This is a genomic window from Arthrobacter sp. EpRS71, from assembly GCF_001512285.1.
GTDB lineage: Bacteria > Actinomycetota > Actinomycetes > Actinomycetales > Micrococcaceae > Arthrobacter.
Genome location: NZ_LNUV01000006.1, coordinates 2193881 through 2584341, shown reverse-complemented (window position 1 = coordinate 2584341; position 390461 = coordinate 2193881). Strand labels below are relative to the sequence as shown.

Annotated in this window: 355 protein-coding genes, 4 tRNA genes and 7 pseudogenes (1 of these 366 cut by a window edge); 216 read left to right on the top strand and 150 right to left on the bottom strand. The window is 61.5% G+C overall.

The features are described 5' to 3' along the window. Positions 1–524 precede the first annotated feature (524 nt). Positions 525–1121 (bottom strand): hypothetical protein, encoded by a 597-nt coding sequence (locus tag AR689_RS23230; protein ID WP_156424672.1) that lies wholly within the window; start codon positions 1119–1121, stop codon positions 525–527. A 301-nt stretch (positions 1122–1422) separates the two neighbouring features. On the opposite strand from AR689_RS23230, the gene AR689_RS22425 reads away from it, so the two are divergent. Both AR689_RS22425 and AR689_RS22420 read left to right on the top strand, forming a co-directional pair. Continuing rightward, positions 1423–2703 (top strand): hypothetical protein, encoded by a 1281-nt coding sequence (locus AR689_RS22425; protein WP_062073736.1) that lies wholly within the window; start codon positions 1423–1425, stop codon positions 2701–2703. Beyond that, positions 2700–3902 (top strand): hypothetical protein, encoded by a 1203-nt coding sequence (locus tag AR689_RS22420; RefSeq protein ID WP_062073735.1) that lies wholly within the window; start codon positions 2700–2702, stop codon positions 3900–3902. The genes AR689_RS22425 and AR689_RS22420 overlap by 4 nt, the downstream gene beginning before the upstream one ends. A 198-nt stretch (positions 3903–4100) precedes the next feature. Here the strand turns inward: AR689_RS22420 and AR689_RS23710 are convergent, their stop codons facing one another. Beyond that, positions 4101–4232 (bottom strand): hypothetical protein, encoded by a 132-nt coding sequence (locus tag AR689_RS23710; protein WP_286158891.1) that lies wholly within the window; start codon positions 4230–4232, stop codon positions 4101–4103. 139 nt (positions 4233–4371) lie between these two features. Here AR689_RS23710 and AR689_RS22925 point away from each other — a divergent pair, with 139 nt between their 5' ends. The 8 genes from AR689_RS22925 (at position 4372) to AR689_RS23475 (ending at position 12951) form a co-directional block, all read left to right on the top strand. Next, positions 4372–4854: a DUF4365 domain-containing protein gene (locus AR689_RS22925; protein ID WP_197412947.1), complete on the top strand. Its 483-nt coding sequence runs from the start codon at positions 4372–4374 to the stop codon at positions 4852–4854. After that, positions 4851–6020, top strand: coding sequence for a hypothetical protein (locus tag AR689_RS22410; protein WP_156424670.1), 1170 nt, complete (start codon positions 4851–4853; stop codon positions 6018–6020). The genes AR689_RS22925 and AR689_RS22410 overlap by 4 nt, the downstream gene beginning before the upstream one ends. Positions 6021–6519: 499 nt before the next feature. Then, positions 6520–7284, top strand: a complete 765-nt coding sequence (locus AR689_RS22405; protein WP_062073732.1) for a YfbU family protein — start codon at positions 6520–6522, stop codon at positions 7282–7284. Positions 7285–7375: 91 nt separating this feature from the next. Further along, on the top strand, positions 7376–7756 hold the full coding sequence (locus AR689_RS22400) for a type II toxin-antitoxin system RelE/ParE family toxin (RefSeq protein ID WP_353611614.1): 381 nt from the start codon (positions 7376–7378) through the stop codon (positions 7754–7756). Positions 7757–7769: 13 nt separating this feature from the next. Then, the gene (locus AR689_RS22395; RefSeq protein WP_062073731.1) at positions 7770–8867 is read left to right on the top strand and encodes a HigA family addiction module antitoxin; all 1098 of its coding nucleotides are present in this window, start codon (positions 7770–7772) and stop codon (positions 8865–8867) included. A gap of 133 nt (positions 8868–9000) precedes the next feature. Beyond that, positions 9001–9648, top strand: coding sequence for a hypothetical protein (locus AR689_RS22390; RefSeq protein ID WP_062073730.1), 648 nt, complete (start codon positions 9001–9003; stop codon positions 9646–9648). Between the two features lie 533 nt (positions 9649–10181). Beyond that, positions 10182–11531: a GmrSD restriction endonuclease domain-containing protein gene (locus AR689_RS23225; RefSeq protein ID WP_062073729.1), complete on the top strand. Its 1350-nt coding sequence runs from the start codon at positions 10182–10184 to the stop codon at positions 11529–11531. Between the two features lie 538 nt (positions 11532–12069). Then, complete coding sequence (locus tag AR689_RS23475) at positions 12070–12951, top strand: Rv1352/Rv1906c domain-containing protein (protein ID WP_197412945.1); 882 nt, start codon at positions 12070–12072, stop codon at positions 12949–12951. A gap of 468 nt (positions 12952–13419) precedes the next feature. On the opposite strand, the gene AR689_RS22375 is transcribed toward AR689_RS23475, so the two are convergent. From AR689_RS22375 to mobC, 3 genes are read right to left on the bottom strand one after another with little or no spacing between them, the layout of a single operon-like run. Next, positions 13420–14649 carry a hypothetical protein gene (locus tag AR689_RS22375; protein WP_062073727.1) on the bottom strand — a complete coding sequence of 410 codons (1230 nt, stop codon included), beginning with the start codon at positions 14647–14649 and terminating at the stop codon, positions 13420–13422. A gap of 31 nt (positions 14650–14680) precedes the next feature. After that, complete coding sequence (locus AR689_RS22370) at positions 14681–16321, bottom strand: relaxase/mobilization nuclease domain-containing protein (protein WP_062073726.1); 1641 nt, start codon at positions 16319–16321, stop codon at positions 14681–14683. A gap of 2 nt (positions 16322–16323) precedes the next feature. Continuing rightward, a complete protein-coding gene (mobC, locus tag AR689_RS22365; protein WP_197412944.1) occupies positions 16324–16716 on the bottom strand; it encodes a plasmid mobilization relaxosome protein MobC in 393 nt (130 codons plus the stop codon). Positions 16717–16945: 229 nt separating this feature from the next. Here mobC and AR689_RS22360 point away from each other — a divergent pair, with 229 nt between their 5' ends. From AR689_RS22360 to AR689_RS23220, 3 genes are all read left to right on the top strand, one after another. Then, entirely contained in the window at positions 16946–17647 is a 702-nt protein-coding gene (locus tag AR689_RS22360) for a hypothetical protein (protein ID WP_062073724.1), read from the top strand. Between the two features lie 30 nt (positions 17648–17677). Continuing rightward, a complete protein-coding gene (locus AR689_RS22355) occupies positions 17678–17986 on the top strand; it encodes a hypothetical protein (RefSeq protein WP_062073723.1) in 309 nt (102 codons plus the stop codon). Between the two features lie 404 nt (positions 17987–18390). Next, a complete protein-coding gene (locus AR689_RS23220) occupies positions 18391–18735 on the top strand; it encodes a hypothetical protein (RefSeq protein ID WP_231745636.1) in 345 nt (114 codons plus the stop codon). A 3-nt stretch (positions 18736–18738) separates the two neighbouring features. Here the strand turns inward: AR689_RS23220 and AR689_RS22345 are convergent, their stop codons facing one another. Further along, entirely contained in the window at positions 18739–19095 is a 357-nt protein-coding gene (locus tag AR689_RS22345) for a hypothetical protein (protein ID WP_062073721.1), read from the bottom strand. Positions 19096–19209: 114 nt separating this feature from the next. Between AR689_RS22345 and AR689_RS22340 the strand changes: the two genes are divergently transcribed. Beyond that, positions 19210–19431, top strand: a complete 222-nt coding sequence (locus AR689_RS22340; protein WP_062073720.1) for a hypothetical protein — start codon at positions 19210–19212, stop codon at positions 19429–19431. Positions 19432–19444: 13 nt separating this feature from the next. Here the strand turns inward: AR689_RS22340 and AR689_RS22335 are convergent, their stop codons facing one another. From AR689_RS22335 to AR689_RS22265, 17 genes and pseudogenes are all read right to left on the bottom strand, one after another. Further along, the gene (locus AR689_RS22335) at positions 19445–19699 is read right to left on the bottom strand and encodes a ParB family protein (protein WP_062073719.1); all 255 of its coding nucleotides are present in this window, start codon (positions 19697–19699) and stop codon (positions 19445–19447) included. A gap of 85 nt (positions 19700–19784) precedes the next feature. Continuing rightward, positions 19785–20642 (bottom strand): single-stranded DNA-binding protein, encoded by an 858-nt coding sequence (locus AR689_RS23470; RefSeq protein WP_062073718.1) that lies wholly within the window; start codon positions 20640–20642, stop codon positions 19785–19787. A gap of 5 nt (positions 20643–20647) precedes the next feature. After that, complete coding sequence (locus AR689_RS22325) at positions 20648–20914, bottom strand: glutaredoxin family protein (protein ID WP_062073717.1); 267 nt, start codon at positions 20912–20914, stop codon at positions 20648–20650. Positions 20915–21214: 300 nt separating this feature from the next. Continuing rightward, positions 21215–21490 (bottom strand): hypothetical protein, encoded by a 276-nt coding sequence (locus AR689_RS23615; RefSeq protein WP_231745635.1) that lies wholly within the window; start codon positions 21488–21490, stop codon positions 21215–21217. A gap of 186 nt (positions 21491–21676) precedes the next feature. Then, positions 21677–22138: pseudogene (locus AR689_RS23825) on the bottom strand (TniQ family protein); the annotation flags it as partial. 20 nt (positions 22139–22158) lie between these two features. Next, on the bottom strand, positions 22159–23076 hold the full coding sequence (locus AR689_RS22315) for a TniB family NTP-binding protein (protein WP_156424668.1): 918 nt from the start codon (positions 23074–23076) through the stop codon (positions 22159–22161). Further along, positions 23070–24752 carry a TnsB C-terminal domain-containing protein gene (locus AR689_RS22310; protein ID WP_062073715.1) on the bottom strand — a complete coding sequence of 561 codons (1683 nt, stop codon included), beginning with the start codon at positions 24750–24752 and terminating at the stop codon, positions 23070–23072. The genes AR689_RS22315 and AR689_RS22310 overlap by 7 nt, the downstream gene beginning before the upstream one ends. Positions 24753–25233: 481 nt before the next feature. Beyond that, positions 25234–25611, bottom strand: a complete 378-nt coding sequence (locus tag AR689_RS22305; protein WP_231745634.1) for a hypothetical protein — start codon at positions 25609–25611, stop codon at positions 25234–25236. A gap of 254 nt (positions 25612–25865) precedes the next feature. Continuing rightward, positions 25866–27200: a ParB/RepB/Spo0J family partition protein gene (locus AR689_RS22300; RefSeq protein ID WP_062073714.1), complete on the bottom strand. Its 1335-nt coding sequence runs from the start codon at positions 27198–27200 to the stop codon at positions 25866–25868. A gap of 579 nt (positions 27201–27779) precedes the next feature. After that, positions 27780–28091, bottom strand: a complete 312-nt coding sequence (locus tag AR689_RS22295) for a hypothetical protein (RefSeq protein ID WP_017200351.1) — start codon at positions 28089–28091, stop codon at positions 27780–27782. Next, positions 28072–28503 carry a hypothetical protein gene (locus AR689_RS22290; protein WP_231745633.1) on the bottom strand — a complete coding sequence of 144 codons (432 nt, stop codon included), beginning with the start codon at positions 28501–28503 and terminating at the stop codon, positions 28072–28074. The genes AR689_RS22295 and AR689_RS22290 overlap by 20 nt, the downstream gene beginning before the upstream one ends. A gap of 17 nt (positions 28504–28520) precedes the next feature. Beyond that, positions 28521–28661, bottom strand: coding sequence for a hypothetical protein (locus AR689_RS23465; RefSeq protein ID WP_017200349.1), 141 nt, complete (start codon positions 28659–28661; stop codon positions 28521–28523). Positions 28662–29222: 561 nt separating this feature from the next. Next, positions 29223–29615 (bottom strand): hypothetical protein, encoded by a 393-nt coding sequence (locus tag AR689_RS22285; protein WP_062073713.1) that lies wholly within the window; start codon positions 29613–29615, stop codon positions 29223–29225. A 78-nt stretch (positions 29616–29693) separates the two neighbouring features. After that, on the bottom strand, positions 29694–30602 hold the full coding sequence (gene dprA / locus AR689_RS22280) for a DNA-processing protein DprA (RefSeq protein ID WP_062073712.1): 909 nt from the start codon (positions 30600–30602) through the stop codon (positions 29694–29696). A 578-nt stretch (positions 30603–31180) separates the two neighbouring features. Next, the gene (locus AR689_RS22275; protein WP_062073711.1) at positions 31181–31531 is read right to left on the bottom strand and encodes a DUF8317 domain-containing protein; all 351 of its coding nucleotides are present in this window, start codon (positions 31529–31531) and stop codon (positions 31181–31183) included. Positions 31532–31606: 75 nt separating this feature from the next. Continuing rightward, positions 31607–31882 (bottom strand): hypothetical protein, encoded by a 276-nt coding sequence (locus tag AR689_RS22270; RefSeq protein WP_017200553.1) that lies wholly within the window; start codon positions 31880–31882, stop codon positions 31607–31609. Between the two features lie 79 nt (positions 31883–31961). Next, positions 31962–32399, bottom strand: coding sequence for a hypothetical protein (locus AR689_RS22265; RefSeq protein ID WP_062073710.1), 438 nt, complete (start codon positions 32397–32399; stop codon positions 31962–31964). A 517-nt stretch (positions 32400–32916) separates the two neighbouring features. Here AR689_RS22265 and AR689_RS23215 point away from each other — a divergent pair. The 3 genes from AR689_RS23215 (at position 32917) to AR689_RS22250 (ending at position 34296) form a co-directional block, all read left to right on the top strand. Next, positions 32917–33093: a hypothetical protein gene (locus tag AR689_RS23215; RefSeq protein ID WP_156424667.1), complete on the top strand. Its 177-nt coding sequence runs from the start codon at positions 32917–32919 to the stop codon at positions 33091–33093. 659 nt (positions 33094–33752) lie between these two features. Next, positions 33753–33947, top strand: a complete 195-nt coding sequence (locus AR689_RS22255; RefSeq protein ID WP_017197958.1) for a hypothetical protein — start codon at positions 33753–33755, stop codon at positions 33945–33947. A 25-nt stretch (positions 33948–33972) separates the two neighbouring features. Further along, positions 33973–34296, top strand: a complete 324-nt coding sequence (locus AR689_RS22250) for a hypothetical protein (protein WP_017197957.1) — start codon at positions 33973–33975, stop codon at positions 34294–34296. A gap of 904 nt (positions 34297–35200) precedes the next feature. Here AR689_RS22250 and AR689_RS22245 read toward each other — a convergent pair. Both AR689_RS22245 and AR689_RS22240 read right to left on the bottom strand, forming a co-directional pair. Next, on the bottom strand, positions 35201–35782 hold the full coding sequence (locus AR689_RS22245; protein WP_017197955.1) for a DinB family protein: 582 nt from the start codon (positions 35780–35782) through the stop codon (positions 35201–35203). A 39-nt stretch (positions 35783–35821) separates the two neighbouring features. Beyond that, a complete protein-coding gene (locus AR689_RS22240; RefSeq protein ID WP_062073708.1) occupies positions 35822–36211 on the bottom strand; it encodes a heavy metal-responsive transcriptional regulator in 390 nt (129 codons plus the stop codon). A gap of 103 nt (positions 36212–36314) precedes the next feature. Between AR689_RS22240 and merA the strand changes: the two genes are divergently transcribed. The 7 genes from merA to AR689_RS22205 all read left to right on the top strand — a co-directional run bounded on the left by merA (position 36315) and on the right by AR689_RS22205 (position 43389). Next, positions 36315–37745, top strand: coding sequence for a mercury(II) reductase (merA, locus tag AR689_RS22235; RefSeq protein ID WP_062073707.1), 1431 nt, complete (start codon positions 36315–36317; stop codon positions 37743–37745). 288 nt (positions 37746–38033) lie between these two features. Further along, positions 38034–38339, top strand: coding sequence for a heavy-metal-associated domain-containing protein (locus AR689_RS23610; protein ID WP_062073706.1), 306 nt, complete (start codon positions 38034–38036; stop codon positions 38337–38339). Between the two features lie 65 nt (positions 38340–38404). Continuing rightward, positions 38405–40549, top strand: coding sequence for a copper-translocating P-type ATPase (locus AR689_RS22225; RefSeq protein ID WP_062073947.1), 2145 nt, complete (start codon positions 38405–38407; stop codon positions 40547–40549). A gap of 98 nt (positions 40550–40647) precedes the next feature. Continuing rightward, entirely contained in the window at positions 40648–41127 is a 480-nt protein-coding gene (locus AR689_RS22220) for a DUF6153 family protein (RefSeq protein WP_062073704.1), read from the top strand. A gap of 144 nt (positions 41128–41271) precedes the next feature. Then, entirely contained in the window at positions 41272–41889 is a 618-nt protein-coding gene (locus tag AR689_RS22215; protein ID WP_231745632.1) for a DUF305 domain-containing protein, read from the top strand. A gap of 88 nt (positions 41890–41977) precedes the next feature. Then, positions 41978–42856: a F510_1955 family glycosylhydrolase gene (locus tag AR689_RS22210; RefSeq protein WP_062073701.1), complete on the top strand. Its 879-nt coding sequence runs from the start codon at positions 41978–41980 to the stop codon at positions 42854–42856. 122 nt (positions 42857–42978) lie between these two features. Then, a complete protein-coding gene (locus AR689_RS22205) occupies positions 42979–43389 on the top strand; it encodes a four-helix bundle copper-binding protein (protein WP_062073945.1) in 411 nt (136 codons plus the stop codon). A 1-nt stretch (position 43390) separates the two neighbouring features. Here AR689_RS22205 and AR689_RS22200 read toward each other — a convergent pair whose 3' ends face one another. Next, on the bottom strand, positions 43391–43975 hold the full coding sequence (locus AR689_RS22200; protein WP_062073699.1) for a TetR/AcrR family transcriptional regulator: 585 nt from the start codon (positions 43973–43975) through the stop codon (positions 43391–43393). A 108-nt stretch (positions 43976–44083) separates the two neighbouring features. On the opposite strand from AR689_RS22200, the gene AR689_RS22195 reads away from it, so the two are divergent. Together AR689_RS22195 and AR689_RS22190 are read left to right on the top strand one after the other, a co-directional pair. Then, complete coding sequence (locus AR689_RS22195) at positions 44084–44341, top strand: hypothetical protein (RefSeq protein ID WP_062073697.1); 258 nt, start codon at positions 44084–44086, stop codon at positions 44339–44341. 6 nt (positions 44342–44347) lie between these two features. Then, positions 44348–44863, top strand: coding sequence for a hypothetical protein (locus AR689_RS22190; protein WP_062073695.1), 516 nt, complete (start codon positions 44348–44350; stop codon positions 44861–44863). Positions 44864–45024: 161 nt separating this feature from the next. Here the strand turns inward: AR689_RS22190 and AR689_RS22185 are convergent, their stop codons facing one another. Beyond that, a complete protein-coding gene (locus AR689_RS22185) occupies positions 45025–45357 on the bottom strand; it encodes a metal-sensitive transcriptional regulator (RefSeq protein ID WP_062073693.1) in 333 nt (110 codons plus the stop codon). Positions 45358–46090: 733 nt separating this feature from the next. Here AR689_RS22185 and AR689_RS22175 point away from each other — a divergent pair. From AR689_RS22175 to AR689_RS22165, 3 genes are all read left to right on the top strand, one after another. Beyond that, the gene (locus tag AR689_RS22175) at positions 46091–46930 is read left to right on the top strand and encodes a DUF8832 domain-containing protein (RefSeq protein ID WP_062073689.1); all 840 of its coding nucleotides are present in this window, start codon (positions 46091–46093) and stop codon (positions 46928–46930) included. Between the two features lie 79 nt (positions 46931–47009). Then, positions 47010–47540: a carboxymuconolactone decarboxylase family protein gene (locus AR689_RS22170; RefSeq protein WP_017197922.1), complete on the top strand. Its 531-nt coding sequence runs from the start codon at positions 47010–47012 to the stop codon at positions 47538–47540. 69 nt (positions 47541–47609) lie between these two features. Continuing rightward, complete coding sequence (locus tag AR689_RS22165) at positions 47610–48935, top strand: MFS transporter (protein WP_062073687.1); 1326 nt, start codon at positions 47610–47612, stop codon at positions 48933–48935. 487 nt (positions 48936–49422) lie between these two features. On the opposite strand, the gene AR689_RS22160 is transcribed toward AR689_RS22165, so the two are convergent. From AR689_RS22160 to AR689_RS22140, 5 genes are all read right to left on the bottom strand, one after another. Then, the gene (locus AR689_RS22160; protein WP_062073685.1) at positions 49423–49755 is read right to left on the bottom strand and encodes a metal-sensitive transcriptional regulator; all 333 of its coding nucleotides are present in this window, start codon (positions 49753–49755) and stop codon (positions 49423–49425) included. 84 nt (positions 49756–49839) lie between these two features. Beyond that, entirely contained in the window at positions 49840–50088 is a 249-nt protein-coding gene (locus AR689_RS22155) for a YHS domain-containing protein (protein ID WP_062073683.1), read from the bottom strand. Positions 50089–50111: 23 nt separating this feature from the next. Continuing rightward, complete coding sequence (locus AR689_RS22150) at positions 50112–52427, bottom strand: heavy metal translocating P-type ATPase (protein ID WP_062073681.1); 2316 nt, start codon at positions 52425–52427, stop codon at positions 50112–50114. A gap of 70 nt (positions 52428–52497) precedes the next feature. After that, on the bottom strand, positions 52498–53490 hold the full coding sequence (locus AR689_RS22145; protein ID WP_062073679.1) for a DUF8832 domain-containing protein: 993 nt from the start codon (positions 53488–53490) through the stop codon (positions 52498–52500). Next, positions 53487–53699: a heavy-metal-associated domain-containing protein gene (locus AR689_RS22140; RefSeq protein WP_062073676.1), complete on the bottom strand. Its 213-nt coding sequence runs from the start codon at positions 53697–53699 to the stop codon at positions 53487–53489. Before AR689_RS22140 ends, AR689_RS22145 begins: the two co-directional genes overlap by 4 nt. A 106-nt stretch (positions 53700–53805) precedes the next feature. On the opposite strand from AR689_RS22140, the gene AR689_RS22135 reads away from it, so the two are divergent. The 3 genes from AR689_RS22135 (at position 53806) to AR689_RS22125 (ending at position 56826) form a co-directional block, all read left to right on the top strand. Next, positions 53806–54972, top strand: coding sequence for an FAD-dependent oxidoreductase (locus AR689_RS22135; protein WP_062073674.1), 1167 nt, complete (start codon positions 53806–53808; stop codon positions 54970–54972). A gap of 47 nt (positions 54973–55019) precedes the next feature. After that, positions 55020–55376 carry a thioredoxin gene (gene trxA, locus AR689_RS22130; protein ID WP_062073672.1) on the top strand — a complete coding sequence of 119 codons (357 nt, stop codon included), beginning with the start codon at positions 55020–55022 and terminating at the stop codon, positions 55374–55376. Positions 55377–55581: 205 nt separating this feature from the next. Continuing rightward, a complete protein-coding gene (locus AR689_RS22125; RefSeq protein ID WP_062073670.1) occupies positions 55582–56826 on the top strand; it encodes an MFS transporter in 1245 nt (414 codons plus the stop codon). A 47-nt stretch (positions 56827–56873) separates the two neighbouring features. Here AR689_RS22125 and AR689_RS22120 read toward each other — a convergent pair whose 3' ends face one another. Both AR689_RS22120 and AR689_RS22115 read right to left on the bottom strand, forming a co-directional pair. After that, positions 56874–57371: a universal stress protein gene (locus AR689_RS22120; RefSeq protein WP_062073668.1), complete on the bottom strand. Its 498-nt coding sequence runs from the start codon at positions 57369–57371 to the stop codon at positions 56874–56876. A gap of 111 nt (positions 57372–57482) precedes the next feature. Continuing rightward, positions 57483–58913, bottom strand: coding sequence for an MFS transporter (locus AR689_RS22115; protein ID WP_062073666.1), 1431 nt, complete (start codon positions 58911–58913; stop codon positions 57483–57485). Positions 58914–59287: 374 nt separating this feature from the next. Between AR689_RS22115 and AR689_RS22110 the strand changes: the two genes are divergently transcribed. From AR689_RS22110 to AR689_RS22100, 3 genes are all read left to right on the top strand, one after another. Further along, a complete protein-coding gene (locus tag AR689_RS22110) occupies positions 59288–59488 on the top strand; it encodes a hypothetical protein (RefSeq protein ID WP_017197910.1) in 201 nt (66 codons plus the stop codon). A 308-nt stretch (positions 59489–59796) separates the two neighbouring features. Continuing rightward, positions 59797–59952 carry a hypothetical protein gene (locus AR689_RS22105; protein ID WP_231745631.1) on the top strand — a complete coding sequence of 52 codons (156 nt, stop codon included), beginning with the start codon at positions 59797–59799 and terminating at the stop codon, positions 59950–59952. Next, entirely contained in the window at positions 59949–61700 is a 1752-nt protein-coding gene (locus AR689_RS22100) for a serine/threonine-protein kinase (RefSeq protein ID WP_062073662.1), read from the top strand. Before AR689_RS22105 ends, AR689_RS22100 begins: the two co-directional genes overlap by 4 nt. A gap of 471 nt (positions 61701–62171) precedes the next feature. Here the strand turns inward: AR689_RS22100 and AR689_RS22095 are convergent, their stop codons facing one another. After that, entirely contained in the window at positions 62172–62750 is a 579-nt protein-coding gene (locus tag AR689_RS22095) for a recombinase family protein (RefSeq protein WP_062073660.1), read from the bottom strand. Positions 62751–63106: 356 nt separating this feature from the next. Here AR689_RS22095 and AR689_RS22090 point away from each other — a divergent pair, with 356 nt between their 5' ends. Beyond that, complete coding sequence (locus AR689_RS22090; RefSeq protein ID WP_062073658.1) at positions 63107–64738, top strand: AAA family ATPase; 1632 nt, start codon at positions 63107–63109, stop codon at positions 64736–64738. Between the two features lie 114 nt (positions 64739–64852). Here AR689_RS22090 and AR689_RS22085 read toward each other — a convergent pair whose 3' ends face one another. Continuing rightward, a complete protein-coding gene (locus tag AR689_RS22085) occupies positions 64853–65320 on the bottom strand; it encodes a hypothetical protein (protein ID WP_062073656.1) in 468 nt (155 codons plus the stop codon). 185 nt (positions 65321–65505) lie between these two features. On the opposite strand from AR689_RS22085, the gene AR689_RS22080 reads away from it, so the two are divergent. The 5 genes from AR689_RS22080 to AR689_RS23895 all read left to right on the top strand — a co-directional run bounded on the left by AR689_RS22080 (position 65506) and on the right by AR689_RS23895 (position 79878). Beyond that, entirely contained in the window at positions 65506–66324 is an 819-nt protein-coding gene (locus AR689_RS22080) for a hypothetical protein (protein ID WP_197412942.1), read from the top strand. A gap of 197 nt (positions 66325–66521) precedes the next feature. Further along, positions 66522–68945 (top strand): AAA family ATPase, encoded by a 2424-nt coding sequence (locus AR689_RS22075; RefSeq protein WP_062073651.1) that lies wholly within the window; start codon positions 66522–66524, stop codon positions 68943–68945. Positions 68946–69655: 710 nt separating this feature from the next. Beyond that, positions 69656–72481, top strand: coding sequence for a LamG-like jellyroll fold domain-containing protein (locus AR689_RS22070; protein ID WP_156424665.1), 2826 nt, complete (start codon positions 69656–69658; stop codon positions 72479–72481). Then, complete coding sequence (locus tag AR689_RS22065) at positions 72478–78642, top strand: hypothetical protein (protein ID WP_062073647.1); 6165 nt, start codon at positions 72478–72480, stop codon at positions 78640–78642. The genes AR689_RS22070 and AR689_RS22065 overlap by 4 nt, the downstream gene beginning before the upstream one ends. 969 nt (positions 78643–79611) lie before the next feature. After that, the gene (locus tag AR689_RS23895; protein WP_502686025.1) at positions 79612–79878 is read left to right on the top strand and encodes a YunG family protein; all 267 of its coding nucleotides are present in this window, start codon (positions 79612–79614) and stop codon (positions 79876–79878) included. A 1758-nt stretch (positions 79879–81636) separates the two neighbouring features. Here AR689_RS23895 and AR689_RS22045 read toward each other — a convergent pair. From AR689_RS22045 to AR689_RS22030, 4 genes and pseudogenes are all read right to left on the bottom strand, one after another. After that, positions 81637–82229 (bottom strand): annotated as a pseudogene (locus AR689_RS22045) (recombinase family protein). Positions 82230–82482: 253 nt separating this feature from the next. Next, positions 82483–83370: a protein NO VEIN domain-containing protein gene (locus AR689_RS22040; RefSeq protein ID WP_082698134.1), complete on the bottom strand. Its 888-nt coding sequence runs from the start codon at positions 83368–83370 to the stop codon at positions 82483–82485. A gap of 221 nt (positions 83371–83591) precedes the next feature. Further along, positions 83592–84341 carry a hypothetical protein gene (locus AR689_RS22035; protein ID WP_062073636.1) on the bottom strand — a complete coding sequence of 250 codons (750 nt, stop codon included), beginning with the start codon at positions 84339–84341 and terminating at the stop codon, positions 83592–83594. A 718-nt stretch (positions 84342–85059) separates the two neighbouring features. After that, positions 85060–85926, bottom strand: a complete 867-nt coding sequence (locus tag AR689_RS22030; RefSeq protein WP_231745630.1) for a GntR family transcriptional regulator — start codon at positions 85924–85926, stop codon at positions 85060–85062. A gap of 270 nt (positions 85927–86196) precedes the next feature. On the opposite strand from AR689_RS22030, the gene AR689_RS22025 reads away from it, so the two are divergent. The 8 genes from AR689_RS22025 to AR689_RS21990 all read left to right on the top strand — a co-directional run bounded on the left by AR689_RS22025 (position 86197) and on the right by AR689_RS21990 (position 94516). After that, a complete protein-coding gene (locus AR689_RS22025; RefSeq protein WP_062073632.1) occupies positions 86197–87462 on the top strand; it encodes a RuBisCO large subunit C-terminal-like domain-containing protein in 1266 nt (421 codons plus the stop codon). Position 87463: 1 nt separating this feature from the next. Beyond that, positions 87464–88762, top strand: a complete 1299-nt coding sequence (locus tag AR689_RS22020) for a four-carbon acid sugar kinase family protein (protein WP_062073630.1) — start codon at positions 87464–87466, stop codon at positions 88760–88762. A 52-nt stretch (positions 88763–88814) separates the two neighbouring features. Continuing rightward, positions 88815–89858 (top strand): zinc-dependent alcohol dehydrogenase, encoded by a 1044-nt coding sequence (locus AR689_RS22015; RefSeq protein WP_062073628.1) that lies wholly within the window; start codon positions 88815–88817, stop codon positions 89856–89858. A 71-nt stretch (positions 89859–89929) separates the two neighbouring features. Continuing rightward, positions 89930–90964: a 2-keto-3-deoxygluconate permease gene (locus AR689_RS22010; RefSeq protein WP_062073626.1), complete on the top strand. Its 1035-nt coding sequence runs from the start codon at positions 89930–89932 to the stop codon at positions 90962–90964. A 160-nt stretch (positions 90965–91124) separates the two neighbouring features. Next, positions 91125–91376, top strand: a complete 252-nt coding sequence (locus AR689_RS22005) for a hypothetical protein (protein ID WP_223934366.1) — start codon at positions 91125–91127, stop codon at positions 91374–91376. Positions 91377–91721: 345 nt separating this feature from the next. Then, positions 91722–92318 carry a recombinase family protein gene (locus tag AR689_RS22000; protein ID WP_062073623.1) on the top strand — a complete coding sequence of 199 codons (597 nt, stop codon included), beginning with the start codon at positions 91722–91724 and terminating at the stop codon, positions 92316–92318. A 3-nt stretch (positions 92319–92321) separates the two neighbouring features. Then, the gene (locus tag AR689_RS21995) at positions 92322–93710 is read left to right on the top strand and encodes a TnsB C-terminal domain-containing protein (protein ID WP_502686032.1); all 1389 of its coding nucleotides are present in this window, start codon (positions 92322–92324) and stop codon (positions 93708–93710) included. Further along, positions 93710–94516, top strand: a complete 807-nt coding sequence (locus tag AR689_RS21990) for an AAA family ATPase (RefSeq protein WP_062073944.1) — start codon at positions 93710–93712, stop codon at positions 94514–94516. The genes AR689_RS21995 and AR689_RS21990 overlap by 1 nt, the downstream gene beginning before the upstream one ends. A 269-nt stretch (positions 94517–94785) precedes the next feature. Here the strand turns inward: AR689_RS21990 and AR689_RS23705 are convergent, their stop codons facing one another. From AR689_RS23705 to AR689_RS21970, 4 genes are all read right to left on the bottom strand, one after another. Next, positions 94786–94914, bottom strand: coding sequence for a hypothetical protein (locus tag AR689_RS23705; RefSeq protein WP_286158890.1), 129 nt, complete (start codon positions 94912–94914; stop codon positions 94786–94788). A gap of 215 nt (positions 94915–95129) precedes the next feature. Next, positions 95130–95900 carry a ParA family protein gene (locus AR689_RS21980; protein WP_062073616.1) on the bottom strand — a complete coding sequence of 257 codons (771 nt, stop codon included), beginning with the start codon at positions 95898–95900 and terminating at the stop codon, positions 95130–95132. 1303 nt (positions 95901–97203) lie between these two features. Next, positions 97204–99129, bottom strand: a complete 1926-nt coding sequence (locus AR689_RS21975) for a MarR family transcriptional regulator (RefSeq protein ID WP_082698205.1) — start codon at positions 99127–99129, stop codon at positions 97204–97206. Between the two features lie 111 nt (positions 99130–99240). Continuing rightward, a complete protein-coding gene (locus AR689_RS21970) occupies positions 99241–99474 on the bottom strand; it encodes a hypothetical protein (protein ID WP_018779737.1) in 234 nt (77 codons plus the stop codon). A gap of 529 nt (positions 99475–100003) precedes the next feature. Here AR689_RS21970 and AR689_RS21965 point away from each other — a divergent pair. The 16 genes from AR689_RS21965 to AR689_RS21880 all read left to right on the top strand — a co-directional run bounded on the left by AR689_RS21965 (position 100004) and on the right by AR689_RS21880 (position 115960). After that, positions 100004–100420: a hypothetical protein gene (locus AR689_RS21965; RefSeq protein ID WP_062073614.1), complete on the top strand. Its 417-nt coding sequence runs from the start codon at positions 100004–100006 to the stop codon at positions 100418–100420. Then, complete coding sequence (locus AR689_RS21960; RefSeq protein ID WP_062073612.1) at positions 100417–101412, top strand: hypothetical protein; 996 nt, start codon at positions 100417–100419, stop codon at positions 101410–101412. Before AR689_RS21965 ends, AR689_RS21960 begins: the two co-directional genes overlap by 4 nt. Before the next feature lie 37 nt (positions 101413–101449). Further along, complete coding sequence (locus AR689_RS21955) at positions 101450–101953, top strand: hypothetical protein (RefSeq protein ID WP_156424663.1); 504 nt, start codon at positions 101450–101452, stop codon at positions 101951–101953. Then, positions 101950–102381 carry a hypothetical protein gene (locus tag AR689_RS23605; RefSeq protein WP_231745629.1) on the top strand — a complete coding sequence of 144 codons (432 nt, stop codon included), beginning with the start codon at positions 101950–101952 and terminating at the stop codon, positions 102379–102381. Before AR689_RS21955 ends, AR689_RS23605 begins: the two co-directional genes overlap by 4 nt. Positions 102382–103339: 958 nt before the next feature. Then, entirely contained in the window at positions 103340–104347 is a 1008-nt protein-coding gene (locus AR689_RS21935) for a CHAP domain-containing protein (protein WP_231745628.1), read from the top strand. Then, positions 104344–104856 carry a hypothetical protein gene (locus AR689_RS21930; protein ID WP_062073599.1) on the top strand — a complete coding sequence of 171 codons (513 nt, stop codon included), beginning with the start codon at positions 104344–104346 and terminating at the stop codon, positions 104854–104856. The genes AR689_RS21935 and AR689_RS21930 overlap by 4 nt, the downstream gene beginning before the upstream one ends. Positions 104857–104898: 42 nt before the next feature. Then, positions 104899–106428: a chromosome partitioning protein ParA gene (locus tag AR689_RS21925; RefSeq protein ID WP_062073597.1), complete on the top strand. Its 1530-nt coding sequence runs from the start codon at positions 104899–104901 to the stop codon at positions 106426–106428. A 33-nt stretch (positions 106429–106461) separates the two neighbouring features. Then, a complete protein-coding gene (locus tag AR689_RS21920; RefSeq protein WP_062073595.1) occupies positions 106462–107070 on the top strand; it encodes a DUF6668 family protein in 609 nt (202 codons plus the stop codon). 13 nt (positions 107071–107083) lie between these two features. Beyond that, a complete protein-coding gene (locus AR689_RS21915) occupies positions 107084–107353 on the top strand; it encodes a hypothetical protein (protein WP_011777317.1) in 270 nt (89 codons plus the stop codon). Between the two features lie 28 nt (positions 107354–107381). After that, positions 107382–108131, top strand: a complete 750-nt coding sequence (locus AR689_RS21910; protein WP_062073593.1) for a DUF8175 domain-containg protein — start codon at positions 107382–107384, stop codon at positions 108129–108131. A gap of 1 nt (position 108132) precedes the next feature. Further along, a complete protein-coding gene (locus AR689_RS21905; protein WP_062073591.1) occupies positions 108133–109443 on the top strand; it encodes a TrbL/VirB6 family protein in 1311 nt (436 codons plus the stop codon). Next, positions 109430–110938, top strand: a complete 1509-nt coding sequence (locus tag AR689_RS21900; RefSeq protein ID WP_062073589.1) for an SCO6880 family protein — start codon at positions 109430–109432, stop codon at positions 110936–110938. Before AR689_RS21905 ends, AR689_RS21900 begins: the two co-directional genes overlap by 14 nt. Beyond that, on the top strand, positions 110938–112533 hold the full coding sequence (locus AR689_RS21895) for a putative type IV secretion/conjugal transfer ATPase (protein WP_062073587.1): 1596 nt from the start codon (positions 110938–110940) through the stop codon (positions 112531–112533). The genes AR689_RS21900 and AR689_RS21895 overlap by 1 nt, the downstream gene beginning before the upstream one ends. Continuing rightward, complete coding sequence (locus AR689_RS21890; protein WP_062073585.1) at positions 112530–114299, top strand: type IV secretory system conjugative DNA transfer family protein; 1770 nt, start codon at positions 112530–112532, stop codon at positions 114297–114299. Before AR689_RS21895 ends, AR689_RS21890 begins: the two co-directional genes overlap by 4 nt. A gap of 9 nt (positions 114300–114308) precedes the next feature. After that, entirely contained in the window at positions 114309–114752 is a 444-nt protein-coding gene (locus AR689_RS21885) for a DUF4913 domain-containing protein (protein WP_062073583.1), read from the top strand. Positions 114753–114913: 161 nt separating this feature from the next. Beyond that, entirely contained in the window at positions 114914–115960 is a 1047-nt protein-coding gene (locus tag AR689_RS21880; RefSeq protein WP_062073581.1) for a PDDEXK nuclease domain-containing protein, read from the top strand. A gap of 691 nt (positions 115961–116651) precedes the next feature. On the opposite strand, the gene AR689_RS21875 is transcribed toward AR689_RS21880, so the two are convergent. From AR689_RS21875 to AR689_RS21865, 3 genes are all read right to left on the bottom strand, one after another. Continuing rightward, positions 116652–119582: an FAD-binding and (Fe-S)-binding domain-containing protein gene (locus AR689_RS21875; RefSeq protein ID WP_062073579.1), complete on the bottom strand. Its 2931-nt coding sequence runs from the start codon at positions 119580–119582 to the stop codon at positions 116652–116654. A gap of 226 nt (positions 119583–119808) precedes the next feature. Next, positions 119809–120144, bottom strand: a complete 336-nt coding sequence (locus AR689_RS21870; RefSeq protein WP_231745626.1) for a cupin domain-containing protein — start codon at positions 120142–120144, stop codon at positions 119809–119811. A gap of 117 nt (positions 120145–120261) precedes the next feature. Continuing rightward, positions 120262–121743 carry an NAD-dependent succinate-semialdehyde dehydrogenase gene (locus tag AR689_RS21865; protein ID WP_062073575.1) on the bottom strand — a complete coding sequence of 494 codons (1482 nt, stop codon included), beginning with the start codon at positions 121741–121743 and terminating at the stop codon, positions 120262–120264. 365 nt (positions 121744–122108) lie between these two features. Between AR689_RS21865 and AR689_RS21860 the strand changes: the two genes are divergently transcribed. Further along, positions 122109–122852, top strand: a complete 744-nt coding sequence (locus AR689_RS21860; RefSeq protein ID WP_082698130.1) for a GntR family transcriptional regulator — start codon at positions 122109–122111, stop codon at positions 122850–122852. 369 nt (positions 122853–123221) lie between these two features. Here AR689_RS21860 and AR689_RS21855 read toward each other — a convergent pair whose 3' ends face one another. Continuing rightward, the gene (locus tag AR689_RS21855) at positions 123222–124322 is read right to left on the bottom strand and encodes an alcohol dehydrogenase catalytic domain-containing protein (RefSeq protein WP_062073572.1); all 1101 of its coding nucleotides are present in this window, start codon (positions 124320–124322) and stop codon (positions 123222–123224) included. Continuing rightward, positions 124319–125152 carry a carbon-nitrogen hydrolase family protein gene (locus AR689_RS21850; protein WP_062073570.1) on the bottom strand — a complete coding sequence of 278 codons (834 nt, stop codon included), beginning with the start codon at positions 125150–125152 and terminating at the stop codon, positions 124319–124321. The genes AR689_RS21855 and AR689_RS21850 overlap by 4 nt, the downstream gene beginning before the upstream one ends. Before the next feature lie 445 nt (positions 125153–125597). Here AR689_RS21850 and AR689_RS21845 point away from each other — a divergent pair, with 445 nt between their 5' ends. The 10 genes from AR689_RS21845 (at position 125598) to AR689_RS21800 (ending at position 137671) form a co-directional block, all read left to right on the top strand. Beyond that, positions 125598–126665, top strand: a complete 1068-nt coding sequence (locus AR689_RS21845) for an extracellular solute-binding protein (RefSeq protein ID WP_062073568.1) — start codon at positions 125598–125600, stop codon at positions 126663–126665. 13 nt (positions 126666–126678) lie between these two features. Further along, positions 126679–127575, top strand: a complete 897-nt coding sequence (locus AR689_RS21840; RefSeq protein WP_062073566.1) for an ABC transporter permease — start codon at positions 126679–126681, stop codon at positions 127573–127575. Further along, positions 127575–128396, top strand: coding sequence for an ABC transporter permease (locus AR689_RS21835; protein WP_197412940.1), 822 nt, complete (start codon positions 127575–127577; stop codon positions 128394–128396). The genes AR689_RS21840 and AR689_RS21835 overlap by 1 nt, the downstream gene beginning before the upstream one ends. Continuing rightward, entirely contained in the window at positions 128386–129522 is a 1137-nt protein-coding gene (locus AR689_RS21830; protein ID WP_062073564.1) for an ABC transporter ATP-binding protein, read from the top strand. The genes AR689_RS21835 and AR689_RS21830 overlap by 11 nt, the downstream gene beginning before the upstream one ends. Further along, positions 129523–130965 (top strand): aminobutyraldehyde dehydrogenase, encoded by a 1443-nt coding sequence (locus AR689_RS21825; protein ID WP_062073562.1) that lies wholly within the window; start codon positions 129523–129525, stop codon positions 130963–130965. It abuts the gene before it with no gap. Continuing rightward, the gene (locus AR689_RS21820) at positions 130962–133133 is read left to right on the top strand and encodes an oxidoreductase (protein WP_062073559.1); all 2172 of its coding nucleotides are present in this window, start codon (positions 130962–130964) and stop codon (positions 133131–133133) included. The genes AR689_RS21825 and AR689_RS21820 overlap by 4 nt, the downstream gene beginning before the upstream one ends. 169 nt (positions 133134–133302) lie before the next feature. Next, a complete protein-coding gene (locus tag AR689_RS21815; RefSeq protein ID WP_062073557.1) occupies positions 133303–134094 on the top strand; it encodes an electron transfer flavoprotein subunit beta/FixA family protein in 792 nt (263 codons plus the stop codon). Between the two features lie 16 nt (positions 134095–134110). Beyond that, positions 134111–135085 (top strand): electron transfer flavoprotein subunit alpha/FixB family protein, encoded by a 975-nt coding sequence (locus AR689_RS21810; RefSeq protein WP_062073555.1) that lies wholly within the window; start codon positions 134111–134113, stop codon positions 135083–135085. Positions 135086–135354: 269 nt separating this feature from the next. Next, entirely contained in the window at positions 135355–136413 is a 1059-nt protein-coding gene (locus tag AR689_RS21805; RefSeq protein ID WP_231745625.1) for a cytochrome b/b6 domain-containing protein, read from the top strand. Between the two features lie 52 nt (positions 136414–136465). Continuing rightward, the gene (locus AR689_RS21800) at positions 136466–137671 is read left to right on the top strand and encodes a M24 family metallopeptidase (protein ID WP_062073553.1); all 1206 of its coding nucleotides are present in this window, start codon (positions 136466–136468) and stop codon (positions 137669–137671) included. A 386-nt stretch (positions 137672–138057) separates the two neighbouring features. Here AR689_RS21800 and AR689_RS21795 read toward each other — a convergent pair. The 4 genes and pseudogenes from AR689_RS21795 to AR689_RS21780 all read right to left on the bottom strand — a co-directional run bounded on the left by AR689_RS21795 (position 138058) and on the right by AR689_RS21780 (position 141841). Beyond that, positions 138058–138488, bottom strand: a pseudogene (locus AR689_RS21795) (universal stress protein). A 145-nt stretch (positions 138489–138633) separates the two neighbouring features. Continuing rightward, positions 138634–139530 carry a pyridoxal 5'-phosphate synthase lyase subunit PdxS gene (gene pdxS / locus AR689_RS21790; RefSeq protein WP_062073551.1) on the bottom strand — a complete coding sequence of 299 codons (897 nt, stop codon included), beginning with the start codon at positions 139528–139530 and terminating at the stop codon, positions 138634–138636. 48 nt (positions 139531–139578) lie between these two features. Beyond that, positions 139579–141021 carry an NAD-dependent succinate-semialdehyde dehydrogenase gene (locus AR689_RS21785; RefSeq protein ID WP_062073548.1) on the bottom strand — a complete coding sequence of 481 codons (1443 nt, stop codon included), beginning with the start codon at positions 141019–141021 and terminating at the stop codon, positions 139579–139581. 112 nt (positions 141022–141133) lie between these two features. Further along, entirely contained in the window at positions 141134–141841 is a 708-nt protein-coding gene (locus tag AR689_RS21780; protein ID WP_231745624.1) for a GntR family transcriptional regulator, read from the bottom strand. Positions 141842–142075: 234 nt separating this feature from the next. Here AR689_RS21780 and AR689_RS21775 point away from each other — a divergent pair, with 234 nt between their 5' ends. Then, a complete protein-coding gene (locus AR689_RS21775) occupies positions 142076–143410 on the top strand; it encodes an aminotransferase class III-fold pyridoxal phosphate-dependent enzyme (RefSeq protein WP_062073543.1) in 1335 nt (444 codons plus the stop codon). Between the two features lie 242 nt (positions 143411–143652). Continuing rightward, positions 143653–144060, top strand: a complete 408-nt coding sequence (locus AR689_RS23455; protein ID WP_062073541.1) for a nuclear transport factor 2 family protein — start codon at positions 143653–143655, stop codon at positions 144058–144060. Positions 144061–144298: 238 nt separating this feature from the next. On the opposite strand, the gene AR689_RS21765 is transcribed toward AR689_RS23455, so the two are convergent. From AR689_RS21765 to AR689_RS21750, 4 genes are all read right to left on the bottom strand, one after another. Continuing rightward, complete coding sequence (locus AR689_RS21765; RefSeq protein WP_062073539.1) at positions 144299–144589, bottom strand: hypothetical protein; 291 nt, start codon at positions 144587–144589, stop codon at positions 144299–144301. After that, entirely contained in the window at positions 144586–145413 is an 828-nt protein-coding gene (locus AR689_RS21760) for an HpcH/HpaI aldolase/citrate lyase family protein (protein WP_197412939.1), read from the bottom strand. The genes AR689_RS21765 and AR689_RS21760 overlap by 4 nt, the downstream gene beginning before the upstream one ends. Then, positions 145410–145991 (bottom strand): MaoC family dehydratase, encoded by a 582-nt coding sequence (locus AR689_RS21755; RefSeq protein WP_082698123.1) that lies wholly within the window; start codon positions 145989–145991, stop codon positions 145410–145412. The genes AR689_RS21760 and AR689_RS21755 overlap by 4 nt, the downstream gene beginning before the upstream one ends. A 76-nt stretch (positions 145992–146067) precedes the next feature. After that, positions 146068–147000 (bottom strand): LysR family transcriptional regulator, encoded by a 933-nt coding sequence (locus AR689_RS21750; protein WP_197412938.1) that lies wholly within the window; start codon positions 146998–147000, stop codon positions 146068–146070. A 35-nt stretch (positions 147001–147035) separates the two neighbouring features. On the opposite strand from AR689_RS21750, the gene AR689_RS21745 reads away from it, so the two are divergent. The 3 genes from AR689_RS21745 to AR689_RS21735 all read left to right on the top strand — a co-directional run bounded on the left by AR689_RS21745 (position 147036) and on the right by AR689_RS21735 (position 150856). Beyond that, positions 147036–148232, top strand: coding sequence for a CaiB/BaiF CoA transferase family protein (locus tag AR689_RS21745; protein ID WP_062073937.1), 1197 nt, complete (start codon positions 147036–147038; stop codon positions 148230–148232). Then, positions 148208–149011, top strand: a complete 804-nt coding sequence (locus AR689_RS21740) for a hypothetical protein (RefSeq protein ID WP_231745622.1) — start codon at positions 148208–148210, stop codon at positions 149009–149011. Before AR689_RS21745 ends, AR689_RS21740 begins: the two co-directional genes overlap by 25 nt. Before the next feature lie 108 nt (positions 149012–149119). Continuing rightward, on the top strand, positions 149120–150856 hold the full coding sequence (locus AR689_RS21735; protein ID WP_062073936.1) for a CocE/NonD family hydrolase: 1737 nt from the start codon (positions 149120–149122) through the stop codon (positions 150854–150856). 618 nt (positions 150857–151474) lie between these two features. On the opposite strand, the gene AR689_RS21730 is transcribed toward AR689_RS21735, so the two are convergent. After that, positions 151475–151873 (bottom strand): universal stress protein, encoded by a 399-nt coding sequence (locus tag AR689_RS21730; protein WP_062073535.1) that lies wholly within the window; start codon positions 151871–151873, stop codon positions 151475–151477. Between the two features lie 162 nt (positions 151874–152035). Beyond that, entirely contained in the window at positions 152036–153004 is a 969-nt protein-coding gene (locus AR689_RS21725; RefSeq protein ID WP_062073533.1) for a tripartite tricarboxylate transporter substrate binding protein, read from the bottom strand. A gap of 176 nt (positions 153005–153180) precedes the next feature. Here AR689_RS21725 and AR689_RS21720 point away from each other — a divergent pair, with 176 nt between their 5' ends. Then, on the top strand, positions 153181–153966 hold the full coding sequence (locus AR689_RS21720) for a MurR/RpiR family transcriptional regulator (protein ID WP_062073531.1): 786 nt from the start codon (positions 153181–153183) through the stop codon (positions 153964–153966). 1 nt (position 153967) lies between these two features. On the opposite strand, the gene AR689_RS21715 is transcribed toward AR689_RS21720, so the two are convergent. The 7 genes from AR689_RS21715 to AR689_RS21685 all read right to left on the bottom strand — a co-directional run bounded on the left by AR689_RS21715 (position 153968) and on the right by AR689_RS21685 (position 160909). Further along, positions 153968–155479 carry a tripartite tricarboxylate transporter permease gene (locus AR689_RS21715; protein WP_062073529.1) on the bottom strand — a complete coding sequence of 504 codons (1512 nt, stop codon included), beginning with the start codon at positions 155477–155479 and terminating at the stop codon, positions 153968–153970. 2 nt (positions 155480–155481) lie between these two features. Continuing rightward, positions 155482–156066 (bottom strand): tripartite tricarboxylate transporter TctB family protein, encoded by a 585-nt coding sequence (locus AR689_RS21710; RefSeq protein ID WP_062073527.1) that lies wholly within the window; start codon positions 156064–156066, stop codon positions 155482–155484. Continuing rightward, positions 156066–156743, bottom strand: a complete 678-nt coding sequence (locus AR689_RS21705) for an RraA family protein (RefSeq protein ID WP_062073525.1) — start codon at positions 156741–156743, stop codon at positions 156066–156068. The genes AR689_RS21710 and AR689_RS21705 overlap by 1 nt, the downstream gene beginning before the upstream one ends. Next, on the bottom strand, positions 156740–157780 hold the full coding sequence (locus AR689_RS21700; RefSeq protein WP_062073523.1) for an amidohydrolase family protein: 1041 nt from the start codon (positions 157778–157780) through the stop codon (positions 156740–156742). The genes AR689_RS21705 and AR689_RS21700 overlap by 4 nt, the downstream gene beginning before the upstream one ends. A gap of 30 nt (positions 157781–157810) precedes the next feature. Then, entirely contained in the window at positions 157811–158167 is a 357-nt protein-coding gene (locus tag AR689_RS21695; RefSeq protein ID WP_062073521.1) for a VOC family protein, read from the bottom strand. Between the two features lie 276 nt (positions 158168–158443). Continuing rightward, positions 158444–159592, bottom strand: coding sequence for an MFS transporter (locus AR689_RS21690; protein ID WP_062073518.1), 1149 nt, complete (start codon positions 159590–159592; stop codon positions 158444–158446). Between the two features lie 477 nt (positions 159593–160069). Further along, positions 160070–160909: a MurR/RpiR family transcriptional regulator gene (locus tag AR689_RS21685; protein ID WP_062073516.1), complete on the bottom strand. Its 840-nt coding sequence runs from the start codon at positions 160907–160909 to the stop codon at positions 160070–160072. A 145-nt stretch (positions 160910–161054) separates the two neighbouring features. On the opposite strand from AR689_RS21685, the gene AR689_RS21680 reads away from it, so the two are divergent. The 7 genes from AR689_RS21680 (at position 161055) to AR689_RS23885 (ending at position 166942) form a co-directional block, all read left to right on the top strand. Continuing rightward, positions 161055–161648: a tripartite tricarboxylate transporter TctB family protein gene (locus AR689_RS21680; RefSeq protein ID WP_062073514.1), complete on the top strand. Its 594-nt coding sequence runs from the start codon at positions 161055–161057 to the stop codon at positions 161646–161648. Positions 161649–161650: 2 nt separating this feature from the next. Continuing rightward, a complete protein-coding gene (locus AR689_RS21675) occupies positions 161651–163183 on the top strand; it encodes a tripartite tricarboxylate transporter permease (RefSeq protein WP_082698121.1) in 1533 nt (510 codons plus the stop codon). After that, positions 163180–164190: a Bug family tripartite tricarboxylate transporter substrate binding protein gene (locus AR689_RS21670; protein WP_062073512.1), complete on the top strand. Its 1011-nt coding sequence runs from the start codon at positions 163180–163182 to the stop codon at positions 164188–164190. The genes AR689_RS21675 and AR689_RS21670 overlap by 4 nt, the downstream gene beginning before the upstream one ends. Positions 164191–164218: 28 nt before the next feature. Beyond that, positions 164219–164824: an RraA family protein gene (locus AR689_RS21665; RefSeq protein WP_156424686.1), complete on the top strand. Its 606-nt coding sequence runs from the start codon at positions 164219–164221 to the stop codon at positions 164822–164824. Positions 164825–165266: 442 nt separating this feature from the next. Beyond that, complete coding sequence (locus AR689_RS21660; protein ID WP_062073508.1) at positions 165267–165692, top strand: universal stress protein; 426 nt, start codon at positions 165267–165269, stop codon at positions 165690–165692. Positions 165693–165935: 243 nt separating this feature from the next. Continuing rightward, entirely contained in the window at positions 165936–166439 is a 504-nt protein-coding gene (locus AR689_RS23890; RefSeq protein WP_062073506.1) for a Bug family tripartite tricarboxylate transporter substrate binding protein, read from the top strand. Next, on the top strand, positions 166340–166942 hold the full coding sequence (locus tag AR689_RS23885; protein WP_082698119.1) for a tripartite tricarboxylate transporter substrate-binding protein: 603 nt from the start codon (positions 166340–166342) through the stop codon (positions 166940–166942). The genes AR689_RS23890 and AR689_RS23885 overlap by 100 nt, the downstream gene beginning before the upstream one ends. 475 nt (positions 166943–167417) lie before the next feature. On the opposite strand, the gene AR689_RS21645 is transcribed toward AR689_RS23885, so the two are convergent. From AR689_RS21645 to AR689_RS21620, 6 genes are all read right to left on the bottom strand, one after another. Continuing rightward, positions 167418–167693: a hypothetical protein gene (locus AR689_RS21645; protein ID WP_062073502.1), complete on the bottom strand. Its 276-nt coding sequence runs from the start codon at positions 167691–167693 to the stop codon at positions 167418–167420. 123 nt (positions 167694–167816) lie between these two features. Next, positions 167817–168683 carry an amino acid ABC transporter permease gene (locus AR689_RS21640; protein WP_062073500.1) on the bottom strand — a complete coding sequence of 289 codons (867 nt, stop codon included), beginning with the start codon at positions 168681–168683 and terminating at the stop codon, positions 167817–167819. Continuing rightward, on the bottom strand, positions 168680–169360 hold the full coding sequence (locus AR689_RS21635) for an amino acid ABC transporter permease (RefSeq protein ID WP_062073498.1): 681 nt from the start codon (positions 169358–169360) through the stop codon (positions 168680–168682). Before AR689_RS21635 ends, AR689_RS21640 begins: the two co-directional genes overlap by 4 nt. Before the next feature lie 39 nt (positions 169361–169399). Continuing rightward, positions 169400–170236 carry a glutamate ABC transporter substrate-binding protein gene (locus AR689_RS21630; protein ID WP_062073496.1) on the bottom strand — a complete coding sequence of 279 codons (837 nt, stop codon included), beginning with the start codon at positions 170234–170236 and terminating at the stop codon, positions 169400–169402. Positions 170237–170270: 34 nt separating this feature from the next. Then, positions 170271–170999 carry an amino acid ABC transporter ATP-binding protein gene (locus AR689_RS21625; RefSeq protein ID WP_062073934.1) on the bottom strand — a complete coding sequence of 243 codons (729 nt, stop codon included), beginning with the start codon at positions 170997–170999 and terminating at the stop codon, positions 170271–170273. Between the two features lie 68 nt (positions 171000–171067). Beyond that, on the bottom strand, positions 171068–171751 hold the full coding sequence (locus AR689_RS21620) for a 4-carboxy-4-hydroxy-2-oxoadipate aldolase/oxaloacetate decarboxylase (protein ID WP_062073494.1): 684 nt from the start codon (positions 171749–171751) through the stop codon (positions 171068–171070). 462 nt (positions 171752–172213) lie between these two features. On the opposite strand from AR689_RS21620, the gene AR689_RS21615 reads away from it, so the two are divergent. The 9 genes and pseudogenes from AR689_RS21615 to AR689_RS22885 all read left to right on the top strand — a co-directional run. Further along, a complete protein-coding gene (locus AR689_RS21615) occupies positions 172214–173359 on the top strand; it encodes a pyridoxal phosphate-dependent aminotransferase (RefSeq protein ID WP_062073492.1) in 1146 nt (381 codons plus the stop codon). A gap of 5 nt (positions 173360–173364) precedes the next feature. Continuing rightward, a complete protein-coding gene (locus AR689_RS21610) occupies positions 173365–173979 on the top strand; it encodes a TetR/AcrR family transcriptional regulator (RefSeq protein ID WP_062073933.1) in 615 nt (204 codons plus the stop codon). 266 nt (positions 173980–174245) lie between these two features. After that, positions 174246–174701: a universal stress protein gene (locus tag AR689_RS21605; RefSeq protein WP_062073490.1), complete on the top strand. Its 456-nt coding sequence runs from the start codon at positions 174246–174248 to the stop codon at positions 174699–174701. A 247-nt stretch (positions 174702–174948) separates the two neighbouring features. Continuing rightward, entirely contained in the window at positions 174949–176388 is a 1440-nt protein-coding gene (locus AR689_RS21595) for an APC family permease (RefSeq protein ID WP_082698116.1), read from the top strand. Positions 176389–176895: 507 nt separating this feature from the next. Beyond that, on the top strand, positions 176896–177201 hold the full coding sequence (locus AR689_RS23880) for a CoA transferase (protein WP_231745621.1): 306 nt from the start codon (positions 176896–176898) through the stop codon (positions 177199–177201). Next, positions 177173–178828: a FumA C-terminus/TtdB family hydratase beta subunit gene (locus AR689_RS21590; RefSeq protein WP_353611613.1), complete on the top strand. Its 1656-nt coding sequence runs from the start codon at positions 177173–177175 to the stop codon at positions 178826–178828. Before AR689_RS23880 ends, AR689_RS21590 begins: the two co-directional genes overlap by 29 nt. Continuing rightward, complete coding sequence (locus AR689_RS21585) at positions 178825–179781, top strand: serine hydrolase domain-containing protein (protein WP_062073486.1); 957 nt, start codon at positions 178825–178827, stop codon at positions 179779–179781. Before AR689_RS21590 ends, AR689_RS21585 begins: the two co-directional genes overlap by 4 nt. Positions 179782–179809: 28 nt before the next feature. Further along, positions 179810–179973 (top strand): annotated as a pseudogene (locus AR689_RS23810) (carbohydrate ABC transporter permease); the annotation flags it as partial. A 326-nt stretch (positions 179974–180299) separates the two neighbouring features. After that, positions 180300–180428, top strand: a pseudogene (locus AR689_RS22885) (hypothetical protein); the annotation flags it as partial. Between the two features lie 682 nt (positions 180429–181110). On the opposite strand, the gene AR689_RS23875 reads toward AR689_RS22885, so the two are convergent. Then, positions 181111–181335, bottom strand: coding sequence for a hypothetical protein (locus AR689_RS23875; RefSeq protein ID WP_502686024.1), 225 nt, complete (start codon positions 181333–181335; stop codon positions 181111–181113). Positions 181336–181404: 69 nt separating this feature from the next. Here AR689_RS23875 and AR689_RS23870 point away from each other — a divergent pair. The 3 genes and pseudogenes from AR689_RS23870 to AR689_RS21570 all read left to right on the top strand — a co-directional run. Further along, a pseudogene (locus AR689_RS23870) lies at positions 181405–181979 on the top strand (transposase); the annotation flags it as partial. 216 nt (positions 181980–182195) lie between these two features. Then, positions 182196–183077: a hypothetical protein gene (locus tag AR689_RS21575; protein ID WP_156424660.1), complete on the top strand. Its 882-nt coding sequence runs from the start codon at positions 182196–182198 to the stop codon at positions 183075–183077. Positions 183078–183087: 10 nt separating this feature from the next. Then, positions 183088–183333, top strand: a complete 246-nt coding sequence (locus tag AR689_RS21570; RefSeq protein WP_156424659.1) for a hypothetical protein — start codon at positions 183088–183090, stop codon at positions 183331–183333. Between the two features lie 307 nt (positions 183334–183640). Here AR689_RS21570 and wecB read toward each other — a convergent pair whose 3' ends face one another. The 4 genes from wecB to AR689_RS21550 all read right to left on the bottom strand — a co-directional run bounded on the left by wecB (position 183641) and on the right by AR689_RS21550 (position 188174). Then, the gene (wecB, locus tag AR689_RS21565) at positions 183641–184780 is read right to left on the bottom strand and encodes a non-hydrolyzing UDP-N-acetylglucosamine 2-epimerase (protein ID WP_062073480.1); all 1140 of its coding nucleotides are present in this window, start codon (positions 184778–184780) and stop codon (positions 183641–183643) included. 452 nt (positions 184781–185232) lie between these two features. Next, complete coding sequence (locus AR689_RS21560; protein ID WP_062073478.1) at positions 185233–186876, bottom strand: hypothetical protein; 1644 nt, start codon at positions 186874–186876, stop codon at positions 185233–185235. Positions 186877–187081: 205 nt separating this feature from the next. Next, positions 187082–187762 (bottom strand): YdcF family protein, encoded by a 681-nt coding sequence (locus tag AR689_RS23700; RefSeq protein ID WP_286158889.1) that lies wholly within the window; start codon positions 187760–187762, stop codon positions 187082–187084. Next, positions 187710–188174, bottom strand: a complete 465-nt coding sequence (locus AR689_RS21550; protein WP_062073475.1) for an Lrp/AsnC family transcriptional regulator — start codon at positions 188172–188174, stop codon at positions 187710–187712. Before AR689_RS21550 ends, AR689_RS23700 begins: the two co-directional genes overlap by 53 nt. A 171-nt stretch (positions 188175–188345) precedes the next feature. Here AR689_RS21550 and pdhA point away from each other — a divergent pair, with 171 nt between their 5' ends. Genes pdhA through AR689_RS21535 form a run of 3 tightly spaced genes read left to right on the top strand, consistent with a single transcriptional unit; the run spans position 188346 to position 192102 of the window. Continuing rightward, positions 188346–189539, top strand: a complete 1194-nt coding sequence (gene pdhA / locus AR689_RS21545; protein ID WP_062073473.1) for a pyruvate dehydrogenase (acetyl-transferring) E1 component subunit alpha — start codon at positions 188346–188348, stop codon at positions 189537–189539. Next, positions 189536–190624, top strand: a complete 1089-nt coding sequence (locus tag AR689_RS21540) for an alpha-ketoacid dehydrogenase subunit beta (protein WP_062073471.1) — start codon at positions 189536–189538, stop codon at positions 190622–190624. Before pdhA ends, AR689_RS21540 begins: the two co-directional genes overlap by 4 nt. Before the next feature lie 2 nt (positions 190625–190626). Beyond that, positions 190627–192102, top strand: a complete 1476-nt coding sequence (locus tag AR689_RS21535; protein WP_231745619.1) for a dihydrolipoamide acetyltransferase family protein — start codon at positions 190627–190629, stop codon at positions 192100–192102. Between the two features lie 129 nt (positions 192103–192231). Here the strand turns inward: AR689_RS21535 and AR689_RS21530 are convergent, their stop codons facing one another. Then, the gene (locus AR689_RS21530) at positions 192232–195987 is read right to left on the bottom strand and encodes a hypothetical protein (RefSeq protein WP_156424658.1); all 3756 of its coding nucleotides are present in this window, start codon (positions 195985–195987) and stop codon (positions 192232–192234) included. A gap of 168 nt (positions 195988–196155) precedes the next feature. Here AR689_RS21530 and AR689_RS21525 point away from each other — a divergent pair, with 168 nt between their 5' ends. Together AR689_RS21525 and AR689_RS21520 are read left to right on the top strand one after the other, a co-directional pair. Next, positions 196156–196560, top strand: coding sequence for a VOC family protein (locus AR689_RS21525; protein ID WP_062073465.1), 405 nt, complete (start codon positions 196156–196158; stop codon positions 196558–196560). After that, positions 196557–196841 carry a winged helix-turn-helix transcriptional regulator gene (locus AR689_RS21520; protein WP_062073463.1) on the top strand — a complete coding sequence of 95 codons (285 nt, stop codon included), beginning with the start codon at positions 196557–196559 and terminating at the stop codon, positions 196839–196841. The genes AR689_RS21525 and AR689_RS21520 overlap by 4 nt, the downstream gene beginning before the upstream one ends. 57 nt (positions 196842–196898) lie before the next feature. Here AR689_RS21520 and AR689_RS21515 read toward each other — a convergent pair whose 3' ends face one another. From AR689_RS21515 to AR689_RS21500, 4 genes are all read right to left on the bottom strand, one after another. Next, the gene (locus AR689_RS21515; protein ID WP_062073461.1) at positions 196899–197471 is read right to left on the bottom strand and encodes a dihydrofolate reductase family protein; all 573 of its coding nucleotides are present in this window, start codon (positions 197469–197471) and stop codon (positions 196899–196901) included. Between the two features lie 114 nt (positions 197472–197585). Further along, positions 197586–198467, bottom strand: coding sequence for a hypothetical protein (locus tag AR689_RS23195; RefSeq protein ID WP_062073460.1), 882 nt, complete (start codon positions 198465–198467; stop codon positions 197586–197588). Positions 198468–198469: 2 nt separating this feature from the next. Continuing rightward, entirely contained in the window at positions 198470–198976 is a 507-nt protein-coding gene (locus tag AR689_RS21505) for an RNA polymerase sigma factor (RefSeq protein WP_062073458.1), read from the bottom strand. Positions 198977–199199: 223 nt separating this feature from the next. After that, on the bottom strand, positions 199200–200009 hold the full coding sequence (locus AR689_RS21500) for a MerR family transcriptional regulator (RefSeq protein WP_062073456.1): 810 nt from the start codon (positions 200007–200009) through the stop codon (positions 199200–199202). A gap of 536 nt (positions 200010–200545) precedes the next feature. Between AR689_RS21500 and AR689_RS21495 the strand changes: the two genes are divergently transcribed. Next, positions 200546–200842 (top strand): hypothetical protein, encoded by a 297-nt coding sequence (locus AR689_RS21495; protein WP_156424657.1) that lies wholly within the window; start codon positions 200546–200548, stop codon positions 200840–200842. 154 nt (positions 200843–200996) lie between these two features. Here the strand turns inward: AR689_RS21495 and AR689_RS21490 are convergent, their stop codons facing one another. The 4 genes from AR689_RS21490 to AR689_RS21475 all read right to left on the bottom strand — a co-directional run bounded on the left by AR689_RS21490 (position 200997) and on the right by AR689_RS21475 (position 203248). Next, positions 200997–201497, bottom strand: a complete 501-nt coding sequence (locus tag AR689_RS21490) for a hypothetical protein (RefSeq protein WP_156424656.1) — start codon at positions 201495–201497, stop codon at positions 200997–200999. Then, on the bottom strand, positions 201497–202180 hold the full coding sequence (locus AR689_RS21485; RefSeq protein WP_062073451.1) for a hypothetical protein: 684 nt from the start codon (positions 202178–202180) through the stop codon (positions 201497–201499). The genes AR689_RS21490 and AR689_RS21485 overlap by 1 nt, the downstream gene beginning before the upstream one ends. A gap of 95 nt (positions 202181–202275) precedes the next feature. Continuing rightward, complete coding sequence (locus AR689_RS21480) at positions 202276–202794, bottom strand: hypothetical protein (protein WP_062073449.1); 519 nt, start codon at positions 202792–202794, stop codon at positions 202276–202278. Then, positions 202781–203248 carry a MarR family winged helix-turn-helix transcriptional regulator gene (locus tag AR689_RS21475; protein WP_062073447.1) on the bottom strand — a complete coding sequence of 156 codons (468 nt, stop codon included), beginning with the start codon at positions 203246–203248 and terminating at the stop codon, positions 202781–202783. Before AR689_RS21475 ends, AR689_RS21480 begins: the two co-directional genes overlap by 14 nt. Before the next feature lie 62 nt (positions 203249–203310). On the opposite strand from AR689_RS21475, the gene AR689_RS21470 reads away from it, so the two are divergent. From AR689_RS21470 to AR689_RS21440, 7 genes are all read left to right on the top strand, one after another. Further along, positions 203311–203679 carry a VOC family protein gene (locus AR689_RS21470; RefSeq protein WP_062073445.1) on the top strand — a complete coding sequence of 123 codons (369 nt, stop codon included), beginning with the start codon at positions 203311–203313 and terminating at the stop codon, positions 203677–203679. Between the two features lie 340 nt (positions 203680–204019). Continuing rightward, the gene (locus AR689_RS21465) at positions 204020–206242 is read left to right on the top strand and encodes a S8 family serine peptidase (protein ID WP_062073443.1); all 2223 of its coding nucleotides are present in this window, start codon (positions 204020–204022) and stop codon (positions 206240–206242) included. Between the two features lie 131 nt (positions 206243–206373). Continuing rightward, positions 206374–207246: an MBL fold metallo-hydrolase gene (locus AR689_RS21460; protein WP_231745618.1), complete on the top strand. Its 873-nt coding sequence runs from the start codon at positions 206374–206376 to the stop codon at positions 207244–207246. A gap of 114 nt (positions 207247–207360) precedes the next feature. Then, on the top strand, positions 207361–208455 hold the full coding sequence (locus AR689_RS21455; protein ID WP_062073442.1) for a hypothetical protein: 1095 nt from the start codon (positions 207361–207363) through the stop codon (positions 208453–208455). Between the two features lie 98 nt (positions 208456–208553). After that, positions 208554–210191: a hypothetical protein gene (locus AR689_RS23450; RefSeq protein WP_062073441.1), complete on the top strand. Its 1638-nt coding sequence runs from the start codon at positions 208554–208556 to the stop codon at positions 210189–210191. A 270-nt stretch (positions 210192–210461) separates the two neighbouring features. Further along, positions 210462–211679, top strand: a complete 1218-nt coding sequence (locus AR689_RS21445; protein WP_062073439.1) for an MFS transporter — start codon at positions 210462–210464, stop codon at positions 211677–211679. A 58-nt stretch (positions 211680–211737) separates the two neighbouring features. Beyond that, the gene (locus tag AR689_RS21440) at positions 211738–212661 is read left to right on the top strand and encodes an alpha/beta hydrolase (protein WP_062073437.1); all 924 of its coding nucleotides are present in this window, start codon (positions 211738–211740) and stop codon (positions 212659–212661) included. On the opposite strand, the gene AR689_RS21435 is transcribed toward AR689_RS21440, so the two are convergent. After that, the gene (locus AR689_RS21435) at positions 212658–214010 is read right to left on the bottom strand and encodes an acyltransferase family protein (RefSeq protein WP_062073436.1); all 1353 of its coding nucleotides are present in this window, start codon (positions 214008–214010) and stop codon (positions 212658–212660) included. The genes AR689_RS21440 and AR689_RS21435 overlap by 4 nt on opposite strands. A gap of 230 nt (positions 214011–214240) precedes the next feature. Between AR689_RS21435 and AR689_RS21430 the strand changes: the two genes are divergently transcribed. Continuing rightward, positions 214241–214501: a hypothetical protein gene (locus AR689_RS21430; protein WP_062073435.1), complete on the top strand. Its 261-nt coding sequence runs from the start codon at positions 214241–214243 to the stop codon at positions 214499–214501. A gap of 141 nt (positions 214502–214642) precedes the next feature. Here the strand turns inward: AR689_RS21430 and AR689_RS21425 are convergent, their stop codons facing one another. Continuing rightward, positions 214643–215554: a phosphatase PAP2 family protein gene (locus tag AR689_RS21425; protein ID WP_062073434.1), complete on the bottom strand. Its 912-nt coding sequence runs from the start codon at positions 215552–215554 to the stop codon at positions 214643–214645. A gap of 154 nt (positions 215555–215708) precedes the next feature. On the opposite strand from AR689_RS21425, the gene AR689_RS21420 reads away from it, so the two are divergent. The 4 genes from AR689_RS21420 to AR689_RS21405 are packed head-to-tail and all read left to right on the top strand — an operon-like array spanning position 215709 to position 220414. After that, on the top strand, positions 215709–217127 hold the full coding sequence (locus AR689_RS21420) for an ABC transporter substrate-binding protein (RefSeq protein WP_062073433.1): 1419 nt from the start codon (positions 215709–215711) through the stop codon (positions 217125–217127). Next, positions 217124–218089 carry a carbohydrate ABC transporter permease gene (locus tag AR689_RS21415; protein ID WP_082698103.1) on the top strand — a complete coding sequence of 322 codons (966 nt, stop codon included), beginning with the start codon at positions 217124–217126 and terminating at the stop codon, positions 218087–218089. The genes AR689_RS21420 and AR689_RS21415 overlap by 4 nt, the downstream gene beginning before the upstream one ends. A gap of 8 nt (positions 218090–218097) precedes the next feature. Then, positions 218098–218970, top strand: a complete 873-nt coding sequence (locus tag AR689_RS21410) for a carbohydrate ABC transporter permease (protein ID WP_062073431.1) — start codon at positions 218098–218100, stop codon at positions 218968–218970. Between the two features lie 31 nt (positions 218971–219001). Then, entirely contained in the window at positions 219002–220414 is a 1413-nt protein-coding gene (locus AR689_RS21405; RefSeq protein WP_062073429.1) for a glycoside hydrolase family 32 protein, read from the top strand. A 244-nt stretch (positions 220415–220658) separates the two neighbouring features. Here the strand turns inward: AR689_RS21405 and AR689_RS21400 are convergent, their stop codons facing one another. The 4 genes and pseudogenes from AR689_RS21400 to AR689_RS21390 all read right to left on the bottom strand — a co-directional run bounded on the left by AR689_RS21400 (position 220659) and on the right by AR689_RS21390 (position 222984). Continuing rightward, positions 220659–221711 (bottom strand): LacI family DNA-binding transcriptional regulator, encoded by a 1053-nt coding sequence (locus AR689_RS21400; protein WP_062073427.1) that lies wholly within the window; start codon positions 221709–221711, stop codon positions 220659–220661. A 62-nt stretch (positions 221712–221773) separates the two neighbouring features. Then, complete coding sequence (locus tag AR689_RS21395; protein WP_231745661.1) at positions 221774–222211, bottom strand: DUF2510 domain-containing protein; 438 nt, start codon at positions 222209–222211, stop codon at positions 221774–221776. A 63-nt stretch (positions 222212–222274) separates the two neighbouring features. Further along, positions 222275–222358: pseudogene (locus AR689_RS23595) on the bottom strand (DUF2510 domain-containing protein); the annotation flags it as partial. Further along, positions 222355–222984, bottom strand: a complete 630-nt coding sequence (locus AR689_RS21390; protein WP_231745617.1) for a DUF2510 domain-containing protein — start codon at positions 222982–222984, stop codon at positions 222355–222357. The pseudogene AR689_RS23595 and the gene AR689_RS21390, both read right to left, overlap by 4 nt. A 115-nt stretch (positions 222985–223099) precedes the next feature. Here AR689_RS21390 and AR689_RS21385 point away from each other — a divergent pair, with 115 nt between their 5' ends. The 5 genes from AR689_RS21385 (at position 223100) to menD (ending at position 229553) form a co-directional block, all read left to right on the top strand. Next, the gene (locus AR689_RS21385; RefSeq protein WP_231745616.1) at positions 223100–223708 is read left to right on the top strand and encodes a hypothetical protein; all 609 of its coding nucleotides are present in this window, start codon (positions 223100–223102) and stop codon (positions 223706–223708) included. A gap of 61 nt (positions 223709–223769) precedes the next feature. Continuing rightward, positions 223770–224786 carry an o-succinylbenzoate synthase gene (locus tag AR689_RS21380; RefSeq protein WP_062073420.1) on the top strand — a complete coding sequence of 339 codons (1017 nt, stop codon included), beginning with the start codon at positions 223770–223772 and terminating at the stop codon, positions 224784–224786. Between the two features lie 78 nt (positions 224787–224864). Continuing rightward, positions 224865–226952: a PhoX family protein gene (locus AR689_RS21375; protein WP_062073418.1), complete on the top strand. Its 2088-nt coding sequence runs from the start codon at positions 224865–224867 to the stop codon at positions 226950–226952. A gap of 198 nt (positions 226953–227150) precedes the next feature. Next, complete coding sequence (locus tag AR689_RS21370) at positions 227151–227726, top strand: SOUL family heme-binding protein (protein WP_062073416.1); 576 nt, start codon at positions 227151–227153, stop codon at positions 227724–227726. 117 nt (positions 227727–227843) lie between these two features. Continuing rightward, on the top strand, positions 227844–229553 hold the full coding sequence (menD, locus tag AR689_RS21365) for a 2-succinyl-5-enolpyruvyl-6-hydroxy-3-cyclohexene-1-carboxylic-acid synthase (RefSeq protein WP_062073412.1): 1710 nt from the start codon (positions 227844–227846) through the stop codon (positions 229551–229553). 271 nt (positions 229554–229824) lie between these two features. Here menD and AR689_RS21360 read toward each other — a convergent pair whose 3' ends face one another. From AR689_RS21360 to AR689_RS21345, 4 genes are all read right to left on the bottom strand, one after another. Beyond that, complete coding sequence (locus AR689_RS21360; protein WP_062073410.1) at positions 229825–230619, bottom strand: amino acid ABC transporter ATP-binding protein; 795 nt, start codon at positions 230617–230619, stop codon at positions 229825–229827. An 11-nt stretch (positions 230620–230630) separates the two neighbouring features. Continuing rightward, entirely contained in the window at positions 230631–231422 is a 792-nt protein-coding gene (locus AR689_RS21355) for an amino acid ABC transporter permease (protein ID WP_024817743.1), read from the bottom strand. Positions 231423–231520: 98 nt separating this feature from the next. Continuing rightward, on the bottom strand, positions 231521–232318 hold the full coding sequence (locus AR689_RS21350) for an ABC transporter substrate-binding protein (protein WP_062073408.1): 798 nt from the start codon (positions 232316–232318) through the stop codon (positions 231521–231523). A gap of 158 nt (positions 232319–232476) precedes the next feature. Then, complete coding sequence (locus tag AR689_RS21345; protein WP_062073404.1) at positions 232477–233832, bottom strand: isochorismate synthase; 1356 nt, start codon at positions 233830–233832, stop codon at positions 232477–232479. Positions 233833–233923: 91 nt separating this feature from the next. On the opposite strand from AR689_RS21345, the gene AR689_RS21340 reads away from it, so the two are divergent. From AR689_RS21340 to AR689_RS21325, 4 genes are all read left to right on the top strand, one after another. Then, complete coding sequence (locus tag AR689_RS21340) at positions 233924–234685, top strand: demethylmenaquinone methyltransferase (protein ID WP_082698100.1); 762 nt, start codon at positions 233924–233926, stop codon at positions 234683–234685. 27 nt (positions 234686–234712) lie between these two features. Continuing rightward, complete coding sequence (locus AR689_RS21335) at positions 234713–236056, top strand: geranylgeranyl reductase family protein (protein ID WP_062073400.1); 1344 nt, start codon at positions 234713–234715, stop codon at positions 236054–236056. Positions 236057–236065: 9 nt separating this feature from the next. Then, positions 236066–237169, top strand: a complete 1104-nt coding sequence (locus tag AR689_RS21330) for a polyprenyl synthetase family protein (RefSeq protein WP_062073398.1) — start codon at positions 236066–236068, stop codon at positions 237167–237169. Between the two features lie 578 nt (positions 237170–237747). After that, entirely contained in the window at positions 237748–238617 is an 870-nt protein-coding gene (locus AR689_RS21325) for a type IV toxin-antitoxin system AbiEi family antitoxin domain-containing protein (protein ID WP_062073396.1), read from the top strand. A 178-nt stretch (positions 238618–238795) separates the two neighbouring features. On the opposite strand, the gene AR689_RS21320 is transcribed toward AR689_RS21325, so the two are convergent. Both AR689_RS21320 and AR689_RS21315 read right to left on the bottom strand, forming a co-directional pair. Next, positions 238796–239221, bottom strand: coding sequence for a hypothetical protein (locus tag AR689_RS21320; RefSeq protein WP_062073394.1), 426 nt, complete (start codon positions 239219–239221; stop codon positions 238796–238798). Between the two features lie 13 nt (positions 239222–239234). After that, the gene (locus AR689_RS21315) at positions 239235–239906 is read right to left on the bottom strand and encodes a trimeric intracellular cation channel family protein (protein ID WP_062073391.1); all 672 of its coding nucleotides are present in this window, start codon (positions 239904–239906) and stop codon (positions 239235–239237) included. Here AR689_RS21315 and AR689_RS21310 point away from each other — a divergent pair, their 5' ends adjacent. From AR689_RS21310 to AR689_RS21265, 10 genes are all read left to right on the top strand, one after another. Next, positions 239907–240674 (top strand): sirohydrochlorin chelatase, encoded by a 768-nt coding sequence (locus AR689_RS21310; protein ID WP_062073390.1) that lies wholly within the window; start codon positions 239907–239909, stop codon positions 240672–240674. A gap of 153 nt (positions 240675–240827) precedes the next feature. Continuing rightward, a complete protein-coding gene (locus AR689_RS21305) occupies positions 240828–242564 on the top strand; it encodes a nitrite/sulfite reductase (protein WP_062073388.1) in 1737 nt (578 codons plus the stop codon). Further along, on the top strand, positions 242561–243313 hold the full coding sequence (locus AR689_RS21300; RefSeq protein WP_062073386.1) for a phosphoadenylyl-sulfate reductase: 753 nt from the start codon (positions 242561–242563) through the stop codon (positions 243311–243313). The genes AR689_RS21305 and AR689_RS21300 overlap by 4 nt, the downstream gene beginning before the upstream one ends. Further along, the gene (cysD, locus tag AR689_RS21295) at positions 243310–244317 is read left to right on the top strand and encodes a sulfate adenylyltransferase subunit CysD (protein ID WP_082698098.1); all 1008 of its coding nucleotides are present in this window, start codon (positions 243310–243312) and stop codon (positions 244315–244317) included. Before AR689_RS21300 ends, cysD begins: the two co-directional genes overlap by 4 nt. After that, a complete protein-coding gene (locus tag AR689_RS21290) occupies positions 244318–245721 on the top strand; it encodes a sulfate adenylyltransferase subunit 1 (protein WP_062073384.1) in 1404 nt (467 codons plus the stop codon). Between the two features lie 99 nt (positions 245722–245820). Next, the gene (gene mmuM, locus AR689_RS21285) at positions 245821–246774 is read left to right on the top strand and encodes a homocysteine S-methyltransferase (protein WP_062073382.1); all 954 of its coding nucleotides are present in this window, start codon (positions 245821–245823) and stop codon (positions 246772–246774) included. Positions 246775–246928: 154 nt separating this feature from the next. Continuing rightward, a complete protein-coding gene (locus tag AR689_RS21280; protein WP_062073381.1) occupies positions 246929–248074 on the top strand; it encodes an ABC transporter substrate-binding protein in 1146 nt (381 codons plus the stop codon). Positions 248075–248169: 95 nt separating this feature from the next. Beyond that, entirely contained in the window at positions 248170–248901 is a 732-nt protein-coding gene (locus tag AR689_RS21275; RefSeq protein WP_062073379.1) for an ABC transporter ATP-binding protein, read from the top strand. Beyond that, positions 248891–249835, top strand: a complete 945-nt coding sequence (locus AR689_RS21270) for an ABC transporter permease (protein WP_062073377.1) — start codon at positions 248891–248893, stop codon at positions 249833–249835. The genes AR689_RS21275 and AR689_RS21270 overlap by 11 nt, the downstream gene beginning before the upstream one ends. Positions 249836–249878: 43 nt before the next feature. After that, positions 249879–250436, top strand: coding sequence for a dihydrofolate reductase family protein (locus AR689_RS21265; RefSeq protein ID WP_062073375.1), 558 nt, complete (start codon positions 249879–249881; stop codon positions 250434–250436). A gap of 202 nt (positions 250437–250638) precedes the next feature. Here AR689_RS21265 and AR689_RS21260 read toward each other — a convergent pair whose 3' ends face one another. After that, on the bottom strand, positions 250639–251250 hold the full coding sequence (locus tag AR689_RS21260) for a DUF305 domain-containing protein (protein ID WP_062073374.1): 612 nt from the start codon (positions 251248–251250) through the stop codon (positions 250639–250641). 144 nt (positions 251251–251394) lie between these two features. Then, positions 251395–251784, bottom strand: a complete 390-nt coding sequence (locus tag AR689_RS23805; protein ID WP_353611617.1) for a DUF6153 family protein — start codon at positions 251782–251784, stop codon at positions 251395–251397. Between the two features lie 182 nt (positions 251785–251966). Between AR689_RS23805 and AR689_RS21255 the strand changes: the two genes are divergently transcribed. From AR689_RS21255 to AR689_RS21230, 6 genes are all read left to right on the top strand, one after another. Next, positions 251967–253010 (top strand): LLM class flavin-dependent oxidoreductase, encoded by a 1044-nt coding sequence (locus AR689_RS21255; protein ID WP_062073372.1) that lies wholly within the window; start codon positions 251967–251969, stop codon positions 253008–253010. 103 nt (positions 253011–253113) lie between these two features. Then, a complete protein-coding gene (locus AR689_RS21250) occupies positions 253114–254025 on the top strand; it encodes a glutaminase (protein ID WP_062073370.1) in 912 nt (303 codons plus the stop codon). A gap of 15 nt (positions 254026–254040) precedes the next feature. Continuing rightward, positions 254041–254832: a DNA alkylation repair protein gene (locus tag AR689_RS21245; RefSeq protein ID WP_156424652.1), complete on the top strand. Its 792-nt coding sequence runs from the start codon at positions 254041–254043 to the stop codon at positions 254830–254832. A gap of 124 nt (positions 254833–254956) precedes the next feature. Beyond that, the gene (gene cobA / locus AR689_RS21240; protein ID WP_062073926.1) at positions 254957–256234 is read left to right on the top strand and encodes a uroporphyrinogen-III C-methyltransferase; all 1278 of its coding nucleotides are present in this window, start codon (positions 254957–254959) and stop codon (positions 256232–256234) included. A gap of 20 nt (positions 256235–256254) precedes the next feature. After that, positions 256255–257721 (top strand): FAD-dependent oxidoreductase, encoded by a 1467-nt coding sequence (locus AR689_RS21235; RefSeq protein ID WP_062073368.1) that lies wholly within the window; start codon positions 256255–256257, stop codon positions 257719–257721. An 81-nt stretch (positions 257722–257802) separates the two neighbouring features. Then, positions 257803–259167, top strand: coding sequence for an MBL fold metallo-hydrolase (locus tag AR689_RS21230; RefSeq protein ID WP_062073925.1), 1365 nt, complete (start codon positions 257803–257805; stop codon positions 259165–259167). Between the two features lie 75 nt (positions 259168–259242). On the opposite strand, the gene AR689_RS21225 is transcribed toward AR689_RS21230, so the two are convergent. The 3 genes from AR689_RS21225 to AR689_RS21215 all read right to left on the bottom strand — a co-directional run bounded on the left by AR689_RS21225 (position 259243) and on the right by AR689_RS21215 (position 262722). Then, on the bottom strand, positions 259243–259923 hold the full coding sequence (locus AR689_RS21225; protein WP_062073366.1) for a FadR/GntR family transcriptional regulator: 681 nt from the start codon (positions 259921–259923) through the stop codon (positions 259243–259245). Continuing rightward, positions 259920–261203, bottom strand: a complete 1284-nt coding sequence (locus tag AR689_RS21220) for an MFS transporter (protein WP_062073364.1) — start codon at positions 261201–261203, stop codon at positions 259920–259922. Before AR689_RS21220 ends, AR689_RS21225 begins: the two co-directional genes overlap by 4 nt. Before the next feature lie 76 nt (positions 261204–261279). Next, a complete protein-coding gene (locus tag AR689_RS21215; RefSeq protein ID WP_062073362.1) occupies positions 261280–262722 on the bottom strand; it encodes a PucR family transcriptional regulator in 1443 nt (480 codons plus the stop codon). Positions 262723–262865: 143 nt separating this feature from the next. Between AR689_RS21215 and AR689_RS21210 the strand changes: the two genes are divergently transcribed. Further along, a complete protein-coding gene (locus AR689_RS21210) occupies positions 262866–264296 on the top strand; it encodes a gamma-aminobutyraldehyde dehydrogenase (protein ID WP_062073924.1) in 1431 nt (476 codons plus the stop codon). 46 nt (positions 264297–264342) lie between these two features. Further along, positions 264343–265698: a 4-aminobutyrate--2-oxoglutarate transaminase gene (gene gabT / locus AR689_RS21205; protein ID WP_062073360.1), complete on the top strand. Its 1356-nt coding sequence runs from the start codon at positions 264343–264345 to the stop codon at positions 265696–265698. Positions 265699–265847: 149 nt separating this feature from the next. Here the strand turns inward: gabT and rarD are convergent, their stop codons facing one another. Further along, positions 265848–266936, bottom strand: coding sequence for an EamA family transporter RarD (rarD, locus tag AR689_RS21200; RefSeq protein WP_062073358.1), 1089 nt, complete (start codon positions 266934–266936; stop codon positions 265848–265850). A 117-nt stretch (positions 266937–267053) separates the two neighbouring features. On the opposite strand from rarD, the gene AR689_RS21195 reads away from it, so the two are divergent. The 6 genes from AR689_RS21195 to AR689_RS21170 all read left to right on the top strand — a co-directional run bounded on the left by AR689_RS21195 (position 267054) and on the right by AR689_RS21170 (position 274819). Further along, the gene (locus AR689_RS21195) at positions 267054–268514 is read left to right on the top strand and encodes an FAD-dependent oxidoreductase (protein WP_062073923.1); all 1461 of its coding nucleotides are present in this window, start codon (positions 267054–267056) and stop codon (positions 268512–268514) included. A gap of 89 nt (positions 268515–268603) precedes the next feature. Next, positions 268604–269947, top strand: coding sequence for a GAF domain-containing protein (locus tag AR689_RS21190; protein WP_062073356.1), 1344 nt, complete (start codon positions 268604–268606; stop codon positions 269945–269947). A 96-nt stretch (positions 269948–270043) separates the two neighbouring features. Further along, positions 270044–271567, top strand: a complete 1524-nt coding sequence (gene exaC / locus AR689_RS21185; RefSeq protein ID WP_062073354.1) for an acetaldehyde dehydrogenase ExaC — start codon at positions 270044–270046, stop codon at positions 271565–271567. Positions 271568–271671: 104 nt separating this feature from the next. Continuing rightward, positions 271672–272682, top strand: a complete 1011-nt coding sequence (gene adhP, locus AR689_RS21180) for an alcohol dehydrogenase AdhP (protein WP_062073922.1) — start codon at positions 271672–271674, stop codon at positions 272680–272682. Beyond that, positions 272682–273098, top strand: a complete 417-nt coding sequence (locus AR689_RS21175) for a DUF779 domain-containing protein (protein ID WP_062073352.1) — start codon at positions 272682–272684, stop codon at positions 273096–273098. The genes adhP and AR689_RS21175 overlap by 1 nt, the downstream gene beginning before the upstream one ends. Positions 273099–273265: 167 nt before the next feature. Then, a complete protein-coding gene (locus tag AR689_RS21170) occupies positions 273266–274819 on the top strand; it encodes an amino acid permease (RefSeq protein WP_062073350.1) in 1554 nt (517 codons plus the stop codon). 189 nt (positions 274820–275008) lie between these two features. Here the strand turns inward: AR689_RS21170 and AR689_RS21165 are convergent, their stop codons facing one another. The 4 genes from AR689_RS21165 to AR689_RS21150 all read right to left on the bottom strand — a co-directional run bounded on the left by AR689_RS21165 (position 275009) and on the right by AR689_RS21150 (position 278576). Then, positions 275009–275644, bottom strand: a complete 636-nt coding sequence (locus tag AR689_RS21165; protein WP_062073348.1) for a DUF2461 domain-containing protein — start codon at positions 275642–275644, stop codon at positions 275009–275011. Between the two features lie 131 nt (positions 275645–275775). Next, a complete protein-coding gene (locus AR689_RS21160; RefSeq protein ID WP_062073346.1) occupies positions 275776–277257 on the bottom strand; it encodes a catalase in 1482 nt (493 codons plus the stop codon). Positions 277258–277271: 14 nt separating this feature from the next. After that, a complete protein-coding gene (locus tag AR689_RS21155) occupies positions 277272–277748 on the bottom strand; it encodes a Fur family transcriptional regulator (protein WP_062073344.1) in 477 nt (158 codons plus the stop codon). A 30-nt stretch (positions 277749–277778) separates the two neighbouring features. Beyond that, complete coding sequence (locus AR689_RS21150) at positions 277779–278576, bottom strand: hypothetical protein (protein WP_062073342.1); 798 nt, start codon at positions 278574–278576, stop codon at positions 277779–277781. A gap of 91 nt (positions 278577–278667) precedes the next feature. Between AR689_RS21150 and AR689_RS21145 the strand changes: the two genes are divergently transcribed. Together AR689_RS21145 and htpX are read left to right on the top strand one after the other, a co-directional pair. Further along, complete coding sequence (locus AR689_RS21145; RefSeq protein WP_062073340.1) at positions 278668–279939, top strand: MFS transporter; 1272 nt, start codon at positions 278668–278670, stop codon at positions 279937–279939. A 121-nt stretch (positions 279940–280060) separates the two neighbouring features. After that, the gene (htpX, locus tag AR689_RS21140) at positions 280061–280930 is read left to right on the top strand and encodes a zinc metalloprotease HtpX (RefSeq protein WP_062073338.1); all 870 of its coding nucleotides are present in this window, start codon (positions 280061–280063) and stop codon (positions 280928–280930) included. A gap of 78 nt (positions 280931–281008) precedes the next feature. Here the strand turns inward: htpX and AR689_RS21135 are convergent, their stop codons facing one another. Next, the gene (locus AR689_RS21135; protein WP_017200185.1) at positions 281009–281500 is read right to left on the bottom strand and encodes a YajQ family cyclic di-GMP-binding protein; all 492 of its coding nucleotides are present in this window, start codon (positions 281498–281500) and stop codon (positions 281009–281011) included. A 182-nt stretch (positions 281501–281682) separates the two neighbouring features. Here AR689_RS21135 and AR689_RS21130 point away from each other — a divergent pair, with 182 nt between their 5' ends. Together AR689_RS21130 and AR689_RS21125 are read left to right on the top strand one after the other, a co-directional pair. Beyond that, complete coding sequence (locus tag AR689_RS21130; RefSeq protein WP_062073336.1) at positions 281683–281970, top strand: hypothetical protein; 288 nt, start codon at positions 281683–281685, stop codon at positions 281968–281970. A 128-nt stretch (positions 281971–282098) separates the two neighbouring features. After that, a tRNA-Tyr gene (locus tag AR689_RS21125) sits at positions 282099–282180 on the top strand. 231 nt (positions 282181–282411) lie between these two features. Here the strand turns inward: AR689_RS21125 and AR689_RS21120 are convergent. Both AR689_RS21120 and AR689_RS21115 read right to left on the bottom strand, forming a co-directional pair. Then, positions 282412–283203: a potassium channel family protein gene (locus tag AR689_RS21120; protein WP_062073334.1), complete on the bottom strand. Its 792-nt coding sequence runs from the start codon at positions 283201–283203 to the stop codon at positions 282412–282414. 46 nt (positions 283204–283249) lie between these two features. After that, the gene (locus tag AR689_RS21115) at positions 283250–283471 is read right to left on the bottom strand and encodes a hypothetical protein (protein WP_062073332.1); all 222 of its coding nucleotides are present in this window, start codon (positions 283469–283471) and stop codon (positions 283250–283252) included. A gap of 175 nt (positions 283472–283646) precedes the next feature. Here AR689_RS21115 and AR689_RS21110 point away from each other — a divergent pair, with 175 nt between their 5' ends. Beyond that, a complete protein-coding gene (locus AR689_RS21110; protein ID WP_062073330.1) occupies positions 283647–284192 on the top strand; it encodes an acyl-CoA thioesterase in 546 nt (181 codons plus the stop codon). A gap of 11 nt (positions 284193–284203) precedes the next feature. Here the strand turns inward: AR689_RS21110 and AR689_RS21105 are convergent, their stop codons facing one another. From AR689_RS21105 to AR689_RS21095, 3 genes are read right to left on the bottom strand one after another with little or no spacing between them, the layout of a single operon-like run. Continuing rightward, positions 284204–285004, bottom strand: a complete 801-nt coding sequence (locus AR689_RS21105; protein ID WP_062073328.1) for an ABC transporter permease subunit — start codon at positions 285002–285004, stop codon at positions 284204–284206. Beyond that, positions 284997–286031 carry an ABC transporter ATP-binding protein gene (locus AR689_RS21100; RefSeq protein WP_062073326.1) on the bottom strand — a complete coding sequence of 345 codons (1035 nt, stop codon included), beginning with the start codon at positions 286029–286031 and terminating at the stop codon, positions 284997–284999. The genes AR689_RS21105 and AR689_RS21100 overlap by 8 nt, the downstream gene beginning before the upstream one ends. After that, positions 286028–286702 carry a TetR/AcrR family transcriptional regulator gene (locus AR689_RS21095; protein WP_062073324.1) on the bottom strand — a complete coding sequence of 225 codons (675 nt, stop codon included), beginning with the start codon at positions 286700–286702 and terminating at the stop codon, positions 286028–286030. The genes AR689_RS21100 and AR689_RS21095 overlap by 4 nt, the downstream gene beginning before the upstream one ends. Positions 286703–286855: 153 nt before the next feature. Here AR689_RS21095 and AR689_RS21090 point away from each other — a divergent pair, with 153 nt between their 5' ends. Continuing rightward, the gene (locus tag AR689_RS21090; RefSeq protein WP_062073321.1) at positions 286856–287233 is read left to right on the top strand and encodes a thioredoxin family protein; all 378 of its coding nucleotides are present in this window, start codon (positions 286856–286858) and stop codon (positions 287231–287233) included. Between the two features lie 125 nt (positions 287234–287358). On the opposite strand, the gene AR689_RS21085 is transcribed toward AR689_RS21090, so the two are convergent. Then, positions 287359–287637: a putative quinol monooxygenase gene (locus AR689_RS21085; RefSeq protein WP_062073318.1), complete on the bottom strand. Its 279-nt coding sequence runs from the start codon at positions 287635–287637 to the stop codon at positions 287359–287361. 83 nt (positions 287638–287720) lie between these two features. Between AR689_RS21085 and AR689_RS21080 the strand changes: the two genes are divergently transcribed. Continuing rightward, entirely contained in the window at positions 287721–289397 is a 1677-nt protein-coding gene (locus AR689_RS21080; RefSeq protein WP_062073316.1) for an AMP-binding protein, read from the top strand. Between the two features lie 491 nt (positions 289398–289888). After that, positions 289889–290449 carry a putative endonuclease domain-containing protein gene (locus AR689_RS23800; protein WP_307781434.1) on the top strand — a complete coding sequence of 187 codons (561 nt, stop codon included), beginning with the start codon at positions 289889–289891 and terminating at the stop codon, positions 290447–290449. 75 nt (positions 290450–290524) lie between these two features. On the opposite strand, the gene AR689_RS21070 is transcribed toward AR689_RS23800, so the two are convergent. Next, a complete protein-coding gene (locus tag AR689_RS21070) occupies positions 290525–291496 on the bottom strand; it encodes a DNA-3-methyladenine glycosylase family protein (RefSeq protein WP_062073312.1) in 972 nt (323 codons plus the stop codon). A gap of 142 nt (positions 291497–291638) precedes the next feature. Between AR689_RS21070 and AR689_RS21065 the strand changes: the two genes are divergently transcribed. From AR689_RS21065 to AR689_RS21055, 3 genes are all read left to right on the top strand, one after another. Beyond that, entirely contained in the window at positions 291639–292031 is a 393-nt protein-coding gene (locus AR689_RS21065) for a VOC family protein (RefSeq protein ID WP_062073310.1), read from the top strand. A 54-nt stretch (positions 292032–292085) separates the two neighbouring features. Then, positions 292086–293471 (top strand): cystathionine beta-synthase, encoded by a 1386-nt coding sequence (locus AR689_RS21060; protein WP_062073308.1) that lies wholly within the window; start codon positions 292086–292088, stop codon positions 293469–293471. A gap of 67 nt (positions 293472–293538) precedes the next feature. Continuing rightward, on the top strand, positions 293539–294702 hold the full coding sequence (locus tag AR689_RS21055; protein ID WP_062073306.1) for a cystathionine gamma-synthase: 1164 nt from the start codon (positions 293539–293541) through the stop codon (positions 294700–294702). A gap of 81 nt (positions 294703–294783) precedes the next feature. Here AR689_RS21055 and AR689_RS21050 read toward each other — a convergent pair whose 3' ends face one another. Next, positions 294784–296925 carry a phosphocholine-specific phospholipase C gene (locus tag AR689_RS21050; protein ID WP_062073304.1) on the bottom strand — a complete coding sequence of 714 codons (2142 nt, stop codon included), beginning with the start codon at positions 296923–296925 and terminating at the stop codon, positions 294784–294786. Between the two features lie 205 nt (positions 296926–297130). Here AR689_RS21050 and AR689_RS21045 point away from each other — a divergent pair, with 205 nt between their 5' ends. Beyond that, positions 297131–297655 carry a winged helix-turn-helix transcriptional regulator gene (locus AR689_RS21045; RefSeq protein WP_062073302.1) on the top strand — a complete coding sequence of 175 codons (525 nt, stop codon included), beginning with the start codon at positions 297131–297133 and terminating at the stop codon, positions 297653–297655. Next, on the top strand, positions 297652–299040 hold the full coding sequence (locus AR689_RS21040; protein WP_062073301.1) for an MFS transporter: 1389 nt from the start codon (positions 297652–297654) through the stop codon (positions 299038–299040). Before AR689_RS21045 ends, AR689_RS21040 begins: the two co-directional genes overlap by 4 nt. Positions 299041–299202: 162 nt before the next feature. On the opposite strand, the gene AR689_RS21035 is transcribed toward AR689_RS21040, so the two are convergent. Genes AR689_RS21035 through AR689_RS21020 form a run of 4 tightly spaced genes read right to left on the bottom strand, consistent with a single transcriptional unit; the run spans position 299203 to position 305469 of the window. Next, complete coding sequence (locus AR689_RS21035) at positions 299203–302280, bottom strand: glycoside hydrolase family 2 TIM barrel-domain containing protein (protein WP_062073299.1); 3078 nt, start codon at positions 302278–302280, stop codon at positions 299203–299205. Beyond that, positions 302280–303194 (bottom strand): carbohydrate ABC transporter permease, encoded by a 915-nt coding sequence (locus AR689_RS21030; protein WP_062073297.1) that lies wholly within the window; start codon positions 303192–303194, stop codon positions 302280–302282. The genes AR689_RS21035 and AR689_RS21030 overlap by 1 nt, the downstream gene beginning before the upstream one ends. Then, complete coding sequence (locus tag AR689_RS21025; protein ID WP_062073296.1) at positions 303191–304138, bottom strand: carbohydrate ABC transporter permease; 948 nt, start codon at positions 304136–304138, stop codon at positions 303191–303193. Before AR689_RS21025 ends, AR689_RS21030 begins: the two co-directional genes overlap by 4 nt. Continuing rightward, positions 304135–305469 (bottom strand): ABC transporter substrate-binding protein, encoded by a 1335-nt coding sequence (locus tag AR689_RS21020; protein ID WP_062073294.1) that lies wholly within the window; start codon positions 305467–305469, stop codon positions 304135–304137. The genes AR689_RS21025 and AR689_RS21020 overlap by 4 nt, the downstream gene beginning before the upstream one ends. A gap of 142 nt (positions 305470–305611) precedes the next feature. Here AR689_RS21020 and AR689_RS21015 point away from each other — a divergent pair, with 142 nt between their 5' ends. Beyond that, positions 305612–306253: a TetR/AcrR family transcriptional regulator gene (locus AR689_RS21015; RefSeq protein ID WP_062073292.1), complete on the top strand. Its 642-nt coding sequence runs from the start codon at positions 305612–305614 to the stop codon at positions 306251–306253. Between the two features lie 53 nt (positions 306254–306306). On the opposite strand, the gene AR689_RS21010 is transcribed toward AR689_RS21015, so the two are convergent. The 4 genes from AR689_RS21010 to AR689_RS20995 all read right to left on the bottom strand — a co-directional run bounded on the left by AR689_RS21010 (position 306307) and on the right by AR689_RS20995 (position 311045). Further along, the gene (locus AR689_RS21010) at positions 306307–307482 is read right to left on the bottom strand and encodes an acyl-CoA dehydrogenase family protein (protein WP_062073290.1); all 1176 of its coding nucleotides are present in this window, start codon (positions 307480–307482) and stop codon (positions 306307–306309) included. Positions 307483–307615: 133 nt separating this feature from the next. After that, a complete protein-coding gene (locus tag AR689_RS21005) occupies positions 307616–309142 on the bottom strand; it encodes an APC family permease (RefSeq protein WP_062073289.1) in 1527 nt (508 codons plus the stop codon). Continuing rightward, entirely contained in the window at positions 309139–310344 is a 1206-nt protein-coding gene (locus tag AR689_RS21000; RefSeq protein ID WP_062073287.1) for a glutathionylspermidine synthase family protein, read from the bottom strand. The genes AR689_RS21005 and AR689_RS21000 overlap by 4 nt, the downstream gene beginning before the upstream one ends. A gap of 2 nt (positions 310345–310346) precedes the next feature. Continuing rightward, positions 310347–311045, bottom strand: a complete 699-nt coding sequence (locus tag AR689_RS20995; protein WP_062073285.1) for a hypothetical protein — start codon at positions 311043–311045, stop codon at positions 310347–310349. A gap of 152 nt (positions 311046–311197) precedes the next feature. On the opposite strand from AR689_RS20995, the gene AR689_RS20990 reads away from it, so the two are divergent. The 7 genes from AR689_RS20990 to AR689_RS20960 all read left to right on the top strand — a co-directional run bounded on the left by AR689_RS20990 (position 311198) and on the right by AR689_RS20960 (position 317710). Next, the gene (locus AR689_RS20990) at positions 311198–312730 is read left to right on the top strand and encodes a sensor histidine kinase (RefSeq protein WP_062073283.1); all 1533 of its coding nucleotides are present in this window, start codon (positions 311198–311200) and stop codon (positions 312728–312730) included. Further along, positions 312727–313401 carry a response regulator gene (locus AR689_RS20985; protein ID WP_062073277.1) on the top strand — a complete coding sequence of 225 codons (675 nt, stop codon included), beginning with the start codon at positions 312727–312729 and terminating at the stop codon, positions 313399–313401. The genes AR689_RS20990 and AR689_RS20985 overlap by 4 nt, the downstream gene beginning before the upstream one ends. Before the next feature lie 63 nt (positions 313402–313464). Next, positions 313465–314121 carry an MOSC domain-containing protein gene (locus tag AR689_RS20980; protein WP_062073275.1) on the top strand — a complete coding sequence of 219 codons (657 nt, stop codon included), beginning with the start codon at positions 313465–313467 and terminating at the stop codon, positions 314119–314121. 417 nt (positions 314122–314538) lie between these two features. Then, entirely contained in the window at positions 314539–316713 is a 2175-nt protein-coding gene (locus tag AR689_RS20975) for a DEAD/DEAH box helicase (protein WP_062073273.1), read from the top strand. 157 nt (positions 316714–316870) lie between these two features. Then, positions 316871–317350 (top strand): LysM peptidoglycan-binding domain-containing protein, encoded by a 480-nt coding sequence (locus AR689_RS20970; protein ID WP_062073270.1) that lies wholly within the window; start codon positions 316871–316873, stop codon positions 317348–317350. Positions 317351–317502: 152 nt separating this feature from the next. Further along, positions 317503–317574 (top strand) — tRNA-Thr (locus AR689_RS20965). A gap of 62 nt (positions 317575–317636) precedes the next feature. Then, positions 317637–317710, top strand: a tRNA-Met gene (locus tag AR689_RS20960). Between the two features lie 99 nt (positions 317711–317809). Here the strand turns inward: AR689_RS20960 and AR689_RS20955 are convergent. After that, complete coding sequence (locus AR689_RS20955; RefSeq protein WP_062073268.1) at positions 317810–319165, bottom strand: hypothetical protein; 1356 nt, start codon at positions 319163–319165, stop codon at positions 317810–317812. Between the two features lie 152 nt (positions 319166–319317). On the opposite strand from AR689_RS20955, the gene AR689_RS20950 reads away from it, so the two are divergent. The 4 genes from AR689_RS20950 to AR689_RS20935 all read left to right on the top strand — a co-directional run bounded on the left by AR689_RS20950 (position 319318) and on the right by AR689_RS20935 (position 324451). Then, on the top strand, positions 319318–319971 hold the full coding sequence (locus AR689_RS20950) for an NAD(P)-dependent oxidoreductase (RefSeq protein ID WP_062073266.1): 654 nt from the start codon (positions 319318–319320) through the stop codon (positions 319969–319971). Between the two features lie 83 nt (positions 319972–320054). Next, positions 320055–321623, top strand: coding sequence for a Na+/H+ antiporter (locus AR689_RS20945; RefSeq protein ID WP_062073265.1), 1569 nt, complete (start codon positions 320055–320057; stop codon positions 321621–321623). A gap of 139 nt (positions 321624–321762) precedes the next feature. Further along, positions 321763–323469 carry a glycoside hydrolase family 13 protein gene (locus AR689_RS20940; protein WP_062073921.1) on the top strand — a complete coding sequence of 569 codons (1707 nt, stop codon included), beginning with the start codon at positions 321763–321765 and terminating at the stop codon, positions 323467–323469. Positions 323470–323491: 22 nt separating this feature from the next. Then, positions 323492–324451 carry an aldo/keto reductase gene (locus AR689_RS20935; protein WP_062073920.1) on the top strand — a complete coding sequence of 320 codons (960 nt, stop codon included), beginning with the start codon at positions 323492–323494 and terminating at the stop codon, positions 324449–324451. 105 nt (positions 324452–324556) lie between these two features. On the opposite strand, the gene AR689_RS20930 is transcribed toward AR689_RS20935, so the two are convergent. From AR689_RS20930 to AR689_RS20915, 4 genes are read right to left on the bottom strand one after another with little or no spacing between them, the layout of a single operon-like run. Next, positions 324557–325489 (bottom strand): TauD/TfdA dioxygenase family protein, encoded by a 933-nt coding sequence (locus AR689_RS20930; protein WP_062073263.1) that lies wholly within the window; start codon positions 325487–325489, stop codon positions 324557–324559. A 53-nt stretch (positions 325490–325542) separates the two neighbouring features. Then, complete coding sequence (locus tag AR689_RS20925) at positions 325543–326475, bottom strand: ABC transporter permease (protein WP_062073261.1); 933 nt, start codon at positions 326473–326475, stop codon at positions 325543–325545. Continuing rightward, a complete protein-coding gene (locus tag AR689_RS20920) occupies positions 326475–327365 on the bottom strand; it encodes an ABC transporter ATP-binding protein (RefSeq protein ID WP_062073259.1) in 891 nt (296 codons plus the stop codon). The genes AR689_RS20925 and AR689_RS20920 overlap by 1 nt, the downstream gene beginning before the upstream one ends. Before the next feature lie 2 nt (positions 327366–327367). Beyond that, positions 327368–328396 (bottom strand): ABC transporter substrate-binding protein, encoded by a 1029-nt coding sequence (locus tag AR689_RS20915; RefSeq protein ID WP_062073257.1) that lies wholly within the window; start codon positions 328394–328396, stop codon positions 327368–327370. Between the two features lie 369 nt (positions 328397–328765). On the opposite strand from AR689_RS20915, the gene AR689_RS20910 reads away from it, so the two are divergent. The 7 genes from AR689_RS20910 to AR689_RS20880 all read left to right on the top strand — a co-directional run bounded on the left by AR689_RS20910 (position 328766) and on the right by AR689_RS20880 (position 334249). Further along, the gene (locus tag AR689_RS20910) at positions 328766–329629 is read left to right on the top strand and encodes an HpcH/HpaI aldolase/citrate lyase family protein (protein WP_062073255.1); all 864 of its coding nucleotides are present in this window, start codon (positions 328766–328768) and stop codon (positions 329627–329629) included. 2 nt (positions 329630–329631) lie between these two features. Continuing rightward, positions 329632–330552 (top strand): DUF2797 domain-containing protein, encoded by a 921-nt coding sequence (locus AR689_RS20905; protein ID WP_062073253.1) that lies wholly within the window; start codon positions 329632–329634, stop codon positions 330550–330552. Between the two features lie 69 nt (positions 330553–330621). Continuing rightward, positions 330622–330846, top strand: a complete 225-nt coding sequence (locus AR689_RS20900; protein WP_062073251.1) for a DUF3188 domain-containing protein — start codon at positions 330622–330624, stop codon at positions 330844–330846. Between the two features lie 57 nt (positions 330847–330903). Then, on the top strand, positions 330904–331353 hold the full coding sequence (locus tag AR689_RS20895; RefSeq protein WP_024817634.1) for an FAS1-like dehydratase domain-containing protein: 450 nt from the start codon (positions 330904–330906) through the stop codon (positions 331351–331353). A gap of 2 nt (positions 331354–331355) precedes the next feature. After that, positions 331356–331793, top strand: a complete 438-nt coding sequence (locus tag AR689_RS20890; protein ID WP_062073249.1) for a MaoC family dehydratase — start codon at positions 331356–331358, stop codon at positions 331791–331793. Continuing rightward, entirely contained in the window at positions 331790–333172 is a 1383-nt protein-coding gene (locus AR689_RS20885; protein WP_062073247.1) for an MFS transporter, read from the top strand. The genes AR689_RS20890 and AR689_RS20885 overlap by 4 nt, the downstream gene beginning before the upstream one ends. A 9-nt stretch (positions 333173–333181) precedes the next feature. Beyond that, on the top strand, positions 333182–334249 hold the full coding sequence (locus AR689_RS20880; RefSeq protein WP_062073245.1) for a UDP-N-acetylmuramate dehydrogenase: 1068 nt from the start codon (positions 333182–333184) through the stop codon (positions 334247–334249). A 119-nt stretch (positions 334250–334368) separates the two neighbouring features. Here AR689_RS20880 and AR689_RS20875 read toward each other — a convergent pair whose 3' ends face one another. Further along, on the bottom strand, positions 334369–334848 hold the full coding sequence (locus tag AR689_RS20875) for a hypothetical protein (protein ID WP_062073243.1): 480 nt from the start codon (positions 334846–334848) through the stop codon (positions 334369–334371). Between the two features lie 85 nt (positions 334849–334933). Here AR689_RS20875 and AR689_RS20870 point away from each other — a divergent pair, with 85 nt between their 5' ends. Continuing rightward, on the top strand, positions 334934–336064 hold the full coding sequence (locus AR689_RS20870; protein ID WP_062073241.1) for a winged helix DNA-binding domain-containing protein: 1131 nt from the start codon (positions 334934–334936) through the stop codon (positions 336062–336064). A 111-nt stretch (positions 336065–336175) separates the two neighbouring features. Here the strand turns inward: AR689_RS20870 and asd are convergent, their stop codons facing one another. The 10 genes from asd to AR689_RS20820 all read right to left on the bottom strand — a co-directional run bounded on the left by asd (position 336176) and on the right by AR689_RS20820 (position 346435). Continuing rightward, positions 336176–337318 carry an aspartate-semialdehyde dehydrogenase gene (gene asd / locus AR689_RS20865; RefSeq protein WP_024817628.1) on the bottom strand — a complete coding sequence of 381 codons (1143 nt, stop codon included), beginning with the start codon at positions 337316–337318 and terminating at the stop codon, positions 336176–336178. Positions 337319–337424: 106 nt separating this feature from the next. Beyond that, entirely contained in the window at positions 337425–337646 is a 222-nt protein-coding gene (locus AR689_RS20860) for an NF038396 family protein (protein WP_062073239.1), read from the bottom strand. A gap of 2 nt (positions 337647–337648) precedes the next feature. Next, a complete protein-coding gene (locus AR689_RS20855; RefSeq protein WP_062073237.1) occupies positions 337649–338266 on the bottom strand; it encodes a dihydrofolate reductase in 618 nt (205 codons plus the stop codon). Then, positions 338263–339066: a thymidylate synthase gene (locus AR689_RS20850; protein WP_062073235.1), complete on the bottom strand. Its 804-nt coding sequence runs from the start codon at positions 339064–339066 to the stop codon at positions 338263–338265. The genes AR689_RS20855 and AR689_RS20850 overlap by 4 nt, the downstream gene beginning before the upstream one ends. Further along, positions 339063–339455, bottom strand: coding sequence for a GntR family transcriptional regulator (locus AR689_RS20845; protein WP_062073233.1), 393 nt, complete (start codon positions 339453–339455; stop codon positions 339063–339065). The genes AR689_RS20850 and AR689_RS20845 overlap by 4 nt, the downstream gene beginning before the upstream one ends. After that, positions 339452–341101, bottom strand: a complete 1650-nt coding sequence (locus tag AR689_RS20840) for a hypothetical protein (protein ID WP_231745614.1) — start codon at positions 341099–341101, stop codon at positions 339452–339454. Before AR689_RS20840 ends, AR689_RS20845 begins: the two co-directional genes overlap by 4 nt. Before the next feature lie 91 nt (positions 341102–341192). Beyond that, complete coding sequence (locus AR689_RS20835; RefSeq protein ID WP_062073230.1) at positions 341193–342161, bottom strand: NUDIX hydrolase; 969 nt, start codon at positions 342159–342161, stop codon at positions 341193–341195. Between the two features lie 8 nt (positions 342162–342169). Continuing rightward, on the bottom strand, positions 342170–344419 hold the full coding sequence (locus tag AR689_RS20830) for an RNA degradosome polyphosphate kinase (protein ID WP_062073228.1): 2250 nt from the start codon (positions 344417–344419) through the stop codon (positions 342170–342172). Between the two features lie 103 nt (positions 344420–344522). Next, entirely contained in the window at positions 344523–345494 is a 972-nt protein-coding gene (gene mshD, locus AR689_RS20825) for a mycothiol synthase (protein ID WP_062073226.1), read from the bottom strand. Between the two features lie 242 nt (positions 345495–345736). Next, positions 345737–346435, bottom strand: a complete 699-nt coding sequence (locus AR689_RS20820) for a winged helix-turn-helix transcriptional regulator (RefSeq protein WP_024817619.1) — start codon at positions 346433–346435, stop codon at positions 345737–345739. Between the two features lie 260 nt (positions 346436–346695). Here AR689_RS20820 and AR689_RS20815 point away from each other — a divergent pair, with 260 nt between their 5' ends. From AR689_RS20815 to AR689_RS20785, 7 genes are all read left to right on the top strand, one after another. Next, entirely contained in the window at positions 346696–347430 is a 735-nt protein-coding gene (locus AR689_RS20815; RefSeq protein ID WP_062073224.1) for a hypothetical protein, read from the top strand. Between the two features lie 166 nt (positions 347431–347596). Beyond that, a complete protein-coding gene (locus AR689_RS20810) occupies positions 347597–348196 on the top strand; it encodes a nitrobindin family protein (RefSeq protein WP_062073222.1) in 600 nt (199 codons plus the stop codon). Positions 348197–348247: 51 nt separating this feature from the next. Continuing rightward, positions 348248–348970: a flavodoxin family protein gene (locus AR689_RS20805; protein WP_062073220.1), complete on the top strand. Its 723-nt coding sequence runs from the start codon at positions 348248–348250 to the stop codon at positions 348968–348970. Positions 348971–349026: 56 nt separating this feature from the next. Next, positions 349027–350112: a CAF17-like 4Fe-4S cluster assembly/insertion protein YgfZ gene (ygfZ, locus tag AR689_RS20800; protein ID WP_062073218.1), complete on the top strand. Its 1086-nt coding sequence runs from the start codon at positions 349027–349029 to the stop codon at positions 350110–350112. Continuing rightward, positions 350109–350501: an ankyrin repeat domain-containing protein gene (locus tag AR689_RS20795; protein WP_062073215.1), complete on the top strand. Its 393-nt coding sequence runs from the start codon at positions 350109–350111 to the stop codon at positions 350499–350501. Before ygfZ ends, AR689_RS20795 begins: the two co-directional genes overlap by 4 nt. Positions 350502–350611: 110 nt before the next feature. Beyond that, entirely contained in the window at positions 350612–351241 is a 630-nt protein-coding gene (locus AR689_RS20790) for a PadR family transcriptional regulator (protein ID WP_062073919.1), read from the top strand. Further along, a complete protein-coding gene (locus tag AR689_RS20785) occupies positions 351225–352745 on the top strand; it encodes a DHA2 family efflux MFS transporter permease subunit (RefSeq protein ID WP_062073213.1) in 1521 nt (506 codons plus the stop codon). The genes AR689_RS20790 and AR689_RS20785 overlap by 17 nt, the downstream gene beginning before the upstream one ends. Before the next feature lie 71 nt (positions 352746–352816). Here AR689_RS20785 and AR689_RS20780 read toward each other — a convergent pair whose 3' ends face one another. The 5 genes from AR689_RS20780 to AR689_RS20760 all read right to left on the bottom strand — a co-directional run bounded on the left by AR689_RS20780 (position 352817) and on the right by AR689_RS20760 (position 357020). Continuing rightward, positions 352817–353560, bottom strand: coding sequence for a GNAT family N-acetyltransferase (locus tag AR689_RS20780; protein WP_062073211.1), 744 nt, complete (start codon positions 353558–353560; stop codon positions 352817–352819). A 9-nt stretch (positions 353561–353569) separates the two neighbouring features. Next, positions 353570–354595: an ATP-dependent 6-phosphofructokinase gene (locus AR689_RS20775; protein ID WP_062073209.1), complete on the bottom strand. Its 1026-nt coding sequence runs from the start codon at positions 354593–354595 to the stop codon at positions 353570–353572. A gap of 191 nt (positions 354596–354786) precedes the next feature. Further along, on the bottom strand, positions 354787–355035 hold the full coding sequence (locus AR689_RS20770; protein ID WP_062073208.1) for a PspC domain-containing protein: 249 nt from the start codon (positions 355033–355035) through the stop codon (positions 354787–354789). A gap of 31 nt (positions 355036–355066) precedes the next feature. After that, the gene (locus AR689_RS23865; protein WP_062073206.1) at positions 355067–355468 is read right to left on the bottom strand and encodes a hypothetical protein; all 402 of its coding nucleotides are present in this window, start codon (positions 355466–355468) and stop codon (positions 355067–355069) included. 1 nt (position 355469) lies between these two features. After that, positions 355470–357020 carry a PspC domain-containing protein gene (locus tag AR689_RS20760; RefSeq protein ID WP_197412936.1) on the bottom strand — a complete coding sequence of 517 codons (1551 nt, stop codon included), beginning with the start codon at positions 357018–357020 and terminating at the stop codon, positions 355470–355472. Positions 357021–357145: 125 nt separating this feature from the next. Between AR689_RS20760 and AR689_RS20755 the strand changes: the two genes are divergently transcribed. Beyond that, on the top strand, positions 357146–358621 hold the full coding sequence (locus AR689_RS20755) for an ATP-binding protein (RefSeq protein WP_062073204.1): 1476 nt from the start codon (positions 357146–357148) through the stop codon (positions 358619–358621). Beyond that, positions 358618–359292: a LuxR C-terminal-related transcriptional regulator gene (locus tag AR689_RS20750; protein ID WP_062073202.1), complete on the top strand. Its 675-nt coding sequence runs from the start codon at positions 358618–358620 to the stop codon at positions 359290–359292. Before AR689_RS20755 ends, AR689_RS20750 begins: the two co-directional genes overlap by 4 nt. Positions 359293–359371: 79 nt before the next feature. On the opposite strand, the gene AR689_RS20745 is transcribed toward AR689_RS20750, so the two are convergent. Then, positions 359372–360601, bottom strand: coding sequence for a pyridoxal phosphate-dependent aminotransferase (locus tag AR689_RS20745; protein ID WP_062073200.1), 1230 nt, complete (start codon positions 360599–360601; stop codon positions 359372–359374). Positions 360602–360853: 252 nt separating this feature from the next. Here AR689_RS20745 and AR689_RS20740 point away from each other — a divergent pair. The 9 genes from AR689_RS20740 to rplL all read left to right on the top strand — a co-directional run bounded on the left by AR689_RS20740 (position 360854) and on the right by rplL (position 367399). Continuing rightward, a tRNA-Trp gene (locus AR689_RS20740) sits at positions 360854–360926 on the top strand. An 80-nt stretch (positions 360927–361006) separates the two neighbouring features. Then, complete coding sequence (gene secE, locus AR689_RS20735) at positions 361007–361288, top strand: preprotein translocase subunit SecE (RefSeq protein ID WP_062073198.1); 282 nt, start codon at positions 361007–361009, stop codon at positions 361286–361288. A gap of 114 nt (positions 361289–361402) precedes the next feature. Then, positions 361403–362269, top strand: coding sequence for a transcription termination/antitermination protein NusG (gene nusG, locus AR689_RS20730; RefSeq protein WP_062073196.1), 867 nt, complete (start codon positions 361403–361405; stop codon positions 362267–362269). Positions 362270–362399: 130 nt separating this feature from the next. After that, positions 362400–362831, top strand: coding sequence for a 50S ribosomal protein L11 (gene rplK / locus AR689_RS20725; RefSeq protein ID WP_011775609.1), 432 nt, complete (start codon positions 362400–362402; stop codon positions 362829–362831). Positions 362832–362978: 147 nt separating this feature from the next. Next, a complete protein-coding gene (gene rplA, locus AR689_RS20720; protein ID WP_062073194.1) occupies positions 362979–363686 on the top strand; it encodes a 50S ribosomal protein L1 in 708 nt (235 codons plus the stop codon). Positions 363687–363794: 108 nt separating this feature from the next. Then, positions 363795–364904, top strand: coding sequence for a GNAT family N-acetyltransferase (locus tag AR689_RS20715; RefSeq protein ID WP_062073192.1), 1110 nt, complete (start codon positions 363795–363797; stop codon positions 364902–364904). Next, the gene (locus AR689_RS20710; protein WP_082698096.1) at positions 364883–366052 is read left to right on the top strand and encodes a GNAT family N-acetyltransferase; all 1170 of its coding nucleotides are present in this window, start codon (positions 364883–364885) and stop codon (positions 366050–366052) included. Before AR689_RS20715 ends, AR689_RS20710 begins: the two co-directional genes overlap by 22 nt. Before the next feature lie 299 nt (positions 366053–366351). After that, complete coding sequence (gene rplJ, locus AR689_RS20705) at positions 366352–366945, top strand: 50S ribosomal protein L10 (RefSeq protein WP_062073190.1); 594 nt, start codon at positions 366352–366354, stop codon at positions 366943–366945. A 76-nt stretch (positions 366946–367021) separates the two neighbouring features. Continuing rightward, the gene (rplL, locus tag AR689_RS20700; protein ID WP_011775604.1) at positions 367022–367399 is read left to right on the top strand and encodes a 50S ribosomal protein L7/L12; all 378 of its coding nucleotides are present in this window, start codon (positions 367022–367024) and stop codon (positions 367397–367399) included. 142 nt (positions 367400–367541) lie between these two features. On the opposite strand, the gene AR689_RS20695 is transcribed toward rplL, so the two are convergent. Both AR689_RS20695 and AR689_RS20690 read right to left on the bottom strand, forming a co-directional pair. After that, the gene (locus AR689_RS20695; protein WP_062073188.1) at positions 367542–368024 is read right to left on the bottom strand and encodes an aminoacyl-tRNA deacylase; all 483 of its coding nucleotides are present in this window, start codon (positions 368022–368024) and stop codon (positions 367542–367544) included. Between the two features lie 26 nt (positions 368025–368050). Further along, positions 368051–369250 (bottom strand): acetyl-CoA C-acetyltransferase, encoded by a 1200-nt coding sequence (locus tag AR689_RS20690; protein WP_062073186.1) that lies wholly within the window; start codon positions 369248–369250, stop codon positions 368051–368053. 427 nt (positions 369251–369677) lie between these two features. Between AR689_RS20690 and rpoB the strand changes: the two genes are divergently transcribed. The 8 genes from rpoB to AR689_RS23695 all read left to right on the top strand — a co-directional run bounded on the left by rpoB (position 369678) and on the right by AR689_RS23695 (position 386556). Further along, positions 369678–373184, top strand: a complete 3507-nt coding sequence (gene rpoB / locus AR689_RS20685; RefSeq protein ID WP_062073916.1) for a DNA-directed RNA polymerase subunit beta — start codon at positions 369678–369680, stop codon at positions 373182–373184. A 103-nt stretch (positions 373185–373287) separates the two neighbouring features. Beyond that, on the top strand, positions 373288–377187 hold the full coding sequence (locus AR689_RS20680; protein WP_062073184.1) for a DNA-directed RNA polymerase subunit beta': 3900 nt from the start codon (positions 373288–373290) through the stop codon (positions 377185–377187). 408 nt (positions 377188–377595) lie between these two features. Continuing rightward, entirely contained in the window at positions 377596–377970 is a 375-nt protein-coding gene (gene rpsL, locus AR689_RS20675; protein WP_009358312.1) for a 30S ribosomal protein S12, read from the top strand. A gap of 1 nt (position 377971) precedes the next feature. After that, positions 377972–378442, top strand: a complete 471-nt coding sequence (rpsG, locus tag AR689_RS20670; protein WP_003803829.1) for a 30S ribosomal protein S7 — start codon at positions 377972–377974, stop codon at positions 378440–378442. Between the two features lie 69 nt (positions 378443–378511). Then, on the top strand, positions 378512–380626 hold the full coding sequence (gene fusA / locus AR689_RS20665) for an elongation factor G (RefSeq protein WP_062073182.1): 2115 nt from the start codon (positions 378512–378514) through the stop codon (positions 380624–380626). Positions 380627–380857: 231 nt separating this feature from the next. Next, positions 380858–382048, top strand: a complete 1191-nt coding sequence (tuf, locus tag AR689_RS20660; protein ID WP_011775598.1) for an elongation factor Tu — start codon at positions 380858–380860, stop codon at positions 382046–382048. A gap of 154 nt (positions 382049–382202) precedes the next feature. Then, entirely contained in the window at positions 382203–386402 is a 4200-nt protein-coding gene (locus AR689_RS20655) for a hypothetical protein (RefSeq protein WP_062073180.1), read from the top strand. Between the two features lie 28 nt (positions 386403–386430). Further along, a complete protein-coding gene (locus AR689_RS23695) occupies positions 386431–386556 on the top strand; it encodes a hypothetical protein (RefSeq protein WP_286158888.1) in 126 nt (41 codons plus the stop codon). A gap of 37 nt (positions 386557–386593) precedes the next feature. Here the strand turns inward: AR689_RS23695 and AR689_RS20645 are convergent, their stop codons facing one another. Continuing rightward, positions 386594–388027 (bottom strand): GH1 family beta-glucosidase, encoded by a 1434-nt coding sequence (locus AR689_RS20645; protein WP_062073175.1) that lies wholly within the window; start codon positions 388025–388027, stop codon positions 386594–386596. A gap of 382 nt (positions 388028–388409) precedes the next feature. On the opposite strand from AR689_RS20645, the gene rpsJ reads away from it, so the two are divergent. The 5 genes in view from rpsJ to rplB are tightly spaced (at most 29 nt apart) and all read left to right on the top strand, a layout consistent with a single transcriptional unit that may run on beyond the window. Beyond that, positions 388410–388718, top strand: coding sequence for a 30S ribosomal protein S10 (gene rpsJ / locus AR689_RS20640; protein WP_003803825.1), 309 nt, complete (start codon positions 388410–388412; stop codon positions 388716–388718). 17 nt (positions 388719–388735) lie between these two features. Next, a complete protein-coding gene (rplC, locus tag AR689_RS20635) occupies positions 388736–389386 on the top strand; it encodes a 50S ribosomal protein L3 (protein ID WP_011775595.1) in 651 nt (216 codons plus the stop codon). A gap of 4 nt (positions 389387–389390) precedes the next feature. Further along, on the top strand, positions 389391–390008 hold the full coding sequence (gene rplD, locus AR689_RS20630) for a 50S ribosomal protein L4 (protein ID WP_062073173.1): 618 nt from the start codon (positions 389391–389393) through the stop codon (positions 390006–390008). Beyond that, the gene (gene rplW / locus AR689_RS20625; protein ID WP_024817589.1) at positions 390005–390310 is read left to right on the top strand and encodes a 50S ribosomal protein L23; all 306 of its coding nucleotides are present in this window, start codon (positions 390005–390007) and stop codon (positions 390308–390310) included. The genes rplD and rplW overlap by 4 nt, the downstream gene beginning before the upstream one ends. A 29-nt stretch (positions 390311–390339) precedes the next feature. Then, on the top strand, positions 390340–390461 hold the 5' portion of the coding sequence (gene rplB, locus AR689_RS20620) for a 50S ribosomal protein L2 (RefSeq protein ID WP_011775592.1). Its footprint extends 718 nt past the window's final position; only the first 122 of its 840 coding nucleotides appear in the window; its start codon is at positions 390340–390342; the stop codon falls past the right edge of the window.

Sequence of the window (390461 nt, the reverse complement as noted above, 5' to 3'; positions counted from 1 at the left end):
CGTAGTGGATCAAATCCAGATGACGCGCGCTTGATCATGAAGGTATGCAAAACTGCTTCTGACCTGCGGAAACGCCAAAATCTTCAGCAGACGGGAGTTCTCGCAGCTACTTCTACTCCCGTGCCTTAAAGGCCGATAACCGATGTTATGTAAAGTAGCACTCTGCGTATCTCATCAGATGAATCAATCCGTCCCCTTCCTTGATCCTGCCGGGATCTGCTGAATCGCCCGTAGTCGCGCGGATTTGAGCGGACTGATGGTCTCGTCGGCGATCCCGCTGGCAGCCTGGGGCGACGCTTCGCACGAGAATGCCGGCGGAAGAGTCATTGATTCAACGTTTGGGCGTGGTTTTCGGGTGTTTTGGGTGCTGAATATGGCGCTAGATGGTTCCGGTCGTGTGCTACAACTGAGCGCTGTTCACGTGTTGCGCCCCGAGGAACAGACCCTTGAGGACATGTTCACCGCATGGGTCCGGCCCGCCGGGCGCCGCAAATGGGCAACAGCCAGACACTATTCCCTATCACCTAGATCAAGGGGATGTCTTTCTTTCTTGGTTTCACTCTGGCATAAGACGCGGAAACCAACATTAGACAGCAACTAGCTGCGGGCGCTACCCACCAGTCCCCGGGATTTGGGCCACCTTTAGATGTAAAAGTGATCACGGCGTAGAGCGAGCCTACTCCATAGCCGATAAAGAGGCAGTAAAAGACAACCACGCCATCATAGTCAGTTGGCAACAACAGCAGCGTGCCAAAGACTGTCAACAAGCCGAAAAGTACACTCCAAGTGAGGAGCTCCGCCAAGCCCCCGCCACGCCCCTTCGAGAACTCAGACCCGGCGAAAAGCTGCGTGACAAAAGAGGCAACACCGTAAAACAAAGCCCAGTAGCCTGCAATCTGCAGGACTGCCTTGACCTTGCCCGTTTGCAACCCATACCTGTCGCTTGTGAAGGAGAAGAGCCGTTTGACAATGTCTTTCGCCTGCACAGCTTGTCGACCGAGAGAGATCCACGCGACGGCGGTGGTGGCCAAGACCCACATGAAGACCACTAGACTGGCTCGTCCAAAGAACTGTTCGAAAACCATTTTCACCAAATCGTCCGGCGCTACAATGATGTCCATGATTGGCCTTCCCGTGAGGAATGCGGTCAAGTCTGCTGGGTATATCTTGACGGTTTCCAACACACATTGACTAGATTGATGCAGGCGCGACTAGGCTGCCTTTAGCGTTCGGAACGGCAGTTCCAGGACTAGCAGGACGGCCAACAGTGTCTGCGAACTTGTCGCGGTGCTCAGAGGTCTCGTTCGCGACCGGTTCGGCCTTCAAACCCTGCCAGCCTATCCCCCTTGAGAATTGGCAAGATTGTATAATTCATTAGATTTCAATACATCGAGCCCGGGGCTCGCAACCGGGTAGGAGACCATGGAAGAGTTTGACGAAGGTCTGCGCTGTCAAGACGTCCATTCGGGTCTAAGAAATCTAGATCCGAACTCTCCCATACTCGGGCCGCTAAACGATACGCGTCTGGTGGGCATGGCAGCAACTCTGAGCGGCCTTATTCGTGGTCATGATGTCATTCAAGATGCACAGGCGCTCATGCAAGTGGCTGCGCACCAACTTGACGTGAACCTCCTTTCGTTCGGTGACGTGATACGGGTTCTGGAGGATGCCGGCTTCGTTCAAGGTGTGCAAAGACGTGGCGGAAAAATCACCACATTCACTGAGACCGTCCCCTACTACGATGACCTTTATGCAACTCTGGGTGAAGCGTGGCGGGATCGAGCACCAACTGAAGTAGAGCAGCAACTTCTCATCGTTATAGATGGCCTGTCGAAGAGTCCAGTTCCGTTGGAAGACCTCGAAACTTCCTTTAGCTTGGACGGCCAGGCGCTCCCCGACCTACTTGAAGTCGCAACAAATGCGGGCCTTATTCAAACCCTCAAGACCATTGACGGCGACGTCCTTTACTCGCCCTTTTTTGGGTTCGAGAACCCGGCTCTACTTGAGTCACTCGTTATTGACCACGGTACCGACCAGCTAATCGGCGAGTTCGCCGCTGTCCGCGCACGCCAGGGACTCGAAATCGACCCGGCAAAATACCCCCTTCTAACCGGAGCGGTCGCCGGAGGCCTTGTGATGGCCGCCTCCGTACGTCTACCAGACGGCACAATGCAACCCTTTGCAGCGATGCCGTATGTTTCTGATCCGCAGCTCCTGACAGCGAGGAAGCCAGTTCTTGATAAGGCCTTGGCTGTTCTCGCATGCTTGCGATGCGCCGAAAATTACGGTGAGTACAACACCCTCTCTTCTGCAGGTCTCATCAACGTCATCGACAAGCTCTTGGATCCCTACCGAGGATTCTTGGCACCGAACAGTGCTCATCGCAGGCAATATGAGCTGATGCGCAATGCTGGCCTTCTTGTTTTCGGTCCTGACTCGAAACCCGGAGGCACGTGGGTCACCCCAAAGTTCGTTGACACCAAAGATAATCGCGAAGCCCTAATGTTGGCGCGTGATCTTATATTGCATGGTGAACTTATCGAACGCCGAGTGGATGATGCTGTTGCCCGCCAAGCCCTAGCGTCTGGCAAAGACTACCGTGCACCTATGCAGACAAGCCACAGAATCAGACAGTATGCGGAGCCGTCGCCGGAACACTTCGGGAAGATCTTCGAGAAGGCGATGGGAATGAGCGCACTATGAGCGAACTGGATCTGGGATTAAAGGTGGGTGTCCGGAAGCTGCTCTGGAGTATGGGGCAGAGCACTCGCCTGGACGTTGAATTGCGGGGTGATCCCCCGCCATCCTCCACTAGCATCAAGCGAAGCGCTAACGGCGCCGAGACTTTCACTGATTTGGACGTCCTAGGTATTCAACTTACCGGAGGTTACCGGTTGACGACCACGATCGCCGACTGCAAGTCCGGGCGTAGGGACAAACCGACCGCTCGAATGTTTTGGACACGTGGTGTGGCCGACCTGTTCGGAGCCGAACAGGCGATGCTAGTCCGCGAGCATGAGGTCAACGATGCGACTCGACAACTGTCTAGCCGGTTGGGAATTACTGTGCTCACATCATCAGATCTAGCGAAAATGCAGACGCTACATGCGAGCGAGTACGACCTGTCTGGCCCCCTAAGCATCCTCTTTGACAAGTCCTACGTTTCCAATGCACTGTCAGCCTTCAATGGGCTGGACAAGAAACTAAGCCCGCTGTTGGAGTATCGCGATTTTGATTACTGGATCTATCAGCACCATCGAAACCCCATCCAACTTGTTGCGCATCTAAAGGAGGCAGCTAAGGTTCTAGATCATCGTAATCCGATTCACCTTGCACTCTTTCTTGATATGAGTTGGCTCTACATAGTCAGCCTTATCCGAGTGACGGAATACCTACGCGGAGCCTTCTTGGGTGACCCTGATCGTGGCCTACGTGAGTACCTTTTTGGGGGCGCGATAGGGCTCAGGGAGAAAGAGGAGACCGCGGCCTTATTGCAGACCGTTGCTCCTTCGGGCACGCCGACGTTGAACCACCTCCCCCCGTATTTTGGGAACCTCCGAGAGCTTGTCACCCGTTTACTTCGTCGTCCCGGTGAACTACAAACTGCCCTGCAGTATGCCGAGGCCTCGTCCTCACTAATGGCTGCCAGGCAGCGCGTAACTTTACGAGATGCCTTCGGCGACAGCTTCAAACCCGTCGCAGCGAAGCTAGTCGCGGATGTTTGCGGTTTCCTCGTGGCATCCAGTGATCTGAATCCAGGCTTCCGATCCGAAGCGCGCGCGTACTTGCTTGCTGAACCGATTGGAGCATCCACAGAGACTACGGATGCACCTATCCGAGCGCGTGGCACCGACCAAATTCCAACCGTTCCGGGTCAGATAGAACTAGATCTTGAGGTCTAAGCTGATCGCTGTTTGATGCCCACGGTTCCCGAAAGGGTCCTAAACGTATTCCCGGCACTCGAGACCGCCCCCGCTCGCATCCCTAACGTCCTCGCGGCCACGTTCGGAACTGTACTAGGACGAGCCGGCGAGGCAGCGCCTTCTGCAAACTGCATCTTGCACTATGGGGCGGATACTTGCCCGCATACCGAAGGCCCATTACTGAAGTCCGAAGCAGCCGATAACAACCGAGGCGGTGAGCAGATCGATGAGGTTGCAGCGTTCGTCCTCGACTGTCCGCGAGTGGGTGGAGATCGCCCGTTCCCAGACGGTGGAGTTGGTGAACGTCACGGCGATGCCGTCGCCGAGATCGCGTTTGGCGATGCTTGGCCATCCGCAACTCGTTGACTTTGGGGGTGGAGGCCCCGGTGCTACCCAACATGGACGTCAATTCAGCTGCTTCCGTGCTCTTAGAGGGTATAGTCCGATTGTGGTAGACGGATCGCCGAAGCAGAAAGAACGGTTCAGTCGCGCGTGGGTGGTGGCGGCAGCGGCAGCAGCCAATTTCACTTACGAGATCGTCGCAGATGATGAACGCGGAGTGGACATGACGGTTCATAGTCACGAACACACGCTCGACTTCCAGCTCAAGGCTACGAGCAATCCTGACATCCAGGATGACTGTCTTGTGCACGATCTGGACATCCGGACGTACGACCTCCTGCGTTCTCAGCAGAGGTCTGGCTATGGCGTACTGGCTGTGATCGTCGTCGCCGACGACACAGCTGCGTGGCATGTGATGGATCAGCGTGGGACTAGCCTTACCCGTTCTGCCTACTATCTGCCGCTATTCGGTATGCCATCGACCAGTAACACTGCGACCATCCGCCTTAGGGTACCCATGAGTAATCTTCTTACAGCTAACGCCATGAAGCTCATGATGGATGCCCAGGCTGCTAGGTGGGCCTCATGACCGACACTGCAAACCTTGGCGCTCAAACTTTAATGCCCGTTGACGTCACAGAGTGGCTTCGGTTCCACGGTTGGAAGCAAACGGCTTCGCTTGGCGAAGTTGCCCAACGTTGGCAAAACCATGCGACTGGCGTCGTTGTCCCCCTGGTTACTCGGGCTCCCGACTTTTCACTGCGCTGGTCGGAAATGCTGAACCGACTTGCAGAAAGCTTTAGGACAGACACAGCCGGAGTTCTCCTCGCCGTCGCGAAGGCCGGGTCGGACATCGCAGAGTTCCGTGCTTCAGGACAGATAGACGACTCGTTGCCTTTAGGCGATGCGTCCACGCTCATCGATTCTGTCCGTCGATCGATACAAGCCTCCGCAAACTCTGCGTTACAGCCGCGGAGCTACTACGGACACAGCCTTCCGGATGCGGCTCGAGACCATGCCAATGGCGTACGAATGGGACAGACACGACACGGAAGCTACGTCATCCCGGTAATCAGTCGATTGCCGATCCTTCAGCCAGAAAATGCCGACGACGCGGTCCTGTTCACGGATGTGGCATATCAGCCGTTTGCCCGAAGTGCGATGCTAAAGCTCTCGGAAGGGCTGTCTGCGCTACGCGATCTGACCCACGGAGCGACCGCGCCGAAGGCAAGTCAGATCACCGAGGCAGTGGGAGCCGGCGTTTCATCAGAACTATGCGAAGCCATTGCTAACACGCTCGAAGCAGAAAGCATTTCGTCCCTGAACGTCTCGATTACCTGGGCGGAGCGGCTCCCCACCCCGCCGACATCCAGTACTGTCGGTCTCGACAGCGAGGCAGCAACTCTGCTCCGACACATTGGCAGCGTGCTAAGGGGCGAACCAATCATCGGACGCCAAACTGTTGTGGGCTATGTAAAAAGGCTCGATCGAGGTGAAGACGAAGAGTTGGGACGAATCACGCTCCGAACGCTCGACCTCGACAAGGCCAGAAACATCACGATCGATCTCAATGACGCTGACTACCACATCGCCGGCGAGGCCAATACCGAACGACGCATGGTTGCTGCCACTGGCATGCTGCATCGCGAACCGGGTAGGGCCCTTCGCTTCACGGAAGTGGACGACTTTCACCTAGTCTCAGAGATACCAGGACTCTTCAGTCACGATCTACTCCCCTATCGGCCAAACACATAACCAGCCCAATCCTTCCGTCCGCGGCTAGTTGCATGATCGTCGTCGTCCAGAGGGAGGTCCAGCTTCCCGCCCACGCGCTGGATATTCCTGGTCGCTCGCTGCCGCCGACCGACCCGGGGACGCCCGCGCATGACGCGCCGCCCTCACGGCTGACACCGGACCCACCGGGACGCGCACTAGGTGTGTTCGTGCTTCACAGAAGCCCTCGCGGATACAGTGCGCCCGGGCAGCGGAACCTGACGAGAAAACACAATCGATCCTGCGATTCTCACCTCAAGGCAGCGTTTCTCGGCAGCGGTTGGCCGGGGATGCGTTTGCATCGTGCACTCTCAGAGTTGAACGGTGACTACATAAATCAACGTGTTCATATCCTTAGTCTTTCGTGACAAGAGAGCAAAGAACGCGTCTTCGACGTTTCCAGCCCGTTCTTGGTTTGCCTGTATGACGCAACTACAGTTATCGTCATACGTAAATAATCGAGTAGAGAGACAAGGGCCTGATGGCAGTTCTTAACATCCGCATCGAAGACCGCATACGAGATCAGCTGAAGGAGATGGCGGACGACGAAGGTGTGACTTTAAGCGAGTACGTTCGCAATCTGGTCATGGAGGCCGTAGTCCCCGTTTTCGAGCGAGAAGCCAAGCACGGCGACGAACCCGCACAAGACAGCCTAAGGATCATTGACCGTCAGGTTCTATCCCTGCTTCACCGAATCCTGGGCCGAGTGCTGCCGGAAGACGCAAACGATGACGACGGGAACCGCGAATACCAACTCATGCGGGCAAAGATCCTGGAGGCCGGATACACGGGTGAGTATTGGTTCGAGACAGCGGGCTTTCAGACCGAACTCTCGAAGCGAGACTGCACTCGGGTAGCCGATATCCTCGACATGTTCCGCATCATCACCTACAGCCTTGAGCGCCTCGATAAAGAGGGCACGGCGGTGGCCGACAAGTTGAGGTTCAGACTCGAATTCATAGGGTTCGACCACAACGATGCACTCGAAGGCCATATGGCCAGTTACGTAGACTTCCTGATGAACGACGACCGCTGGACGGAGCTGAAGCCTCAGCTTGAGAGGAACGACAACGGTAACTCGCACCACCGAATGCTCGATGTCTATTTGCGGATGCTGGCCGAATACCGCCGAATCATGGACAGCCGGGGACGCGGATCCAACAGGATGGAATACTTCCTATCCCCCGACGAGCTGCAGCAGATCGCCGAGGCGAGCGTCCACCCGTCAAACCGGAAGCACAATTAATGGGGCCAAGAGCAGCACGTGCGGATCACCGGAATTGCTTGCACGCACCTTGTTGAGTCGACGATGATCAGCGCCAAGGGCAGCCCCCCGATTGCTCTGCCAAGGCATAATATTCCCAGTACTTGCGTTAGACTGTAACGAGATCGGTGACATCCGCTTGGAAGTAAGGTTCGAAGACAAGAAGCTCGAAAAGCTATGTATGGACGAACGTGAGATGCAAAAGAAGCGCTCTGACATCGCCAAACGGCTCCGCTTGCGCATCAACGCACTAAGGACAGCGGAGACAGTCGGCGAGCTTGCCCACCACGACCCCCTCGGGGCTTGGCATCCACTGAGCGCCAACCTAGACGGCCTCTGGTCCGGAAAGCTCAGCGCAAACTACCGACTACTGGTCCAGCCTGACGGATCCACCCAGGCACGCGAAGCTGTGACCGTCACCGTGATTGAGATCTCTAACCACTACGATCACTGAAAGAGGGGAAGCCATGACCGGGACCAACTATGCTGTCGCTCCAGGCGAATACCTCGAGGAATGGATCGACGAGCATGGCTTGTCTCAGCAGCACGTAGCCGAGCTTGTGGGATGCAGCCGCAAACAGATCAATGAAATCGTCAACGGGCGCGCACCCATCACCCCCGACACTGCCCGGCGGCTCGAACGCGTCACCGGCGTCCCAACCGGCTCGTGGCTCAGGTACGAGGCTGCATACCGAGCAGACCAGGCACGGATTGCCGATGAGGAAAACCTTGCAGTATACGTCGACGAGATCGACCCGAGCGCAGTGGCCTACCTCCGCAGCGTCGGTGCGACACAGGCGACCAAGCGCTCCCCTGGCAGGCTGGTATCGGATTTCCTGTCCTTCCATCGTTGCGGGACTTGGGAGGCATATGTGCACCTACACGAGGTCGCTTCAACAGGCGACTACGCTTTGGCGGCGCTAAAGGACTCAGGAGCGTCTATCGATCGGACGCTACTAACGACTTGGCTGCGCGCTGGGGAACTCGAAGAGCCATTTGAACGTGGCCGGAGCTACGATTATCAGCCGGAGAACCTCCGGGCCGCCCTTCCCGAGCTGCGCGCGCGAGCCGCGGCCCCTGACTCGACGATGCTCCAGGACATGGCGACCATTCTTGCCAGTGTGGGAGTGGTCTTCATGGTTGTCGAACCGCCCAAGAAGTTCCCCCTCCTCGGAATGACCCGCTGGATCGACAAGCGAGTGCCCGTGATTCAGCAGACCGGACGTTGGGGCAAGGATGGCTTCGTCATTTGGGCGCTCTTTCATGAACTCGGCCACGTCCTAAACGACCCTCGAGGCGAAATGCACCTCGAGTACAGCACTGAAAAAAAGCGCACTGGAGCTGCAGAGAAGGCTGCAAATAAGTTCGCTCTGGAGACCTTGCTCGGCGAAGAAGGCCTGGCGGAGCTATCTGGCCTAACTCGCGACGGAGAAATCGCGGCCGCCGCCAATCGTATCGGCGTTTCCCCTGGTGTCGCAGTTCATCAAATGCACCGTCGGAGAATGCTCAGCTATCAGTACGGCAATCGACTCTGCGTGGATCTCGCAGGTACTTTCAGCAAGTGAGGACGCGCACCCTTAAAAGACGAGACTGAACGGATATTCCTGCTCGACACGAATGTCCCCTCGCCCGAGAAAATGTCGAACACGACGTACTGCACGGTGCAACAGTCCACCCACTCTCAGAACAGGATCATCGTTGGACCCCGTCACCCTCATCCAGCCTGTCATCGGACCGCTGATTGGCGGGGCCTTGACGCTATTCGGCGGATACGTCGCCAGTAAACGCACCGACAAAGCCACGCGTGTGACCGAACGGCGCAAGCTATCGCATGACTCCGCCCGCGAAATCACATCACAGTTGGCAGTTGCCCTCGTCATCGGCCGGCGGCGCCGCATCCACGATTCATTCGATCTGACGCAAGAAGGCCAGGACGAGCTTGCTGAGGTTTTAGCCAAGATCGAACATCACGCCAGATACATCGACGACGCCCCTCTGCGGGACGCCGTTGCCGAGGCGGTCAGTTTCCTGCGACCTCCACCAGATTTCGAGATACTTTTGGGCAAGTCCGTTACGGGCATCATTGAGGACGTAAACCGCTGGATCGGTCCGCTGGTTCGAGCGCATGTTCTTTGCGACAAGCTCCCTACCCAATGTGAGAAACCTCCCAATGCCGAACCGGACTTTTTGAACACGTACCGAAGCAAACACCAGGAAGCGCAAGTCGACTGGGAAGAGACCATTGCAGGATGGGAAGCCCTAATGGCTCTAGAGGCTGAGAACTCTAAAAAGGCCGCCGTCGCACAAGAGGCATCGGATTCCCGTCCGGACGCAGGCCAGGTTTGATTTAGGTGGACAGGTTGATCGAGAGTCAGCTCAATGGCGCTGTTGCCGCGACGCGGGCAGGCCGTGTCTCAAAGGAAAAATCGGGTGGCGTCATAGATTGTTTTTCAGACACGCTCGTCAGTGTGGAGCACACCCTAGGCTGACGTCAGGCGACATTGGGAATTCCGTCAGATTAGAGCCTAAGAGCCACTACGTAAACACGCTGTTGCGGGATTCGTAGAGTTCAACCTGACATTTCAGGCTGGAGCCACATGTGCTGGTCAGAGACCGCAAACGGCGATACCGGCAGTGGATTCAGCACGAACGTCGACGCCTCAAATGAAATCAAACGTCACTTAGCCCGCCCCCCTGGCGCGGATACTGACGGAGAACTGGGCGCGCCCTTGTGACTTTCCATAGAGCTGCCCGGATGTAATAATCCGGGCGCAAATCTCAATGTTGTAATTCAGATACTAAGATCCCGATGGGTGCCTTTGCGGCATCATGCACGGGCCTCGACTGACGTTGCCCGGTTTCGAAATGGGGATCACTCTTTGTCTAACCGCACACCGTCCGGGACGGGTTCCTTCCGGGTACATAAGTCCACGATCATCGTCGGTATCCTCGCCCTGCTGTTTGTCGTCAGTGGCGCGTTTTCGTCGGGCTTCGGTGGAGCCCTGATCATGGTCGCGCTCACGGCTCTTCTTACGGGCCTTTACGTCCTGGCAACAGGACGGCGTTCCTGGGCCATTATCAGAGGCGGCCGAAGGGCGGGCGCAGCGGTTCTGGCCGGCGCGCTGGTGCTCTTCATCATCGGCGGGGCAGTTTTACCCACCAAATCAAAAGAGCCCCTGGTAGCCTCCGCCCCAGCAGCAGAGGCCCAGAAGCTAACAGCTATCGATGCGAGTCCGAGCCCGTCACCCACTCCCATCCCCTCGGACACAGGGGCTCCGCTCGATCCTGAGACGACGACTGCACTGGCTAAGGCAGCTACGTTTAAGGCGCCCCACACGCAGCCCGCTTATTCAACCAAGGCAACAGAGCTTTTGGAGGCTCTCCCCGTCAAGGGAAGGGCGCCGAAGACCGGGTATGACCGTGATCAGTTTGGGCAGGCGTGGGCGGATGTTGACCGGAACGGATGCGATACCCGTAACGACACGCTAAAGCGCGACCTCACCCAGGTCATCTTCACGAATTCCGTGCAGTGCAAGATCCAAGCCGGGACCTTGGTCGACCCTTACACCGCGAAGACCATCAGCTTCGTGAGGGGCTCGAACACGAGCGCGGCCGTACAGATTGACCATGTCGTAGCCCTCAGCGACGCCTGGCAAAAAGGTGCCCAGCAGCTCAGCGCCGAACAGCGAACCGCTTTCGCGAACGATCCGTTGAATTTGCAGTCCACGGACGGCCCAACAAATGTGCAAAAGAGCGATGGGGACGCCGCGACATGGCTTCCTCCGAACAAGACTTTCCGCTGTGACTATGTAGCCCGTCAGATCTCGGTCAAAGCCACTTACAACTTGTGGGTTACTCAGGCAGAACACGACGCCATGGCTAAGGTACTGGGCGACTGCAAGGACCAGACCGTACCCACCAACGAAAAAGCCCCGGCTCCCGCGCCCGCTAGCGCAGCGCCGCCAGTAGTCACGGAACCGGCGCCCGCCCAGGCAGCGGTTCCAGCTCCCGCTGCGCCGGCGCCTGCTCCGGCGACCGTACCCGCTCCGGCTGTACAGGCTCCCCCAGCTCCGGCACCTGTGCCGGCAGCGCCGGCCCCCGCCGCTCCGGCTCCCGCCCCAGCACCTGGAGCAGGCGCAACAGCCCTATGCAACGACGGAACACTTTCGTACTCCGCAAACCGTCGAGGGACTTGTTCGCGCCACGGTGGCGTAGCCGTCTGGTACTAATGGGCGACGCACCATCGAATGAATGATCCACGCGCTTCATAGCGGTATCAGAGGTCATTCACGATGATCTGTCCCCTGGCCTGCCGGGGGACAGATGCCTGACGGACGTCTGGAACAGCTTAGACCCCAGCCGAACACTCCGTCAGGTACTGCACCGAAGACACCGCCAAAGCCGGGTCTGCCCGCCGGGTGCTTTGGCTTTTCGGCGCAGAGGTGCAGGAACTAGGCACCCTCAGCGGACCATCAAATGCGGCTGCTTCCATGGCCAAAGTCTCCCCGGCCAGACTGCCCCCGCCGTCAGAATTCGCCCAACTCAGAGGGAACCTGCTCGCATCTCGGTGCCACAACACGACCTGCTCACGCAAGCAGGAAAAATGCCCATCACTCACTGCTCCCTGGGGATCTTATGAAACTCCGTCACACCATATTCATTACTGCAGCGCTGACCCTCGGCCTCTCCGCCTGCGCTAGCCCAGCATCAGTCCAGTCAGTCGAGACACCCACTGCTTCCGCGAGCTCGTCGCCAGCGCAGAAACCTGTGCCCAATGTCGTCGGCAAGACCTACTTGGCCGCCCGGACCACGCTCAACAACGACGAATATTTCGCGCGCGTCGTTGGTAGCGATGGCAAGGAATGGACGACCAACATCATTCCCGACGATTCAGTCATGGCAGTCGCGATGAAACCCATCGCCGGCGAGACACCTGACACCGACACTATCTACATCACGGTGAACATGACGGAGGCAGAATTTAAAGTCGCCCGCGAGGCTAAACGCAAAGCTGCCGACATTGCTGAACAGGAGGCCGCAATCGCCAAGCGATATACCTATACCTGTGGGATGTACAGCAGCAAACAGCCTATCTACAAGTCTTACAAAGAAATCTGGACCAGTGGCGACTACAGCAGCGGTGGAGACTGCTATGTAAAGATCGATGGCAAGGACTCTTACAGCAAGGTCCCCTTGCTGCCATCGGAACAGAAGATCGTTGACTTCGTTGCATCCAAAGGAGGCGATGTGAGTGTCCCCTCCGCCACCGTCGGCAACGTCATGCTGCTCTGCGCAAAGGTGAAGCCCGACTATGCGGACCAGGTTGTTGCCCGGCCTGAGTGGCGAAAGTCAGAAGCAGCTGCAGCCTTGACAGTATGCCCCGACGCGCCGCACGCAGCAATTCTGCAGCATGAGATCACTGCGGTGAAAGTGAGCGACGGTACAAAGATCGTCGGTCAGACCATGGAACCCGGGACGTGGAAGACCAAAGCGGGCGTCAAAGACTGCTACTGGTCGCGCAACACTGGAGGCGGGGACATCATAGACAACAACTTTGTGAGCTTTGCTCCCGATGGAGTGACCGTAACAGTCTTTGCCGGTGAAGGTTTTGAGTCATCCCGCTGCGGCACCTGGACCAAGATCGGCTAAGACCTCACAGCGAACCTGAGGCTGGCGGCAAAGAGCCCGACCTCTCGTTGCTCTCTCCGCCTAGTAGTCGTTCATATTGTGCTGCGAACTCACTGCGAGTAAGAGCACCGCTCCAAAATCGAAATGGTTCAGAACATCCAATCATGATCTCCACGTCTGCCGATCCTCAGCTCGGGCTGAGGAGAAGGCAGCCGCCGCGGCTCCCGTGTGCTGCGCTAACGGCTCGACGCGTTCTTACTCCTCTCGCTCCGACGGCTTTCCCATCAGGAGAATTCCGGGCTTTGGGCGCTTTGCAGGTTGTGACGGCTGCGCTGGGTGTGCGCCCTCGCTACGGGCGGCAGCGAGGCGCCACTGATCTTGTCAATCATCACGACTGTCGTTCTACATCTGGGCACTGTCCCACCGCGACTACCTTACTCAAGGAAAAACTGAAGAGAAGGGTCTGAGAACTCATGTCCTCAGACCCTACTAACGGGACAGCCCGCTCTTACCACGCTCAGCGCCCACAGCTGCCCCCGTACGAGATTTTCTGGCCTTGGTTGCCTTCCCTGCTGTCACGGCGGCGCTGGGGTGGGTTCCCTCGCTCCGGGCGGCTGCGAGGCGGCCGCGTATCTGCGTTTCGTTGGCACCGGTCTTGGCGAGTGACTCCGCGAAATTCTCGTGATGTTCGGCTGAGCCGTAGCTGGCCTGCGCAGCGGTTTCGGACGTCAAGCCTTGGTCTCTGAGTCGGCTGCTGTCGTTGCCGGTGACTCGGTTCTCGATCTCGCGGCCGACGCCTTCCATGCGGGCGAAGAGTTCCTTCTCGGCCCTCTCGTACCGCTGCTCCAGAGGTGAGAATTCGGAGCCTTTGAATCCACCCTCGGCGAGAAGTCTCGCTTCGTGCAGGTTCCTGGCCGCGTCCACGAAGGCAGGGTCTTTGAAGTGCTCCTCGCTCGCGCCGTTGACGTTCGCTGCGGTTTCCTTGCGGAGCTGGTCGATGTCGGGTCCGTTAACGCCGTCCTTGCCGATCAGGAACATACGCTCCTTGATTTCGGCGTCGGCGGCGACCACAGCTTTCGGGGTTTTAGCGTTCTGGGCCAGCTGCAGCGCCTCTGCCATGGCGGGGTCGGCAAGGTACTCAACAGGTACCTGGTGGCGTTCCATTTCGGGTGCGAACTTCGCGGCTTGGGCACGGAGTTCTTCGGTGCGGGCCGCTGCGAGCAGCTGCATGGCCTTTTCGTGTTCGGCTGCCGCTTTCTGTACTTCGTGTTGGCTGGCAGCAAGGGCTTCTTGCTGATTTTTCCCGTCCGTCATTGCCTGGACGACGGACTCCAGATAAGCGGTGTCCGCCCCGACGTCATGGGTGTCGATACCGTAGCGTGCCACGACTTCCTGGCGGATCTTCTCCGACGCCGCTAAGGCGGCCGGATCGTGTCCCTTCCACCCTTCCGCGACGGTGTAGGCGGTGGCGATGTCGGACGGCTGGGCCTTATCCCACCACTTGTCCTTTTCCAGAGGGGCCAAGGCTGCATGGGCGGCGCTGCGTTCGGCTGCCAGGCGTGCGCCGGCTTCGTGCGCTGCTTGTGTTTCCATGTGTTCTTGTTGGCGCTGGGCTTCCTGACGCTTGCGCGCCAGGGTCTCGGCGATGCGGGAGGCGATCATCAGGGACTGTCGCAGTCCGCCGTCCAGCACATCGTCCATTCCGTCTGATTCACTCATTGGTGTTCCCCTTGCACTAGTGGTGTGATTCTTATCGGTCGAACCCCTGGCCGGCGTCCCGCCGGCCGGGCTGATGGGTTTTCGCTGGCGTCGCCGCCGTCGGCGTTGTAGGAACCGCGGATCCAGGACGGATGGGAACCATTCCCCGGCGTGCGATATCAATTGCGCGTAGCGGCACTGTTGACTCCGTTGTTGGCTGTTGTTCGGCCCCTACCAGTACGGCCTTTGGCATGGTGGCTGTGAATGGTGCCATCTGGTTTTCCACGACTGCTCGGATGCGCTGGGCCTCACGCGTCCGGCCGGACTGGGCGTGCATTTCGTACACCGCGAAGGCCGTGTTGATCAGCTGCACCATGAGCGCGGTCTGCGCGGCCGTCTTGTTCTTACTCGATGCCGCCATGAACAACATGGCTGTCCCGGCAATGGACGGCAGTGCAATCGGTTTGCTGTGGGTCTTGGGTGCGCGGAGCTGGGCGGTGCGGGACAGCTCAGCTGCGGTGGCGGCCAGCGGCCCTGGTGTTGTTTCCAATCGGTAAGACCAGGCAGCAAAGGCGCCGGAAACATCCCTCGCTGCCTTAGCCCAAGTCGCGTGATCATCACGAGGAATGGACCGTAGTTGTTCTGCCAGGGCGGTGGCGTTGCGGGTGTACTCCACCCATACCTGGGCAGAGGGTACGGAGTTCTCTGGTCCGGTCTTGGAGACGGTGCGTTTGTTGCGTGCTGCGGCGTTCCATTCGGCTGCAGCTTCGGTGGCGAGCTGCGGAGAGTCCATCCACTCTTCACGCAGAGCACCAAGCTTCAAGTCCGATGCGAGCGTGCCGCCGCCGAACCAGATAGGCCGCTCCCCCGGCTTGGGTCGTTCGGCCACGGAGTACCCAACGATGACGTCGGTGGTGTTCTTCGCGTAGCGCGGACGAAGCAACATCCCCGTGTTACGGGCGCGGCGAACGAACTCACCTTCAGTTGCCGAAGCGCTGGCACTGGCGCGGACTTTCCGTGCCAGGGAAGCTCTGTGCATTTCCCGTTCGTCCCGGACGGCCGTGGCCTTCTCGGCGCGGTCGTATCCTCGGGTGGCGTGCAGGGTGGAGAGTTGTTCAAGCCCGTACTTAACTTCCAGTTCCCGGCAGGTCTGCTGCGCCTTCTTGTAGTCCCCGTGGGTGGAGGCCTTCGTGCCGTCCTCACGGACCAGGGACACGGCCAGGTGGATGTGGTGGTTGCCGTTTTCACTGGTGCCGTGGTTGACCGCAGCCCACCGGCACTGGGCCTTGCCACTGGCTGAGGTGAAGCCCATCGCGTCGACAAAGTCATTGGCAATATCGCCCCACTGCTGGTCAGTCAGCGCACCCTCTTCGGCGCGCAGACTCAACGAACAGTGCCAAACGCTGGCGTCCTTGTAACCAACGTGGACGCGTTCCTTCTTGGCCGCGTCCCACTGCATGTCTTTGATCTGAACCGACACACCATAAGCCTTGCGCGGCTGGTCCAGGTGCTTCGCAATTGCCAGGGCATCATCACGATCCAGTACACCGTCGTCGTACCACGCCATGATGGCTGCATCGCCGGCCACCAGGTGCGGATCGGTGTGCGCATTCTTCGTTTTGTCGGAGTCGGTCGAGGCGAGATAAACCATGAGCCCGCCCATGCGCGAACCGCGGGTGATGTTCGGAATCATCCCTACATCAACCCATCAATTGCGTCGTCGATCCGCATGGCCACTGAACGGAGATGTTTCAGGGCTTCCCGGGCCTCGACAGGGAACTCGCTCGTGGCGTTGGCCTGCCGTGCGAGCTGGTTGATGTTGTTCGACGAACGCGCCAACAGGTTGTGCAACTGCATCAGTTCTGCGATGACGGCACGGCGCTCGGTCGGTGAGTCAGTGCGCTCTGCCAGGGCCGAGGAAACCAGCAGGTTCGGAATGGTCACTTTCTCCCGTTCGGCCCGCGCAACGAGAGCCGCTTCCTCTTCCGCGGTGACCCACACGTCACGGCGCTTTTTTGTTCCTGCCGGAGTGTTCGCACGACGACGGCGGGACAGATTGGGACGGTGAGTGCTCTCCTCGTCCGACATCCCAATCCCTCCCTTCAAAGGCCCAGCGCAGCGACCCCGAACTGGGGACCACACTGACAAGTGTGCCGTACTCGACCGCCAGTGTCGAGGACGACAAGCCACTTACACCCGTGTAAATGTATAGCTTGCTCCGTCGGCTGCTTTCGGCGGGCCTGTTCCGCCTGTTTGCTGACAAGTCTCTCCGCAGTCGCTAGGCTGGTGGCACAGTCGGCGAATCCAGGGGGAGATAATGCGTCCACACAACATCGACCAGGCACTCGAACTGCCATCAGACAGCGTCACCTACCAGCCCACTCCGGGAACTGACCGCGGAACCCTGATGATCAACCTCAGGGCCGTTCCCCAGGAACCACGCGGCGCGCTTTGGTACGACGTAACAGAACGCCTCAACGGCGACGCTTACGCCGTCATGCTCATGATCGACAAGGTCACCACCGGTCACCTTAAAGAACACACAGGCTCCACCGTCCTGCTGGCCAACGACGCACAGGAAGTCCACCTGTACCTTCCGCTCCCCTCAGCTGGCTACGGTCCAGCACCTACGGCAGTCACTCTTGCTCCGCACCAAGAGGCTTTGCTGCCGGCACTTCACGCAGCAATCCGTGAAACGACTCCCTCTCAAGTGCACATCCACGCCGACGCCATCGCAGCCTTCGCCGCCAGCCAAATCCCCAGCCAGGACGACGTCACGACCGCCTACCAACGCACCACGGCCAACGAAGTCATGCAGGAATTCCAGAACAACCACGAACCCCTCCAGCTACGTTCCGCGCCGGTTGAAATGACGCCACCAGCGTCACTGTCAAACACGTACCTCCGCTCGTTCCCAGCGCATCCGGCAACGGCACTGACAGAGAACCCCGACACTCCAACAGCTGCGCCAAGCAGCGCCCTGAACACCCCGGACCTTCGCTCCGGGCATAAACGCTAAAACCACCACCTCAGAAAGGCGCCACAGAACATGCCCATCGATATCGAACAGACCAAAAACCAAGCCAGAGCCCTGCTGAACTCACGCATCACATCAGTCGAAGAACTCGTCAAGGCACGCCAAAAGGTCACCGACCTCAAGGAACAACTCGCAGACGCAGAGCGCGAAGATAAACGCGCCTACGTCAAAGCCACCAAAGACGGCTGGAGCCAAGACGAACTCAAGAAACTCGGCTTGGAACCAGCTGCGGTAACCCGCCGGCGCAAGACCCAAACCAAAGCATCAGAAACCCCGACCGGCACGCCGCAGACCGGGCCCGAAAACTCCCACAGCAACTAAGCCCCTCGTCCACATGGGCACGGCAAAAGCTCAACCCTTCGGGCTTTTCCCGCACCCATGTGGACGACGGGACCCACCTGACCGCCCGCACACAACCACACCTCACCGCCGGGACAACACTCACTAAAGTGACCGGTGGCCGTGCACAACCTCCTCACGTGCCCGGTCGCCAAACGGACCGGATTCCCATGGTCCACACCGACCGCTGCCGGGGCATCCCCCAAGGGGTTGGCTTCTTTCAGCCGGGACGATACACACCGGTCGCGCCGGGCCAGGGCCTGCAGCCACGAGTGCCGGAAGTGCCGGGAGCCCTCTCAAACGGCCGGGGGATTCACGTCGAGGTACTGGACGCTTTCATCCAAGACGTACCGTCCGCCGCGCACGCAGAAACGACAGGACACCCCATGGACGACCCCAGACTTGAGTCCCGCTTTCTGAGCACAATGACGGACGTGGCACACCAGGTGCTGCAGGCCGACACCGGGCAAATCTACGACCTCGTCATGGACCAAGCCCAGCAGTTCATCGGCGAGCTCAGGGGCGGCTCCCACGCTGGCGGCGCATATAACCTCTGGATGGAAGTCAGCGACTTCTACGATGACCCACGGGGCCCAATGTCCGAAGAAGCCTGCGAGAAGATCGGGCGCAAGGCAGCCACGGAATGGTTGGCCGTTGACCAAACATCAACAGAGGAAGTCGACAAATTCTTCGCCCGCTGGCAAACCCCGGAGCCGTGGCAGATTCAATAACAACTACGGCTGCTGTACCAGCTGCGGGAAGCTACTTTCCCATAGAACCCGGACACGAACCGGCAGCATCAATTCCGCCCAGACCCGAACCAACAGGCCCGCATTGAGCAACCGCTCCTGATCGGCCTTGGTGCCTTCGCGAAGGATCGCCTGGTACGCCTTGATAACTCCTTCGGGCTCGCTCAGATCGCATTCCGGTACTGGTCCCCAATACACATGCTGAGGAAGAGTCAGAACGCCCTCCCCCGGGCCTCGCAGAGCATCAAGGTTTTCGACCACCTCGTACGGGATCACGTCCTGAATCAAGACCCGCCGCCCGTGGGAGCGGTGTCCGTCGTTTCGCGATTTGCGGCTGGGCATGAGCCTCTTCCTGGCGCAGCGGTTCTACCGTGAACTTCTACCGACAGTCTCAGGTTACTAAGAACCGTCGGCGGCTTTGCTGGCGCTCTGTCGTTCCCTGAGTAGGGTTGGGGCATGAATGAACCGGCGCGGTTCAGACCCGGCGACACCGGCCGCCCCGATCAAAGGTGGCTGCGTCTTCTGGCAGTCGTGTTCACTGTTACCGCCAGTGCCTCTCTCGTGCTGGTGGCCGTGGATCTGCTGATCGGACGGCCAGCTGCCGGCGACCTGTTCATCACGTTCCTCAACGCCCTGGTCGCCGGGCTGCTTTGGCGGTGGACATACAAACCGCGCTAGCCCACGCACAGAATCAGCGGTCCTCGTAACGGGCGGTTTCTTCCCGGGTGCGTCGACCGGGGCGCAGTTGTCCGGCTTCAATGCCCGGCCATTTCCGTCCGTTGTTGTACTTGCGCTGCAGCCGTCGCAGTTCCCGCCGTGCAGCTGCTTCAACGAAGTCCGTAATGGACGCATACCCTTCCAGCTTCCCGACCGCTTGAACGGCTGCCCGGATCTGTTCCAGGTCCTCTTCGGTGAAGTAAGGGCCCTTCTTCTCGGTCGACTTCATCGTGACTACGGCTCTCCTGAATCCTGATGCGTGAACGTGCGTGGCCGGGGCCGCCCTGGTCACCGACCCCGACGGGACACGGGGTTTAGAACGGGGGTTCGGAGTCGGGGCCGTTGCCCCAGGAACCGGCGTTCGCCGATGAGTTCGCAGCCCATGGGTCCTCCTGCCGGGCCGGCTGCCCGGTGTTGGGCTGGTTCCCGAAACCGCCCGTGCTTCCGCCGCCCTGGTTGCTGCTGCGTTGGGTCCGGTTGACCTTCGCGTTGGCGTACCGGAGGGAGGGACCGATCTCGTCTACCTCAAGTTCAATCACGGTACGCTTTTCGCCTTCCTTGGTCTCGTAGGACCGGGACTTGAGCCGGCCCGAGACGATGACACGGGTGCCCTTGGTCAGGGACTCTGCGACGTTCTCAGCTGCTTCCCGCCACACACTGGCGCGCAGGAAGAGTGTCTCCCCGTCCTTCCATTCGTTGGCCTGGCGGTCGAAGGTCCTGGGCGTTGATGCGATGGTGAAGTTCGCTACCGCGGATCCCGACGGGGTGAACCGGAGTTCGGGGTCGTTGGTGAGGTTTCCGATGACAGTAATGGTGGTTTCGCCGGCCATGATGGTTCCTTTTCCTCGTGTACTGGTGGTGTTCTCGGTGTCTGTGCTGGTTTCGTTCTGAGGTTCGGTCCCCCCCGGTTTGTCGTGGGTGAGGTCGTTGGGTTGGTGCTGGTCTGCGGTGTGTTCGTCCCAGAGCCCGCCGGCCCCGATGGGGGCGCGGCTGATCGCTGCCAGGTACCGGTCGTCCTCGACGCCGGAGGGGATGCCGTAGTAGCCGGCGAAGGGTTCTTCCTTCGCGTCGGGGTAGACCCTGCCGCTGGGGGTGGTCTGCCGGAACAGGTCAACCTCCAACGGGACCCGGGGGCTGATCTTGAACCCGTCCACAGGGTGCGGAGTGGTCATGGTTCTCACGCTGCCTTGTGGCTCATGGCCGCTTGGACGAGCTTGTCACGGCGCAGACCGGACCAGTGGTCCTGGTCATCGGAGTTGTTCACCACAACGGGGGCCTGGGAGTAGCCGAGCTCTACGGTGATGTACTCCAGCGCGGCCGGCACTTCGGTGATGTCCACGGCCTCGTAGCTGATGCCCTTGGAGTCGAAGTATTCCTTCGTCCGGTCGCAGTTCGGGCAAGCGGGCTTGGTGTAGACCGTATATGCGGCGGTGGAAGCAGTCATTTTCAGTCCTCGGTTTCGTATCAGTTTTAGTTAGGTTCGTCTGGCTGACTTGCTACCTCAATTCTACCGTTATCCACTCGAATAAAAAGGGTTCTTGCCCTGCATTCTAGGGCTTTTTGGGGTCAATTGTGAGTGTTTCGAGTGGCGGGTTTGGTGTTGCGGACAGTAGGTGTCACTTTCAGAAGCTAACGGCACAAATGTCACAAGTCCTGTGCATTGCCCCCATCCCGGCTTCCCTAGCAGCTGTCTACAGCCAAGGTCTCCGTTGCCACGTTGGACATCGAAGCGTTCCCCTGGTCCTCACGGCCAACCGTTGTCCGGGGCCGTTGCCGGTCGGAAGAAGACGGTGTTCGTGCCTCTGCCGGTGAGGGCGTCGCTCTCAAGAAGTTGAATTGCTGTCGCCGTTGCCTCCAGTGTCCGGAGCTGGCTGTCGATTGAGTAGCCTTCGTGGGGTTGCCATTTAAGGGGTCCTACCCGTCCGGAATGGCCGGCCTGTTTCCAAATCCCCATGATCATGCGGTTAGCTGTCCGGCATTCGGTCAGGGGTGCGCCCAGCTCGTCGATGATAGTGCGCATTAATCGAAACCAGATCCCGGCAGGGACCTGCTGGCTGAGCAGCTGGACTCTCCCCGTCGCCATGGCCTGCCAGGTTCTGGTGTCCATCGCCAACAGCGTGGCAGGAACAGGCCTTGGGGTTGGCGGCCTGCGTTCCCAGCCCCCGAAGTAGCTGGCCGACTTAGTCCACTTTTCCAAAAGACATCCATGAATCGGGCAGCTAAGCGTCAGCGGCAGCAGCCACAATAATTCGTAAGGGTGGGGAGGCGCCGTCGTCGCGATGCAATGCGGGCACGCCCTCATTGCCGGGCGAGTTGGACACCAAGGCATCCACGGGTAGATCTCACGCGGCCACCGTATTTCCGCTGGCAGCAGCACGGAGAACTGTCGCGTGTACTTGGCAAACGTCCCGGGATCCGGTTCGGTCCGGTCAAGTAGCCAGGGTGACCAGCCACTGAGGCTCATTCTCCGGATCCGGTGCGCATCGACGCCGGTTCTTGTGGAGAGCTCCTGGGCGAAACGTTCGGGTGGGCAGGTGTCCAGGTCCGCGGCCCGGCCGGGCCAGAAGCCCAGATCGACGACGAGGTCTTCGATGTGGACTTCATAGCGGACGGCGATCCGTCGAAGCCAGGACGAAAGCGCCTCACCGGGCGTAGGCGCCGGGTGCACGGGCCAGCGCCGCACCACCGTCACTGGAGCTGCTTTTCGAATAGCCTGCGCCGCTCCGATGGTCCTATGTAGTCTGCCCGGGTCAGGGTCCGGTGGTTGATCCTCTCCTCGCCGGTCTCGACGGCGGCGACCGCGGCAGCCGTCAGAAGGTGGGCAAGTTCACCGATGGTGCCTTCGCTGCGGGCAAGCAAATACCTGGCCATGTCCTCGGTTTCGATGACCGACGGTAAGCGCAACGGGAATGCCGCGGCGAAACTGGCCAACAGCGACCTGGCCTCCAGGCCCACTTCCCAGAGCGGCAGAATGAACGGTTCGAACCTGTTCTCAAGCTGGTCATCGGACCGGACGGCCAAGTAGGCCTCACGTGTGCCGACGCCGACAAGCGGGATGCGCAATTCGTTGCCCAGATACCGGAGCAGGTTCAGGAACTCGCGTCGTTTCTCACCGTGGCCAGCCAGAACGTTGTGGAACTCATCGATCACGAGCATCCGGGCTTCGACTTCACGAAGGAGTGAGAGGGCCAGACGTTCGGCTTCAGGTAGACGCAGGTTTGACCGGAAGGGCGCTCCCATCGCGTTAAGGAGGGCAGTGTAGAACCGAAGCTCCGAGGGTTCCGAGGGCATTTGCATGCACACGACCGGGATGTTTTCGCCGTCCGGGCCAGTTACAGGTGGATGCATTCGATGGAAACGCTCGACGATCATGGTCTTGCCATTGTTCGTTGGGCCGACCAGCAGGAGGTTTGGCATGCGTTGCTTCTTCGGCCAGCTAAAGAGTATTTCCAAACGTGCGACGGCGTCCAAGGCCTTGGGGTAGCCGATCCACCGGTCTGCTCGGATGCGCCGCACCCTCTCCTCGGTGGGCAGCTTTGCCAGTTCCCGCGATACGGGGTGCAGATGCGACAAATCCCCGGTCTCGTTATCTTCCACGGTCACCATTCCTCGATCTGTTCGAAGGGTTGAACGGAATCCTCTTCCGGGTCCTTGCTGCGTGGTGTGTCCGGTGGTGGGACTTTTGAAGGTACGGGGTCTGGTCGGCCCGGGTTCTTGGCATGTTTGCGACGTTCGGTTTCCCTGCGGATGCGCTTGGTCGTTTTCACGGCAGTCTCGCTGACTCGGCGCATTTGGTCGATCATCCGGAACAGTGCTGCTTCGTCCACTTGGGTGGCGCCGAGATCATGTAACCGGGCCAGAGCCTGCCGGTGCTCCCATGTGCTGATGGGAGGGTTAGCCATCGACCGGTACGGGACGTCCACGTAGTGGTGTCCGTCCGGTTCCAACACCCAAATCCGGCTGATATCGCGTGGATCTCGTCGGATGACGAACGGCTCCAGCTTGTCGCGGCGGCTGATCCACGGTTTCAGAGCGTTCGCAAAGTAGTGGACATGGTCGACGACGAAGCCTGTTCGGGTCAGCGTGCGGCGGATGACAGGGAGGAAGTCCACAAGGAAGGAAGTCTGGTTTGCGGTAACGGCGGGCAGCCCGGTCGCGGCTATCCCGGCAGCCCACTTGGCTTCCGGGGTTTGTCCCAAGGTCTTATGCACGCTGCCGTGGTAACTGGCAGCCGCAAGTACCAGCCACTTCTCAAGCTCCGGCAGCGTCAAGGCAGCCAACCTCTCCGAGTCATAGCGGCCCCGCTCCCCCGGGTTGGAAAAGGTTGTTCCCGGAAGTTCGTGGATCCTGCGCATGGCCGTGCCGATAACGCGTTCGACAATGCCGCCGTAGTGGGGTTGCCCCGGTGGCCGATAGGACAACCTGATGCCATGCTGCTCGCAGCCACGCCGCAGCGCCTCGCTCTTGAACTCTGCCGCATTATCCAGAAACAACGATTTCGGTTTGCCGCTCATCGGCCAATCCACCTCCACGCCAAGCCGCTCAAGCCAAGGACGCTTGTCCCCAACGGTGTGGGCCAGGCACAATCCCACCGAAACAGCCGATGGAGGTTCCAGCGTCACCACCATGCCCACGAGGGCCCTGCTGAAGACGTCGACGGCCACGGTCAGGTACGGGCGGCCAATCGACTGACGTTCCCGTTCGTCAACGATGACCACATCAATGACCGTGTGGTCGATCTGTACCTGCTCCAGGATCGAACTGATCAGCGGCACTTCACCGCCCGCGGCCTGCAAGGTCCTCACGGCATCCGGCCCTTCCCTGCGTCGTCCCACTTCAACGGGGTTGAGCATGGATATACGCCGAGTCACCGTGTTCCGCGTCGGGGGCTTCAAACCTTTGAGTGCACAAGCCCTGCCAATCTCCCGGTGAAGTGCCGCAACACTCAGCTTTTGTCGCGTAAGGAACCGCCGGCGGATAAGGTCGCGCATGATTTCTTCAACCGGTTCCGGCAGTCGGTTTCGACCCTTACCTCCTGTGGAACGACGGACCGCAAGGTCCGTTACGAGACCCGAACCCTGGCGATACCGGGCAAGCAACACGTAGATCCGGCGTCGGGAAACACCAAGTTCCATGGCCGCTTGGTCAACAGCAGCGGCACTTGGGGTGCGGCGCTGCGCCAACGCCCCGATCACCGCGGCACGATTCTTGGCCTGTTCCCATGCGGCATCCGACATCGTCAACTGCCCATCGGCAGCAAGACGACTCTGATCAGCATCCATGCCTGCCTCCTTTTAGGAACAGGAGTACCGAACAAAAGCACCATAATGCACAGGACTATCGAGCAACCAGTGTTCAAGAGTCCTGTGCACAACTCCCGGGGTTACAGGGGCCTTTGTGCCGTCAGCTTCTGAAGATGACAGGAAGATCGCGGTTAGTAGCCCATCGGACCTCTCCCCCGGCCTCTTTGACAGCTGCCCTGGGCGTTGGGTTCTTGTGCCTGTGTCAGGTTCGCCCGGATCCCCCAGTGTGTGGTCCCGGCTGAAAGGAACTGTTCCCCAGTGGATGGTGGGTCGGCGGCGGATGTCCTGGCCCATGGGGGACGTTACCGGTTGTTCTGCACTGGTCTCGTGCGGGTTCATTCATCAGCTGATGTTTTCGGGTTAAAGGGTGAAGGGCCGGCACTGTAAGTGCCGGCCCTTCAATTTTTCCCTCTGCAAAAGGAAATCTGTGGTTCAGTCTACAAGACTGAAGTCTTGCCCGTCAGCGCGTGGTTCGTGGGTGTGTTGCGCGGTGTCGGCGTAGGAGAAGGTATGTGCCCAGGGCGAGGAGGGCTCCGATCGCTGCTCCGAGGATTAGGCCGGTAATGCTGCGCATGTTGTTCATCAGGATCAGGGGCAGGGAGATGGCGGTGACGAAGCCGATGTGGAACGGCGTGGTGTCGTTGTCGTCATCAAGGTCTTCCATTCTGGAGTGGGCAATCATCCATCCGATGCCCAGATAAATTGTGGCAACGGCCGAGAAGATCAACGCCCCCATCACCACTTGGTCAAGGATTGGAGGCAGTCCAGGGAAGAGCTCGACGAGAGTGACCTCTGGGGGTGTCTGCGTGTTCATGGTGATTCCTGTCTGTGCTGCCATGCCATGGGATGAGCCTAAAGGGGGTCTCTGACAAAGATTTCTTAACTGATAGTGAAGGTGTCCTAGTGGACGTGACGGCGCGGCACTTTGTTTGCGTGTGCCTGGTGGCGTTGAACGGCGGTCCGTCGCTGGTGATTGGCTGCTGTGGTTCGCCCTGGGCGGCGGACCGCCCGACGTTTGGGAGGTTCCCGGCCCCGCCGTGGTGAGTGGCCGGGGGCCTTGCCGGGCGGTGGGGGTTCCGCCCGGCAGGGGGTCTAGGCGGCTTCGGGTTCGTCCGCGCTTTCCGTGGTTTCCTCGGTTTCTGTCTCGGGGTCGGTGAGGATGATCTTTTCGACGTCGCTGGGTTCGTATCCCCATGCCGTGAGCTGGGTGAGGTAGTAGCGTGTGTCGCTGTAGCGAGTCCGCCAGCTCGTGCGATCGATGTTTGCCTCGTAGGCGGTGATCATGGTGGCGAGGGTGACCGTTTCGGGTTTGGTGGTGGGTTTGTCCACGTAGGCCGTGAACTCGCCGTACCCGGTGCCGGTGCCCAGCAGTTCCGCCGTGAGTTCGGTCTTGTTCAAGGCCTTGGTCAGGATGTAGCTGGCGTGGGCGATGAACTTCTGGGCGTTCTTTGGCAGGGCCTTGCGTGCCAGCAGGGTTTTGACGAACTCCCTGCGTACCACCTCGGCCGAATCCATGGCTTTGTTGTTTTCAATGACCTCCCGTCGTGCGGCCTTTTCCTCGTCGGTCATCCCTCCTGCCGGGGCTTTGCCGTCCTTCCGCAGCCCGCGGGCCTTCCAGTCCGCGACGGCGAACCTCGTCATCAAACCGCTGTATCCGATGCCGATGTAGACCGCGTCCGCGTCCGTCTCGCTGAGGCGTTCGCCCTCGGGGGTGGTCAGTGTGGAGATCAGGGCGGCGGGTCCCTTGTAGTCGTAGTAGCTGGGGTCTTGTTCCAGCACTGTGAGGCCTTTAGCGGCAGCCTCGGCGCAGGCTTCGGCGAGCAGGGCGTTGTTCTTGCGCTCGTCGCGGAGCCGCTGCGCCCGGTGGGCGAAGTTGCCGGGGTTCTCGGTGGCGAGGCGTTCGAGCGTTGCCACTGCGTCGGCGTCGTCTGCGAATTCCTCGATCACGGCGGACTGTTCCAGTGTCAGGCCTTGGTCCAGTGCCTGGGCTGCGGTGGCGTTCGCTTTGACCTTCAGCGCGGTTTCCACCACTGCTTTCTTGGCTCCCATCTTCCGGGCGATGACGTTGGCGCTCACTCCCAGCAGTGCCATTTGGTGGAAGGCTTCGGCGCGGTCGCTGTCGGTGAGTGCGCTGCGGTGGTCGTTCTCCACTACCTGCGTGGCGAGGCGTTCCGCTTCCTCGGGGCTGGCGCCGACGAGCACGGGAATGGTCGCCGCTCCTGCCTCAACGGCTCCAAGGGTGCGGCGCTGTCCCATCAGGACGTGCACGGTTCCGTCCTCGGTCCGGTGGGCGACGACGGGCACGAGCACGCCGTGTTCTTTGATGCTGGCGACGAACTCTTTGGTGAGTCCGGCTTCCTTGCGGACGTTGGTGTCCACCGTGAGGGTGGTGGGGTCAAGCAGTTCGAGCGTGGGTGTTGCGTTCATGGTTCTGTGTCCTTTGCAGAGGAATGGTTGGTGAGGGAGCGGTGTGACCCGGGCCAGCTGCTTTCTTTCCTCCCCCGTTGTTTTTTGGCTGCTGGCGAAGCTTGCGGAGCTGTGGCCGACGGAGGCCTGTCTACCCTTGGGCAAGGGCAGAAAAATCTTGCGGGATCCGAGCTAGCGAGGATCCCTGGCTAAAGAATTTTCGGACCGCAGGCCCCGGAGCCTGCGGAGGGGCTAGACGGGGTGGAGCGGACACATAGAATCCGAAGGACAGCAGCCAAAAAACGTCGTAGACACACAGGACCGGGCACGGCGGAGCTCTGCGACGTCGGGACCGGGCCCAACAGCCGGCCACGGAGCGAAGCGGAGTGGACGCCCAAAGGGGTGCGAGCCCCGCGAGCATGCTCTCCCTGGTCCGCGGGGGATCCGCCCAGGCCGATCCCGGCCCGGGCTTGCCGCACGCACCAGGTGAGTGGTGCCGGCCCTTGGGCGGGAACGGCGGTCCGTCGCCGGCAACCACCCACAAGAGCCGGCCACCTGCGGCGGACCGCCCGCCCACGAAAGGCGAACGGCCCGACCGGCTTACGTGGCGCTGTCGATCTTGGTGAGGATCGCGTTGGTGGCTTCCTCGGTCTGGCGCTGTAGATCCTTGATTTCCTCGTCGGCCGGGGCAGCTTCTATTTTCTCGAGCTGGACCTGCCACGTATCCAACGCCGTGAGCAGTTCGGGCGTGAAGGTTGCATCCGGTTTGCCCTGCAGCCCGAAGTAGTAGAAAGCATCCGCCATTCCCGGGTAGCCGATCCTTGCGGCCGTATCGGCTGCTTGGTCGCGTTGGCCTGCCTCGTGGTGGGCTTCGTAGTCGAAATCGCCGTCTTCATCCCAGAAGTTCGTCATGGTTCTGTTTCCTCAAAACTTGGGAGGGTGGCCGGGAGCTGGTCCCGGCCACCCTCTTGGTTTGGGCCGCTGGCTGGGTCAGCCGGGTGTCCAAGAGTGCTTCGGCACGGCGGATCAAGTACTCCGGAACGTCGACGTCATGACTGAGACCTTCCCGGCCCAGGAACACGGCGTTCCCGGTGACGGGCAGATCAAGCCCGGTTTCGTGGAGCAGCTGCGCGGCGCGGACGTTCGATGGTCCGGTAGTTTGCGTCTCGGCGTTCAGGTAGACCTGCCAGTCGCCTCTGGCGATGCACTCCAGGCCGCCGCCGACGAGGATTTGAAGGCTGCTGTGCCGGGCATCGAGGCTGGCCACGGTGACGTTCTCGCTGAGTCGCGACGGGATGTAAAGAGCTATGCGGTGGGTAAGCATGGCGTCTCCTTGCCCTTCTAGAGAGGTCCGTCAGTGAGCGGATCATGCCCGCCGTTGGCGAGGCGGCGATCCTCGGCGTTGTCCATGTCCAAGGCATAGAACCAATCCGCGTCCGTCTTGTGCTGAAACGCCGGTTCCTGGGGTTCTGTGGTGTTCATTGTTTTGTGTCCTTTGCAGAGGATTGGTGAGGGAGCGGTGTGACCCGGCCAGCTGCTTTCTTTCCTCCCCCGTTGTTTTTTGGTTGCTGGCAAGCTTGCTTGCTTGGCGGCCAGCGGAGCCCTGTCTACCCGCAGGGCAAGGTGCTGGAAATCTTCGAAAGGAAATAAGCGAAGCGCCGTCGAAGAATTCCAGTGCCGCTGGCCCCGACTGCTTTTGGAGGGGCTAGACGGGGTGGAGTGGACGCCTACAATCCGGAGGACAGCAACCAGAAAACGTCGTAGACACACAGGACCGGGCACGGCGGAGCTCTGCGACGTCGGGACCGGGCCCAACAGCCGGCCACGAAGTGGACGCCCAAAGGGGTGCGAGCCCTGCGAGCATGCTCTCCCTGGTCCCCCGCCGATCCGCCCAGGCCGATCCCGGCCCGGGCTTGCCGCACGCACCAGGTGAGCACTGCCGGCCCTTGGGCGGGAACGGCGGTCCGCCGCCGGCAACCACCCACCAAAGCCGGCCACCTGCGGCGGACCGCCCGCCCACACAAGGCGAACGGCCCACCCTGCCTATGTGGCGCTGTCGGTCGGGCGGGTGTTGAATCGGCGGAAGTTTACGGCGATTTCGTGGGCGATATCAGCCATCGGTGTTCCCGGCGTAACGGTCTTCTCTTCATCGGCGGAGAACTCCACCGGTTCGCCGTCGTCGTCGTAGTGCTCCGGGCCGTAGTAGAGCTCAGCGGTGGTGAACCTGGATTCCAGGGGGTTCTTCCAGCTGAATGATCCGGGGCCAACCGTGAAGGTTTGGCTGCCTTCGCTCTGAAGGAAAAAGGTGGCGGTGCCTCCGCCGGTTTGTTCGACGTGAAGCTCCAGGCCTTCGGCTTTCATCGCATCCACCAGCTCACGCGCGGGAAACCATTCAATCTCTTCTGTGGCCTGTTGGGTTTCGGGGCTTTCAGTCATGGTTCTGTCTCCTTTACGAATGGGGTGGTTTTACGAATGGGGTGGTGGCCGGGACGGGTATCCCGGCCACCGGTGGGTCTAGCTGGCGAGTAGTTCGGCCAGTTCTGCGGCGTCGGAAACCAGTGCTGCCGTGCCTTCTTTCAGGAGCCTGTGGCAGCCTGCCGAGTTCGCGCTGTGCACGCTTCCGGGTACTGCCGCGACGTGCCGGGCAATGGTTTCGGCGTGGTGCGCGGCGTTCAGCGCGCCGGAACGCCACCGGGCTTCGACAACACAGGTGACCCCGGCGAGGGCGGCAATGATGCGGTTCCGCTGCAAAAAGCGGTAACGCGTAGGCGCGCTTCCGGGGGGCTGCTCTGAGACGACCAAACCGTCGGCCCTGATCGCGGCCGCGAGGTCCGCGTTACCTGACGGGTAAACCCGGTCAAGGCCTCCGGCTGCAACCGCGATCGTCGCCGGTCCGGTGCCGGTAAAGCCAGCAAGCGCGCCACGGTGGGCGTGCGCGTCGATGCCGTAGGCCAGGCCGGAGACAATGCAGATTCCACGCTGGGCCAGTCCATGGGCCATCTCACCGGTAACAGCTGCGCCGTAACTGGTGGAATCGCGGGAACCAGTCAACGCGGCCGCGCGCTGTACCGCGGGGATCCCCTGGGTGATGTTCCCGACGTACCAAAGCCCATACGGGGCATCAGGCAGATCATCGAGGCCGATGGGCCAGTGTTCGTCACCGGGGATAAGGAAACCTCCGCCCAGTCGTTCAATGGTGGCAAGATCCCTTTCTGCGTCCACGTCAGGGATCCGCTGCGCCCAGCGGCGCAGCCCTTCGTTCAACTCCACTTCCGTGATGTGGCGGAAGGTGTGGGGCGGTTGCGCCCCGGTTGCTACCCTCAGGGCCGCGTAGGCGCCCAAGGCGTGGACAAGCGCCCGGCCGGTGGAGTCCTGGGAATCGAAAAGGCGAGTCAGGGCGGCGCGTGCAATGCGGTCATTCATGGTTTTGTGTCCTTTGCAGAGGATTGGTGAGGGAGCGGTGTGACCCGGCCAGCTGCTTTCTTTCCTCCCCCGTTGTTTTTTGGCTGCTGGCGAAGCTTGCGGAGCTGTGGCCGACGGAGGCCTGTCTACCCTTGGGCAAGGTGTGGGAAATTCCCGGAGGAAATAAGCGACGCAGGAGCGCCGGAGGGACATTTCCTGCACCGCAGGCCCCGGAGCCTGCGGAGGGGCTAGACGGGGTGGAGCGGACACATAGAATCCGAAGGACAGCAGCCAAAAAACGTCGTAGACACACAGGACCGGGCACGGCGGAGCTCTGCGACGTCGGGACCGGGCCCAACAGCCGGCCACGGAGCGAAGCGGAGTGGACGCCCAAAGGGGTGCGAGCCCCGCGAGCATGCTCTCCCTGGTCCGCGGGGGATCCGCCCAGGCCGATCCCGGCCCGGGCTTGCCGCACGCACCAGGTGAGTGGTGCCGGCCCTTGGGCGGGAACGGCGGTCCGTCGCCGGCAACCACCCACAAGAGCCGGCCACCTGCGGCGGACCGCCCGCCCACGAAAGGCGAACGGCCCACCCTCCGGTCTACTCGCGGCGGTCGTGGAGCGGGATGGCTCCGTATTGTCCGGCTGCGCGTCGGAATCGTGAGTCGCTGCTGAAGATGAACGTGCCGCCGAACATGTACCACGGGGCGGGTTCGTCATCCGGGGCGACTGGCTCGGCGTGGGTCACGGTTTCGCGGTGGAAGCTCTCGTTTTTGACGAGTCGGACGGCGGGCCGTTCCTCGGTGGCTTCGAAAACGGGGTCGATGCCCTCGCCGATGACGGTTACCTCCATGACGCGGGCGGAAATGCCCTGATTGGAGAAGTCCGTGCCCAGGGCGTCGCGGTAGATCAGTGCGGTGATGCCTTTGGGGGCTGTGGTGGCGTTGCTCATGTGCTGGCTCCTTTGACGTGGTGGGGGATGTACTGCCCGGCTCTGGCCGGGCAGTACAGCGGTTCTCAGTTCCTGCTAGTGGAAGGTGGGGCGGTGTTCTGCGGAGAACAGGACTGCTATGGCTTCGTTGTGCCAGTCCAGTGCCGCGTATTGCCGGGTGGTGTCCAGTTCGGCGGGGTTCACATGGGCCTCGGTGTTGACGGCTGCGGCCATGCCTCGGATGTGCGCGGCGAGGTCTCCGGCTGCGCTGGCGCTGTAGGCCACGGGGGACTTCTCCACGATTGCGGCGAGGGTTTCGAGGAAGACCCCGGCTTGGGCCGGGCTGTTGGCGATGCTGCGGTTTTCTGGCATTGTCCTTGGTCCTTTGCTGGTGGCGGGTTTGGTGCCTTGCCGGGCGGCGGGGGTCCGCCCGGCAAGGAGTCGAGGGCTGTTAGGCGGCGGCTGCTGTTTGGAACGTGGGCGGGATGCGGTAGCGGCTGGGAAGCTCTGCGGCGGCTTCGGGCAGGTCTTCCGGGTCGTGGGCTTGCCCGTTCTTCCAATGGGAAAAAGCCTCTTCGGTGATCGCGTCCCAGTACCGGGCCTTCGTCCGGTAGAACGTCGTTTTCACGTCTCCCTCGCAGTAGGTGGCCATGCCGAACAGGTTGCCGATTGCGTCGGCGGTGCGGGTTCCGGCGACCATGACAAGGGGCCACTGGCCTAGGTCCCAGCCGTCAGATCCCCAACTGGGGATCACTACCCAGCCGTGTTCTCCGATGAGTTCCATCCAGTCGTAACCGCCATTCATGTGGTAATCACCCAACACGGTGACGCCGTGGATGGTTTCGCCGGTGTCCTCGGTCGTGATCGTCTCAACGCTGATTGCGTTCATGGTTTTGTGTCCTTTGCAGAGGATTGGTGAGGGAGCGGTGTGACCCGGCCATCTGCTTTCTTCCTCCCCCGTTGTTTTTTGGCTGCTGGCGAAGCTTGCGGAGCTGTGGCCGACGGAGGCCTGTCTACCCTTGGGCAAGGTGTGGGAAATTCCCGGAGGAAATAAGCGACGCAGGAGCGCCGGAGGGACATTTCCTGCACCGCAGGCCCCGGAGCCTGCGGAGGGGCTAGACGGGGTGGAGCGGACACATAGAATCCGAAGGACAGCAGCCAAAAAACGTCGTAGACACACAGGACCGGGCACGGCGGAGCTCTGCGACGTCGGGACCGGGCCCAACAGCCGGCCACGGAGCGAAGCGGAGTGGACGCCCAAAGGGGTGCGAGCCCTGCGAGCATGCTCTCTCCTGACTCTTGTCAGGCTGGGTTGGTTGGTACGGTGAAGATGTCAGAAGGTGAGACTGACTGTGGGTCCTAAACCGGACGGCTCGAAGCGCTCTTACTGGGCAGCTGGAGGATGAATGAGCGATTTGCCGAAGTACCGGCACGGTGGCAGAGACAGGAATAACTACGGTCCTGATCTAAACCTCCGTCGGAAACGTCGCGGGCTTGTCTTCGCCGTGGTCTTTGGCGGCTTATCGCTCCTGGGGCTGCTGGTGTGGTTCGTGTGGGCAGGTCTGGGCGCCCTGGCCCAGTAAGGGGCGGGCCCGCCGTCTGGCAGACCCGCCCCGATCCGGTCTAGCCCTTGGGGACTTTGGAGTTGGCGCGGTACGCCAGCATCGCCGCTCCCAGTGCTGTGAGTGAGAGAACGAAGTTCACGATGTCCAGTGGTTCCATGAGGTTTCCTTATCGGTGAGTAGGACTTAGTCTGAGAAGGAGCCGGTGGCCGCAACCGAAGCGGTCACGACCACCGTGTTTCGTAGCTACACCTACTTCCTTGCTTTACGCTTACGCTTCCGAGTTGCAGCTCGGGAGCGTTTTCTTGTTAAGCGCGCTTTCCGCATGGAGAGTAGAGCGATGACAGCTGTCATCAGGCTCACGACCGAAGTCGCGAGCTTGATCGCTTCGTCGATGCTCATGTAGCCACCTCCTTCCTGCCCCGCCGTGCGAGGCCCCCACGTCGCAGCCGGTCGAGGGTGGGCCGTCAACCCCGAAGAGTGACCGGGGAATTCCGCGAAATAAGGGAGTGCAGCGACCGCGCGGGATTGCCCGGTTGCGTGGGTTGACGGGTCGGGCCCCCGGACGGCTACGATCAGTGGCCTTGTACGGAGAACAACCCAGCCGCATGTAAGGCAAAGAAGTGCTTTTGCAGGCCGCAGCGCAGCGAAGGTCCGTTCTGGTCCTTTAGGCTGAGGCCATGGACAAGAAGAAAGCAGCGCTGACCTGGGCGCTTTTGGGGACTGGCTTCCTTGTGTACGGCCTCTACTGCGCCCTGACGACCGGCGGCACTTGGTATCTCATTGCCTCTGCCGTGATCCTGATGGTTTCCGGCGTGGTCTGCGTAGGAAACGCGGCTCAGATTATGCGACGCCCGGACCCGCAGCGCTACTAGACACAGCAACACTCAAAGGAGCAGCATGCTTGGTTTCAAAGTGAACGTCCAGAAAGAAGACAAGAGCGCCGAGCTGGAGATCCAGGGCTTCCCGGATCAGGAGACTGCCGAAGGTTTCGCGAACGAAGTTCACGAAACTTTGCTGGTGTGCAAGGACGAGAACGAAGAGATCACCGGATTCGAAGTTGGCCGGCCCGGCCCCATGGAGCCCCGTGAAGGCGCTCCCGAAGCGGACATCGAAGACTTCATCGATCAGATCACCATGTCCGTCATGAGCCCTGAACCAGCGAACCTGGTCAACAGCGAATCCCCCGTGCGTTTCGCTGTTGAGCAACCGGTGACCTGGTAGCTCAGCGGCAGGGCTTTAAGCTGGGCGCATGGACGAGTCCATTCCGCTGGCACTGCAACCACCGGTTGCGGTTGCCCTGGCGAAGCTCGTCAAGACCTTCCCCGGCCCTGCTGCCCTTCCGGGCGGGATTTGGGCAGAGCCCAAATGGGACGGGTACATTCACTGGACTTCGTCAAGTCATTCCGGACCGTGACGCCATGAGTGAGCCTGTCCCTTGGGGCATGCCACCGAAGGCCGTGAAGGGCATCCTTGCGACGTCTGCCTCGCCCGGTGTGACGCTTTTTGAACCGAAGTTCGCTGGTACCGGATCATGATCTCCGAGCAGAAGGACGGTGGAGCCTATGGTCACGCCAGGGCAAGGCGCTGACGAGATATTCTGTTCGGCTTCAGCACGACCCGGGGTGACTTTTCCCATGTCAAAGGTCAGTTAATTGTGCGCGACAGGTGTCGTCACTTATCGCCCAGCTAGTCCATTAGTGAGGGCACTACTCGGCCGTCATCCAACCTCGAAGTCCTGTATTGCCACGATCATCTCGGATCCCGAGTGTTTTGAGACGAAAAGGTTTCGAGACATTGAGCTGAAAGTTTCCTCCAGGCCTGGAATAGGACTTCAGGTGCCTGGCTTGGAGTCATGTCCGGGGCGCAGGGCGATCCACAGCGCGCATCGCCGGCAAATATAGGCGGGTTCATGGCCGAGCGCGTGAAGTTTGTGGCGCTTCATTTGCCGTCCGCAACAGGAGCACCGGTTCGGGCTGTCAGAGTCCACGGTTTCTCAGCGCTTCCAGTACCCGATCGACGGTCGGAACGCCGGCCATGCCGCTTGGCACGGGGTAGATCCGGCATACGAGTTCAGTCTCTGGGGCAGTCAACGAATGCAGCAGTTTTGTTTTCATAGCGCCTCACGTCATGTAACCGGAGGTCCCGGTGGCTTGTCAGAGTCTGGCTTTTGATGGCTTATCTGGGGAGGCTGGCTTAGGGACAGTTGCCGGGCGTGGAAGTCGAAGTGGAGTGTCGGGTACGCGTAGACGTCGGTGAGTGTCATTGTCGGCATGAAGAAAGGATCCCACCGATCCGGGAATGGCATCGTTCTTGCCAAGGACTTGAAACTCTCGCGTTCGAGTCTGCGGGAAATTGCGCTTATGGTCTTGTCTAGTTTGCGGCGCATTCGCTGTTTGTTGTAGACGAGGGCAGCAGCGCGGGAGCCCCAGTAGTTCACGACATCGAAGGGCTGTGTCCCGGCATTCAGGACCGCGGCAAAAGCTTTGCCGGCTGGTTCGGGGAGCCTGCTGATGACATGGACCAGCGGAAGCAGGGCGCGGACGACCATGTAGCCGAAAACCATGTGGAAGAGCAGTTCCTCGTTGGTCCAACGGGTTCCGTTGCTGCGTCTCCGAAGATCCGCGTCCCCGGCGTTCTTCAGCCAGGCATCGAGGTCATGGCTGGCACGGATGTAGCCGGCCAGGATTTCCGTCTTTGTTGGTTCCATGCCGTGCCTTGCGCTCCTGACGCCTGGATTTTGCTGATCTTAGATGTAGCGGCAGACCTCGTCAGCGGAGCACGTGTCCGGTTCTGGTTCAGCGGCCTGGGCGTGGAGTTGGGAGATGGTTTCCCTGAGGGCAAGGAGCTCGGCGATCTGGGCATCGAGTTCCCGCAGCCGCTCGCCTAGCAGGTCCCGGACGTGCGAGCACGGCGTCTGGCCGTGCTCGCGGATCCTCAGGATCTGGCCGATCTGGGCGAGGGTGAGCCCGGCGGCCTGGCCGCGGTGGATGAACCCGACCCGTCCCACAGCATCGTCGGTGTAGTCCCGGTACCCGGAGGCCATGCGCTCCGCGGGCGGGAGCAGACCCGATTCCTCGTAGAACCGCAGGGTCTTGGTCGTGGTCCCGGTTGCTTCCGCAAGCTGTCCGATTCTCATGTGCGCTGATTCTTTCAGTGGCCGCCCGACTTGACCTTCCACTGTACTGGAAGGTTCATGATGGTGCCATAGGAACTTTCAAGTCACGGGGAAGGAAGACGGGATGGGCAACGAGGGGTTCGATCTTGCGATCATTGGGTCCGGTGGAGCGGCGTTTGCGGCCGCGATCCGTGCCACGGGGCTGGGCAAGCGGGTAGTGATGGTGGAGCGCGGGACGGTGGGCGGGACGTGCGTGAACACCGGGTGTGTGCCGTCGAAGGCGCTTCTGGCTGCCGCGGATGCCCGTCACGTGGCGTTGGACTCGGCCCGTTTCCCCGGCATCATGGCCGCGACAGGCCCCGTGGACATTCCGGCCCTCATCGGGGGCAAGGCCGCGCTTGTTGAAAGCATGCGGACGGAGAAGTACATCGATCTGGCCGCGGACTATGGCTGGGCCATGGTCGAAGGGGACGCCGCGTTCACTGGAAGCCAGGAAGCGCCGCTGCTCCAGGTCACCTCACCGAGCGGTGCCGTGACAACGATCGAGGCCGGACACTACCTCGTGGCCACCGGCTCCGCACCATGGGCACCGCCCGTTCCGGGACTGGCCGAGACCGGCTACCTGACCTCGACGACGGCGATGGAACTGGGCCAGGTCCCGGAATCAATGCTCATCCTGGGCGGGGGCTATGTTGCCTTGGAGCAGGCACAGCTCTTCTCCCGGCTCGGCACCCGGGTCACCATGCTGGTCCGCTCCCGGTTGACCTCGCAGGAGGAACCGGAAGTATCCAAGGCGTTGGCCGGAGTCTTCGCGGACGAGGGGATCCGGGTGGTCCGGCGGGCCATTGTGGATTCCGTGACCATGGACGAGTCAACGGGCGAGGCCGTCGCCACCGCATCCGTGGCCGGAGGCCACGAAGTCTTCCGGGCCGCCCGGCTGCTCGTGGCCATGGGCCGCCGGCCCGTCACCGACGGCCTGAACCTTGGGTCCGTCGGTGTAAAGACCGGCACGTCCGGCGAGATTGTGGTCGATGCGCGTTTGGCCAGTTCCAACCCGCGGATCTGGGCCGCCGGGGACGTGACCGGACATAGGGAGTTCGTGTACGTCGCCGCGGCTCACGGCACATTGGCCGTGGAGAACGCCTTCACCGACGCCGTGGCCGAGGTCGACTACCGGCACCTGCCCCGGGTGACGTTCACCAGCCCGGCTGTGGGCGCCGTCGGAATGACTGAGAAGGACGCGGTCGATGCCGGGATCCGCTGTGACTGCAGGATCCTGCCCCTGCAAAATGTCCCGAGGGCGCTGGTCAACCGCGACACCCGCGGCTTCATCAAGGTCGTCACCGACCGTGATACCGGCAGGATCCTGGGCCTCACCGCCGTGGCCAAGGACGCCGGGGAACTCGCTGCCGCCGGCGTTTACGTCCTCGAGGCGGGCATGACCACCGCCCAGGTCGCCGCCATGTGGAGCCCGTACCTGACCATGGCCGAGGGCATCAAACTCGCCTGCAAAGCCTTCACCGCCGACGTCTCCAAGCTCTCCTGCTGCGCCTGAAAGAGCGGCCTCGAACATCAACAAAGCCAATCCCATGAAAACCACCGACTACCCGGCCCTCGGTGACCTGATGTCCCCTTCACGGTCCGTGATCGAACCTGAATTCTCCGTGCCGTTGCTGCGGCTCCTGGCCGAGGCGAGCCCGTCACGGCCTCTTGCAAACTATACCCCCTGGGGGTATATTGTTAGTGTTGTCAGTGAGAGGCGTGTCGCGGAGGGCCCAGGGCTCCTCTTTACAGCCGTTCAACCACAGCACCCATCGCATCTTCTGCAATGAATGGAACTGACATGCAAACACCATCACGCACCGAACTGCCCTTGACTTCTTCCTCGTCGGGCTGCGGTTGCTGCTCCGCTGAAACCCTCTCTGCTCCTTTCGCCGGAGAGGGCGTTGAGTACAGCGTTGAAGGACTGACCTGCGGAGGCTGCGTGGCCAGCGTTCAGCGTTCGGTCTCCGCCGTGGACGGCGTAGAGTCCGCCACCGTTGACCTTGCTCCGGGCGGAGTCTCCCGCCTCACCATTACCGGATCCGCCGAACCGTCCGCGGTCAAGGACGCCGTTACCGCGGCTGGCTACAGCCTGACCAAGAGCTAATCCCAAAACCACGGCCCTGCGCGCCCTTAATGATGGCTGCGCGGCCGTCACTGGAGGAGCACACCATGACAGAGCACTCCCATCACCCCGCAGGGCACCATGCCCCTGTCGGCGAAGCCGAAGCGGACTTCACCGAACACCACGCCACCAGCGCGGCACCACAACATCAAAAACACGGCCATCAGGGACACGACGGGGCCGACGATCATGCCGTGCACAGCCACGGACAGCATGCCGGGCACAGCACGGCAATGTTCAAGGACAGGTTCTGGCTGACGCTGGCACTCTCGGTCCCGGTCGTGTATTTCAGCCCGATGTTCGGGCACCTGCTGGGGTACATGCCCCTGGAGTTCCCGGGCTCGGCCTGGATCCCACCGGTCCTGGGTACGGTGATCTTCCTCTACGGAGGACAGCCGTTCCTCAAGGGCGGGATCAATGAATTGAAGAACCGGCAGCCCGGGATGATGCTGCTGATTTCCATGGCCATCACTGTCGCGTTCGTCGCGTCCTGGGCCACCACCCTGCGGATCGGGAACTTCGATCTGGACTTCTGGTGGGAACTGGCATTGCTGGTTGCCATCATGCTGCTTGGCCACTGGATCGAAATGAGAGCTCTCGGGTCCGCACAAGGCGCATTGGACGCCCTCGCGGCCCTCCTTCCGGACGAAGCCGAACGGGTCACCGATGCCGGCGTGGAAACCGTCCCGGTGTCCGAACTGAGGGAAGGGGACGTCGTCCTGGTCCGGTCCGGGGCCCGGATGCCCGCCGACGGCACCATCGTTGACGGACGCGCCGAGTTCGATGAATCAATGATCACCGGTGAATCCAAAACAGTGCTGCGCGCTGAAGGTGACCCGGTCGTGGCCGGGACCGTTGCCACCGACAACACAGTCCGGGTCACCGTGACAGCCGTCGGTGATGGCACGGCGCTGGCCGGCATCCAACGGCTCGTAGCCGAAGCCCAGGCCTCTTCTTCCAAGGCCCAGGCCCTCGCGGACCGGGCAGCAGCGTTCCTGTTCTACTTCGCAACCCTCGCCGGGGTGATCACGTTCATTGCGTGGATCCTGCTGGGAAGCCTGCCCGAAGCGGTGACACGGACCGTGACTGTGCTGGTGATCGCCTGCCCGCACGCGCTCGGCCTGGCCATTCCACTGGTGATTGCGATTTCCACTGAACAGGCCGCCAAGGCCGGGGTGCTGATCAAGAACCGGATCGCCCTGGAGCGGATGCGCACCATCGACGTCGTCCTGTTCGACAAAACCGGCACCCTGACCAAGGGAGAACCCGAGGTAAGGAACGTGGCAACCATCGACGGCGGTGCCGCTGATGATCTCTTGGCCCTGGCAGCGGCAGTGGAGTCCGACAGCGAACACCCCGTGGCGCGGGCCATCGTCCGGGCTGCCCAGAGCAAAAACCTGGACCTCCCGCCCGCTGCGGGCTTCTCTTCCATGACCGGCCGGGGTGTACGGGCCACGGTTGACGGGCGCACCGTCCAGGTCGGTGGCCCGGCGCTCTTGCGCGAACTGGGGCTGAGCGAGCCGGAATCCCTGGCCGCTTCGACCCGGGAGTGGATGGGCCGGGGAGCTGCCGTGCTGCACGTCATCGACGGGGACCGCATATTGGGCGCGGTCAGTCTTGAGGACGCGATCCGGCCCGAGTCCCGGCAGGCCGTGGCAGCGCTGCAAAGCAGGGGCATCAAGGTAGCCATGATCACCGGCGACGCGCAGCAGGTCGCGACGGCAGTGGGCGCGGAACTGAACATTGATGAGGTTTTCGCGGAGGTGCTTCCGGCCGACAAGGACAAGAAGGTAGCCCAGCTGCAGGCGCGGGGCCTGAAAGTGGCCATGGTCGGGGACGGGGTCAACGACTCCCCGGCACTTGCCCGGGCAGAGGTGGGCATCGCGATTGGCGCCGGCACGGACGTTGCCATGGAGTCGGCCGGGGTCATCCTGGCCGGCAACGACCCCCGGGCAGTGCTGTCCATGGTGGATCTGTCCAGGGCGAGCTACACCAAAATGTGGCAGAACCTTGTCTGGGCCACCGGGTACAACGTCATAGCCGTCCCGCTGGCCGCTGGCGTCCTGGCTTTCGCCGGGGTTGTCCTGTCCCCGGCGGCCGGGGCGGTGCTGATGTCCGTTTCCACGATTGTGGTCGCCCTCAACGCCCAACTACTCCGGCGAGTGAAACTGAACCCCTCGCAGGTTCGTTGACCACTTAGTGCCACCGGCACCGACGCACCCGTCCCCCGCGGACCCCGGCGTTGGTGCCGGTAGCCTTGAAGAACCAGTACGCAGGGAGGGAGACCAGCATGGCCGCACAACGCACCATCGCGGGATCCGCCCTGCTCACGGCGACACTGCTGGCCGCGGTCCTGGCCATCATCACCGGAATCCTGGGCATGCACGTCATGACCGGGACCCACTCAGCGCACTCGAGCGCGACGATTCCCGGAGACCTGTCTGTCCGGGCCGCGTCGGCTCCTGTCACGTCAGGGCACGTCGGACACCAGTCCTCATCATCCGGGCCCGGTTCCCTGCAGGAGTTGCCTGTCGCTAACGGCGCAGCCTCCCCGGCTCAATGCTCTTGCTCAGGGGGCTGCTCCAGCGAGCATTTTATGAGCGCGGCCTGTATCCCCTCCGCGGCAGCCGGTGTCCTTGCTGCGCCGGTACCCGCCGAGACGCCCTCGTTGGCGGCCCAGGCGCACGCCTCCACCACCCTGGTCTGGAACCAGTGGCCCTACCGTCCCGGCAGTCCTTCACCGGGTGAGCTTTCCATCAGCAGAACATAGACGGTCGGAGTCGCCCGGCCTGAAACCGGGACATTCCTTGCGACCCGGAAGGGAACCTGTCCTTCCGGCGCATCTTTGATGGCTTCCCCCCTTTTTATGGACGCCTTTGCGTCCCCGAAAACAACTTTGAAGGACCTGATAGTGATGAACACGAAGAAGTTTTTACCTCTCGCAACTACTGCCGTCGCCGCGGTGATCGCCCTCGCGGGCTGCGGTTCCTCCGGCAGTTCCGGCTCCTCAGCGACCTCCATGCCTGGTATGGACCACGGCAGCGGCTCGTCCAGCCCGTCAACCCCGGCCTCAGCCGGGGCTCATAACTCCGCTGACGTGATGTTTGCCCAGATGATGATTCCGCATCACACCCAGGCCGTGGAGATGAGCGACATGATCCTCAAGAAGCAGGATATCCCCGTCGAGGTCACCGCCCTGGCCACCCGCATCAAGGACGCGCAAGGACCGGAGATCGAGAAGATGACCGGCTGGTTGCAGAGTTGGGGTGAAGCCACGCAGATGCCCACCGGGCACAGCATGGACGGCATGATGGGCGCCGAGGACATGACCAAGCTGGAAGCTGCCCAAGGTGTGGAAGCTGCGAAGCTGTTCCTGACCCAGATGATCGCTCACCACGAGGGCGCAGTGACCATGGCCAAGACCGAGACCACGGACGGCAAAGACACCGCAGCTGTCCAGCTGAGCAAGGACATCGTCATTGCCCAGGAAACCGAGATCAAGGAAATGCAGACACTGCTGGCCAGCCTCTAGCCACTCCCTGACGGGGCCGGTCCTGCACCAATCACGCGGGGCCGGCCCTCCCTTCCGCGTTCCCTTGCCCCCCCCTTGGAGCTCTCTCATGCATTCCTTCACTCCTGCGGCGTGGCGACGCCGCGTCCTGCTGTCCGGCGCAGCGCTGATCCTTGCCCTGACAGCCTGCACCCCGACCAGCCCACCCACGACCACAGCGCCCACGATCGAACCAAGCGACAAGGCCCTGCCCAGCAGCCACGTCCACGGCTTGACCGTGAACCCCGACACCAGTCAGGTACTCCTGGCCACCCATGACGGGCTCTTCGACGTGACCAAGCAGCCTGCCACAAAGATCGGTGGCACGAACGACCTGATGGGCTTCACCGCTGGAAAGGACGGGATTTTTTACGCCTCCGGGCACCCCGGTCCCGGATCTGACCTGCCCAATCCACTCGGGCTCCTCAAGTCCTCCGACGGAGGACAGAGCTGGGAGAAACTCTCACGGCAAGGCCAGTCCGACTTCCACGCCATGACCGCCACCAAAACCGGGATCCTCGCGTACGACGGTGAATTACGCCAAAGCGCAGACGGTCAAACCTGGAACACCGTGGCCGCCGGGTTCGCACCGGCAGTCCTGGCCGGCCACCCGGACAGCGACACAGTACTGGGCACCACCACCGAGGGAATCCAGCGCTCCACCGACGGCGGAGCCACCTGGTCGCTCGACAAGGCTGGACCGGTGATCCAATACGCCGCCTTCGCCAACCCCGACGAAGCAGCCGGGGTCGCCCCTGACGGGACCACGTACTATTCGGCAGACGCCGGTGCGAGCTGGACAAAGCAGGGCCGGGTCGATGGTGAGGTGATGGCCATAGCAGCACTCAAGGGCAAAGATGGGAAACCTTGGATCTGGGCCGCCACTTCCGACGGGATCGTTGTGTCCACGGACGGCGGCACAAGTTTCCGCCCCATGGACGCAGTCTGAACCGATGACCACCTCCGACCAGGCTGAGGAATGGCATCTGGCGGGCTGCATGGACCAGGTCTAGGGTGGGCGTGATGGCCGGGTCCACCGGCCTTCACGCCCATCCCGGACAGGAGCTGGCAATGACCCACCACATCAGCGCGATGATCAATTCCCACCCAGGAGCCGCGGGCGGCATGGACAAGGAGAAACTTGCCGAATGTATCGCGGCCTGCTTTGAATGCGCCCAAGTGTGCAGTTCCTGCGCCGACGCCTGTCTTGGTGAAGACATGGTCGCCGAACTGACCACCTGTATCCGCACCGACCTGGACTGTGCCGATATCTGTGGGGCCACAGGCACCATCCTCAGTCGCCAAACCGACACCAACACAAACATTGTCCGCGCAATGCTCGAAGCCTGCCGGACCGCCTGCACCGTTTGCGCCGAAGAATGCGAGCAGCACGCCGACATGCACGAACACTGCAAAATCTGTGCTGAGGCCTGCCGGCGCTGCGAGACCGCCTGCGCGAACCTGCTTTCCACTCTCACCTGAATCACATGGTGGACTGCTGAACCTCAGGCCGTAGCCCGGTCATGGTGATCCCGACGAGCCGTCGCACGTCAGCAGGGGCCCTCCCCGATGCCGCCCCCAAGGCGTGCAGGCAGTAAGCCGCCAACGCCTCAGGGGCAGTATCAGTCCGGACCACGCCCTCTTTCACGCCCTCGACCAGCAAATCTGTCAGGAAACCGGTGAGGTGTTGTTCGGCGTGGCCGACGTGTGGACGGGTATGCAGCCGCATCGCCTGTTCGCCGCCATGTCCGGTGTGAGCAATCAGCGCGTAGGCGCCCAGGACCTCTTCGAGCGTCCGCCATGGACCCCCGGCAGTGCTGTCTCTGATCCGGGCGAGCTGCTGCAGGTGGGAACTGATGTGGCGCTCATGCCACGCGTCCAGGACCGCCTCCACATCGGGAAAATACTTATACAGCGTCGCCCGTCCGATGCCGGCGTCCTGGGCTAGTTGCGACATCGTCACCCCGGATAGACCATGATCAGCAACAACGCCGGCGACGGCATTCAAGATGGCGTCCCTTACGGCTCCTCGATGCTCTTCGATGGTTTCATTCCACAGCTTCGGCATGCATAGATCATACGCTTTGTCATCTACGTAGACAGATTGACGCTTCCGAGACATACTGTCTCGTAAAGAAGAATTGCATGTCGCAACGGGCGAGGGCAGGAGAGCGCGATGAGCGAAGGTTCGGGAGTTCCGACGGGAAACAGGGGCGAGAAGACGGACACGTTCACGGGGCCGCCCCGGTGGGTTAAGGTCTCAGCCATCGTCGCTGGCATCCTGCTTTTGGTGGCTGTAGCCGTAATGGTCCTTAGCGGTGGAGAGCACGGGCCGGGCAGGCACGGATTCGGGCTCGGCACCCAGGAGAGTACAACAAGCGCGACATCAGGTGGCCGTCCCACGGAGCCTGGGCTTCTTGTCAGTGCAGCGTAGCCTCTGATGGTCCTCAGCGTCGCCATCAGGAAGTTTCTGCTGACGTTGCACGTCATTTGTTCGTTGGGTTGGGCCGGCTCAGTTGCCGTGTTCGTGGTCCTCGACATCGCAGCGCTCAGCGGAAAACAGCCAGAACTGGGACGACTACTATGGCTGGGTCTGGACGCTACAGTGTGGTCGCTGCTTATTCCGCTGGCCCTGGGTTCCCTACTGACCGGAACAGCCCTGACCCTTGGAACAAAATGGGGACTCTTTCAGCATTACTGGGTCCTGTTGAAGCTTATCCTCACCTCCGTCGCCACCCTTGTACTCGTCCTCTACACCCACACCATCGATCCCTTGGCGAAGATCGCAGCGGACCCGGTCATGTCCGGAGTGCAGATGCCCTCCGCACTGCTGCACACTTGCGGGGCTCTCGTCGTGTTGGTGCTGGCCACCATCCTCGCTGTTTACAAGCCCCGCGGGATGACCCGCTACGGGCAGAAGAAGCGGCAGCAGGCCGGCACCCAATCCACGCTCTGACTCGATGGTCGTGGCAGTTAAGCCGAGCGGGCTCCACCCCGGGCGAGTGGGCGGACCATTCGTGTCTTTGAATCACGGGCACTCCCAGGGGGCAAGGCTCAATATGCACCCTGCCGGGGTTGCAGGCTCTGGGGGGGCGGCCTACTCAGCGCTTCGTGCAGCTACCGGACGAAGCGGGCGATGGCATCGGAGGCTTCTTGCAGCTTGGCCTCGGCTGCGTCTCCGCCGAGTTGGGCGGCATCGAGAACGCAGTGCTTCATGTGGTCATCGAGCAGCCCCAGGGCCACGCCGCGCAGGGCCGAGGTCAGCGCTGAAACTTGGGTAAGGATATCAATGCAGTATTGTTCCTCGTCGACCATCCGCGCGATCCCCCGCGCCTGGCCCTCTATCCGCTTGAGGCGCGCCAAGTACCGCTCTTTGTCGGTGATATAGCCGTGGTTTGCGTGGCTCTCGGCCCCTGCTTCGGGGCTTGGAGGCAGCTGTTTGGTGGTCATTCTATTCCTTTGGGGTAGCCGTAGATGGTAGTGGGTGCGAGGATCCCGTGCCGTCGCGGGGTGATCCGTTTTCCAGAGATTTCACTGTCAGTTCGACCATGCACCGGAAAAGACAGGCCGACGCCCAGCGAATCGCCCTATTCATGGTACTTGCGAGGTTTTCGCTTCCGGGCTCGTGCAGGGTGCCGGGGCAAGGGGTGGACGATTCAGCTGCCCCGCCCTTAAATGGCGTGAATACGGAGATCATGCCGCACCAGAGCCGGTACTTGGGATTGGCCAGCGCGGCGACCATCGCGCAGGGCTTGGCCCTGGAGAGTCCAAGATGACGCTTACAGTCACGCTGTTGGGCCAGTTCATTCGCTTTCCCTCTTCACTACAGGTACCCCCTAAGGGTATAACTCCGCGCGGGGAAACTCAAGATTGCTCCTTTTTCATGAGCCCGTGGATGCTCGACCCAGCGCATTCCAGTCTTGCCAATTATACCCCCATGGGGTATGGTCACTTTATTCAATACCCCCTGGGGGTATAGATGGTGAGCGGCGGATCAGCAGTAGCGAGGGCGCGGACGAATGGCAGTGGATTTACTGGCAAATGTTGTGGCCGAGTTTCCGACAGTTGGGACGAGCATCCGCGTCCTGCGCCGGCTGGTTCGAAGTACCGTTGCCAGCCCCTCGTGGATACGTCCAAAACCACATTCCCAAGCAAGCGTCAAATGCAGAAAAGAGGAGACGAAATGACTGACATCAGCCACAGCAGCCACAGTGTTGAAGGAGCCGGCGGCCTGATGCTCTCGGAGCATGGATACACACTGGATTTCGATTCCCGCCCACTCGGCAGCGGAACAAAGACGATAACTTTCCGCATTGTTGGCCCTGACGGACAGCCGGTGAACGAGTTCACACCCACGCATGAGAAAGAACTGCACCTGATCGCCATCCGCCGTGACATGACTGGCTTCCAGCATGTCCACCCGATCAGGGACCAGTCGGGGACGTGGACCATCGATCTGGAATTCACTCCTGGACCCTGGCGGATTTTCACGGACTTCAACCCGTCCGGGCACGACGGGCCCATGACTTTGAGTATCGAAGCCTCCGTCTCCGGCGAGTACATCCCACAACCGATTCCCGGTATTGGACAGAGCCTGGAAGTCGGCGGCTACACCGTCACGCTTGAGGGCAGGCTCCTTCCCGGAGAGGCGAGCGAACTTACCTTCAGTGTCACCAGGAACGGACAACCGGTGACGGATCTGCAGCCATATCTTGGCGCCTTTGGGCATTTGGTGGCACTTCGCGCTGAAGACCTGGCCTATCTTCATGTCCATCCCGAGGGAGAACCTGGTGACGGAACAACCCCGCCGGGCCCGGAAGTCTCATTCATGGCCGTCGCACCTTCAGCTGGTTTGTACCGTCTGCATCTGGATTTCCAGCACGAGGGCGCCGTTATCACCGCGCCGTTCACGGCCCGGGCCACAGCTACCGTCGCCGAGGGTTTGGCCGCAGAGGCCGGAACACGTCCGGGCAAGCCCGGCGAGGAATCCCATGGCAACCACGGGTCGCATCACCACGTCTGACCTCCACCGGTGGCGTGGTGAAGCCAACCATCGAAGGCATCAACTAATCCAATCGCCGCACACCTCCTGAAGGATTCTCATGTCTCGACTTACCCAACTAACCCCCGCTACGGCGGTGGGCACGTCCCGCGATCTGCTCTCGGACCTGGTCTCCCGCCATGGCCGAGTTGGGGACATGGTCTCCACGATGGCGCATTCACCAGCTGTATTGGGCGGCTATCTTCAGCTCAGCCGATCGATGAAACGCGCAAAACTGAACCGCAAGATCAGCGAGCGTATTTCCATTGCTGTCCAGGTCCAGCAAGGCTGCGGCCTTTGCCTCGACTCACATGTTGACGCAGCCCGCGCAGCTGGAATCGAGGAGGACGAAATCGGCCTCGCCCGCGCGGGCACCTCGGCCGACCCGGCGATTGCAGCGATCATCGCCCTGGGCCTCCGTATCTACCGCGACCCACAGGGAATCACCGATGAGCAGATCCTCGGGTTGCGGGACCACGGTTACAGCGACCGTGAAATCGTCGATGTCGTCGGCATCGTGGCTCTGAACATCCTCACAGGCGCCTTCAACCTGGTCGCCGGCTTGAGACCCGAACCCAATCCAGCCTCGTAGGAGTCTGAAGCCTCACTTTCGCGGGCGGCCTCTTGAGGGCCTGTCCCCTGCATGGATGAAAGGAAAACCATGCGTTTGTTCGCAATCCGCGACTACCGCCATCTTTTCAGCGCCCAAGTCATCGCCCTGTTCGGCACCGGCCTGGCGACGGTCGCCCTTGGCCTGCTCGCTTACGAGTTCGCTGGCCCGCGCGCGGGCGAGGTTCTCGGAACCGCACTGACAATCAAGATGGTCCTGTACGTGATCATCGCACCGCTGGCTGCCGCATATGTTGACCGGTTGCCCCGCCGGGCGTTCCTCATCACTCTCGATGTGGTTCGAGCTGCAGTGGTCCTTGCGCTGCCCTTTGTCACCGAGGTTTGGCATATTTACCTCCTGATCGGCCTCCTGCAGTCAGCGTCAGCGGCGTTCACGCCGACGTTCCAAGCGGTGATTCCCGATATCGTGACCGACAAAGCCGCCTACACGCGTGCCCTGTCCGCTTCCCAGGTCGCCTACACCATGGAGAGCCTGCTCAGTCCCGTGCTTGCCGCAGTCGCGCTGAGCTTCATGAGCTTCAATTGGCTTTTCCTGGGCACCTCAGTTGGATTCGTCGTCTCCGCGTTTCTCGTGATGTCCGCACGCATCCCCAACGCCCAACCCAGCGCCCACACCAGCGCTTGGGACAGGGCTGCGGCAGGAATCAGAACGTTCGTCAGGACACCTCGGTTGCGCGGCATCATGGCGCTTAACCTTGTTGTCGCAGCGGCCGGATCGATCGTGATCGTCAACACCGTCAACTACGTCCGCGATGAACTAGGCGGCTCCCAGTCCGACGTGGCCTGGATGATGGCAGCCTCTGGTGGTGGAACTCTGATGGCCGCGCTGGCACTCCCCCGTGTACTGGACCGGGTCGCCGATCGCACTGTCATGCTGAGCGGCGCCGCCGTTCTCGTGGCCGGTACCGCAGGGGCGCTCACATTCAGTGCGGCAGGGGTCCCTACTTGGGCTGGCACAGCGATCATCTGGGTGGTCATCGGAGCCGGAATGGCGATGATCATCACCCCGACGGGAAGAGTTCTCCGTGCTGCGGGTGAACCGAACCGGATACCGGAGGTCTTCGCAGCCCAATTCTCGCTCTCTCACCTTGCTTGGCTGATTACCTATCCCATTGCCGGCTGGCTCGGAACAAACGCCGGCCTAACCCTCACGTGGTCTGCGCTGGCAATCCTCACCGTCATAGGAGCAGCAGCTGCCCTCTACCTGTGGCCGCGCCATGATGGACACCACGACGACGTGATTCCGGCCCCGGTCCACCCCCAGACTGCGACAAGTCACGTAAAGACGGTCGCAGAAACCGGGGTGGCAGAGGGCACGCTGGCCGCGGGACAGTGCTCTTGTGTACGTATTTCCTGAACGAAGAAAACGTCGGTTTCCGACGTAACTAGAGCCGGGTACCGGGACCCTTGCGGGTTCCGGTGCCCGGCATCGTCACAATGACGGTTCGTCTATCGAAGGTGCTGAGGGTTCTGTACCACCGTCCACAGAGCCTTCAGAGCCCTTGCTGACGGCATGGAATTCGTTGCCGGTCGGCTACATTGGCAGCAGCACTGTTCTGCTGCTGAGGCAGAAGAGGTACCGGGCATGGGGCGCGTGCTCCAATGGGGTTCAGGAAGTTTGTGGTCCCGTAGATGGGGGCTTCTTGCCATGAGACGCCTCGCCACTGCCTGGACCTGAAGTGCGGTTCCCGTTGCGTCCTGCGGTTGGAGGTTCCGCCGTCCTGCATTCACTGCTGAGATTCTCAACGGTTAGCTACCAGTGCCGGAGCCGTTTCGGGGCGGCAGATGAGTTCCCCGCTGCGGGGAGGGGTCGGGCGCCGGGGCGAAGATTCGCGCCGTTCGGTCTAGCCGCAACGTAAGCGGGCAATGGCTTCGGACACTTCTCGAAGGAGGGTCTCGACAGTTCTGGGGTCTTGGCGCACGGCGCCTAGGACGCAGTATTTCATGTGGTCATCGACCAGTCCGAGACCGAGACTGCGCAATGCTGCGCTCAGGGCGGAGACCTGGGTAAGGATGTCGAGGCAATACTGCTCTCTGTTGAACATCCGGGCGATTCCTTGAGCCTGGCCCTCCATTCGTCTGAGGCGGGCAACGTAGCGGGCCTTGTTGCCGGTGTCCTGCGGGCTGCCGCCGCACAGATGACCCGCCGGTCTGGCCGTGGATGCGTTCGGGTACATAGCTGTCTCCTGATGCCCGGTGGTAGACCTTGGGCGCGGTGACTCAAGGTCACCGCGCCCAGAATGCGTTTTGCTGTGGGAGCGTCAGCCGGCGTGAGTGTATTTGGCCGGGTCGGCGTCGAAGGCCGGTCCGCAGCCTGCGCAGCAGAACCAGTAGCGCGTTCCTTCGAAGTCACGGTAGAGGCCGCTGGCCTCGGCTGCGGCCTTGACTACGGGCGTGCCGGCCATGACCGGGCAGTGGGCGATTGCGTCATTGTCTTGTGGGGGACGTTGGGTGAGAGTCAGGTCCTCTGTCGAAGTGTCCTTGGCGGAGGGGCTGCAGCAGCTTCCCATGGTGGTTTTCCTTTCGGGGTGGGTTAGGCGTCGACCGGCTGCGGCGCGCGGGAGCGGGCTGCGGTCGGTGACTGGTTTACCGCGTGGCTTTTGAAGGAGCGCAAGCGGAGGCTGTTGGTGACCACGAAGATGCTGCTGAATGCCATGGCGGCTCCGGCCAGCATGGGGTTGAGCAGCCCGAGGGCGGCCAGTGGTATCGCGGCTACGTTGTAGGCGAAGGCCCAGAACAGGTTGGTTTTAATCGTGCCCAGGGTTTTACGGGCAAGCCGGATCGCGTCGGCGGCAGCACGTAGATCTCCTCGGACCAAGGTGAGGTCCGCCGCTTCGATGGCCACGTCCGTCCCGGTTCCCATGGCCAGGCCCAGATCCGCCTGGGCAAGTGCCGCGGCGTCGTTGACGCCGTCGCCGACCATGGCCACGACCTTGCCCTGCTTCTGCAGGTCCGTGACAACACGGACTTTGTCTTGGGGCAGGACTTCTGCGATGACCTGTTCGATCCCCACCTGGGCGGCGACCTGTTCGGCGACGACACGATTGTCGCCTGTGAGCAGCACCGGCGTCAGACCAAGGGCGCGGAATTGCGCGATGGCTTCGGCGCTGGTGTCCTTGATCGCGTCGGCAACGGTGATCACACCGCGGACCTGCCCGTCCCAAGCTACGACTACTGCCGTCTCGCGGGCTGCTTCGGCCTCAGCCTTGGCCCTGGCAAGATCGGCCGGCATCGTCAGCGACCAGTCAGCGAGCATGGATTCACGTCCCACGATCACCAGGTGCCCATCGACCACGCCTTGAACGCCGCGTCCTTCGACATTCGCGAAGTTTTCCGGGGTTGGCAGGTCCCCGACACGTTCGGTGGCACCGCGTGCTATCGCTTGGGCGATGGGGTGTTCGGAGGAATCTTCCAAGGCTCCGGCGATGCGGAGCAGTTCGTCAGGGTTGGTGCCGGGTGCGGTGTGCACGCCCCGCAAGGTCATCTTGCCGGTGGTGACAGTACCGGTCTTATCGAGCAGGATGGTGTCGACCTTGCGGGTTGATTCGAGCACTTCGGGGCCCTTGATCAGGATGCCCAGCTGGGCTCCCCGGCCGGTGCCGACCAACAGTGCCGTTGGCGTGGCCAATCCCAAGGCGCACGGGCAGGCGATGATGAGAACGGCCACGGCTGCTGTGAATGCCGCCGTTACCGGGAAGCCTGCGCCGAGCCAGGCGGCCAGTGTGCCAACAGCGACTGCGATCACAATGGGCACGAACACACCCGAGATCCGATCAGCCAAACGCTGGACCTCGGCCTTGCCGGACTGGGCGTTCTCCACCAGTTGCGCCATTTGCGCCAGCTGGGTGTCCGAACCTACGCGTGTGGCGCGGATGACCAGCCGGCCACCGGAATTGACGGTGGCGCCGGTCACTGTGTCGCCGGCGCCGACTTCCACAGGCACCGATTCGCCGGTGAGCATCGACTCATCGACCGCGCTGCGGCCGCTGACGACCACGCCGTCCGTCGCGATCTTCTCGCCGGGACGGACTATGAACTCTTCGCCGACGGACAGCTGATCGGTGGGGATGCGAATCTCGTCACCGTCGCGCAGCACGGCCACGTCCTTGGCGCCCAACTCCAGTAAGGCGCGCAGCGCTGCCCCGGCCTGGCGCTTGGAACGCTTCTCAAAGTAGCGGCCTGCCAGGATGAACAGGATCACCCCGGCGCCGACTTCCAGGTAGATGTTGCCCGCACCATCAGTGGGAGCAACGGTCAGTTCAAAGGGATGCGTCATCCCCGGCGTCCCGGCGGTGCCGAAGAACAGGGCGTAAAGGGACCACAGGAACGCAGCTGTGGTGCCCATGGAGATCAAGGTGTCCATGGTCGCGGCACCGTGGCGCAGGTTGGTGTAGGCGGCTTTGTGGAAGGGCCAGCCCGCCCAGAGGATCACCGGGGCGGCCATCGCCAAGGAAAGCCATTGCCAGTAATTGAACTGCAGGGCAGGGAGCATTGCCATGGCGATGACGGGGATCGCGAGCACGGCACTGCCGATAAGCCGGTGTTTCAGCGACCTAAGTTCAGCGTCGGGACGGTTGTCGTCTTCCTCGTTTTGCTGTTCCCGCCGGGCGCTGGGCAGGGCCGCGGAGTATCCGGTCTTTTCGACCTCGGCGACCAAGGCCTGAGGATCGTATCCGGCAGGAGCGGTGATACGGGCTTTTTCGGTGGCGTAGTTTACGGAAGCGATGACGCCATCGAGCTTGTTGAGTTTGCGTTCGATCCGGTTGGCGCACGAGGCGCAGGTCATCCCGCCGATCTCGAGCTCGATGTCGAGTTCTGGCGCAGGTTGCCTGGCTGCTGATGCAGACATGGGGTACTACTTTCTCCCGGTGCGGGCCTGACCTGTCAGGGTCAGGCTCCTTGGGGGCTAGTGGGATGGGTCAGTGCCCGCCGTGTCCGTCGTCGGCTGTGCCGGCGTCGGTGGGTGCCTGATCGGGGGTAGGTGCGGTCGCAGCTCGGGGTGATCCGGTGGTGTCGACGGTGAACTGGGCGGTGTGAACCTTTCCGTCTACCTGGAAATCGAAGTAGAGGTAATAGCGGCCCGGCGTCGGGGGCGTGGTCGCAAATTTCACCTCTGGCCCGGAGACCCCGCCCTGACCCGGCCCGGCACCTTCAGGGTGGGTATGCAAGTAGGCCATGTCGCCTGCCCGCAGAGCCACCAGGTGCCCATAAGCCCCCAGGTAAGGCTGCAGGTTTGTTACCGGCTGCCCGCTGCGGTTAACGCTGACCGTCAGATCCGACGGTGATCCTGCCTGCAGATCGCCCTGAAGAGAGACCTGGAACCCTTGGACCTCAGCGGTGGCGGAGACCTCCGGTGCCGCCGGCTCGAGTGAACCGGCTACATCCACAGTCCGGGTCAGCGTCACATTCCCGTCCGAGCCGGTCGGGACGACGTCGGCGTAAATCCGGTACGTACCAGCGGCCTCCCACCGCCACGGCAGGGACCACCGCCCGGCGTCGTCCATGACAGGGTGCACGTGACGGTAATGCGTCCCGTCCGAACGCACCACGATCAGGTGAGCCCGCTTTTCATGCGAAGCCTCGAACCCGGTGACCGGGGAGGCGTCCTTGCCGGTAATGGTAAACGCCAGTTCCCCGTCTGCGCCCACGGCTGTGGGTGCGGTAATGTCCCCCAGCAGGTAACCGCCTCGTTCCGAGGTTACGCCCTGGACCGGAGAGCCGGCCGTGGAGGAGGCATCAGGCGTGGGTTGTTCTGCGTGCCCGGCCCCGGCGTGCCCGTCCATGGAACCTTCCGAGTGAGTCCAGGCCGCTACGGCTTGTTCCGGCACAAGGGCCGCCGCGCCCGCGAAGGCACCGGTGAAAATCACGGCAAGCCCCGCCGCGTAAGCACCCAGTCGTCCGGCTGCGTTCACGCCGACCGCACCCCCTGGTAGCCGGCAGTCTGCACGGCGGCCAGGACAGCCGCGTCCTCGACCGGCCCGGTGCCGGTGACCACGAGCCTGCCGCTCTGATGGCTGACGTCCACGGACTCGACGCCGGGCACTTCCAGGACCTCTTCGCGGATGGACATCTCGCAGTGTCCGCAGGTCATTCCGGTGACTTGGAATTCAGTGGTGTTCATGGTCTGCCTTACCCTTTCGCTGTACCCCTAGGGGGTATGTGTATAGTTGCTAAGGTACCCATGGGGGGTATCAATGTCAAACGCGCTAAACGGGTAGGAGACCGGAATGGATCGGCAGCAGGGAATCGTCATTGTTGGTGCGGGGGCTGCGGGTTTGAGCGCAGCAGCTACGGTACGGGCCGAAGGCTTCGAAGGGCCGCTGACCTTGATCAATGGGGAGCCCCATCAGCCCTACAACCGGACCCTGGTCAACAAAGGAGTCCTACCCGGTCTGCTCACTGCAGAGCAGATCACCCAACCTGGAGCCCGCGCACTTGAGGGCGATCTCCTCCAGGCCCGCGCTGCCGCTGTGGACACGGAGCGTTCAGTCCTCACCTTGGCGGACGGCCGCACTGTGCCATACGCCGCGCTGATCGCCGCCGCCGGGAGCTCCCCACGCCCGAACGACCGAATATCAGCTGCCCCCGACCGGGTCTTCCACCTCCACACAGCAGACGACGCCGCGCGGCTGCGCGCCCGACTGGGGCAGAACGCGGCAAGCAAGACTGTCGCGGTTCTCGGTGCGGGGTTCATCGGCGCTGAAACCGCCAGCTTCCTCGCCGATGCCGGTGCCCGGGTTCACCTCCTTTCCCGATCTGCCACACCACTGGCCTCTGCCTTGGGCAGTCGAATCGCGGAGCACATCGCCGAACTTCACCGACACAACGTCCACGCCTACTTCGGCCAGGACGTCACCACTCTCACCGCCGGTCCCGCCTCTGTCACCATCACGTTGAGCGATGGTCAGATCCTGGAGTCAGATCTTGTGGTCATCGCCCACGGCACCATGCCAAGCTCTGCCTGGCTCACCGGTGCCGATCAGGGCATTGCCGTCGATACCCGTATGCGCGCCCGGGATTACCAGGCTGTCTATGCAGCGGGCAGCCTTGCACTTCACCCAACCAGGGACGGTCAGCTTTACCGCATCGACCATTGGGATGCAGCCGTTGCCCAAGGCGCCCACGCGGCCCGTGCCGCTCTGCATGATCTGACCGGGGCACCCGATCCGGGTCCGTACACCCCGGACACCGGATTCACTCTTACCGTCTACCGGCACTCCGCAGCCGCGTACGGCGCAGTGGTACCCGGCAGCCACCAACGTCACCTGGGAACGGAGGATCCCAAAGCAATACTGACCAGCTTCCACCATCCCGGGGGCGGTATCACCGCGGTGGCAGGGCTGAATGCCTTCACCGAATTGCTCGCTGCACGCAGCAAAATCACCTTCCCTTAGGCCTCCAAAAACGTGCCGGCCATCAAACCACCAAGAAGGAGAACTCCATGTCCACCGTCAACCTCACAGAACAAGATTTCAGCCGCACCATCGAGGACAACAACATCGTCTTCGTTGACTTCTGGGCCAGCTGGTGCGGGCCCTGCCGGATGTTCGCCCCTACTTACGAAGCAGCCTCCGCAAGGCACGCCGATATCGTCTTCGCCAAGGTCGACACTGAGGCCGAACAAGCACTGGCCATGTCGGCTAAGATCACGTCCATCCCCACACTTATGGCCTTCCGGGAAGGGGTTGTGGTTTTCTCCCAGCCTGGAGCCCTGCCCGCCGGGGACTTGGAAAAAGTCGTCGCGGGCGTCAGGAATCTCGACATGTCGAAGGTACATGCAGATCAGGGTGGCCACTAAACACCCTCCCGATCGGGCCGGCCGCGTAGGAGCCGGCCCGAGTCAGTCCTACTATCCACTCGATTCGCGGGCGACCAAAGGATGGCCAGTGCCAGGGGATCAGCCAGAAAGGTCATGTAATGACACAAGCCCGTCTCAAGACAATGATGATGGTAGTCAAAGACTTACCCGTCACCTTTCACGCGAACCCCACCCGAAGGTGACCATGTCCGCCGACACTTTTCCCGAGACCGATCGCTCCCGCACCGTGCAGCGAAAAGTTGTCCGCGTGCTGGCATTGGCCCAGATTCTGGGAGGAATCGGCACCGGTGCCACCATGAGCCTCGGGGCGATGTTGGTCACTGACGTATCCGGCTCCGCAGCTTGGTCGGGTATGGCCATGACGATGGGGGCTCTGGGCGCTGCGTTGCTGGCAGTGCCCCTCGCCCGCCTGGCTCAGACCAGGGGCCGGCGGATTTCGCTCAGTACAGGAGCCTGGATCGCTGTGCTCGGTGGCGTGGTCGTGATCATCGCGGCGGGCGTGAGAAGTTTGCCGCTGCTTTTGCTTGGCATGGTGCTCATGGGCTCGGGTTCGGCTCTGAACCTGCAGGCCCGCTTCGCTGCAACTGACCTGGCGGCCGAGGCATCCCGGGGTCGGGATCTATCTCGTGTTGTTTGGTCGACAACCATCGGGGCAGTCGTCGGGCCGAATCTCTTTGGGCCTGGAGAAAGCCTGGGCGAGATCATGGGGATGCCGCCGTTTACCGGAGGGTTCATTATTGGCGGCATCGCGCAGCTGCTTGGAGCCGCCGTCTATCTCGTTGGCCTGCGGCCGGATCCGTTGCTCATCGCAACTCAAGCCCGAGATGCAGTGGGAGGCATCCAGTCCCGGACCGACGGAACTTCAGTAGGCGGTTTCCGCTTGCTGCGCTCTTCACCGGGCGCGAAACGTGCGGTGCTCACCCTGGCTTCAAGCCACGCCGTCATGGTGGCACTTATGGCCATGACCCCCGTGCATTTAACCGGATATGGCGCCTCGCTCACCATGGTTGGGCTGACGATCAGCCTGCATGTGGTTGGCATGTTCGCGTTCTCCCCGGCCCTTGGTTACCTTACGGACCGCTTTGGTGCACGGTTAGTTGTCTTGGCAGGGCAGGCCATACTTCTTGGTGCCTTGGTGTTGGCCATGCTGGGGTCCAACAATGACGTCCTGGTCGCCGTGAGCTTGGGCTTGCTGGGCTTGGGCTGGTCGGCCTCCACTCTCGCCGGCTCCGCTATGGTCAGCCAAGCGGTTGGGTCCGTTCATCGACCACGGCTGCAGGGCGTTTCTGATTCACTCATGAACTTGGCAGGAGCGGCAGGCGGCGCAGCCGCGGGACCCGTCCTCGCATACATCGGATTCAACGGGCTAAGTGCCGCCCTTATCGCACTGGTGGCTGTCACGGTGATAGCCCAGATCGGGCGCAGGTAAAGAAGAGGCCGCCCTGCAGGGTGCAGGGCGGCCACTTCAGGTTCGGCCTAGTTTGTGCCCGCCATCATTCCGCTGCTCCGGCGAGCCGATGCCACCTCCTCCGAGGGAATCACGAGGGTTGGCCGGGTAGCGTGGTGAAGGACGTTTGCCGATGTGCTCCCTAACAGGGTCGCTTTGAAGCCACGCAACCCGCGCGACCCAAGAACGATCAGATCGACATCCAGCTCCTCGGCGGTGTTCACAATGATTTCGGACGCCGTGGCCATCGTGGAAGCGATCAACGGCTCGGCGATCAAGCCGAGGCTGCGGGCCAATTCTGCACCTTCAGCGGCAATCCGTTCTGAAACATCGAGCGCTGCAGCATCAAGTTCCTGTAATTCCTCCAGAGCCGGATGGCCTTCCAGATGCGCTGCGAAGCCCTCCATCGGCTGGCGGGCATAGAGCAGCACCGCTGTAGCGCCTGGAAATAGGTTTGCGACTGTCTGCATTGCGCTCTGCGCGTTAGGGGACCCGTCGTAGGCGATGAGCAGTTTTGGAGTAAGCATGTGCGTTTCCTCTCTAGTAATTGGTGTCTGAGCCCAATTGCGCCCAGACACCTCTGTTGTGGAGCCGTGCCTGCAGCTTGTCGAGCGCAGGTTGCTGAACTTTCCTGCGTGTTACACCGAGATCGATTCGTCCGCTGCCGGCGTGGATGACCGAGGCTTTTTCATTGCAAAGCCTGTGATGACGGCTCCGACCAGGGCGAGGATTCCTGCGCCGATGAAGGCTGCGGAATACCCTTGGGTCAGCTCTACCCGGGAGGGGTCGGTGCCGGAGATGCCGTAAACGATTGCCGTGAGAACTGCGAGTCCAAGTGCGGACCCGATCTGGTAACTGGTGCTCACCAGCCCCGAAGCAACGCCGGTTTCAGCAGGCGGGGCCGCGTTAATGGCAGTGCCCAGGGAGGGGACGAACGCCAGTGACATTCCAAGGGCAGCCAGGAGCGATGCGGGAAGAACGTCGACAGCATAGTTACCGTCCGGGCGGACGAAGGAAAGCCACACGAGCCCTGCAGCCAACAAGAGCAAGCCGCTAACAATCAGCGATTTCGCACCGAACCTGCCCTGGAGCCGTGGAGCCCACGCGATCATGACGAGAACCACAAGACCGGTCATCGGCAGGAGCGCGGCGCCGGCCGCGAACGCAGTCGCGCCCAGGACCTGCTGCAGGTAGAGGTTCAGGAAGAACCACATGGACACCCATGCAGCACCCAGCAGCAGTTGTGCACCGTTGGCAGCCCCCAGCAGGGGTGCTCGGAGCAAGCCCAGACGCATCAAAGGATTACGGCTTCGCGCCTGGATGATGAAGAAAATCACCAGCAGGACAAGACCGCCAGCCAGGATGCTGAGGGTGGGGACAGTGAGCCAACCAACTTCAGGTGCATTAACAACGGGGTAGACAACCGCGGCCAGCCCGCCAGTAACGGTGAGCGCCCCGGCGACGTCGATGGATCCGGACGCCTTTTTCACGGTCCGGGGAAGCGACGTTGCCGTGAATGCGAGAACGAAGACAGCGATCGGGATGGTTACGTAGAACACCCAAGGCCAGCTGGCGTACTCCGTCAACACTCCACCGAGGAAAACCCCCGCAGTGCCACCGATGGGCGCCGCTGCGCCGTAGACAGCAAATGCTTTCGGAAGGTCGGACGTACCGCCGAACAGCATCATCAACAGAGTAAGAGCCGCAGGCGCAATCAACGCAGACCCGGCACCTTGGATAGCACGGCCTGCGATCTCCACGCCGACACTGTTGGCCGCCCCGGCCAGCAACGAGCCCGCGATGAGGATGATCCAACCCAACGCAAAGATCTTCCGGGCGCCGAAGACATCCGAGAGACGACCTCCCAACAAGAGCAGCCCACCGAAGGCCACAACGTACGCGTTGAAGACCCATGACAGCGATTCCGGCGTGAATCCAAGGTCCTTTTGAATATCGGGCAGAGCGACACCAATGATCGAGGTGTCCATAATGACGACGAACTGCGCCGTAGCGATCAACACCAGGCCCAGCCAGCGCTTCGCCGGCGATAGGGGTGGATGGGTAGACATTTAACTTCCTCCTGAGAACTGCCGGAGATACCGACTAGATGCAGGGTATACCCATAGGGGGTATGGGTGTCAATAATTCATCAACTCGCATGCTTGGTACCCCGGGTGGGTATTAGGATGCGTGTTTCGCGGCAGACGCCCTCACAAAAGATCCGGCGCTCAGCGCCGCCTGAAGTGCCGGAGGTTGCTGAAGTAGGCACAGGCACCCCCTTGGGTGTCCCGCCTTCGAGGATCCACGGGTTTTTGGGACATGGCTTTTGCCCGCATCACGGCCTGGTTGTTCCGGAAAGCGAGCCCCTGTACGTTAATTAGTAAGCAGACTGATGATTTAGTCAGTGCGCAGGAGGCCCGTAAAGAGCGCTGGGAATTCAGGAATGAGCGACCCGAGGCAGACAGCACGCAACCTGCTTGAGCAGGACGGCTTCACGCTGGAGCAGCTATGGATCAAATACTGGGCGGAGGGAGGAAACGCCAACGCCTTGGAACTGGACGCCTATGTGCACGAAGCCCTCAGACCGCATCCTTTCGAGCTCACCCTCCTAACCTGGGCCGTCGAAGACCTGCAGGACGACTAGCACGCAACTGCAGTCAGGCTCAGACGAAGAGCAGTGTCCCACTTCCTTGGAAATGGGACACTCGGTGGCATAGCCCCAGGCCGGCTTGATTGGCTTGTGCGAAAGTGGATCTAAATCTTTATTCGGCGGCGTTAGGCAGCACCATTACTACAATGCATCTTCTCCACGGCGGCGCCCCAGGTCTCAAAGTCGGAGACAAGGTCCTGTCTCGGATGGAGACCGGGGTGAAGTCACTGACATTGGCAGCTAGTTTAGAGCTAGGTTTGGGATGTTCCCATGTGGAGGTCCGGCTTGAGGGTTGGCACGTCATGTTGTGCGACCTGAAGGCAACCAACGGCACCGTGCTCATCCGGGAAGGCCAGGCACCCCGCCGGCTTGCCCAAAACGAAATGGCCATCCTGCTGGACGGCGACATCGCCGAGCTGGGCGACAACATTTCATTGCGTTTCGAGGAGATTCTTTGAGTTCCAAGAGGCCCCCCGCGCCGCCTCCACCCATCCCGGGTTTTAAGTACATCAGCCTGCTCGGCTCCGGTGGCTTCTCGGATGTCTACCTTTATGAGCAGGATCGACCGCGCCGAAAAGTAGCGGTCAAGGTGCTGTTGTCCGATTTGAAGACCGAAGGGGCCCGCCGCCGTTTCGAGTCCGAAGCGAACCTCATGGCGCAGTTGTCCTCGCACCCTTACATCGTGACGATCTTCGAAGCCGAGATCACCGAGAACGGACACTCGTACCTCGCCATGGAGTACTGCTCCAGGCCGAGCCTCGACGTCCGCTATCGTCGCCAGCGCTTCAGCGTGGATGAGGTCCTGGCCGTCGGCATCCAGGTGGCTTCCGCCGTCGAGACCGCTCACCGGGCAGGAATTGTGCACCGGGACATCAAGCCTGCCAACATCCTCGTCACCGATTACAACCGGCCTGCCCTGACTGACTTTGGTATCTCCGGCACCATCGGCGCTGACACCGAGGACGACGCCGGCATGTCCATCCCGTGGTCTCCGCCGGAGCAGTTCCGCGGAGGTGCCGTTGATGGTGTTCCTGTGGACATTTGGGCCCTGGGTGCAACGCTGTACACGCTGCTGGCGGGTCGTTCGCCCTTTGTCCTCCCGGGACAGGACAACTCGCAGCGGGAACTGATCTCCCGCATCACCAACTCACCACTGCCCAGGCTGGGCCGTGCCGACGTTCCGGAGTCCCTGGAACTCGTTCTTGCCACGTCCATGGCCAAGTCACCGGAATCCCGTTATTCCTCGGCGCACGCTTTCGCGCTTGCACTGCAGCGGATCCAGGCTGAACTGAACCTGTCTGTGACGCCATTCGAGGTTCTGGAAGAACCCGGGCACGGGGACGACCAGCACCCGGACGACAACTTCGAGGAAACCCGGGTCCGGAGCATCGCTTCGATCGATCCCGACGCCTCAGGAACCGCCACCACAGGCTCAGCGCCCACTTTCCCGGCGCGAACCTTCCCGTCCACGGTTCCCGGCGCCACCCAGCAGCCTGCTCAACCAGCTCAGCCGCCCGCTCAATCCAGCCACCCTCCGCAAACTGTCCAGTCGCGGGGAGGTGCCACCGCCGCGGAGTCGTTCACGGCGCTGTCGTCGTACGCGGCCCCCGGCAGCCAAAACGCTCCCGCCGAGCCTGACACGGCAGAGTCCACAGTGCTGCGTGGCTGGCAGCCCTCACGTCCGCAGGACGATCTTGGCGCAACCGTCAGCCGCTCCAACGCCCCCTCCGGGGCCTCCCCGGTCACGCAGGAGGATGCTCCGTCGGCAGATCACAGCAAGCGCAACCTGTGGTTTGCCGCCACTGGCGCGGCAGTGCTGGTAGTGGCCATTGTGGTGGGAGTGGTGTTGGGCGCCCAGGCGCAGTCAAAGGTGGCACCCACAGAAACGACAAGCAAGGAGCCGGCTGACCCTCTGGGCGATGGCGGCGTTCCGGAAGTGGAGGGGTTATTCGCTGAGCGCCATCCCGGGGATCCGGACCTTGTTGACTTCCATTGGAAGAATCCGCAGCCACAACGGGGTGACACCTACAAATATCGGGATAAGTCCGCCAAATTCGAAGGCGAATACAAAACCACTCTTGACGGCGAACCCACCACAACTGTGTGGGGCTTGGAATTGCCTGTTTGCCTCCAGGTCATCATCGTCCGCGCAGATGGCTCCGCATCGCCAGGCGGTCCTGAGTCCATTGCCTGCCTGGAGAGGTAACAGGACTGTGAGAGAAGCATATTGTCCATGAAGGAGGCACAGATCAGGGGGATCTAGCAGTGGATTTCTGGGGAGTGGCACGAACCATTCGATGTGGATGTTTTCGATATTGGGCGCGAAGAGCGACTCGGACTCTCTCCGCGGTTCTTCGCCAAATCTTGCGGCGCGCCCCAGGCGCAGGGAGTCGCCGACGGATTGTTCACATTGGAACGCGATGGCATCCTTTTATTGTGAAACTGGCCGAACACAACAGTTGAGGTAGGCGGCCGATGGAACGGGTGTCCGGTGAAGGATCCTCCTACGGCACACAATCGTCAGTGCAGTCGACTTCTGACATTCAGTGCAGTCATCTTCTGAAAACGACACCGGCGGACGGCCTCCGCGTAATATTTCCGTCCCAGATGTTGTCCCAAATCATCTGCCGTGAACAGCAGTCACAAAGACAACTTCCGGGACAGTTACCCCTGTGGCTCAGGAGTCCATGCCTAGGTATCGGTAGACGGTGGCACGGCTGGTTCCGATGATCTTTCCGATGTCCGTCGGCTTGAGACCGCGAGCTTTCAGTTCATGTGCCCTCTTGACCTTCTCGTGGTCTGTCGTGATTTCCCGGCGGCCTGCTTTGCGTCCGTTAGAAGCTGCAGCCGCCATGCCGGCCTTGGTGCGCTCGGAAAGCTGGTCTCGTTCAAGCTGGGCGAAAGCGGAAATGATGGTGACCATCGCCTGGGCCATTGCTCCCCCGACCTCGCTGGCTGGGTCAGTGGCGATGCCATCCCTTAGGGAACGGAACTTGATGCCTCGCACCTTGAAATCATCCAAGAGCTCGAGCAGGTGGCGCGTGTTTCGTCCCAACCGGTCCAGCTTCCACACCACGACCTCATCCCCTGGGCCGAGACGGTCAAGCATCCGGTCCAGCTCCGGACGACTTACCCGCGTCCCGCTGATCCCTTGGTCTTTATAGATTCGCTCGCACCCGGCTGCTTCCAGTTCCCGGATCTGCAAATCGGTGTTTTGGTCAGCCAGGCTGACGCGGGCGTATCCAAGGCGTGCCATCACTTCTCCGGGTCTTATCAAAGGACAAATAGGAGTGATGCTGAGAATACCTTAGTGAGACACATTGTTGGGACAATCGACATGCAGGAAATCCGCGAGCCGGAATCCTCAACCAGGCCCAGCCCTGCGGTTCTTATCAAAGGATCCATTGATGAGATGGACGCAGAGAGCAGGCAGGTTGCTGTTATCCGCCCCGTCATCGTGCATTTCACCGTGCGGGTCTTAGGTACATGCCGGGGTCGTGATTCGACGGCGTCCCGGATCCGACTTCATGGATGCACGCTGAGGGACCGACTTAAGGGCATCTTGCATTAGCCTGCTGATTCCCCGTCTGATCTCTCCCGTACGATCGGAGCATGACTCAGATTGCCGAGATTGCTATCCCGCTAGCTCAATGGGAGCTACCAGTTACATCGGGAGAATTTCTGAGTGTGGAAGTTCGCGCTGGCCAGGTCTTGACGATTCTTGGGGCCAATGGCTCGGGAAAGTCTGCGTTAGCGTCTTGGATGTCCATCAATGCGCCACTTGCACCTCTTAAGCGGGTTTTGGCTCAGAGGAAACTTTGGTTCCAGCATGCTGGGCCGGCGATTAGCTCCGCGGATCGTGAGTCGTACGTTTCAACGATGGGTCACTGGGATCGGGCCACAGATTCGCGCTATATCGATCACGCGGATTCACGACGATCGAGCATTGCCTTGTTCGACCTGCTCGGCCGTATTAACTCTGAAAGCCGGAGAGTAGCTGCCCTATACGACGGCGGTGCAAGTCGGGCGGACGTCGATTCCGCCGTTGGGAGTCGATTGTTCGACACGCTCAACACGTTGCTAGAACGCGCAGGGCTGCATATCGAACTCAGTGTGACCGAATCGGATAATTTTGTCGCTCAGCACAAAAGCCTGGGCTCAAGTTATCCGATCTACCTCATGTCCGACGGTGAGAAAAGTGCTCTGTTCCTTGCCGCTGACGTCCTTACCGCCGCACCTGGCACAACCATCATCATTGACGAACCAGAGCGTCATCTTCACCGTTCAATTTCAGCGGGTCTTATCGAAGCGATAATTGCAGCGCGAGCAGACTGTGCTTTCGTCGTACTCACACACGACCTTGATCTCGCCTCAAACCTCTCGATTAAACAAGGTGAGACTTTCAGTGTCCTTGGTGTGAAGTGGGAGGGAGAGAAGCCCGTCCACTGGGACATCCATAAGATTCCTGCAGCAGACGGACTATCGGAAACTGCGCGGCGAGCAATTCTTGGCGGTCGTCGGCAGGTGCTCTTCATCGAGGGCGATAGCGCGAGCTTGGACCTGGCACTTTACCGGGTGCTTTTTCCTGACTGGTTCCTCGTCCCGAGTGGAGGTTGCGACATGGTCATCCGCTCGGTGACCGGTCTCCGCGAGAGCCAAGACCATCATTGGGTAAACGCGGTAGGGCTGGTCGACGGTGATGGACGGACCATTGAGGAGCGCGAGTCCTTGGTAAACCGTGGCATTCATGTTCTCCCAGTAAGTGAGATCGAGAATCTCTATTTCGAATCACAAGTACTACGGGACGTCGCCACCAAGCAGGCCCAGACCCTCGGCCGCGATAGGGATGAGCTCCTGGCCGACGCTGAGGGGAGGGCAATGAATACGCTTGGTAGTCCTGGCACACTGGAAAGGCTGGCTGCGAAGCTTGCCAAAGATGCGCTGGCGCGAAAGTTGGTTGCTCACATGCCTGAAACAGTCGGGAGTGCCGACATCACGATCACCATCTCGTCTCCATACACAGAGATTCTGAGCGAGTTGCGAGAATATCTCGAAAACAGGAAATACGACGAGCTGGTGAGGCTCCTTCCGATCAGAAATACCAGCGTGAGGAACGAGATCGCTGGGGCGCTCGGATTTCGATCGGTAAGCGACTACCAACGAGCTGCCCTCGTCTCCATTGCATCAAATTCGGTGCTGCGAGCTGCCCTTGACGTCCCGGTCGGCAATCCCACCGGATCTTGATCCCTCGTTCATTTTTGGTGGACTCCCGTTCCCGAGGAGATTGCGTGCATGCGTACGCTGAGGGATCCTCTAATGGAAATGGTCTGTCGGAACGTTTCCACATGCTCGTTGAGATCAGCTGAAGGGTGGCCGCCGGTCATTGATTGCTGTCAGTAGGTCGTTCAGCTTGACGATAGCTTCGTCGAACCACTCATCGTCGATCCAGAAGCGCGCGCCGGTGGTCCGTCTGTTCGTTGTCTCTGCACGCATCAAGCGTTGAGAGTTACTTGGGTGTGTAGCTGGGCGGGCATGAAGCACGTCGTTTCTAATTGCAGCAGCCGCGTAGAGCGCGAGGTAGACAGCAACCAGGTACTCCTTCGTTGGTCCGTCTGTCATATCGGTAGTAGCCGCCTTGATCTTGGTCGCAATCCCTGACGTCATTTCAGGCTCTAGTCGATCGAGCGTGAAAGCGTCGGGCAGAGCGGCCACGAGTCGATGGAGGTCACCGAGGATCGTCCACTCCATCGAGGAAATCGTGTATGCGATCTCACCGATACGGGCGAGATAGCTCGGCTCAGGGAGGGCGACCCGCGAATGTTTCATGACGGCAGCTTAGCCGGAGCCCCGCATTGAAACTTCCGACGGCCAGAGCCTCAAGTGAGGGCTCGGAGAAGGGTGGCCGGTGAGGGATCTGATGCGCACCGCCCTGTACCGGCACCCACCAATTGGGATTGCGCGACCTGGAGTTCATCCCCCACCTACTTCGAGTTCCTTGAAAAGCTTGCGAAATGAGTTCAAATAAGAAATCCCGCAAGTTGACCCGGAGGTCATCCAGCCATTCTGATAAGGATCCTGGCTACGCGATCTACCGGAGTCTTGTCCGCATGATTAATCAGGCACCAAAGCCACAGCCGCTGCGGCTTGATAGTGAATCCGAGGAAGAGCAGCGCAGGGCGGCCGCACCAGTTCTTGCTTGGGGCTGGCTCCAACGCACGCTTCGCAGCGGCGAAGCTGCCATCAAGCTCGAAAAAAGCGGATTCGGAAGCGAGTCCGCTCCGCTTCTGCGATCCGCCCTTGAGCACTCAATACGCCTTGTTTGGGCAGATGCCGGCGAGGGGAAGTTAGTCGAGGTAGCCATGCTGTCTAAAAAAGACACGAGCAAGAGGCTGCTCGCGGCTCAGCACGAGGGTTGGACGTTCAACGACGCGCTGGCTGACCAACTCCAGCAATACATTGACGCACCAACGGATGATTTCAAGAACCTCTGGGACCTCACTCGGCTGAAGCATGCGATCGATAAGAGCCCGAGAGAGATCAAGGACCGGCTCAAGAGCATGTACCTCGCGTGGATCATCTATACCGCCGCAAGCCACCCCTCGATCGACTCCGCGGAGCCGTATGTTAATAAGAACCCGGGCAGCAGCTACTTGGATCTACTCTCTGCAGCCCGGCCACGACCGGCGGAAGACTGTGCTGCGACGTCTATCCTGGCGCTTATTGGGGCTTCCTACGGGTACTCCCGCCTGACCGGCCTGGAGGGCTATTTCACTCCCGCGTTGCAGATCATTCTTGACCGATACCGTAATTACTTCACCGACTCCGTTTGAGTGACGCCTGGTTGGGGTGACGCCTTGCTAGAACGCCCGGGCGGGCATACTCGCCCGGGCGTCTCACAGTCATCTGTCCAGTGTGAGCTGGGTGTTACGATCCAACCAACCGGCTGGAACTACCCGCATACGGGGGCGGCCATCGGTTTTCCGGCCAGCTCGAGAAGAATTCTGCAAGACCTAAAGTGGGGATCCATATGTCTGAAAAGTTTGACGCCGGCCTTGAGGCACTTGGTTCACTCATTGAAGCTGAGAACGAGCGTCAAGCCGAGAATAGAAACGAAGCAACCACGCGATACCAAGTCATCGACGCAATTGTGAGAGATGTTCTGACTTGGGACGATCATGCGGTCGCCTGCGAAGAGAAAGCTGGGACCGGCCGTATCGACTACGCGCTGGGATTTCCCGCCCGACAGTTTCTCATAGAAGCCAAGCGTGAGAACATCACTTTTAGCCTTCCTGCTGGGACAAAACACGGCGTACATAGCCTGAAATCCTTGACACACGGTGCAGAAGCCAAAGCAGTGGCTGATGCCGTTCAGCAGGCGATGGAGTACGCCAGCGCTAACGGCATTCAAATCGCCGGCGTATCCAACGGCCACCAACTCATACTGTTCGTCGGGGCCAGGGTTGATGGCGTCCCGCAATCCGACGGCAAGGCGTTGGTGTTCACAAGCCTTGAGGACATGCGGACAAACTTTCGTGCGCTATGGGATGCCGCTAGTCCAGAGGGCATAGACAATCGAACGCTCCTTCAACGCCTCGTAACGACGGTCAGCCAGCCCCCGTTGCCCCTGTCCGCTCGTCTTCCCGTTTATCCAGGAATGAAGCGGAGGAACGAGCTGCAGGCTGACCTCGAGATACTCGGCGACCTTTTCCTTGAGGACTTGGCAAAGATCGGGGACATGCGAGACCAGTTCCTTCGGGACTGCTATGCCAGCAGTGGCGCCCTGTCGCAGCATGCGTCAATCAGTAAGAACATCCTCGAAAGCAGGTATGCAGCACTCGATTATGAAGGAACCACTGAAGCCGTTGCTGCCCAAGGAAAAAGAGGACTGGCTCCACAGCTGACACGAGACATGCTGGCTACAGCAACCAACCGTCGACCCATCGTTCTTCTCGGCGATGTCGGCGTTGGTAAGAGCACTTTCATTCAAAGGCTTGTACACGTCGATGCAGTGGAGCTCTTCTCCCAAGCGTTCACGGTCTACATCGACTTTGGCTCCAGCACTACCCTTGCAGATCTTCGAGAACATGTCCTGACTGAGACCATCAAACAGCTGTCGGATCTTCTCGGCACTTCGCTGAATGACAATTCGTTCGCCCAGTCGGTTCACCGGCAAGCCCTCAAGGACTTCGATTCATCCCCGTCCGGCCAACTCCGGGAAATTGATGAAAAGGCCTACAAGATAGCCAGACTGCAGTTCTTGCAGAAGCTGGTAGACGACCGACCTGGGCACATCGCAGCGAGCATCAAAAACATCCAAACGTCAAGACGAAAGCAGGTTGTCGTTTTTCTGGACAACGTTGACCAGAGAAGCACGGACGACCAGGATCAGGTCTTCCTGATCTCAAACGAGCTTGCAAGCACTTGGAATGCAACGGTTTTCGTAACGCTAAGACCAGAGACCTTTTACCAGTCAAAGCGAACCGGAGCACTATCGGGCTATCAATCACGCGTGTTCACAATCGCCCCACCCCGTGCAGACGTAGTCCTCACGAAGCGCATCCAGTTTGCCCTGAGGAACATGCACGGAATAAGTCAGGGTGGCCTCCTACCGGCCAACGTTTCGGTAACCAGTGAGAAGCTTGAAACCTTCCTCCGAATGTTCGAGGAGAACCTGCGGACGAACAAGGGGCTGATGTCGCTCATAGACAACATGGCCTCGGGCAACATGCGTCTCGCCCTCCAATTCGTTTCCGACTTCATTGGGTCTAGTCATGTAGCTACCGGAAAAATGTTGGAGATCATCGACCGTTTCGGACGTTACGACGTCCCCGTGCACGAGTTTCTTCGCGCACTCCTCTACAAGGATCATGAGCACTTTGATCCGTCAGCTTCCGACATCGCCAACGTGTTGCGGCTGCGCGACTCTGACGGTCGGGCACATTTTTTGATCCCCCTTATAGTCTCTTTCTCACAATCACGCGGGGACCAAGTTTCTGGTGAAGGGTTTGTTGAGGCCGCCGAAATTTTCAACTTCAGCCAACTTCTAGGTTTCACGGATCTTCAAACCAAAGAAGCCTTGGAGCAGTGCGTTAGGGAACGGCTGCTGGAAAGCACTCCCAGATCCATAGAAAACCGGGACCGGATCTTCTATAGAGTCACCAGCGCCGGGGTCTATACGGTGAGGACCCTCCTTGGTTTCTTCACCTACGTAGATGCCATCATTGTCGACACGCCGATAACAGACCGTTCCGTCCGAGAGGAGATACATGACGCTTTTACCATCAAGGAACGCTTGGCGCGGGCAAAGATTTTCAAGGCTTACCTCGATTCCCAATGGGATCGTATCGACGACGGCGATCTTCCATGGAACTGGGCGGACATCTCTAAGGTTCTGCAGCAGGACATCGATCGCGTAGAGAGCAAAGCGGTTACTCCTTATGAACGTGGTTAACGACTTCTAGAAGAGAAGCAGCCGCCGTAGCTAGCAGCTCCGAGTACCTGGGAAAACTCACGGGCACTCTGCGTACAGAAGGAACTCGCCAGCGTCGTCCGAGCCGACCGACCCGACCAGATCCGGCAAGGTTCACCGCAAAGGACAGGACCCCCTCAGGGCTCCCATTGCTGCAGGGACACCCAAACACGTCCTGTCCTTCGCTGCGTTCCTAAGCGGCCGTGGCGACCCAACGCGAGCAACCGTAAATGCCGGTGCCGGCGCTTCTTGTTGAGGCAGGCGGACGTATACAGTGCCGCTGAGTCCGCTGCCTTGAGTTTGTCCAACAGAGCCATACCCGTTGCTATTGGTCAGCGTCGCAATGTAGGTAGTTCCATTCGACACGTACCTGAGCTGGGCTACTGATGAGACACCGTCTGATTTCGTGTCCTGGCTCGTTAGGACATTGCTGGACGAGTTGTAGTGGGCGTAAGAGCCCGTCACTGACACCCCCGCACTGGCGGAAGCCATGGGTGCTGTAACTCGGCAACCAGCCGAAGGGCTCCTGAATGGTTTTCGTCACAATGCATATTTATCTGTGTGTTGACTGGACATTTGTTGGATTTTCCCTCAACTCCGGGATAGTCTGCTCTCGCTAGTCGAAATTGGGGGTTCGAGACTGCGTCTGCTGCATCCCTTTGTCGAGTGTTCTTACTCCAAGGAGTCATGCAGTGCTATTCCCTTCTGCCCTATTCCGTCGTGCCTGCGTACCGGTGCTGAGCCTGGGCCTGTTGTCCATTGGCCTTGCCGTACCGGCCGCTAATGCGGAGGCCGAGCCTTCTCCCCCTTCTGCTGAGGCACCTCAATCGGAGGCATCGGCTGTTGCTGAAGCAACTGCGACTGCCCAGGACGTTGTGGTTGATGCTGCGACGAGTCCGACGTCAAAGACTACGGCGCACCCGGATGGCACGTTAACCACGACGATCAGTAACGAGCCGGTGCGGATGCAGACCGGCGAGGGCTGGACTGATATCTCCACGGATTTGGTGCATGCGACGATTGACGGCGTTTCGGTCCTGAAGCCCGAAAACGTCCCGGTTGATATCACTGTCGGCAAGGGCGGTACCAGTGAGATCGCGAGCCTTGATGACAAGAAGGGCCACTCGATCACACAATCGTGGCCTTTCGGCACCCTTCCCGTACCGGTGGTGGAGGGTAACTCCGCCACGTACCGTCAGGTACTGCCGGGTGTGGACTTGATCCAGCTCGTACACAAGGCGGGTATCTCCCAGGTCCTGAAGATTGAAACGGCTGAAGCGGCCAGGGATCCCCGAGTGGCTGAGATGCGGATCTTCCTGGACTCGGAGAACCTTGTCGTGGCCCAGGGGGCCGACGGGGAACTGACCGGCAAGGACACCGATTCCGGTGATGTGGAGCTGCATAACACCGGCGGGCTGTGGTGGGATTCTTCAGCGCAGGGTGCCACAGCCACCGATCCTGGCGGACAAGGTGTCTCCCGTCCCTTTGAACTGAGTCTCCGTTCAGAGGCGGGCAAGCAGGCCCAGGTCTTTGGGATGGACGAGATCCTGGACACGGCCGGGTTGACGTTTCCGGTGTATGTGGACCCCGACTGGACTTTCAAGCAGCCTTCCTACGTCTTCGTGGATACGGCCTACCCGGGGACGTCGTATTGGAACGGGAACCTCACCGACGGCCGGATGCATGTGGGTTACCTGCCGACCTATTGGGCCCCGGACGGCCGGACGCACTTGGCCCGGTCCTATTTCCAGTTCGACACCTCTTACATTGTGGGTAAAGACATCCTGAATGCGCGGTTGAACACCGTGGAGACCTGGTCTTCGTCGTGCACCCCGGCGAACGTCGCTTCATGGGTGACGGGCGACATCGGGCCTGGGACAACGTGGAACGTTCAGCCTGGCCTGATCATGCAGACCGATATGGGCGCCGTTGCCAAGGGCTACAGCACCGCATGCCCTGCCGGTTCGGTCGGCTTCGACCTGATGGCCGCCAAGTCCATTTTGCTGAACAAAACGAAGTGGAACGTCATGCTGGCGGCCGGGAACGAATCCGACCCGCTGGGATGGAAGAAGTTCCAAAACTCCGCGGAAATCATCGTCACCCACAACGTGGCACCAAACATGCCGGTGTTCCAGTCCATCTCCGACGGCCGCTGGTTCGGAACCCCGTGGACCCCTGGGTCGCGGATCTACACACGGGATAGCACCCCGAGCTTCACCGTCCAGGTCAGTGACCCCGACAGCTACGACGGCGGCACCTTGTTCGTGCAGATGTCCGTCTGGAAGAACGGCGTATGGCAAGGTACCAACGGTAACTTCAACGACATCAGTCCCGGAGGCGCGAACGTCACTTGGCAGGACTCACCTGCCCTAGCCGACGGTACATACACACTCCGCGCCCTTGCGCGAGATAAGTGGACCCTGACCTCTCAGGTGATGGCCGTCGATTTCACGGTCGACACCACGGCCCCTTCGACGCCCAAAATTACGCCGATCACCGCACCCCAACCGACCGGCGTCAGCTACCCGAACGGTGTGATCGGAGAAACGCCCTACAGCTTCAGACTCTCCAGCACCGACACGGCCAACAAAGCGGACGGGTACATCTTCGCGATCCAGGAAGGGTCAGCCGCGGCCATCTACCCGGCCGATCTGCTGAACTGTTCCCACACCCGAGTACGTGAGTTTGTCGTAGTGTGCCCTGGCTACGGGCAAGACACCACGATCACCATTACGGCCCTGGATGAGTACACCTCGTTGACAGTGTGGGCTTTCGATGATGCCGGCAACATTGCCATGCCTATCAAGGGCGCCCCGGCGCATGTTAAATTCTCCGTCCCGGCCCTGCAGACATTGCCGAATACTCAGACTGATTTCCTGGAACTGGAACTCAATGGGGCGGAATGGATCCCGGCGAAGGACATTACAACCAGTCAGTGCGCTGACGGTAAGCCGCTGACCGCGGGTACGACCGCCGATGTCCTGAACTTCCCCACCACCGGCACTTACGCGGATACCAAGGCCAAGGCGGGATCCACCGTGCGGCGGGCAATCGACCCCAGCGATGGCTTCAGTGTCGCAGCATGGGTTTGCCCGAAAACAACGACCGGACTTCAACCGCTGGTCAGCCAGTTGGCGAACTCATCCACGATCGCGGCCGCGTTGCGGTTCGACGGGGGAACCTATCACCTGGGATCACGGCTGAGCACCGGGACCGAGGACAGGGTGAGCACCGCACAGCTTGCCGCCGGTCAGTGGACGTACGTCACTGCCGTTTATGACAACATCAACGCCCAACTGCGGATCACCACAGCCAACGCGAACCAGGTCGGCGACTGGACCATCGCCGCGTCCCCGAATGCGACCCACGTCAGCACGGACGCCACCCAGCCCGTCCGGTTGGGCCAAGGGTTCGCCGGGCAGATCTATCGGCCTGTCATGACCCAACGCGTGCTCAGCGAAGCCTCCTTCGGGACCATCCAGACCCAGTACGGGACCACGAGAGGACTGCTCAAATGAGCCGCCACAAAAAGATGACCCGGAAGTCCAAAGCCGGGCTGACCGGGCTGCTCGCTGCAGCTGTCATCGCCTCCGGTGCCGGATTCATTTATATCGCCGCGCCCTGGAGCTCGTCCGACAGTGCCCAGGAAATCAAGCCCGTGCCCGCCGCTGACTTCCAGCCCACGACCGAGCCTGGCACCAGCGAACCTGCGTCCGTCGTGGTCGGAGAGTCCGCCGATGGGGTCAAGACCATGCGTTTCGGTAGCGGAGCCCCGGCCTCGGTTCCCACGGAACCAAGCACTACCAACACCACCAGCAGCACCCCCGAAGGAACATTCAGCGACACGGGATCCTCCCCTGTGCGTCTGGGGCCTGCACCGATGGCACCCGCTCCGGCGAACGACAAAGGCGCCGGAGACTTCGCGAAAATCCCCGGCACGGCCTCAGGTTCCTGGGGCGTAAAGGGCCAGACCGGCGGGTTCACCTACAGCTACCCGTTCTCGCTGCGGCAGGCACCGGCCGGACCGACACCGGAACTGGGAATCTCCTACGACTCCTCCCGGGTCGATGGCCTCACCAGCGCCACCAACAACCAGGCCTCGGTAGTAGGCGACGGCTGGGCACTCTCCGGGACCGGGACCATCCGGCAAAAATTTGGTTCCTGCAACGACCAAGGCGTCACGACTTCCTACGACCTCTGCGGAAACAAAGAGGGACAGTCCTTCTCGATTTCCTTCGGCGGCCGGTCCGGGGAAATCATCATGGACCCCACCCAGCCCGCGGAGAAACGCTTCAAGCTCCAAAACGATGACAACACCAAACTCGAGTACCTCACCGGAGCGGCCAATGGCACCTTCGATGGCGGCTACTGGAAAATCACCGACACCAGCGGCACCCAGTACTGGTTCGGCGTGAACCGCATTCCGGGCTGGTCGCCCGGCAAGGAGAACAACTCCGCCGACATTGTCCCGGTCTATGGGCGCCCGGGCCAGCCTTGCTACAGCAGTGCCGGGTTTGGCAGTTCATCCTGTATGCAGGCCTATGCCTGGAACCTTGACTACGTCGTGGACCCGAACGGCAACTCCCAGGGCTACTTCTATAAGCAGGACACGAACTTCTACAAGTCTCAGGGCGGGTCTGGCACGCTGAAGGCCTACCACCGTGCCAGCCGTCTGGAACGGGTGGATTACGGCATGCGTGCCGGCACCGAACTCTCCACCCAAGCCCCCTTGCACGTGACCTTCGGCTATACCGGCCGCTGCACCAGCGTGGACTGCACTTACGGCACCGACGTCCCTGACCTGAGCAAGTACGCATGTACCTCGACGTCAACGGCCTGCGCCATGCAGTCACCGACGTTCTTCACCGACCAGCGGCTGGTCACGGTCATCAGCCAGGCCCTGTCCGTGAACCCTGCAGGATACGGCGATCTGGACTACTGGACCTTCTTCCAGTCCATGCCCGACCCCGGGGACGGCACCAAACCGGCCCTGTGGCTCCAGCAAATCATCCACCAAGGAACGAACAGGACCAGCACAGCCCCCGGCACCTCGTGGATCACGGATCCACCCATCATGTTTGTCGGCGACACCCTGCAAAACCGGGTCTGGACCGTCGACGGACTTGCCCCGTTGAACCGTGGCCGCCTTATGTTCATCAAAGCCTCCACCGGTGCCACCACGACGGTGACCTACGAGGACCAGCAGTGCACCATTGAAGACGCCGACAAGGATGGCGTCGGCGACATCGTCCCGGAAAACAACACCAAGCGCTGCTTCCCGCAGTGGTGGACACCCACCACCCCGATCGTCCAAGATCCCCGACAGGACTTCTTCCATATCTACCCCGTGAAGACAGTCGTCACCAACGCCGGCCCCGGGACCAATGGCACCTCCGACACCGTCACCAACTACATCTACGAAGGCAACCCGGCATGGAAGTACGCCGGCCCCAAATACGTCGCCGGCACCGGAGCATCCCAGCTGACCTGGTCCGTGCTGGCGGGTTGGTCCAAGGTGAAGGTCAGTGTCGGTAACGCCGCGCCCAAACCCACCACCGTCACCACCTACCTACGCGGGTTGAACGGAACACCGTCCAACACCACCGGCGGGGTCCACGCGGTCTCCGTGACAGCCTCGGACGGAACCGTCTACACGGACTCACAGTGGTTTGCCGGACAGGAAATCGAGAAGGAGACCTTCGTCGGTGACGGCGGCACGCGGCTGGGTACCACCATCACTGCGCCGTGGGCTTCCGATCCAACCGCGACCTCTACCGCAGCCCTGGGCAGTATCCAAGCAAGGCACATCGGCACCGCATGGGTGAAAACCCTTCAGGCCACCAGCACGTCGGCGACCCCGCGTAAAAACCTTGTGACCACCACGAACGACGCTCTGGGGCGGCCGATTTCGGTCAGCGACCAAGGCGAGGACCTGGTCGCGGGTGATGAAACCTGCGTCACGACCACCTATGCCGATAACACGGCAGCGAACATGCTCTCCCTGACCGCAACGGTGAAAACCTTCGCCGGCAGCTGCTCCACCACCGGGAACCTGCTGACCGCCACCCGTGCCCTCTATGACGGTTCCACCTCCGCTGACCCCGGAACCACCGGGTACGTAGCCCCGACCAAGGGCAACATCGCCCGCAATGACGCTGCTACGACTACCAGCGGCACGGCTGTCAGCGTGTGGAAACTGGGCCCGACCATCGGATACGACGCCCACGGCCGACCCACCACGTCCACCGACAACTCCACCGGGACACCCCGGACCACGACCACCGCCTACACACCGGCGGTCGGCCTGCCGACCACGGTGACCGTCACCAACACCACCAGGAACTGGGTCAAGACAACCACCCTGGATTCGATGCGCGGCCAGGTTCTGGTTGAGAGCGACATCAATCAGAATTTGACCAGCTACCGCTACGACGCCTCGGGACGAGTCACCGGGGAATGGAGTCCGCTGCGCCCCCAAGCCAGCAACCCCACCCCCGGCATTGAAACCAGCTACTCCATCTCCCAAAACGCGCCGTCGTGGGTGAAAGTCACCAAACTCTCCAGCGACGAAGCACCCACCTCCACCTACACCCTCTACGACGGGCTTGGACGCGTCCGCCAAACCCAAAAGATGTCCCCCGGCGGCGGTACCATCGCCACCGACACCTGGTACAACTCCCGCGGAGACAAATCCAAGACCAACAATGATTACTATCTCTCCCCGAACCCCGACGGTGTTCTGAAAATTCCGTCCCAGGCCGTGCCCTCCAGCACCACGTACTTCTACGACGGGGCCAAGCGTCCTACAGCAGTCAAGGCCATGGCCAACGACAATGTGTTGCTGTGGTCCACGCAGATGAGCTACGCCGGCGCGGACACGACCACCGTCACCGGACCCGGCAGCGAAGCTGCCACCACCACCGTGAACAACATGAGCGGCAAGGTGCTCACACGGAAGCTCTTCCACGGTCCCACCGCGACCGGAACAGCAGACACCTCGACCTACAGCTACGACGCGCTCGACCGCCTGACCGGCATGACGGACACGGTCGGCAATGACTGGTCCTGGACCTTCGACGCCGCCGGACGGGAAATCTCTGCTGTCGATCCGGACTCCGGAGCCCGCAGCACGACGTACGACGCGGCAGGCCGTCAATCCAGCACCACGGACGCCGCCAACACGGTCATCGGCTATGTCTACGACGATCTGGACCGGGTTCTGAAGAAGACCCTCGGAACCGGAACCGCTGCCCAGACGCTTGAGGCCTACACCTATGACGGGAACAAGAAGGGCCAGCTCAGCACCAGCAAACGCTACAACGGTGCAGCCCTGAACCAGGTCGTCACCACGACAGTGACCGGCTACAACGCCGCCTACCAGCCCGCCACGGTATCGGTACAACTGCCAGCCGCGTTGGATGCCGCAGCACCGACGTACACCACGACCCGCAGCTACACCTCAACGGGCCAGATCGAACAGGAAAGCCGACCTGCCAACGGGCAGATGCCGGCCGAAAACCTGACCTACGTCTACAACACCTTTGATATCCAGACCTCGGTGTTCAACGACAACTGGGACACGTTCGTGGGCGACACCCAGTTCAACCACCTGGGCCAAATGTCCCAGTATGCCCAATACGACAACAACAACACAGTCGGCGGCACCACCAACACCACCGGACGGAACCAGGTCAATTTCACATGGGATGCCACCACCGGACGGCTCACTGACCAGTGGTCCACGAACAACACCCGCAACGTCGCTTCCGACTTGGGGAAAGTGGAGTACACCTACACCCCCTCCGGGAAAATAGCGTCCAGGGAACTGGCCTTCAGCAGCCGCCCGACCAACCCGTCGGACTACCAGTGCTACAGCTACGACCACGCATCTCGCCTTGCCGCAGTCTGGACACCCGCCCCCACAGCAACCACCAACTGCTCAACCGTCCCAGCCGTTGATGCCCCCAGTGTCACCGGCCTCGGCGGACCGGCCGCCTACGCGCAAACCTTCAAATACACACCCACCGGTGACCGCGCCGAAGTCAGACGCTTCAACAACACCGGCGCCCTGGCCGCCAAGGAAACCTACACCTACCCCGCTGCCGGTGCAGTCGGAGCGCACAGGGTCCAGAAAATCGACTCGGCGCCCACGGGAGGGACCGCTTCAACCCAGAACTTCACCTGGGACACGACCGGAAAAATGACCGACAGGTCAGCCCAAACCTTGACCTACACACCGGACGGGCGCCTTGCTACCAGCGCAGGGGCAAGCACCATCCCCGCGAACCCCAACCCCAACGCCGGCACCGGGACACCCCCTTCGGTCACTCCCGCCGTCGCCGCTGTCACAGGGGAAAGGTTCTACGACGCCGCCGGCACCCTCGTCGGGGTCAAGGACGGGACCGGAACTACCATAGTCATCGGTTCGGTCACCGCACACACCAGCACCACCAACGTGAAGACAGCGACCTGCACTTACACCTTCGCAGGCAAAACAGTCGCCCAACGGACAGCCACAACATCCGGGACGAAACTGATCTTCGTCATCGGGGACACGGTCAACACCGCGCAAACCATGACCCTGCCCACAGCAGGTGCAGGACCCATCACCACCCTCACCCGCTACACCGACCCCCTTGGGCTAACCCGACGTGCCAACGCAACAGCCACCGCCAACAACACCTACTCCCCGGCCACTGCCGGCACATCCGGTGTCGGGTCCAACGCGGCCAACCCCGCAGGGTTCGGTGCCACCAACGGCTACATCTCTGGACTCGACGACACAGCCAGCACCCTCACACACCTCGGTGCAAGGGAAATGGATCCCGTCACAGGCATCTTCATCACACCGGATCCGATCCTTAACACCGAAGATCAACGCGGGTTCACGCCCTACACCTACTCCTTCGGCAACGTCATCAACACCTCGGACCCCAGCGGCCTCAAACCAACCTGCGACTGCGATGACGACCGCAAGGGCACCTATTCTTACAAAGGCAACGGCCAATACAACGACGGAACTCAGGTCGTCCAAGAACCCTGGTACATGCGGCAACAGCCCCAACGCCCCTGGTGGGAACAGTGGTTGTCAACGCTCGCACCCAAGGTCACGCATAAATCTGGTGGGTCCGTTCAGAACCTAGGCGGCGGCTTGAACGGCACTTCGATGTTTATTTATGTTCCCTCCGCTGGGGATGATTATGAAGGCCAGCTACAGGAGGCCCTCAGGTTCGAAAGAGACATGAAGTACCTGGACGACTTCCTCACCTCCCAACCGCTTGGACCGGTCTGGAAGCTAGGTTCGGTACCCGCGAAAGCCGCTGCGAAGGAGGCCGTCAAAGAGGCGACCGAAGCAGCAGCCATCGCCGCAGCGAAAGCAAGCCAACGTATGCCCGGCGTACTCCGAGTAGGCGATGTCAAACTGCCAGGAGTGCCCAAGGGCGCAACTGCTACCCCAGTCGAAGGAAATGGGCTTCAATACGCCATTCCTCGAGGTACCCCTGAGATCGATCCGCGAGTGACGAGTATTCGGATCATGGACCCCGTGACGTCGGGAAAATACCAGCATCCAAATGGCTACGCTGTCTACATGAACAAGACCGGCCAAACCGTCAACCCTCTCACGGGCGACACCATCTCAAACGCACACCCGTACGCCCACATCGAACTGCCAAAGTGACGGTCATATAGTCATGATGAAAATCCACGAACTCTTGCTACTCAACCCCGCTCTGCATACGGAGGCTTCTCGTCCGGAAATGGACCCCCTAACCGAAAATGGAGCACTCCAAGAAGCTCAACTCCTGGACATTCGGTTTGACGCTCTGACACGAACCGTAGGTCTGCTCTTCGAGCTTCGTGTAGCCCTGCAACTACGCGATACCAACACGGGTGTCCTCGTAGCCAACGGAGTGAGTGAGCTATCATGGACCGCCCGTAGCAGCACGGGACTAACAGCATGGACTGTAGGTAGATCCCGACCACATCTAGATCGAGGGCTCTTTCGCCTAGACCTTAATCTGTGGCCTGCACCCGGGGCTGAACTCAAGCTCGAAGCTGAGAGCGCAGCATTCTTCGCGGTGGATGTCCCAGGTCTTCCCGAAGCACCGCCCGACTACTCCGACCCGGATCGAATGAAGATCAAAGCAGAAATTGCTGCATGGGAATCTCCATTCGAACCCGTTCACGCAGTCTTCTATGACGCGACAACCCAATCGTGAGGGAAATCAACGCTTTGGCCCTAGTGTCGTCTCACTGAGCTGAACCTAGGACCTCCGAAAGCAGTAGGGCCGCCGAGTATCCTCGGTGGCCCTCCGCTGTACTTAGCTGCACCATTGCAACCGTCACGTTCCATCTGGACGGCAAGAGCTACGAAATGACCAGACCACCCACGCCGCCGCTCTGCGCAATAGCCTGCCCGGCCACGTGGACGCCGCGGGCAGGAACCCACCACGTTCCGGAAGCAGTCCCAAAGTAGCTCCGCTGAGGCCTAGTCCACAGGCTTCTTTTATCCCAGGTCGCTCAACGGCAGCCCTGCACCCCGAAGTCACGTCAGAGAAAATATCCCGCCGCTGCACCCGTCGGACAACAACAAATCCAGCTGCAGCGGGATCCTTACCGTTCAGTAGTCCCTTGGTACTCTGACGCCATGACTCAAATGTTGCTCGAGCTCGAGCGAGCATTCCGTCTATCTTGGAGCGCAGATACGACCTGTCTCGACGCAAAGAGCCTCGCGAGGTGGCACCCCGACAACGCGGCGCCCGGCCAGCGCGGACCCACAGCTCTCATCGTTGAATACCTCCTCGGCGGTGACCTGGTCATTGCGAGCGTCAGTGGCGCCAACGAGGAAGACGAAGTCCACTACTGGAACCGGTTCCCCGGGGTTGGAGATCGACCTAACTCGAGAGCAATTTAAAATCACCGCATCATAGGAGAGCCCCGTGTCGTCGTCCGACCGCAAGAGGGGCCCCAGGCATACGTCAGCGACTACCAATTGCTTCGCGCGAGGGTGCTTTCCGCACTCAACCTCTGATCACAACCGGTCTAGAACGTCCGGTTAAGGATTCCTTACCGGAGATTAAGGCCGAGCAGGGGAACGAAGACACCGCTCTACGAGTACTAGAGCTGGGACTCGCGAGCCGGGGCTTGGTCGCCGGAGGAGCCACACTGTCGCATGTATCCGGTGGATGCTGGCATCCACATCAGCACGGAACCGGCAATCGTCAAGATCAGCACCGTTACTGTGAGAGGCGTCAGGACGATACTGAAGACTCCTCCTATAGCCAAAACAGCCAAGATGGAAAGAACTACCCTCGCCCAGAGTTGACCTCTAAGGAGTCCCAATGCTGCCCGGATCTGAACAACCGTAAATAGAAGCAGGAACAGACCGCCAACGAGCACTACAAGGACGCTTGCCTCCCGCGTGACAAGAAAGATGACTGGCTGAATGCAGGCTAGGATCGCGCTTGCCAGCCAGAGGTAACTCGCTGTTCGAAGGACTTTGGGAACGTTGCTCGCTGTCCTAGGTGCGACAGGATGGGCCATCTTCGAATCCTCAATCTTCAGTAACGTGTTAAGACGGATAGACCGCAAGGTTTCCAGACTACAGGCGAGCGAATATTTGTCCGTTATTCATTAGTCGGGATAGTTGCGCCACGCAGCGAACCGTGCTTCCTCCCCAGTCTGTAGCGGAGACGTCGTCGGTTCTGTCCACATGACGGCGCCTCACCCACAGATTCGGAGGCCCTCGTACAGTCGTAGTTCGTCGCCTATCCGTATGGTAGACCGGGCAGGTGCTTCCTCGGGACTGATGTTCTGCATGGAAAATCCGAGCATCGGCGCAGCCATCTGCTCCCCGTCCGCCACCCAAGAAGACCCCAATCCGGCCCCTCTATGTGGCAGCCAGACGGGTCCGTCAGCGGGAAAACAAAAGAGACCAAAGAATAACTTCAAAACGATAGGCCGTCTCTTCCCTTCTATGGAACTGGAACCCCACTGGCAGGCACCCACCCATCGCGGCTTCGCGGTTAGCCGGCGTGTCCGCGCGTTGCATTACCTCCCGTACTATGAGGGAATGCCTGGCACCCCTTCCACTGTGATTCCCGAGTGGCTGCATCGTGGCCGCTTCGGCTCCGCTGGCGACCTTGTTCGCAGCGCTAATCGATGGGGGTATAGCAGCTGCAGCCTTGATTCAACGTCATCGGGCTGACAAGCGAGACCAGTGGTGGAAGCGAGCAGAATGGGCTCTTGATCTGGCGATTGAGGGCGATCTGTCGGCAAAGTTCATCGGAGTGTCAGCCCTGACTCAACTCGGAGACAGCAAACTACTCGGCCGGGAAGAAGAGCGATTCCTCTACGAGGTAGTGGGCTCAGTACAGGATTTGGTCATAGAAAGCGCAGCGCAGAAGTCCCAGACTAAGAGAAAGAGGCGTTTGTTTAGGAGAACCGATGCCAGTTAGTAGGCGCAGCAAAGTTAAGAACTACGTGCTGACGAAGAGTGCCAAAAAGTATCCTTCCCGCACCGTCACTGAACGTAGCTCCACAGGAACCCTCGTCAATGTTGTTTTGAAAACGAGGGACGGTAAAACGGTGTCCGTATCCCCTGCCGCTGCAAAGGTTCTGGAACAGACCGAAGTGCTCCGCCAAAAGGTTAGCCGAGACTGGTAGCCGAGCCTCAGTGGGGTTCGGGCTGGCGCATCGACTCCTGTTGGAGCCTATACAGGGTCGGACGACTCCACCCCACCAGCTGGGCAGCTTCCGCGGCCGTCTTCCCTTTGGCCCTGGCATCCCTTGCAACTTCAAGCTTGTCAGCCACTACAGCTGGGTTGAGAACTGGACGGCCGAACCTGGTGCCACCCGCCTTTGCTGCCGCGATGCCGGCATTAACCCGCTCGGTGATCAGTTCCCGCTCGTACTCAGCCAACGCAGCCAGCATGTTCAGCATCAGCCGGCCCGACGTGGTCGCTGGGTCGATCCCATCAGAGATCGATCGGAGCTTCACTCCCCTGCCCCGGAGCAAGTTCACCGTGTTCAAAACATCGATCAGAGACCGACCGAGACGGTCCACCCTCCACACCACCACGGTGTCCCCTGATTCTGCATGGTCCAGGAGCTTCTTCATCCCTGGCCGCTCCGCAGCTGACCTGCTGCCGGATGTCACGTCAGTAAAACATCCCGCTACTGTACCCCCGCTGACAGCAGTGCATCCAGCTGCAGTTGCGCGTCCTGCGCCGCCGTGCTGGCCCTCGTGTAACCAAGTAACGTCATGTCCTCATTCTGTCTTGAAAACTCACTCAACCAGAGCAACCGAGACGTTTCATGGTGAGACGCGTTAATAGGACACAGGGAGATCCCCGATTCCGGAATCCCTGTGACTCAATTCCTGGAGATTACATGTGTCTCAAAAGCTTTAGCTTTTAAAGACACCTCTTCGTTCCGACGAACCTTTGCCCTGTCAGTCGTCGCCGGACCGGTCGTCATCGATACGCCACTCTACTACGTACGAGGTCCCCCGGGGGCTTTAGACTTCGCTGGGAGGAAGCGTCCAGTCGAAGTCTCGCGGCCTGAGTGCGTCATCGTCCGGATCGAAAGCAAGGAGCCTAAATGTCCCCGCCTCGGGATCCACTACTCCGTCGACCAACCTCATGCCCGACCAAACTCCCATGATGCAAAGGCCCGGATGTTGGCGGGCATTCGCGACTTCGTTGCGAGTAACTATGACGGTCTCGCCTTTGCTCTGTGTGCCTTTTGCTTCCAGGAAAAGCATCTCCGAGCCCTTTACGGCAACCGCATCATAAGGGCGATTGTGCCGGGTGTCGGCCACATGCCAACCGTCCTCTCGGTAGTGACGCATCAACCGGTCCTGTGCAGCATTCTCAATTGCTTTCCTCAGGTCTGGGTCCATCTGCACCCCCTGACCTCCGGCGCCCGGCACATCCAATGAACTTTCATCCGCGGCGCCGTCGAGGGTCTCAGCGATGGCAGGATCCGGATCATATGAAACCGGATTCCTACGGTAGATGACCTCTTCACCGATAAGGACGTCATGAATCGGATTCCCTGCGAGCAGCACACGGCCCTTAAGTGCCTTCTTGGATGTTCCTGTGCGATTATCAACCACGATCTCGTGATCCGGCCCGTGGAGTTCTGCAACTAGGATGATTCGTCCTTGATAGTTCAAAGCCGCCCAACGTTCATCTGCGATGCGCTTGTCGTTGAGAATCCAAACCCCTCGGTTGTGTTCCCAGAGCTCTTCGGGAGTTGCCTGGGCGTCGTAGCCCCACCATCCACGTGGGAGAGGATCATCGCTGTCAGCGGTCTGTCGGTCAATAAGCCTGATGTTTAGAACCATGAGTCGAGTATCACCGACTAACAGCGTGGGGACGCTTCTCGGCACAGTTGGTTTCAACCCTTAAGCCAGGCATATACGGCTGGCTTAGGTCACAAACGCTACGCGAAGCCTTTTGACCAACTTTGATTGCGGTCTTGAGTTCCGATGCACCCGATGGCCCTACCCCGCCAGGGTTGTGGCTGTTGGCGATAAATGGCGGTGTTTTTGCGCCGCTCCGTGTCGCCCCGCGGACGTTCATACTCCTAGCCGGGTCGGAAGCGCTCGTGTCATGTCGTCCGTCAGCTAGGAAGGTCAGCCGCGACAGCGGACGCCCGCTCCTGAAGAATGGAGAAAATCTCTGGCTGGTAGCGTTGCTGGACCCGGTGATTGATCCCCTTCTTCATCTCCGCGATCAACTTGCTGATTGACTCGGCGTGCCGGAATTTGCCTCCAGCAGCGAAGAAGGCGCGCAACCAAGGTTCCTTCTCCAGGGCATAGCCCCGGTCAGTGAAAGCAAGGATGAGTTGAACAACGGCCGCTTTTCCGTTCCCGGTCGAAAGCCCGTTGTACTGTTCGTTAACCATGCACTTGGCCGCCTCAAGCTGGAAAGCATCGACTGCTCCGACCGTTCCGGTATCCACATTGCGTGCCCCAACACCGTCAAGCCACGTCCGGACCATCTCCGAGGGAGACCAGACAACGACAAAGAGACGTTCAATCCTGTTGGTGGCCACCACTTCCCTGAGTAACTCAAAATCGTCCTTCCCGTGAGGGTGTAGGACCGTGAGCGTTCCGGCGAAGCGATTGTTGTCCTGTGCAAAGTTTCGCAGCTCCGAAATCCCCACGATCCGTTGGGAACCCTTCTCAACGGCGACATAGCTGATGAACTCCGTGTCCGCGCTGTTTGGCTCCCGAAGCCTCTTCAAATCGGATACTGCGAACAGGTATGGGGGCTCACCAAGCCACTCTCGGATAACAGCACTTTGGGGCACCATCGACGTACCACCCTGTGCCCAATCTTCGCGGATCATGTATGCAAGTTCGGTCATGTCCGGATCCTTTCACGCCCCTCCGACATCTAGTCTGTGGAGCAGGCCGGGCGGTTAACTGCCCGAAACAGCCTGGCGCATATTCTCTATCGGCGGACACCCTCCCTGGGGCGGGCTCGTGACACTGTCCCGAAGACTGTAGCCACGTCCCGGAACCCCTCAGTTTTCCCCGTTCTGGCAAGCACCACCAGGCACAGAACGAAGGGCGGTAATAGCCTTGAACACCCAATGATGAACAGGCCAAGGGAGATGGGCAGAAGATCGGTGATCACAGGGAACTCCTATTTGCAGCGTGGGAATAGGTTTTTGCCTAGTGCCGCCGTGAAGAAAGGAATTTGCTGAAGGGTGGCCTTAGGCTCCGATCTCGCTTCGGAAGGGCCCCTTCAGTAGTCACCTTGAGCAATTCAGGTCGCGGGCCTACCACGCTGCTCAGCCCCCTAGGAAGGCCACCGATAAGTAAAGCCGCTCCGGGCCCTAGGTCGGTCTGCCCTAACAGTGCTTTGATCCTGCCATATCTCAGCCGGTTCTGTCAGTACCAGGCCTGGGGTACCGGGCGCCGGGCGCCCGGACGATAGTGACCGCAAACGTGGCACTGCGCCAGTGCAAACGCTTTAGGGCGAATCTCATTAAACGATCCTCGTACGGGCAATCGAACCTGCCGAATCCCTGTGTCTCGAAACCAAAACGCCTCGAATCCCGAGCAGGGGATGGCTGCCTTCTAGTGTGCCCCTCGTTCGAGATCAGCTAGTTCTGCTTCCAGTTGCTGGGTCAGGTTCCGCAAGCGCCGGATGTGCTCTTGCGAGACGCGCCCGGGTTGGTTTGTGACTTGTGCGTCGACATCGAAGACCGTGTTGGGGCTGTGCCAGACGTTGAACCATTCGAGACCATGGCCGAGAGCGTCACGGGTCACGCCCTGGAGCAGGAGCAGTGGTTCGCGGGTGTTGATGTTCAGTTTCCGGGCCAGATCATGATCGGCGGACACTGCCTGTACTTGTCGGGGGCCGCCGGCGGGGTGGTATCCGTGGTCCCTCATCAGGTTCAGGAGTGATGCATTTTCCAGCAGTTCCGCGGAGAAGTGTGGGAAAAAGTCACGGGGAACCCAGGTCCGCATGAAGGCAACGGGCACTTCATCCAGGTAGCGAACCCGTTCGATTCTCCATGTGTTGGTGGTGCCCAGGGCCTCAATGCCCGCCTCTGGTGGGGCGGAGGGCTCCACGGTGAGGACGTGGGTGCGCAGGCGCTGGCCGTGGGCTGCAGCCTGCTCATCCAGCCCGCCGGCGCGCTGCACGTGCCGACGAAGGACTGGCGTTGAGGCTACGACGCTTCCGCGGCCACGCTGGCGGCGAATCAGGCCGAGATCGGACAGGCCGGACAAAGCCTGCCGTACGACGCTGCGGGAGACGCCGAACTGCCGTTGCAGTTCCTCTTCGGTGGGCAGGGAGGAGCCTGGGGTCAGCCCCATGTCGACGATTTGCCGGTGCAGGATGTCCCGGATTTGGGCGTGGAGAGGACCTCCGTCGTCCCGGTTCAGGGGGCTGGTGCGTCCCGCCTGCTCTGCCGCTGTTTCTGCTGATTCCACACTCACGTTGACTCCTCTGCCCTGTGCAAATCTTAGCCCCCACCTTCCTGCCTCCCCGCTGAGCGGTGAGAACAAGCGGCCTTGACGTGACCTACACCACCCATTATTGTACGTATCAAAGGTACGTACAACTTCGGTTCGCGGATCACAGCAGATTCCGTGGAGACGAAGTTCCGAGTCACCTGCTTGAGCCCGCATCGGCGCGTGAGCGAAGTGAAAGTACCTGCAGGTGACAGTCAGATACGTAAGTTTCAAACCCCCACATTGGAGAGTTCCATGCGCGACCCGCGCTCGGTGCGTTGCACCTACTACCTAGAATCCGAAATTGATCCGGCGAAGGCCGCCGCCATCATGGCTGGCGAACAGTCCAGCGGCACCTTCCTGCCGGTGCCGGGCGAATCCGCCCGGATCCGGGAGCGGCACGCGGCCCTGATCTCGGATGTTCAGGAACTCGGCTTTTGCCGCCCCTCCCTGCCATCACGGGCGAACCCGGAAAAGGTCCGCGCCGCGTTGGTAACCGTTGATTTCCCGATGGAGAACGTCGGCACCGACCTGGCAACCCTGCAGACAGCCATCGCGGGCAATCTCTTCGAACTGGGCGACCTGTACGCCTGCCGGCTTCAAGACATCCAGCTGCCTGAGGACTTCATCGCCGCCCATCCAGGTCCGGCCTTCGGTATCGAGGGAACCCGCAAGCTCATCAGCGATGTCCAGGGCGTCATGGTCGGCACCATCGTCAAGCCCAATGTCGGGCTTTCCGAAGATGAATTCCGACTGGTGGTCCGCGACCTGGCGATGGCGTCCATTGACCTGATCAAGGACGATGAGCTCATGACCGACCCGGCGTATCTGCCGTTGGAACGCCGGGTTGCGGTCGCCACCGAGGAGATCCGCGCCGCCGAGCAGGTCACCGGCCACTCGACCATGTATGCCTTCAACATCACCGGCGACCTTGCCGGACTGCGCCGGCGCCACGACCTGGTCGTTGAAGCCGGTGGCCGCTGCGTGATGCTGAACATTCCCGTGATGGGAATGCCCGCCCTGGCCTTACTGCGCAGCTTCGCCGAGGTACCGATCCACGGCCACCGCGCCGGCCTCGCGGCCTCGATGCGGTCCAAGGCCCTGGGCATGGACTACCGGGTCTGGCAGCAGATGGCCCGCCTGGCCGGCGCCGATCACCTGCACGCCAGCGGGCTCGGCAGCAAGTTCTACGAACTCGACGAAGAAGTCGCCTCTAACATTCGCAGCCTGCTCGCGCCTCTCGGACAGACCATTGCACCGCTTCCTGTGTTGTCGTCGGGGCAGAACGTCACCACCCCGGGCCCCACCTTCGACGCGGTGGGTTCCACCGACCTGATGATGCTGGCCGGGGGCGGCGTCGCCGCCCACCCGGACGGACCCGGCGCCGGAGTGCGCAGCCTGCGCCAGGCCTGGGAAGCAGCCGTGGACGGAGTGCCACTGCACAGCGCAGCGGACAAGCTCGCCCAAAGCGGGGACAATGCTCTCCTGCACGCAGTCCAGACATTCGGGAAGGGCGCCTGACATGCCAGCTTTCGGTTTCGTCGCAGACGACCTCACGGGAGCCGCTGACGTCCTCGCCCAAGCCCACCGCTACGGGCTGGAAGCCGCCCTGGTCATCGGCGACGCCCCACTGCCCACGGACACCGACGTCGTCGGGTTCGCCGGCCCGGCCCGCTCCCTGTCCGGAACAGCCTTCGACAACCTGGTCATCAGGGACCTCGCTGGCATCGCCTCACTGAACCTGGAGGTACTGCTCTACAAGGTCTGCTCCACCTTCGATAGCTCCACTACCATCGGGAGCATCGGCCGCGGGATCCAGCTGCTTCACGAGCAGTTCCCGCTGCACGGACCCATCCCGGTAGTCCCGGCCCAACCTGCTTTTGGCCGGTACACCGCGTTCAGCAACCACTACGCAACTTATGCGGGCCAGATCTACCGGCTGGACCGTCACCCGGTCATGTCCCGCCACCCGTCCACCCCTATGGCCGAGGCGGACCTGCGCCAGGTGCTGGCCGAACAGCTCGACGACGCCCAGGTGCCCGGGGCGATCCACCTGCCCGCCTACCAGGACGGCACCTTTAAGGACGGCTGGGCGGAACGGCGCCGGGAACCCGGGGCGAAGGCCTTCGTTGTCGACGCCGTGGACGAACACCACATGGACGCCATCGCAGAAGCCCTCACCCGGGAAGAACACGGTCACGGTCCATCGATCGTCGTCGGATCCGGCGGCATCATGGCAGCATTGGCACGTTCCATCTCGGATCAGGCCCCACGCATACCCGGCACGCAGAAGCCTTCCGGACCGGTGCTGGCCGTCAGCGCCTCGGCCTCCAGCACCACAGCGGAGCAGATCAACGACGCAACCTCCCATGGCTGGGAAGACGTCCCGGTCCCTGCCGAGCTGCTGCAGCGCGATGACCCCGCACTGGTCGCCGCCCTCGATGAGCGCGTCGCGGCCGCCCTCCGGGCAGGGCGCAACGTGGTCGTTCACACCACCCGCGGCGCGTCGGACCCGCGCTACGGCGCGAGCACACCCGTGGACGCCGGCTACGTAGGCACCCTGATTGGCGGCATTGCCGCCCGTATGGCAGATGCCGGGCTAACCCGGGACATCGCCGTCTGTGGTGGGGATACCTCCAGCCACGCACTCATCGCCATGGGCGTGCGCCAACTCCGGGTATCCGACCAGTTCGTCACCGCCGGCCCCATCCTGCGCGCCGACGGAGCCTCCGCCGTCGGCGGATCCCGGCTGCTGCTCAAAGGCGGACAGGTAGGACCCACCGACATCCTGCGCCGTTTCGCCGGCCAGCTCCCCAGCTAACACTCCAGACAATTCCTCCACGCATCACCAGAACCCATGAAAGGCGGCCCCCATGCGGGCAGTAGTTAAGAACGCAGCCGAGCGAGGCGTCACGTACGTCACCGACGCCGGTGACCCCAAGGCAACAGAAGGCTCCGTCGTCATCGAAGTCGGCGCTGCCTCCCTGTGCGGCACCGACCGCGAACTCTACGAATGGACCCCGTCGGCCCAGGCGTTCAACCTCAACCTCCCGGTCACCCTGGGGCATGAAGGCGCAGGAACCATCGTCGAGGTCGGCCCTGGTGTTACCGGGCTGCAGGTCGGCGACCAGGTCGCCCTGGAAAGCCACCTCACCTGCGGACAGTGCTTCCCCTGCCGTACCGGCGACGCCCACACCTGTGAACGCACCGGCATCCTGGGCATGCACATTGATGGCGTTTTCGCCGAATACGCCGCCGTTCCCCAGGACATCTGCGTCAAGCTGCCCACCGGCCTCTCCCTCGAATCGGGCGCCCTGCTCGAAGCAGCGGGCGTCGCCGTCCACGCCATCCAGCGTGCCAACTACTCCGTCGCGGGCCGGGCAGTGCTCGTCAGCGGCGCAGGGCCGGTCGGGCTCGTCGTCGTGAACCTGGCCCTGCTCATGGGCGCCTCCCACGTCATCGCCGTCGACCCCAACCCCTACCGCCGGGCCCAGGCCGAAAGGCTTGGCGCGATCGCCCTGCACCCCAATGACGGCATCGTTGAGCGCTGCCGCGAGCTCACCGGGCGCCGTGGTGGCTTCGACGTCGCCTTCGAGTGCTCCGGAGCACCCGGAACTTTGGCCACTCTCTTCGAAGCGGTCCGCCGGGAAGCGACCGTCATCACCGTCGGGCACCCCAGCCGCCCCGCTGAGGTCGACATCGCCGCCTACATCAACAAAAAGGGCATCACCCTGCGCGGGATCTTTGGTCGCCGGCTCTGGGAAACCTGGGAACAGAGCCTTCTGCTCCTCGATTCCGGCAAGCTCGAGCTCGACTGGCTCATCACCCACCGCAAGAAGCTCAGCGAGATTGACGAAGCCGTCGAACTTCTCACCGGCGACGCCTGCAAAGTCTTGCTCATCCCTGGCCTCGGCTAACCCCACAAACAAGGGAACTGACGGTCCGAACCGCAGTCCCAAACCACTCAGCTATTCAACAGGAGAAATCAATGTCGATTCCCATCAAGAAAGCCCTTGAAAAAGTCCCCGGCGGCATGATGCTGGTGCCCCTTGGCATCGGTGCCGTCATCCACACCTTGGCCCCGGACGCCGGTAAGTTCTTTGGATCCTTCACGGGGGCCTTCTTCACAGGCCTGGCGCCGCTGCTGGCCGTGTTCTTTGTCTGCCTCGGCGCGACGCTCGAAGTGAAATCCACGCCCTACATCCTCAAAAAGGGCGGCGTCCTCCTCGGTTCCAAAATCCTCTTCGCCGTCCTCATCGGCGTCATCGCCGGACGCTTCCTCGGTGAAGCGCCCATCGAACACGGAATCCTCGCCGGCCTTTCAACCCTCGCGCTCGTCGCAGCCCTGAACGACACCAATGGCGGGCTCTACATCTCACTTATGGGCCAGTTCGGCCGCAAGCGCGACGCCGGGGCCTACTCCATCCTGTCTCTGGAATCCGGCCCCTTCCTGACCATGGTCACCCTCGGCATCGCCGGCCTCGCAGCATTCCCCTGGCAGGCACTCGTCGGCGCCATCCTCCCACTGGCACTGGGCATGCTCCTCGGAAACCTCGATAAGAACATGCGGCACCTCCTGGCTCCACTGGTCCCCGCAATGGTGCCGTTCCTGGGCCTGTCCCTCGGCCTGACCATCAACCTCAACGCCGTCGTCGAAGCCGGACTGCTCGGCATCGCCCTCGGACTGTTCGTGGTCTTCGTCGGCGGCGCCGTGCTGCTCCTCGCCGACAAACTCACCGGCGGTGACGGCGTAGCAGGCCTTGCCGCAGCAACCACAGCCGGCAACGCCGCGCTGGTTCCCGCCATCATCGCCACAGCCAACCCTGTCTACGCCCCCGCAGCAGAACACGCCACCGTCCTCGTGGCAGCCTCGGTCGTCGTCTCCGCCGTGCTCTGCCCCATCGTCACCTCAGCATGGGCCAAAAGGGTCCAGAAAAAGGCCGGCCCTCAGGACAGCGAAGACAACGCCGTCGAGGAGGCGCCGGCCCCCAAACATGCAGACAGCACCCCGGAACTGACCTAGCAGTAAACAAAAAGAAGGAGCGGGGCGTGCACAATGTACGCCCCGCTCCTTACTATCCGCAGCCGGCTAAGAGATACCTCCAGTCAAGGCGGAAGTCCGTCGCGAAAGGCCCCGCTGAAGTTCAGCATCAGGCGGAAAGCCAGTCATGAAAGGAACAACAATGAGTGCGCAACCACAAATGGCGGATTTCCCCACGCTTCCAGCCGGAGCCCGCCCACTGAGCTATTACAACTGGATCCACCTCAACCCCGGCGACAGAATCATCGTCAAACGAAGCGGATTCGCACCCGAACAAGGCACCGTGGACGAAGTCAGCGAAGATGCCAGCTACTTCTGGGTCTGGATCGACGGCCAAAGCCGAATCCTGATCTTTCACGGCGACGGATCTGCCATTCACAAGGTCCTTCCCTAGCCTTCGGCCCGGCAGACGGTCATCCCTGCGACGCACCCAAGAAAGCGAACCAGTATTCCACTGGCCGACTACGCCGCCCCACTCCGGAGGAAGATGACTTCTTCGGAAACGTCTGGCGGCGGTTCCGCCAAAACGGCAACGTGTGCTAGGAGAACGGTTCGCCAGGCATCCAGACTCCGGTGTTCCGTCTTGAAAAACAACAGCTTTTCAAGACACTGTTCGGGGTGTCGGGCGGAGCCAGCGGTGGACTGAGAAACCGGGGCTGGCTGATGTCGCGGAAACACGTCTCACCGTAAATCGTCTCAGTGCACGCCCGTGATGGGCTTTTTGAGTCAGAATGGCCTGATGAGGCAATTGGGCTACACACGGGTTAGTACTTCGAACCAGGATGCCCAGCTGCAGCTCGACGCTCTGCTCTCCGTCGGCGTGCAAAAGCGCGACGTTTTCGCCGACGTAACCTCGGGAAGTAAGACGGCGATCGAACGGCCCGGGATGAAGAGGCTCCTCGAGTACGCCGAGGACGGCGACACCGTCGTTGTGTGGCGGGTCGATCGGCTGGGCCGGTCATTGATCGACGTGCTGAACACCGTGAACCTGCTCCGCGAACGCGGCGTCCAGGTCCGATCCATCTCAGACGGTATCGACCCGGCGACCTCGACGGGCCGGCTGATGCTGAACATGCTCGCCACTTTGGCCGAGTATGAGCGCGAGCTGATCGTCGAGCGGGTCAATGCCGGCATCGCCGCCGCCAGACAGAACGGAACGCGCTTTGGCCGCCCACTGACGGATCCGGTTGTCATTGCGGACAAGCTGGCGATCGCGCAGGACGCCCGGGCGAAGGGACGCACCGCGGAAGACGCGGCCCGTCTCGTTGGATGGAGCCGTGCCACTCTCTACCGCCACCAGCAAGCCCTCGCCGCCCGCGAGAGCACCAGAACGTAGGCAATCCTGAACGGCGATGAGCGCTGGAAAGTCCTTCGACTCTACGTCGAGGACCAGATCCCGCTTGCCGCCCTCGCCCGCGAAACCGGGATCAGCACCCGCACTCTTCAACGCTGGCTCCGGCTCTACCGAACTGGTGGCGGGAGCGCTCTTGACCTGCATCCGCGCGCCGATGCCGGCACGCGGCGCATAGACCCAGGAATGGTTAGGTTTATCGAAGGACTCGCGCTGACCAGACCGCGCCCGAGTATCGCAACGTTGCACCGACTTACGGCGGCCGAAGCGGGCAGACGAGGCGCCCAGGCGCCGAGTTACTCCGTCGTCCGCAAGATCGTCCAGGCACTGGACCCCGCCCTGGTGACCCTGGCTCTCGAAGGTCCCGCATCTTACCGGGACCGGCATGAACTTGTCCTTCGCCGCCGCGCCGACCGCCCAAACCAAATCTGGCAAGCGGACCACACCCAACTCGACATCCTCATCAACGGCGCCACCGGCAAACCCGACCGGCCTTGGCTGACGACAGTGATGGACGATTACTCCCGGGCGCTCTGCGGCTACACCGTCTTCACCGGTGCGCCCTCAGCGCTCAACACAGCCCTCGCCCTCCGGCAGGCCATCTGGCGCAAGAGTGATCCCAGCTGGGCAATGTGCGGACTGCCCGACATCCTGCACGTGGACCACGGCTCCGACTTCACGAGCCACCACCTTGAACACACTGCCATCGAGCTGCACATCCGCATCATCCATTCGACCATCGCCCGGCCGCAAGGCCGGGGAAAAATCGAGCGGTTCTTCGGGACCATCAACACCGAAGTTCTTCCCACCCTCCCCGGACATCTGGGGCCGGGGAACAGAAAACCACAGCCGGCACTCGATCTCCCCGGACTGGATCGCGCCATCGGAGGCTTCGTCGCCGTCTACAACGACCGGCCCCACAGTGAGATCGGTATCTCACCACGGGATGCTTGGGTCGCCGACGGCTGGCTTCCCCGGATGCCCGAAAGTCTGGAGGACCTCGACGGACTCCTGCTGACAGTTCCAAAGAACCGAACTGTGCAACGCGACGGCATCCACTTTCAAGGCCAGCGCTACCTCTCACCCACGCTGGCGCCCTTCGTGGGGCAAACCGTCACCATCCGCTACGACCCCCGGGACGTCTCCGAAATCCGCGTCTACGACCACGACACCTTCGTTTGCGTCGCGGTTGATGAAGACCACCCCAACCTTCGTCTGAGTCTGCGGGACATCGAGGCTGCACGCAGAGCGCGCCGGAAAGAACTGCGCCGCACCATCAACGACCGCATTCCCACAATCACCAGCCGTGAAGAACCGCACATCACTGAACCAGTACGGCGCCGGCGCCGACTTCGCACCTACGAAGAGGACGAATGATGAACACCACCTTCATCGTCACGAAAGAACACCGACGCTTCACCGAGTTCGCCAATGCAGTCCGAAAAGAACGAACAATAGGGATCTGCCACGGAGATGCCGGAGTGGGTAAAACACTCTCCGCGCGTCGCTATGCCAATTGGGATGACCTGGAGCCTTACATCACCGAATGGGGACCACGCGGCGACCAGGACGAAAAGCACTACACCCTTGCCAACCGCTCCCGCACCGTTTTCTACACCCCAGACGTACTCTGCCGTCCTAAAAACCTCATGGATGACATCCACCGATACCAGGTGAGAATCGGCTCGTGCATCGACGAACACCTGCACAAACTCGATGCCGCACCACGCTCGATGAACAGAGTCACCGAGCTAGTGGATCTGCTCATCATCGACGAAGCCGAACGCCTCAACGCCACAGCCCTTGAGCTTCTCCGTGACAACCACGACCGAACCCACCTACCGATGATCCTCATCGGTATGCCTGGCATCGACCAACGATTCCGGCACTATCCCCAGCTTTACAGCCGTCTTGGCTTCTCCCACCGATACCGCGCCCTAGGCAGAGACGAGCTCCTCTTTGTTCTGGATCGACATTGGAAACGGCTCGGCCGGACCCTCGACCCGGATGACTTCACCGATGCCCAGGCAATTGCAGCCGTAGAGCGCATCACCCGAGGCAACTTCCGTCTCCTCGAACGGCTATTCCCCCAGATCACCCGCGTCCTCAAGATCAACCAGCTCGAAACCATCACCGACGACGTCGTGGAAGCAGCGGCCAGCATCCTCGTTATCGGGAACTAGCGACACAGAGCGAAAACAGAACGCCGCCACCTATCGGACAAGTCCACAGCCAGGGTTCGGTTAAGTGCAGCTGCGGTTCAATATCGGTCGTTTTTGACAAGGCCTGACCGTTCCGTTGCTGCAGTTGCTCGCCAGGCCACGAGCAAGCAGAACGATCTGGGAACCCCGGCAAGTACAACCGCAACGCCGCTATTACAGTGTCCGAGCAGTGGCTGGCCATTAGGGCCAAGTAAGACAGTGGCGTCTGGAATAATTATGTCCAGACAGATTTAATTCCGGCGGAGCCTCTCCCGCAGGGCTTCGTCCAGTAAGTCTGTAATGGTGATGCCGTATCTCATCGAGTAGGCATCCAATTCATCGCGAAGGCCAATCTCAATCTTTGATGAGAAGGGTTCCATGCGGCGCTTACTCCTCGGTCTTCCTGGACCCGGACGCCTCGGTTCGAGGCCAGTTGTGGGTGCCGGTTCCTCTTGGACTTGTGCGTTCGCAGCGGTGGCCTGGGTAGCCTCCCCCGGTTCCACAGTTACAGTTCGCTTCTCCGCGGATGTCAGAACGTCCACAACGTCGGCGGCTGGTGCTTTGCGGATTGATGATTTGCGATCCAAAGCCATGATTAATTCACCCCGTCCAGGTAGCGTGCATGCGCAACAAATTTTTCGGTCATGATCGCCGCTCCCCGGCCGGCTAGCTTCGTGAGTGGCGAGCGTGTACTGACGGAGTCCTGCATCGCCGTTCGGAGAGGAAGATGAGGCTCTCTTACGTCTGTGCCGTAGGTATCCTCAAGCTCTCCTATTTGGAAGGAGTGTTCGGAAGTGAGGGGTGAACTCGTCTTATTGATGATGATGCCCAGGAATTCCAGCTGAGGATTCAAGTGCGGAAGTGACCTGACCTTCTTCACTGTGTCGAGGAACTCCGTCACGCCCTTCACAGAGAACGCTGCTGGTTCAGTGACGGCAAGTACACGATCCGCCCAAATGAGTCCGTTCAACGTCAGTCGCCCGAGGGCCGGTGGAAGATCTATGAGGATATGGTCGTATTGTTGAAGCTCGTCCGCCCCATATGCTGCAGTCTTGAGCCGCATCTCGGGCGTCAAGAGAGCTTCCGACTCAAGTCGTGCCAGGGACTCAGAACTTGGGATCAGATCAATACCCGGCCATGTAGTTTGGGTGATGGCTTGCCCGAGTGTCCCAGCTTCTCCCCCGTACAGCACATCGAACACGTCAAACTCTCCAGCCCCTTCAAGTGCTTCCGTGACGTTCGATTGAGGGTCGAGGTCGATTACCAGCACGCGCTTTCCAATTAGACGCAGGCCTGTAGCAAGCCCCAGTGTCACTGACGTCTTGCCCACGCCGCCCTTGCGGTTCCCTATAGCCGTAACTCTCATACTGGCCCTCCAAAGCCTGCCGGGTATTGATGAAGATCAGTCAATACATCCTTCATTCAATCATTCGATCCAGACATCAATCTATCAAGCAATCAATACATCTCGCAATCCATCAATACATCGATCAATCTTTCTGTCATGACATAATTATTTACTAACAGATTATCGCTTCGCCCAGCGGTACATGGCGTGAGAGTCGTTGGGTAGTTAGCCATCCGACTTCAGGGCAAGCGACCAGTTCGCCCCATTGCGGCACAGCTTCCCGGGTGGAGGCAGAGGTGCACATGGCTTGAGTGGCATCTATCAATCTTTCTGTCATGACATAATTATTTATTAACAGATTATCGCTTCGCCCAACGGGACATGGCGTGAAAGTCGTTGGGTAGTTAGCCATCCGGCTCCTGGGCAAGCGACCAGTTCGCCCCAATTGCGGCACAGCTTCCCGGACTGAGGCAGAGGTGCACATGGCTTGAGTGGCATCTATCAATCTTTCTGTCATGACATAATTATTTAATGGTAGTTGCATCAACTACTCCTGAGTTTCTAAGGGGCTCTAGGCCGAGGCGTTAGTTGCGGCGCTTGCGGGCGAACAAGTAACAGCACGGAGTAATCCGCGGCAAGCTGTAGCTCCTGGGCCCGTAGAATGGGGGATCGTCAACAAAACCTGACAGATAGGACGCCGCATGGAATGGGATCTAGGAGACGGATTCCACTGCGGACGACTTGGAGTCCTTTTAAACGATGGTCGGTTGGGGTCCAGCCACCAACATGACGGGACGATCAGCGTCCAAGGAATCACTGGCCGACATAAACGAGACCCGCGCAGGCCGGGCTATGAATTGGTGGTGGAAAGCGCAGCTGCAGGTTGGCAAGGTAGCTGCGAATGCGGCTGGACTGGTAGACAGTGGCAACGTGTCCTTGGCGCGGGCAGTACCGACATGGCGAGATACCGAGCAAAAGCACTGATCGGATCACCAGCTATACCGCCCTTATCGGTAGAAGAATCCATCATGAGCGAATGGCAGAAACACGTACAGACCTGGGCACTGCAGATGGCGGCTCGCAGTTATGACCGGGCAGCTGCCCGTCTTGACGAGGCTGTTGACGCTGCACGAGACTCTGGTCTGACATGGGCCGATATAGGCGCAGAAACTGGAATGTCACGCCAAGCAGCACATCAACGATGGAACCGATCGAGGTAATCCTCCTCAGAGGGAGCTACACGACCTTTACAAACAAACGGCGTTGTCTCACATTTGCTAACCGTCTCGTCGTCCCGCACCTGTGATCCTCCCGCTCAGGGTCACATCGCTCTGGTGAACGCCATATCAGCGAGGGTCCATTCGTCAGGTGGTCCTTCATAGGCTTCCCAAGGGTAATCCTCAGTGGGGGATAGCAGTTCCGCTACCGTATTCACATTTTTCGAAAGCCACTCCCGCCAGATGACCCGCTCAATGCGGTACCTCTGTAGCTGGCCGGCAACAGACTCGAGAACTCCAAAGTATTCAGCAAGTTCGTGGAGGGACGTCGAAGCGATGACTGTCCAGGATCTTCCACCATTCCTTGACACCATGTTCCAGGCTGCCAGGGTCTCCAGACTTTCGCTCACGGCCGTTCTGGACATTTTTGTCTGACGCACCAACTCCGTGGTGGTCAAACCGGGAGTGCGCTCCAGTGCTTCGTAAACAAATGCTGCAGGCAGGCCCAGTTCCCTGAAGACGGGTCTGAGCGCATGCATCTTCCCCTTTCGCCAGGACAAATCTTCGGCACCTGGCCGAAGGCCTTCAGGAATTGTCAACATGTATAAGTCGCCCTTGGTCCCTCGGCCGCGCTCCACCAAGGTCACTAGAGGATCCTTTTCAGAACGCAGAGCCCGCAGGTGGGAGCCCACGGTTGTGTGGTCAAGACCTGTCGCAACTGCAATTGAACGATCACCGAACTCAACAAAACGAGAAGCGGTCATGTGAGCGGCTGCTCCGAGAGCTCTTAGGACCATCCGCCGAGCCAGACCGGTGCGGGAGCTAGCGTAGGCGGGCTCCCTTAGTCGCAGCGCGTTTTCCCAAGTCCGCAGGTAGCGGTGCTCGCTGGCGGCATCTAGGTTAGACGCGGTTCCTAGTCGGGGCTGTGTATTTGGCTGGCTTGTGGGGGATCTACGTGCATTGTTATTCCGTTCACTGTTGGTCTGGTTTTTTCGTAGGTAGGTGATCGCGTTTTTCCAGTCCCGCTTAAGAGAGGGAAGTCTGTGGCTGGAGGGGTAGCGGGCATAGAAAGACGCGAGCCCGGGCCAAACACCCTGAAGGACCCGCCGTTCTACATCGATGAGTTTCATGCCAGCAGCGGCCGCAGCGGTCAGGACAGCCTGGCGTGCCTCTGAATCTGATGCGTACCGGTTTGCGTCGTATAGGCCCGATAGCGCCATCTGCTGCATGGGCCTGGACATTCGCCCGGCCGCTTGCGGTACTTCATAGGCTTCGTCGTCTGCCGACAGTGGGTCCTCCAGTCTCAGCCCTCGTACGCCAGCGATTTCGTCCTTTAGGTCTGCGCGAATTCTTGCCCATATTTGTTCCTTGTTTGGGCGTTTTGCAACGTCGTAGGCCATGCTGAGGCTCATGGAGAGTTCCTGGTAGCCGCCACGCTTGTGGGGTGACCCAGGGGTCCGCATACAACCGTGAAGCATGTTCTGGTGCGGCGTCTTGTCCAATGTGCGGTAACGGGTGCCTAATGCCTCGACAACATCTCGTGCTTCAGAAAAGGCAATCCGTTTTTCCAGTGGTATGTATACGTGTCGTCCGCCATTGGGCGACTGATCTTCAATCCACCGAGCCCCACAGTTGTGCAGCCATGTTTGAAGAGACTTCACGTCGGCTTCCACCCAGTCGATGCCCGCAATCGACGAGTCGAAGTCAAGGAAAATGGCGGAGCAGCTGCCGTCTTTGCCGAAGATCCGGACGGCCGCAGGAAAAGTGGGGAGGGTCTCAGTCAGGGCACGTTCGTGCTTCTGGGGATAGGTCTTACCACCGTCCCGGGAGAGGCGGATGCGGGGTTGACCTGCGAGAAGAGGCGTCAGCGCAGCCCACGCCTGAGCGGCGTTGGAGGTCTGGGATGGCTCCTGAGACACGCCAGTAGCGTCGGCTGCTGGCAGCAAGAGAGCGTGCTGTTGTACGATGATTTTGTTCCTGTTCAGGGAATGACGAAGGGCCGATCCTGCCAGATCGGTTTTGTTGCACAAATGAAGGCCTGTCAAGGACTTCCATACGATTTACGATCTGTCTGCCGGCAAGCTATCCGGATCGTGAATCTTCAGCTTCGAAGGCCCGCTTATGGCGGGCCTTCCTTGTATCTATGAGGCCATACGGATCGGGAGTTCATCCTGCTGAGTGAACTGACCAAGCAAGGCCAAATCTTCGCGCAAGGATCGGTCGACTGCAGAGGCAACATAGTCGGTGACAGTCATGCCTTTTGCGGCGGCGATCATGTGAACGTCCTCCGCGGTCTTGGCCGGCGTGCGGAAGCCAATGTATTTGCGGAGGCCCTTGCTGGGGCGACCGCCTCCACGATTGATTACTGCGCTCATTTGTCAGGTCCTTTGAATCTCGCACAACCAGGGGTTGTAGCTGGTTCATCGTTGGTGCCACGTACAGTCGATCGGATTTCTGTTTACAGCTATCGACTGAATCGAACCTAGCACCGCGCAGAGTCCCATCTAGGGATTTGTTTACAGAAAACGGCTCCGCGTGTCGCCCTCTAGGATCCTGCCGATTCTGGGCGCAGATGCTCCCTGCGTACCCGCTGGTCGCTACAGATGGTCTGGCAGCAGCATTGGCGGAGTCGGTAAGTGCGGGTCCGGCGCCCACCATATCTCCCAGATCACCCTTCTGCATGACAAGCGCCGCCTCCGTATTGCTGGTATATGTGGACAGGGCCTGAGGGCCCGCCGTGACATGATCTTGCGTACGGTAAGTAGTCTACTCACACATGCGTGAAACATGTGTGAGCTTGTTGTAGTGGAGTACTTAATGCGAAGAAGTTGGGACCGAGACAGCAACTCGGAGTGCCCACATCGAACGCCCAGCACCGCCGTTCATCATCTTCAGTTGCCAGAGATGATTTCCTTTGATGACCTCCTGGCCGCCGTGGAACGCGCGCACGGCAAGCCCATCAAGATCAGCCTGGTTCCTAGCGACACCTTGCCGGGGTTATCCGGCCTGTGGCTGGAGACAGATATGAAGTCCCACATTCTTGTTCCAGAGAGTCATCCAAAGCTGCTTCGCATGCACGTCATCTGCCACGAGTTCGGACACATTCTCTTGAGGCATCAAGGCTGTGAAGGGCTCGTATCGCCAATGCCCTCGGTCTTCAAACATCTCGGGGGGCAAAGGGGTATAAAGCGCATGCTGGCCCGTTCCCCGCGATGGAACGAACTTGAGAAGGCCGCGGAAGAAGTGGCGTACTTGCTTTCAAGCTTTGTCATGCAGGGGACCCCGACTCCCGCCAGCAATTTCGAGAAAGTCTTTGGATGAGCCTTCTACAACTGCTCCCCGCCCTTGTCTTGTGGGCTGTAGTGCTGACTCGGATCGTAGGGCTGCGTTTCGGATGGAAGCCTGGAATCCTCACGGCCATGATCTTGGTCGCGACTGGCACCACTCTCAACATCGACGCTGTCTACACCAGCGTGGATTACTGGCTGGGCAACAGGAACGTTTTGAACCTCGTCGTGCATGTCGTTCTGGGGCTCGGCATGACGGAACTAAGCCGTCTGGTTGTTGCAGCCACAGGGGCATCTCGCGCACGATGGCGCCTCTTGGTGCTGGCTGGGCTGGTATTGGCCGGCGCCCAGGCTGTCCTGCTCCTGGCCGCTCAAACGCCCGGCTCCGCTACAAACTTCACAGATGTTTTTGCTGCGGATCCGTCCATCGCCTGGTACCAGGGCCTGTTTTTCGCTTGGATCGGATTGATCACCGCTTACACAGGAATCGAGTGTCTGCGTCGTACTCGTGCCGGGGAATCAGAATCGTTCCGGATCGGCTTCGACATAATTGCGGCGTCGTGTTTCGTCGGAGTCATGGCCGTGGCCATCAAACTACTTCTAGTTGCCCAAGAAGCGACACAGTCGGTCGCTCATCAGCCGGAGGTGCTCTACGTCGGTTATAGATCTCTGATCGCCCTCACTCTCGTGGGCTTCTCTATCGGCTTTGCGCTTCCGGCCTATCAGCGTGCCCGGCAGCAGACAACCGCCCGTGTAAGACGGCGTGACGCCATTGAAAGGCTCCAACCAATTGTCACTAGGCTCCTAGAGACTGACGCGGGACAGCGAGCAAGGGAAGCCGCAGCACTGAGTCTGCACCCGCGTTCCACCAAGGAACAGTTGTACCGGTGGATCATCTTCGTTGACGACATAAGGGTTGAAAATCCCGACATTCTATCCGCTGATGAAAGCAAGTTTCTAGACGATATTGAGGCATCAATTGCAGAACCAGGTCCGATCAACGTACCGACCCCTGTGGGCAACTAGCTTCTCAAAAATTTTCACTCCTGCCCCGGTCCTGTTGGTGGTCGTCATACTGGCAGGCATAAAGGGCGGCATTGGCATCCTCGGGGTTCTGATTCTTGCAGTGGGAATCGTCGCGATCCCGGGGCTCGCGTACAAAAGGTTCGCTTCCCTGGCACAGATATTGGGCTGGCCGACGAATCTGCGGACGAAGATCGTAGCTCTACTGACCATTGCCGGAGCTGTTGCGTGCATCCTGCTCGACGCTCCCCAGCCCATTCCGGCCACAGTCATCGGCCTAGTAGCGGGCAACGCGTGCCTCGATCTCGCGCGACGACGGCTGAACGCATCAGCGCATGTCTCAGTTCTGACCTTCAGCGTCCTGTGGGCAACGGACGTTTTCGGTCCACCATTTGCGTGGCTCTTGGTACTATCACCGATGATGCTGTTCAGTCGAACCGCCCTTCGTGAGCATACGTGGGGCGAGGCTCTGGTCGGTGCGCTTATAGGACTCGTCACCTTCGGATGTTTTGCCGGAGCAAACAATTGGAGCTGGATCAGTTGAGCGATTTTGATCTCTCGCCGCATCGGGCGGCCGGCATCCAGCGTGCGGAAACGCTAGCTCGGAAGATCAATCTCCTCCTGGACGTTATCGTTTCCGATACAGGGAAACCTTTCGATTACCCCGCCATTCGCGACGGGGCCCAGAAGGCTGGATATTACCTCTCGCGTACTCGATGGTCTCTCCTGAAATCGGGAAAGGAACAGGTAGTCCCCGAGGAAGCACTCCGCGCCATAGCTGCGGTTTTCGACGTGGACCCGGAGTACCTTCTCCAGGAGGGCGGCAAGCTCCCTGAGCGAGTGGAAGCAGAGCTGGAGCTCATTCGCAGTATGAGGCGAGCCGAGGTTAGGAACTTCGCAGCCAGAGCGCTCGGCCCAGTCGATCCAGAAGCCTTGAAGGCCATCGCGAAAATCCTGGACGAAGGCGTTTAGGCGCCACGCCCCAACAGCAGTTGGTCTGTCCTCATTGCGCTGCTATCGTCTTAGCAGTACTCACACATGTGTGACACACGCGTGAAGATAGGGCAAGGGTGGATATGAACCTGCATCTACGAACCATGCGGTTCGGACCTAAACGTCATGCCAGACAAGAGTGCTGTCCGCCTGACATTGGGGGCAGGCGGGCGTCATGGCTCCTGGGCACGGACATACCCCGCCATCAAGTTCAAGAGATGGTCCGCGCGGGACTGGTCGAGAGTATAGGTCAGCGCCCGGGTAGATCGCTCTTCACGTGGGAGGTTCACAAGAACGACTCCCGTCGCTTCGAGCTTATTGAGGCTCTGGACCAGGAGTGGCTGCTTGATGCCCGTAGCTTGCTCCAGTTGATAACGCATTAGAGGCCCCGAGACGCGAAGGTGTCTCATGATCTGCATGCGCACTGGGGTCCCATATGCGATCGCAGCTGCATCAAGATCGTCGGACCAGGCTGGATCCGCTGGGCGCACGGTCTTAGGCATGGAACCCATTGTGCCGAACCTTTCTCCAAGTGGACAATTTCCTAACGTGATTTACTATTTTAAGTATTTAATCATATATTTTAAGTGTGTAACTTAGTGAGAGGTCATGTGCGAAGCCGGCCTGACTGATTCGCTGGGTGATATTCACCTGGCGGGCCATAGAGAGGAAAAGAATTGCAGAAGCTGTCGCTGCTCTACACGCGGGAGTCGCAGGATGATGAGCGCCGACAGCCGGCCAGCCGACGTCCAGTTGTCCGTCGCCTGGACGTGAAGCATCCTGATGCTTCTTTGAAGTACGACCTCAGGAAGCAATCGATCAGGTCCGATTCCACTACAGAGTCGGCTCTTGTGGCCGGCGGTCACTCATGAGCGAGGGGAAACCGCTTGCATCGGTATCGTTCCTAGCTGTTCCCGTCCTGCTTCTAAGTCTCTTGATGGCTTCACTACTGCTGCTAACCCCCACTAAGCCGGCTGCAGCTGACTGCGGCCCGGTGTCCGTTGTCGCGGACGGCAACACGAAAGTCGATGGGTATTCCGCGGAGCAGTTGAAGAACGCCGCCGCTGTCGTGGGGGCCGGTAAAGCGCTGAATCTTTCTGTGAAGGGCCAGACCATCAGCATCATGGTGGCCCTAGGGGAGTCAGGTCTGCGTGTGCTGGATTACGGCGACGGTCCCGGCCCGGACTCCCGTGGGTTGTTCCAGCAGCGGGACAACGGCGCGTGGGGCTCCTACACGGACCGCATGGACCCGACCATCAGTGCCACGAACTTCATCAAGGCGCTGCAGGCTGTCCCGGGCTGGGAGCTGCTGGAACCGACCATTGCCGGGAACAAGGTCCAGCGCAACGCGGACCCTTACCACTACCAGAAGTACTGGCCCGAGGCCGTGAAAATCGTCCAGGCGCTCTCGGACGGCAAGTTCTCCGTCGAAGGCAGCGACTGCGGGATCCCGGGCAAGTCCGGGGCAGGGGATGACTACCCCTGGAAGGACTCTCCCACCTGGATGCAGGTCGGGACAGGCTCAGCCGCATCACCTTTGGGCATGTTCTACCGCGAGTGCGTGGACTTCGCTCTGTGGCGGGTCAACCAGCAGATGGGTTCAACCAGCGCACCGTTCAAGTTCCTCAACGGCAACTTCCGCCCGGACGGTCAGGGCCTCGGCTCGGCCCTGACATGGAAGGCCGGCTGGGACGCCAAGGGCTGGCCCTCCGGCAAGACGCCCCGCGTCGGAGCAGTGGTCTGGTACTCACCGGGCACCGGGGGAGCGGACCCACAATACGGTCACGTGGCCGTGGTCAAGGAAGTCAAAGACGACGGGACCTACGTCGAAGAGGGCTACAACGGCAACCCGCCCCCGGATGACCACAACTACTACACCCGGACCGTCAAAAGCAGTGTCCCGTCCGCGTTCCTGTACCTGCCCAACCAAGAGGAGAACAAGTGAAAAAGCCCCTGGCCCTCATTGCAGCGGTAGCTCTGCTGTGCGCCGGATGCGCACCCGCGTCGAACACCACACCGGCACCGACGGAGACAACGGCCACGCCCTCAGCTCCGGTCTCATTGAGCGTCGACAGCGGCCCACAAGCACCGGGCGGGACCGTCCCTCCCACCATTGGGATCTCCTGGGATCAAGCCAGCAAGGATCAGGCCGTGGACGTCGCGCAGAAGGCCATGGCCGACTTCGCCCGTCCCAAGGCCGAGGAACAACAGTGGGCCAATGATCTTGCCCGCTGGCTCACCCCGCAGGCCACCGCCGACTACTCCGCCGTGGACCCGGCGAACATCCCAGCCAGCCGCGTCACCGGCCCGGCCAAGCTGACCGTCGATGAAGCCAACGGCTACGGCGTCATCGCCACCGTCCCGACCAACGCCGGGACCTACACGTTGCAGCTGCTCCGCACGGGGAAGGACGCCCCGTGGAAGGTCAACCGACTGACACCACCAACGTCCTAAGCGCCGCACCTCTCCACCTCTTACACGTAAGGAAGAAAGTTCATGGGTACTACACCAACCGAGGTCCTGGCCTTCCCACGCATCAAGGCCATCGTCCGCGACAACGGAACCGCTGAGGTCGTCGTTGCCGGTAACTCCCGCGTCGTCCCCGACGGGGATTCCCTGCAGGACCTCCGCAACAACGCCCTGGCACTCGTCGTGGGCGAAGCACAGACGCTGAAACGGCCAGTGAGGGTCCAGATCGAAGATCCCGAAGGGCACGGCGAGCTGATCGTGCACCCGGACAACAAGATCGAATCCGTCTCCTACGAACCCCGCCCGGCCCGTCGCCGCGCACAGGCTCCGGCGACCACGCCCGAGACCGTAGCCCCCGCCGTCATTGAGACAGTCCCGATGGCCGCTCCTGAACCCGTAGCCGTTCCCGCGCAGCCTGCCCCGGTCGAAGAGACTGCCGCAGCAGTGGAACGCCAGCCATGGCCGCCCGCCCCCATGGATCCCGACACGGCGGCGGACGCTACCTCCACGCCTGCGGCTGAGGACACCAGCACGAACGGACAGCGGATCACCGAGGCAGAAGTGCCGCAGGCAGCTGCAGCCGCCTCGCAGGCTCCACTGACTCGTCGGAGCTTGAAGGAAACCTCCTTCCTGGTCAGCGCACCAGTGCTGGAACCGGCAACCAAGGGTTGGCGGGGAAGCCTTACCCGCCTTGGATTCCGCATGGATCCTTCCCCCGAGGAACTTGCAGAGCGCGAGGATATCCGTACCGTGTCCCAGCACTGGCCCGGCCCCCGGACCATTGCCGTGGTCAACCGCAAGGGCGGGGCCAACAAGACGCCCACAGTCGTCATGCTCTCGGCCATTCTTGCCCGCTACAGCGGAGCAGCCACAGTCGCCTGGGACAACAACGAATCCCAGGGCACCCTGGGCTGGCGCACGGAAAAGGGAGCACATAACCGCAGCGTCCTGGACCTGATCGATTCCTCCACGGAACTGCTCTCCCCGTCCACGAACGCGGCAGAGATCGCCAAGTTTGTTCACCACCAAACGGCAGACAAGTTCGACGTGCTGCGCTCGGACGAGAACGAAGAGGGCGACCATGAAGTCACCGCTGAGGAAGTTGACATCGCCCACCAGGTCCTGACCCGCTACTACCGGCTGGTAGTCATGGACTCCGGTAACACCGCCCGGGCTGCGAACTGGCGTCGGATGATCGACCACACCAACCAGCTCGTCGTTCCCGTCACTGCCATAGAGGACCGTGCTGAAGCTGCACGGTTGACGTTGCAGACGCTGGAATCGCGTGGTGGCCACGACGCTGATCTGGCACGCAACGCCGTGGTGATCGTCTCTGAATCCACCGATGCCAAACGCAGCATGACCGGGGACGCCCTGAAACGTGCGAAAGCCGAAGCCCAGCGGATTGCCGATGGCTTTGAGCCGTTCGTCCGGGCCGTCGTACGGATCCCTTATGACCCCGCCATGGTCAACGGACCCATCCGCTACGAAGCTCTCCAGCCCGCAACCCAGCGGGCATGGCTGGCCGCAGCGGCCGCCGTCGCCAAAGGCTTCTAACCCATCCACACGGAACTGAAGAAAGGAGGAACCATGCAACTGTCACTGAACCCCTGGATCACCAGCCCGGACGAGGGCATCGAGGAAGAAACACCTGACGTGCACGTCCCGCCGGCTGCCGTGATCAGCACACCGCTCAAGGGCATGGTCGAACCCGACACCGCAGATCGTCTGGCAAGCCGCACCATGTCCGGTACCGCAGCGCTGTGGGTTGTCGGCAGCCACGGCGGGGCCGGTGAAAGCCGAACCGCTGACCTGCTCAACGGGGCACGCCCCACCGGGCACTGCTGGCCTGTCCTGCAGAACGGGAGCAAGCCCCGCGTGCTGCTGGTCTGCCGTGCCGACATGCGCGGCCTCACCACAGCTCAAAGCGCCCTGACCCAATGGGCATCAGGCGCCGCCCCCGCTGTGGAGCTGCTCGGCCTCGCCGTCCTCGCGGACGCACCGGGCAAATCACCCAAAGCGCTCCGCGACTTCACAGCCATCGTCGGCGGGGGAGCGCCCCGCCTCTGGACCCTTCCCTGGGTCGAGGCATGGCGGCACGGAGACTCCACCACCACACCAACAGCCCGCGAATACCAACGCTTCATCACCGACGTAACCGCCCTGGTTACCGAAACCAGCCCAAGCACCAACCACTGAAAGGTCACTCATCATGAACTCGATCACCGCAATCACCACCAGCACCATCCCCAACCCCACGCCGGTCGTCCCTGCCGAAGCCGGCGGCCTGCTCACCGTCCTGAACTGGGCCTCCGGTATCGGCCTGGTCCTAGGCGTTCTCGGCGTCATCATCGTCGGCATCACCATGGTCATCCAGCTCCAGCGCGGCGAAGGCGGCCAGTCCCTGGCCAAGCTCGGCTGGGTCCTGCTCGGCTGCATCATCATCACCGGTGCCGCAGGCATCGTCCGCGCCTTCGTCTAAGCCAGCACCAACAACGGGAGGTTCACCCTTGAGCCAGTCAACAGAGAGCACCACCGAAAGCAATCCGTTCACCAAACCCGGTTTCATCATTGCTGCCGCGCTGGTGGTCGCGCTGATCGCAGCAGCCGTCGTTATCTTCCTGACCCCCAAAGGACAAGGAAACGCCCAACCAGCCCCAACAGAATCCAGCAACTCCGCCACAACGAAACCCAGCGCATCCACAGCAGCCGGGAAGAGCGTTTGCGGGCTTCCTGCCGGAACTGAGAAGTCCTTGGGTTCTGCCCCTACTTCCAAGTGGGAGTTGGTGGGACGCATGGCGACACCCACAGATCCGAAAACCTTCGGACCAGGCATAACAGATGAGAGTGGATTCCGGTCCTGCTTTGCGCAGTCCCCTACGGGGGCTCTTTATGCTGCGATGAACGTGGCTGCCCTCGGGTCGACGGGATCCTCCGAGATTGTTGCGAAGCTTGCCGACAAGTTACTGGTGCCGGGGACCGGACGGGACAATGCCATGCGTGAGGCCACCGTCAAGGCCGCTTCTCCTAGCGCCACTTCCATCCAGGTGCGTGGCTTCTTGATCAAGGCCTACTCACCTTCTGAGTCGACCGTTGACCTCGCATTCGAAACCAACTCCGGGGCCTTGGCGCACCTGACTCTGTCGATGCGGTGGATGGACGGAGATTGGAAAGTAATGCCGGCCGACGACGGCAAGACTTACAACGGCCCCACACAGATCCGCGACCTGAGTGGCTTTATCCTCTGGTCTGGGGTCTGATATGGCTGAATGCAGTTTTGGAGACATAGGATGCGGCATTGGCAATGCCGTCTCCGATCTGACTGACGACGCGATCGGGAATCTTGCGAAGTCCATCATGGAGGGCATGAGTCAGATGGTGACGACTCTGTCTACTTTCTGGGTTTCCATGCCGACCGTGAACCTGACTAGCGGCGACGGCTCAGCAGCTAGTCCTATTGTTTCTGCGGTAAATAGTGAGTTGATGCCGTGGACGTTGGCCTTGGCCGTCCTGGCTGTCATCCTCGGCGGTATTCGGTTGATCTGGGAGCAGCGCGGGGCACCCCTAAAAGACCTGCTCCGGTCGCTGCTGACGCTCACCTTGGTATCGGGCTTGGGCTTAGGCGTGATTTCGATCCTGGTAATCGCAGCCGATGCCTTTTCGGCCGAGATCATCAAACGCTCCACCGACGGCAAGGGCTTTGCCGAGTCGATGCAGCTGTTGACCATGGCGAACCAGACCGGTGTTGGGGTATTCATCCTCATCGTTCTGGGTCTTATCGGCCTGCTTGCATCCCTAGTCCAGATAGTCCTCATGGTCGTTCGCAGCGGCATGTTGGTGATTCTGGCGGGCATCCTGCCCACTACAGCCGCGTTCACGAACACCGAGATGGGACGGCAGTGGTTCCAGAAAGCAGTGGGCTGGACCATCGCCTTTATTCTCTACAAACCAGCCGCCGCAATCGTCTACTCAGTGGCGTTCCTGCTGATGGGAAACAGTGGAGGGAAGGACGCGTTGATCGGCTCCATCACCGGTTTCACCTTGATGGTGGTGGCGCTGTTCGCCTTGCCTGCTCTGATGCGTTTTGTAACGCCGATGGTCGGCGCCGTTGCCTCCGGCAGCGGTGCCGCAGCGGGGGCAGCTGTTGGGGCCATTGCCACGGGTGCGGTTTCGCTTGGCCGTGGCGGTAGCGGCAGGGGCAACGCTTCACCGACCCCACCATCGTCAACGAGCACGTCGAACACCCAGAACACGCAAACCAGCAGTCCGCCAAAGGGCAGCGATGGAACGTCCGGCCCGCGAGGCGGAGGCGGACGGCCTATCCCGGGTGCTACGGGTCCGGGTGGAGCTGCTGGCACGGCTGCTGCTGCCAAGACAGGGATGGCAGGCACCGGCTCTGCCGGAGCGACAGCTGGTGCCGGTGCAGGGACAGCAGCATCCAGTGGGGGAGCAGCAGCTGGTCCCGTGGGTGTGGCTGTAGCTACAGGAGCAAAGGTGGCGTCCAAGACGTCGCAGGCAATTGAAAAGACCGCGCAGGATTCAACCGGGGAGGGCCCCAGTGGCAGCAATTAGCACCAAATACAAAGAACCGTCCTACGGCAACTGGCGTGTGCCGCGCTCAGCAGGGCTGGCCAACCTCGGCGCGATCGGCACCGCGATCGTCTTTGCCGGGCTGTTGCTGGGCATTGTGAGCTTCGCTATTTGGGGCCTGTTCGTCGGCCTGGGGGTTCTTGCCTTTGCCGGTGTCAGCGCTTTGCTGCTGACAGTCAAGGACAAGCATGGCCAGTCCGTTGTTGATCGCTTTGGCACCCGGATGGCGTTCAAGGTCTCCAAGTCCTCCGGGACGAACCTTTACCGGTCCGGGCCCCTCGGGGTGACCGAATGGGGCATGTACCAGCTCCCCGGGTTGGCCGCGAAGTCGACTTTGTACGAATTCACCGATTCCTACAAGCGTCCCTTCGCCCTGCTGCACGTGCCCACCACAAGCCACTTCACCGTGATCTTCTCGACCGAACCCGACGGGGCATCGCTGGTGGACCCGGAGCAGGTCGATGCGTGGGTCGCTAACTGGGGCGGCTGGCTCGCCGGCCTTGCCGATGAGGCCGGGCTGGACGCCGCAGCCGTGACGGTCGAGACCGCCCCCGATTCGGGGTACCGGCTGCGGAACGAAGTGTTGATGAACATCGACCCGGAGGCACCCGAGTTCGCCCGGGAAATGCTCAACGAGGTCGTGGACACATACCCGGAAGGATCGGCCACGGTCCGCGCGTGGGTGTCGTTGACGTTCAACTCCGCGATCCGGGCCGGTGCCAAGAAGCGGACACCGGAAGATGTTGCCCGCGACCTGGCATCCCGGATCCCCGGCCTGTCGGCACGGTTGCAGTCCACCGGCGCCGGGATCGCCCGGCCCATGTCCGCGCAGGAGCTATGCGAGGTTGTGCGGATCGCCTACGATCCGCCGGCTGCGCTGATCATTGATGAAGCCCACGCGGCCGGCTCCCCGGTGTCGTTGAGCTGGGGCGAGGTTGGCCCCACAGCGACACAGGCAAGCTGGGATGACTACCGGCACGATTCCGCGTTCTCCGCGTCCTGGACCATGACCGGCGCCCCGCGTGGATCTGTGAACTCCTCGGTCCTATCCCGGTTGCTCGCCCCGCATGGGGACATTGACCGCAAACGCGTCTCGCTGCTGTACCGTCCAATGGATTCGGCCCGGGCCGCTGCGGTGGTCGAGCGGGACCAGAACAACGCCAATGTCCGCATCACCTCCGGAACCCGCCCTTCCGCACGTGCCTTGGTGGATGCCCGGTCAGCGGCGCAGACCGCCCAGGAAGAAGCCCAAGGTGCCGGGCTGGTGAACTTCGGCATGGTCGTCACAGCCACCGTGACCGACGCCGAACGCCTCGCAGACGCTGCAGCGGCCGTGGAGCAGACCTCCGGCACCGCCCGGGTATTGCTGCGCCGCGCCTACGGTTCGCAGGACACCGCGTTCGCCGCGTCCCTGCCCCTGGGTCTGGTGCTGCCCAAGCACAGCATGGTCCCGTCCGAGATTAAGGATGCTCTCTAATGGCCTTCCCCAAACTCTTCGCCCGTTCCTCGAAGCACAGCACCAGCCCGGTAAAGGCTGCGCCGAAGAAGGCTGAGAAGCAGCCGCGTGAGGCCGGGCCTGGTGCCCGTGGCTGGCCCGGTCGCGGCGGTGGCATGGCCCAGCTCGTCCCGTCCGTGAAGGAGTACCGGGGAACGACGGTTCAGGTCTGTGGCCTGTGGCCGTTCTCCTCCGGTGCGTCCTCGCCCATGATCGGCGTCCCGCTGGGACGTCACGAGGAAACCCAGGCCACGGTCTGCTGTGACCCGATCAGCTGGTTCCAGCGCGCACGCCTGATTTCCAACCCCTCGGCCTTCATCCTGGGAAAGCCCGGGCTGGGAAAGTCCACGGTCGTACGGCGGATGTTCATCGGACTCTCCGCACAAGGAGTTCACCCCCTGATCCTGGGTGACCTCAAGGGCGAGCACGTCAAAGCAGTCGGGGCCCTCGGCGGGCAGGTCATCCGGCTCGGCCGTGGCGTCGGCTACTTGAACATCCTTGACCCGGGTCAGGCTGTTGAAGCCGCCCAGCTCCTTGAAGACAACGGCCACCACGAAGACGCAGCGCGCGTCCGGGCCGACGCGCACGGACGCCGCCTGACCATGGTGGTCTCACTGATCACGATCAGCCGGAACAACCCGCCCACCGACCAGGAACAAACCATTCTGGACCGCGCCTTGCGGGTCCTCGATGACCGTTTCGACGGTGTGCCGGTGTTGAAGGACCTGCTGGACGTCATCGTCTCCGCACCTGACGAGCTGCGGCAGGTCGCCCTGGACCGTGGCGACATGAACATCTACCTGCAGGAAACCCGGGCGTTGGAGGCAACCCTGCTCGGTTTGACCGGTGGCGGGAAGCTGGGCGAGATATTCTCCCGCCAAACCAGCCAGCCCATGGTCCGTGACCGGGCCGTGGTCTTCGACGTCTCCAGCATTGACGAGACCGAAACGGACCTGCAGGCCGCCATTCTGCTCGCGTGCTGGTCCTACGGCTTCGGTACGGTCAACGTCGCCAATGCCCTCGCTGACGCCGGTTTGGAACCGCGTAGGAACTACTTCGTGGTCCTGGACGAGCTGTGGCGGGCGCTGCGCGCAGGTAAGGGCATGGTGGACCGTGTGGACGCCCTGACCCGGCTGAACCGCTCCGTGGGTGTCGGACAGATCATGATCTCCCACACCATGTCCGACCTGCTGGCCCTGCCGGCAGAAGAGGACCGGATGAAAGCCCGCGGATTCGTCGAACGCTCCGGCATGGTCATCTGCGGCGGCCTTCCGGCCTCCGAGATGCCGCTGCTGACCTCCGCTATTCCGTTGTCCCGGCAAGAGCAGCAGAAACTCATCGGCTGGCAGGACCCGCCCGCGTGGGACTCTCGCGGCGTCGACGTCGAACCTCCAGGCCGGGGAAAGTTCCTCATCAAGGTCGGTGGCCGTCCAGGGATCCCCGTCCAGGTCGGACTCACCTCCTTGGAAAAGGGCCCGGAAGGCGTCAACGACACCGACGGCAAATGGCATGCAGCACCGGAACCCCTGCTGGAGACGGCAGCCCCGGTCCTGCCCAGTGAAGGAGGCACCCTGTGAGCGCACCAAACCGCAAGGGAATGGGCATGGGCGAAGCCCTGCTGGTCTGGTTGGCCGTCGGCTTCATCGTCGTCTTCGGCGGCGGAACCTACGCCGCCCTGCACCTCGGCTCGTGGATGGCGGGCACCGCCGCCCCACCAGCCCACCCCATCGATCTGATCGCCGGACTGGCCAAGGGCCGTGTACCGTGGCCGACCGAGGCCACGGTCGTCGCCTGCCTCATGGCCGCCGTGATTCTGGCCCTGACCATCGTTGTCCTCGTGGCCTGGAGAAAGGGTGCCTCAAAGCGCGCCCGCGTCGACAAAGCCGCCCGCTACCTCGGACGCGGTAAAGCGTTGGCCGCATTCTCCGAGAAAGGAGCGAAAGCGACCGCCGATCGCCTGGGCGTCACTGACACCCCCGGCATCGTCGTGGGCAAGGTCGTCTCCACCGGCCAGAAGTTCATCCAATCCTGGGAAGACCTGTCCCTCGACATCTGGGGACCCCGTACCGGTAAATCAACCTCACGGGTCATGCCCGCCATTCTGGACGCCCCCGGCGCCGTGGTTTCCACATCGAACAAGCGCGACGTCGTGGACGGCACCCGTGGCGTCCGCGAGGCCACGGCCCCGGTGTGGGTGTTCGATCCGCAGAAGATCGCCCAGGAAGAACCGGACTGGTGGTGGAACCCGCTCTCCTACGTCACCGACGAAGAGAAAGCCTACAAACTCACCCAACACTTCTCCGTCGGCTCCCGCGTCCCCGGCTCCAAACCCGACGCCTACTTCGATCCCAAGGCAGAGGACGTTCTGTCCTCGTACTTCCTCGCGGCCGCGCTCGGGGAGCTGCCCATCACACAGGTCTACATTTGGGTTACCGAACAGGTCAGCCAAGAGCCTATTGAGATTCTCCGGGAGCATGACTACGAGCTGCAGTACAAGGGCCTTGAATCCACGCTGAAGCTGGCCGATAAGCAACGCGACGGCATCTTCGGCACGGCCGAAAAGATGATCCAATGCCTCAAGAGCCGCAATACGCTGCGCTGGGTCGCTCCAACCGGTGGGGCAACGGTGGCCACGGATGCCCGCCGGCAGTTCAATCCTGCAGCTTTCGCCGCGTCCCAGGAAACGATCTACATTCTCTCCAAGGAAGGTGCCGGCTCCGCCGCACCGCTCACCACCGCCCTGACCGTGGCCATCGCAGAAGCAATGGAAGAACGCGCCGAGCGCAGCGGCGGCCGCCTCCCCAAACCCGCCCTGTTCGCTCTCGATGAGCTGGCCAACGTCGTCCGCTGGGCAGGACTCCCGGACCAGTTCAGCCACTACGGCTCCAAGGGCCTGATCGTCATGGGCATCCTGCAGTCCTGGTCCCAAGGCGTGGAACTGTGGGGAGAAGCGAACATGCGGAAAATCTGGTCAGCGGCGAACGTCAAGGTCTACGGCGGCGGCGTAGCCGAAGAAGGCTTCCTCCGGGCACTCTCTGACCTGATCGGTGACTACAGCTACATCAACGTCTCCACCTCCTCCGGCAAATCCGGCTCCAGCCGCTCACGCCAAGAGAGCAAGGAACGCATCTTCGACGTCTCCAACCTCGCCGAACTGGACCGTGGCCGCGCCGTCGTCCTCGCCTCCGGCGCACCCGCCACACTCGTCCGCACCATGCCCTGGTACACCGGACCCCACAAGGAAACGGTCGAAGCCTCCATCAAAAAGTACAGCCCACGCCCCGAAGAACCGGCTGTCCCCGTGCCAGCTGCGCCGGTGCCCAATCCCTGGGTCACGAAGTAGGAGCCTGCGATGACAGCCGAAGTTGGACTATTCGCCGCAGCTCCAGTGGCCAGCGATTCAGGAGTCTCTGGGCAGACAACTACGGAAGAAGCGAAAGCACCGGAGCTGGTATACGGCTCGGCCGAAGAGTTCCTGCACGAACAACTGCTCCCCACTTACGTGCGGGACGTTGACGGCCGGGCCGCGAAGTGGTGCATCGAGTGGTACTTCCACCCCGAAGCCGTCTCCCGCATAGAAGCTCTGTGGCGGGCCTGGGAACACCTCAGGCTCGACGGGGCCACCGGAATGAGCGTCTGGTGGCGAGACCATGCAGACCATCACATGCGCGTCCTCCTGGACCCGCGGGGACCGTTTCACAAATGCGACATGCAAAAGCACCGCGACCCCGAACATCTGGAACCAAAGAAGGCTCCAGATGGCTGGTTCCCTGATGTGAGAGGAGTGCGGTCGTAGGCTCCCGGCAGCGAACGTGCGCAGTAGGAGCGCGAATCGATCACGCACTGGTTCATTGCCCAAAACAGCTCCCAATTGCGCCACAGGCTGTGGCGCAATTGTCCGGACGCCATCTGGACAATTGAATCCCTGGCTAAGTGGCGGCCATTAGGGTTGAGCATATGACTGACTCGCGATCCTTGGCCCTGCCGTCAGGGTATTCCGATTTCTTGGCTTCACTCAAGGAACGGGTCCGGACCGCCCGTTCGAGCGCCCTACGAACTGTCAACACGCAGCTGATCGAGTTGTATTGGTCGATTGGCAAGGCTGTCCTGGCCCGTCAGGAAGTCGAGGAATGGGGGAGCGGGGTTATGGGGCGCCTGGCCGAAGACCTTCGGGCCGAGTTTCCCGAAATGAAGGGACTGTCCCGATCCAATCTTTTTTACATGCGGGGATTCGCCGCGGCCTGGCCGGACCCAATTGTCCAACAGGCTGTTGGACAATTGCCGTGGGGCCACATCACCGTGCTGTTGGACAAGTTGAACCACCGGCGTGAGCGGGACTGGTACGCGGATGCGGCCGTTGAACATGGATGGTCTCGCAACGTCCTGCTGAACATGATCATGAACCGGACCCTGGAGAGGACCGGCGCGGCGCCGTCGAACTTTGTCCAACGGCTTGTTGGACAGGATTCCGAGCTGGCACAGCAAGTCGCCAAGGACCCCTACAACTTCGAATTTCTAGGCCTGTCGGGAGAAGTTGCCGAACGGGAACTTGAACTGGCGCTGACCAGCAGGATCACCGAAACCCTGCGGGAGCTGGGCCCCGGGTTTTCGTTCGTTGGCCGGCAGGTGCACTTCGATGTCGACGGCGACGACTACTACGTCGACATGCTGTTCTTTCACATGGACCAGAACCGGTATGTGGTCATCGAGCTCAAAACAGGAAAGTTCCAGCCTGAGTATGCCGGCAAGCTGAACTTCTATGTCGCTCTTGTCGATGACACGCTCCGCCGTGAGCACCACAACGAAACCATCGGCATCCTTATCTGTGGCACCAAGAACGACCGCAGCGTCCGGTACAGCCTCGGCCGCTCAACATCACCCATGGCCGTCGCCGCCTATACCTACGACAAACTGCCCGCAGACGAAAAAGTCGCCCTGCCAAACGAAGGGCACGTTGTCGCCGCACTCGAATGGGCAGAAGCAAGCACAGAATCCGAAGACTGAACGACGCCGCGTGCGCTAGTCATCGACTAGAACTCACTGGCAGGAAACTTGGGTTCTTGTTAGTCCTGGAAGTCCTCCCGAATTCCTCGCTAACCGCAGCTCGCCACAGTTGAAAGGCTTCCGAACGGCTGAACGCCGATAAGCACCCATATGTCACTTTGAAAGTCGTCGGCGCAACTCTCAGGTTGAGCTTTAGGACTTCCAAGCACTCTGTCAGAAAGAGCCACCGGAATTTTATTCCAACGCTATCTGCGCTTCACCCTGACGTCAGTTAGGGGTGTAGCTACCAAAGTCAAGGATCAATTCGACCGGTGATGAAGCAGGCCTGAGGCGAAGGTCACCAGAGGCGATGGAAGGCAGGTGGGCGTTTTTGGGCTTCATTGCCGTGGCGCCTCAAAGCACCATCGTATACATCTGGTCGTGGCAGGCGGGCGAGTGGTCCCTGACTTGTTGATTGACCTTCCTTGGTCAGCCTGTCCACGAACTTCTACGGATCCGGCGGCTACGGTCTGTCTCACGCCAATACTAGTTGGGGAAGCGTTGGCACAGTTCGAGTGACTTTGACGAACCTGTTCAATTCGTGGGGAAAACGTAGGAATTTGGTCCCTTGCTTGATAAGGCTTGCTCCGAATGTACAGACGATACTCAGCACACTGACTCAGCTAGGAAAAAGCCTTCGAGAAACTCCCCTTCAGCGGCGTCGTATTGAGTCCGTCAATGAGACTTTCTTGGCTCCGGGGTCAAGCAGTTCAGCCAGATGTAGACTCTGACGTTCAGGTTCAAGTTGTTTGACCTGCATGGCGCAGCTGAATCCGTCAGCGAGAACGGGGGTTTCTTTCGAGGTACGAGAGAGAGCCGGCACCAGGGCTTGCTCTGCTACTTTCATGGAGACGTCGTAGTGGTTGGCTTCGAATCCAAAGTTTCCTGCGACGCCGCAGCAGCCTGTAGCTTCAGTGACGTCCGCGATGCCGACGGCAGCCAGGGCTCTGCGTTGGACGGTTGCACCGAAGGTTGAGTACTCGTGACAGTGGGTCTGCACGGTAACTGCCTCGGGGACCACAGGTGGCTGCCAGCCTCCGTCGACCCATTCCTTGACAGCTTCAGCGAAGCTGCGGATGCGATGCGAGACGCGTTCGGCAGCTTCCGTGCCCAATAACTCCGGTGCATCCTTTTTCAGGGCAGCAGCGCAGCTGGGCTCTATCACGACAATCGGTGTGTCGCGGCCGTCATCCAACTTTTCAATGGCTTTGCTCATGAGCTTTTTTGCCGTAGCGAGTTGGCCTGTGGAAATCCAGGTGAGGCCACAACAGGCTTCGGCTTCGCATCCGACTTGTTTTCCGGTGCTTTCAATAACACGTGCTGCGGCGCCGGCGACATCGGGACGGAAGCCTTTGGTGAAGGAATCAACGAACAGCACCACATCTGCCGGCCCTGCTTGGTTAATATGCGGGGCAAGTGCGTCTTTTAGCATTTTTCGGGAAGCGAAGCTGGGCATCTTCCGTTTGGTGGTCAGGCCGCCGGCTGCGGCGACAACCTTTCCCAGAGGGGAGGCCAGGACCACATTTACCAGAGGACTAATCAGGGTGGTAAGCCTGAGCCATCGCGGGAGCCAGCCAAGGGAGAAGTGCGACATGGGGCGGATCCTACCTTCGTAGTAGTGCGAGAAGAACTCGGACTTGTACGTGGCCATGTCGACTCCGGCTGGGCAGTCGTTGGAGCATGCCTTACAGGCAAGGCAGAGGTCGAGTGCTTCTCGAACGTCTTCGGATTTCCATCCCTCGTCGATACTGCGGGCACCTCGGACCATGTCTTGGAGTACCCTGGATCGGCCGCGCGTTGAATCCTTCTCATCACCGGTTGCGCGGAAGCTTGGGCACATAACCCCGCCGGCGTCGGAGCGGCAGCGTCCGACGCCGATGCAGGCCTGGACGGCATGCACCCACGGGTCGGCGCCGGCGGCTGAGGCTTCGATTGGTCGGAGCTCGAAGTGGGTCCGCCATTCGCGGGACGGTACGCCTTCAAGGGCCAGGTTACTGTCGAAGGCGTCGGCCTCGGTTATGGAGCCGGGGTTCAAGATTCCGGTTCTGTCCCACATTCGTCGGTATGTCTCGAATGCTGACATCATGGTTGGGGAGTACATGACGGGGAGCAGAGCGGAGCGGGCCCGGCCGTCTCCGTGTTCGCCGGAGAGCGAACCGCCGTGGCGTACGACGAGTTCGGCTGCGGCCCGTGTGAATTTTCGGAATACGCTGCGGCCTTCTTCGCTGCGCAGGTCATAGGTGATGCGGATATGCATGCAGCCGGCGCCGAAGTGTCCGTACATGATGCCGGTCAGTCCATATTCGTTCAAGAGGGCGCGGAAGTCGGCGAGGTAGGTGGCGAGGTTTTCGGGCGCGACTGCTGAATCTTCCCAGCCTGCTTGGGATTCTCCGCCACTGGCGGGTCGGGAAGACAGTCCAGCGCCGTCTTCCCGGACACGCCACAAAGTGGCGCGCTGTGCCGCATCCGGAACGGCCCGCCCATCTGTCAGCCGGCCGTTTGCGGCAAGTCGCTTCAGGAGGCGATCAGCCTCCCGGGCGACAGCTTCGGGGTTGTCACCGTCCAGGTCTACGTAAAGGAAGGCTTTTCCTTCAGGAAGACCCTGCACTGAATCTGCGCCGCGCCGCAGTCGCATTGTGTCCACAATGGCTTCGTCGATGCCCTCCACTGCGGCGGGGGAGAATTCCAGGATGGTTTCGATGTCTTTCGCGGCGTCAACAACGTCGGCGTACCCAAGGCAAACCAGTAATGCGCTTGGGGCCTTTGGTACCAGCTTCATCCGTGCGCTGACAACAACCCCGCAGGTGCCCTCGGTTCCCACCAGGGCACGTGCAACGTTGAGGCCATTTTCTGGGAGAAGATTGGCCAGATGGTAGCCGGAGACCTGTCGTGGGATGCGGCCAAGCTCCATCCGGAACGCCGCAAGGTTGCTTTGGCCGAGCTCTTTGAGATCCTCTAAGAGTTCGAACGCGCGGGCCACCGAATGAGCGTCAGAGGGATCTGTTGCCCGTAGTCCGTTGGCAGTGGCGGTGAGCCGTGCACCGTCGGTGGTGATGACGTCGATCTCCACCACGTGATCCGACGTTCGCCCGTAACGGACCGAGTGGTTGCCGCAGGCGTCATTGCCGATCGCCCCACCAATGGTGGCGCGATTCTTGGACGAAGGATCCGGCGCGAACGTCAAGGTCCCGCCTGTAGCCTTCTCACTCTCCTTTGTCAGCGTCGCCAGAACCACGCCGGCCTCTACGTTGGCTGTTCCGCCGACAGCGTCGATCTCCAGAATCCGATTCATATGGCGGGAGAAGTCCAGTACGACCCCCGGACCGATCGCATTGCCGGCCATGGAGGTTCCTCCGCCGCGGCTGATCAGGGGTGTGCCTGTTTCTCGGCAGGCGTCCACCACTGCCACGACGTCGTCAACATGGCGCGGGAAGACAACGGCCAGGGGCGGTACACGGTAGTTGGACGCATCGTATGAGTATGCGGCCAGACGGTGACCGGATGTTTCAAGCAGCACACCCGCTTCGTCGAGACGTGACAGGATCGATGCGGGTTCGGCAGTGGCGTGGACTTTTTGATTCATTGAGTCTGGACTCCGGCATAGAGCGGTCTGACGTGAAGGCTACGTCGTGTTCATTGATGGATAGGAGCAGGCGGCTTTGACTCCTGTACTGCATGGTCTAGCAGAAAGGGTTCTGGAGGGGACCGTTCGCCAGAGGGGCAGGCGAACGGTCCCACGGCCGTGCAGGTGTTTTTCAGGCGTTTACCTGCATCGCTCGTTTTAGGGCGATGCAGGCAGCCTTCATTACTTAGGCCGGGAGTTGGGACGTGAACCAGACTTTCCGAAGGGTTTCGCGAACGGTCCAGCTGGCTTCCCAGCCGGAAGGAGTTACGAAGAGTGTTCCAGGGCGCAATTCGAAACTTGTGCCATCAGGCTCCGTGATGGTGCCCTCACCGCTGAGGATGTAGCAGACCTCGTCGAAACCCGGGCGAGTGCTTTTGAAAGTGCCAGGGGTGACTTCCCAGATTCCGGTCGCCTCTCCGTCCCGGCCCCATAGTCGCACTGAGGCTTCTGTTTGTCCGGCCGTTACTGAAGTCTCTTTGATTTTAGGTTCGCCGATGTCATGGGAGCGGGCGTCTGTCATTACCGTTGCTTTGATCATGTCTGGTCTTTCTGGTGTGGTCATCGGTGTCTGTGTGGTGGCGCGCAGGGCGCCGCCCATCCGGTTTTGCTGAGCCGGGTGGGGGCGGCGTTGGTGCGGCTAGTTCTTGTAAGGGTCGGAGATGCCGATGTATTGGACGGTGGTGTATTCGGCGATGCCTTCCGCGCCGCCTTCCCGTCCCAGCCCTGACTGCTTGACACCGCCGAATGGTGCAGCTGCGTTGGAAATGACTCCCGCGTTGAATCCGACCAGACCGAACTCGATCTGCTCTGCTACGCGCAGGAGCCGGGAGTGGTCACGGGTGTAGATGTACGAGGCGAGCCCGTACTCGGTGGCATTTGCCAAGGCGATAGCTTCCGCTTCTGAGCTGAACGTAGTGATCGGTGCCACGGGCCCGAAGATTTCCTGACCTAAAATCCTGGCATCGTGGGGCACGCCCGTCAGGACAGTTGGCTCATAGAAGTAGCCCGCGCCCTCACCGAACCGTCCGCCCAAGGCAATCGTGGCCCCATCTTCCACAGCCCCGAGAACCAAAGCGTGCACGTCGTCACGGGCTCGCCCGTCAATTAACGGTCCGACCGTTGAACCAGGCTCCGTGCCTCGGCCCAGCTTCAGCTCCTGCATGGCCGTGGTGAAAGCTGCCGTGAACTCCTCCACTACATCCTCGTGAACCAGGAAGCGGTTGGCTGCCGTGCATGCTTCGCCCATGTTGCGCATCTTCGCAGCCAAGGCACCTTCCACTGCCTTCGCGAGGTCCGCATCCTCAAAGACGATGAAGGGCGCGTTTCCGCCGAGTTCCATCGAACTACGTAATACGTTCTCGGACGCCTCAGCCATCAGTTGTTTACCCACAGGGGTGGACCCGGTGAAGGAGACCTTGCGCAGGCGGGGGTCGCGCAGGAGCGGACCGGAAACCTCGCCGGCACGGGAGGATGAAACCACATTCAGGACGCCGCTGGGTAGACCTGCCTCAATCATGACGTCAGCGAACAACTGTGCCGTAAGGGGTGTCAACTTCGCCGGTTTGAGCACCATCGTGCAGCCGGCTGCCACCGCCGGACCGACCTTGCGGGTTGCCATGGCCAACGGGAAGTTCCATGGGGTGATCAGCAGGCACGGCCCGACCGGCTTCTGCTGAACAAGGATCTTGTTGTTCCCCTCAGGGGTGGTCACGTAGCGGCCGTAATCACGTACCGCTTCCTCCGCGAACCAGCGAAGGAACTCTGCGCCGTAAACGACCTCTGCACGTGCCTGGTCGAGGGGCTTACCCATCTCCAAGGTCATCAGCAGCGCGAAGTCATCGGCACGTTCAGTAACAATTTCATAGGCTCGGCGCAGGATCTCGGAACGTTGGCGAGAGGGGGTTCGCGCCCAGTCAGCCTGGACCTTGTCAGCAGCGTCCAGGGCTGCTTCAGCGTCGGCGCGGCCGGCGTCCGCCACATGGGCCAGCACTTCGCCGGTGGCGGGGTCCGCCACAGGGAAGGTCTTCCCCGAGGAAGCCTCCTGCCATTGCCCCGCGATCAGCAGACCCTTGGGGACGGAGGCCAGCAGTTCCTGTTCACGTTCTGTGAGATTAGTCATCCGATCGCTTTCTTTGTTGCCTCAGGGCGGGCAGCTGGGTGTGGTGAGCGGTCTGTCGTAGTCGCCCGAACCGTCTGCTCTGACTATGGCTCGGAACGCGCACTAGACTTTTCGGCCATCGGCCCAGTTCAAAGGGCGTTCGGGAAGAGTCTTCCAGCGCCCCATCCGCCCACTCGTGGATAGTGATCTTGATCCCCGACGAGTTTCCTCAACTCCACGCATGCGCAGGAATGAGCCGAACTTCGCCGATCATCTTGATTTGTTGTAGACAGACTACTGTCGACAACGAGGCAATTGCAAGAACTTTCTCTTGAACTTGCGGAAAGGTTGTACATTGTCGACCGCGCTAGATTACAATTGTGTGTATGACTACTCACGGCCTGACCAGGCCACCGCGGATGCGGCTCGCGGATGCCGCCCACCAGTCGCTTCGACTTGCCATTATCGAAGGCAAGCTGGGTCTGGGGGAGCGGCTGACTGAAGCCCATATCGCCGAGGAACTGGGAATGAGCCGGGCCCCGGTAAGAGAGGCCATCCAACGGCTGGCGGCAGAGGGATTGGTCCTCGTCGAGCCCCACCTGGGTGCGCAGGTTCTGGATTTGTCCCTAGAGGACATCGTTGACCTTCATAATCTGCGCCTTGGCCTTGAAACAACAGCGTTGCGGTTGTTTCTGGCCCGGGGGAGCTCAACCAAGCCCCTGCGCACCCATTTGAACGAAATGAAGGCAGCGGCTACGAAGAAGGACGCCAGCAGACTGATCAACGCTGAACTTGATTGGCACCGTAGCATCAACGTCGGCTCCGGAAACCACCTGATTGGCCGCATGTTTGGTGAGCTCGAAGGCCGCATTCTTCTTGCCACGTCCCTCGAAGACCGTGTTTTGCGAGTGATGTCCTCCGCCGGTTCAGGGCACTCCCACCTCAACTATGTGGTGGAAGAGCATGAGCAGATCATTGCGGCCATTGAGGAGGGCAGGAAGGCCGAAGCTTTGCGTCTCTTCGAGAAGCACTTCCTTTCAACTGTGGCCCTGCTCCTGCAGCGATTGGGCGGAGACTCATCCCTGCTGTTGGAACCACTCTCGGAGACCGCTCCCGCCCCTACCAACTGATTCAGCGATCCGAGGATCATAACCAAGGACGCCTGACCGCGTTCGCGTGGACCTTACATTTGGCGGCTCCTCAGCCATGGTTACCCAGGACATTCTCCGGCCACCGGATTTGCACCTTGACATCCTTCCAGCGACGGCAGCAACCGACGTGATGGATGCGGTGGCGGAAAGCCACGCCCCCGAACAATCGCGACGCATCGTTGGCGCGATACAGCCCTACTGTCTCGCTTGAGGATGTTTCCTACTTAGGAGCCGTTCTCTGCTTCCGGGCAGATCCCTGCGTCTTGCCATACGCATACGCCGACGAGGCCCCATCCCGTTCCTGCTGGACCGCGCAGATGGAGCCTCGCCGGCGGCGCTGTCTGTCGATCAGAATGCTACGACCTGGCGTAGCCCGTGCCCGGCCTTCATCTGATCGAAGGCATGAGATACATCGCCGAGGGAGATTCGCTCACCCAACAGCTTGTCGAGCGGAAGCCGACCGGACAGGTACAGATCCGCTAAGGTAGCAAAGGTGATCGACGGGTTCGAACTCCCATAACTGCATCCAATGACAGTTTTGCCATTGAGCGTCAGGTCAAGAACATCAAGAGCAACCTTGGCGCCCCGAGACGGCATTCCAACCAATACTGTAGTCCCGGCAGTTTCCGTCATGGCCAGACACTGAGTTGCAGTGTCCGTACGGCCAGCTGCCTCAAAGACAAACTCCGCGCCGCCGCCCAAGAGGTCATGACACTGTTCCACAACATTTCCTTGCTGAGCGTTGAGGACATGCGTCGCGCCGACACTTTTGGCTGCATCCAGTTTTTCGTCGGACATATCAACAGCAATGATGGGATTGGCACCAGCAAGCGACAGTCCCATCACCACGGACAAGCCCACGCCACCGCAACCAACCACGACCGCTGAACTGCCGGCACGAACTTTTGCGGTGTTCAGAGCCGCCCCGATGCCCGTCGTGGCCGCGCAGCCAATGAGGGCAGCAATTTCAAATGGAAGACCATCGGGGACGGTGATGGCGCCGGATTCCGGCACCACTGCGTACTCCGCGAAACTGCCGACATTCAGGAACGGATAAACGCTGGATCCCTGCTGGGACAGCCGCGTCTTACCGTCGGCCATCACGCAATCGTTGGCTGTGGTGTTTTGGCAGGCCCACTGCCGCCCGCTGACGCAGAACTTGCAGCGCAGACATGGCGCGAACCAGGACAGGGCAACACGCTCGCCGATCCTGGATTCGGAAACACCGGGCCCAACGGCCTCGATGATTCCGGATCCCTCGTGGCCGAGGATCATGGGCGAGGGCATGGTCCAGTCACCGGCGGCAACATGGAGGTCCGAGTGGCATACCCCGCTGGCGTGCACCTTTACCCTGACCTCGCCGGGTCCCGGGGCGGCGACGTCGATGGTGGTAAGCTCCAGCTCCGAATTGTCTGTAAAAATTAGCGCTTGGGCCGAAATTGCCGTCATTTCGCTGTCTTCCAACGGGGCAGGTCCTCGGTTGCTGTCGAGATTGAGTTATAGAGATCCGGACGTCGGTCGCGGTAGATCGGGCGCGACAGCCTAGTCTCGATGACGGCACGACGATTGATGACCGCAGAGATAACCTCGTCCTCAGTGTTGGAAGCCACTGCCAGAAGTCCTCCCTCAGGATCAGCGATAAGGCTGGTTCCGCAGAATTCGAGCCCATCCTCACGCCCAACTTTGTTGGCGGCAAGGAAGAACAGCTGATTGTCGCAGGCTCGTGCAGACATCACGGTTTTGAACGGGAACTGTTCGGGGGTCGCAAACGGCGCAACTATCAGGTCCGCTCCGTTCAGAGCGGTGGCTCGCGCTGACTCGGGGAACTCATTGTCATAGCAGATGTTGATTCCCATGGCGAAGTCACCGACCTGAGTGACATTGAAATAGCTGCCGTTGCGGAAGAATACTTTCTCCAGCGTCACGGTTGCTGCAGGGTGCGTCTTACGGTATTTGCTGACGATGGTGCCGTCGGGACCAATCACCATGGCGGTATCGTAACTGATCCCGGGACCGTCTTCCTCCAGGAGAGTCGCAACAATAGTAACCCCGTGCTTGCGTGCAGCTTCCCTGACAGCACTGATCGACGGGCCCTCGTCGTTCTCTGCCAGACGAACCAGGGACGGGTCATGACGCGCGAAAACATACTCGGTATTGAAAAATTCTGGCAGCACGATCAACTGTGCCCCGTGCTCAGTCGCGGCGACGTCAATCAAAGCGATGGCCTTCGCGATGTTCGCGTCCCGGTCCGGGCCGCTGTTCATCTGTACGGCGGCCACAGTTAGGTCCCCAGGCTCTGGGGTTCTTGGCGTTGCAACCTCGTAGTTGGTCAAAGTTGTCATTTTAGGATCGAGTCCCTTCAAAATTTTTGGGATTTAGGGATGGAAAACGCCGTCGGAGCGGAGACGGCACTGATTCGACGGCGAAAGCGCAGGCCGTTCCGGATTCTCTTCAAGTTCATACTTCGAAAGCGTTGTCGACTGTCTACTACGCTAGTAGAGTAGCGCATATGCAGCCGATGGGCGAGCGATCGTGGCATCAGGGTAAAACCATCATGAATCGCAGCCAATCGGCGGCTTGGAGCGAGAAATGAACCGCATCAGCAGAAGAAGTTGGCCAGTGTGCTGAACGGCGTCATCTCTTGACAAGACGCAAGGTCAATGTCGACAATCGACCAAACGAACCCCGCCAAAGTAGCCGGGGTCACACCCCAAGGAGAGCTTGATGTCATTCACATCCCGAGCAATACGTTGTATCCCAGCAGTAGCCATTTCAGCAGTGGCTGCGCTCGTGCTGGCCGGTTGCGGTTCCGACGGCGGCCAGTCCCCGGCCGGTTCGGACGCGCAGCTCACGATCGCCGACTTCGGCGGAAAGCTCAGCAAGGCAATGAACACCGCCTTCCTCGAGCCCTACAGTGCCGAGTCGGGTGCTAAGTTCACCCAGGACGGCAACATGGAATACAACAAGATCGCCCTTCAGATCCAAAGCGGAAACATCGAATGGGATTTGGCTGAGGTCGACACCTGGCTCGCCAACCAGCAGTGCGGAAAGCAATTCGAGGAAATTGACGCCGACACGCTCGACCCTTCAAAGTTCGCTGAGGGTCGCGTGACCAACAAGTGCGGTCTGCCCGTCCTGGAGTGGGGCGCGGTACTGGCCTACGACAAGACGAAATTCGGCGATAACCCTCCCACCAGTTGGGCTGACTTCTTCGACACGCAGAAATTCCCCGGCAAGCGCTGTGCCCCCACCTCCTCCCAGTACAACCTGGAGGCAGCGAGCCTGGCCTCCGGTGTGCAGCCGGAGAACCTTTACCCGCTGGATGTCACTAAGGCGATCGCCAAGTACGAGACGATCAAGCAGGACACGACTTTCCTCACTTCCAGTACCCAGCAGGTTGACACGATGCTCTCCGGCGGAGCTGTCATGTGCATGGTTTACTCACCGCGCGCCTTTGATGCCGTGAATCAAGGCGCCAAGTGGGACGTAGTCTGGCCTACGGCACTCAAGGTCTGGGACAACCTGGTGATCCTGAAGGGCTCCAAGAACGCCGACGCAGCAAAGAAGTTCCTTAACTGGCTCTCGAACAACCCCGACGCGCAGACCAAGTTTGAAGAGATCGCCCCTTACGGATCGACCTCTTCAAAGGGCAGTGACCCCCAGACCTCCGATCTGCAGAAGCAGTATCTCGTCTCCAACCACCGGACCGACGGTGTGGCACTTGACAACGAATGGTACGCGCAGTACAAGGATGCCGCCGAGTCGCAGTGGCGCGCAGCCCTGGTTGGCTAGTAGGGAAGTCTAAATGTCAACCACACTTTCGCCCTCCATCCGGCCGCCAAGCCGGGTACGCAAAACTCCGTTTGTGTTCCGTCCGGTATCGCTGTTGGTAGTACCGGGATTTGCGGTCATCCTTCTGTTCTTTGTCTATCCCGCCATTTCCATCCTTACGCGTGCTTGGACGCATTTCCAGGCACCTCAGGAGGGCGGTTGGGACAACTTCGCTTGGTTCTTCACCGAGGACGTAAACATCACGCTGTTGCTGCGCACATTTGGCGTGACTCTGCTGGTTACCGTGATCACGCTGATCCTGGCGTTCCCGTTCGCGTACCTGATGACGTTGGTTTCACGGCGCTGGTTGGTCGTTTTGACGACGGCGGTCATGCTACCGTTCTTCACTAACTACCTGGTGAGGATCTTCGCTTGGGTTGTCCTTCTTCAGGACAACGGGGTCGTCAACGGTGCGCTGTCAGCCTTCGGAATCGAGCCGTTCCATATGCTGGGAACCACGTTCGCCGTAACGATCGCGATGGCACAGACTCTTCTTCCGCTGATGATCCTTCCGCTGTACTCCGTGCTGCAAGGCATTGACCGAAGCCTCCTGAGGGCGTCCGAAAGCCTCGGCGCTTCGCCTGCGAAGTCGTTCTTCCGGATATACCTGCCACTGGCCACACCGGGAATGCTTGCCGGCAGTGTCCTGGTCTTCGTCTTCGGACTGGGTTTCTACCTGACCCCGGCGATCCTGGGATCTCCACAGAATGCATTGCTGGCCCAACAGGTCGTCACTCAGGTGCAAGACCTCCTGGCATGGGGCCGAGGCTCCGTTCTGGCGTTGGTGCTCCTACTGGTGACCTTCGCCCTGCTGGCTGTAGCCATGCGATTTTCCCGCAACACTGTCAGCTCGGCATACGGAATCAGGTGATGAAGTCCATGGAAAAGTCCCTTCGACGTTCGTCGCCCAGCGTAGGCCGAATTCTGCTGGCCGTAGCTGCTTTCCTGATTGCCGCATGGATGATTGTTCCGACACTGGTGATCATTCCGCTCAGCTTCTCGTCTTCGGAAGCCAGCTTCGTGTTCCCCCCACCCGGCTGGTCCCTTGCCCTGTATGAGAACCTCTCGGGCGGAGCATGGCGTGATGCGGCATTGAACTCGATCAAGATTGCTGCCGTTGTCACCGTGCTGACAACGATCCTTGGCACGGCGGCTGCCCTTGGCCTGGACCGCTCAAAGTTTCCCGGAAAGGGCCTCGTTACGGGTTCCTTGTTCGCACCATTGATCGTTCCGACCTCGATTCTGGCCATCGGTATCTATGCCGTGTTCCTGAATTGGAAGCTTAACGGCACCTTCATCGGGTTCGTACTGGCGCACTCAGTCGTGGCACTGCCCATGGTTCTGGTTTCTGTTTCCTCCAGCTTGCGGGTTTTTGACCGCAACCAGGAGAACGCCGCCGCGAGCCTGGGTGCCAGCCCCTTAACCACCTTCATGAGCGTGACCCTTCCTCAGATCCGGTCAGGTGTTGTCACAGGTGCGGTCCTCGCGTTCCTGGCGTCCTTTGATGAAGTGGTTATCTCTTTGTTCCTAGCCAGCCCGCGACTGCAGACCTTGCCGGTTCTGATGTTTTCAAGCATGCGCCGTGAGCTTGACCCGACGGTGGCCGCGGCAGCTGTCGTCGTGTTCGCCCTGGCTGCCATTGCCATTCCCATCGTCGCGCTGATACAGACAAGGAATCATCATGTCCGCTGACCGAAAAACCCGAGGCGCCGGGCTCTCCCTGCGTCGCCTCGCTAAAAGCTATGGCCCTGTCCATGCCCTGAAAGAGGTTTCGCTCGACATCGCCCCGGGCGAGTTCGTCACCTTTCTGGGTCCCAGTGGCTCCGGCAAATCTACGACGCTGAATTTGATTTCCGGCTTTCAGGACGTCACCTCAGGTGAAATCCTCCTTGATGGAACAGTCCTTCAGGACGTCAAGCCGCACAAGCGAGAGCTTGGCATTGTCTTCCAGAACTACGCGCTCTTCCCCCACATGACTGCTGGTCAGAACGTGGAATACTCGCTCAAGCAACGGAAGATTCCCGCCTCGGAACGAAAGACGCGTGTCCGGAAGGCGCTCGAATCCGTCGGCCTTGGTGGCTACGGCGACCGATACCCTCGCGAGCTCTCGGGCGGCCAGCAGCAGCGCGTGGCCGTTGCCCGAGCACTGGTGTTCGAACCGCGCGTCCTCCTGATGGACGAACCCCTGGGCGCCTTGGACAGGAAACTGCGGCAGGTGCTGCAGCTGGAAATCAAGCGGCTTCACCGCGAACTGGGCATCACGTTCATTTTCGTAACTCACGATCAGGAAGAAGCCCTGGTCATGTCGGACCGCATCGCGGTCTTCAACGAAGGCCTGATAGAGCAGGTCGGAACCGCATCGGAACTGTATGAAAACCCCGCCACCCCATTCGTGGCCGAGTTCCTCGGAGAGACAAATGCCTTGAAAGGTTCCGTCCAAAGTATTGGATCCAACCTGCTGGTCCACGGCGCAACTGTCTTCCGCACAGACGGTGCGGACGAAAACCTCCCCGCAGGACCGGCAATTCTTTTCGTCCGCCCCGAGAAGGTAAGGCTTCTCACCGAAGCCAAGCCGGTCAAGGAGCATGAGGATGCGGTCTATGGTGTCGTCCGCGAAACGGTCTACATGGGCTCGCTCCAAAAGATCCTTGTTACCAACGAAGAGGGCGCGACCGTGACGGTGCTGGAAGCAACTGGCGCGCCCTTGCCCGCCATCGGATCACGTGTCGGGGTTGCCTGGAATATCAACGAGGCGCGAATCATCAGCACGGAACAACGCAGCAATTCAGCCAAGAACGACGAAGTGGTGAGCATCTAAATGTCATTGGCACAAACCATCCTGCCCTTTATCGGCGGACGGTCACACAGGCCCCAAGCCGACGAGGTAGATGAGATCTTTGACCCGGCCGACAAATCCACCCTTGCAGTAGTTCCGCGCTGCAGCCCTGAAGATGTAGATGCAGCCGTACGAAGCGCCGATCATGCTTTCCGAACCTCCTGGAGGAGCACCACCCCGTCCCAGAGGTCAGCTGCCCTTCTCCGAATCGCTCAAACCATCGAGGATCGTACTGAGCAGTTTGCGTTGCTGGAGTCCCAAGATGCTGGCAAACCCATTGCGGCGGCACGTAAGGAAATCGCAATTGCCGTCGATCACCTGCGTTTCTTCGCCGGGGCGGCCCGCACCCTTCAAGGAGCGGTCGCCGGCGAGTACCTGCCCGGTACGACATCGATGCTCCGCAGGGACCCCATCGGCGTGGTCGGGCAGATTGCACCGTGGAATTACCCACTTCTAATGGCCATCTGGAAGTGCGGCCCGGCCCTTGCCGTAGGAAACACCGTTGTCCTAAAGCCAGCTGAGACCACGCCCTTGTCGACGCTGCTCCTGGCAGAGGTCGCCGCGGAATTTCTCCCTGATGGCGCCCTAAACGTCGTCACAGGCGCCGCCCAAACCGGTGAAGCCGTCGTCGCACACCCGACCGTGCGCATGGTGTCAATCACTGGGTCCACCCGGGCAGGCAGGCGGGTAGCGGAAATCTCAGCCAGCCAGCTCAAACATGCGCACCTGGAACTGGGCGGTAAAGCCCCCTCAGTAATCTTTGACGACATCGACCCTGAAGTGGTCGCACGTGAGGTGGCCGGCGCTGCCTTTTACAACGCCGGACAAGACTGCACCGCGGCCACACGCATGATAGTTCACGAGGCGATCTACGATGACTTCATTAAGGCGCTGTCCTCGGCAGCCTCGGGCTACAAAATGGGTAGCACGGCCGCCGAATCCACAACACTCGGCCCGGTCTCGAACGCCCTCCAGTACGAGCGCATCAGCGGTGTCCTGGACCGCTGCCCGGCACGCATCGAAAAAATCAACGGTAGGTCCTCCGAAGCCCTCAACGGCTACTTCATCGACCCCACTATCTTGGTCGGCGTGGAACAACAGGACGAAGTTGTGCAGAACGAAATCTTCGGCCCAGTCGTCACGGCCCAGTCGTTCAAAACCCCCGAAGAAGCCCTGGCTCTGGCCAACGGCACCAATTACGCTCTGGCTTCCTCGGTGTGGACTTCCAACCTCGACAGGGCTTTGCGATTCTCCCGCGATCTGGAGTTCGGCTGCGTCTGGGTTAACAACCACCTGAGCGTCACCGCGGAGTTCCCCCACGGTGGCGGAAAAGATACCGGCGGCGGAAAGGACCTCTCCATCGGGGTGCTGCACGAGTACACCGAAGCCCGCCACATCATGTTTGGAAGTCTGGGATCCCAATGAGTGCCCCCGAATCTCGACATGAGATCCTCTTCACCCCTATCCAGCTGGGTCCCAAGACCGCCCCCAACAGGTTCTATCAGACACCGCATGCCTCCGGCCTCGGCGATTCCGCCGGTGCCGGGGCGGCACTGCGGGCCACCAAAGCTGAAGGCGGCTGGGGTGTTGTCAACACTGAAGCGGTGAAGATCAGCGTCGAATCAGACATGAGCGGTTTCCGAACCATGTCGTGGATGCTCGACCAGTCGGATGTCCGAAACTGGAAACGCACCTGCGATGAAGCGCACAGCCACGGTGCACTCATCGGCATCGAGCTTCTCGTTACCGCGTCCAAATCCTCCGGCTTGGGAACACGGGAACCGGCCGGCCGGGTAAGCGCTATTCAAAACCCTGGCGACTTCAACGCCGGATACTACGAGCTCGATTCTGACGATATCAAGCGTGTTCAGCAACAGTACGTCGACGCGGCCATCATGTCCCGGGATGCAGGTTTCGACATCGTCAACATCTACGGTTGCGAAGGTGCGGGACTGCCGTTGGAGTTCCTCTCGCCCTGGTACAACAAGCGCACTGACAGCTACGGAGGATCCTTCGAGAACAGGGCCAGGTTCTGGCTGGAAGTGCTGGAGAAAGTACGGAACGCCGTCGGCAACGACGTAGCCATCACGGCCCGGTTCAATCCGTCGGAAACCAACGGACGCGGCAGCGCAACCAACCTCGACCCGGAGGGCCTGCGCTTCATCGAGATAGCTGATGATCTGGTGGACTTCTGGGACATCCAGTTGGGCCGGCCCGGTCAGTTGGCCTCGTCCAGCTCACCAGCTGCACGCTTCGGCGTAGAAAACTATGCCGGGGAGTGGACACGGGAAATTAAGGCACTAACAACCAAACCGGTTGTGGCCCCAGGCTGGTTCACATCCGCCGACGAGATGGCCCGGGTCCTCAAGTCCGGCCAGCAAGACCTCATTGGAGCGGCCCGGCCCTCCATCGCCGACCCCTTCCTGCCCAACAAGATCCGCTCCGGTGACTTTGACAGTATCCGGGAGTGCATCGGATGCAATGTGTGTGTATCCCGGTACGACCACGGCAGCAGGATCGTATGCACGCAGAACGCGACGCTCGGGGAAGAATACCGGCGGGGCTGGCACCCCGAAAGATTCGCTCCGTCGACCAAGGCCGAGGCCCCAGTTCTCATTGTCGGAGCCGGACCCGCCGGGCTGGAACTCGCATCAGTTCTGGCCCGCCGCGGCCACGAGACTGTCCACCTGCTGGATGCAGCATCCGCCATCGGCGGCCACTACCGCTGGGTTCCGAAACTTCCCAACCTGTCCGCCTGGTCCAGGATCATCGACTACCGTGAAGGGGTTCTCCGCCAGCACCCGGGTGTTGAGATCATCACCAATACCAGGCTCACGGCCGCCGACATTCTGGACTACGGGGCAACCACTGTGGTCATAGCCACCGGTTCATCCTGGTCGACCGAAGGCATAAACGGCTGGTCCAGGGAAGGCATACCTGGCGCCGATACGACAACCTCCTGGCAATTCACGCCGGAACAACTCGTTGCCGAAGAACAGCAGCTCGACGGTGACAATGTCCTCGTGTTTGACTGCGACGGCTACTACATGGCTCCAAGCATTGCCGAGCGGTTGATGCTTGAAGGCAAAAAGGTGACCTTGGTCAGCCCCTACCCTGAGGTGGGACGATGGCTGGCGCACACCGGCGAACGGGATCTTATCCGCCGGCTGGCTCAGGCAGGAGTGTCCATCGTTCCTTCGACGCTGGTCAAATCCGTCAGCGCCGGAGAAGTACAGCTGGCATCCGCCGGTGTGGATTCCCGAGAATGGACGATGAACGTCGACGCAGTCGTCTGGGTCACCCAGCGGGTCTCCAACGATGCCCTCTACCGGGAACTGCTGGCCGAACCGGAGCACCTCGCGGCCAACGAAATCGATACGTTGCTCAAGGTAGGCGACTGCAGGGCACCTCGAATGCACCTTGCCGATACGATTTTCGACGCCCACCGCCTTGGCAGGGAATTCGATTCGGACAACCCCGCCGTGCCGCTGCCGTTTATCCGGGAGCACCGGGTTCTCGGATGGAGCGACGATGACTACGACGCTCCGCTGCGGGAGAGCCGTAAGCTGCTGCCCATCGAACCACGACGATGACCACTGCAGCCGCCACAGGTCGTGGCACCGAATACTCCCAAACCGGGTGAACTCCAGCCTTCCGCGGCTGACATCAAGAGTCTTTGGCTCACAGGCCTTGGACTCTTGGCGTAGACCGTCAGGAGAGGTTCCTCTATCCAGCCCGCACAACGCCCCATCAGGAGAAGTCTTGAAAATCGCAGTTCTCATGAAGCAAGTCCCCGATACGTGGTCCGACCGGAAGCTTGACCTCACCACCGGACAGATTGATCGCACGACAGCCGAGCAAGTCGCCGACGAGATCAACGAACGTGCCCTCGAAAGCGCACTTCGCCATAAGGACCAGGACGCATCGACTGAAATCGTCGCTGTGACAATGGGCCCCACAGGGGCCCAAGCCGCCCTGCGGCGGGCACTGTCCATGGGAGCCGATTCGGCCATTCTCGTTAACGATCCGTCCTTGGCAGGCTCGGACATGGTTCGAACCGCGTTGGCGTTGGCTTCAGCTCTCAGGGACATCGGACCGGATCTGGTTCTCGCTGGAAATGAATCAACAGATGGCCGCGGGGGACTTGTTCCGGCCATGATTGCCGAAGTTTTGCAGTTTCCCCATTTACCTGCGGTTGACCGGGTCGAAATCTCCGACTCCCAGGTAACCGGACAACTGCAGGTGGAGGGCGCCGTCGTGTCCGTCCAGTCCGAGTACCCGGCCCTTGTTTCCGTCACGGAGCAAAGTGCAGAGGCGCGAATCCCCAATTTCAAGGGCATCATGAAAGCCAAAAAGAAGCCCTTAGACGTAAAAACACTTGCGGATCTCGGAATCGACGTCGGACCGGGTGCAGCGACCGCTAAGTCAGTGATGGTAGGGGCAACGGAGCGGCCTCCGAGGAACGCTGGCACCAAAATCACCGACGACGGCACCGCCGCCCAGCAACTTGCAGAGTTCCTGTCCTCGCGCCGGCTCCTGCAGAACCACCAATAGACGAAGGAATGCAGTCATGGGCAATGTCCTAGTTTTCATTGAAACAACCACCACGGGCGAAACCAAGTCGTCCGCGGCAGCTTTGCTGGGCGCCGCTGCCGGTCTGGGAACGCCGGTGGCCGTGGCAGCTGTGCCCGCTGAGGCGGCTGAGAGCCTGGGCCGGACCCTGGCAACGGCCGGCGCCGAGCACATCTACCTTGTGACCGTGCCCGAGGCCAGTTCCGAGCTTGGAACTGCTGCGGTCGGAGCGCTTGCGCAGGCGTCCGAAGAGTACGCGGCTATTGCTGCCCTCTTGCCGCACACCAACGACAGTAAGAACATCGCCGGACGTCTGGCAATCGTCCGAGGCGGAGCCGTCACCGCCGACGTGGTCGCGCTTCGCATGGAAGAAGACGAAGTCATCGCGGAGCACTCTGTCTTCGGGGGTGACTACACGACTGAGTCAACCGTCGAGGAGGGTCTGATGGTCGTCACGGTTCGTCAGGGCGCGATCGAGGCCCGGGCTGCGGCCGTGACCAATCCCTCGGTCCGTTTAGAAGAACTCCGGATAAAAACGGCCCCCGGAGCGAAAATTATCTCGATTGAACCCGTCACCGAAGAGTCCGAACGTCCATCCCTCCTGGCAGCGCGGACGGTCGTCTCCGGCGGCAAAGGCATCGGGTCGAGGGAGAGCTTCAGCCTGGTTGAGGACCTAGCCGATGTTCTAGGGGCGGCAGTGGGAGCATCGCGGGCAGCCGTTGACGCAAACTATGTTCCGCAGGCGCTGCAGGTTGGCCAGACCGGTGTAACCGTCTCACCCCAGCTCTACGTTGCTCTCGGCATCTCCGGAGCCATCCAGCATCGAGCAGGCATGCAAACAGCAAAAACGATCGTAGCCATTAACAACGACGCCGACGCACCAATCTTCGACATCGCAGATTTCGGTGTAGTCGGAGACGTTTTCAAAGTCGTTCCCGAGTTGATCGAAGCGGTCAAAGCGCAAGAGAGCTAAGGACTAAACGCCTCTCGTAGTTCAGGACTTCTTCTAGCCTCCGAAAGGACAGGAACACTCCCATGCACGGCACAGATAACGGTGCGCAGCCATCACCAGCGCCCAAACGCCGCCGCTTGGCCGGGATACAGGACGAGACGCCAAACCTCAGTCCATCAACGGCCCCAGAGCCTCTCCCCGCCACCGCTCCGGCACGTCGGCGCATGGGCGACCCACGGGCAACGACTAAACCGTCCGAAGCACCAACTGCCGCCCCGACGCGCCGGCGCATGGGCGAAGCGGTGCCCGAAGCGTCAAGCCTCAGCCACGATCAGGAGCAGCACCCCGGGGTACCGCAAGAGCAGGTTACTCAAACCGGCGGCAAATCTGTTCTGGAAAACGGTGTCGCAAACAAAGCAGTGAGGCAAGAAGGTGTCCCCGGGTCAATGTCCCGGCGATGGAAGGGGGTAGTGCTCAAGGTTCTTGGTGTCGCGGTCGTTACGGCCGCCATCGTTCTGCTCGCGCGCTGGGCAAGGACCACCCAACCCGTCATGGATTTTCTCAGCGAGTATCCCGGCCACACGGAACCGGGCTCAGATGCGCCAACCGGTATCCCGGCCTGGGTGAACTGGCAGCATTTCTTGAATATCTTCTTCTTGGTTTTGATCGTACGCACCGGGTTGCAGGTCCGATTGGAGAAACGACCTGCAGGGTACTGGACCCCGGCGCCAGGGTCGTTCTTCGCCCCCAAAGGCAACGCACGGAAGAAGGTGAGCCTGGCCCAGTGGCTGCATCAGTGCCTTGATGTGCTGTGGATCCTCAACGGTCTGATCTTCATCATCCTGCTCTTCACCACAGGACGATGGACTCGTATCGTTCCAACGTCCTGGGACATACTGCCCAATGCGGCTTCGGCCGCGGTCCAATACGCATCCCTCAACTGGCCGGCCGAAAATGGCTGGGTCTACTACAACGCTCTGCAAGTCCTGGCCTATTTCCTCACCGTATTTGTCGCCGCCCCGCTGGCAATCATCAGTGGGATTCGGATGTCCACGTGGTGGCCCGACAACACCAAGGCGAGCAGATTCCTCACCATCGACTTCGCCCGCGCCCTTCACTTCCCGGTCATGCTGTACTTTGCCGGGTTCACCGTGATCCACGTGCTGTTGGTGTTTCTGACCGGCGCACTCGAAAACCTGAACCATATGTTCACCGCCCGCAGCGCCGCCGACTGGCTTGGACTTTTGGTGTTCCTGGCTTCGGTTTTGGTGATTGCTGCGGCCTGGTTCCTGACGAAACCGGTCTTTACGACGCCGCTGGCATCCAAAATGGGCAAGGTTTCACGCTAGGGCAACAGTTTTTCCTCCGTATGGAAGCCTTCAAGAGAAAGAGAAGATCCCAATGACCGTCATATCAGCCCTCGCAGACAGCCAACAGGTTGGACCCGCCGGCCCGCATTCTGATTTCGATTCCGCCGAATACAGCCGACGGCGGACTGCGCTGCGCCAGGTGATGCAGCAGGAAGGGCTCGACGCGGTTCTTATCAATAACCGCTATACCCACCGCTATTTCTCGGGGCACATCACCAACCTCTGGACAAACAGGTCGCGGCCCATTTTCTCCGTGTACACCGCCAGCGGTGACGTCTTCGCTGTGGCTGTCGGATGGGAAGGCCGCCGCGTCGTCAATACCGCCTCTGACCTTGTCCTGGTTCCTTATGGTGGCTCGGGCCTGGATGCTGAACCGAGCCTGGAAGCCGTGCGGGATATTGTTCTCAGCACGGTCGGGGAGAGTGCCAGGATCGGTTATGAAGGCAGTCTGTGGACCAACTACGAAATCACTGAAGCGGAAATGCAAAGCCTCAAAGGCAAGCTGCCCAAGGCGACGTTCCACGAAGTTTCGACTCAGTTGGCTCTAGTCAGGATGCGCAAGTCAGAGGCAGAGATCCAGGCACTGCGCCAGGCGGCCTCAATCAACTCCGCAGCGTTTGATGCAATTTACACGTCCGAAGCCCGTGGCCTGACAGAGGGTGAAATCTACCGCAAGATGTCGTCGGCGCTCTTTGAAGCCGGCAGCGAGGAAATCTACTTCATGATCCTCAACAAGGGTGATTCCGCCCGTGAATTCAATGAAGACAATCCTGTGATCTTCCTAGATTCCGGTGCCGTCCACCGGGGCTACGCATCGGACTTCAACAGGTACATGACGTGGGGAAAGGCACCCACAAAACTGACAGACCCTCTATCCAGGTTGAAAGAGGTCGCCGAGATCATTTATGAGGAGGTTCGACCGGGCCGGACCTGGAAAGAAGCCAACCAGACCGTGCATAGCCGGAGCCTCAAAGTCCTTCCCGAACTGGGAACCAGCGGCACCAACATTGGCAAGTTTGGCCATGGCATCGGGCTGCAAATGCCTGAGTTGCCCTACCTCTCCGATGATGACAACACGGAAATCCTCGAGGGAACGGTGATGTGCATCGAACCCTCCCTCAAGCACGACGACATGGGCTACCTCACCTCCGTTACGTGCGAAGAAATGGTCGTCGTTCGCTCACACGGATGCGAGTTGCTCTCCGACGGCAAAGGCGCCGACGTCAGAGAGGTCTAAATCCTGGGATTCCGTCTTCGGCAGAAACCCGCAGGAATTGCCCCGGTGCTTGAAAGACCACAAGTCCTTGTCAAAGAAGTGCCGTGCGGTTAGGACCACATCGCTCGTAGCTTGATGGGTACTCCCTGAACGAAACAGGGGCCGCTCACCGCGCGGCAGGTGGGTTGGCATGCCGATGCCAACCCAAGGAGGAAAGATTGTCCTTGGACTGGTGGGGAACCAGTCCAAGGACAATATTCTGGGCCAAAGACATCACACCTCGCCAGACCTTGCAGGGCAAAGAGAGCACAGCCCCTTACAGGGGCTGTGCTCTTTGGACACTGCTTCCAAGCGCGGCGGCTGGCAGCTTGTTCGACACCGGCGTTGCGCTGATTGGGAGATCAGATTTATTCGTCCGCGTCGTATGTGTGTGCGATATAGACGTCACAGGGGGCGTTGTGAGCGACACTGTTCGCGACACTGCCCAGTACCCTGCCGATGCCCTGCATCCTCCGGTTGCCCACTACGATCATCCGGGCCCGTGTTCGCTCCGCTTCCCGGACCAAGGCCTCCGCAGGTTTACCGCGGGCTGCGGAGTAGGTCACCTCAATGCCACCGCCCAAGGACTCCGCGGCGGTCCGGGCAATATTTTCGGCTGTTCCAGCCTCAGAAACGACATAGCGATCACTGCCGCTTCCGAAAACTTCGGTCTTGCTGCTGTCGAAGGCAGTCACCACGTGAAGTGGTGCGCTCAGGGCCTCGGCCAAGCCACGAGCTTTTTCTGCTGCCTTTTTCGCGGTGTCGCTTCCGTCAACACCACGACAATGGTTCCAGTCATCATGTACTTTTCCTCAATAGTTCTCCATTGGCACTTTGCGCGTCCGTTTTAGCGGTCGCTGCCAGAGCGCTCCGCGATGTTTGCGTATCCTGGTCGCACGTGTGGCGCTTGCCTCATGCGCAATCGAGACTCAGCGAGAACCTACTTACCAGCCGCGCTCTGCGAGGCGGTGGGGCTGCGGGATGTCGTCAACGTTGATGCCCACCATGGCTTCGCCCAGGCCGCGGGAGACCTTGGCGATCACATCGGGATCGTCGTGGAACGTGGTGGCCTTGACGACGGCGGCGGCGCGCTCTGCCGGGTTGCCGGACTTGAAGATACCGGAACCGACGAACACGCCGTCCGCGCCGAGCTGCATCATCATCGCAGCATCAGCCGGGGTAGCAATACCACCAGCGGTGAACAGGACAACGGGGAGCTTACCGGTGGCGGCAACTTCCTTGACCAGCTCGTACGGGGCCTGCAGCTCCTTGGCTGCAACATACAGCTCGTCCTCGGGAAGGGCGGCGAGCTTGGCGATCTCCGAACGGATCTTGCGCATGTGGCCGGTGGCGTTGGAAACATCCCCGGTGCCGGCCTCGCCCTTGGAACGGATCATCGCCGCGCCCTCGTTGATGCGGCGCAGCGCTTCACCAAGGTTGGTGGCACCACACACGAACGGGACGGTGAAGTTCCACTTATCGATGTGGTTGATGTAGTCGGCCGGGGTCAGGACCTCGGACTCGTCGATGTAGTCAACACCGAGGGACTGCAGGACCTGGGCTTCGACGAAGTGGCCGATGCGGGCCTTGGCCATCACCGGGATGGAGACCGCTGCGATGATCGCATCGATCATGTCCGGATCCGACATGCGGGACACGCCGCCCTGGGCGCGGATATCGGCCGGGACACGCTCGAGCGCCATGACGGCAACAGCACCGGCATCCTCAGCGATGCGGGCCTGCTCGACGTTAACGACGTCCATGATGACGCCGCCCTTGAGCATCTCCGCCATGCCCCGCTTAACGCGGCTGCTGCCCGTGGCGGGTTGGTTCTGTGTCATGCGGACTCCTGTGAGTGATGTCGCTGGCCTTGGTGCAGTCGGGCTGGATCACCAGTCAACAGCGATGTACTTCGTTTCAAGGAACTCGTGGAGACCGTGATGTCCGCCTTCCCGTCCTATCCCGCTTTGGCGTGTGCCCCCAAAGGGTGCCGCCGGGTCGGAGAAGACGCCGGTATTAATGCCGACCATGCCGGCGTCAATACGCTCCGCCACCCGCAAGGCACGCTTGAGGTTGGAGCTGTAGACGTAGGAGCCCAGGCCCATTTCCGTGGCGTTGGCCAATCCAACTACTTCATCTTCGGATTCGAACCCTACGATGGGGGCGACGGGGGCGAACCATTCGTGGTTGAGGATGGCCGCATCGGCGCTCACGCCTGATAGGACAGTGGGGTTGAAGTAGTAGCCGGGACCGCTGGGATTGTTGCCGCCAACGATGCGTGTTGCTCCGTCGGCCAATGCCGCTTCGACGGCGAGATTCACACCGGTCAGGGCTGCCGAGCTGGCAAGGGGACCAACATCGACACCGGACTGGCGCCCTGGGCCCACCTTGAGGCGTGACATGGCCGCTGAGAAGGCTCTGGTGAATTCGTCGCGGACGGATTCATGGACGTAGAAACGGTTGGCGGCGATGCATGCCTCTGCGTTATGGCGCATTTTGGCTGTGAGGGCACCTTCGACTGCTGCGTCGATGTCGGCGTCCTCGAAAACGAGGAAGGGGGCGTTGCCGCCCAGTTCCATGCCAACGTTGAGGACCCGTTCGCTTGCCTGGGCGATGAGCTGCCGGCCAACTGCCGTAGAGCCGGTAAAGGAGACCATCCGTACCGGACCACGGGACATGAGTTCCCCGACGACTTCTTTGTCCTGGATTGTGGGAATGACGTTGACGGCGCCGGAGGGAAGGCCTGCCTCCTCCAGGAGCTCAGCAATGCGCAGGGCTGTCAAAGGAGTCTGGTTGGAGGGTTTGACGACGACGGTACAGCCAGCGGCCAGGGCAGGCGCAACCTTGCGGGTGACCATCGCCGCGGGAAGGTTCCACGGCGTGATAGCCAGGACGACGCCGACCGGTTGGGAGACCTCCAGAATCCTCCGTGCGCCCGAGGGGGATTCCCTGAGGGATCCGGGGAGTCTGACGGCTTCTTCGCTGAACCAGCGGAAGAATTCGGCGGCGTAGTCCGCTTCGCTCAGCGCGTCGGCGTAGACCTTGCCGTTCTCACTGACGATAATTTCAGCCAGCTCGGCCCGATGGGCCCGGATGTTCTCAAATCCGGCGCGCAGGATCTCGGCTCGTTCACGGGGGGCCTTGGCACCCCACTCCGGGAGGACGGACTCGGCCGTTTCCGCAGCGCGGACACCGTCGGCTACCGAGGCGCTGTGGACTTCGGCGATGACGGCACCGGTGGCCGGGTCGTGGACCGGAAAAGTGTCGCCGTTGGAAGAGTCGGAGGGCTGTCCGCCGATGCGCAGCCTTTGCACCTCGGTGCTCAGTGTCATGGTATTTGTCCTGTCTGGGGGCTGAGGGGGGTCCCTGACCGTGTGCGGCAGCACGTTCGTGCTGGTGCTGAAGGTCAGGTAGTTCAGCACCGTGTTTCGGTCGCAGTCTCGGCTAGGAGAGCTTGCGGTTTTTGTTGGTGAGAAGCAGTTCAGGGTCCCCGCCAAGTCGCGTAACGACGCCGGACACGGTTGAAAGAATGCACCGTTGCACAGCGTCCATGGCGGCTTCTTCGTCTCTGGAATCAATGGCGGCGATAAGGGTGTCGTACTCATCCGCAACATCGGAAAGGTTCTCAAACCCCTCATCATCGAGCGTCAGTGCCATGAGAATACGGGCTTCGAGTCCGTGAAAGAGCTGGGTCAGCACGGGGTTGTTGCTCTGCTCGAACACCTCGGTATGGAACGCCCACTCATGCCGGGCCACAGCTAAAGTGTCAGCTTGCTGGGCAGCTGCCCTAATGAGTCCAGCGAGACGCTTCAACTCCGATGTGTCCATGCCTTGCTTTGCTGCGATCCCGAAAGCGACACGCTCAAGACCGACGCGGACATTATAGAGGTCGACGATTGTCGGCCCATCAATCTCCCGGACGATGGCACCCTGATGTGGCCGTTCGTCCACCAAGCCTTCTTCAACCAGCCGCTGGATGGCGAGCTTGACGGGACCGCGGCTGACCTGCAGTTCTGCAGCCAAATGGGTTTCCTTAAGCCGAGAACCCATCGCCAAATTGCCCTCGATAATTCCGGCTCGTAGACGCTCATAGGCGATATCGACGAGTCGGTTCCGGGGCGCCGGAGCCAGCCGGGTTGCTGTGTCGGACAAAATCCGGACCTCCTCGGTGTAACGGTGTGTAACCACTATAGCGCGCAAACTGACGATTGCTAGCAGTTTACAATTTCCCTGAAAATCCTTGACACTGACTGCTCCCGCCGCCACGATTAGAGCTAGCAGAAAACTGTTAGCAATCTTGGTGTGTGATTGCTTCTCCTGCGTCAGCATGAGAGTCGAACAAGACGGCTCAGGCCGAGCCGTGTAGCGAACGAATAGGAATCAAAAGTGAGCAGACTCCTTCAGACCGGCATTAACGCTGGCAGCAAGCCATTGGTAAAGGTCGTCGGAGGTGAAGGTTCCCGCTTCATTCTCGATGACGGACGACGGGTCATCGATGGCAGCAACACGGGCGGCCCCCTGGGCCACGCCCACCCGGAAATGGTCGAGGCAGTCCGCAAGGCCGCTACCGCGCCTGTCATTAACGAAGGCTGGTTCTACGCAGAGCGTGAACAGGCCGCCCAGGAACTCATTGACGTAGCGTTCGCCGGAGAGCATGACTGGGTAGGAGCCGTTCGGTTCTTCATTAGCGGTAGTGAGGCCAATGACCTCGCCCTTTCGCTTAGTCAGGCTTTCACAGGTCGGAGCGCCCTCGCCACCCGCGAGCGGGCCTATCACGGCATGACAGGACTGTCTCGGGACATGACGGTCCAGCCCCACTGGCACGGTGGACTCTCCCTTCAGCACGGCGGCACACAGCCCGTTCCCCGCACAGCACCGGTCAAAATTCTTCCGGGCCCGGTTCGCGCTGCATATGGCGCACCCCAGCACGACGAAAACCTGTCCGAGCGACTTGGCGGAGCAGAGGAAGTTCTGTCCGACGTGGCCGCAACCATCATCGACTACACCCAGGGTGGCACGTACTATGACGCCGCGTATCAGGACCGCGTCGCCGAGGCTGCCCGGAACGCGGGCTCGCTGTGGATCGCCGACGAAGTGGTTACCGGGTTGGGACGCCATGGCGGGAACTGGTTCGCCTTCCAAGGCGGAACTAGCCGCCCCGACATTGTCACCCTCGGCAAGCCCCTCGGCGGCGGCGCAGCTCCTGCCGGTGCCGTAGTCCTGTCCAAGGAACTGGTCGAAAACATGAAGGACAAGACCTGGCAGACATACAGCACCTTCCGTGGCCACCCGATGTTGATGGCTGCAGTCAGGGCACACCTGCGCATCGTCCAGAATGAAGGGCTTGTTGAGCGCGCTGCCCGCATGGGTGAGCTCACCCGCAGGCGGCTCGTAGAAATCGCCGAAAAGCACCCGAGCGTTGCACGTGTTGACGGCGATGGACAGCACTGGACCGTTGAACTGCGTGGCACGGACTGGCGCAACTGGTACGGGGACACCCTCGAAGCTCCCATCGCCTCGAAGGTCGCCGCAAGGGCCCTTGAGGCAGGGGCCATGATTGGAACCAGTGGGGAACGTGATTCCCTGTTCCTTTCGCCGGCGTTGAACATGCCCGAAGAGGATCTTGAAGGCCTGTTCCAGGCACTGGATCACGGTCTCGACGTAGCTGACCAGGCTCTTGACCGCGGACTTCTTCAGGCTTCCACGACCACCGCGTCCTAAGGATGAGACCGAAGTCCCGGCCCCGGATGGGGCCGGGACTTCGGCTACTGACCGCTGGATTCAGGTCCGCCCGGTGCACAGGCTTCAGAACGACGTCTGATAATTCCTGCGAAAACACCGAAGTCGCCCGCGACGACCGCGGAGCCGAAGGGGTCTCTCTCGCTGACCGCTGCCCCGGCGGACCTTGGCCTACCCAGTGCAATAGCCAGCACCTCAACGAACCCTTCTCAGAAAGTAATGTGATGTCTACAGAAATCGCCGGAGTCCTCAACGCGGTTCACACCTACCTCGACGCGCTCTACGAGGGAGACACTCAGCTGTTCCAGACCGTACTACATCCCAAGGTCTTGCTCTCGTCGGGCACGGAATCATCACTGGTAACCATGACCCGGGACCAGTACATGGAAATAGTCAGCAGCCGGCCCTCACCGGCGAGCCGGGGCGATCAGCGCCGCGACGTCATCGAAAGCGTGACCCGCTCGAGCCCCACCAGCGGCCACGCACGCGTGCGAAACGCCTATGCCCCGAAGCAGTTTGTTGATGATCTCATCCTTATTTTGACTGATGGCCAATGGTGGGTCATCTCCAAGACCTGGCATTACACCATCGAAAACGATGCGGCGATCGGAGCCGTGGAAACTGCTCGGTAACCTCCGCTTCCTAGCAGGGAGCGGCCAGAGCTAACCCTACGGAGCCCGGCTGCGAAATAGAAGCCGTCGCTGGTCAACACCATCGCGTCATGACGCACCAACTGCTTTCCCCGGCTTAGGGATGGACCCATTGAAATGGTTTGCGCCTTCGATGCGGAGGCGCAAACCCTGCTTAGCGCCAGAGACCAGTATCACCAAACGTGTAGTCCGATCGAGCATCAGCGCAAGCAATCTCGGGTCAGCTGTGGAAGGTCCAAACCTTGGTACCATCGGCCCGCAGGAACAGCTGGCGGGGTAGGGCGCCGTCTTGGCCAATCCATATCATGCTGGAGTCGGCGGTGACCGCGTCGACAGTACCTGTCCTAATCAGAGCGCCCGCTTGTCGGATTTCGACTAAGGAGCCTTCGAGCTGGGTCCAGTCGTCCTCTTCTCCTTTCAGGCGGGGAGCAAGGGGCACCCTGTAGGCCCTGAAACTGGTGTCCACGCCTAAGAGAGTGGCCTGCATGGTCCTCGGCGCATACGTGCTCATATTGCTGTTCCTCGGCTGGCTATGCGTTCGGCGCGGAGCAAAACCGGCCGGTCAACCATGGCCCCTTCTAATTGGACGGCACCGCCGTCGGCTGCGGCGGAAGCTGCGATGACTCTGGAGGCCCATTCAAGTTCGGCAGATGTAGGAGCGAAGGATTCCACTGTTGGCTGGATCTGTGCTGGATGGATTAGCAGCTTACCCCCGAATCCGAAGGCACGTTGGCGGCGGGCATCGCCTGCCGCGACGTGTGGGTCCCGGAAATTGGGAGTTACCCCTGCTATGGGGGCTGTCTTACCAGCAAGGCGGCTGGCCAAAACGAGATGGGAGAAGGCGTAGAACAGTTCTTCCTCTTCCGCCCCTGGCGTGATTCCGAGGTCAGCGGCGAAATCCAGGTTGCCGAACGCGAGACGCACCACGGCCGGGTGTTCGGCGATCTCCCGGGCAGAAGCAAGACCCCGGGCAGACTCAATCAGGGCGACCACTGGCACGCCAGGGAAGAAAGCAGCGGCGGCCTCCACGTCGTCCAGACATTCAGCCTTCGGCAGCATGATGCCGATCAATCCCTCAGAATCGGCCAGGACGGCTGCGTCATCGTTTATGTGCGGCGTGCCCACTGCGTTGATCCGCACAAGGGCACGTGACTCTGCCAGGAAGCTTGCAGCTCCCAGCCGTGCTTCCTGTTTCTGGTTCTGCGGCACTGCATCTTCGAGGTCGATGATGACCACATCGGCGCCGGATACGGCGGCCTTCCTATAGCGCTCAGGCTGCGCACCAGAAACGAACAAGAAGGTCTCAGCTCCTGTGAGGTTCTCCGTCAGGCTCAACGCAGCGCCCTAAGAGACAGCTCGTCCCATTCAGGGGTCACGCCAGTAAAGTCCGGCCCATGACCCTTCTTGTATATCAACATCGTCCGTTCAAACACGATGACAATTTGGCGGCGCTGGTTGAAACCAATGGTGCGGACCTTCACGATGCCCACGTTCGGACGCGACTTGGATTCCCGCTTGGTCAGAACCTCGGACTGCGAATAGATGGTGTCGCCCTCGAACACCGGGTGCGGGAGCCTGACGTTGTCCCAACCAAGGTTTGCCAGCACGTGCTGCGAGAGGTCCACAACCGATTGTCCGGTCACCAACGCCAGAGTGAACGTCGAATCAACCAAAGGCTGACCGAACTCGGTTTGGGCTGAATAATGCGCGTCAAAGTGAATGGGGGAGGAGTTTTGGGTCAGCAGCGTTGTCCAGATGTTGTCCGTCCGCGTGATTGTCCTGCCCAGCGGGTGTCTGTACGTGTCCCCGACGTTGAAGTCTTCGTAGTATCGGCCCGTCCAGCCCTCCACGTAGGAAGGCGCGGCCGGGGCCTGCTCGGCGGGGGAACCGGTCGTAGTCGAATCAATAGTCATGGACCCAGTTTGCCGGTGCTGGCGGAATGGCCGCCAATGAAAATTTGGAGCAAAATCAATGCAGGGCGCGCATGATCTATTTCTCGGGCGTTGGATGCCGGTCATGCATGAAGTCAAGGAACCTCGCAACCGGCGCTGGTTGCCGCCGCCCCATCAGCCATGCAAGGCCGACAGTGCGATGGGCTGTCGGGTCTGCGATATCAATCTGGCGGGTTCCTTGAGCGAGAGGACCTTCTAGGCGCGGCAGGATTGCCATGCCAAGGCCGGCGCTGACGAGGCCCCACAATGTCGTGATTTCGGTCGCCTCGACGACCATGCGTGGCTTGAAACCCGCCGCTGCGCACAGGCGGTCACCTATTTGCCGCAGCCCAAACTCCGGGCGAAGACCAACGAAGGACTCATCCATGACCTCCTGCAACTGCAGGCGCCCGGCTTCCGCCACATGATGGTTCTCCGGAACCACCAAGGCCAGCGGCTCATCAACGATATCAACCCAGTCGAAAGTCGTGTCGGCCGGCCGGGGAGCGAGCAGTGCGGCATCGACAACCTGGTTCCTCACCAGATCCAGGACCTGATCGGCTGCTCCGCCTTCCAGCTGGAAGGTCGTTTGCGGCTCAATGGAGTTGAAGCTCCCAATGATCTCGGGCACGAGCCAAGATCCCAACGATGAAACAAAGGCAAGTGAGATCACACCGCGGCCCGGGTCGCGCATGGCACTAATGCGCTGTTCAGCGGCCTCCAATTCGCCAAGTGCGCGAAGCACGTGCGTCCGTGCCACCTCACCGAAGCCGTTCAACGCCAATTTTCTGGCAGAACGGTCGAACAGCTGGGCACCAAACTGCTGCTCCACACGCTGAATACCACGCGACAGCGTCGATTGGGAGACATGAAGACGAGCAGCCGTTTCAGTCACGTGCTCCGCCTCTGCCAAAGCCGCAAACCACCGCAATTCTTCAATGTCCATACCCAATGATGCGCTGAGCGCATGATTATCGCCAACATATTTCATTGGACTCTTGGGGCGTGAGCCTCGAAAGTGAAGGCATGCAGCTACGCAACAGTTCCTCGCTTTCTGACCCCTCTTCCACATCTCGCCCTGGTCCATTGCACGGGGTCGTAGTCGTTTCGTTGGAACAGGCCGTCGCGGCCCCTTTTGCGACAAGACAACTGGCAGATCTCGGTGCCCGGGTCATCAAGGTCGAACGACCAGGCGCCGGTGATCTGGCCCGCGGCTACGACACAACCGTCAAGGGCCTGGCAAGTCACTTTGTCTGGCTCAACCGAGGCAAAGAGAGCGTAGCCATCGACGTGAAGACGGCCGAGGGCGCTGAAATCCTTCGGCAGCTCGTGGACAGGGCCGATGTCCTGGTCCAAAATTTGGCGCCCGGGGCTGCAGCCCGCTTGGGCATCGGTGCCGATGAGCTGGCCAAAACCCGGCCGGACCTGATCACTTGTGACATTTCGGGATATGGATCGGGCGGGCCTTATTCGGCCAAGAAGGCCTACGACCTGTTAATTCAGTGCGAGACGGGGCTGGTTTCAATCACGGGTACAGATGAAACTCCTTCGAAGGTTGGCCTGTCCATTGCCGACGTCGCCACGGGCATGTACGCGTACTCCGGAATGCTCACCGCGCTCTTACGCAAAGAACAAACGGGCCAGGGAGCCAACCTGGAAATTTCGATGCTCGAGGCGCTGGGGGAGTGGATGGGCTATCCCCTGCTCTACACCATGTACGGCGGTACGGCGCCGGCCCGCACCGGAGCAAGCCATGCCACTATTGCCCCCTACGGACCTTTCACCGTAGCGGACGGCACCGTGATCAACCTTGGCCTGCAGAACGAACGCGAATGGGAAAACTTCTGCACCGTGGTCCTGGAACAGCCCGAACTGCGCGAAGACCCGCGCTTCTCCAGCAACTACCGAAGGGTGGAGAACCGGGATCAGCTAGACCGGATCATCAGTTCCGTTTTTTCGGAACTGTCCGTCGAGGAGGCCGTGGCGCGGCTTGAAAGGGCCCCGATTGCGTATGCCGAGCAGCGCACAATGTCGTCCTTCGCCACCCACCCACAACTGGAGGCACGCAAACGATGGGCTCCTGTGTCAACTCCTGCAGGCGAAATACAGGCCCTCATCCCGCCGGTCACCTTCGACGGAGAAACTCCCTCGCTCTTGCCGGTTCCAGACCTGGGCGAACACACAGAAGCGGTACTGCAGTGGCTAAACACGACGCGAATCTGATTCACGCCGTGCCGCATTTCGCTGGAAGCCGCTTTCCCTCCTCTCGGAAATCCTTGAAAAGCTATTCATTTGGACGCACCGCGCAGCACCGTGGGCGGGTACGTCAGGTCATGGCGATTTGCTCTGCCTTGGGCAGAATGGCATCTGTGCTCGAGGAACTCGGGGACGGGCTCGCCAACCGGAAACCTGCGATGCCGAATGCGAACAGCCCGCATGCCATCGTCACCCACAGCCTCGGAGTCATTGAGCTCTGGATCGGCCATGTCCTTCTCGGCCGGCCCCTTATCCGGGACATAGCCGAAGAGTCCACTGCCTCGGGCCCGATGGAGCCACTCCTGGCAAGGTTGAGGGCCTCGAAGGGATCCGTATTTACGGACTTCGGCCGGCCATTCCCTGCCAAGGTCCCTCACTCCGAAAGGGGGGAAAGGGATATCACGAAAGACCTCCTCGTCACGAACGATATGCAGCCCCGGCCCGATCAACGGCAGCGCTTATCTCGAATAGCTGTTCTCCCACACGGCGCCGATCCTTCTGAGCCTGCGATCCCTTCTCAGGAGGAAACATCCGTGGAAGCCGCACGCAGCTTGTTGGAGGGGGATCTGCTCAGACTTGATGAATTGTGGCTGCATTTTTGGGCGGAAGGCGGCGACGCCGACATTTTGGAACTGGACGCCTATCTTCATCGTGAGATACGACTGTCGGAAGTAGACACCCGGTGCTTTCACGCCGTGATTCAGAAGGTCATCCTCGATGATCCGGAATCAAGGGCGTTTCCGTAGGACAGGGTTGAAAAATTTAGGCACAAATCTACCGACGAGGCAATCCAGCAATGGCCATACGGGGCCCTTCGCCAGATGGCGAGGGGCATGTTCGCAAACGAGGAGCGAATGACGCATCTGTATCACCCGAATGTTCCTTTGGTGACACGCGATGGTGTGACACTCGTGGCTGATGTGTGGCGTCCTTTGGAAGGCCGGACACCGACACTGCTACTCCGTACCCCGTATGACAGGCGAGCGACGCACCAATTCGGCGGTCACAACAGCCCCACTCCTTCACTGATGCCGCTGATCAATGCGGGATATGCGGTGGTCATCCAGGACGCTCGAGGGACGGGAATGTCCGACGGAATATTTGAGCCGAAACTCAACGAGATCGTGGATGGGCAGGATACGGTCGCTTGGGTGCGCGAGCAGAGCTGGTCAGATGGCACAGTGGCCATGTACGGGCAATCGTACATGGGCATGGTTCAGTGGGCTTTGGCAATCAGCGGCACTCCGGGACTTCGCGCAATAATTCCCACAACTGCGGCACTGGATTGGTACAGGGATGCTTGGTATTCACAGGGCGGAGCGATGTCCCTCAGCCTGAACACTTGGTGGAATGCTTTGATGTATTCCGGGCAAGAGCGCCGCAATTCGATATCGGACCCGGGCCATAATCCGGCATCCCAAGAACGTCTCGACGGCGCACTCCTCGATCCGCTGGAGCTCAACAGCTTTACGCCCCTCGCAGATCTTCCTGTTCACGGTACGGGACGCTGGTTTGACGATTTCATCGCCCACCCTGGATTCGACGAGTATTGGAAGAGACAAGACTGGTCCGGACCCGAGATCATGTCGAAAGTTTCTGTGCCAGTCTTCTCGATAGGCGGCTGGTACGACCTGAAAGTCAGCGGAACCGTCGGAGGATTCATTGGTGTTCGGAGGCACGGCGGATCCGAAGAGGCCCGCGAGAAATCACGGCTTCTCATCGGGCCCTGGGATCACACAAGCTTTACCGGCCGGTTCGCCGATCGGTCTTATGGGATCCGTGCCGAAGCCGACATTTCTGCAGAGCACATTGCCTTTTTCGATGAGAACCTGCGCGGTGTTCCGTTGACCGCGCCCGCACCCCGGGTACGGATATTCGTGATGGGCATCGACCGATGGCGTAACGAGGTCGACTGGCCCCTTCCCGACACTAGGTACGTCGGTTACTACCTGGACAGCGGTGGTGCGGCAGCAACTCGTCATGGTGACGGAGTACTGCAGGTCACCTTGCCCGAACGCGATACTTTTGATGAGTTCATCTACAATCCCCACGACCCGGTCCCCACGGCCGGCGGAGCGCTCCTACCGGCGCAACCAGGGCTGATTGGTCCCGTCGATCAGTCTAAAGTCGATGGGCGCGAGGACGTCCTATGTTATGTGACTCCGGTCCTCGAGAAGTCACTCGAGGTGACCGGCCATGTCGAGTTGAAGGTGTTCATGTCTTCCAGTGCCGTGGACACTGATATCACAGCGAAGCTGATCGACGTGTTCCCCGATGGCCGAGCCTTTAACCTCTGTGATGGAATGCTGCGCCTGCGCTACCGTGGCGGCCTTTCCACTCCTAGCCCTCTCGTTCCGGAGGAGGTCTACGAGGTCACAGTCAACATGGGGCTTACATCGAATGTTTTCCTCCCGGGGCACCGTCTACGTCTCGACATTTCCAGCAGCAACTTTCCGCGCTTCGACCGCAACACGAATACCGGTGGCATCATTGCGCACGAGTCCGTTGACGCCGCAGTAGCGGCCAGTAATCGAGTTCACCACGGCCCCTTGAACAGCAGCAGGTTGATTCTGCCGATCATCGCACGGTAGCCCTGACATGCATCCGCCGTGACCGCGGCCAAGACGGTCAGCACGTGAGGGTCGCCGGACGACAGGCTTACTGCGCCAATTCATCAGAGGTTGTCACGACCGGCCCATTCAAGGGACCGAAGCCGCCCTGTTCGACCGGGGCAGCTCGATCTGGCAAGACGGCGGTCCGGCGGTTGGTCACGAAACAACGAAGACGAGGGCGCACGGCCGTACGTCGGGCTGGCTTCCTAATCGCGGACTGTGATGCCGAAGCGGAAGGTGTTCGCGGGCAGGGCACCCTTCTCAGGCACTGCTTCCGAAAGTCGGGATCCACAACTCGAATCCGCTTGCCTTGTCAAAATACTCTCTTGGCCGGGTGGGGGTGCTCCTGAGCCATAGCCCCTCTGAGTTGGGCATGACGTCCTCGACAACACCTTGGCGGACAAAAGTTTCTTGTGTGCGCAGCACCACCGTTTTGCCTCTTGTCGTCTGCCAGTCTCCTGTCTTCCGGAAGTGCGGTGGGGCGGGGTTCCGGTTTTCCGTCATTTCTACGTTTGCATTTCTCTGGGAAACAAGGGGCTGTTTCCAGTCCGACAGACCGCCGGGGACTGGTCGGCTGGAGTGTTTGAGGGGTGCGGGTCATTGCCCGCCGGTTGGCCGAACACTGAGTACCGGGCAGGGAGCACCCGTTAGAATCTCCAGCGCCGTGCTGCCCATCAATAGTTTTCCGACGGCGCTTCGGCGGCGTATGCCGATGACCAGCAGGTCCGCACTGTGGGTGGCAGCGATTTCTATAAGTGCCTCGCTGGTGTGCGTGGCGGGTGCGGAGATTGTTTCGACTTCCGTTCCAGATGCAACGAGTTGCTTATGAAGCTCGGCTAGAGACTGCTCAGAGGCCGAACGAGCGTCTGACAGAGACTCGTTTTGCTGAAGATTGACCAGAATTAGGCGTGTGTTGCGTAGTCTCGCCTCAAGAACAGCCCGCTTCAGGGCTGCTTCGCCTTCAACTGTGGGGATATACCCGACAACAACTGCCATGAGCTTCTCTCTGCTTTCCGTGATAATAATTGCTACTTTTGTGCATTTCGGGGCCTCCGAAGCACCAGCTCTGAATACTGCGGCCCCGTAAACGTCCCTTCCGTTAGCACTGGTCGACGAGGCAGGGCCCTACGCCTGTGGGGCCCTGGCGGCTGTGTTGGGCTACTTGGCCGCTAACTGAGTTTCAAAGGTTGCTTGTTGGTCCGACCACTTCTGAGAGATCTCGCTTCCAGGCACGAACAACGGCTCCTGGAAGCCAGCATTGACGAGATCTCGGAACTTGCTGTCTGTGGTGGCTTTTTCAATTGCATCTTCGATGCGCTCGAGGACAGGTTCCGGCGTCCCTGCAGGTGCTGATACAACGAGGTAGCCGTTGATATCAATGTCAATGCCCTGGTCTTTGAACGTGGGGATATCCGGAAGGAATGGATCCTTGCTCCCGCCGAAGAGACCTAGCGCCCGGAAGTCTCCGTTTTTGACTCCGGGGATGATGGTGGTGCCGCCTCCGACGATCGCTTCTACCTGCTTTCCAAGTAAGGCGGTGGTCTTCTCACTGCCCCCATCGAAGGGGACGATATTAAAGGTCACGCCAGCCGACTTGGCGGCTGCCTCCACCCCCAGCTGTTCGTCGTCGCCAGCGACCCCCACTGTAATTTTTCCAGGCGCTGCCTTCGCGGCTGCGAGAAGGTCGTTCAGGGATCCATATGAACTGGATGCACTGACAGCCAAGTAGTTGGTAGTGCGCGCGAGGGCCCCGATGGGAGCAAAGCTGTCCTTTGTGTACGTAGCTCCCCTGTCTTTGACCAGGTAGGTGGGGATACTGGACGGGAGATTGGTGAACCCGATCGTGTAGCCGTCAGCCGCCGCGGAGGCAAGAGAGGTAAGGCCGACTTGGCCGCCGGCTCCAGGGGTGTTGATGACCTCCACATTCGCCCCCAGTGCATCCGACAGAACCGGAGCGAATGCACGGGCAGTGATATCGGTAGTTCCTCCCGCAGAGAAAGGGACGACGAGTTTGACGGTCGATCCTGCCTTTGGGTAGTCTGCCTCGGCCGATGGGGCGGCGTCCGGGGCACATGCCGTCAGCGATAACGCTGCGGTCGCTGCAAGGGCCATGACGAGCTTCTTCATTGAATCTCCTGGTGGTTATTTGCGCCTGTCCCGCAAGACGCAGGGGGCTAGTGCTAATTTTTCCTGCACCTTGCAGATATAATGCAAGAAATATGCAGAGGGTGTCAAGGGTTATTTTTTGATGGTATGGAGCGCGGTGAGCAATGGGTGTTCACCGTTTGGAGAAGGAGACATAAGTGGGATTTCGAGAAGCGCTAAGCAATGCACCCGGTAACCTCACCTCTTCCGAGCTCAGGATTAGCGAGGTGCTCCTCGGGGACCGGCGTGGCGCTCCCTTGTTTACGGCAGCACAATTGGCGGAGCGGGCTAACGTGCATGAGTCCACAGTCGTGCGCTTCGCCCAGAAGCTGGGGTACGCGGGGTACCTTGCACTTCGCCTAGAACTTGCCTCTGACAGCTTGGGCCCCACTCTGAAGATTGAAAAGCAGCCTGGTAGCGAAGAATCGTCCTTGAACAGGGTATTGCGCGGTCAGATCGAGGTGCTTGAAAAGGTTTCAGAGCACGTTCCTCAGTCAACCATCGATGGTGCCATGAAGGCGCTGCTGGGGGCCGACCGAGTGTTCCTCGCAGCAAATGGGCTCGCCGGCCCCCTGGCAGACTTCTTTGCAAGGAAAATTGCGCTTCTAGGGATACCTTCCACAGTGATCCATCAGACTGGTACTGAGCTCGGCCATCAGTTGGCCACCGTGGGTACTCGGGACATCGTCTTGTTTTTCCTGCTTTCCACTGAGTACGAGTCCATAAGTGCGTTTGAAGGTGTTCTGTTGGAGCAGGGAACCACCGTGGTTTTCGTGACGGACCAGCCGATTCTTGCCCTGCAACCGAAGGCGCAGTACGTCCTGGCAGTTCCGCGGTCCGAGCTGAAGCATGGGGTATTTGTTGTACTTGCGACCATTTGCTATGCCATGGACTACTCGCTCATGCAGCAGCTTGCAGCAGCGGACCCGGAAGTCGAGGACTAGTTCAAAGGGCCGCTCCGGACAGTTCCTTCTTTCGGGTGGCCCTGCTACTGAGCATGCGGCCGATCAGCGCGCCGACGATGGCCAAGGCGGCAAGAATCAGCAATGTCAGGGAGATGCCGCTGTGCACGAAGATGGAGGGGTCGCCACCTGAGATCGCCAGTGCGCGTCGTAGGTTGCTTTCCATCAGCTCTCCAAGGACGATCGTCAATGCCATCGGTGCCAGCGGAATATCAACTTTGCGCATGAGGTAGCCTATGAGTCCAAAAACGAGCAGTACGCCAATGTTGAATACGCTTCCATCCAGCGTGTAGGCGCCAAGTATCATGAAACCGAACACTATGGCGTACAGCACCGGGAAGGGTGTTTTCAGGAAGGAAACCCACACCCGAACCAAGGGGACGTTCAGGATCAGCAGGATCACGTTACCAACGAGCATGCTCGCAATGATGGTCCACGCCACGTCGGGGGAGTTCTGAAATAGGAGCGGACCGGGTACGAGCCCGTTGACAATGAAAGCCCCCATTAGGATTGCCGTGGTCGCCGACGTCGGAACGCCGAGAGTGAAGAGGGGGATCATGCCGGCGATGGCCAGCGAGTTGTTCGCCGTTTCAGGTCCGGCGACGCCCTCTATCGCTCCTTTCCCGAATTCGGATTTGCGCTTGGAGATGGCTTTTTCAAGGGCGTAGGAAGCAAATGAAGTTGCCGCGCCGGGAGAACCGGGGAGCAATCCGAAGAGGAACCCCAAGGGGGCGCCGCGGAGAATGGGGCCTACTGATCGCCGCAGATCTGTGCGCGTCGGCCAGATCTTCCCTACGGGCAGGGCTCGGCCAAACTTGGCAGAGTGGTCGACCGTAGCCAGAAGTTCGGATACTCCAAAAAGTCCCATCACAACCGCAATAAAATTGATCCCGTCCAGGAGCGGAGCCTGACCGAAGGTAAATCTCGGGACGCCGGCCAGCGGGTCAATACCCACCATGCCGATGGAAAGCCCGAATACCGCACTGATCAAGGCCTTCACCAGGGACTTGCCCGCAAGCCCAATCACTAAACTCAAGCCCAGGATCGTCAGCGCGAAGAACTCTGGTGCCCCGAAGGACAGGGCAAACCGTGATAGGGGGGTCGCGACCACGAAGCCCAGCAATCCGACGACGCAGCCTACGAAAGAACCCAGCGCCGCGATGGTCAAAGCAGCCCCCGCACGACCCTTGAGCGCCATCTGATAGCCATCGATAGTGGTGGCCACGGACGAAGTTTCGCCAGGGACGTTGAGCAGGACAGCGGTTATGGTGCCGCCGTAACTCGCGCCGTAGAGGATCGCGGCGAGCATGATGAGTGCAGGTGCAGGACCCAGGACGAAGGTCACCGGGAGGAGGATTGCTACAGCAGCCGCAGGCCCAAAACCCGGAAGAATTCCCACTAGCATGCCGAGTACGCAGCCGATCAAGGCCAGGAGCAGGTTTTCCCATGTGAGGACCGCAAGCAGCCCGTTCAGGAGCTGTTCAAAAATTTCCATGGTCAGAGCCCCATTTCCCGAAGGAATGGCAGCGCAGCTGTTGGCAGCGGCAAGCCAAGTCCGTACTTGAAAGCTGCGAAGGAGCCAACACCAAAGATGACGGCGATTAACGCACTGTTAATTCGGCGTCGGCCGCCTACCACTGACAGGAGCGCGAAAACGTAAAGTGTCATCGCAATCAGGTATCCGGCCCACAGGACCGCCCAGACGAATATGGCACTGGCCAGAATCGTGACGAGAATCCGCCGGACACCCACGCGGTCCGGAACGGACGTGTCCTCACTCCGGTCGAGCTTTCCCAATACCGCGACGAAGAATAGAAGCACCCCGAGAAAGATCAGGAGGCTGCCGATGATCGTCGGGAAAAGACCAGGCCCGGGCACACTGCGAACCGTCAATCCCAGTGATAGCCCACCAAAGGTCAAACCCGCCCCAAGCATGGCAAACAGGATTCCTGCCACTTGGTTTGCCCGCCGGTATGCAGTTGTAACGGGCAGAGGATCGGTCTGCTCCAGAACGTCCACCAGCGCCTCGTTGGGTTCATCGGGTGGCGGCTCATTATGCGTTGCCATGGTGGTCACAGACATCAGGCTTCGAAGAAGGCGCCAAGCTTTTCAGCCCTGGCCCTGATGGGGTTGCGGTCGCTCGTGCCTGCTTGGAACTCGACTGCGGCTTCCAATTCTTTTGCGTTCTTCGCGATTGCTGCCTCCAGTACCATCTCAGCTTCCTCCAGCGGTACAGCCAGAACGCCGTCATCGTCACCAATGATGAGGTCACCGGGCCTGACGGTCATACCGTTCAGCGAAATTGGCACATTGATTTCGCCGGGCCCGTCCTTGTATGGTCCGCGGTGGGTAATCCCTACCGCGTAGACAGGAAGGTCCTGTTCCTTAATCGCGGCGCTGTCCCTGATGGCGCCATTGATGACGATGCCGGCAATCCCTTGCTTCAGGGCGTGCATGACCATGAGTTCACCCATGATGGCGTTAGTCGTATCCCCGCCAGCATCAACAACGACGACGTCTCCTGGCTCCGCAAGATCAAGGGCGAGGTGTACCATCAGATTGTCACCCGGCCGGGTGCGCACCGTTAATGCCGGCCCGGCCAGCGGCCCGCCACGGTGCATCGGGCGCAGATTCGAACCAGCCGCCGTGAGCCGGTTCATCGAATCACTGACAGTTGAGACTGGCACCTCCTTGAAGCGCTGGGCAAGCTCAAGGGTTACCGACTGTTTGCGGTTGAGGACCTGAAATCCAATGTTCATGAAACTGCTCCTTTGCCTGCCATCGTCTTAAGTGCGCTGTCATCGTCAAAGTTTGCGCGCGTGTAGAGCTTCCGGGCATTGCCGGCGAAGATCTTTTCCTTATCGGTATCTGTAAGCCATTCGATGTCTTCTATGAAGCCTGCGGTGTCGTCGAATCGTTTCCCCGTCTGCGGGTCGGTCACCTTGGCGGTGCCAACGATCTCGGCGGCAAAAAGGACGTTGTCAACGCCCATCTTGCGAATGAGCATCTCCATGGAGTCGCGGTCATAGATTGCGGTGTCGAAGTAGACGTTCTTGACCGCCTCCTCAAAGGGCTTCTTGCCGGCCAGTTCGTGGAGGGAACGGTGGCGGTTGTATTGGAAGGGGGCCGCGCCTCCGCCGTGCGGGACGATGATCTTCAGGGTAGGAAACCTGTCGAAAAGGTCGGACCATGCAAGGTCAAATACAACTGCGGAATCGCAGTTTGTGTAGTGGGAGCCATTAAGATGCAGGGCAGGATTAACCGTGGACGTGGCGTGCAGCAAGACGGGTACATCGAGTTCGACGACGCGTTCCCACAGGGGATACCACCAGGAAGAGCTGATGGCCGGGGTAAAGGGCTGTCCTCCTCCTGCCACGTCAGGGTTGACATTAACGCCTACGAAGCCCATGTCGTTTACCACGCGATCCAGCTCTTCGATGCAATTGGCAGGGCTAACGCCTGGTGACTGCGGAAGTTGGGCGGCGGGGATCAGCCTGTCGGGGTACAACGCGCAGGCACGGTAAATCAGGTCATTGCAGTGCTCAGTCCAGTAGCGGCTGATGCGTTCATCACCGAATTCGTGTCCCATGCCGGAGGCGCGCGGCGAGAAGATGAGCTTGTCAGTTCCGGTCTGCTCCATCTCCGCCAACTGACGCTGAAGCGCCTCGCGGATTTCGTCATCGCTGATGGAAATCTTGCCCTTGCTTGGCCTGTTTGCCTGGGCGATCTGCCTCCCGCGCCAAGCCTCAAGCTGAGGGGGAGCGGTCGTGAAGTGTGCGTGGGTGTCGATGCGCATGCTACTGAATTTCCCTTTCTGGATGCGTCGTTAGTTTGTGAGCTGCCAGGTAACGCCGCTTGGATCGGCGATGTTTGAAATGGTCCGTCCTGAGTGCTGAATGAGAGCGTGTTCCTTCGTCACAGCAAGGCCCATCAACTTGAACGCGTTGACATCTGTAACGGCGTCGCTGGTGGCAAAGGCCACATGGTTCAGGGTCGTGGACGCCACGGATCGGTCTTCACGAAGTTCGAAGACGATCTGCCCTTGGCCAGGAAGGGCAAGTTCAACAGAACCTCTCTCCGGGTCTGTAACGCGAACAACTTCAAGCCCAAGAGACTTCAGGAAATCAACCGCGCTGGCAAGGTCGGGGACCTTCAGGTCTATGTGATCGATCCGGGTAAGCATCCTTGCTCTTCCTCCTCATTGAGTCACTGACCCGCTTCGAATCGAGGTCAGCTTAGTGAACTCCACCACTATATGCATGATTTCATGCATGTTCAATATCTAATGCAATTTTCTTGCAGGTCTTGATGTGAAGGGGTTTAGGCTCGACTGTCGAAGGGTTTGAGGGTGATGGGCATGGCCATGAGAGCTCACGCAGATAGGAGCCACCAGGGGTCTTGGATGTGGGAATGCTTGAGCTAAATTCTGGTCTCCGCAGCGCCGGCACGGGTCGCCCGGCTAGGTGGCGTCGCCCTCCGGCCCGACATCTGGCACTGCTTTTCCGGACGGACCAGTGACGTCGGCACCGGCGGCAACTGCGATGGCGCCCGCAAGGAGACCCGCATTGGACCAAAAGATACCCGAAACGCCCAACGGCGCCGCCAGCGCGCCGACCGCGAGAGGCAACGTTAATTGGGCGAATCGGTTAACTGTAAGCCGAAGCCCCAAAGCAGCTCCATGCCGGGTCGGATCGGTTAGGGCAATGACCCAGGCCATAGTTAGTGGCTGCGGGATTCCGAGGCCGATGCCCAATCCGATCATGACGGCTATTGCACCATAAAGGTCGGATAACGGAAGAGCGATGAGCGCCACGGTCGCTGCCGCAATGGAAGCTATCAAAGTGGCCTTGCGGCCCAACAAGCCAATAAGCCAGCCGAGTCCAACCCTGCTCACGACCGAAACGGCAGCGCGCAGGGCAAGTAGGATCCCGACGGTGGCGGCTGATACGCCGGCATCAGTCGCCCAGACCGGGACGAACGCGTACATCAGATCCATCGTGACCAGGACAGCACCGCTGACGAGCATTGAACGCCACAGGCCTGGGCTCGTGGGCTTATTGCCGGTCATTGCCCATTTCTTAGTCTGCAGCTGCCGCCCCCTCCGCAACCCGGCATCAATGCGTCGAAGAAAAAAGAACGCTGGCATAGCCATGAGCGTCAACCCCAGACACACCAAAAGGCCCAAAGTCGTATCCGGCGTCGGGCTATCGGCCGCTATAACAAGGGAGGCCGCGAAAGTCACGGCGGGAGGGCCAATGAGCTGCCCAACCGAACTGGCGGCAGTCAGTGTTCCGAAAGCGCTATCGGCTGAGCCCCCAGCGCTAGCATGTGCCACGAAGGTCTGTTGCCCTACCATGATCAACAGCTGGCCCAACCCGATCACTACACTGCTAATCAGGAGCGGCACTAGCCCCGGGAATACAACCAAGGCGCCTATTCCGCCTCCCGCGATAACCAGCCCCGCAAAGGCCATGAGCGTACCGCCGGCCTTATCGGCCACCCGTCCCGCCGGAATGGCCGCCAACAGTGCCGGCAAAGCGAAGCTTGAGGCCAGAGCCCCGAGATATAAAGGGTCGGCGCCTTCAGCAAGAGCCCGGTAGCCAACCATGAGCCGGACTCCGACCCATGCAGCTTGGGCCAATACAGCTTCGGCACTGAGCGCTGCCCGCCACCGGGCTGCACTCACTCCCAACCGCTAAAGGCCATGGCTTTGATACTCACTCAGGATCTCCTCCAAAATCACGTTCGACGATTGGGACTCTTTCACAAGTATGCAGAACAAGGCAAGGTTGCAAGAAAAGATGCAAAGTCGGCGACACCTTCGGACGCGTTGCGTCAAGGTCTTCGGTCGGTCCCTGAGCTCTTTATGGCTTAGCTGATTGGGCTACTCGCGTTAAGTCGAAGATCCGGCCCACGGTCACCGTTTAAATTGCGGAATCACATGGCTGTGCTGCTGCTTCCAAACGCCGGCCAGGGATCCAGTTAAGCACTCCCCGTCAAGCCCTCCGTTTGTTTGGCGGCAAATCGCATGACTGCCAGGAACCCTTCCTTGTTATCGGCTAGGAGCCTGCTTCACTGTCCAGGGTCATGAGCGGAGGGAGATTTCGTCCGTCCCTCCGAACAGCCGGATTAGGTCCTCGATATCATCCCTTGCTGCGCCGTATTTTTCGGGGTCCAAGTGGAAGATTGCCAGCTGAATGGCGTAGGTGAGTGCCATTGGTACGAGTTGGGTGCGGTATTCGAGGTCGTCTCCCCGCCGGGCCGCCAGGAGATGATGCGGGGCGGGGCGGAACTGATGACCGGGGGTGTCCGAGATCAGGACAGTCCGGCCGCCGCGCCTTTGGGCTTCTGCCATGATGGCTGGCAGCTGACGTGGAGCCTCTTTCATTGCCATGGCGATAAGAGTGCTGGTGTGATCAAAGGGGACGAATGATTCAGCGAGGTCCTTGGCCGTAGGGCCGAGAATTACAGTGGTCATCCCCAAGCGCCGAAGACGCCGTGCAAGGACGTTCAAGGGCGGGTGTTCATCGACGTTGGAAAACAGGTAGATGATGCCTGATGAGTGGAGAGTGCGGGCCACGGAGTCCAAGTCTTCCTGAGAGACGAATTGGCTCAACCTTGTGATCGATTTTGCCTCGTCAGCGAGGAATTCTGCGAGGGTGTGCCCGGTGCTTCCCCTCATGATCGTAGCGCTTTGCACGACTCCTTCTTCGTCCTTGCGCAGGTCCTCACGGAGCTCGGGGTACCCCTTGTAGCCCAGCTTCTGTGCCAGCCGTATCACCGTGGAAACGTGGGTATTAGCTCTTTTGGCAACTTCAGCGGCCGGTGCGGAGGCAACGGACTCACCCATCAGCACGTTCATCACGCGCTCCTCGGACGTGCTGAGCGAAAGCGTGCTGCCAGACGCCACGGTTCTGAAACTCACTTGACTCTCCTTTGAGGTCCCACGCGATATGTGATGATTGACACTCTCTCACGGTTGTGCAATTCTGTGCAAGGTTGCAACATCGGCTTCTGACCGACCTTGCATTCAACTTTTCTTACTTTCCGCAGAGAGGCGGACAATCAAGATGCAAAATCTCAACGCGCCTGTTGCGCTTGAATGGGCCGTGGCCGCAGCGGCCACCGCCGGGGGGACCTCGATGGCAATAGTCGGCGCCGGCTACGGCCTGACCAACACCTCCGGGGTAGGGGCCGGGTTCTTTCCCACAGCCGCTGGCATGCTGATGGCATTGGCCGGCGTGCTCTGGGCCCTCCAACTGGCCGCGTCACACCGGACGTCCGCAGCAGCACCCGTCACCGGCGACACCGTCGAATCGCTGCCGCCGCACCACGAGTCCGAGTCTGCCTTGGTGGCCTTGCTCGACGATGACAACAGCGAAGAACCTGAAGCCGACTTTCCTGACCGCCAAGGCTGGGCGAGGGTGGGAATCATCGCTGCCGCGATCCTGCTGGCTGCCCTCCTGTTGCCACTGCTGGGCTACACCCTTGTGATGACGCTGATGCTTGGAACCATCCTGTTCTTTGTCAGCAAACGGAAGCTCTGGATATCCGCTCTGGTTGCAGTTGGGTCGGCTCTCGCATCACGGCTGGTTTTCGAAGTGTGGTTGGGGACCGCGCTGCCCACCGCGTCCATTGACTTCCTTGCCGGATTGGGGCTGTAGTCATGATCAACATTGGCTTCGACCAGCTCCTCGGTGGCCTAGCCACAGTCTTCACCCCAGAACATCTCCTGTTCGCGCTGCTCGGCTGTGTCCTCGGAATGCTGGTGGGCGTGCTGCCTGGTTTCGGTCCGGCGGCCGCCGTCTCACTACTGATCCCGGTGACCTTCGGGCTTGATGCAACCTCTGCGATCATCATGCTGGCAGCAATCCTCTATGGCGCGGCCTACGGCGGGACGACCACCGCGGTCCTGCTGCGGATCCCGGGCGAGGCCTCCTCCATCGCAACCACACTGGACGGCTACCAGATGGCCAAAAAGGGACGCGGCGGACCCGCCTTGGTGATCGCCGCCCTTGCCTCATTTGTGGGTGGCCTGATCGGCGTCGTCGGTTTCGTGGTGGTAGCACCGTTCAGCAGGCTCGCCCTCGAATTCGGGGCCCCGGAACTGTTCCTTGTCTCCCTACTCGGATTCGCCCTTATCACCAGCTTCGCGGGCAACAACCCGGCCAAGGCCCTCCTCAGCGCCGCGGCCGGTCTTGCCATCGCCACGGTAGGGGTAGACTCCGGCGTCGGCATCGCCCGCTTCACTTTCGACATGCCCGAATTGTTCGACGGCTTGGGACTGGTAGCGGTCGTCATGGGCATCTTCGGCCTCAGCGAAGTCCTCGGCCAAGCCCAAAAAGGGCCGCTGGGCGTCCCCAGTCCACTGAAGGTCGCCCGGCTCATGCCCACCCGCACCGACCTGCGCCGCTCGGCGTTCCCCTCCCTGCGCGGCTCCCTGATCGGCTTCTTCATGGGCCTGCTGCCCGGTTCTCCCGGCGCCGCAACTTCGCTGGCCTCCTACGCCGCGGAGAAGAAGTTGTCCAAGCACCGGCACGAGTTCGGCAAGGGCGCTGTGGAAGGCATCGCCGGCCCTGAATCAGCCAACAACGCACTGGCGGTCTCTTCCATGATCCCGCTGTTCACCCTAGGAATCCCCACCTCCGCCACCGTGGCCATCATGGCTGGCGCGTTCACCATGAACGGCCTCATCCCCGGACCCCTGCTGTTCCGCGACAACCCGGACGTGGCTTGGGCCATCATCGCCAGCCTGATCGTAGGCAACCTGATCCTCCTGCTCCTCAACGTCCCGCTGGCCCGGGTCTGGATCACCGTACTGAAAGTCCCGTTCCACTACCTCATGGCCGCCATCCTGGCGTTCATGTTCCTAGGCACCTACTCCATCAACGGCAGCCCGTTCGACATCCTCATCATGCTCGGCGCCGGTGTCCTTGGCTACATCTTCCAACTGGTTAAGGTCCCCCTCACCCCGCTAGTCCTGGGCCTCATCTTGGGCCCGCTGCTGGAGGAGAACTTCCAGCGGTCCCTGGCCCTGTCACGCGGCGACTACGGCGTCTTCCTGCAAGGACCCATCAGCCTCACTCTCCTTGCCGTCATCACCGCCGCCGTCCTGTTCGGCGCGGTTCGTCCTCTGATCGCTTCAATGCTGAAGAAGAAATCCCGCACCGCCATCGCACCAAAGGAGCTTGCGAAATGAAGAAACTGACCGCACTGACCACCACGGCCCTCGCCGCATCCATCGCCTTGGCCCTTACCGGCTGCGGTGGCCAAGGCGGCAGCACCTCCACCACAGCAGCGGCCGACTTCCCCAAAGCGGGCTCCACCCTTGAGTGGATCGTACCCGGGGCACCAGGTGCCGCCAACGACACGCTGGCCCGCATTATGGCGCCAGCTGTGCAAGCAGATCTCGGCGCCACTGTGAACGTGGTCAACAAGGAAGGCGGCAGCCAAGTAATCGGCCTCAACTACCTCGCCCAGTCAAAGCCCAACGGCCTCACCTTCGGTTACACCAATGTCCCGTCCATTCTGGGCCGCTACCTGGACCCCAGCAAGAAGGCAGCGTTCGACCGGAGCAGCTTCACGCCCGTCGGCTCCTTCGCTTCCAATGACGTCATCATAGGCGTCAACAAGGACAGCAAGTACAAAACCATCAAAGAACTGTTCGACGCCGTCAAGGCCGAGCCCGGCAAGATCACAGCAGGTACCGACTCACGGGCGGGCGATGACCACATCTTCCTGCGCATCCTGGAGAAGGAACTCGACCTGGACTTCAACATCGTCCATTACGGCAGCGGAGGCGACAAAGTCGCGGCCCTTGTCTCCGGCGAAATCGACTTCGCGATCGGCGGCGTATCCAGCTTCTTCGGCCAGTACAAATCCGGTGACATCAAGATTCTTACCGTTATCGATGACGAGGCCAGCTCTTTCTTGCCGGAGGTTCCCACTCTGGAGAGCGCCGGCTACGACGTCGAACCCATGACAAACAACTTCGCAGTATCCGTCCCGTCCAAGACCCCTAAGGAAGTTGTGGCAAGGCTCGAGTCTGCACTGAAGAAGGCCTCAGAGGATCCCACCGTTCAAGAAAAGCTCAAGGGCGCTGCCACCCAATCGGACTGGGTGTCCGGGAGTGACATCAGCGCCCTTTGGGAAAAGCGTGAACAGCAAATGAAGCCAGTCATCGATGAACTCCTCCAACAGCAGTAATCACACCAGCAGAAAGACCGACGAAACGATGCAGGCAGAAAACACATCCCACCCCTCCACCGCTGAACTAGTGCGGCGGTTCGCGGTCATCCCGGCCGCCAATATTGGTGATGCACAGGAGCGAATCGGCGTAGCTTCCTCACTCTCACCGACATGGACCGGAGCGAAACTCGCCGGACCTGCTTTCACCGTATGGACCCGGCCGGGCGACAACCTCAACATCCACAAAGCCCTGGACGAAGCAAAACCTGGCGATGTGATAGTGGTCAACGGCGGCGGTGACCAGTCCCGCGCTCTTATCGGTGACCTGATCGGTATTCGGGCTAAAAGCCTGGGCCTGGCCGGCTTCGTCATCGACGGCGCCGTCCGCGACGCCGACGCACTGGCAGAATGCGGACTGCCCGTCTTCGCCCGCTCCGTCACCCCGGCAGGACCCTACAAGTTCGGCCCCGGCCGCCTGCAACTCCCCGTAGCAATCGACGGAGTCGTCGTCTCACCCGGAGACATCGTCGTAGCTGATGCCGACGGCGTCGTGGTAGTCCGGCGCGAGGAAGCGGAACAGGTGCTGGCCGAGGCGGAAAAGATCGAAGCAGGAGAAGCAGCCAAACGCGTCGCCTTCGCGAGCGTTGTCTAAAGTCCCTCGCAGTATCTTATCGGCTGGGCTCGGTGCCGGGCGGATTCGAAGAAAGTCCGCCCGGCACTTCCATCGCCTCGTAGTCGCCTGCGTCGCAGTATTCGCTGGAAGGCGCCTATAACTCTTCACCTTCCGCCGTGTATCGAGTACTCGAATGTCTGGTGCGTCAGAAATCTTGGGCAAGGGCAAGTCCTCCGCCGCAAAATCAAAGATGCGACCTTCGCCACCCGACCCCAAATACAACGTAGTCACTGTGCACGGGTTGCACCTGAGCTGCACGAAGGGCCACAAATCAACCGGGCGGCAGGGCAACGCGGGAACGGCGCGCGACCCCACCTCAGCTGGGCATTTTTAGATGCCATTCAGCACTTTACGGCCACCCAGCGGGGGCTCACTAGCGAGATGAAATCGGTTTTCTGCCCATCCAAACCTAGGAGAACACATGACCATAGTGGTCGGTTATATCCCCACGCCTGAAGGCAACGCGGCGCTGGAACACGCAATCGATATGGCTAGAAGGGACCAAAAGCTGCTCCTAGTGATTAACTCGTCACGAGGGGACGCGTACGTCGACGACCGCCAAGCTGATGACCTACACATCAAGGCCATCCAAGAGCGGTTAGCTCGTGACGGTGTCGATCACCTGATTAGGCATCCAATTCGTGGCAGAGATGCCGTGACCGAAGTCTTGGAAGCCGCGCAGGAGTATGGCGCGGAACTGATTGTAATCGGACTACGTCGGCGCACACCAGTAGGCAAGCTGATAATGGGCAGCACCGCCCAGGGCATCCTATTGGAAGCCTCATGCCCGGTGCTGGCCGTGAAGGCGCACACCGACCGCAAGCCAAGGGACAAAAGGATGGACTAGAAAGTGGCCATTATGCGCCTGCCCCTAGCAGGATACAGCCCCTAAGAGTTTAGAAGTCATCACCCCTGGCAGTCATTCAATTTCGATCAGAATCAAGGTACAAACTTGAGGGTCGGCTGGCCCCGTGTGCGTTAGGGACGGGCAATTACCTGTCGCAGGCCAATTCAGAACACCGCCCTCCGATTGAGGATCCCAGTGAGAACCTGGGAAACAGTAATACGTCAATTCAAAGGAGATCGCATCATGAAATTCGCTGTGCTTAAAACTACGGTGCTGGCTGGCTCCATGGCGTTGATCCTCAGCGCTTGCGCTGGCCAGGCCGGTTCCCCTCCGGCAGCAGCAGAGGCTGACTTTCCGAAGCCCGGGGCGACAGTGGAGTGGGTGGTGCCCTCCGCAGCGGGCGGCGGTAACGACGTGGTTGCTCGCATCGTGGCACCTGCCATGCAGGAACACTTAGGCGCGACGATCAAAGTTCTAAACAAGGAAGGCGGAGGCCAGATACTGGGCTTGAACTACCTTGCAAACGCTAAACCGGACGGGCTAACACTGGGCGCTACTAACCTTCCCTCCATTTTGGGCCGGTACCTGGACCCGAGCAAAAAGGCTGGCTTTGACCGCAGCAGCTTCACACCAATCGGCTCCTTCGGATCCAATGCTTTAGTGATCAGTGTCAACACGAACAGCTCCCACAAAGACATCAAGTCGCTATTCGACGCGGTGAAAGCTGCACCGGGACAGTCAAAGTAGGCACCGATTCCAGAGGAGGTGATGACCACATAAACCTGGCAATCCTGGAGCAGAAACTGGGGCTGGACTTCAACGTAGTGCACTACAACAGCGGCGCGGACAAGGTATCTGCTCTTATTAGTGGGGAGATAGATTTTGCACTGGGAGGTGTCGCCAGCTTTTTTGCCCAATACAAGGCAGGAGACGTCCGGGTTCTTTCTGTCGTTGACGACCAGGTCAGCTCATTCACCCCGGATGTACCCACCCTGCGAAGCGCTGGGTATGACGTGGAACCGATGAGCAGCAACTTCACGATTTCCGTCCCTGCGACGACACCACCGGCCGTAGTGGCCGCGCTGGAATCAGCCTTGGAAAAAGCAGCCCAGAATCACGACGTGCAGGAAAAAATTCGCGCCTCGGGAACGCAGCCCACTTGGATCTCTGGAAAGGATGTCAGCATCCTGTGGGAGAAACGGGAAACGATGGTCAAACCGATCATCCAGGAGGTTTTAGCACAGAAATAGGCAACGCCGGGGACAAAGCAATCCCTTGACGCTGCTCCAGCTTCGTTTTGGTGCCCTATAAAGACCGATGGGTGAGGACCCCGCGGCCGGGTCCCAAAAGGGCAGAATGATCAGTGCCGAACTCGGTTGTGGCAGGAAGTCTCGGGTATTCCAGCTGGTCCTAAAGTTCCCTTTGGGGCCCTTCCGCGACAACGCTTTGCTGACGATGTGCTCGTCGCGTTGGTGCCAGCTCGTGAACCAAGGTCCACAAGGTCCGTTCACCGCCGAGGGAGGGCATGACGTCCCCCTCCTGCACGTAACGGAACGGTTGTGGGTCTTCGTTCGGCCGCCACCACCCGCTAACCGGCGCGTGATCGCCGGTAGCCGCCAGAGCTGTTGCCTGTGGGGTGGGAGAGGTGGTTGGCGTCACGGCGTGTTCTTTCCTTTGATATTGGAAGGATTGGGTCTTCAGGTATTTCCAACCCTCTTTACAGCGTCAGGGATCGCTACGGCGAAGCGCGGGGTAGAGGGCAGATGTCGTCATGCGATAGGTGAAAGTGCCTTCCATTTCCTGGGGTTCCACCCAAACCTCGTGACCTTCCGCAGATTCAAAAATGGCCCTGCCGTGCTCCTTATCAGCGGCCAGCCACAAGGCGGACGAGTTAGGCATCGCGTGTTCGACGTAGCCCTTGCGGAGGGTTACACGGTTTAGCCGGATTTCCACGAAAGCACCAACGAGCTGGTTCCAGTCCTTATGGCGGTAGGCGGTCATAGCCTTTACTTCCTTGTTGAGTGATGGCGGGAGAGCACACGATTTTTGGTTGCGGTCTCACGATGTTGGTCTTCCTCCGCAGCTGAACTCGCTGCGGAGGGAGACCTTTCCATGTGCCTGCAATTAGATCTGGGGGATAGCTACTTCTTCAGGTTTGACAACGGCTTTGCGGCCTTTTCGGAGCCTGTTTTCGGCCGTGACGGCTAGCTGGGATAGGGCGAAGTTGATGGCTATCATTACTGCCGCCACAACCAGCAGAGCCGGGATGTAGTTGGAGTATGCAGACCCTGCCTGAACACCCTGCCGGACCGCCTCGACATAGGTGATCTGGTAGCCCAGCGCGGTGTCCTTGAGCGCGACGACCAGCTGGGACACGATCGGGGGGAGCATGGCGGTGATGGCCTGAGGGAGTAGGATCATCCGCATCATCTGTCCGCTGCCGAGGCCAAGCGCCATGGATGCTTCGCTCTGACCCCGCGGAAGCGAGTGGACGCCCGCGCGGACAATCTCTGCGATAACTGCCCCGTTGCATAAGGTCAGGCCGGTAACGACCGCTGCCATGGCCATCTGGGTTGATGGGAACAGGTTGTAGTTGGCAAAGAGTTGGAAGCAGAAGATCATAAGGATCAGCAGAGGCATGGCCCGGAAGAACTCAACGACGGCGCCGCAGCCGTAGCGGAGGATTTTGATCTGGGACATGCGTCCCACGCCGAGCACGATCCCCAGTGCGGTTGCCAGGACAACGGCGAGGCCGGCTGCCTGCAGGGTCCCGGCGATTCCGGGCAGCAGGTAGGTGCGCCACATGTCAGCGGTAAGGAAGGGCTGCCACTTTTCCGGGGCCAGCTGGCCTTTGGCGTTCAGCGCCGATATGACCCAGAACATGCCGCCGACGAGGCCGGCCAGGCAAAGGGCGCTGATGATGATGTTCAGCGTCTTACCGCGGGGTCCGGGTGCGTCGTAGAGAGTCTTGAGTGCAGGCTGATTGCTCATGTTCGTACCGCCAGTTTCTTGCTGAGGAATCCGAATACGGCGCCGGTGGGGATCGTCAGGCACATGAACCCGAGGGCGAAGATGAGGCCGACGACGATCAGGGCCGATGTGTTTTCGATGACTTCTTTCATCAGCAGTGACGCTTCAGCGACGCCGATGACCGATGCGATCGTGGTGTTTTTGATCAGTGCGATCATGATGCTGCCCAAGGGGGCGACGACGGCACGGAACGCCTGGGGCAAAACGATGTAGCGCAACCCTTGGGTGAAGCCCAGACCCAAGGAACGTGCGGCTTCGGACTGCCCGATCGGGACGGTGTTCACACCTGCCCGGAGTGCTTCGCAGACGAACGTGGCCGTGTAGGTGCTGAAGGCCAGAACCGCGAGGCGGAAGGAACTGTCAGTGATTGAGGTGGGGGAGTTGGGATCCACCAGGGTGACGCCGAGCTGCTGGGCAAGGCCGAAGGAGGCGAACAACACCACCAGGGTCAGGGGGGTGTTCCGGACAATGTTGACGTAGCCTGTGGCCACGGTGCGCAGCGCCCAAACAGGGGAGACGCGCATTGCGGCGAGGATGGTGCCGAGTACGAGCGCCCCCACGGCAGAGAGCCCGGCGAGCTGTATCGTGCGAATGAACGCGGTGATCAGTTGGTCACCATATTCTGTGAGTATTTCCATGGGATGACTTCCGGATCCGTAGGGGCGGCGCGGCGGTGCTTAGTACCGGTCGACAGACGGAGGCGTCGGCATTTCATAGCCGGAGGCGCCCAGGTTCTTTTCGAAGGCCTTGGCCCAGGAACCATCCTTGATCATTTCCTCGATGGCATCGTTGACCTTGTTGCGGCCTTCGGCGTCGTCCTTCTTCACACCGATGCCGTAGGAGTCCTTGGTGAACGGCTTGCCGACGACCTTGAGCTTGCCCTGATTGACAGCTGCGTAGCCGGCCAGGACGACATCATCGGTGGTCATCGCGTCGATTGCGCCGGCCTTGAGTGCTTCGACGCAGGCGGAGTTGGTGTCGTACTCCTGGAGCTGGACGTCCTGGGCGTATTTTTTCTTGATGTTCTGGGCCGGGGTGGAGCCTGTCACGGAGCAGAGTTTCTTGCCGCCGGTGAGTGATTCCGGGCCGGTGATGGCCGTTTCATCTTGGCGGACGAGCAGCGACTGGCCGACCGTCAGGTAGGGGCCGGCGAATCCGACCTTTTCCTTGCGCGCATCGTTGATGGTGTAGGCGGCGACTACGTAGTCAACTTGGCCGTTCTGGATCAGGTTTTCGCGCTGCGGGGTCGGTGCTTCCAGCCAGGTGATTTTGGATTCTTCAACGCCGAGCTTGGTGGCGACGTACTTTGCGACGTCGACGTCGAAGCCGCTGAAGGAGCCGTCAGGGTTCTTCTGGCTGATGCCGGGGCGGTCGAAGGCGATACCGATTGTCAGGCCGTCCGAAGCGCTGGCGGTCAGGCCTTTGGCGTCGCTGCTGCCTGCCTGGCCACCGCAGCCGGTGGCGGCGAGGATGACGGCGAGGGCAGGGACTGCAATAAGTGCTTTGAGTTTCATGGGGATCGCTCTTCTTTTGGGGAGATTTGGGGAGTTAGTGGCTGAGGATCTTGCTAAGGAAGTCCCGCGCACGCGAAGTTGCGGGATTGGAGAAGAACTCGTTGGGCGTGGTGTCTTCAAGAATCTGACCGTCAGCCATGAAGACCACTCTGTCCGCGGCCCGGCGGGCGAAGCCCATTTCATGGGTGACTACGAGCATCGTCATGCCGCCTTTGGCCAGAGACGACATGACTTCCAGGACCTCGGTGACCATTTCGGGGTCCAGCGCCGAAGTTGGTTCATCGAAGAGCATGACCTTTGGCTCCATGGCGAGGGCCCGGGCGATGGCGACGCGCTGTTGCTGGCCGCCGGAGAGTTGGGCCGGCAGCTTGTCTGCCTGGTTGGCGATGCCAACCCGCTCCAACAGGGCCATCGCACGGTCCCGGGCTGCAGTCTTGGAGAGTCTGCGCACTTTCTGGGGTGCAAGCATGACGTTTTCGAGGATTGTCTTGTGGGCGAAGAGGTTGAATGACTGGAATACCATGCCGACGTCAGCCCGGTATCGGGTGAGTGCTTTGCCCTCTGCGGGCAGCGCCTGGCCATCGATGGCGATGAATCCGGTGTCGGTCGTTTCCAGCCTGTTGATTGTCCGGCACAGAGTGGACTTGCCGGAGCCGGAGGGGCCCAGGACGACGACGACCTGGCCGCGGGTGACTTCAAGGTTGATGTCACGAAGGACGTGGAGGGGACCGAAGTGCTTGTTCACGCCCCTCATGGAGATCATCGTGGGCACGATGGAAGTATCACCGTCGGGGATCAGCGCAGCTGCTGGGGTGTGGGAGGAAGCCATGGTTACCATCCGTAGCGTTGGAGAGTTGGGAGCAGCCCCAGAAGTTCTGCCGTGGAGGCGCCTTCGTCCAGGATTCGGCGACGGAACTCCTCTTCTTTGGCCTCGCGGGCTTCTGCCTTCTCCAGCGAGTCGAGGACGTCCGCAGCCTTGACCACAACGAGTCCGTCACGGTCGCCGATGATGATGTCCCCGCGCTCGACCAACGTGCCTGCCAGGTTGATGGTCCCGCCCACTTCTCCGGGGTCAACTTTCGTAGTTCCGCGGATTGAGATGCCACGGGAGAACACCGGGAAACCAGCTTCGATAATGGCTTCGGAGTCCCGGACGGAACCGTCGATGACCAACCCGGCGATACCCGCCTGCTGTGCAGCGAGGGTGAGGACGTCGCCCCACGGGCCGGCGTCGGTGAAACCTTTGGCGTCCACGACCAGGACATCGCCCGGGCGTGCCATCAGCACCGCTTGGTGAAACATCAGATTGTCCCCGGGAGTGGTGTTGACGGTGAGCGCCGTTCCCACCAGTTTCATGGCCGGATCCAGGGGTCGGATTTCCGAAGCAATGGACCCTCGCTGGCCCTGCGCCTCGTAGACGGTGGCCGTGCCGAGCTGCTTCAAGCGCTGCAGCTGCTCGTGGGTGTATTCCGAAACCTCGGCGTTGGTCTGGTTGTATTCCTGTGTCTTGGTCATTGCGATCGGCGTGACGCCTGGTCTCCTTCGGGATTGCGGTATTGGCCAGAGGTTTGAGGGCGACGGGAAGGGGCGCCGGGAGTCCCGGCGCGGGAAGCACTCCCGGGCGACGACGTCGAACGCCGGACCGTCTCGTGGCGGGTATCTTTCCTGAGCTCGACGAGCGATCTGCGCTTCATCTTGGCCTTCTCCTTCTACGTGGGTTCGGCTTGGCGAACCCCACACCTCGCTGTGCCTTGAATCACACTAAAGCACATTGAGAGTGAAGTCGCAACTACGAGTTTGCTCGCATTGATTTGATGGGTCAATAGGTGAAGCGAGTGTTTACAAGGCTGAAACAAAGTTTCTGACTTCGTCCGTACGCCGAAAATACGCGAAGAATGGCAATTATTTGCGATGACCTTGTGACTTTGCGAGTGATGTCTTACTTTGGATGGGAGACCCTACTATTACGGAGCCATCGTGAACTTATATCGGCCCTCAGCAGCCATTGCCCGCGTTACCGCCGCTTCCCTGCGCCCTACCGGTGCGGCCGCCCCGGCAGGCGCAGTGTCGTTGTCGATGGGCGAGCCTGACTTTGAAACGCCCTCTGAGATCATCGACGCCGCTGTCGAAGCGCTCCATGAAGGATGGACGCATTACGGAAATCTGAACGGAGATCCGGAACTTCGCCAGTGCATCGCGGACCTGGTTTCGACCGAGTCCGGACGAAGTGTCGGACCTGAGGAAGTTCTGGTCTCCCACGGCGGCGCGGCGGCGATCACGGCGACCATCCTGGCCACTGTGAACCCTGGTGAGAAGGTCGTCATCCCCGAACCCACGTACTCTCTCTACCCGGACGCTGTACGACTTGCCGGTGGCGAGCCCGTCTTTGTCCCCACCCGGTCGGACAACCAACTGGATGTCCCTGCGCTCGTGGCTGCGGCCAGGGGCGCCAGGCTGATTGCGCTCTGCAACCCTGTGAACCCCACAGGGGCTGTCTTCACACCGGAATCGCTGGAACAGCTGGCTGAAGGGCTTCAAGGAACCGACACGTTGGTCTTGGCCGATGAGGCGTACTCCCACATGGTCTACGACGAAGGGTTTATCTCCTCTCTAGCCATCCCGGCTCTGCAGGAACGCCTCGTGTACTGCCAGACTCTGTCCAAGACCTTTGCCATGACCGGTTGGCGGATCGGCTACGTGGTGGCCCCCGATGGGATCATCGAATCGATCCGGGCGGTGCACCGAACCATGAACAGTGCAGTCAATGCAACGGTGCAGCGGGCATCACTGAAAGCCCTGCAACTGGGACCCGGTATCTCCTCGGCCATGCTTGCGGCCTATCGTGAACGCCGCGACTACGTGGTCGAACGCTTGAAAAACATTCCAGGTGTCGAATTCACCGAACCGACCGGAGCCTTCTACGCGTTCTTCAGCTACCCACAGGCACTCCCGGCGACAGTCATGCTCGACAGGTTCAAGGACCACGGGGTCATCCTGCGGGCGGGAAGCGAGTACGGACCGTCCGGCGAAGGGCACCTGAGGCTGTCGTTTGCCGCGGACCTCGATACTCTAGAGACGGCCCTTGATCGCATCGAACAAGGCATTCTGGAGATACAGGGGTGACCATCGTGGCTACCGAACAGCTCAGCGGGGCATCCGTACGCGGACGCCGCGATACCGTGCGAAACAAACGCCGGCTACTTAACGCTGCGGGGGAGCTGCTCCGGGAAGACCCTAAAAATGCGTCAATGCCGGCAATCGCTGAAAAGGCTCAGCTATCGGTGGCCACGGCGTACCGTTACTTCCCCACCCTGGAAGAACTGCACAGCGCTTACCTGCACAGCGTACTGGTGAACCTGCGCGACTACACCCTGGCTTCGCCTTTGCACGGCACTTCCTTGTTTGAGGATGTCATCGCCCGCTGGGTGAAGCTGCTGGAAACGTACGGCCCGGCGATGATCCAGGTCCGGTCCAAGGAGGGTTTCCTCACCCGTCTCCACGCCAATGACGAGGTCATTGGCACAGTGCATGACGCGTGGGAGCGGCCCATCCGGGAGGTTCTGCGGGAGCTCGGCGTGCCCGAAGAACGCTTTGATTTTGCGTTGATGTTCTACAACGCCATGTTCGACCCCCGCGAGATCAACGACATGATCCACAACCGTGGCAGGCTGTCCAAGGACGAGACCATCCAGACCCTGATCCAGGCCTACTACGGGGCGCTTCGAGGCATGACAGCGCGCTGACCCGACTTGGTGCCGCCCTAGCAGTACCTCAGCGCCGATCGGAAGCGGCCACACCGGTCACCGTCGGCAGACGCGCTGGCAGCGCCGGACCTCCCCGTACCGTGCCACACCAATCACCTTATTGCTCCCAGTTAGTGACGGCGTACGGGGATCTACTCCCACCCCTTGAAGGAGCATCGCTGTGCTCCCGGTTGGATTACGGGAGCGAGCAACGAGCCAACCAACCTATCTGGGCTTATGCCCACGTAACAGTTGAGGAGAGAAAATTGACAGGAATCATAGTCGTCGGCGTAGATGGCAGCGAAACCGCCCAAATGGCCGCCGAAGCGGCGAGCGACATAGCCCTAGCTCTGGGAACCAGCCTCCATGTGGTTACCGCCTTCGATAACGATCGGACCGAAGTTTTTGGCACGGGCAGCGACCGGAAGATCGTCAGCGGCGCCGATGACGCCGAGGAAATAGCCCGCAACTCGGCGGCCAGCCTGAACGCACAAAACCTCAGGATCGAATATTTCGCAGTCAAAGGAAGCCCAGCCCAAGCACTGGTCAAACAGGCTGAAACCTACCGGGCTCGGATGATCGTCGTCGGAAACAAGCGCATGCAAGGCCTTGGCCGCGTCCTCGGCAACGTGGCCAGCCACGTTGCGCACCACGCCCCCTGCGATGTGCTCATCGCCAAAACAGACGACATCCCCTCCTCTAAAAGGGAGGGACGTCAATGAACAACATGGTCCTCTTCCACGATCCTCTTAAAGGAAAACAAATCCACCTGACACGAAGCGTCGTGCAACGACCTGCCGCCACCCCCATAGACACCAACCAGAACCGGCCGTCGAGCACGCAGGTGGGCCGAGCGATAGCACTGGGTAAGGTCATTGACGACCTTGCGAAACTCTCTACCCAGCACACCCGTTCGAAGGCCACTATTGGGGAACGAGACGGACACGAGACAAGTCAAAGGACGAACCGATGAGCAGCTCACCCTCCAACAACTCCGTGACCGCCCCCGCTTCCGCCGGCCAGAAGGACACGCAGCTGAAGCGGGCCATTGGCCCAGGCCTCCTTCTCCTGTTCATCGTCGGTGACATGCTAGGCACCGGCATCTACGCACTCACCGGCCAAGTCGCCAAGGAAGTCGGCGGGGCTGCCTGGCTGCCGTTCATTATTGCCTTCACCGTCGCATATGTGACCGCCCGTTCATATCTGGAACTTGTCACTAAGTATCCGCAGGCGGCCGGAGCCGCTCTGTACGTGCACAAGGCTTTCGGTATACACTTCCTGACATTTATCGTCTGCTTCACGGTCATGGCCTCCGGCATCACCTCCGCATCCGCCGCTGCACGCTCCTTCGCCGCGAACTTCGTTAAAGGATTCCACCTCGACTTCGGTCCCACCGGCGTCATGCTCGTAGCCCTCTGCTTCATGATCGTGCTGATGATCGTAAACCTGCGGGGCGTCAGCGAAAGCGTCAAAGTCAACGTCGTACTGACCATCGTCGAGCTCAGCGGCCTTCTCATGGTCATTGGCGCGAGCATCTATTTCATCAGCGGTGGCGAAGCTGACTTCAGTCGGGCCGTTGCCTTCGAAACACCCGAAGACAAGAACACCTTCCTAGCGCTCAGCACGGCAACTTCACTGGCATTTTTTGCCATGGTCGGGTTCGAAGACTCCGTCAACATGGCCGAAGAAACGAAGAACCCGTCAAAGATCTTCCCCAAAATCATGCTCACCGGCCTCGGAATCGGTGTGATCACCTACACAATCGTTTCGATTTGCGCCGTCGCCGTTGTACCCGTTGCCGAGCTGGCCGCCACCGAGACGCCCCTGACAACCGTGGTGAAGACCGCACTTCCGGACTTCCCGATCGACCAAGTTTTCCCCTTCATCTCCATGGTCGCTGTCGCCAACGGAGCTCTGCTCAACATGCTGATGGCAAGCAGGCTGCTTTACGGAATGAGCAAACAGGCCGTCCTGCCGCCCTTCCTCGGAAGAGTACTGCCGAAGCGACAGACACCCTGGGCCGGAATTCTAGTCACCACAGGAATCGCACTGGTCCTTATCACGGTGCTCTCGCTCGACGACCGCGGGACGGTGATCTCCCTGCTTGGCGGGACAACATCTCTGCTCCTCACTGGCGTGTTCACCATCGTGAACATCGCCGTCCTCGTCCTCCGCAAGGACCGCACAGCCCGGCCCCACTACTCCGCAGGAAAGATAACCCCCGTCATCGGCATCGTGGCCTGCACTTACCTGACACTGCCCTGGTCATCTGGACGGCCACTTGCCCAATACGAGATAGCCGGCGGACTCCTGCTGCTAGGCGTCATCCTCTGGGTAGTCACCTACATCGTGAACCGCGTGGTCTGGGCAAAACGAACTGAACTTCGTGACCCAGGTCAACTCGGCTAAACAACCAATCAGACCATCCCACTTACAGGGAGGCCCTTTACTTTCTCGATCAAGGGGTTGATGCATTGAATCGCGGCGAAGCAACCTAAATGGATCTGCGCGCAGGATTCCGGGAAAGGGCCACTGAATGTGTGCGCGACTGTCCAATGTGTCGGCCGAGTAAACGTCCACAACGCGGATTCAGCCGAAGGGGTAAATACCCCGGAATTTGCAAACGAGACAAGCTAAAGTCGCCCTGATCACGGGCGGGCGACCGGCATTGGACTCGCGACCGCCCCTGTTGGCGGTGGGTCGTGCTGCGTTGCTCACAAACCCAGAGCCGCGAATCACCGCAATTCTTCAACACGCAATGATGCGCTGGACGCATGATTTTTGCCAACAGTTTTCATTGGACTCTTCGGACGTCAGCCTCGAAAGTTAAGGCATGCAGCTACGCAACAATTCCTCGCCTTCGGCCCCTTCTTCCACACCCCGTTCTGACCCTGGGGCGGGGTCGTAGTCGTACCGTTGAACAGACCGCGCACCTTTGCGACAAGACAACTGGCAGATCTTGGTGCCCGGGTCATCAAGGTCGAGCGACCAGGCGCCGGGGATCTGGCCCGCGGCTACGACACAACCGTCAAGGGCCTGGGAAGTCTCTTGTCTGGCTCAACCGAGGCAAGGAGATATGACAGGTGCCCCCCAAACCTGCGAAATAACGTAGGGGAAGTCAGGAGAGTTAAAAATGACTACTACATCGTTCCGCCACGTAGATCTGCTTCCAGTCGGTGCCACGGATGCTCCCATGAGACTGGTCACCCGCGAAGGAATTAAACTCCGGGGCGTGGGTGACGATGCCGTCCTCGACATTGACTCGACGGTCCTGCAGCGGATGGCGCGTGAGGCGTTCAGAGACGTATCCCATTACCTGCGTCCGGCACACCTTGCCCAACTGCGCCGGATCCTGGAGGATCCAGAATCATCGCCGAACGACAGGTATGTTGCCCTGGAGTTGCTCAAAAACGCCAATGTCGCTTCAGGTGGTGTCCTACCCATGTGCCAGGACACGGGAACTGCCATGGTCTTTGCAAAGCGAGGCCACCGTGTCATGACCGACGGGGACGATGCGATGCACCTCTCGCGCGGGATCTATGACGTTTTTCAAGACTTGAACCTTCGATATTCTCAATTGTCGCCCGTGACGATGTGGAAAGAGGCCAATACGGGAACCAACCTTCCCGCACAGATAGAAATCTCGCTGGGGAAGGGCCTGCACTATGAGTTCCTGTTCATGGCCAAGGGGGGCGGCAGCGCAAACAAGTCCTTTCTTTTCCAAGAGACGAAGTCGATTCTGGATGAAGATCGGATGTTGGAGTTCCTGAGGGGAAAAATAGCAGGCCTAGGCACAGCGGCGTGTCCGCCTTACCATTTGGCCATCGTGGTTGGCGGTACGTCCGCGGAATTTGCGTTGAAGACTGCGAAGCTGGCATCTGCCCACTACCTCGATACGCTGCCGTTTGAGGGCAGCGACGCAGGACACGGCTACCGTGACCTCGAATTTGAGCAAAAAGTGTTCGCCCTGACCACACAGATCGGCTTTGGGGCGCAGTTCGGCGGAAAGTACTTTTGCCACGATGTCCGTGTGATTCGTTTGCCGCGGCATGGTGGGTCACTTCCTATCGCTTTGGCGGTTTCGTGCTCCGCCGACCGTCAGGTTCTTGGGAGAATCACGCCCCAGGGTGCCTTCCTGGAGGAGCTTGAAAAAGACCCCGCAACCTATATCCCCAGCACCGGGCTAGAGGACATCACAGAATCGGATGCGGCCGTCGCCATCGACCTGAACGTACCGATGGACCAGATCCGGCAGCAACTCACTAAGTGCCAAGTCGGCACGAGAGTCTCGCTTACCGGGACGCTGATTGTTGCTCGGGATATTGCACACGCGGAGTTCCGCCGCCGCGTGGAGCGCGGGGAAGGTTTGCCGCAATATCTGATTGACCACCCCGTCTATTATGCCGGGCCGGCTAAAGCCCCGGAGGGGATGCCCTCGGGATCTTTCGGACCAACGACCGCCGGACGGATGGACAGTTACGTAGCCGAATTTCAAACGCTCGGGGGGTCCCTGGTGATGCTGGCCAAAGGAAACCGGTCCCGTGTTGTGGCTGAGTCCTGCAGGGCCAATGGCGGGTTCTATCTTGGTTCTGTTGGGGGTCCGGCAGCCCGACTTGCACAGGACTGCATCAAGTCCCTTGAAGTGGTTGATTACCGTGAGCTAGGCATGGAGGCCGTGTTCAAAATTGAGGTTGAGGACTTTCCCGCTTTCGTAGTCATTGACGACAAAGGTACTGATTTCTTCAACAAGGACGATAAGAAGCTTGTGGGGCTCGGAACCACCCGCCGCATTGTAGACAATCCCGACGGCCAGCAGGTGCGGCCGCAAGCCAAAAGGAGTCAATCATGAACGACGCATTGCACACGTTTGTGCGCGAGATGGAAGCGCAGCAGAGATACCTGAACTTTGTACAAGTATCTCACCTGGGAAATGTTATTGAAGAATACAGCCGCCTGTCGCGCCATGCCCGACTTCATGTTTATTCAATCGCGAAGAGCATTACGTCAGTAGCGGTGGGAATCGCGGTCGATGATGGCCTGTTTGAACTCGACGACTTGGTTTGCGATTTCTTCAAAGAAGAAATCCCGGACAGCGCATCGGGCAATTTGCTCAAGGTGCGGGTCAGGCATCTCCTTACAATGACCTCAGGCATTTCGGATTCTGATATGGCGTGGGACGGAGACTCCAGAAAGGAAACGTCCGATTGGCTCGGATTCTTCTTCTCAAGGCAATTCAACACTGAGCCGGGTAGTCAATTTCACTACGCCAGCATCTGTACTTACGTCCTTGGGCGCATCATCGAGCAGCGCACCGGAAAGACCCTTCACGACTTCTGCAATTCAAGAATCTTCATCCCCCTTGGTATTGAGAATCCAGACTGGCTCAACTGCCCTCATGGGCACACCATGGGTGGCTACGGATTATCATTGAGCATTGATGAGCTTACACGATTTGGTGAGCTCCTGATTAATGAGGGCAGCTATCGAGGCCACCGAATTGTATCAGCCAAATACCTGCGCTCGGCTACCACGCGCCAAGTCATAAGCCACACCCCTCAATCTGAAAGCGATGGCAGGTTCTTCACTGCCGGCTACGGATTCGGTTTCTGGATAAATCCGGACGGGTCATACCGCGCCGAAGGAATGTTCAGCCAAATATTAGCAATCCTGCCTGAGATCAAGGCAACTATTGCCATCCAGGCCCTCGATGAAAATGCTCCTGAGATCCTCGAAGCTGCCTGGTCTACGATAGTTGATTCTCTCAAATCGGTTCCTACAACCATCAGCCAGCACTCCCTCTAAAGCGACTGGTCCCCAAGGAAAGCGGGCCTGGAGCGACTTCTTCGGCGCACTCATTTACCTCACGGACCCGGACCATGTTCACCGTTCCGGTAGACCTTCGCGCCTTCGTTGACTCGCAGTCCGCCACCAGCTGGGACATTCTTCGCGATGTCCGTCGTGTCCCTGCTCCCGGTGTTCCTGTTCGGCCAGTGATTCCTCATCAAGGGCATCGCCACCACCGGCATCAATTAGGGCATGCCTCACTGTGCACTAGCACCTGATTGTCCAGCTTGTTTCGACTGCAAATCGCCGACGAAGGCGCTACGCATCGTGTGGACAGCGGGTCGGAGATGGCACTGGACTTGTCGTTCTCGTGGGTTTGGAAGGTGCCTTCCAGCCTCCGCTCGTCCTAACCAACTGGCATGCACGGTTATTCGTGAGGCGGGAGTAAGCCGTTTTCGTCGCACGTGACGTTCACTTGGGGGTTAGGGTCCTATGGTGTTGCTATGGAACGGCACCAACGAGTGGAATGGCACCACAACGGCAGCTGGTGGTTCAACCTCCGCCCATCCAACACGGAGCCTTTCCTGCGCCTGAACGCAGAAGCCAAGGATCGCCCCACGATGGAAAAGATCCGCGATCGCGTCCTGGCGCTGGTCCGGGCCTAGGGGCTTTGTTCAGCTCTGTTTAGGCGCGGGGCCGTTCTGTAGGATACCGTAGCGCGCTATATGGCGGGTGGCTCGTTGAGAGTTTGTTGTAAAATCGACTTCGTTTGCAGGTTCAAACTCCATGCAACGTCCGTTGTTGCCAGTGTCAGGCCACTGCCCTGTAGGCTGAGGCTCACCGCCGCGGAGGCCGCCGTCTCAACTGGGTCGGACAACCCATCTATCGTTGCTTGGAAGTTCCGACTTACTGATGCCGATTGGTCAGGTGGGCGCAAATGGGTCGCCTGTATATTTTCGCCAATCGCAATCAGCGCGGTCGGGACTGCTGCACGGATAGGTGACGTCTGTTGAGCCTAGTCAATGGGACTGGGCTGAGAGGATGTCTACTGTTACCAAGCCGTACCCAAAGGAACTCCGGGAGGATGTTGTCCGGGTCGCGTTGAATCGTGAGTCCTGGGTTGAGCTGGCCCAGATCGCGAAGTATTTCGGAGTCCACTTCACCACGTTGTATGGGTGGATGAAAGAGGCCGGGTCCGGTCCGGGACCACTGGTGAGCAGGCGGAACTCGCGGCCGCGAAGCTGCGGATCAGGACCTTGGAGCAGGAAGTTGAAGCTTTCGTCAGGCTGCTGCGTATTTCTCTCAAGCTCATCTGCCGGGAAAATGAGCTACCCGCTCGTCCAACACTTAGCCGCTGACGGTGTTGCCGTCACGGTTACGTGCCGGGTGCTGAAGATCGCCCGTCAGCCCCACTACCGCTGGCTGGCCACCCCGGTCACCGATGCTGAGTACGAGCAGGCCGACCGGGCCAACGTCTTGTTTGATGCCCACCGTGAGGACCCCGAGTTCGGGTACCGGTTCCTGGTCGATGAAGCCCGTGAGGGCGGGTGAGCCGATGTCTGAGCGGACCACGTGGCGGATCTGCGCGGACAACGGCTGGTGGTCAGTCTTCGGAAAGAAGGCAAGACCAAGAAAGCCGGCCCGCCAGTCCACGATGACCTGTGCGCCGTGACCGACAGCAAGGGCAGGGCCAGCCACGAGTTCAACGCCGATGCACCGAACCGGTTTTGGTTCTCCGGCATCACCGAGCACGCCACCGGCGAAGGCAAGCTCTACCTGCGCGCGGTCAAGGACGTTTACTCCAACAGGATTATCGGCTACTCCATTTACTCACGGATGAAAACCGCCGGGCCGTGGCAGCATTGAACAGTGCGGTCGCCCGACGCGGTGACGTGGCCGGCTGCATTCTCCATACCGATCCCGGGTCTCAATTTCGGAGCCGGAAACTCGCCCATGTCCTGAATCGTCATGGTATGACCGGGTCGAGGGGCCGGGTCGGGGCGTGCGGGGACAATGCAGCAATGAATCGTTCTTTGCCCGGTTTCGAGAGAACGTCCTGGACCGGCGTTTCTGGGTTATTACGGAGTTCTAGAGGATCGCGATCATGACCTGGATCGAACGCACCTACCACCTGCGCAGACGCCAACCACACTCGGCCGTATACCTCCATCGAATACGAGTCCATCATGAACGCGCAGGTCACACAAGCCGCGTGACTAATCACTCTCACCTATCCGACCAGCAACCTCCTGAGGGGTCGCCAGCCAAGTTGTGTGAGCCTTTGGGTTGCCGTGCCGCAGGACGCGGCTAGCGCGGTCTGACAGCCCGGCGAAAATATCTAGCAGAATGTTAACCTCGACTTGGATTCGTTGGCTGTTGTGGTTGTCCCTGGGTGTTCCGGACCGAGGTCCGGCTTCGCCTAAGCTATTCATATGAGTTCTGCAGCACCTTTCACGCCTTCCCGCCGAGATATTCAGCGTTATCAGCGCACGGTAAACACCTACAAGAGCGTAAACGAATTCCTCGCGGCTTCTCCTGTGCCCGGGATTGTCGAGATTGACGGTCCGCAACCAATTGAGCTGCTGTACCTTCCCGCTGGCGGGGAAACAACTGTGGTGACATTCCACGCTGCGCTGTCCCGCGAGCTGACACCCCTACCGATGTTCGCCGGTGCCAAAGTGACTGGAGACCATGGAGTGAACCGTATCTTCGTTTCGGACCCAGGGCTTTACAGCGGTGACGATGTCAGAATCGCGTGGTTCTCAGGGACGGCGGAGTTGCCCCTCCAACAGATTTTGCCGGGTGTGCTTGGCCATCTCATTGACTCCGCAGGTGGAAGACGTACTTTATTTTGGGGACCTTCCGCTGGCGGCTTTGCCGCCCTTTTCTACTCAAAATTCTTTCCCGGGTCGACGGCTGTTCCGATAAATCCTCAAACCGACTTGAGTAAGTTTGGGTACCAAAACCAGCGGAACTATACTCGCGCCGCATTCGCAGCTGAAACTCCAGAAGAGCATGACTCGGTGTTCGCTCACGTGATTTGCTCTGACCTTCGCAAACATTACAGTGGCCGCGTAGACAACTTCATTTTGTATGTCCAAAACAGTACGGATACACACGTTGAACACCATATGCGCCCGTTCTTGGACTCGCTTGATTCTCTAGCGAGGGTCCGGACCATCACTAGTCATGATTGGGGCGTCGGTCACGTGGCGCCCCCACCTGACGAAATACGGGGGTTCCTGGCTGCGCTAACGGATCCGGCGTGCGACTGGGAGAAGTATTTTTCCCTAGGGTCCGCGGTGCTGCTGTAACATAGCGGCCATGAGTGAGGAACCATTGCCGACATTTGAAAATGATGAGTATTACGACTTCACGGGCGAAGCACTAAAGGTGGACGAACCGAGTGGAGACTTCGAGGTGGATCCCGGTTCGGAGAATTCAATGGACGCTGGTTCCCCCGAGATGCAGATCGAGGACAACGATGATCCGTCCCCCGATGAAGACGGTACCGGTCTGCACACCTCAGAGGAGTTGATGGCGGAAGACTGGGATAACGACTTGCAATAGCTCCTGAGCCCGGCGGCGTACGTGAATAATCCAATTTTTCACATAATCGGATAAGCGCTGGACTCCAAAACTGGAGGATCATCTTCTGATGAAAGCGCGGAAGCAAGACCTGTGGCCCCTCTCGAACGGAGAGGGGCCACGGTTATTTGGCACGAGTCCAGCCAGGTTGAGCGTGACTGTCTTTACGGAATCAGCTCTTTTGAAAGCGCCTCAAGCAGAGAATGGCTAAGGTAGACCTCGATGTTTGTCAGGCCGTAGTTGCAGTGACCGATTGAGACTCCCCATTCAACCCACGCCACAGTGATCCTTACTTGAAACTGGCAATACGTTTGCCAATCCCCAACAGCTCCGCAACTGCTGCGACGGTACGCGCTGCAGCTTTACCGTCGCCGTAGGGGTTGACGGCGTTTGCCATGGCGTCGAAGGCGTCCTGCTGGTTCAGGAGACGGTCGACTTCTTTAACTATGGTTTCCTCGTCGGTGCCAATAAGGGCGACTGTTCCTGCGTCGACTGCCTCTGGGCGTTCAGTGTTGTCGCGCATCACAAGGACAGGCTTCCCGAGGCTAGGTGCTTCTTCCTGAACTCCGCCTGAGTCGGTAAGAACGATGTGCGCCAGGGAAAGGAGCCTTGTGAACTCACCGTAGGCCAGCGGCTCGGTGACAACCACGTTGTCTTTTCCTTCGAGTGCGGGAAGGACCGCTTCCCGCACCACGGGGTTCTTGTGCGCGGGGAGGACTATCACCAGATCAGGTTCGGCCTCCGCTATCCGGGCAAGCGCCCGCCCGACTCCGCGCATTGCGTCGCCTTGGTTTTCCCTGCGGTGGGTAGTCACCAAGAGAATTTTGCGTCCAGTCGCCGCGAGCTCTTCCAGCTGGGGGTCGGAGAACGGGATGTGCTTGTCCACGGTGGTGAGGAGTGCATCAATGACTGAGTTGCCAGTGACAACGATGTCTTTCTCAGCGATTCCTTCAGCCAGCAAATTGGCTTTACTGACGCTTGTCGGCGCCAAGTGAAGGCTCGAAATCTGACTTGTAATCTTACGATTCGCCTCTTCGGGGAACGGCGAGAAAAGATCTCCGCTGCGGAGGCCGGCTTCAACGTGAACCACGGGGATGCCGTGATAGAAGGCGGCGATGGCTCCGGCGGTAGACGTGGTGGTATCGCCCTGGACGATGACTACGTCCGGCTTCTTCTCCGCGAACAGCTTGTCCAACCCGTCAATGGTGCGGGTCATGATGGAGGAAAGTGATTGACGCTGCTGAAGGATGTTCAGATCGTGGTCCGGCTTGATTCCGAACAGTTCGTTAACCTGGTCGAGCATCTCGCGGTGCTGGCCGGTTACGGTCACAATGCAGTCAAAATCAGGAGACGCTTGGAAGGCGCTGACAATCGGAGCCATCTTGATGGCTTCGGGACGGGTGCCAAAAATTGGCATGACGCTGGGCATGGATTTCCCCCGGGGTGGCGTGGAGTGACCTCCCGATGTTATCCCACGCCGCACCGCAGCCTTTAATTGCTACACCCTCCGTAGGCTTGGCTACTGGCCGAAAATCAGAGCCAACGTTAGAGCAGGAACAGTTATCGCGACGAGGATCACAATGACCAGAGCTATTCTTCGCTTGCGTCGGCGGTCACCATCAACGTCCGCTGGACTCGGGCTTGAAACTGCAGTCCGAAGTGGTTCCTGCGTCTCATGGACCCCACCAGGCCCGGGGAATCCGCCCATAAGGCTCACTGGAATTTCCCGGCGGAATGCCTGTTTGCGCAGGTGTCGAGGTGCAGGCGACAAGGGTGTCGCCGGGCGGACGTGGTCCGTCACTTCTACTCCTCAGGGTTGGGCTGGCCGTTGCTAGGGCACCTCCAATTCTTGCATTTCACCGGCGAGCTGCAACATCCGGCTCACCCGCGGTCGGAGTACAAGGCGTCGTTTTTGACTCCGGAACCGTTCACCACGTCTATGAAATAGTTCTTCCCGGAGGCGAGCGAAGCGCTCCCGATGTTCGCTGTCACAGACTCCATCCGGGGGTTGATTCCCTGTTGTTTGCCGTAGTTGGGGTTGTAGTTGGTTGCAGTGACAGTCTTGTCGAAGACCCGCCCGTTGGGGTCGGACCACCTTATTCGGACTGTCCCCCCGCTAAGGTTGAAACCTGTCACCAGGACATTGCCGTTGTTGAATATTGAATCGGTGATCACCGGAGTCATGTTTCCGGCCTTGAACCGGTCAAGCATGGGAGTCCACGTACCCGAGCACGTGAAGTAGGGGTCCCACATGAAGGAGATGATTTTCGTGTTGGTGTTACCCATCTGTTGGAGCTGCTTGTCTATCCGGGCCTTAGTGGTCTGACCTCTCAGGCTTCCATCACACGGATTCTGGCTGGTTGCGGGGGCCATGCCTTCCAAGTTTGCCCATAGTTCTGCGCCTGTCCCGTCAATTCCTTCGGCCAGTGCCCAGAAGTAGTCTCTGGTGGGTGCGAGGTACTTGCTGCCCCATGACCCGCTGCCAACAATGGAGGCCGCATACTGATCCACGTTGTTGCTGCTCTCACTTCCAAAGAATGAGCCGCCCTTTCCGGTCCCCATGCCATCCTGAACAGCTATGGCAAGGTGGACACTGCCGGCTGTGTCAGCGATATTGGCCACGGCGTTCCGTGCCTGATCCACGGTCACTCGCCCGCCGAATGAAGTTCGGGAGTCGATGTAGGGGGAAACCACTGCGTCCCGTCCCGGTTGGTACTGGGCGATCCTGGCATTCTGCATCCTGTAGAGCGACAGGACAGAGTCCCATACTGAGCCGTCGCTCAGCGGCATCTCGGTGTGGTGGTAGAAGCCTGCAAGACCGGCCACGTTGTTAACTTTGCCTTGGTAGATGAGGAACCTGGAGGTGAAGACGGACAGGGTTGCCTGATAGGAGAGATCCGGAAGGTAGGTGACATCGGTTCGCATCACCGGTGCCGGCAGACCTGCGTAGTACTTCATTCCCAGACTGGTGGCTGCCTTTCCCAGAGACACTGACATGGAGTTGGTTCCTCCAGTAACCAAAACAACGTCGTAGGTGCCGCTGGGCGAGTTGCACCCGCTTCCCTCGGTGGGGAGCACAAATATGGTGTAAATCGTGGAGCCACTGGTGACGGTTCTGTCCCTTGCGCAGAGGAATGCAGGTGTGCCCCATGAGTTGCCGTCTGAATAGGTGAAGTACCGTTTTACTTTGACCCCGGAGGCAGCTGCCGTGGCGCAATTGACCCCGGATATAGTGCAGGCAGCGGGGATGGCGGAGAGCGTTGTGGGCTTCAGGCGGGAGCCGAACGTGATGACCGTATCGCCCCCGACGGATTTGATATCACTTAGCTTCGTCATATTTACTGCGTCGCTGGTGCTGCCGTAGATGAAGAACCCGCTGATGGGATACACAGGGGCCGGTGCTGCTTTTGCTGCCGGGGCGTGCAGGAAGCTTGCTATGAGGATGAAGGCGGCCAGTAGGGCGAATGCGAAACGCCGGGCGTGGTGGCTGATGGGGTGGAACGATTGAGAATCGATTCTTTCCACGGGTGATCCTTGGGGCTCGTAGGGTGAGACCTTGGACCTATGGCAAAAGAATGGCGTGAATGGACGCCGAACTCAATGACTTGACAGGATTCTTCAACCGCCAAAGTGGTAATACGTTCCGCTGTAATTTAGTGACATCCCAAGTGCGCAAGCCTGACCGGACATTTACCGTCTCTGTCATGCATGTGGAACGTCTGTTGGTGGATCAGGACGTGCACTCCGGCTGCACCCAGACGTCCAGCAGCCCGCCAGTTTCCACCACAAACCGGTCCAGCCAAGAGCCCGCTGAGAGGTCCGGCTGGGACCCAACCATCTGGACCTCGACGGATGTGCACTGGCCAATCAGTGTGCCTGCCCGAATCACGTGATATTCCGAGGTCACCACGGTCACGGACTTCCAGCCATGGTCGGCAATCAACCCGCGCAAAGCGTCAGCCTCACCCCTCGTATTCAGCGGCGAAGGACGGAAACACACCAAGTCGGAATCACCTTGGTTCTCATCGCAGAGTTTGTCGCCCTCAACATTGCCGGACAAGCCGGTCGTTGAGACCACAAGCACGGGGATATCCAGCTCGTGCTGCAGCTCTTGGGCCACGGGCAACCGTTCTTTACTCATGCCGCCCAAAACAACGATCGCGTCGGTTTTGTGTGGTTTGGCTTGCGGGGGATTGTAGAAGAACTGGAAAGCGGCAATGAGCCACAGCAAAAAAACCAAAAGGCAAGTTCCGGCAGCGATGCCCAAGGCGCGGGTGGCGGAGACTTTTTGGAGGGCACGGGGAAAGTCTAAAGTCCGGAAATGGCCGTTCCCCCTCAGGAAATCCGGGAACGGACTCCTACCGGGTATCAACGTCCTCGAAAACAAGGAAAGTCTGCGTATCCAGCACACCGTCCATGGACTGCAATTGGTCGAAGATCACACGGCGCAGATGGATGTTGTCTGTTGCGCGGACCAGGAGGATGACGTCAAAGTCGCCGCCCACCAACGCGATGTGATGGATCTCCGGGATGGCCCGCAGCTGTTCCTTCAACTCACGCCACGAGTGCTGCTGAACCTTCAACGTCACGTACGCCGAGGATCGCAGCCCGGCCTTGATGGGATCCACCAGCGCCGTGAACTTGGTCAGCACGCCCTCACCCGTGAGCCGGGCTATCCGGGAGTAGGCATGGGCGCGGCTGATGTGGACGTTCTCCGCCACTTGGGTGATGGACATGCGCCCATCGGTGGTCAGCTCGCGGATGATGTCCCGGTCAACACTGTCCAGCGGTATGGCGGTCTGCTCCGCCTCGGCCTCGCTCACTGGCGCTCCAATTCGTCCAAAGCTCGGGCACGTTACCCAGCTCACAATTGCAATTCGTCTTTCAGAATACCCATTACGGGCAATGCTTTCCATGATTTCGCCGAAAGCTGGATACGAAACAAGCTGGAAGAACATACTGGAAGCACATAGTGGCTAGAGAAGGATGGACCAATGACGATCCACGCAGATCAATCTGCGCCGGAAACGGCTGTAGAGGACCAAGCTGCTGACGTTCGGACCAAATTCGGCATCAGCGTTGAGGACTACATGCTCCCAGCCCGGCACCAGATTCAAATGGTGAACCCGGACGGCACCCTCCGCTCCCATGACGAGCAAGGCACCGAACCCGGACACGAATACCCCACCCCCGATGATGCTGAACTGATGGCCGCGTACGAGCAACTCGTCGTCGGGCGTCGCGTCAACGATCAGAACTCCGCGCTGGTCCGGCAGGGCCGCATGGCCGTCTACCCCTCAAGCCACGGCCAGGAAGCCTGCCAAGTTGCAGCCGCCATGTGCCTCAGCGAAGGTGACTGGCTGTTCCCCACCTACCGTGACGCCGTCGCCATCATGACCCGCGGGGTGGACCCCGTTGAGGTGATGACCATTTTCCGCGGTGACTGGCACGGCGGATACGACCCCACCGAGCACAATGTGGGCATCCAATGCACCCCGCTCACCACCCAGCTGCTGCACGCTGTGGGCGTTGCCCACGCAGCCAAACTGCGCGGCGAAAACACCGTTGTGATGGCCATGTGCGGCGACGGCGCCACCAGCGAAGGCGACTTCCACGAGGCCCTGAACTTCGCCGCAGTCTTCCACCTGCCCGTCATCTTCTTCGTGCAGAACAACAAATACGCCATCTCCGTACCGCTCAGCCACCAGTCTGTGGCACCCTCGCTGGCCCACAAGGCTGTTGGCTACGGCATGGCCGGTGAGCGCGTTGACGGTAACGACCTCGTGGCGCTGCTCGCCGTGATGGATAGGGCCGTGAAGCTGGCCCGCGAAGGCTCCGGACCGCTCCTGATCGAAGCGCACACCTACCGCATGCAGGCCCACACCAACGCCGACGACGCCACCCGCTACCGCCCGGACAGCGAAGTTGCCGAATGGCAGGCCAAGGATCCGCTGGCGCGCATGAAGTCGTATCTCACGGACAAGGGTCTCCTCGACGAGGAGGCCAGCACCAGGATCGCTGAGCACGCCGAAACCGTCGCTACCCAGCTCCGCGAAGGCCTGGGCGAGGACGTCCCCGTCCAGCCACTGGACCTCTTCAAATACGTCTTCGCCAAGCAAACCCCGCAGTTGAAAGAACAGTCCGAGCTGCTCGCCAGCGAACTCGCCCGGGAGGAGAGCGCAAAATGACCGTCACTACAACGCTCAATGGGAACGTCAGCGCAGCCACCGCCAGCGCCGCCGCTTCCGCTGCGGCCACTGCCGAAGCCACCGGCCCGCAAAGCCTCACCATGGCCAAAGCGCTGAACACCGCCATGGCCGACGCCATGCGCGCAGACTCCTCCGTCCTGGTATTCGGCGAAGACGTCGGAATGCTGGGCGGCGTCTTCCGCATTACCGACGGCCTCATGGCCGAATTCGGCGAACAGCGCTGCTTCGACACCCCGCTGGCCGAATCCGGAATCGTCGGCATGGCTGTGGGCATGGCCATCAACGGCATGCGCCCCGTCATCGAAATGCAGTTCGACGCCTTCGCCTACCCCGCCTTCGAACAGATCGTCAGCCACGTAGCCAAAATGCACAACCGCACCAAGGGCAAGCTCAAAATGCCCATGGTCATCCGTGTTCCCTACGCCGGCGGCATCGGGGGAGTGGAGCACCACTGCGACTCCTCCGAGTCCTACTACGCCCACACCGCCGGCCTCAAGGTCTACACCCCCGCCACCGTGGCCGACGGCTACCGCATGCTCCGCGAAGCAATCGACTCCGACGACCCCGTCATGTTCATGGAACCCAAAAAGCTCTACTGGTCCAAGGACCAGGTTGACTTGGGTGCCTTGCGCGCAGAGCACGACGCCGGAACCTCCACCGAGGGCCGCGCAGCTGTTGCCCGTCCCGGCACAGACGCAACGCTCATCGCCTACGGACCGTCCGTCCCCACCGCGCTGGCCGCTGCAGCTGCCGCCGCCGAAGAGGGCCGCTCACTCGAAGTCATCGACGTCCGCACCCTCGTCCCCTTCGACGACGAAACCGTCTGCGCGTCCGTACGCAAGACGGGACGCGCCGTCGTGATCGCCGAAGCCCACGGATTCGCCTCCGTGTCCTCCGAGATTGTGGCCCGCGTCCAGGAACGCGCGTTCCACTACCTCGCCGCGCCTGTATTGAGGGTGACCGGCTTCGACGTCCCCTTCCCGTCTCCCAAGCTGGAGCACTACTACTTGCCAAGCGTCGACCGCATCCTCGACGCCGTCGACGACCTTCAATGGGAGGACTGACCATGAGCTCAGATATGCAGGTCTTCAAACTGCCCGACCTGGGAGAGGGCCTCACCGAGGCCGAACTGGTGAACTGGCTCGTTGCCGTGGGCGACGAGATTGTGGTTGACCAGCCCATCGCCGAGGTTGAGACCGCCAAGTCCATGGTTGAGGTGCCCTCGCCTTACGCCGGCACCGTTGCCGAGCTGCACGGTGAAGCCGGTCAAACGCTCGACGTCGGCAAGCCGCTGATCTCGATCGCTCGCGTGGGTTCTTCGGCGGGTTCGCCCGCTGCCGCGGCTCCTGTTCCGGCTGGGTCTGTTGATCCTTCGCCGGTGTCCTCAGGTCTCGACGTTTCGTCTGCGGTGGAAGCCGCCGCCGAGACGTACCGGACCGAGGAGAAGGCTGGCTCGGGCAACGTGCTGATTGGGTACGGTACGCCCGGGGGAGCCACCGGTGGCCGGACCCGACCGCGGAAGGCGAGTGCTGCTGTAGCTTCTTCTGTTGTTGAGCCTGCTGCTGTGCCGGTGATGGAGCCGGCTGTGGCGGGGACCCGCATTCCCGGCAAGCTCAGTGCAGTCATCTCGCCGCTGGTCCGCAAGATGGCACGCGACCACGGGGTCTCCCTCGAAACGATTGAAGGTTCGGGTGCCAGCGGACTGATCATGCGCAGGGATGTGGAAGCTGTGATTGCTTCGCCTGCTGTTGCTGCACCCTCTGTTGAAGCTCCTGCCGTTTCTGCTCCTGTTGCCGCTTCCGCTGATGCGGGGGCCGTTGATAGCCGGACTGGCTTGGGCGTCTCGGCGCGGACGCCCGTCCGTGGGGTACGAAAGGCCGTAGCTGCGAACATGACCCGCAGCCGCTCGGAGATCCCCGAAGCCACCGTGTGGGTGGATGTGGACGCGACCGCGCTGTTGGACATGCGGGCCGAGCTCAAGAAGCGTGCACCGCACGACACCCCTGGCCTGCTGGCCTTCATCGCCCGTTTTGTCACGGCTGGGTTAAAAAAATACCCGGCCTTGAACACGCGCTTCGAAACTGCCTCGGACGGCTCGCAGGAGATCGTCGGATTCGAAGGGATCAACCTCGGCTTCGCGGCCCAGACAGACCGCGGACTCGTGGTCCCGTCCGTACGCAACGCCCACGAGTTGAGTGCCCGCGAACTGGACGCAGAGATCCGCCGGCTCACCGCCGTCGCACGTGACGGTAAGGCGACCCCCGCGGAACTGGGCTCGGGCACCTTCACGCTGAACAACTACGGTGTGTTCGGTGTGGACGGCTCCGCTGCAATCATCAACTACCCTGAGGTGGCGATGCTGGGAGTGGGCCGCATCATCGACAAGCCCTGGGTGGTCAACGGTGAGCTGGCCGTCCGCAAGGTTACCGAACTGACCCTCGCTTTCGACCACCGCGTTTGCGACGGAGAAACCGCGGCCGGCTTCCTCCGGTACGTGGCCGACGCAATCGAGAACCCCGGCGGCGCGCTCGCGGACATGTAACCGTCTCTCACATCCCTCGGGCTTGAGCCGGACGGTCTCTCACATCCCTCGGGCTTGAGTCGGACGGTCTCTCATCTGCCCACAGGCGGGCTTCCCAGTTCGGGTTGCCCGCCAGTTGGGCGGGGCGACCTAAGGCTTTTTGCTATAGCTCACAGTGATTCCACCCGTGTAATAGACCACCTTCACTTTCACGGCAGAGGCAGAAGTGTGCTTTTTGCCGTCCTTCCATTCGATGCCGCCCTCGGTCTTCATCGTGATGATCTGTTTGTAGGCGAGATCCACTCCGCCGCCCAACTTCTTGGCCACTTCCTCGGACACCTCGTCGCTCTTGGTCGTCTCGACGTCGAACTCGCCATACTCTGCCGTGGCCACAAGATAGAAGTAGTCGTACAGGTCGAAGTCTTCGCGGGGGATCTGGACTACGCCCCGACCTCGGAGCTCGGCGTTGATGCCTACGCCGCCTAGAACTTCGCCGTTGATCTCAAGAGAGTAACGCGGGTCGTCGTATTCATTGGTGACTCCAACTTCCAGCTGGCCCTGCCTCGAGTAATCCGTGGCTGTCAGAAAACCTACCGAGGCTCCACGTTGTCTGACATCAATGCCGAACCGGCCGATCAGGAGATTGTTGCCATAGCCCTTGAGATCGACGTTGAGTTTGATGGTGCTCTTGGACTTGCGGACTGGTTTGGCGCCTTGGACATTTTGCTGGACCTGTTTGCTGTAGTCCTGGTGCTCTTCTGGTGACTTATTGCCCTTGCGCGTCTCGGACTCAGACAGTTTGATGGCGTCCTGCGCCTGGCTGGGCGAGACTTGTTGTGCTTCATCCCGCCGTTGCCTGATCAATTCTTTGGCAACCTCAGCCCCGGCTTGCGTTGTACCCAATTCGGCGTCTTTCTCCTGCTTATCCAGCCCCATCCCGTATTTGGCCTGGATGTCCCGGGCCTTATTGGCAGCCTCTGCGATCGCAATGGTGTTGTCGGAAAGCTTCTTCAACAGGTCCGCTACTTCTTGGCGCCCTGACATGTCACGGAAGATGTTCGGCGTCCCCAGGAGAGATAGCGCCGCCGCGAGTCCGCCGGGATCAGGAGCCGGGCTGGGACTGACGATGTTCACTACTGCAGGTGGGAATGGTGTGGGCGCCACGCCGGGTTGCTCCGGTTGAGGTTGAATAGGCGTGACCGGGTTGATGCCCGGCGCATCGATAGGTATGGGGTGCTCGTCCCACTTCCAGAAGCGTGTGTTATCGATCTCTTCTGAGACGTTGCAGTGGCCGAGCTTGCCTTCAGCGAAGACTCCCCGGGTTGGCATGGATATCAGCCGCTCGGACTTCGCCGAGGCCAGCGGCAACCGCTCAAGTACAGTCTGCCGGTCCTGCTCACTCAACGCTGCAAGAACGGAGGTGGCCCATTGGCGTCGGGTAGGGTCGGTGCCGTTCAGTGCCGCGGCGATGTCCACCACCGTGGCGTCGTCCACTGCGGAGGTTTGCTTGGCCAGCCCATAGGCCACGTAGCTTCCGAACACTTCCAAGGGTGTGGGGTCGACGTGGTCGGACATGACCTGCCCTGGCGACCATTGCTTCTTCTCGAAATCCTTGGCGATCGTGTTTGCATCCGTTCCGAGCATAAGGACGCTGTTGTAGTAGCCACGGTTCGTATCCAAGTGGGCGACTAGATTCTGCAAAGCCACATCGTCTTCGGCCGAAACGAAGTCATTACGGTTTGGTTTGAGTCCCACAGTGGTTGTGGTCGCTGAAGGAGATTGTTTCGAAGGGAGCAACCCGGTGCTCCCACCGGCATCATCCAAAGTCCGGGTGCCGGAATCAGCGAGTATATTGATTCGCTCGTTCTCGACCGTCAGCATCGTCACCAGGATGTTCGACTCTTGCCAGTCACCGCCCGAGTTGATGTCCTTAAGTTTTACTTCGATGCCTCTGATGTCTTTCCAAGGGATAGCGACAGGTAGGGTTTTCTCGAATTCGGGGGAGGTTCCCTCCTCGCCAGCACCATCGCATTGGAACTCGAAAATCCGTCCGTCGAGTAGATGGAGTACCACGAAGACCGGTTCCGACGTATCGTCGGAGGTGGTGGTGAACTGGGCAATGAGCTTGACGAAGAGCTTTGCACCCGGGTCGGTCGTCTGGGTGTTCGCACCCCACTTCTCCACTTCGCGCTTCAGTTTTTCCTCACCCAATACCACTCGAGCGACAGCGTCGAAAGCTGCCGACAGCTTTTGATCGAGAAGGAAGGGTTCGAGTTGGAATCTTCTGAGGAGAAGTGCTTTCGGCGTCAGAACCTGAGGGAGGCTTAGCGACATCTGGACCAGCACGGAGGGGCGACGGCGGACCCACTCAACAGTCACCCGGTAGTGCCGCAGCACCTCGTAGTAGAGGATCGTCAAGGTGTGGCTGTGGTTATAGTTCGAGAAGGTGCGGGTCTGGATACTTTCCTTTTCCTCCTGGCGGGCCTGGATGACAACTGTTGAGTTGATTTCACGCTGAGATGAGCTGGCCTGCGAAAAGCTGTCGTTCAGCCGTTGGACGTTCTCCGCCGCTAGATCCCTGCTTCCGTCGCTGGTAGCCGTGGATCCTCCCAAGCTCCAGGTGTTTCCCACGGCGGCACCCAGCCCCACGACCCCCAGATTGGCGCCTCCTGTGGCACCCGATGATCCAGCGGCGCCCGCCATAAACGAGCTCCCGTGTTGAAGTTCTTTGAGCCCGGCCTTGACCGTCTCGGAAATGGTGCGGTCTCGGTGGGTCTGATGCAGCAACTCTTCGGTCATTCTAGTTTTCTCGTCACGCTTTGCGAGGCTGTCCCAGGACCAGTCGATCACGGCCAGCTTCACGCTCTCCCCAGGTGCCAGCGGCAAGCTGTAGAGAATCTCGCCGAGGGAATGACCGAGGGAGAACCAAGTGACTTTGTAGTCGTCTACGTAGGCGGCCTTAAACTCCTGCGGAACGCCGAAATTTGGGGGTACTTCCACCAGTCGCACCACTTGGCGGAGGACGAATTCCTGCAGCGCCAGGTTCGAGGGAACCATCTCCTCGCAACCGTCTGCTCCGAGGAGCGTGGTGGGAGTTGCTGCAAACGAGGCGGGTGAGAGCCTCCAGTCTGTGAGGCTGGGATTTTGGAGTGCGCGCGGGCCCATGTTGATCAGCGAGGGCGGCAGGGTATGCCACGATACTTTCAGCCGGGCGAGTATGGCGTCGGAGGAAAAGCGGGCCTGATCCAGCGCATCGAACCTGCCCGAATGGCCGCTGGGATAGATCCAAATGGCTAAGTTGGATGATGGTCCTTTGCCCAGCTGGCGGGCTTCAATGGCCTCCGAGAGCATCAACTGGACGTCAGTTCCCAGTCTCCGAAGATCGAACGACACGTACCCCATGTGGTCGGTGGCCAGTACACCTAGCGGCTCCGCCCACAACGCGCCTTGGTCCGGAACCTCAGACTCAGTTTCAAGACCTCGTCGAGAAGCCGATGTCCGTACCGCGTCCGCCATGAGGCGTTCCAAGTCAGCCACGGGAATCTCTGAAAGGCGCTCACGGCCCGCCGCCTCCAACACACTCTTGAGAGCTTCTTGGAACAGGTCTTTCACGACCGGACCTTGAGTTATCAGTCGCTCGCGGCTTTCCTTACTTATGGTGGAAGCCAGAGCCCGTAGGGCCGCATTCTCCACCCTGTCGCGACTGGGACCGGTGGCGGAGGAGTCCACGCTTATTATGGCTGCGCGCAGGGGCTCCCGATACCGTTCGTTGATCGGCGGTGGTGGAATTATCCGCGGAACCGCAACTTCCGCATAGAGCGGCAGGCGCTGGACCGGGCGTCCCGTGTCCGGATCCGTGACGAAAATGCCCAGATGCGCCGGCACTGAAGAGCTGAATGATGCCATGATGCCGCCTCGCTCGAGCTCCACCGGCTACAAACGGACCTTGCACGCGAACGCCTGATGGTGGGGTGGCCCACCTTACTCTTCGGATGGCCGCCCGGGAATATGGGGCTGCCAAAGTAAAGTGCCAAACCCTTGACGCCTTACTTGCATTTTGCAAGTATGAGCCACATGAGCCTCTTTATCACCTGCCCTGTTGAAAGCGTCGAACGTTCCACCTCCTTCTATACCGCCCTCGGCTGGACCCTCAACACCGAGATGTCCGATCACAACGTGTCATGCTTCGCTATCGCGCCTGAGCAGTACGTCATGCTCGGCAGCCGCGAGATGTACGCAAGCGTCGGCGGCGCCGAGGAGCTGATCGGCGGACCCGACACCCCCTCGAAAGTCACGGTGTCGTTCGACCTCGGCAGCCGCGAGGCGGTCGACGAACTCACCGAACGTGCGGGCGCAGCCGGCGGGCGGATCGGTGATACCGACGACTACCCCTTCATGTACCAGCGCCAATTCGACGACCCCGACGGCTACCACTACTCACCGTTTTGGATGAAGCCGGACGCCGATCCGACCGCGTGAGCAACCTCGCCGCGGCCCTCGACATCGTCGGATCGCGGTGGGCCCTGCTCATCGTTGAGCGGTTGCTCGACGGGCCACAGCGCTACGGTGATCTGCAGCGCGACCTCGGAGTACCTACCAACATGCTCGCGACCCGTCTCCGCGAGCTCGAGACCGCCGGTGTACTGATCCGCCTGCCCCTCCGGCACAACACCCGGGCCTACGCGCTGACCGACAGGGGGTTCGCCTTGCGCGAGGCGATCGGTGCGCTGGCATCCTGGGGCGGCGAGTTGCGGCCCTGATTCCTAAGACTTTTTGGACGCCCAAACGGGCTGGGCGATGTTTGGCGAGACTTAACGCTAGCCCGGGCGGTGACGTCTCGGGCGATACGTGCGGCCGAAGCTGCGTTCGGCGCCCTCGTAGGTTTCTGCGAGTTCCCAGTCGTACCGGTAGCCGCCGGATACCTCGAAGATCCGGGTGCCATCACCGAGGAACACTGGTGCGACGAAGACCTGCAGCTCATCGATGAGGTTGTGTTCGAGGGCTTGGCGGGCGATGTCCGCGCTGATGATTTGTATGTTCCGGTCACCGGCGATCTGCTGAGCGCGATCAATCGCCTCGACTATTCCGCAGTTCATCGCGATGATCGAAGGATCGTGGGCTATCTCGTGGGGTCGGTGGGTAAGGATGATCTCGGTTCCCGACCATGCGCCGCCGTACGCCTCGGACGTCATTTCGTCCCGCTCGTTGCGTTGGGCTTGTGCGGCGTCGTAGCCGTTTCTGCCGGCGATGATCACTTCGACTTCCCCGGCCAAGCGTTCAGTGACACCCTCGGCCAGGGGCTCCGCAGCGGCCAACCAGCTCATGTCATGATCAGGTCCCGCGATGAAGCCGTCGAGTGAACACGTGAAACCCCAAGCTACTTTGCCCATGTTCGTCCTCATCGATGTTGGCAACAAACGAGCCTCCAGTCATCCGATGCTACCTAACCCTACGGCGACCTCATATACGGCTACTGCAGGATATACGGCTACTGCAGGCGCTTTTCACGGCGTGCTGGTTCCTGTTGGAGCGGCTGGTCCTGGGCCGACAAGTTGCGGCCTGAGCCGGACAGGAATGCCATAAGTGGCAAACTGGGCGTCCATACCCTCTTGCACGGTGGCGTATTTGCCGTTCTGGACGTCATAGGCGAGGAATTCCCAGTTGTAGATGCTGGAGTAAATTTGTTGGTTGTCATCGAGGTATCGTCCGTTGCTTTGGAGTGTGGCGACTCCGTACCAGGCGTTGCCGCCGTCGAGGCCGATGGCCCTGATGCCCTCGTCTGAGATGGCGTATGCGAGCCAGCCTTCTGCGCATCCTAGGACGGTGTAGTACTGCTGCTCATTGGCCGGGATGGGTTTGATGGCCCGGACTTGGTCGTTCCGCCGGATGTCGATATTCGCCGGGGTGCATGCGCCTGCGGCGGGGCCGGCAGGAACTGTTGCTGGCGGGGCTGCTGGTGCAGTGTCCGCCGGCGGGGGCGGGGTGATGACCGCTGTCGGGGTTGGTTCAGCGCTCCATACCGGGGTTTCCGTCGGGGTGGTAGTGGGGGTGGTGCTGGGCGTCGCTGAAGGGGATACCGTTGGTGACGCGGTCGGCGTTGGGGTGGGTGTGGCCGTGATGCTGGGGGCATCGGTGGTGGCTGGTGCCGGTGCCGATTGGGGGACCAGGTTGTCTGCGACGACGATTGCTCCGACGACTGCTGCGGCGGCAAGCACGACCCCCGTTGTTGCTGCCCAACCGGTCCGCTTGGATTTGCGCTCAGCCAGGGAAATGATGTTGGGATCTTCGGAGAAGACGTGGGACTGGCCCGGCAGAACACCGGGGGTGGTGCCGGGCTCGGGGACGTTTGGTTTGGCGTTTTTCATGAGTTGTTCGATGCGGTCCATGGTTAGACTTCCCGTCCTGTCATGAGGTGTTGTGGTGAGGCTTTCGCGAAGGCTTTACGGGCCCGGTGGAGCCTGACCCCGGCGGCGGAGGCTGTGCATCCAAGGCTTTCGGCCAGTTCCGCGGTGGTGAGGTCGTCCCAGTAGGTGAGCATCAGGATTTCCCGATCACGGTCCTTGAGCTTGGAGAGAATCTCCGCAACGCTGGCCTGCTGTTCATCATCGTTGCTGGTGACGGCTTGGATTCGGGCTTCTTCAGCCAGGCGCTGCATGAGTTGATCGCGACGGCTCCGGCCTTTGTACTCGTTGCCCAGAACATTCCTGGCTGTAGCAATCAGCCATCCGATGCCGGGCGGCTCGGGCGGTTGTTTTTCCCACACGATCCGGAACACGTCATTGGCCAGTTCCTCGGCCCGTTCGCGGTCGTTGATCCGGTACGCGATGTACTGGTAGATGCGGCTGAAGTGTTCAGCGTGAAGAGCAATCAGTTCCTGCTCTCTGGTAGCCAACATCCTTGTTCTGTTCCCCCGGGCTAGTGCGATGTGATGTTCCAACCACTTAGTGTCCCGGGAATCGGTGTTTCTTACATAACTGGAGAAAAAGTTTAACGACTTGTAAAGGTATGCCCCGGGAAGACAGCGATACCCGGCAAACTCCTCCAATGAGCGTGCCGGGTATGTCGCGGGAACACTGTCTATCTGACGACGCGCTGCCAGTTCGGATTTCCGGATGGCATCACAAACTCGGACGGGTGACGGGCTGCTGCAGCTCCGTCACCCAGTCGGATTGGTCCTCTGAAATTGCTCTGACGTAGAGTTCCCGGCACGGCCCTGAATGGAGGAGCCCTCGAGCGAAGATCTCTGAGTGGAGTGCTTGCCAACTTTCCGCAATGTGCTCCATGGAACCGAGATGGACGCCGCAGGCGGCAGTTTCGACAGCTGGCAGCTCGATGACTTCGAAGCCGTCGCGGGGCGGGCCGGTGTAGGCGTAGCCGGCGATGATTTGCAGGCCGTCTTCAACCGTCTCGTACAGTGCGACTGGAGTATCCAGGGTTCCGCGCTCATCACCGATGATCCGGGAAACAGCGTCAAAGGCGGGACCCACTGCGCCCGCGACCTCAGGTTGGTCTGCTACGACCATGCGGCGGGCTGCGAGGCGGATAGAGGGCAGGGGCTTCTCGATGATCTCGATCTGGGACATGTGGTTCTCTTTCTCGATGAGATGGAGCCTGCGTTGCACGTCTGCGAGGCGGCCAGCAGCGATCCGGTGTTCCTGCTCAACCTCTGCGCGGCGAATCCGCAACAGAGCTGCGATGCGATCGGCCTCGACGCCCTGGTCAAGAATCGACGAAATATCGTCAAGGCCGAAGCCCAACTGGCGCAGTGCAACAATTCGATGCAGGCGCTCTAGTTGAGATGGATCATAGGATCGGTAGCCACTGAACTCGTCAACATGGGCTGGCACGAGCAGACCTGCAGTGTCCCAATGCCGCAGCATCCGATGGGTCACCTGCCCGATCTGCGCGAAAGCTCCGATGGATAACATGTCTCAGTTCTCCCGCCTTCCACAGTGTCAGAGTCAAGTATTGCCTGAACTGCTGCGGCCCGGCCGTTCCTCACCCTTCGGATTCGAGACCTCTCATTGTCGAGCAAAACGTCAGAGGCCGCAGAGGAGGCCGGCAGCTCAGCCAATTCGTTAAAGCCAAACTGTGCGTAAAGTCCGTGGACAACGCAGGTCCCATAAACGCATAGCTAACGCCTGCCGCTAATGAGGATCGTCGTGGAAGCGATGTGCCACATGATGGTCCGGAATGATTGGTGTCATACGTGTGCGGCATAACGGTTCCGCGGGCGTGCCGAGCTTGTTAGCCACCGCTTTCGGGACGAAGTGAGCTGCCTGATTCAGAACCGCGTGGGCGGTGGTCTGGTAGCGTCGGGCAACGAACACTTGGGGGAATACTGGACACCGAATTTGCCAGGGTAAGGCCTGATCGACCACATCTAGCCGTGGTCCTGGCTACGATCTTCTGCTCACTGGCAGTTCTGCCCGCGATTCTTTCCGCTTTTATCGCTGGGGCCACCATGATGTCCGTACTCACCGGGGCGGGGGCTACGTCGAACCAGGCGCTGCAAGTAAGCGCCGTTCTGGCAACCTTTTTGGCCGGCGTAGTGGCATTCGTGATGATGCGTCGGAGCGTCACCGCCCGTAAAACGTGGGTATGGGCGGGCTTGGCCATCATCCTCGTTGTAGCAGCATCCGCCCCCATTGTTTGGGTTGCCATACAAGCCTCCGCCGAGGAGTGGTGCGAATATCAACCCGGGGGCAGAGGCGGCTCCGAAATTCGCTCGATCGATGATGTTCCGGCCTTGTGCCGTTAGGCCGTGCGCCGAAAGTGCTGTAATAACGCCGCCGTTCATGGCTGAAAGGCATACGGCCAATCTCCGGGCTCACGATTCCCGTAATACCCGCCCGCAAAACTGCCCTCAACGCTTTACACCCAGTCCGGGAGGAGCCCTCATTACCGATGCTGCCCTACCCGGCGCTCGGGGTGCCCTGAACCAGTTCCTGCCCAACCGTCGGCACCGACCCAGGCCACTCGCCGTATCGGGCCACAAGATCAGCCCCTATCACGCTGACCGCCGAGCCGGCGTACTTCATGGAGCTGAGTCCAAGGCTGGTCAGGGCCGCCGAGGTTGTCTCTGCGGTGCGACCCGCACCGCTTACCCCCAGCGTGACGTATTTCTTCGGCGCATACTCGTCCTGGGACCACACCTGCGCCAAGACGGAGTCCAGAAGTGCAGCCTCATCACCAGTGAAGGCCTCGGTGAGCTCCACATTCACGGATAAGTACGGGGTTAGGCCGTCGTATGCCCTGCCGATACGCGCCGTGACGCCGGGGGTTTTGGCGATGTCAGCTTCGGCTGCGGCAGTGCTGCGATGCGGTTCCGAATTGTCGTCGGGCACCGTGCATCCGGCGAGCAACGCAGAGCAGAGCAACAGGACGGTGATGCCCGCACGTGGGCGTCTCGCCATCACTTGCCCACAGGATCGAGGTCGGTGCGCTCGGCAATCACAATGTCTTTGACGTCCGTAACGTCCGACGGTTCCGGCGCCGGCACAAACAAGGCTATGGGAAGGGTGGCGTCCGAGCATTCCAAAGCTGGAATCCCGACCGTGGACTCCACCCGCATGGTTCCGTCGGGCAGCCGCTCCATCCGGTACTCCACGCTGTAGCCCTTCAACTCGGCCGGCACTTTTCCTTCCTCCGAGGACCACTCCGTTGCCTTGCAGCCCCTCACGGCTGCCCGGTCAGGGTCACCCCGGAAAGTGGGCGTCACGCTGAGCGGCAGGAACGGTGTTGGCCCGGGAAGAATGTCCGGGCGCCGTCCCTGTTTGACGTCATCGATTGCCGGCCTCGCAGCACGGCTCCGCGCGTCCCTACTGGCGGTTTTGGCCAGCTCAGGTATGGAGAAATCGTTGATGTTGCGCGCCACGGCCTCTGCCTCAAGAAACTTCCGGGTGGCCTGCACCCAAGGGTCGGCCTCAAGCGGTCCGCTGGGTTCGGCCCCTTGCCACTCGACGGTCGGGTACGGCGGCGCTGGCCGCTTTACAACCCGGCATCCCGAAAGCCCACCGGCCGTAACTGCGGCGAGCACCATCACCGCTGTAGCCGAAAGCAATCGGTGGTGCCGCCGTCGTAATTCTGTGCCGCGCATTAAATCCCCCAAAGTAGCCCGAACTTTTCCCGGGCACCTTCAACCCTAGGGGTGAAGTGGGGAGGCTGCGATGGGCACCGCAACCCATCCGGTATTCAGCCGTTGGTAATGAGCGACGCCGGGGGCTCGGGAACCGCTGCTGGCCACGGACCGTATCGGTCATCCAGGTCCTGATTGGCGAGTTCCAAGGAGGACCCGCCGGCATACCGGGCAGAGTCGATGCCCAACGATGCCAGGAGCGCCTTGGTGGTATCTGCGTTCTGTCCTGGGCCTTCGAAGCTGAAGCGCACCAAGCGTCCCCGATCCACCTCATTCTGGGAACCGAGCTGCGCCAACGAGTAGTCAATCAGAGCTGCCGGGTCACCGGAGAAGGCATCTGTCACGGAGAGGGTCGCGATGACGTATGCGGTGGTGCCGTCCCACGCGCGGGCCGCCTTAAACTCCGCTCCCGGGATTCGGGCCACTGCTGCCTCCGCTGCCTCCATTGATCGCGGGGCGGCGGTGCTTGATGAGGCCGCCAGGGGAGTGGTGTGGTTCTCAGTGACGCAGCCGTTCAGCAACGTAGCGATTGCTACAGCGGCGACGCCGAGCCGGATGGTTTTAGTGATGGTCATTGGTTGCCTCGTGTGTGTCGTCGCGTAGGGAGACGATCATGCTTCGCAGCGCCTTAAAAGCCGTGACCTGTTCGTCTTGGGTCATGCCGCCGAGCATCTTGACCTCGACGTCGCGGACGGCAGCGCTCGCTGTGGCCAGGCTGCTTCGACCCAGGGGAGTCAGCTGCGTGGGAAGGACTTTCCCCACGCGGGCCTCCTCCGGGCGGGTCACATAGCCGTCGCGTTCCAGGGCCTGGAGCAGCACGTTCATGGATTGGCGGGTGACGAACGCTCCACGGGCCAGCTCGGAGTTGGATAAGCCCGGGCGCTGGGCCAGGAGTTCCAAGCAGGAGTAATGGGTGATGGTCATTCCGAGCGGCCGAAGCGCTGATTCCATGGCGGCGCGTAGGGCACTGGAGGCTTCTTTGAGCAGATACCCCAGCGACGTGGTGAGGTCGATCCCGCGTTGACTCATGTCAGTATTCTGACATAGGTTATTCGTGTCAGATAACTGACAAAGATTCGAAGGAGCATCACATGCCCGTCACCGGCCCCGACTTCATCTCCCTCCAAACGCGCGACCTCGACGCATCCCAAGCGTTCTACGAGCAGTACCTAGGCCTGGTCCGCTCGCAAGCGGGTCCTCCCCACGCCGTCGTGTTCGACACGAAGCCGATCGCCTTCGCACTCCGCACCATCGCTCCCGGGACGGACCTGACGTCCGTTGAACAGCCGGGAATCGGCGCCGCGATCTGGCTCCACGCCACGGATGTCCAAGCCATCCATGACGCGTTGGTCGGCGACGGCCACGCCATCATCACAGGCCCCATCGACGGCCCGTTCGGCCGGACGTTCACGTTCGCCGATCCTGACGGGTATCACGTGACGCTTCACGACCGCGCCTAGGCGCTTCGCCCGCGAAAAATTCCCCGCCGGCGTCGAGTAGCCTTGCACGCAACCGCCCAACAGACGTGCGGCCGGCCAACAATGGATGGAAGTGGTGCAACTGCCAGCGGCAGGAGTATGGGAGTGATCGGCGGCGGTGACCGTATCCGGGCCCATGGTGTTCGAGCGCGTTAGCTGAGTGGTTCAACAATGAGGATTTCGGACCACTGTCATAAACGGCGATGTGTAGCTTTTACAGCCGATAGTCAGCTTACAATTTCCTGGGGGTCAGCTGGTGGTCTCCAGTTGCCCGCGATCAGCCCCGTTGAGGCTGCCCGCGCTTTCCCTAGGATGCCTGCATATGGTGAAAAACTTCCGACTGCGCCCGCTAAGTTCCATAGGCATAGCAGTAACCACACTTCTTGTCAGCGGGGGACTGGCCGTTCAGCCAGCGGCCGCGGCCGATCTCAATGACATCGTTCCGAGCACCCCGCAAGCCCTCCAGCCGACACCCGAAACGGCTACGGACCAGTTCATTGTTGGCCTTCGGGACAACGCTGCTCAAACAGCTGCGGTGAAAGCCGAGAAGGCGGCCGACCAAGCAGCTGCCAAGCTGGGTGTCTCGAGGGAAAGCTCGCGCCAAAACGCCGCGGGCGGGCACATCATCAAGCTCGACGAAGCCCTCACACCGTCGGAAGCTGCAGTCTTCGTGGAGATGCTCCGCGCTGACCCGGCCGTCGCTTACGCGGAGCCGGACGTCATCATGCACCCCACGGTCCATTCCAAGGATTACGGCTACACGGAGCAATGGAACCTGTGGGATAACTTCGCCGGCGTCCGCACTCCCAGCGCCTGGAACTACAACCAGGGCGAGGGCGTGGTGGTGGCAATCGTTGACACCGGCATCACCAGCCACCCGGAGCTCAACGCGAACGTGCTGCCCGGCTACGACATGATCTCCAGCGCAGCTGACGCGCGGGACGGAAACGGCCGCGATCCGGACCCCACCGACCAAGGCGACTGGGTTCCAGCAGGGGAATGTGAGGACAAAAGCCCCGCTGAAAATTCTTCATGGCACGGAACGCACGTGGCAGGAATTGTGGCCGCCGTTGGAAACAACAGCATTGGCATCAGTGGCGTAGCGCCCAAGGCAAAGATCCTTCCGGTGCGGGCGTTGGGCGTCTGTGGAGGGTACAGCTCCGACATCGCTGACTCCATCATCTGGGCAGCTGGCGGGGTGGTGACTGACCTTCCCGTCAACCCCCATCCGGCAAAGGTCATCAACATCAGCCTCGGTGGCGTGGCAACATGCTCCGCCACCTACCAGAACGCCATCAACTTTGCGTACAACGCAGGTGCCGCTGTGGTGGTCTCTGCAGGAAACTCCGACCGACCTGCCGCTGACGTCAGCCCGGGTAACTGCCAAAACGTCATCACCGTGGCGGCGAGCACCAAGGCCGGCGCGCGCGCAGCGTATTCCAACTACGGAAGTGCCATTGACGTGACGGCGCCTGGCGGCGACATGACAACAGATGTCGCCGGTGGCATTTTGTCCACGTTGAACTACGGCACCACCACGCCGAATGAACCCGCTTTTGCGTTCATGCAGGGCACGTCCATGGCGTCTCCTCACGTTGCAGGCATCGCGGCTCTGCTCTTCTCGGCTGAAGGCAGCACGCTCACGCCCCAGCTGCTCGAACAGCAGCTCAAGGAATCAGCTCGGCCCCTTCCGGCCGGTTGCTCCGCTGGCTGTGGTGCGGGTTTGGTAGACGCCACGAAGGCGTTGAAAAAGTTCGGTGGCGCCGCTCCTCTCCCTGCACCGCACCAAAAGCTCACCGATTTCAATGGCGACGGCACCAGCGACGTTGTTGCTCGTGACGCCAACGGCGCCTTGTGGCTCTACAAGGGAACCGGCTACGGCAACTGGAGGGGCGGCCGCACCCAAATCGGCGTCGGCTGGAACGTTATGACCGCCGTCGAAGCGCCGGGCGACTTCAACGGCGACGGTTATGCCGACGTCATTGCCCGTGACGGCAACGGTGTTCTGTGGCTGTACCCGGGCAACGGATGGGGTGGCTTGCTCGGCCGCACCCAGATCGGTGCCGGCTGGAACGTGATGACGTCCATCAAATCAACGGGTGATTTCAACGGCGATGCGACTGCCGATGTTATTGCCCGCGATGGCAATGGTGTTCTGTGGCTGTACGCGGGCAATGGAACCGGTGGCTGGCTCCAGCCGCGCCAGATTGGTGCCGGCTGGAACGTGATGACCGCCATCGACGGCGTAGGCGACTTCAATGGCGACGGCAAAGCTGACGTCATTGCCCGCAACGGATCAGGAGCCTTGCTGCTCTACCCGGGCAACGGCTCCGGTGGGTGGCTTGCAGCCAGCCAGGTGGGAACCGGTTGGAACATCTTCAACGCCATTGAAGCGCCGGGCGACTTCGACGGCGACGGAAAGGTGGACGTTCTTGGACGCAACAGCGGCGGAGAACTGGTCCTGTACGCCGGCAACGGCTACAGCTGGTGGTTGTACTCCGAGCAGGTCGGCGTCGGCTGGAATACCATGAACGCCTTCCTGTAACACTGGATGCGGCGGCCCGGAAGCATTGTTTGCTTCCGGGCCGCTTTCGTTTCCTTCCAGCGTCCGCACGGGTTCCGTGGGTAGAGTGGAGGCCTGAAGATCGCCGGATTGCAGTGGATACGGAGCACGAATTGTCAGCTTGGCTAGAACTCGGACAGGACAACTACGTCTTGGAAACCGAGGGATCGTTACTCAATACCGGCCTGGTGGTGGGCTCTGAGCTCGCCATGGTCATCGACACCGGCTGCGGCCCGCGCCAAGGCCGCGAGATCCTCGCAGCAGTCCGCGAAAAGACCCAGCTTCCGCTGGTTGTGGTGAACACCCACGCCCACTACGACCACTTCTTTGGCAACGCAGTATTTGCCGACGACGGCGTCACAGAGTTCTGGGCGCACGCCAACTGTGCGGCCGCTATTGAACGCGACGCCGACAATCAGCGACGCTTCGTAGCCACCAACGAACCCGAGATGGCAGCGGGAGAGGGTGACGCGGTGGACATCGTTGTCCCCAACGCCTTGGTGCACGATCAGCCTGTCCTCGTTGATCTGGGCGGCATCACCGCTACGCTCTTCTACCTGGGCCGCGCACACACGGACGGCGACCTCCTTGTTGGAACCAGCTCCACCCTGTTCGTGGGTGACCTGGTGGAGCAGGGTGCGCATCCGTCGTTTGAAGACTCGTATCCGGAGGAATGGGCCGATGCCCTGCGGCACATCTCGGCCCTGCGCCACCGCTACGAATTCCTGGTCCCCGGTCACGGTGAACCTGCCAGCGATGAGTTCGTCAAAACCATGGCTGACACCATGGGCACGGCGGTCCGGCAAGCGACGCAGTCCATTCGGGACATGCCGTCCGACGCCACCAAGGCCATCCCGGTGCTGCCTTACGGACCGGAACAGTCACGTTGGTTCATTAAGAGGCTTCAGGAAACCAATGCTCAAGGGCGTCCTTCTGTGGCCACTCCGGACTTTGGACCGGAAAAGACAGGCTTTTACCCTTCGTAAAACAAGGTTCCTTACAAATTTGTCATTTTGTTTACTCCCAACCATGGACTAACCGCGTGATGCCGTCCTAGGATGAAGGCGACCAATGGTTCGCGACTACCTGGGGGTGTCGAGATGAAGGGTTCACGCGTATTCCCGCGTGCTACCAGCATTCTCCGCTCCGTCATGGTCGCGGGCGCCGGAACCGCAATCTGGATGGCTCTCTCCGCCTCGGCGGCAAGCGCAGACACCGGAACCCCTGAAAACAACCTCTTGGGCAGTGTCACGTCCTCAACATCCATCAGTGTTCCGGTGCCGAACGTACCGCTGCCAAACGTGGTCAAAGGTGTAATAACCACCAATCAGATCAACGTCAATGTGCCTGCCGTAACACCCCTTGTGGAACATCTTGGCGGTACGGTTGATCAGGTGGTTGCAGCGGTGCCCGTGGTCAACCAGGTGGTTCCGCCGGACACCACGGGGACTGTGGTGAACACGGTGGTGGCTCCTGTCACCAACGTCGTGGATCACACCGTCAACGTGGTTGTGCCGCCGGTGAATCAAGTTTTGGAACCGGCTCGGCTTGAACCCATCACCAACGTGGTGAACCCGGTTGTGGATCCCATTGTTGGCGTGGTGGACACCGTGCTGGCTCCCGTTGAAACCGTCATTCCGCCGGTGGTAGCTCCGCCGGTTCCGCCAGTCGTTGCACCGCCGGCCGTTGCACCGCCAGTCACAACACCCCCGGTCACAGCACCCGCGGTTGAGGTTCCCAGCGAGCCGGGAACTGACGCTGCTGGTGGTCAGGCCGCGGTGAACGCTGGCGCTCCGGCGACTACCGGCGTCGTACATTCCACAAACTCAACGGTTCCCGAGCCCGGCACACTGAACTCCAGCGGGGCTTCGTCAGGCGTGAACGCCGGCGCATCAGCGCTCCTGAATCCCGCTCGAAATTTTGGTCCCACGGGGATCACCGCTGTGCTGAGAGCCTCCTCTGCACCCGTCGATCCCACGTCACCTGCGGAACTCCCTTCCGACCCCGCCGCAGTGCCCGGCAGCCTGACTGGTGCTGGCTCCGGCAGCTCCCAAAACGGCCCACCCAGCCCCGCAGCAGCGTTCCTGCAGGGCGCCCTGATCATTCCCGTTGACGCACTGCCCGGTGTGGCGTCGGCCGCGACTGAGCAACATCCAAAGCCGGTGTGCTTCGACCCCGGTTCCTCTCCTGACTAGTTCCCCAGCCAGCCGCGCAGCTCTTCGCGGTAGATGGTCATTCGGGCGATCCGTCACTCGGACGCCTTTGGGAACAACCTCTTCAGGAGAGAATCACAATGAACACGACCATACGCAAGTGCCTCATCGGCACATGCTTTGCCGGGGGCATGATCGTCCTCAGCGCCACTGCGGCAAACGCCGCGGACACCACCAGCGGCAAGGACGGACTCCTGTCCGGTACGCAAGTGGTGGCGCCAGTAACAGCGCCGATCAGCATCGGCGGAACATCACTTGGACTGTTGGGGGATTCAGCAGCTACGACGTCCGCGCCGGCACCTGCTGCAGGTTCGAGTGCGGCTGGTTCGGGCGCAACTCCGGCTGCGAGCACCAGCGGTTCCAACAGCATCGGCTCCGGAACGCAAATAGTTGCTCCGGTAACGGTGCCCATCAACCTGGGCTCGTCGTCAGTGGGTCTGCTGGGGGGCTCCACTGCGGCGAGCTCAGCCACACCTGCCGCACCCGCGGCTCCTTCGCCGGCAGCCAGCACCAGCGGTTCCAATGGGATCGCCTCGGGAACCCAAGTAGTGGCTCCGGTGACGGTGCCCATCACACTGGGAGCCACATCCGCCGGTGTCCTTGGCGACTCGGCTGCTACATCTTCAACTCCTGCACCGGCCCAGGCTCCTGTTGCGGCTCCGGCGCAGGCAACGACGTCGGGGGGAGAGGGTATCGCGTCCGGCGCTCAGGTAGTGGCTCCGATTTCGGTCCCTGTTAACATCGGAGCCACTGCCGTGGGTGTTGGCGGAGATTCCGCCGCTACCTCGGGCTCGGCTGCTTCCTCGGGTACATCGGCTCCTGCCGCTTCCGGTGCTTCCACATCGGGTTCGGATGGCATTGGTTCGGGAACGCAGGTTGTTGCTCCGATTACGGCTCCGATCAACCTGGGTTCGACCTCAGCTGGTCTGTTGGGTGACTCATCCGCCACGAACACCGGCGCCGGTACTTCAGGCTCGACCGGCGGAAATGCCCCGACGGGCACGAACAACGGCAGCACTACCTCGGGTTCGGATGGCATTGGTTCGGGGACGCAGGTTGTTGCTCCGGTAACGGCTCCGATCAACCTGGGTGCCACCTCTGCTGGCCTGCTGGGTGACTCATCCGCCACGAACACGGGTACCGGTACTTCGGGCTCGACCGGCGGAGGTGCCCCGACGGGCACGAACACCGGCAGCACCACCTCCGGCAGCGACGGAATCCTTTCCGGCACCCAGCTGATCGTCCCGATCACGGCGCCTGTCACTCTTGGTTCCACCTCGGTGGGAATTGGTGGAGGTTCTACAGCCACGGTCAACCCGCCTGTGGTGAATCCTCCGGTTGTGAATCCGCCGGTTGTGAATCCTCCGGTGGTGAATCCGCCGGTTGTGAATCCTCCGGTGGTGAATCCGCCGGTTGTGAATCCTCCGGTTGTGAACCCGCCGGTTGTGAATCCTCCGGTTGTGAACCCGCCGGTTGTGAATCCTCCCGCCAGTATCGGAGTTAGCACCGGCGTCGGCACCCAAGCCAGCAATGTGATGGCCCAAAGTGCCGCGCAAGGTGCATGGACCGCGGCAGCTCCCACCGCCGTCGGAAGTGCCAACACGTTGGCCAACACCGGCCTGAACGGTCAGTGGATTCTCTTGGCAGGAGGCCTTCTCCTGATGGGGCTCGTGCTCGCACTAGTCGGTCGCCGCAAGGCAGCAGCCAACAGCCGTTAAGCCGAGGAATTAATCTCACTTCGCATGTAGTTGTTGCGGCTCCGACGTTCCGGAGCCGCAACAACTGCGAGCATCTCGGCGCTTTCCCACTTCGTCGCTACCGTACCCGCCGTTCGCCCCTGTTACCTCTGGTGCGCTTGGCGCGTAGTGGTGCGGTCCGGACCACGAAAGGGGGCGCTGGGCGGAACGGGTAGCGCAGCCGGGCCCTGCGTACCAGCACGCAACGTCATGCCGCCCGAACCCAGGGACGGCGGTCATAGGATGAAAGGGATGACCACCACCCAAGCAGACAAAAACTTCAGCCTTCGCAGCGTAGCGGTTCCGGCATTCGGGCCAGCTGTGCTCTTCTGTGTCGGCGAGGGGGCTGTCCTTCCGGTCATTGCCCTCTCAGCACGCGACCTCGGCGCGTCGGTGGCAGTATCGGCATTGATCGTGACGTTGATCGGTTTGGGCTCGTGGTTGTTCAACATCCCGGCGTCGATCATCACGGAAAAATTCGGTGAGCGTTGGTCGATTGTGGGGGCCGGAGCTGTGGGTGCCATTGCCCTTGGCGCGGCAGCTTTCGCCCCGCAAATGGACCATGGCCTGTGGTTGCTGGCCGCCTCCATGACGTTGGTGGGTATGTCGGCCAGCGTCTTCAACCTTGCACGGCAGAAATTCCTCACCGAGGCCGTGCCCGTCATGTTTCGCGCCCGAGCCCTATCAACGCTGGGCGGCGTTACCAGGATCGGCTTGTTCATAGGGCCCTTCGTGGGGGCAGGCGTGATGCAGTTCGCCGGTATCAGCGGTGCTTACTGGGTGGGCTTTGGGGGCATGCTGGCTGCGGCTGTTTTGTCGCTCACCATTCCGGACCTGGTGGCCCCCGGAACGTCCGACGGCGGTCCCCGGCCTCCTGCGTCCACCTTGCGGAGCGTCGCGGTTTCCCATGCCGGCGTGTTCCTGACAGTGGGCTTCGGCATTCTCTTGCTGAGTGCCTTGCGAGCATCGCGGCAGGTGGTCATCCCGTTGTGGGCCGATCATCTGGGGCTCGACGCCACCCATGCTTCCTTGATCTTCGGATTGTCCGGAGCGATCGACATGCTGGTGTTTTACCCTGCGGGGAAACTCATGGACAGGAAGGGGCGTCAATGGGTGGCCATCCCGTCAACGTTGATCATGGGAACCGCGCTGATCTTGATTCCCTTCACTGCCGGATTCGTCCCGCTCCTCTTGGTTGCTTTGCTGATCGGGTTCGGCAACGGCATCAGTTCCGGGCTCATTATGACGCTCGGCGCTGACTTTTCACCGGACAACGGGCGGAGCCACTTTTTGGGAATCTGGCGATTCATGGCCGATTCGGGTGGCACGGGAGGACCAGTGCTGCTCTCCGGCTTGACGGCTGCATTCTCGTTGTCGGCGGGAGTCTGGGCCACAGGCGTGCTGGGCTTCGCAGCGGCAGTGGTGTTCGCCGTCGCCATTCCGCGGTTGAAGCACCGGCGGAACTATTAGGGTCCTTCCGCAGGGGTAGCATTCCGGGCAGTGCTGCTTCCGCAGCTAGACTACCGGGGTGCCAGATAAATCAGCAGCTGACGTGCCCGTGCCCTCAAAGTACCCGGACCTCGCTTCATTCCTTGGGTCCATGGAGGTACCTGAGGGCCGGATTGATATCCAGCACAACGGTTTGCCTCTGGAGATCCTCAACGTCCCCGCAGGCTCGGACACCACCTTGGTGTGTTTCCACGGGGCGGCAGAAAACGATGTCCGGCTGCCATGGTTCCTGGGTCAGGGTGTCACGGCTGGCTTGCCGGTCAATCGGATCTTCATCTCTGACCCGAGCCTGCGTAAGTCAAAGAACTTCAATATCGGTTGGTACGCAGGCTCCAGGGAGCAACCGGATTTGCAGGAGATCCTGGCGGATGTGATTCGCAGGATCGTCCGGGAGACCGGGGGATATAACGTGGTGTTCTTTGGCAGTTCCGCCGGGGGCTACGCCAGCCTGGCGCTTTCGCGGTTCTTCCCGACGTCGTTGGCCTTGGCGGTGAATCCTCAGACGTCCATCTCCAAGTTCTATCCTGGGGCTGTGGAGCGATACCTCACCCACGCGTGGGACATCGCGGGCAACGACATGTCCGGGTTGCCTTCATCCGTTGCCCACGATCTGATTCCGGCTTATTCGGCGGGTTTCGACCATACGGTCGCCATTATTCAGAACGCCAAGGACTGGTTCCACATCCAGAACCACCAACTGCCGTTCGTGGATGCAATCGGCGATTCCCCGGACCTGTACATGTTGATGGATCGCTGGGGACCGGACACCGGTGATGGGCACATCCCACCCCCCAAAGAACTTCTCCGGGAGTGCTTCGAAGCGCTGGGGGCGTGCAGTGGAGACTGGGCTGCCGGGCTTGCAGCCGCAGGCTTTCAGCCGGAAACCACGCGACAGGACGTCCGGCGTCGGGTGATGGACACCGCTCCCGCCGCGGCGGGCTAAGCCACCGTCCGCGGCGTCTTCCACGTCCGCCCAGCCACTTTCCCGGTCACCAACGCCACAGCCACCACCAAGAGAACCAGGCCCCACGTGGCGTTGGCGGTATCCAGACCGCTCCGCATCACCACGAACGGCGGAATGATCGCCAGCACTGTTCCGGCAGCGATGCGCCACATGGCCGGCCTGGCCGAACCCGGTGCCAGCGCAGTGCTGGCGAGTTCCAACCGGACCAGCGGGGTGGAAACCAACAGCACCAGTGCCCACGCTGCTCCATAGAACAGTGGACGACTCAGCCACCACTCAGTGCTGGCGGGTTCGGGGAACGGCAGGCGAAGAACCAGCGCAATGCCAAACATGGCGATGATCAACGGCAGGTGCCACAGGTAAATGGTCATGGCCCGGCTGCCCACCACAAACATCACCTTCTGCACCCAAGCAACGTGGACGCATCGCTGTAGTGCTGGATACACGGCTTTCACCAACAGAATGTGTGCCAGCCCTACCAGGATCAACGGGAGCATGGGTGGGTTCTGGCTGGTCAGCATGTCCACGGGGTATGGCCCGGCATGCGTGAGCGGAACCATCACGGCGTAGCAGCCGGCAGCAGCAAGAACCAGCTTCCACTTGGCGAAACGGTCAAAGAACCCGTCGGCGTAAAAGAATCCCAGCTGTTGCAGAAGCCCCCACACGAACACCAGGTTCAGCAGGCCGATGGGGTTCGAATCGAAGCCCCACGGGTTGCGCTCCAAGCCCATGCGAAGGACATCAACGACGACGGCGCCCGCGGCCAGCGCTGCGATGGTCCGGTACGGCGCTGCCTCGTGGAATTTGGCCATGGTGGGAACCATGGCCTGGCAGATCAGGTAGGCAGCCAGGAACCAGAGCTGAACTCCGGCGCCCACAGCGATCACTGATAGAAGATCGCCAGGGACTCCGGCCGCCGTCGCACTCCACAAAGCAAGGGCGAGAAAGATGTACAAGGCAACCGTAGGCCGGACCAGCCGCAGCACCCGGTTCCTGAGGTAGTCGCCGCCATCGCCGCCCTTGCGTTTAAGGCTGCGCCACGACGTGAGTGAAGCGAAACCGCCGACGATGAAGAACAGCGGCATGACTTGGCCGAACCACGTACCCTGCGCGAACCAGCTCAGGGACGTGAGGGGATTGCCTACGCCGATGCCGGAATCAGTCACGCTGATCCCCATCATGAGCAAATGAACCGCAACCACGGCAAACATGCAGGCCACACGGATGAAGTCCACCACCAGATCGCGGGAAGCGGGTACGGCGACAGTCGGGGTAGTGCTCCGCCGCGAAGCGGACTTGCGGGTGTCAGACCTAAGGGTGGATGACATGGGAACTCCTCGGATTAGCCACTGTTTATCCATCGATTGGACTAACTGTAACGCATGAAGAGCGGGCAGTCGACGTCATTCCCAGAAAGGTTGCTGAATCCGGGTCAGGAATGGTTGGGCAGGCGTAACCTGAGAAGAGCGGGCAAGTCTCAAAACCCCGCGTGTTTGCCGCAAAGCGCATTCAAGTTCCGTGCAGTCCACCCCACCAATGAACGGCAGCGATAAACACTATGCACATCAAAGAATTTTGGCACCAGCTATCTCCGGACACACAGCAATGGCTCATCGATAATCCGGGAACCATGATTGTGCCGAGGACCGTCACCGCGATCATCAACGGGGAGACGGGGGAGGGTGACACCGTGGACGCGCATGGTGGCACGGTGCTCACGCATGAAGATCAGCATTTCATCCAGGAGCGGGCCCGGGGACGTGGAACTGCTTCTGGCGAAGAGCCCCAGTTCTTCGACTCGGTCGGTCCGAAGGACTAAGCCTCTGCAGCGGCGCACCCCTTAGCGCTGATCGCTCCAGTAACCACTGGTGCGTGGGGCGCGTGCGGGTGCGCTACCGACGCGGGACTGGTGCGTGGGGCGCGTGCGGGTGCGCCGCCGTCGTCGTCCCAAGTAAGAGCGTCAGCCCTTACGCGCCGCCAAGCCAAACAGCCACGTGCCGCCAAGCGCAGACAGGTACCCGGCTATCACAATGAACGCGGTGCCGGCCCAGAAGTAGTCAATGGTGCTGTCGGTGCTGAGGCCGGGCATGACTTGGAGCAGTGAATATGCTGCCACGAAGCCGGCGATCACCAGTCCCGTTACAGTGAGCCAGACCCATAGGCGCGAGGCTGCCCAATGTTCGCCGTACCCCTTCCACGCATTCCAGCTGTTGCCGTTGCGAAGGACGAGCCAGCCTGCCGGGAGCATCACGGCGGACACCACCAGGAACGCAGCCACGACGTCGGCGGGGCGGTGCCATTGATTGATGAGCGTTGAGACGCCCGTAGCTACGGCAAAGGTGCTCCCGAGGAAGCCCGCCAGGGGGCGCCAGCGGGGCGAAACCATGAGGAACACCGCTGCCGCGGCCGATGCTGCCAATGTGGTGTGTCCGGAGGGGAGTGAGTTCAGTACGAGTGTTTGTACGCCGCGGTCGGGCCGGTCCGGGATGAGGAGCTTGAGGATTTGGGTGGCCGCGTTGGCGGCTATGCACGCTGCCACGGCGATTCCGGCGGCAGTCCAACGCCGGCGGGCCACGGTCACAAAGAGCACCGTGATGGTGGCGATGGCCAGCGAGAGCATGGGGAGCATGTCCAGGAATTCGGTGGATGCCCTGCCGGCTGTTCCTGCCAGCACCGTAGCTTCGACCAGTGCCGACTCGTCGATGAACTGGCCTGCAGTGGTGCGCACAAAGAAGTAGTAGGTGGCCGCCAAGCCGACGGCGCTGCCGATGGTGGCAAGGCAGAACAGGAATCCTGTGCCTGCGCCGGCGTCGCGTCCTTGAAGCGGCCGTTTGCTCGACCTCCCGCTGGTGCGGAATTGCTGGGAACTCATTCTGACTAGACTGCCACAGTTCTCTGGGCGGCTCGTGTGTGTTTGCTCGAGCGCTGCGGTCCGGAGTGAGTACTCGGCAACATCCCTGTGACGCTTGACACGTGTTAGGTGGCGGGAATAGGCTTCCTAACACGTGTTAGGGAAGGAAATCTACATGTCGGGAACCAATGGAGCTTTGCGTGAATTCACACGTAGGAGTGCCCTCACAGCCCTCGGCGCAGGAATTGTCGGAGTCACCGCGGCGTCGTGGCCGCGCCTGACCGGGGCCGACATTCCAGGCCGCGGAGACAACAGCCTCAGCATCGCCATCATGGGCACCGCCGCAGACGCAGCAGCCCGCCAGAAGGTCATTGACGCTTTCGCCAAGGTCCACCCCGAAATTAAGGTCAAGGTCCAGGCAATCCAAGCTGTGGACTGGAAGGACTTCTTCACCAAGATCCTCACCATGGTTGCAGCGGGCACCCCGCCGGACGTGGTGTACGTGGCCACGGAAGGCGCCCAACTCTTCGCAGAGAAACTGGCCCACCCGCTGGATGAGTACCTGCGCCGCGACGCCGACCATATGCGTGAGTACTTCGAGGACGTCCACCCCAGCCTGGTCGAGGCGTTCATGTACAAGGGCAGCCTGTTCCAGCTCCCCATCGACTGGAACGCCGCCAACATGTACTACAACACCACTGCACTGACCAAAGCAGGCCTGGAACGGCCGTCCGACAACTGGACGCACACGGATTTCCGCAGCACCCTCGCTGCCATGAAGAAGGCCAGCCCCAAAGACTTCACCCCGTACTACTGGACCAACCGCCTCTTCGGTGGAGTGGTTCCGTGGCTCTACGCCAACGACACCAGCTTCCTCAAGGAAACCAAGTCCCCGGGCGGCGAGTGGCTATGGGACGGCTTCTACGCCAACGACCCCTCGCGCAGCCTCCGGTCCGGCGGCTACCAGTGGCTTGAACCCAACGCCGATGATCCCCGGGTCTTCGAATCCTTCGACTACCTCCGCGGTCTCGTCAAGGACGGGCTGGGTGTCCGGCCCGAGGAAGGCGGCGGCAGCGCACTGATCGGCCTCTTCGCTTCAGACAGAATAGGTACGACGCCGGCGGGCGGCTATTGGGTCCAAGGCCTCCACGAGGCGGGGATGACCGAGAACGACTTCGACGTCCAGTTCTTCCCCAAGTGGCGGACACAGCGCCACCAGTTCGGCACGGCCGGCTACGCGATCATGAAGACCGCCAAGGATAAGGACGCCGCCTGGGAATGGGTGAAGTTCAGCTCCAGCCGTGAAGCCATGCAAATTGTATTCCCCACCCCGAATACCACGCCGGCACGCCGCTCCATGGTCAACGAGCAGCTCTACGCCGGAAAGGGCCCGCGGAACTGGAAGGTCTTCTACGACACCTTGGACAGGTTCCCCACCACGGGTCCCATTCCAGCGCCACCCCAGCAGGCCGCCGTCGAAACCGCCCTCATGAAAAACGTCAGCCTGGCTGTCAGTGGAGACGAGCGTCAACTCAAGGACGCCCTTACATCCATGCAGCGCGATCTTGAATTGGCCCTGAGGAGGCAGCCATGAGCACCGCAACCAGTACGCCAACGGGGACAGGGAGCGAGCCAGGCCGTCGCCAGGCTGTTCACAAAAACGTGCAAGGATCCAAGCGCGACCGCGTGCAGCAGCGCTGGCTACCTTGGGCTTTCCTGGCGCCGACCATCGTGGGCATGGGCATCTTCACCTTGCTGCCGATCGTCGCTTCGATCGCCCTCGCATTCTTCCGCTGGGACATCATCACGGCGCCAACATTCGTTGGCTTCGACAACTTCGCCGAGGTAGTCCAGGACCCCACCGTCCGGGTGTCCTTCCTGAACACCATCGTGTTCGTGGTGGTGGCCGTGGCCCTCCAGCTCGGACTCGCTCTCGGCCTGGCCATCATGGTGCAGGAGAAGCTCCCGGCCTGGCTCAGGGTGTTCTTCCGCTCCGCGTTCTTCTTCCCGCTGATCCTCTCCGCAGCCTCGGTATCGATCTTCATGCGGTACCTCTTCAACGAGCAATTCGGCGTGGTGAACTGGCTGCTGTCCATCGTTGGCATCCCAGCGGTCCCGTGGCTGACAACGCCAACCGGGTCTGCCGCCGTCGTAATTCTTGTTTATGTGTGGCAGAACTTCGGGTTCTCGTTCCTGCTGTTCATCGGTGGCCTTGCCTCCATTCCCGTGGAGACCTACGAGGCCGCGTCGATTGATGGTGCCACGGGTTGGCGCAAGCACTGGTTCGTCACCCTGCCACTGCTGAGCCCCACAACGTTGGTGGCCTCGGTCATGGCAATCATCAACGCGCTGCAAGTGTTCGACCAGCCCTACGTGCTAACCCGCGGTGGGCCGGGAGATTCGACGAGAACAGCCGTGATGGTGATTTTCGAGTCCGCGTTCCAGCGCCTTGAATTCGGCCAAGCCTCGGCGATCGGAGTGATCCTGACGCTGATCATCATGGCCATCACCGCCGCGCAGTTCCGGCTCAGCAAACGATTCGTCTTCTACCAGTAAGGCCCGCCATGACTACCATTCAAGAACGTGTCACCACCACGGCGCCTGTGGTGAAGCGGAAGAAGCGCGACTGGTCCGTGGCCATCCGCGTCGTTGTCTTGCTGATCGCGTCCGTGTTTATCCTCGGCCCGGTGTTGTGGACGCTGTCCACCTCGCTGCGACCGCCGTCGGAATCCTTCCAGCTGCCGCCCGCCTTCCTGCCGCTGAACCCGGACCTGACCTCCTACGAGCAAGTGTTCAAGCAGCTCAACATCGTGGCGCTGGTGGTGAACAGTGCGTTAGTGACCGGTTTGATCGCGGTGGGCCAAATGATCACCGCCGCGTTGGCCGGCTACGCGTTTGCGCACCTTCGCTTCAAGGGCAAGGGAGCGCTGTTCTCGATCGTGCTGGCCACCATGATGGTCCCGGCGCAGGTCACCATAGTTCCCGTGTTCATGCTGATCCGCGGCGTTGGGCTCTCCGACACACTGCTGGCGCTGATCATTCCGGCCATCCCGACGGCGTTCGGCACCTTCCTGATGCGCCAGTACTTCATGGGGTTGCCGGGTGAGCTCGCTGAAGCGGCGGCGATCGACGGCGCCTCGCCGTGGCGGACGTTCCGTTCCGTGTACGCACCGCTGGCCATGCCCGGCCTGGCAATTGTGGGCATCCTGGCGTTCAACTTCCACTGGAACGAATTCTTCCGGCCACTGATCATGACCATCTCCGAGCAGAACTTCACCCTGCCCCTGGGCCTGGTCTCGCTCCAAGGCAACCTCGGCACCGGAAGCATCTCCGTAGTCCTGGCCGGCGTTGTCCTCTCCATGATTCCCGCGCTGGTGGTGTTCATGTTCGGCCAGCGTGCGCTGCAGGACGGACTCACCGCGGGCACAGGCAAATAGTTTCTGCTTCATCATTTTGAAAGGGGCTCCGTTGACGGACCTTGCACTCTCTTCCTCTCTTGTCTCCGCCTCGTTGCACGCGGACCCGGCGTTTCCGCGCTTCCACCCGCGGCCCGCGCAGGGCTGGATCAACGATCCCAACGGCATCAGCTACATCAACGGCCGCTACCACGTGTTCTTCCAGTACAACCCCTCGTCCGCGCGGCACTCGCACATCAACTGGGGACATGTCAGCTCCCCGGACTTAGTGCGTTGGGAAGAACACCCCGTAGCGCTCTCGCCCCAGGCAGGCGGGCCGGACTCCGCCGGATGCTGGACCGGTGTGGTGACGTTGGATGATGGCGTGCCAACCGCATGTTATTCGGGTATCCAGGACCACGGCGGGCACTCGCAGGTGGTGATCGCGCGCGGCTCCGCCGATCTTGTTTCCTGGGAGCAGGACGGGCACGTTGCTGCGTCCATGCCCGAAGATCCGCTGGTTACCGCCGTGCGGGACCCTTTTATTTTCTGGTTTGGCGGTGCACGTTACGCCATGCAGGGGGCGGGTCTTGCCGACGGCCGCGCCGCCTTGCTGCTGTACTCCGTTTCGGATCTGAATTCCTGGGAATACAAGGGGATCTGGCTCACCAGCGACCACCCCGTGGCCGCAGCCCATACTCCGGCCGAAATCTGGGAATGCCCGCAGCTGGTGGAAGTGCCTTCTTCTTCCGGTGGGTCCAGCTGGGTCATGATGTTCTCCCTGTGGCTCTCGGGCGACGACCACGAGCACGCCAACGGGGTAGGGCACCTGATCGGTTCCCTGACCATAGATCCCGAGACCGGGTTGCCGGTATTTACGCCTACCTCGGGTGGGAAGTCCGATCTTGGCCGCGATTTCTACGCACCTCAGATTGTGCAGCTCGCGTATGGTTCGGCTGAGTCTTCTGCTGCTGTTGCTGAGCCTGCGGCGCTGCTGTGGGGTTGGGCCAACGAAGGTCCCGGACGTGATGGCCGCCGGGGGCGTGCACAAGAGGAAATCGACGACGCCGGGTGGTCGGGTGTGCTGACTCATCCCCGCGTTGTGTCGGTGGTTGATGGTTCCCTGGTTGTCACTCCTGCGCCCGAGGTTGGGGCATACCGGGGTGCTTCTGTGGCTACGGGTGCTGCCGGTTCCGTTGAGCTTCCGGGGTTTGCCGAGGTGCTGGTGCGGGGTGGTGATGGTGCTGGTTCCGGTTCCGTGGAGTTGGTGCTTGGTTTGGGAGCCGACGCTCAGGTGGTTTACTCGGGCTCCCTGGCCCCCGGCGAAGAGCTGCGAATCTTCATCGATGCATCCCTTGTGGAGGTGTACCGTTCAGGCTCAGTCGCCACCACCCTCCGGTCCTACCCGGCTCCGGGGGAGGAATGGCAGCTCACGTTGCCCGACGGCGCGACTGCCGACGTCTGGGAGTTGACGCTGCCCGAGTAGGCGGCAGGCCGGCGTCGTACTTGCGTTGTGGGGCCCGCTTTGCGTGTTTGTGGGTTGTTTTGGGGCGCAGAGTGGGCCTCGCAACGAGGGTGGGGTGCGTTGTGGGGCCTGCTTTGCGTGTTTGCGGGTTGATTTGGGGCGCAGAGTGGGCCTCGCAACGTGGGTGGGGTGCGTTGTGGGGCCTGCTTTGCGTGTTTGTGGGTTGTTTTGGGGCGCAGAGTGGGCCTCGCAACGGAGGCGTGTGTCAGCGGGTGGGCGCGGGGCCGGTCGACTCGCGAACCACCAATCGGCAGGGAACCATCGTTTCGACCGGAGCCCCGCTCCCCGTTTCGCCGGTGCCCTCGATCGCGTCCAGCAGCGTGGTCATTGCGGCGCGGCCGATTTCCCGTAGGGGCAACGCCATGGTGGTGAGGGAGGGAACCATGGTGTCGGCGATCCGGGTTTCGTCGTCGTAGCCCATGATGGACAGGTCCTCAGGGACTCTCAGTCCCAAACGCGCGGCGGCGAGGGTTACGCCCACCGCCAGGCGATCGTTCGCGCACATGATGGCTGTGGGCCGCTCGCTGGGGGACACGCCGTCGAGCACTTTCATGGCGCCGTGGAAGCCGGCGTCGATGTCCCAGCCGGCCATGAAGATCCGGTCCTCATGGACCGGTAGCCGGGCCGCGGCGTGTGCATCCCGGTAGCCCTGAACGCGCAGAGGGGCCGCAGGCGAATCCTCCGACCCGGCAAGAAGTGCGATGTCCCGGTGGCCAAGCTCCAACATGTGCTCAGTGGCCTCCCGGCCGCCGGTGACCTCGTCCGGAATCACGTGATGCAATTGCGGCTGGGGGTGCTCGTCGTAGCAATTGGCCAGGACTGAGGGAACACGGAGCATCCCGTGTGGAACCTCGATCGGTTTCAGGCCCACGGTCACGTACATGAGCCCATCAACCTGCCGGTCCAAAAGGGTTTCAATGGCGCTCGCATCCCTGGCGGTATCGCGTTCAGTGTCCATCACCACCGTGACGAATCCGCGGGCGCGGGCAACGTCGTCGGCGCCACCGATGATGTTGCCGTCGAATGGGCTGACCACCACCTCGTCGGACAAGATGCCGATCACGCGTGACCGCTGATTTCGGAGGCTCAAGGCGATGGCATTGGGGGAGTAATTGAGCTCCTCAGCCGCCTGCCGGATCCGGTCTTGGCTCTCCTTGGCCACGTTCCCGTCGCCACGACCGTTCAAAACCAGCGAAACCGCGCTTCTGGACACACCCGCCTTCTTGGCGACGTCCAGCGCGGTGGCCTTGCGGTTCATGGTGCTTCCTCTCCTGCCGATAAGTCAGCATTCTACCTAACGCGTGTGAGGGAATCGGGCTTTCAGTACCCCAGTTCGTAGAACACCGACTGCATGAAGGGCAGCGTTTTGGCGATCCCAGCCACAAAGTAGAGACCCCACCCGGCAACGATGGCAGCGATCGGCCACAGACCTTTTCGTGGTGCCACCTTGTGAATCACCACGGCTCGCCCAATGACATAGGGCACACCGCCAAGGAACGACCAGGCCCAATGGAACGGCCGGACAACGCCCGATCTCGCCAGGCGTCGGGTATCAAACAGCGCCAGCACCACTGTGGTGCAGTAGGTGGAGACCAACCCGCACCAGATCAAGAAGTAGCCAGTGCTGAAGATTGTCGCGGGGTCCAAGGTGAGGGTGCCGTTCCTGGTGTAGGTACGAACCTCGATATGCCACGTCAGCATCAGCAGGCCCGGCAGGAAAGGCAGCACGGCAATAAGCCAGATATACGGATTCACCACGTTCTGGTCTCTTCGAAGCATTGGGCGCTGAATTTCTGGAGGCAGGATCACCGGAGGCACGACGTGGTCTACCCACTCGGTGCCATTCCACCAACGGAGGCTGTGGGGGTCTCGAGCGTCTGGATACCAGCCGGGCGCTGCTGTCATGCGTTGACCGAGTACCCAAACTGCGAGTACATCGACTGCATGAAGTTGGACATCCAAATACCGGTAACCACCAGGCTGATAACAATCACGGCGATGCTGGCCCACACCGGCCAAAGCCCCCGCTTTGGCGCCACTTTGTTGACGATCACAGAGCGGCCGATCACGTACACCAGTGAGCTGAGGAACGCCCAAGCCCAGTGGAAGGGACGGACGACGCCGGACTTGAGCAGGCGTTGACGGTCCAGGAAAGCGAAGAATACCGACAGCCCGTAGGACAGGAAACCGGCGCCCATCAGCACGAAATAGCCGGGGGTGTACATGGAGAAGGGATCCATGGTTGTAACGCCCTGCCGCGTGGTGATCATCCTGAATTCCGGCTGCCACGTGAGAAGGAGCAGGACGGAGAGCAACGGCAACAAGGTGATTGCCCAGATGAACGGGTTGTACACCGGCGTGTCCGGGCTGAGCTCGGGACGTGGCTGCTGGATGGGCGCCTGGAACTGGGCGGGCGCCTGGAACTGGGCGGGTGCTTGGTTGGGTGTCCACGCGCGTCCGTCCCACCACCGGACGAAACGTGAGTCCGAAGGGTCCGGGTACCAGCCGGGAGGTGTTGTGGAGCCAGGCATGGATTGAGTCATTATTCCCCCGCATTGAGTCGTGGTTCTGAGAATATCGCGATTGCGGCCTCTCGCTTGCAAAGAGCCCCTCCCCAGACGCCACATGGCGGTGTATGGATGGAACATGAGCTTTTTCGATGACCGTCCTCAACAGCCATCGCGTCCGCGTGAACCGCAGCCTGCCCAGCCCGGATGGTTCGGCCCGCCGTCGGACGAGATGCCTGGCATCGCGCGAGTTGGTGGGTTTGTTTTCAAGAGCCAGCGGATGGTCCTGGTGCTGAAACTGGTGGAGGTGCACTCCACTGGTTGCCTGTTGGACCTGGTCTGGTCCGTGCGGCGGGGCAGCGAATCGGACCAGGAATGGCGGGAGATCGTGGAGGAGAGCTATAACCATCCGCGGTCCAGCATGGACGCCAGGACCGGTCTGGAATTAGGTGTTGCTTTGGCGGACGGACGCAAAGCTGTGGCAGCTATCCACGGGCCGTTGGCCTTCGAAGACGCCGCCGACGTCACCGGCCCTGTGCTGACAACTCTGGGCGGGGGTGGAGGAAGCAACAACTCCGAGTTTGCCCAGTTCACCGGCCGGTACTGGTTGTGGCCGTTGCCGGTTGAGGGGGATACGGCGTTGGTGGCCAAATGGGATGCGCTGGGCATGCCGGAAAGTTTGCTCGTCCTCTCCGCACAGCAGCTGGCTGACGCACTGGGCGGGGTGCAAAAGTACTGGAGTGAGTAGCTTTTCCACATTGCCGAAACGGGCTGCTTGTTGGGTGGGAGGCCGCCGGTACAGTGGCAATATGCCTGCACTTCCCTCCCTCGAAGAACTCCTCGATTCCGCCCACGTAGTCTCGCTGCCCATGCGCGTGAAATTCCGCGGCATCATGGAGCGCGAGACCCTCCTTTTACGGGGACCACTCGGCTGGGGCGAGTTCTGTCCCTTCCCCGAATACGACGACGACGAATCCTCCCGGTGGCTGGCCGCAGCACTGGAAGCGGGCTGGCTCGGTTTCCCCTCGCCGTTGCGGGACAGGATCCCGGTCAACGCCACCGTTCCCGCCGTCACTGCAGAGCGCGTGCCTGAGGTGCTGGCTCGCTTCGGGCGGGTGGACGCCGTCAAGATCAAAGTTGCAGAGCGGGGACAAGAACTGGCGGACGACCTCGCCAGAGTGAATGCGGTACGCGAGGCCCTGCCTGACGCTGCCGTCCGGGTGGATGCCAACGGTGGGTGGGACGTCGACCAGGCCGTGGAAGCGTTGAGTAAACTCTCCGCGGTTGGCCTCGAGTATGCCGAACAACCCGTTCCCACCATCGAGGGCCTCGCTGAGGTCCGGCGTCGGCTGAGTGCTGCAGGTACGCCAGTCCTGATCGCCGCGGACGAGAGCGTCCGCAAGGAAGAGGACCCCCTTCGTGTTGCCCGGGCAGGTGCGGCTGACCTGATCGTAGTTAAGGTCGCCCCGCTCGGGGGAGTTGCGCGTGCACTGGACATTGTGGAGCAGGCCGGGCTGCCCGCCGTCGTAAGTTCCGCCTTGGACACCTCCGTGGGCATCCGTGCCGGCCTGGCGCTCGCAGCCGCGCTGCCGTCACTCCCTTATGCCTGCGGCCTTGGCACCGTTTCGCTGTTCGCTTCGGACATCACGCTGGACCCGCTGGTGGCCGACGACGGTGCCATCCAGTTGCGCGATACCGTTGCCGATCCTGGCCTGCTTGAGCAGTATGCGGCACCGGGGGACCGCCGGGACTGGTGGCTGGACCGGCTCCGCCGCGTGCACTCAGTGTTGGCGCAAAACCAGCATAGTTTGTTCACCGGAGATTAACCAGAGAGACCTCTCGACTTTGGATTCCGCTGAAAGGCTCAGCGGGAACCTCGTACATTTTCTGGAAGGTCTACCCCCATGTCTGAAACCACCGGACGCACGTTTCCGTTGCTCCCCATGCTTGGCCACACCAAGGGCAAGCGCAGCCCCGTGACGTGCGCACTGAAATGCGACAACGCCTGCTCGGGCGATGTCTGCAATACCAGCGCCAACGGTTACTTCCGCGACATCGCTTCAACGGCCATGTCCCGTCGCGCTGCCCTGGGGCTCGGCGCAGCAGGAGCACTCGCGATCGTGCTTGGTGGTGCTGTTACTGGTGGAGACGCCGCCGTGGCTGATTCGGGCAACGGGCTCTCCGATGCCGCTAAGAAGGGCTTCGACAAGTCCAAGCTGAAGTTCACCGCCATCAAGCCCGTTGACGCAGCGGTGGATGCCTTCACCGTGCCTGAAGGGTTTGACTGGAAGCCGGTGATCCGCTGGGGCGACCCCCTCTTCGCCGATTCACCGGCATTTGACCTCAACGCCCAGACCGCTGCGGCGCAGGCACGCCAGTTCGGTTACAACAACGACTACACGGACATTCTGCCGATTCCCGGTTCCAAAGATCGCCGTGCCGTCCTGTTCAGCAACCACGAGTACACCAACGAGAACATCATGCTCCCGGAAGGCTTCGACCCCGCCGAGGCTCGCGCGATCGGTCGCGCAGGGCATGGGTTGGCCGTGGTGGAACTGGAACGCAAGAACAAGAACAAGCCGTGGAACTACGTTCAGGGCGCACCGTTGAACCGACGCTTCCTCACGGACACTACTTATGAGCTGACCGGAGCCGCGGCCGGCACCAACCTGGTCAAGACCATCGACGACCCCGCTGGCCGCTGGATCAAGGGCACCCTCGGTAACTGCGCAGGCGGCACCACCCCGTGGGGAACCATCCTTTCCGGCGAAGAGAACTTCAACGGCTACTTCGCTGCCCCAGGCACCAGCGAAGGCGACAAGCGCTACGGCATTTCCGCCAAAGCCACCACACGCCAGTGGGAGCTCGACGAGCCGCGCTTCGATACCCGCAACGCCGGCTATGCCAACGAGACCAACCGCTTCGGCTGGATTGTGGAAGTGGACCCGTTTGATCCCACCTCCACTCCCAAGAAGCACTCCGCCATGGGCCGCTTCAAGCACGAGGGCGCCAACGTCATCGTCGCTCCTTCCGGCCGCGTAGTGGCTTACATGGGCGATGACGAGCGCTTTGACTACCTGTACAAGTTCGTCTCCAAGGGCAAGTACCAGGCTGGTGACTCAAAAGAAGCCCGCAAGAACAACATGAACCTGCTTTCCGAAGGCGACCTCTACGTAGCTCGCTTCACGGGTGACTCTCCCGCAGACATCGACGGCACGGGCAAGCTCCCCGCCGACGGCTCATTCGATGGCACCGGTGAATGGCTTCCGCTGGTGGTCAACGGAACCTCGGCTGTGCCGGGCATGACCGTGCCGGAAGTTCTGGTCTACACCCGCCTCGCCGCTGACAAGGTTGGCCCCACCAAGATGGACCGTTGCGAGGACGTGGAGCCCAATCCGCGGACGGGCAAGGTTTACGTCGCCTGCACCAACAACACGGACCGCGGCAAGCCGGGCAAAGAAGGCGCCACCGAGGTTAACCCGCGCAACCTGAACCGTGACGGCCACGTCGTGGAAATCACCGAAGGACGCGAGCAAACGGGCACCAAGTTCAACTGGAACCTCCTTTTGGTTGCCGGAGACCCCGCCAAGAACACGTCCACCTACTTCTCCGGATTCCCGGCCGATAAGGTTTCGCCTATCTCCTGCCCGGACAATGTTGCCTTCGACTCCGTGGGCAACCTCTGGATCTCAACCGACGGTGCCCCCGGCACCATCGGCTACGCGGACGGGCTGTTCAAAGTCACTTTGGAGGGCCCTGAGCGCGGGAAGGTGGAGCAGTTCCTCGCTGTCCCGCGCGACGCCGAAACCTGTGGGCCCATCATTCACGACGAAGAACGGACCGTTTTCGTCGCCGTCCAGCACCCTGGTGAGGATGGCACGTTTGCAGCCCAGAACTCCTTCTTCCCGGACTACGTTCCGGCCGGAGCCACACCCGCCGCCGGTGCAGTGCGGGCACCCCGTCCCTCCGTAGTGCAGGTATTCCGCAAGTAACACCTTTTCCCAGAAGTTGACGAAAATGCTCCCCCTACCGGCATCCCGGGAGGGGGAGCATTTTCGTTTCCACGCTCTCTCACATCCCGCGTGCTTGGGCCGGTCCCTCTCTCACATCCCGCGTGCTTGGAACCGAACGCTCTATCATTTGCGGCTCTCTGACGGCTTGTGGCACGGCGGCGTAGGGTCGTTTGAACCATGACAGAACAGCAGCCGTACGATCTGGTCCAGCAGTATCCACACTTCGAGCTGCGTCGTTATCCCGCGCATGTACTCGCAGAGGTGCACGTCCACGCCGCGTTTGATCGCGCCGGAAACGAGGCATTCCGTTCTCTCTTCAACTACATCAGCGGCAGCAACACCACCAAGCAGAAGCTGTCCATGACTGCGCCGGTCATTCAAGAGAGCGGAACGTCAGGGGAGCTGGTCATGACGGCACCTGTCCTGCAGAGCGGGCCCATCCCGGGAGATGCCGATGAAGCCTACGTTGTTGCCTTCGTCTTGCCAGTCGGAGTGACAGCGGAGACTGCCCCTGTGCCCGACGACCCCAGGGTCAAGATCCGTGACGTACCAGGGGCGCTATCCGCAGTAGCACGGTTCACGGGCAACGGATCGGCCGCGGCCTTTCAGCGCCATACAGTAGCGCTGACGGAGGCACTTCAGCTGGCTGATTTAACACCGGTCGGTTCGCCCAGGTTCGCGCGCTTCGACCCTCCCTTCAAGCCCTGGTTCCTCCGACATAACGAGGTAGTCCTGGACGTCAAGGAAGCCTAACGGCAGCTGGGTGAGAGACGGTTGGCCGGAAGGGCTAGTGATGTGAGAGACGGTTGGCCGGAAGGGCTAGTGATGTGAGCGAGCGTTTGGGTCCGGATGCGCCAATAGACTGGAACGGTGACTTCCCAGGACTCTCTGACATCCATCGGTGCCGCACGGATCGCCGTTACGGCACTGCTCGACGGCGGTGTGCGGCACGTGGTGGTAGCGCCCGGTTCACGTTCCGCCCCCATGGCCTACGCGCTCGCGGAAGCTGAAACCGCAGGCCGCGTCCGGCTCCACGTCCGCATCGACGAGCGGGATGCTGGATTCACCGCGCTGGGACTCGCACTTTCCACCCAAGCTCCCGTGGCAGTGGTGACCACTTCCGGTACGGCGGTAGGCAATCTCCTGCCCTCGGTCATGGAAGCCAACCATTCAGCCGTCCCCGTGGTGGTGATCTCGGCTGACCGTCCCGAAGAACTCCACGGCACCGGGGCAAACCAGACCACCATCCAACTGGACCTTTTCGGCGACCACGTGAGATTCGCCGTCGACGTCCCCGCAGGCGACCATCCCCAAAAGGCCCTTGCTACTGCGCTCTACGCGGCCACCGGCGCCCTCGAGAATACCCCTCCCGGCCCTGTCCAAGTGAACCTCGCCTTCCGCGATCCCTTGGTACCGGCCGACGGCGACTCCCTTCCCGCAGAAGCGGGTCGGGGCGTGTTCCATTACGACGCCGGACCCCAGGCGCTTGAACTTCCGGCGGCATCAAGCGAACTTGCCGAGCGACGTACTGTGGTCCTCGCCGGCCACGACGCCGGGCCCGTGGCCGAAGCCTTTGCCCGCGCCCACGGACTGCCCCTGCTGGCAGAACCTTCATCCAACGCCCGCTTCGGGCCAAACGCTGTTGGGCCGTACCGGGTCCTGCTGGCGCATTTCGGTCCTGGGTCGCCTGCGCCAATCGAGCGGGTTGTCCTGTTCGGGCGGGCGACCCTGTCCCGCCCCGTGGCTGCCCTGCTGGCGCGTGAATCTGTTGAATCCGCCATTTACCAGCCCGTCCCTGTTGCTTGGTATGCAGAAGGTCGGCGCCGCGAAACCCCCATCGAAACCCTGCCGGAGCTCGCCGATTTCGCTGGCCGTGGCTCTGCCGACTGGCTCGATTCCTGGCTCCTCGCCGGTGCGGCCGCCCAGCACGGACTTGATGGGGTGCTGGTGGGGGAGAGCCTCGCGAACGGTCCGTCAGTGGGCGCCACGGTCTGGGAGCACTCCCGCGGACAGCTGGTGCTCGGTTCCTCCAACGGCATCCGCGACGTAGACCTCGCTGGCCAACCTCACACCCAACCCATCGCCACGGTTTACGCCAACCGCGGCCTCGCAGGCATCGACGGAACCATCGCCACAGCCACCGGAATCGCCCTGGGTAGCGGCCGCGAAACCACGGTCCTACTCGGCGACGTCACCTTCCTTCACGACGCCGGGGGACTCCTTATCGGTCACGGAGAACCCGTGCCGGACCTCCGGATCGTGGTGCTCAACGACTCCGGCGGTGCCATTTTCAGCCTTCTCGAACATGGTGTGGTGGAGGACTCCGGGGCCTACGGCGCCGCCGTCGAGCGCCTCTTCGCTACCCCGCACTCAGTGGACATTGCGGCACTCGCGGCGGCTTACGGCGTCGGACACCAAGCAGTAACCACGACGGCGGAACTCGCCGCGGCTCTCAAGTCACCACTGAAGGGGCGCACCATTGTGGAAGTGCGCGTGGACCGGGCGGGTTTGAGGGCACTCCATGCGCGGATCAAGGAAGCCATCTCGGCCGCGGTGGGCCAAGTCCTGACGGCGGGCTAACCCCGGTCCGCCCCACCTCGCTACCGTTGCCGCCGATCGCACCCGTGGCCGCTGGTGCGAATGGCGCGAAAGGGTGCGCCGCGGGGGGAAGGAGTGGTGCGCCGGGCGCGAAGGGGAGCGCCGCCGCCGTCGTACTTCACTAGGACAGCCAAATCTAGGGGCACCCACATTCCTAGGTGACGCAGAAACGGGAGGGTGACACCCGAAGATGGGTGTCACCCTCCCGTTTGGGTGGCGCTAAAGACTATGCGCGGCGTCAGTCCAGTAAGGGTTAGTCCTCCACCACGTCAATGTGCGTGGGGTCGAGGACGCGGCGCAGGAACTCCTTGGTGCGCGGCTGGGTGGGGGCGCTGATCACGTTTTCCGCGGGCCCTTCTTCCACCACAACACCGGCGTCCATGAACACCACACGGTCAGCAACTTCGCGTGCGAAGCCCATCTCGTGCGTCACCACCAACATGGTCATGCCTTCATGGGCCAGCTTGCGCATGACAGCCAGGACGTCGCCCACGGTCTCGGGGTCGAGCGCGGATGTGGGCTCATCGAAAAGCATCAGCTGCGGGTCCATGGACAGAGCGCGCGCGATGGCCACACGCTGCTGCTGGCCACCGGAGAGCTGGTCCGGGAAACGGTCGGCGAGGTGTCCCAGGCCAACGCGTTCCAGGTTGTGTCGCGCCACCTCTGCGGCCTCGGACTTGGAGCGCTTGAGGACCTTTATTTGCGAGATGGTGCAGTTGTCCAGGACGCTCAGGTGCGGGAACAGGTTGAAGTGCTGGAACACCATTCCAACGTTCCGGCGCATCCGGTTGAGGTCCACGTCCGGGTCGGTTGCCTCGAACTCGCCCACGTTGATGGTGCCGCCGTTAGGCTGCTCAAGCAGATTGACGCAGCGGAGGAGGGTGGATTTGCCCGAACCCGAAGGCCCGATCAGGCAAACAACCTGACCCGGTTCAACGGTCAGCGAGATGCCTTTGAGGACCTCGTTGCTGCCGTAGGACTTGCGCAGATCCTTGATGTTTACACCGGCGGCTTGAACGGTGGACGTGCTCCCAGTGGAGTTATTCATGACTGTCCTGCCTATCGCTTAGTCCGCGCGGAGCGGCTTTCGAACTTCCGTGCCAGGAGGCTCAACGGGATGGTGATGACCAGGTAGAAGGCACCGGCAACGAGCAGCGGCGTGAGGCCGGCACCGAGGCTGGAGATGCCGTCGCGGCCGAACTTGGTGAGCTCGTACTGGGAAGCGGTGAGGCCAAGGACGTAGATCAGCGAGGAGTCCTTGGTGAGCAGGATGATCTCGTTGGTCAGTGGCGGCAGGACAATCTTGAATGCCTGCGGGATGACGATTGAGATCATGGCCCGCCAGTGCGGCATGCCCAGCGAACGGGCTGCTTCCATCTGTCCTTTGGGCACAGCCTGCAGGCCGGCGCGCAAGGTTTCGGCGATGTAGGCCGAAGCCACCATGCCCAGCGAAACCATGACCACGATGTTGACGTCCCACTGGACACCGAACGCCAGAGGAACGCCGTAGCCGAAAGCGATGAAGACCAGCAGCGCAGGAACGCCTCGGAAGAACTCGATGTATCCGGTGGCGAGCCAGCGGTACAGCGGGAACGAGGAGAGCTTCATCAGGGCCAGCAGGAGGCCGCCTGACAAACCCACCACGAAGGCCAGGGCTGTGTAGATGAGGGTGTTTTTGAGTCCCACCAGGAAGATGTCCGGGAACATCGGCCCGATCTTGGAGAAGTTGAAGACGCTGGTGCCAATCGTCTTCCAGTCCACCGCAAGGATCACTGCGGCCACGGCCACGACGAATATTCCGGCCTGGACGTACAAACTGACTTTGGCTCGTTGACGTGCAGTCATTGCCATGGGGTTCTCACATTCATGTTGCGCAGGTGGGGCCCCGAAAGGACCTGAACAGATCGTCTCGGGGCCCGCCTACGTGATCTTGGGAGCCGGGGCTCGAACTACTTGGTGGCTTCGCCGAACCAGGTGGTCTCGAACTTCTTCAGGGTGCCGTCATCGGTGATGCGCTTCAGGGTGGCGTTCACGGCATCCGCCATGGCGGTGTTGCCCTTCTTGATGGAGATGCCCAGCTTCTCACCCGTTGCGTAGTCTTCAACGCGCTTGAGGTTGGAGTCGTCCTTGATGGCGTAGCCAAGGACGGACTGGTTACCGACGGCAGCATCGATGGTGCCGGCCTTGAGGGCCTGGACCAGGAGGCCGGAGTCTTCGAACTGCTGTGCGTCGATTCCCTTGTCCTTGGCGTACTGGGCGCCGGTGGTGGCCTGCTGGACGCCCACCTTCTTGCCCTTGGCGCCGTCGATGTTGGAGATGCCGGAGGACGAGGTGGCCACGAGGGTCAGGTCGTCGTCCAGGTACGGGGTGGAGAAGTCCATGACGCTCTTGCGGACGTCCGTGATGGAGATCGAGGAGATGGAAACGTCGCAACCGGTCAGTGCGGTGCCGGTCTCGATTGCTTCGAAGGAGCTGTCCACCACGTTGAGTTCGGTCTTGGTGTCCTTGGCGATTTCGGCCGCGATGTCCATGTCGAAGCCGACGATCTTGCCGTCCTTCTGGAATTCGAAGGGCTCGTAGGGGACGTCCGAGCACACCGTGAGTTTGCCGGCATTGATGAGCTTGAGACCTGACTCCGAGGACGCGGCCGGGGTGGAGGAACCACCACAGGCGGTCAGGGCCAGGGCGCCGGCTGCGAGCACGGCGGCAATCTTGGTGCCGGACAGAACCGAACGGGAGATCTGCATGTTGTTTACCTTTTGTTGCGGTGGATGCTGAACTGAGTCGGTTTTAGTGTAGCGCCGAACGTGAGATGTGCATCACAGGAAACTAAGTTTCACTATTGGATAACAAGTTTACGCGCTAATCAACCATCGCAGGAGACCCAGTGTCTGGAATCCCAGAATTAACGCTGGATGCCCAGCGCCTCCAGCATCGGCCGGAATTTAGCCCACGTTTCCGCCAATTCGGCCTCCGGCACGGAACCTTCCACAATCCCGCAGCCCGCGTACAAGCGCACCGTGTTGGCATCCTCAATGACAGCGCCACGGAGTGCGATGCCCCACTCGCCATTGCCGGCAGCGTCCAGCCAACCCACCGGCCCGGCGTATGGGCCGCGGTCCAAATGTTCCAGTTTGCGGATCAGTGCCCCGGCTACCAACGTGGGCGTCCCACACACGGCGGCTGTGGGATGCAGGGCGTTGATCAGCGCCAAGCAAGTAGGAACGTGTCCCTCGATGTCAGCCAGCTCCGCCTTCACGTCCGAGGCCAGATGCCACACATTGGGCAGCTCCAGAATGAAGGGCTCGCTGTGGGAATTCATCGCCTCGGAGAAAGGGGCGAGCTGCCGGGTCAGTGAATCAATGGCGATCTCGTGCTCGTGGCGCTGTTTTTCGGAACCAGCAAGGACCCGTTCCGCATATTCCATGGGGGAGCCGTCCATGCCGTCCGCGTCGCGGCGATCCAAGGTTCCAGCCAGCACGCGCGCCTGCGCAGTGCGGCCCTCCACCTGAATCAGCATCTCCGGCGTCGCACCCACCAGTCCGTCGACGCCGTAGGTCCAGCATTCGCGGTACCTCGCAGCAAGCTGGCGAAGAACCTCCGCAGCGTTGACGCCCTCCGGAAGGTTAGCGACGACGTCGCGCGCTAACACCAGCTTCTCCAGCTTTCCTGCGCGGATTTCCTGCACGCCGTTGGAAACGGCCTGCATCCACGCCGTCTCGCTTAAGGAACCGTGGCTGAGGTGACCGGCCGAACCGTCCGCCGCAACAGCGTCCGGTGAGAGTCCGACGTCGGGCCCTCCGCTGGCTGAACCGTTGCCGTTGGGCTCGGGCTCAGTGAGCCAGCGGTCAACTGAGGCGAGGACGCCCGCCTCGGTGAGGGGGCCGTCGTCGAACGTCAGCTGTGTGGCCCAGGCGCGGCCGTCGCGGATGCCGATCACGAGTTCGGGGAGGATCAAGCGCGACACGTGCGGGGAGGTTTTTGAGAAGGCAAACGAGCCGAAGGCCACCGGACCGGTGCCCGGGACCTCCACGAAATCCGTGATTTCCGCCTCAATAATGAGGTGCCGCCACCAGATGTCGGCCTCCAGGAATCGCTCGGGGCCCGTGGCGTTGAAGCGGGTCAGCTCGCCGTAACCCACCAGGCCGGCCTCGCGGCGGGACCAGCACAGGACGTCGTCCCGCACCAGAAACGACGGCAGCCCCCCGGAGGATGTTTCAACATCGAGGGGGACTGTCAAGGTGCGGAGCGTGCTCGTCATGATGGAACAACAGTACTCCCGAGTTCAGCCAGAATCTGAGCCGACTTCTACAGCGCAGCAAAGTCGCGTGAATGTCTGAGACAATTACAGGGTGAACCGAGCATCCTTGGAAAAGCGTCCGGACGAAGTTGCGACGATGTTTGATGATGTCGCCCCAAAATACGATGTCGTCAATGATGTCCTGTCCATGGGGCAGACACGGCGTTGGCGCCGGATCGTGGTTGACGCCATGGACGTCAAGGTGGGTCAGAAGGTCCTGGACCTCGCCGCCGGAACGGGAACATCCAGCGAACCTTACGCCGACGCCGGCGTGGACGTGGTGGCATGCGACTTCTCCCTGGGCATGCTCAAAGTAGGCAAACGCCGCCGCCCGGACATCGACTTCATTGCCGGGGACGCCACCAACCTGCCGTTCGCTGACAACAGCTTCGACGCTTCCACCATCTCCTTCGGCCTTCGCAACGTGGTTGAACCCAAGAAAGCCCTCGAGGAAATGCTGCGCGTCACCAAGCCTGGCGGCCGCCTGGTCATCGCCGAGTTCTCCCACCCCGTGGTTCCCCTGTGGCGCAACCTCTATACCGAGTACCTGATGCGCGCGCTCCCGGCCATCGCCACCAAGGTCTCCTCCAACCCGGACGCCTACGTTTACCTCGCCGAGTCCATCCGCGCCTGGCCGGACCAGGACCACCTGGCCCAGTGGCTCAGCGACGCCGGCTGGACGGACGTTACCTACCGGAACCTCAGTGGCGGCATCGTTGCAGTGCACCGTGCGCAAAAGCCCGCCGAGCACCGCGAAAGTGTTCCCGTGGCCAAGCTCCGCCGCCAGATTAAGCCGCGCCACCAAGCCGGCTAACAAGCACAGCCTGTTGATGAGGACGTCGTGAAAGTACTGATTGTTGGCGCGGGCCCGGCCGGGTCCACCGCTGCGTATTACCTCGCCCAGCAGGGCATCGATGTCACGGTGCTGGAAAAGACCTCCTTCCCCCGTGAAAAAGTCTGCGGTGACGGCCTCACTCCCAGGGCCGTCCGCGAAATCCAGAAGCTCGGACTGCCGCATGCTGTTTCGGAGGGTTGGCGGCGCAACAAGGGCCTTCGCCTTATTGCCGGCGGCCGCACCATCGAACTGCCATGGCCCGAAGTGGCCGACTTTCCCACCTACGGCCTCATCCGGACCCGACTCGGTTTTGACGAGGACCTGGCCCGCCACGCTGAGTCCGCGGGCGCCGTCGTGCTTGAACGCCACAGCGTCACCTCCGCACTGACTGCAGAGGATGGCCGCGTCATTGGCGCCCAGGCTGCCATCCTGGACGAGTCCGGACGCAAGACGGGCGAAACGCGCGACTTCCACGCCGACGTCGTCCTCGCCGCAGACGGCAACTCAACGCGAACTGCGGTGTCGCTGGGGATGCACAAACGCGACGACCGTCCGCTGGGCGTCGCTGTGCGCACCTACTTCACTTCGCCCCGGCACGACGACGACTGGATGGAAGGCTGGCTGGAACTCCCCGGCAAATCCGGTAAGCCGCTGCCCGGCTACGGCTGGGTGTTCGGCGTTGGCGACGGCACCTCCAACGTGGGCCTGGGCATCCTGAACTCTTCCAAGGAATTCGGCAAGCTCGACTACAAACAGGTCCTGCGTGAATGGACCGCCGGCATGCCGTCCGAGTGGGGCTTCACGCCGGAAAACCAGGTGGGGGAGATCCGCGGCGCAGCACTGCCCATGGGCTTCAACCGCACACCGCACTACTCGCCCGGCCTGCTCCTGCTGGGCGATGCCGGTGGCATGGTGTCCCCGTTCAACGGCGAAGGCATTTCCTACGCGATGGAATCGGCCCGGTTTGCCGCTGAGTTCCTGATTGACGCTTCGTCGCGCTCGGCTTCTGCCGGATGGTCCACGCACGACGCCGATGCTCACCTTTCGCGGTACGCGGACTATGTGCGGGACCAGTGGGGTTCACACTTCACCTTGGGCCGTATGTTTGCCTCGCTGATTGGGAAGCCCGCCGTGATGAAGCTGGCACTGCGCACGGGCATGCCCATCCCCGTGCTCATGCGCTTTGTGGTTCGCATGCTGGCCAACCTCACGGATCCGTCCGCGAAAGGCTTCGAAGACCGCGTTATCCGCGTCCTCGAGATGCTGGTTCCGGCCACCTCCAACACTTCCTCTGCCCGCGCCCTTACGCCGGCAGGCACCAACACCGCGGTTTCCGCAACAACTAGTTAGGGTTAACCCGTGACGAACTCTGCCGAACACAGCTGGACGCATGCCGGGCACGGCTTGCCGCAGGCTGTTGAGCCTGCTCCCAACACCACAGCGATCGCAACGGGACTCCAGCTGCCCGCCGGATTCGCTGCCATTGCCGGCGATGCCGAGCTGGGCCCGGCCATCACCACCAACCTCGCCAGGGTGGAGAAGAAGCTCCGCGAAGCGATCTCCAACTCGGACCCTCTGGCCGACGCCACGTCCCGTCACCTGGTGGAAGCCGGTGGAAAGCGCATTCGTCCGCTGCTGACTCTGCTGTGCGCCCACCTTGGTGATGCCTCACGCCCCGAGGTTGTTCAGGCCGCTGTTGTAGTGGAACTGACACACCTTGCCACTCTGTACCACGACGATGTGATGGACTCCGCTCCCTTCCGCCGCGGCGCTCCCACTGCCCACGAAGTATGGGGCAACTCGGTGGCCATCCTTACCGGCGACCTCATCTTTGCCCGCGCCTCCATCCTGGTGTCCGAGCTCGGTTCCCGCGCTCTGGGTATTCAGGCGCGTACCTTCGAGCGGCTGTGCCTTGGCCAACTCCACGAAACTGTTGGACCGCGGGAAGACGAAGATCCCGTAGAGCACTACCTGTCCGTCATCGCAGACAAGACCGGCTCGCTGGTAGCAGCATCCGGTCAGCTGGGTGCGATCTTCGCCGGTGCCGACGAGTCCTACGAGGACCTGCTGGTGGAATACGGCGAGAAAGTTGGCGTGGCCTTCCAGCTTGCCGACGACGTCATTGATGTCACCGGTGTAAAGGTCAAGTCCGGCAAGTCCCCGGGCACCGATCTCCGCGAAGGGGTACCCACCCTGCCTGTCCTGTTGCTTCGCCGGGATGCTGCTGCGGGGGATGCCTCGGCTGCCGCCCTCCTCGAATTGATCGACGGCGACTTGTCCTCGGATGCTGCCCTTGCCGAGGCAGTGGCCGGACTGCGCGAGCACCCTGTCACCAACGAGTCCTGGAAGATCGCCCGCCAGTGGTCCTCCGAAGCCGTTGCGGCCCTGGACCCGCTGCCGGAGGGCGTCGTGAAGGCGTCGCTGACCAACTTCGCGCATGCTGTGGTGGACCGCAGCAGCTAGGTTCTTCTTACCTTTCGCAGGCGTCCGGACTCTCGTAGTCCGGGCGCCTGCTTTTTGTTGCGGCGACTTGGGCGCAGGCGGTCTTGTGCCTGGTACCGTCATCACCTACTTTGCGGCTCCAGGTGTGGCGACACACTGATGGATGCGGCGTGTTGGGCGGTTTGTGGAATCAAAGTGGGTGGTGGGCGTTCTCGGCTCGACGCACAACCTCCGTGAAAAACGGAATGGCCCCGGCTCGCTGCAACGTTACGAGTCATACGCTGCACCGAACCGGGACCACAATCTCCGTTCGCATCAGACCCACCGGAGGCATTTAGTGGATCCGTGAAAAGTTTATGACAATCCTGTCACATATGCAACTCTCTAGGTCAACGGTTTTCGTGATGGTGCAGCACGATTTACAGCCAATCGCCGGTCCTTCGCCACCAACTTCGAATTTCGGAAGCGACGGACACGCCGATTTAAAGGTGTGGTGCAGCCTTCAAAGTGTTCAAAGAGGGTGGTGGAGGTACACGGAGTTGTCCACATACGGGACTTCTCAGCAACCGCAGGCTCCCCGCCGAAGCCAGCATGGCTGGATGAACATCGAGGATTTCCTCCGAAGCCGGAGCGGAGCAGCGACCACTCGGAGCCTGTTGATTGCCGGCTTTAGTCGCCGCATGCTCGCAAATGCTGTGAGGGACGGCCGCGTGACCCGCCTTCATCGTGGCGTCTATATGTCCAAGGACTCAGATCCCGACGTCGTGGCCGCCTTTCGATCCGACGGACTACTTACCTGCATCTCGGCAGCGCGCTTCTATCGCCTGTGGACCCTAGGGGCAGCTGAGCCGCTTCATCTCAGTTGCAGTACTGGACTAGCGAGACGGGGCGTAGTCCACCACGGAGTCTGCCTGCACCCGGCCCACCCATATCTGCCAGTTGCAGGGGTAGCCGATGTGGTGATCCACGCCCTCAGATGCCTACCGGAACTTGAAGCACTAGTCATGGTGCAGAGCGCAGTTAGCCAGGCGCTCCTGTCAGCGGAATTCCTGAGATCGAAGCTTCCGGGCAACCGGAACGGTAAGGTCCGGGAGACACTGCTTTTGGTTCTACCTCGTGCCGATTCCCTCTTGGAGGTGCTGGCCCATACACACTTCACGCGGGCAGGTCTGCGAGTCCGTATGCACGTGGACGTGCCCGGTGTGGGAGAGGTGGACTGTCTGGTCAATGAATGCCTGATCGTAGAACTCGACGGCGGGACTCACCTTGAGGGAAAGCAGGTCAAGAAGGACCAGTACAGGAACAACGCGGGCATGCGGGGAGGCCTTTTGACTCTCCGCTATTACTACGTGGACGTCGTACATCATCCGGAGAGAATGGTCGAAGAAGTCCTGACAGTACTGCTCAACAGGGAAGTCGGCCGATACGCTCCGGCACGGTACGCTCCCGGGTGGGTTCCGCCGTCGTGAGCCGCCTAACTGTGGTATCGCCACCACCAACTTTGACCGAAAAACTCAGGCGACACGCCCCGCGAAGGGCGTGTCAGGGTTGTTCCGGAATCAATGTGGGTGGTGGCCGCACACAGGCCACAAAAAACAGCCCCTCCCTGACCACGAAGGCCAAGAAGGGGCTGCGGAAAAGTGACACTTAGTCTTCGTCGTCGTTGAATGCCCACTCGAACATGTCGAACACGAACTCGGAGAACGTACCTTCTTCGCTCTTCCACTGGCCGCGGGCGTTATTGCGGCGCCAGACGATGGGGTCCGGGATGCTGAGATCGGCGGTGCGGAAACCCCACGTGAATTGCTCGTCCTCGTCCTCAAGGAACATGAGGAAGCCTTCGTCATCAACTTCGAGTTCCTCAGGGTCCCAGAAGTAGTGGTAAGCCTCCATGAGGTCCTCGCAGCCGCCGATTGCAAGGTAGAACTCGCGTAGAACCAGCGGGATGGTGAAGGAGTGATCGGCCAGGGCGTCGTCCAGCTCGGCCGGCGTGAGGCCGTCTTCTTCCTGCCATTCATCCTCGAGATACTTTGGGACCAGCGCGCGGAACTTCTCGAGGAACATGTCAGTCATGCTCTTATCCTAGCTAATCCCGGGGACCTGAAATTGCGCCCCCACCGGTGGCTGCTCGATGCCATCCGCGCACAGCCAACGGCACGTACCAACTGCGCCGCCACGCGGTCACACGGAAAGCGAAGACCACGCCCGCAATGACGCAAGCGGTAACTCCGTTGAACAGGCCAAAGCTCCACAACAACGTGGTCAGGCCGGCACCCGCGAAGGCCGGCAGCGCATAGATGTCGCGGTTGTTGAACAAGGTAGGTATTTCATTTGCGGTGATGTCACGGAGCAGGCCACCGCCCACGGCAGTGGTGACCCCCAGCAGGATCGCGGCCACCGGATTCATGCCCGCGCCGATTGCCTTCAGCGTGCCCGTGATGCAGAACAAGGCCAGCCCGCCGGCGTCGAACAGGGTCAGCAGAGAGGTGAAGCGCTGCACGGAGGAGAACAAGTAGTAAACCAGTAGCGCAGCCAGCAACGGCGGGGCCAGGTACGCGGGATTGGTGAAAGCGATAGGGGGACCGGCGTTGATCACGATGTCACGGATGACGCCACCGCCCAGTGCCGCGATGGACGCGAGAAGTATGGAACCCACGAAGTCGAACTGCTTCCGGGCCGCCAACAACGAGCCTGACACAGCAAAAAAGAACACGCCGATGAGGTCAAGCCAAAGAAGAACAATGTCAAAGGAAATCAAGTGGACGGGTTCTTTCTTAACGCGCTTAACAACAGGTGCTGGCTCAACGTTACGCTAGCTCCCATGAACAGCCCCGTTTTGATCGCTTGCGCCCACGGAACCCGGAACGCCGAAGGCCAGGCGGCCATTCGCCAGGTCATGGCCGAAATCGAAGCACTCCGCCCCGGGTTGCGCGTGGTTGAGGCCTACGTGGACGTCCAGGAACCCGAGCTGGGCGGTGTGGTGGAGGGCCTGCCTGAGGGGACTCCCGCCGTCGTCGTACCGCTTTTGCTCTCTACCGGCTTCCACATCAAAGTGGACGTTCCAAAAGCCATCAAGCCCCGGCCCGAAGTAGTGGCCGCCAGGCCGTTGGGCCCGGACCCGCGGCTGGCTGAGCTGCTAGCCACCCACCTTCGTGCGGCTGGGTTGCAGGAGAACGACGGCGTGCTGCTGGCTGCCGCGGGATCGTCCCTGCCGGACGGTTCGGTGGACTCGGAAGAGCAGGCGCGGCTCCTCGCCGAGCTGCTGCCGAATAAGGTGCGCGTCGCCTATGGCGCCAGTGCTCAGCCAACAGTGCCCGACGGCGTCGCCTCCTTGCGTGCCGAACTCGCCGAAGACGGTGGGACAGGCCGGGTCTTCATTGCCTCGTACCTGCTGGCAACCGGCTATTTCCACGACCAGTTGGTCAAAGCGGGCGCGGACATTGTGGCGGCTCCATTACTGCCGTCGAAGGTGCTCGCCGAGATCGCTCTCGAAAGATACGACGCTGTGCTGGAAAGGCTCTCCTAACCTTTATTCACGCGGAAATGGGACAAAACGGACCTGCATAAAACAGGGCCTTCAGACAAGGCCGCTGGCGTGTTCGTGACGAAATGTTTCCCTAGGTGACTTCGCGTTTCCGGACCTTTGCTGGCGAAAACTGGCCAGACCTACAGTCGATGTATGACAGATACAGCTGTAGCCGGTGCGTCGGCTGAGACCACCAAGCGTCCGGCACGCACCCGCCCTGCCGCCAAGCCCCACGGCCAGTGGAAGGTTGACGGCACCGAGCCCCTCAATGCCAACGAAACCTGGAAGCAGGAAGACAACGGGCTGAACGTCCGTGAGCGCATTGAGTCTGTCTATTCCAAAGAAGGCTTTGATTCGATCGACGGCACGGACCTTCACGGCCGGTTCCGTTGGTGGGGTCTCTACACCCAGCGCAAGCCCGGGATCGACGGCGGCAAGACCGCAACGCTTGAACCGCACGAGCTCGAAGACAAGTACTTCATGCTGCGCGTGCGCATCGACGGCGGCGCACTCACCACTGAGCAACTCCGGGTCATCGGCCAGATCTCCGTGGACTTCGCCCGCGGCTCGGCTGACCTGACGGACCGTCAGAACATCCAGCTGCACTGGATCCGTGTTGAGGACGTGCCGGAGATCTGGCGCCGCCTTGAAGGTATTGGACTGTCCACCACAGAAGCTTGCGGTGACGTTCCCCGCGTTATCCTCGGCTCCCCGGTTGCGGGCATCGCCAAGGACGAGATCATTGATCCCACTCCGCTGATCCACGAGCTCGCCGAGCGTTTCATTGGCGATCCCGAGCTGGCCAACCTGCCGCGCAAGTACAAGACCGCCATCACAGGCCACCCGTCCCAGGACGTGGTGCACGAGATCAACGACTTCGCCCTGGTGGGCGTGGTTCACCCTGAGCTCGGCGCCGGCTACGACCTCTGGGTTGGCGGCGGCTTGTCCACCAACCCGCGCCTGGCCGAACGCCTCGGCGTGTTCGTCTCCGCGGACGTTGCCGCTGAAGTATGGCTGGGCGTTACCAGCATCTTCCGCGACTACGGCTACCGCCGCATGCGCACCAAAGCCCGCCTGAAGTTCCTCATGAACGACTGGGGCCCGGCCAAGTTCCGCCAGATCCTTGAGGACGAATACCTCGGCTTCAAGCTCCCGGACGGACCCGCCGCTCCCAAGCCCACGTCTCCCGGCGACCACATCGGTGTTCACGAGCAGAAGGACGGCAAGTTCTTCATCGGCGTCACACCCACTGTTGGCCGCACGTCCGGCGAAGCACTCGTGACGCTGGCTGACACCCTGGAGAAGCACGGCAGCTACCGCCTCCGTACTACTCCTCACCAGAAGCTGGTCATCCTGGACGTGGCCAAGGAGCAGGTGGAGCCGCTCATCGCCGAATTGGACACTTTGGGCCTTTCCGCCCGTCCGTCCGTGTTCCGCCGCGGCACCATCGCTTGCACGGGCATCGAGTTCTGCAAGTTGGCCATCGTGGAAACCAAGGTCACGGCAGCTACGGCCATCGCTGAGCTGGAGCGCCGCTTGGCCGACCTCGTGGAATCCAAGCAGCTGCCGTCGGCACTGTCCCTCCACATCAACGGTTGCCCGAACTCCTGCGCACGTATCCAGACGGCCGATATTGGCCTGAAGGGCATGATGCTGCCAACGCCCGACGGCGACCCCACCCCGGGTTTCCAGGTCCACCTCGGTGGCGGGCTGGCGAACAACGAGCGCGAGGAAGCCGGTTTGGGACGTACCGTCCGCGGCCTCAAAGTCACTGTGGAAGACCTGCCCGATTATGTGGAGCGCGTGGTCCGCAAGTTCGTCGCCGTAGGCGCCGAAGGCCAGACGTTCGCAGAGTGGGCACACTCGGCAGATGAAGGAGATCTCCAATGACAGATCCCGTCACTATCACCAACCTCGCCAGCGCGGCAGCGCGGCCGGCGTTGCGGTCCAAGGAAGAACTCAAGGCCCTGGCTGAACAAGGTGCTGCGGAGCTTGGCTGGAACGCCCCTGCCCGGGACATCATCGCCTGGGTGGCCCGTAACTTCGAGCTGCCCACCGTAACCGTGGCCTGCTCCATGGCCGACGCCGTCCTGCCCGCCTTGGTGGCGGACCAGCTTCCCGGCGTCGACGTCTTGTTCCTGGAAACCGGCTACCACTTCAAGGAAACGTACGAGACGCGCGACGAAGTCGCAGCGAACCTCCGCGTCAACGTGGTGGACGTCCTTCCCGAAACCACTGTGGAACAACAGGATCGTTTGCTGGGCAAGGACTTGTTCGCCCGCGACCCCGCCCAGTGCTGTGCACTGCGTAAGGTGCAGCCGCTGCGCCGTTCGCTGACCGGATACGAAGTCTGGTTCACCGGGGTGCGACGCGACGAGGGCCCCACCCGCACCAACACGCCGGTGGTCACCTGGGATGACGGCTTTGGCCTGGTCAAGGTGAACCCGATGGTGGACTGGACCTTCGATCAGCTGATCGAGTATTCCGAGGACAACATCCTTCCCGTCAACCCCCTCCTGAGCCAGGGCTACCCGTCCATCGGCTGCCAGCCCTGCACGCGCAAAGTGGCCCCGGGTGAAGACCCCCGCGCAGGCCGCTGGGCAGGATCCGACAAGACAGAATGCGGACTACACACATGAGCACCCAAACAACCAGCGAGGACCTCGAGTTGAACCAGTTGCAGAGCGAGGCCGAGGAATCCGCCGCGGCGTGGCGGGCATCGCGAAGCGGGCACGGCGGATCCTCTGCCGAGCGTCTCTCCAGCTTGGACACCCTCGAGTCCGAAGCCATTCACATCATCCGCGAGGTTGTTGCTGAGTTCGAGAAGCCTGCGCTGCTGTTTTCCGGCGGCAAGGATTCCGTGGTCATGCTGCACCTGGCCACCAAGGCGTTCTGGCCGGGCAAGGTTCCGTTTCCGGTTCTGCACGTGGACACGGGCCACAACTTCCCGGAGGTCATCGACTTCCGTGACCGCACTGTTGAGCGCCTTGGCCTGAAGCTGGTTGTTGGCTCGGTCCAGGAGTTCATCGACCGCGGCGAGTTGGCTGAGCGTGCCGATGGCACCCGCAACCCGTTGCAGACCGTCCCGCTGTTGGACGCGATCCAGCACAACAAGTTCGACGCCGTGTTCGGCGGCGGCCGTCGCGACGAAGACAAGGCCCGCGCCAAAGAACGCATCCTGAGCCTCCGTGACGAGTTCGGCCAGTGGGACCCGCGAAACCAGCGCCCCGAACTGTGGAACCTGTACAACGGCCGCCACACCGTGGGCCAGCACGTCCGTGCATTCCCCATCAGCAACTGGACCGAGTTGGACATCTGGCGCTACATCGAGCGCGAGAACATCGAGCTTCCCAGCCTGTACTACGCCCACGAGCGTGAGGTCTTCGCCCGCGACGGCATGTGGCGCGCAGTGGGCGAGGTTTCCCAGCCGCTGCCCAACGAGGACGTCATCACCAAGCTGGTCCGGTACCGCACGGTGGGAGACATGTCCTGCACAGGTGCCGTCGAGTCCGACGCACGCACCGTGGCCGACGTCGTTGTTGAAGTCGCTGCCTCCACCCTGACCGAACGTGGCGCTACCCGAGCAGATGACCGCATCTCCGAGGCAGCCATGGAAGACCGCAAGAAGGACGGCTACTTCTAAATGAGCACCGAAACTTTGGCTGCCGGACTGGAAACAGCCCTGCCCACCACACTCTTCCGCTTCGCGACTGCCGGCTCGGTGGACGACGGTAAGTCCACTTTGGTGGGCCGTCTCCTTCACGACTCCAAGGCGATTCTGGCTGACACGCTCGACGCCGTTGCCCGCACCTCTGCGGACCGCGGCTTCGGTGGCGAAAAGGGCGGCATCGACCTCGCCCTCCTGACCGACGGCCTGCGTGCCGAGCGTGAGCAGGGCATCACCATCGATGTTGCCTACCGCTACTTCGCCACGGACCGCCGCAGCTTCATCCTGGCGGACTGCCCCGGCCACGTTCAGTACACCAAGAACACGGTGACCGGCGCGTCCACTGCGGATGCCGTCGTCGTACTGATTGACGCCCGCAAGGGTGTGCTGGAGCAGACCCGCCGGCACCTGTCCGTGCTGCAGCTGCTGCGCGTCGCCCACGTGATTGTGGCCGTGAACAAGATCGACTTGGTGGACTTCAGCGAGCAGGTGTTCCGCGACATCGAAGCGGACGTGCAGAAGGTAGCCCGCGAGCTTGGCCTGGGATCCGACGGAGTGGCTGACCTGCTGGTGGTGCCGGTGTCGGCCCTTGATGGCGACAACGTGGTGGACCGCTCTGAGCGCACCCCTTGGTACACCGGTCCGGCGCTGCTGGAGGTCCTCGAAACCCTCCCTGCTGCTGACGAGCTTGAGGCCGAACTGGAGAGCTTCCGCTTCCCGGTCCAGCTGGTGATCCGCCCGCAGGGCGCCCTGGCTCCCGACGCTGTGGCTGCCGGGCTCGATGTGGAGGCGTACCGCGATTACCGCGCATACGCAGGCCAGATCACTGAGGGCTCAGTGAAGGTTGGCGACGAAGTCTCCGTCATCAGCCCGGGCCATGAGCCGCGTACCACAACGGTGATCGGCATCGACTTCGCCGGCCAATCGCTGGACGAGGCAGCCGCTCCGCAGTCTGTGGCTGTTCGACTGGCTGATGAGATCGACATCGCCCGCGGAGACACCATCGCCGCCGCCGGAACGGTCCGCGAAAGCACTGCTGACCTGTACGCGTCGCTCGCATGGCTTTCACCGAAACCGCTCCGTGAGGGCCAAAAGGTCCTGGTGAAGCACGGCACGCGCACGGTCCAGGCACTGGTCCGCAACGTCACCGGCAAACTGGACCTCGCCACGTTCAACGTGGAGCCTGCGTCCAACCTGGAGCTCAACGACATCGGACACGCACAATTGCGCCTGTCCGCTCCGTTGCCGCTGGAGAACTACCTGCACCACCGCCGCACCGGTGCTTTCCTGGTGATCGACCCCAACGACGGCAATACGCTCGCCGCCGGACTTGTGAAGGACCACCCGGGCGACCACGAAGACGAACGTTACGTCATCTAGGGTCACACATAGTCACAAAACCGCAGCTTGTTCGCGACTCCTCACGTTGTACGGCGGGAAGATCGAACAGGCTGCGGTTTTCTTTTTGGGGAAGGACCCATGCCACAGAACACCTCGCTCAGCACACTCCTCAACGCCGGCAAGGACCTGGTCCTGGACGGTGCGTTGGCCACGGAATTGGAAGCCCACGGCTGCGATCTTGAGGACTCCCTATGGTCGGCCAAGGTTCTCTTGGAGCAGCCGCACCTGATCAAACAGGTCCACCGGGACTATTTCGACGCCGGTGCCTCCGTTGCCATCACGGCCAGCTACCAGGCGACGCCACAGGGTTTCGCCCGGCGTGGCTTGTCCGTTGATGAGTCGTTGGAGCTGGTGGCTTTGAGCGTCCGGTTGGCGGACGAAGCCCGGCAGGAATACCTCGCGGCCAACCCCGGATCCCGTCCGCTGCTGGTGGCCGGATCTGTGGGTCCCTACGGTGCCTATCTCGCTGACGGCTCCGAATACCGGGGTGATTACACGCTTTCAGCCCCGGAATTCCGGGATTTCCATCGGCCACGCATTGCCGCGCTGGTGGAGGCCGGTGCGGATTTCCTGGCGTGCGAGACCCTGCCGTCGTACGCCGAAGCGGAGGTGCTGTTGGCGCTCGTGGCGGAGTTCGACGTCGAATCCTGGTTTACGTTCACGCTGCGGGACAGCGGCCACATCAGTGACGGAACCCCCATTGCGGACGTGGCTGCGCTGCTCAGCGCGGAACCGCGGGTGGCCGCCGTCGGGGTCAATTGTGTGCCGCTGGAGCTCGTGTCGGATGCGCTCGGCACGTTTCGGATGTCCTCGAACAAGCCGCTGGTGGCGTATCCGAATTCGGGGGAGACCTACGATGCTGTGACCAAGACCTGGGGTCCCTCGGAGGGCGTTCAAGGTGACGGAACCTTGGCGGGCAACGCAGCTGTTTGGCTTGACCGGGGCGCCCATCTCATAGGTGGCTGCTGCCGCACAACTCCACGCGATATTGAAGGCCTGGCGGCGAATGTGACGCCACGTGAACCTTCATGAACCTTGGTTTCTGCGGGATTGAAGCGGAAATATGACAGTCCCTACTGTGAAGGCATGACCTCTCCGGAATGGTCCTTGCTTGCCCTCGACGGGCGATGTCACGGGGCCTGATCTTCGCCCCGCTCGCATCCCACATCTCCTAAGGACCCACCCCATGTCTAACACCCCCGAGTCACCCAACCCCGGCACCACCCGCATCGTCGCCGGTGAGACCGCCTCCAAGCCCAAGCGCCGCCGCACCCTGGAGATCGCCCTCGCCGTAGGCCTCGTGCTGCTGATCGGTGCAGGCGCTGCAGTTGCTTCCGCTGTTTCGCAGAACAACCAAGCCGCGCCGGCGCCCACCACGACGCCCGCGGCCGAGCTCAAGCTTGGATACTTCAGCAACGTGACCCACGCTCCCGCACTGGTGGGCACCAGCAAGGGCCTGATCGCCAAGGAACTCGGCGAGACCAAGCTGAGCACCCAGATCTTCAACGCAGGCCCCGCCGCGATCGAAGCTTTGAACGCCGGCGCCATCGACGCCACGTACATCGGCCCGAACCCGGCCATCAACTCTTACGTCAAGAGCAACGGCGAGTCCATCAGCATCATCGCCGGAGCAGCATCCGGCGGCGCCCAGCTGGTGGTCAAGCCGGAGATCACCTCCGCAGCCGACCTCAAGGGCAAGGTGCTCAGCACCCCGCAGCTCGGTGGTACCCAGGACGTTGCGCTCCGCGCGTGGCTGACGGACCAGGGATTCAAAACCAATGTTGACGGCAGCGGGGATGTCAACATCAACCCCACAGAAAATGCCCAGTCGCTGAAGCTCTTCCAAGACGGAAAGCTCGACGGCGCGTGGTTGCCCGAGCCATGGGCGTCCCGACTGGTCCTCGAAGCCGGGGCCAAGGTCCTCGTTGACGAGAAAGACCTGTGGGAGAACGGTGACTTCACCACCACCATCCTGATCGTGAACAAGAAGTTCGCCGCAGAACACCCGGAAACCGTCAAGGCCCTCCTGAAGGGCCACATTGAATCCGTCAACTGGCTCAACTCCGCTTCCGCCGAGGAGAAGGCCACCACCATCAACTCCGTCCTCAAGGACACTGCGGGCAAGCCGCTTCCGGCCAACGTGATTGAACGCGCACTTCAGAACATCAAGTTCACCACCGACCCGCTCGCTGGGACGTACAAGAAGTTGCTGGACGACGGTGTGAAAGCCGGCACCACCAAGCAGGCCGACATCAACGGCATCTTCGATCTCCGGACCTTGAACGAGGTAGAGGGTAAGAAGACATCAGCCGCGGGTCTTGGCCAGGACTAAGCATTAGCAGGCCGGTCCGGTTCCCTCTCCTTGAGCGGGAAGCGGGCCGGTCTTCAGCCACATCAGCTCTACCAATCAACACGAAGGACGGGACCATGCCAGTCGTACTCGAGAACCTGGGCAAGCGCTTCGGCAGTGGCGCCCCGGTGCTGGACGACGTCAACGCCACCATCAAGCAGGGCGAGTTCGTCGCCCTCCTCGGTGCGTCCGGCTGCGGCAAGTCCACCTTGCTGAACATCATGGCGGGACTTGAGAGGCCGACGTCGGGCGCCCTTGAAGTCCCCAGCGACGGCGCCGCCTTCATGTTCCAGGACGCGTCCCTCTTTCCGTGGCTGACCGCGCGCGGCAACATCGAGCTCGCACTTCAACTGGCCGACAAGTCCAGCACCAAGGCAAGCCGGCGTGAACGCGCCAGCGAGTTGTTGGAGTTGGTGCACTTGGGCGGCGCGGGGGATAAGCGTCCCCACGAACTGTCCGGCGGCATGAGGCAGCGCGTTGCCTTGGCCCGTTCGCTGGCCCAGAACCGCCAGTTGCTGCTGATGGACGAGCCCTTCGCTGCCCTGGACGCGATCACCCGCGACCTCCTGCACGATGAGCTTGAGCGGATTTGGAAGGAAACGGGACGGACCATCGTCTTCGTCACGCACAACGTGCGCGAAGCCGTCCGGCTCGGCCAGCGGGTGCTTCTGTTGTCCTCTCGTCCTGGCCGTGTGGTGGCTGAATGGGATGTCACCGAGGAGCATCGAACCGACGCCGGCCGCGCCGGGGAGCTGACCGGTGTCATCACCCGCCGTCTTCGCGAGGAGATCCGCCGCCATGCCAAGTAACCCCATCACCACCGAAGAGCGGACCCTCCCCGTGACCGAATCCAAAGAGCACATCACCTCCCCGTCGCTGAAGGGTAACGCCTCTGAACTTCGGGACCTTGAAGCCGGCCTGGACAACCTCCAGTCGGACAGCGGACGGAAAGTCGGCATCGAATGGAAGCGCGTCTTGCTTCCTGTTGCCGCGCTGGTGGTCCTGATCCTCGCGTGGCAGTTCTACGTTTCACTGGAGTTCAAGCGCCGTGACCTCGTTCCCGGGCCGTTGGACGTTCTCACCCAGTTCGTGACGATGTGGGGTGAAGGAAAAGTCCAGGAAGCCGTGTGGACCTCGTTGCAGCGTGGTGTGATCGGATTCCTGATTTCCGTGGTTATCGCTACGCCTGTGGGCTTGATTTTGGCTCAGGTAGCACCCTTGCGCCGTGCATTTGGTCCGCTCATCTCGGGGTTGCAGGTGCTCCCTTCCGTGGCATGGGTTCCTGCCGCCATCATCTGGTTCGGCCTGACCGACGCCACCGTCTACTTTGTGGTGTTCATGGGCGCCATCCCGTCCATCATCAACGGACTCATTTCCGGTGTGGACCAGATCCCGCCGCAGTACCGCAGCGTTGGCACAGTCCTTGGTGCCAACCGTCTCCAGATGGCGCTGCAAATTGTCCTGCCCGCCGCGCTTCCCGGCTACATCGGTGGGCTGAAGCAGGGCTGGGCCTTCTCCTGGCGCTCGCTCATGGCCGCGGAAATCATCGCAGTGGGCGGAACGATTGGTTTCGGCTTGGGCTCGTTGCTGGATCAGGGCCGTCTCCTGTCCGATATGACGATCGTGATGTCCGCGATCCTGCTGATCCTGTTTGTGGGAATCCTGATCGAGCTCTTGGTCTTCGGGCCGATCGAGAAGCGCTTGCTGCAGCGCCGGGGTTTGCTGGCGGGCAGCAGCCGCTAGACTCGCCCTTCCTCCGCTCTCCGCGCGCACCTACAATCGTCGAATGGGCCTTCTAACGTTCAGCATCAACGTCACTCTTGATGGTTGCGTCGACCACCAGGAGGGCATCGCCGACGACGAGACTCATGCCCTCTTCACCCACCTCTTGGACCAGAGCGGGGCAATGCTCTGGGGCCGCACTACCTACGAAATGATGGAGAGCTATTGGCCCTTGGTGGCCAACGGCGAAGTGGAAGCCCCGCCAGCGTTGCGGGAGTGGGCACTGACGCTGGAGACAATGCCCAAATACGTCGTATCGTCCACGCGTTCAAACTTCCCCTGGACCAATAGCCACCACCTTGTTGGCGATCTGCGCACGGCGGTGCAGGAGCTCAAGGACAGGACCCCCGACGGGGTGCTGATAGGCAGCGGCAAATTAGCCACAGAACTGGACCGACTGGATCTGATCGACGAGTACAAATTTCTCGTCCACCCCATGATCGCTGGCCACGGTCCCACCCTGTACCAGGGCGGGCTGCCCGCCACCCGGCGCCTTGAGCTGGTCTCGGCGGACCCGCTCAGTAACGGCGTTGTATCTATGCACTATCGACGCGTTGACTGAGGGCTGAGCCCGCATTTCTGCCTCATGCACCCGTTGCCGCCGGAGGCACCCTTTCGGCGCCTGGTTCGCTCCCTTTCGCGCCTTTCGCACCAGTGGTTATGGGCGCGATTGGCGTAAATGGGTGCGGTGCGCTGGGGAAAGCTGAGCGAACGCACGACGGCGAACTGCCGACGTCGTGCGTTCGCTGTTCTGAACCCGAGTGCTAGAGGGTGGCCAGGAGATCCCGCATTTCCTGGATCTCCGCTTCCTGGGAAGTGACGATGTCCTTGCTGAGTTGGACGGCTTCGGGGTTACTGCCCTGGGTGATCTCAGTCTTTGCCATGGTGACCGCGCCTTCGTGATGCGCGATCATCTGGGTCAGGAAGAGCTTGGCAGCTTCGGTGCCCTGGGCTGCGCTGAGTTTCTTGAGATCGGCGTCAGTCAGCATGCCGTCCATGCTGTGACCGCTGTGCCCGGAGGACCCCATTACTGGCATGTTCCAGCTCTTGAGCCAGCCCGTCATCTTCTCGATTTCGGGTGCTTGAGCTGCTTTGATCTTTACGGCCAGCTGGGTCACCGCGGTGGGGATGTCAGCCTTGGCGAGCATGGCGTCGGACATCTCCACGGCTTGGGCGTGATGGGGAATCATCATCTGGGCGAACATGACGTCAGCAGCGTTGTGCTCTGCAGACGTGATGTTGGCGGGCGCGCTGGTGCCGGAGTTTCCGTGGTCCATTCCCGGCATGGAGCCAGGGTTTGCCGGAGAGGCACAGCCGGCCACGGCAAGGAGCCCCGCAAAAGCGGCGGCGCTAAGGGTGAGCTGAGTTTTGTTCATCAGGGTTGTGGTCTTTCGATAGTGGGGAGGCCCGGGGCGCGAGCCATCCTGGTGGTAGGCATGATGGTGGCCTCGAGAGCCCGTGTGGAGGGATGCGAGGCACTGCATAGGCGGCAAAACTTGGGGCCGCCAAGGCAAAAATGCTTACGTTCTACTGATCGAAAGTTGACTCAAGGAAGGCCTGGGCGGGGCATAGGTCCACGTTCGCGGTGCTTCACCTGTGGCCGGCAGACCATCGGCCAGGCCCCCAACTCCGCTGCCCGGAAGCGGGGCAATCAGGGAACCTGTCTTCAATGACGGGATGCAGTGTTCAGCGGTTGATTGTGAACACGAGCAGCTACCCGTGGAGCAGGACTCTGCGTCGAGGCTGGAGGCCAACGGGTGGTGGAGTGTGCTGGCGGCCTGGGATCCGGCTGTCGAATGCGCGTGGTGATCACTGTGCAGCGTTGACGCCTGAGTAGCGGGAGCCGAATGGGCGGTATGGGAACCCATCACTACGTGCATGCCGAGAATTCCAGCAATGACGCCCAACACCAGCAGAAACAGGGAAGCCCTACGAAGGGGCAGTGGAAATGCTGATCTGCTCACTTTGGGCGTCCTTCCGCGGACTATATGCTGGGGTACATTTACTTACACCATACCCCTGGAGGGTATGGAGTCCAATGAGGAATCCGCGTATGTGGAATTCCTGTACCTCTCGCGGGGTTGTTCTCAGCATGCACAACAAACGGATCGGCTTCCTGTCCTTCGGCCACTGGGCCCGCGTACCAGGATCGCTGGTTCCCACGGCCGGAGAGGCCCTGAAACAGGGAATTGAACTCGCCGTTGCGGCGGAGGAACTGGGCATAGACGGCGCCTTCTTCAGAGTCCATCACTTCGCCCGGCAGCAGGCCTCCCCCTTCCCGCTCCTCAGCGCGATCGCGGCCAGGACCAGCCGGATCGAGATGGGGACAGGCGTGATCGACATGCGCTACGAGAACCCCCTTTACATGGCCGAGGAGGCCGCTGCCACGGACCTCATCAGTGACGGGCGGCTGCAGCTCGGTGTGAGCCGTGGTTCACCCGAACCTGCACGGAACGGTGCTGCAACCTTCGGCTACGTCCCCGCAGACGGCGAGGACGGCGGCGACATGGCACGCCGTCACACCGCACTGTTCCGGAAGGCTATCGCCGGGCACGGTGTGGCTGAGGCAGATCCGCACTACGCGGGTGGGGCCACGGGGCTGTTGCCCATCCAGCCCCAGTCACCGGGCCTCCCGCAAAGAATCTGGTGGGGAGCCGGAACCCGGAAAACCGCCGTGTGGGCTGCGGAACAAGGCATGAACCTCATGAGCTCCACCCTCCTCACCGAGGACACAGGCGTGCCGTTCGATGAGCTGCAGGCCGAACAGATCCACATGTTCCGCGAAGCGTGGGCCGCGGCCGGGCACGACTTTGAGCCGAGGATTTCAGTCAGCCGCAGCGTGATCCCGATTGTGGACGACGTAGACAACCACTACTTCGGCCTCCGCGCCCAAGCGGACAGCCAGGACCAGGTGGGAATTCTCGACGGCGCGTTGTCCCGTTTCGGGAAGAGCTACATCGGCGAGCCGGACACCTTGGCTGAGGAACTGGCCAAGGACGCTGCGGTCCAAGCGGCTGACACCGTCCTGCTCACGGTGCCCAACCAACTAGGAGTGGACTACAACGCCAAGCTGCTGGGCAACGTAGCAAAGCACGTGGCTCCAGCCTTCGGGTGGAGGGCAAACCAAGGGGTGTAGGCCCGGTAGTGTTGCTGGCTGTGCATTACTGCGCCAACAACACAGGAGCACGTGTCAGTCCCTTCAACGACGAGGGGACTACACAGAAAGCAAAGGTTGCCCCATGGACATTCAGAACCTCCTCGACGACATCGTGGGAGCAGTTCAACCGCACGTCGGCCAAGGAAAAGTCGCCGATTACATCCCCCAACTCGGGGCCGTGGACCCGCATCAGTTCGGGATGTCGGTGGTGACCCGGGAGGGTGAGGTGTTCTCAGCCGGGGATGCGCATGTGGAGTTCTCCATTCAAAGCATCTCCAAGGTCTTCGCCCTTGCTTTGGTTCTCGCTGCGGACGGCGACCACATCTGGAAGCGCGTCTTCCGCGAACCCTCAGGCAACCCCTTCAACTCCTTGGTTCAGTTGGAGAGCGAGGAGGGCATTCCCCGGAACCCGTTCATCAATGCCGGCGCGATCGTGGTGACGGATCGGCTACTCAGCCTCACAGGCGACGCAGCCAAGGCCGTGCGGGAACTGATGCGCCAGGAGACCAGCAAAGAGAGCATCGACACCGATCACGCGGTGGCCTCATCCGAACTGGCCAACGGACACCGCAACGCCTCGCTGGCCCACTTCCTGGCAAGCTGCGGCAACCTGGAGAACCCTGTGGACGAGGTCCTGGACTCCTACGCGAAGCAATGCGCGCTGGCCATGACGTGCGAAGATCTGGCGCTCGCAACGCGTTTCCTGGCCTCCAACGGCTTGGGCGCAGACGGGACTTTGTTGCTGTCCCCGGCCCAAACCAAGAGAATCAACGCCGTCATGCTCACCTGCGGTACGTACGATGCCGCGGGCGAATTCGCTTATCGCGTGGGTCTTCCGGGTAAGAGCGGCGTGGGCGGGGGGATCGTGGCCGTGGTGCCGAACAAGTGCTCTATCAGTGTCTGGAGCCCTGGCCTGGGACGGTCCGGGAATTCCGTGGCAGGTGTGGCCGCGCTGGATGAATTCACCACGCGTACTGGCTGGTCGGTCTTTTAGGCGCATGATGGAGTCATGACCCCCAAAGACGGAAAGGCCCCCAAGAACCGCAAGCCTGCGGCCCCGGCGCCGGGAACCCAACCCACCGCCGTCGCGTTTTTGGAGCGCCTGGAAATCCGGCAGTCCGCGGTGGAGCAGGCAAAGTACCAGCGGTATTTCAAGACCGGCAAGGGTGATTACGCCGAGGGGGACTTCTTCCTTGGCGTCCGGATGGGCGAGGTTTTCACGCTGGCCAAGGAATTCGCGGCCATGACTTTGGAAGATTTAGAGACGCTGCTGGAGAAGGACATCCACGAGGCCCGGGCGGGTGCCGTGAAGATCATGTCCTTGCAGGCTCAGAAGAAGAAGACCACGGACGAGCGGCGCCGGGAGCTTTACGAGCTGTACGTGAAAAGGCACGATCGCATCAACAACTGGGATCTGGTGGACTTGGGAGCCGGGCGTGTGGTGGGCGGTTGGCTCATGGACAAGCCGCGCGACCCCCTGTACGAACTGGCCCGCTCGGAGAGCATGTGGGAGCGCCGGACCGCCATTGTTGCCACGTCGGCATTCATCCGCGAAGGCCAATTGGATGACACTTTCGCCATCGCCGAGATCCTCCTTCATGACAAAGAGGACCTCATCCAGAAAGCCGTAGGTGGTTGGGTCCGTGACGCTGGCCGTAGCAGTCGCGAACGGCTTCTGGCCTTTCTGGACGAACACGCCGCCACCATGCCGCGGACGGCGCTTCGTTACGCGATTGAGCACCTGGGCAAGGAACAGCGGGCCTATTACCTGACGCTCAAAGACAGGGTTTCGCCCAACTGATCCGCGCAAAATCAGGCCCAACGTCGGCAAAGAGCAGCCACCGTATATGACGTTGGATTACCCAGCGTTACCGGGTGTTTCCGAGCCTTTGAAGCATGTTACGGGGCCGCCCTACAGTTTTTTCATGGCAATACAGGACATTTACCCCACCGCGCTGCGGCTGCTCGGCCGCCCGGTGCTGGTGGTGGGCGGCGGCCCCGTCGCGGAGCGCCGTGCCAAGGGACTGCTCGACGCCGGTGCAAAAGTCACCGTTGTAGCGCCCGTTGCCACCGAAACACTTCGCGGCATCGCAGACTCCGGCCTCCTCACCTGGGAGCAGCGGGAGTACCGAACATCAGACCTCGACGGCGTCTGGTTCGTTCAGACGGCCACTGGCGCTGCCGCCGTAGACACCCAGGTGGCCTCCGACGCGGAAGCGCAGCGCATCTGGTGCGTCAATGCCTCAGACCATGAAGCGTCAGCAGCCTGGACGCCCGCCGTGGCCGTGGTGGACGACGTGAAGATCGCCATCAACGCCGGGGGAGACCCGCGCCGTGCCATGGCCCTCCGCAATGCTGTGGCCACTGCGCTCGAAACCGGCGACCTGCCGTTGCGCCGCCACCGCAAGCCGGAAGCTGACGGCACAACACCTGCTGGCTCCGTTGCCTTGGTAGGCGGCGGTCCTGGCGACTCGGGACTCATCACCGTCCGCGGCCGGCGTCTGCTGGGCCAGGCCGACGTCGTGGTTGCCGACCGCCTCGGCCCCCGTGAGCTGCTCAACGAACTTGCCCCGGACGTCCGCGTGATCGAGGTGGGCAAGACGCCCGGCCACCACCCGGTTCCTCAGCTGGAGATCAACCGCATCCTGGTGGACGAAGCCTTGAAGGGCAACCGTGTGGTCCGCCTCAAAGGCGGCGACCCCTACGTCCTGGGGCGCGGAGGCGAGGAAGCAGAATTCTGCCGGCAGAACGGCGTCGAGGTTGAAGTGGTGTCCGGCGTGACGTCGGCGATCTCGGTTCCGGCCGCTGCCGGTATTCCCGTGACACACCGCGGCCTGGCCAAGGGCTTCAGCGTAGTGACCGGCCATGAAGAGCTGTCCGAGGTCCCCGCCCGCCCCGATCACACTGTGGTGTTGCTCATGGGAGTAGCGCAATTGCGTGATTCCGCGGCTGCGCTGGCAGGCTCGGGTCTGCCTTTGGACACGCCAGTAGGTATCGTAGAGAACGGGTATTTGCCGGATCAGCGCGTCACCATCGGCACTCTGGGTACCATCGCGGACCAGGCGGAAGCCGTCGGCGTGGCCAACCCGGCGGTCATCGTGATCGGGGATGTGGTCCGCGTCAGCCCCTTTGCACCGCAGCATTTCAAGACCGCTGATTACAGCACTATTACCCCCAACCGTCCCCGCGTCCGCAGTAACTGAGAAGAAGAAGGAACACAGCCGTGTCAATTAGCACCCCCGTAGGTTCTGCGGACCGTCCGCTTCGCGTCGCCGTCATCGGCTCCGGCCCGGCCGGCGTGTACGCAGCGGACATCCTGACCAAGAGCGAAGCCGTCAAGAGCGGCGAACTCACCGTCAGCATCGACCTCTTTGACCGCTACCCGGCACCGTATGGCCTCATCCGTTACGGCGTAGCCCCGGACCACCCCCGCATCAAGGGCATCGTCAACGCCCTGCACAAGGTCCTGGACCGCGGCGATATCCGCTTCTTCGGCAACGTGGACTACGGCACGGACATCTCCATCGAGGACCTCCGCAAGCACTACGACGCCATCATCTTTGCCACTGGCGCCATCAAGGACGCGGACCTGAACATCCCGGGCATCGAGCTTGAGGGTTCGTTCGGCGGCGCCGACTTCGTTTCCTGGTTCGACGGTCACCCGGACGTTCCCCGCGAATGGCCGCTGGAAGCCACCGAAATCGCTGTTCTCGGCAACGGCAACGTGGCCTTGGACGTAGCGCGTGTCCTGTCCAAGCACGCCGATGACCTGCTGGTCACCGAAATCCCGGACAACGTGTACGCCGGTCTGAAGGCCTCACCCGTCACGGACGTGCACGTCTTCGGACGCCGCGGTCCCGCCCAGGTGAAGTTCACCCCGCTGGAACTCCGCGAACTCTCGCACTCCAAGGACGTGGACATCATCCTCTACGCCGAGGACTTCGAGTTCGACGAAGAGTCCGATCGCCAGGTCCAGACGAACAACCAGATCAAGACCATGGTTGGCACGCTCACCAACTGGATCGCCGAACAGCCCGAGGACCTCTCCGAGCTGAAGGCTTCCCGTCGCCTGCACCTGCACTTCCTGCACAGCCCGGTTGAAATTGTTGATTCCGCAGAGACACCCGGCAAGGTTGCCGGCATCAAGTTCGAGCGCACCGAACTGGACGGCACGGGCAACGCCCGCGGCACCGGCGAGTTCATCGACTACCCGGTCCAGGCCGTGTACCGCGCAATCGGCTACTTCGGTTCGGCCCTGCCGGACGTCGAGTTCGACCACAAGAAGGGCGTTGTGACCAACGACGGCGGACGCGTGCTCGACGCCGACGGCCAGCACGTGCCGGGCCTCTACGCAACGGGCTGGATCAAGCGTGGTCCGGTTGGCCTCATCGGCCACACCAAGGGTGACGCCCTGGAAACCGTCACGTACCTCTTGGAAGACCGCGAAAACCTGCCGCTCGCCGAGGTTCCCGCAGCCGACGCCGTGGTGGAACTCCTGGATGCCCGCGGCGTGAAGTTCACCAGCTGGGAAGGCTGGCTGGCACTGGACGCCCACGAGCTCGCACTCGGTGCGGCAGCAACCGAGGCCGGCACCTCCCACGGTGTTGAGGTCAAGCGTGAGCGCATCAAGGTTGTTCCCCGCGAGGACATGGTCAACATCTCCCGTGACGGTGTAGCCGCACAGGTCTAACAGCAACGCGGGGTCACTTATGCACCTTCCGGGTGGCCTGAAGGGTGCATAAGTGACCCCGCGTTGTTTTAGTCTGTGGGTATGGACGTCGTTGTCATCGAAACGCCCCAGTTGGGGGACCGGAGCTACCTTGTGCACGACGGCAATGTGGCGCTGGTGATTGATCCTCAACGCGACATTGACCGGGTTGAAACTGCCACCCGCGAAGCCGGCGTCCGTATTACGCACGTTGCCGAAACCCACCTCCATAACGACTACGTCACCGGCGGGTTGGTGCTGGCCGAAAAACACGGGGCCGCCTATCTGGTGAACGCCGAGGACCACGTCACGTTCACCCGTGTCCCCGTTTCCGATGGTCAGGTCCTCCGCGTCGGCCGCCTCCTGGTCAGGGTGGTTGCCACGCCAGGACACACCCACACGCACCTTTCGTATGTGGTCCGGGATGACACGCACGACGACGGCCCGGAGGCTGTGTTTTCCGGCGGCAGCTTGCTCTACGGTTCGGTGGGCCGGACGGACCTGGTCTCTCCCCGGGACACCGCGACGTTGGCCCATGACCAGTACTCCTCGGTCCGGCGCCTGGTGTCCCTGGCTCATCCAGACGCTGCGCTCTACCCGACCCACGGCTTCGGATCGTTCTGCTCGATCGGGCCTGCGAGCCACCAGGAATCGTCAACCATTGGCGAGCAAGCCGTCTCCAATCACGCCCTGACGGACCCTGACGTGGACCACTTCGTTGCAGAGTTGCTGGAGAACCTCACGGCGTACCCCGCCTATTACGCCCACATGAGCCCACTCAACGCCGCCGGTCCGGGCGCGGCGGACTTGGCCGTGCCGGATTCCGTGGATGCCGGTGAGCTGGGCCGACGCCTGAGGTCAGGGGAGTGGGTAGTGGACTTGCGGCATCGCGTAGCCTTCGCGGACAGCCATCTCAAGGGCAGCGTGAGTTTTGAGTACGGTCGCGGGGACAATTTCACCAGCTACCTCGGCTGGGTGATCCCTTGGAGCCAGCCACTCACGCTGCTTGGGCCCAGGGGAGAGGTGGAAAAGGCGATCCGCGACCTGGCGAGAATCGGCATCGATAGTCCGGATGCCGCCGTCGGGCCTCAACCTGGTGAGTGGTCGCCGGAGTCTCCACCGGCGAGCTACCCGCACGCGGAGTGGTCCGCGCTCCTCAAAGGCCGTGCACAGGGGGACGTGGTGCTGGACGGTCGGCGACCAGAGGAGTTCGAGGCATCGCATGTGGTTGGTGCGGTGAACATGCCGGTGTACGAACTCCTCGGGAGGATCACTGAGCTGCCATCCGCCAGAATCTGGGTGCACTGTGCCACGGGATACAGGGCGAGTGTTGCAGCGAGCCTGCTGGACCGGGCAGGGTGTGACGTGGTGCTGATCAACGCCAGATTCAGGGATGCGGCCCGGGCCGGGATCGAGACGGTGCCTTAAGACGTTGTTGGCCCGCTAAACCGTGGTGTTGCAGCGACGGAATAGCGGTCTGGCAACGTATTAGCCGCGCAGACGTTACCGCGGCGCCTGATCCGAGCAGTAATCCAGATTCCGGTACACGCTCTGCACGGCGGCATCGGGATCGTGGGCTTCCAAGGCATCAACCAGTTCGTCATGGCCTTCGCGGGGGATGCCGTTGAAGCCGCCCTTCCGCTGCTGCCGCAGGAGGTCGTTATGAAACACTCCTCCAAACGACACGTACAGCTGGTGCAGCAGGGGATTACCGGACGCCAAGGCAACGCGCTCGTGGAATTCCCAGTCGGCACTTGCCCAAGTGGGGTAGTCCTCGGCCTGCCAGGCGTCATGCCGGAGTGCGAGGAGGCGGCGCATCTCAGCCAAATCCTCAACAGTGGCGTGCTTGGTGGCCAATCGGGCAGCCTGGGTGTCCAAACCGAGGCGAACCTCCACAATGTGTTCTTGCGTGTGCTCCAAGTACATGCGCTGGGCTGCACCGGACATCTCGCTGTTCGCCCGCACATACGTGCCATCTCCCCGGCGGACCTCCAACATGCCCGAGTGTGCCAGCGCCTTAATGGCCTCGCGCAGGGTCCCCCGCGAAACACCAAGGGTGGACATCAGCTCGGGCTCGGCAGGAATCCGCTCCTGTAGCGGCCATTCACCGGACTTGATCATGTCCCGCAGCTTGGCGGTGATCTCCTCGGCAAGGGCCGGGCGATGCGAAGGGGTCAGTGTCATGCTGTCCTCGGTCCGGTCTTGGTGGCAGTGCGCTTGCTCGTCAGCAGGTGGCAGGTAACCATGAGCGCCACCGCCACGATGGACAGCAGGCTCAGCGGCAATACCCAACCGCCGGTGGCGCTGTGGAGCAAGCCCATGCCAAAGGGGCCAATTGCCGCAATCAAGTATCCCAGCGATTGGGCGATGGTGGAGAGCGCGGTGGTTTCCGCCGTCGAGCGTCCACTACGGCTGATAATCACCAGCACCAGCGGGAAGATGCCCAAGCCGAAGCCGAACAGCACGGCGGGAACAACGGCCAATGACGTCGGCAGCCAGACCATGGCGGCGATGGCCAACAAGGTTGAGCTGCTGGCCAGGTACAGGGCCGGGCGGAGCATGCCGGGCCTTGAGCCGAAAGCGAGCAGGATCATGCCGGCAGCGACGGATACCAGTTGCATCACACCGAACTGCAGGCCGCTCTCGGAGGGGCTGAGACCTTGAGACGTCAAGATGTAGGCGAACCAGCTCATCACGGCGTAGGCGAGGAAAGCCTGGAAGGTGAAGATCGCGGTGATCAGAAGGCCCAAACGGGTGCGCAGCAGGGGCCACATGGAGACCCGCGGACGATCGGTTTTGGTGGCCTTCCGGTGCGTGTGCAGGACCACCGGCAGGAAACCCACCAGAGCCGCGACGCCCAGCAGGCCCCAAGCAGCCAGGCCAATGGACGGCGAGCCGAGCTCCTGGGCCAACGGAACGCTGACCACTGCGGCGAAGGTGGCTCCGCCTGACATGGTGAAAGTGTAGAGGCCGGTCATCATGGAGGTGCGCTCGGAGTAGTGCTCACGGATGAAAGACGGCATGGCCACGTTGCACACGGCAAGGCCGGACATTGCCAGGACTGTGCCTCCAAGGAGGGCGCCCGTCACTGGAATGCCACGCACCAGCAAGCCGCCGGCCAGCAGTGCCAAAGCGATGGCGATCGCCTTCTCCACGCCCACCCGGCGGGTCAGCCAGGACGTTCCCATGCCTGCAACCGCAAAGCACAGCAGCGGGATGGACGGCAGGATGGACGCCACCAGAGCGCCATAACCCAGCACCTGCTGAAGGTCATGGAACAGGGCTGCGGCGCTGGTGATGCCTGCGCGCAGATTCAGGCCGATGAGCACCACGGCAATAATGCCGACGACGGCGACCACCCGGGTCTTGGGGACCGCAGGGTTCTCCCGGACTGCAGGAGTCTGGGAGGTGCTCACAGTAGGGATGTTTCCGGTGCTGGGGGTAAGAGGAGTCGTCGCGGCCATATCTAAAGGTTAGACGTTTGACGTCTAATGTCTAGAGTTTTGTGGTGAACCTCTCCGCGCTGGTTATTTTCGGGCGTTACCGCGGGTTGCGGGAACCCAGGCGCTGGACGGCCAAAGCCAACCACAACTGCACACGGTCCTGCGTCTGGGAGGGGTCGTAGCCAGTCAGCTCCGTGATTTGGGCCAGACGGTAGCGCACCGTGTTGCGGTGCAGCGTCAGGGCCTCGGCCACGGCAGCCACCGATCCGTTGTGGTTCAGGTAGCTTTCCAGCGTGGCCACCAGTTCGGCACCGTGGGCGGCGTCGAATTTCCTCAGCGGGGTGAGGGACTCGCTGGCCATGTCAGCCAGCGGAACATCCTCGCTGGCAAGCAACAGGGACGTCAGGCTCAGCCGCTCGGGCTCGTTGACCGGCAAGCCGTGCGCCACGGCGTCGCGCGCTTCAAAGTAGCTCCACCGCAGCCCGTTCGGTTTCGTGTAGGCGCCGCCGATGCCAATCACGGCGTGGATGCCGGCCTCCTGCAAATGATCACTCAGGCTCTTGGCCAGAGCCGTGGCCGAGCTTCCGTCGTCGCTGATGACCGTGACCAGGTCCTTCCCGACGACGGCGCTGACGCCGGCTTCCAGCGCCTGGGGCAGCGAAATGCTGATCAGTTGTTTGTGATGGGCCGCGGATTCCGCAACGAGCACCACGTTCTTTCGGGTGCTGTTGATGCCAACGCCGGCCAAACGCCTGGCTGCCTCGATGCTCTCCAGCGTGCCGTGAATGACGTCGTCCAGCACCTGACCTGCCATGGCCCGCTGGGACTGCCGCTGCTTGACCATGTTGTTGAGCTCCACGCTGATGAGGTTCTGCGCGTAGCTGACAATCCCGGAGTCAACAAAAGGCTGCCGCAACCACAGCGTGCAGGCGTCCCTGCGGCCGGTGGGAATCGGGTACGAAGCCCAGTCATCCGCCGTCGGGGACGGCTTTCCAGCCACGCTGTTGTAAAGCTGCGCGCTGAACTGGGTGAGCACCACATCAGTCCGGAGCATGCTGCCCAGTTGTTTGAGGAGCTCGTTCAGGCCGCCGCCGGTGAGGAGTGAGCGGGCCAGGATCTGGTGTCCGGCGAGGAGGCGCTCCAAATTTGAGTAGTGGTCCGCGGAATGCGATTCCGCCACCAGCTTGCCGATTGCGATGAAGGGGATCTCGTAAGGGACTTCCACCAGTGGCAAACCCCAGCGGTTGGCTTCGGCGATGAGTGCTTCGGGAACGGACTCGTGGGTGAGGCCGATGCCGAAGCCGATCCCCACAGCGCCGGCGCGCTGGGCCTGGCGGACGAAGCGCCGCTGGTCCGCGGCGCTCTTGAGGCGCAGCCCCGTGGTCAGGACCAACTCTCCGCCGCTAAGGAAGCGCTGTGGATCCTCCAGTTCCGTCACGGCAACCCAGCTGATGTCCTGGTTCCACGTTGTTTCGGCAAGGCCGGCTTGGCGGAGTTTCAGGGAGGGGACAGCGACGAGCGAAGCGAGGGACATGGCCATGCTTTAAGCGTAACCCGGCACTGGTCAAGCGCACTAAGCGGGTGGTGGTTGTGTGTGCAGCTGGCTATTCCTTGGACCCCCTCCCTGGCATAGGCTCTGATCAGCTAAACCCATGCCCAGACTCCGAAAGAGGGTTGCACACCGTGGTTCAAACCTTGCAGAACTTCATCAACGGCGAATTCGTTACGCCGGCAGGTACGGGTCTTTTGGACATCGTGAACCCCGCCACCGGGGAAATCGTTGCCAAGTCGCCCATTTCGGTGCAGGCCGACGTAGACGCTGCCATGACTGCGGCCAACCAGGCCTTCAAGTCCTGGAAGAAAGCCACCCCGGGCCAGCGCCAGCTCATGCTCCTCAAGCTCGCCGACGCCGTAGAGGCCAACAGCGACGAACTCGTCGAAGCCCAGCACCGCAACACCGGACAGGTCCGCTCCCTGATTGCTTCCGAGGAAGTTGCCGCAGGCGCCGACCAGCTCCGCTTCTTCGCCGGCGCGGCCCGCATCATGGAAGGCAAGTCCGCGGGCGAGTACTTCGAAGGCCACACTTCCTACGTGCGCCGCGAACCCATCGGCGTTGTAGCCCAGGTTGCTCCGTGGAACTACCCGTTCCTCATGGCCATCTGGAAGATCGGCCCCGCCCTGGCAGCAGGCAACACCATCGTTCTGAAGCCCTCGGACACCACCCCCGAGTCCACGCTGGTCCTGGCACGCCTCGCCGGCGAGATCTTCCCGGCCGGCGTCCTCAACGTTGTCCTCGGCACCGGCGAAACCGGCGCCATGATGGTTGACCACAAGGTCCCCGGACTCGTTTCCATCACCGGTTCCGTCCGCGCCGGCATCGCCGTTGCCAGCGGTGCAGCCAAGGGTCTCAAGCGTGCCCACCTGGAGCTTGGCGGCAAGGCACCGGCAATCGTCTTCAAGGATGCCGACATCAAGAAGAGCGCCGCGGCAATCGCCGAGTTCGCCTTCTTCAACGCCGGCCAGGACTGCACGGCCATCACGCGCGTGCTGGTGGAAGACTCCGTTCACGACGACGTCGTGGCGGCAATGGTGGAGCACACCAAGACCCTGCACACCGGTTCGCAGAACGACGAAGACAACTACTTCGGCCCGTTGAACAACGTGAACCACTTCAACGCCGTGACCTCTGTCGTGGAGAACCTGCCGGAGAACTGCAAGATCGAAACCGGTGGCCACCGCGCAGGGGAGAAGGGCTTCTTCTTCGAGCCCACCATCATCTCCGGCGCCAAGCAGACCGATGACATCGTGCAGAAGGAAACCTTCGGCCCGGTCATCACCGTCCAGAAGTTCAGCACGGAAGACGAAGCACTGGAACTGGCCAACGACGTCGAATACGCCTTGGCATCCAGCGTCTGGACCACCGACCACGGCACGGCCATGCGCATGAGCCGCGACCTGGACTTCGGTGCGGTCTGGATCAACACTCACATCCTCCTGACGGCAGAGATGCCCCACGGCGGCTTCAAGCAGTCCGGCTACGGCAAGGACCTCTCCATGTACGGCGTGGAGGACTACACGCGCATCAAGCACGTCATGAGTGCACTCGACGCGTAGCTCGTTCGCCCCACCCGTACGAATTTCCCAGAAAGGCAACCACCCCATGACTACTACCGCGAACGAACTCTCGTACCGCATCGAGCAGAAGCGCAACATCAACGGCGCCTTCCCCGGCCCCAAGTCGCAGGCACTGGCCGAGCGCCGCTCCGCCGTCGTCGCCGCCGGCGTCGCCTCGGGCGTCCCCGTTTACGTTGAAGACGCCGACGGCGGCATCATCCGCGACGTCGACGGCAACTCCTTCATCGACCTCGGCTCCGGCATCGCCGTGACCAGCGTCGGCGCGTCCGATCCCGCCGTCGTCGCCGCTGTCCAGGAAGCTGCCGCGCACTTTACGCACACCTGCTTCATGGTCACCCCCTACGAGGGCTACGTTGCAGTTGCCGAGCAGCTCAACCGCCTTACCCCGGGCGATCACGCCAAGCGCACCGTGCTGTTCAACTCCGGCGCTGAAGCCGTGGAGAACGCCGTCAAGGTTGCACGCCTGGCCACCGGCCGCGACGCCGTTGTTGCTTTCGACCACGCCTACCACGGCCGTACCAACCTGACCATGGCGCTCACCGCCAAGGCCATGCCTTACAAGACCAACTTCGGCCCGTTCGCGCCCGAGGTCTACCGCATGCCCATGAGCTACCCGTTCCGTGAAGAGAACCCGGAAATCACGGGTGCCGAGGCCGCCAAGCGCGCCATCACCATGATTGAGAAGCAGATCGGTGGCGACCAGGTTGCCGCGATCATCATCGAGCCCATCCAGGGTGAAGGTGGCTTCATCGTACCGGCTGAGGGCTTCCTCCCGGCACTGTCCGCTTGGGCCAAGGAAAAGGGCATCGTCTTCATCGCTGACGAGGTCCAGTCCGGCTTCTGCCGCACCGGCGAATGGTTCGCCGTTGACCACGAAGGTGTTGTCCCGGACATCATCACCATGGCCAAGGGCATCGCCGGCGGCCTTCCGCTCTCGGCCATCACCGGCCGCGCGGACCTGCTCGACGCCGTTCACCCCGGCGGCCTGGGCGGCACCTACGGAGGCAACCCGGTAGCTTGTGCAGCAGCACTGGCAGCAATCGACACCATGGAGCAGCACGACCTCAACGGCCGCGCCCGCCACATCGAAGAGCTCGCCCTGGGCAAGCTTCGCGAACTCGCCGCTGAAGTTTCCGTTGTTGGCGACATCCGCGGCCGCGGCGCCATGCTGGCTATCGAGCTGGTCCAGTCCGGTTCCAAGGAACCCAACGCCGAGCTCACCAAGGCCGTTGCAGCTGCTTGCCTCAAGGAAGGCGTCATCATCCTGACCTGTGGCACCTACGGTAACGTCATCCGCTTGCTCCCGCCGCTGGTCATCAGCGACGAACTGCTGATCGACGGCCTTGAGGTCCTCGCAGCAGCCATCAAGGCTCACGCGTAAGTCTCTACGTTTCACCAAGGAGGGCCGGGTTCACTTGTGGACCCGGCCCTCCTTTTGTTTTGCCGCCCAGTTCGCGGGAACCCGCCGAGTTCGCTGGAGTTTTCCGGGGGTTTTGGCAGCTTTCCCGCGACTTCGACGGCGGCTCCGGGCTACGCTGCGGCCGTTGACTCGCGCCGGGCCTGCTTCTTCAGCACCGAGTTTTTCCTGGTGGTGCGAAGCATGTCGATGGTGAGCAGTATCAGCGCCAACCACACTACGCAGAAGCCGATCCAGCGGGCAGTGGTCATGGTCTCGTTGAACACGGCCAGCGCCACGATGAACTGCAGCACCGGCGCGAAGTATTGCAGCAAGCCGATGGTGGTCATGGGCAGGCGGCGGGCTGAGGCGCCGAAGAACAGCAGCGGAACAGCCGTGATGACGCCGGAGGCCACCAGCAGCCAGAAGTGGCCCGCACCCAGGGTGGTGAGAGTTTCGACGCCGGTCACGGCCAGGACCACCATGGTGATGGCGGCAAAGGGAGCCAACACCACCGTTTCGACGCTGAGGCTGGTGAGGGCGTCAACCTTGGGGCCCACCCGCTTTTTCACGAAGCCGTAGAGGCCAAAGCTGAACGCGAGGATCAGTGCGATCCAGGGGAGTTGCCCGTAGGAGAACGTCAGAACGCCCACCGCAACGAACCCAATGCCTACAGCAGCCCACTGCAGGGGACGCAGTTTTTCCTTGAGGACAAATACTCCGAGCAAAACAGAGACCAGCGGGTTGATGAAGTACCCCAAGGACGTCTCAACGGCATGGCCCGTGGTAACGCCGAACGTGTAGGTGAGCCAGTTGATGGCAATCAGCACAGCGGCCAGGGCCAAGGGGCCGAACACCGTGCGGTCCTTGACCGCAGCGCCAAAGACCCGCCAAGCCCGCGTGATGGTGATCAGCAATGCACAGAAGAGCAGGGACCAGACGATCCGGTTGGCTACGATTTCGATTGCACTGGCGGGCATGAGCACGAAGAAGTACAGGGGAAGCAGCCCCCACAGGCCATAAGCGCCGATCCCAAACAGAATTCCCGCCGTCGACTCGCTCCGTACGGGCTTGCCGCCCGGTTTGCCGGAGCCGCCCGAAGCGCCGGTACCGCCGCCGCCCGCCGTCGTCGTGGGTTGGTTTGAAGAGGGGGAGTTGGCAGCTAGCTGTTCCGGAGTCGACACATTGTCGCCAACACCATCCGAAGCCGCAATATTCCGCAATCTTTATCATTTTCTGTGACTCCTGCCATATAAGCAGCCGGGTGTGGGGCTGACATCTAGAATTGGAATCTGCGCGCCCCAACAATGGCGTGGCTCACTGCTTCGGAAGGGCTAACGGTGTCCAACTCAGCCGCAACAACCCCCAATCGTCCGCTTCGTGTCGCCATTGTTGGCGCGGGACCCGCAGGCGTGTACGCCGCGGACATTCTGACTAAATCCAATGAGGTCAAGGACGGGCATGTGGAGGTCAGCATTGATCTCTTCGAGGCATATCCGGCACCGTACGGCCTGATCCGCTACGGGGTGGCCCCCGATCACCCGCGCATCAAGGGAATCGTCAATGCCCTGCACAAGGTTTTGGACCGCGGTGATATCAGGTTCCTTGGCAACGTGACCTACGGCCGGGATCTGACGCTCCATGATTTCCGTGCGTTCTACGACGCCGTGATCTTCTCCACCGGTGCCATCAAGGACGCAGACCTGAACATTCCGGGCGTCGAGTTGGAGGGCTCCTTCGGGGGCGCTGACTTCGTGTCCTGGTACGACGGACACCCGGACGTTCCCCGCGACTGGCCGCTTGATGCCAAGGAAATCGCCGTGATCGGCAACGGCAACGTAGCCCTGGATGTGGCCCGGATGCTGGTCAAGCACCCTGAGGAACTCCTGGTTACGGAGATCCCGGACAACGTGTATGCCGGGCTCAAGAAGTCACCGGTCACAGACGTCCATGTTTTCGGCCGCCGTGGCCCGGCACAGGTGAAGTTCACTCCGTTGGAGTTGCGCGAGCTGTCCCACTGTAAAGACGTGGACATTGTCCTGTACCCGGAGGACTTCGAGTTCGACGAAGCGTCCGATGAAGCCATCAAGACCAACAACCAGATCAAGACCATGGTCAACACCATGACCAACTGGCTGGTGGAGGAGCACGCAGAATCGGAACAGCCGTCATCGCGCCGCCTGCACTTGCACTTCCTGCACAGCCCGGTGGAGATTCTTGACTCAGCTGAGACGCCCGGAAAGGTCTCCGGCATCAAATTCGAACGAATGCAGCTGGACGGAACAGGCAACGTCAAAGGCACTGGAGAGTTCATCGAGTACCCGGTCCAATCGGTTTACCGGGCAATCGGCTATCACGGTTCACCGCTGGAGGAGCTGGAGTACGACGCCCGCCGTGGCGTCATACCGAACGACGGCGGCCGCGTCCTGGGTGCCGACGGCGAGCCGGTGCCCGGAATTTACGCCACGGGTTGGATCAAGCGCGGGCCGGTGGGGCTGATCGGGCACACCAAGGGCGATGCTCTGGAGACCATCGGTTTCCTGCTCGAGGACAGGCTCAATCTTCCTCCCGCGGAGAACCCGGACCCGCAGGCCATCATTGACCTGCTGGAAGAACGCGGCATTGAATACACCACGTGGGAGGGCTGGAACAGGCTCGATGCCCACGAGGCCGCCCTCGGTGCCGCGTGGACTTCCGCCCAAACGCTTGGTGACGGGTCCGACGTCGAGGGTGATGGTGTGGTCCGCGAGCGCATCAAGGTTGTTCCACGTGAGGAAATGATCCGGATCTCCCGCGGCTGACATTCGCCTTCTTCCGAACTAGACTGCTGGGTACTGTCCCGCCCACCACACGTGCAGCGCACTGTTGTTGCGGACTATCAGGGAGTTCGATGAGGAATCCAGTCCATCCACCCGTTCCTGGCAGCGATGCCGCGGCGTTATTGCAGAAGCGTGCCTTGGTTGGGCATGAACGCCTGGATTCTTTGCGTCCCGGGGTGCCTGAGGACATCATCGGGTTGCGCCGCTTGGTCCGTGAGTCCTGGCAGCGATCGGCGAGCTTTCAAGCCAATCCTGATGTTGCCGAAGCGCCTCTTGCCATGGACCGCGATGAGCTGGAGGAGTACCGCCGGCAGCATCCCTTGGCCACGATTATGCCTGTCATTAAGAAGCTCCTGGTTCAACCCAGCCATGACAGTGGTTTGTTGGTGGCTGTGGGTGACGACGTTGGGCGGCTCCTGTGGGTTGACGGCGATCCGGTGATGCAGCGCCGCGCGGAGGGCATGATGTTCGTGGCCGGCGCTGACTGGTCTGAAGCCTCGGTGGGCACCAGCGCGCCTGGCACCGCGCTTGCGTTGGACCGCAGTATCCAGATCTCCGGGGCGGAGCATTTCAAGCGCTCCGTGCACCCATGGAGTTGTACGGCTGTTCCGTTCCATGACCCCGATTCCGGCGCAGTGTTGGGTGTTGTGGATATCACCGGCACGGAGACCGCTGTTGCCGCGCACACCCTTTCCTTGGTGGAGGCAACTGTTGCTGCCGCTCAAGCCCAATTGCGCATTGAACGCCTGACGCTCGCCGCTGCCGTCAAAGACAAACCTCGACGCCGGAACGCGGCCGCCGCCTCGGGTCACGTCTTGTACCGGAACAGCCTGCAGCTGTTGGGCCGCGACCAAGCGTTGCTCAGCATCGATGGGCGGACGGTTTCCCTCTCTGCCCGGCACAGCGAAATCCTGGCCATCCTCAGCAGTCACCCCGCCGGTCTCAGTGCTGAAGACCTCTGCACGCAGCTGTATCCGGGGGACGGCTCTGCGGTGACCCTCCGGGCCGAAATGGTGCGGCTCCGGAAAGTCATCCAGGAACTCAGCCCGGACGCGGTCCCGGAGTCCCGTCCGTATCGTTTGCCCGTGGAGCTGTTGCCGGACTCCGGCCAGGTCCTGAGTTGCCTGCAGCGCGGCGCCCACCGCATTGCCTTGGAAATCTACAAAGGTGGGCTGTTGCCACGCTCGGAGGCGCCCGGCGTCGTGCAGTTGCGTGACCGGGTCTCGCACCTGCTGCGTGAGGCGCTGCTTAGCGACGGCAGCGTTGATTCGCTTCTCAAGTACGCTGAGCTGCCCGAGGCGAAGTACGACGTCGACCTCCGCCTTGCGGTGTTGAAGCTGCTGCCGCCTCGGTCACCTAAGCGGGCCGCCGTCGTCGCTGACCTTGAGCGGATCGACGCGGAGCTCAAAGCGTGAGCTGACTCACATGGTTGCAACGTAGCTGCAACCTCTACGCTCCTAGGCTCGAGTCAATGGCGATAGCCACCGTGATTCGCAGCAAAGGAGCTAGCAATGACTGTTTATGCACAGCCGGGTGCCGAGGGTTCGAAGGTCACGTTCAAGGACCGTTACGAGAATTGGATCGGCGGCGAGTGGGTTGCCCCGGTCAAGGGCGGCTACTTCGAGAACATCACCCCCGTCACGGGCAAAGCCTTCTGCGAAGTTGCCCGTGGTACCTCCGAGGACATTGAGCTGGCGTTGGACGCCGCGCACAAAATTGCACCGTCGTGGGGCAAGACGTCCGCCACGGAACGCGCAGCTATTCTGAACAAGATCGCGGACCGTATTGACGAGAATGTGGAGCTCCTCGCGGTCGCAGAGACGTGGGACAACGGCAAGCCCGTCCGGGAAACCCTCAACGCCGACATCCCGTTGGCTGCCGATCACTTCCGTTACTTCGCCTCCGTAGTGCGCGCGCAGGAAGGCCACCTCTCCCAGCTGGATGAGGACACCACCGCCTACCACTTCAAGGAACCGCTGGGCGTTGTTGGCCAGATCATCCCGTGGAACTTCCCCATTCTCATGGCCGTCTGGAAGCTGGCGCCGGCGCTGGCAGCAGGCAACGCCGTGGTGCTCAAGCCCGCCGAGCAGACGCCCACCTCCATCCTGGTCCTCATGGAGCTGATCGGTGACCTTCTCCCGGCCGGCGTAGTGAACGTGGTCAACGGCTTCGGCGTTGAGGCCGGAAAGCCGCTCGCTTCCAGTTCCCGGATCCGCAAGATCGCTTTCACGGGCGAAACCACCACGGGGCGCCTCATCAGCCAGTACGCTTCCAGCAACCTCATTCCTGTCACCCTGGAACTTGGTGGCAAGAGCCCCAACATCTTCTTCGATGACGTAGCCGCCCACAATGACGCCTTCTACGACAAAGCCCAGGAAGGCTTCACGCTCTTCGCCTTCAACCAGGGCGAAGTCTGCACCTGCCCGTCCCGTGCGCTGGTTCAGGAAGGCATCTACGACTCCTTCATGACGGACGCGGTGGCCCGGACCAACAAGATCATCCAGGGCAACCCGCTGGACACCGATACCCAAGTGGGTGCCCAGGCTTCCAACGATCAGCTGGAGAAGATCCTGTCCTACATCGATATCGGAAAGCAGGAGGGCGCCAAGGTCCTCACCGGCGGTGCCCGTGCCGAGCTGGACGGTGACTTCGCAGGCGGCTACTACGTCCAGCCCACCATTTTCGAAGGCCACAACCGGATGCGCATCTTCCAGGAGGAGATCTTCGGCCCGGTAGTGTCCGTCACCAAGTTCAGCGACTACAACGACGCAATCGGCATCGCCAACGACACCCTCTACGGTTTGGGTGCCGGCGTATGGTCGCGCAACGGAAATGTGGCCTACCGCGCCGGCCGGGAAATCCAGGCAGGCCGCGTGTGGGTCAACAACTACCACGCCTACCCGGCAGGTGCCGCCTTCGGTGGCTACAAGTCATCAGGTATCGGCCGTGAGAACCACGCCATGATGCTGGACCACTACCAGCAGACCAAGAACCTCCTGGTCAGCTACAACGAGAACAAGCTCGGCTTCTTCTAGGAGCTTTGTACAGCAGATGCCCTGATGGAGCCGTTTTAAGGGCATCAGCTGTACACAAACTCCCATCATTCGTTCAGATCAAAGGAGATCCTCACATGACCACCATGCAAGCAGCAGTAGTCACGAAGTTCGGTACCGACCTCGAGATCAAGGAAGTGGAAAGGCCGACGCCGGGTCCCGGCCAGGCGCTGGTCCGCCTCATCACCTCGGGCGTTTGTCATACCGACCTCCACGCCGCCGAAGGCGACTGGCCGGTCAAGCCCACACCGCCGTTCATACCCGGCCATGAGGGAGTGGGCGAAGTAGTGGCCCTGGGGGAGGGCGTCACGGATGTTGCAGTGGGCGACCTCGTGGGAAACGCCTGGCTGTGGTCCGCTTGCGGAGACTGCCAGTACTGCCGGACCGGGTGGGAAACCCTGTGCGAGTCCCAGCAGAACGGCGGCTACAGCGTTGACGGCTCGTTCGGGGAGTACATGCTGGTGGACACCCGTTTTGCTGCGCGGATTCCGGAAGGTTCGGATCCGGTGGAAGTTGCGCCCGTGCTGTGCGCAGGCGTCACGGTCTACAAGGGCTTGAAGATGACCGAGGCCAGGCCGGGGCAGTGGGTCACCATCTCCGGCATCGGCGGTCTGGGACACATTGCAGTCCAGTACGCGGTGGCCATGGGACTCCGGGTGGCAGCAGTGGACATTGCCGATGACAAACTGGCCCTGGCCCGCGAACACGGTGCCGAGCTGACCGTGAACGCACTGCACGAGGATCCGGCGGAAGTCATCCAGCGCAAAACGGGCGGATGCCACGGTGTCCTGGTCACGGCGGTGCACCCCTCTGCGTTCGGCCAGGCGATCGGCATGGCACGGCGCGGTGGAACCATCGTCTTCAACGGGTTGCCGCCGGGAGACTTCCCGGCGCCGATCTTCGAGATCGTCCTCAAGGGACTCACGGTCCGCGGCTCGATCGTGGGCACGCGTCAGGACCTTGAAGAAGCATTGGAGTTCTATGCGCAGGGCAAGATCAAGCCCACAGTCTCAACCAGGGAACTCTCCGAGGTCAACGCAGTGTTTGACGAGATGAAGCACGCCAAGATCGACGGCCGTGTGGTGCTGAAGTTCTGATGAACACCAACAGCGTGGAGGCCGCGGTGACGCTGCCCGGGGAAGATTTCTCCCGGGTGGCGCTCACCGCGGTATCCGTGGAACTGCTCCGCAAGCTCTGGAAGCAGCACGGGCCGCTCATGTTCCATCAGTCCGGCGGCTGCTGCGACGGCTCCGCACCCATGTGCTACCCGGCAGGGGAGTTCCTGACCGGTGACTCCGATGTCCTGCTGGGACGCTTCGATATTGGCGATGCAGATCAATCCCAGCCCTTGGAGTTCTGGATGTCCAAGGAGCAATTCAACTATTGGTCGCACACGCACCTCACAGTTGATGTGGTTCCGGGGCGCGGCAGCGGGTTCTCGGTGGAGTCACCTGAGGGCAAGCGGTTCCTGATCCGCTCTACCCTTATGGACTGGGACGTGCCAAGCATCTAGGAAAAGCTGACTGGTGTGACGGGGGCTACGTGCGCCCGTCCCACCAGTCACACCTGTCACAGCATTTCGTGGTTCGTCTCACTATCTGGGATAAATATGGTCGTCCAAGGGCCGGACACTATTCTTGATGAGTCCTATACCACTCCCATCCAGAATGTGGCATTTTTATGAACATCTTCAGGACCAAGTCGATCGAGCAGTCGATCGCCGATGCCGACGAGCCCGGGCGGAAGCTGAAGCGCAGCCTCAGTACCTGGGACTTGATGATCATGGGCGTCGCCGTTGCTGTCGGCGCCGGGATCTTCTCAGTCGGTGCCAAGGCTGCAGCAAACTTTGCCGGCCCCGCCGTCACCATCTCCTTTGCCATCGCCGCTGTCACGTGTGCTCTGGCCATCATGTGCTACGCCGAATTCGCCACCGCGATTCCCGTTGCAGGGTCCGCCTACGTCTTTACGTACGCCACCATGGGCGAGGTCCTGGCCTGGATCATCGGCTGGAACCTCATCCTTGAGCTCTTCACCGCCGCAGCAGTGATAGCAAAGTACTGGGGCATCTACCTCAGTACGGTCTTTGGCCTGATGGGCGTGGACATGCCGCCGTCAGTCAGCGTCTTCGGCATCGATCTCTACTGGGGCGCTTTCCTCATTGTCGCGGTCTTCACCGTGCTGCTGGTGCTGGGGACAAAGTTGTCCGCCCGCGTCGGCAACGTCTTCACCCTGATCAAAATTGCCGTAGTGCTCTTCGTGATCGTGGTTGGTTTCAGCTACGTGAAGTTCTCCAACTACACCCCCTTCATTCCTGCCTCCGAGCCCACCGACTCCGGTGCTGCGGACGTCATGAAGCAGTCGTTCTTCGGCTTCCTCACCGGCGCTGCTCCGGCGCAGTACGGAACCCTGGGTGTCTTCGCCGGTGCAGCCCTGGTGTTCTTCGCCTTCATCGGCTTTGACGTGGTGGCAACGTCCGCCGAAGAAGTCAAGAACCCGCAGAAGACCCTTCCCCGCGGTATCTTCGGTGGCCTGGCAGTGGTCACGCTGCTCTACATCCTGGTTTCCCTCGCACTGACCGGCATGGTCTCTTACACGCAGTTGGCCGAGGTCAAGAACCCCACCCTGACCACGGCATTCGAAGCCGTGGGCAATACGGATGCTGCCAAGGTCATCGCGTTCGGCTCCCTGGTGGGCCTGACCACCGTAATCATGGTGCTGCTCATGGGCCTGTCCCGTGTGGTCCTGGCCATGAGCCGCGATGGACTCCTGCCACGCTCGCTGTCCAAGACCAGCGACAAACGCTCGACGCCGGCCCGCCTGCAGATCATCTGTGGAGCGGCGGTGGCCATAGTGGCAGGTGTCACCAAGGTGGACCTGCTCGAGGAAATGATCAACATCGGAACGCTCTCCGCGTTTGTGATGGTCAGCCTGGGCATCCTGGTGCTGCGGAAGAAGCGACCGGACTTGAAGCCCGCTTTCCGTGTCCCGTTCGGCAAGGTCCTGCCGTGGGTCTCCGCGGTGCTCTGCTTCTACCTCATGACCAACCTCGCCGTTGAAACCTGGATCTTCTTCGCAATCTGGCTGGTCATTGGCATGGGCATCTACTTCGCCTACGGCCAGCGCCACTCACGGCTGAACGAGAAGTTCGCCGCGGCCAAGGCCTCGGTAAACGGCGCTTCCGAGCACCGCCAACCCAAGGGCGATGAGGACGAAGACACCTTCACCAAGGTATAGACCAGTGTGAGCAGCTTGTCAGACAGCTTCCTCATAATGCTGTAGAAGGCGCCCGGGAGCCATAGGTTTCCGGGCGCTTTTGCGTGTCCCCACCGGCGCAGCGCACCTACGGCGCCGCTCCAGCACCGGCGCAGCGCACCTACGGCGCCGCTCCAGCACCGGCGCAGCGCACCTACGGCGCCGCTCCAGCTACGGCGCTGCATGCTGGCCGACCCACTCCACCAGCGGCCTCAGCGCTTCCCACCGGGCGGCGATCTGCTCCTGGGCTGCTGGCGTGGACAGCCACTCCGGCTGACCCACCTCAACGCTCGCTGACAACGACTTGTGCTTGAGCAGCTCCGCGCGTGGATGGTCCTTATCGAAGCCCCGTGGAACGGTCTTGAGCTTCTCACCTTCGACGGCAAATCCTGCCACCGCTGCCGCATCAACGATTCCCTGTAGCTCCAAACCACTGTCTGGAGCATCCACGGCGGCCCGGAATCGCCCCAGCTGCGCCGGAGTGTGCGAGTGGTATCCGCCGCCGATCAGCAGGCCGTCGGCACTGATCTGGAGGTAGAAGCCAACACCCTCCTGCCCGGCAGCGAAGGCGCCTTGGGCTGTCTTGTACGGAGACTTGTCCTGGGAAAACCTGACGTCCCTGTTGGGTCGAAAGAGCTTTGCCGGGCCAAACTGCGGCTCCAGCTCCGCAAGGAGGTCCACCAGCGGCTTCTTCACCTCGGCGTCGTAGATGGCTTTGTGTTCCAGCCACCACTCACGGTTGTTGTTCTCTTCAAGCTCGGCGTAGAAACGGAATGCGGCGGTTGGGATGCCCTCGAATGTACTCATGGAAAAATCCTAGGGATGCCCCTGCCTGCCCAGCCATAGCGGGGATGGGCTATGTGGAAAAAGAAAAAAGAACACCCCGCCGCGGAGATCCGCAACGGGGTGTTCCTGGAAATGCAGTGGAGCAATGACGCTTAGAGCTTGTTGGCTGCTTCGGCGTCGGACTCGGTCTGGCCGGCGCCGAGGTTGGCGCGGAGCTTGGCGCCGAGGTCGGCATCAACGTTCGTCCAGTACTGGATGGCGCGTTCCTTGATGTCGGCGTGCTTCACGCCGCCAACGGCACCGGTGATGGTGTCCAGGAGGCGGGCCTTTGCGGCGTCATCGTAGACCTCGCGGTACAACGTGCCGGCCTGGCCGAAGTCGTCGTCCTCAGCGTGCAGGGTGTGGGCGGAGAGGGTGAGCTCGCCGTCGTTCTCCCAGCCGCCGGCCGGTGAGGTGGGCTCAACAGCAGCCGGGCCACCTACCGAGTTCGGTGCGTACACCGGGGTGGAGGGGGAGTTGAACAGGAAACGACCCTGACCATCCTGGCTGTAGTTGTTGACCTGGTTCTTGGGCTGGTTCACCGGGATCTGTGCGTGGTTGGTGCCCACGCGGTAACGGTGTGCATCTGCGTAGGAGAAGATGCGGGCCTGCAGCATCTTGTCCGGGGAAGCGGCGATGCCCGGTACGAAGTTCGACGGCGCGAAGGTGGCCTGCTCGATCTGCGCGAAGTAGTTCTCCGGGTTCTTGTTCAGCTCCATGGTGCCCACGTGGATCAGCGGGTAGTCAGAGTGCGGCCAGACCTTGGTGAGGTCGAACGGGTTGAAGCGGTACGTCTTGGCATCCTCGTACGGCATGACCTGGACGTGCAGTTCCCAGGAGGGGAAGTTTCCGTCAGCGATGTTTTCCTGCAGGTCGCGGATGTAGAAGTCCGCGTCCGAGCCGGCCAGTTCGGCAGCTTCGTCGCCGGTGATGGTCTTGACGCCCTGGTTGGACTTGAAGTGGTACTTGACCCAGAAACGCTCGCCGGCGGCGTTGATCCACTGGTAGGTGTGCGAGCCGTAGCCCTGCATTTCACGCCAGGAAGCCGGGAGGCCGCGGTCGCCCATGAGCCAGGTGACCTGGTGTGCGGACTCGGGGGAGAGGGTCCAGAAGTCCCACTGCATGTCAGCGTCACGCAGGTGGGTGCCCGGGAGGCGCTTCTGCGAGTGGATGAAGTCCGGGAACTTGATGCCGTCGCGGATGAAGAAGACGGGGGTGTTGTTGCCAACGAGGTCGTAGTTGCCCTCGGAGGTGTAGAACTTCACGGCGAAACCGCGGGGGTCGCGCCAGGTGTCCGGGGAGCCGTTCTCGCCAGCGACGGAGGAGAAACGGATCAGCATGTCCGTCTCGACGCCGGGCTGAAGGAAGGCTGCCTTGGTGTAGGCCGATACGTCCGAGGTGGTCTTGAACGTACCGAAAGCGCCGCCACCCTTGGCGTGCACTACACGCTCCGGGACCCGCTCGCGGTTGAACTGCGCAAGCTTTTCCACCAGGTAGTGGTCGGTGAGGATGATGGCACCGTCAGCGCCGACGGACTTCGAGTGCGCGTCGGAGGTTACGGGGGCACCTGACTGAGTTGTTGAAATGGCAGTCATTGTTCTCCTTTTTCTTATTTCTGGTTTACGGAAGTTACGGGAAGCTGTTGTTTGGACTGGCAGTCCTGGCAGATGCCTTGGTAAAGGACATCGGCGATCTGGATGGTCATGGGCTTGGAGTTCTCATCCCAGTGCGGGGTGAGGCACGGTGCGTGGCCCACGGCGCAATCCACGTCCTCCACCTTGCCGCAGCTGATGCAGACGGCGTGATGGTGGTTATCGCCCACCCGGGTCTCATAGAGTGCCGGCGAGTGCGGAGGTTCAAAGCGCCGCAGCATCTGCAGGTCCGTGAGGTCGCTAAGCACCACATAAACGGACTGCGCCGTCAGTTCAGGAAGTTCTTTGCGGGCCGCGGCAAGGATGCCTTCTGCCGGGGAATGCGGATGGTGCTGGACTGCGGCGAGTACTGCCAGCCGCTGTTTGGTCACACGCCGGCCATGGGCATGCAGGGCGGCTGCCCATTCTGCTTGCTCGGCGGTGTGATCTGTCATGCATTCATTGAAACACTTATTTTGAGGAGTTCACAATAAGGCGAGGCTAACTTCCGGTGAACGGAGCAAGTCTTCCAACGGATTGACTTCTTCAGCGGCTGATCGGCCCAGCGCATGGACACGCAGCGGAGTACCCGCCGACTCCGATTCCACGGCCACGCAACTGAATCCACTCAGGCCTCCACTCAGGGGAAGCTCAGCCAGGGCAGCCGCCATTGCCAGCAGTTCCGCTGGCAGGATCCCGCGAACAGACGCCACAGCCCGGACAGGCTCAATGACCGTATGACCGGGCCCCGTTTGCACGGCCCGAGCCAGCGGACCTGAATCAGAAGCGGCCGAACCTAAGCCAGAAGCGGGCACGACGGCGTCGCCCGCCTGAGGCCCGGAACTCACGGCGGCCTCGGATCGCCTCCGTCGAAGCGCCTCGCGGACCGCGGCGTCGGTAGCTTCCAGGGGGTGGTCAGGCTCCCCGAGGCGACGGTGGGCCGGCAGCGAAAGCTGAGCCCCCGGCGTCGTGGTCTCTCCGTCCCAGCGGCCAAATACATGGAACGTGGGAGTCGAAGACTCAGCAACGGGCTCGCCGATGGCGGAGCCCAACGGGTGCCAACGGTGGGCGAACATCACCGCGAAGCGGGTTGCCCCGAGGACGTCATGAAGGGCAGCGCGTACAAGGTTGTGGCAGAAGAGCCAGTCAGAGGCCGAGGCCTGCGCAAACTCGGTGGATGGATCTGACAGTCGGATCAGAATGTGCCCGGCCGTGAGGGGATGGCGTGGCCGGGCAATCTCCCAAAACCCCGAACGGTACAGCAAACGTCGCTCCAAGCCCATGTCAACTCCTTCCCCGGGGTGAGCCTACCAAGCGTTCCCGCACGGAGGGAGAGTTGCGGGAGGTTGCTGCAATGATCGTTAAGGTAGGACGGTGGCGAAACTATTGGCAGACATCACCCCCTTGAAGGAGAGCCCCGCTTTTCGGCGGCTCTGGCTGGGGGCATCGGTGGCTGCCATCGGAACCCAGCTGACCTTGGTGGCTGTCAGTCTGGAGGTTTACCGGCTCACACAGGAGAGCTTCTACGTGGGTCTCCTGGGCATCTTTGCCCTGGTACCCCTGGTTATTGCCGGGCTTTACGGGGGCTCCGTTTCGGACGCCTACGATCGCCGCAAAGTTGCCCTCGTTGCTTCGCTTGTCCTATGGGCCACCACGGCCGCATTGGCCTTGCAGGCGTGGCTGGAAATCGGCAACATCTGGCTCCTCTACGCGCTGGTAGCCGTACAAAGCGGCGCCCAAGGCATCAACGGCCCGGCCCGCAGCGCCATCATCCCGCTGCTGGTCCGCAAGGATCTGCTTCCCGCGGCCAACGCCCTGAGCATGCTGACGTTCGGTCTGTCCATGACCGCAGGGCCACTCTTGGCCGGTGTCCTTGTAGCCACCATCGGATTCGGCTGGACGTACACCATCGATGTGATCAGCTTTACGTTCGCACTGTGGGGGCTCTTCAAACTCCCGCCCCTGCCACCCTCCAAGGATGCAGCGCGGCCGGGCCTGAAATCCGTGGTGGAGGGGTTTCGGTTCCTGGGCACGCGCCCCAACGTCCGCATGACGTTCATCATTGACCTCATCGCCATGATCTGCGCACAACCGCGGGCTTTGATGCCGGCCATCGGGGCGGTGATGATCGGTGGCGGCGAAACAACCGTGGGTGTGCTGCTCGCCTCCACAGCCGTGGGTGCATTCCTGGCCGGGCTGTTTTCCGGGCCCCTGGGGAGGGTTCGCAAGCAGGGCAGCGCCGTGGTGTGGTCGGTGATTGGCTGGGGTGCTTCCATTGCCGGCTTCGGCCTGGTGGTGCTGCTCGCCGGGGATTCAGGCCACGACGGCGTCACTGCGTGGCTGATCCCGGCTGCCCTGTGCTGCGCCCTCGCCGGGATATCGGACTCCATCAGTGCCGTCTTCCGCACCACCATCCTCCAGTCAGCCACGCCGGACCATATGCGGGGCCGGCTTCAGGGTGTGTTCATTGTGGTGGTGGCCGGAGGTCCCAGGGTGGGGGACCTGCTTGCCGGTGGAGTCACCCAGTTCCTGAGCGAAGGCGGGGTGTTGCTCCTTGGCGGACTGCTTTGCATTCTCCTGGCATGGGTGGCCTCCCGAATGCAGCCCGGATTCGTCGCCTACGACGCCAAGCATCCTGTGCCCTGACCCCGGCTAAACCGTGTCAGCCACAGCGCCAACGTAGGCTGACAACGGAACACGGCGGGCGGCGTCGGCGTTAATGCGTACAGAACCCCTGCCAAAGACGAGGAAAGCGACGATAACAACCGTGCATAAACACAACAATGGACTCAAGACCGCGGCGCTCTTCGGTGTGCTGTGGGCGGTGTTGTTGGGTTTGGGCGCCATCATCGCGGCCGGGACGCGCAGCACCACGCCCATCTGGATCATGGCGCTGATCGGTGTTGGGACCACTGCCTACGGATACTGGAACAGCGACAAGATCGCCATCCGATCCATGGCCGCCTACCCCGTCACCGAGGCGCAGGCGCCGCAGCTCTATCAGATAGTTCGAGAGCTGTCCGTGCGTGCCAACAAACCCATGCCGCGGATCTACCTTTCGCCCACCATGACACCCAACGCCTTCGCCACAGGACGCAATCCAAAGAACGCTGCCGTGTGCTGCACCGAGGGCATCCTCCACCTGCTGGACGCCCGTGAACTCAGGGGCGTCCTGGGCCACGAACTGATGCACGTATACAACCGCGACATCCTGACGTCGTCCGTTGCAGCTGCCGTGGCCGGTGTCATCACCTCCGTGGGGCAGATGCTGCTGATCTTCGGCAGCGGCGACCGGCGCAACGCCAACCCGCTGGCCACCATCGCCATGGCCCTGCTGGCGCCGTTCGCGGCCTCGCTGATTCAGATGGCGATCTCCCGCACCCGGGAATTCGACGCCGATGAGGACGGCGCGGAGCTCACCGGCGACCCCCTGGCGCTCGCCTCAGCCCTGCGCAAGATCGAATCCGGGGTCAGCCAATTGCCGCTCCCGCAGGACCAGCGGCTGGTCAATGCTTCGCACCTGATGATCGCCAACCCGTTCCGCGGCGGCGGGATGAGGCGTATGTTCTCCACACACCCGCCCATGAAGGAACGGATCAGCCGACTGGAACGGATGGCCGGACGCCCGCTTTCGTAATTGGCATAAACGTCGCTGGCCCGCTTTTCCGTGGTTGAACAACCACGGAAAAGCGGGCCAGCGACGTTTAAGAGGGGACTAGCTGCGGAAGTTCACGAACTGCAGATCGGCCTCTTCGAACTTCTTGAGGATGTTCATGGTCTCCTGCAGATCATCGCGGGACTTGGAGGTCACGCGGAGTTCGTCACCCTGGATCTGGGACTTGACCGACTTGGGGGCCTCATCGCGGATGATCTTGTTGATCTTCTTGGCAATGTCCTGGGCAATGCCCTCCTTGATGGTGCACTCAAGGCGGAACTCCTTGCCGGACGGGAAAGGCTCGCCCTGGTCCAGGGATTTCAGCGAGATGCCGCGCTTGATGAGCTTGGACTGGAAGACATCCAAGACGGCCAGGACGCGGTCCTCGGAGTTGGCCTTCATGAGGATCTTCTCGCCGCTGAAGTCGATCTCAGCGCCGACGCCTTTGAAGTCGTATCGCTGGGCAATTTCCTTCTGCGACTGGTTGAGCGCGTTGGCAACCTCTTGCTTGTCTACTTTGCTTACGACGTCGAATGTGGATTCGCCTGCCATGACTCTCCTTAGGTTGGGGGCCCTGTGAGGGCGGGTTGGTCTGGCATCCAGCCTAGTACGGAAGGCGCGGCTTGGGGTCGGGGAGTTCTTTCACAGTTCGCTCACAGCGCATGCAGGGTTGGAACTGAGGCAGCCGGTTGAGAGTTGTACCAGTTGGAAGAACGCATCCACGGAGGATCAGCATGAGCAGCAAGGCCGCCCAGTCCATCAGCAAATCCGCTTCTGCAGCAGCAGGTTCCATCGGTGCAGCAGCAGGTTCCCTCGGGACTGCCGCGGTTGCCGCAGCAAGTGCCGTAGCTGCCGCGGCTGTCGCCGCATCGATCGTCCTCAGCCCGGTCCCTGATGCTGCCGCCCGGATGGATGGGGTCCACGCGGACTTGCTGCGCGCTGTGCAGCTCAACCAGATCACTGCCGAGCAAGCCGAAAAGTTTGAGGCCAAACTGGCGGGCAGGATCCTCGGAGAAGCCTGAAATCCGGCTAAATCCCGGGCGTCCGGCGCCGATTAGATTCTTCGCAGAAAGTTCTGTAAGGTTATCTCTGCCTTCGGTTACCGGATCTAAAAGAAACGGTCTCCGGAAGTGATCTTCTTTTGAAGTTCGGCAGATTACCCGAGCGGCCAAAGGGGGCTGACTGTAAATCAGCTGGCAACGCCTACGGGGGTTCGAATCCCTCATCTGCCACCCAAAGAAAATCCCCGGAACCACTGGTTCCGGGGATTTTTTGTGTGCCTGGGGACATCCATTGTCGTCCTGGCCGGGCAAGCGCATCAGCGAGGCTCCGGGTCGCGCGAGTGTGGCTACCACCAACTTTGATTTGATTGGCCGGACGGCACGCCGCAAACTACGGCATGTCACGCGAGATTCGTGCTCAAAGAAGGTGGTGACGGCACGGGAGAGAGTCCGATGCCTGGACTACGTCTCCCTCTCCTGCCCGATCTGCGAGCCTTCCCTGATCTCGGTGGCTTGCCGGAGTTCGGCAATCTCCATCCGAAGGGCCGCGATTTCGGTCACGAGGTCCGCCATCTCGGCGCGAACCGGTTCCTCGGCGGCGACGGCCTTCTTTTCGGCTGCAGCAGCCACGTCCTCGGCGTTCTCCTCGATCCGTTGCACGAGCCAGGAGGCTATGGAGGCCGTGACTATACCCAGGACCGCGATCCCGCTCATCATCAGGGCTGCCGCGACGATCCTGCCGATGGGGGTGACGGGGTAAAGGTCTCCGTAGCCCACCGTGGTGATGGTGGTGACAGCCCACCAAGCGGCATCGCCGAAAGTGGTGATTTTGGCGTCCGGGGCGTTTTGTTCCACATCCAACACAGCCAATGCGCCGACGAGGATGAGCATGGCCGCTGCTCCCGCCACGTAGGTAGCCACGCGTCCGCGCAGGGTTTCGCCGACGGTCCGCTGCAGCACGGACAGCAAGGTAACCAGCCGCAGCAGGCGAAGGGGGCGGAAGAAGGGGAGCACCACTATCAGGAGTTCGTGGAGATTCCAGAGGAACCACCGCATGCGGTCCTCGGCTAGCCAAAGATTGACGAAGTAGTCCAAAGCGAAAATTCCCCACGTGATCCAGAGAATCACTTCGAAGGGGATTGCGTCGGCCCCGCTGACGCGACCTATGACTTGCCACGCGTATGCCGTGAGAAAGATCAATGCTGTGGCCATGAGGGGCCATTCAACCAGGTCCCTGTATCGCGCTTGAGTCATACGGGAATACTAGCCACAGGTAAAGGCCTGCCTTTACTACAAGGGATCAGGAAGCCGGCTTCTCCAGCCAGTAGCCGTCCAGGTGGTGAATCAGTTGACGCCCCAGGCCGCCTTTGAGCTGGATCCACAACGTACTGCGATCGTTGGTCATGCCATCGATGGTTCCCTCGATCCGGTTGCCGCGGGCATCCTGGAGGACCACGTGCTGGTGGCGGGAGAGTTCAGGCCAAACATCACCTTGCGGCCTGGCGGTTTGCAGCGTGCTCAAAGGGGTCCCCCTTGTGTGTTCCATCAATATGAGTTTCAGATATTGTGCACGTCTTTCATGAACCAGCGGTAAACGTTAGTGCAAACGTTGGACATAAAGCCGCTTTGTCCACGGACCGGGTCCACTATGCGGTCCCCACATTCCCCGCGAAGTTACTGATGGGTAACATTGAGTCATGCATCTGCTTCTTCGCACCCTCATGTTGCTGTTCACGTCCTCCAAGCGCTCGCGATTGGGCGTCTGGGAAGAGTCCTCGCTGCCCCTGCGGGTTCTGCCCACTGACATCGACATCGCAATGCACGTCAATAACGGCATGTATTTTTCGTTGATGGACCTCGGCCGGTTCGACCTCATGGTTCGCAGCGGCATCTGGGCTCGGATGCGCAAGCGTGGCTGGAGCCCGGTGGCAGCGGGTGAAACCATTGCCTTCCGCAAGTCCCTGCAACTTTGGCAGCGCTACACCATCGAGACGCGCATCATCGGGCTGGACACCAAGGCCATCTACTTTGAACAGCGCATGGTGGTGGACGGTGAGATTTACGCCCGGGCGCACATCGCCACCCGCTTGGTCAGCAAAGGCAAGCCCGTCACGCAGGAAGAAATCATTGCTGAGTTCGGAGCGCCACCGGCTGACCTCGAGTTGCCCGAGTGGATCCACGAGTGGCGCGAAAACAACGCCCTTCCCGGAGCCAGGCGTCCGGCACCGCACGCCTGGCGCTAAGACATCTGGAGTCAGAGCCCTACGTCCCGGCGTTGCAGCGCCACGGCTCCGAGCACGATCAGCGCTGCCGAGATTCCGTAGAGACCCGCGGTAGCTCCCCAGTCCGCGCCGTTGGCTACCGGGGAATTGCCGTATGCCCAGTGGTACGGCGACAGGTTCAGCAACCACTCGACGTCGGGACTTTGCCGTCCTACTGCGTTGAACACATACCCGAGCACAGCCACTGCGGCACCAACTGCGATCCCGTACATCTTCCGGCCGTTCAACGCACCGGCGAAGAGTGCAGCAGTCCCGCTGAGCAAGGCCAGCGCGGCAAACAGCAGCACCGCCCCGGCGAGATGCCCGACGTCGATGCCCAGTTGCGAGGGCCCGTTCAGTCCCAGCACCACCAGGAAAACGAGGAGCGAAAGCAACGCAATACGAACCACCATTGCCAGGGCGCGTTCCAGGACTACCTGCACGCGGGTCACGCTGTGGGCGAGCGTCAGTTCGAGCAAACCGGATTCCTCGTCGCCACCCACGGCCGCGGCACCCCAGCTGATCGAGGCCATGGACATCAGCAGGAATCCGATCAGCCCGAACATGGTGGCCTGGGTGTAGCCGGGGCCCGACGCGATTTGATCGTAGTTCAGGGCCTTTGTCATTTCGGGAGGAAGCGCATTGATCAGGTCCTGCATCTGCGCGCTGCCTCCGATCGAGGGATAGAGCGGCAGGTACAGCATGCAGGCCGCCGACAAGCCCACTGCCCACGCCAGCGTTGAACGCCACGAGTCGGTCAGAGCCTTGGTGAACAAGGGGAGGATCCTAGGCACGATATGCTCCTTCCGCGTCCCGGCCATGTAGGTGACCGTTTCCCAAAGGTTGGCCCGGCCCTGTGGGCTGGCTGGACCCCGGAGGCTGGCCCGGCAGATCCGATGGGACGGTGTAGAGCTTCAGTACGGCTTCCTCCAGGTCCGGCTCTTCGAGGACCAGATCCGTCAGGTTCAACCTGGCCAGTTCCTGGACCAAAGGCTGAACCTGGCCGGAGAGCGTCGCTGTGGCCTCAACTGTTGGGGCAGCGTGGCCGTCGGCCTTAAGTTCCCGGACAGCCACGTTGGCGACGCCGGGTACGCGGGCCAGCAGCGCGCCGACGTCGTGCGCTTCCGTCCCGGTACTGTTGAAGCGCAGCTGCCGGACCGCTGCCGTCCTGAGCGCCTCCACGGTGGAAACGGTGACGATTTCGCCGTCACGGAGGATGGCCACGGCGTCGGCGGCCTGCTGTACTTCACTGAGGACGTGTGAACTGAGGAACACCGTTGCGCCATCATCGACTGCCTCGCGAACCATCGCGTGGAACACCTGCTGAACCAGCGGATCCAGGCCGCTGGTTGGTTCGTCCAGCACCAGGAGTTCGGGCTGATGCATGAAAGCCTGCAGCAGCCCGAGCTTCTGCTTATTGCCTTTGGAGAGTTTCCGGGTCTGGCGATCGAGATCCAGGTTCAGCCGTTCGGCGAGGTGGCTGACATGCTTGGGGTCCACCGGCCCGCTGATCGCCGCGAAGTGCTCCAGCATGCGGCGCCCCGTGGTTCTGTTCTCCAGGTGGAGCTCGCCGGGAAGGTAGCCGATCCTGCGGCGCAGCGCGGTGCCGGCCGACCGGGGATCCTGTCCCAGCACGGAAATGGACCCCGCGCTGGGCCGAATAATGTCCAGCAGGCAGCGCATCGTGGTGGTCTTGCCCGCTCCGTTTGGTCCGATGACGCCGAACACTGTTCCTGGTTCCACCGCGAAGTCGAGTCCGTGCAGGACCTCCCGTGACCCGAACTTCTTTCGCAAACCCTCCACCACAATCGCGTGGGTCACGGGGCATGCTCCCTTCCTGTGCTGGTGTTGCTATTGATGGCCTCGCGGGCCGCGTCCAGGAACCGCGCATCGGTGTAGAAGCCATGCGTGTAAATCTCCAGGGCGGGCAGGGTTAGTTGCCGGAGCAGTTCGGGGCCGATGCCGTGGGACTCCGGGCCCGCGGCCCCCAGCGTCCGTGAGAGGTGCCGGCCCAGCATGAGGATGCAGAGGCTGTTGGAGGCGATAACGACGGCAGTGGACCGGACGTCGTTGAATTTCCGGATGGTTCCGGCCTCCATCCCGGCGTGGATGATGTCCTGGGTTTGCTTGACGACGGCGTCGAAGAAGGCGTCGCCGGCCTCGGACTCATCGCTGAGGGTGCGTCGGATGTACGTGATTTCGTCGGCGTACTGGTCCGGGTGGTTCATGTAGTCCTGGATGAGCTGCCGTGTGGATACCGGATCGGCTTTTTCGCGACCCTGTGTTGCTGTTTGCGCGAGGACATGGTGATCGCAGGCATCGCGCAGCCCTGCTTTGCTTCCAAAGTGATGGATGACCAGGCCTGGACTGACCCCGGCGGCAGAGGCAACGTCCCTGACGGTGGCGCGGGCGAATCCATCGCGTCCGAAGAGCCTGATGGCGGCGTCGCGGATGCGGGCCCGGGTGGTCAGATCCTCTGCGCTTGAACGCATGTTTCATAGACTAAACACATGTTCAATCCGGAACAAGGGGTTTTAGGTGAACCGCGAAAAACTCCGGCATAAGCATTTATTCCCGGTGACGCAGACAGCGAACAGGTAGCCCCTCCGCGGGACTTCGCGGGCGGGGTCGCGTACCGTGGAAGCATGGCTACAGTTGACATCACTGGAGAACAGTTCGCATCGACCATCGAGGACAATGACATTGTCCTGGTGGATTTCTGGGCATCCTGGTGTGCCCCGTGCCGTCAGTTTGCCCCCACATACGGGGCAGCGTCAGAGAAGCACGCTGACGTGGTGTTCGCGAAGGTAGACACCGAGGCTGAGCAGCAGCTCGCCGCCGAGGCCGGGATCACGTCCATCCCCACGCTCATGGCCTTCCGTGAAAAGGTCCTCGTTTTCTCACAGCCGGGCGCCCTCAACGGTCCGCAGCTTGAGCAGGTTATTGAGGCCGTGAAGGGCCTGGATATGGAAGAAGTCCACGCGCACGTCGCCAAAGCACGTGCCGAGGCTCAGGAAAGCTAAGTCCAATGGGCGGCTTCGACCATCGAAGCCGCCGAAAAGCAGCGAGGTCGCCGGAAAATTCCGGCGACCTCGATGTGTTTAAGGCGTCCTCGCAGTCTTCCCGCGGTTCCGCTGAATAATGGTGGCTAGAGCCGCTCGAGCTTGACGGGCTCGGCCAGCAGGGCGCTGAGGGACTCGTTCAAGTCCTGGACGGCGATGCCCTTGGAGTGCTTCTCCAAGAGCTCCTCGGATTCCCACCGCTCGGTCAGGACAAGCTTTTCCTCGGTAGCTTCGGTCAGTTCGTAACGGATGCAGCCGGGCTCGTTGACCACCTCGTCGATCGCGATTTCCAGGGCGAGTTTCACACGGAAAAATTCGCCGTCGTTGGGGATGAACGTGGCCTGCAGGTCAATGGGTGCACTCATGGTTCCAACACTACCGGCAGGACACGACCCCGCTGGAGGTGGTTACGGTTCTGTTGCGGGCAGTCCCTTGGTAGCGTTCCGTCATGTTGTCCTACACCGCCGGAGACACTGACGTCCCGCTGCTTGAAGAGACCATTGGTGCCAATTTTGAGCGCATCGCTGCGCAGTTCCCCTTGCGGGATGCGCTGATCGAGGCCGCTGCCGCACCAGGTGGTGACGCCCGCCGGTGGAGCTACCAAAAGCTGAACGACGACGTCGATCACCTCGCCCGCGCGCTGCTCGCCATGGGCGTGAGCAAAGGCGAAAGAATAGGCATTTGGAGCCCCAATTGCGCTGAGTGGACCATCCTTCAGTACGCCACGGCCAAGATCGGTGCGGTGCTGGTGAACGTGAACCCGGCCTACCGGAGCCACGAGCTGGAGTTCGTGGTGAAACAGAATGGTATGCGGATGCTGGTAACCGCGCCTTCGGATAAGAACAGCGATTACGTTGGCATGGCCAGGGATGCCGCCAGTAACTGTTCCGATCTCCGGGAGATCGTCTTCCTTCCGGGGGCGCCGGAATCGGGACTCACCGTGGGCGTCCCGGAAGCCAACCACGAACTCACGTACGGCGAACTCCTGACCCGGGCGGACGGCGTCGGGCCTTCAGCGTTACGGGACCGCATGGCGGAACTGGACCCGCACGATCCCATCAACCTGCAGTACACCTCAGGGACCACAGGTTTCCCAAAGGGTGCCACCCTGACGCATCACAACATCCTCAATAACGGGCACTCGATCGGCCGGCTCCTGAACTACACCGAGCGCGACCGGGTGGTGATTCCCGTGCCGTTCTATCACTGCTTCGGCATGGTGATCGGAAACCTGAATGCGCTGAGTTTCGGTGCGGCCACCATCATTCCGGGCCGTGGGTTCAGTGCCTCGGCGGCGTTGGAAGCGGTGCAGGATTTTGGTGGGACGTCCCTGTACGGGGTGCCCACCATGTTCATTGCCGAGCTCGCGCTGGAGGACTTCACCTCCTATGACCTCTCCACACTCAGGACAGGGGTGATGGCGGGCTCTTTGTGTCCCATAGAGGTGATGCGCCGGGTGATCGATGAGATGCACATGGTTGACGTGGCCATTTGCTACGGCATGACAGAAACTTCGCCTGTGTCCACCATGACCCGGGCTGGCGACACCTTGGAGCAGCGGACCGGCACGGTGGGCAGGACAATGCCGCACTTGGAGAGCCGCATCATTGATCCGGGTTCGGGGGAAGTAGTGGAGCGTGGTGTGATCGGCGAGCTCTGCACGCGGGGTTACTCGGTGATGCAGGGCTACTGGGGCCAGCCGGACAAAACCGCTGAGGCAGTGGACGCTGAGGGCTGGATGCACACCGGTGACCTTGCCCGCATGGAGGCGGACGGGTACCTGGTGATCGAGGGCCGGATCAAAGACATGGTGATCCGCGGCGGCGAGAATATCTACCCGCGGGAGATCGAGGAATTCCTGTACCTTCACCCATCCATCCAGGACGTGCAGGTCATTGGGGTTCCGGACGAAAAGTACGGCGAAGAGCTGATGGCCTGCATCATCCTCAAGGCGGGCGCACCTTCCCTGACCGCCGAGGATCTGGCTGACTACTGCAGGGGCAAGCTGGCCCACTACAAGATTCCGCGCTACGTCGATATCCGCGAGCAGTTCCCCATGACGGTCTCGGGCAAAGTGCGGAAGGTGGATATGCGGCAAGACGCAGTGACCCGGCTGCACCTCTAAAGCAACGCGGGGTCACTTATGGCCCCCTAAACGCGGCTGAGGGGGCCATAAGTGACCCCGCGTTGCTCAGACTGCCGGCTGACCTGTGGATAACTCCGGGCAGCACACGTTTTACCTGCACACTTGAGTGCATGGTTCGTTACACATCGTTGCCGGAAGGGCTCGAGAACAGGCCATTCACCATCTACGAATCCCGCGCTGAGGGCGTGCCGCGAAAGCGTCTGAGGGCTAATGACCTGGAAACCGGTGGCCGGCTGATCTATGTGCCAAGAGCACGCGACCTGGAACTGGGTGAACGGGCACGAATACTTACAGCAGCCACACCCTCCGCCTGGGTATCACACCAAACGGCCGCTCTCCTGACGGGGTTGGGCCTCCCACCGTGGATGGCGGACCAGCAAACTGTTCATCTGAGCAAGCCACGCCATCTGCCGTGTGTCCGCAGGGAAGGCGTCACGGGGCACAGGGTTCACGTCATTCCAGGGGAAGTCATGGACTTCGACGGCATCCCGATTTCTGTGCGTCCACGCACCTGGCTGGATTTGGCGAAGTCACTGCCACTTCCGTACGTGATCGCCATGGGCGACCAACTGATCCGCAAGCCCAGGCCAGCTTTGGAGTTACGTGTTGAGCCATACGCCTACCCGTCCGGTCTTAGGCTATTGATCCGTCAGCACCCCAACCTTCAGGGCGTGGAGAAAGCCCGCCTTGCTTTAGATGAGATGCGCGTTGGGGCTGACTCGTACCCTGAAACCTTCTTACGGTTGGCAATGTGCGATGCCGGGCTCCCCGAACCGGAATTACAAGTGCAGTTGAATCCCGAAGACCCTTGGTCTCCGACAGCGGATCTTGGATACCGGCGCTACCGTATAGCTATCCAGTACGACGGCGCCCATCACCTGACGAGACAGCAACAGTCGCGGGACAATCGGCGGGATGAGGCGTTTCTCAGCGCCGGTTGGAGCTATTTCAAGTTCAACGCAGACGACCTGGCTGATGGATTTGCCCGAGCGATCGGGAGAATCAAGAAAGCGAAACTGCGCGCCGCATAAGCAAACGCGGGGTCACTTATGGCCCTTTCAGCGCCTTAAAGGGGGCCATAAGTGACCCCGCGTTGCTTTAAAGAGTCAGTGGCGGCGGTGATCCTGGACCGTCATTCGAGGACCGAAAGTGGGCTTGCGGAAGCCACTGAGATAAAGCATCCGCACCAGCCGCTGCCTCTGGCCACGCCACGGCTCCAGCAGCTCGATCATGCCCGCGTCGTCGGTCTTTTGACCCGTCAAGGCGTACCCCACGTAAGCGGCCAAATGGTAATCGCCCACGGAGATTGAGTCCGGGCAGCCGTGGGTGCGTTGGACCACTTCGGCAGCAGTCCAGATTCCGATGCCCGGTATGGTTTGCAGTTTGGCGCCGGCCTGGGCCGAGTCCAAGTCCGCCAGCCGTTCAAGGGCGACGGCGGACTGCAGCGCCCGCATCACAGTGGCTGAACGCTGTGGTCCAACCCCTGCCTTGTGCCACTCCCAGGACGGGACGGCCAGCCACTGCCTGGCGGTGGGAGGGACCAGAAGCCCGGCAGGAGCTTTACCAGGGGCAGGCGTTCCGTAGCGGTACATCAAGTACCGGTAACCGCGCCGTGCCTCCAAAGACGTGACTTTTTGTTCCAGGACGGCCGGCACCAGTGCGTCCACCATCCGCCCTGTGGAGGGCAGCCGCAGAGCTAGGTTCCGGCGTCGTGATTCTGTGACAAGCCGCGGGAGGGTGGCATGGAATCCGGGCTCATCGAAAGCCGACCAGTCGTCCTGGGCGCCCAGAAGCCTGGGCACAGCAGCCACCGCGTCTTCTGCTCCTGGTCCCCAAGCCTGGGCATCCACGAAGCACCCGGCCCCCAGGCCACCTCCTGAAAGGCGGAGCGACGCCGGACCGGAAGGGGTAGTGAAGGCCATCCAAAAACCGCTGGAGTGTGCTGCAAAGGAAGGATCCGCAGCGCCTCGCATGAGCGGAAACATGGTTTGGTCCAAGCGGAACGAAGCCCCGGGATGCCACCGGATGGCTGCATCAGCCGCGGCCGCAACAAGGGGCGGGGCTTCTGCGATGGTCATGTTTTCATGGTCCCACGAGCGGCTGACAATCTGCAGCCTGAGCACCTTACGCCAGCAACCACCCGCCGCTAGACTCCCTGATGTGGCGTGGGTGGGCCGCGCCGCATCCAAGGAACAATGCCACAAACAAGGAGCGCAAACCATGGCTGCCATAGTGCATTTCGAAATTCCCACGGACAACAAGGACAGAGCCAACACTTTCTACCAGAGTGCCTTCGGCTGGACCCTGATCCCCATGGAAGGCATGGAGTACACGGCGGCCATCACGGCGCCCTCCAATGAGGAGACCGGTGCCCCCAACGAGCCAGGTGCCATCAACGGGGCGCTGTTTCCGCGCACGAACGAACTGAAGACGCCCATCCTCACCATCGATGTTGAGGATCTCGACGCCGCATTGGCACAGATCGAATCAGCAGGCGGCAGCGTGGTCCAAGCCAAGGATGCAGTGCCGGCCATGGGGTGGTTCGCCTACTTCAAGGACACCGAGGGCAACATCTTGGGTGTCTGGCAAAACGACACCTCGGCCGGTACCTAGCCCCTCGCTGCCTCGCGTCAGGTTCAACAGCGACCAGACGGTAACTTTGTATCTATGAAGTATGCCCAGTCCGTGTTGGACCTCATCGGCAATACGCCGCTCATCAAGCTCAACCACGTCACGGAGGGCATCAAAGCCACCGTCCTCGTGAAGCTCGAATACCTCAATCCCGGGGGGTCCATCAAGGATCGGATCGCCGTGAAGATGATCGAAGACGCGGAAAAGGATGGTCGGCTCAAGCCGGGCGGAACCATTGTTGAGCCGACGTCGGGCAACACCGGAGTTGGGCTGGCGCTTGTAGCCCAGCAAAAGGGCTATAAGTGCATTTTCGTGGTGCCGGACAAGGTGGGCGAGGATAAGCGCGCCGTGCTTAAGGCATACGGCGCCGACGTTGTGGTGACGCCCACCTCCGTGGCTCCCGACAGCCCGCAAAGCTACTACGGCGTATCCGACCGCCTGGTCAAGGAGATCCCGGGCGCCTTCAAACCGGACCAGTTCTCCAATCCCGCCGCCCCCGGCAGCCACTTCGAGTCCACAGGCCCGGAAATCTGGCAGGACACCGACGGCCGGGTCACCCATGTGGTCATCGGTGCGGGCACCGGTGGCACCATCACCGGTACGGGACGGTACCTCAAGCAGGTCTCGGCGGACCGCGCAGAGTCCGACGGCGGCCAGGTCAAGGTCATCGGCGCGGACCCGGAAGGTTCGGTCTACTCAGGCGGAACCGGTCGACCCTATTTCGTGGAGGGCGTGGGCGAGGACATGTGGCCCGGCAACTACGATCCCACCGTTCCCGATGACGTGATCGCCGTGTCTGATGCCGACTCTTTCTCCATGACCCGCCGTCTCGCCCGAGAGGAAGGCCTCCTGGTGGGCGGTTCCTCCGGCATGGCCGTGGTTGCGGCGCTGCACGCTGCCAAGGACCTGGACGAATCGGCCGTTGTGGTGGTGATCCTCCCGGACTCCGGCCGTGGCTACCTCGCCAAGATCTTCAACGACCAATGGATGCGTTCCTACGGCTTCCTCTCCGGCGGAGAAGAAGCTTCCGTGGGCGAGGTGCTCAAATCCAAGACGGGCGAGATGCCGGATTTGGTCCACATCCACCCGAACGAAACAGTCCGCGATGTCATCAACATCATGAACGAGTTTGGCGTCTCCCACATCCCGGTGCTCTCCCAGGAGCCGCCCGTGGTCATGGGTGAGGTGATGGGTGCTGTGGACGAGCGCAGCCTCACCAGCAAACTCTTCCGCGGTGAAGCGAAGCTGGCGGACAAGGTCTCCGAACACATGGGTGATCGGCTTCCGGTGATCGGATCCCTGGAAACCATTTCCGCCGCCCGTGCGCTGCTGTCCGACGTCGATACCGTCATGGTGACCTTCGCCGGAGCGCCCGTGGGCATCCTGACGCGCCACGACCTCCTGGCCTACCTGAGCAATTAAGCGCCGCGAGCTGACCCCTGCAATTTCTGAACGAACCTATCCGATGAACGAACCTAGAGGAGCTTCCATGTCTGCCACCAACAACGCCGGGTTCAACACGCGCGCCGTCCACGCAGGACAGGCTTTCGAACCAGTGACCGGCGCTGTGGTGCCCCCGCTGCACTTCAGCACCACGTACGCCCAGGACGGTATCGGCAACCTCCGCTCAGGATACGAGTACGGCCGGGGCGGCAACCCCACCCGTGACGCCCTGCAGGAGCAGCTCGCTGCACTTGAAGGTGGCACGGCTGCGTTCTCCTTCGGCTCGGGCCTGGCAGCTGAGGATTCACTGATCCGGGCGCTTGCCCGGCCGGGAGACCACATTGTGCTGGGCAACGACGCCTACGGTGGTACCTATCGCCTGATCAACCGGGTGCTGGGGGACTGGGGCATCGGCAACACCCCGGTGGACATGTCTGATCTCGACGCCGTGACCGCTGCGGTTGCTGCCAACAAGACGCGCCTGGTGTGGGTGGAGACGCCCTCCAACCCGATGATGAAAATCACGGACATCGAGGCTCTCGCCGCCGTGGCGCACGACGCCGGTGCCCTCCTGGTGGTGGACAACACCTTCGCGTCCCCCTACTTGCAGACTCCGCTGGCCTTGGGCGCCGATGTTGTGGTCCACTCCACCACCAAGTACATCGGCGGCCACTCCGATGTGGTGGGCGGTGCCATTGTGGTTAAGGACGCCGAACTTGCCGAGAAGATCGGTTTCATCCAGTTCGCGGTGGGCGCGGTGTCCGGCCCGATGGATGCCTTCCTGACTACCCGCGGTTTGAAGACGCTGGGTGTTCGCATGGACCGTCACAGTGAGAACGGTCAGGCTGTGGCTGAATGGTTGCTGCAGCGCCCCGAGGTGGAAGCCGTGCTCTACCCGGGCCTCCCGGACCACCCTGGGCACCAGCTCGCTGCCAAGCAGATGAAGAAGTTCGGCGGCATGGTTTCTGTGCAGTTCAAGGGCGGCGAGGCGGCTGCCCGCACGGTTGCTGAGTCCACCTCCGTGTTCACGTTGGCCGAATCTCTAGGTGGCATCGAGTCCCTGATGAACTATCCGTCAGAGATGACCCACGCCTCCGTGAAGGGTACTGAGCTGGCCGTCCCGGTCAACCTCCTTCGCCTCTCCTGCGGCATTGAAGAAGCTGAGGACCTCATCGCAGACCTTGAACAGGCCTTCGCCAAGATCAGCTAGTCCTTCGAATCCGGCTCTTGTTCGCATTCCTCACCGTTCTGCGGCGGGGTGACGAACAAGAGCCGGATTTCTTGGTAGTGGTTAGCCGGAGATTCCGTCGCTGCCGTCTTCCTCACGGCCGGTCAGGCGACGGCGGAACGTGGTGTCTTCGGCAGACGTCACTTCCAGGTCGTACCAGCCGTTCAAGGTCTCCCAACCGATCTTCCTGGTGTGCCCCGCCTTCAGTTTCACGGTCTCGATGCCCTCCGTGTACTGCAGTGACTTCAGTGCCAGGGTCACGGTTGCTGCGCCGTTGTTGCGCAGCTCCACTTCAATATCCCTCTTCCCTCGGCGCCCGTTGACGGTGACGTCGACGCCGGACGCAGCGCCCGCCGTCGTGCCCTTCAGTTCGTAGTGGTACCGGTTGGGGCCTGTGACGACGACGTCTACGGTGCTGGTAGGGGCGGGCAGGTCCACATTCTGCTGGCCGAGGACGTCCACGTGGCGGGGTTCAGTGACTTCGCCCGCGTAGCCATACACCGTGAAGTGGGCCGAGCGTGTCCCGGTATTGGCGAGCGTCAGCGCGACCTTGCCGGCTAGCACCGAAGCGGAAACCCGAGGCCTGTACGGGAGCGGGCGGGCGGGCCTGCTTCCCGTTTCCTGAAGGGGGGCCACCTGGACCGCGGGGGGATTCGGGCGCCAGCGGCTGATCTTGGTCGGAACAGCGTCGGGGTGCTCAAGGGTTGGAGGCGTGCCGGGGGAATGGAAGTTGAAGACACCGGTCAGGTCCCCGCAGATCTCACGGCGCCACGGAGAGATGTTCGGTTCCTCAACACCCGTCCAGCGTTCAAGGAAGCGGAGCACCGAGGTGTGATCGAAGACTTCGGAGCTCACGTAGCCGCCCACGGTCCAAGGGGAAACAACGGTCATGGGCACCCGCGGTCCCAGGCCGATGGGCCGGGCTGTGGTCCAGTCCGTGGACTCACCTGAGGTTGGTCGGGGCTGGACGGGCGGAGGGACGTGGTCGAAGTAGCCATCGTTCTCGTCAAAGTTCAGGAAGATGGCGGTGCTGTCCCAGGTGTCAGGGTTGCTGGCCACAGTGTCCAGGAGCCGGTAGACGAAGTTGGCGCTGCCCACCGGTGTGGATGCACCGGGGTGTTCGGAATCGGCTGCGGACGGTACCAACCAGCTAACCTTCGGCAGTGTGCCGCCTGCGATGTCTGCCCCGAGACGTTCCAGGAGAGTATCCGGACGTCCCCGCCACATGGCTTTGTCGAACAGGGACCTCTCGGCTTCCGTGAGGGTGGCGCGTCCCTGCTCCAGTTGGGCAAGGAGGCGGTCCTGCTCGGCTGCGGGCTTCCCTGCCAAGTGATCGTAGAACTCTTCGGTGGTCCGGAGGTTTCCATCCACGGATGCGAGAATTTTGCGTCCGATCTCCTTGAACGTTTGGAAGTACTCCACGGCGTTGTCGGTGAAGTTGTCCCAGTCCTGGTAGATCTTCCATGAAATTCCCGACTGTTCCAGGCGCTCGGGGTAGGTGGTCCAGCTGTAGCCGCCGTGATCGTAGCTATAAGCCGCATTGGTGACGGCGCGCTGGGTGGTTCCGGGCTCATTGCCCGTGGTACCGCTCCAGAGATAGTTGCGGTTGGGATTCGTGGAGCCGTTGACCGAGCAGTGGTAGGCATCGCAGATGGTGAAGGTGTCCGCGAGTTCGTACTGCAGCGGGATGTCCTGGCGTTCGTAGAAAGTCATGGTCGAGGCGCTCTTCGCAGGAATCCACCTGTCACACCAGCCGTTGTTCCACGCCGTGGTGGTCCCGTTGAAGGAGTGGTCCAGGTCGCCCAAGTACTGGATGTCGGAACCGGGCCTGCCAGCGAGTTCGGCGGCCTTGCGGAGGGAGAACGGCAACACGGTTTCACCGGTAGCCCGGGGCTGCTCAAACATGGACTTGCCATTGGGCAGGCGGGTCAGGGACTTGTCGCCGTACCCGCGGACACCGCGCAGCGAGCCGAAATAGTGGTCGAAGGATCGATTCTCCTGCATCAGGACAATCACATGCTTGATGGACTTCAAGCTTCCCGCCGGGACTGGCTTAGCCATGGCGGCCTGCACCGATGGAGGCAGCAGGGAACCAGCAGCCGCGAGCGCCGTCGCTGCAGCTGCCGTGCCGAGGAAGGTGCGACGGGAGGGGGCGGCGCTTTCTGCGGTTGAACGATTCATCATTTCCGGGGTATTCGTGGACATTCAGGGGTGCCTTTCGTGGTCTGAGTCGACTGGGCCAGCGTAGGCATGGAGAGTGAACCTCTGATGAAACTGAGGCAAACCGGCGGGGGTGTCGTTGTGCCGCTCGTATCCGGCGCCTGTTCGCTGCGCCCGCCGTAGTCCGCGGACGAAGGGGATCCTCCGCAACACCTAGCTTTCTTTAGAGAAGTCAGCTACTTTTGTGCGCATGCCTCTTCGTTCCGACTGGTCTGCCCGCACGTGCAGCCTTGCCCGCGGCCTGGATGTCCTTGGCGACCCTTGGGGGAGCCTGGTCCTTCGAGAGATCTTCTTCGGCAACGGCCGATTCGACGCCATTAAACAACGCCTCGAAGTAGCCGATGCCGTCCTCAGCAAACGCCTCGGATGGCTTCTCGACGCCGGGCTACTCGCTCACCGTCCCTACCAGGACGGTGCCCGCACGCGCCAGGAATACGTCCTCACCCCCAAAGGAGAGGATGCGCTGCCCGTGCTCAACGCCATCATCATCTGGGCCGAGAAACACTTGGACGCCCCCAATGAGGTGTCCCATATGAAGGTCATCCACACCGACTGCGGGCAAGCCACCATGTCCGCGGATACCTGCACCAACTGCGGCGCCCGGCTCACCGCAGCCAACACCAGCTGGCACAGTTTCAAACGCAGCGAGCACCCAGTCCCACTGGCTATCGCACCGCGTGAAGCCGCACCGACTGAGACGGAGATCCCCGCATGACCGCCGAAGTCACAAGCACACCGCCCGACGACACCAAGGCCCCCAGCGGCAAAACCCGCAAGAACCGGCGCCTCCACCCTGCCTGGATCGTGGCAGCAGTTGCCTTCCTGGCCCTGGTGGGAGCGGCAGGGTTCCGTGCGGCACCGGGCGTGCTGATGGTGCCGCTGCAGGAGGAGTTTGGCTGGTCCACTACGGTGCTGTCCCTGGCCGTGAGTATCAACCTGGTCCTGTTCGGGCTGACGGCCCCGTTCGCGGCGGCGCTGATGGAGCGCTTCGGCATCCGCAAGGTCACCTCCTTGGCTCTCTGCCTGATCGGGCTCGGCTCGGCACTGACAGTCTTCGTCAACCAGTCGTGGCAGATCCTGCTCACCTGGGGGCTGCTGATCGGCCTGGGCACAGGTTCCATGGCTTTGGTTTTCGCCGCGACCATCGCCAACACGTGGTTCGCCAAGAGCCGTGGCCTGGTGATCGGCATCCTCACCGCCGGCAGCGCAGCCGGCCAACTGGTCTTCCTGCCCTTCATCGCAGCGCTCGCCCAGAACCCGGGCTGGCGCGGAGCATCCTTGCTCATTGCAGCGGGCGCGCTCGCAGTGGTTCCGCTGGTGCTGCGCTGGCTACGGAACTCACCCGCCGACGTCGGGGTGTTGCCGTATGGTGCCGACGTACCCAACCCCCGCGCGGCCGACGCCGGAACAACGGCGAGGCCGCCAGTCAAGCCCGCCGCTGTGGTTCCTTTGCCAGGGGCCGGGGATTCCCCCAACGCAGCGGTTCGTGCCCTGCAGGTGCTCAAACGCGCGAGTAAAGTCCGCACATTCTGGGCCTTGGCAGCGGGTTTCGCGATTTGTGGGGCCACCACCAACGGACTGATCGGTACGCACTTCATTCCGTCTGCCCACGATCACGGCATGCCTGAAACCACAGCGGCGGGTTTGCTGGCCGTCGTCGGGATCTTCGACATCGTGGGGACCATCGCGTCGGGGTGGTTGACGGACCGGTTCAACCCCAAGGTGTTGCTGGCTGTGTATTACCAGTTCAGGGGGATCGGTCTGTTGGTGCTGCCGCTGTTGCTGGGCTCGTCGGTGGAGCCGAGCATGATCATTTTCGTGGTGGTCTACGGGCTCGATTGGGTGGCCACTGTGCCTCCCACTGCAGCAATTTGCCGCTCGGTCTTCGGTGCCGACGGGTCTGTAGTATTCGGCTGGGTCTTCGCGGCCCACCAACTGGGTGCTGCCGTGGCCGCACTCCTTGCCGGGTTCATCCGCGATGCCACCGGGCACTACAACTACGCCTGGCTGGGTGCGGCCGCCATGTGCACGGTGGCCGCGGTCATCAGTGCCACCATCCGCAAGGACGCCGTAAAGAAGGAACCCGTGGCGGCTGCCTAATACGGGTTCCTCGGGCCCTGTTGCGGGGCCCGCTCTGCGTGGTATTCCCGGGTTGAATCGCGCAAAACGGGCCCCACAACGCAGTGGGGTGGTGTTGTGGGGCCCGCTCTGCGCCCTTCGGGAGCCCGAGAGCGCGCAGAGCAGGCCCCGCAACGGGGGAATCTAGCCCGCTTCAGTGATCCGGAACGTCATGGTCCGGGCATCAGGACGCAAGGCGTACTGCGGCCAGACGTCCGGACCGCAGGCCCTGGACCCCAAACCATGCTGGGCAGCGTCCAGGTACAAATAGCTGCCCCGGCTTGCTGGCAACTCATGCGGATGCGCCGCTCCGGAGACCTCCTGTGCAGTGTGCCGCGTGAGGGTGAACCCCGGCAGCCTGTCCCGGGAGTCCGGAATGGCCGTGATCTCCAGCCAAGGATTCCCAGAGTTACCCAGTTCCAGCGAGCGGACGTTGCTGCGGTGCCCGGTTTCCTGCGGCTTCGCGTACGTCACCGCGAGGTCATCGATTCCCGCTGAGAAGCGTCCCATCTGTGTGGCATGCATGCTGTCCGGGTAGGACTCACGCGGACCGGCTCCAAACCAGGAAGCACCGTCCACGGATGCCGGCAGGTCAAAGCGGACACCGACGCGGGGCCAGATGATGTCCCATCCGGCGCTGGGCACAATGTCCACGCGCAGGAAGAGCTCGCCGTCCAGCAGTTGCCAGTCCTCCTCCACAGTGACCCAGTGGGCGACGTCGGCCGCAGCATAGCGTGTTCGTACGGCCACACCCGATCCGCTGGCCGTGACCTTCTCCACCCTGGCCGTCAACCTGTCCAACCCGGCATCGCGCCACACTTTTTCCAGGGAAGGTGCAGCAACGCCGTCGCCGTTGTTCAGCCACGGATCGGCAAGGTCGTAACTGCCGCGGCCCGCACCGCGATCGTTGTCCGTGGGTGCGCGCCACAGTTCCAGCCGCGGGCCGGACACCGGGAGGCCCGCCAGGGAAACTAAGCGGCCCTCCTCAAACCGTGCCTGGCCCAATGCCACGTCACCTTCCAGGTTCTCGCCTGCCCGCATCGCGGAGGACAACGGGCGGGGTGCGGCCACAGATTGACGGGTGTGGGTCAGGTCCAACTGGGCGAATGAGATGACATGGCCCCTCTCAGCCCAGGCTGTGTCCTTGCGCAGGACCGCTTCCACAGTGAGCCAGTGCTCTCCCGCTGCAACCCCCGCATCAAGGTCCGTCAGTTCGATCGTTGTGGAGGCACCAGCCGCCAGCGGCACCCCGGAGGGAGCGACGACGTCGAGCTCACCGGACGCGGTCACCTCGCCGTCCACTTCGGTGCGCCAGCGCAGGACGACGTCGGACGCATCAGCCGTGTGCCGCAGGTTGGATACGGAGACGGAACGGCGCGTCCCGGCGTCGTGCGTTTCCGTGCTGAAGCCCAAGCGCAGGGGAGCGACGATCTGCTTGTACTCGAAGAGTCCGGGGCTGGGGGTGGAATCGGAAAGGACCATGCCGTCCATCACGAAGTTGCCGTCGTGGACCACCTCGCCGAAGTCCCCGCCGTAGGCAAAGAACTCCTCGCCGTTGGTGTCCGTGGTGCGGATGCCGTGGTCCCGCCACTCCCACACAAAGCCGCCATGCAGCCTCGGGTAGCGGTCCACCAGGTCCTCGTACTGGTCGATCGCACCTGGTCCGTTGCCCATGGCATGGACGTATTCGCAGAGGATGAACGGTTTGGTCCGCTGGCGCGCGGACTCCGCTGCGGAACACCCCAAAAGCAACGAACCGGAGTCGTCCCGGCCGATCGCTTCGGTTTCCGGCACGGAGGAGTACATCCGGGAATAGACGTCGGTGTAAGCGCCGGTGTAGTCGCCTTCGTAGTGGACGGGGCGGCCAGTGTCCCGGGCATGCGTCCATGCGGACATCGCAGCCAGGTTGGAGCCGCTGCCCGACTCGTTGCCCAGGGACCACATGACGATCGAGGGGTGGTTCTTGTCCCGCTCCACGGTCCGTTCCATGCGGTCCACGTACGCTTCTCGCCACGCGGGATCATCGCTGGGGTTGCCCACCCAGCCGTGCCGTTCAAAGCCATGGGTCTCAAGATCGCATTCGAGGATCACCCAGAAGCCCATCTCGTCAGCGATGTCCAGCAGGCGGGGATGGGGCGGGTAGTGGCTGGTGCGGATGGCGTTGACGTTGAACTTCTTCATCAAGGCAAGGTCCTGGCGGGCGAAGTCCTCGTCAAACACGCGGCCGCGGTCAGGGTGGGTCTCATGCCTGTTGACGCCATGGAACACCACCCGCTTGCCGTTCACCAGGAACCGGTCGCCCCTGATCTCCACGGTCCGGAATCCCAGGCGCAGCGAAATGCTCTCCCCATCGCTGGACACGGTGGCGTTGTACAGGCGCGGAACCTCTGCGGACCAGGGCTCGACGGCGGCGATCGCCACCGGGGCGACGTCGGCAGGGGAGTTCCAGACGACGTCGACGTCCAGTTCGGGTACGGACAGCCGCACCGGGTAGGAGGCGTTGTCAGCCGTGATTTGGGGATCGATGACGCCCGCGTTGTTGGCGAAGGACGTCCGCAACCAGACGTCGTCGATGCCCTGGGCGGGGCGGGCCTGGAGCGTGACGTCGCGGAAGATGCCCGGCATCCACCACTGGTCCTGGTCCTCCACGTAGCTTGAAGCCGACCACTGATGGACCCGCACAGCCAGGACGTTGTGTCCGGGGCGTGCTGCCTCGGTGACGTCGAATTCCTGGGCCAGCCGGCTGCCGGTACCCACACCGATTTCACGGCCGTTAAGCCAGACCTTGTACCGGGATTCGACGCCGTCGAACCTCAGGACCAGGCGTTCGGCGTCCTTCCAGTCAGCGGGCAGCTCGAAGCTTCGGCGGTAATCCCCGGTGGGATTCTCATCCGGAACATGGGGTGCATCGGTGGGGAAGGGAAACTGCACGTTGGTGTAGATGGGCCGGCCGTAGTGGCCATCGCCTTCCAGGACCCAGTGGGCGGGAACCGGGATCTGGTCCCACCCTGAATCATCCAGATCTTCCTTGGCCACGCCTTCAGTGGGCTCGCCCGCGGGGAGGACACCCCGGCCTCCGGGTGTGCCTGGAGCGCCCGGCAGCAGGCGGAAACGCCACGTCCCGTTCAGGGACAGGGTAGGCGCATCGGTGTGCAGCCAGGATCGGGCAGGAAGTCTTGCGCCCGATCCCGGGCCGGTATCCGTGATGTAGCTGGAGGTCATTACTTAACGGCTCCTTCTGTCAGCCCACCGCGCCAGAAGCGCTGCAGGACAACCATGGCGATGCTGAGCGGAATGATGGACAGCAACACACCGCCCGTGGTCAATTCGTAGAATTCGGGCAAACGGTCAACCTGGCTGAGCCAGTTGTTCAACCCCAGCGTGATGGGGTACAGCTCGGAATCGGACAACATGACCAAGGGCAGGAAGTAGTTGTTCCAGATACCAACCAGTTGGAACAAGAACACGGTCACCAGCGCCGGAGTGAGCACCTTGAGCCCAATGGTGTGGAAGATGCGCAGCTCGCCCGCGCCGTCGATCCGTGCGGCTTCAATCAGCGAGGTATCCACGGTGGCCTGCGCGTAGATACGGCAAAGGAACAGCCCGAACGGGGACACCAAGGACGGCAGCAGGACGCTCCAGTAGGTGTTGGCGAGGCCCATCTGGCTGAACAGCAGGAACAACGGGAGGGCAGTGGCTGTACCCGGAACCAGGACGCCGCCCAGGATGGTGCCGAACACCAGGTTGCGTCCCTTGAACTGGTACTTTGCCAAGGCATAGCCGCCCGCCGCCGCGAAGTAGGTGGCCAGGAGCGCGCCGACTCCGGCGTAGATCGCGGAGTTCAGGAACCAACGGCCAAAGATGCCGTTGTCGTAGCTCAGGACGCGGCTGATGTTCTCCCACAAGGAGAACGTGGGGGCGAACCAGAAGCCATTCGTGGAGAAAAGATCCGACGTGGACTTGGTGGAGGCCACGAGGACCCAATACACGGGAATCAGGAAGTAGAGGGCAACCACCACCAGAAGTGCGGTGACGATGATGGTGGAGGACCGGCGTCGTCCTGCTGAGCGGTCCGGCCCTGCGGACGCCTTGCTGCGGACAGGTGCGGTGGGCTGCTTGGTGGCTGTAGTGGTCATGATGACTTCCTGTTCGTAAGCGCCAGGAAGGCGAAGGAAAGGACGAAGGCGGCCACTGCGATGATGACTGACTGGGCTGCGGCGACGTTGTAGTCGTTATAGGCGAATGCTGTGGTGTAAGCGCTGAGGTTGGGCGTGTACTGGCTGTCGATGGCTGGAGCAACGGTCTTCAGGACCTGCGCTTCAGCGAACAGTTGCAGCGTTCCGATGATCGAGAACACCGTGGTGAGCATCAGTGCGGGGCGGATCAAGGGGAGTTGGATGCTCCGGGCAACGCGCCATGTGGAGGCACCATCCACTTTGGCTGCCTCGTAGAGTTCCACCGGAATGGCTTTGAGCTGCGCCACGATGATGAGCATGTTGTAGCCGGTGTAGCTCCACGTGACGATGTTGGCGATGGACCACAGGACACTGTTGGCGCCCAGGAAATCGGGGGTCAGGCCCACGAGCTTGGCTGCGTCAAAGAGCGGGCTGAGCCCGGGCACGTACAGGAAGGACCACAGGATGGTGGCGATCACGCCGGGAACGCCGTAGGGCAGAAAGTAAGCGGCGCGGAAGAAGCCGGGCCACTTGGCGGATGCCGATTCCAGCATCAAGGCCAGGACCGTGCACAGGACAATCATCACCGGGACCTGGACGATGCCAAAGAGCAGCATCCGGCCGATGGACGCCACAAAGCTGCCGTCTGCCAAGGCTTGGGCGTAGTTGCTGAAACCGGCAAACTCACTGGTCACACCGGCCTCGCCAAAGAGCCCGCTCCGGGTCACCTTGGTGAAGCTGGAAACGATGGCCACAACGATGGGCAGTAGGAACGTGAGGACAAAGAGAGCCAGGAACGGCGCCAGCAGGAGCCACGGTGCGCGTGCGGCAGCACCCGTCCGCTTACTGCTGCGGGAGGTTGCGGCCGTTCGCTTCCCAACCGGTGCTGTTGATGTGGTGGTCATGCCGTTTCCTTCCGGATGGTGAGGCCCTTGTTCTTGAAAACGGTGATGATCTGCTGTTCCGAGGCAGCAATCGAGTCCACCAGGGATGTCCCGAAAGCCTTCTTGCGGAAACCGTCGCTGAGGATGTTGAAGGACTGCTGTGTCACCGGCCACCAGGACCATTCAGTGTTCTGCTGCTTCGTGGCCTTCACAAAGACTTCCTCGTTGTAACGTTGGCCGCCGAAGAAAGCGGAGGGCTGTTGCCGGTCCGTTCCAATGAACTCGGGGTTGGGTGACCAACCGATGCCGCTGTTCTTGATTTCGGCGTCGATTCCCTCTTTTGACGTGGTCAGCCAGACGGCAAACTCCAAGGCTTCCTTGGGATGTTTGCTGTTGGCGAGCACTGCGGCCGTTGAACCGCCGAGGTAGCTGGAACCGAATCCGGTGTTCCCCCATGTGGGCATGGGAGCTACGCGCCACTTGCCTTCGGAGCCGCTGACTCCCTCAATGAGGGCATCACCCCAACTGCCGGTGACGGTGGACGCGATGCCACCCTTGCCCGCGGCAGCGAACCATGCCGGAGTGAAAGCACCATAGGCGGTGGTGACGAGGTCGTCGTCGATCGCTTTGTCGAAGAAGCGTGCAGTGTTGAGCGTGGCGTCGTCGGTCATGTTGATGACCCAGCCGTCCTCTTCCGGTCGAAGCCAGGTTGCGCCGGCCTGTCCTGCGAAGGACGCGAAGGGGGAGGCGTCGCTGATGGGGAAGCAATCCAGATAGGTGTCCACGGAGCGGAGCTCCTTGGCCAGGACGGCCCAGTCATCCCACGTGCGCGGGGTGGTGCCGCCCACCTTCTTCAGGATTTCCGGCTGGTAGAACATGGCCATGGGGCCGGAGTCCTGGGGCAGTCCGTAGACGCCGCCGGTGTAACTGACCTGCTTCCACAGCGTGGGGTCGTACAAGTGGGCGTGGTCGTTGGCGCCGTAGCGGGACACGTCCACCAGGCCGTTCACCAGCAGGAACTCAGGGAGGGACCGCAGTTCCACCTGAGCCAGGTCGGGCCCGCCACCAGCGGCAAGAGCCGAGTAGAGCTTCTGGTAGCCACCGGCATTACCGCCGGGGATCCACACAACATCCACTTGGATATTGGGGTTCTTCGCGTTCCAGATATCGGCAACGTTCTGGAAATCCTTCAACCACGCCCAGTAGGTCAGCCGCACGGGCTCGCCGGCGGTGGCAATGGTGGGGGCGCTGTTGACGGACTGCATCCCGGGAGTCGCGCAACCGGCCAGCAGCCCCATGGCTGCCGTACCCAGTCCTGCGCCCAGGAGTTGTCTTCGCGTGAATGGGGTCATGAACCTTCACCTCTTCGTGTCAGATGCCGGCGCGCATGGATTCTGGGTCCATTCCACCGGGGTGTGACTACGGTAACAGAAAATTCGAGTGGCTACTCGAATTTGAGATATTGCCTCCGGCCCGCATGTACACTGACTAGCCATGACCACAAAGGACGTGGGCCGATCAGTGCGGCGTGGCCCCTACGCAAAATCCGAGGAACGGCGCCGGACCATCATGGACGCCGCCCACGCAGTGTTCGCGGCGCGCGGTTACCGGGGCGGATCACTGCAGGACGTGGCCGACCGTGCAGGGATGAGCCAGACAAGCCTGCTGCACTACTTTCCCTCCAAGCGCGATCTGCTGATGGCGGTCCTGGAGCGCCGCGACGAGATCACCAGCGGGGCTTTTCCCGACGACATGGAGGAGGGCCTGGCGGACTCGGTGATCCGCACAGCCCTGTACAACGAAGACATCCCGGGAGTGATTGAGCTCTACACGGTGCTGTGCGCGGAATCTGTCACGGACTCGCATCCCGGGAGGGACTATTTCACCGAGCGTTTTGAACGCCTGCGCACAAGCTACGCTCGTCGTTTTGCCGAATTGGCTGCCGAGGGCAGGCTGAAGCCTGGCGTCGAGCCTGATGAAGCCGCCATGTCCTTGGTAGCCCTGTGGGACGGGCTGCAGACGCAATGGCTGCTGGCCCCCGACGACGTTGACGTGGTCAAGGGCCTGCGTGGCTACTTCAATCTGGTGATCCTCCCCGACCCCGGCCCCACCCCCCCACCCGACCCAACTGAGTAGCAGATCAGGCCGTTCCCAGCGCTCAGAACGGCCTGATCTGCTACTCAGACGGGCTAGCCGCGGAAGGCGCCCAGGCCCGTGATGTGCTGCCCCAGAATCAGGGTGTGGACCTCGTCCGTGCCCTCATAGGTCCGCACGGATTCAAGATTGTTGGCATGGCGCAAGGGTGAATAGTCCAAGGTGACGCCGTTGCCTCCCAGGATGGTTCGGGCCTCGCGGGCGATCTTGATGGCTTCGCGGACATTGTTCAGCTTGCCCAGGGAGATCTGCTGTGGCTGCAGCTGCCCGGCATCCTTCAACCGCCCCAGGTGAAGAGCCAGCATGGTGCCCTTCTGGATTTCCACCAGCATGTTCACTAGCTTCTCCTGCGTCAGTTGATAGCCCGCGAGGGGGCGCCCGAACTGGAGCCGGTTCCCGGCGTACTCCAAAGCTGCTTCGTAGGAGTCCCGGGCAGCTCCCATGGCACCCCATGCGATCCCATAGCGCGCCTCGTTCAGACAGGAGAACGGTCCCCGAAGCCCCGAGGCACCCGGGAGGATGGCCCCGGGACCCAGCCTCACGCCGTCGAACGTTACATCGCACTGAATGGAAGCCCGCATGCTGAGCTTCGGTTCGATGGGCGTCGCGGTCACCCCTGACGTACCGGCGGGTACCAGGAACCCGCGGATGCCTTCTTCAGTGTTCGCCCAGACCACCATGACGTCCGCAATGGATGCGAGGCCGATCCAGCGTTTGGCGCCGTCCAGCACCCAGCCGTCGGCCGTTTGGCGGGCAAAAGTCGTCATGGACGACGGATCGGACCCCGCCGTAGGCTCCGTCAAGGCGAAACAGCCGATCAGCTCGCCCGCCGCCATCCGGGGGAGCCACTGTTCTTTCTGCGCCTCCGAACCCCACTTGTGGATAGCCGTCATGGCGAGGGAGCCTTGGACCGAGACGAACGTGCGGATCCCGGAGTCGCCGGCCTCCAGTTCCATCGCTGCAAGGCCATATTCGACGGCGGTCCGGCCGGGGCAGCCGTAACCCTCCAAATGCATGCCCAGGACCCCGAGCTCCCCGAGCTCCGTGGCGATCCCGCGGGGAAACACAGCGTCCTCATACCACCGGGCTATGTTGGGCCTGAACCTCTGGGAGGTGTAGTCCCGCACCCTGTCGCGGAGGTCGAGCTCCTGCGCCGTCAGCAGGGAATCCAGGGCCAGGACGTCGGAGGTGTTCGTCGTTGAATCGCTCATTCCAGCATCCTAGGCGCCCAACGCGGCGTTCCTCCCCGGTTAGTTCCGGCGCACCCACGCGAAAGGGCCGGAAACACCAGTGTCGCAGGGTGTTTCCGGCCCTTTCGGGACACTAACCGGGAAGGACGGCGGCCTACTCGCCGCGAACCACCCCAACCTCGGCCCGCTCACCGGTGAAGTAACCCCGGGTGGAGGGTGCGAAGCGGCAAACGATCGCCAAAACGACGCCCAAAGCCAGCAGCAGCACGCCGCTGACGAACGCCCCGCCAATGCCGAAGATCTGCGTGTCCCCGTAAGCCGGGTCCCACATCTGGACTGCGGAAATGAAGAACGCCGCAGTGAGGGACAGTGCGCCCAGGAGCGGCAGGATGCCTCGGAACCACAGGTTCCTGGCGGAATCCCGGAGCGTGGAGCGGAAGAACCATACGCAGGAGAATCCGGTCAGTGCGTAGTAGAACGCAATGAACAGGCTGATGGCACTGATGGAGTCCGAGAGCAGGTTTTCGCTCAGGAAGCTCATGGCAACGTAGTAGACCACGGCCACTGCACCCATCACCTGCGTGGAGAACCCGGGCGTCATGAAACGCTCATGGACCTTGCCGAACCGGGGAGGCAGGGCACCGTGGACACCCATGGACAGGGTTCCGCGGGCAGTGGGCAGGATGGTGGTTTGTGTGGAGGACAAGACGGACGCCAGCACTGCCACAATGATCAGCCAGCCCCAAGGGCCCAGCACAACGTCTTTCATGGCCAGGAAGACGTCGTCCTGGTTCGCCTCGTTGCCCAGTCCGATGCCGTCGGTACCGATCGTGGCGTACATCATCACCAGGAGGGCCACGGAAACGTAAATCGCCAACAGGACAGTGGCCGAAATAACGGCGCCACGGCCGGGGGTCTTGGCCGGGTTTTCCGTCTCCTCGTTCAGCGCCAGGCAGGTGTCCCAGCCCCAATAGATGAACAGTGCCAGCAGGACACCGTGAACCACAGCGCCGGGATCGGCAAAGGCGCCGGCAGGGTTGAACCACTCAAAATCGAAGGCTTGTCCCTCAGGGGCTCCGCCGGCGATTCGGAAAACAATGGCCACTGCGAAGATGCCCAGCGAGATGTACTGAATGTAGGTCAGGGTGCGCTGGACATGCTCGCCCAGCCGGATCCCTCTGTGGTTCACGTAGGTCATGAACACAATGAAGAGCACGCCGGTGGCCGTCACCAGCCACGTGTTGTCAGCCAAGGAACCGTCGCCAATCAACAGCCACAGATACTTGCCGGCGATTTGCGCAAGGTTGGCCAGCACCACCACACCGGCCAGGGCCACACCCCAGCCGCCGAGCCAACCAGCCCAAGGACCTAACGCCTTGCGGGCCCAGAAAAACGTAGTACCGCAGTCCGGCATGGCGCTGTTGAGCTCGCGGAACGCATACGCAATAAACAGCACGGGGATGAAGCCGAGGATCAGGATCAGGGGAGTGTAGTTGCCGTTGACGGCAACGATGAGCCCCAGCGTTGCTGCCAGCGAGTAGACAGGCGCGGTGGAGGCGAGGCCCAGCATGACGGAGTCGCCCAGGTCCAGGATTCCGGCGTGGAGGCCTTTGGGAGGTACGACGGCGGTACGGTTGCCGCCCGCTGAGCCGCCACCCGGCGTCGAGGTTTCAGTGCTCATAGTGCAGCTCCGTAGGAAGTAGCAGGGGGCGCGATGGGCGCCGGGGCGTCAATGGTGTTGGGAACAAAGCGGCAGAAGTAGTCCGTGATGGGTCCGTCGGATTCGCGGATGCCACAGCCCACGGATTCACCGTCCACTACCCACAGACCCAGGACAGGATGGTTCCCGTCAAAGTCCGGGAGGGAGTGGTATTGCTGGAAGCACCAGCCTTCACGCCCGTAACCACCAGGTTGCTGGATGTCGATGCCGGGGGCATGAATGCGGATGTTGTCGCCTTCACGTCCGTGCAGCGGCTTGGCCACCCACTCCTTGAGTGGACCCGGATCGCCAAGGTAGGCGGGTAACAGGTTCGGGTGGTCAGGGTAAAGGTGCCATAGTGCAGCGAGCAGGGCTTTGTTGGACAGCAGCATCTTCCACGCAGGTTCAACCCAGCGCGGGTTGTGGGCGCGCTGGAGGAGACGGTGCCCAAAAGGCTCCTTCATCATCAGTTCCCACGGGTACAGCTTGAACATGGTGCTGATCATGAAGTTGTCCAGGTCCACGAACCGGTTCAGGTTGGGGTCCCAGCCGATATCGGACATGTTGATGCCGATGGTGGTCCAACCACCCTGGCTCGCCACGTCCCGCATATAGGCGGCCGTCATCCAGTCCTCGCCGGATTCCTCCGCCTCCGAGTGGGCAACATGCAGGGTGCTCATGCCCGTGCGGAACTGCAGCTTCTTCCACTGACGAATCAGTGCCTCATGAATTCCGTTCCACTGGTCCTTTTCCGGGAAGACGTCCTGCAGCCAGAACCACTGGGCAACGGAAGCCTCGATCAGCCCGGTAGGGGTATCGGCGTTGTACTCCAGCATCTTGGCTGGCCCACCCTTGCCGTCATAGATGAAGTCGAAGCGACCGTAGATATCCATGTCCGCGGCCTGCAGCGACTCTCCGGCGAGTTCCAATGCCTGCTGCCCAATGCCGATATCGCCCATGGCACCGGTGGCGAGGTACTTTGCGGCCTCCAGGGACATGATGTGCATGTCCTCGGCGGTCTTCTCGAGGGTTTCCACCTCGTCTTCGGTGAATTCGTAGTAGGCCGATTCGTTCCAGTATTCGATTTTCCGGCCGTTGGGCATGGTGGTAGTGGAAAATACCAGGCCCTGTTCTTCGATCTTTTGCTTCCAGTCCGGCCTGGGCTCGGAGGACAGTCGCCGCACGCCTAGCCTCCCGAGCTTCCGCCGCTTTTGGAACTGCTGCCGAAGCCGCCGCGGCTGACCGTGCCGCCCTTGGTGCTGTATCCCTTGGAGGACTTGGCGTCCGTGGGGACATTCTTGGTATAGCTCGGGTAGGAGCTGCGGTTCTGGCCCAGGGCGGGCACGCTGGCTCCGCGGGAATAGAAGTACCAGGCGTAAGCTCCGGAGCTGCGGCCCCCCGAGCTGCTGTTGTCACACTGGTTGTCGTCTACGCGCTCGCCGGTTTCCTCGTTGAAGCAGACTTGCGCGTAGTCAGCTTCCTCCTTGTTGCTGGCCACAATTGCGGTGATGGTTCCGGCCAGGAGGGCAGTCACGCCCAAACCCACCACCAGGGTGCGGCGGTGCGAGCGCTTCTTCTTCTTGGCCGCCTCGGCCTCACCGCGTTCGCGTTCTTTGGCGAACGGGTCAACCACGGGGAGGGGTTGGCCGGGTTTGGGTGCAGCAGCCCCCGCCTGGGGTGCTCCGGCGGGCGCTTTCCTGCGCTTCCCGGAGCTGCCTTGCGCAGGCTCTTTTTCGACGGGTGTGAACAGTTCAGGGTGGAGCTCGGGCTTGGGTACCTGCCACGGAGGAGGCTTCGGCGGGTTGTTGCCCGCGGCAAAGTCGGCGTTGTTGTCCCTGCTGCCGCCGTTATTGCCGGCTGCGTCAGGGCTGTCTTTCGGGCCCATGTATATCCCCCTGGATAGACCGTTGAAGTGTCCAGCGCCACGCCGGACCAGAATACTCAGAGCAAGCCTAGTCGCTGTGTGCCCCTCAGGCACGGGTAACTGCCGTAAATGGGGATAAGTCCCCATGCTTGGAAGCATGTAAGGATGTAGCCATGGCGGGACCTGAAGCAAACAGCAACGGCGACGACGGCGTGCTGTTGAGACTCCCGCCGGTCCGCGGCATTGGCGCCGGGCGCGTCATCACTGGCCTGGTGCTGGCTGTTCTCTTACCACCGGGCATCGAAATCATGGTCACGGTCCTCGGATTCCGCAACTTTGCCATGATCATGCTGTTACAACTGGCCGTAGCGGTTGCAGTGGCGGCCATCGGAGGTTTGTGGCCGGCGGTGGTGGCCGCAGTGCTGGGCAGCTTCCTCCTTAATTACTTCTCCGCGGACCCGGTGGGGTCCCTCTCCATTGCCGATCCCACCACGTTGTTCACGTTGGTGGTTTTCCTTGCCGTGGCGTACGGGGTTGCGCTCGCCGTGGGCCTTGCCAGCCGCCGGGCGCAGGAAGCAGCCCGCTCAGGCGCCGAAGCCACAGCCCTCAGTGAGCTCGCCCTGCGGATCCTGAGCTCGGACGGAAGCCTGGAATCTTTCCTTGAGAAAGTGCGCGGCAATCTGGGCATGGAAGCGTTGACGCTGCTGGGTGCACCTCTACACGGTGCGGCCGGTGCGGCCGGGGCGCCACCGGAATGGCGTGTCTTGGCCGGTGCGGGCCCGAATCCGCCGGTGACCCATGCCGCCGCAGACCATACCGCCGTCGTCGATCCCCACTACACCTTGCTGCTGCGCGGCGGTCCGTTGTCAGCGCACCAGCAACGGATGCTGGCTGCGTTCGGGGCTTTCGTCGTGGCTGTCCGGGACAGGCAGCAGTTGGTGGAAAGCCGGCGAGACAATGTGCGCTTGGCTGAGGGCAATAAGATGCGGACCTCCATCCTGCGCGCTGTCTCACATGACCTCCGGACGCCGTTGGCCGGAATCAAGCTCGCTGTCAGCAGCCTGCGCCAAGAGGACGTGAACTTCCCGCCGGACGTGGAACGCGAGTTATTGGAGACCATTGAGGAGTATGCGGACCGCTTGGACCATTTGGTGGACAACTTGCTGGACATGTCGCGGATCACGGCCGACGCGGTCAACCCGCTGCTGACAGGGATTGTGTGGGCTCAGGTGTTGCCGCAGGCGTTGCGGGGAGTTTCCAGGGAGCGGCTGCGTAACGAGCTGCCGCCCAATCTTCCGCCGGTGCAGGCGGACGCCGGAATGCTGGAGCGGGTGGTGGCCAACATTGTGGAGAATGCTGTGAAGTATGCGCCGGACTCCGATGTTGTCCTCACGGCCCGCGCGGGTGAGGGGATCACTTTGGGGGACCGGCCCGCGAGCGAACTGCGAATCATTGATCACGGCAGGGGAGTAGGGCACAGGGAAGTGGTGGATATTTTCCAGCCGTTCCAACGCTTCGGTGATTCCCCGTCCCCTTCGTCGGGCCCGGGAGGGGGTGTCAGTGCCGGCGGGGGGATCGGATTGGGCCTGGCCGTTGCGAAAGGATTCAGCGAGGCCATGGGTGGCAGGCTCGCGGCGGAGCCGACGCCGGGTGGCGGCTTGACCATGGTGGTCACGTTGCCGCTGTGGACAGGAGATGCACAATGACGTTGGTGCTGATAGTCGAGGATGAAGCCCGCATTGCCCGCGCCATGCAGGTGACCCTGCAAGCCCACGGATACCAGGTGCTGACTGTGGGAAACGGTGCCGACGCCTTGCAAGCTGCCGCCAAGCAACCCGTGGAGATTGTGGTGCTGGACCTCGGTTTGCCGGATATGGACGGGGTGGAGGTCATCCGCCGCATTCGTGGCTGGAGCAGTATGCCCATCATTGTGCTGTCCGCACGGCACGCCTCGGAGGACAAGGTGGAAGCGCTCGACGCCGGTGCGGACGACTACGTGACCAAGCCCTTCGGTTTGGATGAGCTGCTTGCGCGTCTTCGGGTCGCCTCGCGCCGGGTTGTTACCGAACATGAGGAGCCGACGCTGGCCACCATGGATTTCATGGTGGACCTGGCGGGCAAGAAGATCATCAAAGATGGCTCGGAAGTGCGCCTGACACCCACGGAATGGAACATCCTGGAGCTGCTGGTCCGCAATAAGGGGAAGCTGGTGAGTCAGCAGCAGATCCTCACCCAGGTTTGGGGGCAGGCGTACGCGAAGGAAACGCAGTACTTGCGCGTATACATAGCCCAGCTGCGGCGGAAGCTGGAGCGGGATCCCGCCGAGCCGCGGCACCTGCATACGGAAGCGGGCATGGGCTACCGCTTCGATCCCTGATCCTGGTCCACCCCGGCCCTGATCCCGGCCCTTCTGGCCCGGGACGTCCGTACACTGGTGTCCATGAACACCGCATCCCTTCTTGCCGTCTGCCGTGTGCACCAGTTGCTGCCCGACCCCGCGGGGAGTGTGGGCGTCACCGGTATGGACAAGCGTCCTGTGGTGGAGCCGGTGAAGGTCCATAAGCTGGGGCTCCATGGGGATGTCCAAGCCAACCGGGTGGATCACGGCGGGGAAGACCAGGCCCTCTACGCGTATTCGCAGGCAGATGCGGATTATTGGTCCGGTGAACTGCAGCGGGAGATGCCAGCCGGGATTTTTGGCGAGAACCTGCGAGTCGCCGGAATCGAAACCACAGGAGCGGTCATTGGCGAGCGCTGGAAGATCGGCTTGGACGTAGAGCTTGAAGTGACGTCCCCCCGTGTTCCGTGCGCTACCTTCCAACGGGTGATCGGCGAGCCGCAATGGGTGAAGCGCTTCACGCATGCCGGCCGGGTTGGAACCTACCTCCGGGTGATCAAGACAGGCACCATTTCCGCGGGAGACCACATCCACCGCACCTTCGTCCCCAAGCACGGCATAACCGTAGGCCAATGGTTCAGCGAACCCACCCCGGAACTGGTGCAGATTCTGCTGGACGCCGATGCTGACGGAGAGATCCGACTGCAGGAGGACTATCACCCGGCCTTCGAGAAAGTGTTGCGCAGAAGCGGCCTCTAAGTCTGCGTAGGAGCGGCTTTGAGGACGGTACCGGAGCGCCACCAGATACTGGTGTGAACAAGCTCACCCGGATTTTGTCATCCCTCAAGTCGCGGTGACGGGCCTCTGTGCCCTACACTTGAAATATCCCCCACTCCGGAAATCCCTTTATCCTGCCCAATTCTTGAGGCAGGACTGGTAAGTGTTGGGGCCCGCAAATGTGTGTGGGCATTTTCATAGGGAGAGCCGGCTAAAGAAAACGCTGTACAGACTGCTGGGATAGCAGCCAAGAGATGCAGCGGGAAGTCCTGCCATGGGATTGCGATAGCGCCGGACTTCTTGCGAAAGCAGGGCACCTTTCCTGTTTCTCGCGACGAGTAATGCGGCCAAGCCCAACCGGGCCGCGCCGACTGCCCTATGGATGAGGAATTTCCCCCTATGACCGAAAATCTCAACGAAAACTTCGACGCCGAGTCCGCTGATGTAGCGACCCCCGTTTCTGCTGATGTTGCAGAAACCTCCGCTCCCGCCGAAGCTGAAGCACCGGCCGTTGCCGCTGCCCCCGTCGAGAACGCTGTAGCTGAGACTGCAGCCCCCACCTTCACCGAAGCTCCCGCTCCCAAGGCGGACGCTGAGGACGAAGAAGGCGTCAAGTTCGTCGATCTTGGCATCGACGGCCGTGTTCTGGCCGCCCTGCAGGATGTCGGCTACGAGAAGCCGTCCCCCATTCAGGCAGCCACCATCCCGTTGCTGCTCGAAGGCCGCGACGTTGTGGGCCTCGCCCAGACCGGTACCGGCAAGACCGCGGCTTTCGCCGTTCCTGCGCTGTCCCGCCTGGCTGAACTTCACGACCTCAACGGCCCGTCCCGCAAGACCCAGGCCCTGGTCCTGGCTCCGACGCGTGAACTTGCCCTCCAGGTTGCAGAAGCCTTCACCTCCTACGCCAAGCACATTGACGATTTCACCGTCCTCCCTGTGTACGGCGGCTCCGCCTACGGCCCGCAGCTGGCCGGCTTGCGCCGCGGTGCTCAGGTTGTTGTGGGTACCCCCGGCCGTGTGATCGACCACATCGCTAAGGGTTCCCTGGACCTGTCCGAGCTCCAGTACCTGGTACTGGACGAAGCTGACGAGATGCTGCGCATGGGCTTTGCCGATGACGTTGAGCAGATCTTCCAGCAGACCCCGGAAACCCGCCAGGTTGCCCTGTTCTCTGCCACCATGCCGGGCCAGATCCGCCGCATGTCCAAGCAGTACCTGAACAACCCTGCTGAAATCTCGGTGAAGTCCAAGACCACCACCGGCGCCAACACCAAGCAGCGTTACCTCCAGGTCATGGGCCCGCACAAGCTGGACGCCCTGACCCGCATCCTCGAGGTTGAAGAGTTCGACGGCGTCATCGCCTTCGTGCGGACCAAGATGGCTACCGAGGACCTCGCCGACAAGCTGAAGTCGCGCGGTTTCCAGGCTGCCGCCATCAACGGCGACATCCCGCAGCAGCAGCGCGAGCGCACTGTTGACGCGCTGAAGGAAGGCCGCATCGATATCCTCGTGGCCACCGACGTCGCTGCCCGTGGTCTTGACGTTGAGCGCATCAGCCACGTCATCAACTACGACATCCCCCACGACACCGAGTCCTACGTGCACCGCATTGGCCGCACGGGCCGTGCAGGCCGTTCCGGTGACGCCATCCTCTTCATGACGCCGCGCGAGAAGTACTTGCTGCGTTCCATCGAGAAGGCAACCCGTCAGCCGGTGGAGCAGATGCACCTGCCCACCGCTGAGACCGTGAACACACTGCGCCTGGGCAAGTTCGCCGAGCGCATCACCGAGACCCTCGCTTCCGAGGATGTCGCAGCGTTCCGTGACCTCATCTCCTCCTACGAGGAAGAGCACAACGTTCCGGCTTCGGAAATCGCTGCAGCCTTGGCCGTCATGGCACAGGGTGGACAGCCGCTTTTGGTCAAGGAACTGCCTGCCGCTCCTGAGTACCAGAAGCGTGAGCGCTCCAAGGACGGCTTCGGCTCCCGTGGCCCCACCCGTGCACTCACCGAGGGCAACGCCACCTACCGGATCTCCGTGGGACGCCGTCAGCGCGTCATGCCGGGTTCGATCGTTGGCGCCATTGCCAACGAAGGCGGCATCTCCTCCGCACAGATCGGCGGCATCGACATCCGCTCGGACCACTCCTTGGTGGAGCTCCCGGCAGACCTGAGCGCTGATCAGTTGCGTGCATTGTCCCGCACCCGCATCGGTGGTGAGTTGATCAACCTTGAGTTGGACAACGGCCGCAGGCCCAGTGGCGATCGTGGCAGCTACCAGGGTGGTGGACGTGGTGGCTATGGCGACCGCGAAAACCGCGGTGGTGGAAACTTCAAGGGTGCCGGTGGTTTCAAGAAGGACTTCCGCAAGTCCGAAGGCGGCGAGCGTACCTCCGCTGACCGTGGTGGCCGCTCCTACAGCGACCGCTCCGAGCGCACCGCAGGCAGCTTCGGCGACCGCGATCGCGGCCAGGCCAGCGGATCCCGCTTCGGCGGTCACGGTGATGGCGCACGCAAGCCCCGCAGTGGTGGCGAAGGCGGACACCGCGATTTCAACCGCAAGGGCAAGTGGTAAACACTTCCTTGGTGGTAAACACTAAGTAGTTCCCGTCAGGGGGTCGGCTTTAGAGCCGGCCCCCTGACGTGTTTAACGGGGTTACATGCACCCCCGCCCCGCCCCGCCGTACGATCGAGGCACGGCTGAACGCAAGCAGAACGCAGGAGGGTGCTCCATGGGATTGCTGGACAACGTGAAGAAGGGCCTGGGTTTCGGTGGCAAGGGCGCGGAGGAAACAAGCGAGGCAGCTCCTGTGGACCGCACGGCGGCGGCCCAAGCGGCCGAGGATGTTGCCGCCGTCGAGGTAGCAGCGAAGGATCAGGCTGCGGCGGAAGCCGCCGCAGCACAGGCGGCGCGGCAGCAGGCGGCCGCGGACGCTGCAGCAGCCCAGGAAGCCGCGAATGAGGGCTTGGAGCCCGAGGCCCCTGAAGTCCGTCCACAAGCGGAGGAAGCCGCCGCTGAGGCCGCGGCAAGGGCCGGGCAGCCAGGACCGGTGGCGCCAAGGGTCACGGAGGTTGTGGTGGAGCAGGGCGACACCATGGGCGGGATCGCTGCGCAGTACGGCGTGGACCTGGGTGCCCTCATCGCCACCAACGCGGACACTGTGCCGAATCCTGACCGGATCCATCCCGGACAAGTGCTCCGGCTACCGTGACAGCGAGCCGCGAATGGGCGGACACCAGAGGCCGAAGAAGCCCCAGATGAATCAGAAAAATCACATCTTCGCAAATTGTGTCGGCGCGGTTTTTCCGCGTTTTTTCGCCGATTTGTAGCTTCTGAAATCGTCCGGTAGAGTATTTACTCGTTGCCCCCCTAGCTCAGTGGTAGAGCGCGTTCTTGGTAAGAACGAGGTCACCGGATCGATTCCGGTGGGGGGCTCTGGATGAGGGCCTGTGTCAAGGCGGTTTTTGACCGGCTTGACGCAGGTTTTTCTCATTCGTGGCGGTGTAGCTCAGTTGGTTAGAGCGCACGACTCATAATCGTGAGGTCGGGAGATCGAGCCTCCCCACCGCTACAGATCGAAAAGCCCCCGAAACCTTCAGGTTTCGGGGGCTTTCTTTTTGCCGCCAGCTCCACGTGATAAAGGTCACCCTTGTGCAGTTGCGGGTAATTCCTAGGCGGTGGAACGTTCCGGCCGCCAAGAACCCCGGAGCAAACCAAGGTCCGGAGTGAAGCCCCTCCATTGATGGGGTGTGGCTGAAGAGCCGGCTGAGACAAGATCGTCAATGGGCTTCAACTCCTTGATGAGGAAGGTCAGAACCTGAAAGTCCTTAGGGGGTCCGCCTGCCGCGGGGGAGAGGTCCTTCTCCAGGGCCAGGCGGCGGGCTGCGGCCAACCGGTGGTTACCGTCCAGCACCAATCTCTGTGACCGGCCATTAGCTGGGTCGATGAATTCGTACGCCAGGACACAAATCTTTGGTGATGGCTGCCTTTCCACCACATGGCAAAGGTTGTCGATACCCGCTGTGCGAAGACCTTGGGGGAGGCGCCCATGGGCCAGTGAGCGTGGCCATTCCGGTACCGTATCGCCGCCTTCCACCCTGTCGTACCGAGCACGCTCCGCCAGGTCCCCGCCCATGACGTTGACCGGCGACAGCCTGCCGTCCGGCTGACGCGTTACATACCAGGGCGCCAGCCAGTCCGAGGTGTTCGCGACATTGGTGAGCTCAGCTTCGCAGTGCAGATCGGCGGCACGCCTGCGCAGCAGGGCCCAATCGTGCATGACGGTGAGTTCCGTTTGATACAGCATCTCGAAGCGCTGCAAACGGTAAATCGTCTGCCCCGCATCGTTATGGGATGCGTCCGGGGTTCGGGATCGCTTCAGCTGTGTAGTGTCCCAGAGGTCAAGGAACTCGCGTTCCAGCTCCTGTCCGGATGTTCTGCGCACGGCCTCACCGAGCTGCTCCACGAACCTGACGTGCCCCGCCACTGCAGACAGACGATCCCTCTCGGGGCCTTCGGCGAGTTGGTCGGTCTCGTTGACCACTTGGGATGCACCTTCCCGCAGACGATCCCACACCGACCTGGCCAGCCTGTCTGAATGCAGGAATGTTGAGAAGGCGAGGTCGTTGTAAGCACCCACCACCGATTTTTCCAGGCCCTCCTGCTTCTTCGTGTCAGCTAGTGGATAGTGCTGCAGCGCGGCTCGGGCATCTGCGGCCACTCGAAGGGCTGCTGATTCCGATCCAGCCAGGCTACGGGCGCTGCTCATCGCCAGGAGCCCTGTGGAGGTGATCAGCGCGGCGTTTGCTACAGCCTCGGCGCGGGTATCAGCCCTGCGGTTCACGTGCTGTGCAAGGAAAAAGAAATAGATGCCAAGGAGAAGTGAAACAGCGAGATTCCCCCAGTCAGTGAGTGTCCAGTTGGCGGAGTCGATCACAGAGACCGTGAACGCCACGGTGATTGACATGAGCAGGAGAAGCAAAAGTACCCACAGCAGGCCGCGTGTTGTCCTGGCTTTGCTTTTCACAAGTGGTCCTCCGTTGAATGGCCCATCAGGAGCGCGTCGTTGTGACTCAGATCCTAGTGGAGCAGACGGTGACGCCTTCAAACGGCGCTGACTCATCGAAGTAACAGTGCTTTGCCCGGATTTCTTTACTGTTCATGGGACAGAATGGATCCATGAGTCGAATCGCAATCATTGGCGGCCACGGCAAAGTGGCCCTGCACCTTTCCCGGATCCTCAGTGACGAAGGCCATGACGTCACGTCCTTCATCCGAAATCCGGACCACGGATCGGATGTCACGGCCACCGGCGCATCCGCGGAGGTGCTGGACGTGGAGAACTCGACGACGGCACAACTCGCCCGGGCGCTCAAAGGCCACGACGCCGTGGTTTGGTCAGCCGGAGCCGGCGGGGGCAACCCGGAGAGGACCTACGCCGTGGACCGTGACGCTGCCATACGTTCCATGGATGCTGCAGATGAGGCGGGTGTCAGGCGCTACGTCATGGTGTCCTATTTGGGTGCAGCCAAGGACCATGGCGTGCCCGCGGATAACCCGTTTTTTGCCTACGCCGAGGCCAAAGCAGCGGCGGACCACTATCTGCGGGGTACCGGTCTGGAGTGGACAGTGCTGGGCCCTGGTGCGCTCACCGATGAACCTGCGTCCGGGATGATTGAGACGGATCCGTCAGACTCCGGACAAACTGAAACGTCAAGGGGCAACGTGGCACTGGTGACCGCGGCTGTTTTGGAACTGCCCGGGACCATCAGACGGACCATTGCGTTCAGGGACGGAAGCCAAGACGTTGTGGGTGCACTGACGGGCGACTGACCGCCTCTCCGGGATATGTTGTTAGGGATCTTTTTCGGGTAGGCCCCGGGATACGTCTGACAACATTTGGGGAAAGCAGGAATATGGATCAGTTGGCGCTCATCGTTGGGCTGTTGCTTGCGACAGTGGTGGCTGTGGGTCTGGGGGACCGGCTCCGGCTTCCATACCCGGTGCTGATGCTCCTCCTGGCCGTGGCTTTGACCTTCATACCCGGGTTCCCCGAGTTTGAGATCTCGCCTGAGCTTATCCTGCCGATCTTCCTTCCGCCGCTGCTGTTCGCAACGGCGCAGAAAAGTTCTTGGGCCGTTTTCAGGGTGCGCTGGCGGACCCTGCTGCTGATGGCCGTGGCTTTGGTGGTTGTATCCACCGCCGTGGTGGCAGGCGCTGCGTGGCTAATGATCCCTGGGATCGGTATCCCGGCGGCAATCGCCCTGGGCGCCATGGTGGCGCCCCCGGACCCGGTGGCCGTAGAGTCCGTGGCGGGTCGCGTCCACATGCCCCGCAGGCTCATCACCGTCCTCCAAAGCGAGGGGCTCTTTAATGATGCGGCGGCGATTGTGATCTTCCAGGCGGCGGTCGCTGCCACCGTTGCCGGCAAGGAAGTGGGCCCGGGGGTCATCCCACAGTTCATTATTGGCGCCGCTTTGGCGATCCTGATCGGGATTGCGATGGGCTGGCTGACCAGGTTTATCACCAAGCTCGTGACCTCAATGGTGGCACGCAGTGCAGTGACCTTGGTGGTGCCTTTTGCGGCCTACATCCTTGCGGAAGAACTGCACGCTTCCGGTGTGGTGGCCGTCGTCGTGACTGCTTTGGAACTCCAGCGCCACACGCGTCCGCAGGACGCCGCTGAACGCATCACACAGACTGCTTTTTGGGACGTGGTGGAGCTGCTGGTGACAGGGCTGGCCTTTGGTTTGGTAGGCCTGGAGATCCGCCATGTCATCCGGGATGAAGGCACCGCAATATTCGGGATGATCGGCATGGCGGTGATGATTTGTGTCTTGGTTTTCGCCGTTCGGTTCCTGTGGCTGGGTTTGCTTTCCCTCACCGCACGCAGGCGCAGAAACCTTCTGCCCACGTCCCCCAAAGAAGTGCTGATCCTGACGTGGTGCGGCATGAGGGGCTTGGCAACGTTGGCATTGGCGTTGGCGCTGCCTGTAACCCTTCCGGATGGCAGTGATTTCCCGGCCCGACACGAGATTTTGGTGATTGCCTGCGCAGTTCTCCTGGCCACACTGGTGCTCCCAGGCCTGACGCTTCCGTGGCTCATGCGGGTCCTGAAAGCCACCGAGGACGGCTCACATGAGCAAGAGGCTGCCCGCGTCCTGGCCAGGCGTGCGCAGTCCGCGGCCGTGGCCGCACTGAAGGACCATGACCTGATGAAGGAACTGCCTGCCGAGAAGGTGGCGTTGGTCAAGGACAAGATGCGCCGCCTCCACGCGGAGTTGCTGGATGGCACGTTGCAGAATGAGTCTGCCGCCGAGAAGCGCAAACGGGGCCGTGAACTGTCCATCGCCGTGCAGACCATCGCCCTTGACGCCGCCCGACAGGAAGTCGTTTCTGCCCGCAACGAGCCCGGAACGGACCCCGAGGTGGCGGACCGTGTGCTGCGTCAGTTGGACTTGCGCACCATGTCCATGCCGGACTAACTGGACTTGTCGGGCACATGCCCGGTTCCTGCCCGGCACCAGATGATGCTTTAGTAGTTTTATTGAGAATCTCAAGAACTCCGGACGAAAAGGAACCACGTTGTTCTCCACAAAGGCACACCGCACCGGCGCCGACCGCATGTCCGATCCGAATTGGTGGCGCCAAGCGGCCGTCTACCAGATCTACCCGCGCAGCTTCTACGACGCGAACGGCGACGGACTCGGAGACATCAAGGGCGTCACAGCCAAGGTCCCGTATCTGAAAGAGTTGGGGATCGACGCCGTTTGGCTGAGTCCGTTCTACCCTTCGGCGCTCGCGGATGGCGGCTACGACGTTGATGATTACCGCAATGTGGACCCCAAGCTGGGAACTCTAGAGGATTTCGATGAGATGGCCGCGGCCCTGCATGCCGCAGGGATCAGAATCGTGGTGGACATTGTCCCGAATCACTCCTCGGACCGCCACGAGTGGTTCAAGGAAGCGCTGGCATCGCCCAAGGGCTCTGCCGCACGTGAACGCTATATCTTCCGGGACGGGCGGGGAGAGAATGGCGAGTTGCCGCCGTCGGACTGGGACTCAGTGTTTGGCGGGCCCATCTGGGACCGCATCACCGAACCGGACGGCACTCCCGGCCAGTGGTACATGCACATCTTCGCCAAGGAGCAGCCGGACTTTAACTGGGAGAATCCGGAGATCCGCGAGGACTTCCTGAAGACCCTTCGTTTCTGGTCGGACCGCGGCGTGGACGGTTTCCGCATCGATGTTGCCCATGGCATGGCGAAGGATCTTTCCGAGCCGCTGCCCATGAAGGCGGACCTCGAGGCCAAAGCCCACGGCACCGATGGATTTGCCGATGGGTCCCACCCGTTCTGGGACCGTGACGAGGTCCATGAGGTCTACGCAGAGTGGCGCAAGCTCTTCAACGAGTACAACCCGCCCCGAACCGCTGTGGCAGAGGCGTGGGTCCACGAGACCCGTCGCGCCCGTTACGCCAGCCCGGAAGGACTGGGCCAGGCGTTCAACTTCGATCTTCTGCAGTCCGATTTCGACGCCGCGTCCTTCAAGAAAATCATCGCGGACAACCTGGTCGCTGCCAAGGAGTCCGGCGCGTCGTCCACGTGGGTCTTCTCCAACCACGACGTCGTCCGCCACGCCACCCGCTACGGCCTGCCCAAGGGTGGCTCGGTAGCGCAGGGAACCAACGCTGCCCAGGATGTCACCGGCGGCACCAAGGGCCAGGACGGCAAGGGTTGGCTGCTGGCCGGCGCGCCGGCTGAAGAGCTCGACGTCGAACTCGGCTTGCGTCGTGCCCGCGCCGCAACGCTCCTGCTGCTCGCGCTGCCCGGCTCGGCTTACCTCTATCAAGGTGAAGAGCTGGGTTTGCGGGAAGTGTCGGAAATTCCCGACGCCGAGCGTCAGGACCCGTCCTTCTTCCGCAACCCTGGCGTCGAGATCGGCCGCGACGGTTGCCGCGTGCCGCTGCCGTGGACCGCAGATGGCTCTTCCTTCGGCTTTGGTGCTGGTGGGGCCCACCTGCCACAGCCGGAGTGGTTCAAGGACTATGCGGTGTCCAAGCAAGAGGGCGTGGAAGGTTCCACCCTGGAGCTTTACCGGACAGCCCTCCGTCTGCGTAGCGAACTCCAAACCGATGAGGAACTCGAATGGGTTGAGACCGGCAACCAGGACGTGCTGCACTTCAGCCGTCCCGGTGGCTGGCACACGGTCACCAACTTCGGCAGCGATCCCGTTGAGCTTCCTGACGGCGATGTCGTAGTGTCCAGCGGTCCGCTGGACAACGGCAAGCTCCCGGCCGACACCACTGCATGGGTTGTCCGCGACGCCTAAAGGCAGCGGGTAAAACTACATGATGAATATTACGAACGGGCGGGGACGCCTCGTCTACGGATGTATGGGCCTCGGCGGGCCGTGGGACGGCACGTCCTACGGTGCTGCAGAGATCGATCAGGCAGCCGCGGTGATTGATGCCGCACAAAACGTCGGCATTGAGCTGTTCGACCATGCGGACATTTACCGCAGTGGAAAGTCGGAGGCAGTGTTTGGCGAAGTCCTCGCCCGTTCGCAAGGCCTGCGCGAAAAGATACAGCTGCAAAGCAAATGCGGTATCAGGCTGGGCGAGCGCGGACTGGACACTCATTACGACCTCAGCCGCGAAGCCATCCTTGAACGGGTCAACCAAAGCCTGAAACGACTCCAAACGGACTACCTGGACGTGTTGCTCCTGCACCGGCCCGATCCGTTGATGGACCCGCGCGAGGTGGCGGACGCCGTCGGGCAGTTGATGTCTGAAGGCAAAGTACGGCAGCTGGGTGTATCCAACATGTCTGCTGCGCAGATCGAATACCTTCAGCACCAGCTGGAGGCACCCATCGTGGCGAACCAGTTGGAAATGAGCCTCCTGCGGCGGGACTGGCTGGAAAGTACTGTGCTGGTCAACCATGCAGAGGGGCTGGAGTACAGCTTCCCGCACGGGACCCTGGAGCATTGCATGGCCAAGGGAATTGAACTGCAGGCGTACGGTTCCCTGGCCCAGGGACGCTATACGGGGGCGAGGTCTGCAGACTTGTCGCCGGCCGAGTCGGCAACGGCGGGCATGCTTGAAAAATTGGCGGGGGAGAAGGGCACCACGCCGGAATCAGTACTGCTGGGGTGGCTCATGAAGCATCCGGCCAAGATCTCCCCGGTGATTGGAACCACTAACGGCAAGCGCATCAAGGCCTGCGCCGATGCCGCCTCCGTGGCTGCCGCGATGTCCCGTGCCGAATGGTACGGATTGTGGGTGGCAGCGCGGGGAAGCAACATCCCCTGACCCCGGTTTTAACCCCAACTGAGTCGCAGTTGAGGTCGTTTTGAACGCTCAGAACGACCTGAACTGCGACTCAGTTGGGTGCGGACAGCAACACATGGGGTGCGCCTACGACGCGTTACTGATGGGGGCTACCACCGAATACGTAGTGGAATCACCCTGGATCGCTTGACTGGCCTTGCCGTCAACGCCCACGGGGATGTCACCGGCAATGGTCACGCGGTTGAGCTTGCGCGGCTGGCCGTCGTAGTTGTCCGGGGCATAGTGCTGGGTGATGCGGTTATCGAACAGGACCACCTGGTTAGGTTCCCAGTTCACGCGGACCACATTCTCCGGACGCGTCACGTACGCCTGCAGCAGGCGGATGATGTCCTTCGATTCGGTGTTGGACAAGCCCACAATCCGAAGCCGCTGCGCGAAGCCCCCAATGAACAATCCGCGCTCGCCGGTCAAGGGGTGGACCCGCACCACAGGGTGGGCGGTTTCGAACTTCAGGCGGGTGAACTCCTTGCGGCGTTCCTCGGCATTGCTGTGCTCCAGGTTCTTGGGCACCGAGTAGTCGTAGTCGTTGGTGTGGATGGCCCACAGGGTATCCGCGAAGTTGCGAAGCTCCTCCGGGAGGTCCTTGTACGCACCGGCCGAGGAAGCAATCAGCGTCTCGCCGCCGTAGGCAGGAAGGTCGATGCTGCGCAGTGTGGATGCCTGCGGCGGGTTGACCACAAACGTGACGTCCGTGTGCCAGTTGTTGGCCGAGCCGTTTTCGCTGTCCACGGGCAACACGTTCTCCTCACCCTCCACCGAGGCAACGGTCGGGTGTGCCTTTGTCAACGGGCCGAAATGCGAGGCGAACTTCACCTGCGCTTCGTCGCTGAGGATGTTGGCCTCACGGAACACCAGTGCTTTGTGTTCGTTCAGTGCCGCCCTGATCTGGGCCACAGTGTCCTCGCTGAGGTCGCCGCTGATGTCCAGTCCACGGATTTCGGCGCCGATGCGGGAGCCGAGCTTGGCGAACTCGAGTTTGGTTTCGGTAATGACGGTCATGATTCGGTTTCCTTACTTGTTGTGATGGTTGCGGCGGATGCCGCGGAGGTGGGTCAGGAAGCAGCGGCGCCAACGGCGGTCCGCCAGCGGGAGAAGTGCCGTTCAAGGGCTACCAGCAGGAAGTTCACGCCGAGCCCCAGCAAGGACACTGTGAGGATGCCCGCGTACATGTCCGGGATGAGGAAGCTGCTTTGCGCGTTCACGATCAGGTAGCCCAGACCTGCCTTGGCACCGACCATTTCGGCGGCAATCAGCACCAGGATGGACGCAGTTCCGGCCATGCGAATGCCCGTAAAGATGGTGGGAACGGCCGAGGGCAGGATGACCTTCTGGAACAGCCGGAAGCTGTTGAGACCCAACGAACGCGCAGCCCTGATCAGCAGGGGGTCCACGGTCTTCACGCCGGCGATGGTGTTCAGCAGCACCGGGAAGAACGCGGCGTAGGCCACAATGCTGATCTTGGATTCCTCTCCGATGCCCAGCAGCAGGGTGAACACCGGCAGCAAGGCAAGGGCAGCCGTATTGCGGAACAGTTCCAGCAACGGATTCAGGACCGAGTTCAACCGCCCATACCAGGCGATGAGCAAGCCCAGCGAGACACCTGCCACCAGCGCCGCACCGAAGCCGGCCACCGAGCGGGTGAGGCTGGCTGTGATGTGGCCCTGGATGGTGCCTGCTTCGAAAAGCTTCCCCCATGCCAGGAGCACTTCGTGCAGCGGCGGCAGGAAGACGCGGGTGGAGGGGCTGGCCAAGTACGTCGGCCCAAGCTCCCACAGCGCCAGAAACGCCAGGATGGCTGCGGACTTCCACACCACTGAACCCGCGGCTGAGGCAACCCGCCGCACTTTCCCCGGTGCCGGCGTCGTGCTCTCCGCACTAAGCGCCGGTGGGCTTTCCGCACTGAGCGCCGGCTCGACGGCGGCACCCGGGTCAGCCGGGCTGCCCGCCTTGGGTGCGGCTTCGGTTTGGGTAAGCGTGGTGGTCATCAGGCCGCGCTCCTTTCAGTGATGGTGGTTGCAGGCTCGTCGGGTGCGCTGCCGTCCGGGAGGATCTTGCGGTGCCCGGCGTCCTGGGCGCGACGGACTTCATCGTGCAGGAGCGTCCACACCTGGTGGCGGTGCTCCACGAAGGCAGCGTTGGAACGGATATCTTCGTCGCCCTCGCGGTCAGGGATACTAATGTCCACGATTTCCTTGAGCCGGCCAGGGCGCGCGCTCAGCACTGCGACGCGCTCGCCGAGGTACACGGCCTCGTCAATCCCGTGGGTGATGAAGACGATTGTTTTGCCCGTGGCTTTCCAGATCCGGAGGAGTTCGTCCTGCAACTGCTCGCGGGTCTGGGCGTCCAACGCAGCGAACGGTTCATCCATCAGCAACACATCGGGCTCGTACGCCAGGCTCCGGGCGATGGCCACGCGCTGCTTCATTCCGCCGGAGAGTTCATGCGGGTAGCGGTCCTCGAAACCGGCAAGCCCCACCAGGGCCAGGTATTCCTTTGCTTTGGCTGCCCGTTCGCGGCGGTTCAATTTCCTGCCGTCGGGGCCCACTCCTTCAAGCCCGATCGATACGTTGGCAGAGGCCGTCCGCCATGGGAACAGCGCGTACTGCTGGAACACCACTGCGCGGTCCTTGCCCGGACCGGTGACGGGTTTGCCGTCCACCAATACCTCGCCGGAGGTGGGCGTGGAGAGTCCGGCCAGGAGGTCCAGGAGCGTGGTCTTTCCGGAACCGCTGGGACCCACCAGGGTGAGGAACTCGCCGTCACGGACATCAAGGCTCAGCGAATCGATGGCCGTCAGCCGGGTAGCGGCCGTGTCCTTGGTGGCCCGTACCGTGAATTCTTTGGTGACGTTCCGGAGACTGATTTTGGCTGTCATGGCTATCCCTTCTTTGCTGCAGCGAGCTCGTTGTGGTCGTTGGTGTAGTACTTGGACGGCGTGAGCTTGTCCTTGACGATGCCGGCGGAGCTGAGCCATGCCTCCCAGCGGGTGAAGTCTTCGTCCTTGATCACGCCTGCCTCCGGGACTCCCGGGCTCTTCCAGAACTTCAGGTTTGCGGTGCTCTCATTGCGTCCGCGGCTTTCGATGATCTTGGTGAAGCGGGCAATGACTTCGTCGCGGGGAGTTTCCGCTGCCCATTCGATGGCTTTGGCAACGCCCGTGGTGAAAGTGCGGGTGGTGGTGGGGTTCTTTTCAATGAACTCGTTGCGGAGCACAATTTGGCCGCCCGCAAACGTTCCGAACAACTCCACATCGCTGAACAGGGAACGCAGTCCGCCTGCTTCGATGGCCCTGTCCTGCAGGACACCGCCGAGCGTTCCCGCGTCCACCTGTCCGCGTCGGATGGCTTCTTCGGTATCGTTCGGTGCGAGCGGGACCAGCTGAACCTGTTTGATCTGGTCCTGGCTGAGTCCGTTCTTGGTCAGCCAGGTGTTGATGACGGCTTCGTGGTGTGCGCCCAGCGTGTTGACGGCGATTTTCTTGCCGATCAGGTCTCGCGGTTCCTTGATGGTGCTGTCCGCTTTGACGTAGTACCCGCTGAAGGTTTTCTCGTCGGAGCCGTAGTAGTTGGTCACTGCCTTGACGGGTGCGCCGGCTTCAATGAGCTTGACCACCGCTCCGGAGAACGCGCCGCCAAAGTCGGTCTGGTTGGTCGCTGCCGACTGAATGTCCTGAGGGCCGCTGGTGGTGTTGCCCACCCAGTTCAGCTTCAGGTCGCCCAGGTAACCCAGGTCCGCCGCAAGCTCGGGAAAGGTCACGTTGTTTGCTGAGCCTTGGTACCGGAGTTCCTTGACCTCGTTTCCGGCCTGGTTGGCTTGTCCAGCTTCGGCTGCACCGCCGCAGCCGGACACCGTCAGCGCTAGTACGACGGCGGCCGCGACGCTCAGGAGGGGCAGATGCAGTTTCATGGGAGCTACTTTCAATGGATTGTGATGTGTTGGGTGGCCGGGCTGCATCAGTACGTGTGCAACGGCTTGGGAACGATGAAAGCGCATGTGGACGGCGGGTGGGAAGCGACCGGGTAACCCCTGGAAACGTTGCGAAACAGCCCGACACGGGACGAAATCCTGGGCAATTCCCGGCAATCGGGGGACACAAGACGCATCGTTGAGCCTTGTGAACAACGGCGTCAGGCGGGCTGGATGTGACTGGCGGGTACCGCCGTCGGACGTTCATACTGTTGGACCCCACAGTCATATGGCGTTTAGTTCGTATTGATCCTCACAAGCGGGCGGATTTCTTCGCCCTGCGGCCCGCGGGGCGGATACGGTAGATACATGACGTCTAGCATCGCCGCCGAGTCCATTCGGCCTACCCGCACCATTCCCGCCGACATCGCCCGTTCCTGGCTCCTTGTGAACGCCATGAAAACGGAGCTTTTTGATGAATCTGCGGGTTCGCGCGCTGACGCCATCATCTTGGACATCGAAGACGCCGTGGACCCTTCGCAGAAGGACGCAGCGCGCGAGAACGTGGTGAACTGGCTGACCGCAGGCGGCAAGGCCTGGGTCCGTATCAATGACGCCACCAGCAAGTTCTGGGCCGATGACCTCGCTGGCCTGCGCGGGACGCCCGGCCTGCTCGGCGTGATGCTGGCTAAGACCGAATCCGCTGACCAGGTCACTGAGTCCTACCACCGCATGGACGGCAAGACCCCCGTGGTTGCCTTGGTGGAGTCTGCCCTCGGCATCGAGGAAGCCAACCACATCGCACGCGCCCAGGGTGCCTTCCGCCTGGCCTTTGGTTCGGGCGACTTCCGCCGCGATACGGGCATGGCTGCAACCCCGGAGGCCATGGCCTACCCGCGTGCCAAGCTCGTTGTCGCCAGCCGTGTTGGTAACCTGCCGGGTCCCATCGACGGCCCCACCGTCGGCACCAACCACCCCATCCTGCGCGAGCAGACGGGCATCACCGTGACCATGGGCATGACCGGCAAGCTCTGCCTGGCCATCGATCAGACCACCGTGATCAACGAGGTCATCAGCCCCACGCCGTCGGACGTTGCCTGGGCTACGGACTTCATGAACGATTTCGAAGCCAACGGCCGCGTGATCCGCGATGGTTCCGACCTCCCGCGTTTGGGCCGCGCTGAGAAGATCATGAAGCTCGCCGTCGCTTTCGGAGTCCAGCCTTCCCTGTAAGCATGCTGGTCCACGGAGTTGTCTGGGACTCTTCGTCCCCGGCTTTGAGGGTGTTCTCGCCGGACACGGAGTTCACTGATGTTGCGTTGGCCCAGGGCTCAGCCCTGGGCCTGCGCGTTATCCCCGGTGTGTGGTGCCTTGGCCACACGAAGGTCCACGGGCCCGGGGATCGCACGCATGTTCCGTGTCCCGGCAGTTCCCCGGCCGAGCGGGGCAAGCAATGCGGGGCCTGCTTTGCGCGGGACGACTCCCGGCTCATGCACGATTTTCACCGCGGCGGTTCGGTACCAACCGGGCTCCGGGCCTACCTCATGCAGCCGCACTGGCTCTACGTGGCTACCTTCGCCAACGGCGCCACGAAAATTGGCACGGCCTCCGCGCAGCGCAAGTGGAACCGGCTTGCCGAGCAAGGTGCCGTACATGCTTCCTATGTGGCGCACGCCGAGGACGGGCGCGTTGTCCGCCTGCTGGAAGATCTGGTGACCCGCGAACTCGGTCTCGTCCAGCAAGTCCGGTCCGCCGCCAAGGTGGCCGGTCTCGTGGAGCCGCGGGCCGCCGTCGAGCTTTCATCCTTGAACCGCCAGCACGCCAGCAGTGTGCGCGAGCTGTTGGGCGGCCTTGCCATGACTGGCTACTCGGTGGTGGAGGAAGAGTGGGAGCGTCCGGCCTTGGCCGACACCCTGTGCACCGTCCGCACCCAGGGCGGCCTGCGCCACCCTTATCCGGCAACGTTCGACGCCGGCGGGCATGGCCTGCGGATCCACTCACTCTCAGGGGCGGTCGCCTTGGCCGGGCTCCCCGACGCTTCGGGCAACGACATTGAGGGCAGCTTCGTGGCGGATCTGGGTGCGTTGAAGGGCCGCAAAATCGAGTTCGGCCCCCACACCACGCACATCCCCGCGCTGCAGGACTCGCTCTTCTAACCTTCCGGGGCCCGATCGAGGGGCGGCTTCCCGGCAAGCCCTGCAATCACGCGCCGGTAGACTTGAACGGTGCTAGAACAATTTTGGGCCACGGCCTCCACGTCCTACAAAGTGCTGGTTTTCAGCGCCATGGGGTTGATCGCCGTCGGGCTCGTCCTGTCCATCGTGGGGAACACGTCCGGGAACCAAGGTTTGGCCCTTGCTTCCCTGCCCGTCATTGGCGTTGGGCTGCTGCTCCATGTTGCAGGCCTGGTGGTTCGGGGCCAGAAGATCCGCAAGAGCTACAAGAAGTAACGTCTTCACCTCGGCAACGCGCTGCGTATGGACTCCCGGGGCCGATAGGGTTGGAGCATGAGTATCAATCCGGACCTGCAGGGCCGCAGCTACCCTGCCGCAGAGGTATACGACGTCGGCCGTGAGAAGATCCGCGAGTTCGCCAAGGCTGTGAAAGCCAGCAACCCCGCGCATTTTGATGTTGAGGCAGCGAAGGCCCTGGGCCACAGCGACCTCGTTGCACCGCCAACGTTTGCCATCATCGTCGCCCAGCGTGCTGACGCCCAACTGGTCCAGGACCCGGAGTCGGGCATCGACTTCTCCCGGGTGGTCCACGCCGACCAGCGGTTCACGCACCACCGTGCCATCGTTGCCGGCGACCGCCTCGTGGCCGAGTTGCACGTCGACGGTGTTCGCGCCATGGGCGGGGGAGCCATGATCACTACCCGTTCAGAGATTTCCACTGAAGCCGGCGAAAAGGTGGCCACCACCACCTCGTCCATCCTGGTCCGCGGAGAGGGACAGTAACCATGAGCCCTACATTCGAAGAACTGACGGTCGGCCAGGAAATCGGCACGCGCAGGATTGAGGTCACCCGCCAGGACCTGGTCAAATACGCAGGGGCCTCGGGCGACTTCAACCCGATCCACTGGAACGAAGCATTCGCAACCTCCGTGGAACTGCCGGGCGTCATTGCGCACGGCATGTTCACCATGGGTGCGGCAGTGCAACTGGTGAGCGACTGGGCCGGCGACCCTGCCGCCGTCGTCGACTACCAGACCCGCTTTACCAAGCCCGTCCTCGTCACTGACACCACAGGCACCGATCAAGCCGGCGCTGTTATTGACGTCACCGGAGTGGTGGGAGCGCTCGACGCCGATGCCCGCACTGCGCGCGTCGACCTCACCGTCGTGGCGGGTGGACAGAAGGTCCTCATGAAGTCGCAGGCGGTTGTGAAGGTCTCTTGAACCGACCGAACACCACTGAACATCGCAGCAAACGGCGCGCCACTCCGACTGAATTGTCGCGGTGGCGTGCCGCTGTTCTTGCCTCATACGCTGCCAGTGGCATCGCCTTCGCCACGTGGGTTTCCCGACTCCCCGCCATTCGCGATGGACTGAATCTCACGCCGGGTGGCATCGGCCTCTTGCTCATGTGCATGACCGTGGCGTCGTTCATTTCAATTTCGGCCTCCGGACTGATTGTGCTGCGGCTCGGCCCCAAGCTGACCACGAGGATCGGCAGCAGCATGGTGGGTGCAGGTCTTATCACCGTGGGTATTGGCACCTCTATCGCCGCCAGTCCACTGGTGGTGGCAACGGGCCTGGTGATTCTGGGTTTGGGTACGGCCAGTTGGAATACAGCATCCAACGTGGAAGGGGCCTCCCTGGAACGTGAGTTGCAGCGGCACATCATGCCGCACCTGCACGGAGCCTTCAGCCTCGGAACCGTGGCGGCTGCGGGTTTTGGCGCCTGGGCAGCTGCCATCCACATGCCGGTGTTCTGGCATTTCCTGGCCTCGGGTCTGGTGGTGACGTCCTCGGTGGTCGCTGCGACTTTCTGGTTCCGTGCGGAAAGGACCGCTGCAGCCACGCAGACGTACCACCCTGAAGAAACCGACACTTTCCAGGATCCCTCCACCGGCCCGCTGCCCATCATCTCCGGCGAGCCGATCGGTGCTCAGCCGCTTGGTGGCGAGCCGGTCGGCGCTCAGCCCGACGCCCGCAAGACTGCCGCTCCGCTGGACAACAAGCGGCTCGTAGCTCTTGCCTGGCGTGACCGCCGAACTCTGCTGATCGGCGTCCTGGTCCTCGGCCTGGCCTTGGCCGAAGGAGCCGCGGGGGACTGGGTGGCTCTGGCACTGGCCGATGGCTACGGGCAGTCCGATGCCGCGGGCGCTGTGGGCTATGGGCTCTTCGTGACGTTCATGACCATTGGCCGTTTCGCAGGCACAGTCATCCTGGACCGTTTTGGACGTGTGGTGGTGATGCGCTGGTGCTCTGCCACCGCCGTCGTGGGTCTGTCACTTTTCGTATTTTCCCCGGTTCCGTGGCTCGCGTTCGTGGCGCTGGCGGTCTGGGGCCTTGGCGCCTCTCTCGGGTTCCCTGTGGGAATGTCAGCAGCTGCCGATGACCCGGTTCACGCAGCAGCCCGTGTGTCGGTGGTCTCCACTATCGGCTATGGAGCTTTCCTCTGCGGTCCTCCGCTGCTGGGTCTCCTGGCTGAACACTTCGGCATCCTGCATTCCCTGCTGGCGCCCTTGGTATTGCTGGTGGTCAGCTTCTTCCTGGCACCCTTGGCTGGCCAAAAGGCGGCGAAGTCCGTGCACCCCCAGGAAGCCCGTTAGGCTTGATTGGTGACCCAAACGCTGCTTTCTGAACTGACCACTGCTGCCGTCGGCGGCCCCGCGGGCAACTATGTTGAGGCCCGCACCGAGGCCGGGATTATCGATGCCGTCAGGTCTGCCGACGCTGCAGGCGAAAAAATCCTGATCATCGGCGGTGGCTCCAACCTCCTGGTTTCAGACGAAGGCTACCCCGGAACCGTCCTGAAGATCGCTTCCGAGGGATTCACGGTGAACTCCGAGGACAGCTGTGGGGGAGTGTCTGTGGTGGTTCAGGCGGGCCATAACTGGGACGCGCTGGTGGAACACTCTGTGCTGCACGCGTGGTCCGGCCTGGAGGCGCTGTCCGGGATTCCAGGTGCCACGGGTGCCACTCCTGTGCAGAATGTTGGAGCCTACGGCGCAGACGTTTCACAGACCATTGCGGCTGTGCGGACGTGGGACCGGGAGCGCAACGCAGTGCAGACCTTCACCAACTCCGAGCTCAAGTTCGGCTATCGCGATTCGATCCTGAAGCAGACCACCGTTGAGGGCTCGCCCAGATACGTGGTCCTGACGGTCGAGTTTCAGTTGCCGCTGGGCCGGATGAGTGCGCCTATCCGTTACGCCGAGCTGGCCCGTGTCCTGGGCGTGGAGGCTGGAAAGCGGGCCTACTCCAATGATGTCCGCCGGGAAGTCCTCCGGCTCCGGGCGTCAAAGGGAATGGTCCTGGACGCGGCAGATCGAGACACCTACTCCACCGGGTCCTTCTTTACCAACCCGCTGGTGCCCGCGGAGCTCGCAGCGGACCTGCCGGAAAATGCACCCCGGTACCCTGCCGGCACGGACGGACTGGTGAAGCTTTCCGCTGCCTGGCTCATTGACCAAGCTGGGTTCGCTAAAGGTTTCGGCTTGGAAGAGACCAGCGTTTCCGGCGGCCGGGCATCCCTCTCCACCAAGCACACGCTCGCCATCACCAACCGGGGATCAGCCTCGGCCGCGGACATGGCGGCCATCGCGCGTGAGGTGCGTGCCGGCGTCGTCGAGCGTTTTGGCATTGAACTGCACCCGGAACCCTTGCTGATCGGCGTAAACCTCTAGCCAAACGCAGCGCGTGCGTCTCTACCGCTTCTCATGCCTGGCGAGGGGTTAGCTCTCGGGGCTTTGGGTGTGTGATTCGGCCGAGATGTCGCCCCTCGGCGAACGTGCCTGACGCGAACTTAGCGCGTGCGCCGCTCCGCGATCGGCAGGACCTTGTTGAGGAGCAGGAACGTGAGCCCGCAGCTGACTGCGCCCAGCAGGAAGATTTGGCTGAACGCGATGCTCTGCGGGGACGGCCCGCTGGGCATGAACAGCCCGGCTGTGGCGAAACCGACCAAGCCCAGGAGCAGGACGATCGCTCCGAGAAGGAAACTGCGGACCTGCGCCGCGGCTGCCGGGTAGAACCAGGGCTCGGGGGCGTCGTCGTCGCGGTCGGCGACGGGCTGGGTGGCGGCAGCGGTTCCGATGAGAACCGCGGCAGCCGCAGTCGCCACGAGGCTGACTGTCTGGATTGCCTGCATTGCAGGGGAGAGACTCACACCTGTTCCCACCGCCACTATCAACCCGGCGGCAAGCCCGGCGAGCGTGCAGAACCAACCGGCGGTAGCCAACCACCGGCTCATCGGCCGCACGAACGGAGCAAGATCACCAAAAAGCATGAACCCATCCTAGGATCTGCTGCTGGGTGACGGCTGGGAGGCGCTGCAAGGTTCCCTGTGCTGGGCGGTCCTTTTAGGATGAAGCATGCCTGCCGAGAGAACCACTCCCACTCCCCGCATCATGGGCCGTTTGCGGCTTGTCAGCCAAGGTCTGGTGGGCGGAGGTTTTCCCACGGTTCCGGACGCGGTCCGGTGGATGACGTGCATGCAGGCGCAGGACTTGGGTTCAGCCTTGTGGGCCGTTGGGCAGCGGGTACCTGGAAAGGCTGCCTCGGACGTTCGCGCAGCCCTCGACGCCGGGACAGTAGTCCGTTCATGGCCCATGCGCGGGACGCTCCACTTAGTGGCCCCCGAAGATCTCCAGTGGATTTTGGGCATCACCAGTGGCCGACTGATGAAGTCCTTGGCTGGGCGCCACCGTGAACTCGGCATCACGTCCGAGGACATCAGCCATTGCAGGGACATCGCCTTCAAAACCGCGGAGGCCCTCAAAGCAGGGGGTGCGCCAGGAGCCAGCCGTGAGCAGCTTTTCCAAGCTTTCGAGGACGCTGGGCAAATCACTAAAGCCCAGCGGGGCATCCACTTGTTGGGGAGCCTGTGCCAGCGTGCGTGGCTGGTACAAGGGCCCATGGCAGGGACTAACGGCAAAGTGGGTGTGCAGCAGCTGTTCGTGCCGTTCGACGAGTGGATTCCGGACTCGAGGGAGCTGGATCGCCAGGAGGGGATTGCCGAGCTGCTGTTCCGATACGTCCGGAGCCACGGCCCAGCCACCATCAAGGACTTTGCCTGGTGGAGCCAGGTTCCCCTCACCGAGGCCCGGGCTGCCCTCAACGAGGTGCAGGACGGCTTGGTTGAGCTGCAGTTCGGCGGCAGTAGCTATTGGCTCTCACCGGAAACGGCGGCAATGCTCGACGACGGCGTCCCCGGCTCACGCTCGTTGCTGGCGCTCCCGGGGTTCGACGAATACCTGCTCGGCTACCAGGACCGGAGCCTGGTGTTGGCTCCCGAGTTTGCGGAGTTGGTGGTGCCGGGCAGGAACGGGGTGTTCAAACGAATCATGGTGTCCGGCGGCGAAGTGGTGGGAACGTGGGCCAGGACAGTCGGCGGCAAGGCCACGGGGGCTACGTCGGAGCCGTTCGCGGGGGAACTGGGTCCGGCCGCTGAGCGTACGTTCCAGGCCCAGGGCCGCGCCTACCTGAAGTTCATGGCGGGCTGAGCCGGCGGTTGAGCCCCTAAGACGTCGAAAACCCGCTCTTCCGTTGCCGGGCAGCAACGGAAGAGCGGGTTGAAGACGAACTCAGCCTGGTGAACTCAGCCTGGGGGAGGACTAGAGCTTGCCGGTCACAATGTTGAGCATGCGGCGGAGCGGCTCGGCTGCACCCCAGAGGAGCTGGTCTCCCACGGTGAAGGCGCTGATGTATTCCGGGCCCATTTCGAGCTTGCGGATGCGGCCCACCGGGATGTCCAGTGTGCCGGAGGCGGCCACGGGGGTCAGGTCAGCCATGGAGGCTTCCTTGGTGTTGGGAACAACCTTGGCCCATTCGTTGTCCTTGGCCAGGAGGTTCTCGATTTCCGTCACGGACAGGTCTTCGCGGAGTTTGAGCGTGAGGGCTTGGGAGTGTGAGCGCATGGCACCGATGCGGATGCACAGGCCGTCCATGGCGATGTGGTCCTTCCCTGCGGTGCCGTTGCCGGTGCCGAGGATTTTGTTGGTTTCCACTCCGGCTTTCCACTCTTCCTTGGACTGGCCATTGCCGAGGTCGGCATCGATCCACGGAATGAGGGAGCCGGCCAGAGGCACGCCGAACTGGGTGGCGTCAACACCGGTGCGCTGTGCGGCGAGAACCTTATGGTCGATTTCGAGGATGGCCGACGCGGGGTCGTCCAGCTCACTGCTGACCTCGTTGTTGAGGGTGCCGAACTGGTTGAGGAGTTCACGCATGTGCCGTGCGCCGCCACCGGAGGCAGCCTGGTAGGTCATGGACGTGCCCCACTCCACCAGGTTGTTCTTGAACAGGCCGCCGAGGCCCATCAGCATGCAGGAAACCGTGCAGTTGCCGCCGATGAAGTCCTTCACGCCACCGGACAGGCCGGCGTCGATGACGTCGCGGTTGATGGGGTCCAGCACGATGATCGAATCGTCGTTCATGCGCAGGGTGGACGCAGCGTCAATCCACAGGCCGTCCCAGCCGCGGTTGCGGAGCTCGCCGTGGACCTGCTTGGTGTAGTCGCCGCCTTGGGCGGTGACAATAATCGGCAGCTTGGCCAGCGTCTCAATGTCGAACGCATCCTCGAGCTTGCCTGCCCCCTCAGCGAAGGACGGGGCGGCACCTCCTGCGTTCGAGGTGGAGAAAAATACCGGGTTGATGTTGGCGAAGTCGTTCTCGTCCTGCATGCGCTGCATCAGGACGGATCCGACCATGCCACGCCAACCGACCAGTCCAACGGACGGATTAGCTGCTGTAGTCATTTCCCAAGTCTAAACTTTCGGGGCTCAGTGCCGCTGTTGGTTACGTCACGCACGCACTGCACGACGACGGCACCCGCCACAGCGGCCCGCAAGCCGACCGCCCGGGCTAGAGGCCGGCGTCGTGTTCCTGCAGCAGGACAGCCTTACGCTTGCGCAGGGCAAAGAACGCACCAAACGTAAACACCTGCGTGACAACGATCAGCACGATGATCCCGGCAATTTTGTTGCCGCCCAGGATCATGGTGAGTCCCACAATGGCGGAGATCAGGGCAAAAAGCGGCAGGAGCATGTAGCCCAGCACGAACAGTGTTTCGGGTTTCTTCAGCATGCTTAGTCTTCCTGGCTTTTCTGGCTTGCGTTCCGGCGCCATGTGGTGAACCGGTAATTGGTGCCGTTCTTGGCGGTGAGCCAGCCTTCGGACGGGGCTATGGCGTCGAAGGTCCAGTCGTCACTGAGCTCGGGGGCATAGGTGTCGCCTTCCAAGTCGGCGTCGATGATGGTGATGACGGCCAGGTTGGCGATGCCCATGGATTGTTCAAAGATTTCGCCGCCGCCAATGATCCACACTTTTTGGCCACCCGGTGCGAATTGAGATTCCAACAGGGCCGCATCAAGGGAGGAAACCACGACGGCACCCTCGGCCTCGGGCGTGGAAGCCCACTCAGCGTTGCGGGTCACCACAATGTTGGTGCGGCCGGGGAGGGGGCGGTACTTTTCGGGGAACGACAGCCAGGTCTTGCGGCCCATGATGACGGGGTGTCCCGTGGTGAGCTGGCTGAAGTGTTTGAGGTCCTCGGGCAGGTGCCACGGCATGGACCCGTCTTTGCCAATTACGCCGGCCGTGGTTTGAGCCCAGACCAGTCCGATGCCGGTCATGCGGGCCGCGGTCTCTTGGGTGAAGATGACACCGGGGACTTGGGCCGGAACGTCTGAAGATGGCGTGCTCATACCGCGATCGGCGCCTTGATGGTGGGGTGGTGGCGGTAGTCCACAACCTCGAAGTCGTCCAGCGTGTAATCGAAGATCGAGTCCGGTGTGCGGAGGATCTTCAGCTGCGGGTACTCGTACGGCTCGCGGCTGAGCTGCTCGGAAACCTGATCCACGTGGTTGTCGTAGACGTGGACATCTCCGCCGGTCCAGACGAATTCGCCCGGCTCAAGCCCAAGCTGCTGCGCCACCATGCGGGTCAGCAGGGCGTAGGAGGCAATGTTGAAGGGGACGCCCAGGAACGTGTCCGCCGAACGCTGGTACAGCTGGCAGGACAACTTGCCGTCAGCCACATAGAACTGGAAGAACGCGTGGCACGGGGGCAGCGCCATGTCCTTGAGCTCGGAAACATTCCACGCGGACACAATGTGGCGCCGGGAATCCGGGTTGGCGGCCAGGTTGGTCATGAGCTCGGAGATCTGATCGATGTGCCCGCCGTCGGGAGTGGGCCAGCTGCGCCACTGCACTCCATAAACGGGGCCCAGCTCGCCGTCGGCGTCCGCCCATTCGTCCCAGATGGAGACGCCTTGGTCCTGCATCCACTTCACGTTCGAATCGCCGCGCAGGAACCACAGGAGCTCCACAGCCACGGATTTGAAGTGAACCCGCTTGGTGGTGATCAGCGGGAAGCTCTCGGCAAGATCGAACCTCAATTGGCGGCCAAAAACGCTGCGTGTTCCGGTTCCGGTGCGGTCCGACTTGTGCGTGCCGTTAGCCATGACATCGCGCAGGAGGTCTTCATAAGGGGTGGGGATGCTCACGAGTCCAGCTTACTTGCCAGCCGGCCGCGAAGAAGATCAATGAGCGTTTCATCACCCACGCCCGCGTCACGAGCCGTCCGGATCAAACCGTCGACGGCGGCCATCACCGCCGCATCTCCCCCCGCCGTGCCGTGCTGCACCCGGGGCGGCCCGACGACGATGGTCCCGTTCCGTCGTCGTGATTCGATCAGCCCGGACTGCTCGAGTTCCTTGTAGGCACGTGCCACAGTGCCCGCAGCGATGCCCAGGTCGGCGGCCAGGCTGCGGACTGTGGGCAGGCGGCTTCCGGGTTCCAGGATGCCGACTGCTATCAGTGAGCTGAGTTGCCTGCGGATCTGCTCGTAGGGCGGGACGGGATCCGCGAGATCCACGGTGATTCCGGCTGTCATTGGGCTCGCTCTCCATGGCTGGCGGGCTCACCGCGGGGGATAGTGCCGAGTAGGCTGCGCACTGGTACCACTGCAACGATCACGGCGATGGCAGCCAGGACCATGCCAACGGTAATAGCCGGGCTGGGTGCCAAGGGATATTCACCGCTGCCGGGTGAAAACACGCTGTACCAAGCGTCGCCGGTGATCATCAGCAGCGCTGCCGCCTGCCCCAGGCAGTAAGCGGCCAGAGTCCTCACGATGCGGTACATGCTGATGGCCCTCAAGGCCGCGTCCAGTCCAGCCTCGCCCTCACTTTCCGGAATACCACGACGGCGGCGCACGGCAATGATGGCCGCCGCACCTGTCGCGGCGACTACAGCGGTGAGCAGAAGGGCAGCCGGCCAGGTCTTGGGGTCGAAGGACTGTGCCTCCGCAGCCACGGCGAACGCCACGGCGACGGCAAGAATCACGGCGCTTCCGATCGCGAAGGAGAGCAGTCCTCGCGAAACAGGCTGCCGCGGCCAATGGACCTTGGCTTCGGGTTGGCCATAATTTCGAGCCATCAGCACCTCGCCGGCCGTAATAGCTATCAAGAGGGCGGCAGCGGCCAGGGCGGTCACGATGGGAAAAGCGTGCGTATCAAGGGGGCGTGTGGCCACGAGGATCGCGGCAACGCCTGCCACAAGTGCAAGGCCGCCCACTACGCCCAACACTGCACCAAGGGAGATACTGAGCCGGGCGGCTCCGTGGATGAGGGGATCGGAACGAAGTGTTTTTGCGCTCGTGGCTTGAGGGGCTCTGGGGATCGAGGGAAGTTCAGGCACCCGCCACCACCACATTGCCGCGAGGACTCCCATGTTGATCAGCCCCAGCACGTTGAACCAGGACGACTGCCACAAAGCTCCGGGGCTTGGCTGTGCTGCGAAGTTTCCGGCGATGGTGGCCAGTCCGGCAGCGATGGTGGCCACAGTCCTTAGCAACCTGTTGGTGGCGATGGTCCGAAGCGTTCGGTTGTCATCGCCGTCGAGCGTTTCCAATTGGCGACGGCGGGCGATCAGGAGGAGAACCAACAACGTTCCTGCGGCCAGGACAACCAGGGCCCCGCCGAGCCAAAGCGCCAGTTCCGAGCCCGGAATCCGACCGTCCTGACCTTGGCCCGAGTAACCGTTGTCCATGGGAGGCACTAAGCCCGGTGGGGTGGACAGCACCGGCTGGTGGGCCGTGAGCGTGGCTATCCAAGCAATGGCCAAAGCTGCGTAGCCGAAGATGGCTGCCGTGGTCCAAGCTAGTTTGCGGGGAAGGAAGTCCCTGATTCTCCGGACCTTCAGTTCGGCGTACCGGCGTGGTGCCTTGGGCGCGGGGTAACTCAGCTGACCGAGTGCGTGGACGGTAAGGCAGGCAAGAATGGGCCATGCAAGCGCGCTGGCTATCTGCTCCGGAGTTACGGGAGCGCTTGATCCCAGGGGACTCGCGCGAATGATTCCGGCGCTCATGGCACCCTGTAAGGAACTGGCCATCCACCCAATGATTCCCACCCAGAGTCCGTGGGAGGCCACGGATTGGGCATCCGGTTTGGACCAAACCTGCATCCTCAGGAACAGGTACACGACGATGGCACCGACTACCGGTCCCAGGAAAAACAGCGGTGGCAGGCTGAAAAGCACGTCAAAGACCCCCAAGTCTTGGTATCAAATGCTTCATTCAATGTATCAAGCATTTGATACAAAAGTCCCGGGGGTCAAAGACGCTTAGCGGCTAGTCGTCGAACGGCTTGACCTGTTCCACGGACACGATCTTCCGCTCGGAGCCCCGGGCCACCTGGCACACAATCACCTCGCCGGGAGAAAGAAAAGGATCCGTCGTGGGAAGGAGTGCACGCAGGGCCTGAGACATGTGCTGGCCCAGCTGCTTCAACGCCGTGGGCAAGGCCGGACGGTGGGTGCACACGGCAATGGGCACTTGTTTGTCGAACAAAGCTTCAACGGCCGCAGCAGTCTTCTTGGGGGAGCGTTGGTGGTGGTGCTCCGTCAAGGCCTCCACCAGTTTCACCTTGGCCCCGCTCGCCTTGGCGTAGGGGGCAATGGTGGCCACGCAGCGGGCCCATGGGCTGGTCACAACACGTTGAGGTTTCCACACCTCCAAGAGGCGCTGGACGGCCACTGCCTGGCGCTGGCCCGTGGCAGCCAGAGGACGGTCACCCTCCGCCTTGGTCCACGAAGACCGGGGCTTTGCCTTGGCGTGACGGATCAACACCAGCGGCCACGTGTCCAGTTCGCCGCGGACATGGGCTTTCTCCAGGAATTCGAGGGGCATCACGTCCGTGGGGTTGCTCAAGAAGCCCGCTGCCCGGTCCGGGCTGCACCACATGACGCTGTCCACTTCTTTGCCGTCGGGCCGAAGCTGGGCGCCGTTGACCTTCACCGCCCAGTACCTGACCACCTTCAAACCTGCGCTGACATGGTAGTGAATAGCCGGAAGAGGTATGCCCAGCGGGGCTTGAAGCCCTATCTCCTCCCACACTTCACGGGCAGCGCACTCGGGAACTGTTTCCCCGGCGTCGAGCTTTCCTTTGGGCCAAGACCAATCGTCGTAACGGGGACGATGGATCAGGAGAACCTCCAGGCCACCCTTGGTCATGCGCCAAGGGATGGCGCCGGCGGCCACAACGGCCACCGGCTCGCCGGGGTGGTCTGATTGATCCTCCACGGGTGTATCGCTGTTCAACTGTGTCCTTACCGCCGGGCCGCAGCACGCTGGCGTGAGCGGGAGGCGAGGAGCCAGGACTGCATGTCCAGCAACGGCTTGCCATCCTCATCCACGTGATGCCTGGTCCAGTGTCCGCTGTTGTCCAGGTGCCAACTGGCGGTACCGTCGTCGACGTAGCGGCGCATCAGGTCCATGACAGTCGCTGTGTCTTCCTTGCTGGCCAGCTGGACCAGCGCCTCCACGCGGCGGTCCAGGTTGCGGTGCATCATGTCCGCGGAGCCGATGAAGACCACAGGCTCGCCACCGTTGCCAAAGGCAAAGACGCGTGAGTGTTCAAGGAAGCGGCCCAGGACGGAACGGACCCTGATGTTTTCGCTGAGTCCCGGGACACCGGGGCGCAGGGAACAAATGCCGCGCACCACGACGTCAACCTTCACGCCGGCCTGCGAAGCCCGGTAGAGGGCATCGATGATGGCTTCGTCCACCATGGAGTTGACCTTGATCTGCACCAGCCCGGGAGCGCCGGCCTGGGCATGGCGGATTTCGTTTTCAATCCTGTCCATCAAGCCAGCCCGCACCGATCTCGGAGCAACAAGCAACCTCTTGAACGTGGACTTCGGGGCGTACCCGGAGAGCTGGTTGAACAACTTGGACAGGTCTTCGCCCACTTGCTCGTTGGCGGTCAGCAAACCGAGGTCTTCGTAATAGCGTGCTGTGCGCGGGTGGTAGTTGCCGGTTCCGATGTGGCAGTAGCGGCGGAGGCCGTCCACTTCCTGCCGGACCACCAGGGATAACTTGCAGTGAGTCTTCAGGCCCACGATGCCATACACCACGTGAACGCCCGCTTGCTCGAGCTTTCGCGCCCAAGAGATGTTGGCCTGCTCATCAAAGCGGGCTTTGATTTCAACAAGGGCCAGAACCTGCTTGCCTGCCTCGGCGGCATCAATGAGGGCGTCAACAATGGGGGAGTCGCCCGAGGTCCGGTACAGGGTCTGCTTGATGGCCTGCACCTTGGGATCCGCGGCCGCCTGCTCCAGGAAAGCCTGGACGGAGGTGGAGAACGAGTCATACGGGTGGTGGAGCAGGATATCCCTGCGCCGCATCGCGGCAAAGACGTTTGCGGCCTTGGAAGTCTCTGACTCGTTGAGGTATCGAGAGGTGTGCGGGACATGCTTGGGGTAATGCAGATCAGCGCGATCAATGGCACTGATGGCTGACAGTCCGCGGAGATCCAAGGGCGCGGGAACGGAATACACCTCAGACTCTTCAACACCAAGTTCGCGGATCAGCAGGGCCTTGATGTTCGGGTTGATGTCAGTAGTGACCTCGAGGCGGACCGGAGGACCAAAACGCCGGCGCAGGAGTTCCTTCTCCAGCGCCTGCAGGAGGTTCTCGGCGTCGTCCTCTTCGACTTCCAGGTCCTCGTTACGCGTGACCCGGAAGGTGTGGTGCTCCAGGACTTCCATGCCGGGGAACAGCTTGTCCAGGTGGACGGCAATGACTTCTTCCAGCGCGATGAACCTGGCCACACGGCCGGGGATGGCGCCTGCACGCGGTCCGTCCACGGAAATGAGGCGGGGCAGCTGGTCCGGCACCTTGACGCGGGCAAAGAGTTCCTTGTCGCTGATCGGATTGCTGACGATGACGGCAAGGTTGAGGGAGAGGCCCGAGATATACGGGAAGGGGTGCGCCGGGTCAACGGCAAGCGGAGTCAGGATGGGGAAGACCTTCTCCTGGAACATGATGCTGATCCGGTGGCGGGCATCCTCATCCAGTTCATGCCAGTGCATGATGTGGATGTGCTCATAGGCCAGTGCCGGGCGAATTTGCTCGGCGAAGACCTTGGCGTGGCGTTCCTGCAGCCTGTGGGCCTCTTCGCTGATCTGCTCCAGTACTTCGATGGGGCTCAGCCCGGCAGGGGAGGGCACAGCCAAGCCCGTGGCGATGCGCCGCTTAAGGCCGGCCACTCGGACCATGAAAAATTCGTCCAGGTTGGAGGCAAAAATGGACAGGAAGCTGACACGTTCCAGGAGGAAAAGCTCCGGATCCTCAGCGAGCTCCAAAACACGGGAGTTGAAGGCCAGCCAGCTCAGCTCGCGGTCCAGGAACCGGTCCGGGGAGATGTCGCCTTCGGGTTCCAGGCTCGGTGCGAATTCCGGGATATCGATGCGGTCCTGGGTGGCTCGCGAAGCCGGCACTTCCGAAGATCCGAAGCGCGGGGGCAATGTTGCTCCCTTCGAGGTGGATCCGGCGGTGCCGACGGGGTCCGGCTGCATGGGTTTCTCCTAAGCTCAGGACGGGGTTTCCTCCCACATTACAAGCAATTCCGGTGCTCGAATCCAAGATGTCACCTGCTTTCCGGCAAGTGATCCCGTCAGGTTAATTTTTGGTTAAAGGCCCATACATCACATCGGTGTCCCAACGAACAAAGCCGAGTTTCTGATATAGAGCTACTGCTGGCTCATTGTCGGCGTCCACATAAAGCATCACAGCGTGCAGGCCTTGTTCCTGGAGGTGCTTGATGCCGGCGACTGTAAGTGCTTTACCCAGGCCCAAACCCTGCGCCGCGGGAGTCACACCCACCACGTAGACCTCGCCAATTGCCGGGTGCGGACCTTGCCGGGGGTGGACCTTGGTCCAGTGGAATCCCAACAGTTCGCCCTCGGTGTTGACGGCCAGGAGGAAACCTTCGGGATCGAACCAGTCTTCAGCCTTGCGAGCCTCAAGATCCGCCAAGGTCATGGAACCCTGTTCAGGGTGGTGGGAGAAGGCCGCCTTGTTGGCTGCCAGCCACGCCTGCTCATCCTGGCCCGGCACGAAGGCGCGGAGCGAAACACCGTCCGGGAGCCCGGCGTCGGGCAGTGCGGCGGTGGACGACATCAGCCTCATCTTCCACAGTTCCCGCGCAGGACCGTAACCGAAGCGCGTGGCGAGCTCGGCAGCGGCCTCGTGGTTGCCATGCGACCACGCGCTCAATCCATTGAGGCCCCGCTTGCCCTGCAAGGCGCCCAGGAGCTTCCCGGCCACTCCCTGGTTGCGATAGCTGGGGTGGACGGCCAACTCCAGCACGCCGGTTCCGTCACCACTTCCGACGACGACGGCGACGCCCGCCAGGTCTTCGGCTGTGGCCGGATCTGAGTCCTCGTCCGGGGCATACAGGACGAAGGAGAGCGCTGAGTGCTCTCCGGAGTCTGCGCCGCGCAGCATGACCAACGTCTGCTCGGAGAACGGAGGATTCCCGTCGGACTCCGCTGCGGCAGCGGCGAGGGCGGTGACGTCCTTGAGGACCTCACTGTCCAGGGCGCCGGCAATGATCAGTACGGGCCAGTTTTCCGGGTGCGCGTGACTCATGATGCAAGGCTATACGCCCGCTGCAAGGCCTGTGATTTGATGTCCCTCCAAATGGGAGGTAGTCTCGTTATCTCGTTCGGCTTTGCGGTTTGTCCGTCAGTCAACGCAGGGGGGGATCCACCAGTGGGGTGGCCTCGATACGTTCGACCCGTATGTCCTCCACCAAGAAATACAGAAAGGCCAGGATCCGCGTGGATCCTGGCCTTTTCCTTTGATCGTTCCCTTTGACCTTCAGCGCCCGTTCAGGCCTCGGACAACTCTTCGTCCGTGAGGCGAACAAGGGTGAGCCGGTAGCCAACGTTGCGGACCGTGCTGATCAGGTTCTCGTGGTCCACGCCCAGCTTGGCGCGAAGCCGCCGGATGTGGACGTCCACTGTCCGGGTGCCTCCGTAGTAGTCGTAGCCCCAGACTTCGGTCAGCAACTGCTGGCGGGTGAAGACCCGGCCGGGGTGCTGCGCCAAGTACTTCAGGAGTTCAAATTCTTTGAACGTCAGGTTCAGAGGCTGGCCGTTGACGCGTGCGGTGTAACTGGCCTCGTCAATCACGACGCCGGCGGCCCGGATCTCGGTCTGGGTCTCTTCTTCGCCGGTGACGGCCCGCGCCATGGCGAGGCGGATGCGTGCTTCCACCTCGGCCGGGCCCGCAGAGTCCAGAACAATGTCATCCACTGCCCATGCGGAGGAGACGGCTGCCATGCCGCCTTCGGTAAGAATCAGCATGAGCGGCGCGCTGAGGCCGGTGGCCTTCAGTAACTGGGTGAGTGAACGGGCGCCCACAAGATCCTTGCGGGCGTCCAGGAAGACGATGTCCGTGGGGTCGGTTTCCAGTAATGCGGTGGGTTCTGCCGGGAGGATGTGCACACGGTGGTTCAACAACTCCAAGGCAGGCAAAATGTCCACCGAAGAGCCGGTGCTGTTCGTTAGGAGCAGGATGTGCGACATAGTTCCTCCAATGGGCTGTACGCGCATCATCGGGCGTCGAAACCGGAGTCTCACCGGTCGGTCACAACACATGGTCCGCCTCCACCGTTGTAACGGGATCGCGGCGAACACAGTGCGCTGTTGAAGTCTGAGTATACCCATCAGTGCCTTGCGACACATGGATTCGTGACAGGCAAGCACCGGAATTACGACATATTGGGCCGGCTTAAGGCAGGATTGTCGAAAGGTCGTAAGGCACATCGGATTGAGGTCGGCACACAGTGAAGTCTTGGAGCATCGGGGTATTCGGACTCGTGGCGCTCGCAGCCATCGTGTCCAGCACCTTCGTTTCCCGGGAAGCCATGGTGGGTGCTGGAATCGCGGCGTCCGCGGCTGTGGGGATCGGTTGGCCGCATTTCCTGGCTGTTCCCGCCAAGAAAACGTTGGCCGCCGTTATTGGGCTTGCCGGTGCAGGAGCGGCTATCGCTGCTGCCTATGTGCCAGCGCCCGGTTTCCTGGACGGTACCCCGGCGTTCGTGGCTTTGGGCGTGATGGCGGTGTTCGTGGTCCAACTGATCAGGGGTACGGGGCAGGCCCAACGCCTGGAATCAACTCTTGGCTGCTCCGCCGGCGTTCTGCTGAATTGCCTGGGCGCGGGGTGGATCGCCAGTGCGCGGTTCAATGGCGTCAAGGAGATGGTCCTCGTGGCTGGCCTGAGTGCGGCAGTTGCCCTGATGGTGGGAATCATTCGCTGGCCGGACCGCATTGTGGCTCCGCTGGGCGTGGTCATGGCCGGCCTCATGGGACCGCTGGCAGGTCTGGTTTTCTCGGATATCGCCGTGCTTCCTGCAGCTTTGGTGGGCGTGGTGGTGGGATCGGTCCTGGTGTGTTTCCGTCGGATGACCACCCTTCGGCGGGGGCGGCTCAATATCCCGGCAGCGGTAGGAATGGGCGTGGCGCCCGTTTGGGCTGTGGGGGCCTTGGCTTACTTCATAGACAAACTACTCATCTACTAACGGTTAGGATTGCATCATGTCTGTACTCGCATTTGAAATCTTCTTCCTCGTTCTCCTTGGCCTGGCCAGCGTCGCCATGGCGTGGTTTGCGGGTTTTGTCGTCTACCGCCTTTTCAAGGGCCAGAAGTAACCCTTCTGATCCTGCAGCCCACCAGAGGTAATCGTTGTGCCTATTGAGATCCCTACAGATCTGACGCCTGAACTCGTCCCGCTTTCCTGGCTCATTGGTGAGTGGGAAGGCCGCGGCCGGCTCGGCAGCGGAGACGAGGATTCCGAGCATTTCGTCCAGCATGTGTCGTTCACCCATAACGGGCTCCCTTACTTGCAGTACAGGGCCGAGACCTGGATCAGCGATGACGCTGGCGAGAAGTTGCGGCCGTTGACCGTTGAGACGGGGTTCTGGGCCTTGGAGCGGAAGCTCGAAGAGGGCGACGGAGGCCCGGGGCTGATTCCGGCGGACATCGTCCCCGTCCTCAAGACTGCTGACGACGTCGAAGAGCGGCGCAACAAGGACGGCGGTTTCGACATTTCGGTGTCCATCTCGCATCCGGGCGGAATCACTGAGCTCTACTACGGCCAAATCAAGGGACCCCAGATCCAGCTAAGCACCGACATGGTGATGCGCGGCAGCCACTCCAAGGAGTACACGGCGGCAACACGGATCTTTGGTTTGGTCGACGGAAATCTCCTGTGGCGGTGGGACGTCGCTGCCAGCGGCAAAGCTCTTGAAGCGCACGCCTCAGCGTTCCTCCACAAGGTCTCCTGACCCGAGGCCTCACCGTACGTTCCAGCAAGCAGCCAGCAGAAGGAGCAGAAAGTGAACGCCCACCTCAAACCTGAAGGCTATGAGGGCCTCAAGGCTGTTTTCTTCAATGGCACGTTGAAACCCTCTCCGCAGCTGAGCAACACAGATGGCCTCATTAGGATCAGCCGGGACATCATGGAGAAGCAGGGCGTCACTACCCGCCTCATCCGGACGGTGGACCACGACATTGCCAGTGGCGTCTATCCGGACATGCGCGAGCATGGCTGGAAGACTGATGAATGGCCGGAGATTTATCCCGAGGTCCGCGACGCCGACATCGTGGTGATCGCCGGACCCATCTGGTTGGGGGACAACTCGTCCCAAACAAAGAAGCTCATCGAACGCTTGTATGCGCACTCGGGCGAGCTGACCAGCAAGGGCCAATGGGCGTTTTACCCCAAGGTGGGCGGTTGCCTCATCACGGGCAACGAGGACGGCATCAAGCACTGTTCCATGAACGTGCTGTACAGCCTCCAACACATCGGCTTCACCATTCCTCCTCAGGCCGACGCCGGGTGGATAGGCCCGGTTGGGCCAGGGCCCAGCTATCTTGATGAAGGTTCGGGTGGGCCGGAGAGTGATTTTACTAACAGGAACACCACCTTCATGACGTGGAACCTGCTCCACATGGCCAAACTCCTGCGGGATGCAGGGGGAATTCCTGCCTACGGCAACCTGCCGGAGGAATGGAGGGCAGGCACACGATTCGACTTCGAAAACCCGGAATACCGCTGATGCCGGAATACCGCTGATGCCGGAATACTGCTGAGCAGCAAGGACTTCTACTACATATGACTTACAAGAGCCCCCTGTTGTCGCGCCCTGGCGCCGTTGAAGATACCGGCCTCGACGCCGGCGTAGCGGCCCATTACGGTGAACCGCTGCGTGAGCAGCGCGCCCTGGCGACCGGTACCGCCGTCGTGGACCTTTCACACCGTGGCGTGGTGACCGTGGCCGGCCCGGATCGACTCAGCTGGCTCAACACGCTGTCCTCCCAGCAGCTCACCAACCTTCAGCCCGGCGTTGCCAGTGAACTGCTGCTGCTCAGTGTCCAGGGGCGCATTGAATTCGATGCCCGCGTCATTGACGACGGCAGCACTACGTGGTTGATCGTGGAGACCGCTGAGGCGGGTCCTTTGGCCGAGTGGTTGAACAGGATGAAGTTCATGCTCCGAGTCGAGATCGCAGACGTCTCTGAACAGTGGGCAGTGGTGGGCGCCACCAAGGCCGTGGAACAGCTTTCCACTCGCTTGGTGTGGGAGGATCCGTGGCCGCACGTCAGCCCTGGCGGCTATGCCTACAGCATCGTCCCTGAGGAATCGCATCCCGGCCTTGAGCGACCGTGGTTCGAATACCTTGTCCCGGCCGCCGAACTCGAACAATCCGTGGAAGGCCTGCCTTTGGCAGGCGCCATGGCGGCGGATGCCTTGCGGGTTGCCGCGTGGCGGCCCCGCTTGGGGGCTGAGACTGACGAGAAGACGATTCCTCACGAACTTGATCTCCTGAGGACTTCGGTCCACCTGAACAAGGGCTGCTACAAGGGCCAGGAGACCATAGCGCGCGTCCATAACCTCGGCCACCCGCCACGGCGGCTGGTGTTCTTGCAGCTTGACGGCTCTCAACACACCTTGCCGGCTGTTGGCAGTGTTGTATTTGCCGGGGAGCGCAAGGTGGGTACGCTGACATCGGTGGCGCAGCACTTTGAGATGGGACCTGTTGCTTTGGCCGTGATAAAGCGGTCCATTTCGGCGGAGGAAACCCTGACGGTGATGGACGGTGAAGAGCCTTACGTCGCAGCCCAGGAAGTGATCGTCGCCCCCGACGCCGGCCAGGTTGTCGGGCGCCAGACCGGATTCCTGAAGGGACCCCACCGATGAGCCAAGCCACAGGACCCGACGACGAAACGTTGGCCCTGGCCCACGCCCTGTTTGATGCTGCCCGCGAAGGTGACGTTGAACTGTTGCGTGGTTACTTGAATGCCGGCGCGCCTGCCACGCTGACCAACGCCGCCGGCGACTCCCTCCTGATGTTGGCTGCCTATCACGGGCACGAGGAAGCTGTGCAGCTCATCCTCCATCACGGTGCCGACGTCAATGCCGCCAACGACCGCGGTCAGACGCCGCTCGCCGGGGCGGTTTTCAAGGGGTACACCGGGGTCGCCCGGGTATTGATTGACGCCGGGGCGGATCCCGACGCCGGTACGCCCTCTGCGCGCGACGCCGCCACGATGTTCGCCAGGTCAGAGATTCAAGCCCTGCTGGGCTAACCCAGCCAAAGACAGGGACAGCCCGGTCGCCTGGCGGCCGGGCTTTCTTGCGCCCCAATACTCCACGTGGAATAGTTGTTGTGGAATATTTGATCCGGAAGGGGGTTGGTGTGCCCAAGGTCGCTGAATTGACCCCGCTCGGTGTCGCCTCACTGGCGCTCCTCGCAGAAGAGCCCATGCATCCTTACGAGATGTACCAGTTGCTGATGGCCCGTCATGAAGACCGGCTGGTGAAAGTGCGCCCGGGCACCCTCTATCACGCCATGGGCCGGCTCGAGGAAAACGGGCTGGTGGAGGCTATGGGAACAAAGCGCGAAGGCAACCGTCCTGAACGGACCACTTACCGGATTACCCCCGCCGGACACGAAGCCCTCGACGCGCGGCTCCAGGCCATGCTCTCCACGCCAGTCAACGAATACCCCGTCTTTCCCCACGCGATCGCCGAGGCGCACCACCTTCCCGTGGCTGTGGTGACGGAGCTGTTGGAGGAGCGGCTTGTAGCCCTGAACGCCGACCTCGATTTCCTCGTCCACGCCGAAGCCACCGTGACGGCCAAGGGCCTGGACCGAAAGTACTGGATAGACATCACGTATCAACAAGCAATGCGCCGAACGGAGATCGCGTGGATCCGCGGTCTCCTTGAGGAGCTGGACAACGGGCATCTGCCCTGGGATGAACCCCGGCCAGGTCCAACCGAACTTTCATACAAGCCGAAGGAATCCCTTGGAAAACGTAGCTAAGCCGTGGCCTGCGCTGTGGTCACTCGTGGTGGGCTTCTTCATGATCCTCATCGACACCACCATCGTGTCGGTCGCGAACCCGCGGATCATGGAGGGCCTCAACACGGACATCAACGCCGTCATCTGGGTCACCAGCGCCTACCTGCTGGCATATGCCGTGCCCCTGCTCATCACCGGCAGGCTGGGTGACCGCTTTGGGCCCAAGAACCTGTACTTGATCGGCCTTGTGGTCTTCACCCTCGCATCGCTGTGGTGCGGCCTGTCCGGCGACGTCACCATGCTCATCGCCGCCCGTGCTGTCCAAGGCCTCGGCGCAGCCATGATGACGCCACAAACCATGGCTGTCATTACCCGCATCTTTCCGCCTGACCGCCGCGGTGCCGCCATGGGGCTGTGGGGAGCCACTGCAGGCATGGCAGTGCTCGTGGGCCCCATCCTGGGCGGCGTCCTGGTGGACAGCCTCGGCTGGGAGTGGATCTTCTTCGTCAACGTGCCCATCGGCATCGTGGCGTTCATCCTGGTGACCCGTTTCGTTCCCAAACTCACCACGCACAGCCACACGTTCGACGTCGTTGGCGTGGTGTTGTCCGCCGTCGGTATGTTCCTCCTGGTCTTTGGCATCCAAGAAGGGCAGACCTACAAATGGGGAACGGTCACCGGCTTCGTTTCCGTCTGGGGCCTGATCATCACCGGGCTTGTGGTCCTGGTTCTCTTCGTCGTGTGGCAGTGGCTCCTTGAACGCCGCGGCGGGGAGCCTTTGCTGCCCCTTGGCCTGTTCAAGGACCGGAACTTCTCCCTGGGCAACTCCACCATCATGGCTGTCGGCTTCACGGTGACCGCGTTCCCGCTGCCCACCATCTTCTACTACCAGACCGTCCGCGGTTTGACCCCAACCCAGTCGGCGCTGCTCATGATTCCCATGGCCGTCATTTCGGGTGCACTTGCCCCGTTCGTGGGCAAGCTCATTGATCGCGCCAACCCGCGGTACTTCGCGTCCTTTGGCTTGGTCTGCATGGCTGGTGCGCTGTTCTGGACCGCGGCCTTGCTGGGGCCGGACACCCCCATCTGGATGTTCCTGCTCCCCAGCGCCCTGCAGGGCGTCGCCAATGCTTTCATCTGGGGGCCGGTGTCCAACGCGACCACCCGCAACCTGGAACCGCGCCAAGCCGGTGCGGGTTCGGGCGTCTTCAACACCACGCGCCAAATCGGTGCGGTCCTTGGTTCGGCTGCCATCGCTGCCCTGATCCAGTCGCGTCTCGCCGCGGAGTTGCCCGCCGCTCCGGCCGGGGTACCCGTGGGCGAAGCCTCCATGAGCGGCGTGTTGCCGGAGGCACTCCACGCGGGATTCTCGACGGCGATGAGCCAGTCCATCCTGTTGCCTGCCTGTGCGATTCTGGTGGGCGCCGTGGTGGCATTGTTCTTTGGCAAGCCGAAGCCAGTCAGCGGTTGGGGCGGCACGTCCGAGTCTGCACCAACCACCGAAAAGGCGGACCTCAACACCTAGAGTTTTTGTACGGCCGACGCCTTCAAGAAGGCTCCTAAGGGGCGTTGGCTGTACAAGAACTCCGTCGGGCTTCAGCCGAGGTTGACGCTCGCGTGGAGCCCGCCCGTGGCGAAGCCCAGGCTGCGGGCCATGGCGAGAGCACCGGTGTTACTGACGTCGGCCTTCCACTGGAGGGTCAGGCCGGATGCCAGGGCTTCGTGTGCAGCGATGGAAGCGGCCAAAGTGCCCAAGCCCCGCCGGCGCCAGGGAGGCGCGACGAGAACGCCTACATTGGCCAGGATGCCTTCCCACTCGGCGTAGGCGCCGCAGGCCACCGGCGTGGGCTGATCTTCCTCGGGATGCATGATAGTGAAACGATGCTCGAGCCCTCGAAGGCCAACCTCATTGACGTCGTCCGGTGGGCAGAGTCCTTCAAGGCTGATCGCTTCCGGGTTCCCCTGCGAAACCGTGAGGTCCTCCGACGGTTGCTGAAGCGGAAGATCGTCTGCAAAGAACAACGCTGAGGATCCAAGCCCATGCCCGCCGTGTGATCGCGTGATGGTCAGCAGTGTCACATGTTGTGCGAGCTCGGTATCGGGGATGGTTGCCGCTGCATCAAGTGCCCACTGCGGTCCCACCAGCGCCGAAACGCCAAAGAGGCGAAGAAAAATCAAGCTTCGCGCCGAGTCATCCACCCGGGTAATACGGTTGCCGAGGTCACCTGGGTCCGAAGTGGTGAGCCGGTCAGCTACGGTGGCGAAAGCGTCGTCGTCGAGCCCTAAACGACGAGCCCACGCCAGCTGGATAATGGCAGCGGACGTGGGCTCAAGAGTCATGGATTCAGCCTAGCCGAAGAGCACAGACGCTTCGTCGTAGCGGTGTTGCGGCACGGTCTTGAGCTTGCCCAACGCTTCCTCGAATCCCACGTGGGAGATGTCCGTTCCCTTCAAGGCGACCATGGTGCCCCAACGGCCGTCCACCACGGAGTCGATGGCGGCCATGCCCAGGCGCGTCGCCAGAACACGGTCGTAGGCCGTGGGAACGCCGCCACGCTGGATGTGGCCCAGGATGGTGGCGCGGGTTTCAATGCCCGTACGTGCCTCGATCTCGGGGGCCAGTTGGTCAGCAATGCCGCCAAGGCGGGGCCGGCCGAACGTGTCCAGGCCGCGCTCAGAGTGCGGGGATTCCATGTGATCCGGAACGAAGCCCTCGGCTACCACCACCAGCGGCGCACGGCCACGGTCGTGGGCTTCCTGGACCCATTCGGTGATCTGCTCGATGCTGGCCTTCTGCTCGGGGATCAGGATGGCGTGGGCACCCGCAGCCATGCCGGCGTGCAGTGCGATCCAACCGACGTGGCGTCCCATCACTTCGGCGATCATGCAACGGTGGTGGGATTCGCCGGTGGTGCGAAGGCGGTCGATTGCCTCAGTGGCAATCTGGACGGCGGTATCGAATCCGAAGGTGTAGTCGGTGGCATCGAGGTCGTTGTCTACGGTCTTGGGGACGCCGACGATTTTCAGGCCTGCATCGGTGAGGCGCTTAGCGGCCGCAAGGGTGCCTTCGCCGCCGATTGCGATGATGGCGTCAATGCCCAGGCGTTCCATGTGGGCTTTGATGACATCGGGGCCGCCGCCGTTCTCGAACGGGTTGGTGCGGGAGGTGCCCAGAATGGTGCCACCCTGCTTGGCAATACCGCGGACCATGGTGCGGGGAATGTCAATGACATCACCTTCAACCACCCCACGCCAGCCGTCACGGAAGCCCACAAATTCCTGGCCGTGGATGGCGATGCCCTTGAGGACTGCTCCGCGGATCACTGCGTTGAGGCCGGGGCAGTCGCCACCGCTGGTAAGAATGCCAATTTTCATGTTTGCTCACTCATGGCTTGGAGGAATACGTGCAGAGCGCCACGCTGAGCTCCCCATGATTGTAGACGGGCATGTGGGGAGGGACACAAATGGTTACTTTTCAACCCGGCTGTGCGGTATTGGAAACCTGGTGAAAACACAGCTGAAGCGCCCTGCCAGCCGGCGGGGCGCTTCTGCTGTGTTGCCGGTAATTACCGGGAACGCTGGCTGATGAAGGATTCGAGTGCGATCTTGTTGTTCTGGTCCGGCAGGATCAGCCAGCCCAGGATGTAGACCACGAAGGCGGGGCCAGGCAGCAGGCAGAAGAGCAGGAACGCCACCCGAACGTACGCTACGTCTACCTTGAGCCTTGCTGCGATCCCTCCGCAGATGCCGCCGATCCATCGTTGCGGGCCACGCTTCAGGCCGAAGCCCCTGACGATGCTGAAGAACTTGTCCATGGCTACAGACTTCCCTGTTGTGGTTGCTTTGTCACTTCGTGGTGGCTGCTTTTTTGGAACCCTTGCGGGCTGACAGGAGTCCACCTACCACCAGTGCCGCTCCAGCTCCGATCATCAGGCCGATCAGGACGTACGTCCCGTCCAGCCTCACCCAGCCCAGGGTGGAGATGACTATCAGTGCGGCCAAGGCGATCACGATCAGCCCCCACACCACGGTTCCGATCCTTGCCTGCCGTGGTCCGTCGTCGTCAGTGCGTTCTGCAGTGAAGCTGGGTTCCAACGTCGGGGTGAGCGGGATTGGCTGGAGGCTCGGCTTGGGCAGGGCCTCCGTGGGGCGGGTCTCCTTGGGCAGCGCCTCAGTGGGATGTGTCTGCCTGGAAAGAGGCTGCGTCGGCTGGGCCTCGCGGGCTTTGCCTGGCTCGTTCATGCTCATGTCAGTTTCCTTCCTGGATGGTCACGTTGCTGAACGTGCCGTCGATTTCCACCACGAGGTTGGCTCCGGGCTTTTCGGTGTTGTACAGCGTCCGGTCGTCCTGGAGGCGGCCGCCGCGGTCCGAACCGCGTTCGTTGAGGTTGCCGAAGGTCATGTCGGCCCGCACCTCCACGGGGACGTCGTCCGGGATGATGACAGTGACGTTGCTGGCGGTCGCGTCAACGGGAATGGTGACCTCGGAGACCAAGGGGGCTGTCAGGGCCATGTCACTCAAGTCCAGCTGGCCTTGCGCGCCGGTGACGTTGATGCCGAGACGTGCCTGCTCCAGGCTGGTTGGTGCCCAGTTCACGTCATGGAACGTGAAGCGGTCTCCGTTCCTGGGAACCACGTTGAAGATTCCACCGATGATCAGGGCAACCACTGCGAGGAAGCCGAGGAACCCTGACGTCCGGCCGCGCAGTCCAGCGATGAGAATGCCCAAACCGAGCACGGCTGCCCCGGTAGCCCACACCACGGCGTTACCTGAGTTGCCCAACTCAATGACGTTGCCGGCGTCGAGCGCTTTCAGCGTGCCACCTGCAAGAAGTGCTGCGCCGGCGGAGACGGCCACGATCGCAGCTCCCGGGCCCTTATGCTTCGGCGCGGAAGGCTTGGGCTGCCACCCTTGCGGGGGAGTGGGGCCGTATGGCGGACGGGGACCGGAAGGCGCCGACGGACCGGAAGGGTTGAAGGGGCCCGACGGCGGAACCGGGCCGGAGCTGTAGCCGCCGGAGGGGTTGGGCCGCCCCTGCTGCTTGACGCCTGGTGCGGCCGCACCATAAACGGGCACGCCAGTGTTGGTGGCAGTGGATGCGTAGGACGGGGGAGTGCCGTAAGCAGTGTTGCTGCCGGGGGTGGCCGCATAACTTTGCTGCCCCATGGAAGGTGTTCCCTTCGAAGCCTTATTGCGCTGGACCAGGAAGTAGATCAGGTAGAAGACGCCGCCCATCCAGAAGAGTGTCCAGAACAGGCCTGGAAGTCCATCCCAGCCCCAGCCCCAGAATCCGCGGCCCAGTCCCGGCAGGCCGATGATGGTGGTTATCAGCGCTCCGGTCATGCCCCCTGACCATCGCCCCGCGGCGGCTTCTTGGACGTGGATGCGGCCGTCCGGCTCGGGCAGGAGGGCCCAGGCGACGCCGTAGAGAAGTACGCCAACACCGGCAAAGAGCGCCAGGACAATGAAGATGCCCCGGACGATCAGCGGGTCGATCCCGAATCGGTGGGCAACTCCGCTTGCGACGCCGCCAATCCAACGGTCCGGTCCGCGGCGGACGCCCTGGTTGCGGATCCAGTCGAAGAAATTCGTCGGGGATGCGGCAGGGGTGTCGCCGGCCGGTGCGTAGCTGCCGCTCGCAGGACCAGCCCCTGCAGAAGCCCCGGCAGCGGGCTCTCCCTGTGCCCCGGAAGCAGATCCGGCGGCGCCGGTGGAAGCGCCAGGATTGGCGCTCGAGCCGGATGCGCCGGCAGTGCCAGGCGTTCCGGGTTCCTCTGGATTCATGCTGTTCGCGTTCATACTTCGATCCTGCCGCCTTGGCTATGCTGCCCTCTACTGGGGGATACCCTGAATGATCCCTGAGAGACCCCCGAACAACGCTGGTTCCCGGTCCGGGGCCCCCTGATCCGTGTTTGGATTGGTACATGACAACCGCTGTACAACGCCCCGCGCTGGTCCGCAGCAGCGACCGCATGATCGCAGGCGTCTGCAGCGGCTTGGCCGACCATCTGGGCTGGCCCGTCAAATTCGTCCGGCTCGGCATGGTCCTGGCCTGTTTCGCCGGCGGGGCCGGTGTGGCCTTCTATGCGTGGCTGTGGACCATGGTTCCCACCGCGGATGAGAGCGCCAAACGCAATGCCCGCCGGCCGGCGTCGCCCATTGCTCCCGCGGTGAGCCTGCCGCCCACTGCGGCGGCGCCTGCCCAAGCGTCAACAGCGTACGACGCCGGACCGTCGCCGGCGGTGCATGGAGGACCGCCTGCGGCTGGTGCTTCAGGCGGGCAGGAGTCCGGCTCCTCCAGTAGGGCTGGATCCGCTTCCGGCTTCGACGCCACCTCCGCGGACGACTCGTGGGGCGGTAGTGCCTTGTCTCCCTGGTTCTCGTTCCGCAAGATCCAATACGGCAAGGAAATACTGCTCGGCGCGGCCCTGCTCCTGGTGGCCGCCCTCCTGATTGCACGCCAGTTCGGCGTGGACGTTCCCCTGGGGACGCTCATCCCTGCCGCGGCCATTCTGGGTGGTGCTGCGATCGCGTGGATGCAGCTCGATGAAACCCGCAGGGCAGGCCTGGTGGACAAGACCAAGGCCGACCAGGCAGGGGGATGGGTGCGCCTGGCAGCCGGCCTGGCCCTGGTGGTGGCTGGCGTCCTGGTGATGGTCTCCGGATCTGGCTCGTGGGAGCAGACCTGGTTGGCGTTGCTGGCATCCGTGGCAGTGCTTGGCGGTGTTGCCTTGGTATTGCTGCCGTGGGGCCTGAAATTTTGGAAGGACCTGGAAACCGAGCGGGCGGGCCGCGTGCGTGAGACCGAGCGTGCCGAGATCGCTGCCCACTTGCACGACTCCGTCCTCCAGACACTGGCCCTCATCCAGCGCCGGGCCGGTTCTGAACAGGATGTGGTCCGGCTTGCGAGGGCCCAGGAGCGCGAACTCCGGGCCTGGCTCTTCAGCGATGCCGCCAGGGAATCCGGCCTCCTCGCTGACCGGATCAAGTCCGTGGCCGCGGAAGTGGAAGACTCCCACGGCCACGCGGTTGAGGTGGTGACCGTGGGCGATACCGAGATGACGGACCGGCACGAAGCCCTGGTCCAGGCCGCAAGGGAAGCCATGGTCAACGCCGCCAGGCATGGTGGCGGGACCGTATCCGTGTATTTGGAGAGCACCGCGGGAAGCACGGAGATCTTCATCAAGGACCGCGGCCCGGGCTTTGACCTCGACGCTGTTCCGGACGACAGGCTGGGCGTGAAGGAATCGATCATTGGCCGGATGAAGCGGCACGGTGGTACTGCAGCGATCACCAGCAGCAGTGACGGAACGGAAGTCCGCCTGACCCTTCCGTCCGCAAGCGTGGACGCCGGGGACCAGCGGAACAATGATGTACGGAATGGAGAAGCGAAGCAATGAATACCAACCCGGACAGTGGCACAGGACGCAGGGTACCTGTGGTGATCGTCGATGACCACACCATCTTCCGTTCCGGCCTCAAAGCCGACCTCGACGAACGCATGGATGTGGTGGGAGAGGCCGGAACGGTGGAACAGGCCATTGCGGTGATCGCGGAGTCACGTCCCGAGGTGGTCCTGCTGGACGTACACCTGCCCGGAGGTCTGGGTGGTGGCGGGCGTGAGGTCATCGCCGGATCGTCGGCCTTGTTGGGCACCACCAGCTTCCTGGCGCTCAGTGTCTCCGATGCCGCCGAGGACGTGGTCTCCGTGATCCGTGCAGGCGCCCGGGGCTACGTCACCAAGACCATCTCCGGCAAGGAGATTTCCGACGCCGTGATCCGGGTGGCCGATGGCGATGCCGTGTTCTCGCCAAGGCTTGCAGGCTTCGTGCTCGACGCCTTCGGGACTGCTCCAGCGGACATCGCGGACGACGAACTGGACAAGCTTTCCGCCCGCGAACTCGAAGTCATGCGGCTCATCGCGCGAGGGTACAGCTACAAGGAGGTCGCCAAGGAACTCTTCATTTCCATCAAGACCGTGGAAACGCATGTGTCGGCGGTCCTGAGGAAGTTGCAGCTCTCCAGCCGCCACGAACTCACCAAATGGGCTGCCGAACGCCGCCTCCTCTAGCGCTCTCTCACATCCCGCGCCTTAAACGCAAACGCTCTTCCACCTGTCACGGTGGAAGAGCGTCTGCTGTGGCTGGTTGCTACTTGGCCTTGCCCAGGAATTCCTGGATCCGGCGGACGCCTTCTGCCAGATCCTCGTCACCGAGTGCGTAGCTGAGGCGGACGTAACCGGAGGGACCGAATGCCTCGCCCGGAACCACGGCAACTTCAACCTCGTCGAGGATGAGGGTGGCGAGTTCAGCCGAGGTTTGGGGCCGGACGGGACCGTTGGAGGTCTCAAATTCCTTACCCAGCAGGCCGCGGACGTCCGCGTAGACGTAGAAGGCGCCGGTCGGCGTCGGGCATTCAACGCCTTCGATCGCGTTCAGTCCGGCGACGATTGCCTTACGGCGGCGGTCGAAGGCCACCTTCATCTCGTCGACGGCGGTCAGCGGGCCCGTGAGGGCAGCGGCAGCGGCGATCTGCATGATGTTGGAGACGTTCGACGTCGCGTGCGACTGAAGGTTGGTGGCCGCCTTGATGACGTCGGCAGGGCCGATCATCCATCCCACGCGCCAACCGGTCATGGCGTAGGTCTTGGCCACACCGTTGAGGATGACAACTTTGTCGCCCAGTTCCGGGGCGGCAGTGGCGATGGAGGTGAACTCGACGCCGTCGTAGGTCAGGTGCTCGTAGATCTCGTCGGTAACAACCCAGAGTCCCTTGGACGCGGCCCACTTGCCGATCTCCGCAACCTGCTCGGGGCTGTAAACCGCGCCGGTGGGGTTGGACGGGGAAACGAAGAGCAGGATCTTGGTCCTGTCCGTCACCGCGGCCTCAAGCTGCTCGATGGTCACGAGGTAGCCCTGTTCGGGACCGGCGAAGACCTCAACAGGCACGCCGCCGGCAAGGCGGATGGCTTCCGGGTAGGTGGTCCAGAAAGGGGTGGGGATGATGACTTCGTCGCCCGGGTCCACCAAGGTTGCGAACGTGTTGTAGACGGCCTGCTTACCGCCATTGGTCACCAGGACCTGGGACGGGTCAACCTTGTAGCCGGAGTCCCGCAGGGTCTTCTCCGCGATGGCCTTCTTAAGCTCGGGCAGGCCGCCCGCGGGGGAGTAACGGTGGTACTTCGGCTGGCTGGCCGCTTCAATGGCTGCCTGGACGATGTAGTCGGGGGTGGGGAAATCGGGTTCGCCGGCACCGAAACCGATCACGGGACGTCCCGCGGCCTTCAGTGCCTTGGCCTTGGCGTCAACGGCAAGGGTGGCGGACTCTGCAATGGCGGAGATTCGCTGTGAAATGCGGGCGGTAGTTGTTCCGGCAGACATCTATGTACCGTTCTTCGCAGGCAGCTCGTGGGCTGGATGATGGGATTCGACGTAAACTACCTTATGCTGTTCTGCGGAGCTCCCGGGTGCCTGCAGAACTTTGTGACTGATAATGCTGGTCACAGGCTTTCCGGGCTGGGAGGTCCTGAATCGGGCCGGTTCGACTATCGCGAAATTCTTGCGTAGACTGGTTCACCGGTGTTGAAAAGCACCACAGGCTGAAGTGCGGCCTGAAACATGGATTCATTCCATAGGGTAGTGGCGCAATTGGTAGCGCAGCGGTCTCCAAAACCGCAGGTTGCAGGTTCGAGTCCTGTCTGCCCTGCGCAAGCTGTTCCGGCGGAAACGCCGGGGCACGCGCAGCAACCATGGCTCTGATCAGAGTCGGGTCAACGACTTTGCAAGGTGAGTGAGGACCAGGTGACCGAAACAGCTGCCAGCAGCTCGAAGGGCCGTCCCGCCAAGAAAACCGATCGCGGTTTCTTCGCCCGAATTGCACTCTTCGTCCGCCAGGTCATTGGTGAACTGAAGAAGGTCGTTGCTCCAACCCGCAAGGAACTGATCAATTACACGCTCGTGGTGCTGGTGTTCGTGGCCATCATGATGCTCATCGTCACTCTGCTGGATCTGGCTTTCGGCACGGGAGTCAGCTGGGTCTTCGGTGGGTCAGGCGCTACGGACCGCTAAGCGGATCTGTCCGCAAACTGTGTGAAATTCCTTGGTAGTTCAGGGATTTTGCGGGGTTTGCGGAATTGAGCCATTTAAATAGGCATGTTAGGCAATGAGGAAGCAGGAGACCAAGTGTCTGAGCAGGAGCTCGAGGTAAACGAGACTGAGCTGGGCGAATCCGCCGAGGACTCAGCCGACGCCACGGCAATTGTCGTGGAAGAGTCCGAGGTCGATTCTGCTGCGCCCGAATCTGCCGACGCCGACGATTCCGAAGAGGATTTCGAAGCTGATGTAGACGCCGAGTCTGATGACGCATCCGGTGATGTTGCCGATGAAGACGACGCTTCGGAAGAGTCCGACGGCGACGAACTGGCAGCCGCTGCTGCAGCCGCCCCGGTCGATCCGGCTGAAGAGTTCAAGGGCAAGCTGCGCCGCCAGGAAGGTGACTGGTACGTCATCCACTCCTACGCCGGTTACGAGAACCGCGTGAAGGCCAACCTTGAGACCCGCATCCAGACCCTGGACATGGAAGATTACATCTTCGAGATCCAGGTCCCCATGGAAGAGGTCGTTGAGATCAAGAACGCGCAGCGCAAGGTCATCAACCGCGTGCGCATTCCCGGCTACGTCCTGGTCCGTATGGATCTGACCGACGCTTCCTGGGGCGCCGTTCGACACACGCCGGGTGTCACCGGCTTCGTGGGCAACGCCCACAACCCTGTCCCGCTGCGGCTCGATGAGGTCTTCTCCATGCTCGCCCCGGTCTTCGAAGAAGAGCAGGCAGAGCAGGGCAAGCCCGTCAACAAGCAGAACCAGGCTCCCGTGGCCGTCGACTTCGAGGTCGGCGAGTCGGTTATCGTCAAGGAAGGTCCGTTCGAGACCCTCCCGGCTACGATCTCCGAGATCAAGCCCGAGTCCCAGACCCTGGTGGTTCTGGTCTCGATCTTCGAGCGCGAAACCCCGGTAACGCTCGCCTTCAACCAGGTCACCAAGATCTAGCTGATTCCAAAATTTCGCTCCAGTCCTGCCTGCTTAGCAGTTCGGGAGTGGCCGGCCGCCTCGCCATGGCGGCCACCAACCTGGGACGCGCTCCTGTGTCCCAGGAAGCTATTGAGAGAAGGACCCTACATTGGCTCCCAAGAAGAAGGTCACCGGCCTCATCAAGCTGCAGATCCAGGCAGGTGCCGCTAACCCGGCTCCGCCGATCGGTCCTGCGCTTGGCCAGCACGGTGTCAACATCATGGAATTCTGCAAGGCGTACAACGCTGCAACGGAATCCCAGCGCGGAAACGTTATCCCGGTTGAAATCACGGTTTACGAAGACCGTTCCTTCACCTTCATCACCAAGACCCCGCCGGCTGCAGAGCTCATCAAGAAGGCTGCAGGCGTCGCCAAGGGTTCGGCCACCCCGCACACCGTCAAGGTTGCCAAGCTGACCCAGGCACAGGTTGAGGAAATTGCTTCCACCAAGATGGAAGACCTCAACGCCAACGACATCAAGGCTGCCGCCCTGATCATCGCAGGCACCGCCCGCTCCATGGGCATCACCGTAGAAGGCTAGTAACCTTCGAAGGCCCTTGTGGCCTTCACCCGCCGGGCAACCGGCATCTGAAACATTGAAATGTCGCAGGATCCTTGCCGGATCCTCGGCTTGTGGCAGGGCCCAGCGCGGTCCGCAGACCACAACTGCACAAGGAGAAATAGCAGCATGGCAAAGCGCAGCAAAGCATATGAGGCAGCCGTAGCCAAGATCGAGGCAGGCAAGGTTTACGCCCCGGTCGAGGCCATCACCCTCGCGAAGGACACCAACCCTTCCAAGTTCGACGCAACCGTTGAGGTAGCTTTCCGTTTGGGCGTTGACCCGCGTAAGGCCGACCAGATGGTTCGTGGCACCGTCAACCTGCCCCACGGCACCGGTAAGACCGCCCGCGTCCTCGTTTTCGCAACGGGCGACAAAGCTGAAGCAGCAATCGCTGCCGGCGCTGACTTCGTTGGTTCCGATGACCTGATCGAAAAGATCGCAGCCGGCTGGACCGACTTCGATGCCGCAGTGGCAACCCCTGACCTCATGGGCAAGGTTGGCCGTCTGGGCAAGGTCCTCGGTCCGCGTAACCTGATGCCGAACCCGAAGACCGGTACGGTTACCCCGGATGTCACCAAGGCTGTCAACGACATCAAGGGTGGCAAGATCGACTTCCGCGTCGACAAGCACTCCAACCTGCACTTCATCATCGGCAAGGTGTCTTTCGACGTCAACAAGCTGGCTGAGAACTACGCAGCTGCACTGGAAGAGGTTCTTCGTTTGAAGCCGTCCGCTTCCAAGGGCCGCTACATCCAGAAGGCTACCGTTGCCACCACGTTCGGTCCGGGCATCACCGTTGACCCGAACGTCACCAAGGTCCTCGTCGACGCGTAAGCTTCGCGGGCACTTGCTCTGATAAAAGGACCGTCCGGCTCTGCCGGGCGGTCCTTTTTCTTGCCCTTTCCCTGTTCACCTGCAGTGGTGCGCCGTAGGATGTGGTGCGTGGCGTCGTCGTACTCTTCCGCCCCCGCCGGGTTGTCCGTAGAACGGATTCCGGTCCCCGCAAGCCCCGACGCGACGGGGTCGCCCGATTTTCGCGCCTTCCATGATCTTGACGTTGCCCATCACCTGGATCTCTGGGGCGATCTGGACCGTTGTTCCACGCTGGCCGAAGCTGTCCTCTTCTGGCAGGGCAATGCCTACGAAGAGCGGCACGTCTTCCTGGCGCGCCTGGATGAGGTAGTGGTGGGCCGCGGCACGCTGACACTGCCGCTGAGCGAAAACACCACGACGGCGGGTGTGGACGTCGTGGTGGACGCCGGCTATCGGCGCCGCGGCATTGGCACAAGGATCCTCGAGGTGCTGGAAGGACTGGCCCAGGAACGGGACCGTGTGTCCTTTGACGCGTTTTGCTCGGAGCCAATGCGGCTCATCGTCCCAAAAGCCGAGCTGCTGGAGGCAAAATCCGGTACGGGCGGCGTCCCGCTGGATACCGCCTCCACTGGCTTTGCCCTTCATCACGGCTATTCCCTGGAGCAGGTGGAAACCAACAGCACGCTGCCCCTTCCGGTGGGGGAAGAGCTCCTGCGGGAGCTCGAAGAGCAGGCAACCAAACTGGCGGCCGGGTACAGCGTGATCGGATGGCAGGACCGCTGCCCTGATGAGCTCGTGGACGTGTTCGCCAGGCTCAAAAGCCTCATGAGTACGGAGGTACCTATTGCAGGCCTGGGCTGGGAGGGCGAGGAGTGGGATGCCAACCGTGTCCGTGTGGAGGAGAACGCCTGGCTGGCAGGTGGAGTGGCCTTCACGGCGGCTGTTGCCCGACACGATGCCACGGGTGAGTTGGCGGCGTACACCATCCTCACCCACCGTGAAGCCACGCCGGGCATGGTCTACCAAGAGGACACCTTGGTTGCTCCCGGACACCGCGGTTACCGCCTCGGCATGCTGGTCAAAATAGCCAATCTTCGCCGTGTACAAACGTTGTGGCCGGCCGCCACGTCGGTGATGACATGGAACGCCAATGAAAACCGGCATATGCTGGCCATAAATATCGCCTTGGGGTTCAAGCCTTCCGGCTTTGACGGCGAATGGCAGAAACGGCTGGAATGACTGTAGACGAGGCGAAGACCGTTCAAGTCGAGCAGCTCTGGGTGCCTGACACCCTGGACAGCCCCGACGCGACTGATTTCCTGGACGCCGTGGAAGTAGGGCGACGGGTACGCATGGAGACCTGGGGGAGTGACGACCTCGCCTACACCCCCTTGGAAAAGCTGTTGGAGCTTTCTGATCCCTATGAGCGCCAGATTCTTCTGGTGGCAAAAGTAGAGGGCGTCATTGTGGGCACAGTGGACATCGCCCTCCCCTTGGCGGACAACCTTGACCTGGCGGAGTTCACTTTGGACATCCTTCCCGAGTTCCAAGGGCAGGGCGTCGGCCGTCAATTGCTGGAAGCCGCGGAGCAGCTCGCCCGGGCAGAAGGACGCACCATGGCTTTGGTGGATACCAACCATCCGGCAACGTCCCTCACCGAGATACCCGAGGACCAGTTGATCCCGGGCAGCGGTGCTGGTTTCGTACCGGTGAGCAGCAGGGAGGTGGACTTCGCCAAACGGGCTGGATACACCCTTCAGCACATTGAACAGTTCAGCTCCTGCGTGCTGCCTCTGGATTCCAAGCTGGTGGGGGATCTGCAGCTCGAAGCAGAAGAGGCCAACGGAGGCCGGTACGCTTTGCATCATTGGACGGACCGTTGCCCCGAACCTTGGCTGGAAGCCGTTGCCGCATTGGAGAACGCGGCCGGGGAAGTGGTGCGGGACGAGGGGGACGAGGACGCACCTGAAGTCGAAGCGAGCGGAATGGTTTTCGACGAAGCGGTTCTGCGCGAAACCGAGAACGCCGCTTTGGCGCAGGGCCGGCGCACCGTGGTGACCGCCGTCGAGCATGTAGAGAGCGGACGCCTGGTGGGCCTGACCACCATCAGCGTTCTTGCGCACCGCCAAGACGTGGTCTTCCAAGACGATACTTTGGTCCTGCAGGAGCAGCGGGGCAACAAGCTTGGCTTGCTGATCAAGGTTGCCAACATGGAACGGCTGAGCGAGCAGTTCCCGGACGCCCGTGTCATCTATACATGGAACGCGCCGGAGAACAGGTACCTCCTGACTGTGAACAAACAGTTGGGATTCACCACGGCAGGCGTCACTGGACTGTGGCAGAAGGAACTTCCGGGCAGGTTGTCGGGAGCAACGTCGTCAGACTAGGCCGGGCCGATTTGGTTTGCCGAACACTCTCCCGTAACCTTGAATTACCAAAGACCGTCGGTTGATGGGAATCCACTCTTTCGAGCATGGCTCAATTCTGTAGCTGCGCCCCTGAGGCAAAAGTGAATTCCTTGACGAAGGACCCTGAACATAGGGCGGCCGGCGCAGGTGAACGAAGCAAGTCTCCACGGATAAAACTGTGTTGAGCCAAGCCCCGTGCATCTGCGCGGGGCGTTTTTAGTTTTAGCTCTCGTGAGCGGGGACCCGGAAGACCGGCTTTATTCCCCGGAAGGAGGGTTATGACAACGCCTAGCAAGGTTTCCGCTGTTGCGGAGATCACCAACGATTTCAAGGAATCGAACGCGGCTGTCCTGACCGAATACCGCGGGCTCACTGTTGCACAGCTCAAGGAACTGCGTGTTGCGCTCGGCCAGGACACCAAGTTCTCGGTCGTCAAGAACACCCTGAGTGCCATTGCAGCCAAGGAAGCTGGAGTTGAAGCATTCAACGATCAGCTCGCCGGCCCCACTGCAATCGCCTTCATCAAGGGTGACGCTGTTGCTGCTGCCAAGAGCCTGACGGACTTTGCCAAGGCCAACAAGCAGCTGGTTATCAAGACCGGCGTCTTCGAAGGCAAGGCATTGGACGCAGCAGGAGTTGCCGCACTGGCAGCCCTCGAGTCCCGCGAGCTGCAGCTTGCACGTGTTGCTGGTGTCCTCAAGGCTCCCGCATCCGCTGCTGCACGCATCATCGACGCCCTGCGCCTCAAGCTTGAAGAAGAGGGCGGCGCATCTGCACCGGCCGCTGAAGAAGCTCCGGCCGCTGAAGAGGCTGCTGCTGAAGAGGTTGCGGCTCCGGCCGAAGCCGCTGAAGCTGCAACCGAAGAGAACTAAGTTCTCCCCTCAATCAAACTCTGGTGCATGGACCGGTTTAGCCCGGATCTGCGCCAACTAATGGAAGGACGCCACCATGGCGAAGCTCAGCAACGAAGAGCTCATTGAAGCTTTCAAGGAACTGACCATCATCGAGCTCTCCGAGTTCGTCAAGCTCTTCGAAGAGACCTTCGAAGTTACGGCTGCTGCTGTTGCAGTTGCTGGCCCCGCTGCCGGCGGTGCTGCTGAAGCTGCTGAAGAGAAGACCGAATTCGACGTCGTTCTCGAAGCTGCTGGCGACAAGAAGATCGCAGTGATCAAGGAAGTTCGCGCCATCACCTCCCTCGGCCTCAAGGAAGCCAAGGACCTGGTTGACAGCGCACCGAAGGCTGTTCTCGAAGGCGCCACGAAGGAAGCTGCCGAGAAGGCAAAGGCTCAGCTCGAAGAAGCTGGCGCTACGGTTACCCTCAAGTAACTCGTCTTGCTTGTGGAAGCCCCGCCCGTTCCGTCAGAGGAACCGGGCGGGGCTTCCTGCGTTTAACTCACCAACGTTTCGTGCACCCAAGTAGGTCGCAGTTCAGGTCGTTCTGACAGCTCAGAACGACCTGAACTGCTACTTAGTTGGGTTCGCTGATGTCCGCGACTACCGCGCCGAGGGCTGCGGTGAGTGCATCCGCGTCCACGAACGCGCTCCGACCGTGTGCCCCGGCACCCATGGAAATGCGACGCCCGGTAATGGTGGCATCGGCATACACAGGCCAGGCGGTGGTGCTGCCCAGCGGAGTGATGGTGCCGCGTTCATAACCGGTGGCGGCCAAGGCAACGTCGGCGTGGGGGAGCGAGAGCTTATTGACGCCCACCAACGCACGCAGCTTGGGCCACGAGATCTGGCGATCCCCGGGAATGAGCGCGAATAGGAAGCTGCCGTCGCGGTGCTTGACCACCAATGACTTCACGATGTCTGCCGGGCTGATGCCCAGGATGCCGGCCGCTTCTTCCAGGCTCCGTGCCGCAGGACGCTCGACGACGTCAACGTCCAGTCCGCGCGCGGCGGCGTCAGACAGGAATCGCTCGGCTCCGTCGGTCATAGCTTCAGTCATGCCGACTCCTTTCAGTCGTGTTCCTTCTAGTCGCGGTACAGGAGGAGGGCTTCACCCTGACCTCCGCCTCCGCAAAGGGAGACAGCCGCTTTTCCGGTTCCCCTGCGCTTGAGTTCGTGCGCGGCGTGCAACGCGAGCCGTGCTCCGGACGCCCCAATGGGATGGCCCAACGCGATGGCGCCGCCATGGATGTTGCACTTCTCCAAGGGGTAGTGGAGATCCTTGAGGGACTGTACGGCCACTGAGCCGAAGGCCTCGTTGATTTCGATGAAATCCAAGTCCTCCGCCGTCCAGCCCGCACGTTTCAAGGCCTGCGCAATGGCGTTCGACGGTTGGGAATGAAGCGAGTTGTCAGGTCCGGCAACCTGTCCGGGCTTTCCAACAACAGCGAGGTAGTCCAGCCCGTTGTCCTTGGCGAACCGGCGGCTGGTCAGCACCAGTGCGGAGGCGCCGTCGGACAGGGGAGAGGAGTTGCCGGCCGTGATGGTGCCGTCGGTGGCGAACGCCGCCTTGAGCGGTGCCAGTGTCTCCACCGAGGTGTTGGGCCTGACGCCTTCATCGGTGGTGAGCACCAGGGGGTCACCCTTGCGCTGCTTGACGCGTACCGGAGCGATTTCGACGTCGAAGGTTCCGTCCGCGATGGCGGCAGCGGCGCGCTGGTGGGAAGCCGCGGCAACTTCGTCCTGGGCCTTGCGGTCAATGCCGAGGGTGACGTTCTTCGTTTCGGTGGATAAGCCCATGGACTGTCCGTCGAAGGCGTCGGTGAGGCCATCATGGGCGGCGACATCCAGTGCTTGGATGGCTCCGTACGTCCAGCCTTGGCGGGACCCGGGGAGGAGGTGCGGGGCCCTGGTCATGGATTCCTGTCCGCCGGCAACAACCACCGTGGCGTCACCGCTGCGGATCATGCGGGCGGCATCTATTACTGCGGTGAGCCCGGAGAGACAGACCTTGTTGATGGTAACGGCAGGGATGTTCCAACCAACACCGGCGGCGATGGCGCTTTGCCGGGCCGGATTTTGACCCGTGCCGGCCTGAAGCACCTGGCCCATGATGACGGCGTCCACCTGTTCGGCTTTTAGCCCGCTGGCCGCCAAAGCGGCGGTTATGGCATGAGCGCCAAGGTCGACGGCGGTGAATCCCGCCAATTGTCCGTTGAGCCGACCCTGTGGGGTGCGGGAAGCAGCAAGGATGACAACGTCATTGTCGTCAGCGGAGTTGGTCATGGTCTCTCTTCCGATCCGGGAGTGGTGTAGCAAGGCTATCGCGGAGCGCGGCACGGCCCACCACGTCAACAATTGTGCCGTGGGTCCCATTCCTGGCGGGTCTTCCCCTCTTCTCGGAAGACTTCCATAGGTATTGGTGCCTGCAGCAACCGTGCTTGCAATCACGGACGATCTGGGGTAGACAGGAAGGCTGCTTTGCCGTATTGTAGATATTTGCGTCTTCCCTGTTAACCTTCAGCCTTCATATAGCGGTGGGCTTTACCTCTCAGCTGCGTCCTTGACGTGCCGTTCCTACAACGTGCATTGTCATAAAGCGGTCTGGGTCCGGGTCATATAGCGGAACCGGAACAAGTATTCTGCGGAGCACTCTGCAGAATGCAAACGGGGGAGATCTGAAAACGCCTGAAGGTCTGTGGAAGGATCCCTCTTGGTCGCCTCGAGCACCTCTAATAACGAAACCGCTAACACGGCAAGCACCGATGGTGCCACCCGCCGCCTCTCATTCGCAAAGATTCACGAACCCCTTGATGTTCCGAATCTTCTCGCCCTGCAAACCGACAGCTTTGACTGGCTGGTCGGAAACGAACGCTGGCAGGCGCGGGTAGCGAAGGCTGTCGAGGAGGGCGACCTCAGCGTCGCCACCAGCTCCGGACTTGCCGACATCTTCGAAGAGATCTCCCCTATCGAGGACTTCCAGGGCACCATGTCCCTGAGCTTCTCGGAGCCGGAGTTCGCTGACCCGAAGTACACCATGGCCGAATGCAAAGACCGTGACGCCACTTACTCGGCACCGCTGTATGTCAAGGCCGAGTTCATGAACAACAACACGGGCGAAATCAAGCAGCAGACCGTGTTCATGGGCGACTTTCCCCTCATGACTGAAAAGGGAACGTTCGTCGTCAACGGCACCGAGCGCGTCGTTGTCTCCCAGTTGGTCCGTTCACCGGGCGCCTACTTCGAGCGCACCGCTGACAAGACCAGTGACAAGGACATCTTCACTGCGAAGATCATCCCGTCCCGTGGTGCATGGTTTGAACTCGAAATCGACAAGCGCGATCAGGTCGGCGTTCGCCTCGACCGTAAGCGTAAGCAGTCGGTGACGGTTCTCCTGAAGGCCCTCGGCTGGACCGAAGGCCAGATCCTGGAAGAGTTCGGCCAGTACGACTCCATGCGTGCAACGCTGGAGAAGGACGCCACCGAAACCCGCGAAGACGCGCTTCTGGACATCTACCGCAAGCTGCGTCCGGGCGAGCCGCCCACAGTTGAGGCTGCCCAGTCCCTGCTGGACAACCTGTACTTCAACGCCAAGCGCTACGATCTTGCCAAGGTTGGCCGTTACAAGATCAACCGCAAGCTCGGCATCGACCGCTCCCTTGGTGACAAGGAAGCCTCGGTCCTGCACGTTGAAGACATCGTTGCCATGATCAAGTTCCTCGTTGCGCTTCACGCCGGCGAGAAGACTCTCATGGGCAAGCGCGACGGCGAAGACCACGAGCTCCGCGTTGACGTCGACGACATCGACCACTTCGGCAACCGTCGCATCCGCGCCGTGGGCGAACTGATCGAGAACCAGGTCCGCACCGGTCTTTCCCGCATGGAACGCGTCGTTCGCGAACGCATGACCACGCAGGACGTCGAGGCCATTACGCCGCAGACACTGATCAACATCCGTCCCGTTGTGGCAGCAATCAAGGAGTTCTTCGGAACATCCCAGCTGTCGCAGTTCATGGACCAGAACAACCCGCTCTCGGGTCTGACCCACAAGCGCCGCCTGTCGGCACTTGGCCCGGGTGGTCTGTCCCGTGACCGTGCAGGCATGGAAGTTCGAGACGTTCACCCGTCCCACTACGGACGTATGTGCCCCATCGAAACTCCTGAAGGCCCGAACATTGGTTTGATCGGCTCGCTGGCTTCCTACGGCCGCATCAACCCGTTCGGTTTCATCGAGACGCCGTACCGTCTGGTTGCCGAAGGCGTCGTTTCCGACGAGGTCCAGTACCTCACGGCTGACGACGAAGCAGAGGTCCTGATTGCACAGGCCAACGCTCCGCTGGATGCTGACAAGAAGTTCTCGGAAGAGACCGTCCTGGTCCGTGCCCGTGGTGGTGGAGGCGAGCCCGTTCTGGTTCCCGCTGCAGACGTTCAGTTCATGGACGTTTCCCCGCGCCAGATGGTTTCCGTGGCAACAGCCCTGATTCCGTTCCTTGAGCATGACGACGCCAACCGCGCACTTATGGGTGCCAACATGCAGCGTCAGGCCGTGCCGCTGGTCCGTTCCGAGGCTCCTTTCGTGGGCACCGGCATGGAGCGCGCAGCAGCTGTCGACGCCGGTGACGTTGTCATCGCGAAGAAGGCAGGTGTGGTCACCGAGGTTTCCGCCGAGCTCGTTGTGATGATCAACGACGACGGTACCGAGACCAACTACCGCATCAACAAGTTCGCCCGTTCCAACCAGGGCAACTGCTACAACCACCGCGTGCTGGTCAACGAAGGCCAGCGTCTGGAAGTTGGCGGCATCATCGCCGACGGTCCCGCAACGGACCAGGGTGAGCTTGCCCTCGGTAAGAACCTGCTCGTGGCATTCATGTCATGGGAAGGCCACAACTTCGAGGACGCCATCATCCTGTCCCAGCGCATCGTTGCTGAGGATGTTCTTTCCTCCATCCACATCGAGGAGCACGAAATTGATGCCCGCGACACCAAGCTTGGTGCCGAGGAAATCACGCGTGACATCCCCAACGTGTCCGAGGAAGTCCTTGCAGGCCTGGACGAGCGCGGCATCATCCACATCGGTGCCGAGGTTGAAGCCGGCGACATCCTGGTTGGAAAGGTCACCCCTAAGGGTGAAACCGAACTGACCCCGGAAGAGCGCCTCCTCCGCGCCATCTTCGGTGAGAAGTCCCGCGAAGTCCGCGACACCTCCCTGAAGGTGCCCCACGGCGAGTCCGGTACGGTCATCGGCGTGCGCGTCTTCGACCGCGACAACGACGACGAACTGCCCCCGGGCGTGAACCAGCTGGTCCGCGTCTACGTTGCAGCCAAGCGTAAGATCACCGACGGCGACAAGCTCGCCGGCCGTCACGGCAACAAGGGTGTTATCTCCAAGATCCTTCCGATCGAGGACATGCCCTTCCTTGCAGACGGTACCCCGGTGGACATCGTCCTGAACCCGCTTGGTGTTCCGGGTCGAATGAACGTTGGCCAGGTCCTGGAAACCCACCTCGGTTGGGTTGCCAAGACCGGTTGGAAGATCGAAGGCGAGCCGGAGTGGGTCAAGAACCTGCCCAACCTGCCCCGTGAAACCGGCCAGACCACCGTTGCCACCCCGGTGTTCGATGGCGCCCGCGAAGAAGAGATCACGGGCCTGCTTGACTCCACCAACGTGACCCGCGACGGCGACCGCCTGATCGACTCCTCCGGCAAGACCCGTCTGTTTGACGGCCGCTCCGGCGAGCCGTTCCCGGATCCGATCTCCGTCGGTTACATGTACATCCTGAAGCTCCACCACTTGGTGGACGACAAGATCCACGCGCGCTCCACCGGCCCGTACTCCATGATCACGCAGCAGCCGCTGGGTGGTAAGGCTCAGTTCGGTGGCCAGCGCTTCGGTGAAATGGAAGTGTGGGCGCTCGAAGCTTACGGTGCCGCTTACACCCTTCAGGAACTCCTCACGATCAAGTCGGATGACATCCATGGTCGTGTGAAGGTCTACGAAGCCATCGTCAAGGGCGAGAACATCCCTGAGCCTGGCGTTCCCGAGTCCTTCAAGGTCTTGATCAAGGAAATGCAGTCGTTGTGCCTGAACGTGGAAGTTCTTTCCACCGACGGAACCACGATCGAAATGCGTGACTCTGATGACGCAGTCTTCACGGCTGCGGAAGAACTGGGCATCGATCTGTCTCGTGCAGAGCCCAGTTCCGTAGAAGAGGTCTAGCAGCTGTTCCGGCGGACAGCCTCAACGTCTGTCCGTCGGAACGGCTCCCTCTTCCCGTAACCAAGACTTCAGAATTTAGAGAACAAGAGAGAACAGGGACCATATGTCCAGCGAATCCTCCTTCGGCCTCATGCAGATCGGCCTCGCCACCGCGGAAGACATCCGCGGATGGTCTTACGGTGAGGTCAAGAAGCCGGAAACCATCAACTACCGCACGCTCAAGCCCGAGAAGGACGGCCTCTTCTGCGAGAAGATCTTCGGCCCGTCCCGCGACTGGGAATGCTACTGCGGCAAGTACAAGCGCGTCCGCTTCAAGGGCATCATCTGCGAGCGTTGTGGCGTTGAAGTCACCCGCGCCAAGGTGCGCCGTGAGCGCATGGGCCACATTGAGCTGGCCGCGCCTGTGACCCACATCTGGTACTTCAAGGGCGTTCCTTCGCGCTTGGGCTACCTTTTGGACCTGGCACCGAAGGACCTTGAAAAGGTCATCTACTTCGCTGCCTACATGATCACCAGCGTTGACACGGAAAGCCGTCACGCCGAATTGCCGAACCTCCAGGTTGAGCACGACCTCGAGAAGAAGCAGATGGTTGACAACCGCGACAGCGACATCGCCACGATCGCCCGCGACCTTGAAGACGAGCTTGCCCGTCTTGAAGGCGAAGGCGCCAAGGCTGCCGACAAGAAGAAGGCCCGCGACTCTGCTGACCGCCAGATGGCGAACGTCCGCAAGCGTGCCGACGCCGACATCGAGCGCCTTGAGCAGGTTTGGGACCGCTTCAAGAACCTCAAGGTTGCTGACCTTGAAGGTGACGAAGGCCTGTACCGCGAACTCCGCGACCGTTACGGCCTGTACTTCGAAGGCTCCATGGGTGCCGAAGCGATCAAGAAGCGCCTCGAAACTTTCGACATGCAGGCTGAGGCTGAGTCCCTTCGCGATACCATCCAGAACGGCAAGGGCCAGCGTAAGACGCGTGCCCTGAAGCGCCTGAAGGTTGTCAACGCGTTCCTGACCACCAACAACAGCCCGCTCGGCATGGTTCTCGACGCCGTCCCGGTGATCCCGCCGGAACTGCGCCCGATGGTTCAGTTGGACGGTGGCCGCTTTGCGACCTCCGACCTCAACGACCTCTACCGTCGTGTGATCAACCGCAACAACCGTCTCAAGCGCCTGCTTGACCTGGGTGCTCCGGAGATCATCGTCAACAACGAGAAGCGCATGCTTCAGGAAGCTGTTGACAGCCTCTTCGACAACGGTCGTCGCGGCCGTCCCGTCACGGGTCCGGGCAACCGTCCGCTGAAGTCCCTGAGCGACATGCTCAAGGGCAAGCAGGGTCGTTTCCGTCAGAACCTCCTCGGCAAGCGCGTCGACTACTCCGGCCGTTCGGTCATCGTCGTCGGCCCGCAGTTGAAGCTGCACCAGTGTGGTCTGCCTAAGCAGATGGCCCTGGAGCTCTTCAAGCCGTTCGTGATGAAGCGCCTGGTTGACCTCAACCACGCACAGAACATCAAGTCGGCAAAGCGCATGGTTGAGCGTTACCGTCCGCAGGTTTGGGACGTGCTGGAAGAGATCATCACCGAACACCCGGTGCTGCTCAACCGTGCACCTACCCTGCACCGTCTCGGCATCCAGGCCTTCGAACCCCAGCTTGTGGAAGGCAAGGCAATTCAGCTTCACCCGCTGGTTTGTGGCGCCTTCAACGCTGACTTCGACGGCGACCAGATGGCAGTCCACCTGCCGCTGAGCCCGGAAGCCCAGGCCGAAGCCCGCATCCTGATGCTGTCCTCGAACAACATCCTGAAGCCGTCCGATGGCCGTCCGGTGACCCTGCCTTCGCAGGATATGATCATCGGCCTGTACCACCTGACCACCAAGCGCGTCGGTTCTGCCGGTGAAGGCCGTATCTTCTCCTCGGTTTCGGAAGCAATCATGGCGTACGACGCCCGTGACCTGCACCTGAACTCCCAGGTCAAGATCCGCCTGGACGACTTCGTTCCTTACGCGGGCTGGGAAGCTCCGGAAGGTTGGGAGCCCGGTCAGACTGCTCTCGTTGAAACCTCCCTGGGTCAGGTCATCTTCAACCAGACGCTGCCCGAGGATTACCCGTGGGTTGAGGCTGTTGCCGACAAGGGCGAACTGTCCCGGATCGTCAACGACCTCGCAGAGCGCTACCCGAAGGTTGTTACGGCGGCAACGCTGGATAACTTGAAGGATGCAGGTTTCTACTGGGCCACCCGTTCGGGTGTCACGGTTGCCATCTCCGACATCGAGGTGCCTACGTCCAAGCCCGCCATTCTGGCTGGTTACGAGAACATGGCCGCCAAGATCCAGGGCCAGTACGACAAGGGCCTGATCGACGACGACGAGCGTCGCCAGGAACTGATCGAAATCTGGAACAAGGCAACCAACGAAATCGCCCAGGCGATGCGCGACAGCCTGTCCCCGATGAACACCATCAACCGCATGGTGTCCTCCGGTGCACGTGGTAACTGGATGCAGGTCCGCCAGATCGCGGGTATCCGTGGTCTTGTGGCCAACCCGAAGGGTGAGATCATTCCTCGCCCCATCAAGTCCTCCTACCGCGAGGGCCTGTCGGTGCTGGAATACTTCATCGCCACGCACGGTGCCCGTAAGGGTCTGGCCGATACCGCTCTCCGTACCGCCAACTCGGGTTACTTGACCCGTCGTCTGGTGGACGTTTCGCAGGACGTCATCGTCCGCGAAGAGGACTGTGGTACCGAACGCGGTCTGGTCACCCCGATCGCAGTGCCGGATTCCAATGGTGAGCTCGTCCTGGACGAGAACGTCGAGAACAGCGCCTACGCACGTACGCTGGCTGTCGACGTCGTCGATGCCCAGGGCAACGTCCTGGCTGCCGGCGGCACCGACTGCGGCGACGTCGTTATCGACCAGCTGTTGGCTGCAGGCATCACTGAGGTCAAGGTCCGCTCTGTGCTCACGTGTGAGTCCAAGGTCGGCACCTGTGCACTCTGCTACGGCCGTTCGCTGGCCACTGGCAAGACCGTTGACATCGGCGAGGCCGTGGGCATCATTGCCGCACAGTCCATCGGTGAGCCCGGTACCCAGCTGACCATGCGTACGTTCCACACCGGTGGTGCAGTTTCCGCCGGTGGTGGCGACGACATTACCCAGGGTCTGCCCCGTATCCAGGAGCTCTTCGAAGCACGTACTCCGAAGGGTGTGGCACCGATTGCTGAAGCAGCCGGTCGCATCACCATCGAAGAGTCCGAGCGCCAGATGCGCCTGGTCATCACTCCGGACGATGGTTCCGAAGAGATTGCCTACCCGGTGCTGCGCCGTTCACGTCTCCTCATCGAGGATGGCGATCACGTCAGCGTCGGCCAGAAGCTGATCAACGGTCCGGTGGACCCGAAGCAGGTTCTGCGCATCATGGGCCCCCGTGCCGCACAGAAGTTCCTTGTGGACGAGGTTCAGGGCGTTTACCGCAGCCAGGGTATTGGTATCCACGACAAGCACGTCGAGGTTATCGTCCGCCAGATGCTGCGCCGCGTGACCGTCATCGAATCCGGCGACTCCGACCTGCTCCCCGGTGAGCTTGCAGAGCGCGCCCGCTTCGAGGACGAGAACCGCCGCGTCGTATCCGAGGGCAAGTCCCCGGCTTCGGGTCGTCCGGAACTCATGGGTATCACCAAGGCTTCCTTGGCTACCGAGTCCTGGCTGTCGGCAGCTTCCTTCCAGGAAACCACCCGCGTCCTGACGCAGGCGGCCATGGAAGGCAAGAGCGATCCTCTGCTCGGCCTCAAGGAAAACGTCATCATCGGTAAGCTCATCCCGGCTGGTACGGGTCTGCCCCGCTACACAGAGGTCACTGTGGAGCCGACGGAAGAAGCAAAGGCAAGCCTGTTCACGGGCCCCAGCGCTTTCACCGACTTCTCCTATGACGCCCTGGGTGGCGACGGCGCTCCCGAGTTCCACGCCATCCCGCTGGATGACTACGATCTCGGCAACGACTTCCGCTGACGCGTAAGGTGAAGCTGTAAGGTCCGGCCCCGCACTTTCGAGTGCGGGGCCTGACCCGTTAACACCCTCTTGCGGGACAACCCGGGGAGGGGAGGCCGACGGCGGCAGCCGGCTTCCGCCGTCGGCCTCCATACACCCGATTAAGGCCCTAGATCAAGCCGTGCTAGACTTTTGGTAATTGTTCTGTGTGGCAGTGGATGAAGGCCGCCGCAGCATCATTTTGGTTTTGTTCTCATGGTGCTGGGTGGAGCCTGTTTCCGGGTTGCGGGCAACATGCGCAACGAATGCCGCACTTTTGCACGCCTACCGGAGTTTCGGCCGGCTGCACGAGCAACGCCAAAGTTCCCACGTTTACGCAGGCTGGCGCCTGTGTGTGGGGGCAGAGATCAAACAACGGAGAACACGAAAGTGCCTACGATTAACCAGCTGGTCCGCAAGGGCCGCACGCCGAAGGTCTCCAAGACCAAGGCTCCCGCGCTGAAGGGCAGCCCGATGCGCCGCGGTGTTTGCACCCGCGTTTACACCACCACCCCCAAGAAGCCGAACTCGGCTCTCCGTAAGGTGGCACGTGTGCGCCTCAACGGTGGCGTGGAAGTTACCGCCTACATCCCCGGTGTTGGCCACAACCTCCAGGAGCACTCCATCGTGCTCGTCCGTGGTGGTCGTGTTAAGGACCTTCCGGGTGTCCGCTACAAGATCGTCCGCGGCGCACTTGACACCCAGGGTGTAAAGAACCGCAAGCAGGCTCGCAGCCGTTACGGCGCAAAGATGGAGAAGAAGTAATATGCCTCGCAAGGGTCCGGCCCCGAAGCGGCCGCTAGTTTCCGATCCCGTTTACGGCTCCCCGTTGGTCACGCAGCTGATCAACAAGGTTCTTGTTGACGGCAAGAAGTCCACCGCAGAGCGCATCGTTTACGGCGCACTCGAAGGTGCACGTGCCAAGTCCGGCGGCGACCCCGTTGCCGCTCTCAAGAAGGCCATGGACAACGTCAAGCCTTCACTCGAGGTGCGTTCACGCCGTGTTGGTGGCGCTACCTACCAGGTTCCGGTTGAGGTCAAGCCGGGTCGCTCCACCGCCCTCGCTCTGCGTTGGCTCGTGGGCTACTCCAAGGCCCGCCGGGAGAAGACCATGACCGAGCGCCTCCAGAACGAAATCCTGGATGCCTCCAATGGTCTTGGTGCCGCTGTGAAGCGTCGCGAAGACACCCACAAGATGGCCGAGTCCAACAAGGCCTTCGCACACTACCGCTGGTAAAAACTTTCCGGACGCCGCCGGCTCACTGAGCCGGCGGCGAACGTGTAGTCCATCCGAAAGGGAGACCCCGTGGCACAGGACGTGCTTACCGACCTTAATAAGGTCCGCAACATCGGCATCATGGCCCACATCGATGCCGGCAAGACCACCACTACCGAGCGCATCCTGTTCTACACGGGTGTGAACCACAAGATCGGCGAGACGCACGACGGCGCTTCGACGACTGACTGGATGGAACAGGAAAAGGAACGCGGCATCACCATCACGTCTGCCGCCGTGACTTGCTTCTGGGACAAGAACCAGATCAACATCATTGACACCCCGGGCCACGTTGACTTCACGGTTGAGGTTGAGCGCTCCTTGCGCGTCCTCGACGGTGCCGTTGCAGTGTTCGACGGCAAGGAAGGCGTGGAGCCGCAGTCCGAGACTGTTTGGCGCCAGGCTGACAAGTACAACGTTCCGCGTATCTGCTTCGTCAACAAGATGGACAAGCTGGGTGCTGACTTCTACTTCACCGTAGACACCATCATCTCCCGCCTTGGTGCCAAGCCGTTGGTTATGCAGCTCCCCATCGGCGCTGAGAACGACTTCATCGGTGTTGTTGACCTCCTCGAAATGCGCGCCCTGGTTTGGCCTGGCGACGCAAAGGGTGACGTCACCATGGGCGCTTCCTACGAAGTGCAGGAAATCCCGGCGGACCTCCAGGCCAAGGCCGAAGAGTACCGTGCACAGCTCGTTGAGACTGTGGCCGAGGCTTCCGAAGAGCTCATGGAGAAGTACCTCGAAGGTGAAGAACTCACCCTCGAAGAGATCAAAGCCGGCATCCGCAAGATGACCATCAACTCTGAGCTCTACCCGGTCTTCTGTGGTTCTGCCTTCAAGAACCGCGGTGTCCAGCCGATGCTTGACGCTGTTGTTGACTACCTGCCGAACCCGCTCGACGTCCCGCCGATGATCGGTCACGATCCCCGCGACGAAGAGAAGGAACTCACCCGCAAGCCGTCTGCAGACGAGCCGTTCTCGGCCCTCGCCTTCAAGATTGCTGCGCACCCGTTCTTCGGTCAGCTGACCTTCGTCCGCGTGTACTCCGGTCACGTTGAGGCAGGCGCCCAGGTGGTCAACTCCACCAAGGGCAAGAAGGAACGCATCGGCAAGCTGTTCCAGATGCACGCCAACAAGGAAATGCCTGTCGAGGGCGCTACCGCCGGCCACATCTACGCAGCCATCGGTCTGAAGGACACCACCACGGGCGACACCCTGTGTGATGCCAACAACCAGATCGTCCTCGAGTCCATGAGCTTCCCGGAGCCCGTGATCTCTGTTGCGATCGAGCCCAACACCAAGGGTGACCAGGAGAAGCTCTCCACGGCCATCCAGAAGCTCTCCGCTGAGGACCCGACCTTCCAGGTCTCCCTCAACGAAGACACGGGCCAGACCATCATCGCCGGCATGGGCGAGCTCCACCTGGACATCCTGGTGGACCGCATGCGCCGCGAATTCAAGGTCGAGGCAAACGTTGGCAAGCCGCAGGTTGCTTACCGCGAAACCATCAAGCGCGCCGTCGAGCGCCTTGACTACACGCACAAGAAGCAGACCGGTGGTTCGGGTCAGTTCGCAAAGATCCAGATTGCGATCGAGCCCATGGACACCGCTTCCGGCGAGCTGTACGCGTTCGAAAACAAGGTCACTGGTGGCCGTGTTCCGCGCGAATACATCCCGTCCGTTGACGCTGGTATCCAGGATGCACTGAACGACGGCGTCCTGGCCGGTTACCCGGTTGTCGGCATCAAGGCCACGCTGATCGATGGCGCGTCCCACGATGTTGACTCCTCGGAAATGGCGTTCAAGATCGCCGGACGTATGGCTTTCAAGGAAGCTGCACGCAAGGCGAGCCCTGTTCTGCTTGAACCGCTGATGGATGTTGAGGTCCGCACACCTGAGGAATACATGGGTGATGTTATCGGTGACCTGAACGCCCGTCGTGGCCAGATGCAGTCCATGGAAGACGCAGCAGGTGTGAAGGTTATCCGTGCACACGTTCCGCTGTCCGGCATGTTCGGCTACATCGGTGACCTCCGGTCCAAGACCCAGGGTCGCGCTGTGTACTCCATGACGTTCAACAGCTACGCGGAGGTCCCCAAGGCAGTAGCCGACGAGATCATCCAGAAAACCCGCGGCGAGTAATCTCCCGGTAACGGATGCAATTCCGGTATCGGGAAGGCATCTGAGCGCTTGAGGCGGGGCTGCGGCGAGAGCTGCAGCCCGGCCCCTGCGCAAACAGGCTCGAGGAACTACCATTGGTTCCTGAATCTGCAATTTCACCAAAACCAAGCCCCCAAGTAGACTTGCTAAAGTTTCTGCCGCGAAAAGCGCGGCCGAGGAGCACTTCACTTGAAATCGTTCTAGGAGGAACCTGTGGCAAAGGCAAAGTTCGAGCGGACTAAGCCGCACGTCAACATCGGCACCATTGGTCACGTTGACCACGGTAAGACGACGCTGACTGCCGCCATTTCCAAGGTGCTGTACGACCAGTACCCGGATCTCAACGAGCAGCGCGACTTCGCGTCGATCGACTCTGCTCCGGAAGAGCGCCAGCGCGGTATTACCATCAACATCTCCCACGTGGAGTACCAGACCGAGAAGCGCCACTACGCACACGTAGACGCCCCGGGTCACGCTGACTACATCAAGAACATGATCACCGGTGCTGCCCAGATGGACGGCGCAATCCTCGTGGTTGCCGCAACCGATGGTCCGATGGCTCAGACCCGTGAGCACGTTCTGCTCGCCCGCCAGGTTGGTGTTCCCTACCTGCTGGTCGCACTGAACAAGTCCGACATGGTTGATGACGAAGAACTCCTCGACCTCGTCGAAATGGAAGTTCGTGAGCTCCTGAGCTCGCAGGGCTTCGATGGCGATGAGGCTCCGGTTGTTCGCGTTTCCGGTCTCAAGGCTCTGGAAGGCGACCCGGTTTGGGTCAAGTCCGTCCAGGACCTGATGGCAGCAGTCGACGAGTCCGTTCCGGACCCCGTACGTGACCGCGACAAGCCGTTCCTGATGCCGATCGAAGACGTCTTCACGATCACCGGTCGTGGCACCGTTGTTACGGGCCGCGCCGAGCGTGGAACCCTCGCCATCAACTCCGAGGTCGAGATCGTTGGCATCCGCCCGATCCAGAAGACCACGGTCACCGGTATCGAGATGTTCCACAAGCAGCTCGACGAAGCATGGGCCGGCGAGAACTGTGGCCTCCTGCTCCGCGGTCTGAAGCGCGACGATGTCGAGCGTGGCCAGGTTGTCGTCAAGCCGGGTTCCATCACCCCGCACACCGACTTCGAGGCTAACGTCTACATCCTTTCCAAGGACGAAGGCGGACGTCACAACCCGTTCTACTCCAACTACCGCCCGCAGTTCTACTTCCGTACCACGGACGTAACCGGCGTTATCACCCTGCCGGAAGGCACGGAAATGGTTATGCCTGGCGACAACACTGAGATGACCGTTGCGCTCATCCAGCCGATCGCTATGGAAGAGGGCCTCGGCTTCGCTATCCGCGAAGGCGGCCGCACCGTTGGTTCGGGACGTGTGACCAGCATCATCAAGTAGTCTCTACTTGTAGATCGGTGACACTCCGGCCCAGCCGGTAGTTAGCTATAAAGAACCCCACCGCTACGGCGGTGGGGTTCTTTTTGCTACGATTATTCTATCGAATGGATAAAGGCCGTGCACTTACTGCGTCCGGCGAAACCAAGGAGCTTCCATGACTGCCTTCCTCATACTGCTGCTCCTCGTCATCGCTGGCGGGGTTGGCTTTGCAGTCGGGTTAGCGAAGGGGCGACGCAGGACTGCCCACCACCCTTCTTCTGTGCAGGAGCAAGCTGCCTCCTACCAAGCGGGTTTTCTCGCCGGCCACCTGGCTGGGTGGCGGGACGCTGAGGCCAAGGGGCACAACAGTGACCAGGCAGCTGCCCGGACGGTCACTCCTGCTCCTGTGAGTCCACCGCCGAACCAGTCGTACATTCAGTCGCCCGTGCAGCCTCCGGCGCCGCCCATGACGCCGCCGCCGACTGTTTACAACCCGGTGCAGCCCCGGACGCAGGCTTTCCAGCCGCCTGCGCAACCCGTGGCCCGGCCAGCCGCGCAGCAGCCTGCGGCGCAGCAGCCGGCTGCCTTCCGGGTGCCACAGCCGCCGGTGGTGCGCGAAACCCCTGAGGCTGCCGCTGCGCGCAAGGAGAAGCGCGACCAGCAGAACATCAACGTCACCCTCTACGTTGCCAGTCTCCTGTTGGTTGCCGCCGGTGCGTTGTTCGTGGGCACGAGCCTTCCGGCTCTCTTCCGTTTTGTGGGCATCTGGTTCATTACTGCACTGTTCTACGTCGCGGGCATGGTGATCCACTCGCGCGTTCCCCGCCTCCGACCGGCTGCCATTGCCTTCGTCGGAACCGGGCTGGCGCTCGTTCCGGTCACAGGGCTGGCCATGTACAACTTTGTGCTCCACAACGGCCCCGCGGCGTGGTTGGTCACCTCGTTGCTGGGTACAGCCGTTTACGCTTACACCGCTGTGCGGTTGGATAACAAAGTCCTGGCCTTCCTGTCCCTCAGTTTCGTCGTCTCAACTGCGTGGTCCGGAGTGTCCGTTCTGGGGGGCGCCCTGGTCTGGTACTTCACGGCCCTCATCGGGGTGGCGGTTCTTTTGACGGTCATCTCCTTGCTGCGGCCCAAGTGGCTTCCTCCGCTGTACGTCCGTCCCCTCATGGTGCTGCATCCCGCCTTGGTACCCGTTGTGGCCGTTGCCGTAACCTTCACGCCGCACCTTTTGTCCAAAGGAGAGTACGCCTTGGTCATGCTGATGTGCGGCGTCTATTTCGCCGTGATGTTCTTTGTGCCGCAGGCCCGGTACAGGGTGCAGCATCTCTATGCAGCGCGGGCTGCGCTGACGCTCGCTTTGCTGGGAGTGGTGTGGGACGTCACGGCGAATGTGAGTACGGTGTTGTTGGCCGCAGTAATCTGCCTTGGAGTCCAATCCCTGGGGGTTGCCTTCGGTGGCAGGAAGCTTCTGCCGCGCTTCTGGTGGAATGACGCCGTGTCCTGTTTGGCGTTGCAGCTGATCATCTCCACTATCCTCACGGTGGTACTTGAGTTCAGGCCGTTCGATCTTCCCAACTATGTTCCACTCGCCTTGACCATGCTGACTGCCATGGTGATCGGGTGGAAACTGGGCCGCGGAACGGAGTTTGCGCCGGCCGCTGTGCTGGGGGTGGCTGGTGCGCTGGGTGGACTGTTGAGTGCATGGCCCGTCTCGGTACTTCTGGCAGCAGCCGCGCTCTACTGGTTCCTGCGAGCTTTCCTTACGCCCAACGCGTTCCGCCAGTATTTGATTCTGGCTGGCCGGGTGGCCCTCACCCTGGCCGTGCCCATGGGTGTGGCTGGCGCGTTGACAGGGAATCCGGACAAGACTTCTTACGCTCTGGCGGGTTTCGTGGCCGCAACAGCTGCGCAGCAACTTCTAAGCGCCGGCTTGGCTCGTGGGGGAGTCCGGCTTTTGGCCCCGCAGGCTACGGTGGCTGGCTTCGGTGCCGCCGCAGTGGCAGGCCTTCTTGTTCTGCCGGTATTTGACGTCACTGCAGGGCACCCGGTTGTTGCCGCAGCTGTACTCCTTGTCCTGACGGCAAGCTTGGCCTCGGGCTTTCTCATGTTTCCGCCCGCTCGTCCGGACGCAGGTACCGGGAGTGCGTGGCGCCTCACGGTGGCTGAAGCCATCGTGCCCACCACTGCAGTCATCACTGGCGGCGTGGCGGCAGCTTTCGTGTCCTGGTCGTTGGGAAACGGCGTCCTCCTGGCATTGCTTGCGTACCTGGTGGTCACCGCCCTGAGGATCTCCCCGTCGTTCCACAGGCAGTGCTATTGGTGGATGGCCAGGGCAGCCGGCACGGTGTTGGTGGCATCCGCCTACGGCGACGCGACACGGGATGGCTGGGGCATCCGCCTCGCCGGTGAAATGCCCGCTACTGGACTGGTAGTGGTTGTGGCTGCTGCGTTCCAGTTGGTCCTGCCACTCCTTGCCGCTAGTCGACGCCGTTTCCCCCGGGCTTCTGTACTTGATGCCGGCACTGTTCTTATCGTCATGGCCGCCGCCAGCACATCCCTTACTGTCGCCACGGCGTTGTCCGGGTTGAGCGATCGGGACAGCTGGCAGCCTGGGTTTGCCGCCGCAGTTACTGCCCTTGCCGCCGTCTTGGCCAGCGCGATTCTCCGACGCCACCCCGTTGGCTGGATCTTTGCTCCCGCTGTATTTGTCGTTCTCCTGGCACTTCGCGCGGGGAACATCCGGGATGTCGAAATTTTGCTGGGCATCTTTGCTGCCTATAGCGGCTTCATGGTGGGCGCAATTCGCCAGCCCTTGATCCGCGGTTGCTACCTACTGGCGGTCCGGGTGCTTACGGGCGCCTTCGTAGCGGTGTTAGTGGCCGATGTCACGGATTCCGCGGCAGCGGTATCCATCAGCGTGGCAGTGATGCTCGCGTTGCAGCACGTGCTGACTTTGCTTATGCAAAGGCGGGGCGTAGACGTAGCCTTCCAGCAGGCCACAGTCCACGCCACGTTGGCTGCCCAACTCTTGCTGCCGTTCGCCTACTTGTTTGCGCGGGATTACGACGGCGGAGGCCGCTGGGTGGTGTTGCTTGAGATGGTTCTGGTCACGGTGTCAGCAGCTGTTGCCTGGCGGAACCTTGGGGCACGAGCATCCCGGTACTTCGGTACCGTTGCCATCGGGGCGGGTGTCATCGCCGCCGGGCCGGCACTCGTGTTCCCTGTATCAACCTGGCTGTATCAACCGCTGCTGGACAAATCCCAAGTCCCTGTTGTCCTGCTCGTCCTGGCAGTTGCCGTGACGGCTGCCCGGGCCGTTTTCCGGCCGAAGCCGGTGGAAGAGACGTCGGTTGCCAACGTCACGGAGCGGCTCTTCTGGTTCATCTCAGCCTTGGCGTTCACCCTGGTGGGTGGCGGTTTCACCTTGGGTACTTCCTCGTCCCTGACCGGGCTCTCCATGGTGGTCCTGGCCGGCGTCCTCTTCGCTGCCTCGCACTTTGAGCGGCTTCCGGGTCTCTACGCGGCGGCTGCCCCGGCAGTGCTGGTAGGAGCGGTTCCCGCCGTCGACGGTTTGCTGGAGGGGCTGCCCGCGGGCGTCTGGAGCAACTACGCTCCTTGGCTCATTGGCGGAGTCGGGACCGCGCTGCTCCTCTATTCCCTGAAGATGTTCGGCGGAGCTGCCATCAAGGGGAACCACTGGAGACGGAATTCCCTGGCCGCCACTGCGGTCCTGGCGGTTGCAACAGCTGCAGCCGTGGGATTGGGGCGAGACCAAACATCCATGCTGGGATTCGTCCTGGTGCTGGCCACCGGGGTCATGGTGGTGGTTGAGGTACCGCGCGGCAAATGGCTGGCTGCTGAGCTTGCCGGGATTGTCTCTGTTGCAGCTCTTCAACGGGCGGTGCTGTTCGTGGACGGGGCCAGTCCTGATCTCTTCTGGACCGCGCAGTGGTACGTGGCGGCCGGGGCCGTTATAGCAGGGCTGCGCTACGGTGACGGGCAGCGTGCGGCGGGCCTCCTACGCCTGTGTGTTACAGGCGGGTTGCTTTCCCTGATGTCTCTGGGGACCATCTTCAGCGGAACGTCCTCGCAGCAGTTCTACGTACTCGTGGCCCATGTTTTGCTTCTGGCCGCAGGCCTGCTTCTTGCTGAGCGGGTATTGGTATGGTGGGGTGCCATTGCCGTCGCGCTGAGCATTATGTGGGCCCTGCGTTCTTACGCCTTTGCCATGCTTGCCCTCGTTGCCTTGGGGCTGATCGTGCTGGCGGTATGGCGTTTGAACCGGAAGCCGCCCAGCAATACCGGCGGTCCGGGCCAGGGTGGTGATCCGAGCGGTGTCCCTCCAGTGCGGACCCGTGACGGAATCCGATAATGTTGCAGTCTACAAAGAGGAGCGCACCATGGAATTCCTGATTTTCCTGGCAGTCATTGCTGTTGTCGGCGGCGGCGTGCTGTGGGGTCGAAAGAACTTCAAGGGCGAGATCGAACGCGCCAAGCGGATTCGTCGCGCCAACAGAAGCAAGTAGGCTCCGCACCCAGCCAGCGCGATTTAACTCACGCGGGCTATGAGTGATGGTGGCGTGCCCGGACGAGGGACCGATACCAGTGGAACGAATCCTTGGGAGTGCGTTCCAAGGTCTCGAAATCCACGTGGATCAGCCCGAATCGTTGCGAGTAGCCTGCCGCCCACTCGAAATTGTCCAATAAGGTCCAGACGTAATACCCGCGAAGGTCCACGCCCTCGGCGATGCCTCCGGGCCCCGTTGCGGTCAGGGCGTGGCCCAGGTGTTCAGCCAGATAGGTGATGCGGTTGGTGTCTTGGACAGGTCCATCAACATGGGCAGGCTCGGGAAAGCTGGCGCCGCCTTCCGTGATGTAGACGGGAGGAAGTGCCTTGCCGTAGCGGTCCTTCATCTCGCGCAGCAGCAACGCCAGATATTCCGGCGCAACGGGCCAGCCGAATCCAGTGGTCTCATACCCCTGGTAGGCGGCCAGATGGAAGGGAACCTTGGTCATCTCAGGCGAGGTTCCGGTGGGGATCTCTGCCGGTCCGGGGCCGGCTGCCACCATTGCCGGGTAGTAGTAGTTGAGCCCATAAAAGTCCAACGGTTGGCTGATGAGTTCCAGATCGCCGTCGTGGATGGTACCCAGTGAGCGGAACCACGGCTTCATGGGCAAGGGTGGCTTGGGGTATTGGCCGAGCAGTATAGCGTCCGCATAAATGCGATTAAGGATCAGGTCCAGCGCCTGGGTCATCAAACGGTCGCCCAGACCGTTGCTGGCGGGCTCGACGGGGCAGTGCATGTTGGAAATCCCGATCTGCCCTTTCACGCCTGCGTCCCGGAGGACCCGTACGGCCATTCCGTGTCCCAGCAATTGATGATGTGCCGCTGGCAGAGAGTCGAAGAGCAGTTGCCGGCCGGGGGCGTGCACTCCCAACGCATATCCTTGCACGGTAACTGATACGGGTTCGTTCATGGTGACCCAGTGCTCCACCCGGTCACCGAAGCGCCCCGCGGCGGCTTCGCAGTAGACGGCAAAACGTTCGGCAGTGTCCCGGTTCATCCACCCCCCGGCATGCTCCAACTCCAGCGGAGTATCCCAGTGGTACAGCGTGGCCATGGGGGAGATGCCGGCGGCCAGCAGCTTGTCGATCAGGCGATCATAAAAGTCGAGCCCCCGCTGGTTGACTGCGCCCTTGCCTCCGGGTTGGATGCGCGGCCACGAGAGCGAGAAGCGATAGGAATCAACGCCGAGCTCCTGCATCAGGGCGATGTCTTCATCGGAGCGGTTGTAGTGATCGCACGCCACGGTGGGGGAGCCGCCGTCGACTATTGCTCCGGGCTTTTCGGCGAACGCGTCCCATCCCGACGGCCCGCGTCCATCAGCGGTCAACGAGCCCTCAATCTGGAAAGCGGCAGCCGCAACACCCAGCGTGAACCCCGGGCGCAGGCGGGCGGCGAGATCTTCCACGGAGCCTGCATCCTGGGCGTTCATGCCCCCATCATCCTCACCGGATGAGGGGCGGGCAATGGCTCCTCGGGGCCGATTGGCCTTTACACCATATTTCCGCCATACTGGATGAGTTGTTCAAGCGCTTCTTCGTGTCCCGATCCGGATAATGCCGGGTGTCAGGGTCCAGGCTGAAGCCCAAACATAACCCTGAACCCCATGATTGCGGTCGAGTTTGCGTGGAAATCGCGACACGCCCGACCGCGGGGGTCGGTGCGCCGGCAAGGTGAGGAACCCGGATTCTTCCGGATTCAGCTTGTGCGGCGTGTGGTGGTAGATCCTCAAACGCTTCGGCGGCCACATCAACAGGTAAGTAAACAGAGCAGCCCTAACTAGAGCAGCACTAGCTGAAAGAGAGTCAGGCGACATGGCGGGACAAAAAATCCGCATCCGGCTGAAGTCATATGACCACGAGGTCATTGATGTTTCAGCGCGGAAGATCGTTGAGACGGTCACGCGCGCAGGCGCAACGGTAGTCGGCCCGGTGCCCCTGCCGACGGAGAAGAACGTTTACTGCGTTATTCGCTCTCCTCACAAGTACAAGGACAGCCGTGAGCACTTCGAAATGCGTACTCACAAGCGTCTGATCGACATCATCGACCCCACGCCGAAGGCTGTTGACTCGCTTATGCGTCTCGACCTGCCCGCCGACGTGAACATCGAAATCAAGCTCTAGGGAGGTGCTGAGAGACTATGACCGCAACCCGTAACGTAAAGGGCCTGCTGGGCACGAAGCTCGGCATGACCCAGGTCTGGGACGAGAACAACAAGCTCATCCCGGTAACTGTTGTCCAGGCTGACTCCAACGTCATCACCCAGCTGCGCAACGCAGAGGTAGATGGCTACGTCGCCGTTCAGATCGGCTACGGCCAGATCGACCCCCGCAAGGTCACCAAGCCGCTGGCTGGTCACTTTGAAAAGGCTGGCGTAACTCCTCGCCGCCACGTCGTCGAACTGCGTACCGCAGACGCCGCATCCTACGAGCTGGGCCAGGAGCTCTCTGTTGAGATCTTCGAAGCCGGCCAGAAGATCGACGTCGTCGGCACCTCCAAGGGTAAGGGCTTTGCCGGTGTTATGAAGCGTCACGGCTTCCACGGCGTTGGCGCTTCCCACGGTGCCCACAAGAACCACCGTAAGCCTGGCTCCATCGGTGGCGCATCCACCCCGAGTCGCGTCTTCAAGGGCCTGAAAATGGCCGGCCGCATGGGCGCCGAGCGTCACACCACGCTGAACCTCACGGTTCACGCCATTGACGCTGAGAAGTCGCTGCTCCTTATCAAGGGTGCCGTCCCCGGTGCCCGCGGCCAGGTCGTACTCGTACGCACCGCCGTGAAGGGAGCCTAGTTAAATGACTAGCACTGTCAAGGTAGACCTGCCCGCAGAGATCTTCGACGTTCAGACCAACGTGCCGCTGCTGCACCAGGTCGTCGTCGCACAGCTCGCTGCTGCACGCCAGGGTACCCACAAGACGAAGACCCGCGCCGAGGTTTCCGGTGCAGGTCGCAAGCCGTTCAAGCAGAAGGGCACCGGCCGCGCCCGTCAGGGTTCAATCCGTGCTCCTCACATGACCGGCGGTGGCGTTGTCCACGGTCCGACCCCTCGTGACTACAGCCAGCGCACCCCCAAGAAGATGAAGGCTGCTGCACTCCGTGGCGCCCTGTCTGACCGCGCCCGTAACGGCCGCATCCACGTCATCGCTGAACTGGTAGCCGGCACCAAGCCGTCCGCCAAGGAAGCACTGGCGTCGCTGCGCGCAGTCTCCGAGCGCAAGAACCTGCTCGTCGTAATCGAGCGCGCCAACGATGTTGCTGCACTCTCCGTGCGCAACCTCGAAGGTTTTCACGTTCTGTACGCAGACCAGTTGAACACCTACGACGTACTCATCTCCGACGACGTGGTCTTCACCAAGGCTGCTTTCGAGGCGTTCGTCGCTGACAAGGCCAAGAACGAGGAGGCCTCCAAGTGAGCGTAACCACCATCAAGGACCCGCGCGACGTCGTGCTTGCACCCGTCGTATCGGAAAAGAGCTACGGTCTGATCGACGAAGGCAAGTACACCTTCCTGGTGGACCCTCGCTCGAACAAGACCGAGATCAAATTGGCCGTTGAGAAGATCTTCTCGGTCAAGGTTGACTCGATCAACACCATCAACCGTGCCGGTAAGCGCAAGCGCACCAAATTCGGCTGGGGAACGCGCAAGAGCACCAAGCGTGCAATTGTCACCCTCAAAGAAGGCACAATCGACATCTTCGGCGGTCCGCTCGCGTAGCGGAGACCACTTTAACGAGGAAATAAATTATGGGAATCCGTAAATACAAGCCGACTACCCCGGGCCGTCGTGGCTCGAGCGTAGCCGACTTCGCTGAAATCACGCGATCGACTCCGGAAAAGTCGTTGCTGCGTCCGCTGCACAAAACAGG

Coding starts and splice junctions, on each gene's coding strand:
- AR689_RS23230 (WP_156424672.1), bottom strand. CDS start 1,121: ATGGACATCATTGTAGCGCCGGACGATTTGGTGAAAATGGTTTTCGAA.
- AR689_RS22425 (WP_062073736.1), top strand. CDS start 1,423: ATGGAAGAGTTTGACGAAGGTCTGCGCTGTCAAGACGTCCATTCGGGT.
- AR689_RS22420 (WP_062073735.1), top strand. CDS start 2,700: ATGAGCGAACTGGATCTGGGATTAAAGGTGGGTGTCCGGAAGCTGCTC.
- AR689_RS22410 (WP_156424670.1), top strand. CDS start 4,851: ATGACCGACACTGCAAACCTTGGCGCTCAAACTTTAATGCCCGTTGAC.
- AR689_RS22405 (WP_062073732.1), top strand. CDS start 6,520: ATGGCAGTTCTTAACATCCGCATCGAAGACCGCATACGAGATCAGCTG.
- AR689_RS22395 (WP_062073731.1), top strand. CDS start 7,770: ATGACCGGGACCAACTATGCTGTCGCTCCAGGCGAATACCTCGAGGAA.
- AR689_RS22375 (WP_062073727.1), bottom strand. CDS start 14,649: ATGAGTGAATCAGACGGAATGGACGATGTGCTGGACGGCGGACTGCGA.
- AR689_RS22370 (WP_062073726.1), bottom strand. CDS start 16,321: ATGATTCCGAACATCACCCGCGGTTCGCGCATGGGCGGGCTCATGGTT.
- mobC (WP_197412944.1), bottom strand. CDS start 16,716: ATGTCGGACGAGGAGAGCACTCACCGTCCCAATCTGTCCCGCCGTCGT.
- AR689_RS22360 (WP_062073724.1), top strand. CDS start 16,946: ATGCGTCCACACAACATCGACCAGGCACTCGAACTGCCATCAGACAGC.
- AR689_RS22355 (WP_062073723.1), top strand. CDS start 17,678: ATGCCCATCGATATCGAACAGACCAAAAACCAAGCCAGAGCCCTGCTG.
- AR689_RS23220 (WP_231745636.1), top strand. CDS start 18,391: ATGGACGACCCCAGACTTGAGTCCCGCTTTCTGAGCACAATGACGGAC.
- AR689_RS22345 (WP_062073721.1), bottom strand. CDS start 19,095: ATGCCCAGCCGCAAATCGCGAAACGACGGACACCGCTCCCACGGGCGG.
- AR689_RS22340 (WP_062073720.1), top strand. CDS start 19,210: ATGAATGAACCGGCGCGGTTCAGACCCGGCGACACCGGCCGCCCCGAT.
- AR689_RS22335 (WP_062073719.1), bottom strand. CDS start 19,699: ATGAAGTCGACCGAGAAGAAGGGCCCTTACTTCACCGAAGAGGACCTG.
- AR689_RS23470 (WP_062073718.1), bottom strand. CDS start 20,642: ATGACCACTCCGCACCCTGTGGACGGGTTCAAGATCAGCCCCCGGGTC.
- AR689_RS22325 (WP_062073717.1), bottom strand. CDS start 20,914: ATGACTGCTTCCACCGCCGCATATACGGTCTACACCAAGCCCGCTTGC.
- AR689_RS23615 (WP_231745635.1), bottom strand. CDS start 21,490: ATGCGCACTATCATCGACGAGCTGGGCGCACCCCTGACCGAATGCCGG.
- AR689_RS22315 (WP_156424668.1), bottom strand. CDS start 23,076: ATGGTGACCGTGGAAGATAACGAGACCGGGGATTTGTCGCATCTGCAC.
- AR689_RS22310 (WP_062073715.1), bottom strand. CDS start 24,752: ATGGATGCTGATCAGAGTCGTCTTGCTGCCGATGGGCAGTTGACGATG.
- AR689_RS22305 (WP_231745634.1), bottom strand. CDS start 25,611: ATGGCAGCACAGACAGGAATCACCATGAACACGCAGACACCCCCAGAG.
- AR689_RS22300 (WP_062073714.1), bottom strand. CDS start 27,200: ATGAACGCAACACCCACGCTCGAACTGCTTGACCCCACCACCCTCACG.
- AR689_RS22295 (WP_017200351.1), bottom strand. CDS start 28,091: ATGACGAACTTCTGGGATGAAGACGGCGATTTCGACTACGAAGCCCAC.
- AR689_RS22290 (WP_231745633.1), bottom strand. CDS start 28,503: ATGCTTACCCACCGCATAGCTCTTTACATCCCGTCGCGACTCAGCGAG.
- AR689_RS23465 (WP_017200349.1), bottom strand. CDS start 28,661: ATGAACACCACAGAACCCCAGGAACCGGCGTTTCAGCACAAGACGGAC.
- AR689_RS22285 (WP_062073713.1), bottom strand. CDS start 29,615: ATGACTGAAAGCCCCGAAACCCAACAGGCCACAGAAGAGATTGAATGG.
- dprA (WP_062073712.1), bottom strand. CDS start 30,602: ATGAATGACCGCATTGCACGCGCCGCCCTGACTCGCCTTTTCGATTCC.
- AR689_RS22275 (WP_062073711.1), bottom strand. CDS start 31,531: ATGAGCAACGCCACCACAGCCCCCAAAGGCATCACCGCACTGATCTAC.
- AR689_RS22270 (WP_017200553.1), bottom strand. CDS start 31,882: ATGCCAGAAAACCGCAGCATCGCCAACAGCCCGGCCCAAGCCGGGGTC.
- AR689_RS22265 (WP_062073710.1), bottom strand. CDS start 32,399: ATGAACGCAATCAGCGTTGAGACGATCACGACCGAGGACACCGGCGAA.
- AR689_RS23215 (WP_156424667.1), top strand. CDS start 32,917: ATGAGCGATTTGCCGAAGTACCGGCACGGTGGCAGAGACAGGAATAAC.
- AR689_RS22255 (WP_017197958.1), top strand. CDS start 33,753: ATGGACAAGAAGAAAGCAGCGCTGACCTGGGCGCTTTTGGGGACTGGC.
- AR689_RS22250 (WP_017197957.1), top strand. CDS start 33,973: ATGCTTGGTTTCAAAGTGAACGTCCAGAAAGAAGACAAGAGCGCCGAG.
- AR689_RS22245 (WP_017197955.1), bottom strand. CDS start 35,782: ATGGAACCAACAAAGACGGAAATCCTGGCCGGCTACATCCGTGCCAGC.
- AR689_RS22240 (WP_062073708.1), bottom strand. CDS start 36,211: ATGAGAATCGGACAGCTTGCGGAAGCAACCGGGACCACGACCAAGACC.
- merA (WP_062073707.1), top strand. CDS start 36,315: ATGGGCAACGAGGGGTTCGATCTTGCGATCATTGGGTCCGGTGGAGCG.
- AR689_RS23610 (WP_062073706.1), top strand. CDS start 38,034: ATGCAAACACCATCACGCACCGAACTGCCCTTGACTTCTTCCTCGTCG.
- AR689_RS22225 (WP_062073947.1), top strand. CDS start 38,405: ATGACAGAGCACTCCCATCACCCCGCAGGGCACCATGCCCCTGTCGGC.
- AR689_RS22220 (WP_062073704.1), top strand. CDS start 40,648: ATGGCCGCACAACGCACCATCGCGGGATCCGCCCTGCTCACGGCGACA.
- AR689_RS22215 (WP_231745632.1), top strand. CDS start 41,272: ATGAACACGAAGAAGTTTTTACCTCTCGCAACTACTGCCGTCGCCGCG.
- AR689_RS22210 (WP_062073701.1), top strand. CDS start 41,978: ATGCATTCCTTCACTCCTGCGGCGTGGCGACGCCGCGTCCTGCTGTCC.
- AR689_RS22205 (WP_062073945.1), top strand. CDS start 42,979: ATGACCCACCACATCAGCGCGATGATCAATTCCCACCCAGGAGCCGCG.
- AR689_RS22200 (WP_062073699.1), bottom strand. CDS start 43,975: ATGCCGAAGCTGTGGAATGAAACCATCGAAGAGCATCGAGGAGCCGTA.
- AR689_RS22195 (WP_062073697.1), top strand. CDS start 44,084: ATGAGCGAAGGTTCGGGAGTTCCGACGGGAAACAGGGGCGAGAAGACG.
- AR689_RS22190 (WP_062073695.1), top strand. CDS start 44,348: ATGGTCCTCAGCGTCGCCATCAGGAAGTTTCTGCTGACGTTGCACGTC.
- AR689_RS22185 (WP_062073693.1), bottom strand. CDS start 45,357: ATGACCACCAAACAGCTGCCTCCAAGCCCCGAAGCAGGGGCCGAGAGC.
- AR689_RS22175 (WP_062073689.1), top strand. CDS start 46,091: ATGACTGACATCAGCCACAGCAGCCACAGTGTTGAAGGAGCCGGCGGC.
- AR689_RS22170 (WP_017197922.1), top strand. CDS start 47,010: ATGTCTCGACTTACCCAACTAACCCCCGCTACGGCGGTGGGCACGTCC.
- AR689_RS22165 (WP_062073687.1), top strand. CDS start 47,610: ATGCGTTTGTTCGCAATCCGCGACTACCGCCATCTTTTCAGCGCCCAA.
- AR689_RS22160 (WP_062073685.1), bottom strand. CDS start 49,755: ATGTACCCGAACGCATCCACGGCCAGACCGGCGGGTCATCTGTGCGGC.
- AR689_RS22155 (WP_062073683.1), bottom strand. CDS start 50,088: ATGGGAAGCTGCTGCAGCCCCTCCGCCAAGGACACTTCGACAGAGGAC.
- AR689_RS22150 (WP_062073681.1), bottom strand. CDS start 52,427: ATGTCTGCATCAGCAGCCAGGCAACCTGCGCCAGAACTCGACATCGAG.
- AR689_RS22140 (WP_062073676.1), bottom strand. CDS start 53,699: ATGAACACCACTGAATTCCAAGTCACCGGAATGACCTGCGGACACTGC.
- AR689_RS22135 (WP_062073674.1), top strand. CDS start 53,806: ATGGATCGGCAGCAGGGAATCGTCATTGTTGGTGCGGGGGCTGCGGGT.
- trxA (WP_062073672.1), top strand. CDS start 55,020: ATGTCCACCGTCAACCTCACAGAACAAGATTTCAGCCGCACCATCGAG.
- AR689_RS22125 (WP_062073670.1), top strand. CDS start 55,582: ATGTCCGCCGACACTTTTCCCGAGACCGATCGCTCCCGCACCGTGCAG.
- AR689_RS22120 (WP_062073668.1), bottom strand. CDS start 57,371: ATGCTTACTCCAAAACTGCTCATCGCCTACGACGGGTCCCCTAACGCG.
- AR689_RS22115 (WP_062073666.1), bottom strand. CDS start 58,913: ATGTCTACCCATCCACCCCTATCGCCGGCGAAGCGCTGGCTGGGCCTG.
- AR689_RS22110 (WP_017197910.1), top strand. CDS start 59,288: ATGAGCGACCCGAGGCAGACAGCACGCAACCTGCTTGAGCAGGACGGC.
- AR689_RS22105 (WP_231745631.1), top strand. CDS start 59,797: ATGTTGTGCGACCTGAAGGCAACCAACGGCACCGTGCTCATCCGGGAA.
- AR689_RS22095 (WP_062073660.1), bottom strand. CDS start 62,750: ATGGCACGCCTTGGATACGCCCGCGTCAGCCTGGCTGACCAAAACACC.
- AR689_RS22090 (WP_062073658.1), top strand. CDS start 63,107: ATGACTCAGATTGCCGAGATTGCTATCCCGCTAGCTCAATGGGAGCTA.
- AR689_RS22085 (WP_062073656.1), bottom strand. CDS start 65,320: ATGAAACATTCGCGGGTCGCCCTCCCTGAGCCGAGCTATCTCGCCCGT.
- AR689_RS22080 (WP_197412942.1), top strand. CDS start 65,506: ATGAGTTCAAATAAGAAATCCCGCAAGTTGACCCGGAGGTCATCCAGC.
- AR689_RS22075 (WP_062073651.1), top strand. CDS start 66,522: ATGTCTGAAAAGTTTGACGCCGGCCTTGAGGCACTTGGTTCACTCATT.
- AR689_RS22065 (WP_062073647.1), top strand. CDS start 72,478: ATGAGCCGCCACAAAAAGATGACCCGGAAGTCCAAAGCCGGGCTGACC.
- AR689_RS23895 (WP_502686025.1), top strand. CDS start 79,612: ATGACTCAAATGTTGCTCGAGCTCGAGCGAGCATTCCGTCTATCTTGG.
- AR689_RS22035 (WP_062073636.1), bottom strand. CDS start 84,341: ATGACCGAACTTGCATACATGATCCGCGAAGATTGGGCACAGGGTGGT.
- AR689_RS22025 (WP_062073632.1), top strand. CDS start 86,197: ATGCGCGACCCGCGCTCGGTGCGTTGCACCTACTACCTAGAATCCGAA.
- AR689_RS22020 (WP_062073630.1), top strand. CDS start 87,464: ATGCCAGCTTTCGGTTTCGTCGCAGACGACCTCACGGGAGCCGCTGAC.
- AR689_RS22015 (WP_062073628.1), top strand. CDS start 88,815: ATGCGGGCAGTAGTTAAGAACGCAGCCGAGCGAGGCGTCACGTACGTC.
- AR689_RS22010 (WP_062073626.1), top strand. CDS start 89,930: ATGTCGATTCCCATCAAGAAAGCCCTTGAAAAAGTCCCCGGCGGCATG.
- AR689_RS22005 (WP_223934366.1), top strand. CDS start 91,125: ATGAGTGCGCAACCACAAATGGCGGATTTCCCCACGCTTCCAGCCGGA.
- AR689_RS22000 (WP_062073623.1), top strand. CDS start 91,722: ATGAGGCAATTGGGCTACACACGGGTTAGTACTTCGAACCAGGATGCC.
- AR689_RS21990 (WP_062073944.1), top strand. CDS start 93,710: ATGAACACCACCTTCATCGTCACGAAAGAACACCGACGCTTCACCGAG.
- AR689_RS23705 (WP_286158890.1), bottom strand. CDS start 94,914: ATGGAACCCTTCTCATCAAAGATTGAGATTGGCCTTCGCGATGAATTG.
- AR689_RS21980 (WP_062073616.1), bottom strand. CDS start 95,900: ATGAGAGTTACGGCTATAGGGAACCGCAAGGGCGGCGTGGGCAAGACG.
- AR689_RS21970 (WP_018779737.1), bottom strand. CDS start 99,474: ATGAGCGCAGTAATCAATCGTGGAGGCGGTCGCCCCAGCAAGGGCCTC.
- AR689_RS21965 (WP_062073614.1), top strand. CDS start 100,004: ATGATTTCCTTTGATGACCTCCTGGCCGCCGTGGAACGCGCGCACGGC.
- AR689_RS21960 (WP_062073612.1), top strand. CDS start 100,417: ATGAGCCTTCTACAACTGCTCCCCGCCCTTGTCTTGTGGGCTGTAGTG.
- AR689_RS21935 (WP_231745628.1), top strand. CDS start 103,340: ATGGCTTCACTACTGCTGCTAACCCCCACTAAGCCGGCTGCAGCTGAC.
- AR689_RS21925 (WP_062073597.1), top strand. CDS start 104,899: ATGGGTACTACACCAACCGAGGTCCTGGCCTTCCCACGCATCAAGGCC.
- AR689_RS21920 (WP_062073595.1), top strand. CDS start 106,462: ATGCAACTGTCACTGAACCCCTGGATCACCAGCCCGGACGAGGGCATC.
- AR689_RS21915 (WP_011777317.1), top strand. CDS start 107,084: ATGAACTCGATCACCGCAATCACCACCAGCACCATCCCCAACCCCACG.
- AR689_RS21905 (WP_062073591.1), top strand. CDS start 108,133: ATGGCTGAATGCAGTTTTGGAGACATAGGATGCGGCATTGGCAATGCC.
- AR689_RS21895 (WP_062073587.1), top strand. CDS start 110,938: ATGGCCTTCCCCAAACTCTTCGCCCGTTCCTCGAAGCACAGCACCAGC.
- AR689_RS21885 (WP_062073583.1), top strand. CDS start 114,309: ATGACAGCCGAAGTTGGACTATTCGCCGCAGCTCCAGTGGCCAGCGAT.
- AR689_RS21880 (WP_062073581.1), top strand. CDS start 114,914: ATGACTGACTCGCGATCCTTGGCCCTGCCGTCAGGGTATTCCGATTTC.
- AR689_RS21875 (WP_062073579.1), bottom strand. CDS start 119,582: ATGAATCAAAAAGTCCACGCCACTGCCGAACCCGCATCGATCCTGTCA.
- AR689_RS21870 (WP_231745626.1), bottom strand. CDS start 120,144: ATGACAGACGCCCGCTCCCATGACATCGGCGAACCTAAAATCAAAGAG.
- AR689_RS21865 (WP_062073575.1), bottom strand. CDS start 121,743: ATGACTAATCTCACAGAACGTGAACAGGAACTGCTGGCCTCCGTCCCC.
- AR689_RS21860 (WP_082698130.1), top strand. CDS start 122,109: ATGACTACTCACGGCCTGACCAGGCCACCGCGGATGCGGCTCGCGGAT.
- AR689_RS21855 (WP_062073572.1), bottom strand. CDS start 124,322: ATGACGGCAATTTCGGCCCAAGCGCTAATTTTTACAGACAATTCGGAG.
- AR689_RS21845 (WP_062073568.1), top strand. CDS start 125,598: ATGTCATTCACATCCCGAGCAATACGTTGTATCCCAGCAGTAGCCATT.
- AR689_RS21840 (WP_062073566.1), top strand. CDS start 126,679: ATGTCAACCACACTTTCGCCCTCCATCCGGCCGCCAAGCCGGGTACGC.
- AR689_RS21835 (WP_197412940.1), top strand. CDS start 127,575: ATGAAGTCCATGGAAAAGTCCCTTCGACGTTCGTCGCCCAGCGTAGGC.
- AR689_RS21830 (WP_062073564.1), top strand. CDS start 128,386: ATGTCCGCTGACCGAAAAACCCGAGGCGCCGGGCTCTCCCTGCGTCGC.
- AR689_RS21825 (WP_062073562.1), top strand. CDS start 129,523: ATGTCATTGGCACAAACCATCCTGCCCTTTATCGGCGGACGGTCACAC.
- AR689_RS21820 (WP_062073559.1), top strand. CDS start 130,962: ATGAGTGCCCCCGAATCTCGACATGAGATCCTCTTCACCCCTATCCAG.
- AR689_RS21810 (WP_062073555.1), top strand. CDS start 134,111: ATGGGCAATGTCCTAGTTTTCATTGAAACAACCACCACGGGCGAAACC.
- AR689_RS21805 (WP_231745625.1), top strand. CDS start 135,355: ATGGGCGAAGCGGTGCCCGAAGCGTCAAGCCTCAGCCACGATCAGGAG.
- AR689_RS21800 (WP_062073553.1), top strand. CDS start 136,466: ATGACCGTCATATCAGCCCTCGCAGACAGCCAACAGGTTGGACCCGCC.
- pdxS (WP_062073551.1), bottom strand. CDS start 139,530: ATGACACAGAACCAACCCGCCACGGGCAGCAGCCGCGTTAAGCGGGGC.
- AR689_RS21785 (WP_062073548.1), bottom strand. CDS start 141,021: ATGACACTGAGCACCGAGGTGCAAAGGCTGCGCATCGGCGGACAGCCC.
- AR689_RS23455 (WP_062073541.1), top strand. CDS start 143,653: ATGTCTACAGAAATCGCCGGAGTCCTCAACGCGGTTCACACCTACCTC.
- AR689_RS21765 (WP_062073539.1), bottom strand. CDS start 144,589: ATGAGCACGTATGCGCCGAGGACCATGCAGGCCACTCTCTTAGGCGTG.
- AR689_RS21755 (WP_082698123.1), bottom strand. CDS start 145,991: ATGACTATTGATTCGACTACGACCGGTTCCCCCGCCGAGCAGGCCCCG.
- AR689_RS21750 (WP_197412938.1), bottom strand. CDS start 147,000: ATGAAATATGTTGGCGATAATCATGCGCTCAGCGCATCATTGGGTATG.
- AR689_RS21745 (WP_062073937.1), top strand. CDS start 147,036: ATGCAGCTACGCAACAGTTCCTCGCTTTCTGACCCCTCTTCCACATCT.
- AR689_RS21735 (WP_062073936.1), top strand. CDS start 149,120: ATGACGCATCTGTATCACCCGAATGTTCCTTTGGTGACACGCGATGGT.
- AR689_RS21730 (WP_062073535.1), bottom strand. CDS start 151,873: ATGGCAGTTGTTGTCGGGTATATCCCCACAGTTGAAGGCGAAGCAGCC.
- AR689_RS21725 (WP_062073533.1), bottom strand. CDS start 153,004: ATGAAGAAGCTCGTCATGGCCCTTGCAGCGACCGCAGCGTTATCGCTG.
- AR689_RS21715 (WP_062073529.1), bottom strand. CDS start 155,479: ATGGAAATTTTTGAACAGCTCCTGAACGGGCTGCTTGCGGTCCTCACA.
- AR689_RS21710 (WP_062073527.1), bottom strand. CDS start 156,066: ATGTCTGTGACCACCATGGCAACGCATAATGAGCCGCCACCCGATGAA.
- AR689_RS21705 (WP_062073525.1), bottom strand. CDS start 156,743: ATGAACATTGGATTTCAGGTCCTCAACCGCAAACAGTCGGTAACCCTT.
- AR689_RS21700 (WP_062073523.1), bottom strand. CDS start 157,780: ATGCGCATCGACACCCACGCACACTTCACGACCGCTCCCCCTCAGCTT.
- AR689_RS21695 (WP_062073521.1), bottom strand. CDS start 158,167: ATGCTTACCCGGATCGATCACATAGACCTGAAGGTCCCCGACCTTGCC.
- AR689_RS21690 (WP_062073518.1), bottom strand. CDS start 159,592: ATGGTTGGCTACCGGGCTCTTGCTGAAGGCGCCGACCCTTTATATCTC.
- AR689_RS21680 (WP_062073514.1), top strand. CDS start 161,055: ATGCAAAATCTCAACGCGCCTGTTGCGCTTGAATGGGCCGTGGCCGCA.
- AR689_RS21675 (WP_082698121.1), top strand. CDS start 161,651: ATGATCAACATTGGCTTCGACCAGCTCCTCGGTGGCCTAGCCACAGTC.
- AR689_RS21670 (WP_062073512.1), top strand. CDS start 163,180: ATGAAGAAACTGACCGCACTGACCACCACGGCCCTCGCCGCATCCATC.
- AR689_RS21665 (WP_156424686.1), top strand. CDS start 164,219: ATGCAGGCAGAAAACACATCCCACCCCTCCACCGCTGAACTAGTGCGG.
- AR689_RS21660 (WP_062073508.1), top strand. CDS start 165,267: ATGACCATAGTGGTCGGTTATATCCCCACGCCTGAAGGCAACGCGGCG.
- AR689_RS23890 (WP_062073506.1), top strand. CDS start 165,936: ATGAAATTCGCTGTGCTTAAAACTACGGTGCTGGCTGGCTCCATGGCG.
- AR689_RS21645 (WP_062073502.1), bottom strand. CDS start 167,693: ATGACCGCCTACCGCCATAAGGACTGGAACCAGCTCGTTGGTGCTTTC.
- AR689_RS21640 (WP_062073500.1), bottom strand. CDS start 168,683: ATGAGCAATCAGCCTGCACTCAAGACTCTCTACGACGCACCCGGACCC.
- AR689_RS21635 (WP_062073498.1), bottom strand. CDS start 169,360: ATGGAAATACTCACAGAATATGGTGACCAACTGATCACCGCGTTCATT.
- AR689_RS21630 (WP_062073496.1), bottom strand. CDS start 170,236: ATGAAACTCAAAGCACTTATTGCAGTCCCTGCCCTCGCCGTCATCCTC.
- AR689_RS21625 (WP_062073934.1), bottom strand. CDS start 170,999: ATGATCTCCATGAGGGGCGTGAACAAGCACTTCGGTCCCCTCCACGTC.
- AR689_RS21620 (WP_062073494.1), bottom strand. CDS start 171,751: ATGACCAAGACACAGGAATACAACCAGACCAACGCCGAGGTTTCGGAA.
- AR689_RS21595 (WP_082698116.1), top strand. CDS start 174,949: ATGAGCAGCTCACCCTCCAACAACTCCGTGACCGCCCCCGCTTCCGCC.
- AR689_RS21590 (WP_353611613.1), top strand. CDS start 177,173: ATGAGACTGGTCACCCGCGAAGGAATTAAACTCCGGGGCGTGGGTGAC.
- AR689_RS21585 (WP_062073486.1), top strand. CDS start 178,825: ATGAACGACGCATTGCACACGTTTGTGCGCGAGATGGAAGCGCAGCAG.
- AR689_RS21575 (WP_156424660.1), top strand. CDS start 182,196: ATGAGTTCTGCAGCACCTTTCACGCCTTCCCGCCGAGATATTCAGCGT.
- AR689_RS21570 (WP_156424659.1), top strand. CDS start 183,088: ATGAGTGAGGAACCATTGCCGACATTTGAAAATGATGAGTATTACGAC.
- wecB (WP_062073480.1), bottom strand. CDS start 184,780: ATGCCCAGCGTCATGCCAATTTTTGGCACCCGTCCCGAAGCCATCAAG.
- pdhA (WP_062073473.1), top strand. CDS start 188,346: ATGACGATCCACGCAGATCAATCTGCGCCGGAAACGGCTGTAGAGGAC.
- AR689_RS21540 (WP_062073471.1), top strand. CDS start 189,536: ATGACCGTCACTACAACGCTCAATGGGAACGTCAGCGCAGCCACCGCC.
- AR689_RS21535 (WP_231745619.1), top strand. CDS start 190,627: ATGAGCTCAGATATGCAGGTCTTCAAACTGCCCGACCTGGGAGAGGGC.
- AR689_RS21530 (WP_156424658.1), bottom strand. CDS start 195,987: ATGGCATCATTCAGCTCTTCAGTGCCGGCGCATCTGGGCATTTTCGTC.
- AR689_RS21525 (WP_062073465.1), top strand. CDS start 196,156: ATGAGCCTCTTTATCACCTGCCCTGTTGAAAGCGTCGAACGTTCCACC.
- AR689_RS21515 (WP_062073461.1), bottom strand. CDS start 197,471: ATGGGCAAAGTAGCTTGGGGTTTCACGTGTTCACTCGACGGCTTCATC.
- AR689_RS23195 (WP_062073460.1), bottom strand. CDS start 198,467: ATGGACCGCATCGAACAACTCATGAAAAACGCCAAACCAAACGTCCCC.
- AR689_RS21505 (WP_062073458.1), bottom strand. CDS start 198,976: ATGTTGGCTACCAGAGAGCAGGAACTGATTGCTCTTCACGCTGAACAC.
- AR689_RS21500 (WP_062073456.1), bottom strand. CDS start 200,009: ATGTTATCCATCGGAGCTTTCGCGCAGATCGGGCAGGTGACCCATCGG.
- AR689_RS21495 (WP_156424657.1), top strand. CDS start 200,546: ATGATGTCCGTACTCACCGGGGCGGGGGCTACGTCGAACCAGGCGCTG.
- AR689_RS21490 (WP_156424656.1), bottom strand. CDS start 201,497: ATGGCGAGACGCCCACGTGCGGGCATCACCGTCCTGTTGCTCTGCTCT.
- AR689_RS21485 (WP_062073451.1), bottom strand. CDS start 202,180: ATGCGCGGCACAGAATTACGACGGCGGCACCACCGATTGCTTTCGGCT.
- AR689_RS21480 (WP_062073449.1), bottom strand. CDS start 202,794: ATGACCATCACTAAAACCATCCGGCTCGGCGTCGCCGCTGTAGCAATC.
- AR689_RS21475 (WP_062073447.1), bottom strand. CDS start 203,248: ATGAGTCAACGCGGGATCGACCTCACCACGTCGCTGGGGTATCTGCTC.
- AR689_RS21470 (WP_062073445.1), top strand. CDS start 203,311: ATGCCCGTCACCGGCCCCGACTTCATCTCCCTCCAAACGCGCGACCTC.
- AR689_RS21465 (WP_062073443.1), top strand. CDS start 204,020: ATGGTGAAAAACTTCCGACTGCGCCCGCTAAGTTCCATAGGCATAGCA.
- AR689_RS21455 (WP_062073442.1), top strand. CDS start 207,361: ATGAAGGGTTCACGCGTATTCCCGCGTGCTACCAGCATTCTCCGCTCC.
- AR689_RS23450 (WP_062073441.1), top strand. CDS start 208,554: ATGAACACGACCATACGCAAGTGCCTCATCGGCACATGCTTTGCCGGG.
- AR689_RS21445 (WP_062073439.1), top strand. CDS start 210,462: ATGACCACCACCCAAGCAGACAAAAACTTCAGCCTTCGCAGCGTAGCG.
- AR689_RS21435 (WP_062073436.1), bottom strand. CDS start 214,010: ATGTCATCCACCCTTAGGTCTGACACCCGCAAGTCCGCTTCGCGGCGG.
- AR689_RS21430 (WP_062073435.1), top strand. CDS start 214,241: ATGCACATCAAAGAATTTTGGCACCAGCTATCTCCGGACACACAGCAA.
- AR689_RS21425 (WP_062073434.1), bottom strand. CDS start 215,554: ATGAGTTCCCAGCAATTCCGCACCAGCGGGAGGTCGAGCAAACGGCCG.
- AR689_RS21420 (WP_062073433.1), top strand. CDS start 215,709: ATGTCGGGAACCAATGGAGCTTTGCGTGAATTCACACGTAGGAGTGCC.
- AR689_RS21415 (WP_082698103.1), top strand. CDS start 217,124: ATGAGCACCGCAACCAGTACGCCAACGGGGACAGGGAGCGAGCCAGGC.
- AR689_RS21410 (WP_062073431.1), top strand. CDS start 218,098: ATGACTACCATTCAAGAACGTGTCACCACCACGGCGCCTGTGGTGAAG.
- AR689_RS21400 (WP_062073427.1), bottom strand. CDS start 221,711: ATGAACCGCAAGGCCACCGCGCTGGACGTCGCCAAGAAGGCGGGTGTG.
- AR689_RS21390 (WP_231745617.1), bottom strand. CDS start 222,984: ATGCCTGGCTCCACAACACCTCCCGGCTGGTACCCGGACCCTTCGGAC.
- AR689_RS21385 (WP_231745616.1), top strand. CDS start 223,100: ATGAGCTTTTTCGATGACCGTCCTCAACAGCCATCGCGTCCGCGTGAA.
- AR689_RS21380 (WP_062073420.1), top strand. CDS start 223,770: ATGCCTGCACTTCCCTCCCTCGAAGAACTCCTCGATTCCGCCCACGTA.
- AR689_RS21375 (WP_062073418.1), top strand. CDS start 224,865: ATGTCTGAAACCACCGGACGCACGTTTCCGTTGCTCCCCATGCTTGGC.
- AR689_RS21370 (WP_062073416.1), top strand. CDS start 227,151: ATGACAGAACAGCAGCCGTACGATCTGGTCCAGCAGTATCCACACTTC.
- AR689_RS21360 (WP_062073410.1), bottom strand. CDS start 230,619: ATGAATAACTCCACTGGGAGCACGTCCACCGTTCAAGCCGCCGGTGTA.
- AR689_RS21355 (WP_024817743.1), bottom strand. CDS start 231,422: ATGGCAATGACTGCACGTCAACGAGCCAAAGTCAGTTTGTACGTCCAG.
- AR689_RS21350 (WP_062073408.1), bottom strand. CDS start 232,318: ATGCAGATCTCCCGTTCGGTTCTGTCCGGCACCAAGATTGCCGCCGTG.
- AR689_RS21345 (WP_062073404.1), bottom strand. CDS start 233,832: ATGACGAGCACGCTCCGCACCTTGACAGTCCCCCTCGATGTTGAAACA.
- AR689_RS21325 (WP_062073396.1), top strand. CDS start 237,748: ATGAACATCGAGGATTTCCTCCGAAGCCGGAGCGGAGCAGCGACCACT.
- AR689_RS21320 (WP_062073394.1), bottom strand. CDS start 239,221: ATGACTGACATGTTCCTCGAGAAGTTCCGCGCGCTGGTCCCAAAGTAT.
- AR689_RS21305 (WP_062073388.1), top strand. CDS start 240,828: ATGACAGATACAGCTGTAGCCGGTGCGTCGGCTGAGACCACCAAGCGT.
- AR689_RS21300 (WP_062073386.1), top strand. CDS start 242,561: ATGACAGATCCCGTCACTATCACCAACCTCGCCAGCGCGGCAGCGCGG.
- cysD (WP_082698098.1), top strand. CDS start 243,310: ATGAGCACCCAAACAACCAGCGAGGACCTCGAGTTGAACCAGTTGCAG.
- AR689_RS21290 (WP_062073384.1), top strand. CDS start 244,318: ATGAGCACCGAAACTTTGGCTGCCGGACTGGAAACAGCCCTGCCCACC.
- mmuM (WP_062073382.1), top strand. CDS start 245,821: ATGCCACAGAACACCTCGCTCAGCACACTCCTCAACGCCGGCAAGGAC.
- AR689_RS21280 (WP_062073381.1), top strand. CDS start 246,929: ATGTCTAACACCCCCGAGTCACCCAACCCCGGCACCACCCGCATCGTC.
- AR689_RS21275 (WP_062073379.1), top strand. CDS start 248,170: ATGCCAGTCGTACTCGAGAACCTGGGCAAGCGCTTCGGCAGTGGCGCC.
- AR689_RS21270 (WP_062073377.1), top strand. CDS start 248,891: ATGCCAAGTAACCCCATCACCACCGAAGAGCGGACCCTCCCCGTGACC.
- AR689_RS21265 (WP_062073375.1), top strand. CDS start 249,879: ATGGGCCTTCTAACGTTCAGCATCAACGTCACTCTTGATGGTTGCGTC.
- AR689_RS21260 (WP_062073374.1), bottom strand. CDS start 251,250: ATGAACAAAACTCAGCTCACCCTTAGCGCCGCCGCTTTTGCGGGGCTC.
- AR689_RS21255 (WP_062073372.1), top strand. CDS start 251,967: ATGCACAACAAACGGATCGGCTTCCTGTCCTTCGGCCACTGGGCCCGC.
- AR689_RS21250 (WP_062073370.1), top strand. CDS start 253,114: ATGGACATTCAGAACCTCCTCGACGACATCGTGGGAGCAGTTCAACCG.
- AR689_RS21245 (WP_156424652.1), top strand. CDS start 254,041: ATGACCCCCAAAGACGGAAAGGCCCCCAAGAACCGCAAGCCTGCGGCC.
- cobA (WP_062073926.1), top strand. CDS start 254,957: ATGGCAATACAGGACATTTACCCCACCGCGCTGCGGCTGCTCGGCCGC.
- AR689_RS21230 (WP_062073925.1), top strand. CDS start 257,803: ATGGACGTCGTTGTCATCGAAACGCCCCAGTTGGGGGACCGGAGCTAC.
- AR689_RS21225 (WP_062073366.1), bottom strand. CDS start 259,923: ATGACACTGACCCCTTCGCATCGCCCGGCCCTTGCCGAGGAGATCACC.
- AR689_RS21220 (WP_062073364.1), bottom strand. CDS start 261,203: ATGGCCGCGACGACTCCTCTTACCCCCAGCACCGGAAACATCCCTACT.
- AR689_RS21215 (WP_062073362.1), bottom strand. CDS start 262,722: ATGGCCATGTCCCTCGCTTCGCTCGTCGCTGTCCCCTCCCTGAAACTC.
- gabT (WP_062073360.1), top strand. CDS start 264,343: ATGACTACTACCGCGAACGAACTCTCGTACCGCATCGAGCAGAAGCGC.
- AR689_RS21190 (WP_062073356.1), top strand. CDS start 268,604: ATGAGGAATCCAGTCCATCCACCCGTTCCTGGCAGCGATGCCGCGGCG.
- exaC (WP_062073354.1), top strand. CDS start 270,044: ATGACTGTTTATGCACAGCCGGGTGCCGAGGGTTCGAAGGTCACGTTC.
- adhP (WP_062073922.1), top strand. CDS start 271,672: ATGCAAGCAGCAGTAGTCACGAAGTTCGGTACCGACCTCGAGATCAAG.
- AR689_RS21175 (WP_062073352.1), top strand. CDS start 272,682: ATGAACACCAACAGCGTGGAGGCCGCGGTGACGCTGCCCGGGGAAGAT.
- AR689_RS21170 (WP_062073350.1), top strand. CDS start 273,266: ATGAACATCTTCAGGACCAAGTCGATCGAGCAGTCGATCGCCGATGCC.
- AR689_RS21165 (WP_062073348.1), bottom strand. CDS start 275,644: ATGAGTACATTCGAGGGCATCCCAACCGCCGCATTCCGTTTCTACGCC.
- AR689_RS21160 (WP_062073346.1), bottom strand. CDS start 277,257: ATGACTGCCATTTCAACAACTCAGTCAGGTGCCCCCGTAACCTCCGAC.
- AR689_RS21155 (WP_062073344.1), bottom strand. CDS start 277,748: ATGACAGATCACACCGCCGAGCAAGCAGAATGGGCAGCCGCCCTGCAT.
- AR689_RS21150 (WP_062073342.1), bottom strand. CDS start 278,576: ATGGGCTTGGAGCGACGTTTGCTGTACCGTTCGGGGTTTTGGGAGATT.
- AR689_RS21135 (WP_017200185.1), bottom strand. CDS start 281,500: ATGGCAGGCGAATCCACATTCGACGTCGTAAGCAAAGTAGACAAGCAA.
- AR689_RS21130 (WP_062073336.1), top strand. CDS start 281,683: ATGAGCAGCAAGGCCGCCCAGTCCATCAGCAAATCCGCTTCTGCAGCA.
- AR689_RS21120 (WP_062073334.1), bottom strand. CDS start 283,203: ATGACTCAAGCGCGATACAGGGACCTGGTTGAATGGCCCCTCATGGCC.
- AR689_RS21110 (WP_062073330.1), top strand. CDS start 283,647: ATGCATCTGCTTCTTCGCACCCTCATGTTGCTGTTCACGTCCTCCAAG.
- AR689_RS21095 (WP_062073324.1), bottom strand. CDS start 286,702: ATGCGTTCAAGCGCAGAGGATCTGACCACCCGGGCCCGCATCCGCGAC.
- AR689_RS21090 (WP_062073321.1), top strand. CDS start 286,856: ATGGCTACAGTTGACATCACTGGAGAACAGTTCGCATCGACCATCGAG.
- AR689_RS21085 (WP_062073318.1), bottom strand. CDS start 287,637: ATGAGTGCACCCATTGACCTGCAGGCCACGTTCATCCCCAACGACGGC.
- AR689_RS21080 (WP_062073316.1), top strand. CDS start 287,721: ATGTTGTCCTACACCGCCGGAGACACTGACGTCCCGCTGCTTGAAGAG.
- AR689_RS23800 (WP_307781434.1), top strand. CDS start 289,889: ATGGACTTCGACGGCATCCCGATTTCTGTGCGTCCACGCACCTGGCTG.
- AR689_RS21070 (WP_062073312.1), bottom strand. CDS start 291,496: ATGACCATCGCAGAAGCCCCGCCCCTTGTTGCGGCCGCGGCTGATGCA.
- AR689_RS21065 (WP_062073310.1), top strand. CDS start 291,639: ATGGCTGCCATAGTGCATTTCGAAATTCCCACGGACAACAAGGACAGA.
- AR689_RS21060 (WP_062073308.1), top strand. CDS start 292,086: ATGAAGTATGCCCAGTCCGTGTTGGACCTCATCGGCAATACGCCGCTC.
- AR689_RS21055 (WP_062073306.1), top strand. CDS start 293,539: ATGTCTGCCACCAACAACGCCGGGTTCAACACGCGCGCCGTCCACGCA.
- AR689_RS21050 (WP_062073304.1), bottom strand. CDS start 296,925: ATGTCCACGAATACCCCGGAAATGATGAATCGTTCAACCGCAGAAAGC.
- AR689_RS21045 (WP_062073302.1), top strand. CDS start 297,131: ATGCCTCTTCGTTCCGACTGGTCTGCCCGCACGTGCAGCCTTGCCCGC.
- AR689_RS21040 (WP_062073301.1), top strand. CDS start 297,652: ATGACCGCCGAAGTCACAAGCACACCGCCCGACGACACCAAGGCCCCC.
- AR689_RS21035 (WP_062073299.1), bottom strand. CDS start 302,280: ATGACCTCCAGCTACATCACGGATACCGGCCCGGGATCGGGCGCAAGA.
- AR689_RS21030 (WP_062073297.1), bottom strand. CDS start 303,194: ATGACCACTACAGCCACCAAGCAGCCCACCGCACCTGTCCGCAGCAAG.
- AR689_RS21025 (WP_062073296.1), bottom strand. CDS start 304,138: ATGACCACCACATCAACAGCACCGGTTGGGAAGCGAACGGCCGCAACC.
- AR689_RS21020 (WP_062073294.1), bottom strand. CDS start 305,469: ATGACCCCATTCACGCGAAGACAACTCCTGGGCGCAGGACTGGGTACG.
- AR689_RS21015 (WP_062073292.1), top strand. CDS start 305,612: ATGACCACAAAGGACGTGGGCCGATCAGTGCGGCGTGGCCCCTACGCA.
- AR689_RS21010 (WP_062073290.1), bottom strand. CDS start 307,482: ATGAGCGATTCAACGACGAACACCTCCGACGTCCTGGCCCTGGATTCC.
- AR689_RS21005 (WP_062073289.1), bottom strand. CDS start 309,142: ATGAGCACTGAAACCTCGACGCCGGGTGGCGGCTCAGCGGGCGGCAAC.
- AR689_RS20995 (WP_062073285.1), bottom strand. CDS start 311,045: ATGGGCCCGAAAGACAGCCCTGACGCAGCCGGCAATAACGGCGGCAGC.
- AR689_RS20990 (WP_062073283.1), top strand. CDS start 311,198: ATGGCGGGACCTGAAGCAAACAGCAACGGCGACGACGGCGTGCTGTTG.
- AR689_RS20985 (WP_062073277.1), top strand. CDS start 312,727: ATGACGTTGGTGCTGATAGTCGAGGATGAAGCCCGCATTGCCCGCGCC.
- AR689_RS20980 (WP_062073275.1), top strand. CDS start 313,465: ATGAACACCGCATCCCTTCTTGCCGTCTGCCGTGTGCACCAGTTGCTG.
- AR689_RS20975 (WP_062073273.1), top strand. CDS start 314,539: ATGACCGAAAATCTCAACGAAAACTTCGACGCCGAGTCCGCTGATGTA.
- AR689_RS20970 (WP_062073270.1), top strand. CDS start 316,871: ATGGGATTGCTGGACAACGTGAAGAAGGGCCTGGGTTTCGGTGGCAAG.
- AR689_RS20950 (WP_062073266.1), top strand. CDS start 319,318: ATGAGTCGAATCGCAATCATTGGCGGCCACGGCAAAGTGGCCCTGCAC.
- AR689_RS20945 (WP_062073265.1), top strand. CDS start 320,055: ATGGATCAGTTGGCGCTCATCGTTGGGCTGTTGCTTGCGACAGTGGTG.
- AR689_RS20940 (WP_062073921.1), top strand. CDS start 321,763: ATGTCCGATCCGAATTGGTGGCGCCAAGCGGCCGTCTACCAGATCTAC.
- AR689_RS20935 (WP_062073920.1), top strand. CDS start 323,492: ATGAATATTACGAACGGGCGGGGACGCCTCGTCTACGGATGTATGGGC.
- AR689_RS20930 (WP_062073263.1), bottom strand. CDS start 325,489: ATGACCGTCATTACCGAAACCAAACTCGAGTTCGCCAAGCTCGGCTCC.
- AR689_RS20925 (WP_062073261.1), bottom strand. CDS start 326,475: ATGACCACCACGCTTACCCAAACCGAAGCCGCACCCAAGGCGGGCAGC.
- AR689_RS20920 (WP_062073259.1), bottom strand. CDS start 327,365: ATGACAGCCAAAATCAGTCTCCGGAACGTCACCAAAGAATTCACGGTA.
- AR689_RS20915 (WP_062073257.1), bottom strand. CDS start 328,396: ATGAAACTGCATCTGCCCCTCCTGAGCGTCGCGGCCGCCGTCGTACTA.
- AR689_RS20910 (WP_062073255.1), top strand. CDS start 328,766: ATGACGTCTAGCATCGCCGCCGAGTCCATTCGGCCTACCCGCACCATT.
- AR689_RS20905 (WP_062073253.1), top strand. CDS start 329,632: ATGCTGGTCCACGGAGTTGTCTGGGACTCTTCGTCCCCGGCTTTGAGG.
- AR689_RS20895 (WP_024817634.1), top strand. CDS start 330,904: ATGAGTATCAATCCGGACCTGCAGGGCCGCAGCTACCCTGCCGCAGAG.
- AR689_RS20890 (WP_062073249.1), top strand. CDS start 331,356: ATGAGCCCTACATTCGAAGAACTGACGGTCGGCCAGGAAATCGGCACG.
- AR689_RS20875 (WP_062073243.1), bottom strand. CDS start 334,848: ATGCTTTTTGGTGATCTTGCTCCGTTCGTGCGGCCGATGAGCCGGTGG.
- AR689_RS20870 (WP_062073241.1), top strand. CDS start 334,934: ATGCCTGCCGAGAGAACCACTCCCACTCCCCGCATCATGGGCCGTTTG.
- asd (WP_024817628.1), bottom strand. CDS start 337,318: ATGACTACAGCAGCTAATCCGTCCGTTGGACTGGTCGGTTGGCGTGGC.
- AR689_RS20860 (WP_062073239.1), bottom strand. CDS start 337,646: ATGCTGAAGAAACCCGAAACACTGTTCGTGCTGGGCTACATGCTCCTG.
- AR689_RS20855 (WP_062073237.1), bottom strand. CDS start 338,266: ATGAGCACGCCATCTTCAGACGTTCCGGCCCAAGTCCCCGGTGTCATC.
- AR689_RS20845 (WP_062073233.1), bottom strand. CDS start 339,455: ATGACAGCCGGAATCACCGTGGATCTCGCGGATCCCGTCCCGCCCTAC.
- AR689_RS20830 (WP_062073228.1), bottom strand. CDS start 344,419: ATGCAGCCGGACCCCGTCGGCACCGCCGGATCCACCTCGAAGGGAGCA.
- mshD (WP_062073226.1), bottom strand. CDS start 345,494: ATGAGTCACGCGCACCCGGAAAACTGGCCCGTACTGATCATTGCCGGC.
- AR689_RS20820 (WP_024817619.1), bottom strand. CDS start 346,435: ATGTCGCACATCCTGCTCCTAACGAACAGCACCGGCTCTTCGGTGGAC.
- ygfZ (WP_062073218.1), top strand. CDS start 349,027: ATGACTTACAAGAGCCCCCTGTTGTCGCGCCCTGGCGCCGTTGAAGAT.
- AR689_RS20795 (WP_062073215.1), top strand. CDS start 350,109: ATGAGCCAAGCCACAGGACCCGACGACGAAACGTTGGCCCTGGCCCAC.
- AR689_RS20780 (WP_062073211.1), bottom strand. CDS start 353,560: ATGACTCTTGAGCCCACGTCCGCTGCCATTATCCAGCTGGCGTGGGCT.
- AR689_RS20775 (WP_062073209.1), bottom strand. CDS start 354,595: ATGAAAATTGGCATTCTTACCAGCGGTGGCGACTGCCCCGGCCTCAAC.
- AR689_RS20770 (WP_062073208.1), bottom strand. CDS start 355,035: ATGGACAAGTTCTTCAGCATCGTCAGGGGCTTCGGCCTGAAGCGTGGC.
- AR689_RS23865 (WP_062073206.1), bottom strand. CDS start 355,468: ATGAGCATGAACGAGCCAGGCAAAGCCCGCGAGGCCCAGCCGACGCAG.
- AR689_RS20760 (WP_197412936.1), bottom strand. CDS start 357,020: ATGAACGCGAACAGCATGAATCCAGAGGAACCCGGAACGCCTGGCACT.
- AR689_RS20755 (WP_062073204.1), top strand. CDS start 357,146: ATGACAACCGCTGTACAACGCCCCGCGCTGGTCCGCAGCAGCGACCGC.
- AR689_RS20750 (WP_062073202.1), top strand. CDS start 358,618: ATGAATACCAACCCGGACAGTGGCACAGGACGCAGGGTACCTGTGGTG.
- AR689_RS20745 (WP_062073200.1), bottom strand. CDS start 360,601: ATGTCTGCCGGAACAACTACCGCCCGCATTTCACAGCGAATCTCCGCC.
- rplA (WP_062073194.1), top strand. CDS start 362,979: ATGGCAAAGCGCAGCAAAGCATATGAGGCAGCCGTAGCCAAGATCGAG.
- AR689_RS20710 (WP_082698096.1), top strand. CDS start 364,883: ATGGCAGAAACGGCTGGAATGACTGTAGACGAGGCGAAGACCGTTCAA.
- rplJ (WP_062073190.1), top strand. CDS start 366,352: ATGACAACGCCTAGCAAGGTTTCCGCTGTTGCGGAGATCACCAACGAT.
- rplL (WP_011775604.1), top strand. CDS start 367,022: ATGGCGAAGCTCAGCAACGAAGAGCTCATTGAAGCTTTCAAGGAACTG.
- AR689_RS20695 (WP_062073188.1), bottom strand. CDS start 368,024: ATGACTGAAGCTATGACCGACGGAGCCGAGCGATTCCTGTCTGACGCC.
- AR689_RS20690 (WP_062073186.1), bottom strand. CDS start 369,250: ATGACCAACTCCGCTGACGACAATGACGTTGTCATCCTTGCTGCTTCC.
- AR689_RS20680 (WP_062073184.1), top strand. CDS start 373,288: ATGTCCAGCGAATCCTCCTTCGGCCTCATGCAGATCGGCCTCGCCACC.
- rpsG (WP_003803829.1), top strand. CDS start 377,972: ATGCCTCGCAAGGGTCCGGCCCCGAAGCGGCCGCTAGTTTCCGATCCC.
- AR689_RS20655 (WP_062073180.1), top strand. CDS start 382,203: ATGACTGCCTTCCTCATACTGCTGCTCCTCGTCATCGCTGGCGGGGTT.
- AR689_RS23695 (WP_286158888.1), top strand. CDS start 386,431: ATGGAATTCCTGATTTTCCTGGCAGTCATTGCTGTTGTCGGCGGCGGC.
- AR689_RS20645 (WP_062073175.1), bottom strand. CDS start 388,027: ATGAACGCCCAGGATGCAGGCTCCGTGGAAGATCTCGCCGCCCGCCTG.
- rpsJ (WP_003803825.1), top strand. CDS start 388,410: ATGGCGGGACAAAAAATCCGCATCCGGCTGAAGTCATATGACCACGAG.
- rplC (WP_011775595.1), top strand. CDS start 388,736: ATGACCGCAACCCGTAACGTAAAGGGCCTGCTGGGCACGAAGCTCGGC.
- rplD (WP_062073173.1), top strand. CDS start 389,391: ATGACTAGCACTGTCAAGGTAGACCTGCCCGCAGAGATCTTCGACGTT.